This is a genomic window from Bradyrhizobium sp. USDA 4501, from assembly GCF_054062115.1.
In genome coordinates, this window is sequence record NZ_JBSSEX010000001.1 from 4651922 (window position 1) to 5113294 (window position 461373).

337 protein-coding genes, 1 tRNA gene, 63 pseudogenes and 1 other annotated feature (1 of these 402 running past the window's edge) are annotated in these 461373 nt (G+C 61.2%); of the genes and pseudogenes, 234 read left to right on the plus strand and 167 right to left on the minus strand.

All coding sequences use genetic code 11. The features are described 5' to 3' along the window. The 7 genes from ACVWZM_RS21255 to rpmH form a co-directional block, all read right to left on the minus strand. Window positions 1–341: the 5' end (the start) of a DUF1036 domain-containing protein gene (locus tag ACVWZM_RS21255; RefSeq protein ID WP_456815294.1), read on the minus strand. It extends 646 nt beyond the left edge of the window; 341 of the gene's 987 nt are visible here — the first part of the coding sequence; the start codon lies at window positions 339–341; the stop codon falls past the left edge of the window. A 59-nt stretch (window positions 342–400) separates the two neighbouring features. Further along, complete coding sequence (gene argB, locus ACVWZM_RS21260) at window positions 401–1294, minus strand: acetylglutamate kinase (RefSeq protein WP_016848093.1); 894 nt, start codon at window positions 1292–1294, stop codon at window positions 401–403. 224 nt (window positions 1295–1518) lie between these two features. After that, a complete protein-coding gene (locus ACVWZM_RS21265; protein WP_456782842.1) occupies window positions 1519–1887 on the minus strand; it encodes a DUF423 domain-containing protein in 369 nt (122 codons plus the stop codon). Next, the gene (gene yihA, locus ACVWZM_RS21270; protein ID WP_456782841.1) at window positions 1884–2537 is read right to left on the minus strand and encodes a ribosome biogenesis GTP-binding protein YihA/YsxC; all 654 of its coding nucleotides are present in this window, start codon (window positions 2535–2537) and stop codon (window positions 1884–1886) included. Before yihA ends, ACVWZM_RS21265 begins: the two co-directional genes overlap by 4 nt. Window positions 2538–2710: 173 nt before the next feature. Further along, window positions 2711–4606, minus strand: coding sequence for a membrane protein insertase YidC (gene yidC / locus ACVWZM_RS21275; RefSeq protein ID WP_456854586.1), 1896 nt, complete (start codon window positions 4604–4606; stop codon window positions 2711–2713). 3 nt (window positions 4607–4609) lie between these two features. After that, on the minus strand, window positions 4610–5020 hold the full coding sequence (gene rnpA / locus ACVWZM_RS21280; protein ID WP_057018968.1) for a ribonuclease P protein component: 411 nt from the start codon (window positions 5018–5020) through the stop codon (window positions 4610–4612). Window positions 5021–5052: 32 nt separating this feature from the next. Next, entirely contained in the window at window positions 5053–5187 is a 135-nt protein-coding gene (gene rpmH, locus ACVWZM_RS21285) for a 50S ribosomal protein L34 (protein WP_008542748.1), read from the minus strand. A gap of 364 nt (window positions 5188–5551) precedes the next feature. Here rpmH and ACVWZM_RS21290 point away from each other — a divergent pair, with 364 nt between their 5' ends. Together ACVWZM_RS21290 and ACVWZM_RS21295 are read left to right on the plus strand one after the other, a co-directional pair. Then, window positions 5552–7030, plus strand: coding sequence for a sensor histidine kinase (locus tag ACVWZM_RS21290; RefSeq protein ID WP_456854588.1), 1479 nt, complete (start codon window positions 5552–5554; stop codon window positions 7028–7030). A 152-nt stretch (window positions 7031–7182) separates the two neighbouring features. Then, a tRNA-Arg gene (locus ACVWZM_RS21295) sits at window positions 7183–7259 on the plus strand. A gap of 48 nt (window positions 7260–7307) precedes the next feature. Here the strand turns inward: ACVWZM_RS21295 and ACVWZM_RS21300 are convergent. Beyond that, entirely contained in the window at window positions 7308–7829 is a 522-nt protein-coding gene (locus ACVWZM_RS21300; protein WP_076834958.1) for a methyltransferase family protein, read from the minus strand. Window positions 7830–8084: 255 nt separating this feature from the next. After that, window positions 8085–8405 (minus strand): annotated as a pseudogene (locus tag ACVWZM_RS21305) (recombinase family protein); the annotation flags it as partial. A 230-nt stretch (window positions 8406–8635) separates the two neighbouring features. Between ACVWZM_RS21305 and ACVWZM_RS21310 the strand changes: the two are divergent. The 3 genes from ACVWZM_RS21310 to ACVWZM_RS21320 are packed head-to-tail and all read left to right on the plus strand — an operon-like array spanning window position 8636 to window position 10144. Continuing rightward, entirely contained in the window at window positions 8636–9445 is an 810-nt protein-coding gene (locus tag ACVWZM_RS21310) for a sterol desaturase family protein (protein ID WP_028335924.1), read from the plus strand. Continuing rightward, window positions 9432–9719: a DUF5658 family protein gene (locus ACVWZM_RS21315; RefSeq protein WP_225161514.1), complete on the plus strand. Its 288-nt coding sequence runs from the start codon at window positions 9432–9434 to the stop codon at window positions 9717–9719. The genes ACVWZM_RS21310 and ACVWZM_RS21315 overlap by 14 nt, the downstream gene beginning before the upstream one ends. A gap of 50 nt (window positions 9720–9769) precedes the next feature. Continuing rightward, entirely contained in the window at window positions 9770–10144 is a 375-nt protein-coding gene (locus tag ACVWZM_RS21320) for a hypothetical protein (protein ID WP_057018949.1), read from the plus strand. 79 nt (window positions 10145–10223) lie between these two features. On the opposite strand, the pseudogene ACVWZM_RS21325 reads toward ACVWZM_RS21320, so the two are convergent. The 6 genes and pseudogenes from ACVWZM_RS21325 to ACVWZM_RS21350 form a co-directional block, all read right to left on the minus strand. After that, window positions 10224–11721, minus strand: a pseudogene (locus tag ACVWZM_RS21325) (sugar ABC transporter ATP-binding protein). Beyond that, window positions 11718–12815, minus strand: coding sequence for a hypothetical protein (locus ACVWZM_RS21330; RefSeq protein ID WP_456854590.1), 1098 nt, complete (start codon window positions 12813–12815; stop codon window positions 11718–11720). The pseudogene ACVWZM_RS21325 and the gene ACVWZM_RS21330 overlap by 4 nt, the downstream one beginning before the upstream one ends. Then, entirely contained in the window at window positions 12812–14935 is a 2124-nt protein-coding gene (locus ACVWZM_RS21335) for an ABC transporter permease (RefSeq protein ID WP_456854592.1), read from the minus strand. The genes ACVWZM_RS21330 and ACVWZM_RS21335 overlap by 4 nt, the downstream gene beginning before the upstream one ends. 76 nt (window positions 14936–15011) lie before the next feature. Continuing rightward, the gene (locus ACVWZM_RS21340) at window positions 15012–16028 is read right to left on the minus strand and encodes a sugar ABC transporter substrate-binding protein (protein ID WP_057018945.1); all 1017 of its coding nucleotides are present in this window, start codon (window positions 16026–16028) and stop codon (window positions 15012–15014) included. 42 nt (window positions 16029–16070) lie between these two features. Then, window positions 16071–17042 carry an ABC transporter permease gene (locus tag ACVWZM_RS21345; RefSeq protein WP_253588656.1) on the minus strand — a complete coding sequence of 324 codons (972 nt, stop codon included), beginning with the start codon at window positions 17040–17042 and terminating at the stop codon, window positions 16071–16073. A gap of 20 nt (window positions 17043–17062) precedes the next feature. Then, window positions 17063–17770, minus strand: coding sequence for a TetR/AcrR family transcriptional regulator (locus ACVWZM_RS21350; protein ID WP_076834932.1), 708 nt, complete (start codon window positions 17768–17770; stop codon window positions 17063–17065). A gap of 391 nt (window positions 17771–18161) precedes the next feature. On the opposite strand from ACVWZM_RS21350, the gene ACVWZM_RS21355 reads away from it, so the two are divergent. After that, window positions 18162–18338, plus strand: a complete 177-nt coding sequence (locus tag ACVWZM_RS21355) for an MJ0042-type zinc finger domain-containing protein (RefSeq protein WP_309249307.1) — start codon at window positions 18162–18164, stop codon at window positions 18336–18338. Between the two features lie 68 nt (window positions 18339–18406). On the opposite strand, the gene ACVWZM_RS21360 is transcribed toward ACVWZM_RS21355, so the two are convergent. The 5 genes from ACVWZM_RS21360 to ACVWZM_RS21380 all read right to left on the minus strand — a co-directional run bounded on the left by ACVWZM_RS21360 (window position 18407) and on the right by ACVWZM_RS21380 (window position 21616). Continuing rightward, entirely contained in the window at window positions 18407–19669 is a 1263-nt protein-coding gene (locus ACVWZM_RS21360; RefSeq protein ID WP_225647156.1) for an MFS transporter, read from the minus strand. Next, window positions 19666–19995, minus strand: a complete 330-nt coding sequence (locus tag ACVWZM_RS21365) for a hypothetical protein (protein ID WP_057018940.1) — start codon at window positions 19993–19995, stop codon at window positions 19666–19668. The genes ACVWZM_RS21360 and ACVWZM_RS21365 overlap by 4 nt, the downstream gene beginning before the upstream one ends. Next, complete coding sequence (locus ACVWZM_RS21370; RefSeq protein WP_456854594.1) at window positions 19982–20584, minus strand: isochorismatase family protein; 603 nt, start codon at window positions 20582–20584, stop codon at window positions 19982–19984. The genes ACVWZM_RS21365 and ACVWZM_RS21370 overlap by 14 nt, the downstream gene beginning before the upstream one ends. Before the next feature lie 41 nt (window positions 20585–20625). Further along, the gene (locus ACVWZM_RS21375) at window positions 20626–21072 is read right to left on the minus strand and encodes a MarR family winged helix-turn-helix transcriptional regulator (RefSeq protein ID WP_456854596.1); all 447 of its coding nucleotides are present in this window, start codon (window positions 21070–21072) and stop codon (window positions 20626–20628) included. Between the two features lie 229 nt (window positions 21073–21301). Next, window positions 21302–21616 (minus strand): hypothetical protein, encoded by a 315-nt coding sequence (locus ACVWZM_RS21380; RefSeq protein ID WP_456854598.1) that lies wholly within the window; start codon window positions 21614–21616, stop codon window positions 21302–21304. A 248-nt stretch (window positions 21617–21864) separates the two neighbouring features. Here ACVWZM_RS21380 and ACVWZM_RS21385 point away from each other — a divergent pair, with 248 nt between their 5' ends. The 9 genes from ACVWZM_RS21385 to ACVWZM_RS21425 all read left to right on the plus strand — a co-directional run bounded on the left by ACVWZM_RS21385 (window position 21865) and on the right by ACVWZM_RS21425 (window position 28183). Next, complete coding sequence (locus ACVWZM_RS21385) at window positions 21865–22935, plus strand: sensor histidine kinase (RefSeq protein ID WP_456854600.1); 1071 nt, start codon at window positions 21865–21867, stop codon at window positions 22933–22935. A gap of 49 nt (window positions 22936–22984) precedes the next feature. After that, on the plus strand, window positions 22985–23641 hold the full coding sequence (locus ACVWZM_RS21390; protein WP_456854602.1) for a response regulator transcription factor: 657 nt from the start codon (window positions 22985–22987) through the stop codon (window positions 23639–23641). 139 nt (window positions 23642–23780) lie between these two features. Continuing rightward, window positions 23781–24167, plus strand: a complete 387-nt coding sequence (locus ACVWZM_RS21395) for a hypothetical protein (protein ID WP_229161741.1) — start codon at window positions 23781–23783, stop codon at window positions 24165–24167. A 1-nt stretch (window position 24168) separates the two neighbouring features. Further along, window positions 24169–25920 (plus strand): OmpA family protein, encoded by a 1752-nt coding sequence (locus ACVWZM_RS21400; protein WP_456854604.1) that lies wholly within the window; start codon window positions 24169–24171, stop codon window positions 25918–25920. Then, complete coding sequence (locus ACVWZM_RS21405; RefSeq protein WP_168857302.1) at window positions 25920–26420, plus strand: Rab family GTPase; 501 nt, start codon at window positions 25920–25922, stop codon at window positions 26418–26420. Before ACVWZM_RS21400 ends, ACVWZM_RS21405 begins: the two co-directional genes overlap by 1 nt. Before the next feature lie 282 nt (window positions 26421–26702). Next, the gene (locus ACVWZM_RS21410; protein WP_456854606.1) at window positions 26703–27107 is read left to right on the plus strand and encodes a DUF3597 domain-containing protein; all 405 of its coding nucleotides are present in this window, start codon (window positions 26703–26705) and stop codon (window positions 27105–27107) included. A gap of 77 nt (window positions 27108–27184) precedes the next feature. Beyond that, a complete protein-coding gene (locus ACVWZM_RS21415) occupies window positions 27185–27469 on the plus strand; it encodes a hypothetical protein (protein WP_229192794.1) in 285 nt (94 codons plus the stop codon). 78 nt (window positions 27470–27547) lie between these two features. After that, complete coding sequence (mscL, locus tag ACVWZM_RS21420; protein WP_076834941.1) at window positions 27548–27967, plus strand: large conductance mechanosensitive channel protein MscL; 420 nt, start codon at window positions 27548–27550, stop codon at window positions 27965–27967. 48 nt (window positions 27968–28015) lie between these two features. Continuing rightward, complete coding sequence (locus ACVWZM_RS21425; RefSeq protein WP_168857300.1) at window positions 28016–28183, plus strand: hypothetical protein; 168 nt, start codon at window positions 28016–28018, stop codon at window positions 28181–28183. Window positions 28184–28223: 40 nt separating this feature from the next. Here the strand turns inward: ACVWZM_RS21425 and ACVWZM_RS21430 are convergent, their stop codons facing one another. Both ACVWZM_RS21430 and ACVWZM_RS21435 read right to left on the minus strand, forming a co-directional pair. Further along, the gene (locus ACVWZM_RS21430) at window positions 28224–29042 is read right to left on the minus strand and encodes a class I SAM-dependent methyltransferase (RefSeq protein ID WP_456854608.1); all 819 of its coding nucleotides are present in this window, start codon (window positions 29040–29042) and stop codon (window positions 28224–28226) included. After that, window positions 29029–29493, minus strand: a complete 465-nt coding sequence (locus tag ACVWZM_RS21435; protein ID WP_456854610.1) for an Rrf2 family transcriptional regulator — start codon at window positions 29491–29493, stop codon at window positions 29029–29031. Before ACVWZM_RS21435 ends, ACVWZM_RS21430 begins: the two co-directional genes overlap by 14 nt. Window positions 29494–29818: 325 nt before the next feature. On the opposite strand from ACVWZM_RS21435, the gene ACVWZM_RS21440 reads away from it, so the two are divergent. Continuing rightward, window positions 29819–31909, plus strand: a complete 2091-nt coding sequence (locus ACVWZM_RS21440; protein ID WP_456856725.1) for a tetratricopeptide repeat protein — start codon at window positions 29819–29821, stop codon at window positions 31907–31909. Window positions 31910–31916: 7 nt separating this feature from the next. Here the strand turns inward: ACVWZM_RS21440 and ACVWZM_RS21445 are convergent, their stop codons facing one another. Continuing rightward, window positions 31917–33647 carry an ATP-dependent Clp protease adaptor ClpS gene (locus ACVWZM_RS21445; protein WP_456782828.1) on the minus strand — a complete coding sequence of 577 codons (1731 nt, stop codon included), beginning with the start codon at window positions 33645–33647 and terminating at the stop codon, window positions 31917–31919. Window positions 33648–33957: 310 nt separating this feature from the next. Between ACVWZM_RS21445 and ACVWZM_RS21450 the strand changes: the two genes are divergently transcribed. From ACVWZM_RS21450 to ACVWZM_RS21460, 3 genes are all read left to right on the plus strand, one after another. Then, window positions 33958–36303: a mechanosensitive ion channel family protein gene (locus ACVWZM_RS21450; RefSeq protein ID WP_456854612.1), complete on the plus strand. Its 2346-nt coding sequence runs from the start codon at window positions 33958–33960 to the stop codon at window positions 36301–36303. Window positions 36304–36658: 355 nt separating this feature from the next. Then, window positions 36659–37759, plus strand: a complete 1101-nt coding sequence (locus ACVWZM_RS21455) for an LLM class flavin-dependent oxidoreductase (RefSeq protein WP_456854614.1) — start codon at window positions 36659–36661, stop codon at window positions 37757–37759. 109 nt (window positions 37760–37868) lie between these two features. Beyond that, complete coding sequence (locus ACVWZM_RS21460) at window positions 37869–38423, plus strand: flavin reductase family protein (RefSeq protein WP_057018925.1); 555 nt, start codon at window positions 37869–37871, stop codon at window positions 38421–38423. Window positions 38424–38637: 214 nt separating this feature from the next. On the opposite strand, the gene ACVWZM_RS21465 is transcribed toward ACVWZM_RS21460, so the two are convergent. Further along, window positions 38638–39114 (minus strand): hypothetical protein, encoded by a 477-nt coding sequence (locus ACVWZM_RS21465; RefSeq protein WP_456815106.1) that lies wholly within the window; start codon window positions 39112–39114, stop codon window positions 38638–38640. A 392-nt stretch (window positions 39115–39506) separates the two neighbouring features. On the opposite strand from ACVWZM_RS21465, the gene ACVWZM_RS21470 reads away from it, so the two are divergent. After that, complete coding sequence (locus ACVWZM_RS21470) at window positions 39507–40262, plus strand: SDR family oxidoreductase (protein WP_456854616.1); 756 nt, start codon at window positions 39507–39509, stop codon at window positions 40260–40262. A 9-nt stretch (window positions 40263–40271) separates the two neighbouring features. Here the strand turns inward: ACVWZM_RS21470 and ACVWZM_RS21475 are convergent, their stop codons facing one another. The 5 genes from ACVWZM_RS21475 to ACVWZM_RS21495 form a co-directional block, all read right to left on the minus strand. Continuing rightward, on the minus strand, window positions 40272–40676 hold the full coding sequence (locus ACVWZM_RS21475) for a hypothetical protein (RefSeq protein ID WP_057018922.1): 405 nt from the start codon (window positions 40674–40676) through the stop codon (window positions 40272–40274). Continuing rightward, a complete protein-coding gene (locus ACVWZM_RS21480) occupies window positions 40676–42259 on the minus strand; it encodes a hypothetical protein (protein WP_456854619.1) in 1584 nt (527 codons plus the stop codon). The genes ACVWZM_RS21475 and ACVWZM_RS21480 overlap by 1 nt, the downstream gene beginning before the upstream one ends. An 83-nt stretch (window positions 42260–42342) precedes the next feature. Next, window positions 42343–44208, minus strand: a complete 1866-nt coding sequence (locus tag ACVWZM_RS21485) for a sigma-54-dependent Fis family transcriptional regulator (RefSeq protein ID WP_456854620.1) — start codon at window positions 44206–44208, stop codon at window positions 42343–42345. A 245-nt stretch (window positions 44209–44453) separates the two neighbouring features. Continuing rightward, window positions 44454–46577 (minus strand): glycogen debranching protein GlgX, encoded by a 2124-nt coding sequence (gene glgX, locus ACVWZM_RS21490; RefSeq protein WP_456854622.1) that lies wholly within the window; start codon window positions 46575–46577, stop codon window positions 44454–44456. A 350-nt stretch (window positions 46578–46927) separates the two neighbouring features. Next, window positions 46928–47146 (minus strand): JAB domain-containing protein, encoded by a 219-nt coding sequence (locus tag ACVWZM_RS21495; RefSeq protein ID WP_456856727.1) that lies wholly within the window; start codon window positions 47144–47146, stop codon window positions 46928–46930. A gap of 551 nt (window positions 47147–47697) precedes the next feature. Here ACVWZM_RS21495 and ACVWZM_RS21500 point away from each other — a divergent pair. From ACVWZM_RS21500 to ACVWZM_RS21515, 4 genes are all read left to right on the plus strand, one after another. After that, entirely contained in the window at window positions 47698–48096 is a 399-nt protein-coding gene (locus ACVWZM_RS21500; protein ID WP_456854624.1) for a hypothetical protein, read from the plus strand. 1035 nt (window positions 48097–49131) lie between these two features. Continuing rightward, window positions 49132–49863 carry a reverse transcriptase domain-containing protein gene (locus ACVWZM_RS21505; protein WP_456854626.1) on the plus strand — a complete coding sequence of 244 codons (732 nt, stop codon included), beginning with the start codon at window positions 49132–49134 and terminating at the stop codon, window positions 49861–49863. A gap of 181 nt (window positions 49864–50044) precedes the next feature. Continuing rightward, complete coding sequence (locus tag ACVWZM_RS21510; RefSeq protein ID WP_456854628.1) at window positions 50045–50542, plus strand: GIY-YIG nuclease family protein; 498 nt, start codon at window positions 50045–50047, stop codon at window positions 50540–50542. Continuing rightward, on the plus strand, window positions 50539–51000 hold the full coding sequence (locus ACVWZM_RS21515) for a hypothetical protein (RefSeq protein WP_456854630.1): 462 nt from the start codon (window positions 50539–50541) through the stop codon (window positions 50998–51000). Before ACVWZM_RS21510 ends, ACVWZM_RS21515 begins: the two co-directional genes overlap by 4 nt. 324 nt (window positions 51001–51324) lie before the next feature. On the opposite strand, the gene ACVWZM_RS21520 is transcribed toward ACVWZM_RS21515, so the two are convergent. Next, window positions 51325–51540 (minus strand): helix-turn-helix domain-containing protein, encoded by a 216-nt coding sequence (locus ACVWZM_RS21520; RefSeq protein WP_456854631.1) that lies wholly within the window; start codon window positions 51538–51540, stop codon window positions 51325–51327. A 457-nt stretch (window positions 51541–51997) separates the two neighbouring features. Then, window positions 51998–52931 (minus strand): annotated as a pseudogene (locus tag ACVWZM_RS21525) (IS630 family transposase); the annotation flags it as partial. A gap of 514 nt (window positions 52932–53445) precedes the next feature. Between ACVWZM_RS21525 and ACVWZM_RS21530 the strand changes: the two are divergent. From ACVWZM_RS21530 to ACVWZM_RS21570, 9 genes and pseudogenes are all read left to right on the plus strand, one after another. Further along, window positions 53446–54642 (plus strand): DUF932 domain-containing protein, encoded by a 1197-nt coding sequence (locus tag ACVWZM_RS21530; protein WP_456854633.1) that lies wholly within the window; start codon window positions 53446–53448, stop codon window positions 54640–54642. Between the two features lie 172 nt (window positions 54643–54814). Then, a pseudogene (locus ACVWZM_RS21535) lies at window positions 54815–56960 on the plus strand (ParB/RepB/Spo0J family partition protein). A 102-nt stretch (window positions 56961–57062) separates the two neighbouring features. Next, window positions 57063–57476 carry a hypothetical protein gene (locus ACVWZM_RS21540; protein WP_456856729.1) on the plus strand — a complete coding sequence of 138 codons (414 nt, stop codon included), beginning with the start codon at window positions 57063–57065 and terminating at the stop codon, window positions 57474–57476. A gap of 276 nt (window positions 57477–57752) precedes the next feature. Beyond that, window positions 57753–62086: pseudogene (locus ACVWZM_RS21545) on the plus strand (strawberry notch-like NTP hydrolase domain-containing protein). After that, window positions 62086–63147: a DUF7146 domain-containing protein gene (locus ACVWZM_RS21550; RefSeq protein WP_456854635.1), complete on the plus strand. Its 1062-nt coding sequence runs from the start codon at window positions 62086–62088 to the stop codon at window positions 63145–63147. The pseudogene ACVWZM_RS21545 and the gene ACVWZM_RS21550 overlap by 1 nt, the downstream one beginning before the upstream one ends. A 330-nt stretch (window positions 63148–63477) precedes the next feature. Then, window positions 63478–64407 (plus strand): DUF2493 domain-containing protein, encoded by a 930-nt coding sequence (locus ACVWZM_RS21555; protein WP_456854637.1) that lies wholly within the window; start codon window positions 63478–63480, stop codon window positions 64405–64407. Window positions 64408–64974: 567 nt separating this feature from the next. Further along, complete coding sequence (locus ACVWZM_RS21560; RefSeq protein ID WP_456854639.1) at window positions 64975–65271, plus strand: hypothetical protein; 297 nt, start codon at window positions 64975–64977, stop codon at window positions 65269–65271. Window positions 65272–65773: 502 nt separating this feature from the next. Further along, window positions 65774–65905 (plus strand): annotated as a pseudogene (locus ACVWZM_RS21565) (hypothetical protein); the annotation flags it as partial. A gap of 131 nt (window positions 65906–66036) precedes the next feature. Beyond that, window positions 66037–66267 (plus strand): ATP-binding cassette domain-containing protein, encoded by a 231-nt coding sequence (locus ACVWZM_RS21570; protein ID WP_456854641.1) that lies wholly within the window; start codon window positions 66037–66039, stop codon window positions 66265–66267. 298 nt (window positions 66268–66565) lie between these two features. Here ACVWZM_RS21570 and ACVWZM_RS21575 read toward each other — a convergent pair whose 3' ends face one another. Then, a complete protein-coding gene (locus ACVWZM_RS21575; RefSeq protein WP_456854643.1) occupies window positions 66566–68308 on the minus strand; it encodes a hypothetical protein in 1743 nt (580 codons plus the stop codon). Between the two features lie 1706 nt (window positions 68309–70014). On the opposite strand from ACVWZM_RS21575, the gene ACVWZM_RS21580 reads away from it, so the two are divergent. Then, window positions 70015–70341 (plus strand): DUF736 domain-containing protein, encoded by a 327-nt coding sequence (locus ACVWZM_RS21580; RefSeq protein ID WP_456854645.1) that lies wholly within the window; start codon window positions 70015–70017, stop codon window positions 70339–70341. 138 nt (window positions 70342–70479) lie between these two features. Here the strand turns inward: ACVWZM_RS21580 and ACVWZM_RS21585 are convergent, their stop codons facing one another. Beyond that, a complete protein-coding gene (locus ACVWZM_RS21585; protein ID WP_456854647.1) occupies window positions 70480–71679 on the minus strand; it encodes a DUF3422 family protein in 1200 nt (399 codons plus the stop codon). A 1421-nt stretch (window positions 71680–73100) separates the two neighbouring features. Between ACVWZM_RS21585 and ACVWZM_RS21590 the strand changes: the two genes are divergently transcribed. Continuing rightward, window positions 73101–73427: a DUF736 domain-containing protein gene (locus tag ACVWZM_RS21590; RefSeq protein ID WP_456854649.1), complete on the plus strand. Its 327-nt coding sequence runs from the start codon at window positions 73101–73103 to the stop codon at window positions 73425–73427. A 114-nt stretch (window positions 73428–73541) separates the two neighbouring features. Here ACVWZM_RS21590 and ACVWZM_RS21595 read toward each other — a convergent pair whose 3' ends face one another. Beyond that, window positions 73542–73829 (minus strand): hypothetical protein, encoded by a 288-nt coding sequence (locus ACVWZM_RS21595; protein ID WP_456854651.1) that lies wholly within the window; start codon window positions 73827–73829, stop codon window positions 73542–73544. A 31-nt stretch (window positions 73830–73860) separates the two neighbouring features. Continuing rightward, window positions 73861–74142, minus strand: a complete 282-nt coding sequence (locus ACVWZM_RS21600; RefSeq protein ID WP_076829365.1) for a LexA family protein — start codon at window positions 74140–74142, stop codon at window positions 73861–73863. Between the two features lie 39 nt (window positions 74143–74181). Here ACVWZM_RS21600 and ACVWZM_RS21605 point away from each other — a divergent pair, with 39 nt between their 5' ends. Continuing rightward, window positions 74182–75312: an IS630 family transposase gene (locus ACVWZM_RS21605; protein WP_076829362.1), complete on the plus strand. Its 1131-nt coding sequence runs from the start codon at window positions 74182–74184 to the stop codon at window positions 75310–75312. Window positions 75313–75579: 267 nt separating this feature from the next. On the opposite strand, the gene ACVWZM_RS21610 is transcribed toward ACVWZM_RS21605, so the two are convergent. After that, entirely contained in the window at window positions 75580–75813 is a 234-nt protein-coding gene (locus tag ACVWZM_RS21610) for a helix-turn-helix domain-containing protein (RefSeq protein WP_456854653.1), read from the minus strand. A gap of 227 nt (window positions 75814–76040) precedes the next feature. On the opposite strand from ACVWZM_RS21610, the gene ACVWZM_RS21615 reads away from it, so the two are divergent. From ACVWZM_RS21615 to ACVWZM_RS21685, 15 genes are all read left to right on the plus strand, one after another. Beyond that, entirely contained in the window at window positions 76041–76304 is a 264-nt protein-coding gene (locus tag ACVWZM_RS21615) for a DNA -binding domain-containing protein (protein WP_456854654.1), read from the plus strand. 135 nt (window positions 76305–76439) lie between these two features. Next, the gene (locus tag ACVWZM_RS21620) at window positions 76440–76649 is read left to right on the plus strand and encodes a transcriptional regulator domain-containing protein (RefSeq protein WP_456854655.1); all 210 of its coding nucleotides are present in this window, start codon (window positions 76440–76442) and stop codon (window positions 76647–76649) included. Continuing rightward, window positions 76588–77226: a DUF2285 domain-containing protein gene (locus ACVWZM_RS21625; protein ID WP_456854656.1), complete on the plus strand. Its 639-nt coding sequence runs from the start codon at window positions 76588–76590 to the stop codon at window positions 77224–77226. Before ACVWZM_RS21620 ends, ACVWZM_RS21625 begins: the two co-directional genes overlap by 62 nt. Before the next feature lie 208 nt (window positions 77227–77434). Further along, window positions 77435–77686, plus strand: a complete 252-nt coding sequence (locus ACVWZM_RS21630; protein ID WP_253639140.1) for a helix-turn-helix transcriptional regulator — start codon at window positions 77435–77437, stop codon at window positions 77684–77686. Window positions 77687–77699: 13 nt separating this feature from the next. Then, on the plus strand, window positions 77700–78773 hold the full coding sequence (locus ACVWZM_RS21635) for a replication initiator protein A (protein ID WP_456854658.1): 1074 nt from the start codon (window positions 77700–77702) through the stop codon (window positions 78771–78773). After that, the gene (gene parA, locus ACVWZM_RS21640) at window positions 78770–79408 is read left to right on the plus strand and encodes a ParA family partition ATPase (RefSeq protein ID WP_456854659.1); all 639 of its coding nucleotides are present in this window, start codon (window positions 78770–78772) and stop codon (window positions 79406–79408) included. The genes ACVWZM_RS21635 and parA overlap by 4 nt, the downstream gene beginning before the upstream one ends. Further along, window positions 79405–79668, plus strand: coding sequence for a ribbon-helix-helix protein (locus ACVWZM_RS21645; RefSeq protein WP_456854660.1), 264 nt, complete (start codon window positions 79405–79407; stop codon window positions 79666–79668). The genes parA and ACVWZM_RS21645 overlap by 4 nt, the downstream gene beginning before the upstream one ends. Beyond that, on the plus strand, window positions 79655–80173 hold the full coding sequence (locus ACVWZM_RS21650; protein WP_456854661.1) for a DUF2840 domain-containing protein: 519 nt from the start codon (window positions 79655–79657) through the stop codon (window positions 80171–80173). The genes ACVWZM_RS21645 and ACVWZM_RS21650 overlap by 14 nt, the downstream gene beginning before the upstream one ends. Beyond that, the gene (locus ACVWZM_RS21655; protein WP_456854662.1) at window positions 80170–80715 is read left to right on the plus strand and encodes a S26 family signal peptidase; all 546 of its coding nucleotides are present in this window, start codon (window positions 80170–80172) and stop codon (window positions 80713–80715) included. The genes ACVWZM_RS21650 and ACVWZM_RS21655 overlap by 4 nt, the downstream gene beginning before the upstream one ends. Window positions 80716–80750: 35 nt before the next feature. Beyond that, complete coding sequence (locus tag ACVWZM_RS21660; RefSeq protein ID WP_456854664.1) at window positions 80751–81086, plus strand: DUF736 domain-containing protein; 336 nt, start codon at window positions 80751–80753, stop codon at window positions 81084–81086. 4 nt (window positions 81087–81090) lie between these two features. After that, window positions 81091–81999, plus strand: a complete 909-nt coding sequence (locus tag ACVWZM_RS21665) for a lytic transglycosylase domain-containing protein (RefSeq protein WP_456854665.1) — start codon at window positions 81091–81093, stop codon at window positions 81997–81999. Window positions 82000–82285: 286 nt separating this feature from the next. Then, a complete protein-coding gene (locus ACVWZM_RS21670; RefSeq protein ID WP_456854666.1) occupies window positions 82286–83374 on the plus strand; it encodes an IS110 family RNA-guided transposase in 1089 nt (362 codons plus the stop codon). Between the two features lie 539 nt (window positions 83375–83913). Continuing rightward, window positions 83914–85653 carry a relaxase/mobilization nuclease domain-containing protein gene (locus tag ACVWZM_RS21675; protein WP_456854667.1) on the plus strand — a complete coding sequence of 580 codons (1740 nt, stop codon included), beginning with the start codon at window positions 83914–83916 and terminating at the stop codon, window positions 85651–85653. A 41-nt stretch (window positions 85654–85694) separates the two neighbouring features. Next, complete coding sequence (locus tag ACVWZM_RS21680; protein WP_456854669.1) at window positions 85695–87677, plus strand: conjugal transfer protein TraG; 1983 nt, start codon at window positions 85695–85697, stop codon at window positions 87675–87677. Between the two features lie 7 nt (window positions 87678–87684). Continuing rightward, on the plus strand, window positions 87685–88125 hold the full coding sequence (locus tag ACVWZM_RS21685) for a CopG family transcriptional regulator (protein ID WP_456856730.1): 441 nt from the start codon (window positions 87685–87687) through the stop codon (window positions 88123–88125). A gap of 71 nt (window positions 88126–88196) precedes the next feature. Here the strand turns inward: ACVWZM_RS21685 and ACVWZM_RS21690 are convergent, their stop codons facing one another. Both ACVWZM_RS21690 and ACVWZM_RS21695 read right to left on the minus strand, forming a co-directional pair. Further along, a complete protein-coding gene (locus ACVWZM_RS21690; RefSeq protein WP_456854670.1) occupies window positions 88197–91463 on the minus strand; it encodes a DEAD/DEAH box helicase in 3267 nt (1088 codons plus the stop codon). 377 nt (window positions 91464–91840) lie between these two features. After that, on the minus strand, window positions 91841–92791 hold the full coding sequence (locus ACVWZM_RS21695; protein WP_456854671.1) for an aminotransferase: 951 nt from the start codon (window positions 92789–92791) through the stop codon (window positions 91841–91843). Window positions 92792–93165: 374 nt separating this feature from the next. Between ACVWZM_RS21695 and trbB the strand changes: the two genes are divergently transcribed. The 11 genes and pseudogenes from trbB (at window position 93166) to ACVWZM_RS21750 (ending at window position 102829) form a co-directional block, all read left to right on the plus strand. Continuing rightward, a complete protein-coding gene (trbB, locus tag ACVWZM_RS21700; protein WP_456854672.1) occupies window positions 93166–94116 on the plus strand; it encodes a P-type conjugative transfer ATPase TrbB in 951 nt (316 codons plus the stop codon). Then, the gene (locus tag ACVWZM_RS21705) at window positions 94113–94454 is read left to right on the plus strand and encodes a TrbC/VirB2 family protein (RefSeq protein WP_456854674.1); all 342 of its coding nucleotides are present in this window, start codon (window positions 94113–94115) and stop codon (window positions 94452–94454) included. Before trbB ends, ACVWZM_RS21705 begins: the two co-directional genes overlap by 4 nt. Continuing rightward, window positions 94454–94730, plus strand: a pseudogene (locus ACVWZM_RS21710) (VirB3 family type IV secretion system protein). Before ACVWZM_RS21705 ends, ACVWZM_RS21710 begins: the two are co-directional and overlap by 1 nt. A gap of 7 nt (window positions 94731–94737) precedes the next feature. After that, on the plus strand, window positions 94738–97176 hold the full coding sequence (trbE, locus tag ACVWZM_RS21715; protein WP_456854675.1) for a conjugal transfer protein TrbE: 2439 nt from the start codon (window positions 94738–94740) through the stop codon (window positions 97174–97176). Beyond that, window positions 97173–97928 carry a P-type conjugative transfer protein TrbJ gene (trbJ, locus tag ACVWZM_RS21720; RefSeq protein WP_456854677.1) on the plus strand — a complete coding sequence of 252 codons (756 nt, stop codon included), beginning with the start codon at window positions 97173–97175 and terminating at the stop codon, window positions 97926–97928. The genes trbE and trbJ overlap by 4 nt, the downstream gene beginning before the upstream one ends. Before the next feature lie 12 nt (window positions 97929–97940). Beyond that, window positions 97941–98246: a putative entry exclusion protein TrbK-alt gene (gene trbK-alt / locus ACVWZM_RS21725; RefSeq protein WP_456854679.1), complete on the plus strand. Its 306-nt coding sequence runs from the start codon at window positions 97941–97943 to the stop codon at window positions 98244–98246. A gap of 11 nt (window positions 98247–98257) precedes the next feature. After that, window positions 98258–99607: a P-type conjugative transfer protein TrbL gene (gene trbL, locus ACVWZM_RS21730; RefSeq protein ID WP_456854681.1), complete on the plus strand. Its 1350-nt coding sequence runs from the start codon at window positions 98258–98260 to the stop codon at window positions 99605–99607. 3 nt (window positions 99608–99610) lie between these two features. Beyond that, on the plus strand, window positions 99611–100300 hold the full coding sequence (trbF, locus tag ACVWZM_RS21735; protein ID WP_456854683.1) for a conjugal transfer protein TrbF: 690 nt from the start codon (window positions 99611–99613) through the stop codon (window positions 100298–100300). Then, window positions 100297–101376 carry a P-type conjugative transfer protein TrbG gene (gene trbG, locus ACVWZM_RS21740; RefSeq protein WP_456854685.1) on the plus strand — a complete coding sequence of 360 codons (1080 nt, stop codon included), beginning with the start codon at window positions 100297–100299 and terminating at the stop codon, window positions 101374–101376. The genes trbF and trbG overlap by 4 nt, the downstream gene beginning before the upstream one ends. After that, window positions 101367–102575, plus strand: a complete 1209-nt coding sequence (locus ACVWZM_RS21745) for a TrbI/VirB10 family protein (RefSeq protein ID WP_456854687.1) — start codon at window positions 101367–101369, stop codon at window positions 102573–102575. The genes trbG and ACVWZM_RS21745 overlap by 10 nt, the downstream gene beginning before the upstream one ends. Further along, entirely contained in the window at window positions 102572–102829 is a 258-nt protein-coding gene (locus ACVWZM_RS21750; RefSeq protein ID WP_407166113.1) for a DUF2274 domain-containing protein, read from the plus strand. Before ACVWZM_RS21745 ends, ACVWZM_RS21750 begins: the two co-directional genes overlap by 4 nt. Here the strand turns inward: ACVWZM_RS21750 and ACVWZM_RS21755 are convergent. Continuing rightward, complete coding sequence (locus tag ACVWZM_RS21755) at window positions 102793–103128, minus strand: type 2 periplasmic-binding domain-containing protein (RefSeq protein WP_407166112.1); 336 nt, start codon at window positions 103126–103128, stop codon at window positions 102793–102795. The genes ACVWZM_RS21750 and ACVWZM_RS21755 overlap by 37 nt on opposite strands. A gap of 753 nt (window positions 103129–103881) precedes the next feature. Here ACVWZM_RS21755 and ACVWZM_RS21760 point away from each other — a divergent pair. Next, a complete protein-coding gene (locus ACVWZM_RS21760) occupies window positions 103882–104073 on the plus strand; it encodes a hypothetical protein (protein WP_456854689.1) in 192 nt (63 codons plus the stop codon). Beyond that, on the plus strand, window positions 104060–104302 hold the full coding sequence (locus ACVWZM_RS21765; RefSeq protein WP_456856731.1) for a DUF2274 domain-containing protein: 243 nt from the start codon (window positions 104060–104062) through the stop codon (window positions 104300–104302). The genes ACVWZM_RS21760 and ACVWZM_RS21765 overlap by 14 nt, the downstream gene beginning before the upstream one ends. Here ACVWZM_RS21765 and ACVWZM_RS21770 read toward each other — a convergent pair. Together ACVWZM_RS21770 and ACVWZM_RS21775 are read right to left on the minus strand one after the other, a co-directional pair. Continuing rightward, window positions 104266–105183, minus strand: a complete 918-nt coding sequence (locus ACVWZM_RS21770) for a LysR substrate-binding domain-containing protein (RefSeq protein WP_456856732.1) — start codon at window positions 105181–105183, stop codon at window positions 104266–104268. The genes ACVWZM_RS21765 and ACVWZM_RS21770 overlap by 37 nt on opposite strands. A gap of 319 nt (window positions 105184–105502) precedes the next feature. Beyond that, window positions 105503–105829 (minus strand): ATP-binding cassette domain-containing protein, encoded by a 327-nt coding sequence (locus ACVWZM_RS21775; protein ID WP_456856734.1) that lies wholly within the window; start codon window positions 105827–105829, stop codon window positions 105503–105505. A gap of 736 nt (window positions 105830–106565) precedes the next feature. Here ACVWZM_RS21775 and ACVWZM_RS21780 point away from each other — a divergent pair. Beyond that, window positions 106566–107471, plus strand: coding sequence for a LysR family transcriptional regulator (locus tag ACVWZM_RS21780; RefSeq protein ID WP_456854691.1), 906 nt, complete (start codon window positions 106566–106568; stop codon window positions 107469–107471). Here the strand turns inward: ACVWZM_RS21780 and ACVWZM_RS21785 are convergent. Together ACVWZM_RS21785 and ACVWZM_RS21790 are read right to left on the minus strand one after the other, a co-directional pair. Then, window positions 107431–107652 carry a hypothetical protein gene (locus ACVWZM_RS21785; protein ID WP_407166108.1) on the minus strand — a complete coding sequence of 74 codons (222 nt, stop codon included), beginning with the start codon at window positions 107650–107652 and terminating at the stop codon, window positions 107431–107433. The two genes, ACVWZM_RS21780 and ACVWZM_RS21785, sit on opposite strands and share 41 nt — an antisense overlap. An 11-nt stretch (window positions 107653–107663) precedes the next feature. Further along, window positions 107664–109397 (minus strand): GMC family oxidoreductase, encoded by a 1734-nt coding sequence (locus ACVWZM_RS21790; RefSeq protein ID WP_456854693.1) that lies wholly within the window; start codon window positions 109395–109397, stop codon window positions 107664–107666. 900 nt (window positions 109398–110297) lie between these two features. Between ACVWZM_RS21790 and ACVWZM_RS21795 the strand changes: the two genes are divergently transcribed. The 4 genes from ACVWZM_RS21795 to ACVWZM_RS21810 are packed head-to-tail and all read left to right on the plus strand — an operon-like array spanning window position 110298 to window position 113573. After that, the gene (locus ACVWZM_RS21795; protein WP_456854694.1) at window positions 110298–110591 is read left to right on the plus strand and encodes a gamma-butyrobetaine hydroxylase-like domain-containing protein; all 294 of its coding nucleotides are present in this window, start codon (window positions 110298–110300) and stop codon (window positions 110589–110591) included. A 9-nt stretch (window positions 110592–110600) separates the two neighbouring features. Next, entirely contained in the window at window positions 110601–112337 is a 1737-nt protein-coding gene (locus ACVWZM_RS21800) for a fumarate reductase/succinate dehydrogenase flavoprotein subunit (protein ID WP_456854695.1), read from the plus strand. 14 nt (window positions 112338–112351) lie between these two features. Then, the gene (locus tag ACVWZM_RS21805; protein WP_057838199.1) at window positions 112352–112585 is read left to right on the plus strand and encodes a 4Fe-4S dicluster domain-containing protein; all 234 of its coding nucleotides are present in this window, start codon (window positions 112352–112354) and stop codon (window positions 112583–112585) included. 1 nt (window position 112586) lies between these two features. Then, complete coding sequence (locus tag ACVWZM_RS21810; RefSeq protein ID WP_456854697.1) at window positions 112587–113573, plus strand: HEAT repeat domain-containing protein; 987 nt, start codon at window positions 112587–112589, stop codon at window positions 113571–113573. On the opposite strand, the gene ACVWZM_RS21815 is transcribed toward ACVWZM_RS21810, so the two are convergent. Then, the gene (locus ACVWZM_RS21815) at window positions 113548–114393 is read right to left on the minus strand and encodes a Crp/Fnr family transcriptional regulator (protein ID WP_456854698.1); all 846 of its coding nucleotides are present in this window, start codon (window positions 114391–114393) and stop codon (window positions 113548–113550) included. The genes ACVWZM_RS21810 and ACVWZM_RS21815 overlap by 26 nt on opposite strands. A gap of 314 nt (window positions 114394–114707) precedes the next feature. Between ACVWZM_RS21815 and ACVWZM_RS21820 the strand changes: the two genes are divergently transcribed. From ACVWZM_RS21820 to ACVWZM_RS21830, 3 genes are read left to right on the plus strand one after another with little or no spacing between them, the layout of a single operon-like run. Further along, the gene (locus ACVWZM_RS21820; RefSeq protein ID WP_456854700.1) at window positions 114708–116129 is read left to right on the plus strand and encodes an ABC transporter substrate-binding protein; all 1422 of its coding nucleotides are present in this window, start codon (window positions 114708–114710) and stop codon (window positions 116127–116129) included. Further along, entirely contained in the window at window positions 116129–116929 is an 801-nt protein-coding gene (locus ACVWZM_RS21825) for an ABC transporter permease (protein ID WP_456854702.1), read from the plus strand. Before ACVWZM_RS21820 ends, ACVWZM_RS21825 begins: the two co-directional genes overlap by 1 nt. Window positions 116930–116944: 15 nt before the next feature. Continuing rightward, entirely contained in the window at window positions 116945–117763 is an 819-nt protein-coding gene (locus ACVWZM_RS21830; RefSeq protein ID WP_456856735.1) for an ABC transporter ATP-binding protein, read from the plus strand. Window positions 117764–117794: 31 nt separating this feature from the next. Here ACVWZM_RS21830 and ACVWZM_RS21835 read toward each other — a convergent pair. From ACVWZM_RS21835 to ACVWZM_RS21870, 8 genes and pseudogenes are all read right to left on the minus strand, one after another. Continuing rightward, window positions 117795–118728, minus strand: a pseudogene (locus ACVWZM_RS21835) (IS630 family transposase); the annotation flags it as partial. Window positions 118729–119228: 500 nt separating this feature from the next. After that, a complete protein-coding gene (locus ACVWZM_RS21840) occupies window positions 119229–120788 on the minus strand; it encodes an ABC transporter permease/substrate-binding protein (protein ID WP_456854704.1) in 1560 nt (519 codons plus the stop codon). Further along, complete coding sequence (locus ACVWZM_RS21845; RefSeq protein WP_456856736.1) at window positions 120785–121513, minus strand: ATP-binding cassette domain-containing protein; 729 nt, start codon at window positions 121511–121513, stop codon at window positions 120785–120787. Before ACVWZM_RS21845 ends, ACVWZM_RS21840 begins: the two co-directional genes overlap by 4 nt. Before the next feature lie 483 nt (window positions 121514–121996). Next, complete coding sequence (locus ACVWZM_RS21850; protein ID WP_456854706.1) at window positions 121997–123085, minus strand: hypothetical protein; 1089 nt, start codon at window positions 123083–123085, stop codon at window positions 121997–121999. A gap of 88 nt (window positions 123086–123173) precedes the next feature. Then, the gene (locus tag ACVWZM_RS21855; protein ID WP_456854708.1) at window positions 123174–123632 is read right to left on the minus strand and encodes a hypothetical protein; all 459 of its coding nucleotides are present in this window, start codon (window positions 123630–123632) and stop codon (window positions 123174–123176) included. Between the two features lie 16 nt (window positions 123633–123648). Further along, entirely contained in the window at window positions 123649–125808 is a 2160-nt protein-coding gene (locus tag ACVWZM_RS21860) for a CHAT domain-containing protein (protein ID WP_456854710.1), read from the minus strand. A 275-nt stretch (window positions 125809–126083) separates the two neighbouring features. Then, window positions 126084–126980, minus strand: coding sequence for a S1/P1 nuclease (locus ACVWZM_RS21865; protein ID WP_456854711.1), 897 nt, complete (start codon window positions 126978–126980; stop codon window positions 126084–126086). Window positions 126981–127368: 388 nt separating this feature from the next. Next, window positions 127369–127527 (minus strand): annotated as a pseudogene (locus tag ACVWZM_RS21870) (RidA family protein); the annotation flags it as partial. A gap of 146 nt (window positions 127528–127673) precedes the next feature. Here ACVWZM_RS21870 and ACVWZM_RS21875 point away from each other — a divergent pair. The 9 genes from ACVWZM_RS21875 to ACVWZM_RS21915 all read left to right on the plus strand — a co-directional run bounded on the left by ACVWZM_RS21875 (window position 127674) and on the right by ACVWZM_RS21915 (window position 139869). Then, window positions 127674–128852, plus strand: a complete 1179-nt coding sequence (locus ACVWZM_RS21875) for a hypothetical protein (protein ID WP_456854713.1) — start codon at window positions 127674–127676, stop codon at window positions 128850–128852. 948 nt (window positions 128853–129800) lie between these two features. Further along, window positions 129801–130907: a helix-turn-helix transcriptional regulator gene (locus ACVWZM_RS21880; RefSeq protein WP_456854714.1), complete on the plus strand. Its 1107-nt coding sequence runs from the start codon at window positions 129801–129803 to the stop codon at window positions 130905–130907. 28 nt (window positions 130908–130935) lie between these two features. Continuing rightward, window positions 130936–132045 (plus strand): helix-turn-helix transcriptional regulator, encoded by a 1110-nt coding sequence (locus ACVWZM_RS21885; protein WP_456854716.1) that lies wholly within the window; start codon window positions 130936–130938, stop codon window positions 132043–132045. Beyond that, window positions 132038–133180 carry a helix-turn-helix transcriptional regulator gene (locus ACVWZM_RS21890; protein WP_456854717.1) on the plus strand — a complete coding sequence of 381 codons (1143 nt, stop codon included), beginning with the start codon at window positions 132038–132040 and terminating at the stop codon, window positions 133178–133180. Before ACVWZM_RS21885 ends, ACVWZM_RS21890 begins: the two co-directional genes overlap by 8 nt. Window positions 133181–133431: 251 nt before the next feature. Then, entirely contained in the window at window positions 133432–134193 is a 762-nt protein-coding gene (locus ACVWZM_RS21895) for a hypothetical protein (RefSeq protein ID WP_456854718.1), read from the plus strand. 1211 nt (window positions 134194–135404) lie between these two features. After that, window positions 135405–136256 (plus strand): Bug family tripartite tricarboxylate transporter substrate binding protein, encoded by an 852-nt coding sequence (locus tag ACVWZM_RS21900; protein ID WP_456854720.1) that lies wholly within the window; start codon window positions 135405–135407, stop codon window positions 136254–136256. Next, entirely contained in the window at window positions 136249–136401 is a 153-nt protein-coding gene (locus ACVWZM_RS21905; protein ID WP_456854721.1) for a hypothetical protein, read from the plus strand. Before ACVWZM_RS21900 ends, ACVWZM_RS21905 begins: the two co-directional genes overlap by 8 nt. Window positions 136402–137488: 1087 nt before the next feature. After that, window positions 137489–138859 carry a xanthine dehydrogenase family protein molybdopterin-binding subunit gene (locus tag ACVWZM_RS21910; protein ID WP_456854723.1) on the plus strand — a complete coding sequence of 457 codons (1371 nt, stop codon included), beginning with the start codon at window positions 137489–137491 and terminating at the stop codon, window positions 138857–138859. Next, window positions 138799–139869: a xanthine dehydrogenase family protein molybdopterin-binding subunit gene (locus tag ACVWZM_RS21915; RefSeq protein WP_456856737.1), complete on the plus strand. Its 1071-nt coding sequence runs from the start codon at window positions 138799–138801 to the stop codon at window positions 139867–139869. The genes ACVWZM_RS21910 and ACVWZM_RS21915 overlap by 61 nt, the downstream gene beginning before the upstream one ends. Window positions 139870–140305: 436 nt before the next feature. Here ACVWZM_RS21915 and ACVWZM_RS21920 read toward each other — a convergent pair whose 3' ends face one another. Next, a complete protein-coding gene (locus ACVWZM_RS21920) occupies window positions 140306–140590 on the minus strand; it encodes a helix-turn-helix domain-containing protein (RefSeq protein ID WP_456854724.1) in 285 nt (94 codons plus the stop codon). A 230-nt stretch (window positions 140591–140820) separates the two neighbouring features. Here ACVWZM_RS21920 and ACVWZM_RS21925 point away from each other — a divergent pair, with 230 nt between their 5' ends. From ACVWZM_RS21925 to ACVWZM_RS21955, 7 genes and pseudogenes are all read left to right on the plus strand, one after another. Continuing rightward, complete coding sequence (locus ACVWZM_RS21925; RefSeq protein WP_456854726.1) at window positions 140821–141072, plus strand: DNA -binding domain-containing protein; 252 nt, start codon at window positions 140821–140823, stop codon at window positions 141070–141072. 455 nt (window positions 141073–141527) lie between these two features. Further along, on the plus strand, window positions 141528–141740 hold the full coding sequence (locus tag ACVWZM_RS21930; protein ID WP_456854728.1) for a hypothetical protein: 213 nt from the start codon (window positions 141528–141530) through the stop codon (window positions 141738–141740). A 77-nt stretch (window positions 141741–141817) separates the two neighbouring features. Then, window positions 141818–142767: pseudogene (locus tag ACVWZM_RS21935) on the plus strand (formylglycine-generating enzyme family protein). Window positions 142768–142779: 12 nt separating this feature from the next. Further along, window positions 142780–142980 carry a hypothetical protein gene (locus tag ACVWZM_RS21940; RefSeq protein ID WP_456854730.1) on the plus strand — a complete coding sequence of 67 codons (201 nt, stop codon included), beginning with the start codon at window positions 142780–142782 and terminating at the stop codon, window positions 142978–142980. A gap of 3 nt (window positions 142981–142983) precedes the next feature. Beyond that, window positions 142984–144534 carry a pyridoxal phosphate-dependent decarboxylase family protein gene (locus ACVWZM_RS21945; protein WP_456854732.1) on the plus strand — a complete coding sequence of 517 codons (1551 nt, stop codon included), beginning with the start codon at window positions 142984–142986 and terminating at the stop codon, window positions 144532–144534. Window positions 144535–144924: 390 nt separating this feature from the next. After that, on the plus strand, window positions 144925–145593 hold the full coding sequence (locus ACVWZM_RS21950; RefSeq protein WP_456856739.1) for an XRE family transcriptional regulator: 669 nt from the start codon (window positions 144925–144927) through the stop codon (window positions 145591–145593). After that, window positions 145594–146196, plus strand: a complete 603-nt coding sequence (locus ACVWZM_RS21955) for an RES family NAD+ phosphorylase (protein ID WP_456854734.1) — start codon at window positions 145594–145596, stop codon at window positions 146194–146196. Window positions 146197–146706: 510 nt separating this feature from the next. On the opposite strand, the gene ACVWZM_RS21960 is transcribed toward ACVWZM_RS21955, so the two are convergent. The 3 genes from ACVWZM_RS21960 to ACVWZM_RS21970 all read right to left on the minus strand — a co-directional run bounded on the left by ACVWZM_RS21960 (window position 146707) and on the right by ACVWZM_RS21970 (window position 148809). Continuing rightward, window positions 146707–147186, minus strand: a complete 480-nt coding sequence (locus ACVWZM_RS21960) for a hypothetical protein (RefSeq protein WP_456854736.1) — start codon at window positions 147184–147186, stop codon at window positions 146707–146709. Between the two features lie 164 nt (window positions 147187–147350). Then, complete coding sequence (locus ACVWZM_RS21965; protein WP_456854738.1) at window positions 147351–147653, minus strand: hypothetical protein; 303 nt, start codon at window positions 147651–147653, stop codon at window positions 147351–147353. Next, a complete protein-coding gene (locus ACVWZM_RS21970; protein WP_253590589.1) occupies window positions 147646–148809 on the minus strand; it encodes an IS4 family transposase in 1164 nt (387 codons plus the stop codon). Before ACVWZM_RS21970 ends, ACVWZM_RS21965 begins: the two co-directional genes overlap by 8 nt. A 246-nt stretch (window positions 148810–149055) precedes the next feature. Here ACVWZM_RS21970 and ACVWZM_RS21975 point away from each other — a divergent pair. The 3 genes and pseudogenes from ACVWZM_RS21975 to ACVWZM_RS21985 form a co-directional block, all read left to right on the plus strand. Continuing rightward, window positions 149056–149181 (plus strand): annotated as a pseudogene (locus ACVWZM_RS21975) (helix-turn-helix domain-containing protein); the annotation flags it as partial. Between the two features lie 378 nt (window positions 149182–149559). Next, window positions 149560–149751: pseudogene (locus ACVWZM_RS21980) on the plus strand (transposase); the annotation flags it as partial. Window positions 149752–150200: 449 nt separating this feature from the next. Next, a complete protein-coding gene (locus ACVWZM_RS21985) occupies window positions 150201–150758 on the plus strand; it encodes a 4'-phosphopantetheinyl transferase family protein (protein WP_456856740.1) in 558 nt (185 codons plus the stop codon). Between the two features lie 299 nt (window positions 150759–151057). Here ACVWZM_RS21985 and ACVWZM_RS21990 read toward each other — a convergent pair whose 3' ends face one another. The 4 genes from ACVWZM_RS21990 to ACVWZM_RS22005 form a co-directional block, all read right to left on the minus strand. Further along, entirely contained in the window at window positions 151058–153214 is a 2157-nt protein-coding gene (locus ACVWZM_RS21990; protein ID WP_456854740.1) for a peptidase domain-containing ABC transporter, read from the minus strand. A 30-nt stretch (window positions 153215–153244) separates the two neighbouring features. After that, entirely contained in the window at window positions 153245–154330 is a 1086-nt protein-coding gene (locus ACVWZM_RS21995; protein WP_456856741.1) for an HlyD family secretion protein, read from the minus strand. 239 nt (window positions 154331–154569) lie between these two features. Further along, window positions 154570–154758: a hypothetical protein gene (locus ACVWZM_RS22000; protein ID WP_456854742.1), complete on the minus strand. Its 189-nt coding sequence runs from the start codon at window positions 154756–154758 to the stop codon at window positions 154570–154572. Window positions 154759–156965: 2207 nt separating this feature from the next. Further along, on the minus strand, window positions 156966–157217 hold the full coding sequence (locus ACVWZM_RS22005) for a hypothetical protein (RefSeq protein ID WP_456854744.1): 252 nt from the start codon (window positions 157215–157217) through the stop codon (window positions 156966–156968). Between the two features lie 570 nt (window positions 157218–157787). Here ACVWZM_RS22005 and ACVWZM_RS22010 point away from each other — a divergent pair. The 4 genes and pseudogenes from ACVWZM_RS22010 to ACVWZM_RS22025 all read left to right on the plus strand — a co-directional run. Continuing rightward, window positions 157788–164352, plus strand: a pseudogene (locus ACVWZM_RS22010) (amino acid adenylation domain-containing protein); the annotation flags it as partial. A gap of 80 nt (window positions 164353–164432) precedes the next feature. Further along, a complete protein-coding gene (locus ACVWZM_RS22015; protein WP_456854746.1) occupies window positions 164433–200816 on the plus strand; it encodes a non-ribosomal peptide synthase/polyketide synthase in 36384 nt (12127 codons plus the stop codon). Between the two features lie 719 nt (window positions 200817–201535). Beyond that, window positions 201536–201835 carry a hypothetical protein gene (locus tag ACVWZM_RS22020; protein WP_456854748.1) on the plus strand — a complete coding sequence of 100 codons (300 nt, stop codon included), beginning with the start codon at window positions 201536–201538 and terminating at the stop codon, window positions 201833–201835. A 1821-nt stretch (window positions 201836–203656) separates the two neighbouring features. Continuing rightward, a complete protein-coding gene (locus ACVWZM_RS22025) occupies window positions 203657–205003 on the plus strand; it encodes an LLM class flavin-dependent oxidoreductase (protein WP_456854750.1) in 1347 nt (448 codons plus the stop codon). A gap of 147 nt (window positions 205004–205150) precedes the next feature. On the opposite strand, the gene ACVWZM_RS22030 is transcribed toward ACVWZM_RS22025, so the two are convergent. Further along, window positions 205151–205243, minus strand: a complete 93-nt coding sequence (locus tag ACVWZM_RS22030; RefSeq protein WP_456854752.1) for a hypothetical protein — start codon at window positions 205241–205243, stop codon at window positions 205151–205153. Window positions 205244–205331: 88 nt separating this feature from the next. Here ACVWZM_RS22030 and ACVWZM_RS22035 point away from each other — a divergent pair, with 88 nt between their 5' ends. After that, window positions 205332–205601 carry a hypothetical protein gene (locus ACVWZM_RS22035; RefSeq protein ID WP_456854753.1) on the plus strand — a complete coding sequence of 90 codons (270 nt, stop codon included), beginning with the start codon at window positions 205332–205334 and terminating at the stop codon, window positions 205599–205601. 774 nt (window positions 205602–206375) lie between these two features. On the opposite strand, the gene ACVWZM_RS22040 is transcribed toward ACVWZM_RS22035, so the two are convergent. Next, a complete protein-coding gene (locus ACVWZM_RS22040; RefSeq protein ID WP_456854297.1) occupies window positions 206376–207722 on the minus strand; it encodes an IS5 family transposase in 1347 nt (448 codons plus the stop codon). A gap of 539 nt (window positions 207723–208261) precedes the next feature. Here ACVWZM_RS22040 and ACVWZM_RS22045 point away from each other — a divergent pair. From ACVWZM_RS22045 to ACVWZM_RS22095, 11 genes and pseudogenes are all read left to right on the plus strand, one after another. After that, on the plus strand, window positions 208262–208420 hold the full coding sequence (locus tag ACVWZM_RS22045; protein ID WP_456854755.1) for a hypothetical protein: 159 nt from the start codon (window positions 208262–208264) through the stop codon (window positions 208418–208420). Between the two features lie 2001 nt (window positions 208421–210421). Beyond that, a pseudogene (locus ACVWZM_RS22050) lies at window positions 210422–210718 on the plus strand (hybrid sensor histidine kinase/response regulator); the annotation flags it as partial. 108 nt (window positions 210719–210826) lie between these two features. Continuing rightward, window positions 210827–211204, plus strand: coding sequence for an IS66-like element accessory protein TnpA (gene tnpA / locus ACVWZM_RS22055; RefSeq protein ID WP_176937120.1), 378 nt, complete (start codon window positions 210827–210829; stop codon window positions 211202–211204). 23 nt (window positions 211205–211227) lie between these two features. Further along, window positions 211228–211548 carry an IS66 family insertion sequence element accessory protein TnpB gene (tnpB, locus tag ACVWZM_RS22060; protein WP_456816592.1) on the plus strand — a complete coding sequence of 107 codons (321 nt, stop codon included), beginning with the start codon at window positions 211228–211230 and terminating at the stop codon, window positions 211546–211548. Window positions 211549–211595: 47 nt separating this feature from the next. After that, the gene (tnpC, locus tag ACVWZM_RS22065; protein ID WP_057016788.1) at window positions 211596–213260 is read left to right on the plus strand and encodes an IS66 family transposase; all 1665 of its coding nucleotides are present in this window, start codon (window positions 211596–211598) and stop codon (window positions 213258–213260) included. 339 nt (window positions 213261–213599) lie between these two features. Further along, window positions 213600–214643 (plus strand): annotated as a pseudogene (locus ACVWZM_RS22070) (methylase); the annotation flags it as partial. Between the two features lie 981 nt (window positions 214644–215624). Further along, window positions 215625–215837 (plus strand): hypothetical protein, encoded by a 213-nt coding sequence (locus ACVWZM_RS22075; RefSeq protein WP_456854757.1) that lies wholly within the window; start codon window positions 215625–215627, stop codon window positions 215835–215837. After that, entirely contained in the window at window positions 215834–216043 is a 210-nt protein-coding gene (locus tag ACVWZM_RS22080; protein WP_456854759.1) for a hypothetical protein, read from the plus strand. The genes ACVWZM_RS22075 and ACVWZM_RS22080 overlap by 4 nt, the downstream gene beginning before the upstream one ends. 11 nt (window positions 216044–216054) lie before the next feature. After that, window positions 216055–216429, plus strand: coding sequence for a hypothetical protein (locus ACVWZM_RS22085; RefSeq protein ID WP_456854761.1), 375 nt, complete (start codon window positions 216055–216057; stop codon window positions 216427–216429). Between the two features lie 928 nt (window positions 216430–217357). Next, window positions 217358–217573 (plus strand): hypothetical protein, encoded by a 216-nt coding sequence (locus ACVWZM_RS22090; protein ID WP_456854762.1) that lies wholly within the window; start codon window positions 217358–217360, stop codon window positions 217571–217573. 423 nt (window positions 217574–217996) lie between these two features. Further along, a pseudogene (locus ACVWZM_RS22095) lies at window positions 217997–218213 on the plus strand (hypothetical protein); the annotation flags it as partial. Between the two features lie 364 nt (window positions 218214–218577). Here the strand turns inward: ACVWZM_RS22095 and ACVWZM_RS22100 are convergent. After that, window positions 218578–219708, minus strand: a complete 1131-nt coding sequence (locus ACVWZM_RS22100) for an IS630 family transposase (RefSeq protein WP_076829362.1) — start codon at window positions 219706–219708, stop codon at window positions 218578–218580. A gap of 143 nt (window positions 219709–219851) precedes the next feature. Here ACVWZM_RS22100 and ACVWZM_RS22105 point away from each other — a divergent pair, with 143 nt between their 5' ends. Then, a complete protein-coding gene (locus ACVWZM_RS22105; protein ID WP_456853127.1) occupies window positions 219852–220028 on the plus strand; it encodes a helix-turn-helix domain-containing protein in 177 nt (58 codons plus the stop codon). Window positions 220029–220911: 883 nt separating this feature from the next. On the opposite strand, the pseudogene ACVWZM_RS22110 reads toward ACVWZM_RS22105, so the two are convergent. Continuing rightward, window positions 220912–221496, minus strand: a pseudogene (locus ACVWZM_RS22110) (IS5/IS1182 family transposase); the annotation flags it as partial. A 192-nt stretch (window positions 221497–221688) separates the two neighbouring features. On the opposite strand from ACVWZM_RS22110, the gene ACVWZM_RS22115 reads away from it, so the two are divergent. Further along, complete coding sequence (locus ACVWZM_RS22115) at window positions 221689–223197, plus strand: ISL3 family transposase (protein WP_456856742.1); 1509 nt, start codon at window positions 221689–221691, stop codon at window positions 223195–223197. Here ACVWZM_RS22115 and ACVWZM_RS22120 read toward each other — a convergent pair. Continuing rightward, on the minus strand, window positions 223165–224052 hold the full coding sequence (locus tag ACVWZM_RS22120) for an IS5 family transposase (protein WP_456854764.1): 888 nt from the start codon (window positions 224050–224052) through the stop codon (window positions 223165–223167). The two genes, ACVWZM_RS22115 and ACVWZM_RS22120, sit on opposite strands and share 33 nt — an antisense overlap. A 152-nt stretch (window positions 224053–224204) precedes the next feature. Between ACVWZM_RS22120 and ACVWZM_RS22125 the strand changes: the two genes are divergently transcribed. Next, a complete protein-coding gene (locus ACVWZM_RS22125) occupies window positions 224205–224576 on the plus strand; it encodes an MATE family efflux transporter (RefSeq protein WP_456854765.1) in 372 nt (123 codons plus the stop codon). A 798-nt stretch (window positions 224577–225374) separates the two neighbouring features. Here ACVWZM_RS22125 and ACVWZM_RS22130 read toward each other — a convergent pair. Beyond that, entirely contained in the window at window positions 225375–227096 is a 1722-nt protein-coding gene (locus tag ACVWZM_RS22130) for an outer membrane protein (RefSeq protein ID WP_456854766.1), read from the minus strand. Between the two features lie 1053 nt (window positions 227097–228149). Between ACVWZM_RS22130 and ACVWZM_RS22135 the strand changes: the two genes are divergently transcribed. From ACVWZM_RS22135 to ACVWZM_RS22165, 7 genes and pseudogenes are all read left to right on the plus strand, one after another. Then, on the plus strand, window positions 228150–228299 hold the full coding sequence (locus tag ACVWZM_RS22135) for a hypothetical protein (RefSeq protein ID WP_456854767.1): 150 nt from the start codon (window positions 228150–228152) through the stop codon (window positions 228297–228299). 401 nt (window positions 228300–228700) lie between these two features. After that, window positions 228701–228844 (plus strand): annotated as a pseudogene (locus ACVWZM_RS22140) (hypothetical protein); the annotation flags it as partial. Between the two features lie 187 nt (window positions 228845–229031). Beyond that, window positions 229032–229973 (plus strand): annotated as a pseudogene (locus ACVWZM_RS22145) (IS481 family transposase); the annotation flags it as partial. Window positions 229974–231138: 1165 nt separating this feature from the next. Continuing rightward, on the plus strand, window positions 231139–232125 hold the full coding sequence (locus ACVWZM_RS22150) for an AAA family ATPase (protein WP_456854769.1): 987 nt from the start codon (window positions 231139–231141) through the stop codon (window positions 232123–232125). 17 nt (window positions 232126–232142) lie between these two features. Then, window positions 232143–232991 carry a hypothetical protein gene (locus tag ACVWZM_RS22155; RefSeq protein ID WP_456854771.1) on the plus strand — a complete coding sequence of 283 codons (849 nt, stop codon included), beginning with the start codon at window positions 232143–232145 and terminating at the stop codon, window positions 232989–232991. Between the two features lie 25 nt (window positions 232992–233016). Beyond that, window positions 233017–233967 (plus strand): S8 family peptidase, encoded by a 951-nt coding sequence (locus tag ACVWZM_RS22160; RefSeq protein WP_456854773.1) that lies wholly within the window; start codon window positions 233017–233019, stop codon window positions 233965–233967. Between the two features lie 418 nt (window positions 233968–234385). After that, entirely contained in the window at window positions 234386–235345 is a 960-nt protein-coding gene (locus ACVWZM_RS22165; RefSeq protein WP_456854775.1) for a LysR family transcriptional regulator, read from the plus strand. Between the two features lie 152 nt (window positions 235346–235497). Here the strand turns inward: ACVWZM_RS22165 and ACVWZM_RS22170 are convergent. Beyond that, window positions 235498–235914: pseudogene (locus ACVWZM_RS22170) on the minus strand (transposase). A gap of 957 nt (window positions 235915–236871) precedes the next feature. Between ACVWZM_RS22170 and ACVWZM_RS22175 the strand changes: the two are divergent. Beyond that, on the plus strand, window positions 236872–237258 hold the full coding sequence (locus tag ACVWZM_RS22175) for a hypothetical protein (RefSeq protein ID WP_456854777.1): 387 nt from the start codon (window positions 236872–236874) through the stop codon (window positions 237256–237258). A gap of 313 nt (window positions 237259–237571) precedes the next feature. Here the strand turns inward: ACVWZM_RS22175 and ACVWZM_RS22180 are convergent, their stop codons facing one another. Next, a complete protein-coding gene (locus ACVWZM_RS22180; RefSeq protein ID WP_456854778.1) occupies window positions 237572–238852 on the minus strand; it encodes an IS4 family transposase in 1281 nt (426 codons plus the stop codon). Window positions 238853–239117: 265 nt separating this feature from the next. Here ACVWZM_RS22180 and tnpB (ACVWZM_RS22185) point away from each other — a divergent pair, with 265 nt between their 5' ends. Together tnpB (ACVWZM_RS22185) and ACVWZM_RS22190 are read left to right on the plus strand one after the other, a co-directional pair. After that, entirely contained in the window at window positions 239118–239321 is a 204-nt protein-coding gene (gene tnpB, locus ACVWZM_RS22185) for an IS66 family insertion sequence element accessory protein TnpB (protein ID WP_456854780.1), read from the plus strand. Window positions 239322–239504: 183 nt separating this feature from the next. Beyond that, window positions 239505–240241 (plus strand): annotated as a pseudogene (locus ACVWZM_RS22190) (transposase); the annotation flags it as partial. A gap of 1 nt (window position 240242) precedes the next feature. On the opposite strand, the pseudogene ACVWZM_RS22195 reads toward ACVWZM_RS22190, so the two are convergent. Further along, window positions 240243–240467: pseudogene (locus ACVWZM_RS22195) on the minus strand (hemolysin secretion protein D); the annotation flags it as partial. Between the two features lie 323 nt (window positions 240468–240790). Between ACVWZM_RS22195 and ACVWZM_RS22200 the strand changes: the two are divergent. The 6 genes and pseudogenes from ACVWZM_RS22200 to ACVWZM_RS22225 form a co-directional block, all read left to right on the plus strand. Beyond that, window positions 240791–240924 (plus strand): annotated as a pseudogene (locus ACVWZM_RS22200) (IS6 family transposase); the annotation flags it as partial. Window positions 240925–240949: 25 nt separating this feature from the next. Next, window positions 240950–241153 (plus strand): hypothetical protein, encoded by a 204-nt coding sequence (locus tag ACVWZM_RS22205; RefSeq protein WP_456856878.1) that lies wholly within the window; start codon window positions 240950–240952, stop codon window positions 241151–241153. Window positions 241154–241578: 425 nt separating this feature from the next. Continuing rightward, window positions 241579–241806: pseudogene (locus ACVWZM_RS22210) on the plus strand (4'-phosphopantetheinyl transferase family protein); the annotation flags it as partial. Window positions 241807–241844: 38 nt separating this feature from the next. After that, window positions 241845–242156 (plus strand): 4'-phosphopantetheinyl transferase superfamily protein, encoded by a 312-nt coding sequence (locus ACVWZM_RS22215; RefSeq protein ID WP_456854782.1) that lies wholly within the window; start codon window positions 241845–241847, stop codon window positions 242154–242156. A gap of 770 nt (window positions 242157–242926) precedes the next feature. After that, complete coding sequence (locus tag ACVWZM_RS22220; RefSeq protein WP_456854784.1) at window positions 242927–243436, plus strand: avidin/streptavidin family protein; 510 nt, start codon at window positions 242927–242929, stop codon at window positions 243434–243436. A gap of 328 nt (window positions 243437–243764) precedes the next feature. Next, complete coding sequence (locus ACVWZM_RS22225) at window positions 243765–244235, plus strand: UDP binding domain-containing protein (RefSeq protein ID WP_456854785.1); 471 nt, start codon at window positions 243765–243767, stop codon at window positions 244233–244235. A 217-nt stretch (window positions 244236–244452) separates the two neighbouring features. Here the strand turns inward: ACVWZM_RS22225 and ACVWZM_RS22230 are convergent. Continuing rightward, window positions 244453–245140, minus strand: a pseudogene (locus tag ACVWZM_RS22230) (transposase); the annotation flags it as partial. Between the two features lie 42 nt (window positions 245141–245182). Next, on the minus strand, window positions 245183–246922 hold the full coding sequence (locus ACVWZM_RS22235; protein WP_456854787.1) for an alpha,alpha-trehalose-phosphate synthase (UDP-forming): 1740 nt from the start codon (window positions 246920–246922) through the stop codon (window positions 245183–245185). Between the two features lie 474 nt (window positions 246923–247396). Between ACVWZM_RS22235 and ACVWZM_RS22240 the strand changes: the two genes are divergently transcribed. The 7 genes from ACVWZM_RS22240 to ACVWZM_RS22270 are packed head-to-tail and all read left to right on the plus strand — an operon-like array spanning window position 247397 to window position 255461. Beyond that, window positions 247397–249082 carry a DUF2169 family type VI secretion system accessory protein gene (locus ACVWZM_RS22240; protein WP_456854789.1) on the plus strand — a complete coding sequence of 562 codons (1686 nt, stop codon included), beginning with the start codon at window positions 247397–247399 and terminating at the stop codon, window positions 249080–249082. After that, window positions 249045–250586 carry a pentapeptide repeat-containing protein gene (locus tag ACVWZM_RS22245; RefSeq protein WP_456854791.1) on the plus strand — a complete coding sequence of 514 codons (1542 nt, stop codon included), beginning with the start codon at window positions 249045–249047 and terminating at the stop codon, window positions 250584–250586. The genes ACVWZM_RS22240 and ACVWZM_RS22245 overlap by 38 nt, the downstream gene beginning before the upstream one ends. After that, window positions 250567–251625: a pentapeptide repeat-containing protein gene (locus tag ACVWZM_RS22250; protein WP_456854793.1), complete on the plus strand. Its 1059-nt coding sequence runs from the start codon at window positions 250567–250569 to the stop codon at window positions 251623–251625. The genes ACVWZM_RS22245 and ACVWZM_RS22250 overlap by 20 nt, the downstream gene beginning before the upstream one ends. Window positions 251626–251629: 4 nt before the next feature. Then, window positions 251630–252037 carry a DUF4150 domain-containing protein gene (locus tag ACVWZM_RS22255; protein ID WP_456854795.1) on the plus strand — a complete coding sequence of 136 codons (408 nt, stop codon included), beginning with the start codon at window positions 251630–251632 and terminating at the stop codon, window positions 252035–252037. A gap of 34 nt (window positions 252038–252071) precedes the next feature. Next, the gene (locus ACVWZM_RS22260; RefSeq protein ID WP_456854797.1) at window positions 252072–253022 is read left to right on the plus strand and encodes a hypothetical protein; all 951 of its coding nucleotides are present in this window, start codon (window positions 252072–252074) and stop codon (window positions 253020–253022) included. A gap of 14 nt (window positions 253023–253036) precedes the next feature. Next, complete coding sequence (locus ACVWZM_RS22265; RefSeq protein ID WP_456854799.1) at window positions 253037–253696, plus strand: DUF3540 domain-containing protein; 660 nt, start codon at window positions 253037–253039, stop codon at window positions 253694–253696. Between the two features lie 4 nt (window positions 253697–253700). Next, the gene (locus ACVWZM_RS22270) at window positions 253701–255461 is read left to right on the plus strand and encodes a tetratricopeptide repeat protein (RefSeq protein ID WP_456854800.1); all 1761 of its coding nucleotides are present in this window, start codon (window positions 253701–253703) and stop codon (window positions 255459–255461) included. Between the two features lie 44 nt (window positions 255462–255505). Here the strand turns inward: ACVWZM_RS22270 and ACVWZM_RS22275 are convergent, their stop codons facing one another. Further along, window positions 255506–255670: a hypothetical protein gene (locus tag ACVWZM_RS22275; protein WP_456854802.1), complete on the minus strand. Its 165-nt coding sequence runs from the start codon at window positions 255668–255670 to the stop codon at window positions 255506–255508. Window positions 255671–256177: 507 nt separating this feature from the next. Between ACVWZM_RS22275 and ACVWZM_RS22280 the strand changes: the two are divergent. From ACVWZM_RS22280 to ACVWZM_RS22295, 4 genes and pseudogenes are all read left to right on the plus strand, one after another. Further along, a pseudogene (locus tag ACVWZM_RS22280) lies at window positions 256178–256297 on the plus strand (ATP-binding protein); the annotation flags it as partial. Window positions 256298–256582: 285 nt separating this feature from the next. Beyond that, complete coding sequence (locus tag ACVWZM_RS22285; RefSeq protein WP_456854804.1) at window positions 256583–257119, plus strand: tyrosine-type recombinase/integrase; 537 nt, start codon at window positions 256583–256585, stop codon at window positions 257117–257119. After that, a complete protein-coding gene (locus ACVWZM_RS22290; protein ID WP_456854806.1) occupies window positions 257116–257298 on the plus strand; it encodes a hypothetical protein in 183 nt (60 codons plus the stop codon). The genes ACVWZM_RS22285 and ACVWZM_RS22290 overlap by 4 nt, the downstream gene beginning before the upstream one ends. Before the next feature lie 145 nt (window positions 257299–257443). Further along, window positions 257444–258121: a tyrosine-type recombinase/integrase gene (locus ACVWZM_RS22295; RefSeq protein WP_456854808.1), complete on the plus strand. Its 678-nt coding sequence runs from the start codon at window positions 257444–257446 to the stop codon at window positions 258119–258121. Between the two features lie 388 nt (window positions 258122–258509). Here ACVWZM_RS22295 and ACVWZM_RS22300 read toward each other — a convergent pair. Next, window positions 258510–258668: pseudogene (locus tag ACVWZM_RS22300) on the minus strand (transposase); the annotation flags it as partial. Window positions 258669–258719: 51 nt separating this feature from the next. Then, a pseudogene (locus ACVWZM_RS22305) lies at window positions 258720–259015 on the minus strand (transposase); the annotation flags it as partial. Between the two features lie 149 nt (window positions 259016–259164). Here ACVWZM_RS22305 and ACVWZM_RS22310 point away from each other — a divergent pair. Next, window positions 259165–259371, plus strand: a complete 207-nt coding sequence (locus ACVWZM_RS22310; RefSeq protein WP_456854810.1) for a KTSC domain-containing protein — start codon at window positions 259165–259167, stop codon at window positions 259369–259371. Window positions 259372–259391: 20 nt separating this feature from the next. On the opposite strand, the pseudogene ACVWZM_RS22315 reads toward ACVWZM_RS22310, so the two are convergent. After that, window positions 259392–259529, minus strand: a pseudogene (locus ACVWZM_RS22315) (transposase domain-containing protein); the annotation flags it as partial. Window positions 259530–259939: 410 nt separating this feature from the next. Here ACVWZM_RS22315 and ACVWZM_RS22320 point away from each other — a divergent pair. The 5 genes and pseudogenes from ACVWZM_RS22320 to ACVWZM_RS22340 all read left to right on the plus strand — a co-directional run. Beyond that, window positions 259940–260179: pseudogene (locus ACVWZM_RS22320) on the plus strand (integrase); the annotation flags it as partial. Window positions 260180–260302: 123 nt separating this feature from the next. After that, window positions 260303–260983, plus strand: coding sequence for a tyrosine-type recombinase/integrase (locus ACVWZM_RS22325; RefSeq protein ID WP_456856744.1), 681 nt, complete (start codon window positions 260303–260305; stop codon window positions 260981–260983). A gap of 36 nt (window positions 260984–261019) precedes the next feature. Beyond that, complete coding sequence (locus tag ACVWZM_RS22330) at window positions 261020–261226, plus strand: hypothetical protein (protein WP_456854812.1); 207 nt, start codon at window positions 261020–261022, stop codon at window positions 261224–261226. Next, a pseudogene (locus tag ACVWZM_RS22335) lies at window positions 261223–262224 on the plus strand (tyrosine-type recombinase/integrase). The gene ACVWZM_RS22330 and the pseudogene ACVWZM_RS22335 overlap by 4 nt, the downstream one beginning before the upstream one ends. A gap of 113 nt (window positions 262225–262337) precedes the next feature. Then, window positions 262338–262478 (plus strand): annotated as a pseudogene (locus ACVWZM_RS22340) (transposase domain-containing protein); the annotation flags it as partial. Here the strand turns inward: ACVWZM_RS22340 and ACVWZM_RS22345 are convergent. Further along, complete coding sequence (locus ACVWZM_RS22345; protein WP_456854813.1) at window positions 262454–262987, minus strand: hypothetical protein; 534 nt, start codon at window positions 262985–262987, stop codon at window positions 262454–262456. The pseudogene ACVWZM_RS22340 and the gene ACVWZM_RS22345 sit on opposite strands and share 25 nt — an antisense overlap. A 12-nt stretch (window positions 262988–262999) precedes the next feature. After that, on the minus strand, window positions 263000–263374 hold the full coding sequence (locus tag ACVWZM_RS22350) for a hypothetical protein (protein WP_456854815.1): 375 nt from the start codon (window positions 263372–263374) through the stop codon (window positions 263000–263002). A 43-nt stretch (window positions 263375–263417) separates the two neighbouring features. Between ACVWZM_RS22350 and ACVWZM_RS22355 the strand changes: the two genes are divergently transcribed. Beyond that, a complete protein-coding gene (locus ACVWZM_RS22355) occupies window positions 263418–263624 on the plus strand; it encodes a hypothetical protein (protein ID WP_456856745.1) in 207 nt (68 codons plus the stop codon). A 407-nt stretch (window positions 263625–264031) separates the two neighbouring features. Then, entirely contained in the window at window positions 264032–265066 is a 1035-nt protein-coding gene (locus ACVWZM_RS22360) for an IS481 family transposase (RefSeq protein WP_456854817.1), read from the plus strand. A gap of 38 nt (window positions 265067–265104) precedes the next feature. Here ACVWZM_RS22360 and ACVWZM_RS22365 read toward each other — a convergent pair. Next, window positions 265105–265290: pseudogene (locus ACVWZM_RS22365) on the minus strand (helix-turn-helix domain-containing protein); the annotation flags it as partial. 449 nt (window positions 265291–265739) lie between these two features. Between ACVWZM_RS22365 and ACVWZM_RS22370 the strand changes: the two are divergent. Beyond that, window positions 265740–266147 (plus strand): hypothetical protein, encoded by a 408-nt coding sequence (locus tag ACVWZM_RS22370; protein WP_456854819.1) that lies wholly within the window; start codon window positions 265740–265742, stop codon window positions 266145–266147. Window positions 266148–266212: 65 nt separating this feature from the next. Here ACVWZM_RS22370 and ACVWZM_RS22375 read toward each other — a convergent pair. Further along, window positions 266213–267247 (minus strand): annotated as a pseudogene (locus ACVWZM_RS22375) (IS3 family transposase); the annotation flags it as partial. Window positions 267248–267415: 168 nt separating this feature from the next. Between ACVWZM_RS22375 and ACVWZM_RS22380 the strand changes: the two are divergent. Next, entirely contained in the window at window positions 267416–268762 is a 1347-nt protein-coding gene (locus ACVWZM_RS22380) for an IS5 family transposase (RefSeq protein ID WP_456854297.1), read from the plus strand. Here ACVWZM_RS22380 and ACVWZM_RS22385 read toward each other — a convergent pair. From ACVWZM_RS22385 to ACVWZM_RS22420, 8 genes are all read right to left on the minus strand, one after another. Continuing rightward, window positions 268746–268877, minus strand: a complete 132-nt coding sequence (locus ACVWZM_RS22385; protein ID WP_456856880.1) for a hypothetical protein — start codon at window positions 268875–268877, stop codon at window positions 268746–268748. The genes ACVWZM_RS22380 and ACVWZM_RS22385 overlap by 17 nt on opposite strands. 1466 nt (window positions 268878–270343) lie before the next feature. Next, window positions 270344–270892 (minus strand): cysteine hydrolase family protein, encoded by a 549-nt coding sequence (locus ACVWZM_RS22390; RefSeq protein WP_456854820.1) that lies wholly within the window; start codon window positions 270890–270892, stop codon window positions 270344–270346. Between the two features lie 319 nt (window positions 270893–271211). Continuing rightward, window positions 271212–271778, minus strand: coding sequence for a hypothetical protein (locus tag ACVWZM_RS22395; protein WP_456854822.1), 567 nt, complete (start codon window positions 271776–271778; stop codon window positions 271212–271214). Beyond that, the gene (locus ACVWZM_RS22400; RefSeq protein ID WP_456854824.1) at window positions 271775–272275 is read right to left on the minus strand and encodes a hypothetical protein; all 501 of its coding nucleotides are present in this window, start codon (window positions 272273–272275) and stop codon (window positions 271775–271777) included. The genes ACVWZM_RS22395 and ACVWZM_RS22400 overlap by 4 nt, the downstream gene beginning before the upstream one ends. Next, window positions 272272–273072: a hypothetical protein gene (locus tag ACVWZM_RS22405; RefSeq protein WP_456854826.1), complete on the minus strand. Its 801-nt coding sequence runs from the start codon at window positions 273070–273072 to the stop codon at window positions 272272–272274. Before ACVWZM_RS22405 ends, ACVWZM_RS22400 begins: the two co-directional genes overlap by 4 nt. A gap of 12 nt (window positions 273073–273084) precedes the next feature. Further along, on the minus strand, window positions 273085–273555 hold the full coding sequence (locus ACVWZM_RS22410) for a hypothetical protein (RefSeq protein ID WP_456854828.1): 471 nt from the start codon (window positions 273553–273555) through the stop codon (window positions 273085–273087). A gap of 40 nt (window positions 273556–273595) precedes the next feature. Next, window positions 273596–275128 carry a hypothetical protein gene (locus ACVWZM_RS22415; protein ID WP_456854829.1) on the minus strand — a complete coding sequence of 511 codons (1533 nt, stop codon included), beginning with the start codon at window positions 275126–275128 and terminating at the stop codon, window positions 273596–273598. A gap of 2 nt (window positions 275129–275130) precedes the next feature. After that, window positions 275131–276681, minus strand: a complete 1551-nt coding sequence (locus ACVWZM_RS22420) for a pyridoxal phosphate-dependent decarboxylase family protein (protein ID WP_456854831.1) — start codon at window positions 276679–276681, stop codon at window positions 275131–275133. Window positions 276682–277341: 660 nt separating this feature from the next. On the opposite strand from ACVWZM_RS22420, the gene ACVWZM_RS22425 reads away from it, so the two are divergent. Beyond that, complete coding sequence (locus ACVWZM_RS22425) at window positions 277342–277674, plus strand: hypothetical protein (RefSeq protein ID WP_456854832.1); 333 nt, start codon at window positions 277342–277344, stop codon at window positions 277672–277674. On the opposite strand, the gene ACVWZM_RS22430 is transcribed toward ACVWZM_RS22425, so the two are convergent. Continuing rightward, the gene (locus tag ACVWZM_RS22430) at window positions 277661–278200 is read right to left on the minus strand and encodes a YfbU family protein (protein ID WP_456854833.1); all 540 of its coding nucleotides are present in this window, start codon (window positions 278198–278200) and stop codon (window positions 277661–277663) included. The two genes, ACVWZM_RS22425 and ACVWZM_RS22430, sit on opposite strands and share 14 nt — an antisense overlap. 922 nt (window positions 278201–279122) lie before the next feature. Between ACVWZM_RS22430 and ACVWZM_RS22435 the strand changes: the two genes are divergently transcribed. The 3 genes from ACVWZM_RS22435 (at window position 279123) to ACVWZM_RS22445 (ending at window position 281164) form a co-directional block, all read left to right on the plus strand. Next, complete coding sequence (locus ACVWZM_RS22435) at window positions 279123–279371, plus strand: hypothetical protein (protein WP_456854835.1); 249 nt, start codon at window positions 279123–279125, stop codon at window positions 279369–279371. Window positions 279372–279522: 151 nt separating this feature from the next. After that, window positions 279523–280191 carry an AAA family ATPase gene (locus ACVWZM_RS22440; protein ID WP_456854837.1) on the plus strand — a complete coding sequence of 223 codons (669 nt, stop codon included), beginning with the start codon at window positions 279523–279525 and terminating at the stop codon, window positions 280189–280191. Beyond that, a complete protein-coding gene (locus tag ACVWZM_RS22445; RefSeq protein ID WP_456854839.1) occupies window positions 280154–281164 on the plus strand; it encodes a hypothetical protein in 1011 nt (336 codons plus the stop codon). Before ACVWZM_RS22440 ends, ACVWZM_RS22445 begins: the two co-directional genes overlap by 38 nt. 203 nt (window positions 281165–281367) lie before the next feature. Here ACVWZM_RS22445 and ACVWZM_RS22450 read toward each other — a convergent pair. Further along, window positions 281368–282721: pseudogene (locus tag ACVWZM_RS22450) on the minus strand (ATP-binding protein); the annotation flags it as partial. A 1233-nt stretch (window positions 282722–283954) separates the two neighbouring features. On the opposite strand from ACVWZM_RS22450, the pseudogene ACVWZM_RS22455 reads away from it, so the two are divergent. Continuing rightward, a pseudogene (locus ACVWZM_RS22455) lies at window positions 283955–285306 on the plus strand (IS3 family transposase). A gap of 53 nt (window positions 285307–285359) precedes the next feature. Here the strand turns inward: ACVWZM_RS22455 and ACVWZM_RS22460 are convergent. Continuing rightward, window positions 285360–286115 (minus strand): hypothetical protein, encoded by a 756-nt coding sequence (locus tag ACVWZM_RS22460; protein WP_456854841.1) that lies wholly within the window; start codon window positions 286113–286115, stop codon window positions 285360–285362. A 1328-nt stretch (window positions 286116–287443) separates the two neighbouring features. Between ACVWZM_RS22460 and ACVWZM_RS22465 the strand changes: the two genes are divergently transcribed. Both ACVWZM_RS22465 and ACVWZM_RS22470 read left to right on the plus strand, forming a co-directional pair. Further along, window positions 287444–287662: a hypothetical protein gene (locus ACVWZM_RS22465; RefSeq protein WP_456854843.1), complete on the plus strand. Its 219-nt coding sequence runs from the start codon at window positions 287444–287446 to the stop codon at window positions 287660–287662. 142 nt (window positions 287663–287804) lie between these two features. After that, window positions 287805–288161, plus strand: a complete 357-nt coding sequence (locus ACVWZM_RS22470; RefSeq protein ID WP_456856747.1) for a DUF1842 domain-containing protein — start codon at window positions 287805–287807, stop codon at window positions 288159–288161. A gap of 241 nt (window positions 288162–288402) precedes the next feature. On the opposite strand, the pseudogene ACVWZM_RS22475 reads toward ACVWZM_RS22470, so the two are convergent. After that, window positions 288403–288567, minus strand: a pseudogene (locus tag ACVWZM_RS22475) (DDE-type integrase/transposase/recombinase); the annotation flags it as partial. Between the two features lie 513 nt (window positions 288568–289080). Next, complete coding sequence (locus ACVWZM_RS22480) at window positions 289081–289383, minus strand: hypothetical protein (RefSeq protein ID WP_456854845.1); 303 nt, start codon at window positions 289381–289383, stop codon at window positions 289081–289083. Between the two features lie 1509 nt (window positions 289384–290892). Between ACVWZM_RS22480 and ACVWZM_RS22485 the strand changes: the two genes are divergently transcribed. Then, the gene (locus ACVWZM_RS22485) at window positions 290893–291420 is read left to right on the plus strand and encodes a RidA family protein (RefSeq protein WP_456854847.1); all 528 of its coding nucleotides are present in this window, start codon (window positions 290893–290895) and stop codon (window positions 291418–291420) included. Window positions 291421–291644: 224 nt separating this feature from the next. After that, window positions 291645–292139 carry a hypothetical protein gene (locus ACVWZM_RS22490; RefSeq protein WP_456854849.1) on the plus strand — a complete coding sequence of 165 codons (495 nt, stop codon included), beginning with the start codon at window positions 291645–291647 and terminating at the stop codon, window positions 292137–292139. Between the two features lie 351 nt (window positions 292140–292490). Here the strand turns inward: ACVWZM_RS22490 and ACVWZM_RS22495 are convergent, their stop codons facing one another. Both ACVWZM_RS22495 and ACVWZM_RS22500 read right to left on the minus strand, forming a co-directional pair. Further along, window positions 292491–292646 carry a hypothetical protein gene (locus ACVWZM_RS22495; protein WP_456854850.1) on the minus strand — a complete coding sequence of 52 codons (156 nt, stop codon included), beginning with the start codon at window positions 292644–292646 and terminating at the stop codon, window positions 292491–292493. Window positions 292647–292772: 126 nt separating this feature from the next. Beyond that, window positions 292773–293248, minus strand: a pseudogene (locus ACVWZM_RS22500) (IS630 family transposase); the annotation flags it as partial. Here ACVWZM_RS22500 and ACVWZM_RS22505 point away from each other — a divergent pair. Continuing rightward, window positions 293240–293557, plus strand: a pseudogene (locus tag ACVWZM_RS22505) (integrase core domain-containing protein); the annotation flags it as partial. The pseudogenes ACVWZM_RS22500 and ACVWZM_RS22505 overlap by 9 nt on opposite strands. Window positions 293558–293678: 121 nt before the next feature. On the opposite strand, the gene ACVWZM_RS22510 reads toward ACVWZM_RS22505, so the two are convergent. Both ACVWZM_RS22510 and ACVWZM_RS22515 read right to left on the minus strand, forming a co-directional pair. Continuing rightward, the gene (locus ACVWZM_RS22510) at window positions 293679–294590 is read right to left on the minus strand and encodes a carotenoid biosynthesis protein (protein ID WP_456854852.1); all 912 of its coding nucleotides are present in this window, start codon (window positions 294588–294590) and stop codon (window positions 293679–293681) included. Window positions 294591–294732: 142 nt separating this feature from the next. Further along, complete coding sequence (locus ACVWZM_RS22515; RefSeq protein ID WP_456854854.1) at window positions 294733–295950, minus strand: di-heme-cytochrome C peroxidase; 1218 nt, start codon at window positions 295948–295950, stop codon at window positions 294733–294735. Window positions 295951–296470: 520 nt separating this feature from the next. On the opposite strand from ACVWZM_RS22515, the gene ACVWZM_RS22520 reads away from it, so the two are divergent. After that, window positions 296471–296788, plus strand: a complete 318-nt coding sequence (locus ACVWZM_RS22520) for a hypothetical protein (protein WP_456854856.1) — start codon at window positions 296471–296473, stop codon at window positions 296786–296788. Between the two features lie 565 nt (window positions 296789–297353). Here the strand turns inward: ACVWZM_RS22520 and ACVWZM_RS22525 are convergent. The 5 genes and pseudogenes from ACVWZM_RS22525 to ltrA (ACVWZM_RS22545) form a co-directional block, all read right to left on the minus strand. Then, a complete protein-coding gene (locus ACVWZM_RS22525; protein ID WP_456854858.1) occupies window positions 297354–297539 on the minus strand; it encodes a hypothetical protein in 186 nt (61 codons plus the stop codon). A gap of 1093 nt (window positions 297540–298632) precedes the next feature. Then, window positions 298633–299655: an oleate hydratase gene (locus tag ACVWZM_RS22530; protein ID WP_456854860.1), complete on the minus strand. Its 1023-nt coding sequence runs from the start codon at window positions 299653–299655 to the stop codon at window positions 298633–298635. A gap of 489 nt (window positions 299656–300144) precedes the next feature. Beyond that, window positions 300145–301102: pseudogene (locus tag ACVWZM_RS22535) on the minus strand (IS481 family transposase). Between the two features lie 57 nt (window positions 301103–301159). Next, a complete protein-coding gene (locus ACVWZM_RS22540; RefSeq protein ID WP_456854862.1) occupies window positions 301160–302602 on the minus strand; it encodes an IS701 family transposase in 1443 nt (480 codons plus the stop codon). 264 nt (window positions 302603–302866) lie between these two features. Beyond that, window positions 302867–304060, minus strand: coding sequence for a group II intron reverse transcriptase/maturase (ltrA, locus tag ACVWZM_RS22545; protein ID WP_456854864.1), 1194 nt, complete (start codon window positions 304058–304060; stop codon window positions 302867–302869). Window positions 304061–304961: 901 nt separating this feature from the next. Here ltrA (ACVWZM_RS22545) and ACVWZM_RS22550 point away from each other — a divergent pair. The 5 genes from ACVWZM_RS22550 to ACVWZM_RS22570 are packed head-to-tail and all read left to right on the plus strand — an operon-like array spanning window position 304962 to window position 310618. After that, the gene (locus tag ACVWZM_RS22550) at window positions 304962–305453 is read left to right on the plus strand and encodes an S-adenosylmethionine decarboxylase family protein (protein ID WP_456854866.1); all 492 of its coding nucleotides are present in this window, start codon (window positions 304962–304964) and stop codon (window positions 305451–305453) included. After that, window positions 305453–306766, plus strand: a complete 1314-nt coding sequence (locus ACVWZM_RS22555) for a metallophosphoesterase family protein (RefSeq protein ID WP_456854868.1) — start codon at window positions 305453–305455, stop codon at window positions 306764–306766. Before ACVWZM_RS22550 ends, ACVWZM_RS22555 begins: the two co-directional genes overlap by 1 nt. Before the next feature lie 25 nt (window positions 306767–306791). Then, a complete protein-coding gene (locus ACVWZM_RS22560) occupies window positions 306792–308210 on the plus strand; it encodes a phenylacetate--CoA ligase family protein (protein WP_456854869.1) in 1419 nt (472 codons plus the stop codon). After that, window positions 308203–309150 (plus strand): fatty acid desaturase, encoded by a 948-nt coding sequence (locus tag ACVWZM_RS22565; RefSeq protein WP_456854871.1) that lies wholly within the window; start codon window positions 308203–308205, stop codon window positions 309148–309150. Before ACVWZM_RS22560 ends, ACVWZM_RS22565 begins: the two co-directional genes overlap by 8 nt. Before the next feature lies 1 nt (window position 309151). Beyond that, window positions 309152–310618 (plus strand): hypothetical protein, encoded by a 1467-nt coding sequence (locus ACVWZM_RS22570; protein ID WP_456854873.1) that lies wholly within the window; start codon window positions 309152–309154, stop codon window positions 310616–310618. 19 nt (window positions 310619–310637) lie between these two features. On the opposite strand, the gene ACVWZM_RS22575 is transcribed toward ACVWZM_RS22570, so the two are convergent. From ACVWZM_RS22575 to ACVWZM_RS22600, 6 genes are read right to left on the minus strand one after another with little or no spacing between them, the layout of a single operon-like run. Continuing rightward, entirely contained in the window at window positions 310638–311672 is a 1035-nt protein-coding gene (locus ACVWZM_RS22575) for a phosphotransferase enzyme family protein (protein WP_456854875.1), read from the minus strand. Further along, window positions 311669–312484, minus strand: a complete 816-nt coding sequence (locus ACVWZM_RS22580) for a cupin-like domain-containing protein (RefSeq protein ID WP_456854877.1) — start codon at window positions 312482–312484, stop codon at window positions 311669–311671. Before ACVWZM_RS22580 ends, ACVWZM_RS22575 begins: the two co-directional genes overlap by 4 nt. Then, window positions 312481–313350, minus strand: a complete 870-nt coding sequence (locus ACVWZM_RS22585; RefSeq protein ID WP_456854879.1) for a cupin-like domain-containing protein — start codon at window positions 313348–313350, stop codon at window positions 312481–312483. Before ACVWZM_RS22585 ends, ACVWZM_RS22580 begins: the two co-directional genes overlap by 4 nt. 59 nt (window positions 313351–313409) lie before the next feature. Continuing rightward, window positions 313410–314570 (minus strand): hypothetical protein, encoded by a 1161-nt coding sequence (locus ACVWZM_RS22590; protein WP_456854881.1) that lies wholly within the window; start codon window positions 314568–314570, stop codon window positions 313410–313412. Next, on the minus strand, window positions 314560–315753 hold the full coding sequence (locus tag ACVWZM_RS22595) for a type III PLP-dependent enzyme (protein ID WP_456854883.1): 1194 nt from the start codon (window positions 315751–315753) through the stop codon (window positions 314560–314562). The genes ACVWZM_RS22590 and ACVWZM_RS22595 overlap by 11 nt, the downstream gene beginning before the upstream one ends. Then, on the minus strand, window positions 315740–317098 hold the full coding sequence (locus ACVWZM_RS22600) for a DUF3326 domain-containing protein (RefSeq protein ID WP_456854885.1): 1359 nt from the start codon (window positions 317096–317098) through the stop codon (window positions 315740–315742). Before ACVWZM_RS22600 ends, ACVWZM_RS22595 begins: the two co-directional genes overlap by 14 nt. A gap of 163 nt (window positions 317099–317261) precedes the next feature. Here ACVWZM_RS22600 and ACVWZM_RS22605 point away from each other — a divergent pair. The 7 genes and pseudogenes from ACVWZM_RS22605 (at window position 317262) to ACVWZM_RS22635 (ending at window position 325550) form a co-directional block, all read left to right on the plus strand. Continuing rightward, window positions 317262–318230 (plus strand): annotated as a pseudogene (locus ACVWZM_RS22605) (deoxyhypusine synthase family protein). 8 nt (window positions 318231–318238) lie between these two features. Beyond that, window positions 318239–319849, plus strand: coding sequence for a B12-binding domain-containing radical SAM protein (locus tag ACVWZM_RS22610; protein ID WP_456854887.1), 1611 nt, complete (start codon window positions 318239–318241; stop codon window positions 319847–319849). A 141-nt stretch (window positions 319850–319990) separates the two neighbouring features. Further along, entirely contained in the window at window positions 319991–321274 is a 1284-nt protein-coding gene (locus ACVWZM_RS22615; RefSeq protein ID WP_456854889.1) for a hypothetical protein, read from the plus strand. Window positions 321275–321888: 614 nt separating this feature from the next. Further along, window positions 321889–322128, plus strand: a complete 240-nt coding sequence (locus ACVWZM_RS22620; RefSeq protein WP_456854890.1) for a hypothetical protein — start codon at window positions 321889–321891, stop codon at window positions 322126–322128. Between the two features lie 289 nt (window positions 322129–322417). Further along, window positions 322418–322567: a hypothetical protein gene (locus ACVWZM_RS22625; RefSeq protein ID WP_456854892.1), complete on the plus strand. Its 150-nt coding sequence runs from the start codon at window positions 322418–322420 to the stop codon at window positions 322565–322567. An 831-nt stretch (window positions 322568–323398) separates the two neighbouring features. Next, window positions 323399–323785 carry a hypothetical protein gene (locus ACVWZM_RS22630; RefSeq protein WP_456854894.1) on the plus strand — a complete coding sequence of 129 codons (387 nt, stop codon included), beginning with the start codon at window positions 323399–323401 and terminating at the stop codon, window positions 323783–323785. Between the two features lie 571 nt (window positions 323786–324356). Continuing rightward, window positions 324357–325550, plus strand: a complete 1194-nt coding sequence (locus ACVWZM_RS22635; protein ID WP_456854896.1) for an IS4 family transposase — start codon at window positions 324357–324359, stop codon at window positions 325548–325550. Between the two features lie 17 nt (window positions 325551–325567). Here the strand turns inward: ACVWZM_RS22635 and tnpC (ACVWZM_RS22640) are convergent, their stop codons facing one another. From tnpC (ACVWZM_RS22640) to ACVWZM_RS22655, 4 genes are all read right to left on the minus strand, one after another. Next, window positions 325568–327160 (minus strand): IS66 family transposase, encoded by a 1593-nt coding sequence (gene tnpC / locus ACVWZM_RS22640; RefSeq protein ID WP_456851746.1) that lies wholly within the window; start codon window positions 327158–327160, stop codon window positions 325568–325570. A gap of 74 nt (window positions 327161–327234) precedes the next feature. After that, entirely contained in the window at window positions 327235–327579 is a 345-nt protein-coding gene (tnpB, locus tag ACVWZM_RS22645; RefSeq protein ID WP_027583889.1) for an IS66 family insertion sequence element accessory protein TnpB, read from the minus strand. Further along, on the minus strand, window positions 327576–327926 hold the full coding sequence (locus tag ACVWZM_RS22650) for a transposase (RefSeq protein WP_253606702.1): 351 nt from the start codon (window positions 327924–327926) through the stop codon (window positions 327576–327578). Before ACVWZM_RS22650 ends, tnpB (ACVWZM_RS22645) begins: the two co-directional genes overlap by 4 nt. Window positions 327927–328501: 575 nt before the next feature. After that, window positions 328502–330838: a hypothetical protein gene (locus ACVWZM_RS22655; protein WP_456854898.1), complete on the minus strand. Its 2337-nt coding sequence runs from the start codon at window positions 330836–330838 to the stop codon at window positions 328502–328504. 786 nt (window positions 330839–331624) lie between these two features. Here ACVWZM_RS22655 and tssA point away from each other — a divergent pair. The 13 genes from tssA (at window position 331625) to ACVWZM_RS22720 (ending at window position 349420) form a co-directional block, all read left to right on the plus strand. Then, on the plus strand, window positions 331625–333280 hold the full coding sequence (gene tssA / locus ACVWZM_RS22660) for a type VI secretion system protein TssA (protein ID WP_456854899.1): 1656 nt from the start codon (window positions 331625–331627) through the stop codon (window positions 333278–333280). Window positions 333281–333318: 38 nt separating this feature from the next. Then, on the plus strand, window positions 333319–333810 hold the full coding sequence (tssB, locus tag ACVWZM_RS22665) for a type VI secretion system contractile sheath small subunit (RefSeq protein WP_456854901.1): 492 nt from the start codon (window positions 333319–333321) through the stop codon (window positions 333808–333810). A 34-nt stretch (window positions 333811–333844) separates the two neighbouring features. Beyond that, complete coding sequence (gene tssC, locus ACVWZM_RS22670; RefSeq protein ID WP_456854903.1) at window positions 333845–335329, plus strand: type VI secretion system contractile sheath large subunit; 1485 nt, start codon at window positions 333845–333847, stop codon at window positions 335327–335329. A 12-nt stretch (window positions 335330–335341) separates the two neighbouring features. Further along, window positions 335342–335737: a type VI secretion system baseplate subunit TssE gene (tssE, locus tag ACVWZM_RS22675; protein WP_456854905.1), complete on the plus strand. Its 396-nt coding sequence runs from the start codon at window positions 335342–335344 to the stop codon at window positions 335735–335737. A 7-nt stretch (window positions 335738–335744) separates the two neighbouring features. Then, complete coding sequence (gene tssF, locus ACVWZM_RS22680; RefSeq protein ID WP_456854907.1) at window positions 335745–337493, plus strand: type VI secretion system baseplate subunit TssF; 1749 nt, start codon at window positions 335745–335747, stop codon at window positions 337491–337493. Next, window positions 337457–338443 carry a type VI secretion system baseplate subunit TssG gene (gene tssG / locus ACVWZM_RS22685; RefSeq protein ID WP_456854909.1) on the plus strand — a complete coding sequence of 329 codons (987 nt, stop codon included), beginning with the start codon at window positions 337457–337459 and terminating at the stop codon, window positions 338441–338443. The genes tssF and tssG overlap by 37 nt, the downstream gene beginning before the upstream one ends. A 441-nt stretch (window positions 338444–338884) precedes the next feature. Continuing rightward, window positions 338885–339397 carry a papain-like cysteine protease family protein gene (locus ACVWZM_RS22690; RefSeq protein ID WP_456854911.1) on the plus strand — a complete coding sequence of 171 codons (513 nt, stop codon included), beginning with the start codon at window positions 338885–338887 and terminating at the stop codon, window positions 339395–339397. 767 nt (window positions 339398–340164) lie between these two features. Then, complete coding sequence (locus tag ACVWZM_RS22695) at window positions 340165–341889, plus strand: type VI secretion system-associated FHA domain protein (protein ID WP_456854913.1); 1725 nt, start codon at window positions 340165–340167, stop codon at window positions 341887–341889. Further along, a complete protein-coding gene (tssJ, locus tag ACVWZM_RS22700; RefSeq protein WP_456854915.1) occupies window positions 341889–342398 on the plus strand; it encodes a type VI secretion system lipoprotein TssJ in 510 nt (169 codons plus the stop codon). The genes ACVWZM_RS22695 and tssJ overlap by 1 nt, the downstream gene beginning before the upstream one ends. Before the next feature lie 77 nt (window positions 342399–342475). After that, window positions 342476–343816 carry a type VI secretion system baseplate subunit TssK gene (gene tssK, locus ACVWZM_RS22705; RefSeq protein WP_456854917.1) on the plus strand — a complete coding sequence of 447 codons (1341 nt, stop codon included), beginning with the start codon at window positions 342476–342478 and terminating at the stop codon, window positions 343814–343816. A 14-nt stretch (window positions 343817–343830) separates the two neighbouring features. Then, the gene (gene icmH / locus ACVWZM_RS22710; RefSeq protein WP_456854919.1) at window positions 343831–344709 is read left to right on the plus strand and encodes a type IVB secretion system protein IcmH/DotU; all 879 of its coding nucleotides are present in this window, start codon (window positions 343831–343833) and stop codon (window positions 344707–344709) included. A 13-nt stretch (window positions 344710–344722) separates the two neighbouring features. After that, window positions 344723–348283 carry a type VI secretion system membrane subunit TssM gene (gene tssM, locus ACVWZM_RS22715; protein WP_456854921.1) on the plus strand — a complete coding sequence of 1187 codons (3561 nt, stop codon included), beginning with the start codon at window positions 344723–344725 and terminating at the stop codon, window positions 348281–348283. A 291-nt stretch (window positions 348284–348574) separates the two neighbouring features. After that, window positions 348575–349420: a serine/threonine-protein kinase gene (locus ACVWZM_RS22720; RefSeq protein ID WP_456856749.1), complete on the plus strand. Its 846-nt coding sequence runs from the start codon at window positions 348575–348577 to the stop codon at window positions 349418–349420. 35 nt (window positions 349421–349455) lie between these two features. On the opposite strand, the gene ACVWZM_RS22725 is transcribed toward ACVWZM_RS22720, so the two are convergent. Next, complete coding sequence (locus ACVWZM_RS22725; RefSeq protein WP_456854923.1) at window positions 349456–350850, minus strand: hypothetical protein; 1395 nt, start codon at window positions 350848–350850, stop codon at window positions 349456–349458. A gap of 65 nt (window positions 350851–350915) precedes the next feature. After that, window positions 350916–351350 (minus strand): hypothetical protein, encoded by a 435-nt coding sequence (locus tag ACVWZM_RS22730; protein WP_456854924.1) that lies wholly within the window; start codon window positions 351348–351350, stop codon window positions 350916–350918. A gap of 790 nt (window positions 351351–352140) precedes the next feature. Here ACVWZM_RS22730 and ACVWZM_RS22735 point away from each other — a divergent pair. The 4 genes from ACVWZM_RS22735 (at window position 352141) to xopAG (ending at window position 356643) form a co-directional block, all read left to right on the plus strand. Further along, the gene (locus ACVWZM_RS22735; protein WP_456854925.1) at window positions 352141–353616 is read left to right on the plus strand and encodes a type VI secretion system Vgr family protein; all 1476 of its coding nucleotides are present in this window, start codon (window positions 352141–352143) and stop codon (window positions 353614–353616) included. After that, window positions 353613–353984, plus strand: a complete 372-nt coding sequence (locus ACVWZM_RS22740; RefSeq protein ID WP_456854926.1) for a hypothetical protein — start codon at window positions 353613–353615, stop codon at window positions 353982–353984. The genes ACVWZM_RS22735 and ACVWZM_RS22740 overlap by 4 nt, the downstream gene beginning before the upstream one ends. Window positions 353985–354164: 180 nt before the next feature. Beyond that, the gene (locus ACVWZM_RS22745; RefSeq protein WP_456854928.1) at window positions 354165–354677 is read left to right on the plus strand and encodes an Hcp family type VI secretion system effector; all 513 of its coding nucleotides are present in this window, start codon (window positions 354165–354167) and stop codon (window positions 354675–354677) included. A 577-nt stretch (window positions 354678–355254) separates the two neighbouring features. Next, window positions 355255–356643 carry a XopAG/AvrGf1 family type III secretion system effector gene (gene xopAG / locus ACVWZM_RS22750; protein ID WP_456854930.1) on the plus strand — a complete coding sequence of 463 codons (1389 nt, stop codon included), beginning with the start codon at window positions 355255–355257 and terminating at the stop codon, window positions 356641–356643. A 601-nt stretch (window positions 356644–357244) separates the two neighbouring features. Here xopAG and ACVWZM_RS22755 read toward each other — a convergent pair. Both ACVWZM_RS22755 and ACVWZM_RS22760 read right to left on the minus strand, forming a co-directional pair. Next, complete coding sequence (locus ACVWZM_RS22755) at window positions 357245–357550, minus strand: hypothetical protein (protein ID WP_456854931.1); 306 nt, start codon at window positions 357548–357550, stop codon at window positions 357245–357247. 18 nt (window positions 357551–357568) lie between these two features. Then, window positions 357569–358849, minus strand: a complete 1281-nt coding sequence (locus ACVWZM_RS22760; protein ID WP_456854778.1) for an IS4 family transposase — start codon at window positions 358847–358849, stop codon at window positions 357569–357571. Between the two features lie 190 nt (window positions 358850–359039). On the opposite strand from ACVWZM_RS22760, the gene tnpA (ACVWZM_RS22765) reads away from it, so the two are divergent. Genes tnpA (ACVWZM_RS22765) through tnpC (ACVWZM_RS22775) form a run of 3 tightly spaced genes read left to right on the plus strand, consistent with a single transcriptional unit; the run spans window position 359040 to window position 361471 of the window. Next, window positions 359040–359513 carry an IS66-like element accessory protein TnpA gene (gene tnpA, locus ACVWZM_RS22765; protein WP_253625971.1) on the plus strand — a complete coding sequence of 158 codons (474 nt, stop codon included), beginning with the start codon at window positions 359040–359042 and terminating at the stop codon, window positions 359511–359513. Next, complete coding sequence (gene tnpB, locus ACVWZM_RS22770) at window positions 359494–359847, plus strand: IS66 family insertion sequence element accessory protein TnpB (protein WP_076834308.1); 354 nt, start codon at window positions 359494–359496, stop codon at window positions 359845–359847. The genes tnpA (ACVWZM_RS22765) and tnpB (ACVWZM_RS22770) overlap by 20 nt, the downstream gene beginning before the upstream one ends. Before the next feature lie 52 nt (window positions 359848–359899). Then, window positions 359900–361471, plus strand: coding sequence for an IS66 family transposase (tnpC, locus tag ACVWZM_RS22775; RefSeq protein WP_141343446.1), 1572 nt, complete (start codon window positions 359900–359902; stop codon window positions 361469–361471). A 246-nt stretch (window positions 361472–361717) separates the two neighbouring features. Here tnpC (ACVWZM_RS22775) and ACVWZM_RS22780 read toward each other — a convergent pair. Further along, a pseudogene (locus ACVWZM_RS22780) lies at window positions 361718–362259 on the minus strand (IS66 family transposase); the annotation flags it as partial. Between the two features lie 315 nt (window positions 362260–362574). On the opposite strand from ACVWZM_RS22780, the gene ACVWZM_RS22785 reads away from it, so the two are divergent. Continuing rightward, the gene (locus ACVWZM_RS22785; protein WP_456854932.1) at window positions 362575–363144 is read left to right on the plus strand and encodes a hypothetical protein; all 570 of its coding nucleotides are present in this window, start codon (window positions 362575–362577) and stop codon (window positions 363142–363144) included. A 301-nt stretch (window positions 363145–363445) separates the two neighbouring features. Here ACVWZM_RS22785 and ACVWZM_RS22790 read toward each other — a convergent pair whose 3' ends face one another. Then, entirely contained in the window at window positions 363446–363943 is a 498-nt protein-coding gene (locus ACVWZM_RS22790; RefSeq protein WP_456854934.1) for a GNAT family N-acetyltransferase, read from the minus strand. Window positions 363944–364440: 497 nt separating this feature from the next. Here ACVWZM_RS22790 and ACVWZM_RS22795 point away from each other — a divergent pair, with 497 nt between their 5' ends. Together ACVWZM_RS22795 and ACVWZM_RS22800 are read left to right on the plus strand one after the other, a co-directional pair. Beyond that, window positions 364441–364980: a hypothetical protein gene (locus tag ACVWZM_RS22795; protein WP_456854936.1), complete on the plus strand. Its 540-nt coding sequence runs from the start codon at window positions 364441–364443 to the stop codon at window positions 364978–364980. An 86-nt stretch (window positions 364981–365066) separates the two neighbouring features. Continuing rightward, window positions 365067–365339, plus strand: coding sequence for a DUF2326 domain-containing protein (locus ACVWZM_RS22800; protein ID WP_456854938.1), 273 nt, complete (start codon window positions 365067–365069; stop codon window positions 365337–365339). A 176-nt stretch (window positions 365340–365515) separates the two neighbouring features. Here the strand turns inward: ACVWZM_RS22800 and ACVWZM_RS22805 are convergent, their stop codons facing one another. From ACVWZM_RS22805 to ACVWZM_RS22825, 5 genes are all read right to left on the minus strand, one after another. After that, entirely contained in the window at window positions 365516–367261 is a 1746-nt protein-coding gene (locus ACVWZM_RS22805) for an oleate hydratase (RefSeq protein WP_456854940.1), read from the minus strand. A gap of 43 nt (window positions 367262–367304) precedes the next feature. Next, entirely contained in the window at window positions 367305–368066 is a 762-nt protein-coding gene (locus ACVWZM_RS22810; RefSeq protein WP_456854942.1) for a glucose 1-dehydrogenase, read from the minus strand. A gap of 26 nt (window positions 368067–368092) precedes the next feature. After that, a complete protein-coding gene (locus ACVWZM_RS22815; RefSeq protein ID WP_456854944.1) occupies window positions 368093–369712 on the minus strand; it encodes an oleate hydratase in 1620 nt (539 codons plus the stop codon). A 989-nt stretch (window positions 369713–370701) separates the two neighbouring features. After that, complete coding sequence (locus ACVWZM_RS22820; protein WP_456854946.1) at window positions 370702–371472, minus strand: hypothetical protein; 771 nt, start codon at window positions 371470–371472, stop codon at window positions 370702–370704. Next, on the minus strand, window positions 371435–372274 hold the full coding sequence (locus ACVWZM_RS22825; RefSeq protein ID WP_456854948.1) for a nodulate formation efficiency C protein: 840 nt from the start codon (window positions 372272–372274) through the stop codon (window positions 371435–371437). Before ACVWZM_RS22825 ends, ACVWZM_RS22820 begins: the two co-directional genes overlap by 38 nt. 671 nt (window positions 372275–372945) lie before the next feature. On the opposite strand from ACVWZM_RS22825, the gene ACVWZM_RS22830 reads away from it, so the two are divergent. The 3 genes from ACVWZM_RS22830 (at window position 372946) to ACVWZM_RS22840 (ending at window position 375999) form a co-directional block, all read left to right on the plus strand. Next, window positions 372946–373587, plus strand: a complete 642-nt coding sequence (locus tag ACVWZM_RS22830; RefSeq protein WP_456854950.1) for a reverse transcriptase domain-containing protein — start codon at window positions 372946–372948, stop codon at window positions 373585–373587. A gap of 518 nt (window positions 373588–374105) precedes the next feature. After that, window positions 374106–375356, plus strand: a complete 1251-nt coding sequence (gene ltrA / locus ACVWZM_RS22835) for a group II intron reverse transcriptase/maturase (protein ID WP_456854952.1) — start codon at window positions 374106–374108, stop codon at window positions 375354–375356. Between the two features lie 76 nt (window positions 375357–375432). Continuing rightward, the gene (locus tag ACVWZM_RS22840; protein ID WP_229160076.1) at window positions 375433–375999 is read left to right on the plus strand and encodes an RNA-dependent RNA polymerase family protein; all 567 of its coding nucleotides are present in this window, start codon (window positions 375433–375435) and stop codon (window positions 375997–375999) included. A gap of 98 nt (window positions 376000–376097) precedes the next feature. Here the strand turns inward: ACVWZM_RS22840 and ACVWZM_RS22845 are convergent. Together ACVWZM_RS22845 and ACVWZM_RS22850 are read right to left on the minus strand one after the other, a co-directional pair. Next, window positions 376098–377446 (minus strand): annotated as a pseudogene (locus tag ACVWZM_RS22845) (IS701 family transposase). 468 nt (window positions 377447–377914) lie between these two features. Next, window positions 377915–378992 (minus strand): annotated as a pseudogene (locus ACVWZM_RS22850) (IS256 family transposase); the annotation flags it as partial. Window positions 378993–379557: 565 nt separating this feature from the next. On the opposite strand from ACVWZM_RS22850, the gene ACVWZM_RS22855 reads away from it, so the two are divergent. The 6 genes and pseudogenes from ACVWZM_RS22855 to ACVWZM_RS22880 all read left to right on the plus strand — a co-directional run bounded on the left by ACVWZM_RS22855 (window position 379558) and on the right by ACVWZM_RS22880 (window position 385642). Continuing rightward, window positions 379558–380697 carry a hypothetical protein gene (locus ACVWZM_RS22855; protein ID WP_456854954.1) on the plus strand — a complete coding sequence of 380 codons (1140 nt, stop codon included), beginning with the start codon at window positions 379558–379560 and terminating at the stop codon, window positions 380695–380697. A gap of 65 nt (window positions 380698–380762) precedes the next feature. After that, a pseudogene (locus ACVWZM_RS22860) lies at window positions 380763–380884 on the plus strand (IS3 family transposase); the annotation flags it as partial. Between the two features lie 52 nt (window positions 380885–380936). After that, window positions 380937–381713, plus strand: a complete 777-nt coding sequence (locus ACVWZM_RS22865) for a toll/interleukin-1 receptor domain-containing protein (RefSeq protein WP_141343368.1) — start codon at window positions 380937–380939, stop codon at window positions 381711–381713. A gap of 264 nt (window positions 381714–381977) precedes the next feature. After that, a pseudogene (locus tag ACVWZM_RS22870) lies at window positions 381978–382657 on the plus strand (IS3 family transposase); the annotation flags it as partial. Next, window positions 382271–382387 (plus strand) — a sequence feature (AL1L pseudoknot). Its footprint overlaps the pseudogene before it by 117 nt. Before the next feature lie 59 nt (window positions 382658–382716). Beyond that, window positions 382717–383912, plus strand: a protein-coding gene (locus ACVWZM_RS22875; protein ID WP_456854956.1) for an IS3 family transposase whose coding sequence is annotated in 2 segments (ribosomal slippage) — window positions 382717–383002 and window positions 383002–383912 — 1197 coding nt in all. Because the reading frame shifts where the segments join, the coding sequence is not laid out codon by codon here. 419 nt (window positions 383913–384331) lie between these two features. Continuing rightward, window positions 384332–385642, plus strand: a complete 1311-nt coding sequence (locus tag ACVWZM_RS22880) for an NEL-type E3 ubiquitin ligase domain-containing protein (protein ID WP_456854958.1) — start codon at window positions 384332–384334, stop codon at window positions 385640–385642. A 361-nt stretch (window positions 385643–386003) separates the two neighbouring features. On the opposite strand, the pseudogene ACVWZM_RS22885 reads toward ACVWZM_RS22880, so the two are convergent. From ACVWZM_RS22885 to ACVWZM_RS22910, 6 genes and pseudogenes are all read right to left on the minus strand, one after another. Then, window positions 386004–386954, minus strand: a pseudogene (locus tag ACVWZM_RS22885) (IS91 family transposase); the annotation flags it as partial. 104 nt (window positions 386955–387058) lie between these two features. Further along, entirely contained in the window at window positions 387059–388048 is a 990-nt protein-coding gene (locus tag ACVWZM_RS22890; RefSeq protein WP_456856751.1) for a tyrosine-type recombinase/integrase, read from the minus strand. Next, window positions 388045–388179, minus strand: coding sequence for a hypothetical protein (locus ACVWZM_RS22895; protein WP_256575959.1), 135 nt, complete (start codon window positions 388177–388179; stop codon window positions 388045–388047). Before ACVWZM_RS22895 ends, ACVWZM_RS22890 begins: the two co-directional genes overlap by 4 nt. A 223-nt stretch (window positions 388180–388402) precedes the next feature. After that, window positions 388403–388948: pseudogene (locus ACVWZM_RS22900) on the minus strand (tyrosine-type recombinase/integrase); the annotation flags it as partial. Continuing rightward, on the minus strand, window positions 388948–389388 hold the full coding sequence (locus tag ACVWZM_RS22905; protein WP_456854960.1) for a tyrosine-type recombinase/integrase: 441 nt from the start codon (window positions 389386–389388) through the stop codon (window positions 388948–388950). The pseudogene ACVWZM_RS22900 and the gene ACVWZM_RS22905, both read right to left, overlap by 1 nt. 1 nt (window position 389389) lies before the next feature. Further along, window positions 389390–390232: a hypothetical protein gene (locus ACVWZM_RS22910; protein ID WP_456854962.1), complete on the minus strand. Its 843-nt coding sequence runs from the start codon at window positions 390230–390232 to the stop codon at window positions 389390–389392. Window positions 390233–390400: 168 nt separating this feature from the next. Between ACVWZM_RS22910 and ACVWZM_RS22915 the strand changes: the two are divergent. After that, window positions 390401–390517: pseudogene (locus ACVWZM_RS22915) on the plus strand (transposase zinc-binding domain-containing protein); the annotation flags it as partial. Window positions 390518–390808: 291 nt separating this feature from the next. Continuing rightward, window positions 390809–391528: pseudogene (locus tag ACVWZM_RS22920) on the plus strand (IS21 family transposase); the annotation flags it as partial. Window positions 391529–392964: 1436 nt separating this feature from the next. Here ACVWZM_RS22920 and ACVWZM_RS22925 read toward each other — a convergent pair. The 10 genes from ACVWZM_RS22925 to ACVWZM_RS22970 form a co-directional block, all read right to left on the minus strand. Further along, complete coding sequence (locus ACVWZM_RS22925; protein ID WP_456854964.1) at window positions 392965–394077, minus strand: cache domain-containing protein; 1113 nt, start codon at window positions 394075–394077, stop codon at window positions 392965–392967. A 10-nt stretch (window positions 394078–394087) separates the two neighbouring features. Then, the gene (locus ACVWZM_RS22930) at window positions 394088–396058 is read right to left on the minus strand and encodes a glycosyltransferase (protein WP_456854966.1); all 1971 of its coding nucleotides are present in this window, start codon (window positions 396056–396058) and stop codon (window positions 394088–394090) included. Next, window positions 396058–397263 carry an HlyD family secretion protein gene (locus ACVWZM_RS22935; RefSeq protein WP_456854968.1) on the minus strand — a complete coding sequence of 402 codons (1206 nt, stop codon included), beginning with the start codon at window positions 397261–397263 and terminating at the stop codon, window positions 396058–396060. The genes ACVWZM_RS22930 and ACVWZM_RS22935 overlap by 1 nt, the downstream gene beginning before the upstream one ends. 1265 nt (window positions 397264–398528) lie before the next feature. After that, complete coding sequence (locus ACVWZM_RS22940) at window positions 398529–400013, minus strand: putative bifunctional diguanylate cyclase/phosphodiesterase (RefSeq protein ID WP_456854970.1); 1485 nt, start codon at window positions 400011–400013, stop codon at window positions 398529–398531. Between the two features lie 786 nt (window positions 400014–400799). Then, window positions 400800–402203: a sensor domain-containing diguanylate cyclase gene (locus ACVWZM_RS22945; RefSeq protein WP_456854972.1), complete on the minus strand. Its 1404-nt coding sequence runs from the start codon at window positions 402201–402203 to the stop codon at window positions 400800–400802. Between the two features lie 244 nt (window positions 402204–402447). Further along, window positions 402448–402771, minus strand: a complete 324-nt coding sequence (locus ACVWZM_RS22950; RefSeq protein ID WP_456854974.1) for a hypothetical protein — start codon at window positions 402769–402771, stop codon at window positions 402448–402450. Between the two features lie 2416 nt (window positions 402772–405187). Then, complete coding sequence (locus ACVWZM_RS22955) at window positions 405188–405349, minus strand: hypothetical protein (protein WP_456854976.1); 162 nt, start codon at window positions 405347–405349, stop codon at window positions 405188–405190. 516 nt (window positions 405350–405865) lie between these two features. Further along, complete coding sequence (locus tag ACVWZM_RS22960; RefSeq protein WP_456854978.1) at window positions 405866–406072, minus strand: hypothetical protein; 207 nt, start codon at window positions 406070–406072, stop codon at window positions 405866–405868. 329 nt (window positions 406073–406401) lie between these two features. Then, the gene (locus ACVWZM_RS22965; RefSeq protein WP_456854980.1) at window positions 406402–406533 is read right to left on the minus strand and encodes an HD domain-containing phosphohydrolase; all 132 of its coding nucleotides are present in this window, start codon (window positions 406531–406533) and stop codon (window positions 406402–406404) included. After that, the gene (locus tag ACVWZM_RS22970; RefSeq protein WP_456854982.1) at window positions 406472–407209 is read right to left on the minus strand and encodes an HD-GYP domain-containing protein; all 738 of its coding nucleotides are present in this window, start codon (window positions 407207–407209) and stop codon (window positions 406472–406474) included. Before ACVWZM_RS22970 ends, ACVWZM_RS22965 begins: the two co-directional genes overlap by 62 nt. Window positions 407210–407784: 575 nt before the next feature. Between ACVWZM_RS22970 and ACVWZM_RS22975 the strand changes: the two genes are divergently transcribed. Continuing rightward, complete coding sequence (locus ACVWZM_RS22975) at window positions 407785–408063, plus strand: helix-turn-helix domain-containing protein (protein ID WP_456854984.1); 279 nt, start codon at window positions 407785–407787, stop codon at window positions 408061–408063. Window positions 408064–408799: 736 nt separating this feature from the next. Here ACVWZM_RS22975 and ACVWZM_RS22980 read toward each other — a convergent pair. Together ACVWZM_RS22980 and ACVWZM_RS22985 are read right to left on the minus strand one after the other, a co-directional pair. Continuing rightward, complete coding sequence (locus ACVWZM_RS22980) at window positions 408800–409195, minus strand: zincin-like metallopeptidase domain-containing protein (RefSeq protein WP_456854986.1); 396 nt, start codon at window positions 409193–409195, stop codon at window positions 408800–408802. A gap of 185 nt (window positions 409196–409380) precedes the next feature. Then, window positions 409381–409692 (minus strand): annotated as a pseudogene (locus tag ACVWZM_RS22985) (ArdC-like ssDNA-binding domain-containing protein); the annotation flags it as partial. A 1000-nt stretch (window positions 409693–410692) separates the two neighbouring features. On the opposite strand from ACVWZM_RS22985, the gene ACVWZM_RS22990 reads away from it, so the two are divergent. Together ACVWZM_RS22990 and ACVWZM_RS22995 are read left to right on the plus strand one after the other, a co-directional pair. Then, the gene (locus ACVWZM_RS22990) at window positions 410693–410944 is read left to right on the plus strand and encodes a hypothetical protein (protein WP_456816467.1); all 252 of its coding nucleotides are present in this window, start codon (window positions 410693–410695) and stop codon (window positions 410942–410944) included. Window positions 410945–411243: 299 nt separating this feature from the next. Further along, window positions 411244–411528: a DNA -binding domain-containing protein gene (locus ACVWZM_RS22995; RefSeq protein WP_456854988.1), complete on the plus strand. Its 285-nt coding sequence runs from the start codon at window positions 411244–411246 to the stop codon at window positions 411526–411528. A 248-nt stretch (window positions 411529–411776) separates the two neighbouring features. Here the strand turns inward: ACVWZM_RS22995 and ACVWZM_RS23000 are convergent. Continuing rightward, a pseudogene (locus tag ACVWZM_RS23000) lies at window positions 411777–412258 on the minus strand (integrase core domain-containing protein); the annotation flags it as partial. Window positions 412259–413189: 931 nt separating this feature from the next. Here ACVWZM_RS23000 and ACVWZM_RS23005 point away from each other — a divergent pair. Then, window positions 413190–414416, plus strand: a pseudogene (locus ACVWZM_RS23005) (IS3 family transposase). 318 nt (window positions 414417–414734) lie between these two features. Here the strand turns inward: ACVWZM_RS23005 and ACVWZM_RS23010 are convergent. Then, a complete protein-coding gene (locus ACVWZM_RS23010) occupies window positions 414735–414980 on the minus strand; it encodes a hypothetical protein (RefSeq protein WP_456854990.1) in 246 nt (81 codons plus the stop codon). A 203-nt stretch (window positions 414981–415183) separates the two neighbouring features. Then, entirely contained in the window at window positions 415184–415462 is a 279-nt protein-coding gene (locus ACVWZM_RS23015) for a hypothetical protein (RefSeq protein ID WP_456854991.1), read from the minus strand. Between the two features lie 2435 nt (window positions 415463–417897). Here ACVWZM_RS23015 and ACVWZM_RS23020 point away from each other — a divergent pair. From ACVWZM_RS23020 to ACVWZM_RS23030, 3 genes are all read left to right on the plus strand, one after another. Further along, the gene (locus ACVWZM_RS23020; RefSeq protein WP_456854993.1) at window positions 417898–419700 is read left to right on the plus strand and encodes a hypothetical protein; all 1803 of its coding nucleotides are present in this window, start codon (window positions 417898–417900) and stop codon (window positions 419698–419700) included. Between the two features lie 4 nt (window positions 419701–419704). After that, complete coding sequence (locus ACVWZM_RS23025; protein WP_456854995.1) at window positions 419705–421258, plus strand: hypothetical protein; 1554 nt, start codon at window positions 419705–419707, stop codon at window positions 421256–421258. 908 nt (window positions 421259–422166) lie between these two features. Further along, complete coding sequence (locus tag ACVWZM_RS23030) at window positions 422167–422514, plus strand: Mom family adenine methylcarbamoylation protein (RefSeq protein WP_456854997.1); 348 nt, start codon at window positions 422167–422169, stop codon at window positions 422512–422514. A 559-nt stretch (window positions 422515–423073) separates the two neighbouring features. Here the strand turns inward: ACVWZM_RS23030 and ACVWZM_RS23035 are convergent. Next, window positions 423074–423310, minus strand: coding sequence for a hypothetical protein (locus tag ACVWZM_RS23035; protein ID WP_456854998.1), 237 nt, complete (start codon window positions 423308–423310; stop codon window positions 423074–423076). A gap of 219 nt (window positions 423311–423529) precedes the next feature. On the opposite strand from ACVWZM_RS23035, the pseudogene ACVWZM_RS23040 reads away from it, so the two are divergent. Then, window positions 423530–424876, plus strand: a pseudogene (locus ACVWZM_RS23040) (IS5 family transposase). Between the two features lie 580 nt (window positions 424877–425456). Here ACVWZM_RS23040 and ACVWZM_RS23045 read toward each other — a convergent pair. Further along, window positions 425457–425720 carry a hypothetical protein gene (locus ACVWZM_RS23045; protein ID WP_253639179.1) on the minus strand — a complete coding sequence of 88 codons (264 nt, stop codon included), beginning with the start codon at window positions 425718–425720 and terminating at the stop codon, window positions 425457–425459. Window positions 425721–426097: 377 nt separating this feature from the next. Here ACVWZM_RS23045 and ACVWZM_RS23050 point away from each other — a divergent pair. The 3 genes and pseudogenes from ACVWZM_RS23050 to ACVWZM_RS23060 all read left to right on the plus strand — a co-directional run. Beyond that, a protein-coding gene (locus tag ACVWZM_RS23050) for an IS630 family transposase (protein ID WP_456854999.1) occupies window positions 426098–427040 on the plus strand; the annotation gives its coding sequence in 2 pieces (ribosomal slippage) (window positions 426098–426436 and window positions 426438–427040; 942 coding nt in all). A 10-nt stretch (window positions 427041–427050) separates the two neighbouring features. Then, window positions 427051–427971 (plus strand): annotated as a pseudogene (locus ACVWZM_RS23055) (transposase); the annotation flags it as partial. An 80-nt stretch (window positions 427972–428051) separates the two neighbouring features. After that, window positions 428052–428465, plus strand: a pseudogene (locus ACVWZM_RS23060) (transposase); the annotation flags it as partial. A 182-nt stretch (window positions 428466–428647) separates the two neighbouring features. On the opposite strand, the gene ACVWZM_RS23065 reads toward ACVWZM_RS23060, so the two are convergent. From ACVWZM_RS23065 to ACVWZM_RS23075, 3 genes are all read right to left on the minus strand, one after another. After that, window positions 428648–429697, minus strand: coding sequence for a PLP-dependent cysteine synthase family protein (locus ACVWZM_RS23065; RefSeq protein ID WP_456855001.1), 1050 nt, complete (start codon window positions 429695–429697; stop codon window positions 428648–428650). Next, window positions 429694–430623 (minus strand): GHMP family kinase ATP-binding protein, encoded by a 930-nt coding sequence (locus ACVWZM_RS23070; protein ID WP_456855002.1) that lies wholly within the window; start codon window positions 430621–430623, stop codon window positions 429694–429696. Before ACVWZM_RS23070 ends, ACVWZM_RS23065 begins: the two co-directional genes overlap by 4 nt. A 389-nt stretch (window positions 430624–431012) precedes the next feature. Next, the gene (locus tag ACVWZM_RS23075) at window positions 431013–432233 is read right to left on the minus strand and encodes a M24 family metallopeptidase (protein ID WP_456855003.1); all 1221 of its coding nucleotides are present in this window, start codon (window positions 432231–432233) and stop codon (window positions 431013–431015) included. Window positions 432234–433263: 1030 nt separating this feature from the next. Between ACVWZM_RS23075 and ACVWZM_RS23080 the strand changes: the two genes are divergently transcribed. Beyond that, window positions 433264–433572: a hypothetical protein gene (locus ACVWZM_RS23080; protein WP_141343409.1), complete on the plus strand. Its 309-nt coding sequence runs from the start codon at window positions 433264–433266 to the stop codon at window positions 433570–433572. 322 nt (window positions 433573–433894) lie between these two features. On the opposite strand, the gene ACVWZM_RS23085 is transcribed toward ACVWZM_RS23080, so the two are convergent. Further along, the gene (locus tag ACVWZM_RS23085; RefSeq protein WP_456855004.1) at window positions 433895–434146 is read right to left on the minus strand and encodes a hypothetical protein; all 252 of its coding nucleotides are present in this window, start codon (window positions 434144–434146) and stop codon (window positions 433895–433897) included. A gap of 211 nt (window positions 434147–434357) precedes the next feature. Between ACVWZM_RS23085 and ACVWZM_RS23090 the strand changes: the two genes are divergently transcribed. From ACVWZM_RS23090 to ACVWZM_RS23110, 5 genes and pseudogenes are all read left to right on the plus strand, one after another. Continuing rightward, the gene (locus ACVWZM_RS23090) at window positions 434358–434756 is read left to right on the plus strand and encodes a hypothetical protein (RefSeq protein ID WP_456855006.1); all 399 of its coding nucleotides are present in this window, start codon (window positions 434358–434360) and stop codon (window positions 434754–434756) included. Between the two features lie 61 nt (window positions 434757–434817). Continuing rightward, a pseudogene (locus tag ACVWZM_RS23095) lies at window positions 434818–435072 on the plus strand (integrase core domain-containing protein); the annotation flags it as partial. Between the two features lie 286 nt (window positions 435073–435358). Continuing rightward, the gene (locus ACVWZM_RS23100; RefSeq protein WP_456855007.1) at window positions 435359–435529 is read left to right on the plus strand and encodes a hypothetical protein; all 171 of its coding nucleotides are present in this window, start codon (window positions 435359–435361) and stop codon (window positions 435527–435529) included. A gap of 566 nt (window positions 435530–436095) precedes the next feature. Next, window positions 436096–436764, plus strand: a complete 669-nt coding sequence (locus ACVWZM_RS23105; protein ID WP_456855008.1) for an AAA family ATPase — start codon at window positions 436096–436098, stop codon at window positions 436762–436764. 13 nt (window positions 436765–436777) lie between these two features. After that, window positions 436778–437182, plus strand: coding sequence for a hypothetical protein (locus tag ACVWZM_RS23110; RefSeq protein ID WP_456855009.1), 405 nt, complete (start codon window positions 436778–436780; stop codon window positions 437180–437182). A gap of 525 nt (window positions 437183–437707) precedes the next feature. Here ACVWZM_RS23110 and ACVWZM_RS23115 read toward each other — a convergent pair. Then, window positions 437708–437896, minus strand: a pseudogene (locus ACVWZM_RS23115) (IS5/IS1182 family transposase); the annotation flags it as partial. A gap of 434 nt (window positions 437897–438330) precedes the next feature. Between ACVWZM_RS23115 and ACVWZM_RS23120 the strand changes: the two are divergent. Together ACVWZM_RS23120 and ACVWZM_RS23125 are read left to right on the plus strand one after the other, a co-directional pair. Beyond that, window positions 438331–439647 (plus strand): ISNCY family transposase, encoded by a 1317-nt coding sequence (locus tag ACVWZM_RS23120; protein WP_456855011.1) that lies wholly within the window; start codon window positions 438331–438333, stop codon window positions 439645–439647. Between the two features lie 85 nt (window positions 439648–439732). Beyond that, window positions 439733–440909: pseudogene (locus tag ACVWZM_RS23125) on the plus strand (IS256 family transposase); the annotation flags it as partial. Window positions 440910–440944: 35 nt separating this feature from the next. Here the strand turns inward: ACVWZM_RS23125 and ACVWZM_RS23130 are convergent. Beyond that, entirely contained in the window at window positions 440945–441130 is a 186-nt protein-coding gene (locus tag ACVWZM_RS23130) for a cold-shock protein (protein ID WP_456855012.1), read from the minus strand. A gap of 599 nt (window positions 441131–441729) precedes the next feature. Here ACVWZM_RS23130 and ACVWZM_RS23135 point away from each other — a divergent pair. The 8 genes and pseudogenes from ACVWZM_RS23135 to ACVWZM_RS23170 all read left to right on the plus strand — a co-directional run bounded on the left by ACVWZM_RS23135 (window position 441730) and on the right by ACVWZM_RS23170 (window position 446549). Next, on the plus strand, window positions 441730–441855 hold the full coding sequence (locus ACVWZM_RS23135; protein WP_456855013.1) for a hypothetical protein: 126 nt from the start codon (window positions 441730–441732) through the stop codon (window positions 441853–441855). Next, on the plus strand, window positions 441849–442952 hold the full coding sequence (locus ACVWZM_RS23140; RefSeq protein WP_456855014.1) for a phosphoribosyltransferase domain-containing protein: 1104 nt from the start codon (window positions 441849–441851) through the stop codon (window positions 442950–442952). The genes ACVWZM_RS23135 and ACVWZM_RS23140 overlap by 7 nt, the downstream gene beginning before the upstream one ends. After that, window positions 442949–443698, plus strand: a complete 750-nt coding sequence (locus ACVWZM_RS23145; protein WP_456855016.1) for a hypothetical protein — start codon at window positions 442949–442951, stop codon at window positions 443696–443698. Before ACVWZM_RS23140 ends, ACVWZM_RS23145 begins: the two co-directional genes overlap by 4 nt. Next, window positions 443688–444782, plus strand: a complete 1095-nt coding sequence (locus tag ACVWZM_RS23150; protein WP_456855017.1) for a cysteine protease StiP domain-containing protein — start codon at window positions 443688–443690, stop codon at window positions 444780–444782. Before ACVWZM_RS23145 ends, ACVWZM_RS23150 begins: the two co-directional genes overlap by 11 nt. 173 nt (window positions 444783–444955) lie before the next feature. After that, window positions 444956–445423: pseudogene (locus tag ACVWZM_RS23155) on the plus strand (transposase); the annotation flags it as partial. A 421-nt stretch (window positions 445424–445844) separates the two neighbouring features. Then, complete coding sequence (locus ACVWZM_RS23160) at window positions 445845–446237, plus strand: hypothetical protein (protein WP_456855018.1); 393 nt, start codon at window positions 445845–445847, stop codon at window positions 446235–446237. Further along, complete coding sequence (locus ACVWZM_RS23165; protein ID WP_456855019.1) at window positions 446227–446349, plus strand: hypothetical protein; 123 nt, start codon at window positions 446227–446229, stop codon at window positions 446347–446349. The genes ACVWZM_RS23160 and ACVWZM_RS23165 overlap by 11 nt, the downstream gene beginning before the upstream one ends. Beyond that, window positions 446346–446549 carry a hypothetical protein gene (locus ACVWZM_RS23170; protein ID WP_456855021.1) on the plus strand — a complete coding sequence of 68 codons (204 nt, stop codon included), beginning with the start codon at window positions 446346–446348 and terminating at the stop codon, window positions 446547–446549. The genes ACVWZM_RS23165 and ACVWZM_RS23170 overlap by 4 nt, the downstream gene beginning before the upstream one ends. Before the next feature lie 245 nt (window positions 446550–446794). On the opposite strand, the gene ACVWZM_RS23175 is transcribed toward ACVWZM_RS23170, so the two are convergent. From ACVWZM_RS23175 to ACVWZM_RS23205, 7 genes and pseudogenes are all read right to left on the minus strand, one after another. Further along, entirely contained in the window at window positions 446795–446929 is a 135-nt protein-coding gene (locus ACVWZM_RS23175) for a hypothetical protein (RefSeq protein ID WP_456855022.1), read from the minus strand. A 1010-nt stretch (window positions 446930–447939) separates the two neighbouring features. Beyond that, complete coding sequence (locus ACVWZM_RS23180) at window positions 447940–448176, minus strand: hypothetical protein (RefSeq protein WP_157786109.1); 237 nt, start codon at window positions 448174–448176, stop codon at window positions 447940–447942. Between the two features lie 214 nt (window positions 448177–448390). Beyond that, a pseudogene (locus ACVWZM_RS23185) lies at window positions 448391–448733 on the minus strand (hypothetical protein). 1 nt (window position 448734) lies between these two features. Beyond that, a pseudogene (locus ACVWZM_RS23190) lies at window positions 448735–449778 on the minus strand (IS5 family transposase); the annotation flags it as partial. 95 nt (window positions 449779–449873) lie between these two features. After that, window positions 449874–450698: a hypothetical protein gene (locus tag ACVWZM_RS23195; RefSeq protein ID WP_456855023.1), complete on the minus strand. Its 825-nt coding sequence runs from the start codon at window positions 450696–450698 to the stop codon at window positions 449874–449876. A 54-nt stretch (window positions 450699–450752) separates the two neighbouring features. Next, the gene (locus ACVWZM_RS23200) at window positions 450753–451004 is read right to left on the minus strand and encodes a hypothetical protein (protein ID WP_456855025.1); all 252 of its coding nucleotides are present in this window, start codon (window positions 451002–451004) and stop codon (window positions 450753–450755) included. Continuing rightward, entirely contained in the window at window positions 451001–451948 is a 948-nt protein-coding gene (locus tag ACVWZM_RS23205) for a recombinase family protein (RefSeq protein ID WP_456855026.1), read from the minus strand. The genes ACVWZM_RS23200 and ACVWZM_RS23205 overlap by 4 nt, the downstream gene beginning before the upstream one ends. Window positions 451949–452536: 588 nt before the next feature. Here ACVWZM_RS23205 and ACVWZM_RS23210 point away from each other — a divergent pair. Together ACVWZM_RS23210 and ACVWZM_RS23215 are read left to right on the plus strand one after the other, a co-directional pair. After that, a pseudogene (locus tag ACVWZM_RS23210) lies at window positions 452537–452629 on the plus strand (ATP-binding protein); the annotation flags it as partial. 428 nt (window positions 452630–453057) lie between these two features. Next, the gene (locus ACVWZM_RS23215; protein ID WP_456855027.1) at window positions 453058–453684 is read left to right on the plus strand and encodes a transposase; all 627 of its coding nucleotides are present in this window, start codon (window positions 453058–453060) and stop codon (window positions 453682–453684) included. Between the two features lie 300 nt (window positions 453685–453984). Here ACVWZM_RS23215 and ACVWZM_RS23220 read toward each other — a convergent pair whose 3' ends face one another. From ACVWZM_RS23220 to ACVWZM_RS23245, 6 genes are all read right to left on the minus strand, one after another. Next, on the minus strand, window positions 453985–454599 hold the full coding sequence (locus ACVWZM_RS23220) for a transposase (protein WP_456855028.1): 615 nt from the start codon (window positions 454597–454599) through the stop codon (window positions 453985–453987). Further along, window positions 454599–454823, minus strand: a complete 225-nt coding sequence (locus tag ACVWZM_RS23225) for a transposase (protein WP_456855030.1) — start codon at window positions 454821–454823, stop codon at window positions 454599–454601. Before ACVWZM_RS23225 ends, ACVWZM_RS23220 begins: the two co-directional genes overlap by 1 nt. Window positions 454824–455175: 352 nt before the next feature. Next, the gene (locus ACVWZM_RS23230) at window positions 455176–456846 is read right to left on the minus strand and encodes a thioesterase domain-containing protein (RefSeq protein WP_456855031.1); all 1671 of its coding nucleotides are present in this window, start codon (window positions 456844–456846) and stop codon (window positions 455176–455178) included. Between the two features lie 100 nt (window positions 456847–456946). Further along, window positions 456947–457213: a hypothetical protein gene (locus tag ACVWZM_RS23235; RefSeq protein ID WP_456855032.1), complete on the minus strand. Its 267-nt coding sequence runs from the start codon at window positions 457211–457213 to the stop codon at window positions 456947–456949. A 473-nt stretch (window positions 457214–457686) separates the two neighbouring features. After that, complete coding sequence (locus tag ACVWZM_RS23240; RefSeq protein WP_456855033.1) at window positions 457687–459438, minus strand: host specificity factor TipJ family phage tail protein; 1752 nt, start codon at window positions 459436–459438, stop codon at window positions 457687–457689. A 19-nt stretch (window positions 459439–459457) separates the two neighbouring features. Then, window positions 459458–459850 carry a hypothetical protein gene (locus ACVWZM_RS23245; RefSeq protein ID WP_456855034.1) on the minus strand — a complete coding sequence of 131 codons (393 nt, stop codon included), beginning with the start codon at window positions 459848–459850 and terminating at the stop codon, window positions 459458–459460. A 458-nt stretch (window positions 459851–460308) separates the two neighbouring features. Here ACVWZM_RS23245 and ACVWZM_RS23250 point away from each other — a divergent pair, with 458 nt between their 5' ends. Beyond that, window positions 460309–460722 (plus strand): hypothetical protein, encoded by a 414-nt coding sequence (locus ACVWZM_RS23250; protein WP_456856881.1) that lies wholly within the window; start codon window positions 460309–460311, stop codon window positions 460720–460722. A gap of 103 nt (window positions 460723–460825) precedes the next feature. On the opposite strand, the gene ACVWZM_RS23255 is transcribed toward ACVWZM_RS23250, so the two are convergent. Continuing rightward, a complete protein-coding gene (locus ACVWZM_RS23255) occupies window positions 460826–461194 on the minus strand; it encodes a DUF1833 family protein (protein WP_456856753.1) in 369 nt (122 codons plus the stop codon). Between the last annotated feature and the right edge of the window lie 179 nt (window positions 461195–461373).

A 461373-nucleotide genomic window follows, 5' to 3' on the forward strand; every position in this document is an offset into this window, starting at 1 on the left:
GCGGGCATCTGGCCGGAACGGCATTGTCGCGCGGCGGCGATCACGAAATTGTCCTGCGCCACGCAGAGCGTGTCGGTGCCGTTCTGCGGGATCGGCGAGGCGCCGTAGACGCCGAGCGCCCGCGCATTGAGCAGCACGCGGTCGGCGGTGAGCGCGCCCTGCACCACGACCCGGCAGGTCGCGGGATCGATGCGGAACCAGCCGCGTGTCGCGGTCGCGGCCTTGTCGTCGATGCCGATCGCGGCCTCGATCACATAGCTCATGCGGTTGCAGAGCTTGAGATCGGCATGCGCCGGCGCCGACGAGAACAGGAACGACACCAGCGCGGCGGGCAGCGCCATCGCGAGCCGCGCCGGCAGCGACCGGCGAGGAATCCTCGCCGTGTGTCCCGCGTCTGCCATTACTTGTGGATCAGCGTGCCGGTGCCCTGGTTGGTGAAGAGCTCGAGCAGCACCGCGTGCTGCGTCTTGCCGTCGATGATCACGACGCCCTGCACGCCCTGTTCGAGCGCGTAAATGCAGGTCTCGACCTTCGGGATCATGCCGCCGGAAATCGTGCCGTCGGCGATCAGCTTGCGGGCTTCCTTGATCGACAGGTCCGGAATCAGCTTCTTGGACTTGTCGAGCACGCCCGGCACGTCGGTCAGCAGCAGCAGGCGCTTGGCCTTCAGCGCGCCCGCGATCGCGCCGGCGAAGGTGTCGGCGTTGATGTTCAGGGTCTGGCCGTCCTGCGAGGTCGCGAGCGGCGCCAGCACCGGGATCAGCTCATAGCCGATCAGCTGATTGAGCAGCGTGAGGTCGACCTTTTCGGGATCGCCGACGAAGCCGAGATCGATGGCCTTCTCGATGTTGGAATCCGGATCGACCATGGTGCGCGTCGTCTTCGACGCCTTCACCATGTTGCCGTCCTTGCCGGAGAGGCCTACGGCCTTGCCGCCCGCCTCGTTGATGTAGCCGACGATCTGCTTGTTGACCGAGCCCGCCAGTACCATCTCGACGATCTCGATGGTCGCGGCGTCGGTGATGCGCAGGCCCGCGGCGAATTCCGACTGGATGCCGAGGCGCTTCAGCATGGTCGCGATCTGCGGCCCACCGCCATGCACGACCACCGGATTGATCGCGGTCTGCTCGAGCAGCACGATGTCGCGCGCGAACGCCTTCGCGGTGTCCTCGGCGCCCATGGCATGGCCGCCATATTTGATGACGATGGTTTCCTCGTCATATTCCTGCATGTGCGGCAGCGCCTCGGACAGGATGCGGGCCTGATCGAGCGGGCTGATGTGCTGGTCGGTCATGGGGCTGGTCTCGTCGTCAGCGGAGGGGTGGCGCGGTTCTATCTGATTGGCGGGCAGGGCGCAAAGCGGTCTTGACCCTCTCCCCTTGTGGGAGAGGGTGGCTTCGATGCGGCGGCATCGAAGCCGGGTGAGGGGTCTGTCTCCGCGGATAGAGACCCCTCATCCGGCGCGGATTGCATCCGCGCCACCTTCTCCCACAAGGGGAGAAGGAAGTATGGCGGTCATCACCGCTTCGGCCACACCGCCGCGACCGCCAGTACCAGCCAGCTCAGGATCAAGAGCGTTCCGCCGGTCGGCGCAGCCATCGGAAACAATCCATGGCCGGCATATTGGCGCAGCACGAGGTCGCCCGCGAACAATGACGCCGCGATGACGAAGCCGGCCGCCGCCACGACTGCGAGCTTCGCATGGATGATCGCGCGATCCGCGACCGCGATGGTCGCGACTACGGCGGGTGCATGGAACAGCAGCATCGAGGATGCCGCCGCCAGCCGCGTGGCGTCAGGCAGATGGGCTGCGGCCGCCGCCAGCATCACGCCGCAAGCGCCCATGATGGCGGCAAGGCCGATCAGGAAGCGGGATGCGCCGCTCATCGGCGCCGTTCCTCGATCAGGCGCACCATGGCGGCACGCAGCTCCGGCATGCCGTCGCCGGTGCGCGACGAGGTCACCAGCACTTCGGGGAAGGCGGCGGGATGTTTTGCGAGCGTTGCTGACGTGTCGGCGATGACGGTCTTGAGTTCGCCGGCCTTCACCTGATCGGCCTTGGTCAGCACGACCTGATAGCTCACCGCGGACTTGTCCAGCGTCTTCAGCACGTCGAGATCGACGTCCTTGATGCCGTGGCGCGCGTCGATCAGCACGTAGACCCGCGCCAGTGTCGCGCGCCCGAGCAGGAATTTGTGGATCAGCGCCGTCCACGACGCCACCTTGGTCTTGGGCGCCGAGGCGTAGCCGTAGCCGGGCATGTCGACCAGGCGGAAGCCCGCCTTCTCCGGCCCCTCGAAGAAGATCAGCTCCTGGGTGCGCCCGGGCGTGTGCGAGGTGCGAGCCAGGTTGCTGCGGCCGGTCAGCGCGTTGATCAGGCTCGACTTGCCGACATTGGAGCGGCCGGCAAAGGCGACCTCGAGGCCGGCCATCGGCGGCAGCGTCTCGATCGAGGGCGAGGCCCAGATGAAGCGCCAGTCGCCGGCGAACAGTTTCCGGCCTTGCTCAATTAGCGCCGCATCGGGGTCGGTGCTCATGCGAAGGATTCCATCTCGTCGCGGCCAGACAAAGGCCCAAGGCGGGTCCTTGGCGTAGGACGACCCGGCCATCCAGGTCAACGTCCAGAGCCTCGGTTCTGGCCGTCCTCCAATATGTCGATGCCCGGCACAAGGCCGGGCATGACGTGGTGACGAAGCGCCGTTGCTGGAAGCTACGTCGCCTTCTTTGTCTCAGTCGTCACGCTTTTTTTTTGAAACGTCGACTTCAGATTGTCGAACAGCTCCACCTTCACGCCGTTGCGCCGCATGATGTAGCTCTGCTGCAGCACCGACAGCAGGTTGTTCCAGGCCCAGTAGATCACGAGACCCGCCGGGAAGCCGGCCAGCATGAAGGTGAAGATCAGCGGCATCCAGTCGAAGATCATCTTCTGGGTCGGATCCGGCGGCGCCGGATTGAGCTTCATTTGGACCCACATCGTGATGCCCATGATGATCGGCCAGATACCCATCACCAGATAGGCGCCGAAATGCGGTCCGAGCAGCGCGATCGGATCGAACGGAATGAGGCCGAACAGCGTGAACAGATTGGTCGGATCAGGCGCCGAGAGGTCCTTGATCCAGCCGAAGAACGGCGCGTGCCGCATTTCGATGGTGATGAACAGCACCTTGTAGAGCGAGAAGAACACCGGGATCTGCAAGGCGACGGGAAGACAGCCCGCGATCGGGTTGATCTTCTCCTTCTTGTAGATCTCCATCATCTCCTGCTGCTGCTTCACGCGGTCATCAGGATAACGTTCCTTCAGCGCCTGCAGCTGCGGCTGCACCGACTTCATCTTCGCCATCGAGGCGTAGGACTTGTTGGCGAGCGGGAAGAACAACAGCTTCACGATCACGGTCACCAAGAGGATCGCGATGCCGAAATTGCCGACCAGGCGATAGAACCAGTCGAGCGCCAGGAACATCGGCTTGGTGATGAAGTAGAAATGGCCCCAGTCGATCAGGAGATCGAAATGGTTGAGGCCGAGCTGCTTGTTGTAGCCGCCGAAGCCGACCAGCGGGAAGTTGAGGCCGACCGTGGCGGCCTCCTTCGCGCCGGCGAACAGCCGCCCGTTGGCAACGCCGGTGCCGCCGATCGGAATGGTCTGCGCGCCGAGCATGTAGTCGGTCTGGTAGCGCTTGTCGCCGGTGGTGAAGCGGGCGCTTTCGAGCGTTGCGGTGGTCTCCGGCAGCAGTGCCGTGGCCCAGTATTTGTCGGTGATGCCGAGCCAGCCGTCGGTGACCTTCGTGAACACGATGCCGCGCGAATTTCCGCCGGTTGAGGTCTTGGCCTCGTCGATGTTCTTGTAGCTGAATTCCTGCAGGCCGTGTTCGCCGAGATAGCCGATCGGGCCTTCATGCAGAATCGCGTAGCCGGAGACCGGCGGCTTGCCGCCGCGCGAGATCAGACCGAACGGATACAGCGTCACCGGCGCGCTGCCTTGATTGATGACCTCGTCCTTGATGCTGAAGAGGTAGCGATCGTCGATCGAGATGGTGCGGCGGAAGGTCAGGCCCTGGCCGTTCTCGTATTTCAGAATCACCGGGGTGCTCGGCGACAGGGTGTTCGATCCCTCCTGCTGCCAGACGGTTTCGGCGTTCGGCGTCTTCACCGATGAGCCGTTGGCGGTCAGCCACAGGAACTCGGCGTAATAAGGCTCGGCCGTGCCCGACGGGGAAAGCAGCACGACAGCCGGCGATTTGGGATCGACCGTCTCGCGGAACTGAACCAGCGCCAGGTCGTCGATCCGGGCGCCCTTCAGCGCGATGCTGCCGGTGACGCGCGGGGTCTCGATCTTGATGCGCGGGCCGGAGGCAAGCACCGTCTCGCGGCTCGCGACCGGAGCGTCAGCAGCAGGCGCGCCGGGAGCCGGAGAGGGAGTCGCCGAGGTACCCGGAGTGGTGCCGGGAGCAGCACCCGGAGTCGCCTGCGGCGCCGGCTTCTGCAACTCCGCCTGGCGCTGCGCCTCGCGCTGCTTCTCCATCTGCGGCACATTGTAGAAATATTGCCAGGCGATCAGGACAAGGCCGGACAGAATGACGGCAAGGATCGTGTTGCGGTTGTCGGACATCTCTTAGGGTCTCGTCATTCCATTCGGATTGGGCGCGCTCTTGTTACCCGCCTTGTTGGTACCCGTCTTGTTATTACCCGTGTTGGGCGCAGGCCGGTCGAGGCGGCGCAGCGCCGACCGCAGGTCGTCAAGCATGGTCGCAAAGTCGCGGGTCAGCGCGTCACGACGGCCCACTAGCACATAATCATGGTGCGGCCGCATGAATACGGCGTCGACCTGTCTCATCACTTCGCGAAGCCGGCGGCGGATGCGGTTGCGCTCGGTCGCGGTGCCGTTCTTCTTGGTGACGGTATAGCCGACGCGGATCGGGCCCTGATCGTCGCGGCGGCGGCCCTGCAGCACAAAAGCTGTGGTATTCGCCCGTGCGCCATTGGCAACGGCGAGGAAATCCGCCCGCTGCCTCAGCCGATCCATAATGGGTATCTCCGGAGAGGAGACGTCCGGGCTCAGGCGCTCAGGCGCTTGCGGCCACGCGCGCGGCGCGCAGCGAGGACCTTGCGGCCGCCGGCCGTGGCGAGACGGGCGCGGAAGCCGTGACGGCGCTTGCGCACCAGTTTGCTGGGTTGATAAGTCCGCTTCACGGGTAATTCTCCGCTGACCGGGCAATTTGCCGTTGTATTGAGATGGAGTCCGGTGATGCTGGCGGGCCCAAACGAGCCGTTGACGGCCCCAAAGAGCCGCCCCCGGGTCAAGAACCGGGCCATCGCGGACAGTTGGCGCGGCTTATAAGGGAGCGCCCTGTTTTCGTCAATGTCACAGGCCGTCGAAAAAGGGTTCTTCGAAACGTCGTAATTGGGGCGAATATATCTGATTTCGCGGGGTATTTGACGGTATGGAGACGCTTTGGGGCGTTCGGGGAACCGTCCACATTAGCGATCCGTAATTTGACCGGCTTGGGGGCCGGGCCGCATCTTCTGACCCCTAAGCCAAACAAGGCCTTATCTTGTGGCTCTAACTGAAGATCAGGCGACCGCGCAGAAGCAGCGGCCCAAGCCGTCCCCCCGGCTCGGGCTGTCGGGCAAGCTTTTGCTGCTGACGATTCCCCTGGTGATGATCGCCGGGCTCCTGATCTACGTCCCGGCCATCGCCAACTTCCGGATGAACCGGCTCAATGACCGCCTGGCCGCCGCCAATACCGCGGCGCTGGTGCTCGATGCCGCCCCGTCCGGCCTAGTGCCGGATTCGCTGGCGCGGCAGATCCTGACCAGCATCGGCGCCCGTGCCGTCGCCATCAAATTGGGACAGCAGCGCCGGCTGCTCGCCAGCGCCGATTTGCCGGCGGCGATCGACCATGACGTCGACATGCGGACCATGACGGTATGGTCGGCGATCGTCGATGCCTTCGAGATCATGCTGGAGCACGGTGACCAGACCATCCGCGTGGTCGGACCCGCGCCGGGCCAGGCGCAATTCATCGAGGTCGTGATCGACGAGAAGCCGCTGCGGCAGGCGATGTACCGCTTCTCGCGCAACGTTTTGGTCGTTGCATTGTTGATCGCCGGCCTGACCGCCGGTCTGGTCTATCTGGCGCTGCATTATCTGTTCGTGCGCCCGATGCGGCGGCTGACCGCGAGCCTGGTCGGCTTCCATGAGAATCCGGAGAGTTCGGCGCGAATCATCGTGCCGAGCCAGCGCGGCGACGAGATCGGCGTTGCCGAGCGCGAGCTGTCGGACATGCAGCGCGACCTCGTCTCGATGCTGCATCAGAAGAGCCGGCTTGCCGCGCTCGGGCTCGCCGTCTCCAAGATCAACCATGATCTGCGCAATCTGCTGGCGTCCTCGCAATTGCTGTCGGACCAGCTCGCCAGCGTGCCCGACCCGCGGGTGCAACGCTTTGCGCCGAAATTGTTGCGCTCGCTGGAGCGCGCCATCGCCTTCTGCCAGTCGACACTGTCTTATGGCCGCGCGCAGGAGGCGGCGCCTGATCGCCGCGTCATCATGGTGGAGCCCGCGGTCGCCGAGGTGCGGGAGTCGGCCGGGCTTGCCACCGATGTCTCGATCACCTGGATCAGCGCGATCGAGCGCGGCCTGACCATCGACGCCGACCCGGACCAGCTGTTCCGCGTGCTGCTCAATCTGGTGCGCAACGCGGCGCAGGCGCTGGAAACCCGGCCCGCAGGTGACGGCGGCGCGCAGCAGATCCGCATCACCGGCCGCCGCGAGGGGACGGTTGCGATCATCGAGGTCTCCGACACCGGTCCGGGCGTCCCGACCAAGGCGCGCGAGCATCTGTTCGAGGCATTCCAGACCTCCGGCCGCCCCGGCGGCAGCGGACTCGGCCTTGCCATTGCCGCCGAGCTGATCCGGGCCCACGGCGGCCACATCCACCTGGTCGAGGGCACGATCGGCGCCACCTTCCGGATTTCGATCCCGGATCGTCCGGTGGAACTGCTGTCGGTCCGCAGCGAGCGGGCGAGGGCCTGAGGCCGTTCCGGTATTCCGGGGCGGCCAAAACTGCGGCCGAAATTGGCGTTTCCAGACCTTGCCAACCGGACCCGGAGCCTGTAGCTAGAGCGCTCTTTCGCGACGTTCCGGGCCTCCCGGGACCATGCGGGCTCAAGCCCACCCGCGAAAATGCGCCCGTAGCTCAGCTGGATAGAGCATCAGACTACGAATCTGAGGGTCGGACGTTCGAATCGTTCCGGGCGCGCCATTTTACGACAGGGCGCGGTACCACGCCCTTCCCGCGGTGGCGCCCGCGTCACGAATGATTCCGGCGTCGTGCGGCTCGCCAGGCCGTGAGCCGCGGAATCCAGCGCGGGACATTGGCCCGGAAATCCTCGTACTCCGTTCCGAACATACGAACGAGCGCCGGCTCCTCGTACCCCACGACAAACGCGTGGAAGGCGAGCCACACCAACACACCGTACCCAAGAAGGCGCTGGTCGCCGAACAAGACCGCTTGGCCCAGAATGACGGCGACAAGGGCAACGTAAATAGGATTGCGCACATAGCGATAGAGACCCGTCACCACGAGGTTCTGCGTCGGTGCGACCGGCGCCGGCGTGCCCAATCCTTGCAGCGCAAAGCGTGCAAACGAGTCGACAAGCGCGGGTAGACCGGCGACGATCAACAGGATCCCGACGGCGCGCGTCGCGTCGAGATCGAAGAAGGGCGGCCGAAACTCCCAACGCGTAATCCACCAGGGAACGAGCCCCGCCACCGAGCTGGGCGCAACCGCAAAGAAGAGGGCAGAGCCCAATACCGCGATCGTTTTCGGCATGGGCACCTCCTTTCCGTCCTGTCGCAAGGCGGTCGGCAAAATTGAACCGTTGCATCATAGCGCCACGGCGAACACGTAGTGCCCATCTTCATCGGCCACGGCGCGCCATTCACGCAAGCTCCCATTGGTTCGGGCAGCTGATGCGTGCTCGTCTTCAGTAGACCCCAGACACTTCTGGATCGATTGCGTTCCACTGCACTCACACAGCCCGTGGTCACAGTTGGAGGGCGCTGTGGGTGTCATTGGCTTCCCTCCTCAGTCCTCAAGAGCCCGGTAAACCGACGCGCGGCCAATCTTGAGCGCCTTCGCGATAGCGGACGCTCCCATGCCTTCAGCCTTAAGCGCCTTCACTTTGGCGGTGTCGATGGACGCTTTGTGGTCTTGGTAGACCCCGCGTGCCTTGGCCTCCGCGATACTCTCAAGCAGCCGCTCTTTGCGGAGGTTGGTCTCGAACTCGGTGAACACACCGAGCATGTCCAGGAAGCGCTTGCCCGCTGCTGTGCTGGTGTCGATGGGTTGCTCTGTATAGCCCCTCAGGGATGCACCACGCGCCTTCACGGTGCGCACAATGTCCCGCGGGCGGGCGCGGGGTTCGCTTCAGCGGGCTATCGCCGCACCGGATCGGAGACCGGCCCGGAAAAAATGCGCCCGCGCGGGCCAGAATCGGGCCGAAGACGAGGGCCGCCCCGTAAAAACCCTGCTTGCCCCCGCCGGAGCGTTGAGAAAAAATAAGCTTTTTTAGCTTATAGGCACAGCAATGTTTTTATTCTTATTGTCTGTCCTTTTGAACCGGCGAGTCATCCCTCATGCAGAGTGACATCGCAAACGCCGTATTTTATGCGGCCGTGTTTCTGGGCATCGTCTACACCAGCCGCATCCTGGAAAAAAGATGGCCGATTGCGGACGTTCCCTACGCCGAGTTTCGTGATGATTGGCTCGCGGTGATCGTGAGCCTCGGGTTGTCGTCCATGCTCGCTCCGATCGCGGCGATCAGCGCGGGCAAGATTGCGAGCTATACCGGTCTCGGTTGGATCAAGCTGCCGACGGACGGCTACTGGTGGTACGTCTCACTCGCGATCATCGTGGTTGCATTCGATCTCTACAAGTACACGTACCATCGCCTTCAACATGCGATCCCCTTTCTATGGGCGATGCACTCCTTCCATCACAGCGCGAACGGCGTCACGTTCATTACCGGCGGCCGGCATTTCTGGCTGGAGAGGGTGTTGTCCGACGCCTTTCTTCCGATCATGGCGATCCTGTTCCGCATCCCGCCCGACATGGTGATCGCGGTGGGATTTATCTTCTTCATGCCCGATGCGTGTGCTCATCTCAACGTCCGCATTCCGCTCGGTCGGTATGTGACATGGATCAACAATCCGCAATGGCACCGGATCCATCATTCGGTCCTTCCCGAGCACAGGGACAAAAATTTCGCTGCCTGCTTTCCGTTTCTCGACATTCTGTTCGGCACGGCCTGGATACCGAAGCCGGACGAATATCCTGCAACGGGCCTCGTGCCTGCCGAGCGCGTGGACATCATCAATAGTGTGATCTGGCCAATCCGGCATCTTCGGCATTACTGGCATCGGGAGTCTCGGAATGAATTGGGTTAAGGGTCTTTTGGTGCTCCTCGCGCTGCTGCTGGGTTACGCCGACCTTGAGTCGACGAATGTGATCCTGAGTCTCGGATTGGGTGAGTTGAACCCGTTCATGCATCTGGCGCAGACATGGTTCGGCGTCTGGTGGCTGGTGCCCAAGCTTGGCTTGACGTTCGTGGTCACGTGGCTGCTTTGGCGGAGCAACAACGTTTACAACATCGCTCTCGTCGTCGCGTTCTGCTCCACGCCTGTCCTGAACAATCTCGTCATCATCGCGGGCACGAACTGAATCAATCCCTTCGCCGGTTGCCGCAATCGGCGACGTCAAGAGGATCAGCGATGTCGGACAGGTTCGTTGTCGCCTGCATGGTCTGCTGTGCCCTGATCCTGGGGGCTCCGGGGGCGACCGTGCACGCGCAGACGCCGTCGAACTGCAAGGAGCCGCAGACCGGCACCAGCCGCGTCCCGATGCTGTCGCCGCCGCTGGCCAATGTGGTGACGGGCACGGGACGGCTGCAATTCTACTCCGCACCGAATCTGCACTGTCCGATCCGCGGCGTGTTCGTCATTCCGAATGACGCACTGATCGCGTATGCGCAAACCAGGGATGGCTGGTCGTCGGTGATGTATCTCAATCCGGGGACGGGCAACGACGTCTCGGGTTGGGTGAGATCGGCGAGACTGAAGGTGACCGGAACCGTCGGACCGAAGTAGCGTGCCACCAGGATCGCGGCAGGCGGCTTCCCGCACCGCACCTGACGCTTCAACCAAAATCGCATCGCGCTTCAGGGCGTCAATGAATCGCCGCGTACATGATCTTCTCCTCGGTGGCTTCGAGCGCGGAGAATTCCTCGACCACCTTGCCCTGACGCGAGACCAGGATGCGGTCGGACAGCGCCATGATCTCGGGCAGATAGGACGAGATCACCACCACCGCCTTGCCTTCGTCGGCGAGCTGGTTGATCAGCTCGTGGATCTCGACGATGGCGCCGACGTCGACACCACGGGTCGGTTCGTCGAAGATGATCAGCTCGGGCTCCTGCACCAGCGATTTGGCGATCACCACCTTCTGCTGGTTGCCGCCTGACAGCTCGACCACCTTGGCCTCGTCGCCGATGGCGCGAACCTTGAGGCGCTGGGTCCAGGTCTTGCCGACCGAATTGGTCTCGCGCCGCGACAACATCATGCGGCCCCCGGGAAACTTGGAAAGCAGGCCGAGATAGATGTTGCGGGCGATCGAGGCGGTTTCGAAGAAGCCCTCGACCTTGCGATCCTCGGTCACATAGGCGATGCCGGCCCTGACCGCCGGCGCCGGAACCCGGTAGCGCACCGGCTTGTCGTGCAGCAGGATCTCGCCGCCGTGGAAGAAGTCACGCTTCAACACGCCGGAGACGATCTTGAAGGTCTCGGTGCGGCCCGCGCCGACCAGGCCGAACACGCCGGTGATCTGCCCGGCAAACACCGACAGCGAATTGTTCTTCACCATCGGCGCCATCTTGAGGTTCTGCACCGCGAGCACGCGCGCACCGGCCGGCCGGACGCTGGTCTTCCGCGCGCCATACAGCGTGTTGGAGAGATCGCGGCCGACCATCGCCTGCACGATCGCCGCGCGATCGAATTTCGCCGGTGTCGTCGGTGATGACATGCTTGCCGTCGCGCAGCACGGTGATGCGGTCGGCGAGCAGTAGCGCCTCTTCCAGCGCGTGCGAGATGAAGATGATCGAGACGCCGCGCTTCTTGAGGTCACGGACCAGGTCGAAGAAGTATTTCTTCTCTTCCGGCGTCAGCGACGCGGTCGGCTCGTCGAAGATGATGACCTTGGCCTTGTGCAGAACCGCACGCGCGATCTCCACCATCTGCTTCTTGGCGGCGCCGAGCCCGCTCACGGTGGCGGTCGGCGTCACGTCGAAATTCAGCGATTGCAGGAATTGCTGGGCGGCGATGTAGATGCCGCGCAGCCGGTTGTAGAATTTCTCCTGCCCGAGAAACAGGTTTTGCGCGACCGTCATGGTCGGCACCAGGCTGTTCTCCTGGAACACCATGGCGATGCCGAGATTGCGCGCCTCGAGCGGCGTGCGCGGCGCGACCTCCGTGCCATCGACACTCATGCCGCCGGACGTCAAGGTCACGACGCCGGCCATCACCTTGGTCAGCGTCGACTTGCCGGCGCCGTTCTCGCCGACCAGCGCGTGAATCTCGCCGCGGCGCAGATCAAAGTCGACGCCCTCGATGGCGGGCACGCCGGCGTAGAGCTTGGTGGCCTTGCGCAGGGACAACACGGTGTCGCTCATGAGCCTGTCTCCTCGGCGAGCCCGGCGAGGGGCAGTTTCAGCACGCGGCCCGGTCCCTTGGCGATCAGCACAAGATCGCCGCCCAGCTCGAGCGCGGCGACGACGCCGTGATTGACGCCGTCGACCCGGCTGTGCAGCGAATACTTTGGCTTGCCGTCCTCGCTCAGCCGGATGACGAGGCCATAGGAGCGCGGCGGCGCCCACGGCTTGATGACGCCCATCGTCTTGATGTGGGCGCCCTGCATCGGCTCCTTGAACGAGAAGCCCGAGCGCAGCCGCGGCGCCACCCAATAGGCTGGGTCGATCTCGGCCATCATGCGGCGCCGGTAGGCCGGCTCGCGCAGCACGAACTCGATCAGCTGGGTGCGTGCGGTGAATGCGGTGAGCCAATAGCCGCCGCCCGCGGCCTTCGACAGCCGCGACGGATAGACGGGCAGGTGACCGAGCACGACCTGCAGCGGCCGTCCGTTCGAGACGAGGACGAGGCGATGCCGCCAGCTCTCGCTGACCAGCACGCCGTCGCCGCGTGCGCAGGCGCCGAAGGCGTAGCCGAGCTTCGAGGCCAGCGGCTGCGCCGATTTGGTCTTGGGGTCGAGCCGGAACACGCGGCCGCTCCGGTTGAGCTCCATCAGGTCGCGCGCCCAATCATCGATGCCGCAGGTCACCGAGCCGTCGGTTGCGATCAGGGTCCCGTCGCCGGCCTGCGTCAGCGCGTTGATCGAGTTGAAGACGGCGTCGCTGAACGTCACGCTCGGCTCGCCCGACGAGGGATCGGCGTAGAGCCGCACCTCGCGGCCGCCGAGCGCGACCGCGATGCCGCCGCCGGTGAGCGCGCAGAGCGCCGAAATCGGCTGCTCGAAGCTGCGCAGCTCGGCCGCGCCGCCGCCGTCGAGGCGCAGCAGGCGCCGGCCGTCGGCGACATAGAGGTTGCGGCCGTCGGTTGCGAGATCCTCTAGCGCCTCGCATTCCAGCAAGGTCGTCGCCGTCTCCAGCTTTTGATTCGGCTTGAGCGCGCCGTCGAACGACGGCACGGTGATGGTGGCCTCGCCACGGCCGAGAAAGCGGTTGGCGAATTCCCTGACGGCCGCGATCACGACAGCTTCCCCCAGCGCTTGTCATACTGCACGAAGTTCGGGTCCGCGTTCTCCAGCTTGTAGCGGCCGATCCGGTTGTTCATGATGCCGCCGAGATAGAGATAGCCGCGATGCTCGCGCATCGAGGTGATCATCGGATGGTTCTCGCCGTGCAGGTCCCAGAACGATTCGAGGATCTTGCCCTGCTCGTTGAACTTGACCACGCAGCCGGTGTTGATGTTCGGGAACAGCCATTCGTCGACCGGGACGCGCTTGGCCATGCGGCGGCGGAAGCCCGGCATCTTCCAGGCAAGGTCGAGCGAGGGGCTGCGCATGCCGACCAGCGCCAGCCAGTAATTGCCGTCGGAGGCGAGATTGATGTTGTCGGGATAGCCCGGCAGATTGTCCATCACTACCTCGACCTGGCCCTTCTTCGGCCCCGCAAACCACAGCCGCTTGATCGAGCAGCCGAAGGTCTCGGCGAACAGGATCGACTGGCCGTCGCTGGCGACGCAGATGCCGTTGGGGAATTTGAGGCCGCGCAGCGCCGTATGCGTGGCGCCGGTCTTGGTGTCGTAGCAAATGATGCGGCCGTTGCCGCGCGCCTCGAGGCCGTCGATCGGCCATTCGTCCATCTCATAGCGGACGGTCGCTTCCGAGAAGAAGATCAGGCCGTCGTCGGTGATGTCGAGGTCGTCGGCCAGCCGCAGCCGGCTGTCGTCGTTCACCGAATGCATGCTGCGGTTGGTCTCGTCGGTCGCCTTCTCCACGGTGCCGTCGGGCGTGATGCGGTAAAGGCCCATGCCGCCGATGCAGACATAGAGATTGTCCTGCCGGTCGAACGCCATGCCGAGCGGCTGACCGCCGATATGGGCGAACACCTCCATGCGCTGATAATCGGGCGCATGGAAGCGGATGATGTCGCCATGGCGCGAGCCGGCGTAGAGATTGTTGTTGCGATCGAGGATTACGTCCTCCGGCGCCTCGATGCGGCCGAGGCCGATCAGTTCGACGTCGCGCAGCTTGTCGTTCTGCTCGAACGGGCCGCCCTGGCCGATCTCGGTGGCCGGCGGCGGCGGCAGCGCATGATAGGTCGGCGCGACATAGACCTTGCTGATGATGCGGGTGCGGTTCTTCTGCCAGCGGATGTCGACCATCGCCGCAACCAGCAGGATGCCCGCCAGCGCCATGCGGTTGATGCCGCCGCGCGCATTGAGCGTGGTCAGGCCGTTGGTGACCAAGAGCACGATCAGCACGCCGACCAGCGATTTTGCGACCGAGCCCTTGCCGCCGCCGAGCGTGATGCCGCCGAGCACGGTCGCGGTCAGCACGATCACCTCGAGGCCGACGCCGATATCGCCGCCGACGGTGCCGAGCCGGGCCGCGAAGAACAGCGCGGCGATGCTGGTCAGCACGCCGCTTGCGACATAGCAGAGCGCGATGGTGCGGCGGACCGGAATGCCGGAATTGTAGGCGGAACGGCGCGAGCCGCCGATCGCGGTGATGTGCCAGCCCGGGCGCAGCCGGGTCATGAAGATATGGCCGAAGATGGCGATCGCGATGTAGACGATTGCGACGCTCGGAATGCCGAACACGTCGCCACCGCCGATGAAATTCCAGGACGGGATGTCGGGGAAGGCCGCGGCGATCGAATTGGAGTAGCGTTGGATCAACAGATCGAACGCCGAGCGGTAGATGATCAGGGTGATCAGCGTTGTGATGAAGGCGCGCAGCCTTAAGTAGCCGATCAGGACGCCATTGACGGCGCCGAGCAGCGCGCCGCAGGCGAGGGTGGCGACCACGACCGCAGGCACCGGCCAGTTCAGCACGTCGAGCAGATAGAGCGCGCAGAAATCCGTCAGCGCGAAGATCGAGCCGACCGACAGATCGATGCCGCCGACGATGACGACCAGCGCCATGCCGAGGCCGATGAAGCCGATCTCGCCGGCCTGCCGCGCGGTGTCGGCAAGGCTCGACGGCGACAGGAAGTGATCGATGGAACGGCTGAGCGCGAAGCCGACGATCAAAAGCAGGATCACCGGTATTGCGGTCTCGGTCCAACGCTTGGACAGGATCTCCCCGAGGAGATGATCCGGCCAGTAGCGGTAACGCAGGCTCGTCAGGGTGTCGCGCATCGGCATTCCAGCAAGGCGTTCGATTTGGGAAAATCGACGTCCCGGGTGAGATCGCCCGGGACGTCGAGCGGGAATGGTTCGACTATTTTTTCAGGTCACTGAGATTCCAGCACGCGGTCTGGCTGTCCGCGTTCTCTTTGGTGATCGGAATCAGCGTCGTGTATTCCGACCCCTTGATCGAGCCGGCCTTGGCGCCCGACGACAGCAGCCATTTGATCGTGCCGGCCATCTGCGCGGCCTGGGTGGGCACGTCGTAGCTCATGTTGAGATCGAACGCGCCGGACTTCACCAGTTCGCAGGCGCCCTTGCGCTCGCCGCCGCCAGAGGTCGCGACGAACACCTTGCCGGTCAGGCCGGCTTCCTTCACCGCAGCGGCGGTGCCGATGTCCATGCCGTCCCAGAAGCCGACGATGCCGCAAAGATCAGGATTCTGCTTCAGCACCGTCTGGGTGATCGCCTTGGCCTTCGCGGCATCCCAGTCGGCCGCCTGGCTCGAGACCACCTTGATCTCCGGATGCTTGGCAAGCACGTTCTCGACGCCCTTGAGCGTGTAGGCGCTGGCGGCCGCCGAGAGCGCGCCCTGCACGATGGCGATCTTGTTCGACTTGCCCTGGCAGGCCTTCACCACGGCTTCGGTGTCGCGCTCGCCGATCTCGATCCAGTTGGCGCCGACAAAGGCCGACGAGCGATAGGCCGATCCCATGTTGATCTGGATGACGTAGATGCCTTCGTTCTCGGCGCGCTGCAGCAACTTGGCGTAGGTCTGCACGTCCGGATTGTGGATCACCATCACGGCGGGCTTCTCCGAGATCAGCGAGGTCACTGCCTGCGCGCCGGCATTGGTGTTCCAGTTGGGATCGCGGATCTCGAACTTCACGCCGAAGGGCTCGAGCTCCTTCTTCATGCCGGCGTACCAGCCTTCGGTGAGGTCGAAGTTCATGGCGACCGGAACGTAGGCCACCGTCTTGCCGGCGAGGGCTTCCCTGAACGGCTTCTGGAACGGCTCGTCCAGGCCCTGCTGGGCCAGAGCCGGGGCGGCGATGGCGGCAAGCCCAAGCGCCGCGGCGATCACCTTTGCAGTGCTGACAGCGTATTTCATTGCTTCCTCCTTGGTCGTGATTGAATGTTCTTGTGGCTTGGTTCAGATGTCGCCCTGCTGTGCCGTTTCTTCGTTGCGCGGATTCAGGAATGAATCCGTGATGACGGCGAGCAGCAGGACGACACCCTTGACGAGATTTTGTCCGGCGTAGGAAATGTCCATGATGGTCATGCCGTTCAGCATGGTGCCGATCAGCAGCGTGCCGATGATGACGTTGAGCACGCCGCCGCGGCCGCCCGACAGGCCGATGCCGCCGAGCACGACGACGAGGATGACGTCGTAGATCAGGGTCGAATTGAAGATGCGGGTCGGCATCGAGTTGACCGATGCCGCCATCACGAGGCCCGCGAAGCAGCCGATCAGCGCCGCGACGACGTATTGCAGCACGATGATCGGGCGCGAGGGGATGCCGGTGACGCGGGCGGCGTAGGGATTATCGCCGATCGCGTAGATATAGGCGCCCCAGCGCGTCTGGCGCAGCAGGAACGCGACCACGACGCAGGCGATCGCGAACATCACGATCGAGGTGGGAATGCCGAGGATGGTGCCTTGTCCGAGCCGCTCGAAGCCCTTCATGCCGTCGCTCCACTGCACGACGTCGAGCTGAAACAGCGCGGCCTGCCCGAGGCCGGCGAGCAGCAGGCCGGTCGCCAGCGTCGCAAACAGCGAAGGGACCTCGGCATAGGCGATCAGCCAGCCATTGACCAGGCCGAACGCGATCGTGAGCAGCACGGCCGTCACCAGCGCGGTCGGCAGCGAGTGGCCGTTCTGCACCATCTGCAGCACAAGCCCCGGCGGCACCGCGAGCGCTGCGATCAGCGAGATGTCGATGCCGCGCCCGATCACGACGATCGCCATCGCAAGCCCGAGGATGCCGAGCACCGCGACGTTCTGCAGCAGCGTCAGCATGTTCTCCGGCGTCAGGAAGCCGCGCAGGAAGATCGAGAACGCCAGGAACAGCACGGCAAAGACGGCGAAGACGATCTCCTGTTGATTGAACCGCAATCGCTTCATTGCCTCGTCCTTCCTTGCGTCTATAGGTGCGCCGTCTGCCTGGATCTGGTGCGGGAGCCGGTCGCGACACGGCCGGGCCGCGTCCTGGCTGCGACCGCAGCGTCGACGAATGCGCCGACGGTGTTGATGTAGGCCTCGATCGAGGTGCCACGTCTGCGGTACTTGGCGCGCTTGACGTACCAGTCCTGCAGCAGCGGCTTGATCAGCGATGCCGTCAGCGTGACCTGATCGATCGTGAAGACGCCGCTGGCGACGCCCTGCTTGAGGACGCCGGCGATGATCTTCTCGGTCATCACCTCCATCTCGATGGCGCGCTGCCGCTCCGCCGGCGGAAACGACTTCGCTTCCATGAAGCAGAACACGAACCAGGGCTGCATCGCCTCGCTCATCCGGACATGGGTCGCGATGATCCAGTGCAGATGCTTGCGCGCATCCTGCTTCACGTCGGCGGGCGGCGAGTTGAGGACCTCCGCCACCGTCTCGGCGACCTCGCCGAGGATCATCGACAGCAGCGTCGGCTTGCTGTCGAAATACGTATAAAGGCCGCCCATGCTGAGGCCCGAGGCTTCCGCGAGCTGGCGCAGCGTGGTGGCGTGAAAGCCGTGCTTGTTGGAAAGCGTAAGCGTGGCGCCGATGATGCGCGTGAGATTCGGAACGGCGAGATGAGTTTTCTGGACCCGGATGGAATCCCGATGACGTTCGAGGATCCGTGCGCAAAGCACGTCCATCGCGAACGCATTCGCCGTCCCCGGTCGCTGACGCGCGAGACCCACGTTGCCTCCCTGGCTATGCTCCCGGACCATTTCATTTTGTTGCTGGTCCGGGCTGGGGCTTTACGCCCTTGCGTAATTCCTAGCCCACGAAATGGCGCCCGGAAAAGGGGGATGATGAAATTTTCTGAGAGAGCGCTCGCTCGTTTTTGGTCCGCAGCCGTGTTGCCCGGCTTGGGCGCGTCGTCGTTCCGGCCATCGTCGGGAACTTTGCGCGCTGAAAGCACAGCACAAATTCCAGGTAGTCTGGTCGACGAGCACGCCGGTTAGACGGGCGTCACATTCCGATGATGGGCGTGTGGGAAGCTCAAGAGCGCAACGGCTTGCTGATTCGATGCGAAAATCTGACGTGACGTGCCCCCATTGCCAGGCCGGCTATCGCCGGATCGAACTGACGTCGAAAGGCGGCGCCGCGGGTGAGTTTCGCTGCCTGGTGTGCGAACACATCATCGAGCTGATGGATGGTTCGACCGACGTCGCCTTTCGGCTGACCGTGCAGCCGGGCAAGACGTCCTACGCCTACTAGCGTTTTCGGTTCGCGTGAAGGACACGTGCTCAAACACAGGGTAACAGCGCCGGTCGGTGGCGCCATGCTCAACGCTGCTGCGGCAGGTTGACCTCGCTCCTTCGCGCCTCCTGGCTGCGGCGCTCGGCTTCGCCGCCCGATCGGGACAGCATGCCGATCGCCACGATCGCTGCGGCAAAGCCGGCGGCGGCGCCGACGCCGAGGGCCCAGCGCGGGCCGAGGTGATCGGCGACCCAGCCGACGATCGGCGCGCCGATCGGCGTGCCGCCGAGCGCAACGCCGAGCCGCAGCGCCATCACCCGTCCGCGCATCGCCGGCTCGGTCGAGAGCTGCATCAGCGCGTTCGAGGTGTTGGTGACGGTCAGCGCGGCGACGCCGATCACGACCAGCGCCGCGGCAAACAGCCAGTAGCTCGGCGCCAATGCGGCGAGCGTGCAGCCCAGCCCGAAGATCGCGGCACCCAGCATCAGCGAGCCGAAGCGCGGCTCCTCGCGGCTCGCTGCCAGCAGCGCGCCCGACATCGTTCCGAGCGCCATTATCGACGACAGCAGGCCGAAGCCGCGCGCATCGGTGTGGAACACGCCAACCGCCATGGTGGAAATGAAGATCGGAAAGTTCAGTCCGAAGGTCCCGATCAGAAACAGCATGATCAGCGTCGCCCTGAGATCGGGCCGCGACCAGACATAGTGGAAGCCCTGCATCACGCTGCCCTTGGTGCGATGGGCGCGCGCGTTCGGGCGCAGCTCTGAGGTGCGCAGCAGGGTCAGCGAGGTCAGCACCGCCAGGAACGATGCGCCGTTGAACAGGAACGCCCAGCCGGTGCCGACGGAGGCGATAATCAGGCCGGCGACGGCCGGGCCGATCATGCGGGCGGCGTTGAACGAGGTCGAGTTCAGCGCGATCGCATTCGACAGATTGGTATCGCTGACCAGTTCGGCGACGAAGGTCTGTCGCACCGGGGCATCGAGCGCCGCCGCGCAGCCGAACAGGAACGCGAAGGTGTAGACGTGCCAGAGCTGCACCAGCCCGGTGACGGTGAGAATGCCGAGGATGAGTGCGAGCGCGCCCATCGTCGCCTGGGTCGCCATCAGCAGTTTGCGCTGGTTGAAGTGATCGGCGGCAAAGCCGGTCCACGGCATCAATAATAGTTGTGGCCCGAATTGCAGCGCCATCACGATGCCGACGGCGGACGCGCTGTGATTTGTCAGCTGGGTGAGAACCAGCCAGTCCTGCGCCGCGCGCTGCATCCAGGTGCCGATGTTGGATACCAGCGCGCCGGCCGCCCAGACCCGGTAGTTGAAGCTCGCGAGCGATCGAAATACGCGTCTCATGTTCCCTGAGGTTCATTCCCGCCGTGAAACCGCCCGAACCGCCGCGCCAGGAACAGGCCGATCAGAAGACCGCCGAGCCCGAGCGCTGCAACGTCGCTGGTGGTTCGCAAGCCAAAGTCGCCGACGCGGCAGACCAGAAGATATCCGACCGCGAGGTTGAAGAAGCCCCACACGATGTTGACGGTCGACGAGGACAGGCCTTCGCCGGGCGGCTTGGCGAACGGGCTCTGGAACGCTTCGCCCATCATGCCGGCGACGACGTGGGGGATCGCATTGGTGAGAAAGACGCCGCCGAAGAAATAGGCGACGAGATCAAGCCAGTTCATGCGCGTTGGTCCTTTCAACGAGATCGATGATCGCCTGCGTCGAGCCGGTTTCGCCAAGCCGCGGGAACACGTGCTCGATGCTGTATTCATGTGCGTGCGACCGCGCATCGGTCATGGCGTCGATTGCGAGCGTGACGTTGAAGCCCGCCTCATAGGCCTGTCTCGCCGTCGATTCGACGCCGCCCGCGGTGGCGACGCCGGCGATCACGACTTGCGTGACGCCACGCGCTCTCAGCAGGCTTTCGAGGTCGGTGCTGGCAAATGCGCCTCGCGTTCGCTTGGTCACAACGATGTCGCCGGGCTGTCGGTCGAGCTCCGGAATGAGATCGGTCCATCCGTCGGGAAGCGGGCCGCCAAATGGATTTCCAATTGGATTTCCTTGGCGCGGCGCCTGCTCGGTTCGTCCCGGCGAGCTGCCGTCGACATTGACCAGCGCAACCGGTAGACCGTGCCGTCGGAACGCAGCGCCAAGCGCGGCGGCGCGAGCCGCGACGTCGCCGATCGGATGGGCGAAGGGCCAGCCCATGAGGCCGCTTTGTAGATCGATGACGATCAATGCGGTGATCGGATCGAGCGTGGTCAGGGCCATGGTCGTTACCTTTCTCGCAAGCTGACGCGCCGCAGCCCGCCTCAATCCTCGACCAGCCGCTTCAGCAAGCCGACGGCGGCGGCGAGTTCGTCCTGCTCCCGCGCCGACAGCCGCGCGGCGATGGTGCGCGACAGCCAGTCCTGCCGTGCGGCGCGGCCGGTGCGAAGCCGCTCGCGGCAGCTATCGGTGAGCGACATGATGGTCTGCCGGCCGTCGTCCGGATCCGGCGCGCCGCGGACCAGGCCCGCAGCCTCGAGCGCCGATATCGCCGAGCTCATCGATTGCGGACGCATACCCTCCGATCGCGCCAGGCTGGACACGGTCGCGGGGCCATCCTTTTCGAGGCGAAGCAGCACCGCGACCTGGGAAGGCGGGAGGTCCTCGCGTTGACCCTGCTCGCGAAGCCGCCGCTTCAGCCTTCCAATCAACAGGCGAAGATCTTCGGCCAGCGCGGATGTGCGCGCCGAGCCGGGGGCGGGCCGGTCCATTGCTCATGCCGGATCGGATAGCATATATGAAGGTAAACTGTAAAGATTATCTTCGCAGTTTATCTGCATACGTGTCCTGCTGCAGCCAACCGGCTGGTCTGACGCTGCTCGCGGCCGGAATCGGCGCGGCACGCGACAGCGCCCGCGCGTGCGTGACGCCGGCCAGGTCTCAGCGAAGAAATGAAATGGACGGTGAGGGTTTTGAGCGCCTCAGCGTAATGGCGCGCGCTTACTCGGGCGCAGGGGCGCTGCTTGCCGCGGCCTCGTACATCTCGCGCGCGCGCCTGGTCACGGCCGCATAGCGCGCCGTCGCGCTGAGGCTCATCAGGCCGGCGCGCACCAGTCCGAGAATGGCGCGTCGGGAGTGGAATGGTCCGGTCTTGCTCGCGGCATATCCGCGCGGATAGAGTTGCAGGCGGCCGGCGAGCGCTTCCTGCAACGCCTCCTTCTGGGTCGCGCTCAGGCGACGGCGCCGCGCGGGTTTGCTTGCTTCCGCCAGCATGCGCAGCTCGATGCCCGACGGTTTCCGTGGTGCGCCCTTCATTGTCAGCTCACATTCCGGCCGACTGGCGCGACCTTTCGCGAGGCCCGGCGCCCGGCCGGCATCGCCATGGACGCCGGCATGTGGCACATCATGGCTTGCGCTGTTGCTCATTCGTGAGAGAGAACCGCATTTCGAGCAGCGGCGGCATCTGACGAAGGTCAGGACCGGTTGTGACGAAAGTCATATTCGTTTGCGACCGCTGCCGGCTTACGCCAGAGTGGGCTGCTCGCTGAGCTGATGGGCAACGCATGATCGATCTGAGCGCGGATTTGCTTGCGGCCGCAGAAGCCGACGTCATCGGTCTCGCCGTCATCGGCGCCGATCGAAGCATGCAGCGGAAGATCGGCCGGCTGGTCGAGTGGCTTCCGGCAACCGGCGTCGATTGCTGCGAGTGTGTGTTGCTGGTCGGCATGGAAGCCGAGTTGGCGGCGCTTGCCGGAGGCCAGCGGGACATGATCGCGCTGGCCGGTGTGCGTGGCGCGTCGCCTGACGTCACGCAACCGATGACGGCGGTCGTGCTGTGGAACGGCGCGCAGTCGCATTACTTCGTCATCGCCATGCCGGATTTTGCCGGCCGTCAGGTCGAAACGCTGCTCGGCAGCGAGCGTCGCGCCCGGCGCCTGATGGAGCAGCAGCTCGAGGCGGCGAGCGCGGAGGTGCGCTTTGCCTCGCTGGCGCGGACGCGGCTGCGGCTGGCTCGCGATCTGCACGATACGCTGGTGCACTCGATCGTGGCGCTGCTGACCCAGATCCGGCTGATCCGGCATTATTTGTCGGCCGATCCCGCCCGTGTGGCGGACAGCCTCGCGACTGCTGAAGATGCGGCCGCGAGCGGCCTGAACCGCGCCCGCGAAGCCATCGACCGCCTGCGCACGCCCGACGACCTGAAGCTTGATCCCGATGTCGAGGGGCTGCTCAGCGACTTCGCCGCGCGCAGCGGTGTCAGGGTGTCGATCCAGATCGACGAAGCGGCGCGCTCCGGCCTGCGCGATTGCGGCCTGACGGTTCAGCGCATCCTCAGCGAGGCACTGCGCAATGTTCAGACGCATGCGCGGGCGCGCCGCGTCTTCTTTCACGCCTTCGACGAACCGGCCGCGGTCGGCCGCAAGCTGATTGTCGAGATCCGCGATGACGGTCGCGGCTTCGATCTCGCGGTCCCGACGCCAGGACATTTCGGATTGATTGGCATGGCCGAATTTGCTGAACTTGTCGGCGGCAGCTGCGCGGTGGAGAGCGCGCCCGGGCAGGGAACGCTGGTCCGGATCTCGCTCCCCGTGGCGGTGCCGCCGGCGGCGTCTGCCGGCGTGCTGGCCGATTGAATTCGTTGCCGCGCATGCAACGCGTTTTCGAGAGGATGACGGAAAGCCCGTGAGCAGAATTGAGAAGATACGGGTGCTGATCGCCGAGGATCAGACGCTGATCAGGGAAGGTATCGCGACGCTGCTCGCCCAGCAGAACGACGATTTCGAGATCCTGCCCGGCGCGGCCGACGGCGAGCAGGCCATCGAATTCGCGCGGCGCTATCGGCCGGATGTCATCCTGATGGACCTGCAGATGCCGCGGGTCGACGGCATCGCCGCGACCCAGCGGATTCTCCGCGAATTGCCTCAGACCCATATCGTGGTGCTGACGACGTTCGAGACCAACGACCTGATCTTCGAGGCGGTGAGCGCAGGCGCCAAGGCGTATCTCTTGAAGGACGCCAGGATGGTGGAGATCGCCTCGACGATCCGCGCGGTCATCAACGGTCAGTCCGGGCTTTCGCCCGGCGTCGCCGCGCGCATCCTCGACGAGTTCAAGCGGCTGCGCGGCCCGCGCGTCTCGGCGAAGCTGCCGGTTCGCGACGGGCTGACGGCGCGGGAGAATGAAATTCTTACGCTGATCGTCGAGGGCAAGAGCAACACCGAGATCGGCGAGCAGCTGCATTTGGCCGAAGGAACCGTGAAGAACTATGTCAGCACGATTCTGGAGAAATGCCAGGTCAAGAACCGTACAGAACTCGCAATAAAGGCAATAACTTACTAGAAATAATTGGCCGCGATCGCACAACCACGCGGTTGATCCGGCTGAGATTGCTCGCCTTTCTCTGGGCCGCGCCCGCAAAATTGGCTATAGGTTTGTTTCGGATTTGCTTTTTGACACCGCAGGTCCGGATTGCGCGGCTATGAGTAAGCGGGAAATGACCATGAAGGGTATCGAGCGCCAGACCAAAGGTACGGACGGACCGGCGGACGCTGCGGCGGCCGGCAACGGCGTGGATCCGGCGGCGCATGGCATGGCGGCGATCGATCAGGTTCGCGACCTGCTGTTCGGCGGCGCGCAACGTTCGCTCGAGACCAACCTCTCGGGTCTGCGCGAGGAGATGCAGGCATCGCTCAAGCAGATGCAGGCGGACTTCACTAACGAGCTCACCGCGCTTTCTGCGCGGCTCTCCGACCTCGAGCGGGATACCGAGCAGAAGCGGCTCGACTCGCTGAAGGATGTCGGCGCGGCGATCACCCAGCTCGGCTCGGTCATCAGCGGATTGGGATCCGGCCGCACGGGCAAATAGCATGGCAGCTGCTGCCGGCCAGAACCGCGAGATCGAGCAGCTCAAGACATTGCTGTTTCAGCCCGAGGCGACGCGCCTGACGTCGCTGGAGGCCGACCTCGACTCGCTGCAGCGCTATGTCGGCAACGCCGACCGCCTGGAGACGGCAACCGCGGGCATCCTGGTCGAGGCGCTGGAGCGCGCCGAGGTCAACCGGCCGCGCGAGCTCGCCAGCGCGATTGCGCCGGTCGTGGTCTCGGCGATCCGCAGCGAGATCAAGAACTCGCGCGAGCAGATGATCGAGGCGCTCTATCCGATCGTCGGCCGGCTGGTCAGCGCCGCGGTGGCGAATTCGTTCAGGGAGCTGGTTGCCTCGCTCGAGCAGCGCATCAATGCGTTGACCTCGGCGCAATTGTGGGTCGGCCGCGTCAAATCGCTGGTGACGGGACGCCCGATCAGCGAATTCGTGCTCGCCGATCAGCCGCCGCAGATCAACCGGCTCCTGATCATCGAACGCGGCAATGGCCGCCTGATCGCGGACTGGAAGCGCGATGCGACCGCCGACGAACGCGCCGACCTGCTCAGCGCGATGGTCGCGGCGATTCTGGAATTCTCCGTGCAGGCGCTGGCCGGCGAAGGCAATCTGCAGACGCTCGATTTCGGCGGACGGCAGCTCGCGCTGCGCGCCTCGCCCCGCTTCATCCTGGCGGCGGAGTGCCTGGGACCGCTGCGGCCCGCCGACAACGCCAGGATCAACTCGTTGTTCTTCGATGCGATCGAGCGCATCGACCGCGGCGCGGATTGCGACGGGCCGATGCTGGCGTCGCTGGCTGCCGCGATCGAGACCGACGATACGCCACGGCGGATCGCGAGCCGGCGCGGCAAGGTGATCCTTTTCGCCTTGCTCGCGGCATTGGCCGCGCTGCTGCTCTGGCTTGCCGCGACATCGGTGACGCGCGGCCTGTTGGAGCGGCGGACCCAGGCGGCGCTGGAACAGCTCGCCGCAAAGCAGCCGTTGCTGGCCTCGTTCCCGCTGCGGCTCGACTTCGATCACGGCCGCCGAAGCGTGGCCGTTTTAGGCATCGAGCCGAGCCAGCTGGAGACCGCGCCCTTGATCGATGCGCTCGCCGCGGCCGCGGCGCCGTACAAGATCGTCAACCACATCGGTCTGGTGTCCGCACCGGAGCAAGTCGCGGCATCGCAGGCCGGCATCGCGGGCCTGCAGCAGAGCCTGACGCGGCTGCAGGCGAGCCTCGACCAGATGCGCGAGGCGATCGGTGCGCAGGCGAAGTCGGCCGACCAGAAATATGCCGCCCTGACCGAGCAATATGACAAGCTCGGCGAGCAGTACGCCAAATTGGCCGAGCAATATTCGAAGCTGCAATCCGTCGCCGATGGCCCGGCGGCGCGGCTCGACCGCTTCATCGCCAGCACCGCGATCTTCTTCGCGAACAATTCAGACGAAGTCCTCGACAACGACCAGGCCGAGCAGCAGCTGCGCGAGCTCGCTGGACTAATGGCGAACAACGATCTCAGGCTGCGCATCGTCGGCTATGCCGATCAGAGCGGCACGGAAGGCACCAACCGGACGCTGGCGCGCAAGCGGGCAGAGCAGGTCCAGCGCAGGCTGACCGCGCTGGGGATCGATCCGTCGCGGCTGATTTTGGTTTCGCGCGCGGCGACGATGCCGATCACCGACCGGGTCGACGCCACCGTCGGCGGCAACCGCCGCGTGGCGTTCGAGACGGTCTATCGAGGCGAAGTGGCCCGCTGATGCTCACCGCGAAAGTCATGCTGCTCGGCGACATGGGGGTCGGCAAGACGTCGATCCTCTATCGGCTGATCTACAACCGGTTCGAGGGCCAGTACAAATCGACGCTGGGCGTCGAGATCCTGAGCCACGACGTGGCGCCGGCGGATGGCAGCGATCCGACGCGCCTCGTGCTGTGGGACACCGACGGCGATTTCGGCACGCAGATCTTCGACACCGTCTACGTCACCGGCGCGTCCGCCGCCATCATCGTGTCCGACGTCACGCGGCCGCAGACGGTGACCCGCATGGTGGAACTGGTCCGCGGCTTCGAGGAGCGCTTCCCCGGCCGGCCCTACCGGGCGCTGCTGAACAAGATCGATCTGCCGGAAGCCGCGGGCAGCGCGGGCGCGATTGCCGGGCTTGCGAAGTCGAGCGTCAAATCGGTCAGCGCCAAGACCGGCGTCGGCATCGCCGAGAGCTTTGTCGAACTCGCCCAGACCATCCGCCGCCGCCAGCTCTAGCTAGCGACAACGCGCACACGTCTGTGTCAGCCGCCCCGACTTCTCGGGGCTGGCGAATCGGGCCGGGGCGGCTGACTTCATCGCACGTGGGGCGTACGATGAAAGGCTCTCGCGCGGCCGCAGAAAGCCGCACGCTTTCTCCGCCGACAGCACCACGCCGTCCCACACTCCGATAGTGACGATGGTCATCTTCCGCTCGGCCAATGGCCTGCCTATCGTCCGCCCCGTCACTGGAAACAGCCACGGGACGAACGGTGTCTCGGGCGCACGGAGCGAGAGATCATGAGCATTTTTGGAAGCATCATGGGTGCAATCTTCGGCCACGGCGCCCAGGCCAAAACCGCTGAGAGCACAACGGCGGCCGCGCCCGGCGCAGCGCCATCGACGTCGACGTCTGCATCCGCTGCGCCCGGCACGGCGGCGGCACAAACCGTCGACGTCGCCGCGATCGTCGACAAGGCGGCCGCGGCGACCGGCGAGAAGCTCGACTGGCGCAGCTCGATCGTCGACCTGATGAAGGCGCTCGGCCTCGACAGCAGCCTCGCGGCGCGCAAGGAACTCGCGAAGGAGCTGCACTACACCGGCGACACCAGCAACACCGCCACCATGAATGTCTGGCTGCATCAGCAGGTGATGGCGAAGCTCGCCGCCAATGGCGGCAAGCTGCCGGACGACATCAAGACCTGACGTCCCGCCTCCAGCCGCGCGCGGCGCTCGCGCCCGCGCGGTTCCGAACGATGTGTATTGCGTGAGGAGCAGTTGCGATGACCTCATCTCATCCTGCCATCCTGAACAGGCCGCGCGCTGGTGTGGTGCGGTCCGCCGTATTGGTCGGCGCGGCACTCGGATCCGTCGCGCTGGCGCTCGGCATCGATGTCGCCACCGCCCGCGCGGATAACGCCCGCGACGAGCCGCGGCCGGAAAATGCGAATGTGCAGCGCGCCGCGCAGAACCCGCCGCCGGCGCGGGTCATCCTGCCGGCGCCATGGGAGCAGGCCGCGCCTGCGCAGCCGGTCGCGGCGCCCGCGAAGCCGGCCGATCGCAAATAGTCTTTCGTCCCCTTGGAGCGGCCGGCGATCCAGTCGCCGGGCCGTGCCACCGCATTCATTTGGAAAACAGGAGATCAGATGCTGAAGGAATTCAGGGAATTCGCCATGAAGGGCAACGTCGTCGATCTCGCCGTCGGCGTGATCATCGGCGCGGCGTTCGGCGCGATCGTCTCGTCGATGGTGGCCGATGTCATCATGCCGATCATCGGCGCGATCAGCGGCGGGCTCGACTTCTCCAACTATTTCACGGCGCTGTCGAAGTCGGTGACGGCGACCAACCTGGCCGATGCCAAGAAGCAGGGCGCGGTGCTGGCCTGGGGCAACTTCCTGACGCTGACGCTCAACTTCCTGATCGTCGCCTTCGTGCTGTTCATCGTGGTCCGCCTCATGAACCAGCTCAAGCGCGAAGCGCCCGCGGCGCCGGCCGAACCGCCGAAGCCGACCAAGGATCAGGAGCTGCTCACCGAGATTCGCGATCTCCTCAAGTCGCGCGCGTAGCGATCGCGCCTCGTATCGCGCGTACAGCCCCAGCTCTGGAGCCTAGCCATGCCAGATCAGGTCAAGCTGCCCCGAAAATTATCGCAAGAGCCCGGTGGTGCAGAGCCGCTGCGGCCGAGCCATCGGCGGGTGATCGAGGAACTCGACCGCTGGGCCAACAGTCCCGGGCTGCAGCCGCCGAGCGATGAAGAAAAGCCGGACGACGACAAGCGCTAGGCGGCCATGACCTCGCACGACCGGATCGCGGCTGTTTCGGTCAAGCCCGCCGGGCCGTCGCGATCAGCGCGGTCGACGGAATCGCGAAGCTGTCGCCGACCCGCCTGCGCTGGATCTCGGCGCGGAAGGCGCGCGCGACTGCGGCGCTCTGGTCGGCATCGAGCCCGCTCCAATGCGGCATGAACTCGAACAATTTGTCGACGTCGGCGGGATTGGCGACATTGAGCTTGAAGTCGTGGGTGATCTCGGCAATCGCCGGATCGGAGAAGCCGGCGGCGATGAGCGCAGCGGCGAGGCGGTCGGGGTCGGCGAGCTCGGCGAGGCCCGTGCACGGCATCGGCGTGACATTGTCGGGATAGAGCCGCCGGATGATCTGCGAGAGCAGGAGATGCACGGCGGCGCCATCGGCGCTCTTCCAGACCGCAATCGCCGCCGATCCGCCCGGTCGCGTCACCCGCGCCATCTCGCTGAGGCCGGCGCGCCAGTCCGGAAACAGCATCACGCCGAATACCGACACAGCCGCGTCGAACGCGGCATTCGGCAGATCGAGCGCCTGGCCGTCCATTTGCCGCGCCTCGATATTCGCCACACCATGCGCGCGGACCCGCGCCACCATGCCGGCGGAGAAATCGATCGCGGTGACCTCGGCTCCGGTGCGGGCGGCGGCCAGCGCCGCGGCGCCCGTGCCGGTGGCGACGTCGATCACCCTGGATGACGGGTCGATCGGAAGCGTTGCGACCGCGGCGTCGGCGAACAGCGTCGTGAACGGCTGCGACTGCGCCTCATAGGCGGCGACCATTTTGTCCCAGTGCGCGGGATCGTTGTACGGCAGAGGTTTCGCCTGCTCACTTGACTGCATGAATCTGGTCCTCGAGATTTTGTTTGTGTTTGGCGAGCCGGCGATTGAAATCTTTCGCGAGCGCATCGAGCGTCACCGCGCCGAGCCGCTTCAGGAACAGCGCCTCGACCTCGCGAAACGTGTCTCCGAGCGCGTCGTTGACGGCCTGTTCGACCAGGCAGCCGGGATTTTCCGAGCGATGGCCCATCGCGACGATCGTGGGCGCGCCCACCGCGCGATAGATGTCGGCAAGCGTGATGTCGGAGGGATCGCGCGCCAGCGTCCAGCCGCCGCCATGGCCCTTCTCCGAATGCACCAGACCCTGCTCGCGCAGCCCCGCCATCACGCGGCGCACCACCACAGGGTTGGTGGCCATCGCCTGCGCAAGTTGCTCCGACGTCACCGGCTCGCCGGCCCCGATCATGTGGAGCAGGCCATGCAGGACGCTCGACAGGCGGCTATCACGTATCATGTAACTTCATATGTTACATGAAGCGGCGGCCGTCAAGGGGGCGATGGTCTGTCGCCCTCCTACCTCCCCTTGAAAAGGGGAGGTCGCTTTGCTCGTCAGAGCAAAGCGGGTGGGGATCAGCTCGCTCCACTTGCAGCGTCGTCTGCGGCTGACCCCCATCCCGACCTTCCCCCTTTCAGGGGGAAGGAGAAGAGATCAAGGACCTGCACCTGGGCTTTGATTGTTCAACCGAGATTCGCGTGCCGGATTTCGCGGCGTCGCCCGTTTAATCCGCATCGGGGTCGTTGGCAGGGGCGGTATCGTGGGCAGCGTGGCGGTCGATCGGATGTTGCGGGATGCGGTGGCGCATTATGGCGCGGGCCGCGCGGCGGAGGCCGGCACGCTGTGCGGCGACATCCTCACCGCCGATCCCGACCATGTTCCGGCGCTGCATCTGTCCGCCGTCATCGCCTTCGTGACCGATCGTGCCGCGGAAGGCGCGGTATTGCTCAACCGGGTGTTCAACCTCGATCCGGATCATGCACCGGCCTTCGCCACGCTCGGCGATGCGCTCGCCGTGAAGGGCGAGCACGAAGGCGCGGTGGCGGCGTTCGAGCGCGGCGTGACGCTGCGGCCGCAGGATGCCGGCCTGCACATCAAGCTCGGCGTCGCATTGTGCGATCTGTCGCGCTTCGATGAGGCCGAGACCGCGTTCCGCCGCGCGATCGCACTCGATGGCGGCCTGACGCGGGCGCGGTTCAACCTCGCCGTCGCGCTGGCCGGGCAGCAGCGGCCGGTCGAGGCGGAGCAGGCCTATCGCGAGGTGATCGCGCGCGATCCGGTCTACCGCGGCGTTTGGCTCAACCTCGGCAATGTGCTGAGCGATCAGAAAAGGCACGAAGCGGCCGCCACGGCCTATCGCCGCGGACTTGCCACGGATCCCGACAATGCCGGACTGCATTGCGGCCTTGGCGCGGCGCTCTATCGCCAGGGCTTGCTGGAGGACGCAATCCTGCACTACCGCCGCGCGATTGCACTCGATCCCGACAACATCGCGCCGCAGCGCCTGCTGGCGATGGTGCTGCACGAAGCGGGCGAGCGCGCGGAGGCCGTCCGCATCTATCGCCAGGTCTCGGCCCGCGACCCGTCCGATCACGTCATCCTCAACAATCTCGGCGCCTGCCTGTTCGAGCTCGGACAGCTCGACGACGCCATCGCCTGCGCCGAGCTCGCGCTGGCGCTGAAGCCGGACTACGCCGCCGCGCACACCAATCTCGGGATCATCTTCGAGGCGCAGAACCTGGTCGAGGCCGCGGTCGCCGCGCATCGGCGCGCCATCGAGCTCGAGCCGCTCTATGCCAAGGGTCACGCCAACCTCGCGGTCGCGCTGCGCAATGCCGGCGAGATCGATGCGGCGCTGATGGCCTCGCGCCGGGCGATTGCACTCGATCCCGAGCAGCCGCTCGCGCACTACAATCACGCGCATTTCCTCCTGATGAACGGCGAGTTCGAGGAGGGCTTTGAGGAGTATCAGTGGCGCCGCAAGACCAGGATGCTCAGCGACGGCGATCCCGTGTTCGACGAGCCGGAATGGCAGGGCGAGCCGCTCGCTGGACGCACGCTGCTGCTGTTTGCCGAATATGGACTCGGCGACGCCATCAATTTCGTCCGCTATGTGCCGATGCTGGAGGGCAGGGGCGGTCGGATCATTCTGCAGGTGCAGCCGGGGCTGGTCGCGCTGCTGCGGCCGATGCTGCCCGATGTCGCGGTGTTCGCGCGCGGCGAGCCGCTGCCGCCGTTCGATCTGCAACTGCCGCTGCTGAGCCTGCCGCGGATCTTCCGCACCACCGTCGAGACCATTCCCGCAGCGATATCCTATCTGCGGGCGGATGCCGGCAAGCTCGCGCGCTGGCGCGATGCGCTCGCCGGCGTGACCGCGCTGAAGGTCGGCGTGGTCTGGGCCGGCAATCCCAGGCACAAGGGTGACCGCCAGCGCTCGCTGCCGGCGGACGCCGTGCTGCGGCGGCTGGTCACATCGGGTGTGCAGCTCTACAGCCTGCAGAAGGAGCCGCGGCCGGACGATGCTCCGGTGCTGCGAGCCCTTGGCGCAGGTATCGTCGACCTCGCGCCGACGCTCGGCGATTTCGCCGACACCGCGGCGGCCGTCTGCGCGCTCGATCTCGTCATCGCCGTCGACACCTCGGTGGCGCATCTCGCCGGCGCGCTCGGCCGCCCGGTCTGGATGCTGTGTCCCTATGCGCTCGACTGGCGCTGGCTGCGCGATCGCGCCGACACGCCCTGGTATCCGACCATGCGGCTGTTCCGCCAGGACAGACCGCAGGCCTGGGATCGCGCGCTGGCGCGCGTGTCGGACGAACTCGCGCGGCTCGCCGGCGGAGAGCGCGAGTTGCTGTTGCCGGCACGTTTAGCGCGTTGACCGGCCATCACCCCGCACTCATCCCCTGCGCGCCGCCGAGCAGCTTCACGTTGAGCCGGCCGCCGTCGAACAGCATCTCGTTCAGCGCTGCGTCGATGTCGTCAGCAGTGACATCCTGGCCTCCCCCGCGGGCGATGCTGGCCTGAGCGATGCGGCGCATCAGCTCCTTGATGAATGCGGCGCTGACCCCGGCGGTGCGCTGCACCGCTGCGTCAACCACGGGCGGTTCGAGCGGCAGGCCCTTGCCGTACAGTCGGATCAGCTTGCCGCGCCCGGTCTCGTCGGGCACCGGCACCTCGATGGCCTGGTCGATGCGGCCGGGCCGGCCGGCCAGCGCGCCTTCCAGCTCCTCGGGCCGGTTGGTGGTCAGCACGAACAGGATGTCGCAGTCCTCCTTCAGGCCGTCCATCTCGTTGAGCAGCTTGTTGAGCAGCGATTCCTCGCACGGTCCGCCCATGTCCTCGCGGTCGCGCGCGATCAGGTCGACATCCTCGATCACGACCATGGTCGGCTGCAGCAGCCGCGCGAGGCTCATATAGGCGCCGAGCAGGCCGACCTGCTCGGCGGTGATGATCAGCGTGGTGTGATCCGGCAGGTTGGTGGCGAGATAGCGAATGGTGTGGGTCTTGCCGGTGCCGGGCGGGCCGTAGAGCAGGATGCCCTTGCGGGTCGACTGCCCGAGCTTGCGCAACAGATCGCGGCTTTCGACGAAGTCGAGCACGTTGCGGTCGAGCAGCCGCAGCGTCCGGTCCGGCAGGATCACGTCATCGCGCGCGACCGTCGGCAGGCGATGCACGGTCACGCCGCGGGCGCGGCCGCGATAGTCGGCGGCATCCTCGAGCGACAGGATCTTGCCGCGATAGGATCGTGCCGCGTACACGGCCGCTTCCAGCTCGGCAAAGGTCCGCTGCACCAAGGCGTTTCCGGCGACGCCTGCGGGCACCGCGAGCTCGATCCGCAAGCCCGGCTCGGTCTGATAATCACGATGGTAGCTGAGCAGCACCGCGTAGCGCAGCTCTCCGGTTTGGCATAGCCACAAGCCATTGGTCAGGCATTTCACCGACTCAGGCTCGCCAACGTCGACGTCGTGATACTGCGGCGGCGCGATCGGCGGCGCGTTGCGGCTGTTCTCCATCAGCGAGGCAATCGCGAGGGTCTCATAGCGGTGTTGCTCATGAATGCCGAAGAAATGGATCGGCACATCGAACAACCTGTCGATCGCGATCTGAACGTCCGCTCGCATGTGACCGGGAAATTGTCGCGACCGGGTCATGATCTGATTGCGCGGCGTCCCGGCAAAATGCCAATCGAGCGCCATGAAGGCATATCTGAACTCCTCGCTCGGTAGATTTTCCGAGCTTGCCCGCGCGGCGATCAGGCAGTTGCCGCACAGGCAGACTGTCCGGCGGATGAGAAACACGTCGGTGACGGGCTCCAGCGCGCCACAGAGATCGCACGGCCGGGCCGCGTCGGCGGCCGATGCGGTGATCAGCAATGGATGCCCGTTGTTGCGGATCAGCTGTTGGGCGGACTCCAGCAGTGCCTTGGCCACCGTCGCGGGATAGGGGCCGCATGCGAATCCGTTCTGGGCCTCGATTCGCGCGGTGACGGCAACAGCCTCTTTCCGGGACTTGCCGAATACCGTGCGCAGCAGGTTGCGCATGAATTCTATCGGTGTCTCGTCGTCATCATGGATGAAGAGCCTGACCGGACCGTTCTCGGCAAAAACGTCGTGCATGAAACCCCCGAAACGCAATTGGGAACAAAAGAACAAAGTAAGAACATCACGGCGGCTCCTGCGCGTCAAGCGAAAGATTCTGCGGTCTCACCCCTGACGTGTAGTGAGCCGGCCGGGAACGCGCACTGGAAGTGTAAACGCGGCTCAACGCCTGTGACGATTGTGTTGCGGCAAATGCCAAGAGATGGCCGTCACAGCGGCAAACTTCCGACACACCATCGGGGCGAAAAGGAGTATCCGACATGGCGCGAGCGCGAGAGCAGATTCCTCCCAAGGGTTTGCGGTCGCGCAGTTATTTTATGAGGCCCTCGTGTCGCACAAACTTCGCATTGCGCTGCTTCTCGTCTTCACCTTGTTCGTCTCTCCCGCGCTGGCGCAGCCGGCCGCCAAGCCGGCGCCGCCGCAACCCGCTACCGGCGACGCGCTGACGCCCGAGCAGGCGAAACGTGCGCTCGACACGCTGCAGGACGACAAGAAGCGCGGCGAGATCATCAACACGCTGCGCGCCATCGCCAATGCCTCGCCGCAGGCGGCGGCCCAGCCGGAGCCGGCGCCGGAGCAGCATTCGCCGATCCCGCTCACCGCCGACAGCCTCGGCGCACAGCTGTTGCTGATGGTGTCCGAGCAGGTCGGCGAGATGTCGCGCGAGGTCGCCGACGTCGCGCGCACGCTGACGCATTTCCCGGCGTTCTACTACTGGTTCGTGCGTACCGCCAACGATCCGGTCGCCTATGGCCTCTTGATCGATATCGCCTGGAAGCTGGCGCTGGTGTTCGGCTGCGCGCTGGCCGCCGAATGGGTGGTGTTCCGCCTGATCAAGCGGCCGGTCGCGTTCCTGGAAGCGCGGCTGCCGCAGACCGCGCGCATGCCGGTGCAGACGCTCGCCAGCGTCGATCCGCCGTCGTCGGTTGCCGACGTCACGCCGGCGCCCGAGTTGCAGCGGCGCCGGCTCAGCCTGGCGCGGGCCTGGCAGTCGCTGGTCCGGCTGCCCTTCGTGCTTGGGCGCCTTTTGCTCGAATTGCTGCCGGTCGTCGTGTTCGGCGGCATCGCCACCGCGCTGCTCGGCACCGAGATCGGCGATCAATCGACCACGCGGCTCGTGATCCTGGCCGTCGTCAACGCCTATGTGTTCTCGCGCGTCTTGATTTGCGCGGTGCGCGCGCTGGCGGGGCCGTTCGGCCTGTTCCGCGTCCGTGCCGAGACCGCGGCCTATATCGAGATCTGGGCCCGGCGCATCGTCGCCGTCGGCGTCTCGGGCATCGCCTTTGCCAATGTCGCGCTGCTGCTCGGGCTGCATCGCGCCGGCTACGCCGCGCTGATCCGGCTCGTGATGCTGGTCGTGCATCTGTTCGTCGTCGTCATCATCCTGCAGTGCCGCCGCCAGGTCGCCGACGCCATCCGCGCGCCGGCCGATCGCACCGGGCTTGCGGCGCGGACGCGCAACCGGCTCGCGGCGCTCTGGCATGTGCTGGCGATCGCGCTCGACCTCGCGCTGTGGGCAGTGTGGGCGCTCAACATCCGCAACGGCTACTCGCTGCTGCTGCAGTATTTCGTCGGCACCGTCGCGGTGCTGCTGGTCACCCGCCTCGTCACCATGGTGGTGCTGAGCCTGATCGATCGCGGCTTTCGCATCAGCCCGGAGCTGATCCAGCGCTTCCCGGGGCTCGAGACCCGCGCCAACCGCTATCTGCCGCTGCTGCGCAAGGTGGTCACGGCAGTGATCGCCTTCATTGGCTTCGTCGCGCTGCTCGAGGTCTGGGGCGTCGATGCCATCGTCTGGTTCTATGGCGGCCAGATCGGAAGCCGCCTGATCTCGGCGCTGGTGACGATCGGCATTGCCGCGCTGGCCGCGGCCGTGATCTGGGAAGTCGCCAATGCGCTGATGGACCGGCAGATCGACACCCTGTCGCGCGACGGGCATTACGCCCGCGCCGCGCGCCTGCGCACCTTCCAGCCGATGCTGCGCACCGCGCTGTTCTGCATGATCGTCGCGGTGGTCGGCCTCACGGCGCTCAGCGAGATCGGCGTCAATGTCGCGCCGCTGCTCGCCGGCGCCGGCATCGTCGGCATCGCGATCGGCTTCGGCTCGCAGAAGCTGGTGCAGGACCTCATTACCGGGCTGTTCCTCTTGATCGAGAACACCGTGCAGGTCGGCGACAACGTCACGGTGTCGGGCCTCTCGGGCGTGGTCGAGAACGTCTCGATCCGCACCATGCGGCTGCGCGCCGGCGACGGTTCGGTGCACGTCGTGCCGTTCAGCGCGGTGACGACGATCACCAATTCCAGCCGCGGCGCCGGCAATGCCGCGGTCAGCGTCAACGTGTCCTACAAGGAGGACACCGACCGCGCCGGCGAGGTGCTGAAGGACATCGTCGCCCAAATGCGCCAGGAGACAGCGTATCGCGCATTCATCCGAGGCGACCTCGAATTGTGGGGCGTCGACAAGGTCGACGGCTCGGTCGTGACCATCGTCGGCCAGATCCGCTGCACCGATAGCGGACGCTGGGCGGTGCAACGCGAGTTCAACCGCCGCATGAAACGGCGCTTCCAGGAGGAGGGCATCGAGATCGCCTCGATGGGCCAGACCATCCTGATGCAGCTTCCTCCACCCTCCGAGCCCGATACCAACGCCCAGCCGCGCCGCGCGGCGGGCTGATCCGGCGCTCCGCTTCACCTCGCCCCGCTTGCGGGGAGAGGTCGAATTCGAGCGAAGCTCGAATTCGGGTGAGGGGGAGTCTCCGCGAGAGTATCTGCTTCCGTGTGTGCGAAGGCAGCCCGAGCCAACCAGCGGGAATGCTTGCCGGCGCGTCTCACGATTGCGACGCGTCTCGCGACGGTGAGACGCCGCCAGCCTTGCCAAGCCCGCTGACCGGCGCGCAGCCGGCCGAAATCCGGCCGTTCTCACCCATTCCCTGCGACTTCCTCCGCTGGCACAGCGCTTGCTGATCGTCATGCAATGCGCGGCAAGACGCATTGCACGACTGAACCCAACGCGAAGGAAGGAAACGCACATGGAGCTTGGATACTTCACCATGCCCTCGCACCCGCCGGAGTGCGGATTGAAGGAGGGCCACGACTGGGACCTGCAGACGCTGCGCTGGCTCGACGAGCTCGGCTACCAGGAGGCCTGGATCGGCGAACACCACACCGCGCCGTGGGAGCCGCATCCGTCGCCTGATCTGCTGGTGGCGCAGGCGCTGCTGCAGACCAAGAATCTGCGCATCGGGCCCGGCGGCTTCCTGCTGCCGTATCATCATCCCGCCGAACTCGCGAACCGCGTTGCGATGCTCGATCATCTCTCGAACGGGCGCCTCAACTTCGGCGTCGCGGCTTCGGGCCTGCCGAGCGACTGGGCGATGTTCAATGTCGACGGCATGTCGGGCCAGAACCGCGACATGACCCGCGAGGCGCTCGAGATCATCCTGAAGATGTGGTCCGAGCCGGGACCCTGGACGCACAAGGGCAAGTACTGGACAGTGAGCAAGCCGGACACGATGTTCGACTTCCTCAAGCCGCACATCAAGCCTCAGCAAGCGCCGCATCCGCCGATCGGCGTCGCCGGCCTGTCGAAGAATTCGGACACCTTGAAGCTCGCCGGCGAGCGCGGCTTCATCCCGATGAGCCTCAACCTCAACCCGGCCTATGTCGGCAGCCACTGGGATTCGGTCGAGGCCGGCGCCGCCAAGACCGGCCGCAAGCCGAGCCGCAAGGACTGGCGGCTGGTGCGCGAGGTGTTCGTGGCGGATACCGATGAGGAGGCGTGGAAGCTGTCGACCGGCGACATGATGGGCCGGATGATGGGCGAGTACTTCCTGCCGCTGCTCGGCCATTTCGGCTTCAAGGACTATCTGAAGCACGCGCCCGACGTGCCCGACAGCGACGTCACCGTCGAATATTGCGCACGCCGGAATTGGATCGTCGGCTCGCCCGCGACCGTCACCGAGAGGATCGAGAAGATCTACCGGGAGGTCGGCGGCTTCGGCGTCCTCTGTGTGTTCGGCTTCGACTACAAGCACAAGCCGGAAGCCTGGCGGCACTCGCTGGACCTGCTCAAGAACGAGGTGATGCCGCGGCTCAAGCATCTCGGAGCCGAGTTCGAGAAGGCTGCATGACAGCTGCGCGGGGTGCGGGGCTTGCCTCGCACCCCGCCTCGCATATCTTGAACGAAGTGTTTTTACCGAAGCATGATCCGGCGGATCATGCTCAAACAGGGTTTGCGGCATGACGGTCGACGCACAGAGTTTCAAGCAGGCGATGCGCCATTGCGCGGGCGCCGTCGCGCTGGTGACGGTCGGCTCGGAGACCGGGCAGCGCACCGGCCTGACCGTGACCTCGGCCTGCTCGCTGTCGGACAATCCGCCCTCGGTGCTGGTCTGCGTTAACCGTAACGCCAGCGCGCATCAGCGCATCCGCGAGGAGCGCCATTTCGTCATCAACTTCCTGAACGAGGACCACGCGCTGCTGGCGCTGACCTTCTCCGGCCAGAAGGGCGTCAACGGCGACGACCGTTTTGCGTTTGGGCGCTGGACCACCGGTGCCACCGGCGCCCCGGTGCTGGAGGATGCCGTCGCGGCGTTCGACTGCGTGCTGGCGCAGGAGCTCGAGACCAAGACCCATTCGATCTTCATCGGCGAGGTCCAGCACGTCCGCGCCGCGACCACAGTCGACCCGCTGATCTATCTGCGCTCCGGCTTCCAGAGCGTGCGCAACATCCATGATCCGGTCGAGCTCGGCGACGTCGATGCGCGGCGTGTGAGCTGGAACGAATTTTCCTGAAACGTACTGACATCCGCGAGGCGGACGGGTCCAGGTACCCGATCCTCTCTCGATCGTTTGAGAGCTGTCGGGCTGCGTCGCCTTGAGGGCGCAATGCTGACGACCCGTCTTGCACGCGTTTGATGGCTTTGGCGCGGGCCGTGCGACCGCTGGCCGAGCCAACGCTCATGTGAGGCGTCGCTGTCCTTGCCGTGGTCCCTCGGACGCTGCGCTGCTATGACCCCGGCGTTCTCACGACCAGTTTGATGTTCAGAAGATTGACCCCCTTGAAGGGGTTCGGCGCGCTTTCGATCGTTCCTGTGCCCGTCGCATTCGCATAGGCGCCCGTGCCCGAGAGGATCGTATATTCGCCGTTTGATTTTCCGTCCTTGATCGCGCCGGTGTAACGCGCGGTGATCGCGCCTTCCTCGAACGTGTAGGTGCTGTAACCGTAATAGGAGCCCGAGCCCTTCAGCATGTCTCCTGAATGGACGAACTCCTTCACCCCGATATGGCCATCACTGAAGATGGCGACACCAAAGAACTTGCCCGAAACGACCGTCTGCCCCTCGACGTTTGCTGCCTCGATGACCTTGACGTCGACAGGCTTGGTGACAAGCTTGAACTCGAGCACTTTCTCACCCGCTAACGCGGTCGATGCCGCAACGACGATTGCCACGCTGGAAACGAAAAAGGTGATAAAATTCCGCATAGACTCCTCCTGCGTTTGCTTGAAATCAAATCAAGGAGTGCACAGCGGGCTAAACGTCATGCCCAGCATTTGCGTTGCAGCACGAAAGAGAGCCCGCGGTGGTATCCCGGCAGCGGCCGAAGCTTTCGGTACCCCAGCACGCTGGCTGGAACGCACGCATTAGTCTACGTGACGGTAAGAGGTTCAGCAAGCGTAGCCACCAACGTCTCATGCTCGTCAGACGACGCATCGGATGACAGGTTCCGCGACATCAGAACAGCCGTGGCATGCTATAGTGTGGTTGCTTGTGGGAGAGCGATCGAGGAGGTAGCGCGACGTACCCATGACGATTGCCGCCGGAAAATCCGGCAAGCATGTCTCAAGAAACCTCGTCACCGACAAGGAGTATCACCATGAAGATCGTTGTGATCGGCGGTACCGGACTGATCGGCTCAAGGACCGTTGCCATTCTGCGCCAGCGCGGCCATGACGTCGTCGCCGCCTCGCCGAAGAACGGCATCAACGCCATCACCGGCGAGGGGCTGAAGGAGGCGCTGGCCGGCGCGGCCGTCGTGATCGACCTCGCCAATTCGCCCTCGTTCGAGGACAAGGCGGTGATGGAATTCTTCGAGACCTCCGGCCGCAACCTGCTGGCGGCGGAGAAGCCGGCCGGCGTCAGGCACCATGTCGCGCTGTCGATCGTCGGCACCGACCGGACGCCCGAGAACGGCTACTTCCGCGCCAAGGTGGCGCAGGAGAAGCTGATCGAGGCGTCCGGGATTCCCTACACCATCATCCGCGCGACCCAGTTCATGGAATTCGTCGGCGCGATCGCCGATGCGGGCGCGGTTGGAAACACCGTCAGGCTCTCGCCCGGCCTGTTCCAGCCGATCGCGGCGGAGGACGTGTCCGCGCTCGTCGCCGATATCGCGCTCGAGCCGCCGCGCAACGGCATCGTCGAGATCGCAGGTCCCGACCGCGCGCCGTTCAACGAGATCGTGGCCCGCTACCTGAAGGCAAAAGGTGACCCGCGCGAGGTGGTGAAAGACCCTGACGCGCTTTACTGGGGCGGCCGGGTCGAGCAGCACTCGCTGGTGCCGCTCGGCGAGGCGCGCCTCGGCCGCATCGATTTGAACGAATGGCTGCGCCGCGCGCGACCGGCGGCCTGACGGTATCGGCTATTTGAGCCACACCAGCAGTGGGACGGGCGCGCGTCCTTCGCAGGACAGCGTGCCCTCGTAATTGCGCGTCTTGCGGGCGCTGTAGGTGCAGGGCGCGCCGTCCAGCACCAGCTCGGCGGTGACCTGCGAATCCGCGCCCGTGATTTGCAGCTTGATTTCTCCGGCGCGTTCGTCCGGCCCGTCCTGCGTGCAGATGCCCACATGCTTCATCTTGAGCGGTCCGGAGAATTGCCTCGGCGCGCCCGGCGCGCTTTCGGTGAGATGTCCGGTCAGCTCCCATTCGCCGAGCACGCCGGCCTGGCCGAGGATCTCCATCGCACTGAGTGTCGGTGTGTGGCAAAGCGTTAGCGCAACGGCGCCGAGCAGCGCCGCACCGCCGTTGCGCCATGTCGCCCGTGGCATCACAGCTTGCTTCCGGTAGTCTGGCGCAATTCGATCAACTCCGGCCGCGACAGATCGGCATCCGCGGTGAGCCGGGCAATCTGATCAGCGCATTCCCGGATCTTGGCCTGATCGCCGGCCGCCTTGGCGCTCTTGACCATGCCGAGATAAGTCGCCAGCCGGTTGGGCTCCTTCTTGAGCACGGCTTCATAGGCGGCGAGCGCCTCCCTGGCCATGCCGCGATCGAGCAGCATCGCCGCGTAGAGCTCGCGCGCCGGCGCCAGCGGTCCCGGCGTGACGGGGTGCTTCTCGGTCTTGTCTTCCGCCTCCGCGGCGGCATTCATCGCGCTGAGCGCATCGTCGTATTTGCCTTCCGCGTACAGCACCCAGGCGCTCGCGATCTGCTGCTGGATGTCGACGATGTTGGACCAGTAGGCGTCCTTGGCGTCCTTCAACTTGTCGCGCAGCTCGATCAGCTTGGCGACATCGGCTTTGGCGGCGGCGGGGTCACCGGAGCGCGCGGCGCCGACCGCGCGGGCGAAATAGGTGATGGCATCCGCATAGGCGTATTTGGTGGGATGCACTTGAAGCGCGGCGGCACCCTTCCAGTCGCCGCGTTCGAAGACATAGCGGGCCTGGCTTGCCGCCACCGCGAAGGGGCCTGCGAACCGGTCGAGCTTGAACTGTAGCTTGCCGAGCTCGTCGATCACAGCACGTGCCTCCTTGTCCTGGCCGAGCTGGAGATAGGCATAGACCAGATAGTCCATCGCGTGCGCCTGGTCCTGCTGTTCGCCGTCTTGCTTGGCGATGCGCGCGGATTCCTTGTTCGAGGCGATCGACTCCTTCCAATAGCCGACGCGCGTGAAGATGTGCGACGGCATGTGCTGGGCATGCGGCGCGTGTTCGGCGATCTTGGCATAGCGCATCGCCGCGGGGAGGCCCTTCTCCGCGAGCGCCGGGTAGTCGTAGAGATGGATCAGATAGTGGGCGATGCCGGGGTGCTCGGGCTGGCGCTTGAAGATCGGTTCGAGCAGCGCCGCGCCCTTCAGCTGGTTGGCGTAGGTCTTGTCGCCCGGCGAGGCCGCGACGTTGAGCGTGATCGCATAGGCGATCTGCGCCTCGTCATCGTCGGCATAGTGCATCGCGACCTGCTCTTCGGCGGCGAGGAATCGCTGCACGCGGGTGCGGTGATCGACCTTGTCGTAGTCGACATACATCGCCGCGATCGCATCGATGTATTCCCGCTCGCGCGGGGTGCCGGCATTCAGCGCCTGGCCTTTTTTCGCTGCTTCAAGGCCGAGCGGAAGGTTTTCCGGCGGCGGAGGCGCGTGCGGATTGTAGAGATAGCTGAGCGCGATGCCCCAATAGGCGATGGCGCATTGCGGGTCGGCCTCCAGCGCCTCCTCGAAGGTGCGTCGCGACGCGCTGTACCAGAACGAATGCTGATACAGCATGGCGCGATCGAACAGCTCCTGCGCTTCGGGCTTGCAGGATGTTACAAAATGGACTTTGCCCAATCGTTGCTCAGTGGAATCCGAGGCGGCAGGCTGCGAAATGGTCGCGGCAATGAGGCCAACGACCACAGCGAGGGGAAACCGTGTCATGGGACCCGCTCCGTGGCGTTGAAGGCGAAAACCGTACGATATCACCTTTCCCGCACCGCCGGAACAGCAGGGGCCGTTCTGGTCTAGCTGTCCAGCGCGATCCCTAACGCCTTGATCTTCCGGTACAACGTCGCGCGGCTGAGCCCGAGCGCCTTGGCCGCGTCCGTCACTCTTCCGTCATTGGCGCGCAATGCATCGACGATCGCGGTGCGCTCGCTCGCTGTGTGATCGGCCTCCGCGCCGCGTGCGCTGAACGGCGGCAGATCGAGATCGGCCTCGGTGATAAGGCCGTGCTCCGCGGTGGCGCCGGCGAGCCGCAGCACGTGGCGAAGCTGGCGCATGTTGCCGGGAAACGGATAGGCCATCAGCTGCGCCCAGGCGTCGGCCGCGATGCGGCAGTGCGGCGCTTCCTCGTCGGCGATCTGCGCGATGACGTCCTTGCGGTCGGCGCGCTCGCGCAACGCGGGCAGGCGGATCTCCATGCCGCGCAGCCGGTAATACAGATCGGAGCGGAAGCTGCCGTCCTCGGCCATCCGCGCCAGATCACGGTGCGTGGCGCTGATCAGGCGGATGTCGACCGCGACAGGCTTCAACGCGCCGAGCGGCCAGACCTCGCGGTTTTCCAGCACGCGCAGCAGCCGGGTTTGCAGCGAAAGTGGCATGTCGCCGATCTCGTCGAGGAACAGCGTGCCGCCAGAGGCCTGCACGATCAGCCCCTTCGATCCCTCGCGCCGCGCGCCGGTGAAGGCGCCGGCCTCGTAGCCGAACAGCTCGGCATCGATCAGGCTCTCCGGCATCGCCGCGCAGTTCAGCGCGACATAGTTGCGGCCGGCGCGGTTGCTCGCGGCATGGATGGCGCGCGCGAACACGTCCTTGCCGGCGCCGGTCTCGCCATGCAGCAGGATCGGCAGATCGAGATTGCCGACCGTCATCAGCCGCTTCACGCCCTTGATCAGCACGGGATCGCGGCCCGCCAGCCGGTGCAGGCCGGAAAACTGTCCGGCCGGCTTTTCGCGCGGCGGTGTGGATGGTGGACGCGGCGAACGCGCCCGCACCGGCGGCGCCAGACGGCCGCGTCCCCACGGCGTGCCGTCGGCGCGACGCAGCGCGACCTGCTCGTCCGCGGCCCGCGTCGCGCGATCGTCGAGCTGAATGAGATGCGACAGGTCGATGCCGTCGTCGATCATCGCATCGGTCAGCCCGAACGCGGCGCGCGCGGTGCGGCAGGCGCCGACGACACGGCGATCGTCGTCATAGGCCAGCATGCCGTGCCCGTCGCCGGGCAGCATCGCGATCCAGGAGGCGCGGTAGCGCCGGCGGAAGAACGACTGCTCGATCCGCCGCGTCGCCTCCGTGGTGACGGCGAGCGCCAGCTCATGCGCGCTGCGGCCGAGGTCGCTGCGGCACGAGGTGATGTTGACGGCGCCGGCGAGCCGCCCGGCATGATCGAACAGCGGCGACACCGCGCAGGTGAACATGTGCCACTGCTCGCGGAAATGTTCGTCGCCATGCACCAGGATCGGCCGCTGCTCGGCGAGCGCGGTGCCAAGCCCGTTGGTGCCCTCGAACGTCTCGGCGAAGTTCGAGCCGGTGTAGATCTTCCACTCAAGGAACATCCGCGCGTAGTCGCCCCCGGGCAACCGGCTCACCAGCATGGTGGCGTTGGGATCGGCGAGATTGACGCAGTAGCCGGAGTCGTGGAGCACGCGGGCGAGGTCCTCGAGCTCGGGGATCGCGACCTGGATCAAATCCTCCATCGGCTCGGCGATGTGCCGGATCTCGGCCTCGGTCAGGGTCTGCGGCGGCCCGCGCCGGGCCGGATCGAGGTTGTGATTGACCAGGCAGCGCCGCCAGGACGCGGCGATCCGCGTCTCGGTGTCGACGCCGGCCACCTGGTTGGCCGCCGACAGAACACGGGCGACGTGATTTGAGGCCGAAAGATTGGCCATCCAGAGGTCTCCACCCCTAATTTTCCGCGAAGTCTGGCAGTCCGCGGCCGAATGTCAATTGGCCGACGGCGTCGCGGGACTCTTACCTCCCCTTGCAAAGGGGAGGTCGCTTTGCTCGTGAGAGCAAAGCGGGTGGGGATCTGCTCTCTCGGCTTGCAGCATCGCCTGCGGCTGCCCCCCATCCCGACCTTCCCCCTTTCGGGGGGAAGGAGAAGGCGGACCGCAGCCCGAGTGGAGCCAACGGGCTACGGGGATGACTTCACCTCGCCAGCGGTGAAGAGCACGAACGAACGCCCTACCGCCTTGTACGTGCCGTCGAACGCAAACTGCGCGCCTGCCGGCTGTTCCGGCGCGTTGGTGTCGAGCAGCCGCGACCAGCGCGGTCCGGCTGACGTCGGCGGCAGCTTGAAGTCGACCTCGCCCTCGTAGCTGTTGAGGATGACAAGCACAGTGTCGTCCTCGCCCTCACGCGCGATCGCGGTCTTGCGCGCGCGGCCGTCGAGCACGACGCCGAAGCATTTGATCCAGCCGGTGCTCCAGTCGGCCTGCGTCATCTCGACGCCCGAGGTGCTGATCCAGACCACGTCGCGGATCTCGAGCTGCGGATCGCGATCGCCGGAGAGGAAGCGGCTGCGGCGCAGGATCGGATAGTCGCGCCGCAGCTTGATCATCCGCTTGGTGAAGGCGAGCAGCTTCCCGGCGTCGTCGGAAAAATTCCAGTCGAACCACGAGATGTCGTTGTCCTGGCAGTACGCATTGTTGTTGCCGCGCTGGGTGCGGCCGAACTCGTCGCCGCCGAGCAGCATCGGCGTGCCCTGCGAGGCGAGCAGCGTCGCCAGCATGTTGCGCTTCTGCCGTTCGCGCAAAGTGCGGATATCCGGATTGTCCGTGGGCCCTTCGGCGCCGCAATTCCAGGAGTGGTTGTCCGACGAGCCGTCGTTGTTGTGCTCGCCGTTGGCCTCGTTGTGCTTGTTGTTGTAGCTCGCCCAGTCGTTCAGCGTGAAGCCGTCATGGGCGGTGATGAAGTTGACGCTGGCCCAGGTGCGGCGGCCCTCGCGGTTGAACACGTCGTGCGAGCCGAGCAGCCGCGGTGCCAGGCTGCCTGGCGCCGCCTCGCCGCGCCAGAAATCGCGCACAACGTTGCGGTATTTGTCGTTCCACTCCGCCCAGCCCGCCGGGAAGCCGCCGACCTGGTAACCGCCGGGGCCGCAATCCCAGGGTTCGGCGATCAGCTTGACGGTCGCGAGCAGCGGGTCCTGGTTCATCGCCTTGAGGAAGCCGGACTGCTCGTCGAAGCCGTAGACCTCGCGCGCCAAAATGGTGCCGAGATCGAAGCGGAAGCCGTCGACATGCATGTGGCCGGCCCAGTAGCGCAGGCTGTCCATCACCATCTGGATCACCCGCGGATGCGACAGGTTCACCGTGTTGCCGGTGCCGGTGTCGTTGATGTAGTAGCGTCGCTTGTCCGGCAGCAGCCGGTAATAGCTCGCATTGTCGATGCCCTTGAACGACAGCGTCGGGCCGCGCTCGTTGCCTTCGGCGGTGTGGTTGTAGACGACGTCGAGAATGACTTCGAGGCCGGCGCCATGCAGCCGCGACACCATCTCCTTGAATTCGCGCAGGCTGTTCGGCACGTCGGCGGCGTAGCGCGGATCCGGCGCGAAGAAGCCGATGGTGTTGTAGCCCCAGTAATTGGTGAGGTGCTTGTCCAGCAGGTTGCTGTCGTTGATGAAGGAATGCACCGGCAGCAGCTCGACCGAGGTGATGCCGAGCGCCTTGAGATGGTCGATCGCGGCGTTCGAGCCGAAGCCGGCATAGGTGCCGCGCAAATGTTCGTCGATGCCCGGGTGCTGTTTGGTAAACCCCTTGACGTGGGTCTCGTAGACCACGGTCTCGTCCCAATGCACGTCCTGCCGCTGCGCCTCCTGGACCCAGTCGAAATTGGGATCGACCACCACGCATTTCGGCATGAACGGCGCGCTGTCGCGCTCGTCGAAGGTGAGGTCGTCGCCGCTCTCCATCTTGTAGCCGAACACCGCCGGATTCCAGGTCAGGCTGCCGGCATGGGCGCAGGCGTAGGGATCGAGCAGCAGCTTGTTCGGGTTGAAGCGGTGGCCGCCGTCCGGCTGGTAGGGACCGTAAACGCGATAGCCGTAGAACGTCCCCGGCTGCACGCCATTGATGAAGCCGTGAAACACCTGGTCGGTATATTCGGGCAGCTCGAAGCGGTGCGTCTCGCGCTCTCCGTCGAACAGGCAGACCTCGACCTTGGTCGCGTTGGCGGAAAACACCGCGAAATTGGTGCCGTGGCCGCTCCAGTGGGCGCCCAGCGGATAGGGCAGCCCTTCCTCAATGACGAAATCGGACATCGGTCCCCCAGCCATGAGATCAACCTGCAACAAACGCCGCCGCGCGGGAAACGTTGCATGGGCTGGTTTAGCGGCAGTTACGCTTGGTTCGTATGACGCGGGCGGAACGAGATGCAAGGCTCGGCAAGAGATGTCGCGAGAATGCGGACGTATGACTCTCTGCCACAATCTCGATGTCGTCCCGTGCAAGCGCAGCGCGACCCGGGACCCATAACCACGAAAGCAAATTGGCTTGCAAAGCTGGAGCCACAGCGTGCTTCGACAACGCAACCCTGTGGTTATGGGTCCCGGCCCCATGGGCAATTGCGCACTAGGCCGGGACGACAGCGGAGGGCTTGTTGAGTGCAATGCTAAATCAGCCGCATGCCCTTGAAGCTGGTATGCCCGTTCTTGCCGACGATGATGTGATCGTGCACGGCAATCCCGAGCGGCTTTGCGATGTCGACGATGGCTTTCGTCATCTGGATGTCGGCCTGCGACGGCGTCGGGTCGCCGGACGGATGGTTGTGCAGAAGCATGCTGCGCGTCGCATCTATTTGGATTGATTGTGCTTTTTGGTGAGAGGCCAAAGGCAGGGGGCGCGCAGTGGGGCCGGTACATCGTGAGCCAGCGTGATAATCACAGTCGCGCACGTACGATAATGGAGCACGGATTTCGAGCGCCTGCAATCACAAGGCAAGTGAGTATCGATAACTCGATGCTCTCCGCACTCGCTTCAATTGAAGAAGCAGGTCACAGACTTGGTCGCTGGCCGCACGCTCAAGCTACGCGTCCCAGCCCTGATAGCAACCTGGCTGTCAGCGTTCGTCGATTATAGACCCTATCTCGACCCCGGTGAGCGTGGCGTCGTTCAGGTCCTCGCCGCAGACCGTGATCAGGCGAAGATCATCCTGCGCTACACGAAGGCGTTCTTCTCCAAGGTGCCCATGCTATCGCGCATGGTGGAGCGTGAGACGCAGTTCGGCCTCGAATTGAGCAACAGCGTGGCGATCGAGGTCACGACTGCATCGTTCAGATCAGTCCGAGCCGCACGACGGTTGCTGCGCTCGCGGATGCGGTCCTCCGTGAGGCTGAGCCTATCAAGGCCAAGCCGAACAAGGGAGAGACACATCTTCAGGCCGTGCAACGGCTGCGCGCCCAGATCGCAAACCTGATCAACGAACGCAGTCGGATCGAAAGATCGGAGTCCACGACCAAGGAGAAGAAGGCGAAAGTCGCGAGCTTCGTGAAAGAGCTCGCGGCCAAAGGCACACCGCGCATTTTCGTCGGACACAATCGCGTCAGCGTGGAGTTCGGACGCGGCGTGACCGGCGAACTCGACCCGCCGCCCTTGGAAGTCCTGAGCTGGATCGATCCAGCCCTCGTCATCGAACGGCTCGAAGCTGCGATTGACGCCGAACACAAGTCGCCGAACCAGATGTCTGTTGCAGATCGCGATCAACGGCTTGCCGAGATCAAGCTCGAACTGCACGAAGCCGAGCGGCAAGAGGTTCAACAACATTCGCGCAGCGGTCAATGACGGCCAATACATAGAGCACCGAGCGAACGTGAGCATCCCGGTGCTGATCGGTCTCGCTATCGGACCCAAGCCGAAGGCGAACGCGGCGTGATTGGTTCCCTACGCGTATTGCTCGTTCTCCGCGGAGGGCCTTAGCTCCGGTCAGCGTCCGTGACCGTCCGCGACCGGGGGGCGGACAATTCGGTGAGTGTCCGACCTCATTGAAACAACCCCGACAGCCCGCGGTCAGGTATCCGCCTGACGCGGCGGGCATCATTTCGATCGCATCGCAGTCTCCGCGATCGATAACGGTCCCCGTCGTCGTTTCTTCCTGGGCGACGACGGGGTTTCGTCTAAAGTAGCTTCAGGACGTAGGACTTAATATCGCCATCCCCCTCAGTAGACACCATCACACCTCTGGCGCGCTCGCATAGCGAGTACATCACGTGTTCTATTGGCATATCGAGCGGGACCATCAGTTTGACGACGTGATATCTCTCTCCATCCGTTGTTATTTCAAACGGCTTACGCTTCTTCATACTCATAGGTCGATGACCTCAACAAACGACCTGTGAACGTCACAGGCTCCGCTCCGCCCGAACGCCCGGGCACAGCATGTCAGTCATCATCAGGCCCACACCGAACCGCGCCGGCGCATCAGGGTCAACTGACGCTGGCCGGCAGCCCTAATCGAAGTTCGCGACCGCTCTACCGGATTAGTACTGCTTGACAGATCTCAGTCGGAACCCCAGCTTAGCATCCGCTGGCGATAGCCTACGACCTCCGGTCTGTAACGTAACGTAACGCTACGCTACATGACTTCAGACCCTAGAAGCCTTGACGTATTGTAATGATACCATGGGTAACTGTTGTCTCGGTTGACGGCTCCGTGTTCACGGGGTCGTAGTTCGCCAGCAGAGACAGGAGACGTGCAATGAGGAGAAAATCCAAATTCACGCGCCTTGCTCGCGAGATTCTCGGGCTCGCACTGTTGGCTGTAAAGCTGGCGGCGGCGATCTGGGACCTCGTGAGTAAGGCCGTTGACTGGACCGCGTCATGTATCGGAATTTCAAATGGACATGGGAACGCAAGGGCAAACATATCTTCGCCCCGTCCCCAGATGCGGATCGCCGCGGGGACAAGATCATTGATTTTTGCGACCGCGAGGTAGATTTCCCGCTTTGCTTCTACCATTACCGCAAAGGCGGTCATGTCACCGCCCTGCACGGCCACCTGCAGAACAGATTCTTTTTCAAAATCGATATCCAAAACTTTTTCTATTCGATCTCTCGCAACCGCATAGCTGCTGCGCTCCACTCGGCCGGCTTTCCATGGGCTCGCAATTTCGCCAAATGGTCGTCCGTTCGCAGCCCTTACGATCTGGGGCCGCGGTACTGCCTGCCGATCGGCTTCAAGCAGTCACCCGCACTTGCCAGCCTAGTTCTGATGCGCTCGCCCGTCATGGCAATGGTGGCGCAAGCTGAGCAAGCCGGAGCGTTCGTTTCAATCTACCTCGATGACCTCATTTGTTCTGCAAATGACGAGGCGCTGCTCGAAGCACTGTATGACGCATTTCTTGCGGCGTTCGCGGAAGCGAACCTAACGCCCAATCCGACCAAGCTCGTCCCACCCACGGACGCGCTTGTTGTGTTCAACTGCGATCTTCGACACGGGTTTGCGCAAGTGACGCCAGATCGCATCGCCGAATACTTCGCTGAACCGCGCTCGGCTGCATCGCTGACCTCGTTCGCGGCCTACTGCGCCAAAGTCTCGGAAGCGAACATCTAGAACGGCCTCGCACCGAGGCTGGCCAGTTCCCAACTTGGCACGCGTCCCCTGCGACTTCACAAATCCTCGCGATCCACAGGGAGATGTTCCGGCCTTGTATTGTGTGGAGGGCGCAAAGATCGGTGACCGAGACTCAGTCAAAGCCGTATACTCACTACCCGATTCGAAAAAGGACCCGATCATGGGCACGTTTCTTCGAACGAGTTTGGTGTCCAGTGCTGAATTTTGGGCAGCATTCCACGAAGGTGGAGCGATTTATTTTATCCGGGACGCGCAAGCCGACGCGATAAAGGTTGGACACTCACTCGATCCCAATAAGCGACTTTCAGATCTTCAAGCCGGCTGTAGCGGAAAGCTCGAACTGATCGGAGTGATCGCTGCCGCTAAAGAGATTGAGCGAATTGTTCATGGCCAACTTCGCGAAGGACACATTCGGGGAGAGTGGTTCCACGGCCGAGGGGTCACATCCCAGTGGCTTCACGACATGACGCAGGGAGAGCCAATGTACAGACACGTCTGGAAGCTCGTGCCGGGACGCGAGTTGATCATGATGTGGGACCCCGTATCCAAAACTCACACCAAGCACATTTGGGAGCCAGCTTTGGAAGAATGGGTCCCTCCGTTTCCAAAAACGTCGGATGGCGCATCGTCGAGGCAAGCGGGAGAATTATTGTCATGATGATCTTTTTGGGCGAAGGATACGTCAACCTCGATCATGTAAGGAAGCTGCAATTCTCCTCGGATGGGACAACGGCGAACGTCCATTTTGCGGACGGTTCTTCCGAAACGCTCTCGTGTCATTCCACCACGCGTTGGACCGTCGACGAGTCTACCGTGATCCAGGCGAATCACGGCTTCTCACTTCTGTCGCTGCAGGACTTCGCAGGCAGAGGCCCCCTCGAATTGTCCGAGGAGGTGATAATCGCATTTCGAGTGCCCCGGTCAGGCTTCTATGCGGCCCCCATAACGATTCACGGCGAGGTCGAAAGAGATACGACTCCTTGGCACTGGGCCATTAGGCGTCCGAACGGGACCGTGAGCTCGCCCCAAGGAGAGGATTTCAGCGACCGCGAAAAATACTTCGCGGAAATGCAGAGAAGGTGGCGCGAAAACTCGCCAAAACCCAAAGTCGCGTAGCCTGACGAAACGTCGGCCACGTCATATGTACTGCATACGCACAGAGAGAACAAAAATTGTCCAACCAAATCAACTGGATGACCCCAGTTGCATTATTGCTGATTGTAGACAGCAGATTCGAGCTTCCGAACTGGCGCTTCAGCGCGAGCAGAGCGTTGTGGCCGCCGCTAGGCGTGGCGGAGCGGAACATGAGCCTTCGCGGACCAAATGGGGTAGTTGTACATCAGACAATTCTTTAGCATCCAAAATATCTACGCTAACCAGCTCAATCAAAAATCTGGAGGCGGTAGTAGATGCTTTTCGTGGTCGCAGCCGTGCCCAACGCTAGCTCATGTCCAGTCCTTTCGACGCGCGACAAACCACAAGATTCCCTCTATCCCATGACTCAAGTTCGTCCACCGGATATAAGACAGCTTTGCCGATCTTGACATATGCGGGTCCGATTCGCATCGCGCGCCAGTTCCGCAGCGTGCCCACGGTGACCTCGCCACGGTATCGTGCAGACACTTCCTCGGGAGTAAGGAATTTGGCGTCCGCCATTCGTCTTCTCCATCACTCTACCGCATGAGACGTTACGGTAGAGATGGCTGCGATGTTGACATCCAGAATGAGGGAAGAAAACGATAATCTCGACGACCCCCGTGGCTCGCCTCAAACGCGGTCGGCTTGGAGCGTCGACAGTCGCAGGATGGCGTGACGGTGCGTAGTAAAAATACTTGCGCCTCGCGGTCGTAGGTACACGAGGTTTCGATGGCTGCGGGCCGCGTGCGCAAGGAAAACTATCAAGTGATACAAATGGCCGCGAGCCGGTCGCTCAAAGATGGCTGGGTTTCAGGATCTTGCTCGGAGACAAACCACCACCGACCAGCATGTCCGTTGCAGAAGCGTCCTCGTGCTTGCGGATCAGGAACGAGTCGATCGCAATTGAGATCAGTTCCTCAAAAACAACATACCGGTTCGAGCTAGAGCATTTTCCACATGATGTGGATCGTCTGGTGTATCCAGCATGCCTAAAGTAGTTGGCACACATCTGCGGCGCAAACGACTTGACGAGTTTGCCGATGAGTTTGAGCAGGGCTTGGACCGTGCGGGTGGCGCCTTTGCGCAGCGCAGCTTTCAACCGGGAGAAGGCCTGTTCGATTGGATTGAGGTCGGGCGAGTAGGCCGGCAGATAACGCACGCGGGCGCCGACAGCCTCGATCGCCTCGCGGACACCGGCGATCTTGTGAGTGCGCAAGTTGTCCATGAAGACGATGTCGCCCTTGCGCAAGGTCGGCGCCAGGACTTGCTCGACATAAGCCAGGAACGAGGGCCCATCCATTGCACCGTCGATGACATAGGGCGCCGTGAGGCCATCGATGCGCAGCGCGGCGACAAGCGTCAGCGTCTTCCAGTGACCATGGGGCACGCCAGAGACGAGGCGCTCACCGCGAGGAGAGCGCCCATAGTGCCGGACCATCTTCGTCGTGACCGCAGTCTCGTCGATAAAGATGAGGCGCGGTGCACGCAGCTTGGGCTGCTCGGCTTTCAGCGCGGCACGCTCGGCAGCGACGTCAGGTCGATCCTGCTCGGCGGCGTGCAGTGTTTTTTTTGAAGGTGATGCTGTGACGGTCGAAGAAACGCCAGATCGAACCGATGCCGGCCTTTTGCTTTCTCTGAGAGCGCAGACGCGCGCGGATCTCCTCGAGCGTCAGGTCCGGCTCCGCGGCGATCAGCTCGATCAGCCACTGCTTGTGCTGCTCCAACGGCGAGCGGCTGTGCCCGGTGCCGGGCTTGGCCTCAACGTTTCCGGTCTTCCTCCAACGATCCATCCATCGGATCGTAGTCGAAGCGCCGAGATTGAGAATGCGCGCAGCCTCACGTGCGCTTTCGCCGGACTCAACAAGCTCAACCGCACGCACCCTGAGGTCCTTGGAGTATCCCTTCGCCATCGCATGCCCCGCATGTTGTCGCGGGCAACACCGAATCTGATTTGCGTGCCCGTGGGAATCCCCTTTGACTGTTCCGATTCACCTCAACTGGAAACCGCTCTAATCTCGTATTCTTGATGCTGCCGATATCGAGCGTCGTTTGGTTTCATCGCTGACGTGGTGATCTCTGAAGGGTAGTTCAGACGATGTGCGGGACATCAAGTCAAGCTGCGTATGGAAATGTTGGAAGTACCCGCAAACCGGGACCAGTTTTCCGTTCGCCTCGTTGGCGGTGCACTAAACTTTCCGAGCAGATCCATCGGGTTACGCGACCTGTTGCTCTGATGACATTCTGAACGCCGGGGGAAGACCCTTGAGGGGAAAGCCTTCCCCTGCGCCCGAGCCTGTGGTCTCGGTCGCGCCCTTCTGCGGGGAGAACCCCGCAACGCCCCCAGAGTGAGAGGGCGGACGGGCTTCGCCGTGACGGGTTGAAGAACGGAGGAGAGGCCTCCGGCGCCTGTCGTGGAGATGACCCATGACCCAAGTCGAAGTTTTGAGCGCCGGCCGCAATCGCGTGGGTGGCTACAAGGTGGACGTGACCCGCGGGACGCGCGTCGGCCGAGTATCGTCGGAATGGTTCTCGCGGCCAGCGGACGAGCGCTATCTGTCCCTGTCGGACCTCTATGCCGCTGTGCGTGGACGGACCGAGCGAAGCCGCACCCGAACGGTCGAGAGCGCTGCGATCCGGGTTGAGGCCAGCCGCGACGATGCCGAGCGCCTGGCTATGGTACTGCCCGGTTCAGACACGCCGATTTTACCGACGCACTGGAGTTTCGGCCAACTCGCCGGCCTGGTCGGAGCGCCGGCGGCCTACCTTCGTCAGCTTCCAGCGTCGCTGGCCGCCATCAACCTACAATACGGCTTGACCTCCCATTCCGCCGAGCAGGTGAAGACGCTCGAGATCGAAGACGGTCGCGTCGAGCTTCGCGCGGTTACGGGCCCCGAATATGGGCGCATCTTTGACGACGAACTCGTCGCGGCCGTTCAGCGCATCGCGGGCAACGGCACAGGCGACACGCGCTGGAAGGTGCCGGGCGTGCTCGACTGGTCGACCGGTGTCTATAACCCGCGCGTCGACATCACCCAGGACACAACGACCCTCTATGCTTCCGATCGGGACGTTTTCCTCTTTCTGGTCGACGACCTCAACCCGATCGAGGCTGGCCGGCTGCCGGATGGCTCGCCGGACCTCTACTTCCGCGGCTTCTACTGCTGGAATTCCGAGGTGGGTGCGAAGACGCTCGGCATGGCGAGCTTCTATCTCCGCGCCGTCTGCCAAAACCGCAATCTCTGGGGCGTCGAAGATTTTGAGGAGATCACCATCCGCCATTCCAAATACGCCGCCTCACGCTTTGCCCGCGAGGCGGCGCCGGCGCTGGCCAGCTTTGCAAATTCATCACCGATGCCCTTCGTCAACGGCATCAGGGCGGCGCGACAAACGATCGTTGCCCGCACCGACGACGATCGCAGCGAGTTTCTGCGCAAGCGCGGCTTCTCGAAGGCCGAGACAGCGAAGATCATCGAAAGGGTCCTATCGGAGGAAGGGCGCAAGCCCGAGAGCGTGTTCGATTTCGTGCAAGGCATCACGGCGGTTGCGCGGGGCAAGACCCATCAGGACACACGACTCGATCTGGAGACGCGCGCGAAGAAGCTACTCGACCGGGCAGCCTGATACCCGGAAAGCCGGAGATGCGGAACGGCGTGTCTCCGGCTTCGTGCCCTTCCGTCTTTCTTGATCGCTGGGTTGCGGCGCTGCCCTTGAGAGGAAGAGGGCGGCGCTGCGCTTCATGACGGGTTGGAGATCCAGGGAGAGACTTTGGGTCGCCCGTCGCGGAGTATCACCCATGGCTACTGCCGTTCAGAAGATCACCCTGTCGTCCTCGCGCGACATTCCCTTCAACAAGCTGGTGCTCAGCCAGTCGAACGTCCGGCGCGTGAAGGCCGGCCTCTCCATCGGGGAACTGGCCGAGGACATCGCCCGGCGTACCTTGCTCCAAAGCCTCAATGTCCGGCCGGTCCTCGACGCGGACGGCGCCGAGACCGGCATGTTCGAGATCCCGGCCGGCGGGCGCCGTTATCGGGCGTTGCAGCTCCGGGTGAAGCAGAAGCGCCTGGCCAAGACTGCGCCGGTGCCTTGCGTCGTACGCGATCCGGCGACTGACATTCTCGCCGAGGACGATTCGCTCGCCGAGAACGTCCAGCGCGCGTCGCTGCACCCGCTCGACCAATTCCGCGCCTTCGAGGCTCTGCGCGAGAAGGGTAAGAGCGAGGAGGACATCGCCGCTGCCTTCTTCACCTCGGTCAACGTCGTGAAGCAGCGCCTGCGCCTCGCCTCCGTCGCGCCCGCACTGCTCGACGTCTATGCCGACGATGGCATGTCGCTCGAGCAGTTGATGGCCTTCACCGTCACTGCAGATCACGGTCGCCAGGAGCAGGTCTGGCAGGCTATCTCCGGCTCCTGGCAGAAAGAACCCTATCAGATTCGCCGCATGCTGACGGAGAAGACGGTGCGCGCCTCCGACCGGCGCGCCGTGTTTGTTGGCCTCGACGCCTACGAGGCGGCCGGTGGCGGTGTGCTGCGCGACCTGTTCCAGTCCGACGATGGCGGTTGGCTTGAGGACGTCGCTCTGCTCGACCGTCTGGTCGCTGAGAAGCTGAAGACAGAGGCGAAAACAATTGCCGCCGAAGGTTGGAAGTGGATCGAGGTCGCCATTGACTTCCCCTACGGCCATACTCGCGGCTTGCGCGAACTGGACGGCATGGCTGCTGATCTTTCGGCCGAAGAGCAGGGGACCATCGAGGCGCTCAAGGCCGAATACGCCAGGCTCGAGGCCGATTACGACGGCGTGGATGAGCTGCCCGACGAGGTCGACCAGCGACTTGGCGAAATCGAGACGGCTCTCGCCACTTTCGACGATCGCCTGGTCATCTATCAGCCGGCCGACATCGCCCGCGCGGGCGTGTTCGTCGGCATCGATGCCGAAGGTGCGCTCTTGGTCGATCGCGGCTACATCCGGCCCGAGGACGAAGTGCCCGTGGCCGCGCCGGAGCAGAACAGCGATGGCGAACCCGCTACCGTGGCCGTGGACGGCGCCCAACCGTCAGCGGCGGCTGTCCAGCGCGCGGTCATTACTATCGGCGGCCAAGTCGCCGAGCCCGAGGACGAGGATGACGATGCGGTGAAGCCCCTGCCGGACCGCCTGCTGACCGAGCTCACGGCGGAGCGGACGCTGGCGCTACGCGACAAGCTGGCGATCACGCCTTCGGTCGCCTTCCAGGCGGTGCTGCACAAATTCTGCCTCGACGTCTTCTCCCGGTATTCGTCCTATGGAACGACGATGGAGATCTCCGTGCGTAGCGCAAGCTTCCCGGTTCAGGCGCAGGGGCTGAAGGACACGCCGGCAGCCAAGGCGATCGACGCGCGCCACAAGACATGGGAGGAGCGCTTGCCCAAGGACAGAACCGATCTCTGGGACTGGCTTACCGGTCTGACGGGCGACGAGCAGGCGGCGCTCTTTGCGCACTGCGCCTCGTTCGGCGTAAACGCGCTCTACGAGAAGGGCGACCGCTACGGCGGCGGCGCCACGCCCGCACACGGTCGAGCAGCGCATTGTCGACGCCGATCGCATCGCAAGCGCCGTTGATCTCGACATGGTGGAAGCCGGCTGGCGTCCCACCGTCGAGAGTTATCTCGGCCGGGTGCCGAAGCGCCGCATCCTTGAGGCAGTGCGCGAGGGTGCCGGCGAGCGAGCCGCCCAGCTCATCGATCATCTGAAGAAAGGCGACATGGCCAAGGAGGCCGAACGGCTCCTGGCCGAGACCGGCTGGCTGCCCGAGCCCCTGCGCATGGCCGGCGTCGACCAGATGGCGACCGTCGACGCCGCGGAACCCGAGGGCGATAGCGAGGCGCTGCCGGAATTCCTCACCGGCGATGACAAGGAAACTCCGGCCGATGAAGCGGAGGAGCCGCAAATGGTCGCGGCCGAATAGCTCGAGCCCGCGGGCCGGCTTCCGCTGTCCCGCGTCTCTTCATTGCCAATCCACCCCAAAGCCCGGCTCCTGCCGGGCTTTTTGCATATTATGGAGGCTCTCGTGCCCCTCTTCACCATCGAGACGACCTATCGCCTGCCGATCTATCGACAGCGAACCTACGACGCCGAAACGCTCGACCAAGCCTGCGATCTCGCGATCGCCGACGAGGATTGGGACGACAAGAAGTCGGACGTCGAAACGTCCGGCGACACCTTTGTCACGGGCGTCTGGGAAGGCCGCGACGCGGCCTATATCGGCCGAGCCCTGCCGATCTCGTCACGTTTTGACGAGCTGGTCCAGCGCAAGGCGGGCCATTTCGAGTTGTTGCTCGGTCTGCTCAAGATTCTCGCCCACGTCCGTAATGACGGCTCAGCGGATGTCGAGCTTTGGCGCCGACGGGCGGACGCTGCCATCGCAAAGGCCGAGGCCATTCTCGCGGGCGAAAACGATCCAATTGAGGGTGCTGCGTCATGACGAAATACATCGTCACCGTCGTCGAAGGCGATGCGAGCTACCTTCGCGGAAGCGGTCGCCGACGCTGACGACGGCCAAGCCTGGCCATCTTGGCAGTTCGGATACTGACGAACGCTCTGTGCGCGGCGCGCCGCTACCGGTGGGGCGCCGTTTCTCATGTCGGGCACGGCCTTGATGCTGAGAGGGAGAGGTCGGCCGGAACGAGGTTGAGCCGGTACGGTCCGAGAGAGAGCGCCGGCCGGCTCGCCCGTTCCCGCTCTCCTTAAGGCTCCTTTCATGAATGACCTTTCTCCGATCGCGGCCGATCAGGCCGCGCCGACCTCGCCTGTTCGCGCTCCCGAGGGCGCCAGCGTCATCATCGCTGCGGCGGAGCAGCTCCTTCCGCATCTCGAGCGTGGCCGACGCATCGACACCGCAATCTTGCGCGCCGCGATGGAAGTGGCCTTCGGCGCATCCGATGCGACGGGCGCGTGGGATTGGAAGATGGCCTATGACGCTTGCGAGGTCGCCATCGTCCTGTTTTTGCGCAAATACGGAAAGGCGCTGTTCCGCAAAGCCGCTTCTCCGGCTTCACGACTTTCCGCCTTGGACAAGATCGCGGGGCTTCTGCCGACCCACACGCGCCGCTCCGCCGAGAGCGAGGCTTTCCAGCAATTCTCGACGCCGATTCCGCTCGGCCTGGCTGCGCTGACCGCGGCCGCCATTACGGCGGCGGATCGCGTGCTGGAGCCGTCCGCAGGCACCGGACTGCTTGCCATCCTCGCCGAGATCGCCGGCAGCGGCCTCGTGCTGAACGAACTGGCCGAGACCCGTGCCATGTTGCTCTCGTCCCTCTTTCCGGCCAATTCCGTCACGCGCTTCGACTCGGCCCAAATCGACGATCATCTCGATCCCGCCGTTGTCCCGAGCGTCGTGCTGATGAACCCACCGTTCTCGGTGATGGCGAAGGTCTCCGGCCGCATGGCCGACACGGCGTACCGTCACATCGCCTCGGCCCTGGCGCGTCTTGCCGATGGCGGCCGGCTGGTCACGATATCAGGCGCAAACTTCTCGCCCGAAGCCTCAGCCTGGCGCGACGCCTTCGCCCGATTGCAGGAACGCGGCCGCGTGGTGTTCACCGCGGCGATCGCCGGCGCCGTCTATGCCAAGCACGGCACCACGATCGAGACGCGCCTCACCGTCATCGACAAGGCGCCGGCCAATGACCCGAACGCGTTCCCGGAATCGCCGGGAATAGCGCCCGACGTCGCGACGCTGCTCCGCTGGATCGCCGAACACGTTCCGGCTCGCTTGCCAGTTGCCTCGACTGGCGTACCTCCCGTGTCTGCCTCCTCGCCGGCGCCTCGCACTGTGCGCGGCTATCTCGCACGGGCCGCCGCACAGTCGGTCAAGGCGTCGGTCGCCGATCCCGAAGCCGTCGACCTCGCCTATGAGACGATCGTTTGGACCCCGCCCGTGGGCGCGCGCCTGAGCGACGCCATCTACGAGGAATTCCGGCTTCAGTCGATCCGGATCCCCGGCGCGCAGGCGCACCCGACCAAGCTGGTGCAATCGGCCGCGATGGCCTCGGTCGCGCCGCCGAAGCCGAGCTATCGGCCCCGGCTGCCGGCCAGCCTCGTCGGCGACGGCCTTCTATCCGACGCCCAACTCGAGACGGTGATCTATGCCGGCGAGGCCCATGGCAACTATCTCGCCGGCGCCTGGACGGTCGACGAGACCTTCGACCTGGTCATCGCCGGGCGCGACGACGCACCGAACGCCGTCCGTTTCCGTCGCGGCTTCATGCTCGGCGACGGGACCGGCGCCGGCAAGGGTCGTCAGTCTGCCGGCATCATTCTCGACAACTGGCTGCAGGGCCGGCGCAAGGCAGTCTGGATCTCGAAGTCCGACAAACTGATCGAGGACGCGCAGCGCGACTGGTCGGCGCTCGGCATGGAGCGTCTGCTGGTTACGCCGCTCTCGCGCTTCCCTCAAGGACGGGAGATCCGGTTGGCGGAAGGTATCCTATTTTTAACCTACGCTACGCTGCGGTTCGACGACCGCGGCGAGAAGCTTTCGCGCGTCCGGCAGATTGTTCAATGGTTGGGCTCCGACTTCGACGGTGTCATCATTTTCGACGAAAGCCATGCCATGCAGAATGCCGGTGGCGGCAAGGGCGAGAGGGGCGATGTCGCGCCCTCGCAGCAGGGGCGTGCGGGCTTGCGCCTTCAGCATGCACTGCCCAATGCCCGCGTCGTCTATGTGTCGGCGACGGGCGCCACCACGGTCCACAACCTCGCCTACGCCCAGCGCCTCGGGCTCTGGGGCGGCGAGGATTTTCCGTTCGCCACACGCGCCGAGTTCGTTGAGGCGATCGAGGACGGCGGCGTCGCAGCGATGGAGGTGCTCTCGCGCGACCTTCGCTCGCTCGGCCTCTATACCGCTCGCTCGCTTTCCTATGACGGCGTCGAATACGAGCTCGTCGAGCATCAACTCACCGATGAGCAGCGGCGCATCTACGACGCCTACGCCGGTGCCTTCAGCGTGATCCACAATCACCTCGATGCGGCGATGCAGGCCGCCAACATCACCGGAGAGACCGGCACGCTCAATCGTCAGGCGAAGGTGGCCGCGCGATCGGCCTTCGAATCCGCCAAGCAGCGCTTCTTCGGCCATCTGCTCACCAGCATGAAGACGCCGACTCTGGTCCGCTCGATCGAGCGGGACCTGGCCGAGGGCCACGCCGCCGTCATCCAGATCGTGTCGACCGGCGAGGCGCTGATGGAACGGCGGCTTGCCGAGATCCCGACCGAAGAATGGAACGACGTCCGCGTGGACATCACGCCGCGCGAGTACGTGCTCGATTACCTCGCCCATTCCTTCCCGGTGCAGCTCTATGAGCCCTTCACCGACAGCGAGGGCAATCTCTCGTCCCGGCCCGTCTTCCGCGACGGTCAGCCCGTCGAGAGCCGGGAGGCCGTTGCCCGCCGCAATGAGCTGGTCGAACGGCTCGCGTCGCTTCCGCCTGTTCCCGGCGCACTCGACCAGATCGTGCAGCGTTTCGGCACGGATATTGTGGCCGAAGTGACCGGACGTTCGCGGCGGGTGGTGCGCAGCGGTGACCGCCTTGCCGTCGAGAATCGTTCAGCCTCCGCTAATCTCGTCGAGACCGCCGCCTTCATGGATGACGTGAAGCGCGTCCTTGTCTTCTCGGAGGCCGGCGGCACGGGCCGCAGCTACCACGCCGAGCTATCGGCGCGAAATCACCGGCTTCGCGTCCATTATTTGCTCGAGCCGGGTTGGAAGGCCGATGCCGCAATCCAGGGGCTCGGTCGAACCAACCGTACCAACCAGGCGCAGCCACCTCTGTTTCGCCCCATCGCGACCGACGTGAAGGCGGAGAAGCGGTTCCTCTCGACCATTGCGCGACGGCTCGACACGCTGGGGGCCATCAGCGCGGCCAGCGACAGACCGGCGGGCAGGGTCTGTTCCGGCCTGAGGACAATCTTGAGAGCCACTACGCTCGCGATGCGCTGCGCCAGCTCTATCTGCTGCTCGTGCGCGGCAAGGTCGAAGGCTGCTCGCTCCAGATATTCGAAGAGGCCACGGGTCTGAAGCTCACGGACGCGAACGGCATCAAGGACGAGCTACCGCCGATCACCACGTTCCTGAACCGGTTACTCGCGCTCACCATCGAGCTGCAAGGTGTGCTGTTCACCGCCTTCGAGCAGTTGTTGAACGCCAAGGTCGAGGGCGCCATCGCCAGCGGCGTCTACGACATCGGCCTGGAGACGCTGCAGGCCGAGAGCTTCATCGTCACCGATCGGCGCCCGATCTACACCCACCCCGCGACCGGCGCAGAAACCCGGCTGCTGACAATCACCGAACGCCGCCGCAATCACCCCACGACGCTGGCTCAAGCGCTCGATTATGTCGCCGATGCGCGGACGGTGCTGCTGGTTAACGAGCGCTCGGGACGCGCTGCGGTGCAGATTCCAGCACCAAGCTTCATGCTCGATGATGGCGAGATCGAACGCCGCGTGCGGCTAATCCGTCCGATGGAGCACCATCATGCTTCGATGAAGATGATGGACGAGAGCCATTGGCAGCCTGCGGATCGCGAGGCATTCGCAGCAGTCTGGAGCGGCGAAGTCGCGGACGTCCCCGAGTTCGCTGAGAGCACCCTCCACATCGTCGCCGGTCTGCTGTTGCCGATCTGGAAGCGACTTCCGAACGAGTCGACCCGGGTCTATCGGCTCCAGACCGACGACGGCGAGCACATCATCGGTCGCAGGGTCTCGCCGGCCTGGGCCGCGAACGCTTGTGAGATCGGCACTAGCAGCTTGACCCCACAGGAGGCTTTCTCGGCGCTGATGGAGGGGCGCACCGTCATCGACCTCGCTGAGGATCTCCAGCTCCGTCGTGTCCGCGTGATGGGCGCCCATCGCATCGAGCTGTCCGGCTTCACCGACGTGATGCGTGACCGGCTACGGACGTACGGCCTCTTCAGCGAAATCATCTCGTGGAAGCTGCGCATGTTCGTGTCGACAGACGCGACCGGCGCCGGAGTGCTGGCGAAGGTGCTCGACCACTATCCGGTTGCGCGCATTAGCGAGCGGGAGGCCGCCTGATGGCCCGGGACAGCGCCTCTGAACTGGCCCGCCGTCTCGCGCGTGATGCCGAGGCGGTGTGCCGCCATTATCTGTCCAACGGACGGCGGCAGGGCCGCTACTGGATGGTGGGCGACGTCCGTAATACGCCTGGTCGCTCGATGTTCGTGCGGCTCACGGAATCGGTGAAGGGACCCGCGGGCAAATGGACCGACGCCGCCTCAGCCGAACATGGCGATCTCCTGGACGTGATCCGCGAGAGCTGCGGTTTCATTGACTTTCGTGAAGTCGCTAATGAGGCACGGCGCTTTCTGAGTCTGCCGCGTCCAGAACTGGAGCCTGAGCCAAATCACCACCGGTCGCGAACATCGCCCGCGCCCCTCGGATCACCAGAGGCCGCGCGGCGGCTCTTCGGCATGTCGCAGTCGATCGTGGGCACGCTGGTAGAAGCGTATCTCCGCAATCGCGGTATTACGGCTCTGTACGAAACCGGAAGCCTACGCTTTCATCCACGGTGCTACTACCGACCCGACGATGACAGCCCGACCGAGACATGGCCGGCGATGATCGCCGCCGTCACCGATCTCTCCGGCAATCTGACCGGCGCGCATCGCACCTGGCTCGACCCGGACGGCTTCAGTGAGACAGCGCTCGGCAAGGCGCGGATCGACGCGCCGAAACGGGCGATGGGCGACCTGCTGGGTCACGCCGTTCGATTTGGCGTAGCTGGCGAGGTCATGGCGGCGGGCGAGGGCATCGAGACGATGCTGTCGCTCCGCAGCGTCCTACCAACCATGCCGATGGCCGCAGCCCTCTCGGCGGCGCATCTCTCCGCCATCCTTCTCCCGGAAACACTCCGCCGGCTCTACATCGCCCGCGATGACGATCCTGCCGGTGACGGCGCCATGGCGACCTTGATCGACCGGGCGCAGGCGGCCGGGATCGAGGCGATCGTGATCTCGCCACGGCTTGGCGACTTCAATGAGGACCTTCGCCTGCTCGGACTTGACGCCCTTCGGGCCGTGAGCCGCGTGCAGATCGCGGCGCAGGACGTCGCGCGCTTTATGGCGCTGGCGGCATAGCCGGAACGGGATGAGGGCGACGCGGCCGCTTCGTTCCCGCGAGGCCAGCGGTCATGCTTCCCCTCGGCGCCGGAGAGGACCGCTCCAACGGCCTTCTTAAGAGGGCGATCGGGCGGCAAGCGGCCCGGACCGGCAACCTCGTGGGCCGACTATTTTCCGTCGGCGGCAGAGCCGCCTTTACATCGCGAGGCAAAATAGTCGGCCCCCTTCGGTCCTCCGCCAAGGCTCCGGCCCACAGCTAGCGCTGCGGGTGCAAGTCCGGTCCGCCTGCCGCCTTCGTCGCCATGAAGGCCGCGATGGGCGCGGTCGATCCGAGGAGGGAAAACCGCAATGACCACCGACCACGACAACGATGTCGAGCCGCACCACAGTTCATCCCCGACCAACCACGTCCTCCAGGAAATTCAGCTCTATGGCTACCGTCCCTTCCACGATGAGCCCGATCCGCGGCGGCTCCCCGAAGCGCGAGTCCTCGCCGGCAGCATCGCCGACATCTTCGATGCCCTGGTGGTGGCACTGTCCGATACCCGTCTCGAGCCCGACCTCGAAGACCTGCTCTGGTCGACCGTGAACGTCTTCCACCGCGCCACCGACAGGATCGAACGCGAACTCGACGACAACGAGCTGGCGCAGCAGCGCTCGCAGCGGGAGCAGGACGGCAGCGAGGTCAAATCCGTCGAGCTGGAGCGACTGACGGCAGAAGGGCAGACGCTGATCGAGCGACGAGGCGCCTTCGAGCTGATGCGCGACCAGGCCGCCGATGAGTTCGAACGCCACACCCACTCGACTTGGCGGCCGCGCAACGGATCCAAGGTCAACCATCGCAATCTGACCTCCGCGATGATCGACAGCCGCGATTTCCTGGCCGCGAAGAAGCGCGCTGATGATCAGGTGCTTCTGCCTGCAGGACCGAAGGTGGTGCTGACCGGTGGGCTCGGCTTCAATGATCACCGGTTGATCTGGACCAAACTTGACCAGGTGCACGCCAAGCATCCGGACATGGTGCTGCTGCACGGCGGGTCGCCCAAGGGGGCCGAGCTGATCGCCGCCAAATGGGCCGACAACCGCAAGGTCCCACAGATCGCCTTCAAGCCCGACTGGACGAAGCATGCGAAGGCCGCCCCGTTCAAACGCAACGACGCGATGCTGGAGACACTTCCCATCGGCGTGCTGCACTTCCCCGGCACCGGCATCCAGGACAACCTCGCCGACAAGGCCAAGAAGCTCGGTATCCCGGTCTGGAAATTCGGCGGCGCGTGAGCGCTGCCGCAAATTCTAATGACCAGAAGCTCTCCGGCTCACTCGATGCCGCTGATCGTGCGACCAGCCGCGGCCCGGGCGCGTTCGCCGCAGCCTTGCACCGGCTTCGCTCGGATCACACGAAAAACCCTGGCATGAAAGCCAGGGCTCGTGATGCCACGGCGTACATCCGGCCGCGACGATCAGGCGCCAATTAGCACGATGTTCTTGAATAAAATGTGACCTTCGCGCGTCTGTTACGTGAACGTCGCGCTGATCACTCGCCCCAACCGTCGACGCAACAGGGCGTCTTGCGAGGCAGGCTAAATTTCTACGGTGCCGTCTCATCTCGCAATGAACTGTTGTTCGTCGTACGCCAGGCAGGCGCTTCTATCTATCGGGCCAATCAAAACTTCCGCAGAAGATGAACGAAAGATGTGACAGGCCGTCCTTAAGGATGTGGGCGCCGTCATGTTTGCTTTTACATAGCCAAGCCGCAGTATGCTCGGTCATGGAACTAGGACCTAGCTCTGCGCCGACCTAATATGCTTTGATGTGTAGGGTGGAAATGAGACGCGTGGTGCTCCAATGTACATGGTCATTCGCAAGTACACCAAGGTTCGTTCGGTTGCGGATGCCGCCCGCCGCGCGAAAAGCGGCATCGGGCAGATCCTAAGGGAGTCGCATGGATTCAGATCGTACTATGTGCTGGATGGCGGTGAAGGCGTCGGTCTCGCTGTGATGATATTCGAGGATCGCGAAAGCGCCAATGCAGCGAACAAAAAGATCTTGGAGTTCGTTCAAGCGAGTCTGCATGACCTCCATCTTGGAGACCCCGAGATCGTCGCCGGAGAGATATTGGTGAATATCCAATCTGATCAGTAGCGCGCCGCTTTCCATGGAGCAATGCGTCGCGGCTCGGAACGATAAGTTCCGTATTGAGAGACCTACTTGAAAAACACAAGATCAATTTGGGCGCAGCTGGAATCCTCTACCTGGACGTAAATCATTGGAAGTGAACATGGGAAAAGCTACGCCTCGCTCACTGAGTGTACGAAGGTCAGCTATGAATTGATGACGAACCCCGGCAAACAAGCGGCAGAAAATCTTCCTCTCGGATAAGTCGCGGCTCCTGCTTCACGCAATGCTCGGCGCGAGAGCACGGAGTTGGGTTTCGACCGGCTTATTGAAATGCGTGGCGCTAGCTAGACGGGATGGCGAACTGCGGGTTTGAACCTCGGCATTCCCTGAGCTAGGCAGGATTCTCCGCTTCCGTCGGGACTTTTGGAATGGAATATATCCCAGTTGCTGCTCCAGGGCGGCCACCGTTACGCTGCAGAACTACGCCGATATCATCGTCCGCATGTTGGTCATCGGTCTGCTCGGGATGGGCCGCAGCTGGCCGTTAACGCACTCTCCATCTCTCTTGGAGAGGGCAAGGGCTGCGTGTGAGACGGTTTGCGATCTCAATTCCACGATCGCCACGGCTGAGGTGGTCTGCATTCTCGGTCCGTCCGGCTGCGGCAAATCGACCTTACTCGGCGCGCTGGCAAGGCGACTGTGGACGATCGGCCGATCCTCGGTCCGAGCCCGGATCGGGAATCGTTTTTCAATAGCACGCCCTATTTCCCTGGAAACGGATCGGCGACAATGTCGCCTTCCAGCCGAAGATATGCGCGGCATCGGCAAGGCCGAGCGGTACCGTGCCGCGGACGAAATCTTGAAGCGCGTGGCCTTGAGGGTTTTGAAAACTTCTATCCCTCTCAGCTCTCCGGTGACATGCAGCAGCGAGTCGAGATCGCGCCGGTACTCATAAATCAGCCGCGGGTTCTGCTGATGGACGAGCCGTTCGACGCGCTCGATGCCCAGACCTTAGTCTGATGCAAGAGATGCGGTTCGATGTCTCGACCAAAATTTTGACGACGATGGTGTTCGTCACTCATGATATCGAGGAAGCCTCGTTTCTGGCCGATCGGATCATCGTTATGAGCGCGAGGCCGGGACGGGCGATCCAAGACATTTGCGCGACCGCGGTACGGTGAGCTTGTGACCGAAAGCGATTTTGTTCGTCTCAGACGGCGCGCGCTCCATCTGCTACGACAGCCGAGCGGGAAAAATGCCGCATCCGCACCGTCTAAGCCGCTGGTCCAAGTCCCGGATTCACTTCAAATTCATCTTGTCAGCCATTCGTAACAAGGGGCTTGCCCTCTAAGAGCTCAACGAGGGCTTGAGTGTCAGATACGGAGATCGTTGGAGATAGGTAAACGACAGGCTGCTTGGCGCGGATGTGGCGAGCAAGCAAGCCGTCCTCATTTCCACATACGACCACACTGCGTGCACCGGTTGATTCGAGGTGCTCTGCCAAATCAATTCCGATACAGATTTCATCTGGGGTTCGGCCGCTCGTAAGGCTGGCCGTGCCGTGCCAAGGAGTACGGTTCCTCGTTGGACTCACATGAACGGTAAAGTGACCAACAGATTCCGGTTTTTGGTGAATCGACATACGCAGCGCATTCGGAAACACCGCAGCGACATCATCGAAGCCCACCGGATTCTTCGAACCTGTGTTGGCCTCATATGCCGCGCAATATAGAGCGGCTCCCCGCAAGGATGCGTCGATTAACTGCCGACGCAGTCGCTCAACCTTCTCATCATCCTGAGGCAAGTATATTGTCTGCATGGCTTGGACATAGAGCCGCTGCTCGCTCAACCCGGTTTGGCGCGCAATATCAGATACACAAGAATGTTCGAGAGAAAATAAAATTGGCTCGAAGAGAGGCGTTAACACACCTTCCGGATCAATCTCGGATAGTTCTTTGCGCATCTCATCGCGTCCGCGCGTGGACCATATAGTAGGTAGAATTCTCTCTACATCAGATAGGAAGCCAGCTTTGCGTTTGGCGAAGTAATGCATGGCCTGTTTGTGACCAGGCGTGCCTTGCACGCTCTTCTTAATCTCGGCGTAATCAATAAGACGGAAGAATCGTTGATCAATGGAGAATGCCTCTACAGCATCAGATAGGACTGCGCGGTAGTTAGCGATTTGTTCCAATGAAACCGTGTCAAAACAGGGGTAGCGCCCAGCATCACGACATGCAAGGATTCGCACTGGTACGATTGGGGCGTCTTTAAACGCGAACCAACTACGTATTGGAATGGACGATGCCGCAAGCTCGACCAGTAGACGAACAAAAGTGGGCTTATCGTTTACTTGAAGCCTCGGAGGATTGGCTGCGCCCTTCCTTAGGAGCTTTCGAGTCGCCGCGCATTCCGTTGGGTTTTTGATGCGCTTCTCACATTCCTGTATAGCTGCTTCAAAAAGATGCTTTATGCCGCATTTCTCGTCCGTCGCAGTGGGTTGAGCGCATTTTCGGGCGCCATCTCCGACCCGTTTGGCAACGTCTTCGATCAGCGTGGCCATTTTTTTCTGCGCGACGTGGCACGCACGTGACAAACTGTAGAGCGATATCAGCGTATAAAACTCGCCCATGTCGGGAAGCGTTCCACGATTCTTCAAAGGCGTAGATGTGCGAAATGGGAGGAGCAGGATCGCGAACTCGACCTCGCCACTTTGTTTAATTGCATGAGAGATTTGGCAGGATCGCTCATATCGGCCCGCCTCACTGATGAAGCCTTTTCGGATTGATTTTTCGGTCATGACTTCGCAAATCAGCGCCGCGGGGCCAATCTCTCCCAGGCGGTCGTTCCGCAGGACGCGATTCACTGCCTTTGACGAAAGATTGGTTACCAGTCGGTCTCCGAAATCTTGCAATGACCTTATTATTGAGCGCTCGAACATCTTGGCATCAATCTTGAGAGATTCAGCATTAGAGTCGCCCCTACGGGCGAGGGCGTCAATTCGCGTCAAGCGCTCAAACGTGCTGCCAAGCGCATCAGTATTGTATTCGATTTTCCGGGACATCCTGGCGTCTGTACCTAGTGGAGCTTCTTCCATACTCTGTCGTCATCATTGCCAATCTGAAAATCCAGCGCGATATCTTCGCCTTTATTTAGGATTCCACAATCGAACAAGGCTCCGTTCCGCCCTGGGCTCCCCCGATCGAGATGGAGTTAAAAGGCGCCCAAGCCCGTATCTACGATGCAGCGACCGGACACCAATAGAGAACAGTCGCTACTGAAATGACCTCAGATCCCATCTCGGCGGCGCTCCAATAGTGAGAGCCCGCGTGTTAGATAAGTTGCCGCCGATCCGTTCCGGGACTTCGCAACACGATACCAGATCTCCTCCCTGGCTGGTAAAAACTGGAGCTTCCTTTGAGCGTTGCGCGCAAGTCGCAAGCTTCCCGTCGCGCTTAGCCTGTTCCAGAGCCCTGCGCTCCATCTTCGGTTCGTTCCATCGGACGCCTGTAATTCTGCCTCGGCGAAAGGACTCGAAGGCGACTCGGAAGGTCAGAGCAGGACCCGCGGCGGCCCGCGGCTCCAATTCTGGTGCGGTCGACCATCGCTGAAGAGTTTCGAGCTGCTCCAGTCCGACAAGCGCGAGAACGTCACTGTCCTTCAAAATTGAGATGTCGCGAATGCAACGCCCCCAAGTTGGGTGTCTAAGTCTTGTGATTCCAGCCAGCGGCTGATTGCGTCTAATGGAGACTTGGCCTCAGCACTCCTTCTCGCAGTCGTGGTTGGAGTCCTCGCGGCTGGCACAAGGGGGTGAATGCGATTTGGCCCCGAGAACGCTCCGTTGGTCAACTACAAGAACCTGCAGGTGACGGAACCGACTTGATCCAGGATGTCGTCCGACTAGTCGTGCGAATCCTAAGTTCGCCAGTTATGACCGCCCTGCGTGGGTGATCGCTCATGAGCGATAACCTGCGCGCGTAGTCGCGCCGGCCACGGTCGCTGGATAGAGCGCCACCACGGGATCGCGCAAATGGCGGTGCCATCTGCGACTGCGCAGCCGATCTTCTCGATAATCGGCGCCATTGCCGTCAGCATCACAGCGTTCGTCCGCTTCACGGCGATGACAACGCCGGAGTCAACCGAAGCAGGGCAGGGCGTGTGGCTGACAGCCCCCAAAGGGGCGGTCGTAGGGCCAGATTAGGGGCTAGGCTTTCGCGATATGCGTCTCACGCCACGGCTGCGGTGGGGCTGATGAGAACGGTGAAGCTCGGATCGCACGCAAAGGTCCATCTTGATGCGCCCGTCGGTGCAATGGCAGGCGCCACGGCGAAACTCGGCACAACGCGGCCAACAAGTCCGGGACGACGGGCGCCTTGGCGAGCAGTCGTTGTGGTGACCATTTCCGTCCTTCTCGAATAGAGAGTTTCACTCGCCGTGGAATCTCTCGCCGGTAGCCGAAGGCATCGCGACCGTCGCCATGTTCCCCTTGATGTCTGCTTTTAGATCGAGCGCACCGAACGGCCTCTCCGATGGGTGGATCTGGCCGAAGGGCGGCTAAAGCCTCGACCGCCTATGGCGCAATGGCGCCGATCGACTTTCTTCCCTTGCCGGCTGCGCCGTCATTCCTCGCGAAACAACAAAGTCGCCCGGCTGCCATCCTTCGCTGGCGCTTCGGCCCCTTCGGTGTGCGCCGTCGATCGCCTCCGGCCTGTCGATCACCATCGAGGCCGCAAGGTGCGGGCTCGGAAACCGAGATCAAGGAGAACTACCATGGCGACCATCGGCACCTTCAAGAAGACCGGCAACAACGAGCTCACCGGCGAGATCGTCACCCTCTCGCTCCAGGCCAGGAACGTCCGGATCGTCCCCGAAACCAACCGCTCGGGCGACAACGCCCCCAGCCACCGGATCTATGTCGGCCGTGTCGAGATCGGGGCCGCCTGGTCCAAGCGCTCCAACGAGGGCCGCGATTATCTGGGTCTCAAGCTCGACGATCCGAGCTTCACCGCTCCGATCTTCGCCAACCTCTTCGCCGACGAGGAAGGCGAGGGCTTCAGCCTGATCTGGTCCCGCCCCAGCCGTCGCAACGGCGACTGACCCGGCCTACAATGCCTCGCCCGGCCTGGCCCGGGCGGGGCATTACCTTGCGCGGGAGCCGGCCGCGAACTTGCGGCAGCGTCGCACCACGACCATGCGAGCTTCGCAGGACGGACGCACCGATTCCCTCAAGGAGCTTTAGTCGCAAGTAACCGAGGGCGCGTCGTCGTGCTTGAGGTGTCGCTTTCGGACATTGTAACTCACCAGCCAGATGACGCCGACCGCGATTGGCACGAAGGCTGCGGTCAGGAACGAGGGCTCTACTCGCAGTCCGACATCATGCGCGCCCTTGGCAAGATAGCTAAACAGGCTGACCACATAATATCCTATCGCCCCGACCGACAATCCTTCGACCGTGCACTGCAGCCGAAGTTGCTGTCTCGCGCGCTCGTTGATGGCCTGCAACAGGTCACGGTTCTGTCGTTCGATTTCGACGTCGACCCGAGTTCGCAACAGATCGGCGGCACGCGCGAGCTTGACCGACAGAGTCGCCTGGCGATCCTCCACAGTCGCGCAGGTTCGCATCGCCGGCGCCATGCGGCGTGCCAGAAACGACGACCAGGTTGGATAGCCCGAGACATCGTTGCCTTCAATGATGGACAGTCGCGATTGGACCAGCTCGTTATAGGCCCTGCTGGCGCCGAAGCGAAACAGGCTGCCGGTCGCGCCTCTCTCGAAGGATGCGGCCAGCGCCGTCAGCTCGGCAAGCAGATGGTTGTTGAACTGCAGCCCCTCACCGCTTTGCATTTTCTCGAGCGCCTCAACAAGACGGCGGTCGATGCGATCAACAGATGGTGCAAGCTCAAGGGCCGCCGACAGGCCAAGCAGCGCCAATGGACGGTAGGTCTCGATTTCCAGGAGCCGTTGCACCAGCGCTCCGAGATCGTGCGACGTCAACCCGAGGTCGCAGACGAGGATTTTCGTGAAGCCTTTTTCGTCTACGCGGAAGTCTGAGGCGGCAACGCCTAAGCCGCTCTTTGTGGCAACCATGGCCAGGCTGTTCTTGTCAAAAATCTGTTCGGCCCGCTTGATCGGCGAGGTGTCCTGCTCCACTTCTAGCCTGATTGCGACAAGCAACTGTCCGGTCTGACGCAACGCGCGGATCAGCGATCGGACGGTACCCTCAACTTTGTCAAATTGGTCTGCGGCAGAACAATTCACGTTAGTCCAGATCCAGGTGAATGTTGTAAATTCCGAATGCTGCTCCCAGCGTAGCGTACGCGGGCCCGATGACAATCTGATGAAGTTTCGCCGATTGCTCAGGCGGCGGAAGATTGCGCTCGAGACAAAAATCGATAAAACGGCAACGATCGCTTGTGGCTGCCTCGCCCTGTGCAAGAAAAGCGAAGTGGATCACGCTGAGGGCGAAACAAGGCGCGTGAAAGGGCGCGCGTGCACTTCGCCGAGCACGGCGTCGCGTTGCGGATGTGGCGTGAAGGTTCGCAGATCCAGTTCATCGATCATGTATTGACGCCTCGCTTCAGAGCGAGCAAGCAGCCGTCAGCCTTAACGCGGTAGGCAATGGCGGTGCTGAAAAACGGTTTCGCCAGCAAGCCGTTTCGCGACCTTGGCCGTGGCGCGCGCACCTTCCGACGAATGCCCAGATTTACGTGGACATGGTTGTCTGTCTCCAAATCCCACCGACATCGCCCGCCACCGAAGGCTGCCGCGCGCAAGTGAAGATACGTCGGCCCTTTTCTGAAAGCAGGTTTCCGGTGGCATGACCGATGCCGCGCGAGACCGTGGCAAGCAGGAGCGTCTTTCGTTCGCCCACCGTGGCGAAGGCAGGCGGCCTCCGGTGTGGCGACCGCATTGTCGATTGACAGTTTGAGGCCCAAACGCGACTCCCATCTTGATGCCGCCCCAAAACTTCTTGGCGCGGAGAGGCGGTGCAGGATTTGGGCCAGCACTGTAGAAGGGACACGTCCACGTCTTTTTGGACGCAATGTGGCTTTCGAAAACAGTCGGAGACGGGTTTCAGACATGGAGCGCGCTTGTAATCTGACAGAATGCGCACGTGCGCAGGCCACAGGGAATTGCCTGTTTCGGCACGGTGATCGCTCGCTTGGCGGCCCCATTATCTGAGGCGCCATGCTGTGGTTGGATTTGTCCATGCAGAGGAGGCCGGCGCGTGACCGCGCCCGAACCCGCCGGGTAAGGCTTGGCGATGGGCTGATAACGTCACGTCGAGTGAGGTTGATCACGCAGCCGGAGCGCTCGTCGTCCTCGTCTTTGAGGTGACGCTCAGGCAGTGCAAGCGTCGCGGCTCGACAGATTGTCGCAGTGAGGCAGATACGTGGCAATGTCGTGAGCGATCGACCAAATAGCGGCGGATCACAATACGGCCGACAACTCGACTCGTCGGGCGTATTGCTCGAGTGTGGTCACGGAGGCTTAGATCCGTCGTCGGCACGCGGCCGGGAGCCAATCTCCGTCGAACTCGCTGGCCGGTCTTTGCGGGACGCCAGGATCGCCATGTTCTCTTGATTTCAGCTCTGTTCGGATCGAGCGCATCAACGGCCTCTTCGATGGATTGATCTGCCCGAAGGACGGCTGACGCCTCGACCGCCTAAGGCGCAACAGCGGCGTCACAACTTTCTTCCCCTGCCGGCTGCGCCGTCATTCCTCGCGCGAGCCAAGAAAGTTGCTCCTTTGCTGTCAGGCCCCTTCGGGGTGCGCCGTCGATCGCCTCCGGCCTGTCGATCACCATCGAGGCCGCAAGGTGCGGGCTCGGAAAACAGAGATCAAGGAGAACTACCATGGCGACCATCGGCACCTTCAAGAAGACCGGCAACAACGAGCTCACCGGCGAGATCGTCACCCTCTCGCTCCAGGCCAGGAACGTCCGGATCGTCCCCGAAACCAACCGCTCGGGCGACAACGCACCCAGCCACCGGGTCTATGTCGGCCGAGTTGAGATCGGGGCCGGCTGGTCCAAGCGGTCCAACGAGGGCCGCGACTATCTGAGCCTCAAGCTCGACGATCCGAGCTTCACCGCTCCGATCTTCGCCAACCTCTTCGACGACGAGGATGGTGAGGGCTTCAGCTTGATCTGGTCCCGCCCCAGCCGTCGTAGCGGCGACTGACCCGAGCTACAATGCCCCGCCCGGCTGGTCCGGGCGGGGCATCACCGCGCTCGAGAATCGCGAAGGAACCTCGTTGGCCGTGCCGCCGCAAGCAAAGGGCGCAACAGATGCCGGTCAGCGCCCGCGTGTCGGTTTGATCGGCCGTCTTTGATGGGCCTCCGCCACGCTATCGACGATGTCATCCCAGTCGGGACAGATTGCGATGAGGCGGTCTATCACCGTAGGGTCTCGGTCGATCTGGCCGAGCGCCTGAGCGCGCCATTGGTCGTTGAAGCTTATGCTCATCAGCCCCAGGCATTCGACGACCGAACTGTGGGGCGGCAAATGCTCCAACGTCGCCGTCATGATGCCGGTCCATTCTTGTATCACACGCCAGCGGTCCGACTCGGCGTTGGTGTCCAACTTTTCTTGGAGCAGATCAACTAGTGGCTCGTCACAGTGATTTTGACGGTTTGATACCGAGCCAGCTTAGGATCGGCAAGTTCTCTGGCGGCACGAGGATTTCGATGCTTCTGGGGATATCGGCTCGACGGCGAATGAGGCCGTTACGTTCGAGCGTGACGATCATCTGATGGACTGAGGGCGGGCTAACACCGAAGTGACGCTGCATGTCGGCTTCGGCGGGGGGCCGTCCGAACATGTGCGAGTAGGTATAGATGAAAGCCAGATAATGGCCCTGCTTCTCGGTAAAGCGTGCGCCTGATTTTTGACTCATGGATCGATTCGTCCGGAGCCTCCGACAGGGAGGCGAACGATGAATGTACGGTACCGGGTTGAATTGAGCCAAGCCGAGCGAGAGGAACTGACGGCGATGCTGAGCGGCGGCAAGCATGCCGCTCGCAAACTCAAGCGGGCCCAGATTTTGCTGGCGGCCGACATCGGCAGCCGCGACGAGGAGATTGTCCGGACCGTCAGAGTAAGCGCCTCCACCGTCTATCGGACCAAACGCCGCTTGGTGGAAGGCAATCTCGATCGGGCCTTGAGTGAGGAGCCGCGTCCCGGTGCGGAGCGCAAGCTGACCGGCAAGGAGGAAGCCCTGCTGGTGGCGACCGCATGCGCCAAGCCGCCCGCTGGCCGGAGGCGCTGGACGCTGGCGCTGCTGGCCGACGTGATGGTCAAGCTCACCGATCATGACAGCCTGTCGGGCGAGACCGTGCGCCGCCGGCTGGCCGATAATGACCTCAAGCCGTGGCGCAGGGACATGTGGTGCATTCCCCATGTCGATGGCGAATACGTCGCCCGCATGGAAGATGTGCTCGATCTCTACGCTGAAGCGCCTGATCCCGAGCGGCCGCTGGTCTGCTTCGACGAAACCCCCGTCCAGCTCATCGGCGAAGTGCGCCAGCCGATCCCACCCGAGCCGGGAAAGCGCGAGCGTTACGATTACGAGTACCGCCGCAACGGCACCGTCAATCTCTTTGTCGCCCTCGATCCGCATCGGGCCTGGCGTAACGTCAAAGTCACCGAACGGCGCACCGCCGTGGATTATGCTCACTGCATGCGCGAACTCGTCGATGTCCATTACCCCAAGGCCGCCTGCATCCGTGTCGTGCAGGACAATCTGTCGATCCATGCCCCCGGCGCCCTCTACCAGGCCTTTGCCCCCGCCGAGGCCCGCCGCATCCTGCGCCGCCTCGAGTTCCACTACACCCCGAAACACGCCAGTTGGCTCAATATGGTCGAGATCGAGATCGGCGTGCTCCAAGGGCAGTGTCTCGGCCGCCGGATCGACGATCCAAAACGCCTTAGAAACGAGATCGCAGCATGGGAGCGGCAGCGAAACAAAACTCGCGCCCGTATCAACTGGATGTTCACAACGGACAAAGCTCGCACCAAACTGGGGCGCGCCTATCCAGGCATACCCAAAGAGTCAAAATCACTGTGACGAGCTACTAGTGCGCGGAAGCGAATTGGCCAAGGTTGGGGCCTGAGTTCCGCAACGTAGGCATCCACCACTTCGCGGATGTCGTCTGGCAAGTGCTCGTATAGCGTCGTCATAGCGCAGGCTCCGCTCTGCCAACCATTACCCTTCGGTCCTTCGAACAGAGCAACAACCGTCGGGCCAGAGCAGATCTACGCCCAAAGCCGATCATCTACCACGTTTAGGTGATTTCCAGCGCGCCGGTGCCGCGGCCTGGCATAAACGTACCTGTCATCGACCGTGAGTAGAATGAACCGTCGTCCGCTTAATCAGGTCGGTTGCTTCGACGCCCAGCGCCTTCGCGATCCGACCCAGCACCGTCACGCTGGCCGACACGTCTGCGCGTTCGATTGAGCCGATGTAACGGACGCTTAGTCCGGCGCTATCGGCCAATTCTTCCTGCGACATCTTCTTCACATGACGGATCCGACGCAGATTGATCGCCATGATCTCCTTGAGATCCATAGCGACAAGGGAACTCACATCGGAACGATCGTTCCAGGAACGATCGTTCCGATTCGTACGGCGCGATGTTATTCATAGGCTCTGTCCGGGGCCTGTTAGCCGTTTCCGGGGACCACCGCGATGCGGTCTCCGCATCGCGCAGCTAATCGTGTGACATTTCGCGGCTTGCCAAGTTCCACGGCAAGTGAATGTCTAAGGTTGTTTCGATCCTGAGGGGGACGATCGCAATGACCGAAGCGCCATTCCAGGAACAGCCGCCACAGACCGACCGTGTAAACGCCTACGACGAGCAACATCTCGCGATCTATGTTCAATTATTAATGGCTGAAGAAGAGGGCGCCGACTGGCGTGAGGTCGTGCAGGTGATCTTCGGTCTCGATCCTGCCCGAGAACCCGAGCGTGCCAAAATCGTCCACGAGAGCCATCTCGCGCGCGCCCGATGGATGACGGAAGCCGGATATCGGCATCTGTTGGACCCGCGAATGCAGTGACCGGGAGGCGACCGTCACACAAATTGTGGTCGTCGGTGATGCAACCTATGGGTCTAGTTTGCCGGACCGTCTTTCCTGATCGTGGTGTGTCCCTCCTTCGGGAGGACAGAACAAGAAAAAGCAGGAGGACACACCATGCCCACACAGTATTGGCGCTCGCCGGAGACGATTGAGCGCCTGAAGCGGCTCGAGCGCCCGGGCTTCGCGCTTGAGTTCCTGCGCCGCAACGCTGAGTACCGCCGCGATTTCGCCCGCACACAGCGCCAGATCGCGCGCGACGGCGTTGATCCAGAGACCGTCCGTTCCAGCCTCGCACGTCGTTGGGGGTTGCGATTTCGCTCATGACCCAGCTTCCCCGGTTGGGCCCGAACCAACCATATGGCTGCCCGAGGCATCACCTGGAACCGTAATCCTCGAACCCGCGCCATCGGGCTTCAAAACCATCCATTCGATCGATCGCAATGCATTCGGACTGCCGCTCGTCGAGCGGACGGATGCTGACGGTCGCGAGCTGGTGATTGCGGACGGATCGGGTGAGCTTCATGTTCGTTTGCAAGACGAACAGGCCGCGCGACGTCCTGCCGTGCTTCTGCCGCTTGACAGCATGGCCGAGCTGCGGCTCGACGTCGCGCTATACTTCGTGCGCCATCTTGGTGACCACCGTCTGGGCCTTCTTCCAGCGGCTCTGCGGCTGACGCCCTTCAAGAAGCGGCGATTGATTCAGCTGCTTCACGCCTTCGACGTTCATGAATCTGGGGGCAGCCCCCGAGACGTGGCAGCAGAGGTGCTCGCTTCCGACCACGCCCAGCGTCGTTCGGTTGAGTGGAAAGATTCGCATGCCCGCCGTGCGGCGAACCGCCTCATCCATGATTCGACCGCCTTGGTCGAGCGGGGCTACCTGAAACTCCTGCGCGGCCTCTGACAGGCCCCTCGATCCCTCCACGCAATCCGCCGTGATGACGCTCACCCGCGCTCCGCTGGTAACGCCTCGGTTCGCCTGGTTACGCCCGTAGGGGGGACACGCATCTGCAAATATTTTCGTCCACCCCCAACGCCTGAACTCTCCGCCACTCTGGCCTCGACAAGCCGCGACTTGGCCGCGGCGCTTCGAGGCAAGACGGAGATCTCCCATGCTCGACCGGACCGCGCAGCTCACCACGCGCTACGTGCGCACCCCTGAGGCGGCGCGCCTCCTTGGCCTCTCGCCGCGCACCCTTGAGAAATACCGCTGCCATGGCAACGGCCCGACGTTCCGCAAGCTCGGAGGCCGCGTTGTCTACGCCGTTGGCGATCTAGAAGCCTGGGCAGATCAGGCTGCTTGCAGCTCGACCTCGGATCCTCGCTACGTCGAGGCCCGCGCAGCCGGCCACGCGCATCGCTAAGGCAACGCTCGCCATGCTGACGCGACGCCTCATCACGCCCAGCGAGCGAAGCAAGCTCGATCCGTTCGTTGTCGCCACTGGTGACGCCAGCCCGCGCGATCAGCGCGACCTGATGGAGCGGCCATTCTTCTCGCTTGCCAAGGCGAGGCGTACCCGGCCGATCCTCTACCAGGCCGGCGATGTACGCGTCGAAGTCCATGCAGTCCCTGAGCACGGTATGGCGACCATTTGGGACGCCGACGTGCTGATTTGGGCGGCGAGCCAGATTGTCGAGGCCGAGAACCTTGGTCTGAAGACCTCGCGCTTCCTGCGCTTCACGCCCTACCAGCTTCTGATCGCGGTCGGCCGACAGACCGGGGCGCGAGACTACAAGCTCTTGAAGGGGGCACTGGCCCGTCTGCAGGCGACCGTCATCCGCACCACCATCCGGCAGGGCGAGCATTGGCGACGCCACCAATTCTCCTGGATCAATGAATGGGAGGAATGCGCAAGGCGCGACGGTCGCGTGGAAGGCATGGAATTTGTCCTCCCCGACTGGTTCTACCGCGGCGTCATCGATCGCTCCCTCGTCCTTGCAATCGATCCGGCCTACTTCCGCCTGACCGGCGGGATCGAGCGCTGGCTCTACCGCGTCGCGCGCAAGCATGCCGGACGACAGCCACGAGGATGGCTGTTTGAGATCGCGCACCTCCACAAGAAATCCGGCAGCCTGGTGCGAGCCTCCGATTTCGCGCGGCAGATCCGGCTTATCGCCGCACGCCAACCACTCCCCGGCTACAGCTTGTACGTCGAACGCGAGGGCCGCCGTGAGCTGCTGCGCATTCTGCCGGCGAAGTTGTCCACCGCCCCTGTGGATGGCGCTGTGGACGAGCTCGGGACTTCGCACGCAATCCTTGTCGGGACTTCGCACGCAGCCCCATCGCATACATTAGAATCTAACTTAGAGTCTAACCTGGAATCTAACTGTTGTAGTGGGCTCGTGCGTCATGCGGATAACGCCGACGCGAGCGCTGAGCCGTCGTCAAATACGCCCCCAAGCCAACAATCGCTGCCGCTTCTCGATCACAAGACGGGAAGCAAGCGATGATTGTCGCACTGCTCAACCAGAAAGGCGGAGTCGGCAAGACGACGCTCGCGCTACACCTCGCCGGCGAATGGGCGCTCCGCGGAAAGCGTGTAACGCTGCTCGATGCCGACCCCCAAGGCTCGGCATTGGACTGGTCGCAGCAGCGGGCGCGGGAGAACGTCTCGCCGCTATTCGGCGTCATTGGCCTCGCGCGGGATACACTCCATCGCGAGGCGCCTGAGATCGCGCGCACTGCCGATCGTGTCGTCATTGACGGGCCGCCGCGCGTCGCCCGATTGATACGATCGGCGCTGCTGGCCGCTGACCTGGTGCTGATTCCTGTGCAGCCGTCGCCATTCGACGGCTGGGCGTCGGCGGAGATGCTGGCTTTGCTGCGCGAGGCTCGCATCTACCATCCGAAGCTCGCCGCTCGCTTCGTGCTCAATCGCTGCGATACGCGCACAGGCATCGCCCGCGCGACAGCGGAGACGCTCGCCGATCACGATCCGCCAGTGCTCGCCACCACGATCGGACAGCGTGTCGTCTTCGCCGACGCCGCGCAGTCGGGTCGGCTCGTCTTCGAGTTTGCGGAGCAGAGCACCGCATCCGGCGAGATAACCGCGCTCGGCGCCGAAGTCGCGAGGCTCGCGCCATGAGCGGGCGCTCCTCCAAGCGCGGCTTCGCGTCGCGACCTGGCGATGCCGAAGGCTGGGTCAAGGCCAGCGATGCGTCGCGGCGTCGCACAGATAACACAGCAGCATTGACCGCGCGCCTGACAATCGACGTCTCGCCGGCGCTGCGCGGCCGCATCAAGGTCGCCGCATTCCAACGCGGCGTCACCGTCGCCGACATGCTGCGCGAATTGCTGGCGCGAGAATTCCCACTGAGACCGGAGAGCCGTCATGAACGACAATGAGGCCTTGCCGCCGCGCGCCGTGCCGCCCTCGCATCGCCGGAGCGTTGCGCTCACCCATGTCGAGCTGACCTGGATCGAGAAGAGGATCGAGCATTGGCTGCGCTTCGGCCGTCGCACGGAGGAAAAGATTCTCGATCGCCGCCGCAGTGTTTCAAGTTTTGCGCCTGGCAGCATCTTCGGCTTCGTTCGCTGGGCATCGAACGACTATGGCACCGTGGTCTCGCGGATGGACATCGTGCGCGCCGTGGAGGCGGGCCAGCGCTATCAGACGCTGCCATTCGTCCGGCCCGGCGGAGAGATCCTGCTGCGCGTCGATAGCTGGCCGAAGGTCGAGCTCGTGTTGCAGGCGATCGATGCCATCGAGGCGCTCGCCATCAATCCGGCCGATGCCGCGCCCGATTACTGGCGGCATCTCCACAACCGTCTCGCCGCCGACCACGTGCCGCGCGCCTACACGCGCGAGCAGCATGTCGCGTGGCTCAAGCGCCGGAGCGTCACGCCATGACCCGATTTGGCTATGTCGTGGTGACGTATATTGCCGTGCTCGCTGCCGGTGGCTTGGTGTTCTTTCATCCCGCGCCGAGGCTGGTTTGGAACGCCACCGCAAGCACGCCGACTGGGCTCTACACGCTGCATCCGGCAGGACGGCTGCATGCCCTCGAGCTGGTCCTGGTGCAGCTCCCGGAGCCGATCGCGAACTTCCTCGCCGATGGCGGCTTTCTGCCGAAAGGGGTGCCGTTGCTCAAGCATGTGATGGCGCTGCCGGGACAGACCGTGTGCCGGTCCGGCGATGCCATCACGGTCGACGCGGTCGATGTCGGTACCGCACACGATCGCGACCATCTCGGCCGACCGCTGCCACATTGGAGCGGTTGCACCACTCTCCAGCCGGGTGAGGTCTTCCTCATGAACCCGACCGTCCCGGACAGCCTGGACGGCCGCTATTTCGGCTCGCTGCCCGTCAGTTCGATCGTCGCGCGCGCGGTCCCGCTTTGGACCGATGAGGCCGCCGACGGTCGTTTCGTCTGGCGTGCCGCCACCCACTAACCCGCTTCTCAACCCGCCAACCAAGGAGGTTTCCCATGGCGCAAATCGGTCAGTTCACCCGCGACAAGTCCGGCTTCACCGGGCGCATTCAAACGCTTTTCTTCGAGCGGATTCTCATCCTCACTCCAGCCGAATCCTCGGATGCCGAGAACGCGCCGGACTACCGCATCCGCCTCGGCGATGCCGACGGCCCGGAGATCGGCGCAGGCTGGAAACGCACCGGCGAGAAGGCCGGCGACTACGTTTCGCTCATCATCGACGACCCGGCGCTGCCGCGGCCGATCCGCGCCAATCTCTTCCAGTCAGGCGACGACAAATCGGCCTGGACGCTGAACTGGAATCGGCCGCCCCAGCGCGCCGAGCGGGATTGATTGCATGCAGGGTCCCGTCACGCATGCCGCCGACAAGGCGCATCTAAGCTCGATCCCTTTGTTCGCGGCAAAGCCGTCTCATCCCTCCATTCCGCGCAACCGTCAGCCGGCCGCCGCGCACAGCGGTGGTGAAGCCGGTGGTCCGCGCGCACCGCTGCTAGGCAGCACGACGGCTTACCGTGATGGCGGAGCCACGGCGGGCCTTGCCGTTCTCCTCCTTACCGGCCTGCTGGTGATTGGCGGTTCAATGCCGGCGGCGTCAGCAGAGAAAGCGCCGGCGCGCGGTCAACCGACGAACGATCGCTATGCCACTCATGTGACGGAAGCCGCGCGGCGCTTCGGCGTTCCGGCAGCATGGATACACGCCGTCATGCGCATCGAGAGCCATGGCGAGCGGCGCGCGGTGTCACCCAAGGGCGCGCTCGGCCTGATGCAACTGATGCCCAAGACCTGGGCGGACATGCGCGTTCGCTACGGTCTCGGGCGCGATCCCTTCGATCCCCGTGACAACATCCTCGCTGGTGCCGCCTTCCTTCGCGAGCTCCTCGACCGCTACGGCTCGCCGGGCTTCCTTGCGGCCTACAATGCAGGGCCCGGCCGCTACGAGGCGTTTCGCGATAGACATCGTCCACTGCCGGCCGAGACCGTCGCCTACGTCGCGGCCATCGTCCCTTTTGTCGATGCGGAGAGGGCACCAGGACCTCTTCTCCTCGCGGCCTCTTCTCGTTCATCCTGGACGCGGGCGCCGCTCTTTTTCGACCACGTTGACGGGCCGTCGTCTGCCGCGCGAGTGACGGTCGATCGACCGGCGCACGACAAGTCGGCTGCTGTTCCCGTGCATGATCTCTCGGCGATTGCACCGCAGTCGGAAGGCCTGTTCGTCGCGCTCTCGACATCGGGACGATCGCAATGACTGCGAGTCATGATCAACATGAGTACCCAGATGGGTGCGCGCCTGCGAGCACCCGTGCTGCGGAGATCTCGATATCCCACGCGCGATGGCGGCTCGCCACCGCAATCCGCTGCGAATTCTTGCGCAGGCGTGCCTTAGCGCATCCCTGCGAGGGAGACGAGCAGGTAACGACCGAACGAGTGCCGCCCGTAATCGGTCTGCGCCGGGAGTTGCGGCCGCAGCGCAAGTGGTCTGCACGAGGAATGACGCGCACACTGCGCCGCCTCAGCAACGCGGGAGGCGCGCGATGGAATTCTTTTGTGGCCTGGATGTCGGCATGGATGAGACGGCGGTTTGCGTGGTGGACGACAAGGGCAAGGTGATGCTGGAGACGGTGGTGGTGACCGATCCCGATGCGATCAAGCTGGTGCTCAAACCCTATCTGGGGCGGCTGCGGCGCGTCGGTCATGAGGCCGGCTCGCTGTCGCCGTGGCTGCATCCGGAATTGCTCCGGCTCGGCCTGCCGGCGGTGTGTCTGGAGACCCAGCACGTGCGCGCCGCGTTGAAGGCCCAGCGCAACAAGACCGACCGGGCCGATGCCCTCGGCCTTGCCCACCTGATGCGCACCGGCTGGTTCCGCCAGGCGCACATCAAGAGCGCGGCCTGCTACCGGCTGCGCCTGCTGTTGACGCACCGGCGTAATCTGAAGCGCAAGTTTTTGGATCTGGAGAATGCGATCCGGCATTCGCTGAAGGTGTTTGGCGTTCGCCTGAGCCATGTCGGCCGCGGCGGCTTTGCGCAGGCGGTGCGCGAGGCGGTCGAAGGCGATGCGCTGGTCAGCGAGCTGATCGACGCCATGCTGAATGCGCGGGCGGCGCTGTGGAAGGAGTACTGCCGGTTGCACGATCTCGTCGTCAAGCTGGTGGCGAGCCACGAACTGTGTCGGCGCTTCATGCAGATTCCCGGCGTCGGCCCGGTGGCTGCCCTGAGCTTCATGACGGCGATCGACGATCCCAGCCGCTTCAAACGATCGCGCGATGTGGCGGCGTATTTTGGCCTGACCTCACGGCGCTGGCAGTCCGGGTCCTCGATCGACGTGCAGGGGCGGATCAGCAAAGCCGGTGATGGTGACGTGCGACGGGCGCTCTATGAGGCCGCCAGCGCACTGCTGACCCGCTTCAAGAAGAAGGACAAGGTCAAGAGCTGGGGACTGGCGCTCGCCAAACGCACCAGCCACCGCAAGGCGACGGTGGCGGTGGCGCGCAAGCTGGCGGTGATCATGCATGCGATGTGGGTCGACGGCACATTCTACTGCGGCGATCCAACCGCATCGCCGGCGGACGTCGGCGCGCGCACGGCAGTCAAGGAACGCAAGCTTCTCGGAGCCCACCGCTAGCCGAATGCAGATCAATGACCCGATGACCGCAATGCTTTGAACACGGAGCTCCGCCACAAGCGGAAGAGACCTGGTGCAGATCAACGACGACGGAACGCACGCTATCTTGCCTGTGGCCATGCACGTCAAGTGCAGCCTGGACCACGCACGAATGCCTGTGATGTGGCTCCGTCATGCCGATGGAAAATTGCGCCGCGCCGGTTCGCGTGCTGCCTCGTTGCAGCCGAAAACCCCCGTCGCTGAGCGCGGAAGAGTGCGCGGCGCACCGGGACTCGTGGCTGTGATGGACACGCGCGTTCAAGCGTGGCGCAGAGGGCCTTGTCGTAAGCGAGAAAGGAAACGAGAATGGCTGAGATCAGAGAGACGACACGACCGATTAAGAGGGCGAGATAAAAGGCCGCAATGTGCGGCTCGGTCGGTCGGTTGTTGTTGCTTTGCTTTTTTGCCGATCCGGCAATGTGTGGCGCAGGCACGCAATGTGTGCGCAAGCGTCAACTCATTGCACGGATTCTCAATTCTGCACATTGCCGAGGCTGGCCATGGCTGAAGAGAAGGATTTTCAGCCTCGGCCTGGTCGCATCCGCTCCTCAAGGAGCCAGCGGGCCAAGCCGTTCATCGCCCAGGCGCTTGCCGCCGCTCAACGTGCCGGCGGCGGCGTTTCGCGCGCGGGTAGGATCGCCAGTCATCGCCGCTCCACGTTCGGCCGCGGGCGGGTCGCCAGCGAGCGGGCGAACCGTCTGCTCACGGGCCGCTCGCGTCTGGTGACAATCAAGACCCGCGTCGTCCGCCACAAGGCGCCGTCAGCGCCGCTCGCCGCGCACCTCGGCTATCTCCGGCGCGAGGGCGTCACCCGGGACGGGGAGAAGGCTCATCTGTTCGGTCCCGACACCGACGATGCCGATCCAAAGGTGTTCGGTGAGCGCTGCCAGAATGACCGGCACCATTTCCGGTTTATCGTCTCGCCGGAGGATGCGGCTGACATGGCGGACCTCAAGGGCTTCGCGCGCGAACTGATCGGTCAGATGGAGAAGGATCTCGGCACCAAGCTCGACTGGGTCGCCGTCGATCACTGGAATACCCAGCATCCGCACGTCCACATCCTCGTGCGCGGCATCGCCGAAGACGGACAGGACCTCGTGATCTCCCGCGACTACATCAAGGAAGGAATGCGTGCCCGAGCGCAGGACCTGGTCACACAGGAACTTGGACTGCGCTCCGATCTCGACATTCACCGCTCGCTCGAGAGCCAGGTTGATGCCGAGCGCTGGACACACCTTGACCGCCAGCTCGTTCGCGACGCCGGCCGGCACAGCATGATTGACCTTGCGCCCAATCCGGCGCAGCAGCCCGATCAGTTTCATGCGTTGAAGGTCGGCCGTCTGCGACGCTTGGAGAGCCTTGGCCTTGCGCATCAAATCGGGCCGGGCCAGTGGGTCATGGACGAAGCCGCCGAGACCACGTTGCGCGACCTCCGCGAGCGCGGCGACATCATCAAACGCATCCACCGCAGCCTCACCGAACGCGGTATCGAGCGCGGGACCGCAAGCTACGTGCTATCAGCCGAAAGCCTCGACGTGCCCATCATCGGACGTCTCGTCGACCGCGGTCTCGATGACGAGCTCAAGGCGACCGCCTATGCCGTCGTCGACGGCGTCGATGGCCGTACCCACCACGTCAGGCTCCCCGATCTCGTCGCCGCCGGTGACAGCGCACCGGGCTCGATCGTCGAGCTCCGCAAATTCAACGACGCGCGAGGACAGCGTCGCGTGGCATTGGCTGTGCGCTCCGATCTCTCGATCGAGGCGCAGGTGACGGCAAGTGGCGCGACATGGCTCGACCGGCAGGCGGTCGCACGCGATCCCGCGGCGCTTGGGCAGGCCGGGTTCGGCGCCGAGGTCCGCGAGGCGATGGAGCGGCGCGCAGAACACCTTGTCCAGCAGGGTCTCGCCGAGCGCCAAGTGCGGGGGGTGGTGTTCGCGAAGAACCTCATCGGCACGCTGCGTCGCCGGGAATTGGAGGATCTGAGCAAGCAGCTCGCTGCCGAGACCGGCCAGCCGTTCAATCCATCGGCTGCGGGCGAGTATGTCACGGGGACCTATCGACAGCGCTTCGCGCTCGCCTCCGGCCGCTTCGCGATGATCGACGATGGTCTCGGCTTCCAGCTCGTGCCGTGGACGCCCTCACTTGAGAGGCAGCTCGGCCGGCATGTCGCCGGTGTCACCCGCGATGATGGTGGCGTCGATTGGGGCTTTGGGCGCAACCGGGGAATCGGCCTGTGAGCGATCCTTCCAATCACCGATGTTAAGAAGGGGCGACGGCCATGTCCGCAACCAAGATTCTTTGGGGCCAAGTCGTCACTGTGTTGGTGATCGTCCTACTGACGTTCTGGACCGCGACGGAATGGACCGCCTGGCGACTCGGCTTCCAAGCACAACTGGGGCAGCCCTGGTTCGAGCTGTTCCACTTTCCGTTCTACCTGCCACCCGCTTTCCTCTGGTGGTGGTACGCCTACGATGCTTATGCGCCCCACATCTTCATCGAGGGCGCGTACATAGCGGCCTCCGGCGGCATCATCGCCGCGGCCGTCGCGATCGGCATGTCGGTCTGGCGCGCCCGAGAAGCGAAGAACGCCGAGACCTATGGCTCGGCGCGGTGGGCAGAGGCGAAGGAGATCGAGCAGGCTGGTTTGCTCGGGCCGGACGGCGTGGTTCTCGGCCGGTTCGAGCGCGCCTATCTCCGCCACGATGGGCCGGAGCACGTCCTGTGTTTCGCGCCGACCCGGAGCGGCAAGGGCGTCGGGCTCGTCATCCCGTCGCTGCTGACCTGGCCTGGATCTGCGATCGTCCACGACATCAAGGGCGAGAACTGGCAGCTCACCGCCGGCTTCCGTGCGCGGCACGGCCGCGTTCTTCTATTCGATCCGACCAATGCAAAATCGTCAGCCTACAACCCGTTGCTGGAAGTCCGGCATGGCGAATGGGAGGTGCGCGATGTCCAGAATATCGCCGACATCCTCGTCGATCCCGAGGGCAGCCTCGAGAAGCGGAACCACTGGGAGAAAACAAGCCACGCGCTGCTGGTCGGCGCCATCCTCCACGTCCTCTATGCAGAGGAGGACAAGACGCTCGCCGGCGTCGCAGCTTTCCTGTCCGATCCCAAGCGGCCGATCGAATCGACGCTTGCCGCAATGATGCGCACCGCACATCTCGGCGAGGCCGGCGTGCATCCCGTCGTCGCCTCCGCCGCGCGGGAGCTCCTGAACAAGTCCGGCAACGAGCGCTCTGGTGTTCTCAGCACCGCAATGTCGTTCCTGGGCCTCTACCGCGATCCCGTCGTGGCGGAGGTGACGCGCCGCTGCGACTGGCGGATCACCGACATCGTCGGCGGAGAGCGGGCGACAACGCTGTACCTCGTCATTCCGCCGTCGGACATCAACCGCACCAAGCCGCTGATCCGCCTAATCCTCAACCAGATTGGCCGCCGCCTGACCGAGGACCTTCAGGCCAAATCAGGCCGGCGGCGGCTCCTCCTGATGCTCGACGAATTCCCGGCGCTCGGCCGCCTCGACTTCTTTGAGTCAGCGCTCGCCTTCATGGCTGGTTACGGCATCAAGAGTTTTCTGATCGCCCAGTCACTGAACCAGATCGAGAAGGCTTACGGGCCAAACAACTCGATCCTCGACAACTGCCACGTCCGGGTCAGCTTCGCGACCAATGACGAAAGGACGGCGAAGCGGGTGTCTGACGCCTTGGGCATGGCGACCGAGATGAAGGCGATGAAGAACTATGCGGGCAGCCGGCTGGCGCCTTGGCTCGGTCACCTCATGGTGTCGCGGTCAGAGACTGCCCGACCGTTGCTGACGCCCGGCGAGATGATGCAGCTCCCGCCGTCAGACGAGATCGTCATGATGTCGGGGCTCCATCCGATCCGCGCCAAGAAGGCACGCTATTACGAGGACCGACGGTTCCAGGAGCGCATCCTGGCGCCGCCGGCGCTGACCAAGCCCAAAGGCAGCCGACCGGACGATTGGAGTTCACGGCCACTGCCGCCGCGCCCGACAGCGGCGCCGGCCTCGGCGGACGATGAATCCGAGACGGAGGACCCGAAGACCGCCGACCGCCGGCAGCAGCCGGAACTGGCTCGGGAAGCCGTGGAGAGGAGAGAATCCCTCGATAACGAGTTCGCCTCGGAACTTGCCGACGAACTCGAGGAAGATGCCCCGCGGATCGGGCGTCTAAACGACATGATGCAGGGTGTCGCGCGCCAGGCATCGCTCGATCCCGGCGATGATCTCGGATTGTGAGGCAGGCATGAGTGCGCCAAAGAAGAAAGCCCAGATGTCGGTCTATCTCGATCCAGACGTCATGAAGGCGCTCTCGGCCTACGCGGCTCGCCGGGAACAATCGCTGTCGCTCATCGCCGAAGCCGCCATCGCGTCCTTCCTGTCACCGGACTCCGACGAGCGGCGGGAGGCCGCCATTGCCAAGCGCCTCGATCAAGTCGACCGCCGCATCGCGCGGCTTGAACGCGACATCGGGATCTCAGTTGAGGCCTTGGCGTTGTTCGTCCGGTTCTGGCTCACAACGACACCGCCACTTCCCGAACCCGCTGCAAAGGGGGCGAGGGCGCAGGGCGGCGCGCGGTGGGATAATTTCGTCGCGGCGCTCGGGCGACGGCTCAGTCAAGGGCCAAAACTGCGACAGGAGATCCCAGAGGAAGGGGGCGTTCAACCTTCCGCCCAACCAGAATGACCAGATGCGAGCGCAACTAGGGACGCGCAACGGACGTCAACCTCACTGCGCCCATTCGTCTGAGCGCGGTATTAGCCGCCTGCCTGAAAAATTCTGTTCACAGCGGCACCGCCCCGCGTAGCGCGAAGCTCGTAATCGTTTCGAACGGAACCGTTGTCATAGGCGCCCGCGAAGTCCTTCGACCTTGCGAGCTCAAAGCCAGCCGCATCAAGCCAACTGACGTGCGCGCCGTTCGGAACTGGTATCACATTGTATCGATGTCTGGTGCCGTTGGTGCCGGTTAATTCGACCGGCGCCGGAGCAAACGTTGTGGAGGCTCGCTCGCGCCTAGGCAGGCTACTCTGCCATTCGAGAAAAAGCTGCGGATCGATGTAGTCGTCGGGCTCGATATCGACGTGGTTTGCGTGCAACCAAGTCTCGAACTCTACGCGACGTTCGGCCGCGCGCTCTCGCGTGTGAGCTAACCCCTGTGCCAGCGCATAGGCGACTAATGGATCATGGGTACCCCATCGCAGAAGTTCGCGAGCCCAAAAACCGAACCACGGGAGACCCGTGGTTACACGCCAATCCGCTAGCGAAGGCACGGCAAGGGGATCGGCCGCGCCAGCCGACCAAGCTTGCGCAACGACCGCTCCCATGGCGATGCCCAATCTGAATTCGAGGTTGTCGGCGACAAAACGCTGCCAACTCCGAAGCTGATCCGCATCTGGTCCATCGGCCCCGGGGCCTTGCATCCACCACGCCAACACGCCTCGCCAATTTGCAAGAAGCGCCTGGTCACCGACTGTCGCGCGGACGCGAAAACCGAACCCGCGATCGCTGGCTAGAAGATCCGCGATTTGTTCGAATACGCGCAGCCTGGTATCGGGGCTATCAACGCCATAGCTTTGGGCCGCCGCCATCAAATCTCGGATTTGCGGAGCAATAATTTCGAAGCGACGGCCAACGACGGGCGAGAAGCCATACTGATAGAGGCGTCGACGTTCGTCCACATTTGGATAGATTGTCTCCACCACCGCGCGGCCACGTCGTATAAATGCCTGCTCCATCCATTCTTCCTGGACTGCGGCAACCGCGGTAAAGGTTCGTTGCCATAGTTGAACGAGGTGAGCCTCGGCCTCCGCTCCGGTCATCTCCATTTCGTCTGCACGCGCGACTTCTTCGAGCGACGCCAACAGCACCCCGTCAAGTTCGTCGAGACTGTCTGCAAGGCGAGCGCGCGGCCCCGTCGCTCCCTGACCCGCATCCGGACTGATGTTCGGTGGAAGGACCTGATCGAGCCAGTCCAGAAATTGAATAGGCCGCAGCCCAAGAACAGTGATTGCACGATCGCGAATTGCGGCCAGTAACATGGCCAAGGGGCTCTCGACCGCATCGGCATCGCGCTCCTCGAGAAGCAGCGTTGTTCGAAGTTGCTCATAATCTGCCACGAGATCACGGCGCTGCCTGCGCTGAACATCCGCGAAGCTGCTTGCGGTCGTGGAGATCGTGGTTGGAATCGCCACCAGCGTCATACCTTCGATCCCGCGGGCGGCGCCGGGCCGTCCAGCCCGGCCCGCGAGATTGCGGAACTCGGCGGTGGAAAGCGGCGTAACTACCTGTTGCTCGTTCTCTGCGTCCCAAGAGCGCCGCTTCAGCGATGTGAGAAAAATGAGGTCGAACGGGAGATTCACTCCCTCTGTCAGAGTCGCAGTTGCCACCGTTATCGGGCAAATCTTCCGCTCGATCATTTCAGTCATCAGGCGTCGAAGCCTTTGCGGCATTTGTCCGTGGCTCGTCGCAATTCCTCGGTCCAGGAGCGCAAGCTCAAAGGAATCGACGCCGCAATAGTCGACACAAGCAGCTCGTGCTTCGTCGTACCGCGCGCGCAATTCCCCATCGGGCATCGTGAAGCCAGGCGCTGCCGACCACGTGGGCAACTCGAGAGCTTCCTTGAACCAGCGCATCGTCTGCTCTGGTTCCTGCGCTACCGAGATAAGAATCCGTTGATCTTCCTCCACCAGGTGGAGAGCCGCCCAAAAAACGGTTAGACTGTTGAAGCGATTGAGGCTGTTACGCATGCCCGCCGGCAATTGCGGCATTTGCGCGATTTGAAGCCGAAGATACACGGGCTGCTCCTCGCCACGCAAATAGAGCGGTCGCCCGTTCATGATATCGAGAAGAATGCGACACGGGCGGTTCGGTCTGGTTTCCAAAATGCCGATAACCTGTCGTGTGCTTCGATACCGCACTCCAACGGCTTCAGCGTCTGATCTCCCTTCGATCCAACGTGCTACGGGCAAGGAGGCGCCTCCCGCCACTGCAGTCAGCGCAATTCGCACGACGTCTGGCCGCTTTGCGAGAACGCGCGATATGAAGCTCTCCAGCCGGAGCGAACGATTGCTGTGCTCCGAAAAGCTGATCCTGGTGTTCTCCCCGCCCTCCGGAACAACTTGGTGCGCTTCGTCAATGATCACGAGTCGTAAGCGGGCGAGCAAAAGGGGACCAAGATAGCGCATCAGCGTATCCGCCTTTTCGACCGTGACGATGAGCACGGTCGGTTGTTCTCCGCTCAGCCAATAGTCCGTGATGCCCCAGTCTGCGCCTCCATAGAGCCCGGTGACGATCATTTCATCGCCGAGCTCAACGCGAAGTTTGGCCTCCACTTCGCCAGCCAGGGCACGCGACGGCACGAGATACATTGCGAGGGGCGCAATACCATCGTGTCCTCGTAAGAGCAGCTCTTTCACCAATGCCATATTCGCAACGAGCGTTTTGCCAGATCCGGTTGGCGTGCAAAGAGCGAAGGAGCTGTCTCTCAACAGTCGCTCTAGCCCATGCAATTGCGAGGTCCAGAGAATTCCGCGCCCCCGGCTGAACTGTCCCCGAGCGTAGGCCATGAGCTTCGTGCGTCGGTCGGGATTGAGGTTCGCTAGCGCGTTAAGTGGGCGATAGATGCTCGCGTTTCTGAAGCCATCCGCCACTTGCTTCAGCAGCCCCACAAGGAGTGAGGCGTCATCGCTGAACACGCGAGTGGCCATTCCATCGAGGGCCCTGAGTTTATCCATCGCCCGGGCGATGCGCTCATCGTCTCCGCGTCGTAGACTGTCGGCCAAAAGTCCAAGACACCGCACAAGCTCGACGGTGAAGAGCCAAGCGACCCGGTCATCATCGTCGAACGCATCGAGGTCGGGCCTGGCCAACCTTGCCGAGGCGTCTGGACTGGTTAGGTCGCGATGCGACGCCCAAAACGTTCCCGTTCGTTCGAGGACGCTGTCAAAGTCAGCGCGCAAGAAGGCCGCGTATAGAGCGACGCCATCGTGGTTGGTATCGACCTGCCCCAAAAGACCTGATGCCATCGCTGGGAGTCCGCCAAGTTGGTAGGCGGCCGCGGCAAGTATTTCGATCGGAACAATAGCACGGATACTATCCGCCGCTCGCGTCAGCCACTCAAGGATTTCCCCCGTACGGCGATAGCAGGCAATGGCGCCGGGCGATGCTGGCCCTTCGACTTGCAGAAATATATGTGCTGCATGAAGGAGACGCCTCGCGTCTCGCAGCTGACTGGCAGTTTCCTGCTCTGTCCATTGAATCGTAGGCACCCGCCATGTTGCCTGCAGGCAGCGTACATACGCCCTCGCTTGCGCGCGCGAGAGTTCATTCTCCACGGCTAGTTGGCGGCGGAGGTCGTTGGCCAAGTCAAGCCGTTCAGGATCAAATGGCGGCATAGCTCAGCCTATGTCCAGAGCGAAGAATACAGACCGTCGATGAGCAATTCACCATCCTCCAGGATGAGCTCAACGACCTGGAGGTCATGAGGAGCGGTGTATTCGTTTGGTAGTTCCTCCCATTCGATCAGCACGTCTCCTTCCTCTCTCCGTCGCGCGCCGTTACCAGCGAGCAGGATGAGGTTGGTGCGTGGCAGTGCTCGTGGGTGATCGAGAATCAGGGCTTGGTCGAGTGACAAAATCGCCGCCGCATACCCATCCGGATCTCGCTGTTCCAAAAGCCTCTGCAGTTGGCGCAAGCCATGCGGCACCGGAGTGTCTCGATTTATTTCAAACCAGATGCCTTTACCCGATCGCGTGCGTTCTCCAGTGTTCGGGTCTGTGATTAACTCACCCAGCATCAGCTCACTGAAGACACTATCGATCAGCTGGCGGCGCCATTTTGCCTCTCCCGCAATAAACCTCGATACTCGACCGGCATCATCTAGAGCCACTCCAATAAAGTCGCTGCCGAATCGGCCAAACACTTCGCGTCGCCGCCGTCCGTCTCGAGCGAGTGAAAATAAATAGGCTTCAACATCAGCGTGATACCGAAACAGAAAGATCGGCACCCGCCAACGGTGACCGCCGACAAATGAATCCCGAAAGGCTTCAGTAAGCATCCCGGCCATGACCTCGCCGAAAAGGCCGCGAAGCGCTTTCGGGGGGAGGCAGTGCGGATAACATGCCTCGTCGCCAGGAGCGCCAGCGTCTGGGTGAAGGTCGATGCCGATTTGAGCGTGGAAGTATTCCCGCGCGTCCAGGTGGGCCGACTCGAAGTACGGTCTCAGCCGAGCGATCAGCTCGTTGTCGGTGTCGGACTTTTGCTCGAGGAGAAGGTGGCCGTAACGCCCCCGCACGCTGTCATATGATTCGAGCCAATCGTCGAGCGCCTCGCTCGGGGGCGGACAGGTATGCATCGTTGATAAAATTCCTCAACCAAAGATTGTCGATTACAAGGAATATACCTTCTTATCCGTTGGTAAGAATAGGCCTTTCGTGGTCCCAACGGCCAAAATCCGGCGGCAGGTGACGGCCGATTGCAATTCTGAAAGAGCGATCAAATGGCACCCTGCCCCGTGTCCTCGGTTAGGATATAGCCTTCGCTGCAGCAAGTATTTTTTCGCTGCTCTACGCCTGTGCCCTACGACGACTGAATACTTGTTGAACTAACCCATTTCCTGCCTTTTCTATCCATCCCCGTCGCCGACCGCTTGCTGCAATCGGCGTTCGACGGGGGACGATCGTGGCGGGCACTTCAATCCATTCGGAAGCCTTTTCGCGCGGCGCACGCATGCTGCGCACCGCGCTTGGCCCAGCGATCGCGACGTTCCTCGAAGACCCCTCGATCGTCGAGGTGATGCTCAACCCCGATGGCCGGCTCTGGATCGACAGGCTGTCAGGCGGGCTTGAGGATAGCGGATGCACGATGTCCGCCGCCGATGGCGAGCGGATCGTGCGTCTGGTCGCGCACCATGTCGGTGCTGAGGTGCATGCCGAGAGGCCTCGGGTCTCGGCCGAGCTTCCCGAGACGGGAGAGAGGTTCGAGGGACTTCTCCCGCCCGTCGTTGCGGCGCCGGCCTTTGCGATCCGCAAGCCCGCCGTCGCGGTGTTCACGCTCGATGACTACGTCGCCGCCGGTACGATGACCGCCGATCAAGCGGCGGCGCTTCGGGACGCCGTTGCGTCGCGCAAGAACATCCTGGTCGCTGGCGGCACCTCGACCGGCAAGACCACCCTCACCAACGCACTGCTGGCCGAAATCGCCGGCACTACCGATCGCGTGGTGCTGATCGAGGACACGCGCGAGCTGCAGTGCCGCGCGCCGAATCTGGTGGCGCTGCGCACCAAGGACGGCGTCGCGTCCCTGTCCGACCTGGTCCGGTCCTCACTGCGTTTGCGCCCCGACCGCATCCCGGTCGGCGAGGTGCGTGGCAGCGAAGCATTAGAACTCCTCAAAGCTTGGGGGACCGGCCACCCTGGCGGGATCGGAACAATTCACGCTGGGACTGCGCTGGGCGCGCTCCGCCGCCTTGAACAGCTCATCCAGGAAGCGGTCCTCACTGTTCCCAAGGCGCTGATCGCCGAGACGATTGATGTCGTCGCTGTGCTGCGCGGCCGCGGCAGCGAACGCCGCCTTGCTGAACTTGCTCTCATCGCCGGACTCGATCCCGCCACCGGCGATTACCGTGTCCAGTCCGCCGAGGCGGGCGGCGCAACTTCACCTCCCGGAGACCCAACATGATCCAGTTTGCTTCCGCGATCTGTCGTGTTCGACGTCGCTTCACCGACGTGGCGACCATTGCTTTGACCTCGGTTGCCTTCTCGCCCGCGGCCTATGCCTCCGGCTCCTCAATGCCCTGGGAGACGCCGCTCAACCAGATCCTGGAGTCAGTTCAAGGTCCGGTCGCCAAGATCATATCGGTCATCATTATCACCGTGACCGGCCTGACGCTTGCGTTCGGCGATACGGCCGGCGGCTTCCGCCGGCTGATCCAGATCGTCTTTGGTCTGTCGATCGCCTTCGCCGCCTCGAGCTTCTTCCTGACGTTCTTCAGCTTCTCGGGTGGAGCGCTGGTCTAATGGCTGCGCTTGTCGATCCAGAGGTGCCGGGTTTCTTCGCGCCGGTGCATCGCGCGCTCACCGAGCCCATCCTGATGGGCGGCGCACCGCGGGCTGTCGCAATCGCCAAACGGCACGTTGGCGGCCGCCATCGCGCTCGGACTGCGGCTCTGGATTCCCGGCGCACTGATCTGGGCCGTGGGCCACATCGCGGCCGTCTGGGCTGCCAAGCGCGACCCGCAGTTCGTGGACGTCGTTCGTCGTCACCTCCGCTATCCGCCCTTCCTCGCCACATGAGGCTTCCATGCTGAACCTCGCCGAGTATCGCAATCGCCCCGCCAGCCTTCCCGACTTCCTGCCCTGGGCCGCGTTGGTCGAACGCGGTGTGGTCCTCAACAAGGACGGATCGTTCCAGCGGACGGCGCGCTTCCGTGGTCCGGATCTCGACAGCGCCACGCCTGCGGAACTGATCGGGGTGACGGCCCGCCTTAACAACGCATTGCGGCGTCTCGGCTCGGGCTGGGCGATCTTCGTCGAAGCCCAGCGTAGTGCGGCCCAGACCTATCCCTATAGCGCCTTTCCCGATGCCGCATCAGCGCTGGTCGATCTGGAGCGGCGGGATGCTTTCGAGGAGGCGGGGGCGCATTTCGAGAGCCGGTATTTCCTCACGTTCGTCTGGCTTCCGCCGGCAGAGGACGCCTCGCGGATCGAGGGCTGGCTCTATGAAGGCCGCGCGCAGAGCGGCGTTGATCCTCACGAGCTGCTGCGCGGCTTCGTCGATCGGACCAACCGCGTCCTGCAACTGGTCGAAGGGTTCATGCCCGAGGTGGCGTGGCTCGACGACGGCGACACGCTCACTTACCTGCACTCGACCATCTCGACGCGGCAACAGCGCGTCCGCGTCCCGGAGACGCCGATGCATCTCGATGCGCTGCTCGCGGACGAGCCGCTCGCCGGCGGGCTCGAGCCGCGCCTTGGCAGTCATCACCTTCGCACACTCACCGTGGTTGGCTTTCCGACGGCGACCCATCCCGGAATCCTCGACGAGCTGAACCGACTTGCTTTCCCCTACCGCTGGTCGACACGCGCAATTCTCCTCGACAAGACCGAGGCTGTGAAACTGCTGACCAGGATTCGCCGGCAGTGGTTCGCCAAACGAAAGTCGATCGCGGCCATCGTCAAGGAGGTGATGACGAACGAGGCCTCGACGCTGGTCGATAGCGATGCAGCCAACAAGGCCACCGACGCCGATCTCGCCTTGCAGGAACTCGGCACCGATGACGTCGGCCAAGCCTACGTTACCGCGACCGTCACCGTCTGGGACGAGGACCCCGGCCGCGCTGCCGAAAAACTTCGCCTCGTCGAGAAGGTGATCCAGGGACGCGACTTCACCTGCATGCCGGAGGGAGTGAATGCGCTCGAAGCCTGGCTTGGCTCGCTGCCGGGCCACGCCTACGCCAACGTCCGCCAGCCGCCGCTCTCCACATTGAACTTGGCCCACATGATTCCGCTGTCGGCGGTCTGGGCAGGGCCGGCGCGCGACGAGCATTTCCGTAGCACCCCGCTGTTCTTTGGCAAGACCGAGGGTTCGACGCCATTCCGTTTCTCGCTGCACGTCGGCGACGTCGGACACACTCTGATCGTCGGCCCGACCGGCGCCGGAAAGTCCGTGCTGCTGGCGCTGATGGCGATCCAATTCCGCCGCTACCGCAAAAGCCAGATCTTTGCCTTCGATTTCGGCGGTTCGATCCGTACCGTGGCGTTGGCCATGGGCGGCGACTGGCATGACCTCGGTGGCAGCCTGTCGAACAGTGCCGACGACTCCGTCTCGCTTCAGCCGCTCGCGCGCATCGGCGATGCCGCGGAGCGCGCCTGGGCCGCCGAATGGGTGACCGCGATCCTTGCCAAGGAAGGCGTCACCATCGACCCGACTGCGAAGGAGCATGTCTGGTCGGCCTTGACCTCACTGGCGTCCTCACCGGTCGAGGAGCGGACGATTACCGGCCTAACCGTTCTGCTGCAATCGACCGCGCTCAAGCAGGCGCTGCAACCCTACTGCGTCGGTGGCCCCTCGGGCCGGCTGCTCGACGCTGAGGTCGAGCAGCTTGGCTTGGCGTCGGTCCAGGCTTTCGAGACCGAGGGCCTGATCGGGGCCGGTGCGGCACCCGCCGTCCTCACCTACCTCTTTCATCGCATCGAGCAACGGCTCGATGGCCGGCCGACGCTCCTCATCATCGACGAGGGCTGGCTCGTGCTCGACGATCCGGCCTTTGCCCAGCAGCTTCGCGAATGGCTGAAGACCTTGCGGAAGAAGAATGCCTCCGTCGTGTTCGCCACGCAGTCGCTCTCCGACATCGACGGCAGCAACATCGCACCCGCGATCGTCGAGAGCTGCCCGACTCGAATCTTCTTGCCGAACGAGCGCGCCATCGAGCCGCAGCTCACAGCAATCTACCGGCGCTTCGGTCTGAACGATCGCCAGATCGAGATCATCGCGCGCGCAACGCCGAAGCGGGATTACTACTGCCAATCGCGACGCGGCAACCGGCTGTTCGAGCTCGGTCTCGGGCCGATCGCGCTCGCCTTCTGCGCGGCATCTTCAAAAGCTGACCATGCCGCGATCGAGCGGCTGCTGGCCGAGCACGGCCGCGAGAATTTTACACCGGCCTGGCTCGCCGATCACGAGCTCCTGTGGGCCGCCGATCTCATTCCTGACCTGACAAACCTGGAGGTGCAATCATGAGCGTTCGCAAGATACGGCGTGGCCTAGTGGCCGCGAGCGCTCTGTCGTTCACATTGTCGATCTTGCCGCTTTTGACGGCGCGGGCGTCTGCGCAGGTAATCGTCTACGACCCCAGCAACTTCAGCCAGAACGTGCTGACTGCGGCGCGCGAGCTGCAGCAGATCAATAATCAGATCCAGATGCTGACCAATCAGGCCCAGAGCCTGGTGAACCAGGGAAAGAACCTCGCGAGCCTGCCAATGTCGACGCTGGCTCAGCTCCAGTCGACAATTGCACGGACCCAATCACTACTGAGTCAGGAGCAGAACATCGCCTTCAACGTTCAGGGTATCCAGACCGCCTATTCCAGCACGTATGGCACGGCGGCGGGCACGGGCTCCAAGGCCACGATGTTTGCCGCCGCTCAAAATCGTTGGCAGAACTCGGTAGGTGCTTTCGAGGACTCGCTGAAGGTCCAGGCGGGCGTCGTCGGCAATATCTCGACCAACTCCAGCGCGATGACGTCGCTGGTCACAGCCAGCCAGTCCGCGAGTGGCGCGCTGCAGGCAGCTCAAGCCGGCAACCAGCTCCTCGCGCTGCAATCCCAGCAGTTGTCTGACCTCGTCGCAGTTCTCGCCGCGAAGGGACGAGCGGACGCGCTGGAGCAGGCGCGCGTGACGGCGACGGAGTCGCAAGGCGCCCAGCAATACAAGATCTTCGCGACGCGCGGCGGCTATCAGCCGGGCAACGTCACCATGTTCAGCGGCAACTAGGGGCGTGGGACTATGGAGCGCTCGGACATCTTACGCGCCGTCGCGATGATCATCGTGTTTGTGATTTTCCTCGCCGCGCTGCACGCCATCCATCGGCGTCCAGCGGAGCGGCCCCTATCCGACGCTCCCTCTGTCTCCGCTCCCGACGATCTCTCGGCCGAGCTGCGCCGCTGCCGCGCGCTTGGACCCCAGGATGCCGAAGATCCGCACTGCCAGGCGGTCTGGGAGGAGAACCGCGCGCGCTTCTTCGGCAGGCCGGCGCGGCCACTTCTGCCGCAGGCCGCGCCGGCCACTCCGTCGACGACCAACGTGAAGTAGGGAGGCCAGCGATGAACAATGTCGGTGTCATCGACACCTTTCTCAACACCTTCACCACCTATATCGATTCAGGATTCGGCCTGATCAAAGGCGAGGTGACCTATCTCGCCTCGACCTTGATCGTCATCGATATCACCTTGGCAGGTGTATTCTGGGCGTGGGGCGCAGACGAAGACATTCTACAGCGGCTGGTGAAGAAGACCCTGTATATCGGATTCTTCGCCTTCATCATCACGAACTTCAACAATCTCTCCGGCGTCATCTTCAATAGCTTCGCCGGTCTTGGCCTGAAGGCCGGCGGCTCGTCGATCTCGACGGCGGACTTCCTGCGGCCCGGCCGGCTCGCGCAGGTCGGCTTGGATGCCGGGCAGCCGCTGCTAGACGCAGCAAGCCAGATGATGGGCTTCACCAGCTTCTTTGCGAATTTCGTTCAGATCGCGGTGCTGATGGTATCCTGGCTGTTGGTGCTGATCGCCTTCTTCATCCTGGCGGTGCAGCTGTTCGTCACGCTGATCGAGTTCAAACTGACGACGCTTGCCGGCTTCATCCTGATTCCGTTCGCACTCTTCAACAAGACCGCCTTCCTCGCGGAGAAGGTGCTCGGCAATGTCGTCGCCTCCGGCGTGAAGGTGATGGTGCTCGCTGTGATCGTCGGCATCGGCACAGGGCTGTTCTCCCAGTTCACCACTGCCTATGGCGGTGGTCAGCCAACGATCGAGCAGGCGCTCTCTGTCGTGCTCGCAGCGCTCGCCATGCTCGGCCTCGGTATCTTCGGGCCCGGCATCGCTACTGGTCTCGTCTCAGGAGCGCCGCAGCTTGGCGCGGGCGCGGTGGTCGGCACGGGTCTCGCTGTCGCCGGCACAGCGATGGCGGGGGGCGCGGCGCTTGGGCTCGCGGGGCGGGGAGCAATGGCAGCAGCCTCCGGCACTGCCGCGGCCGCGCGTGGTGGTGCGACGATGGCGGGCGGTATGTCCTCCGCCTACAGCCTCGCATCAGCCGGTCAATCCGGTGCGGGCGGCGTTGCGTCAGGTGTCGGCGGCGCCGGTCGCGCGGCTGCCGGTGCAGCGGCCGCTCCCGTCAGACGTGCTGCTGCACAAGCAGCCGGGGCAATGACTGAGAATTTCGCCTCGGGCGCCCGGTCCGGAGTCGCAAATACCGGTGGCTCCTCGACGATGGGGACCATTGAGCGCGGGGAGGGAGCCTCCTCTCAGGCAGCGGGCGAGGGCAGTCCGCCCGCCTGGGCGCAGCGCATCAAGCGCAATCAGGCAGTCATTCACGGCGCGCAGACCGCCGCGCAAGCCCTCAAATCCGGTGACAGCCATGGTGGCGGCCACTCCGTAGAGCTATCAGGGGGAGAATAATCAATGTCAGTCTTTCGGCGATCGTCGGTCCGCTACGGCCGCACGCCCGAACCCGAAACCCCATACCAGCGTGCCGCGCAGGTTTGGGACGACCGCATCGGCTCCGCCCGCGTGCAGGCGAAGAACTGGCGGCTGATGGCCTTCGGTTCGCTGTTACTTGCTTGCGGCCTCGCCGGCGGGCTCGTCTGGCAATCCACGCACGGCACAGTCGTTCCCTGGGTGGTGCAGGTCGACAAGCTCGGCGAGGCACAGGCAGTGGCGCCGGCTGTCGCCGACTACCGGCCGAGCGACCCGCAGATCGCCTGGTATCTCGCCCACTTCGTCGCGATGGTGCGTTCGCTTCCGGCTGATCCGATCATCGTGCGGCAGAACTGGCTGAAGGCGTACGATTTTACGACCACGGCGGGTGCAATGGCGCTGAACGATTACGCCCGCACCAATGACCCCTTCGCCAGTCTCGGAAAGCAGCAGGTCGCAATCGACGTCTCCAGCGTCATCCGCGCTTCGCCCGACAGTTTTCGCGTGGCCTGGGTCGAGCACCGCTATCAGGACGGAGCGCTCGCCGGCACCACCCGTTGGACCGCCATCCTCACCATCGCCATTCAGCCGCCCACCGACGCCGATCGGCTCCGCAAGAATCCGCTCGGCATCTACGTCAACGCCATCAACTGGTCGAAGGAGCTGGGACAATGACCCCGCCGTTTTCCTCAATCGCCGGCGGTCCGGCTTCGCATCTCTCCATCGCTCGCCAAAACCGCAAAGACAGCGATACGTGCTTCCGTAAATCCGCACTTGCGGCGTTGCTGATGTCTGTCTCGACACTCGGCGGCTGCGCGCACAATTTCATCCCGCCCGACATCAACTACGACAGCGCTGAGCCGGCAACGCTCACTGCCGATCCGCCGCCGCCCGTCAAGATCGTGGAATTGCCCAAGCCGCTGCCGCTGCCCGGGCAGCTGAAACCGCTCGCCGCCGGCAAACGCGTCCCGGAAGCCACTGATCCGAAGATGCGCGTCAAACAGGCCAATGCCGCGGCACGGGTGCAGCCGGTCCGTAACGGCTTCATCAACGCGGTCCAAGTCTATCCGTTCTCGGGTGGAGCCCTCTACCAGGTCTATACGGCACCCGGCCAGATCACCGATGTCGCCCTCCAGGAGGGCGAGCAACTCACAGGCTCCGGACCGGTCGCCGCCGGCGATACCGTACGCTGGATCATTGGCGATACCGAGAGCGGCGCGGGCGCGACCAAGAAGATCCACATCCTGGTCAAACCGACGCGGCCGGAACTCGTTACCAATCTCGTCATCAACACCGACCGGCGGACTTATCTCCTCGAGCTGCGCTCGACGGAGAAGACCTATATGGCCTCGGTCTCCTGGCAGTATCCGGAGGACCAACTCATCGCGCTTCGACAGCAGAACGCAACGGCTGAGGCCGCAGCGCCAATCGCGGCCGGCGTCGATCTTGCCTCGATCAACTTCCGCTACGCGATCGAGGGCGATGATCCGGCCTGGCGTCCTCTGCGCGCGTTCGATGACGGGAATAAGGTCTACATCGAATTCCCCAGCGGGATCGTCCAGGGCGAAATGCCGCCGCTGTTCGTCATTGGACCAGCCGGCGGCTCCGAGCTGGTAAACTACCGCGTGAACCGCAACTACTACATGGTCGATCGCCTGTTCGCAGCCGCCGAATTGCGTCTTGGCGACAAGGACAGCGAGCGGCGCGTGCGCATTGTCCGCACCGACGGGAGGCCGCGCTCATGGCGGTAGGCCGCGAAGACGAACGTCAAAGCGACATCCCACCCGTCGCGCCGCCGGATTTTCGGCTCCGAGGCGAGCGGCCACCTGTCACACGCCTTTCGCGCAAGATCCTGATCGGCCTCGGCGCGGTGTCTGCCCTCGCGGTCGCCGGAGCGCTAGGCTACGCCCTGCAAACCCGCAACAAGCAGCAAGCCGGCCAAGAGTTGCTCAGCACCCAGAATAGCCCCTCGGCCGAGGGCCTCGCCGCCTTGCCGAAGGATTATACTGGTCTGCCGCGGCAGGCGCCGCCGCTCGGACCACCGCTGCCCGGCGATCTCGGCAAGCCGATCCTTAATGCTGGAGCTGCACCGAACACCATCGTCTCCACAACGACGCCTGATCCGGAGACCCAGCACAGAGCGCAGGAGATCGAAGCGGCGCGCGTCAGCCGGCTCTTTGCCCAGACCGTTCAGCAACCGCAGAGCGTCAGCCAAATCATCCCGAATTCGGCGACCGGAGCAGCGACGCTGCCGGCCGCGACACCACCCGTCGACGCTGGATCGGCCCAGAACATGCAGGACCGCAAATCGGCCTTCCTCAATGCGTCGACGGACAAGCGCACGGTAAGTCCGGACCGGCTCGAGGCCAAGGTCTCGCCCTATGTTGTGCAGGCGGGTACGGTGATCCCCGCTGCGCTCATCACCGGCATTCGCTCCGATCTGCCCGGCCAAGTCACCGCCCAGATCACGGAGGCGGTCTACGATAGCCCGTCCGGCAAATATCTTCTGATCCCCCAGGGTGCGAAGCTAATCGGCCAGTATGACAGCTCCGTCGCGTTCGGCCAGAGCAGAATCCTCCTGGTCTGGACCCGGATCATCATGCCGGATGGCAACTCGATCGTCTTGGAGCGCCAGCCCGGCGCCGACAGCGGTGGTTATGCTGGGCTCGAGGACGAGGTCGACAACCATTGGGGCATGCTGTTCAAGGCCGCCGTTCTCTCGACCATGCTCAGCGTCGGAGCCGAGGCGGGTACGAGCCAGAATGAGAACAACCTTGTTCAAGCGATCCGCAGCGGTGCGTCCAACAGTATCAGCCAGACCGGCCAGCAGATCGTGCAGCGCCAGCTCAATATCCAGCCGACGCTGACCATCCGGCCAGGTTTCCCAGTCCGGGTGATCGTCACGCGCGACTTGGTGCTGGCACCCTACGCGAAGGGAGGAAGACCGTGACAAAGCTCAAGCTTGGACCACTCGAAGACGACAAACCGGTCAAGCTCACGATCGAGCTGCCGGCGACCGTCTTCAGGGATCTCAAAAGCTACGCCGAGATTCTCACGCGCAGCGGAGGCGCGACGACGCCGGCCGAGCCTGCCAAATTGATCGCGCCGATGATTGAACGTTTCATGGCGACCGACCGGGCCTTCGCGAAGGCACGCCGAAATGCTGCTCAGCCCGCACCTGGGTCAGTGGAAAGATCCGGATAGCGCTCGCGAAGCAGGTCGAGGAATGGACGCAGCGATGGATTGCAGTTGCTGTGGCGCCAATAGGCGCGGAAGCTCAGCCGCGCGGGCCCCTCAGCATCATGCACCTCGTGGAAGGTGACACCCGGATAGGCAGCGCCCGTCGCGCCTTCCAATGCCAGCAGGACGCCCCAACCCGCTTCAACCAAGGTGAGAAGCCGGTCTAGCGCCACATCATGGCGAAGCAGCGGGCACGAGTCGGAACTTCCCATTTTGCTGATGAGTAGCTTGTGGAATTCCGGTCCCGGGCCGTGCTCTGACAACAAAAGCCCTTCAGTTGGCCCCAGTGAACCACATCACGTCCTGTCAGCGGGGTGGTTCTCGGGAAGAGCGACGACCAGACGTTCGCTCCATCTCGTGGAGCAATCACGGGCCGAGACAACCAGCGAAGCCATTTGTGGTAGGCCTCTTGACGCGCCTTGAAGCGGTCTACGCATTTCTTTGAGCAAAGAGCCGTTCGCCAGTAGTAATGACGGATTAGCCCGAACTTTCCGCCGCAAATCGCGCAGCACCTTACTGGATGACGGTGAGAACTATGCGAGCTGTTGCGCATTCCTCGCCTCCGGTCGATATATCTGGATGTAACGCTACTGGTTACAGAGCCACACCCGCCCATAAATGGGCTCGAGATCTGCTCGGCCCTCCATCTGGAGCACGAGTTTGCCTCGAATGTGTACGTCCTTGGCGACGTTCCTCCCAAACTCGGAGTGTCTCGCCGACATTGTCGGTATAGGGATAACTCAATCCTGATTTATGCAAAGAGATGCCCCTTCGCGATTAAATCCAACAAACAATCTGCGCTCCTCGAGGAAAGCCGGAGAAATGGCGGGGCATAGGGAAGTTCGGCGATCACAGCGCGTCAGTATTGATCAGCTTCAGGCCGTTCGGCTGCCGCTCGATCGACATTGACAAAAGCCGGTGCCAACACTCCCGTGCTTGAGTTCCGACCAACGAATAGAGGGGCCGTTCCAGGAAAGCCGGCAACACTCGACAGACCATAATGGTAGGATCAAGGCATGGCCGAAGCCCCAGAGAATATCCCAGTGCAACTGCCCGATCCTGCATCGATCGAGGCGGTTGTCGCACGTCTTCCGGCCGGAATTGGCATAGCGGCGCTGGCGGCGGCAGTTACAAAGGCGTTTCCTGAATTTCCGTTTTCGACGGTTAGCATCAATGACCAAATACTGGCGCGATATGCCGCTCGGTGATCGCCGCCGTCGACGGGACGCGGATTGCAGAACACCGGCGGCGGTCCTCAAGGATCTCAAAGCCTACGCCGAGATTCTGAAGCGTACCGGAGGCGCGACGAGTCCGATCGAGCCCGCCAAATTGCTCGCGCCGATGATCGAGCGTTTCATGGCGACGGATCGGGCCTTTGCGAAGGCACGGCGGAATGCTCCTCAGCCTGTCCCTGGGGTAGCGGAAAGATCCGGATAGCGTTCGCGAAGCATGTCGAGGAACGGACGCAGCGATGGGTTGCAGTTGTCCTGCCGCCAATAAGCGCGGAAGCTCAGCCGCGTTGGACCCTCGGCATCATGCACCTCGCGGAAGGTCACTCCCTGATACGCAGCGCCGGTCGCGCCTTCCAATGTCAGCAGGACACCCCAATCCGCGCCGACCAAGGTGAGAAGCCGGTCGAGCGCCACATCATGGTAGAGCAGCCGACACGGTTCGGAACCTCCCATCTTGCTGATGAGAAGCTTTAGCAGTTCCGGTGCCGGGCCGTGCTGTGACGACAGAAGCGCTTCCTCCCTAAGTTCGCTCCAGTGAATCACATCACGCGCCGTCAGCGGATGGGTCTGGGGGAGAGCAACGACAACACGTTCGCTCCAGAGCAACAGCGACCTGTCGCTCCATCTTGGAGTGGGTTCGGCCACGAAGGCGACGTCTATCGCGGAACTGGCGAGGTCGGACATTAGATAGTCTCTCGATCCGTCGACCAGTTGCCTGTCGACATCGGGGAAGCGGCGCCGGTGGTCGAGGAGAGTCGCCCGGAGATTGCCGGCCGAGAATGAGGCGTGGACGCCGATGGTCAATCGGCCGCTCTCGCCGCGCGAGTGGGTTTTGAGGCGAGCAGCGATCGCTTCCGTTTCATCCACGATGCGCCGGGCAGCATCGAGGAATTCCTGTCCCTCGATGGTCGGTCGCGTGCCGCCGTTTGTCCGCTCGAACAGAGTGACGCCCAATTTGTATTCGAGATCCCGCAGCCGGCGACTAAGAGTCGGCTGCTTGATTCGGAGCGTCCCAGCCGCTTGGCGTAGGCTTCGGTGCTGGGACGCGGCGATCGCCCAGCGTAGGTCACGAAACTCCACAGGCACAGTCGAAGCACTGTGGCGAGTTGCCGGTGACAAAATTTCCTCTTGAATGGGGTACTCCGTTTTCGTGCGTTGCTCCAGTACGTTCTTCAATTCAGCCGCGAGGCTCGAGGCACGATCCTCGAGGCTGCGATTGGATGCCGAAAGGCGCTATCGGTCGAATGCGTGCTATCCTTTGGTGTCCAATGACACCTCCGCGCTGAGTTGCTGTTCGGCGACCCGGAGAGGCCGGGTAAGATTGGCTTAGCGAATGTTGAGGACTCCTGCCGCCTGCCGCGAGATGCGCAGGCGGAAGCGCGCGCCGGCTCTCTGGGAATTCTGTTCACAATCGCGAGTTCCGCATCCAACGTCGACACTCGTAGACTGACGTGCAAGAATTGGCTGTCGCTTTCCATGGCCCGACGCCGAGCAGATCGACCATGCTGCCGTCATGATCGACCAGGATCCTGCCTGCTCGCGGTTTGTAAGTGGCATACAGCGAACGCAGCAACGTCGACTTGCCGATCCCAGAGGGGCCCTGCAGACAGACGCCTTCGCCTGATCGCACGTTAAGTGAGACGTCGTCGAGCACGTCGATTACTGCGCCGTCTTGGGTATGGAGCGTGAGCCTCTCTGAGAGGCTGCGAACGCTGACGAGGATAGTCATCATCAAGGGCCTTTTCTTAGACCTGCATCACGGATGAGACGAGTAGTTGCGTTTAGGAGTAATGGGGATCGTCGAACACATGGTCAGTGAGCCTCCTCCTCCATCATCCACCCGCACTGCATTACCATTAGGCGATCGGCGAGAAGACGCGCCACGCCGATATCATGCAGGTTATAAGCGCCTTCCGCCATGCACCTGGTCTCTATAAGACTGTTAAGAACGAGTAACGAGCGGTGCTCCGACTGACAAATAGGGACTTTTGAGTCGGTCATAGGAGAAACCTATGGGAGACTTCTCGGCGTTGGGACTGATCTGCTAAGCACGCCCTCACGCCGCAAACTGTTAGCCCTCAAGAGTTGCGTATTGCTCCCACAATAGCGAGCTAGTGACCCAACATCGGCTGCGGAACTTTTGGGGCAGCGATCACGCGTATGACAACTCCTCTCGACGATTTCGCGAAGAGGGTTGCGATGAAGGCCGTCCAGCAAAGAGAATACATTTTTAAGGCCGGGCCAGGTTTCGATATGTTACTTCGACAAAACTCGTCCTAAAGAAAACCCTGCCATTCTTAGACCATCGATAAACGGAGCGTGACTGCAGATTCTGTTTTGGTTGCGGTCCCCGGGCCAGGAGGATCCGGATCCTGGCTTCCTTGAATTCACCTGAAATCCTGTTTTCGCCCTTCGCTTGAGACAACATAGGTGAACACGGGCCCGGTCAATTCCAGGATTGCAAGTCGATGGTCATGAATCTCCGGCAGATGGAGATTTTCCGTGCTGTCATGAGAGAAGGCTCGATTACGGGAGCGGCGAAGGCGCTGAATATCTCGCAGCCGTCAATCAGCGAAATCATTCGCAATGCCGAGGCTCGTTGTGGTCTGCAATTTTTCGTGCGCGATAAAGGTCGATTGAGACCGACGCCAAATGCATCGCGTCTCATAGACGATATCGATGCGGTGTTTCATCAGGTTACGAAAGTCAATCGGGTCATCGAATCGCTTCGATCAGATCGCGATGTGACTCTTATTTTGGGATGCACCTATTCATTATCGCTATCGCTCGCGCCGAAAATAATCTCGTTTCTCCATTCGCTCGAGCCCAAGCTGAAGTTGCAAATTGTGGTGGAGCGCAGGGTGGAGAGCGCGAATAAAGTGAGTTCTGGATCGATTGATGCTGCCATTAGCTTTCTTGCAGAAAGCTATTCAAACGTGGAGATCATCACCCTAACAACGGCAGCAGCGCGCTTCATTTGCCCGAAGTCACATCCACTCGCCCAAAGAAAGTCCGTATCTGTGAGAGATTTGCGAAAGGAGCGCTTTGTCGGCTACTTTCCGTATCTTCAACTCCGCAAGCGAATCGATACCTTTTTTGGGGAGCATGGCTTTCCATTCAACCCGGCAATCGAAGTCGAGCAAATTGCGCAGGCTTGGCATCTGGTGAGATCGGGTGAGGGAGTTGCGATCGTCGATCCATTCTGTGATCTTCAAGTGTTTTTTCCGGAGATCGTTTCTGTTGGGCTGCGTGGCGCGCCTCTCATCCCCCTACAGCTCCTCGTCAAGAAAGGAAGAAATCTTACTCCGACATTGTCCTTGCTGGCCTCGAAATTCACAGAACTTGCCCAGGTGTCTTCCCGCGAAATGCCATAGGAGCATTGTCGAGTGGTAGGTACACACCAAGATCGAGGCGGTTGGCGGGGCGTTTATCCTCAGAGCTCGCGCGATCGCCGGCAATGACAACCGCAGGATCACCTGGCACCACATAGAAGATCGAAAAGACGATGAATCCAACGAGAGCGGGAACGGGAGCAGCTGAAACCAGTCGACGCACGATTTGAGCGATCAGATCAGTCTCCTCTTGTATGAAGCCTTGAGACTGTCGGCGATCTTCTCTGCCATCATCAGGACCGGTACGTTGATATTGGCGCAGGGGATCGTCGGCATCAGCGACGCGTCACAAACGATTAGTCCATTGACGCCGTATACGCGGCCATCGGAAGCGGTCACCGCCATTCGGTCGTCAGGTGATCCCATTCGAGCGGTTCCGCAGGGATGCCAGACACCGCCAACGTTATGCGTGAGGAATTCGTCCAGCGCGTGATCATCATTCAAGAGCTGAGCCAGTGATGGCGTATCCCCTTGGATGATGCGCGCCAGCTGTCGACGAACAAGATCGCTTCGATCGATCAAAGGCGCTGCAAAATCGGTGATCATGCGATTTCGCAGACTGGGAGCTAACAGCTTCTTTATTCGTGCCGAGAAAGTTGAGGGCACGGCAGCCCAGACGACGTTCGCAAGCCTTGGGTGCGTCACAGCTCTGGCGGACAGCCGAAATGCGTCGGCCAGACGGCGTAGATCTCGGACGTCCGAAAGCATCTTAAACTCAATCTGAGCCGGCGTTCGGCGGTCGGCGGACCGCAGCCGCACGTGGCCCGTGGAATACGACTTGTTGACCCATGAGAACAGGTTGGCAAGCTGACCGCCGACAGCATGCCAGCCTGCGCGGGCGACGATGCCGGTGTGCATGTCGCCGGCGGGAGTGCCGTCGAGAGCGGACGTCCATCGAAGCAGGCTTTGAATGTGGTAATTCTCGCCGGCCGGCAGACGCGCTTCCGGAGAGAGGAGCGCCGTAACACCGACTGAGGGATGTTCCATCAGGTTTCGACCGACGCCGGGCCGATCGACCGTGACTGTAAAGCCAAGATTGACCAGATCTGCCCCTGGACCAATCCCTGAACGCAAGAGGAGTGTCGGCGTTTGGAGCGCACCGGCACAGAGGATCGTCTCGTGAGCGCGTACGATCTGAAGGTTTCCGCCTTCATCCATAAATTCCGCTCCGGTCACCGCGCCATCCGAAGCGATGAGTCGCGTCGCAACCGTATTGCAGCGGATCTCAAGCTGCGGCCTTTGTCTCACTTCGTCGCGCAGATAGGTCGTTGCGGTCGTTGCGCGATAGCCGGAGCTATCAAGGTTGACGGCGGTCGGGTAGATGCCGTCCTGCCAGATGCCGTTCTGATCTTGTCTCCTCTGATATCCAAACGATGACAGAGCATCGTGGATCGCGCGGGTAAAGCCAGTGAAGCTTGCCGGATCGATATGAGTGATGGGCCAGGGTCCGTCGGTCCCATGCAGGGCACCATCGCTTGAATATATCGCCTCCGTTTCGAGTTTACGAAAATAGGGCAGGACGTCGTCCCAGCCCCATCCGCTGGCGCCGGCGTCCCGCCATTGATTGTAGTCGTCCGGTGATCCGCGGTTCGATCCGATGCCGTTGATCAGCGAACCGCCACCCAAGCCTCGAGCCTGTTCATAGGGAGTTTTTGGCCGGTTCGAGCGCCGAGCCTTTTCCGTAAGCCTAACCGTCAAACCTTCCCAGGTGAGATGTTTGTCGAAGTACGCGCGGGCCGGGTAGGGTGACCTAACGTGTGGAGGAAGTGTCTCCTCATCGAAGCTGGATCCAGCCTCGATGAGGAGAGTGCGAAGGCCGTGGACCTCGCTCAGCCGCGACGCGACGACGGCACCGGCGGAGCCGCCGCCAATGATCAGATAATCGTAAACGGGACCGGTTTGTGCCATGGTCTTACCGCACGAACGATCGGTCGGCCTTCGTCGCAATCATTTCTCGACGTTCCAGAACACCGGCATCGGCGTATTGAGGAAGCCCTCGAGGCTCTTCTTGAAGCGATCGGTGAAAAGGACTTGCCAAGAGGCACAACTGGAAGGATCTCTATTGAAAGTTCGTGGAGCGTGTTGATCGAGCTCTTGGCGGCCTGTGGCGTGCCAGTGGTCGCCCAGGCATCCTCCGACGCCGCGCCACCATCTCGTGCTGAAGCTCTTCGTCGAGCATCGGCTCTGGTCTCCGCAAAACCGCTAACGAGTAACGCGCGGTGCCCGTACTGACAAATAGGGACTTTTGGGTCGGTCATAGGGGAAGCCTATGGGGAAACTTCCTTGGGGTGGGATTGATCGGCGGATGGCCGCCGAAGATGCTTGCATCCAAAAACCGGGCCTTATGGACACCACTGGTCGGCGTCGTCCGAGCAGGGAGGCTGAGACAGCAGAACGAAGATGCGGACTGCAGTACAAGTGCCTCGCAGGCCTCAGGCAAGGCCATGGCAGCGGATGCCGCCATGAGAATCGAACTGAGGACGGCCGCCGGTTCCGCGGACCGCGAAAGGACGTTGAGCGCGACCTAAGTCGGTTATGCAAGCTCGTACCTCGGCGGTGTGCCCGGCGCGCGTTTTCGGGCGGGGCATCATTTTCAGAGCCGAAAGCCGCACGCTGCTGCTGCATCGATGCGGTCGAATTCTGTGATTTGCGCGCTGCGCCCCTGTCGGTCCCCGTGGGCATAAAGTCGTTTTGCGCGAGCAGTGCGAGCCGATCGCTTCCGGCTTACGCAACACGAAAGCAATTTATTGCGGGCGCGGGCCGCCTGGATCGGCGTAAAAGCCGTCGCGAGGATCGTGCGAGGCAAATGTGCAACCAGTCGAAGTCGAACTACGTCAAGATTCCACGGCGCTGGCGTTGACCTGGCCGGATTGCGGCACGCGCCTGCTCAGTGCGGAAACGCTGCGCCGCGCCAGCCGTGCGGCCAGCGAAATCCGCCGCCAGGTTGACGGCATCGAGCTCATGATTTCCCCGCAACTCCATGTCGCGGCCATCGAGCCGATCGGGAATTACGCATTGCGGCTGTCATTCTCTGATGGGCACAACCGAGGCATCTATCCTTGGTCCTATCTGCGTGAGCTCGCAGAACGGCAGCCAGCCTGAGGTCGCGAGATGGACGAGATTAATGACGGCCTGGCTGAAGTGGCCTGCGACGTTCTGGTGATCGGCGGCGGGACGGCGGGACCAATGGCGGCGTACAAGGCCAAGCGGAGGAATCCCGCGGCGCGCGTCGTCTTGCTGGAAAAGGCCAACGTCAAGCGCTCGGGTGCAATCGCAATGGGTATGGACGGCCTCAACAACGCGGTGGTTCCGGGCTACGCGACGCCCGAGCAATACACCAGGGAAATCACAATCGCCAACGACGGCATCTGCGACCAGGCGCCAGTCTACAAGTACGCCTCTTGCTGCTTCGATATCATCCAGGAGCTCGATCGTTTCGGCATCAAGTTCCAAAAGAACGAAAACGGCGAGTTTGACGTCAAGAAGGTGCATCACCTCGGCTCCTACGTGCTGCCGATGCCGAACGGCGATACCGTCAAAAAGGCGCTGTACCGGCAGTTGCGCCGCGAGAAGGCGCTGATCTCCAATCGCTATATGGCAACGCGTCTGCTGACGGGACGCGATGGCGAGATTGCTGGCGCGATCGCGGTCTCAACGCGTAGCGCCGAATTCCTCGTGCTGCGCGCAAAGACCGTAATTCTCTGCGCTGGCGCGGCGGGACGGTTGGGCCTGCCGCAGTCCGGCTATCTCTGGGGCACATACGAGAATGCCACCAATTCCGGCGACGGCTATGCGATGGCCTATCACGCCGGAGCGGGGCTCGCGAATCTCGAATGCTACCAGATTAATCCGCTGATCAAGGATTACAACGGACCCGCTTGCGCCTACGTAGCCGGCCCGTTCGGGGCTTACACGACCAATAGCGACGGCAACCGCTTCATCGAATGCGACTACTGGTCTGGCCAGATGATGCAGGAATTCTATGACGAGCTGCAATCGGGCAAGGGTCCCGTGTTCCTGAAGCTCAACCATCTGCATAGCGACACCATCGGCAAGATCGAGGGGATATTGCATCACGTCGAACGGCCGTCGCGCGGGCGTTTCCACGAAAATCGCGACACCGATTACCGCGAGCGCATGATCGAGATGCATATTTCCGAGATCGGTTTCTGCTCAGGCCACAGCGCATCCGGCGTCCATGTCGACGAGTTCGCGCGCACCACTGTGCCGGGCCTCTATGCTGCCGGCGATATGGCAAGTGTGCCGCACAACTATATGCTCGGCGCCTTTACCAATGGCGCGGTGGCCGGCGAGCACGCCGCCGAATTCGCGGCCAATGTCGATCTTCCCGACTATGACCCTGGCGATGTCGCGCGGGAGCGCGACCGTGTGCTGGCGCCGACGAAGCGGGAGGACGGCATTCCGCCGAACCAGCTCGAATACAAGACGCGACGCTTCGTGAACGACTATCTTCAGCCGCCAAAGGTCACGGCGAAGATGAGGCTCGGGCAGGCTCGATTTGCCGAAATCCGCGACGATATGGAAAATGCCATGGTGGCACGCGATGCGCACGAATTAATGCGCTCGCTGGAGGCCGCCTCGATTCTCGATTGCGCCGAGATGGCGGCGTTCGCCTCCCTGTTCCGCACCGAGAGCCGCTGGGGCCTCTACCACCACCGCGTCGACTATCCCGAGAAGAATGACGACGAATGGCTCTGCCACACCATCCTGCGCAAGCAGAACGGGTGCATGACCGCGGAGAAGCGAACGATCGCACCCTATATCGTCCCAATCGACGAATCCGAGCGTTCGGCTTACGACCGCCAGCGCATTCGCCAGCACGCGTAAAATATGGACTCCATATGCCGATTGCTCATACGCCTACAACCGTACCCGTCGTCGTCGATGAGGCCAAATGCATCGCCGACAAAGGCTGCACGGTTTGCGTCGACGTCTGTCCGCTCGATGTGCTCAGGATCAGCGATCTCACCGGAAAAGCCTACATGAAATATGACGAATGCTGGTACTGCATGCCCTGCGAGGCCGATTGTCCAACCGGTGCCGTGACTGTCAACATTCCCTATCTGTTGCGTTGACATGACCGCATTCGAGCCATTCGAGGCCTTTGGCGATCTCGATGAAATCGCGGAACGGCTGCAAAGCCCCGACCCATCGGTCCGCCGTCTTGCGGTAATCGAACTCGTGGAGACATCGACGGATGAAGCCGTGCCTCTGCTGGTGCGAGCGGCGAGTGACGTCGATGCGGCAGTCAGGCTGCAGGCCGCGCGCGCGTTGGGAGACTTCGATGGCGTTGACGTGGCCAAGGCGCTGACTGACGCTCTTGTCGATCCCGAAACTGGCGTCGCGCAGGCGGCTGCGGACAGTCTGGCGGAGCTCCGCGACCCCGGGACCAGCGTCATCCTGCTGCCATTGGTAACGCATCCGTCCAGCTTCGTACGGGCCGCGATCCTTCGCGCTTTGAAGGCGCTCCAGGTCAGCGCTTCACTCAAGCCGGCCATTGTCGCACTCAGTGACAATGAGCCTGCAGTGCGCGCGCAGGCGGTCGGAGTGGTCGGCTATCTCAAGCTGTTCGAAGCACTCCCGTCGCTGATCCATGCGAGCAAGGATGAGAACCCCGATGTCAGGCTTGCCGCGGTCGATGCGCTATCCTTTGCACGGAATGAGGCCGCTGCCCAGGCCGCCGCCGCCGCGCTTTCGGACCGGGAATGGCAGGTGAGGGCAGTCGCCGCGGAGACAATCGGGCGGATCGGTCAGGCCTCCGCAGCAATGACGCTTACCGGAGCGTTGGACGACGGCTATTGGCAGGTTCGTCAGAAGGCTCTGCAAAGCCTGGGCAAACTCCGGGTTCGGGGAGCGGTGGGAGCCATCATCCCCTTCCTCGAAGACGAGCTGCCCTCGCTCCGTAAGGATGCCGCCGCCGCGCTTGGTGAAATCGCGGTTCCCTTCGCGCGTGATGCGCTGATCGCACGCGTGCGCGACGCTGATCCAGACGTCAGGAAGACCGTGAGTTGGGCGCTCCAACAGATCGAGGCGCGTGCTAATCCTCGAACAGGATCCTCTTGAGCAAATCGAGCCGCTTGATACGGATGACGTTTCCCTGGATGCTGATCATGTGCTTGGTCTGAAAACGCTTCAACATCATCGTGACCCATTGACGCGTAGAGCCGACCATTGCGGCGATCTGGTCGTGCGTGACCTTGCGGTTGATCAGGACGGTGTTTCCATCCGCAACTCCGTAGAGTTCAGCGAGGTTCAAAAGATATTGCGCCAGCCGCTCGATCACGGAGCGCGTGCCCAGCATCTGCGCCATCGAGGAGTAGCACTTGCCCTTGGCGATCAGCCCGTCGATCATGGCCAGTGCGAAAGCAGGGATCTGCACAAGGAGCTTTTGCAATGTGAGGCGAGACAATGCGGCGATCTCGCAGTCCTCAACGGCCACGCCGGACCACATGTGCACACCGAAGCCTGAGATCTCTGGCCCTCCGATGAAATGTCCAGGCGTCCAATAGGCCAAAGTGATCTCCCGGCCGGAGGGGGCAGTGTAATAGACCCGAACCTGGCCGCGCCTGATGATGAAGATTCCGTCATGATGTTCGCCCTGGCTGAACACCATCTCTCCTTGTGGGACAGATACGCTTCGGCCGGCAGCGAGCACCTGCGTCGTTTCGATGGCCGACAAGCGATCGAGGAAATGGGCGCCAACGTTAAGCCCCTCAATGCTCTCGCTCAGGAAGAGGGCGGAGTCGGCTGCGGCGATGCGACGATCAGACGTTGCGGCAGCTCGATGACTGGTAGGCCAGCCAAGCTGGACTGTGGCGCCAGCGCGCGCGATCAGGTCCTGGGTTTCGGCTTCGGATGCGTCTTTAAGTACGGGCATTGCCATCGCTTCGCCTTGCGGTTCGCACCAAGCTAAGAGGCAGGCAAACCCAAAGTCCATCTCTTTGATTGACGTGGAATGCACTTAGCAAAGTGATGTCAAATGTGTATTGGTGAGCGAACGATTCATTTTCTCATAGCTGCGCAGTGAGAAAATATTTGGCGGTTCCCATTCGCGCATTGCGACAGAATTGAGATGGCGCGAACGGAGCAAGTCGCAACGCAAGTAATTGCTTCGGCGTGCACGACGTCGGCTCAATTGTTAGTGCCGGATTTGCTGGCGGTCATCTGCCCGCCATCAGCAATCGGAAGAGGGGGCCAATGATCTCGTTAAAACTTGTCACACTGACCGCCGCGGTCGCCCTGGTGGCGATTGGCGGCACGGGCATTTCGCATGCCGAAACCATTCGCGTTGCTGTCGGGACGCAGGATACGACGATCAATTGCGCAACCGGCGGCCTTCTGATCCGCCAGTTGAAGCTCTTGGAGCAATTCCTGCCACATGACGGGAAATACAAGGACGTCACCTACGACATCCAGTGGAAGAACTTTACGAGCGGTGCGCCGCTGACCAACGAAATGGTGGCCGGAAAGCTTGATTTTGGAGCGATGGCGGACTTCCCGGGCTCGCTGAACGGGGTGGCCTTCCGGAAAGCCGGCCGGCGCAGCCTCTTCATCGGCGTGTTGTCGGGCAGCACCGAAGGCAGCGGAAATGGCATCGTGGTGCCGTTAAATTCACCGGCAGAGTCGATCACGGATCTGAAGGGCAAGACGATCTCCGTTCCTTTCGCCTCAACGTCCCATGGAATGCTGCTCCGCGCTATCGAAGCTCAAGGATGGAATCCGGAAACCGACGTCAATATCATTACCCAGGCCCCCGAGGTCGCCGGGCCCGCCTTGCAGGCGAACAAGATCGAGGCGCATGCGGACTTTGTACCATTTGCGGAGCTGTTTCCGTGGCGTGGCTTTGCTCGCAAGATCTTTGACGGCTCGCAAGCGGGGGCGCCGACGTTTCACGGCGCTTTGGTGGATGACGACTATGCGCAAAAGTATCCGGAGATCGTCACCGCCTATTTGCGGGCCGCGCTCGAGGCGGACCGCTTGATCGCAGAAGAGCCCGAGAAATACAGCGAGTTGATCGAGAAAGTGACAGGCATCGAGGCCGAGGTCGTTTACCTCTTCCATGGGCCGCTCGGGTTGCAGACTCGTGACCTCACTTGGAAGCCGGAATACCGGCAAGCGGTTGCGACGTCGATCGAGACGTTGAAGCACCTCAAGCGCACCGATAGTGATATCGACGTCAACCAGTTCGTGACCGACAAACTCATCCGTGCCGCGTTTGCGCAATCCGGCCGCGACTATGAGACACAGCTCAAGGACTATGGCCAGCTTGCGCTCAAGGCGAAAGATGCGACAACGGGGGCCGATATCACAGATGTCAGCCGGGTGGCGCAGATCTGGGTCTGGGATGAGCCTCAGGTTCGTCACTACAGCTCGCCGGAAAGTGCCTTGAGGGCGGTGGCGGCGTTGGAGAAGGAGGGCAAGACGATCCGCGTGGTCTATGCCCAGGATCGCGAGAGCGGCATCAAGCTTTTCGCAAGCCAGGCCTGGTTCGTGCGCTCACCAGACGGAGGGCTCAGTGCGTTCCTGCTCAAGGATCGCGCCGAGAAGTGGTCGACGCAGCATGGCGGACAAGTGCTTGACTACGCCGGCGCGCGCGATGCAGTCATAGCGAGCAGGTAATGGTCTCAAAACTCGGCAAGGATCGGTTCGCGCTGCGTTGGCTGGTACGTGGTTTTTCGATCGCAGTCTGCATTGCGTTTTGGCAGCTCGCTTCCGTGCTGCACGTGAATCTCGGCATCGCCACCTTCCGCAACGTGCCGCCGCCGACGGAGGTTGTGCAGTCGGCAATCGCCCTCGCGAAGTCGCCAAAACTCCTCGCGCATATCACGAGTAGCCTGTGGCGGGTGTTCGCGGGCTATGGAGCCGCGGTGGTATTCGGAATAGCCCTTGGCTTTGCGATCGGCCGCTCGCGTGCCGCCGGCGATCTCTTGCTGCCGCCGCTCGAACTGCTAAGGCCGATTCCGGCGGTCGCGTGGATACCGTTGTCAATTCTGATCTTCCCATCGTCCGAACTTTCGATGATTTTCATCACCTTCATCGGCGCACTGTTTCCGATCATCCTGAACACGGTGCACGGCGTCGCCAATATCGACCGCAGGCTGATTGCCTCCGCACGCAGCCTCGGAGGCCGCCCCGCGGCGATCCTGTGGGAAATCATTCTGCCGGGCGCTGCGCCCAGCATCGTCACAGGCCTTGCCATCGGTATGGGTACCTCCTGGTTCTGCCTCGTCACGGCGGAGATGATCTCTGGCCAGTTCGGGATCGGCTATTACACGTGGGAGGCTTATACGCTGCAGAACTATGCCGATATCATGGTCGGTATGCTGGTCATCGGTCTGCTCGGCATGGGCAGCAGCTGGCTGTTGACGGCACTGGGACAATATTTGATGCCCTGGCGCCGTGCGGAGGTCGCGCGATGAACCTTCGGGTGTCGAATATTGCAGCGCACACCGGGACGGATCGACGTCAGCCACCTCTCCATCTCTCTTGGAGAGGGCAGGGATGCGTTTGAGGCGGTTCGCGATCTCGACTTCACGATCGCCCCGGCTGAGCTGGTCTGCATGCTCGGTCCGTCCGGTTGCGGCAAATCGACCTTGCTCGGCGCGCTGGCTGGGCATTTGCAGGTAACACGAGGCCAGGTGATGGTGGACGATGAGGCGATCCTGGGTCCGAGCCCGGATCGAGGGATCGTCTTTCAGCAGCACACGCTGTTTCCCTGGAAACGGGTCCGCGACAACGTCGCCTTCGGGCTGAAGATGCGCGGTGTCGGTAAGGCTGAGCGGCGCCGTGCCGCGGACGACATCCTCAGACTGGTCGGCCTGGAGGGTTTCGAAGGCTTCTATCCATCGCGGCTCTCCGGTGGCATGCAGCAGCGGGTCGAGATCGCGCGGGTTCTCATCAATCAGCCGCGGGTTCTGTTGATGGACGAGCCGTTCGGCGCGCTCGATGCCCAAACACGCAGCCTGATGCAGGAGGTGCTGCTCGACATCTGGACCAAGATTCCGACGACGACGGTGTTCGTCACTCACGATATTGAGGAAGCGCTGTTCCTGGCCGATCGGATCATCGTCATGAGCGCGAGACCGGGACGGGTGATCGACGACATTCGCCTGCCATTTGGGCGGCCGCGGCAGAGCGAGCTCGTCACCGAGAGCGAGTTCGTGCGTCTGAAGCGACACGTGCTCGAGCTCCTGCGGCGCTCGGACAACACTGCATCGCTGCCCCGTCTAAGCCCGCTCGGAATGGCTGGCTAGAGCATTTTCCACATGATGTGGATCGTCTGGTGTATCCAGCATGCCTAAAGTAGTTGGCACACATCTGCGGCGCAAACGACTTGACGAGTTTGCCGATGAGTTTGAGCAGGGCTTGGACCGTGCGGGTGGCGCCTTTGCGCAGCGCAGCTTTCAACCGGGAGAAGGCCTGTTCGATTGGATTGAGGTCGGGCGAGTAGGCCGGCAGATAACGCACGCGGGCGCCGACAGCCTCGATCGCCTCGCGGACACCGGCGATCTTGTGAGTGCGCAAGTTGTCCATGAAGACGATGTCGCCCTTGCGCAAGGTCGGCGCCAGGACTTGCTCGACATAAGCCAGGAACGAGGGCCCATCCATTGCACCGTCGATGACATAGGGCGCCGTGAGGCCATCGATGCGCAGCGCGGCGACAAGCGTCAGCGTCTTCCAGTGACCATGGGGCACGCCAGAGACGAGGCGCTCACCGCGAGGAGAGCGCCCATAGTGCCGGACCATCTTCGTCGTGACCGCAGTCTCGTCGATAAAGATGAGGCGCGGTGCACGCAGCTTGGGCTGCTCGGCTTTCAGCGCGGCACGCTCGGCAGCGACGTCAGGTCGATCCTGCTCGGCGGCGTGCAGTGTTTTTTTTGAAGGTGATGCTGTGACGGTCGAAGAAACGCCAGATCGAACCGATGCCGGCCTTTTGCTTTCTCTGAGAGCGCAGACGCGCGCGGATCTCCTCGAGCGTCAGGTCCGGCTCCGCGGCGATCAGCTCGATCAGCCACTGCTTGTGCTGCTCCAACGGCGAGCGGCTGTGCCCGGTGCCGGGCTTGGCCTCAACGTTTCCGGTCTTCCTCCAACGATCCATCCATCGGATCGTAGTCGAAGCGCCGAGATTGAGAATGCGCGCAGCCTCACGTGCGCTTTCGCCGGACTCAACAAGCTCAACCGCACGCACCCTGAGGTCCTTGGAGTATCCCTTCGCCATCGCATGCCCCGCATGTTGTCGCGGGCAACACCGAATCTGATTTGCGTGCCCGTGGGAATCCCCTTTGACTGTTCCGATTCACCTCAACTGGAAACCGCTCTAGCTCGCCTCAGGACGGGAAAGCACAGGATCCGGCGCGGACGAACTCGGCGATGATCGCAGAAAACGTTACGGTCAATCCAACAACCAGAAGTCCTGTAAATCCCGGCGTCAGTTTGCCAGGTGCGGAGTATCGGTACAGCGTTGAACCGCTTGGTCGGTGTTGTGCATCGCTTGCGCAATCCGCATGCACATCGACGAAGCAGAAGACATACACAGCCGTGAAAGTTGTGTCCGCGATCCTGGGCGCGGGCGGCACGTGCGGGCGCAAAGGAGACGCGTGGACTGTTCCCGTAGCCATGCTTAGCATGTTCGGTTCGACGACGTCGTGCGGCTGCACAATCAAACTTGACATACGCCTGCTCGTCCGGGCTGCGGCGACGGGCAAAGTACGTCCCGCCCTACTGCCCACCGATCCTCTGCCACAGCCAACGCGCCACCGCGGCGGGCGAGGAGTTCGCATTGCTGCCACTGGCGCGCAAATTAGCTTCGCGCATTGTCGCGATGTCGATCCGGCCAAGCAGCGGCTTCAGCGCCGCCTGCAACGCCGCATCATGCGCCCGCCGAGGTGCCAGCAGCAGGACCGCATCATAGGGCGGGATCGCGTGCTTGGGGTCGGCCAGCGTCACCAGGTCGTATTCCTTGATCCGCCCCTCGCTGGTGTAGCCCGCAATGACGTCAACGTCGCCGTTCGCTACTGCCGCATACATGAAATCCGGCTGCATCTGTCGTTGCGTGCGGAATGAGAGTTCGTAAGCCTTGTGCAGGGCGCTCCATTCGGGGCGCGAGAAGAACTCGTAGTCGCCCGCAATCGACAGTGTCGGCGCGTGCGCGGCCAGGTCGGTGATCGAATGAATACCGAGTGCATCGGCGCGCTGCCGGGGCATCACCAGCGCGTAGGCGTTCTCGAAGCCGAGCGCGCCGAGCAGGGTGATGTCCTGCTTTGTCAGGATATTCGTCAACTCGGCGAGCAAGGCTTCGCGCGGCGGCATATCGGTGCGGTGAAACTGGTTGACCCACAGCGTGCCGGAATAATCCACATAGACGTCGATGTTGTTGGCCGCGAGTGCCTGGAAAATCACGCTGGAGCCAAGCCCCTCGCGCGTCGAGGCCTGCAATCCCGTCGCCTGGAGCCGCTGCCCAATCAGCGCGGAGAGCACATATTGCTCGGCAAACGTCTTGGCGCCGATGACGTAGGCCGATGGGGTCCGTGCCATCGAAGGGATCAGCGTCGCCGCGACCAGTGCGGCGATCCCGACGCTGCCGAGCATGGTGCGGAGCCGTTTGCGCTCGCGCAATCCGCGCTCGATGAGCGTTAATAGTTGATCGACCGCGAGCGCCAGCAGCGCCGAGGCGACGCAGCCGAACAGCACGAGCACCCAGTTTTGGGTCTGCAAGCCGGCGAAGATGTAATTGCCGAGGCTGGTCTGCCCGATCGGCGTCGATAATGTCGCGGTCCCGATCACCCACACCGCCGAGGTGCGAATGCCGGCCATGATCACTGGCAGCGCCAACGGCAATTCCACTGTGAACAGCGATTGCCGCGCCGTCATACCGACCCCTTGCGCCGCCTCAATCAGCGCGGGATCGACGCCGTTCAGCCCGGTGATGGTGTTGCGCAGCACCGGCAGCATGGAATAGAGCGCCAGCGCCAGCATGGCGGGCAAAAATCCGAACGCGGAAAAGTCGAAGCCGAACCAGTGAAGTGTCAACGACGCAATGGCGAGCAGAAGCGGGTAGAACAGCGCGAGCAGCGCCAGTCCTGGCACGGTCTGGACGACGCTGGCAAGGCCCAGCAGGATGCTGCGGATCACAGCATCGTTGTGTGCGAGGATCGCGAGCGGCAGGCTGATCACAAGCCCGAGCGCGAGCGCTGCCAGGCTGACCTGAACATGGCTGCCAAGGTAATCCGGCAGGTGCGCCGCAGCGTCGCGCCAACGAGGGTCGGTCAGGAAACTCATCCCGCGCTTGCTCCCGGGAGCAGGGCGTTTAGCCGCTCAGCCTGGCGCCTGGGCGTACGCAATAGCTCCGCCACATAGGGGTCGTTATTGTTTGACAGCTCAGCCGGCTGGCCTTGCGCCATAACCCGTCCGGCCCGCATCACCGCGATGCGATCGGCAAGCAGCAACGCCTCTGTCATGTCATGGGTGACCATGACCGTGGTCAAGGCGAGACTGCGATGCAGCGCGCGGTACTCCTCGCCGAGGGTATCGCGGGTCAGCGGATCGAGGGCGCCGAAGGGTTCATCCATCAGCATGATGCGGGGGCGGGCGGCGAGCGCCCGCGCCACGCCTACACGCTGCTGCTGCCCGCCCGACAGTTCATGCGGAAGGCGATCGCGATGGAGGGAGCGATCGAGCCGCACCAGGTCGAGGAGCTCGTCGACCCGCGCGGCGATCTCGGCGGTGGGCCAGCCGAGCAGTCTCGGCGTGACGGCGATGTTGTCGAAAACGCGCATGTGTGGAAACAGCCCGCCGCTCTGGAAGACGTAGCCTATGCGCCGGCGCAAGCGCACCGGATCGATGTCGCGCACGTCCTGGCCCTCCACCATGATGCAGCCGCTGTCGGGATCGAGCAGGCGGTTGGCGAGCCGCAACAAGGTGGATTTGCCGGAGCCGGATGCGCCGACGATCGCCAGGAATTCGCCCGCGGCAATATCGAGCGAGACATCGTCAACGGCTGTGATGCGTTCGCCGTCGTGACCGTCGGCAAAGCGCTTCCCGACATGGGCGTAGGGCGATCAGCGGTGCGAGTGCCATGGTTGGACTGGACCTGTGCGCGAGTGTCCCGAATCCGAACTTCGCTTCATTCTGCGGGAAGGACGCTCGCAAGTCTATGCGGGACTGCCGCGACACGAGGCAAGACGGTTGGTGGCAATGGCGTCGCCGCACTCCGGTACGAAACGTACGGTTGCGCTTCTCATGCGCTTTGCAGAGGGGGACCTTCGTGGCGGCCGCGCTCTTCGCGCCAAGCTAGGCAGAGCGCAGTGGTGAGCACAGCTTCCATCCCGTCCAATGACCTCCACACGTTGAACGCTCCCCTGGCCATGGTTGCTTTCGTCGCATGTAGAGCGCCTCCTAAACGTGGAATACGGGAATTGGCCGGAATCTTGGACCTGTCGAGCTCCCTATCAGCCAGGCTTTCGCTGCCGATGAATGTCGCACAGCAGTTAAGTGGACGGTGAATCTCGGCTTGGAGCAGGCAGGAACGCGTCTACCGTGTATGTTCCCGCCGCCATTGCGGGCGGCAACTTGGGGTTAGTGCTGTGCCAGGTCGGCGGCCATTTGTTTGGCAGGTGTCCCCACATATTGAGCTGTCCCAGGGCGTCGAACAGCCCAAGGTATTGATAGTAGCGCACGCCTTCGACATCACTCGAGATCGGGCAGCCAAGCGTCACGACGTGGAGGTCTTGCGTTCGCTCCGGCGGAAGGGAACGGATCGCATTTCCAATCTGCAGGGCGCCCTTGCTGTGTCCAACCAGCAGCCTGAACGGAGTCTCGCGATGAAGGAGGAGCGCGTGCAGTACGTCCGAGGAGCCGGACCCGTGGCGAAAAACGGGTGCGCCATGAAGCGTCTTCGCGTCCGGTGTGGACGCCGACAGTTGACGGCCGATGCTCGCGGTCCGGGGCGTGGCATTGGCGAGAGTGTTCTGGATCAGGCTCTTTGCATGCACATAGTCGTAGAGGCCGAAGCCGAACCACCCTCCAAGTGCCTGTAGCATGACGTCCGCCATGCCGTATCCGGGAACAATCGCAAGCACGGGCTTTCCGAGCGCGCGAGAGATGTCCCATGCCATCGCGGCGCTGCCGAGCGCCGAGCTCCCAACTCCCGTAATCGTGGCGATCTCGACAGCGCGCGTCTCCGCGTGAGGCGAAGCCAGGAACAGCTCCACATCTGTATATCTGTGGACGTAGGGCGCGGTATTGGCGTCGATCAGGAGAAGTGAGCCTTCCGGATCGCTGAGCGCATCGAACTGGACGATGCGGGAAGGAGGTTTCTCCTCACGGGCTCGCATCGGCGCGTCTCTTTCGGCAAGCTGAATAGCCAACGCCGGCACGTTGTAGAAGATGAGGTCCAGCATCGTGTTGAATAACCGGCAGGCCCGGACGGCAGGCTCAACCAACTGTGGCGGGGGCTCAAAAAGATTGAGATAGGATCGTTCAGGTCGGGGCGCTTGGTTGTCTCCGAACGGCATCGTAAAATACTCCTCGCAGGTTGCGTTTGCCATACGACCCGTTTGCATGAAGCGCTGGCGCATGACGTCGATCGCACAATTGAGACGTTCTGAATTGACGGCCCGGCCAAGCAGAATCGCGACGTCCACATGGTCGAGTAGAGGCGGCGGCTTACGGGGTTTCGAGCACCTTGAGGGCGGCCGTGGCCGCCTTTTGCACCGCCTCTGGGTCAGGCGCCGCCGCGCCACCGCCGCTGAGGGTTGCGGCGAGTTGCTCGGGCGGAGCCGCCGGTGCAGCGGCGCTCAGCGCAGCCTTTGCGTCGGCAATCTTCGTCGCCAACCTCTCACGCTGCTGGACGGCATCGTTCCGCGCGTTCTGCGCCTGGTTCATCTGGTCCACCGCCTGCTGCCGCTCATTCCGAGTGTCATTAACCTGTTGCCGGAGTGTTTGCTCGTTCTTCTCTCCCGGTATCCGGCCGAAATAATAGCCGATGATCACTGAGATAATTGGCGAGATCTGGACCACTAACTTGTCATTGCCCGGCGGCTGCAGTACGCCAGCGAGCGCAAGCACATACAGGGCTACGAACACCGCCGTCAGCACGACGATTACCCAGTCCTTCATATTCATCTGACCCTCCCGACCTTCATGACGCAGACACGCGAGCGACTCCGAGGTCGCCGTAAACCGCATAGAGACGCCACGTCGGATCGGGATCGCCAGCCATATCCGCGTGTGCAGCGTTCATTGCTCCGGCAATGCTGAGGCCCTTGCCCAGCAGGCCATCGAAGAACGCGGTCGCGAAACGCAGCGCCGTCGCGGTGACGACCGGGGCCAACGTTCCGATGTAGGCCGAAGCACCAGCGGCCAAAAAACTGCGAGCGAAACTGGTGAATCCGGCCGCGCCAAATGTCGCCGCCGCCGACGAACAGGCATTGACGAACACCAATGGCTGTTTTGGAAGCGCGAAAGTGCGGATTTGGTGCGGCAACAATTGGCCGCCGAGGTTGTTCTCGATTCTAAGATACAGACTGCCCGAGGACTCGACGATGCCGTGACAGAGAAAATGAATGATGTCGGCCTGGGGGACGCTGTCCCTGAGCTTTAGCAGGTTCATCGGCTCGCGAGCGCCGCCGGTAACGTTGGGGACAACGTCAAGACCCTTATTCCTGGCGACGTTGACGACTTCGAGCACCCCGTTCAGCGTGGTTGCGTTGGAGGCCACGCCGTCGCCGACCACATACACAAGCCTGCGTTTGGTCTGCGGTGATGCGGCCACGTTGGCGGCTGTCCTCGGAGAGCCAGCTGCGCCGGTGTCGTCACGCACCGGAACCCGGACGAGCAATATCGGCTCCTTGAGAGTGGACTGGGCGGCAGTCTGAAACGCCAGCTCCCAAGGAACGGCGTCAAGCTTCGGGCTCTTGAGCACCCATTGTACCACCGCATTCGCGTCGAGGCGGGCCAGCACGGTCCGCGTCTGCAGCGAGATCAGATTGTCTACGATCTCGCGCGCAATGCCATGGAAGTCCATAGCCAGCAGCTCCAGCACCTGATCGCCGCTCGCGACCCCAACCTTACGCGGGTTGCCGAGATTCTTCTCGATGCTTTCGATCCGCGTGCTCGCCGCGGCGAGGGCATTGAGCACCGCGAAAGCGTCGTAGTCGTCGCGAGAGCTGCCGAGCGGCACCAGCTCTAGTTGGCCCGACTCGTTCAGCGCCGGCATGTGAAATTGGATGCGCGCAGGAGCTTCATTGGTGAGCGACAGTTGGATCGTTGGACCGATATACGGCGCGGCTCCGCTGTCGCCAGCTTCGCGGAACAACATATCGCGGCTCTTCTCGAGAATGAGTGCGCCATCACGGACCTCCGCTCGGAACATGACGGCGATGCTGCCGACAAGGCGAAACTCGTCGAAAATCGTGATGGCCACTTCGCCTTCGCCGTTGATCGCGTGCAGCGCCATGACCCGCAGGCGGGCTTCGTCGCTGTCGCCATTGCGCGGAACGCGAATCGTCTGGACCTCGGGCTCAACCTTCAGGGAAGCGGACTGTGAGCTCACGTGCAAAAGCAGCGTTGCATGTTCCTTTCCAGCGGGCACGCGGATATCCAGACTGCGTGCGGCGTCCTCGGCGCCCTCCACCCGAAGCAGCAGGGTGATCTCTCCTTGGCCGGGAGCCTTGCGGTCGGAGGCGTAGTCGAGACTGGTACGCCGTTTGATGGCGGTGAACTGCCGCGTCGTCTCCGACGATTCCTTCCGGCTAGTCGGTGAGTCCTCCGGCAGCGTATCCAATTCGATGTCAGGTGACAGAGACAGCACCTCGAAAGAAGCCGGCGATGACGCAAATCGCCCAGCGGCGGCGGCGGGCAGCTCCTCGATCGTCTTTAGTGCCTGGAAGAGCGGTGGATCGTGTCGCTTCACGCCGGCATAGGCGCTCCGGCGAACCGACGTGTCGGTGTCGCCGGCTAGATACCCCAAAAAAGGCATAGCCTCGACCCAGTCGGCACGGGCGAGACGATTGGCAAAGGTTCGACGCACCGTCGCATCAGCGTGATCGATAATGCCCCGGCACACCGAAATGACTTGTTCGGCGTCGAGCGTCAGCTGGTGTCGGTTACTAGGCTTGCCGTACTCTAAGTCGAATGGCCCGTGTTCGGCGGCGGCAGCGATAATGCCATCGAGCAGCTTTTGCCGACTGCTGGTCGAAATTTCCGGCAAGCATGTCATCAGGGTTTCGACCGCACCTAGCGTGACCGTCGCGTCGCCCAGGACGCCAACACCAAGGCGGCCAAACACACTCTTAGCCACGGCCGTCTCCCGCTCGCGTCAGCGATCCGCGTCGCTTCGATTGCCATGGCCGTGATACGAGGCCTGATCCGCGCCCGTCCGGCATCACGAGCACAACAGCATGGACGTCGCGTTCGGTCATAGCATTTCTTTCCTCGACCGCCTGCGCTTCTAGGCAGCCAATAACTTCCTGACAAGCGAGCTTACATCCTTGCTCTGAAACGATACGTCTGAGCGGAGCCTCATTGTCTCTTCGGCCGGCTGTGAATTTCGCAGACCTTGCCGTCGCCAAATACCTATGGTTTGTGCAGTGTCTGGTTCAGGATCATCGCCAGCCGCACGCCCGCCTTGCCCAGCTGGATTCCGACGTCATTTGTTGCGGTCGTGACGTAGTCGTCCGTCAACCGAAAGCTTCCACGCGCGTTGGGAGCTGGAAGCTGCCCGTACGCATCGTCCTTCGACAGCGCGAACGTCTCCTTGGCCCAGTCGGCGGGGGTCCCTGATTGCCACTGCGTCTGCTGATCTTTCGTGATGTGCCCGATGAGATCGGAGGCAATCGTCTGTGGATCGGGTCCTAGTTGGGTTACGAATTCGGTGTCCCAAAAATGATGGAGATTGCCTGCGCTGAGCCCGGCTGCCGAGGCCCTCTTGGCATTGCCGCCGCGATCGTGATCATCTGAGCTGTGCAATGGCTGGTGCACGTCGCCGACGAAGTGAAGTAAGAATTTGAGCGCGACGACTTGTTCCTCGATATCTGTGGCGGGGTTGGCGAGTTCGGCCGCGAATTGATCGATCTTGTCGACAACACAATCGGATGCCGGCCCATCGGAGGCGGGCGTCCCATTGGGAACTGGGGGATGATTAAAGCAGGCATCGTCAAGGTTCGGAGCCGTGATCTCGATGTCAACGAAATGCCACTGACGCGTCCGCTCGCGAGAATTGTTGACGTTCGTGTCCCGAAACTTGTCCGCCCAAGTGGCCGCGGACGCAATATCGTGCGCTGTGAGCGAGTCGGTATCGGCGGCAAGCAGTGCATTGACGCGCTTGCGCACATCTACATCAAGGAATGACTGCGCTACGAGCGCTACAACTTCGTGACCTTCGTCGCCCCAGGCAAGCGCGTGACTTATTTGAAAACAGCTGAGAGCCGCGCCGCAGGCAAGGATGGCCAGGTTCGTCGCAAACCGAATCATAATCCACTCCTCAAATCGTTGGCGGAACAACGAAGATCAAAATGCTCGGTTAGGAGCGGGAAATGCCGTCAAGCTCCCTTTTCTACGTTCGAAGCGGTCAGAAGAGCCTCGTCGCGAAAATACCGGGACTCTCTCATGGATAGAAGCAATGTGAATAAACAACCAAAAGAGATTGTCAGTTTCCATCCACGTTTGGGTGATGGCGCCGTTGCTCGCGCGATGCCGGGGTCATTTATTGTTCTGGCTGCGCCCTAGGTCGCCGCGTTCCAATACAGCAACGAATCCGTGTGACCGAATCTCAGTCAGAGAAAACGCCAGATTCCATTGGTCAAAACTACAGAACAAGGTCGTCTCGCATGCAGCGATCACTTCGCGATCATTGGTCGTCTCAATCCGTCACTTCGACGATCATCTCAACCTCCACGGCGTTGTTGAACGGAAGGCCAGCCATGCCGACGGCAGATCGCGCGTGCTTGCCGTTCGCTTCGCCAAAGACCTCCACCATCAAATCTGAGAAGCCGTTGACGACCTTCGGTTGGTCACCAAAGCCCTTGCCGCACATGATCCGGTCGATCAGGCTACGGGTATCTTCGGCCGTGCGTGCGGCTCACACCCACGGATGATGAGGCTGTCCAAAACGATCTGCAGGCCAGTCGGGCGCTTGAAGGTGCTCTTCGCGATCTGCAAGACAAAATGAAGCGTTTCAATCTTCCAATGCTTGTTTTGGACGCCGGAACCAAGGCCGCTACCGCGCTCGATATATTCGTCAAGATGAACACATCCGCCGTGCCGCTGAACGCCTTCGACATCATCGTCGCGCAGTTCGAAGCCCGGTCCGGGAAGTCGATGCACGACCTCATGATTGATTTGAGGGAGAAGTGTCCCGCTCTGGAGAGCTACGCCTCGCCCGAACAGATTGCGCTTCAGACAGCGGCGCTGCGTGCCGACAAGTCTCCCGGTCAGGCGAGCTTCTTCCAGCTTGACCTGTCGAGCATCGATACCGCCTGGGATGATATCTCCGAGGGTATCAAATGGGCGGTCCAGGTCCTGGAGGAGGAGGGCATCTACGATGAACAGCGGTTGCCGACGGTAACGGTCATTCCGGTGCTGGCAGCGTTGCACAAGGACCTGCCGAAGGCCTTGGACGAGCACGGCAATGCGCGCGCGGTGGTTCGCTCCTACATATGGCGTTCGTTCATTACCTCGCGCTATGAGAATGCTTCGTCTACGAGATCACTGCAAGACTACCGCGCGATCAGAGATCTGTTGCTGAAGAAAGGACCTCGAGGTGCGGCTCCGGTTTTCAGCGATACCGATTTTCCGTTGCCGTCGATTGAGGAGTTGATCGAGGCAGGATGGCCCAAACGCAAGGAGACGCTGGCTCGGGCAATTCTCGGGTTGTCGATCAAGGCCGGCGCCTTCGACATTGCCGATGGCAATCAGGCGACGAGGGAGCGCCTGAAAAACAGGGAATACCATCATCTGTTTCCGGATTCGTTGCTTCGTGACGACGGCCATCTCCAGGAAAAGGAACGCAGCCGTGCGCTTAATTGCGTTCTTATCACGATGAGCACCAACAGGAATATCTCGGCCAAGGAGCCTTTGAAGTATCTGGCCGAAAGGGTAGACCGGGCCGAGTTGGGTGAAGCGATCGTCCGCGATCGTCTGCGCTCCCACCTCGTGCCCTTCGACGAACTGAATGTCGGTGGCTATGCAGTCATGCCGTCGGAAGGTGAGCGGGAAAAGAAGATTCGCGCCGACTACGATGCGTTCCTTCGCAAGAGAGCCGGGATGGTTCGGAAAGCGCTTGAGGCGTTGTCTCAAGGCCGGAATTGGCCGAATGAGGCCATCAGCGAAGTCGCCGCATCTTAGCGGCCAAGGCAGCGCTTGAGGTGCCTGGCGCGTGAAGTGGCTCCGCATTGAGCGACGAGCCACACGGCGCTGTTTAGCGGCTGGCCAAGTACGCTTTACTACGCCGCGGGTCGCGGATGTGCACTAACTAGGGCGTCTCCCATGTCCGTATTCGGATGACTACCGGTGCCCGACCTGCGGCAGGCACTTCGGGAAGCATATGTTCGGCCCCATGCCGATCATGTGGATATGGATTGGCACTGATGGCAAACTCTACTGCTTCGCACCCCATGCCAAGATAGGCGCTCCGGAGTGATCGTTCTTTCTCGCCCCGTTGATCGCGGGGCTGTCTTTTGCACCATCCGGTCGTGCTTTAGCGGCTTGGCCAAGCCTCACTGAAATAGTTGATATTGCCTAAGCAGCGCCAGAGCGAATGAGTTCGAGCTTCGCAGATACATCGCTCCATCGTTCTTTGATGTAACGGCAGTCTGAGTTCTATTCACCCGAGATCGTTACCGCTGGCGCCGTGACCAGAGTCGAGGCATTGCATTTGAGATAGTATTTTCTGCCGTTCGTGTTTGGATCGCTGTTGTCGCTGGTAGAGAACAGCAACGCCAGCCCAAAACACTTCCACCGGCCCCCGGATCAGCGTCCGCGGCTCTTCAAAAGAAGGCGAAGTAACATACTCATGTTCCTCTCGCATCGTTACGGATAGCGTTTCGATAAGCGCATGCGAACTTCGTACGAAACGAACCGATGTGCGGACGAGCCAGCAAGCACGCTGCAATCGAGGGCATAACGGTGCGTTTCGCACCGTATCGTCTACGACGCTAGTGACCCACTCGCGCCCACATCTAAATCACCGAGCGTACGCAAGCTTTTTCTTGAGACGTCTTTCACGCAGTACCTCCTTATTGCGCCTGTTACATGCGTGTTGTCATATCCCGGTGGGGATACGAGGGGGCGTATATGTCACGAGTTACGGAAGACCTGATTGATCAGGTCTACGAGGCTGCGGCCGTTCCAGGACTTTGGGACCGCGTTCTTGATCGGGTTGCGCGCCAGTTCGGCTCCATCGGCGGTTTGCTGTTCACGCACAACTCTCAGTGCAACGGCTGGGCCGGCTCTTCCATCATGCGCTCCTTGTACGCCGAGTTCGTCGAAAGAGGGCTGGAGCCTTACAACCCGCGCACTGAGCGAGCGTTTGCAAGGACTCATTGCGGCTTCATTGCCGACCATGAGCTTTTCACGCCAGACGAAATGGACCGGGACCCCTTCTACCAATACCTGCGTAGCAAAGGAGGAGGCTGGTGCGTTTGCACGGTCATTCGGGCGCCGAGCGAGGATCTCGTTGTCTTCAGTTGGGAGCGTCGGTTCGAAGAAGGGCCGTTTTCTGCAGAAGCTGTTGCCGCCCTAGATCCGTTGAGAGCTCACCTAGCTCGGGCGGCGCTCATTTCAGGACGATTGGGCTTGGAGCGGGCGCGGGCCGCGACCGAAGTATTAGGTCTCATCGGTTTGCCGGCCGCCGTTCTTTCTCGCTCCCATCGCTTGTTGGCTGCCAACAAGCTACTCGACGACCTTGTCCCGCAAGTGATCCAAGATCGAAGAGTTCGGATCGGTCTGGTCGATAAGCGGGCCGATAGTTTGCTTGGGCTGGCGCTGAGACACGTTGCTGGTCAATCAGCCGATCAGGTGCGTTCAATTCCTATCGCTGCGACCGAGGATGCTCCTGCCTCCGTTGTACATATCGTGCCGGTACGAGGCGCGGCGAATGATATCTTCGGGACGGCCTCCTGTGTCCTCGTTCTCACGACCGTTTCGCAGCAAGCGATCGCAGCCACCCAAGTCATCCAAGGATTGTTCGATCTCACGCCGGCGGAAGCGCACGTTGCGCACGGAATTGCTGCCGGAAAAACCGTCGATGCCATAGCGATGGAGGTTGGAGTGGCCGTTGGTACCGTCAGGCAGCAACTAAAGGCCGTCTTCGGCAAGACGGGCGTCTCCAGACAGGCTGAACTCGTTGGCATGTTGGTCGGAAGCGCTTTGCGATCCTCTGGCCCATCTTGTGCGCCGTAGAGCGCCGGCTTAGGTTGGGGGCGCGCTAATGCAGATCACCGAGCAACTGATCGACGATATCTATGAGGCTGCCGTTGTCCCTGACAAATGGCAGGATGTTTTCGATCAAATCGGACGTCCAATTAAATCCATTGGAGGAATACTGTTTACCGCTAATAGGCAGTTTTCGGGATACGTTGCTTCGCCTGTTCTGCGGCAGATGTACGAAGACTTCATTGCGGATGGCTATGCGGCGCTGAACCCCCGATCACAACGTGCGATCTCTAGAAATTATCCGGGCTTTGTTGGGGACTACGATCTGTTCAGCCCGGATGAGATGGACAACGATCCCGCCTATTCGTACTTGCGGCGCAAGGGAGTGGGCTGGTGCGCCGGGACCGTGGTTCAGGCGCCGAGCGGGGACGTTGCGATCTTTAGCTGGGAGAGGAGATTTTCGGATGGGCCAGTCAGCGCAGAGGCAATCAGCGCACTCGGCCCACTGCGTTCGCACCTCGCACGCGCATCGGTGTTATCAGGCAGGCTGGGTCTCGAGAGGGCCAAAGCTGCTGCCGAAGTCCTGGGATTGATAGGTCTGCCATGCGCGATCCTGTCTCGTTCGAATCGGATATCAGCAGCCAACAAACTGTTCGATGCTCTTATCCCTAACGTCGTCCAAGATCGACCGTCTCGCGTCGCTCTCGTCGATCGCCGTGCGGACACCCTCCTGAATGCATCACTGTTGCAGCTCAGTTGCCATGTTTCGGGAACGCTTCGTTCGATTGCAGTTGCAGCAACAGAGGAAATGTCGGCATTGATTGTTCATGTCGTTCCGGTGCGCGGCGCCGCCAATGATGTGTTCAGCTTAGCATCTTGCGTGCTGATCGTAACCCACGTGAGTCAACCGGCGATCGTCTCGCCCGACGTCATTCAAGGGTTGTTTGATCTCACGCCCGCTGAGGCGAGAGTTGCCCGTGGAATTGCTGCGGGAGACACTATCGAGGGCTTGGCGATCAAGTCAGGTGTGACCGTCGGCACAATCAGGCAGCAATTGAAGTCAGTCTTCGGCAAGACAGGTGTTTCCAGGCAAGCTGAACTCGTCGGCATATTGGCCGGAAGTGCCTTGGACCGTAACGGAAGAAAAGACGCTGGACATGGATAACGTTTCGGAGAATGGCCGGTTCGTTGCCGCGATCGAGGCCATTTACAATTCCGCACCGCAGCCGTCCAATTGGCCGCTCGCGTTGCAGGCCATCGCCGACGTCTTCGGAGCAGTTGGAACTGTTCTGATGTGGCGCCGGGACGATGGCACCTTTGGAACAATCCCTTCACCCAGGCTTGCCGCTCTCCAGGAACCCTACCAGGAGAAGTGGTGGCGCCACGACATTCGCGCCATCAGAGCTGTGGAGCAAGGATACGTCAGGCGCACGGAAGCGGTCACGGATCGCCATCTTGCGACGCCCCAGGAGATCGAAGAGCATCCGATCTACACCCAGTTTCTGATTCCGCATGGCCTTGGCTGGGTCGCCGGTGCCGGAATCTCGCCGGATCCGCTGATCGATGTCTGGATCGGCGTCCAGCGTTCAAAGGCAGAAGCGCCGTTTTCGGATGAGGAGCTTGAGGTACTCGCGCGCCTGGCGCGCCACGCCGAAAACGCGCTGCGCCTGAGCGTGCGGCTGTTTGATGCCGACATCTCCAAGCTGGCGCTCGGTGATGCGCTCGCGCGCATCGGTATCGGGGTTTTCGTCCTCGATTCGAGCAAGCGGATCATCTTCTCAAATCCAGCAGCCACCAGCCGTCTCGGCGGCGGCTTGGCGATCATCAACAACCGGCTCTCCGCCGGCCGACCGCCGGAGCAGCGGGATCTTGAGGCCGAAATCGACCAGGCACTCTCGGTCTATCCAAATAGCAGCTCCAGCAGGCCTATCCTGGTTCGCCGGGAAAGGTCTGATCGACCTCTCGTTCTGTATGTTCTCCCAGTTCTCGGCGCGAGCCTACAGGATGCGGCAACTGATTTTCTAACGCATGCGCGCGTGATCGTTTTGGCGGTCGATCCCGTGGCCAACGCCAAGGCGGATCCCGCAATCGTCCGCGATCTTCTCGGCTTGACCCTGGGTGAAGCGCGTGTGGCGGCTCTCGTTGGGTCGGGGCTTTCACCTGTGGAAGCAGCCCAAAGGCTAGGTATCGCCGAGGGAACTGCCCGCGTCGTGCTTAAGCGCGTCTTTTCCAAGGTCGGAGTGTCGCGCCAGAGCGAATTGGCTGCGCTCTTGGGCAGGATGGTTTTGCAGTGCGGTTGAAAGTGCGGCCCGACGAGCCCCGTCACTTAAGTGATTAAAGAGAAACTGATGGAGTGACCATTAGCATCCGGCTTGCCGTATCCCAAATGGGAGGTGATCAACCGAATCTAACGCTTCATTGTCTTCTTGCGATTGCGGACCTTGGCAGGCCCTCTTGATTGGAAACAGGGGCGGAGTGGGGTATCGGCCTTCCACATCCGAAGTCCGCTTTGCGACATGAACACATGCCGGATCGATCAGAAGGAGAGACCATGTACAGAGGCGCCCTAGCGATCTTGTTGCTTCTCGCTCAGCCTGCTGTTGCAGGCGAAAGCGACAAACTGTACAGCAGCACTTTAGACGTGCGGACTGTTCTTAGTTTCAAGGTAGCGGACTCGGCCGCGCAAAAAATGCTGCCAGAAGGCTGGCAGATAGAGGCGCCCGATACCGGTCCGTCCAAGGGATCCAATCTCTCAGTCGTCCTGATTGACCAGCTCTTGGCTCAAGATGCCGATGGCAAGCCAGTGGATGCGGTTCGGGGCGCCGTGCTGGTCATACCAGCCAAGAAGCAAGGGATGGCAAAGGCTGTACGAATGGTAGTCGGCGGCCTGTTTTCGCCGGCGAGTTACGCTCCAGGCCCCTATGGCAACTATGTCTCCGCGAAAGCTGCCTTGGAGAGAAAGACTCACAGCGATGTTGCCGGAATGACGAATGTCGAGGAGTCATGGTCCTTCACGACAAACGGGGGAGATTCGGTTCAGGTCGAGGTTCAATATACCCGCGGCGTGCCTGAACGGGCCAACTTCGAATCGTTTGTCTATTCAGGAGCCAAACCAGATTTTTATCGCGTATATCGCTATGAGCAAGCCGCGGACGTGGTGCGTAGCACCGTAACAGGAACAGATCGCGCGCGGAAAGTTTCGTTCAAGGCGTCGGGTCGCCAGCTTGCGCCTCTGTTCGATGGTTCAGAGCAACTCATCAGCATTACCGCGATCCCTTGGTACTCGCGGCGGATCTTCCTTCCCGGATCATAAGCCCCACACTTACAAGGAAGCCCCGTGTAAATCGCGGGGTTCCTTATAGGGGATATGCCGCAGTCGCGTTTGGTGCCTCTTTCAGTTCGCTTCGCACCCGTGCTCGAACACCAAGGCTGTGATGGTCGCTTTGTTCCCGAGCGGCCAGCATCAGCGGACTGGACTAGGGCATCTCCCAATTGGGATATGCATCGCTGGACAGTTTGAGTCAATCAACCCGCGACGCTCACTCGCTGCATTAGCGACGGGTGAGCGGCGGCGGGCACCTTATGGTTCTCAGCACGGTTACGACGAATGTCCCTTTCTTGCGCGGAGGCGCCAGAAGAAGAACTCCGACATCTTGCCGACTATAGCGATTTGAGCACCTTCGATCCTGAATTTGATAATATCCATGTTCAGTCCGCTTTCGTTCGCAGCGCTAGGCGCTGTCTGCATGTTACTCGGCGGTGCACTTGCCTCGATTGCAGATCTGCATTCGTCACACGCAGGATCCGTGCAGATCTGTGCGGGGGCGTTTCTTATCCTCGGTCTTGGTTTGCTCGGACACGCCTTGCCGCATTTTCCCTGATTGTTGGGTGCAGCAGGCCATGCAGCGCTCCACTCGGGTTCGCCGATGCAGAGCCCTGCAGTATGCGCGGGTGCTGAGGAGCCGATATCACCTCAATCCTGGTTCCACTTCCCGCTGGGGCCGACGACATATGCAGCAGCCGGCCAACGAAAAGACTAGGGGCAGTCTTAGTTTCGAGCACCAGAGGGCCTGACCGCGAGAACATGCGAGACGAAGAGTCGCAATTTTTCAGGAGATGGCAAAGCAATCCAGGTCGATGCTAGCAGTCGCGACTAACGGCGGCGACCTGGAGAAACCGCGCGTTAGAAATCGACGCCGGCTCGCCGCGCCGATCGTTGCTTGGCTACGCCGTGCGTGCAATCATGCGCGATCGCGGAAGAGTCGAGGGATTTCCCTTATCCGATTGGTTGCGAAGCGACATCGGCTTAACGGAAGACTACACGAAATCAGCGTCTGACCGAATTGACCAGATGAGGCGAAATCATATCGGGTGGCTTTAGCTGTGCCGGATAGGCGCGCATCCGCCGCGATATCGGTGCGCAAGCGTGATATCCCATATGGGAGGCGCCTTGACCAAAACCATATGCTTAAAGACCATATGTTTATGAGTCTTCGCTGCAGACGCCTTGAGCGGAGGAGAGTAATGCCGTTGCCTGTAAACCGCCGTCACATGCTCGCTGGCCTTGGCGCCTCGATCGCCGCGCAGTGGCTTGCGGCGGACAGCGGCCACGCCGGAGAGGCTTGGCCGACCCGCTCCACGCACTACGTCAACGGCTTTCCGGCCGGAGGTGCCACCGACACGCTATCGCGCCTGCTCTGCCAGAAGATGAGCGAAGTGTCCGGCCAATCGTTCGTGGTCGAGAACAGGGCTGGCGCCGGCGGCGTGCTTGGCGCCGATGCGATCGCGAAGGCGCCGCCAGACGGCTACACGGTCGGGCTCGGCGGTATCGCCGCCAACGTGCTTGCGATCGGCTCCTACGCAAAGCTTCGGTATCGCCCGCGCGAGGATTTCACCTTCATTTCCGGGATGTGGCAATTGCCGAACATCCTCACGGCGAAGAAGGACCTATTCTCCGCTGACCTGAAGGAATTGCTCGCGGCGTTCAGGAAGGAGCCGGGCAAATACACCTACGCCTCCGCCGGCTTCGGCACGTCGCCGCATCTCTCCGGCGAAATGATGAACTCGATGGCGGCCGTTCATGTCCGCCACGTGCCCTACAAGGGCGGCGCGCCTGCGCTGAACGATCTGCTCGGCGGCAATGTCGATTTGTTATTCGACAACTTGCCGGGCGTGCTGCCGAGCGTCACGCCGGCGCGATCAAGCCGGTCGCCGTCACCTCGAAGACGCGGCTGCCAGAGCTTCCCGACGTGCCGGCGATGGCCGAACTCTTGCCCGGCTACGAAATCACCTCCTGGCCGCCCTGATCGGCCCCGCGAACATCGCGAGCGAGGTCGTCGCGCAGGTCAATTCGCTGACCGTGAAGGCGTTGAATGACCCTTGGCTGCAAGAGCGCTACGTCCACCTCGGCGCCACCGCGTGGCCGACCACATCGCAGGAGATCACCGCCTATCGCGACAGCGAGGAGGCACGGCTGCTGCCGATCATGAAGGCGGTCGGCATCAAGCCGGAGGGCGGGTGAGGGCAAGCGAGTAGGCGGGCTTACGGACCAATATCGATACACGCGGCGGAGCAGCAGGCGTAAAGGGCAATCGGGGCTCCTCCTGCTGCTGTGCAAAGAGAAAAACAGGAGTCATGCCAATTGCCAGGCGCCTGAAAAGCGTGAAACGTCTTCACTTCCACCTTCGCCGTTTTCCGCAGCACCCCCAAGCCAAATCTGTCAGTGAGCGCGTCCCGCTGGAACTCCAGCTTGGCGCGTCCAGGGGCGCCATAGGAGCGCTCGATCGGATGGGCCCCAACTCCATCCGACCAAGACGCGCTTGGTAGACTTCCGGTTCAAACGCCGAAGCGGGCAACATCCCACGACGCACGAGAACCGCATTCTCTTTCTTGGCGTCATTTACCTCCAGGGAGGAGGCCTCCGGCTGCAATGGATGCTGCTAGGCCAGCCAATACTCCCACGATCGCCCAAAACACTCCTCCCGAAGTTGCAGATGCTTCTTCAGAAGTTAATTCGGTTACACCATAGGCTGATATGTCGGCCTTCATTGTTATCCCCTTTTTAAGTGCAAGCGCGAAGCTGAAGCTTCCGCCTGGCAGAGACAGAAAATCAAGGAACGTGCCAACCCTGCCAGATAGCGCCCCACATAAGCCGCTCTCCATTTTGTTCAAAGGCTTAATCGAGAGAGTGTGGCCACGCCGGCCGTACATCTCCTTGTCCGAGACACGACAAACCGGACAACAGGCGGCGCGACCTGGACGCGAAGGTGCGCGACGCTGCCATCCGCACAATCTTTTCCTTGAACCCCTCGCGAGTCCTCGGGCGTGATCTCCGCATCCGCATCGCATCGCCGAGGTGGTAATGGCGGTAGTGCTTGTCTCGGGCTGCCAAAAGCTTGAGAGGCCTTCACCTTTGCCGATCTTTCGTCAACGAGCGTATCTCGAAGGGAAGGGGGGCGTGGGGACCGCAGCCGTCGTGTTTGCGGGCGAGAAGAAGTGGGAATGGCCGCCGAGGTCATGGAAAAAACCGGGCGGGCTCTCGGTGTGCTTCTCGTTATTGGTGCCCCTGGTCGTCCCTTTCATATCTCGATGAGTGGATCGGCACCGACATGAAGCGCGTCGAAGACCCGCGCCTTCTGACCGGGCAGGGCCGCTATGCTGACGATGTGAGCCTGCCTGGCATGCTGCATGCGGCCACTCTGCCCAGCCCCCATGCGCACTCCCGCATCATATCGATTGATGCCTCCGCGGCGCGTGCATTGCCGGGTGTCGTTGCGGTGATGACAGGCGAGGACGTGGCGAGGTCGACGGGGCCGTTGCCCTGTTTTTCAAACCCGCCTCTGGAACAACGCTGTGTTGCGATCGACCGTGTCCGTCATGTCGGGGAGCCGGTGGCGATCATCGCGGCTGACTGCCGTTATATCGCCGAGGACGCGGCACGTCTGATCGAAGTCGAGTACGAGCCGCTGCCACCGATGAACGATCCGCGCAAGGCGATGCAAGCGACGGGGGAGGGCGTTCTGCATCCTGCGCGTGGCGACACCAACGTCGCAATGCACCGCAAGTTCTCTTTCGGAGACGTTGCGGGCGACTTCGCCCGCGCAGAGCGGGTTGTCAAACGTTCGCTCCGCTGGTCCCGGTCGGGTGCCCAGCCGTTGGAGACCTGCGGCGCCGTCAGCGAGCACGACAGCGCGACGGGTAAGTTCACTATTCACGTGAACAGTTCGATGTACAATTATGTGGGATGGCTTCTGGCGGTCACGCTGGGTGTACCGGTCCACAAGCTCAACATTGTGCCTACAATCGCTGGCGGCAGCTTCGGCTCAAAGCTTTTCCTTCACAAGGTGCCGGTGATCTCGGCGGTTCTGGCTCGCGAAACCGGGCGACTGGTCAAATACATTGAGGACCGCGCCGACAACATCCTGGCTTGCGACCATCACGGTTCGGACCGCTTCTATGATTGCGAGCTGGCGCTCGATCATGACGACATGATGATCTCGATGCGCTGCAAGGTCGTTGACGACTACGGCGCCTACTTCCAGTTCGGTATCGGGCATCACGGCAACGCATTGTCGCAGATCACCGGTCCTTATCAGATCGGCAGTGTCGAGGCGGACATCACCGCCGTCATGACGAACAAATGCCAGCAGGGCGCGTATCGCGGCTTCGGCTCGGAAGTGTCGAACTATGTCATGGAGAGAATGGTCGACGCGGCGTGTGCCGAGTTTGACCTCGATCCAGTGGAGTTCCGGCGCAGGAATTTCATCAAGCCCGAGCAGTTTCCCTATTTTATCCCTACCGGCAATCTCTATGACAGCGGCAATTATCCCGCCGTGCTCGATAAGGCGCTGCAGATGCTCGACTACGATGGCTGGCGGAAGAAGCAGGAAGAGGCTCGCAAGGAGGGCGCTACATTGGAATCGGACTTGCTACCTGCCAGGAGCGCTCGGTTTTTTCGGCAACCGAATTCTGGATGCTGAACCACGAAGCCGGTTTTGCGCTGACTTCATCGCCCGAGGGGGTGAAGGTCAAGATCGATCCGACCGGCAATGCCGTGATTACCCTGCAGGCCCCCTTCTGGGGCAACAGTCCGGAAACCATGGCAACCATGCTCTTGGCCGAGCATCTGACCATCGATCCTGCAAATATCTCTGTCACCTACGCTGATACCGACAACGGCATCGTCGGCACCGGGCCGGGAGGAAGTCGCTTCACAGTGATGGTGGCCGGGGCAATCGTCTCTGCCTCTCAAGTGATCAGGAAGAAGCTATTCCTCCTCGCCGCTCACCTGCTGGACGCCGACCCTTCCGACATGGAATTGTTCGACGGAAAGATCAGGGTCAAGGGGCGGCAAGGCGTTGAGAAGTCCATCGCCGATCTTGCAATGATGGCGCATTTCTTCCGTCTCTTGTTTCCGGACACGCCGGAATTCGACACTGGACTCGATGCTTCCTGCACCTACGATCATCCGCTGACAACCATGCCGTCGGAAGACCGGAGGGATCTGGGCATCTTCTATCCGATCATGGGCCACATGTGTCACATGCCTGTCGTCGAGGTTGATGTTGAGACCGGCCAGGTCAAGTTTCTCGACTATGTCGCGGTGCATGACTGCGGCACGATCGTGAACCCGATGACACTCGCGGGCCATGTTCGGGGCGGTACGGCGCAGGGGATCGGTTCAGCGATCTATGAAGAGTACAAATATGCCGACGATGGCCAATTCCTGAACGCAAACTTCGCCGACTATATCCTGCCCAGCATCCACGAAGTGCCTTCGAACATCCGGGTTGGCCACGTGGTTACGCCATCCCCCTTTACTGAATATGGGATCAAAGGCGGTGGCGAGGGTGGCAGGATGGGCGCCCCGCCGGCCATTGCCAGCGCAATCGAGGACGCGTTGAAGCCATTCGGAGTGAAAGCGGATTTCTTGCCGCTGACGCCGGCGAAGCTGCGTGGCTTAATTCGTCAGGCGACGGTGAACCGGTAGTCGATCGCATCCGCCGGCGGCGCATCGTTCCGCGCATGACGTCGCGCCAGTCGAAGAACACCGCGCGGTTGAACGTCGTGGGTATTTCCACATGAGCCGGTGCGGCTGCGGCTCCTATAGTGAGGTAGGACCGCATGGCTTCGATCAATTTCGCCTTGAACTGTGTCTGTTCTGCCTTGATGTCTGCTTTGGTTGCTCCCGGCGCCAACGTGAAATGCAATGGCCACGATTTCTGCCGCAGATGCCATTCCGATTTTGCAGCTGGATCTCATGGCATAGCCGATGAGCCGCAGGAGCGGCGATACGGCCGAGCATGTCAGCGAGGCACGCCTGCGGAACCTTGGAGACAACTTCCAGCCAGAGGCCTTCGGCATTCTCCATCACACCGCGCAAGGCGGCATTCGCCGGAAACTGAGCGCGACCAAGTGTCGATCAACTATCCTCTCCTGGGCGGTTTAAGAGGCGCGCGCTTACGACCTTCATGCAACGTATTTGGGGCTTTGGCGCGTTTGGAATGCTGAACAACCAATTCGAATGGATGAACACCCAGCGCGTCGGCGATGCGATCGAGGATATCAATTGTCGGGCTTTTCGATTGCCGCTCGAGGCTCGCCAAGTAGGAGCGGTCAATCCCAGCCTCATAAGCCAGCTTCTGTTGCGAAATGCCGCGCTCCACGCGGATCCGACGCACATTTAGGGCCACAAGAGCACGAGCTTTCATGCGCCGATCATGTCTGCGCCCGGATATTTAAACCACTGGCTATAATCCAACTATTTGAGTCGACACACGATCCATCAGCACACCGCATGGTCGACATATCGCAACGCTCGCAACGCGATCGAGCAAGTGCTTTTAAAAGAGGTTAGAATCTCTATGGGGGAACCTGTAGGAACACTATAAAAAGCCCACAATCTCCAGCGATCCTTGCCGGCTTGAGCCGGGAGACTGCTATGCCATTCGACGCTGCACCGAGCGATCCGACCCTGACCCCGTATGACCGCGAGTACGTCGTTACCTACATGCGTCTATTGGATGCGGATGCGGACGGTGCCGACTGGCGGGAAGTCGCGGAGGTCGTGCTGCAGATCGGTTCCAAACGCGAGCCGGAGCGCGCCCGCCGCGCCTATGAGAGCCATCTCTCCCGCGCCAAGTGGATGAGCAGACACGGTTATCGGCAGCTCTTGCGGAGCGGCTGGACTTAACCTTCGATCAGGCCGTGTAGGACGGCTTCCGCGCGCATAGAGACGGCCATGTAATGCCGCGCGGCCTTGGTGGACTTGTGCCGATCCGGATCATTCTCGGCGATATCAGGATCTGCGAGAAGGCGCTGCAGTCGTGAAATGTCGGAATGCGGACAAAGCGAGCACAAAGTGGTGCTAACTTTCGAGTATTCGCTGGCACGAACAATGCACACCCTCGACGTGCCTGGGGCATCCTCCCTCCCTTAGGCATGGCTGCCATCGCAAGTTGAGGCCGTGGCTGGCCAGTGAGGTTAGCGGCGCGTGACATAAGGCAGGGACGGCGCCTGCTCGGCCGATACCGACGGACCTCTTGTCACGTCGCCGCTAACTTTCAACGCTGTGAACAGCGTGTTTGTGATCCGCGTAGAATTTCCGCGTCATAGAGAGAACAGATGGATCCGGGCGGCAGGTGAAAAATGGCAAGAAAACGCGCGCGGCCTGGCCCGTGGGCGCGACCCGACTGGTATGGCTGGCCGATTGGGGGAGCAGTGGCGGAGGGCGCGGCGATTGGCTTTGTCGGAGCTGCGGCTGCGGCGACATGGGCGGGTGCGCCGCCGGCGCCGGGCATGTGCTGGTACTACACCGATCCGTCCAAGACGCAGGACTTCTGGGATTACTGTCCTCGATAAGCATATGCGGGTGGACCGCCATCTTCCAGATCGACCTCGGGCGCGCTGAGTCTCCGCGGGATATTCGGACCGACGGGATGGTCTGGATTCCGGGTGGTACGTTCCGCATGGGCTCCGATCATCATTATCGGGAGGAAGCCCCTTCGCACCGGGTCAGGGTCGACGGCTTCTGGATTGACCGTACCCCGGTCACCAACGCGCTGTTTCGCTCGTTCGTGAAGGAGACCGGCCACATCACGGTGGCCGAGACAGCACCGGATCCGGCACACTATCCCGGTGCGCTGCCGCATATGCTTTACGCCGGTTCGCTGGTGTTTGAGCCGCCGCACCGGGTGCACAACCTGCGGGACTTGGGCCAATGGTGGACCTTTATGCGGGGCGCGAACTGGCGCCGTCCCTACGGTCCGCGCAGCAACATCGATGTACTCGGCGATCATCCCGTCGTCCACGTCGCTTATTCGAACGCGCTCGCCTATGCCAAATGGGGAGGCAAGGAACTCCCCACTGAAGCCGAATGGGAATTCGTTGCACGCGGTGGGCTCGAAGCCGAGGAGTACGCCTGGGGCAATGCCCTGACGCCCGGCGGCAAGCACATGGCTAACATTTGGCAGGGCAGCTTTCCGATCCAGAATCTCTGCGAAGACGGCTTCGATCGCACCTCGCCGGTGACCGCATTCCCAGCGAACGGATACGGCGTATGCGACATGATCGGCAATGTCTGGGAGTGCACCGCCGACTGGTGGTCGGCCCGCCATGAGGCCGGCGCCGCGAAGCCCTGCTGCATCCCGCAGAACCCGCGCGGCGGCCGCGAGGCGGCGAGCTACGATCCCTGCCAGCCCGCGATCAGGATTCCGCGCAAGGTCCTGAAGGGGGCTCGCATCTCTGTGCGCCGAACTACTGCCGGCGCTATCGCCCCGCGGCTCGGCAAGCCGAGCCGATCGATGCGACAACCGGTCACCTCGGCTCTCGCTGCGTGGTGCGGTCGCCCGTCCCTTCTCAACCACCGCAAACGCCGTTTGAAAAGTAGAGGGAGTGTTGAATGAGCAGTGACAACCACAAGACCGTCGAAACGGAGCGGGTGATCAACCGCAGGAATAGCCGTTTCCGTACGACCGTTCGTTCCTCCCTTGGTCTTGCGCTGTGCGACCTTTTCCAGGGGCCGCGTCAAGGCGCGACAGCCGCCGACATAACCGATGCCTCCTCGCCTGTTGCGATGGGCGGGCGTTCAGTAAGGAGCTGACAGGTGCCCGGCACCACTGGTGAAGCGCATCACTTGGGTCTGTTCCCGGCGACCAATGAAAGCACCCGCGCCGCTTTCGTCTACGCCATGGAGCGCGTCATCGATCACGTGATGGAAAGTTGGGACGAGCAATCTGCTCCGACCAGCGGCATCAAGTTTGACCAGCTCAAGCACCTGCTGGCGTCGCTCGACGTGTGCCCGGCCGCGGGCCGCGGTCTCGATGCCGTCATGCTGGAGGTGCGCGAGCGGATCATGCCGCACTTCGTCTCAGTCTCGCATCCTCACTATGTTGCGCATATGCATTCCGCGCCGATATTGCCGTCGTTGGTTGCGGAGTTTCTGATCAGCGCGAGCAACCAGTCGCTGGATTCGTTCGACCAAGGCCCATCTGCAACGGCTTTGGAATGCCATGTAGTGCGCTGGCTGAGCGATCTCGTGGGGTTCGGCGCGGCCGGTGATGGCGTGTTCACGAGTGGAGGAACGCAGGCTAATCTCATGGGGCTGATGCTGGCTCGCGATCACGCCCAGGCGAGCGAACAGAATACTGTGAGGATATCCGGCTTGCCGGCCGAGGCACGGGGGTGGCGCATTCTGTGCTCGGAGCTCGCGCACTTCTCAGTCGCCAGAAGTGCCCACATCCTGGGTCTCGGCGAATCCGCAGTTGTGCCGATCGAGGCCGAGCGCGATGGCAAGTTGAGCGCGGACCGGCTCGACCGGGCGATACGGTCCGAGGCCAACGGAGGTCATCGTCCGATCGCGCTGGTGCTGACGGCCGGCACCACCGAATGCGGCTCAATCGATCGAATCGAGGAATGCACGCGTGTGGCCCACGGCGCGAACGTGTGGGTCCACCTGGATGCTGCCGCCGCCGGCGCGCTGCTGCTGAGCGATCACGCGCCGCTTTTGCGCGGTGTCGAACTCACCGATTCCGTCTCAATCGACTTCCACAAGCTGCTGTTCCAGTCCATCAGCTGCGGAGTCTTCATGGTTCGCAGGCGTGCGACGCTGTCGATCCTCGACCGGTCGATTGCTTACCTCAGCCCGAGCGATAAGGCCGATAGTCTCGGACCGAATCTGGTCGGGAAGTCGTTGCAAACGACGCGCCGGTTCGATGCCTTGAAGGTGTTCATGTCGCTGCGGGCGCTCGGCAGGGAACGTGTGGGCGAACTGCTCGACCTGATGCTTGCGCAAGCGCAATTTGCCGCGGAGGAGATTGAGAAATCGACGGAGCTCGAATTGCTGGTCCGGCCCGAAACCAATATCGTATTGTTCCGATGGCGACCCGCTGGGCAGAGCCTACCGGACGCACTCATCAACGAAGTCAATCGGCAGCTCCCTGGCCGCCTCTGGAATGATCGAATCGCAGTCATCGGGAAGACAGTTTACCGGGGTCTCGCAGCTCTGAAGCTGACCCTGCTGCATCCGGAATGCGCGAAAGAGCGGGTCATCCCGGTGTTGGCCGCGATCGAAGCCTGCGCGGGCAAGCTCGGCGCAGAGTTGTGGTCCGGCGCTGATCGTCCGGACGAAATGCTATTGGTCGGAGCAGGCAAGTGACGACTCATGATGGTCTTCTTGTCGAGCGGGTAAATTCCGGATGAGACTGACGACAGTCTTGGCGATCGCCTCGTAATAGAGCAGATCGGTTGCCGTCTCCTGGTCGTTTAACACATCGATGCTCCGGCGCTGGTGCCAGGTGGTTCTTCACATTCGCGGGTCGCGCCATGCACACCAGCCTGCGACAATGAGAACGAAATATGAACAAATTAATCTAACTTTACGGACTTGACGAACTTAACGGAAGTCCAAATTTGGTCTATATAAAGCTGCCCACCGAGGCAAGTTTCAGAGCAGGAGCTGCCCGACATGGCAAAGGCCAAGAAATCAACGCAAGGAAAGACTGCGACGCGGGTTCGCAGGCCCAAGGCGCTGCTCACCATGTCCTTTATGACAGACCTGAAGGGACTGCTATCGAGGCCTGTCCGGGACATCAAGGTCAATGCGTCCAGCAGTGCCGCCAAGGCGATGGCCATGAACCCGAAATACGTGCGCCTGCTGATCGAGCGTTACGGCGAAGCCCTCGAAAAGAGCACCAAAGAGGGGCATCCCTTCAGCTTCCGCGTCAACGTCGATCCAACCGGCAACGCTGTCGCCGCGCCCCTAGAGCAGGTGACCTCCAAAGAAGATGTCGAAATAGATGACGAAAGCGGCCTGGAGCTCGATCGGGCTTTGGCTGCGGCGCGTGACCGCGGTCGGATCAGGGCCGCGGAGATCCTCTCTGGCAAAGACATGCGCAGTGCCGACGAGCTTGCCGAGTTGCTGCACACAACGCGCGTAACGATCAACACCAAGCGACAAAACGGACAACTTCTCGGATTGGACGGCGCAAAACGCGGCTTCCGCTTCCCGGTTTGGCAGCTCAACCGTGATGGAAAACCCTATCCCGAGCTGCCGGCCTTGCGGGAACGGCTTGGTGGACCTTGGGCCATCTTCCGTTTTCTCGTACAGCCCCACGATGAACTTGACGGCTTGACGGGTCGAGAGGCCCTGGAGCGCGGGCAGGGGGAAGCCCTGCTTGCGGCGGCAGAGAGCGTCGGGCGAGGAGATTTTCGCTAGGTGGCTGGCAAGGAACCACCGGCGAAGTCGCGACTCGAACTCCGTACCGTGGCGACAGGGGAGAGGTTCGGACGAATCTATCTTGGGCGTTATCCGGACCCGCTCGGATACGGAAAATCGCCCAGCCGATTCAGCGATCCGCGACGCCGCATCGACGCCAATCGTTTCGGTGTGTTGTACCTCGGCGATACGCTGAAGGTGTGCTTCCTTGAGGCCGTGTTGCGCGACCGGCGCGATGGTGCGGACGGCTCGCTGCTCCTGGGCGAGGATGAACTCCATGAGCGGAACTATGCGGAGATCGAGGTCACCTCGGCCTTGACGATGGTCGACCTGCGGAACGATTGCGCTATCCGCATGGGTGTTCCGACCGATGTTGCCCGTGCCTCAGCGCAGACGCTAGCGCGAAAGTGGTCCCTCGCCTGGCACGAGCACCCCGATCAGCCCGACGGGATCATCTATCCCTCTCGGCTGAACGGTCAAACCAATCTTGCAGTTTATCACCGAGCAGTGCCAAAGCTGCGGACCATTGGCGTCCGACCACTCATCCGCGCGTCCGGTTTGGCAGCGGTCCTCAATGAACTGCTGGTGGAACTGGCGCCTTGACCTGGACGGACAATCCGGATGCACGAATTGCCCGTCGAGGTTCGCTACAATCGCCGAGCTGCATTTTGGCGGGTGTTCTTCCGGGAGGCTTTCGTGATCCGGGCCGGCAAATTGCGTGTGCTCTTTGCCCGCCTGGCTCACGCCTACCCTGATGACCGCCCAATGAGGTTGTGCACCTGCCGGGCATAAAGATCGCCGTCAGGATGACATGAAATACGTAGGCTGCCGTCCTTCTCCGCTGCAAAGATGCGGATGCCGGGATCATCGAACCAGCCGAGATCAATGGGATGTTCGGCATAAGGATTAGTGAAGAGACGAAGGCCATCAATCAGGGCCTCGGCGTAGGCCTTCTTCCGGGCGACGAAGCTTCTGAAAGTCAGATAGATGTCACAAGCGGGGCGTTTGCGGGTCAGCCGGCCCCGCAGAAGGAGTAGACCTCGACCGACGGGCTCGGACCTAGGGGCAGGCTTTCCCCTTCTGCATGCCAACGCACATCTGCCATATGTCGCATCAGCTTTCGCGCGGGCCATCGAAGTTCGCCGAGAAATAGTCGATCAGTTCGGCGGCCTGAGTGCCCTGTCCGAAACGCCGCTGTTCCTCGAAGTCGAGGGAAGGGACCATATGGATGAACTGGTGGTCGGCATAGAGTGACATCACCGCTTCGGGATCGAGCCCACCGGACCGCAGACCCGCTATATTGTTTGCCGCTTCAATCGCGGCGCCAATCATGACGTCAGCCAGTTGCACTGCTGGACTCGCCTTGGAATCAACCTGTGTGACCTCGGTGAGCTTGAGCGGGAATTTGAGTGATGTAATCTCGGTTTGGCGAAACTCGATTTCCTGGTCGTGATCGATGAAACGCTGCAACAGGTTATGGTAAGTGAGCAGATTTTTTGACTGGTCGTGCTCGACGCGATAGGGCCCGTCTGCCATTACTTCCATTCGGCTGATGAGCGACGGCAACACTACCAGCGCTGCATCGGTGTTCACGCCTGGCGTCGCGATTGCTGCGACATTCGGGTGCGGCATACTGCGCGAGTGGTCCCAGGCCCTCCGGGAATTCGCGCCAGCGCGTCGCACGCGCTGTGGCAACAAGTGCTCTTAAAGCCTCCGGCGTCTTGTTCTTGACGGCATGTTGGAACGCCGCGAGCGTGTTATCGAAGGCTGGCTGTCCGAGAAAAGGTAGGGCCGAACAGCGTGAGCAACGACGCCATCGCGTAATTCTGCCCGTTCTCGTAAAAGTCGATGCCACGTTCGTAGTAGAAGGGTTCGACGGCGTAGTTCACGAACATGAGCACCAACAGATAGCGCTTGTCGCAGACATACGTCACGCATTTGTGGTAGGTGAGAAGGTCGCGTTTCAGCGAAAGCAGCTGCTCGTGATTGGCGGGACGACGCGATAGCGAACGATATTTAAGTTCCGCTGCCTGCAGGGGTGTCCGGGGAAATTCAGGCATAGCGGAGCTCCATCTGGTCAGGTGAGATGGTTGATTTCCGACGGCTGGGGTTGATGGGCGGAGGTTTGTCGATGGCAGCGAGGGATCGACGCGTGAGCAGGAGCTGGCCGACGAGTTCGGCGAACCTGAGCGGGAGCATTTTGATGCAGTTGGAGTGAGCGGCGATGCGCAGCAGCAGGTAGGCAATCATCGCAGCGAGCACCTGAAGGCGGATCGCGTTGTCGTTGGCGCCGAGGAACTTGCGAATATCGAGATGCTGCTTGATCCAGCGGAACAGCAGCTCGATTTGCCATCGGCTCTTGTAGAGGGCGGCGATCTCGACGGCGCTACGGGCAAGGTCGTTGGTCAGGAGTGTGATCTTGCCGCCTTTCTCGCGTCTGATCTTGATGCGGCGGAGCGGGATTGGAAGGCGCGAATCGCCCTTGCTGGTGAGCTTCACCTCGTCATCGGCAAGGATTTCGAAGCCATCCCCGTTACGCTTGCGGATGGCGCGATGCCTGAGCGAGCGAAGACGGATGCTCGTCTTCGCCCGGGTAACGAAGAAAGCCTTGCTATCATTGATCTTCTGCCACCAGTCGAAACGGCAATAGCCCTTGTCAAACACATAGGTGGTGGCGGGCTGGATTGGGGTCTGTCGGCCGATCTCGATGTCATTGACGTTCGCGGCCGTCATCTCGACGCAGGTCGGGACATCGCTCCTTGGGTCGTAGACGACATGCAGCTTCATGCCGCGGATGCGGCCGTTCCACGTCGCCCAACTGCAGACCTTGCCGAGCGGGATCGGACTGGCGTCGATCAGACGCACCATCTCCATGCCTTCACTCCGCAGCTGGCGACGCGCCATCGCCGACAGCGCCGCAAAGGTTTGCGCGAAAATGCCGATCGGACGGCGGGCATTGGCATCGGACAACGTCGAGCGCGACAGCTTGCCGGTTCCCAAGTGATAGTGATGCTGCGAATTGGCGTTGAAGCCAGTCACTACCCCGCGCAGACTGCTGTTGCCGCTAAGCTGGGCATAGATCAGCGCCACCAGATGATCCCAGCTCCTGAACGACTTGTCGTAGGCATCCCCGTCCAGACGATCCACAACCGTCTGAAACTGCCGTCGATTGATCGGTTCAAGCAGCCTTCCAAAAATGCTACCGCGATATCGCATGCTCGGCCCTCTGTGTCTCGACAACCAGAAAAGACCGATTTGCCTCGGTCCTGCCGAGCATGCACCGCGACACAGTGAATCATTCCCCGGACACCCCTGCGCTGCCTGGAGCCGGGGGAAGTGTTCCTTGATAAGGCAAGCGGCATCTTCGTCGCTGATGGCAACCGCTGAAGCCCCTGGAAACGCTGGTCGGCCGCCGAGCGCAGGCGGTGGGAGAATTTCCAACACCGCAAGAAGACGGTCGACGCGGTGTTGCGGCTGCTCGAACAGGGAACTCCAATCAAACAGATTACCCGCCGACTCAGCCTTGCACGCCAGGCGGTTCGGCGTATTGCTCGAGGCGGTGGACTGGGGTCTTCCGCAGCCGCGTGAGCATCCTCGAGCCGTACGCCGAGATGCTCGACGCGCTCTGGACGGGCGGCTGCCGGAATGACGCCGAACTCTGGCGCCAGCTGCGGATACAGGGATACCAAGGATCCCTTCGGGGCGTCGCTGAATGGGCCACCCGCCGCCGCCTCATGAGTCATCGAATCCGGCCGGGCGGGTGAGGAAGACCCCGTCGGCACGCAAGATTGCGCGGCTTATGACAATCGAACGCGATCAAGTGCCGAGGGATCAGGCATCGATCATGGCCAAGATTGCGCACGATGTCCCAACGTTGCTCGAGGCCCGCAACTTGGTCGATCGTTTCCACGAAATCATGCGCCAGCAAAAGGTTGCCGACCTTGATCCATGAATCGCCACCGCGTTCGCAAGAGTCCAATCAGCTCGTTCGCCAAGGGCATCATCGCGGATCGCGACGCCGTTCAAGCCGCGATCATCCAACCATGGTCCAACGGTCAGACCGAAGGTCAAATCACAAAGCTCAAGCTGGTCAAACGTCAGATGTATGGACGTGCAAAAATCGATCTGCTCGAGGCATGCGTAATCGGCGCCGCGTAAACAACTGCACCAAAAGTGATTCAGAGCCTATATTGCAGGCTAAATGACACCTGTTCCAACAGCATGTCGCGGAACTCAGACTTGCCGGTCACAGCGATTAGAGACTCTGACGCTCAAGCTCGATCGGCAACGTGCGGCGCCTGGATCAGCGGCGCGCTTTGATCTCCAAAGCCGTCGCGTAGATCGCCTTGAAGTCATTCGATACACACGGTCTATCTGTCCAATGCCGTCGAACTGTTCGGTGACGATTAGGATGATCTCGTTGCCGAGTGCTTGAGTTGCTTGGGGTCTCTGGCTAGCTATGCTAAACGGGCTTACAAGGGCTTCCATCTATGAAACCGCTCGCCATGTTAGGGGCTGCGATCTGCCCAGCTTTGGCGCATGAGATCAGTTTTTCGGGCGGACCAATACGTGATCCGATTCCTCTGCCATTTCCCACTGAAGCTGAAATGTTGGGGAACGTCTCGCTGCGTCGTTGGCGTGAGTTTGCTTGGGGACGGCATCACGCTCGTGAGGCATTGCGTCATCGGGGTTTCCCTCCTGTTCCGATTTTGTTGAGAGTGGATCGGGCTCCTCTTTGGCCCCCGGGAGCCGTCGGGAGCATCTCCCACTCTTCGTCTAATTGCGGAGCCGTAGCGGGAGCCTCCACTGACGTGCTAGCTCTGGGCCTGGATATCGAAGACGAAGGCCCCCTGGGAGCCGACCTTCTTCCAATCATATGCACCCCTGCGGAAATGGAGCGTGCGGAGTGGTCCAGCAGTCGTTTCGGTCCGAAACTAATCTTCGCAATAAAGGAGGCCGTATACAAATCATATGCGCCGGCAACTGGACATTTCTTGGATTTCCAAGACGTCAGCGTCACGACAGACGACCAGAGCGGGGTGTTCGAAGCCGAGATTGTCAACTCGGAAAGACCCATGAGTTTCGGGAATCGAACTATAAATGGAATCTATCTCCCGTTTGTCGGAGGAATTCTTGCATTAGCTGTGCAATTTCAGGGGGCGTAATGCACTGTGCTTTGCGTGCCGAGCGTCTCATTTTCGTAAGCGCTGGACAGCTTGGCGCCCGTGCGGCAGCTAGAGCGCCCGTCTCTACTGGCCGTGACCGCCTTCTTTCGTGGCTTCGTCTCGGGTAACCCAATGTCACTTATCTCCTTTCCCTCTCGGTCGCTGGGCACGATAGCCCCAGAAAGCGAGCCCAGGTAGCGTCGTCGGATTGCCTTCACGGTCGCGATGACCTGCCCGGCATCCAATGGCGTCCAACTGATGCAGCCGTTGCTGCGGCCGCCAGCGTAATGCACGAGCGTTTAGCTGGATCCGGTCTGCGCCCGCCACAAGCGAGCGTAAGCACCTTCAGCTGTCAGCAGATCAGCATGCCTTCCCTCCGCAACAACACGTCCCTTATCCAAGACGACGATCTTATCGGCTCCGCAAATCGTGTTGAGTCGATGAGAGATAACGACGATGATCTTGCCGGCCTGACGCAGTTCCTCAATCGCCCGTATGACAAATGTCTCGGCGACGGGGTCGAGAGAGGCGGTCGCCTCGTCGAGGATTAGGACCTCTGGATCGCGGTACAAAGCTCGAGCCAACGCTAGGCGCTGCTTCTCTCCGCCCGAAGGGCGTACGCCGTTCTCGCCCAGATAGGCCTGGTAGCCACCTGGCCAGCGCTCGATCACGTCACGCAGACCGATTTGATCGCAGATGTGCACTATCTTCCCGGTGTTCGGTTCGAACTCGCCAAGCGCGATGTTCTCTATGACTGAGGCCGAGAACACGTCCACTGATTGCGGTACCGCGGCAACAATCTTGCGCAGGGATTCAGCCGAGAGGTCTTGGAGCTTATAGGAGCCGATGCGGATGCGTCCACCCTCAAGCGGGTACACATTTTGCAGCAGGGCAGCAAGCGAACTTTTGCCCGAGCCGCTTTCTCCGACCACGGCCGTGATCTCCCCTCGCCGGAAGGTGACGCTGAAATCCTTAAAAAGCTCCGGCTGGGCGCCATGGCGGAACGTGACGTTCTCCAGATGAATGTCGCCAACATCGGACGTCGTGGCATTAATGCCGCCGCTCCCTGCTGGATCAAGGTCGAATATCTCGAACAGGCGATCCGCCGCGATAATGGCATCCTGAACAATCCTGTTGGCGTGAATTAGGCTTGTAACCGGGCCGGTGATATGGCCGAGCAACGCATAGCAGGACAGTAACTCGCCGGGCGTAATGGTCTGATCGAGGGCAAGCGTTGCACCGAACCACATCAGCACGATGGTGAATAGGGTAGAGAGGAAGATCGATGCATTGTCTCCGACGATTGAGATGACGCCGGCCCTGTAGACGGAGTGCAGGGTCTTGACAAAGCGAGTCTCAAACTTAAGGCCGGCATAGCTCTCTATTCCGAAAGCCTTGATCGTGGAGATGGCTCCGAGTGATTCTACCACCTGCGCCTCCAGATCGGCCGCATTCTCCATAATGGCGCGCTCGCGCTTGCTATTCAGCCGGTTCATGGTCCAATAAATGAAGAGGTATAGTGGGACGGAGCCCGCCACGACCAAAGCGATTTTCCATGAGTAGACGAACATCAGCCCAAAGGAGAACAGGATCACCAGCACATCAACAAATAAGGTGATCGAGACGTCGTTCAGAAAGCTTCTGATCTTGACCGCGTCGTTCATGCGGGAGATGATTTCTCCCGTACGCATGCCATCAAAAAACTTCTGGGGCAGGCTTAGGATGTGATTGTAGTAGCCTAGGATCAAGTGGAGATCGATCTTTTGCCCCGTTTGCAGGACGAGCCGGTTTCGCAGGAAATTGATCAGGATCTGCGGCACAAGGATCAGCAGCATCACGACGCTCATGAGATTGAGCAAATTGCGGTTTCCTGCTGTGATAACATGATCGACAATCTTTTGGATGTAGATCGTCGTCGAGAGGCCGAGGAGGGTCGTCATCAGTGCGCCGACGAGGGCCTGCGTTAGCGCGGCTTGGTGGGGCGCAAGCAGTCGGGCAAAGCGGAGAAGTGGGGAGGTGGTCTCGTCGCGGCGCTTGAAGGTGTCTGCCGGAACCATGAGCAACAGGACGCCAGTCCATTGCGTCTTGAATTCCTCGTGCGATAGCTTGCGGATCTCTCCATACGCTGGGTCCATGATGGTGACCCACCTCTGATCGATCGCCTGAACGACTACGAAGTGGTGCAGGACCTCCTTAACGACCACATGCGCGATGGCGGGCTTGGGAATCTTGTACAAGCTGTCGAAGCCACCTTTGACGCCCTTGGCAATGAAGCCGAGCTTTTGAGCCGCTTGGAGGAGACCCGACACGCTGGTACCAGAGCGGTCGGTCGAGGCATACTGGCGGATGAGCGACAGTGGCAACTTGCAGCCATAGAAGGCTCCAACGGAAGCAAGGCTGGCAACCCCGCAATCCGTGATGTCGCGCTGCTTGAACTTAGGGATCGGACTCGACATGGCGGCTCACTGGCCCCTTAGAAAATCTAACTAGCGAGCTGACAGGAGCGGGTTAAGCCAATCATCGATCTCGTTGTAGAGTAGTTGCAGGAGTGTGCGCTTCGCCACGAGAAAGCGGCCGCGCACGGTCATGCCCTTCTTCAGATGACCAATTATCCCGTTTGTGAGCTCGAGGTAATTTCGAGAGAGCGCGCAGCGGACCTTGAACACCGGATTCTTGTCATGCAGGGTGAAGTCCTGCGCCACGTCTAGCACTGTCGCGTCGATCATACCCCATTGATTGTAGTTGAAAGCATCGACCTGGAGCCGCACCGGCTGGCCGGGCTGTACGAAACCGATGTCTTTGGACGGAACGTAGATTTCTGCCACCAGTTCGCGGTCGGGCGAGATCCAGCCGACGGTTTGCCCCGCCTGGACGTAGCTTCCGGGCGTAAGGCCGGCGAATTGCTCGATAGCCCCTGACACGGGGGCACGGATGATAGTCAGATCGCGTTCGTTCTCGAGCTGATGCAAGTTGGCTGTTAGTTCTCTCAGGCGCAGATTAGTGTCGAAGAGCTGCTGGTTCCAGTCGGCGGATTTGCTCCGGGCGAGGATCTCCCCTCTCGCCTCAAGGCTCTGGAGAGCGAAAGCCTTTTCCTCAATTGACTTTGCGGGCGCGGCGGCAACCGAGACGAGACGCTGAGCACGTTCGAGTTCTGCGGCGGCATTCCTGCGGGCATATTGGTTCTCCCGCAACAAGTTGAGAAAATGCAGCCACTCGGCCCTGGCGGATTCGGTCCGCAGAGGGATGGGCGCGTCCGCCTGCGCACCGAACGAGATCATGGTCTGGAGATCAGCGGTGCGATCGTTCTTCGCACGAATTTCGCCAGAGAGCACACTGATCTTCTCTTGAATGACCTTATCGTCAAGAGCGAGGATTTCTGCGCCTTGTGCAACAATATCGTTCTCAACTGCGAGTACGCGTGAGATGCGCCCGGAGGCGGGCGTGATCAGAGGAGTCTTCTCGATGGTAGGACGAATCGCACCGGCACTTTGAACTGACAGCGTGACCGTTATGACTGGCAGCGCCAGCAACGCCGCAACGACAGAAGACACAATGATCTTGTAGATCGCCAAAGATCGTCCAGATTCTCGCGACAGGATGCTCTCTGCAGTGAAGTTGATCATTTCAGGAGGGAGCAGGATATTGGTCATTGCAGACGTGTATTCCTAGACGTGTATTCCTAGACGTGTATTCCTATTGACGATTGGCGGCCTCCATGGAAACTCTGATCGAGTGGGGCTGGTCGCTGCTTAAGTGGTGCACCGACCAGCGTCGCACTCTGATTGCGGTGATAAGGCTTTAGCCATCATCATTAAAGATGGCGACCACCGCGCCCGCGAATCATTCCAACGCCAATTACTGCACCGATTACCAAGGTCGTAACGCTGACCACTGTTTGAACGATCCTATCGAAAATCTTCCAGAACGAGCCGCCTAAAGTTGCCGCTGCTTCTTCAGGGGATAATTCGGTTACGCCGTAGGCTAGCAGGTCGATTTTCATCGTTGCTCGTTTTTCCACGATTGCTCCTTTCTATTGTCGATAAACGATGCGCGTCGGCGCCGCCGACTCGCACGCAGAGGGATATCAAGAATCGTGCCAACTGCTCTGAGAAAGCGGAAACCCTTTCCATGCTGCTTGGAGGAACATCGCCATGTCTGACGCGCGACAATGTAGGTTGTTCGCCGCTGAAGGAAGTCGTGGCCGACTTCACCCTGGAGAACCGGTTGCTAAATAGCCTGTAGGAGGATGGACGAGTACAAGACATGAGATATCCTGCGTCCGAGAAAGCGAAAGTGACCGTCGGCTTTTGAACGCCGCACTAGACGTGTCCTCAATGCGCCGCCGGGCCTTGGTAGGCCGTCGATCCAAATCAACAGTGTTGTTGAGTTGACGTTCTCGATCTCTCGCCGAAGCCCGCGTCAAAAGCACGGCCCCGGTTCAGCAGTTGCTACTTCCAGGCGCAGGGCCAGTTCGGTCGCCATTGCCTCCTGCGCCGTCTCCAGCGCGATCTTTGCGTTCAGTGTAGCGTCGATCTGCATCTCGTCTTGGTCGTCATTATACCCCCCGTCTACTATTTGAATGAGGACGTCGGCCGTTGTAAAATTCGGGTGCTTGGCCGATGCTATGTCGCGCCTCGTCAACACTTCGTAGGCTCGTAGAGAGACCCCCTCGGGTGACACTTTGCCTAGCCGTTGAAGGCAGCATTGTCCTACCGAGCCAACTTTACCTTCCTGATGGCGATGCCACTGCTGGCGACTGCCCGGTGAACGCCGTGCCAATACAGTATCGAGCCCTGATCGGTGGTCTGACCTCGCACATCGTCCGGGATACGGAGACTCGCTCCGGTCGAATTCATGATCTTGCCAGTGCGGCGATGAATGTGCTGCGTGGGAACCCAAGCGATCCAAGGTGGCTTGGTGGGAGTATGCCAATGTTGGTTCTAGCAATGGGCTGAGATGCCCGCGCTACTCACCTTATCTCAAGGACAATGCCGAGAGACCAGGGGCGGGTCGCGAGTTGGATCACCCAACAACGATCGCCCTTGACCAAGCGCACGGTTCGCGCACGCGAACGGATGCCGGCCGCCAGGGCCGTGGACATGATAGACAACGCCGACGCGCGGACCATGCCCACGGGTAGTCACTTTCCAACTAAGTGGTTCCGCTCTGCTGGTCCCCTTCACCGTTTTGGTTTTAGAAACCCGGGCGGAAGTGATCGAGCCCCGGGCGGAAGTGGCTCCCGCCAAGGGGTGATGGGCTGGCAATGCGAAAGCAGTTCCTCAGCCTGTTCGCGAGAGAAGCAACCTCCCGACGTTGCGGCTGCTTCTCGAGGAGCTAAACTGCTTACACCGTACGCGGACATGTCAGTCATTATTGTCTCCATTCGAAGTAACAAGTCAGTGGTGCTGGTCGTCAGCTGCCGGCCAGCAAGGACCGACAATCAAGGACCGTGCCAACTCACCGGTAATGAGCCCCCAAGTCGTTCGTCCGCTTCTAAAATGGCTTGACCGCGACCAAGTGGTTCGTGTTCGTCCTGGTTGCAGCCTACAATCTGATCCGGCTTCCCAAGCTTCCGGCGGCAATCGTTCATTAGACCCGCTCCCCATGCTTGAGGTTCGGCGCCGGACCATCCGGCGCAACCCGCTTGCCGTGGGGCGGGCCGCCCGTCACCTCAGCGGCGAACATGGGTCACCGTCATCGCGGATCACGGCCTAGTGGGCGCTACCGCATGCGTCCATCTCCACCAGGTGGCAGCTTCTCGAAGAAACGCAGAACTTCGCTGCGCCGTATTGTCTGCTTGAACACTGGCGGTCCTTCGGCATCCGGCCGTGAACCTGGAAAACATGCTTTCTCCGCGTCCTTGCAGGATTGGCAGCACCGAGCATGGTGCCTATCTCTCGATGTTCTCACTCAATGACGAGACGCTCGAAAATCCTTGCGAGGCATTCTGACCAGCAAGGGTGATCTTCGAGCAATTGCTCTTCTCGGCGATCGTCGCCATTGACGGTCCGAGCTTTTGTGTTGAGCCGTGTCTGGTTCAAGACGTCGCTGTCCCAAGCCCGACGGTAAGACGGCAGTATTCAGTCAACGCAGCGAGAGGTGCGTTGTTTCTTTGAGAAAAGCCCGCAGAGCGCCATTGGCACGTCGGTTGCTTGAGATGCGCGAGTGATTCCTCACGACCACGATCGCGGCCCCTGTCTAAAGAGTTCAGATGGAATTTGCTCGATTGAGCCAAATCAAAGCTGACAGGCGGCGGGAGGCCATCGGTATCCGTTCATAGTAGGCAAATAGCTGATGCGCGAGTCGTACAAACTTGGAGAGGCATTGGGGCAGCGAGAGGAGCTCAAAGCCAAGCTCTTCCACGTTCAATCGGATCGAGCTCGGCGTGACTCGGACGAGTGCGCAGGGCGTGACAATGTCATTGTCGTGCCGATCGAATTCACCATCAATCTTGCTCATGGTTTTGGAGAGGTGCGCAGGGCAGTCGCAGCCGAATGCGCTCAACTGAGGGGGCACGATAGCTTTGCGCGAGATCTTACTACGCGCTACGCGACACAGCGAGGTGTGGACGTGCAACGATCGGACCGGCTGAGGCCGATTGGGATCAGTATTTCGGCAAACAGCTGTTCTGCGCATAGTGATTTAGCTTTGAATGCTAGTTCGGAGCCAGCCTTATGTGGCGATTTGCGACGTTTGACGTTTTGCGCTCTGGATGGGGGCTTTCGGTGCCGCTTTGATGCCAGTCGCATGATCCCGATCGGATCAACCACATGGTGCAAAATTTGATTTGCGCTCTGATGGTCGATACCGAGCAGCCGGTTGGGCGGATTGAGCTGCTGTCGACCGCTGAGCGCACGCATCTTTTGGAGGAGTTGAACCGGACCGGGTGCCTTATCCTTCGAACAAGTGCATTCAAGAGCTGTTCGAGGTCGAAGTGAGGAAAGCGCCCAGTGATACTTCTATTACTTTGCTCGAACGAGAATTTGAGCGTGACGAGCTTCAGAAGCTGCTCTCGCTGGGTGCGTAGAAATGACCGATATCGTTAGGGGCAGTTTGGAGGAGCTGGATGTAGAAGGCTTGAGCAAGCTTCTAGTCCTCGCCAAGGAGAGAAACCGAAGTAGCAGCCGAAAAGCTACGTTGATACGAAAGGTTGGGCGCCAAACCGCGCTAGCGCCATCGTTTGCGCAGCAGCGGCTGTGGTTTTTGACGCAGCTGGATCAGGGCGGCACGACCTATCACATTCGGCTGGCGTGGCGGCTCAAGGGTGGGCTCGACCGCAGCGCCTGGCAGCGCAGCCTGGACCGTTTGTTTGCGCGGCATGAGGCGCTGCGCAGCGTCTTTGTCACCTCGGAGGGCAAGCCCCGGGTCGAGCTTCTGCCGGAGGAGGCGGGGCTGCCGGTCGTGGAGCACGATCTGCGGGGCAGGCTGGATGCGGACGCCGCGCTGTCGCAGCTGTGCCAGCAGGAAGCGCGCACGCCGTTCGATCTGGCGCGGGGCCCGCTGATCCGCGGCCGGCTGATCCGGCTGTCGGACGAGGTGCGCGTGTTCCTGCTGACCCAGCACCACATCGTCTCGGACGGCTGGTCGCTGGGCGTGCTGGTGGGCGAGCTCACTCAGCTTTACCGGGCATTCGTGGCCGGAGACGACGATCCGCTGCCGCCGCTTGCGCTGCAGTATCCGGACTATGCCGCCTGGCAGCGGCAGTGGCTGTCGGGCGCGCGGCTGCAGCGCCAGGCGCAGTATTGGCGCAGCCATCTGTCCGGCGCGCCGGCCTGTCTGGCGCTGCCGACGGACCGGCCGCGGCCGGCGCAGCAGTCGTTTGCGGGGGCGACGGTCCCGATCGTCATCGATGCGGATCTGACGCGGGCGCTGAAGCGGCTGAGCCGGCAGCATGGCACGACATTGTTCATGACGGTGCTGGCAGCCTGGGCGGCGGTGCTGTCGCGTCTGTCGGGGCAGGACGATCTTGTGATCGGCGTGCCGAGCGCCAATCGGGGCCGTCGCGAGATCGAAGGGCTGATCGGCTTCTTCGTCAACACCCTGGCGCTCCGGCTGGACCTGTCGGGCGAGCCGAGCGTGTCGGAGCTGTTGGAGCGGACGCGGCGCACGGCCCTGGGAGCGCAGGAGCACCAGGACCTGCCGTTCGAGCAGGTGGTGGAGATCGTGCAGCCGCCGCGGTCGCTGGATCACACGCCGTTGTTCCAGGTGATGCTGGCCTGGGAGAACAATGCGGTTGGGTCATTGGACCTGCCGGGGCTGAGTGTGGAGGCGGCCGGGGACGGGTACGACCAGATCAAGTTCGATCTGGAGCTGAGCCTTGGCGAGCAGGGTGAGGTGATCGCCGGGACGCTGGGCTATGCCACGGCGCTGTTTGATCAGGCGACGATCGAGCGGCAGCGGGATTATCTGCTGGCGCTGCTGCGGGCGATGGTTGCCGATGCGCAGCAAGAGGTCCACCGGATTGAGCTGCTGCCGACCGCCGAGCGCACCTATCTGCTGGAGGAGCTGAACCGGACGGCGGCGCCGTATCCTGCGGACAAGTGCATCCACCAGCTGTTCGAGGCGCAGGTGCACAAGGCGCCGGATGCGGTGGCGCTGGTGTGCGGGGCCGAGCGCGTGAGCTATGGCGCGCTCAACGCGCAGGCCAACCGGCTGGCGCATCATCTGATCGCCCTCGGGGTCGGGCCGGACCAGCCGGTGGCGATCTGCGCTGCGCGCAGTCCGCTGATGGTGGTGGGGCTTTTGGCGATCCTGAAGGCCGGCGGGGCGTATATGCCGCTGGACCCGGCCTATCCGTCGGCGCGGCTGCGCCAGGTGCTCGCGGATGCGGCGCCGCGGCTGCTGCTGGCCGACGCGGCCGGCCGCGCCGCGCTGGGCGATGTGGGCGCCGATGTGACGGTAGTCGATCTGGCGGCGGCGACACCGGAATGGGCAAATCTGCCGGCGTCGGATCCGGACCCGCGCGTGCTCGGCCTGACCTCCCGCAATCTCGCCTACGTGATCTACACCTCGGGATCCACGGGCACGCCCAAAGGGGCACAGAATGAACATCGGGCTATCGTTAACCGCCTGATCTGGATGCAGAACACCTATGGTCTGAAGGCAACAGACGTCGTGTTGCAGAAGACGCCATTTAGCTTCGATGTCTCGGCCTGGGAGTTCTTTTGGACTTTGCTTGAAGGAGCAACGCTGGTACTGGCGCCGCCCGGTGCGCACAGAGATCCCGATGCATTGGTCGACTTGATCGTAAGCCAGCGCATCACGACGGTTCACTTCGTGCCATCCATGCTGGTCAGCTTTTTGGATGCAGAAGAGTGTTGACCGCTGCACATCGCTACGGCGCGTTTTATGCAGCGGCGAGGCGTTTCCTGCCGCCAGTGTGCATAGGGTTCGGCGCGTATTGCCCTGGACGGCCCTGCACAATCTCTACGGTCCGACTGAGGCCGCGATCGACGTTACATCCTGGAGCTGCCCGGCTGAGTTTGATGAGGCCATCGTCCCGATTGGCCGTCCGATTGCGAACACGCGGATCTATCTGCTGGATGATCATGGCGGGCTGGTGCCGTTCGGGGCGGTGGGGGAGCTCTGCATTGGCGGGGCGGGGGTGGCGCGCGGCTATCTGAACCGCCCTGAGCTGACGGCGGAGCGGTTCATCGCCAGCCCCTTTGTCGAGGGCGACCGGCTGTACAAGACCGGCGACCTGGCACGCTATCTGCCGGACGGCAATCTGGAGTTTTTGGGGCGCAACGACGAGCAGGTGAAGATCCGCGGCTTCCGGATCGAGCCGGGCGAGATCGCGGCGCGGCTTTGCGAGCACGCCTGGGTGCGCGAGGCGGTGGTGGTGGCGCGCGAGGATGGCCGCGGCGACAAGCACCTTGTCGGCTATGTGGTGTGTGCGCCTGAGGCAGCTTCGAACGGACAGGATGGCGGCGAGCTGGCCGGTACCTTGCGCGCACATTTAGGTGCGCGGCTGCCGGACTACATGGTGCCGGGTGCGTTCGTGCGGCTGGCGGCGCTGCCGCTGACGGTGAACGGCAAGCTCGACCGCAACGCGCTGCCGGCGCCGGACGACGAGGCGTATGCGCATCGCGCCTATGAGCCGCCGCAGGGCGAGATCGAGACCGCGCTGGCCACGATCTGGGCCGAGCTGCTCGGTGTCGAGCGCATCGGGCGCCACGACCACTTCTTCGAACTGGGCGGGCACTCGCTGCTGGCGGTGCAGCTGATCGAGCGTTTGCGGCGGCGGTCGCTGGGCATTGAGGTGCGCACCCTGTTCGCCAAGCCGGTGCTGGCAGATCTGGCCGCAAGCCTGGGCCGTCATCACGAGGTGGCGGTCCCGGCCAACCTGATCACCGAACGGAGTGCGGCGATCACGCCACAGATGCTGCCGCTGATCGAGCTGACGCAGGACGAGATCGAGCGGATCGTCGCCACGGTGCCCGGCGGGGTTGGCAACATCCAGGACATTTACGGCCTGTCGCCGCTGCAGGACGGCATCCTGTTCCATCATCTGCTGGCGGCAAAGGGCGATCCGTACCTATTGGTGTCGCAGATGGCGTTTGCCGAGCGTGGGCTGCTCGAGCGCTATCTTGCCGCGGTGCAGCGGGTGGTGGATCGGCACGACATCCTGCGCACGTCGTTTGTCTGGGAGGGGCTGTCGCGGCCGGCCCAGGTGGTGTGGCGGAAGGCGCAACTGGAGGTGACCGAGGTCGAGCTGGATGGCGCTCATGGCGCTGGCACCGCGCAGCTTAAGGATCGGTTTGATCCGCGCCGGCACCGCATCGAGCTCGGCCGGGCGCCACTGCTGCGGTTTGTGATTGCGCGCGAGCCCGGCAGCGCGCGCTGGCTGCTGCTGGAGCTGCAGCATCATCTGATCGGGGATCACACCACGCTGGACGTGATGCATGCCGAGGTCCGGGCTGAGCTGGAGGGGCGGGCGCATGAGCTGCCGGCGCCGCAGCCGTTCCGCAATCTGGTGGCGCAGGCGCATCTCGGCGGTGATGCCGAGGCGGACGAAGCGTTCTTCCGGGAGCTGCTGGCCGACATCGACGAGCCGACCACGCCGTTCGGCTTGAGCGAGGTGCGCGGCGACGGCGGCGGGGTTCGTGAGGCGCATCGGATGCTGCCGCCGGCGCTCCATGCGCGGCTGCGGGACCAGGCGCGGCGGCTGGGCGTGAGTCTGGCGAGCCTGTGCCATCTGGCGTGGGGGCAGGTGGTGGCGCGCAGCAGCGGCCGCGAGCAGGTGGTGTTCGGCACGGTGCTGTTCGGCCGCCTGCAGGGCAACGCCGGCGCCGACCGCGCCATGGGGCTGTTCATCAACACGCTGCCGCTGCGGCTTGATCTTGACGGGACCGCGGTCGAGGCGAGCGTGCGGACCACGCATGCCCGGCTGGCCGAGCTCTTGGCCCATGAGCATGCCTCGCTGGCGCTGGCGCAGCGCTGCAGCGGCGTTGCGGCGCCGGCGCCGCTGTTCAGCGCGCTGTTGAACTACCGCCACAACACCGCGGCGGTCGCCACCGCAATCGATGACAGTCTGGTGGGCGTGGAATGGCTGGGCGGGGAGGAGCGCACCAATTATCCGCTGACCTTGTCGGTGGAGGATTTTGGCGAGGCGCTCGGGCTGACGGCGCAGGTGGCGGAAGGGGTCTGTGCGGATCGGGTCTGCGGCTACATGCAGCGGGCGCTGGAGCAGCTGGCAGAGGCGCTGGAGCGGGCGCCGGACACGCCGGTGCGCGAGCTGGACATCCTGCCGGCTGCGGAGCGCACCTATCTGCTGGAGGAGCTGAACCGGACGGCGGCGCCGTATCCTGCGGACAAGTGCATCCACCAGCTGTTCGAGGCGCAGGTGCACGAGGCGCCGGATGCGGTGGCGCTGGTGTGCGGGGCCGAGCGCGTGAGCTATGGCGCGCTCAACGCGCAGGCCAACCGGCTGGCGCATCATCTGATCGCCCTCGGGGTCGGGCCGGACCAGCCGGTGGCGATCTGCGCTGCGCGCAGTCCGCTGATGGTGGTGGGGCTTTTGGCGATCCTGAAGGCCGGCGGGGCGTATGTGCCGCTGGACCCGGCCTATCCGTCGGCGCGGCTGCGCCAGGTGCTCGCGGATGCGGCGCCGCGGCTGCTGCTGGCCGATGCGGCCGGCCGCGCCGCCTTGGGCGATGTGGGCGTCGATGCGAGCGTGGTGGAGCTCGCTGCGGCGGCACCGGCGTGGGCCAGCCTGCCGGCGTCGGATCCGGACCCGCGCGCGCTCGGCCTCACCTCCCGCCATCTCGCCTACGTGATCTACACCTCGGGATCCACCGGTACGCCCAAGGGCGTCATGGTCGAGCATGCTCAGATTGTTCGTTTGTTCGAGGCGACGCAGGAATGGTATGGTTTCACTGAACAGGACGTATGGTGCCTGTTCCATTCCTTCTCGTTCGACTTCTCAGTGTGGGAGTTGTGGGGCGCACTGCGTTATGGCGGTCGTTTGATTCTTGTGCCGAGCGACACCGCTCGCTCTGCTCCTGACTTCGATGATCTCATCTGCAAGTCCGGCGTTACAGTTCTGAATCAGACCCCTTCGGCTTTTAAAGCTCTTGTGGATCTGGAGCGTCAGAGCGGTGCTCGACACCGCCTTCGCTACGTTATTTTTGGTGGAGAGGCTCTGGAGCCATCGATTCTGAAGCCATGGTATGCAAGGCATTCAGATCGCGCACCACAACTGATCAACATGTACGGTATTACGGAAACGACCGTGCATGTCACCTATCGGTCTCTTGATCAGTCTGACACTACCGATTCGGGCAGTCAGATCGGAAGGCGCATTCCCGATCTTCGGATCTATCTGCTGGATGGTCATGGCGGGCTGGTGCCGTTCGGGGCGGTGGGGGAGCTCTGCATTGGCGGGGCGGGGGTGGCGCGCGGCTATCTGAACCGCCCTGAGCTGACGGCGGAGCGGTTCATCGCCAGCCCCTTTGTCGAGGGCGACCGGCTGTACAAGACCGGCGACCTGGCACGCTATCTGCCGGACGGCAATCTGGAGTTTTTGGGGCGCAACGACGAGCAGGTGAAGATCCGCGGCTACCGGATCGAGCCGGGCGAGATCGCGGCGCGGCTTTGCGAGCACGCCTGGGTGCGCGAGGCGGTGGTGGTGGCGCGCGAGGATGGCCGCGGCGACAAGCACCTTGTCGGCTATGTGGTGTGTGCGCCTGAGGCAGCTTCGAACGGACAGGATGGCGGCGAGCTGGCCGGCGCCTTGCGCGCGCACTTGAGTGCGCGGCTGCCGGACTACATGGTGCCGGGTGCGTTCGTGCGGCTGGCGGCGCTGCCGCTGACGGTGAACGGCAAGCTCGACCGCAACGCGCTGCCGGCGCCGGACGACGAGGCGTATGCGCATCGCGCCTATGAGCCGCCGCAGGGCGAGATCGAGACCGCGCTGGCCACGATCTGGGCCGAGCTGCTCGGTGTCGAGCGCATCGGACGGCACGACCACTTCTTCGAACTGGGCGGGCACTCGCTGTTGGCGGTACAGCTGATGAGCCGGCTGTCGCAGGCGCTGGGTGTCGAGCTGCCGCTGACGACGGTCTTCGCAAAACCAATACTGGCTGACCTCGCTCGCGAAACTTCTATTGCTTTGCTCGAACGAGAATTTGAGCGTGACGAGCTTCAGAAGCTGCTCTCGCTGGGTGCGTAGAAATGACCGATATCGTTAGGGGCAGTTTGGAGAAGCTGGATGTAGAAGGCTTGAGCAAGCTTCTAGTCCTCGCCAAGGAGAGAAACCGAAGTAGCAGCCGAAAAGCTACGTTGATACGAAAGGTTGGGCGCCAAACCGAGCTAGCACCATCGTTTGCGCAGCAGCGGCTGTGGTTTTTGACGCAGCTGGATCAGGGCGGCACGACCTATCACATTCGGCTGGCGTGGCGGCTCAAGGGTGGGCTCGACCGCAGCGCCTGGCAGCGCAGCCTGGACCGTTTGTTTGCGCGGCATGAGGCGCTGCGCAGCGTCTTTGTCACCTCGGAGGGCAAGCCCCGGGTCGAGCTTCTGCCGGAGGAGGCGGGGCTGCCGGTCGTGGAGCACGATCTGCGGGGCAGGCTGGATGCGGACGCCGCGCTGTCGCAGCTGTGCCAGCAGGAAGCGCGCACGCCGTTCGATCTGGCGCGGGGCCCGCTGATCCGCGGCCGGCTGATCCGGCTGTCGGACGAGGCGCACGTGTTCCTGCTGACCCAGCACCACATCGTCTCGGACGGCTGGTCGCTGGGCGTGCTGGTGGGCGAGCTCACTCAGCTTTACCGGGCATTCGTGGCCGGAGACGACGATCCGCTGCCGCCGCTTGCGCTGCAGTATCCGGACTATGCCGCCTGGCAGCGGCAGTGGCTGTCGGGCGCGCGGCTGCAGCGCCAGGCGCAGTATTGGCGCAGCCATCTGTCCGGCGCGCCGGCCTGTCTGGCGCTGCCGACGGACCGACCGCGGCCGGCCCAGCAGTCGTTTGCCGGGGCGACGGTCTCGATCGTCATCGATGCGGATCTGACGCGGGAGCTGAAGCGGCTGAGCCGGCAGCATGGCACGACGTTGTTCATGACGGTGCTGGCGGCCTGGGCGGCGGTGCTGTCGCGTCTGTCGGGGCAGGACGACCTTGTGATCGGGGTGCCGAGCGCCAATCGAGGCCGTCGCGAGATCGAAGGGCTGATCGGCTTCTTCGTCAATACGCTGGCACTCCGGCTGGACCTGTCGGGCGGGCCGAGCGTGTCGGAGCTGTTGGAGCGGACGCGGCGCACGGCCCTGGGAGCGCAGGAGCACCAGGACCTGCCGTTCGAGCAGGTGGTGGAGATCGTGCAGCCGCCGCGGTCGCTGGATCACGCGCCGTTGTTCCAGGCGATGCTGGCCTGGGAGAACAACACCGGCGGGGCGTTCGATCTTGCCGGGCTGATGGTGGAGGCGGCCGGGGGCGGGTACGACCAGGTCAAGTTCGATCTGGAGCTGAGCCTTGGCGAGCAGGGTGAGGTGATCGCCGGAACGCTGGGCTATGCCACGGCGCTGTTTGATCAGGCGACGATCGAGCGGCAGCGGGATTATCTGCTGGCGCTGCTGCGGGCGATGGTCGCCGATGCGCAGCAAGAGGTCGGGCGGATTGAGCTGCTGCCGGCCGCCGAGCGCACCTATCTGCTGGAGGAGCTGAACCGGACGGCGGCGCCGTATCCTGCGGACAAGTGCATCCACCAGCTGTTCGAGGCGCAGGTGCGCGGTGCGCCGGATGCGGTGGCGGTGGTGTGTGAAGATGAGCGGCTGAGCTATGGCGAGCTCAACGCACGGGCCAACCGCCTGGCGCATCATTTGATCACCCTCGGGGTCGAGCCCGGGGATCGCATTGCCACCGTGCTGGACCGCTCCGCCGCTCTTGTGGTGGCGCAGCTGGCGATCCTGAAGGCGGGAGGTGCGTATGTCCCGATCGATCGCGCCCTTCCGATGGCGCGACAAGAATGGTTGATGGCCGATTGTGCTGCACGCTTGGTGCTTTGCGGGGATGACCTGGTTGAGGCGACGATACCTGTTCTTTCCATTGAGTCGCTGATAGTTGGAACGGGATGTAGTTCCGCTCCTGGGCTGGCGTTGAGCGCTGAAACTGCCGCTTACGTCATGTACACCTCCGGCTCAACTGGCCTTCCGAAAGGAGTCGTTGTTCCTCATCGTGCCGTCAACCGGCTCGTGATCAACAGTGGGTATGTGAAGGTCGATGCAGGAGATCGGGTGGCATGGGCTGGCAATCCCGCCTTCGATGCGAGCACATTCGAAGTATGGGCACCGCTGCTTAACGGTGGTTGCGTTATTGCAATGGATGCCGCCACCGTCAGGGATGCTCCCAGTTTTGCCCGAGCGCTAGAACAGCACCGCGTGACAACACTGTTTCTGACAACAGCATTGTTCAACCAATATGCATCATCGATTGCTCCGACGTTGGCGCAGCTGAAGTACCTCCTCTGCGGAGGTGAGCGCGGTGATCTCGCCTCATTTCTGAGATTGCTGAAAGAAAAAGGCCCGGTACGTCTCATTCACTGCTACGGGCCCACCGAGACGACGACCTTCGCGACGTTTTGGACTTGTCCGGCTGATTTTGATGGGTCAGTGGTCCCGATCGGCCGTCCAATTGCCAACACACTTGTGTACCTGCTGGACGGTCATCGTGCGCCCGTACCGTTCGGCGCGGTGGGCGAGCTTTACATTGGCGGGGCGGGAGTGGCGCGCGGGTATTTGAACCGCCCTGAACTGACAGCCGAGCGGTTCATCGCCAGTCCATTTGTCGAGGGCGATCGGCTGTACCGGACCGGTGACCTCGGGCGTTATCTGCCGGACGGCAATATTGAGTTCCTGGGTCGCAACGACGACCAGGTGAAGATCCGCGGCTACCGGATCGAGCCGGGCGAGATCGCGGCGCGGCTTTGCGAGCACGCCTGGGTGCGCGAGGCGGTGGTGGTGGCGCGCGAGGATGGCCGCGGCGACAAGCACCTTGTCGGCTATGTGGTGTGTGCGCCTGAGGCAGCTTCGAACGGACAGGATGGCGGCGAGCTGGCCGGTACCTTGCGCGCACATTTAGGTGCGCGGCTGCCGGACTACATGGTGCCGGGTGCGTTCGTGCGGCTGGCGGCGCTGCCGCTGACGGTGAACGGCAAGCTCGACCGCAACGCGCTGCCGGCGCCGGACGACGAGGCGTATGCGCATCGCGCCTATGAGCCGCCGCAGGGCGAGATCGAGACCGCGCTGGCCACGATCTGGGCCGAGCTGCTCGGTGTCGAGCGCATCGGACGGCACGACCACTTCTTCGAACTGGGCGGGCACTCGCTGTTGGCGGTGCAGCTGATGAGCCGGCTGTCGCAGGCGCTGGGTGTCGAGCTGCCGCTGCGGACGCTGTTTGCAAGACCGGTGCTGGCCGATCTGGCGATGAGCATTGTCGAGCTTTTGAACCGCTGCGGTCCGCAAGACCCGCCGGCGATTGCAGCCGTGTCGCGGCATGAGCCGCTGGTGCTGTCGTTTGCGCAGCAGCGGCTGTGGTTTTTGGCGCAGCTGGATCAGGGCGGCACGACCTATCACGTGCCGCTGGCGTGGCGGCTCAAGGGTGGGCTCGACCGCAGCGCCTGGCAGCGTAGCCTGGACCGTTTGTTTGCGCGGCATGAGGCGCTGCGCAGCGTCTTTGTCACCTCGGAGGGCAAGCCCCGGGTCGAGCTTCTGCCGGAGGAGGCGGGGCTGCCGGTCGTGGAGCACGATCTGCGGGGCAGGCTGGATGCGGACGCCGCGCTGTCGCAGCTGTGCCAGCAGGAAGCGCGCACGCCGTTCGATCTGGCGCGGGGCCCGCTGATCCGCGGCCGGCTGATCCGGCTGTCGGACGAGGCGCACGTGTTCCTGCTGACCCAGCACCACATCGTCTCGGACGGCTGGTCGATGGGCGTGCTGCTGCGTGAACTCAGCCAGCTTTACCGGGCATTCGAGGCTGGTCAGGACGATCCTTTGCCGGCGTTGGCGATCCAATATCCGGATTACGCCGCCTGGCAACGCCAATGGCTGTCGGGGGAACGGCTGCAGAAGCAGGCGCAGTATTGGCGCAGCGCCCTGGCAGGCACGACCCGTCTTGTCTTGCCGACCGACCGTGTGCGGCCGGCGCAGCAGTCGTTTGCGGGGGCGACGGTCCCGATCGTCATCGATGCGGGTCTGACGCGGGCGCTGAAGCGGCTGGGCCGGCAGCATGGCACGACATTGTTCATGATGGTGCTGGCAGCCTGGGCGGCGGTGCTGTCGCGTCTGTCGGGGCAGGACGATCTTGTGATCGGCGTGCCGAGCGCCAATCGGGGCCGTCGCGAGATCGAAGGGTTGATCGGCTTCTTCGTCAACACCCTGGCGCTCCGGCTGGACCTGTCGGGCGGGCCGAGCGTGTCGGAGCTGTTGGAGCGGACGCGGCGCACGGCCCTGGGAGCGCAGGAGCACCAGGACCTGCCGTTCGAGCAGGTGGTGGAGATCGTGCAGCCGCCGCGGTCGCTGGATCACACGCCGTTGTTCCAGGCGATGCTGGCCTGGGAGAACAACACCGGCGGGGCGTTCGATCTTGCCGGGCTGATGGTGGAGGCGGCCGGGGGCGGGTACGACCAGGTCAAGTTCGATCTGGAGCTGAGCCTTGGCGAGCAGGGTGAGGTGATCGCCGGGACGCTGGGCTATGCCACGGCGCTGTTTGATCAGGCGACGATCGAGCGGCAGCGGGATTATCTGCTGGCGCTGCTGCGGGCGATGGTTGCCGATGCGCAGCAAGAGGTCCACCGGATTGAGCTGCTGCCGACCGCCGAGCGCACCTATCTGCTGGAGGAGCTGAACCGGACGGCGGCGCCGTATCCTGCGGACAAGTGCATCCACCAGCTGTTCGAGGCGCAGGTGCACGAGGCGCCGGATGCGGTGGCGCTGGTGTGCGGGGCCGAGCGCGTGAGCTATGGCGCGCTCAACGCGCAGGCCAACCGGCTGGCGCATCATCTGATCGCCCTCGGGGTCGGGCCGGACCAGCCGGTGGCGATCTGCGCTGCGCGCAGTCCGCTGATGGTGGTGGGGCTTTTGGCGATCCTGAAGGCCGGCGGGGCGTATGTGCCGCTGGACCCGGCCTATCCGTCGGCGCGGCTGCGCCAGGTGCTCGCGGATGCGGCGCCGCGGCTGCTGCTGGCCGATGCGGCCGGCCGCGCCGCCTTGGGCGATGTGGGCGTCGATGCGAGCGTGGTGGAGCTCGATGCGGCGGCACCGGCGTGGGCCAGCCTGCCGGAAGCGGATCCGGACCCGCGCGCGCTCGGCCTCACCTCCCGCCATCTCGCCTACGTGATCTACACCTCGGGATCCACCGGCTCGCCCAAGGGCGTCATGGTCGAGCATCGGAGCTTGGTCAATTATCTCTCCTGGGCCCGCGATGCGTACGCTCCCAGATCATCCTCCGTGATTTCCTCGCCTCTGGTCTTCGATGCGACAATCAACAGCCTGTTTGCGCCTCTGATCTGTGGTGGCCATGCATTCCTTATAAAGGAGGGAGATGAGGTCGAGGGACTCAAAGCAACGATCCGCTCGGACTGCGGGATCGTCAATATTACCCCGAGCCATCTGAATGCCCTTGGGCAACAGATGCTGGCGGACTCGGCGCCGAGCCGCGTTGGAGTGCTTATCATCGGCGGTGAAGCGCTGTCGCATTCGACAGTGGAGTTGTGGCGCAGGATCCAGCCCACGGTGAGAATGGTGAACGAGTACGGCCCAACTGAAGCAGTTGTCGGTTGTATCTTCTATGACATTCCGAGAGAGCCATCTCTACCCAGCAACATCCCGATCGGCCGCCCGATTGCGAACACGCGGGTGTATTTGCTGGATGATCATGGCGGGCTGGTGCCGTTCGGGGCGGTGGGGGAGCTCTGCATTGGCGGGGCGGGGGTGGCGCGCGGCTATCTGAACCGCCCTGAGCTGACGGCGGAGCGGTTCATCGCCAGCCCCTTTGTCGAGGGCGACCGGCTGTACAAGACCGGCGACCTGGCACGCTATCTGCCGGACGGCAATCTGGAGTTTTTGGGGCGCAACGACGAGCAGGTGAAGATCCGCGGCTACCGGATCGAGCCGGGCGAGATCGCGGCGCGGCTTTGCGAGCACGCCTGGGTGCGCGAGGCGGTGGTGGTGGCGCGCGAGGATGGCCGCGGCGACAAGCACCTTGTCGGCTATGTGGTGTGTGCGCCTGAGGCAGCTTCGAACGGACAGGATGGCGGCGAGCTGGCCGGCGCCTTGCGCGCGCACTTGAGTGCGCGGCTGCCGGACTACATGGTGCCGGGTGCGTTCGTGCGGCTGGCGGCGCTGCCGCTGACGGTGAACGGCAAGCTCGACCGCAACGCGCTGCCGGCGCCGGACGACGAGGCGTATGCGCATCGCGCCTATGAGCCGCCGCAGGGCGAGATCGAGACCGCGCTGGCCACGATCTGGGCCGAGCTGCTCGGTGTCGAGCGCATCGGGCGCCACGACCACTTCTTCGAACTGGGCGGGCACTCGCTGCTGGCGGTGCAGCTGATCGAGCGTTTGCGGCGGCGGTCGCTGGGCATTGAGGTGCGCACCCTGTTCGCCAAGCCGGTGCTGGCAGATCTGGCCGCAAGCCTGGGCCGTCATCACGAGGTGGCGGTCCCGGCCAACCTGATCACCGAACGGAGTGCGGCGATCACGCCACAGATGCTGCCGCTGATCGAGCTGACGCAGGACGAGATCGAGCGGATCGTCGCCACGGTGCCCGGCGGGGTTGGCAACATCCAGGACATTTACGGCCTGTCGCCGCTGCAGGACGGCATCCTGTTCCATCATCTGCTGGCGGCAAAGGGCGATCCGTACCTATTGGTGTCGCAGATGGCGTTTGCCGAGCGTGGGCTGCTCGAGCGCTATCTTGCCGCGGTGCAGCGGGTGGTGGATCGGCACGACATCCTGCGCACGTCGTTTGTCTGGGAGGGGCTGTCGCGGCCGGCCCAGGTGGTGTGGCGGAAGGCGCAACTGGAGGTGACCGAGGTCGAGCTGGATGGCGCTCATGGCGCTGGCACCGCGCAGCTTAAGGATCGGTTTGATCCGCGCCGGCACCGCATCGAGCTCGGCCGGGCGCCACTGCTGCGGTTTGTGATTGCGCGCGAGCCCGGCAGCGCGCGCTGGCTGCTGCTGGAGCTGCAGCATCATCTGATCGGGGATCACACCACGCTGGACGTGATGCATGCCGAGGTCCGGGCTGAGCTGGAGGGGCGGGCGCATGAGCTGCCGGCGCCGCAGCCGTTCCGCAATCTGGTGGCGCAGGCGCATCTCGGCGGTGATGCCGAGGCGGACGAAGCGTTCTTCCGGGAGCTGCTGGCCGACATCGACGAGCCGACCACGCCGTTCGGCTTGAGCGAGGTGCGCGGCGACGGCGGCGGGGTTCGTGAGGCGCATCGGATGCTGCCGCCGGCGCTCCATGCGCGGCTGCGGGACCAGGCGCGGCGGCTGGGCGTGAGTCTGGCGAGCCTGTGCCATCTGGCGTGGGGGCAGGTGGTGGCGCGCAGCAGCGGCCGCGAGCAGGTGGTGTTCGGCACGGTGCTGTTCGGCCGCCTGCAGGGCAACGCCGGCGCCGACCGCGCCATGGGGCTGTTCATCAACACGCTGCCGCTGCGGCTTGATCTTGACGGGACCGCGGTCGAGGCGAGCGTGCGGACCACGCATGCCCGGCTGGCCGAGCTCTTGGCCCATGAGCATGCCTCGCTGGCGCTGGCGCAGCGCTGCAGCGGCGTTGCGGCGCCGGCGCCGCTGTTCAGCGCGCTGTTGAACTACCGCCACAACACCGCGGCGGTCGCCACCGCAATCGATGACAGTCTGGTGGGCGTGGAATGGCTGGGCGGGGAGGAGCGCACCAATTATCCGCTGACCTTGTCGGTGGAGGATTTTGGCGAGGCGCTCGGGCTGACGGCGCAGGTGGCGGAGGGCGTCTCAGCGGATCGGGTCTGCGGCTACATGCAGCGGGCGCTGGAGCAGCTGGCAGAGGCGCTGGAGCGGGCGCCGGACACGCCGGTGCGCGAGCTGGACATCCTGCCGGCTGCGGAGCGCACCTATCTGCTGGAGGAGCTGAACCGGACGGCGGCGCCGTATCCTGCGGACAAGTGCATCCACCAGCTGTTCGAGGCGCAGGTGCACGAGGCGCCGGATGCGGTGGCGCTGGTGTGCGGGGCCGAGCGCGTGAGCTATGGCGCGCTCAACGCGCAGGCCAACCGGCTGGCGCATCATCTGATCGCCCTCGGGGTCGGGCCGGACCAGCCGGTGGCGATCTGCGCTGCGCGCAGTCCGCTGATGGTGGTGGGGCTTTTGGCGATCCTGAAGGCCGGCGGGGCGTATGTGCCGCTGGACCCGGCCTATCCGTCGGCGCGGCTGCGCCAGGTGCTCGCGGATGCGGCGCCGCGGCTGCTGCTGGCCGATGCGGCCGGCCGCGCCGCCTTGGGCGATGTGGGCGTCGATGCGAGCGTGGTGGAGCTCGCTGCGGCGGCACCGGCGTGGGCCAGCCTGCCGGCGTCGGATCCGGACCCGCGCGCGCTCGGCCTCACCTCCCGCCATCTCGCCTACGTGATCTACACCTCGGGCTCCACCGGCTCGCCCAAGGGCGTCATGGTCGAGCATGCTCAGATTGTTCGTTTGTTCGAGGCGACGCAGGAATGGTATGGTTTCACTGAACAGGACGTATGGTGCCTGTTCCATTCCTTCTCGTTCGACTTCTCAGTGTGGGAGTTGTGGGGCGCACTGCGTTATGGCGGTCGTTTGATTCTTGTGCCGAGCGACACCGCTCGCTCTGCTCCTGACTTCGATGATCTCATCTGCAAGTCCGGCGTTACAGTTCTGAATCAGACCCCTTCGGCTTTTAAAGCTCTTGTGGATCTGGAGCGTCAGAGCGGTGCTCGACACCGCCTTCGCTACGTTATTTTTGGTGGAGAGGCTCTGGAGCCATCGATTCTGAAGCCATGGTATGCAAGGCATTCAGATCGCGCACCACAACTGATCAACATGTACGGTATTACGGAAACGACCGTGCATGTCACCTATCGGTCTCTTGATCAGTCTGACACTACCGATTCGGGCAGTCAGATCGGAAGGCGCATTCCCGATCTTCGGATCTATCTGCTGGATGGTCATGGCGGGCTGGTGCCGTTCGGGGCGGTGGGGGAGCTCTGCATTGGCGGGGCGGGGGTGGCGCGCGGCTATCTGAACCGCCCTGAGCTGACGGCGGAGCGGTTCATCGCCAGCCCCTTTGTCGAGGGCGACCGGCTGTACAAGACCGGCGACCTGGCACGCTATCTGCCGGACGGCAATATTGAGTTCCTGGGTCGCAACGACGACCAGGTGAAGATCCGCGGCTACCGGATCGAGCCGGGCGAGATCGCGGCGCGGCTTTGCGAGCACGCCTGGGTGCGCGAGGCGGTGGTGGTGGCGCGCGAGGATGGCCGCGGCGACAAGCACCTTGTCGGCTATGTGGTGTGTGCGCCTGAGGCAGCTTCGAACGGACAGGATGGCGGCGAGCTGGCCGGTACCTTGCGCGCACATTTAGGTGCGCGGCTGCCGGACTACATGGTGCCGGGTGCGTTCGTGCGGCTGGCGGCGCTGCCGCTGACGGTGAACGGCAAGCTCGACCGCAACGCGCTGCCGGCGCCGGACGACGAGGCGTATGCGCATCGCGCCTATGAGCCGCCGCAGGGCGAGATCGAGACCGCGCTGGCCACGATCTGGGCCGAGCTGCTCGGTGTCGAGCGCATCGGACGGCACGACCACTTCTTCGAACTGGGCGGGCACTCGCTGTTGGCGGTGCAGCTGATGAGCCGGCTGTCGCAGGCGCTGGGTGTCGAGCTGCCGCTGCGGACGCTGTTTGCAAGACCGGTGCTGGCCGATCTGGCGATGAGCATTGTCGAGCTTTTGAACCGCTGCGGTCCGCAAGACCCGCCGGCGATTGCAGCCGTGTCGCGGCATGAGCCGCTGGTGCTGTCGTTTGCGCAGCAGCGGCTGTGGTTTTTGGCGCAGCTGGATCAGGGCGGCACGACCTATCACGTGCCGCTGGCGTGGCGGCTCAAGGGTGGGCTCGACCGCAGCGCCTGGCAGCGTAGCCTGGACCGTTTGTTTGCGCGGCATGAGGCGCTGCGCAGCGTCTTTGTCACCTCGGAGGGCAAGCCCCGGGTCGAGCTTCTGCCGGAGGAGGCGGGGCTGCCGGTCGTGGAGCACGATCTGCGGGGCAGGCTGGATGCGGACGCCGCGCTGTCGCAGCTGTGCCAGCAGGAAGCGCGCACGCCGTTCGATCTGGCGCGGGGCCCGCTGATCCGCGGCCGGCTGATCCGGCTGTCGGACGAGGCGCACGTGTTCCTGCTGACCCAGCACCACATCGTCTCGGACGGCTGGTCGATGGGCGTGCTGCTGCGTGAACTCAGCCAGCTTTACCGGGCATTCGAGGCTGGTCAGGACGATCCTTTGCCGGCGTTGGCGATCCAATATCCGGATTACGCCGCCTGGCAACGCCAATGGCTGTCGGGGGAACGGCTGCAGAAGCAGGCGCAGTATTGGCGCAGCGCCCTGGCAGGCACGACCCGTCTTGTCTTGCCGACCGACCGTGTGCGGCCGGCGCAGCAGTCGTTTGCGGGGGCGACGGTCCCGATCGTCATCGATGCGGGTCTGACGCGGGCGCTGAAGCGGCTGGGCCGGCAGCATGGCACGACATTGTTCATGATGGTGCTGGCAGCCTGGGCGGCGGTGCTGTCGCGTCTGTCGGGGCAGGACGATCTTGTGATCGGCGTGCCGAGCGCCAATCGGGGCCGTCGCGAGATCGAAGGGTTGATCGGCTTCTTCGTCAACACCCTGGCGCTCCGGCTGGACCTGTCGGGCGGGCCGAGCGTGTCGGAGCTGTTGGAGCGGACGCGGCGCACGGCCCTGGGAGCGCAGGAGCACCAGGACCTGCCGTTCGAGCAGGTGGTGGAGATCGTGCAGCCGCCGCGGTCGCTGGATCACACGCCGTTGTTCCAGGCGATGCTGGCCTGGGAGAACAACACCGGCGGGGCGTTCGATCTTGCCGGGCTGATGGTGGAGGCGGCCGGGGGCGGGTACGACCAGGTCAAGTTCGATCTGGAGCTGAGCCTTGGCGAGCAGGGTGAGGTGATCGCCGGGACGCTGGGCTATGCCACGGCGCTGTTTGATCAGGCGACGATCGAGCGGCAGCGGGATTATCTGCTGGCGCTGCTGCGGGCGATGGTTGCCGATGCGCAGCAAGAGGTCCACCGGATTGAGCTGCTGCCGACCGCCGAGCGCACCTATCTGCTGGAGGAGCTGAACCGGACGGCGGCGCCGTATCCTGCGGACAAGTGCATCCACCAGCTGTTCGAGGCGCAGGTGCACGAGGCGCCGGATGCGGTGGCGCTGGTGTGCGGGGCCGAGCGCGTGAGCTATGGCGCGCTCAACGCGCAGGCCAACCGGCTGGCGCATCATCTGATCGCCCTCGGGGTCGGGCCGGACCAGCCGGTGGCGATCTGCGCTGCGCGCAGTCCGCTGATGGTGGTGGGGCTTTTGGCGATCCTGAAGGCCGGCGGGGCGTATGTGCCGCTGGACCCGGCCTATCCGTCGGCGCGGCTGCGCCAGGTGCTCGCGGATGCGGCGCTGCGGCTGCTGCTGGCCGATGCGGCCGGCCGCGCCGCCTTGGGCGATGTGGGCGTCGATGCGAGCGTGGTGGAGCTCGATGCGGCGGCACCGGCGTGGGCCAGCCTGCCGGAAGCGGATCCGGACCCGCGCGCGCTCGGCCTCACCTCCCGCCATCTCGCCTACGTGATCTACACCTCGGGATCCACCGGCTCGCCCAAGGGCGTCATGGTCGAGCATCGGAGCTTGGTCAATTATCTCTCCTGGGCCCGCGATGCGTACGCTCCCAGATCATCCTCCGTGATTTCCTCGCCTCTGGTCTTCGATGCGACAATCAACAGTCTGTTTGCGCCTCTGATCTGTGGTGGCCATGCATTCCTTATAAAGGAGGGAGATGAGGTCGAGGGACTCAAAGCAACGATCCGCTCGGACTGCGGGATCGTCAATATTACCCCGAGCCATCTGAATGCCCTTGGGCAACAGATGCTGGCGGACTCGGCGCCGAGCCGCGTTGGAGTGCTTATCATCGGCGGTGAAGCGCTGTCGCATTCGACAGTGGAGTTGTGGCGCAGGATCCAGCCCACGGTGAGAATGGTGAACGAGTACGGCCCAACTGAAGCAGTTGTCGGTTGTATCTTCTATGACATTCCGAGAGAGCCATCTCTACCCAGCAACATCCCGATCGGCCGCCCGATTGCGAACACGCGGGTGTATTTGCTGGATGATCATGGCGGGCTGGTGCCGTTCGGGGCGGTGGGGGAGCTCTGCATTGGCGGGGCGGGGGTGGCGCGCGGCTATCTGAACCGCCCTGAGCTGACGGCGGAGCGGTTCATCGCCAGCCCCTTTGTCGAGGGCGACCGGCTGTACCGGACCGGTGACCTCGGGCGTTATCTGCCGGACGGCAATATTGAGTTCCTGGGTCGCAACGACGACCAGGTGAAGATCCGCGGCTACCGGATCGAGCCGGGCGAGATCGCGGCGCGGCTTTGCGAGCACGCCTGGGTGCGCGAGGCGGTGGTGGTGGCGCGCGAGGATGGCCGCGGCGACAAGCACCTTGTCGGCTATGTGGTGTGTGCGCCTGAGGCAGCTTCGAACGGACAGGATGGCGGCGAGCTGGCCGGTACCTTGCGCGCACATTTAGGTGCGCGGCTGCCGGACTACATGGTGCCGGGTGCGTTCGTGCGGCTGGCGGCGCTGCCGCTGACGGTGAACGGCAAGCTCGACCGCAACGCGCTGCCGGCGCCGGACGACGAGGCGTATGCGCATCGCGCCTATGAGCCGCCGCAGGGCGAGATCGAGACCGCGCTGGCCACGATCTGGGCCGAGCTGCTCGGTGTCGAGCGCATCGGGCGCCACGACCACTTCTTCGAACTGGGCGGGCACTCGCTGCTGGCGGTGCAACTGATCGAGCGTTTGCGGCGGCGGTCGCTGGGCATTGAGGTGCGCACCCTGTTCGCCAAGCCGGTGCTGGCAGATCTGGCCGCAAGCCTGGGCCGTCATCACGAGGTGGCGGTCCCGGCCAACCTGATCACCGAACGGAGTGCGGCGATCACGCCACAGATGCTGCCGCTGATCGAGCTGACGCAGGACGAGATCGAGCGGATCGTCGCCACGGTGCCCGGCGGGGTTGGCAACATCCAGGACATTTACGGCCTGTCGCCGCTGCAGGACGGCATCCTGTTCCATCATCTGCTGGCGGCAAAGGGCGATCCGTACCTATTGGTGTCGCAGATGGCGTTTGCCGAGCGTGGGCTGCTCGAGCGCTATCTTGCCGCGGTGCAGCGGGTGGTGGATCGGCACGACATCCTGCGCACGTCGTTTGTCTGGGAGGGGCTGTCGCGGCCGGCCCAGGTGGTGTGGCGGAAGGCGCAACTGGAGGTGACCGAGGTCGAGCTGGATGGCGCTCATGGCGCTGGCACCGCGCAGCTTAAGGATCGGTTTGATCCGCGCCGGCACCGCATCGAGCTCGGCCGGGCGCCACTGCTGCGGTTTGTGATTGCGCGCGAGCCCGGCAGCGCGCGCTGGCTGCTGCTGGAGCTGCAGCATCATCTGATCGGGGATCACACCACGCTGGACGTGATGCATGCCGAGGTCCGGGCTGAGCTGGAGGGGCGGGCGCATGAGCTGCCGGCGCCGCAGCCGTTCCGCAATCTGGTGGCGCAGGCGCATCTCGGCGGTGATGCCGAGGCGGACGAAGCGTTCTTCCGGGAGCTGCTGGCCGACATCGACGAGCCGACCACGCCGTTCGGCTTGAGCGAGGTGCGCGGCGACGGCGGCGGGGTTCGTGAGGCGCATCGGATGCTGCCGCCGGCGCTCCATGCGCGGCTGCGGGACCAGGCGCGGCGGCTGGGCGTGAGTCTGGCGAGCCTGTGCCATCTGGCGTGGGGGCAGGTGGTGGCGCGCAGCAGCGGCCGCGAGCAGGTGGTGTTCGGCACGGTGCTGTTCGGCCGCCTGCAGGGCAACGCCGGCGCCGACCGCGCCATGGGGCTGTTCATCAACACGCTGCCGCTGCGGCTTGATCTTGACGGGACCGCGGTCGAGGCGAGCGTGCGGACCACGCATGCCCGGCTGGCCGAGCTCTTGGCCCATGAGCATGCCTCGCTGGCGCTGGCGCAGCGCTGCAGCGGCGTTGCGGCGCCGGCGCCGCTGTTCAGCGCGCTGTTGAACTACCGCCACAACACCGCGGCGGTCGCCACCGCAATCGATGACAGTCTGGTGGGCGTGGAATGGCTGGGCGGGGAGGAGCGCACCAATTATCCGCTGACCTTGTCGGTGGAGGATTTTGGCGAGGCGCTCGGGCTGACGGCGCAGGTGGCGGAGGGCGTCTCAGCGGATCGGGTCTGCGGCTACATGCAGCGGGCGCTGGAGCAGCTGGCAGAGGCGCTGGAGCGGGCGCCGGACACGCCGGTGCGCGAGCTGGACATCCTGCCGGCTGCGGAGCGCACCTATCTGCTGGAGGAGCTGAACCGGACGGCGGCGCCGTATCCTGCGGACAAGTGCATCCACCAGCTGTTCGAGGCGCAGGTGCACGAGGCGCCGGATGCGGTGGCGCTGGTGTGCGGGGCCGAGCGCGTGAGCTATGGCGCGCTCAACGCGCAGGCCAACCGGCTGGCGCATCATCTGATCGCCCTCGGGGTCGGGCCGGACCAGCCGGTGGCGATCTGCGCTGCGCGTAGTCCGCTGATGGTGGTGGGGCTTTTGGCGATCCACAAGGCTGGCGGGGCGTATGTGCCGCTGGACCCGGCCTATCCGTCGGCGCGGCTGCGCCAGGTGCTCGCGGATGCGGCGCCGCGGCTGCTGCTGGCCGATGCGGCCGGCCGCGCCGCCTTGGGCGATGTGGGCGTCGATGCGAGCGTGGTGGAGCTCGCTGCGGCGGCACCGGCGTGGGCCAGCCTGCCGGCGTCGGATCCGGACCCGCGCGCGCTCGGCCTCACCTCCCGCCATCTCGCCTACGTGATCTACACCTCGGGATCCACCGGTACGCCCAAGGGCGTCATGGTCGAGCATCGCAGCACTGTCAACCTGCTGCATTGGAGCAGCGGCGTGTTTGCGGAATCAGAGATCAGCCGGACGCTGTTTGCCACCTCGATCAGCTTTGATCTGTCGATCTACGAGTGCTTCGTTCCACTCTCGCAAGGAACCAGGCTGCACCTTGTCGAGAATGCGCAAACGCCGTCGGATGTCTCCTTAATCAACACCGTCCCTTCGGCGATCGCCGCTCTGCTCGATCAGAAAGCAGTACCGGCTTCGACAAGCGTCATCAATTTGGCCGGCGAGCGGCTGAAGGCGGATCTCATCGCGAAGGCATTTGAGAGCAGTGGCGTCGAGAAGATCTGTAATCTGTACGGTCCTTCCGAGACAACGACCTACTCGACCTGGATTTGCATACGAAGGGGGGACGTTGTCGTTGAAACGATTGGCCGTCCGATTGCGAACACGCGCGTGTATCTGCTGGATGGTCATGGCGGGCTGGTGCCGTTCGGGGCGGTGGGGGAGCTCTGCATTGGCGGGGCGGGGGTGGCGCGCGGCTATCTGAACCGCCCTGAGCTGACGGCGGAGCGGTTCATCGCCAGCCCCTTTGTCGAGGGCGACCGGCTGTACAAGACCGGCGACCTGGCACGCTATCTGCCGGACGGCAATCTGGAGTTTTTGGGGCGCAACGACGAGCAGGTGAAGATCCGCGGCTACCGGATCGAGCCGGGCGAGATCGCGGCGCGGCTTTGCGAGCACGCCTGGGTGCGCGAGGCGGTGGTGGTGGCGCGCGAGGATGGCCGCGGCGACAAGCACCTTGTCGGCTATGTGGTGTGTGCGCCTGAGGCAGCTTCGAACGGACAGGATGGCGGCGAGCTGGCCGGTACCTTGCGCGCACATTTAGGTGCGCGGCTGCCGGACTACATGGTGCCGGGTGCGTTCGTGCGGCTGGCGGCGCTGCCGCTGACGGTGAACGGCAAGCTCGACCGCAACGCGCTGCCGGCGCCGGACGACGAGGCGTATGCGCATCGCGCCTATGAGCCGCCGCAGGGCGAGATCGAGACCGCGCTGGCCACGATCTGGGCCGAGCTGCTCGGTGTCGAGCGCATCGGGCGCCACGACCACTTCTTCGAACTGGGCGGGCACTCGCTGCTGGCGGTGCAGCTGATCGAGCGTTTGCGGCGGCGGTCGCTGGGCATTGAGGTGCGCACCCTGTTCGCCAAGCCGGTGCTGGCAGATCTGGCCGCAAGCCTGGGCCGTCATCACGAGGTGGCGGTCCCGGCCAACCTGATCACCGAACGGAGTGCGGCGATCACGCCACAGATGCTGCCGCTGATCGAGCTGACGCAGGACGAGATCGAGCGGATCGTCGCCACGGTGCCCGGCGGGGTTGGCAACATCCAGGACATTTACGGCCTGTCGCCGCTGCAGGACGGCATCCTGTTCCATCATCTGCTGGCGGCAAAGGGCGATCCGTACCTATTGGTGTCGCAGATGGCGTTTGCCGAGCGTGGGCTGCTCGAGCGCTATCTTGCCGCGGTGCAGCGGGTGGTGGATCGGCACGACATCCTGCGCACGTCGTTTGTCTGGGAGGGGCTGTCGCGGCCGGCCCAGGTGGTGTGGCGGAAGGCGCAACTGGAGGTGACCGAGGTCGAGCTGGATGGCGCTCATGGCGCTGGCACCGCGCAGCTTAAGGATCGGTTTGATCCGCGCCGGCACCGCATCGAGCTCGGCCGGGCGCCACTGCTGCGGTTTGTGATTGCGCGCGAGCCCGGCAGCGCGCGCTGGCTGCTGCTGGAGCTGCAGCATCATCTGATCGGGGATCACACCACGCTGGACGTGATGCATGCCGAGGTCCGGGCTGAGCTGGAGGGGCGGGCGCATGAGCTGCCGGCGCCGCAGCCGTTCCGCAATCTGGTGGCGCAGGCGCATCTCGGCGGTGATGCCGAGGCGGACGAAGCGTTCTTCCGGGAGCTGCTGGCCGACATCGACGAGCCGACCACGCCGTTCGGCTTGAGCGAGGTGCGCGGCGACGGCGGCGGGGTTCGTGAGGCGCATCGGATGCTGCCGCCGGCGCTCCATGCGCGGCTGCGGGACCAGGCGCGGCGGCTGGGCGTGAGTCTGGCGAGCCTGTGCCATCTGGCGTGGGGGCAGGTGGTGGCGCGCAGCAGCGGCCGCGAGCAGGTGGTGTTCGGCACGGTGCTGTTCGGCCGCCTGCAGGGCAACGCCGGCGCCGACCGCGCCATGGGGCTGTTCATCAACACGCTGCCGCTGCGGCTTGATCTTGACGGGACCGCGGTCGAGGCGAGCGTGCGGACCACGCATGCCCGGCTGGCCGAGCTCTTGGCCCATGAGCATGCCTCGCTGGCGCTGGCGCAGCGCTGCAGCGGCGTTGCGGCGCCGGCGCCGCTGTTCAGCGCGCTGTTGAACTACCGCCACAACACCGCGGCGGTCGCCACCGCAATCGATGACAGTCTGGTGGGCGTGGAATGGCTGGGCGGGGAGGAGCGCACCAATTATCCGCTGACCTTGTCGGTGGAGGATTTTGGCGAGGCGCTCGGGCTGACGGCGCAGGTGGCGGAGGGCGTCTCAGCGGATCGGGTCTGCGGCTACATGCAGCGGGCGCTGGAGCAGCTGGCAGAGGCGCTGGAGCGGGCGCCGGACACGCCGGTGCGCGAGCTGGACATCCTGCCGGCTGCGGAGCGCACCTATCTGCTGGAGGAGCTGAACCGGACGGCGGCGCCGTATCCTGCGGACAAGTGCATCCACCAGCTGTTCGAGGCGCAGGTGCACGAGGCGCCGGATGCGGTGGCGCTGGTGTGCGGGGCCGAGCGCGTGAGCTATGGCGCGCTCAACGCGCAGGCCAACCGGCTGGCGCATCATCTGATCGCCCTCGGGGTCGGGCCGGACCAGCCGGTGGCGATCTGCGCTGCGCGTAGTCCGCTGATGGTGGTGGGGCTTTTGGCGATCCACAAGGCTGGCGGGGCGTATGTGCCGCTGGACCCGGCCTATCCGTCGGCGCGGCTGCGCCAGGTGCTCGCGGATGCGGCGCCGCGGCTGCTGCTGGCCGATGCGGCCGGCCGCGCCGCCTTGGGCGATGTGGGCGTCGATGCGAGCGTGGTGGAGCTCGCTGCGGCGGCACCGGCGTGGGCCAGCCTGCCGGCGTCGGATCCGGACCCGCGCGCGCTCGGCCTCACCTCCCGCCATCTCGCCTACGTGATCTACACCTCGGGATCCACCGGTACGCCCAAGGGCGTCATGGTCGAGCATCGCAGCTTGGTCAATCTTATAATATGGCATGTGCAAACCTTTTGTCGCCAGCCAGAAACCTGCTGCGCGCTCACGGCTGGAGTAGCGTTCGATGCCAGCGCCTGGGAGCTATGGTCTGCGTTATGTAACCGCAGCACGTTGCTGCTCCCGCCCAGAGCGTCAGCAGCAGATTCTCTTCTGCTCCAATGGTGGCGTGATCAGTCGCCTGACATTGGCTTCTTGATCACCCCGCTCGCGACAATGGCATTGGAGTATAAGCTGGTAAATTCCAAGGTGGAGTACTTGCTTGTTGGCGGTGATCGTCTCCAGCGTGTTCCTGGATCGCTGTCACCGAATCTAAAACTCATAAACAACTATGGACCTACGGAAGCTACCGTAGTGGCGACCTCGGGACGGCTCTTCCCCGAAGACGTAGTGCCGCATATTGGCCGTCCGATTGCGAACACGCGGATCTATCTGCTGGATGGTCATGGCGGGCTGGTGCCGTTCGGGGCGGTGGGGGAGCTCTGCATTGGCGGGGCGGGGGTGGCGCGCGGCTATCTGAACCGCCCTGAGCTGACGGCGGAGCGGTTCATCGCCAGCCCCTTTGTCGAGGGCGACCGGCTGTACAAGACCGGCGACCTGGCACGCTATCTGCCGGACGGCAATCTGGAGTTTTTGGGGCGCAACGACGAGCAGGTGAAGATCCGCGGCTACCGGATCGAGCCGGGCGAGATCGCGGCGCGGCTTTGCGAGCACGCCTGGGTGCGCGAGGCGGTGGTGGTGGCGCGCGAGGATGGCCGCGGCGACAAGCACCTTGTCGGCTATGTGGTGTGTGCGCCTGAGGCAGCTTCGAACGGACAGGATGGCGGCGAGCTGGCCGGTACCTTGCGCGCACATTTAGGTGCGCGGCTGCCGGACTACATGGTGCCGGGTGCGTTCGTGCGGCTGGCGGCGCTGCCGCTGACGGTGAACGGCAAGCTCGACCGCAACGCGCTGCCGGCGCCGGACGACGAGGCGTATGCGCATCGCGCCTATGAGCCGCCGCAGGGCGAGATCGAGACCGCGCTGGCCACGATCTGGGCCGAGCTGCTCGGTGTCGAGCGCATCGGGCGCCACGACCACTTCTTCGAACTGGGCGGGCACTCGCTGCTGGCGGTGCAACTGATCGAGCGTTTGCGGCGGCGGTCGCTGGGCATTGAGGTGCGCACCCTGTTCGCCAAGCCGGTGCTGGCAGATCTGGCCGCAAGCCTGGGCCGTCATCACGAGGTGGCGGTCCCGGCCAACCTGATCACCGAACGGAGTGCGGCGATCACGCCACAGATGCTGCCGCTGATCGAGCTGACGCAGGACGAGATCGAGCGGATCGTCGCCACGGTGCCCGGCGGGGTTGGCAACATCCAGGACATTTACGGCCTGTCGCCGCTGCAGGACGGCATCCTGTTCCATCATCTGCTGGCGGCAAAGGGCGATCCGTACCTATTGGTGTCGCAGATGGCGTTTGCCGAGCGTGGGCTGCTCGAGCGCTATCTTGCCGCGGTGCAGCGGGTGGTGGATCGGCACGACATCCTGCGCACGTCGTTTGTCTGGGAGGGGCTGTCGCGGCCGGCCCAGGTGGTGTGGCGGAAGGCGCAACTGGAGGTGACCGAGGTCGAGCTGGATGGCGCTCATGGCGCTGGCACCGCGCAGCTTAAGGATCGGTTTGATCCGCGCCGGCACCGCATCGAGCTCGGCCGGGCGCCACTGCTGCGGTTTGTGATTGCGCGCGAGCCCGGCAGCGCGCGCTGGCTGCTGCTGGAGCTGCAGCATCATCTGATCGGGGATCACACCACGCTGGACGTGATGCATGCCGAGGTCCGGGCTGAGCTGGAGGGGCGGGCGCATGAGCTGCCGGCGCCGCAGCCGTTCCGCAATCTGGTGGCGCAGGCGCATCTCGGCGGTGATGCCGAGGCGGACGAAGCGTTCTTCCGGGAGCTGCTGGCCGACATCGACGAGCCGACCACGCCGTTCGGCTTGAGCGAGGTGCGCGGCGACGGCGGCGGGGTTCGTGAGGCGCATCGGATGCTGCCGCCGGCGCTCCATGCGCGGCTGCGGGACCAGGCGCGGCGGCTGGGCGTGAGTCTGGCGAGCCTGTGCCATCTGGCGTGGGGGCAGGTGGTGGCGCGCAGCAGCGGCCGCGAGCAGGTGGTGTTCGGCACGGTGCTGTTCGGCCGCCTGCAGGGCAACGCCGGCGCCGACCGCGCCATGGGGCTGTTCATCAACACGCTGCCGCTGCGGCTTGATCTTGACGGGACCGCGGTCGAGGCGAGCGTGCGGACCACGCATGCCCGGCTGGCCGAGCTCTTGGCCCATGAGCATGCCTCGCTGGCGCTGGCGCAGCGCTGCAGCGGCGTTGCGGCGCCGGCGCCGCTGTTCAGCGCGCTGTTGAACTACCGCCACAACACCGCGGCGGTCGCCACCGCAATCGATGACAGTCTGGTGGGCGTGGAATGGCTGGGCGGGGAGGAGCGCACCAATTATCCGCTGACCTTGTCGGTGGAGGATTTTGGCGAGGCGCTCGGGCTGACGGCGCAGGTGGCGGAAGGGGTCTGTGCGGATCGGGTCTGCGGCTACATGCAGCGGGCGCTGGAGCAGCTGGCAGAGGCGCTGGAGCGGGCGCCGGACACGCCGGTGCGCGAGCTGGACATCCTGCCGGCTGCGGAGCGCACCTATCTGCTGGAGGAGCTGAACCGGACGGCGGCGCCGTATCCTGCGGACAAGTGCATCCACCAGCTGTTCGAGGCGCAGGTGCACAAGGCGCCGGATGCGGTGGCGCTGGTGTGCGGGGCCGAGCGCGTGAGCTATGGCGCGCTCAACGCGCAGGCCAACCGGCTGGCGCATCATCTGATCGCCCTCGGGGTCGGGCCGGACCAGCCGGTGGCGATCTGCGCTGCGCGCAGTCCGCTGATGGTGGTGGGGCTTTTGGCGATCCTGAAGGCCGGCGGGGCGTATGTGCCGCTGGACCCGGCCTATCCGTCGGCGCGGCTGCGCCAGGTGCTCGCGGATGCGGCGCCGCGGCTGCTGCTGGCCGACGCGGCCGGCCGCGCCGCGCTGGGCGATGTGGGCGCCGATGTGACGGTAGTCGATCTGGCGGCGGCGACACCGGAATGGGCAAATCTGCCGGCGTCGGATCCGGACCCGCGCGTGCTCGGCCTGACCTCCCGCAATCTCGCCTACGTGATCTACACCTCGGGATCCACGGGCACGCCCAAAGGGGCACAGAATGAACATCGGGCTATCGTTAACCGCCTGATCTGGATGCAGAACACCTATGGTCTGAAGGCAACAGACGTCGTGTTGCAGAAGACGCCATTTAGCTTCGATGTCTCGGCCTGGGAGTTCTTTTGGACTTTGCTTGAAGGAGCAACGCTGGTACTGGCGCCGCCCGGTGCGCACAGAGATCCCGATGCATTGGTCGACTTGATCGTAAGCCAGCGCATCACGACGGTTCACTTCGTGCCATCCATGCTGGTCAGCTTTTTGGATGCGAAGAGTGTTGACCGCTGCACATCGCTACGGCGCGTTTTATGCAGCGGCGAGGCGTTTCCTGCCGCCAGTGTGCATAGGGTTCGGCGCGTATTGCCCTGGACGGCCCTGCACAATCTCTACGGTCCGACTGAGGCCGCGATCGACGTTACATCCTGGAGCTGCCCGGCTGAGTTTGATGAGGCCATCGTCCCGATTGGCCGTCCGATTGCGAACACGCGGATCTATCTGCTGGATGATCATGGCGGGCTGGTGCCGTTCGGGGCGGTGGGGGAGCTCTGCATTGGCGGGGCGGGGGTGGCGCGCGGCTATCTGAACCGCCCTGAGCTGACGGCGGAGCGGTTCATCGCCAGCCCCTTTGTCGAGGGCGACCGGCTGTACAAGACCGGCGACCTGGCACGCTATCTGCCGGACGGCAATCTGGAGTTTTTGGGGCGCAACGACGAGCAGGTGAAGATCCGCGGCTACCGGATCGAGCCGGGCGAGATCGCGGCGCGGCTTTGCGAGCACGCCTGGGTGCGCGAGGCGGTGGTGGTGGCGCGCGAGGATGGCCGCGGCGACAAGCACCTTGTCGGCTATGTGGTGTGTGCGCCTGAGGCAGCTTCGAACGGACAGGATGGCGGCGAGCTGGCCGGTACCTTGCGCGCACATTTAGGTGCGCGGCTGCCGGACTACATGGTGCCGGGTGCGTTCGTGCGGCTGGCGGCGCTGCCGCTGACGGTGAACGGCAAGCTCGACCGCAACGCGCTGCCGGCGCCGGCCGACGAGGCGTATGCGCATCGCGCCTATGAGCCGCCGCAGGGCGAGATCGAGACCGCGCTGGCCACGATCTGGGCCGAGCTGCTCGGTGTCGAGCGCATCGGACGGCACGACCACTTCTTCGAACTGGGCGGGCACTCGCTGTTGGCGGTGCAGCTGATGAGCCGGCTGTCGCAGGCGCTGGGTGTCGAGCTGCCGCTGCGGACGCTGTTTGCAAGACCGGTGCTGGCCGATCTGGCGATGAGCATTGTCGAGCTTTTGAACCGCTGCGGTCCGCAAGACCCGCCGGCGATTGCAGCCGTGTCGCGGCATGAGCCGCTGGTGCTGTCGTTTGCGCAGCAGCGGCTGTGGTTTTTGGCGCAGCTGGATCAGGGCGGCACGACCTATCACGTGCCGCTGGCGTGGCGGCTCAAGGGTGGGCTCGACCGCAGCGCCTGGCAGCGCAGCCTGGACCGTTTGTTTGCGCGGCATGAGGCGCTGCGCAGCGTCTTTGTCACCTCGGAGGGCAAGCCCCGGGTCGAGCTTCTGCCGGAGGAGGCGGGGCTGCCGGTCGTGGAGCACGATCTGCGGGGCAGGCTGGATGCGGACGCCGCGCTGTCGCAGCTGTGCCAGCAGGAAGCGCGCACGCCGTTCGATCTGGCGCGGGGCCCGCTGATCCGCGGCCGGCTGATCCGGCTGTCGGACGAGGCGCACGTGTTCCTGCTGACCCAGCACCACATCGTCTCGGACGGCTGGTCGCTGGGCGTGCTGGTGGGCGAGCTCACTCAGCTTTACCGGGCATTCGTGGCCGGAGACGACGATCCGCTGCCGCCGCTTGCGCTGCAGTATCCGGACTATGCCGCCTGGCAGCGGCAGTGGCTGTCGGGCGCGCGGCTGCAGCGCCAGGCGCAGTATTGGCGCAGCCATCTGTCCGGCGCGCCGGCCTGTCTGGCGCTGCCGACGGACCGACCGCGGCCGGCCCAGCAGTCGTTTGCGGGGGCGACGGTCTCGATCGTCATCGATGCGGATCTGACGCGGGCGCTGAAGCGGCTGAGCCGGCAGCATGGCACGACATTGTTCATGACGGTGCTGGCAGCCTGGGCGGCGGTGCTGTCGCGTCTGTCGGGGCAGGACGATCTTGTGATCGGCGTGCCGAGCGCCAATCGGGGCCGTCGCGAGATCGAAGGGCTGATCGGCTTCTTCGTCAACACCCTGGCGCTCCGGCTGGACCTGTCGGGCGAGCCGAGCGTGTCGGAGCTGTTGGAGCGGACGCGGCGCACGGCCCTGGGAGCGCAGGAGCACCAGGACCTGCCGTTCGAGCAGGTGGTGGAGATCGTGCAGCCGCCGCGGTCGCTGGATCACACGCCGTTGTTCCAGGTGATGCTGGCCTGGGAGAACAATGCGGTTGGGTCATTGGACCTGCCGGGGCTGAGTGTGGAGGCGGCCGGGGACGGGTACGACCAGATCAAGTTCGATCTGGAGCTGAGCCTTGGCGAGCAGGGTGAGGTGATCGCCGGGACGCTGGGCTATGCCACGGCGCTGTTTGATCAGGCGACGATCGAGCGGCAGCGGGATTATCTGCTGGCGCTGCTGCGGGCGATGGTTGCCGATGCGCAGCAAGAGGTCCACCGGATTGAGCTGCTGCCGACCGCCGAGCGCACCTATCTGCTGGAGGAGCTGAACCGGACGGCGGCGCCGTATCCTGCGGACAAGTGCATCCACCAGCTGTTCGAGGCGCAGGTGCACAAGGCGCCGGATGCGGTGGCGCTGGTGTGCGGGGCCGAGCGCGTGAGCTATGGCGCGCTCAACGCGCAGGCCAACCGGCTGGCGCATCATCTGATCGCCCTCGGGGTCGGGCCGGACCAGCCGGTGGCGATCTGCGCTGCGCGTAGTCCGCTGATGGTGGTTGGGCTTTTGGCGATCCTGAAGGCCGGCGGGGCGTATATGCCGCTGGACCCGGCCTATCCGTCGGCGCGGCTGCGCCAGGTGCTCGCGGATGCGGCGCCGCGGCTGCTGCTGGCCGATGCGGCCGGCCGCGCCGCCTTGGGCGATGTGGGCGTCGATGCGAGCGTGGTGGAGCTCGATGCGGCGGCACCGGCGTGGGCCAGCCTGCCGGAAGCGGATCCGGACCCGCGCGCGCTCGGCCTCACCTCCCGTCATCTCGCCTACGTGATCTACACCTCGGGATCCACCGGCTCGCCCAAGGGCGTCATGGTCGAGCATCGGAGCTTGGTCAATCTGGGGCTGGCTCAGATAACGCTTTTGGGCGTTTGTTCAAACAGCCGAATAGTGCAGTTTGCCTCCTTTGGTTTTGATGCGAGTGCTTGGGAAATTATAATGGCGTTTGGCTCGGGAGCCGCATTGCATTTGCCTGCGGATGAGCTCTGTCAAGCGAGCACCAAGCTATCGGATTATCTGCGAAGCGAAGCCATCACTCATGCAACGTTGCCTCCAGCCTTACTTCAGCAAAGCAAGCATGTGGAATATTTGGCGTCGCAAGCTCTCATTCTTGCCGGAGAGCTGCCGAAGGCTGAACTTATCCGACGCCTGCCTGCCGCATCTATTGTCAACGGCTATGGACCGACCGAAACGACAGTTTGTGCGACGACCTGGAGTTGCCCGGCTGAGTTTGATGAGGCCATTGTCCCGATTGGCCGTCCGATTGCGAACACGCGGATCTATCTGCTGGATGATCATGGCGGGCTGGTGCCGTTCGGGGCGGTGGGGGAGCTCTGCATTGGCGGGGCGGGGGTGGCGCGCGGCTATCTGAACCGCCCTGAGCTGACGGCGGAGCGGTTCATCGCCAGCCCCTTTGTCGAGGGCGACCGGCTGTACAAGACCGGCGACCTGGCACGCTATCTGCCGGACGGCAATATTGAGTTCCTGGGTCGCAACGACGACCAGGTGAAGATCCGCGGCTACCGGATCGAGCCGGGCGAGATCGCGGCGCGGCTTTGCGAGCACGCCTGGGTGCGCGAGGCGGTGGTGGTGGCGCGCGAGGATGGCCGCGGCGACAAGCACCTTGTCGGCTATGTGGTGTGTGCGCCTGAGGCAGCTTCGAACGGACAGGATGGCGGCGAGCTGGCCGGTACCTTGCGCGCACATTTAGGTGCGCGGCTGCCGGACTACATGGTGCCGGGTGCGTTCGTGCGGCTGGCGGCGCTGCCGCTGACGGTGAACGGCAAGCTCGACCGCAACGCGCTGCCGGCGCCGGCCGACGAGGCCTATGCGCATCGCGCCTATGAGCCGCCGCAGGGCGCGGTCGAGACCGCGCTGGCCACGATCTGGGCCGAGCTGCTCGGTGTCGAGCGCATCGGGCGCCACGACCACTTCTTCGAACTGGGCGGGCACTCGCTCTTGGCCGTGCAGGTGTCGAGCCGGCTGTCACAGGCTGTCGGGGTCGAACTGCCGCTGTCGACGCTGTTCGCCAGGCCGGTGCTGATTGACCTGGCGGCAAGCATCCTCGAGCTGTTGAGCCGCTCCGGACCGCAACAGCTACCGTCGATTGCAGCCGTGTCGCGGCATGAGCCGCTGGTGCTGTCGTTTGCGCAGCAGCGGCTGTGGTTTTTGGCGCAGCTGGATCAGGGCGGCACGACCTATCACGTGCCGCTGGCGTGGCGGCTCAAGGGTGGGCTCGACGGCCGCGCCTGGCAGCGCAGCCTTGACCGTCTGTTTGCGCGGCATGAGGCGCTGCGCAGCGTCTTTGTCACCTCGGAGGGCAAGCCCCGGGTCGAGCTTCTGCCGGAGGAGGCGGGGCTGCCGGTCGTGGAGCACGATCTGCGGGGCAGGCTGGATGCGGACGCCGCGCTGTCGCAGCTGTGCCAGCAGGAAGCGCGCACGCCGTTCGATCTGGCGCGGGGCCCGCTGATCCGCGGCCGGCTGATCCGGCTGTCGGACGAGGTGCACGTGTTCCTGCTGACCCAGCACCACATCGTCTCGGACGGCTGGTCGCTGGGCGTGCTGGTGGGCGAGCTCACTCAGCTGTACCGGGCGTTCGTGGCCGGAGACGACGATCCGCTGCCGCCGCTTGCGCTGCAGTATCCGGACTATGCCGCCTGGCAGCGGCAGTGGCTGTCGGGCGCGCGGCTGCAGCGCCAGGCGCAGTATTGGCGCAGCCATCTGTCCGGCGCGCCGGCCTGTCTGGCGCTGCCGACGGACCGACCGCGGCCGGCGCAGCAGTCGTTTGCGGGGGCGACGGTCCCGATCGTCATCGATGCGGATCTGACGCGGGCGCTGAAGCGGCTGGGCCGGCAGCATGGCACGACATTGTTCATGACGGTGCTGGCAGCCTGGGCGGCGGTGCTGTCGCGGCTGTCGGGACAGGACGATCTTGTGATCGGGGTGCCGAGCGCCAATCGGGGGCACCGCGAGATCGAAGAGCTGATCGGCTTCTTCGTCAACACGCTGGCGCTCCGGCTGGACCTGTCGGGCGAGCCGAGCGTGTCGGAGCTGTTGGAGCGGACGCGGCGCACGGCCCTGGGAGCGCAGGAGCACCAGGACCTGCCGTTCGAGCAGGTGGTGGAGATCGTGCAGCCGCCGCGGTCGCTGGATCACACGCCGTTGTTCCAGGTGATGCTGGCCTGGGAGAACAATGCGGTTGGGTCATTGGACCTGCCGGGGCTGAGTGTGGAGGCGACCGGGGACGGGTACGACCAGATCAAGTTCGATCTGGAGCTGAGCCTTGGCGAGCAGGGTGAGGTGATCGCCGGGACGCTGGGCTATGCCACGGCGCTGTTTGATCAGGCGACGATCGAGCGGCAGCGGGATTATCTGCTGGCGCTGCTGCGGGCGATGGTTGCCGATGCGCAGCAAGAGGTCCACCGGATTGAGCTGCTGCCGACCGCCGAGCGCACCTATCTGCTGGAGGAGCTGAACCGGACGGCGGCGCCGTATCCTGCGGACAAGTGCATCCACCAGCTGTTCGAGGCGCAGGTGCACGAGGCGCCGGATGCGGTGGCGCTGGTGTGCGGGGCCGAGCGCGTGAGCTATGGCGCGCTCAATGCGCAGGCCAACCGGCTGGCGCATCATCTGATCGCCCTCGGGGTCGGGCCGGACCAGCCGGTGGCGATCTGCGCTGCGCGCAGTCCGCTGATGGTGGTGGGGCTTTTGGCGATCCTGAAGGCCGGCGGGGCGTATGTGCCGCTGGACCCGGCCTATCCGTCGGCGCGGCTGCGCCAGGTGCTCGCGGATGCGGCGCCGCGGCTGCTGCTGGCCGATGCGGCCGGCCGCGCCGCCTTGGGCGATGTGGGCGTCGATGCGAGCGTGGTGGAGCTCGATGCGGCGGCACCGGCGTGGGCCAGCCTGCCGGCGTCGGATCCGGACCCGCGCGCGCTCGGCCTCACCTCCCGCCATCTCGCCTACGTGATCTACACCTCGGGCTCCACCGGCTCGCCCAAGGGCGTCATGGTCGAGCATCGCAGCACTGTCAACCTGCTGCATTGGAGCAGCGGCGTGTTTGCGGAATCAGAGATCAGCCGGACGCTGTTTGCCACCTCGATCAGCTTTGATCTGTCGATCTACGAGTGCTTCGTTCCGCTGTCACAAGGAAGAACGCTTTATCTTGTCGAGAGTGCGTTGACGCTGGCGCAGACGTCCTTGGATGTCTCCTTGATCAACACAGTCCCCTCGGCGATCGCCTCTCTGGTCGATAACAAAGCCGTGCCGCCCTCGACAAGGGTCATCAATTTGGCGGGCGAGCGGCTGAAGGCAGGCCTCATAGAGAAGGCTTTCGAGAGCAGTCGGGTCGAGAAGATCTGCAATCTGTACGCGCCTTCTGAAACCACGACGTATTCGACCTGGATTTGCATACGACGGGGAGAGACTGTCGTCGAGACGATTGGCCGTCCGATCGCGAACACGCGCGTGTATCTGCTGGATGGTCATGGCGGGCTGGTGCCGTTCGGGGCGGTGGGGGAGCTATGCATTGGCGGGGCGGGGGTGGCGCGCGGCTATCTGAACCGCCCTGAGCTGACGGCGGAGCGGTTCATCGCCAGCCCCTTTGTCGAGGGCGACCGGCTGTACAAGACCGGCGACCTGGCACGCTATCTGCCGGACGGCAATCTGGAGTTTTTGGGGCGCAACGACGAGCAGGTGAAGATCCGCGGCTACCGGATCGAGCCGGGCGAGATCGCGGCGCGGCTTTGCGAGCACGCCTGGGTGCGCGAGGCGGTGGTGGTGGCGCGCGAGGATGGCCGCGGCGACAAGCACCTTGTCGGCTATGTGGTGTGTGCGCCTGAGTCAGCTTCGAACGGACAGGATGGCGGCGAGTTGGCCGGTACCTTGCGCGCACATTTAGGTGCGCGGCTGCCGGACTACATGGTGCCGGGTGCGTTCGTGCGGCTGGCGGCGCTGCCGCTGACGGTGAACGGCAAGCTCGACCGCAACGCGCTGCCGGCGCCGGCCGACGAGGCCTATGCGCATCGCGCCTATGAGCCGCCGCAGGGCGCGGTCGAGACCGCGCTGGCCACGATCTGGGCCGAGCTGCTCGGTGTCGAGCGCATCGGGCGCCACGACCACTTCTTCGAACTGGGCGGGCACTCGCTCTTGGCCGTGCAGGTGTCGAGCCGGCTGTCACAGGCTGTCGGGGTCGAACTGCCGCTGTCGACGCTGTTCGCCAGGCCGGTGCTGATTGACCTGGCGGCAAGCATCCTCGAGCTGTTGAGCCGCTCCGGACCGCAACAGCTACCGTCGATTGCAGCCGTGTCGCGGCATGAGCCGCTGGTGCTGTCGTTTGCGCAGCAGCGGCTGTGGTTTTTGGCGCAGCTGGATCAGGGCGGCACGACCTATCACGTGCCGCTGGCGTGGCGGCTCAAGGGTGGGCTCGACGGCCGCGCCTGGCAGCGCAGCCTTGACCGTCTGTTTGCGCGGCATGAGGCGCTGCGCAGCGTCTTTGTCACCTCGGAGGGCAAGCCCCGGGTCGAGCTTCTGCCGGAGGAGGCGGGGCTGCCGGTCGTGGAGCACGATCTGCGGGGCAGGCTGGATGCGGACGCCGCGCTGTCGCAGCTGTGCCAGCAGGAAGCGCGCACGCCGTTCGATCTGGCGCGGGGCCCGCTGATCCGCGGCCGGCTGATCCGGCTGTCGGACGAGGTGCACGTGTTCCTGCTGACCCAGCACCACATCGTCTCGGACGGCTGGTCGCTGGGCGTGCTGGTGGGCGAGCTCACTCAGCTGTACCGGGCGTTCGTGGCCGGAGACGACGATCCGCTGCCGCCGCTTGCGCTGCAGTATCCGGACTATGCCGCCTGGCAGCGGCAGTGGCTGTCGGGCGCGCGGCTGCAGCGCCAGGCGCAGTATTGGCGCAGCCATCTGTCCGGCGCGCCGGCCTGTCTGGCGCTGCCGACGGACCGACCGCGGCCGGCGCAGCAGTCGTTTGCGGGGGCGACGGTCCCGATCGTCATCGATGCGGATCTGACGCGGGCGCTGAAGCGGCTGGGCCGGCAGCATGGCACGACATTGTTCATGACGGTGCTGGCAGCCTGGGCTGCGGTGCTGTCGCGGCTGTCGGGACAGGACGATCTTGTGATCGGGGTGCCGAGCGCCAATCGGGGGCACCGCGAGATCGAAGAGCTGATCGGCTTCTTCGTCAACACGCTGGCGCTCCGGCTGGACCTGTCGGGCGAGCCGAGCGTGTCGGAGCTGTTGGAGCGGACGCGGCGCACGGCCCTGGGAGCGCAGGAGCACCAGGACCTGCCGTTCGAGCAGGTGGTGGAGATCGTGCAGCCGCCGCGGTCGCTGGATCACACGCCGTTGTTCCAGGTGATGCTGGCCTGGGAGAACAATGCGGTTGGGTCATTGGACCTGCCGGGGCTGAGTGTGGAGGCGACCGGGGACGGGTACGACCAGATCAAGTTCGATCTGGAGCTGAGCCTTGGCGAGCAGGGTGAGGTGATCGCCGGAACGCTGGGCTATGCCACGGCGCTGTTTGATCAGGCGACGATCGAGCGGCAGCGGGATTATCTGCTGGCGCTGCTGCGGGCGATGGTCGCCGATGCGCAGCAAGAGGTCGGGCGGATTGAGCTGCTGCCGGCCGCCGAGCGCACCTATCTGCTGGAGGAGCTGAACCGGACGGCGGCGCCGTATCCTGCGGACAAGTGCATCCACCAGCTGTTCGAGGCGCAGGTGCGCGGTGCGCCGGATGCGGTGGCGGTGGTGTGTGAAGATGAGCGGCTGAGCTATGGCGAGCTCAACGCACGGGCCAACCGGCTGGCGCATCATCTGATCGCCCTCGGGGTCGGGCCGGACCAGCCGGTGGCGATCTGCGCTGCGCGCAGTCCGCTGATGGTGGTGGGGCTTTTGGCGATCCTGAAGGCCGGCGGGGCGTATGTGCCGCTGGACCCGGCCTATCCGTCGGCGCGGCTGCGCCAGGTGCTCGCGGATGCGGCGCCGCGGCTGCTGCTGGCCGATGCGGCCGGCCGCGCCGCCTTGGGCGATGTGGGCGTCGATGCGAGCGTGGTGGAGCTCGATGCGGCGGCACCGGCGTGGGCCAGCCTGCCGGAAGCGGATCCGGACCCGCGCGCGCTCGGCCTCACCTCCCGTCATCTCGCCTACGTGATCTACACCTCCGGCTCCACCGGCTCGCCCAAGGGCGTCATGATCGAGCATGCGAGCACCGTGAACCTGCTGCATTGGAGCAGCGGCGTGTTTACGGAGGAGACCAGCCGCATGCTGTTCTCCACCTCGATCAGTTTTGATCTGTCGGTCTATGAGTGCTTCGTTCCGCTGTCACAAGGAAGAACGCTTTATCTTGTCGAGAGTGCGTTGACGCTGGCGCAGACGTCCTTGGATGTCTCCTTGATCAACACAGTCCCCTCGGCGATCGCCTCTCTGGTCGATAACAAAGCCGTGCCGCCCTCGACAAGGGTCATCAATTTGGCGGGCGAGCGGCTGAAGGCAGGCCTCATAGAGAAGGCTTTCGAGAGCAGTCGGGTCGAGAAGATCTGCAATCTGTACGCGCCTTCTGAAACCACGACGTATTCGACCTGGATTTGCATACGACGGGGAGAGACTGTCGTCGAGACGATTGGCCGTCCGATCGCGAACACGCGCGTGTATCTGCTGGATGGTCATGGCGGGCTGGTGCCGTTCGGGGCGGTGGGGGAGCTATGCATTGGCGGGGCGGGGGTGGCGCGCGGCTATCTGAACCGCCCTGAGCTGACGGCGGAGCGGTTCATCGCCAGCCCCTTTGTCGAGGGCGACCGGCTGTACAAGACCGGCGACCTGGCACGCTATCTGCCGGACGGCAATCTGGAGTTTTTGGGGCGCAACGACGAGCAGGTGAAGATCCGCGGCTACCGGATCGAGCCGGGCGAGATCGCGGCGCGGCTTTGCGAGCACGCCTGGGTGCGCGAGGCGGTGGTGGTGGCGCGCGAGGATGGCCGCGGCGACAAGCACCTTGTCGGCTATGTGGTGTGTGCGCCTGAGGCAGCTTCGAACGGACAGGATGGCGGCGAGCTGGCCGGTACCTTGCGCGCACATTTAGGTGCGCGGCTGCCGGACTACATGGTGCCGGGTGCGTTCGTGCGGCTGGCGGCGCTGCCGCTGACGGTGAACGGCAAGCTCGACCGCAACGCGCTGCCGGCGCCGGACGACGAGGCGTATGCGCATCGCGCCTATGAGCCGCCGCAGGGCGAGATCGAGACCGCGCTGGCCACGATCTGGGCCGAGCTGCTCGGTGTCGAGCGCATCGGGCGCCACGACCACTTCTTCGAACTGGGCGGGCACTCGCTGCTGGCGGTGCAACTGATCGAGCGTTTGCGGCGGCGGTCGCTGGGCATTGAGGTGCGCACCCTGTTCGCCAAGCCGGTGCTGGCGGATCTGGCCGCAAGCCTGGGCCGTCATCACGAGGTGGCGGTCCCGGCCAACCTGATCACCGAACGGAGTGCGGCGATCACGCCACAGATGCTGCCGCTGATCGAGCTGACGCAGGACGAGATCGAGCGGATCGTCGCCACGGTGCCCGGCGGGGTTGGCAACATCCAGGACATTTACGGCCTGTCGCCGCTGCAGGACGGCATCCTGTTCCATCATCTGCTGGCGGCAAAGGGCGATCCGTACCTATTGGTGTCGCAGATGGCGTTTGCCGAGCGTGGGCTGCTCGAGCGCTATCTTGCCGCGGTGCAGCGGGTGGTGGATCGGCACGACATCCTGCGCACGTCGTTTGTCTGGGAGGGGCTGTCGCGGCCGGCCCAGGTGGTGTGGCGGAAGGCGCAACTGGAGGTGACCGAGGTCGAGCTGGATGGCGCTCATGGCGCTGGCACCGCGCAGCTTAAGGATCGGTTTGATCCGCGCCGGCACCGCATCGAGCTCGGCCGGGCGCCACTGCTGCGGTTTGTGATTGCGCGCGAGCCCGGCAGCGCGCGCTGGCTGCTGCTGGAGCTGCAGCATCATCTGATCGGGGATCACACCACGCTGGACGTGATGCATGCCGAGGTCCGGGCTGAGCTGGAGGGGCGGGCGCATGAGCTGCCGGCGCCGCAGCCGTTCCGCAATCTGGTGGCGCAGGCGCATCTCGGCGGTGATGCCGAGGCGGACGAAGCGTTCTTCCGGGAGCTGCTGGCCGACATCGACGAGCCGACCACGCCGTTCGGCTTGAGCGAGGTGCGCGGCGACGGCGGCGGGGTTCGTGAGGCGCATCGGATGCTGCCGCCGGCGCTCCATGCGCGGCTGCGGGACCAGGCGCGGCGGCTGGGCGTGAGTCTGGCGAGCCTGTGCCATCTGGCGTGGGGGCAGGTGGTGGCGCGCAGCAGCGGCCGCGAGCAGGTGGTGTTCGGCACGGTGCTGTTCGGCCGCCTGCAGGGCAACGCCGGCGCCGACCGCGCCATGGGGCTGTTCATCAACACGCTGCCGCTGCGGCTTGATCTTGACGGGACCGCGGTCGAGGCGAGCGTGCGGACCACGCATGCCCGGCTGGCCGAGCTCTTGGCCCATGAGCATGCCTCGCTGGCGCTGGCGCAGCGCTGCAGCGGCGTTGCGGCGCCGGCGCCGCTGTTCAGCGCGCTGTTGAACTACCGCCACAACACCGCGGCGGTCGCCACCGCAATCGATGACAGTCTGGTGGGCGTGGAATGGCTGGGCGGGGAGGAGCGCACCAATTATCCGCTGACCTTGTCGGTGGAGGATTTTGGCGAGGCGCTCGGGCTGACGGCGCAGGTGGCGGAAGGGGTCTGTGCGGATCGGGTCTGCGGCTACATGCAGCGGGCGCTGGAGCAGCTGGCAGAGGCGCTGGAGCGGGCGCCGGACACGCCGGTGCGCGAGCTGGACATCCTGCCGGCTGCGGAGCGCACCTATCTGCTGGAGGAGCTGAACCGGACGGCGGCGCCGTATCCTGCGGACAAGTGCATCCACCAGCTGTTCGAGGCGCAGGTGCACAAGGCGCCGGATGCGGTGGCGCTGGTGTGCGGGGCCGAGCGCGTGAGCTATGGCGCGCTCAACGCGCAGGCCAACCGGCTGGCGCATCATCTGATCGCCCTCGGGGTCGGGCCGGACCAGCCGGTGGCGATCTGCGCTGCGCGTAGTCCGCTGATGGTGGTTGGGCTTTTGGCGATCCTGAAGGCCGGCGGGGCGTATATGCCGCTGGACCCGGCCTATCCGTCGGCGCGGCTGCGCCAGGTGCTCGCGGATGCGGCGCCGCGGCTGCTGCTGGCCGATGCGGTCGGCCGCGCCGCCTTGGGCGATGTGGGCGTCGATGCGAGCGTGGTGGAGCTCGCTGCGGCGGCACCGGCGTGGGCCAGCCTGCCGGCGTCGGATCCGGACCCGCGCGCGCTCGGCCTCACCTCCCGCCATCTCGCCTACGTGATCTACACCTCGGGATCCACCGGTACGCCCAAGGGCGTCATGGTCGAGCATCGCAGCTTGGTCAGTCTGGTGGTGGGGAACGATTTCGTTGAGATTTCGCCGCAGGACGTCTTTCTCAATGCGTCCTCACCGACATTCGATGCGACCACGTTTGAGGTATGGGGAGCCTTGGCGAACGGCGCAAGTGCTGTGCTCTATCCTGAACGTTACGTCCTCACGGCAACACTGGCCCAGCTCATCCGAGACCAAGGCATCACCATCGCTTGGATGACTGCGCGGTTGTTCGACGTCTATGTCGGGGAGGGGCGGAGCACCAATGGGCTGCAGCAACTGCTGGTCGGGGGCGAAGAGATCTCCGCCGCCTCCGTCAGAGCATGTCAGAAACGACATCCGACGCTGCGAATCTCAAATGGCTACGGTCCCACAGAGAATACTACCTTTAGTCTCTGCTACCCGATGCCAGCTGGCCTCGATGACCAGCAACGAGTGCCGCTGGGACGACCAATTCGGAATTCGGTGGTCTATTTGCTGGACGGTCATGGTGCGCCGGTGCCGTTCGGGGCGGTGGGCGAGCTCTGCATTGGCGGGGCGGGGGTGGCGCGCGGCTATCTGAACCGCCCTGAGCTGACGGCGGAGCGGTTCATCACCAGCCCCTTTGTCGACGGCGACCGGCTGTACAAGACCGGCGACCTGGCACGCTATCTGCCGGACGGCAATCTGGAGTTTTTGGGGCGCAACGACGAGCAGGTGAAGATCCGCGGCTACCGGATCGAGCCGGGCGAGATCGCGGCGCGGCTTTGCGAGCACGCCTGGGTGCGCGAGGCGGTGGTGGTGGCGCGCGAGGATGGCCGCGGCGACAAGCACCTTGTCGGCTATGTGGTGTGTGCGCCTGAGGCAGCTTCGAACGGACAGGATGGCGGCGAGCTGGCCGGTACCTTGCGCGCACATTTAGGTGCGCGGCTGCCGGACTACATGGTGCCGGGTGCGTTCGTGCGGCTGGCGGCGCTGCCGCTGACGGTGAACGGCAAGCTCGACCGCAACGCGCTGCCGGCGCCGGACGACGAGGCGTATGCGCATCGCGCCTATGAGCCGCCGCAGGGCGCGGTCGAGACCGCGCTGGCAACGATCTGGGCCGAGCTGCTCGGTGTGGAGCGCATCGGGCGCCACGACCACTTCTTTGCGCTCGGCGGCCATTCCCTGTTGGCTGTGCAATTGCTCAGTCGCGCAGCCGATCTTGGGCTCAAGTTCAGTGCCGCCGACCTCTTCCAAGCCCCCGTTCTAAAGGAACTTGCATCAAAGATTCATTTGGAACCACAGCCCAGCAGTTCGAGAGTGCTTTGTGTTCGAGCAACCGGATTGCAGCCGCCACTGTTCTTTGTTCCCACAGGTTTGGGCGACTGCTCCTATGTCCCCAGTTTGGTGCAGGAAATGGACGTAGAATGTCCTGTCTACGCTTTGCCATGGCCCCCATTCAGTGAAGTTCGATTTCCAGCTCTCGAAGAGATAGCCTCGCAAGTAAATTTGGCGATTAGAGAGATTCAGCCACGAGGTCCATATCGGTTCGCCGGATATTCATCAGGAGGAATCTTGGCCTACGCAATTGCGCAGCAGTTACTGGATCTTGACGAAGCTGTTTCCTTCATCGCTCTAATCGACGTTGTGCTACCTGCAAAACCGTCAAGCGTATTGTTACGAGAAGCGTTGCTGGAATCTCTCGAATTAGACGACGAGAAGTTCGAAATGCTCGAACGCTTCGCTGAACAAAGCTCATTTTCCCAGCTCCTTGAAAAGGCCCAGAAAGTCGGGGCGATCCATCTGGATCGTGATCTCGAGAATGACATTCTGACGTATGAAAGGAGCACGCAGTTCCATAGGGCGCTGGACTTGTATGAGGTACCATCCCTATCGATTGAGATACATCAGTTCTATAGCAACGGGCGTCTTAGCCGTCGCGCACGATCTCGCAAAAATTCAATAGATCCAGAAGCAAGTACGCCCCTGCGGGGTTGGGACCGGGTTCTGAGTGCCGAGGCTATTCATGCCGTGCCAATTCCAGGCGACCATGTGACTATGATGAGTGTCCCGGAGAACCGCCGAGTTCTGGCTCGACACCTATCAACGGCCCTAACAGCCCGTCGACACCCCGTCTCCCAAGAGTAGTGGCTCATAAAATCTCAGGATCATCTCCCGGTTAACTGAGAGGTAAACTGCCTTCCCCGATTTGAACCTATCGATCGATGGCCTTGTAGTCGCAGTTGACCCGGTAAAGTCCGAGTAGCGCGTGTTCGGATATCAGGCAGTGCAATCAATATGATCGTGCGACGAATGCCCACTTTCAGTCGGATAAGCCCAGTGGGGCGACCCGTAAGTCATTGATTTTTCACAACCAGTCGCTGACTCCCAGTGACCGTGCAGAACATCTCTTAACTTCCTGGTTGATCTATCTCGCCCGCACTACTGGGGAGTCAGAGCTTCAATTGGGGTGGTCCGCGCCGAATCGATCTCGAGCGAGCGGGAGCGCTGTGGAGGCTCTTCTCGCGCCCGCCGTGCCAATGGTGGTTACTATAGATCTAAATGACGACTTTGCGCAGGCGCGTAGAGCGGTGGCGGCCGAATGCGTTCAGCTGAGAGAGAACGATAGCTTTGTTTGGGATCTTATCACGCGCTGCCCCACGTTGCGGGATGCGGAGGTGCTGCGATCGCGGCGACCCTGGCCCCTTGGCGTTACAGTTACCAGAGAGAGCTGTTCTGCTGCTTCGAGCTCCAGTTCTGAGATAGCTCGCTCCGGTGAGTTGCTAACGCTCGAGATCTGCGCTCTCGATGGGCGCTTCCGATGGCACTTTGACAGTAGTCGCTTCGCTTCCAAGCAGATCGACTGTATGACGCAGCATTTACACAATCTGTTGTGTGCTGTGATGGCCGATGCGCAGCAGCCGGTGGGGCGCATCGGGCTGCTGTCGTCCGATCAGCGCACCTACCTCTTGGGGGAGCTGAACCGGACAGCGGCGCCTTATCCTTCGGACCGGTGTATCCATGAGCTGTTCGAGGCGCAAGTGCGCAAGACGCCGGATGCGGTAGCCGTGGTCCATGCTGACGCGCGCCATAAAATTTGGCGAGCTCAATACTCGAGCGAACGGGCTCGCGTATCATCTGATCGCGCTTGGGGTGAAGCCGGGTGACCGCGTTGCGATAGCGCTTGATTGAAGCATTGCTCTTGTTGTCGCACACCTGCCAGTTCTGAAAGCGGGCGGGGTCTATGTACCAATTGATCGGGACCTTCCAGCTGGGCGACAAAACTGGATTATGACCGACTGTGCTGTGCGCCTGGTCGCGCGTAAAGAAATCGGGCCTTGGAATACTACAATTCACCAAAAGCAAAACCCGCCACAGACCACCCTTCGTGGTCTGACTCTCATCCACCTTCGGCAAATATTACACGCCAACAGGTTCGACGATCGTGCACCGACCACGTCTGAGCAGATCGCCTTGCTTGCTTGTTGGGTCGTCACGAGGTTGAAATTGGCCGGACCATGCAGAAAAGGAAGATTCACGCCCTTTTCACCGTCCGTAGCCTCAGCTGCGATCAGTGAGAGGGCGAGGGCGCGCCAGCCCAGTTTCATCGGCTTCGCATAAGTCGAGGCGATCTTGGGCGTCCCGTCGGGTGAAAACTTCCAGGTGATGACGTACTCTTCGTGTGGTCGATTGTCGCGGTGCCTGGACCACGAAAAGAAAGCGTATTCGCTTCGGCCGGCTCCTCCAGCAGCGCCCCAGGTTCGGGGGACCAAGTGCGCTACTTTCGCGACCTTGGAAGTTTGTTCTACGCTTTCACCCGTTTTGTGCTCGCCAACTCGACTTGACTTGATGCAGGAGAGGGTTGTCGTTTGCGCGAACACTACAGCTTGTGGCGGTTAGGTCAGCCAGACAGAGCAGCAAGAAGCCCAGACAGAGCAACAGCGCGCGTTTTCCAACCATCTCCTGCTGCCCGTATCCATCCGTTCTGTCTCGAGGCCTTTCCTGAAGGAGGCCATAGTCACGCTGTTCACAGCGTTGAAAGTTAGCGGCAACGTGACGGAGGCGCCCACCGGTATCCGGTCGAGTAGACGCGGCCCCTGTCTATGTCACGCGCCGCTAACCTCAGTGGCCGGCCACGGCCATGCTTGAAGGAGGGAGGGCCCCCAGGCACGTCGAGGGCTTGCATTCTTCGTGCCAGCCGATGGTCAACTGTTCGCAACATGTTTGTGTTGGCCTTGTCACGCCGTTTTTCGCCAGAGTGGAGACATCGGCTGGAGCACTGGCGATGGCGCCGTCCGGCGATCCTCTCGGGGCATTAGCTGGACAAGGCAAAAACGAGCATTTGCACGTCATTCGGAGGCTTGACAGGGAATGTGCAGCGGGCCGCTCGAACATCGCGTTGCGAAGACGACCAATCGAACAGTTGGGAACACGACATGCGCAAAGAAGGTAGCGAGCGTTACCGGGATGCGGATCGGGCGAAACCGCTACACCATTGTTATTTTCGCTATCGCGCGCGACCGGAAGCCCTGCCTGCGGTGTGCCGAAAAACTTAGGCGAGATCCCAAATGGCTCGAGACAGCGCCGACTTCTTGAACTCGCGCCTTCCGCGGCTTATTGAAGGCTCTAATCTTGCCTCTCCCGTGAGAACCTCTTTCGAACGCCATGCTGCCCATGTTCTGCTGTATCTACGAGCCGGTGGCATATGGTGCGGCCATCCGGGACGAAGGCACTGGGAGCGCGGAGGTGCAGTCAGGACGATGCACACAATTGGCTGCGCGCTCGTCGCGCTCGGGGCGCGCTGATCGAGTTCGAGTTCGTCAGACGATAACGGCGCTCCGGCCTGACCCGGCCGGCGCGAGTAAGGCGGCCTTCTATTTCGTGACGAGCAAGTGCTGACGCTGGGCGTCTCGCGCTTATCCCTTCTTTAACCTCAGTAAATCGGGAGGGTGTTCAAAAACCGCGGCCTCCCTCGCCGGAGTATAGTCATGAGCAGCCAGACTGACCGACACATGCACCTCGCGGCCTTTTGCGGTCAGCCTGGCAATCACACTTCCTCCTGGCGCCACCCGCTGGCCGCGACCGCCTCGATACTTGAACCTTCCTTTTACCAGGAGATCGCGCAAATTGCGGAGCGTGGACTGTTTGACGTCGTGTTTCTTGCTGACATTCTGGCTTTGACCGAACCAAAATCAGCCGCTGGGGCACGAGAGGTTTTGCATGAGGTACCGTTCCGGATCGATCCCTTCGCAGTCCTGCCTATCATGGCAGCCGCAACTGAAAAGTTAGGTCTCGCAGCGACTGCCTCCACCTCCTATAACGAGCCGTTCAGCATCGCCCGCCGCTTCGCCGCGTTGGATCATCTTAGCCACGGGCGGATCGGCTGGAATGTAGTGACTACCGCAAGCCAGCCGGAAGCACGTAATTTCGGTCGGGAGACAAATCCCTCTCATGCAGCGCGCTACGCGCGAGCCACAGAATTCGTAGATGTGGTAAGAAAGCTCTGGGACAGCTGGCAGGATGACGCGCTGATAGGCGATAAGGCGAGCGGTGTTTATGCCGATCGAGCGAAGATCGCCACTGTCGACCATGCCGGCGAATATTTCAATGTCCGGGACCCGTTGAACTTGCCAAGGCCTCCACAAGGTCATCCCGTTCTTTTTCAGGCAGGAACTTCCGACGTCGGCAGGGATTTCGCAGCAAGAACGGCAGATGCCGTCTTCTTGGCGGCCCAAACCCGGGACGAGGCAGCAGAAGCGCGTGAAGCAATTCGTTCGCTATCCGAACGCAATGGACGCTCTGCGTCAGACATTCGGTTCCTACCAGGGGCGCTGATCTTCGTCGGCCCGACATCCGACGAAGCAAAGGAGAAACAAGCAACGCTCAACGATCTGCTGACGCCACACGCAGGCATGGCACTGCTCAGCGAGCTCCTGGATACCGACCTCTCGGAATTTCCTGCGAACGGACCGCTCCCCGAGCTCGACATCAACGCCGTCACAGGCATCAAGAGCCGCTATCAACTTCTCAGGGCGCTCGCAGATCGCGACGGTCTGACCTTGCGGCAGGTCGCCGAGAAGGTCGCGAGCGGAGCCGGGCACAGGATAGTGGTTGGCGATCCCGCGGAAGTGGTTGATCAGCTCGAAGATTGGTTCGTCGCCGGAGCGGTCGATGGCTATACGATCATGTCTCCGTATATGCCGCAGGGTCTGACCGATTTTGTCGATCTGGTCGTCCCGGAGCTACAAAAGCGCGGCCTATTTCGAACACAGTATCAAGGCCGGACGTTGAGAGATCATCTCGGCTTGAAGCGACCGGCTCACCCACTTCGATAAAGTGCGGTTGTTCACGATTGCCTCCGAACGCGGTTCCTCTGGATTGAGACGCCAAGTTCGATTTCGTCTTTGTTGATCGTCAGCGAGGTATCAACACAACAGCGAACAAAAGGTTTCAACCCGTTTCTTTCAAACGCGTTGTGCCGCTCAGAGGCTGCGTTCGAGCTTGATGTTGTACTCGCGGACTTTGCGATAGAGCGTCGGCTTTGAGACTTTCAAGACATCGGCGGCACGCGTCATGTTGAGTTCAATGCAACGAGTGTTCGTCGGACGATGTCCCGCTCATAATCCTTCAGCGGCCGCAACACGATTACACGATTATGCGACCATGACGCCCGGCCCCTGCGCCAAGGCATCTACCCCTGTGGCAGTCCTGTCGCATTTGTGGTTGTGCGACAATGCGATTTTACGATTCATCGTGAACGCGACTATGCGATTCTGCGATGATGGCAGGAAATCGACGTGGACACGCATCGGTGCCGCGTGGCCGAATGAAGACGGCAAGGGATTCAACATCGTGATCGCGCCGGGCGTTGCGGTCTCAGGAAGAATCATCTTGCGCGAGCCGAAGCCGCAGACCGACCGGGAGAGCGATTAGATGGTCGCTCCGATAGCCCGAAGACCAGCTTGTCCTGGAAGGTGCGATTGACGTCCGCGAGAGGCGGAATTCCGGCAGCGCTTTGCGGCCGCGCTCATCCTGTTTGCGAAATGCTAAGGCTCTCCGACCGGAGAGCCTTTTTGAGTTGAGCGTGCCCTGCGGGCCGGGCTCTAGGCTTCGCCCGGAGCCGGTCGTCTCCGCCCATTCGGGTCACGATCCCTCACGCAAGGTATATTGAACCCTTCGCCGGAGGCACTCGGTCACGCCTTTGCCTGCGGCATCGCTGTCACTAAGGCGCGCGCCGGGTGCCTTTTTAGACCGGTCTCAGGGCCGGAGAACGGTCCTCGCCTTGCTGCGGGCCATACTCCTTTTTTTCTTCGGCCCTGATCGACACGATGAAACTGTTCGAGGAATAATCCCGAATCCGGCATTTGCGTAGGTCTTCGTTCGGCGGCGTCGGAGTGGCTGCCGACTACCCGGTCATTAAATCTCTAATTAATCAACGTTTTTTGGCCGATCGTGGCTGAAAAGCTCTAGTTTCGCGCGGAATCGACGCTTACCTTCAAATTATGAGTCAGAGGCCGGTCGAAATGCCGAAATCACATCAATTGTTCGAGTAGCGACTCCACGCCTCGCGCTTCGTCGACGATGTGGGTAATTGAAAGCCTCAACGGAGGGATACTGTCCGAGCTTCATGCCGCCATAAGAACCGACAGAGCACGTCGGCACGGCGACTATTTTCAACCCTCGCGTAAGAGCCTTCCTAGTCGACCGTTAAGAAGCCGGATTGAGCTGAGCTGGGCAGTTGAGCGTGTGCCAGAGCGAGACCAACAATAGGCGCAAAAGTTCTCTGAACCAGGCGAGGATGCGACGGAAGTTGTGGCCGACGGCTGAGAGGACGACGTTGGCGGCATCGCCGGCGCGGCCCTTGAGGTAGCACCGGCCGAGGTGTCCTTCAGCCTTGAGGTGTCCGATGATGGGCTCGATGGCGGAGCGGCGGCGCAGCTCGCGCTTGATGGCGCCGAAGACACCGCGCTTCTGGCCGGAGATGAAGACGCGGCGGGGATTTTGCGCGTCGTGGCCGCGGTAGCCCTTGTCGACATAGGCCCGCTCGATCGCGCAGCCGGTGAGTGTCTCGGTGCGGTCCATAACGTCCCGCAACGTGTGACCGTCGTAAGGGTTGTCGGGCAGCGACCTGGCATGCAGCACGAACAGGCCGCCGGGGGCGCGGCGATTGTTGGTAACGATGGAGGCCTTCACGCCGAACTCGTAAGGTGCGGCGGCCTTGCCCTTGCCGATGCATTCCACCTCCGGGGCATGGAAGGAATAGAGCTTGAAGCCGCGCTGGCGCTGCTGCTGCGATCGGATCTGCGTGGCCCGACCAAGCGGAAGGGCGAACGCCTCCTCCAGCGTCGCCTGGCCTTCGATCTTGCGACGAATGTCGCGGATGATCCGACCCAGCCGGCTGCGCAGGATACGCAGCTGCCGCTGCTGCCGGTTGAACTGTTTGGCGTGAGCGTAACGGCCCGCCATCATCGCCGCGCTTTTTGCCACGCGACAATAGGATTGCCGCAGCCTGACCCCGTGCTTCCTCGCCAGACGGTTCAGCCCCCGGATCGCTGCATGCAGCAGTTTGGCGTCGGTCGGGAAGCTGATGGCCTTCGGTTGCACTGTGGTGTCGATCGTGACCCGCTTGAGGTCCTGGCTGCGTAACGCACCGGCCTCGTGCGCCACCCGAAGGCTCTCGGCCAACAACCGCTCCAGCTTGTCGCCGAGCCGCTTGCGCCAATGGCTCAGGTCCGAGCGCTCGTGCGGGAAAACGTGCTGGAAAAACTCTTCGCCGGTGAAGAGCTGGAAGTACGGATCGTGGACCCAGCGTTCGCACACCCCCTCATCGGACAGCCCGTAAATGTGCTTGAGCAACAGCAGCCCGATCATGAAGCGGGTCTCGATCCCAGGCCTGCCGCTCTCGCTGTAGAGCGGCGCGATCTCGCCGTCGATCCAGTCCCAGTCGATCTTGCCGGCAAGCAGAACGAGCTCGTGCTTCATGTTGATGATCTGGTCCAGCCGTGCCCGGAACAGATCGTTCGATCCCGTCGTCTTGTGCTTCTTCGGCCGCATCGTCCCTCCGATGCACCACAGAAGCACGGTTCACAGCAGAGAGGAATCCACAAAACGAATTTGCAAGGTTTGCGGCCATCAAGCCTCAAATCCCTGCAATCTCAAACGCCATCAAATCCCAAAAACAGATTCCCCCTCAATCGCTTACAGGCTTGTTCACAGCCGACTTCCTAAGTAGAAGGGGTCCCGAGCTGCGCAAACTTAGTCCACCTCAAGAATCATTTCGACTTCGACCGCGGCAAGGAAGCGCCGCCACGCCTAGCGAGGAGCGGGCATCTCTCCCAATTGATTCCCCGAACGCATCGACCATCAGGTCGGAATATCCATTGACCACCTTGGCTTGGTCAGCGAACTCATCGGCCGAGTTCACCATGCCGACCACCTGACTACGCGTTTCACCCGATCGAGGCTACCATGATCAGGCCGGCCTGCCGTGCAGCTTCATAGCCTTGTTCGACGGCCAGATCCCGGCCGAGATTACCCTTCGGCTCGCTTAAGACACTACCGGCCATGAACAAGAGATTGCCACTTGAACCGCGTTGACAAAGCTGTCGACCGTCGCCGCAGCAGCCGGCAGTGTGATGTTCTTCTCTCTCAAGCGCGCCTCCGCGCTCGACGAATTCGCTGCCTGCGCGCCCTCAAATGCGGAAGCTAAGATCACCAAACAAAAGGCGATATACCCGCAAATTCTTCATTAAGCGCTCCCGCACTTACCTATGAACGTGCATCTCTAAAGTGGCCCTACGAGCAGTGATACCGCAGTTTCGCGTCTGTTTCAAGCATGCCCAACTCATCGTTCGTGCGCTCCTCGCAACCAAATCATCTGCATCATTGATGAAGCAGACGCTCAGACGATCACGTATCCAGCAACGGTGTAAGAGCGATCAAAAACGCGACTTCCACCAGGTTTGGTCTACGTCCTCGTAAAGAAATCCCAGCCAGTCACTTCATGAAAGTGCCAGTCGGCCCCCACGTAGTACATCGTCCATCGAGTTGGAATCGTGTCACCCGCTATACGGCCATGCCAGATCGTCATTGTTCTGCAGGTCGGAGCTGTAGATGAGGTCCAATTGACGTAGAGGTATATTCTGTTCGCCGTAACGTTTCCCGCTGCAGGGTACGGATATCCCTGGCACGAAAATCCCGCCGCGCTATTCACATACGCTCCCGTGAAGTCTCCTGTTGGTGCGTCTAGCGTCGGTACCGAAAGCACGGAGCCCTCTGATTCACCTACGTAGAAGGGACTGGCAGCTGCGCGTGCGCCCGTAGCGATACGATGGCAAGGAGCAGCAACGCAAACAAGCGTGTCATCATAGTGTTCTCCTCGGCCGCTTCAATAAAGGCAGCTCGGTTATTGATCCGGCTCATGAAGAACTGGTGAGCTGCCCGAGTATCTCCCCCGGCGTTCCGCCCAACTCCGACAGGACTGATAGCGTGAGGCTTACAGTCATCCTCGCTCGCACGAGCTTGCCACTAACGATCGGTGGTCACCAAGCGTTAAATTTCAACAGAATTCACCGACGAGATCTGGTGGTTGACATGGCAAGTTCGCGATGTTTCAACTTGGTTGCCGGAGCCTTAGCTGCCATTAATTGCTAACGATGCTTGGGCATCATTACTGCGGGTGGATCACGCACGAACGCGACCACGTCCTTTGACCGCACTCACGAATGAATCTCGCCTTGGTGTCCCGCTCAGCTATATGGGGGTGTCCCGCTCGGCTATATGGGGCTCAATTGCGACCGCGAATCCAAAGTACTATGTCGCTCGATCCAATTACGCGTCTTGGATAGTATGGGTTTATCGTTCCAGCTAACATCGTAGTCAAACGTGCAGGAGGACTGTTCAGCAGTTCGCTAGCAAATTGTTTTGCGTCAGCCTCGCTCGGAAAAGTTCTGGTTTCTCGAATGGGATATCGATTTGGCCGCTTCGATTGATTAAAGGAAACATACCAAGTGTGTCGTAGCCATATCCGTTTCGTGCTCATCGGCCGATGATGACTTTATGTCCAAGAACCGACCGACGCATGCGATGTAGCCAAGTCGGTACAGCGTTTTCACTGACGATCGATAACCAACGAGGTCATAGCGCCACCACCCGGTCAGTTGCGATTATTAGTAGTGATTGTGTGCGACAATTGTAGGGATTTGAACCCGCACGTTCTTGTAGTTGACCAGCGCAGCGTTCTCTTGGCCGAATTTCGCTCTCGCAAACCGACTTATGCCGGTCGCAACGCTTGAACCGCGATTGAAAGGCAGGAGAGCCAAACTATGTCTCCATTAGAAGCAATCGCCCGTTGGCTAGAAGCCCAGGACCTGGATACGCAACTGGAGGTCGCCGCATTGCGACATTCCTGCTCTTCGGGGAACGTGCCGATCTTATACGTGGTACGCCGGACCAGCTCGAAACTCTTCAACGCTGGTTAACCGCCCCAAAGTTGGATTCGCGGGCCGCCGCAAGCCCGTGCTCTGACCTTCCGGGTTATCTTCGAGTACTTTGCGGAGGGTGGAATTGCAAACGACGGATGGAAGCTGAACGCGACGGCAAGTATGCGGCTGAGCGCAAGGCGCAAAGGAAGCTACAACTATTGCCGGCCCGAAAGGAGAACTGCTTTCGTGTTGCGAAATCTTGGAATGGCTTGGCTGCAACTTATTTAACACGCCGGGCTCTTATCGGAGCGCCGGCGATCCTCACAATGGTGGGCGCCGGCTTACAAACCGAAGCCGTTATCAAGGTCTTGCTTGCGCCGGCCTCGCTTGCAATTACGCTGGCGCTGCTGCTGATGCGGATCCTGGTACTGCCGACACGTATCCAACTAATGAAGCCTATGCGGCGCTTGAAGAGGAGGCGAAGCAGCGCCGCAGGGCCGAGGCCATGGTGAAGCGCTTCAGGAGATCGAGGCCCACGAGGCTCAGATCCGACAAGCGCAGAAGATGGAAGCTATCGGCCAGCTCACCGGCGGCGTCGCGCACGACTTCAACAACATCCTGTTTGTGTCCTTTGACGTATCCCTCCGTTGAGGGCCGCCTTGTTTGACGAACGCGATCGCTGCAGGTCCTAGGGGTAATCCTAGGAGAAGCGCTATGACGATTTCGAGGGCGGAGGTGATCACGTCGGTCGAGCGGCGGCGCCGCTGGTCGCAAGATGAGAAGGAACGGCTTGTTGCAGCGTCGCTGGAGCCCGGCGCCAATGTTTCCGAGGTGGCTCGCGTGGCCGGGCTTCATGTGAGCCAGCTGTTCAGGTGGCGCAAGGAGCTTTGCAGGCACGGCGAAGCGAGCATAGCGCCGTTTGTTCCGGTCGAGATTGGGTCGTCCGCGCCACCGCGGGAGGTGGCCGAAGCGCCGTTGACGACGACGACGCGTCGACGCAAGAGCCACGGCATCATCGAGATTGATCTTGGTACCGGGCACCGCATCCGGGTCGATGGCGACGTTGATGGAGACGCGCTACGTCGTGTTCTCGATGCTTTGGTCCGCCGATGATCCCAGTTCCCACGGGCGCGCGAGTGTGGCTCGCGACAGGCTACACGGACATGCGCCGAGGCTTTCCGTCGTTGGCACTCCAGGTGCAGGAGGTGCTGCGCAAGGACCCGCTCAGCGGTCATCTGTTCGTCTTCCGCGGTCGCCGAAGCGATCTTGTGAAGGTGATCTGGCACGATGGCCAGGGAGCATGCCTGTTCACCAAGAGACTCGAGAGAGGAAAGTTCGTCTGGCCATCGGTTGCGGGTGAAGCTGTGACGATCTCGCCGGCTCAGATGAGCTACCTGTTGTCCGGAATCGATTGGCGTAACCCTCAAGAAACCCATCGGCCGACGCGGGTCGGATAGCCGCTTTTACGATTTGAATCTGCTGCTCGATCTGATTCAATGGCTTCATGACATCGAAGCCGGACGATCTTCCTTCTGACCTCGCGAGCGCCTACCTTGCGCTGCTGGCCGAGCGAGAGATGTTGCAGGCTGAGCGCGATGTCGCCGTCGCGGATGCCGCCAGTGCGCGGGCGGAGCTGTCGGACAACGAAGCGCTGATCGCACATCTTGAGCTGCGGATCGAGAAGCTCAAGCGCGAACTGCACGGGCAGCGATCCGAGCGCTCGGCACGGCTGCTCGAGCAGTTGGAGTTGGAGCTCGAGGAACTCGTAACCACGGCGAGCGAGGATGAGCTTGCCGCTCAGGCGGCGGCGGCGAAGACGCAGAACGTCCGTCCCTTCACGCGTAAGCGGCCGGTGCGCAAGCCTTGGCCAGACGATATCGAACACGAGCGCGTCGTCGTTGAAGCTCCAACGACCTGCGCCTGCTGCGGTGGATCACGGCTGGCGAAGGTCGGCGAGGATGTGACCAAGACGCTGGAGGAGATCCCGCGCCGCTTCAAGGTCATAGAGACGGTACGCGAGAAGTTCACCTGCCGCGATTGCGAGACGATCAGTCAGGCGCCTGCGCCGTTCCATGCCACGCCGCGCGGCTTCATCGGTCCACAATTGCTGGCGACCATCCTGTTCGACAAGTTCGGCATGCATATCCCGCTCAACCGCCAAAGCGCGCGCTTCAAGAGCGAGAGGATCGACCTGTCGTTGTCGACGCTGGCGGACCAGGTCGGCCACGGGACCTTCGCGGTCATGCCGCTCTTCCACCTGATCGAACGCCATGTGCTCGCTGCCGAGCGCCTTCATGGCGATGACACTACCATCCGGATCCTGGCGAAGGGCAAGTGCACGACCGGACGGATCTGGACGTATGTACGGGATGATCGGCCCTTTGCCGGGCCTGCGCCGCCTGCGGCGGTCTATTACGCCTCGGGTGACCGACGAGGCGAGCATCCCCAGAAGCATCTGGCCGCCTTCGCCGGCATCCTGCAAGCCGATTGCTACAACGGCTTCGAGCCGCTGTTCGATCCGCAGAAGAAGACACTACCAATTACGCCGGCGTATTGCTTTGCCCATGCCCGGCGAGGCTTCTTCGAGCTGGCTGACATCGAGAAAAATGCTCGGGAGGGCAAGAAGGGTAAACCGGTCTCCCCGATCGCACTGGAGGCGGTCAAGCGGCTGGACGCGTTGTTCGAGATCGAGCGCGCCATCAACGGCTGTGACGCTGACGACCGGCGCGCCGTCCGCCAGGAACAGAGCAAGCCGCTTCTCGACGACATGCACGCCTGGCTGCTGCGCGAGCGCGAAACCCTCTCGCGCTCGTCCGAGGTCCTGAAGCCGATCAACTACATGCTCAGGCGCTGGGAGGGCTTCGCCCGCTTCCTCGACGACGGCAGGATCTGCTTGACCAACAATTGCGCTGAACGCGCATTGAGAGGCATCGCCTTGGGACGGCGCAACTGGACCTTCGCCGGCAGCCAGCGTGGGGCCAACCGTGCCGCCATCATGCTGACGATGATCACGACGTGTCGTCTCAATGACGTCGATCCAAAGGCCTGGCTTGCCGACGTCCTCACCCGTATCGCCGATCTTCCCACTTCGCGTCTGCACGAACTGCTGCCCTGGGAATGGAAGCTTCTGCGCCAGGCTGCAGAGCCCTCCGATCAGCGGGCCGCCTGATCTTCACCCAACGCCATCATAGCGCTCTCGAGACCCGCGCGCATGCGTCAATCGGGCGGCCCTCGTCGTGTGCGTACCCTTTGACATTCTTCTATGTCCTAGCACAATTGCCTCACCTCGCGGAAGCGGTCGCCGACGCTGACGACGGCCAAGCCTAACCATCTTGGCAGTTGGGTTATTGGCGAACGCTCTATGCGCGGCGCGCCGCCCGGCGGGGCGCGCTGTTTCTCATGTCGGGCACCGCCTTGATGCTGAGAGGGAGAGGTCGGCCGGAACGAGTCTGAGCCGGCGCGGTCCGAGAGAGAGCGCCGGCCTACTCGCCCGTTCCCGCTCTAGCCGATCTCGCCCGTTCCCGAGGGCGCCAGCATCATAATCGCTGCTGCTAAGCAGCTCCTGCCGTATCTCGAACGTGGCCGACGCATCGAAAGCGCTATCTTGCGCGCCCGCAATGGAAGCGGCCTTCGGCGCATCCCGATGCGAGGGCGCCTGGAATTGGAAGATGGCCTATGACGCTTGCGAGGTCCCATCGTCCTGCCTCTGCGCAAATCCGGAAAGGCGCTTTTCCGTAAAGCCGGCTCTGCGGCTTCACAACTTTCCGCTTTGGGCAAGATCGCAGGCCTTCTACCGACCCACACGCGCCGCAATGCCGAGAGCGAGACTTTCCAGCAGTTCTCGACGCCGATCCCGCTCGGCCTGGCTGCTCTGACCGCGGCCGCGATTACGGCAGCGGATCGCGTGCTGGGGGCCGTCCGCAGGCACCGGGCTGCTCGTCATCCTCGCCGAGATCGCCGGCGGCTCGGCTGAACGAATTGGCCGAGACCCGGGCCAGGTTGCTCTCTTCCCTCGTTCCGGCCATTTCCGTCACGCGCTTCGATGCGGTCCAAATCGACGATCGATCCCGCCATCGTGCCGAGGGTCGTGCTGATGAACCCGCCGTTTTCGGCGATGCCGAGCGTCTCCCGCCGCGTGGCCGACACTGCGTACCGCCACATCGCCTCAGCGCTTGCCCGTCTTGCTGACGGCGGCCCGCTGGTCAAGTTCCCCGGCGCAAACTTCTCAGCCGAAGCCCGGCCTGGCGCGGCGCATTCGCCCGATTGCACGAACGCGGCCGCATGGTGTTCACCGCCGCGATCGCCGGTGCGGTCTACGTATCAAGCACGGCACCACGATCGAGACGCGCCCCACCGTCATCGACAAGGTGCCCGTCGATGACCCGCGGGCGTTCCCAGATCCGCCGGGAATGGCGCCCGACGTTGTGACTCTGCTCCGCTGAACCACGTTCCACCTCACCTGAGTATTGCATCAACCGGCGCGCTTCCCATGTCAGCGTCGCCGGCGCCGCACACCGCGCGTAGCTATCTCGCACGGGCGGCCGCGCAGTCGGCTAGCCTCGCTCGCCATCGTAGCGGCTGCGATATTCGTGCAATGAATTCGGTTACCCTGTTCGATGGCGCCGGAATTGCAGAGGCCTGCTAGCGCATAGGCAGTGCCTGCGGAGCGCAGCAAGATGGATGGTTGGATAGTGACAGTCGCTCTTTTCAAGAAAGATAGCGACGACGACGAAGAATATAGGCACGTAACATACGTGGTAGCCGTCGCTGACCCCTCAGAAGCGGTGAGGAGGACCGTAGCAGACTGCGGCGCAAAGGCCGCAATGCTCAACTGTCCAATCGAAAAGGAGCAGTTGCAAAGGCTCGGCTTGGAGCCGGGTGAGCTGATGGCGATACATGATGACGAGATTGATCCGACCCCCTTACGTCCCCGGCGTCATTAGCAGCGCGTCTGGTTCCGTCCAAACCGCGTCGGGTTAACGACATGTATGTGCGGCCCACACCTTACAGCACATCGGTTCCCTTCGTTCTCTGACTGGCACGCGGGTTTCTGAGCCAGGTATGGCTTGGTCGCTTGTTGAATGACCCTCATGAGGGCCAAGCCTGTTCGCGCGGCGGGCGTGCGGGCGGCCGTCAGCACCGTCCGCACGTCTTGCGCATACTGCACGTCGCCGCTGTGCTCTGTCGTGTTCGTGCCGTTCTGGCATACGAGTTGCTGAGAGGCTTATCGGCTTGGCTGTTCTTCCCGCAACTCCAGACAGACCAAGCTTGGCGTAGCAAACTCAGCGCGGATGGTTCCTCCAGACGCCCGCGCGCTTTTTTCGGAGCCGCAAGCCACATGGTCTTCGGCAACAGGGGCGCTGTGGAAATCGTCCGTGACTCGTGAAGAGGGCTTGGAGATCGCGATAGCATCGCTCAAACAATGGTCCGAATGGAGGGCGAAAACGAGCGTCGTACTTGCGGCGATTACCGAGGCTCATGGCGACTAGGCCGCCACTATGGTCGAAGCTCTCTTCACAAGGAGCGTGCTGCAATGGACAGGCTCAAATTCATTCCGGCCTTCGAGGCGGCTATTCGCTCCGCCGATCCCGCCAAGCTCGCCGCACTCCGAGATACCATCCGCCAGCGTGGAGGCCCTGACGAATTCGCGCTGGCGACCACTGAGCTTGTACGGAAACATCCACTCACGCTTTTTAGGCTGATCAAGATCATCTCCGACGCCGCGCATGAGGAGCATCGCCCATGAGCATCAACCCCGCCCGAAACCACACCATTCTCATCGCCGACGCGGCGGTATCTCTCGTCACTGTGGCTTGCGCAGCATGGCGGCTATATGTGCGGGCAAACAGAACGACCGAAGACATCGACCAAGGCGAAATACGCGCGCGATGGCCGATGCCATCCGTCTTTGATGGCCTGATGCGCTCAGTCCAATTGCGCCGTATTGACTGAGGTCCGCCGCCATGTCGCCGCTCATCATGATCGTCGCCTGGACGCAACTAAGCGTTTTAGCTACGATCAACATCACTGCTCAGCCCTCAGACAATATGGACGAGTGCCGGAAGATGGGCGAGGCAACGATCAAGGCCGCCACTGTGAAGCCCGGCTTTTCGGCCGCCTATGTCTGCCACGACACGACCCTTCAGCGAGGATTATCGGGTGCATTAGGCGTGGTCGCCTACCAGCAAGAGGATGGCGGAATAACGATCCTAGAAGGGTACATGTCGACGCTGTCGGACTGCAAGGTTGCTGGAACGGTAGCGGCCGGCAGCAAAGTTGTTCCCGGCTCAACGGCCTGGGCGTGGGCTTGCTACGACCTCGCAAGCTTTCGACGGTAGGCGATCAACGTGTCAGTCTTCGCCGCTTATAGCGCGCATCATCCACGGATGAACGCCGAGCGCATCGTTGATGCGACGACAAGATCAATTGTCGGGTTCTCCGATTGCCTCTCGAGGCTGTCTATCTATGAGCGGTCAATCCGGGCGAGGCGAGCCAGTTTCTCTTGCCTGATAGAATCTGAGCCGCCGCACATTCAAGCCAGTAGCGCATGAGCTTTCCTGCGCCAGAGCATGCCATCCGGACACGTCATTAAACCACAGGCTATAGCCTCACCCGCCACAAAGCCTTCCCAGCGGCCCGAAGGGTCGCGATCAACACGAGCACGCTATCCAAGATGCGGAGTGGTGCGCGGAGCGTTGCGGGTTTTCATTTTGCACCCGTGACGAAGTCCGATCTTGCTTGCATGATCTCGCGCCGCAGTTTAAGCAGCTCGGACCGTTGGCAGGCCCTCCGGGTTTTCGGCTCGGTCCAGCCGTCGCGATCTCACCATCGGCATTGCACTGTCGATGAGGTCGCGGCTGCATCCGCGCTCGATACCCCAATCGAAAATCGACGACCGAAAACCGTGCACGGTGACATCTTCGCCGCCGTGAGCCCTAAGCGTGCTGAGCAATGCGGCGCCACGTCGCGATGATCGGCAATCAGTTTCCGGGCTTCGGAGACCACACAGCTGCCATCGGCGCGCGAATGATCGCGATCCCATTCCGCGTGTCATTCGAAGGTCGCGAGGATGCCGAGTTGACGGCGAAGCTCCTCACGGAGTTGCCCGGCATCCTCAACTTTGCTCTTGATGTTGGGACAGCCTGCGCGAGACGGGTAAGTTCATGGTTCGCATAAGCATCCGAGGACGCCAAACGACCGATTTTCAACTCGAACAACCGGGTTCGCGGCTTCGTCGCCGATCGGTGCGAGGTCGGGCCAGAGCTCATGACATCGAAGGATGATCTCTTCGACGCCTACACGCGTTACTGCATCTCGGCTCGCGCGTTCACACTCTCGCGCAATGTGTTCTTCACCAAGCTCAATACAGCGGTTATCACCTTGCAGGATACACAGGCGGGTAACGACAGTGACCGCGAGCGGATGATCGCCGCCATCGGACTGCGTGACTTCGACGACCATCACGAAGAGGTTTTGGTTTGATCAGAACCTCGTCGGGCTTGGCATCCCGCTCGAAGACGCGATCTTGCGTGACCCGATCACCGGCAGCGACGTCGAAGCCATCGACAACGAGTTCCCTGGCTGGAGCGCTTGATCCGCCTGTGCCGCGCGTTCCCGTGCCCACCCGGGCCCGGAGGGCCACGGGGGTCGGGGCACGCGCCGCGTAACGCTTCCTCAATTGCTGACATCGTGCCCGTTGCGAGCCCAAGGGCCTCGGGAACCGCCATGCCGCCAGAAGCTATCGAACCGATCTCGTTCAAAGAGGCGAACCGATACTCCGATCTCGCCGCGATCGGGCCCGAACGGTAATTGCCTCGCAGCGCACGGATTCGCTACCGGACAAGTTCTGTCGAATGTCTCGCGCGTGATGCCATCCCGCTCGGCCCACAGCTAGCGCTGTCGGTGCAAATCCTACGGGAATCGCACGGATTCAGATAGTACTATGTGCTGGATGGCGGTGAAGGCGTCGGTGCCGCTGTGATGATGTTCGAGGATCGCGAAAGCGGCGATGCAGCGAACAAAAAGGTCTTGGAGTTCGTTCAAGCGAGTCCGCATGACCTCAATCTTGGAGACCCCGAAATTGTCGCGGGGGACAATGGTGAATATTCAATCTGACCAGTAGCGTGCGCCTTTCCATGGAGCAACCCGTCATGGCGCCGAACGATAAGCTCCGTACTGAGAGCCCTAAACACTAGATTAATTCAGCCGCAGCTGGAATCCTCTGCCTGTGCGCAAATCCTTGGAAGTGAAGATGGAGAAAAGCTGCGCAAAGGGGCGAAGGTCAGCTCTGAATTGAATGACGAACCGCGGCAAACATGCGGTAGAAATTCTTCGTCTTGGATAAATCGCGGCTCCTGCTTCACGCAATGCTCGGCACGAGAGCACGGAGCAGGGTGTCAACCGAGTTTGTTGAAATGCGTGGCGCTAGATTGACGAGATGGTGAACTGTGGGTTTGAACCTCGGCATTCCCTGAGCTAGTAGCTCGTCACAGTGATTTTGACTCTTTGGGTATGCCTGGATAGGCGCGCCCCAGTTTGGTGCGAGCTTTGTCCGTTGTGAACATCCAGTTGATACGGGCGCGAGTTTTGTTTCGCTGCCGCTCCCATGCTGCGATCTCGTTTCTAAGGCGTTTTGGATCGTCGATCCGGCGGCCGAGACACTGCCCTTGGAGCACGCCGATCTCGATCTCGACCATATTGAGCCAACTGGCGTGTTTCGGGGTGTAGTGGAACTCGAGGCGGCGCAGGATGCGGCGGGCCTCGGCGGGGGCAAAGGCCTGGTAGAGGGCGCCGGGGGCATGGATCGACAGATTGTCCTGCACGACACGGATGCAGGCGGCCTTGGGGTAATGGACATCGACGAGTTCGCGCATGCAGTGAGCATAATCCACGGCGGTGCGCCGTTCGGTGACTTTGACGTTACGCCAGGCCCGATGCGGATCGAGGGCGACAAAGAGATTGACGGTGCCGTTGCGGCGGTACTCGTAATCGTAACGCTCGCGCTTTCCCGGCTCGGGTGGGATCGGCTGGCGCACTTCGCCGATGAGCTGGACGGGGGTTTCGTCGAAGCAGACCAGCGGCCGCTCGGGATCAGGCGCTTCAGCGTAGAGATCGAGCACATCTTCCATGCGGGCGACGTATTCGCCATCGACATGGGGAATGCACCACATGTCCCTGCGCCACGGCTTGAGGTCATTATCGGCCAGCCGGCGGCGCACGGTCTCGCCCGACAGGCTGTCATGATCGGTGAGCTTGACCATCACGTCGGCCAGCAGCGCCAGCGTCCAGCGCCTCCGGCCAGCGGGCGGCTTGGCGCATGCGGTCGCCACCAGCAGGGCTTCCTCCTTGCCGGTCAGCTTGCGCTCCGCACCGGGACGCGGCTCCTCACTCAAGGCCCGATCGAGATTGCCTTCCACCAAGCGGCGTTTGGTCCGATAGACGGTGGAGGCGCTTACTCTGACGGTCCGGACAATCTCCTCGTCGCGGCTGCCGATGTCGGCCGCCAGCAAAATCTGGGCCCGCTTGAGTTTGCGAGCGGCATGCTTGCCGCCGCTCAGCATCGCCGTCAGTTCCTCTCGCTCGGCTTGGCTCAATTCAACCCGGTACCGTACATTCATCGTTCGCCTCCCTGTCGGAGGCTCCGGACGAATCGATCCATGAGTCAAAAATCAGGCGCACGCTTTACCGAGAAGCAGGGCCATTATCTGGCTTTCATCTATACCTACTCGCACATGTTCGGACGGCCCCCGCCGAAGCCGACATGCAGCGTCACTTCGGTGTTAGCCCGCCCTCAGTCCATCAGATGATCGTCACGCTCGAACGTAACGGCCTCATTCGCCGTCGAGCCGATATCCCCAGAAGCATCGAAATCCTCGTGCCGCCAGAGAACTTGCCGATCCTAAGCTGGCTCGGTATCAAACCGTCAAAATCACTGTGACGAGCCACTAGGTGGGATTTTCGGTTCCGTCGGGATTTCTGGAATATACCCCAGCTGCCGCTATAGGGCGGCTACCGGCAGGCGGGCGTAATCCCAATCTCACAGTCGACTCACTCAGCTCGGCCCACGCGTTGCCCGACCGCGAGACCGCGGTCGGACAAATCTCAAACAGCCCATTCTTGAGCGATGGCGCTGCCGTGTATATTATGGCCCACGCCAAATCAAGCGGTGTGTTCGTCAGCGCTCGATGGGCGGAAGCGTCCTCTCGTTCCCGGTTTTCCTCGACGGCGGAAGCAGTCGCCCTTGTCGGCCGTTATAGGCAAGTAGGCGCAGAGCTCTCGATCGATACTGTTACTCAAGGGGCCTATTTGCGGTTATACTCACAGCCGCGCCGTGGTGGTGGTGGAAGGCGAAGCCGTCAGACTTCTATCTCACGGAGCCCACCGCCATTATCATCCTCGGACCACCACTCCCTTTACTCGTCATCGGCTTGGTCTGTTGGCTGGTGTTCATGCTTGCCGCCTCTGCGCTCCCGGTCTTCGTTGGCATGACGATCGCCATGTTGGGCTTCCATACCGGTGCCGGCTTGCTCGGAGGCGTCGCAATTGGTCTCGTGGCAGGCGGACTAACCTTCGGTGTCACCCAGCTTGCGCTCGCTCTCGCGCTATGGGCTTGGGAAGCTCGGTGTGCCCCGGCTAGAATTATTCGGCGCGGGCCTTGCAACCAGCCTCGTTAACTGTGGGGATGTTTTTTTCTAGTTTGGTGGTTCGTCAGAGTGCGGCGCACGTTTCGTGACTATCATTTGCTTACGCATGCTCTGTCCTTCGATTGGCCTCTAATGCGGCAGCTGATAATCGTGGGGGCCGATCTCAATAGTCGACCGTTAAGAAGCCGGATTGAGCTGAGCTGGGCAGTTGAGCGTGTGCCAGAGCGAGACCAACAATAGGCGCAAAAGTTCTCTGAACCAGGCGAGGATGCGACGGAAGTTGTGGCCGACGGCTGAGAGGACGACGTTGGCGGCATCGCCGGCGCGGCCCTTGAGGTAGCACCGGCCGAGGTGTCCTTCAGCCTTGAGGTGTCCGATGATGGGCTCGATGGCGGAGCGGCGGCGCAGCTCGCGCTTGATGGCGCCGAAGACACCGCGCTTCTGGCCGGAGATGAAGACGCGGCGGGGATTTTGCGCGTCGTGGCCGCGGTAGCCCTTGTCGACATAGGCCCGCTCGATCGCGCAGCCGGTGAGTGTCTCGGTGCGGTCCATAACGTCCCGCAACGTGTGACCGTCGTAAGGGTTGTCGGGCAGCGACCTGGCATGCAGCACGAACAGGCCGCCGGGGGCGCGGCGATTGTTGGTAACGATGGAGGCCTTCACGCCGAACTCGTAAGGTGCGGCGGCCTTGCCCTTGCCGATGCATTCCACCTCCGGGGCATGGAAGGAATAGAGCTTGAAGCCGCGCTGGCGCTGCTGCTGTATAGCGCGACAATCAGGGGTTCTTCCGCATATTTGGTGCAGGGTGTGGGATTCACGGACGGTGCGAATAAGGTCATAAGGCTGGAATCGCAGTCGACGCCGTGATTCGCCTTGCACCAAGCATTCCGCTCGCTGATTTCGCCCGAGCTCTTAATTGTCCAGATACTTCCCCAAACTGACAGGGTGGTGCTCGTGGCTCGACCAAAGGCAGCGGTCTCGCTCTGTCCCTGTTGCAGTAACCAAACTCATCGGGTCCACAGCCATTACACGCGACGGTTAGCCGATCTGCCATGGCAGGGTCAGGTGGTCGAAATCCGTCTTCAGGCGCGACGGTTTCGGTGCGCGAATCCCAGATGCCTGCGCCGAATATTTACCGAGCGGCTACCAACGACAGTACGACCGAGAGCGAGACGAACAATCCGTCTCGGCGAGAGCCAACTGGCGATCGGCTTTGCTGTGGGCGGAGAGCCCGGCTCGCGCCTATCGCACAAACTCGCTATGCCGGTTAGCGGCGATACCTTGCTCCGGATGGTTCACTCGGCGCCCTTACCGGATTTTGCTGCTCCGACTGTCGTCGGCATCGACGATTGGGCTTGGCGTCGTGGCCAGCGATATGGAACGATCATCTGCGATCTGGAGCGCAATTGCGTGCTCGACCTGCTTCCGGATCGTAACGCCGGCAGTGTTGCTCGCTGGCTGAAGAGGTGGCCGGGGATCAAGATTGTGGCCCGTGATCGTGCGGGTCTTTATGCTGACGGCGCCCGCTGTGGTGCGCCCAATGCAGTTCAGGTCGCGGACCGTTGGCACTTACTTAACAGTTTGGGGGATGCCTTGCGTCATGCGGTCGGTCGCCATCGTCACAACCTAGCCGCAGCGGTGCAAATCATGGCAGCCGGAAAGACTCCGATCACCGGCGTTTCCGCGTCAGCGCCGGGCCTTGCACAATTGCGAGCGGATAGACGAGCTGCACGACGCGAACGTTGGGATGAAATTTGTCGTCTCCGCGCGCAAGGTTGTGCGACATCCGGCATTGGCAAACTGCTCGGTGTCGACAGGCGCACTGTCCAGCGTTGGCTCGCCGCCGGCGGCGAGCCAGAGCATTCGCGTCCTCATAGACCCTCTCACCTTCTCGCGCCCTTCGAGGCATGGCTTGAAGCGCGCTGGGCCTCAGGCAGCCGGATCGGTCAGCAGCTTTGGCGGGAGCTTCAGCAGCAGGGTTATACCGGAAGTCGGGTGACGATAGCACGATGGGCTGCGAACAGGCGTAAACGTGAAGCCCCGGAAGGGGCAGCACAACCGTCCCCGACCTGGAAAGCTCCTACACGTCGTCGCTGTGCTTGGTATTTGAGCCAGAAGCTGGATCAGATCGATTCTGAAGCCAAGCTGTTTCTCGGGCACCTGTTTGTCCAAGCGCCGGAACTTGCCACGGCAGCCGAGCTGGCGAAGCGGTTTGTGTCACTTCTCGGCGGCGGCGACATCGCGGAGCTCGATGAGTGGATCGCACAAGCAGCCAAAAGCGAGCTCAAGAGCTTCGCTAACGGCATCGCGCGCGACGTCGACGCCGTCCGCGCAGCAATAACCACGTCTTGGACAACCAGTCCTGTCGAAGGCCAGATCAGCAGGATCAAAACCATCAAACGACAGATGTATGGCCGCGCAAGCTACCCGCTACTGCGTCGACGCGTGCTTCTGGCCGCCTGAAATCGATCTTCCGTTGCTCTCGATGCACCAAATATGCGGAAGAACCCTTGATTGTCGCTGAAGTCTCACCCTGATCGCCGCCGCGCACTGCTGCGATCGGATCTGCGTGGCCCGACCAAGCGGAAGGGCGAACGCCTCCTCCAGCGTCGCCTGGCCTTCGATCTTGCGACGAATGTCGCGGATGATCCGACCCAGCCGGCTGCGCAGGATACGCAGCTGCCGCTGCTGCCGGTTGAACTGTTTGGCGTGAGCGTAACGGCCCGCCATCATCGCCGCGCTTTTTGCCACGCGACAATAGGATTGCCGCAGCCTGACCCCGTGCTTCCTCGCCAGACGGTTCAGCCCCCGGATCGCTGCATGCAGCAGTTTGGCGTCGGTCGGGAAGCTGATGGCCTTCGGTTGCACTGTGGTGTCGATCGTGACCCGCTTGAGGTCCTGGCTGCGTAACGCACCGGCCTCGTGCGCCACCCGAAGGCTCTCGGCCAACAACCGCTCCAGCTTGTCGCCGAGCCGCTTGCGCCAATGGCTCAGGTCCGAGCGCTCGTGCGGGAAAACGTGCTGGAAAAACTCTTCGCCGGTGAAGAGCTGGAAGTACGGATCGTGGACCCAGCGTTCGCACACCCCCTCATCGGACAGCCCGTAAATGTGCTTGAGCAACAGCAGCCCGATCATGAAGCGGGTCTCGATCCCAGGCCTGCCGCTCTCGCTGTAGAGCGGCGCGATCTCGCCGTCGATCCAGTCCCAGTCGATCTTGCCGGCAAGCAGAACGAGCTCGTGCTTCATGTTGATGATCTGGTCCAGCCGTGCCCGGAACAGATCGTTCGATCCCGTCGTCTTGTGCTTCTTCGGCCGCATCGTCCCTCCGATGCACCACAGAAGCACGGTTCACAGCAGAGAGGAATCCACAAAACGAATTTGCAAGGTTTGCGGCCATCAAGCCTCAAATCCCTGCAATCTCAAACGCCATCAAATCCCAAAAACAGATTCCTCCTCAATCGCTTACAGGCTTGTTCACAGCCGACTCAATAGCCTCTCTGATCGGCTATGGTGCAACCTCGGCCGCGGCTCTCCTCGCGGACCTGGTCAGCACTACCGCACTTTCCGCTCATAAGATCGCGCTTCAGGTCGCCGTGATCTTGTTCATGATCTCTTTCGGGATCAGCATGGCAACGGCTGTGCGCGTTGGCCATGCGATAGGCCGCAACGACGGCTCCGCGGTCAAGCGAGCAGGCTTAGCCGCCCTCCCGCTAGATGTCGCGATCATTGCAGTGCTGACGCTTGCGGTGACCGTCGTGCGCTTCGAGATCGCCAAATTATTTATAGCTGGCTCGACTGGCAACAGCCAGGTGGCCCGTGACTTTGCGACCAAAGCCAACTGACGTGAGGTGACTGGTCGAAGGAGCAACTTGCACAAAGATACGACGCAGGATCTGCAAGGGGCCTCCCCCTTCGAACGCCCGCCAAATCGAGTCCCGAAGGGCGCCCCCTCTATTCAAGCGCATGTTTTCGTAGTCGACGATTGCTTGAACTCTGGCTATTTGAACTTTGATCTCAGCGACGGAGCTCGCGCTGCGAACTACGATGGAACCAAAGTCAACATTCGCGAATTGGGTGCCGTTTGGTGGCGCCGAGCAAATCAGAATCAGAAGGCAACTCCCGACCTGGATTCCGAGACGCATCAATTCATCTCGTCCGAGTGGAAGTTCGGACTTGGCTCCGTTTGGCAAAGTGAATTTAGCGGCAAATGGGTAAATTCGCCGGGGGCAGATCAAAGGGCCACTTCTAAGACGTTCCAGCTTCGCATTGCTAGGCAATGCGGGATGCAGCCGCTTTATCGAAGCACAGCAAGCGATGCTCGTTGTTCTTCACTGTTGCGCAATCCATCATTCGCATATTGGCCTGCGGTGCATCGGCTGCCAAGGCCGGCAAAGCTGAAGATAACATGATTGCGGAGCAATAAAGGTGCGAGAACCATCTCTGCTTTGGGGTTGCCTGCCTACGGTTCATCTGCACTCATTTTTCACCAATAAGAAGGCATGGACGCTGCGGAAACTGCGCCCTGGCCAGTTCGCCCTGAAGCAGCGATGCCGTCCAGTCAAAGCGCTGTAGGCTTTCACTGTTCATCGATTAGGTTGGCTATAAGACTTATGGGTCGGGAACCGCGCTTGCAGACCAATTCACTCAAACTTGTAGGACGCCTCTAAGAATGTGCCCCATCGCTCCATGCTGTACTTCGCGAGTGCAGGGATCTGGATGAGCGTGCCTCGGCCGCTGCAGCCGCTGCAGTTGAATATGACATCGCTGTCGTTCTTGGTCCACATTGCCCAGTACCGAGCGCCGACGCCAATACTGAAATTTCTGCTGAGGAAGTACGACAGCGTTCCTTCGATCTGTACGCCTCCGCCGCCTTGCCCGCGCTGTTCGTAGAAAGTTGTTTCAGGACGGAGGAGATGGTTATCGCGACCGTTGAAGTCGGTCCATGGCAGGTAAGCAACATCTGCGCTCACGCGCCAGTCCTCAAACAGCATAGTCTCGGCGCTAAGGCCGACGCGCAGCGCATCCCAATTGGCATCTTGACTGCCGATGATTTGCTGGACCGGAACCCCGCATGGCCCGTACGGAAAGGCTGTCTGCACGCATCCGATCGAATCCGACTTCTGGCCGAAGTAAGTCCCACCGATAAATGCGCCCAGCTTGTAGGTGCTACCGCGCATAAAATCGTAACCGACATCGGCGGTGTAGTACATGAACCTTCCGTTGGCCTGATCTGACAGAGTGTTGCTATAGGCCATGTTGCCGATACTCGAATCCTCGTCGTTCATCCTTCCGTTGTTGAAGCGTCCGATGCCGATGTTGCCCTTCAGGAATATCCCCCAAGGACTATCCAGGCGTGCGAAGAGCTCGCCGGAAATGCCATCCAAGCCCTGATAGGTGAGCCTTGAATTGGGAATGCCGCTATCTCCGGGTATCGGCGGCGGATTCGTGTAGTCCCACTGAAATGTTCCCCGGCTGAGCCAGACCCGCGAGCCCCCTTCGAACGACCAGTCGCCCGTATCGACAACAGGCTTCATTTTGGAATCCGCTCGTCCCGGATAGGCCGATGCGTCGAACCATGCCGGCCCGCTCGTGTCGCCGCCGAAATGGTAATTCAATCCGATCTTTCCGATGTGATAGTTGCTGGACAAGCTGGTTGTGTTAGCGGCAATGATGGCAGGGGGCGGGAACTGCACCGTCGGCGGGGTCGCCAGACGCGTCCCATCGAAGCCCATGTAGTCGTACTCGAATTTGACAGACCAAGCAGGTGTAAGGGCTTGCTCGAGGCCGACTCCGACGGTCCAACCGAAGCGACTATAATCGAACTGCGTTGTATGCTGAGGGAAGCCGGCAAAGCGCCCCTCGAATTCGTTGTTGTTGGCGATGTTGCCGCGGTTGTGTTGCCAGGCCATGCCTGCCTTGATGTAGCCCAGCGTTTGGCCTGTTAGGCCGAAGGCGTAACCCACACGAGCAGTCCCCGTGACAAAGGCGTTTGGACCTGCCTTGCACGTGGCGATAACAACGGCGCCCGAGAAGGCAAGGCAGCTGTTTGTGCCATCGGAGACAGCATGGCTCGCATCGAGTTCGGTGCCGAAAATCCACCTATCCGTTTGCCAGTTGTAGCCGACCTGGCCTCCGGCCAAGAATACGGGGGTGCTGACGACGTTACCATAGATCGATGGGCCGTAGGGATCACTGAAGGATGTCCGGCCATAACCTCCGCCGCCGTACACGCCAATGTACCCTCCGGTCCAGCTCCACAGCGCAGGCGGGAGCCTCGCCATCGGATCGAGATCCGCAGAATGAGCAACACCGCGTGCGGCAAGTGCAATTGCCGCGGCCCAAACAAGAACTCCAGATCGCATACCACCTCACGAACACGACGTGCGCACCATTCCAACGAACATCAAACAGCCGATGTCGTGATGTCGCTTCCATGCCGTTTATGGTCTGCAGAATCCATGCCAGTGATACGCGGTGGGACATTCCAGAATCGTTTACGCGGCAAAGCGTAAGACTGTATGTCTGCTCTGTCGGTGAGTTTGTTCACCTACACTGCGCGTCCAAGTGGGGCGCGGGGCGAAGTCGCGCCGGTCATCATCACAGGATGACGAGCAATGACAGATCTGTCAGGCTGACTACTTGTAGTGCTGGGGTTCCGGACAGATGTGTAATCAACCGGACACTGAACGATCTTTCCATCAGAGGCACGAGCAGCAGCGCAGATAGGTACTTCAGCCGAAGTGGAGCGAGAGTTCATGGCACCCCGCGATGCCGTCTTGCTTTAGGTCGCCACTAACGGATGAATTGTGTGTCAAGCTGGGCGATGCTGAGGTTGCGCCCATCGCTTTCCTCAGCAAAGCCCCGGGGGCCGGTGCCCTATGGCGTCCCGTAAGATCACGGAACGGCCTTCCATAGTCCCGGCGAGTTGCGCTAGGCTCTCACAGTCATGGCGAGAGAGCTTCAACGGACCGATAGGATAGAGCTGCCCGTTCTGCCGCGCCTGCGTCGCATACAGGCATCGCGCCGGGTGCGGCTCCAGCGGCTGCTATCTGATCCCAACATTGCTCAGAATGATCCGGGGCGGCATAGGTCCATCAAGGCTGCGCAGTATTGCATGTCCGTATCAATGCGCGCGGAGGCCGTTCTGCGCGGCCTGATCGGACCGCTAGGCATACCCGACCTATTTTCCCGGGCTGTAGGCAAGCCCCGGCGCGCTCTACGCTGCCAACCGCCGACCATGCGTTGCGACACACCTACATAATCGCTGCGACCGCGCTGGGCGCTCCGGACATTCTGTCCAGCATTCTGCTCGGGCATGCCGCGCCCGTATCAGCGCATCGGTGAGTTGGCCGTGCTGCGGTCGGCGGAGCTACGCGAGGCGCAAGAAAAGATCGGGCGGGAAAGGCGAGGGCCGCATGATGAGCCGCCGCAACGATCCACAGCACCACGCCTTGTGGGTTCGCACCACGGGTAAGTCACAGGGGCTCCGCATCTTCGATAGCGTGATCGTGCTGATCACAACGCTTTCCGCCGCTGCGAAGGCTTTGCGGCGGGTTTCCCAGTAGGCAACCTACGTCGGCGGACGAAGTCCCGGCGATGTCAGCCATTCGGTCATATATGCCGCTACTTATTCTGACGAGCCTTCCGCAAGGCCTCTTCACATTTGGCATCGGGCGGCAATTCTCTTGCCTCCGCGCGGAGACCCCTTCGCTTCCTGCTCTAATCGCTGTTCTAGTGGGACCGTTTGCACGAAACGGCGGCGACGCTTTGTCATCTGCGCGTCCCTCGTCTGATGCAGGCGGGAGCGCTTCTCAGTCTCTCAGTCACCGACGCCCACGAAGAAGTCTAGGCCGGCGATGAGTGCTGAGCCACCTTTGGCTCAGGCGCAGATGGTACTGGACGATTTCCTGCGCCATGTCCTAATGCTCACCAAGATCCAGATGCGGTCCGATACGTCGAACGGGTTTGGGTCTTTGGCAGCTTGATGAGAGGTGAGGAGGCAGTAGGAGACATCGATCTAGCGCTCGAAACGAGTCGGCGCCCAGAATATCTCGCGGATTATGCTTTGATGAAGCGGCATCTCAAGGAGCTTCTGTCGCGCCGCGACGACGTTCCGACCAGCCGCGGCCTGGTCTGGTCGGCAGAAGCATGGATAGCGGAACGCGCTCTTTATGGATCACGGCGGCATCCACTCCTCGCCGGGGTCCAATCCGATGTCGGCGATATCGTCGACCTAGGTGTCTGGTCCCGGAGTGTGGGGGAATCAGCCAAACTGGTCCTTCATTCCGGGAGGACCTATGGGCCAGATACTCCATGGCAGCGCCACGACCACGCGCGCGATCCGAGCGGCAATACAGCGATCGAAGGCTCCGCTCAAAGAGCTCGCCGCCCAGCACGGGCTCAACCAAAAGACGGTCGCCAAGTGGCGTAAGCGCACCTTTGTCCACGATGCGCCGATGGGGCCAAAGACCGTGCGCTCGACCGTGCTTTCTGCCGAGGAAGAGGCGATGGTCGTCGCCTTCCGCAAGCACACGCTCCTGCCTTTGGATGACTGTCTCTATGCGCTGCAGGCGACGATCCCGCATCTCACGCGCTCGTCCTTGCACCGCTGCCTGCAACGTCACGGGATCAGCCGCTTACCCGAGATCGCCGGCGACAAGCCCGCCAGGCACCCCTTCAAGCGCTACGCCATTGGCTACTTCCACATCGATATCGCTGAGGTCCGCACCGAGGAAGGCAAACTCTATCTCTTCGTGGCGGTGGACCGGACCGCCAAATACGCCTTCGCCCGGCTGGTGAAGAAGGCCACGGGTGCAGCAGCCAGGGCCTTCCTCGAAGAACTGGTGGCGGCCGTCCCTTTCCGGATCCACACTGTACTAACCGACAACGGTATCCAGTTCGCCGCCCTGCCTAAGAATCGTGATGGCGCCACTGCAAGCTGGCGCGGCCATCCCTTCGACCGGGTCTGCCTGGGACACGGCATCGAGCATCGCCTGACCAAGCCCAATCATCCTTGGACTAACGGTCAGGTCGAGAGAATGAACCGCACGCTCAAGGAGGCAATAGTCCGGCGATACCACTACGAGACCCACGAGCAATTGGAAGATCACCTCGCTGCCTTCCTTGATGCTTACAACTTCGCCAGACGCCTTAAGACCCTGCATGGTCTCACGCCCTATGAAGCTATCTGCAAAGCATGGGCCGACGAACCAAACCGCTTCAGGATCGATCCCATCCACTTGAATGAACACCTAGGGGTTCCCTGCCGCCTCATCTACGACCGAGCGAGAGGCGGACACGTTAACGATCCGATATTGTCTCGCCATCCTCAGTCCAATGGGCGCCAAAATAACTTGGCCCCACCTGCCGAGATGCCGGATTTTACTCCGAACGGTTTGCGCCCGATGGATGGTCGGTGGGTGGCGGGGTTCTCCAAATGGGGCGGTGTTTCTCCGTACGACATCTTTCGCGGTTGGACAGACGATGCACACAAGTTGTTCCCTCGCTACCCCGAGGGATTGCGCATTGTCGGGGACAATCGCGATTTTTCTAGCTATCCGTGGGTCCCAAACGTCTGACAATCGGAGGATTCGATGGTCGGGAAGCGGTCGCGCTGGTCAATGCTACGCACTTAAAGGGCACCAGCATTGTACTCCGACGCAAAGTTGAACAGGGCTCCGACAATTGGATCCTGCACGGTTGGTTCGAACATGCGGAATTTTATCGAAGCCGCAAGCGGGTTGACTATTCAACGCTTCCTGACCTCGCAGCCGCAGCAGCTTTGATCCTCGCGGTCGACGCTGAAAGGATGCTGCGCCGAGCTGCTCAGGAGGCAGCTGGGGCGGGAATCCAAATATCGTCAGACGTGATCTCGACGAAGATATGAACGCGCGCTTCATCGACGCCGTGCATAACGACTTGCAAGCGCGCAGGATCAGAATCGAACCGGCGGGATGGAGTAGCCCACTGGCCTCCGTTGTCCGCGCTTAGTGCCTGTTTTCCATTCACAGTCCCGGCCCTCGGCATGAGTTGCATCGTGTCGAGACATGATGCATCCGTGCCACGTCCGCGTTTCACCGCGCGAGTACATCTGATTGGCAGCTTCGTTCCACGAGGCGACCCAAGTGTGGCAAGGCCGCCGCTTTTGGGCGAAGAGACCGACGTCTGATTCGCGCATAAAACTTCAATTGGGCGCGACCGACTGTGTTCTGAGTGAGCGCTGAGGCGGCCGTAGCTGGCGGCAGGCAGCCAGAAATGCTAGAGCTTTCTGGCTGCGGGCGGGATTTGTGAGGAATCGCAAGGGAATAGACACGAATTTCAGGTACAATCGGTTGCCAAAACGTTAAAGTGGACAATGCTGGCAAATGCAACCAGGCCGGCATTAATCAATTAGACTGAAGACCCATGTCGACCGCTCGTCACATTGTCAGTTTGCTGAAGAGCCACATTGCCGGTGACGGGGAGCGTTTCCTCGCCACCGCAATGCAGCTTGCCGCGCATGAGGCCCGGCAGGGTCATGGCAAGCTGGCGCAGGAACTGAAAGAGCTGATTGACCAGGCCAAGATAGCCGGCGCTGCACTGACCAAAACGGCGCGGCCAGTTCCCTTGGTCCAGCCGAAAGGCGAATTGGCCGGGCTGCTGCACGCCGGTTATCCGGACCTGCGTCTGACCGACATGGTTCTACCGAACGAATTGCGGCTTCGGCTCGATCGTGTGCTGATTGAACAAAGGCAGCAGCAGAACCTACGTGAGCACGGTCTGAAGCCGCGCCGCAAATTACTGCTTGTGGGACCGCCTGGCTCGGGCAAGACGATGACGGCGGCCGCCTTGGCCGGCGAACTCCACCTCCCATTGTTCACCATCGTCCTGGATGGTCTGATCACGAAGTTCATGGGCGAGACGGCTGGAAAGCTACGGCTCGTCTTCGACGCCATGCAGGCAACACGCGGGGTCTACTTCTTCGACGAGTTCGACGCGATCGGCGCCCGGCGCGGCGAGCGCCAAGACGTCGGCGAAATTCGCCGTGTCTTGAACTCCTTCCTGCAATTCCTGGAGCAGGATGAAAGCCACGGCCTCGTCGTAGCTGCGACCAACCATCCCGAGCTGTTGGACAAGGCGCTCTTCCGTCGTTTCGACGATGTCATTGAATACGCGTTGCCTGACTCGGTCCTGACTCAGGCCTTGCTGCAGGCGCGCCTCGACCGTTTTGACACTCGCGGTGTCACCTGGAGCCAGGCCGTCGAGCAAGCGCACAATTTATCTCAGGCCGAAATTGTAAGAACAGTGGACGACGCGGCCAAAACGATACTCTTGCGGGGCGGGAAACGGATAACATCGGAGGCGCTCGTTCAAGCGCTGATGGAGCGCCGACGGGCCTCGCTGTCTGATTAGCGACAGCACAGGTCGTAATGGCAGACAATTTTCCTCGGGACCGACCCCATATCCGTCTTCGCGACAACGGTGTTCGAGAACCGTATCGGCGGCCCAAGCAGAAAATCGAACCGCCTGCAGTACCTGAACGCGATCGTGCGGGCCATGCAGCGGCATTGATCCAGTCTGTTGGACAGGCCATTCAGGCGGCTCGCGTGCAGATCGACGCTCGCGAACTCGACCTGGCGGTAGGGGGGCCAGGGTTTTATCTCGATATCGAATTGCCGGTTCGCGAGCGCATCGCTCTAGATCAGTTAGCCGATCGACGGCAGAAGATGGAAGTTGTCGCAGTTCATGAACCGGTAGGAGAAGGGAAGCCGCTGCGCGCTTCCGTTTTCGTTCCGCAACAAGCGGAGAACTACTATCTGCGGAAGGTCGAGGCCTATCGCGACTCTGACACCAAGAAAGGAAGGCCGCGAAACGAGCCGCTTGTGTCGCGGATTCAGACCGTGCGTCTGGCAACGGCACGATCACTGTACACCGACGAAGATGCGCTTTTCCCGCAGCAACCGAACGAACAGGTCTGGTGGGAGATTTGGCTGCGCAAAGGGCGCCGAGAGAATTTCGAGCGCATAGCCCAAGCGCTGGACATCACCCTGCGCGCACATGCTGTCAAGTTTCCCGAGCGAGAGGTCATGCTTGCGCTCGCTAGCGTGGCAACACTGGATCGGCTTGTTGCTCACAGTGATGTCGTGGCCGAGTTGCGACGCGCGAAGGATACGCCATCCTTCTTCATCGGCCTCGGGGGCGCCGAGCAGCGGGATTGGAGTGATGAACTGCTCGAACGCGTGGCGCCACCGGACAACGATGTCGCGGTTTGTTCTTGACAGCGGTGTGCGTCGAACTCATCCCTTGATCGAACCCGCTCTTGCCGCGGAAGACTGCCACACAATCAAGCCTACCTGGGGCTGCGATGACACCCCGGCGTGGCAAGGTCACGGGACGCGGATGGCCGGTGTCGGGCTCTATGGCGACCTTGTCCCTCTGCTCGTCGGAAGCGATCCGATTGCCTTGCCTTACCGACTGGAGAGCGTTCGTATTCTGCCGCCCGAGGACGAGGCGAACGATCCTGAACTCTATGGAGCGGTCACCGGAGAGGCGATTGCTCGCGCCGAGATCCAGGCGCCGACGCGGCGCCGGGCCATAGCTATGGCGGTTACCAGCGCAAACCCGGCGCGTGAGCGACCGACATCGTGGTCAGCGGCGGTCGACCAACTCTGCTTTGAGGAGGATCAGCGGCGTCTGATTATCCTGTCCGCGGGAAACATCGCCGAGGATCTGACGCCTGCTGATCACCTCACACGCAATGATCTCGAGGCTATCGACGATCCGGCACAGGCGTGGAATGCGCTGACGGTTGGTGCTTACACTGAGAAAGTGGATATCATCGATCCTAAGTTCGCCGGCTACGCGCCGATCGCTCCGGCAGGCGAGCTATCGCCGCGTAGCAGGACTTCTGTTGTTTGGGACCGGCAATGGCCTGTGAAACCCGATGTCGTGTTCGAAGGTGGCAACCTCGCGGCAGGAGGGACGAGTGCAAAGTGCTGCTCGATATGGGCGGACGGTTCGACGCGTACTGCCGCTGCAAGACTTGAAGACGCTGCCAGAGGATCAGCAGAATCGCCTTCGCTCTGCTGGCAGCTTAACAGGTCGAGCGGGAAGCTTCAGACAGGTTCCGGTACGATGCGACAGTCCCACGATATGGTCACCACATGCTGGAGAGGAACAGGCGACGCGCAGGAAGCCACGACAACGCGACCGCGGGCGAGCAGCCGAGCGGAACAGTTAGGCAACTCGGCATGAACTTTCCAGGCATCTTGAAACTCTGGTGCCAGCAGGATCGGTGCTCTCAACAGCTTGTAGAGCGACCGCCGACGATAACGTGCCCGACGCCCTCGCACCCCAAGAGGATGCTGAAGCCGAAGTGAGAAGCATCGGGGAGACCTGGTAGGCGAACTAGGCGTTCCGGTGGATCAATATGAATGTGACAATCCGCCTCTCGCTGACGCTTTTGCCTACATTGCTGTGAAGCTACCGAGATCTGATGAAGAGAGCTTTGGTGAATACGTGCGCTACCGATCGACGGACGTCACTCGCACATAGACAACGTCGACTCCCAGCGGGTCGGTAATCGGTTCATCGCTGGGAGGAGAAATTTAATCGAAAGTTTGAGGTCGCTCGGAGCCGAAGATAACCAAGGGCTGAATCGATGAGCCAGTCAATGAAGCACTCGGTCACAGCCACTCACCATAGTACTTCAACCACACCAGTCGAATTCCGAGAACTGCGCTGGGCAATCGCCGCGTCTCAGCACCGGAGCTTGCGTCAAACAGCAGAGACGCTTCGAATCAAGCAGCCTACCCTTAGTCGTCGCCTAAGAAACCTCGAATACAAGTTAGGTGTCACGCTTTTCGAGCGCACAAAAGGCGGCACCCGCCCGACCGTCGAGGGGTACGAATTCCTCGATGCCGCTCGGCGCATAGTGGATGATACCGAAAGGATCGCGGCTCGCCTCAAGAGCCACTCGCGCGGCGAGAGCGGTCGATTGACCATCGGCATCCACACATCCCTCTCAGCTGGAAATTTACGAGCCACGCTCCTTGAGCACCGGCACCGTTTTCCGGGTGTCGAAACGCATCTCGTAGATGGAGCGAGCGATCATCTAATTTCCGACCTCACCAACTCAGCCATTGACGTCGCCTTCGTAGCCACGCCCAATGCGGGGGAGAACGAGAGGTCATTGTTGCTCTGGAGCGAGCGTATAATCGCCGCGCTGCCAGCGAGCCATCGGCTGATAGGCCGTGATGTGGTTCACTGGGGCGAACTAATGGGCGAACCGATTCTGACGTCACAACGCGGCCCCGGACCGGAATTTCACAAGCTACTCATCAGCAAATTGAAATCTTACGATCCTTGCCCGTTGCTACGCCATGATCTGTCGCTCGACCGGCTTCTCACCCTGGTCAGCGTAGACTGGGGCATCTTGCTGGCATTGGAAAGCGCAACGGGCGCAGCCTATCCGGGTGTCATCTTCCGCGAGGTTCATGATGCCGACGGGCCGACGCGGCTGAACTTCCACGCACATTGGCGCCAGGCCAATTCGAATCCATCGCTGCGTTCCTTCCTCGATTTGCTTCGGGAGCGCTATCCCGACCTCTCGGCTAATCTGGAGACGAATTGAGGCGCATTTCGCCGTGTTTTCGCGAACGCATCTGCGCACTGGATCGGTCCAAATCAGCTGCTCGATCCTCCCGTGCGCTTCCGCATCGTCCTGGCCAAAGGCGGTTGCGATGGAGGCAGAGGCGACCGCTCTTGCCAGCGTGGGCCAGCGCCTTACGCATAAAGTGCACGCGCCAGCACCGAGAATCTCGCGCCGGCAATCGCTGTCGACGCCGACCGCGACGTTATCGCGACCGACGCGATTGCGCCCCTCTGGCGCACCTTTACGTAGGTGGTGTCGATCCACAGATAGGGCCAGTCGCTCTCGATCGGGCGAGCGAGGAATGCCTTCACCTTGTCGTCGATCTCCGCTCACAGCCGCGAGACCTGGCGCTTGGAGATCCTGCTAATCTAATCCCCATGACCTGGACAATTCGTCCACCGAGCGGGTTTGAGACGCCTTGCACATAGGCTTCCTGGACCACGGCGATGAGCGCCTTCTCGGCCATCCGGCGCGGCTCTAAAAAGCCGGGGAAATAGGAACCCCTTGCGCAGCTTGGGGAGACGAAGCTCGACCGCGCCGGCGAGGATCTCCCAGGTCCGGTCGCGGTAGCCGTTGCGCGCAGCTTTACGCTACCGAGCAACACCATCACTGGGGGACAAGACCCGAGCCCGAGACTGAAGTGGACCGGATTGATCTGCCATCGAGGATCAACGACCACCTCACACCGTCCTTTGCGGCTGCTCCTCAATAAGCGGCAGTCGAGTCTCCCCTGGCGCTGCTGCCTCTCTCGGCCAGCTTTCACGGCCCGCGTTATAGGCGACTGCAGCGGCTCATCACGCATCACTTTCATATCTCTGAGCGAGTGCATCAGCCTTGGCACCGCATTTGACAGCGCCGTTTGGACTGCAAGGCGATCCTCTCTCTGAGATCGCCCGGTAAGGTCTCACAGTCGAGGTCTATCGAAACTTCTAGTTCTATCCATCTGCTTTTACCCAGGGAGGTGCCGCTTAGCCCCTATACGCCTTTGCGACATGCCATTTCGGATGTTTTCCCCATCTGGAAACCCTACTCTCCGCGACATAGCCCCGGAACCTCAAAGCATGACCAATGACCGCATGAGCGCTATCCTTGCGCATCAATTTTCGCAAAATCCACCACACAGTCTCGGCCATCCAAATCGAGCTCCCCTTGAACTCGCCCCATGCAACCGATCTCGCATCAACCTGCTGCTCCTGCCTCTCGAACCAATCGCTGATTGAGCGCGGTACGCCATTGTGGCGGCCTGCCGTTCGCGACCGACACAACTCGGCGATCAGCGATCTGCTTCCCCTCGGCTCGCGTTACTATCGCCGCAGAATTGCCATCGGGACAATTACCGGAATCTGGCAGACTGAATAATTCGCGGCCAGCACTGCTCACGTTGTATTTCGTCGTCAAGTCAGGTCCTTGCGATCGAAGCTACAAAAAGTGGCGGGTGTCGGATATTGAAGGTCGTGCTATCTTCTGCGGGTTAATCACAACTTTACAGTTCAGAGAGGAAAGCAATGGCATCGACCGTAGCTGAAGACGAGAAACGCCGCACACAACAAGGGCCGCAAGTGGCCCAAGCATCGGCTGCTGGGCCAAGTGGCGCCGCCGAACATACTAAGGAGTCGACGACAGCCACGCGCGCTTCATTCGTGTTTCCAGAATGGCAGAAGTCGATCGAAGCAACGACAAACTTCTTCGCGGCGGCTTTGAAGGACAGTTTGAGGTTGACTGCTTCCTCTTTGCACGATCACGCCAATTTTCTAAGAGTCGTTGCCGAGGTAAAAACGGCCTCCGAGTTGCTAAAAAGCTATCTGGACTTGGCAGAGCGATCTTGGTCCAGATCGTTCAGTGAAGGCTCGAAGTTATTGGATAATCTCAAGATACAACAACATCAGCGGTGAGCAGTTGAATCAATGGATGTGATATGAGTGACGACGAGATTGGGGCGGTCGCCTGTACTTTCCCAAGATTGCCTGATCGGCCAGTTCTGATGGCAACGCGCCTTCAGAAAAAAACGGCATTTTCGAGCGTCGGTGGTCAGCTCGTTGTCGCCGGTTGCTGAAGACGGATACGGTTGTTAAAGGCAGCAAAGCCCGGCTAAGCATTGGTGCGCGCGCAGAGTCCGCTCCGCGGCTGCAGGCGCATCTCGAAAGAACTCGGAAGCCGCGAGAAGGTCGCTGGCGGGTGGTTTTTTTTAAGCGGCAAGCTGAGCTTTCAATTACCCATAATTTTTGCCTCGATCGCAGCTCCCAATTCGATGTCGGTCAGCCGCGATAGTCCGCGCCAGATCACGGTATTTCCTGGAGGCGGATCGTTGGCTCGGGCTAAATATCCTCCGAGCCGCGCGATCTTGACGACATAGTGCGAGAGCGTGCTTCGTCGAGAGCAATCGCCACCCCTGTCTTTCACAAAATGATCAAGAAGCCTGATTTCGGGATCTGTCAGCGCCGTTTGCGGTACGACATTCGGCGAGGAGCGATTGAGCATCGTCATCCAGAAGACGCGCCAACTCACAATGCAGAAGACCGCGACCAGATTGACCAGACGCTCAGCAGTTCGCAATTTTGAGTCCTCTGCTTTGCAGCCCGATTTGAGGATCTTATGGAAGACTTCGATCTTCCACCTCAAGGCATACCAGTCGATCTTATTGATGGCGTCCTTGCGCGATCGGACCGGGAGATCGGTGAGGAGCTTCCACTCGATTTTCTTTCGCCGCTTCGGCCTTCCCCGCTCCTGAGCGTGGATCACGGTCAGAGTGAGTGCGGGATATTTCGTCTGTTTGCCGATCGGCGGCAGGACGCGTATCTTGCGGTACCTGATCTCAAGAACGGCGTCGTCGGGATCGCCTTTGTCGTCCTTGACCTTGATCCGATGTAGACCCTTGATCGTCACCTCGTCCATTTCGTCGGCAATTGTATGATTGCCGTCCCCGGCAAGCCGATCAACACAGGTTCGCACCAGGAAATGCGTTCCGACCTCCTCGGCCAGGCAAAACAGCTCATAGATGTCGCTCTCGCGATCACCAATATGAACGCATCGTCCAGGAGCAGCGAGAAGGTCGGTCGATTGCCGTAAATTCCCGAGCCAGCGGATGCTCTCCTTCTGCTCGATCGGCACCCGTGTCGGATTGATCTTTCGCTTCAGCGCCGTCGTCCCCTTGAACTTCTTGCGGGTCCAGAACTTGATTGCCGACAGTCCGAGCGGAAGCCCCTCGGTCGTCACGGCGAGACTAGAATGCATCAGGATGCCGCACTGTGTGCGTCCTGCCGTCTTGCCCGTAAAGCCGATCAGATCCGGCTTCTCGCGCTTGAAGCTGAATTCCGTCGTGTCATGGAGGACGAGGATCGGTCCCTCCGTCGCCGCTACGCGCCCGCGCGTCGCCTCGAAATGACCGCAAAGAATATCCGCCTCATTGACCCGCTCATTGGAGAAGAAGCGATAGGCGGCCTTCGTGTTGGCCCAGTCCTGACAAACCAACGGGATGCTTTGACCCATGTCGCTCCCGACTTGTGCGAGCAACTTGCAGAACCGGCGACCAAGCCGCTCATCATCCCGCAGCTTCGATCAACCCACGTCTCGATACCGGTCGTCAATCGCTGAGCACGCGTCTCCGCGCGTTCCTTCACCAACCCCATCGAGCACCCCACTTCCGAATCAGGTGCTCAACAATGAATCACAACAGATTCTGCCGATTCAAGATTTCGCCCGCCGCGCCTCGCTCAAATCCGACGTCAAATGTGGGTAATTGAAAGCTAGAGCCATGGCGCTTACGGTCTATCTGCACCGTGAACCGATCGACTTTCGGGCTGGCATCAACAGCCTTGCGGTCCTGGTCCAGGAGACGATGGCGCTCGATCCATTCACTCCGGCGGTTTTTGCGTTCTGCAATCGCCGTTGCGACCGGATGAAGTTGCCGTTCTTCGACCGGTCCGGCTTTGTGTCTGAAGCGGCTGACCGAGGATAAGTTCCGATGGCCGCGCCGCCAGGCGGCGATCGTCCGGCTTACGACCGAGCAATTGCACTGGATCCTTTGACGGCATCAATATCGATGCGATGGTCCGCCATCCGGTGCGGCAATATCAGGTTGCCGGCTGAGCTCTCGAGTTGAGCGATTGACGCGTCGGCACGGTTCAGATTCAAGATTCCGATGAATCGAACCGGCGATCCGAGTATTGAAGTGCTGTTGGCGCGCATTGCTGCGCTGCAGGCGGAGAACCATCAACTCGCCGACCGCGTCGTCAAACTCGAGGAAGAACTGGCGCTGGCACGCCTCCATCGTTTTGCGCCACGCAACGAAAAGCATGTCGATCGTCTCTTCGATGAAGCCGAGCAGGCCGCCGATGAGGATGACGCCGGCAGTGAAACGAACAATATCGCCGAACTTCCGGACACGGGCTTGCCACCCGTCGAAAACACAACCGGAAAGAAGCGCGACCGCAGGCCGCTGCCGGCGAACCTACCGCGTGAGCGCGTCGAGTATGACCTGCCCGACGATCAGAAGGCGTGTCCTTGCTGCCGTGGCCAGATGCATCGTATGGGCGAGGCTGTCACCGAGCAACTTCATGTCGAAGTGAGGGCGACGGTTTTACAGAACGTACGCTTCAAATATGCGTGCTGCCATTGCGATCGCACCGGGATCAATACCCCTGTCGTGACCGTGCCGATGCTGCCGCTGCCGGGCAGCGTTGACACGGCCTAAACGTTCGCGGTGGTTCATAAATATGTCGATGGCACGCCGCTCTACCGCTTGGCGCAGGCCTTCTAACGCGCTGGCGTTCCGGTCAGCCGCGGCGCTTTGGGTCGCTGGGTGATCGGCTCGAGCGAGAAACATCTCACCGCATCTATGACGCCCTGAGGCTGAGGCTCAGATCGCAGCCTCTCATCCAATGACCTTGTCGTCGAGAACTAGGATCTCTTGGCCTTGTGCAACGCGATCGTTCTCGACGGCAAGAACACGGGAGATGCGCCCGGAAAGCGGCGCAATCAGGGGAGTCTTCTCAACTGTGGGACGAATAGTACCGACACTTTGAACAGAGAGCGTGACAGTAATGATCGGCAGCGACGCCAAAGTCACAACGACAGACAGCACTATCAGCTTGTACATTGCCAAAGATCGCCCTGATCCTCGCGACAGGATACTTTCCGCAGTGCAACCGACCACTTCCGCAGGCAGCAACGCATCAGTCATAGTAGTCACGCTGTATGGTATGGCAATTAGCAGAGGCCCAACATGCAGATCTAGCTCGAGCACCTCCGAGGGATGCACCACCTATCGTTTACCGGACCAAGCGATCAACGCATTATCTCCCATGCAGCGACAGCTGCGAACATGCTCGCAATAACTGCTGCAAACAATGCGAGCCCCCCTCTCCGAGCTCGCGGCTGCTTCGTCAGCGGTGAGTTCGGCCAGATTGTAAGATGGCACATCGAGCTTCAGTCCATGATCGGGTCGCAAACGTTCCCACGTCGTCCCCTATCCCGGATCCGTCACTGTCGACTTCCATCGAGTTTCGCGCAAGCGAGCCTTTGCGACTTGCCGTGAGATCTCCACGACAAACGCTATCGCTCGTATCAATCGTCGATTTGAAGAGAATGCGCGGCAGCAAGGCTGCAGGCAAAAAAGAAGTCCCTCTGCCTCCGATCGCGATCGAGGTGGTGCGTCGGACCGGTGCGACGCGCTGGCCGGTTGTTCGATTGACGGCACTCGATCTCGAGCCGCTCGAGATCATCGACAGTTGTTTCTCGGACCACGGCTTCACCGCGGGAAAGGCAAGCTTGACAACAAACCGCAATTAAAGGACCGAATGATACGCACAACGAAATAAGTCGATACGGTAGGGTCGGAACCCAGTCGTTCGGACGGGGCAGCGGCGAGCGCGGCATAGATCGGCGAAACGAGGATCGCTAAAATGCGGCTCGAGGACACGATCGCGCAGCCAACCACCGATCACAGCGTGCGCGAAACCCGTCGTGCGCATCAAGCGAAGCAGATTCACTCGCCGGGGTCCGATACAAGTCGCACCGTCCGGCCTGCGCTCGTGCACAGCCGGGCGGTCGAAGAGTCACTGGGGTCGATGCCTTCGACTGGAGCAATCGATAGGGAGAACTATCAATTGAACTCACAAGACGCCGCATCCGACGAGTTCGGCGCGCAGACGCCGGCGGACACCTGCGCCGAGCTCCTGGGAAAGCTGTTTCCGCGCCCGGTCGGTGTAGCGACCATGAGTTTTAACGGCGCGAACTACCCGCTGTTTCCCGGCGAGGAGAATGCTGTCGCGGGTGCCGTAGAAAAGCGGCGTCGCGAATTCGCCGCGGGACGATACTGTGCACGGTGCGCGCTTTCGCAACTTGGGTTCCCGACCGTCGCGATCCCCAGCGCACCGGACAGGTCGCCCGTTTGGCCGGCGGGCGCGCTCGGCAGCGTAAGTCACGATAGCTCGCTTTGCTTTGCGGTCGCGGCCCGACGCACCGCTTTCAGATCGATCGGGTGGATATCGAGGTTATCGGTGCAGTTGGTCCTGAATTGGCCGACGTCATCCTGCGGGCCGACGAGCGGCATCATCTCGAAGGCTGGCGGCCGGGCGATACAGATTGGCTCACCCTCCACTTTTGTCTGAAGGAAGCCGCCTATAAGGCCTTCTATCCGTTGTGCGGCCAGATCATTGATTTCCAGAAGATGCACATCAGCCTGGCGCCGGCCGACTGGCATTTTCGCGCGTTTGTGACCGTGCCCGGCGCGCTGTCTTTCGAAGGCCGCTACGCCGTCTGTGGCAGCCGGATCATAGCCGCCGCCTGGTAGGCCTATGCGCAAGCACAGCTTTCTTTGACGCCAGCAGCCGCGCTCATCAGCAACAGCTCAACCTGTTCAGCGACCAGTGCGCTTGCAACCCCAGTGACCCTCGCCTTTTCGCCAGAGGCAGCTCTCAGGCTGCGGTTCACGGGTGAGCCCGCGCTCGGACTCTGCGAACGACGCCCAGGACATTCGAGAGAAGTTCGGACCTCGGCGAAGCCTCGGCCCTGAACGGGAGCGCGATCGGCATGTTCGCAGCGAGAGCCTCGTCCCACTCGTTCTCGACTTGAGCAATTGGAGCGCGCTTGGTTAGGCACCTAAACGCAGGAAGAATTCATCGCGGGGATGACGATGAAGAAATGCGCCAGAAGCGCAAAACGCCCCAGACGCAGGCAGCCATGACGCGAGATGCACCTCACGCAATGATGTTAGTCGCCCAAGCGCCGAAGCTCGTCACAATTGCAACACGACAAGGGTTTCAGACGTCGTTGCACGCACGGGATCATGGCGATCGGAAGCCTGTTTTCTGACTCGTTTTGTCGCCGACGCCTCCTCGGTCGATTTCAAGCCTGAACCCTTGAAGACGCATGATGAAGCATACGACCGCGCACGTTCTTAAGGCAGGATCGATTGCGCTGTGAAACGTCAGCCCAAGATTCGAGCCCACGTCAACCACCATTTATGGTAGTAGCCATCCACTAATCGCTTATAGATGGCATGTCTAGCAAGGTCAGTTTATGGATGATCGGCTCCCCTCCCGGAGCGCTATGGAGGCGACGATGTCTCAACAGAACTGGAAACTGATGCGATGGGTGGCGTTGGTGTGCCTTGGGCTGCTACTGGCAGCACCGGCAAAGGCGCAACCCATCTGGACCTGGACCAACCAATACGGCTCAACTCTGGCCGTTAACAGCTACGACCAGAGTACAGGTGCGATCTCCGGCACGTACACGAACAACGCAAGCAGTAGCTGCGATGATGGCGTGCCCCAGGCGATGACTGGCTGGCTCGCTCAGACCAATCAAGGTACGGCGATCGGCTTCACGGTCAACTTCGGCGGTTGCGGATCGACGACCGTATGGACGGGGCAGCTCAACGCTGCATCGGGGTTTCAAGGGCTCTGGCTGCTCTCACTCGCCGAACCGGTGGTATGGAATGGTATCAGCGCCGGAGCCGACACCTTCACGTTCAAGAGCGGCGACAGGGCAAAGCTGCTGTCCAGTGGTGGCGCAGCGACCCAGGGGGGCGCAGGCGAGAAGCTCTCGAATACGAAGAAGGGCCTCAAATGACATCAGCCTCCGCGTGGTGATGTTTCGATAAAGCCTCGTCACGCGGGCGGCCGCATATGGTGGTTTTCACACGAATCATCGCGAGCCGTGAGGACATTCGTACGCGCGCACGATCACCGTACGCCTACGACGACGCTTTCAATTACCCATAATTTTTGCCTCGATCGCAGCTCCCAGTTCGATGTCGGTCAGCCGCGATAGTCCGTGCCAGATCACGGTATTTCCTGGAGGCGGATCGTTGGCTCGGGCTAAATATCCTCCGAGCTGCGCGTGCTTTCCAAAGGATGTACAGGCGCTGCGCACCCAAGGCGAGAATATTGGCCTCCCAATGAACGTGCTAAATGCTGTTCTCGATGTGAACGCCGCCCAGCCGGGCCAGATCGTCTCTACCCTTGAGCGGAAGCTCGGCACTCTGTTCGGAAGACGAACCCTTGTTCTCGGCCTTTCCTTCAAACCGGACACAGATGACGTTCGAGAATCCGCCCCAATCAAGATCGTTCACGATCTTCTACGGGCCGAAACGGACATCAGGTGTTACGATCCGCTCGCGACGGAAAACGTCAAGCTCGCCATTGGCAGCGCGGCGAACCGCATTCGGTTCTCGTCTGACTGGCGGCGCGATGTCGAGTGGGCCGAGATCGTCATCATCGTGACTCGGACACAGGAATACGGCGAACTCGCCTCGATGCAAGTTGCCGGCAAGGCGGTATTCGACGCGCGTCGACTGCTCAATCCAGCCGATTTGGCCGCGGCGGACTACCTAACTATAGGGCGCCGTTTTAACTGGGCAGCGCTATAATCGCGAACCTGCACCGACTCGGCAGCTTTCCCGGTCATTTTCAGCGCTCGCGGCATCGATCATCACTTTCGTCCCCGCATATCCGAAGGATTCGGCACGCGCGCGGCTTGGCACGGGATTCCTACCCCGAAGCGCAGAGTATTATGATTGTGGGCGGCGCCGCGGCGACGTGAATCAGGGCCTCGATTTCGTCGTCACGCCGCGCGAACATGCTCTGTTAAAGCGTCATGGCACTAGGTTTGATAACCGGCGTTTTGAGATAGTTGGCGCATTCTTCTGAAGTGAATGCCGTCGGAACTTCTCCGATGGCTGCGCAGACTGTGTCGACGGATTCGCGCGACGGCCTTCCCGATGAGACGGGTTCAGGTCGGGTGAGTATTTGGGCAGGAAGAGCAGCTTGGCTCCGGCGGAGCGGATCGCCGCACGATCTTGCTTTTATGTCTGCCGGGATGTTCATGACGACGATATCACCGGGCCGCAAGGTCGGCGGGAGAACCTTCTCGACGTAGGTCCGAAAGCTCTCGCCATCGATCGGCCCCTCGATGAACCATGGCGAATCGGTCCGGTCGTGGCGCAGCGCTGCCAGGAAGGTCATGGTCTTCCAACTGGGAACGTTGGCGCGGAGTCTGCGCCCGCGCGACGCCCTTCCCCGGCAAGGGGGCCATATCGGTCGGCGTCCAGGTCTCTCGATCAAGACCAGCCGCTCAGCCTCGACGCGACTTTGATACTTTGCCCGCTGGGCTCGCCGCCGCGCCACCTCGGGACGGTCGCGTTCGCCAGCCGCCACGCTTTTTTTTGAAGCTGAGCTTCTCGGCATGCACGAAGTCCCACACCGAGTGGTAGTCGACCCTCAAGCCGCGTCCGGCAAGCTCGGCAACGAACCCGCGTCTGGTGAAATCGCCGGCCGAGGGTTCAAGCAAGAAGAGCCAATGACAAGCCACTTCCGTTCAGCCGCCCTTAAGTCGAGGTATGAGGATAACCCTGACGCCGAACGGATTGTAGGCTGTCGCTTCCGTCATGCCTGCAGCCAACTGTGCCATGTACGGATGACCATGGATGTAAATATCTGTCGTGGGCTGGTACGGCCTCGGGAAGGCATCTACGCTATTCAACGCGCCGAGCAGGATGTCTGGAGCCGCTTGAGGACCGTGGTTCCAGCCCAAGCCTACGATGTGGGTGAAATCATCATTTAATCTCCTAGCTCGCAGACCGAATGCTGGGCATGCCAACTGCCGCGGCAGGTCAAAACGGCCAGCTCCTCCGGCCAATTTTCCCTCGATCTTGTGTTTTGAGCTGCTGGACCCTCCCACATCCCGCCGGCTCTGTCTTGCGAGTTTCTCGGTCCGAATCTTCTCCAACTCGGAGATAAAGTGCGCCGACCACTTCTGGATGGGATACGCTCGAAGCTTTGCCATCATCTTCTTCCAGCGGCAGATACGCTCGGCCGGCGACATTGAAAATGCGATCGAAATCTTGTCTGCTATGTCTTCGATGTCGTTGGGCTCGATGAGCAGCGCCCCGTCGAGTTCCTTTGCCGCGCCGACAAATTTCGACAAGATCAGCACGCCGGGATTGCTGCCATCTTGCGCGGCAACATATTCTTTCGCTACGAGATTCATCCCGTCACGCAACGATGTTACCAAGCCGACACGTGCGGCGCGGTAGAGGGCGGCGAGCACTGCCTGACTCTGAGGCTTCGTTTCGTGGCGGATAGGCATCCAGCCGTCCGCGCCATGGCGAGCGTTGACGTCCTCGACAAGAGCCGCGACATCGTTCTGATAGTCATCGTAGCTCTTGATGCCGGATCGTGAGGTGGTCGCGATCTGCAAAAGCGAGATGCTACGCGGTTCCTTGTTCAAACGGTGATCGATTGCCCGAACGCGATTGTCGAGACCCTTGGTGTAGTCAAGCCGGTCGACTCCGACAGCAAGTTTCTCACGATCGAGACCTTGCAATAGCAACAAGGCATCGGCATTCGATCCTGCGTCTGCAGCATATTGTGCAAATCTGTCTGTATCTATGCCGATCGGAAATACTTGGCATCTTGTTACGCGGCCATTGCGGGAAATCACCACATCATTTTCATCAGGCGTGAGCTCGAGATCGGCACGGACACAGGCAAGGAAATTCTGCCGATCCTCGTCGGTCTGAAAGCCTATCAAATCATAAGCGAGCATAGATTCGACCAGTTCGCGATGATGCGGTAATAGTTGCACGTGGGGCGCCGGCCACGGCGTGTGTAGGAAGAACCCGATCGGCTGTTGGACGCCACGATCACGCAACTCAGCACCGAGCGGCAGGAAATGATAATCATGCACCCAGAACGCGTCCCGGTCACTGTACTTGAGGAGCGCTTTTGCCATCAGAGCGTTGATTTTGCGGTAGCTGTTATAGTTGTCTTCCGATGAGAAGATCCGGTTTGTCAGCGAATGTAATGCCGGCCACAGTTCGGAATTGGCAAAGCCCTCATAATAGCGGCGATAATCTTCGACCGGCAGATCCACCCTCACGAGCCAGCCTCCGCCGAGCGGTATGAGGGCCGGATCGGCCTCCGACGGGCGCCTCGGCCCCACCCAGATTGCCCCGGACTGTTGCACCACGGCAGCAAGGGCCGCCTCAAGCCCGCCTGTTTTGGGTTGATTGACGTCGCTACCGGCAACCCGGTTCGATACGATGACGAGATTCACAAGTTATCCTTGCCGTCTGATCTGCCGCTTTGCCGGGCATCGATCAATTTGCAAAGGTTGGTCGCCGAAGATTTCTGGCCGGACCGTCGATCGGACTCGGTGATTTCGTGTGCACTCGGCTGGGATAGATGTAGCGAGCCGCCTCGAGGGCGTCCCACGCACGCCCTTGCTGAGTCGCAAGACGAATGCGTCTACCCCGCGTCCACCGCATCAACGGCTTCGTCTAACGAGCAACTTACCGACGGCCACGAAGCACCGATTCTTCGCAGACAAAACGGCTTTAATTCTTCGGTGAGCCGCACTCTGGTCTCGCGGCTGCTTCGAATATCAACCTTTGCCGCGCGAACGACCGTTTACGCAACGCGGAGCTAAACGGCTGCCTACCAAATTTGGTATGGGACATGAAGACGCGTTTGCATCGTGGGACCGACAGTCTGTCACGCTCGAGAGATATTGGTGGGGACGAAAAACGTCTTGGCAGGCTTCATGCCCGTTCTTGTAAAGCCCCGCACACTGGGTCTGTTGACCAAATGCGAGCGTCGTCCTCCAGGGGCTAGCCTCATCATTTCGGTCTTCGCGATGTTCGACCTCGCCAAGCCGCGCGCAGATCGTTTGCAAGGCGAGCAGGAGCTTTGGGTCATGGCCGCGAAGGAGCTTCCGCTCGGCACCCCTCTCGACATCGGCATGCCCAAGCCGCAAGCCGAACTGCTCATCGGTGGACATGCGGCGGCGCCTATCGGTCGGCCAACCGAGCGCATGATGTTGGGCTTTGCACTCGGGCCGATCCAGAAGCATCTTCTGGTGACCGGCGACCGCTATTGGCAGATGACAGGGTCCGGCTGGCGACCGACAGCCGTACAACCGTTCAAGCAAATGCCGCTAACGCGGCAACGCGCGTTTGGCGGGCCAGGCTACGCAGCGAACCGGATCGGCGTCGGCCATGACGCGCTCCGCCGCAGTAGGGCCGGCGAACTTGTGGCCCTGCCCAACGTAGAGAGCCCCGAGCATGCGATTCAGTTGATTGACTCTACCGCGCCATCCGCAACCTTCGGACCAATTGCGGTTGACGATAAGGAGCGCTTACAATACGCGGGCACCTATGACACCGCCTGGCTGAAATCAGTTGCCCCCGCGCTCGCGACCGACGCCGATCCGCGGCTTTTTCTGTTCGCTCCGCCAGACCAACGCATGAGCGGCTTCATCTGCGGCGGAGAACCCTACGCGCTGCAGAACTTCTCCGCCAAGCATCCGTTGATCGAAGGCCGACTGCCCGCCTTTCGCGTGCGGTGCTTCATCGGCTGGCGCGATCCGACGCGTGGCGTCACTGAACTGCAGACGCGCATCGATACCCTGTGGCTGTTCGCCGGAGCCCGCCGTGGCGTCATGATCTACCGCGCCGCGATCGCCGTGCACGAATTGGATGGCAGCGACATTGGCGACATTATGGTCGCTTACGAGCAACAAAGCGACCCCGCGCGGCCGTTCGATCATTATCTGAATGTTCGGCAGCTGCGGCTCGACCCGGCGAGCGCCGCACGGCATGCCTTTTCGGAACATCAACTTACCCCTGAGATTTCGGCTGTCGAGCGCGAACGCCGCGCAGCGCGGCGTCGGGATCAGGCCGAACAGCGCGCGGCTCGGCAGCTCGCCTCCATGCGCTGGGCCCTCGATCAGGAGCTCGCGCGCGTTGAGCTTCCGCCTTCGCTGCGCCCGACGATCGAGATATCGTCGATTGAACCATCGGGTGTTCCGGAACTGTTACCGGAGGAACTCGAGAGCGGCGAGATCGAATTGGCCGAGATTCTCGACGCTGTGGGGAAGGTGCAGGCCAAGGCAGAATCCGATGTCGAGAAGCTCGAAGCTCAATATCAACCTATACACGCGGCCTATGAGAAGGTCGCCAGTGGAAACGCTGTATCGAGCGATGTCGACGCCTTGTTTGCCGCGCTCTCCTCCGCGGATGCGGCGGAGTCGTTGGACGCACACTTTGAGCAAGCTCCGGCATTGCCAGCGCTAGCGGACACCGATCCGGCCCTCATCGGCGATATCGAAGACAAGCTCGCACGCGCGAAACACTGGCGTGGCGAAATCCTTGACGCGGTAAGCTCATCGCTTGATGAGCATGAGCAACTCGAACTTTGCCCATGCTCGTTTCTTTAACTTGCCGGCTGGACGACCGCTAGAGCCGATACGCGGGGCGATATCAGATAACGCATTTTCAGTTCCGGATGTTCCGGGGCTGGTACTGCCCGAAGAAGCGCGGGACGTTAGGCCCGAGGCGCCGCAACGCTCGGTTTTTGACGAAATACTGGCACGGATCGAGGCCTCTGGTACACCGCCTGACTCCGCTCAACGCGCGCGTACGGCGCTCGTTGATGCTGAAGCAGCGCTCAGAAGAGCCATTCCTGCGCCATCCGATGACCGCGAGCCACTCGGGGCTTTGAATGCGCCGGATCGAACGGCAAACGTTGCTGATCCCGAGGCAGGGATCGCCTCGGCGAAAACGGAATCTGCGAGAGCATTGACTGTCCTGCGAACCGAGATCGACAAAGCGGAAGGTCTGCTGGCAGCGGGCATGGCTGCGACAAGGCGCGCCTCACTCAAGGCGCTCAAGCCTGACCCGATGCTGGCACCGGCCGTCGCGCATGCGCTGGGGGATCTGGCGGAAGAAGAGTTCCGGCGCGGCGGCACGATTGCTGGTCGGGATCTCGCCGGCGCCGACCTCTCCGGGCGACAATTCGCGAACGCGGACTTCTCCGGCACCTTTCTTGAACGCGCAAAGCTGAACGGGGCCAACCTGGCTGGCGCAAAACTAGTGAAAGCCGTACTGACCGGGGCAACGCTCATTAACGCCGATTTCAGCGCGACCGATCTTAGCGAAGCCAATCTCGGTGAAGCCGACTGCCGCGAAACGCATTTCGCAGGCAGCCAGCTTGTGCGCACCAACGTTCTCGGCGCGCGCATGGTAGGCGCATGCTTCGACCAGGCACGGCTTGTCGAGCTGCAAGTTTTGCGGGTACCGATGATCGGGGCAACCTTCCGTTCTGCGAAACTACATCAATGCTCCTTCATCCAAGCTGCCCTCGACAACACCGTTTGGCGGCAAGCTGTCCTTGCGCGCGGACAATTCATGGATTTATCGTTATCTGGCGCGAGCTTTGCTGGCGCGCGAGTCGAGCAAACCTGCTTTCTCAAGGTGGCAGCGCCCCAACTCGATCTCTCGAGCTCCCAATTTGACCAAGTCAGCTTCATCGGCGACATCGATCTGCGCGACGCCCGCTTCGGCCGCAGCAGCGCCGAGGGGCTCTCCTTTCAGGCAGCCGATCTCAGCGGCGCCGACTTCACGATGGCCAGACTAAACGGGGTCTATTTCGGCAAGTCGGCGCTCGCGCGCGCCACCTTCCGAATGGCATCGCTGAAACGCGCGGTCTTCAGTGGCAACGATCTGCGCGGCACCGATTTCTATGCGGCCAACTTGCTCGAGGCACATCTCAATCGGACCGACTTGGCTGGTGCCAGCCTGCGCCATGCAAATCTCTATGGCGCGGACCTGATGGATGCCTCCCTGATCGCGGCCGACTTGAGCAACGCAAATATCGGCCGCACCGTCATGATGGTCACGGGCCATGTCAATAGATGTGTTATTGCAGGCGATCGACCATAAGGTCCCCGTACGCAAAGCCCAGCTCGATGGCCAGATGCTATCCGGGCTGAGTCTGAACGATGGCGTTGTGCTGAGTTCTTCCTTTCGCGGCAGCGAATTCACACGTGCCCGCCTCACCGGCATGATGTTTCAGGACTGTGACTTCAGCGACGCTGCCTTCGCCGACGCTTGCCTCGAAAAATGCGTGTTCGCCAGTTGCCGCGCTGGCGGCTCCAACTGGCAGCGGGCGCGCGTCACCCAATCGACGTTCATATCATCAGATTTCAGCCATGGTGACTTCAGCGAGACGGGGTTCAGCCAGACGACAGTGATGCGTTGCGTGTTGGCCCACACCATTCTGCGCGGGGCCACCCTAACTCAAAGCGCTCTCATGGATTGTGGGCTTGCTGATATCGTCCTCAACAACGCCACGCTTTCCAACGCCGCCATAACGCAGGCCGATTTGCGTAGTGCACAGATCACGGGTCTGCGTTGCGACACGATCCATTTCTCGGAATGCGATCTGTCGGAGCGGGATCTCTCCGGACTGACGTTTGCACGAGCGAACCTGAGCGGCGCCAAGCTGAACCGCACAAACCTGTCCGGCGTCGACCTCTCCGGCTCGGTTTTGAGCGACGCGAGTCTGGTTGGTGCTGACCTCTCCAGCGCGATCGCCCCGAGCACACTGTTCGTCAGGGCTAACCTGCGGGCCGCAAGTTTCCGCAATGCCGATTTGACGCAATGCATCTTCCAAGAGGCGAGCCTCGACGGCTGCGATCTATCGGGCGCAAAACTGGCGATGTCCGTTTTCACACGGGCATCGGCCAAGTTCGCCTCGTTTGCCGGCGCCGACATGTCCTATGCACTGATGCACCACGCCAAGGTCGACGGCAGCGACTTTTCCGGCTCGCGTTTTCTGCGCACTGATTTTCATTGCGCGTCGACTGAAGGTGGTCTGTTCGTGGCCCAGCGCGGGAGTGCCCTGCCGACTGTACCTGAACGCGCCATCGCCGAACTCTACGATGCAAGCCGGGTCATCCCTTTCAACGGAGTGCGCTAAACAAATGACTTTTGTCAATTCAAGTGGCCCGATGTTGGGGGAGGATCATGCGTTTCCCGATGTCTGCAATACGCCCTCCGGTCCTGCGGTCGTGCCGATCCCCTATCCAAACGTCAGTATGAGCACGACGGCCATTCCCGGTCAGTCCCGGTGCCTGATCATGTGTATGCCTGCACACAACATGACGACCGAACGCGCGACCTCGATGGGCGACAACGCTGGTGTGGCCCTCGGCGTCATCTCTGGACTTGTCATGGGTCCGGGCCGCGCCAACGCCGGGTCGGACAATTTGTCAATTGGAGGGTCCCCAGCCACCAAAATGGGGATGCCGACCAAGCAGAATGGTGCGAATCCCAACGCATTCGGACTTTCGATATCGCCCTCTCAGACCCGCTTGATGGCCCAACGCTAACGTGCCGACCTCCATACGACAATGGAAACCTGCTATGCCAAATGCCTATACGCGAGTGGTCGTTCCAGAAACCCCGTCCTCTCCGTTTACCAAGTCGAGTTATCTGCGCCTCGGCTCTTATTCGGGCGAAGAGGCAAGCATTGTCACGGGTCTCACGACGGCTGACGATCCGGCGGCGGTTAGCAAACATGAAAGCGACAACGCAGGCATACTTGCCTTCACCAACAGGGACTTCCAGGCAAATGTCGAAGGCGCTGCGCTGCTGAAAATCGGTCGCGGGCAGACCACCGAGGTCACGAATGGCAACTCCCAGCTCAATGTCCCGAAAGGTACTTATGAGATCTCCGCCGAGAATGGCGTCTCCATCAGCGCTGGCGCCAATGGGACGCCCGCGGACATCATCCTAACGGCCTCAAACCGCGTCAAGTTCATCAACAACGGCCACAAGTTGGAAAGGACCGTTGGTAACTCGGAAAAAGAGACGATGGGTGACACCAAGGAACTGTTTCAAGGCACCAAATTCACCTGCATGAGAGGCGCAGCGACTACGCTGACGATGGCCACGAACGTATGCATGTTTTATGGAGAAGCGTTCACCTTCAAGCTCTCCCGCGAATGTTCATTCAATCTGAGCGATATGAGTTCTATCACGATCGGTAACAAACTTGACGTTGTCGAAGGAAGCGACACCAAGCAAGTGATTGGAAGCTCGACCAAGCATGTTTTTGGACCTGACTTCAAGTCGGCCGACAGTGCTACCAAGATTCTCAGGACTAGCGACTTTAAGCTCGCTCCCGTTGAAGACTTTAAGTCGGTCGGTCGCGACATGAAACTCTGCAAGACCAGCGTGTCGATAACAGAAGAAGAATTGAGAAAGGGGCAATTGAATGCGGAACAGCACAAGCTTTTGGCTCGAAGAGCTGAGATCATGTCCAGTACGGGCAATGAGGAAGTCATACAAAAGCGGCTGGTAAATTTCTTGTAGCGGGCTGGAGAGCAATGATGGCAATGCCGATCCACGCTACAAACACCGACATATTGGCAATTTCCGAGCGTTTGCTTGAACCTGGACAACATTCGGCCCGCGTCGTGTCGGTCAGCGACGATGGCACCGCGGTGGAGGTCGAACTCGCTGGCGCTCGTCACACGGCGACAGTGGCTGTTGGCTGCCTGGTCCGGCCGATGCCACAGGACATGGTGTTGCTCTTCGCCGAGGTCGAGCAAGTCTTCGTCGTGACCGTGCTCGAGCGGGCGGCTTCCGGTGGTGGCATGGTCCGCCTGCCCGGGGGTCGCAAAATGTCGATTGAGGGCGAAACCGTCACTCTCGCCGCGCGCCGGCGCCTGTCCTTACGCGCCGATGGCATCGATCTGCAAGCTAAGGTGTTTGCCGTGCTCGCGAATAAAGCCACGTGGATCGGGAAGCTCTACACGCTAATTGCCGAGCGTGTCCAATCCTCGGCGCGGATTCAGGAAGCGAGCGCCGAGCAGCTTACGGTGAAGGCGGTCGAGCGCGTCGCGGTGATCGAGCGTCTCGATTCATTGCGGACCGAAACTCAGGTCATTAGGGTGACCGGCATTGCCTCCGAGACGGCCCACAGCAAAGTAATCGCGGTGAGCGAGGATCTCCGCCTCGACGGCAAACGCGTCACGGTTGCATAACGAGATGCTGTCGACTGGCATGCGGGCTCCGAACCGGCAAGACCGGGTTAGAACGGTCCGGGAGTTTATTGCGGCTGGCCGGCTCGAGGAGGCGGAGGCGCTACTGGATGGGCTCGTCGACACAAGCGATCCGGATACGCTCAATGCAAGGGCCGCTCTGGCGCTTGCGCGGAGGCGAACCGAGTTTGCGTTCGACATGCTAGCTGAAGCGGCGACCGTTTACCCCGAACATGCAGGCCTCACCACTAATCTCGGCATCGCACACAGATTGCTCGGCCGTGCTGACGAGGCGGTGATCTGCCTCGAACGCGCGGCGGCTCTCGCCCCGCGCAACGAGGAGATCAAGCTGGCGCTCGCTCATGCTTTGCTGAGCCGCGGCGATGTTGCGAAAGCCCGTGCGATGACCGAGACCGTTGTTCAACACGAGCCTGGCAATGCGCGGGCCCTCCTTCAACTCGGCGCCATCGAGTTCGCTTTGGGCCACAGCTCGGCGGCTGAGGCCGTACTCCTTCGTGCCACTGAGATTGCTCCAGACGATCCCGATACGCTACGCAACTTATCGGTCGTCATGCTCGAACGCAGCTGCTTCGACGAGGCGCTCAGCCTTGCCGAGCGCGCGCATCTGCGCGCCCCGCTCGATATAGCTGGGCTCTTGCATCTGGCTTATTGCCGCGCCGCAACTGGACTGTGGCAGCAAGCGGAAGCCATCTGCAAGAAGTTGCTCGCCTATGTACCGGCTCATGTTGGAGCCCGCGAAATCTTGGCCCGCGTTACCATTGCCAAGGGTGAGGCGGACCGAGGCATTGCGCAACTGACGCAATTCGTTCGCACTCGCAAATCTGAACCCTCAGCCACGCTTGCGCTGGCACGTGTCTTACAGCTCGTTGGCCGGTTCGGTGAAGCCCTCGAGCTTGTCAGCCACGTCCTGCACAAACGACCTGAGAATGAAGCAGCGAAGTCTCTACAGACTACGCTTGAGCTGACGCTCGGCCGCTTCCCGATGCCCGAGCCATCCGTCTTGGCACCTGTGAGGCGGATAGTCGTGCCGCCGACGATGGGCGCCCTTGAGTTCATCGCACTCGCTCGTCTCTTGTGTCGGCTGCCGAGCCCGCAAGATGTGCATGTGGTTGCGCAGCCACGTCATCAGGCTCTTCTTACCAACCTCGCCGAGCAGGTGATTTTGGACGAAGCAGGGCCCGCGATCTCGGCCATGCCGCTGCAATCATTATTGCGCATTCTGCCGACCGACGCCCGCAACATTGCCGGTGGCATTCCCTACCTTCGCCCCGGGGCCAAACTGCTCACCAAATGGCGGGATGCATTGGCCGGGTTCGCAAGGCCTCTGGTGGGCATCGTGTGGGAGGGGGGCGTGCTTGGCCTATCGATGGAGCAAGTCGCAGCTGCGACTCCAAACTCCGTCACGCCTGTCAGTTTGATGAGTGGCGCGCAACGGCATGACATGAAACGATGGAGTCGTCCCATCGATGCTGGCGTGCATATCGAGAGTCCTGCGGAAATGATCGCTGCGATCGCCAATCTCGACGCCGTGATCGGCCCCGACAGCTTCGCCCTCCACATCGCCGGAGCGCTTGCCGTTCCCGGCGTGGTTTTCCTGCCGCGCGGCTATCCTTGGTATTGGGCGCAGGCAGATGGCAAGTCACTGTGGTATCCATCGTTCGAAGTTGTCGTCCAGGAACGGTTCGGCCATTGGTCCGGCGCAATCGAGGAAGGTCGGCGCCGCCTTGAGACCAAGGTGCGAACATGACTGATTGACTGTGTCGCGTGCGTCCACAGCATCGGGGAGGTCGCTTAAGCTTCGATTGGTTCTTCATTCTCCAGACGAGTCCAATCGGCGGCGAGCTCTCCTGGCTGGCGCACCTGGTTCACGGATGACTGCCGCACGTAGACATAGGCCAACTTGGCTCGGTGCGCAGTCGTGAGCCGCTCGCCAGCGACGTTCAAGCTGATCAGCACGACCCAGTCTCCTTCCGGGCGTGCCGGAAACCGCTTGCATTCGTCGCAGCAGCGTCGCGAGGGTTTGAGCGATCTGGGTTTGCGTCGCGGTCGACAGATTCGGCCACAGGCGCGGAATGTCGGCCATCGGACGGCCAGGTGGATTTGCCAATGTCGGTAGGGGTCGATACGCAACGTAACCTGGAAGCGGTCGGTGGGTCATCGCGAATCACCTTCTCGTCGAGAAGGCTCAGACTCGCGCTCAAATGTTGCATCAATGGGATCAGCGTACGTGCACTGATGCGCGGCAGATCGGCGGCGCTCGGCCGGGAAGTGATCGTCTCGGCAAGGTCCGTCGACGCGATCCGAACCGCCCGCCGCCATCCGTCCGGTAGCGTGACAACGACGTAGGCGGGACCGCGCCCCGACCGCTCCTTCAGCACCCCAAGCCGGTGCCCAAAAAGAAAATGATGCGGGTCAGTGATCGTGACGTGAGACACGACCCACTCAAAATAGGGGCACTCTCACGTGTTCGGCGATCCCACGCTCGGCGACGCCATATTGGACCGCATCATTCACAACGCGCACCGCATCGAGCTCAAGGGCGATAGCCTGCGTCGTCGGGCCGACGATAGGACAAAAGCGTGACCACCGCGCACCCGATCGCCCCACCGGCCCCTCCTATGGCCCGCCGGAACGATCTCCAATCCTCCCGCCCGTCTTGACCAGGAACACCATTTCCAGCACACATCAACACGTCAGTCGTGTTCGCCTCCGCAAGTGATCACCATCGTCTGGAAACCGTGATCACGATCGCCTGAAATCGCTGATCACCATCCCTGGAATACGCACTTATATCTATAGTGCGGACGAGATCGCACGATTGCTTCGCGCTGCGGCGGCACTCCCGCCGGTAGGCTCGACAGACCGACCATGTATGTAACGCTCTTCGGCCTGCTCACCGCTACCGGCATGCGGATCGCGGAGGCTTTGGCGCTGCGGATCGAGGATGTAACTGCCGATGGGCTCGTCGTCCGACAGACTAAGTTCCAGAAGAGCCGGCTGTTGCCACTTCACGCAACAGCTCGGCTGGCGCTCGACGGATATCTGCTCACTCGGCAGTCGCTCACCACCACAGATCGTGCTCTCTTCGTATCGGTTGCCGGACAGTCGCTGCCCTACAACACCGTGCGACGTATCTTCCTACAACTTCTCGACAGTACCAATCTCAGGGGCACCTACGCGGGGCGGGATCCGCGCATCCACGATCTGCGCCACACCTTTGCTGTCCGCTTGCTGGAGCAGTGCGGCTACGATCGTGCTGCGATCGCCCGCCATATCGTGGCGCTCAGCACCTACCTCGGCCACGCCCACGTGACCGACACCTATTGGTACTTGCAGGTGACGCCGACCCTAATGGGCCAGATCGCCGAGGCCGACGAGGCATTGCTCATTGGAGGCGCCGCGTGACTGCGCTCGCCCCCTACCTGAGCAACTTCCTGCGCGAGCACCTGCCCAAAGAACGCAGGGCGAGCCAGCATACCTGCGAGGCGTATGCCCAGAGCTTCCAGCTGTTGCTCCAACTTGCCGCCGGTCGACTCAGGCTCAAGCCATCGAAGATCGAGATCGAACGGCTGACGCGCCGCTGATCTTGGCATTCCTGGAGAGAAGCAGCGCGGCAACTCGGCGCGAACTCGCAATGCCCGGCTGGCTGCGGTCAACTCGTTCTTCCGCTATCTGGAATACAGGGCGCCATCCTGCCTCGATCAATCACGTCGGATCCATGCGATCCCGATGAAGAAGACCGATCAGGCGCTCGTCGGCTATCTCACTCGTGACGAGCTCCAGGCTCTGTTAGATGCGCCAGGCGCGAGCACCGTGTGCGGCATCCGTGATCGAGCCATGCTGCATTTGGCCTTCGCCGCAGGCATGCGCGTGTCGGAGCTCATCGGACTCCGGCTCGATCAGATCGACCGCCAGACCATGTCCGGCGTGCACATCATGGGTAAGGGCGGTCGTGAACGTGTCTTGCCGCTCTGGAAACAAACGGCTGCAGCTGTGAAGGCTTGGCTCAAAGTGCGCCCAGTCACCGACGCTCCTGAGCTGTTCTTCAACGCCCGTGCTCAGGCGATGACCCGCTCGGGCTTTGAATACATCCTGACCAAGCATGTCGCCGCCGCCGCTCGCAAGGCGCCGTCGATCGCCGGCAAAGGCGTCAGTCCGCACGTACTGCGCCATACCTGCGCCATGCATATGCTTCAGGCGACTCGCGACGTCCGGAAAGTCTCGCTATGGCTCGGACACGCCAGCCTGCAAAGCACCGAGGTCTACCTTCGCGCCGATCCGACGGAGAAGCTCGAAGCGCTCGCCGCCATGTCGCTGCCGATGCTGACGCCCGGTCGATTCCGGGCGCCAGACAAGCTCCAGGCCATGCTGAATGTGGCCGGACGCAAGCCGAATTATGCGGAGTGAAATAAGCGAGAAGACCGCGGCGGGAACCAACTTCCCGCCGCACGCTCCGCATAATCGTGGGCTCCGCATAATTGCGGAAGTCTACCGGTTTGGTCGCCACCATCACCCGGACCGCACCCGACGGACCGATCACCGGCTCGCCTTCTGCGCCTGGACGATCGACGCAATCATCGTCGGTTCCGCTCCGTTGGCCGGCCCGGATCGTGATGCCGTCAACTTCGATCTCGATGACCCCGGTATCCACCCTGGCCTTGCAGCGCATCGCTTTGCGCTCACGCCCAAGAGCGGGCGTCGGCACTACGGCATCCACCACCGTCGGCACAAACTGTACGCCCGCCGCTTCTCGCAACTGACGGCGCCAGCCAAACAACTGCTGCGGCGACAATCCATGCCCTCGCGCTACCGAGCAGACCGAATCGCCACTCGTCACGATCTCCGCGAGAATCCGTGCCTTGTCCTCGTCGCTCCACTTCCGCCGACGGCCGGCTCCGGTGAAGACCTCGAGCCGCCGCACTGGCTCCGTGATAGCAGTATGCACTGTGTCCATTCTAAGCCTAATGGTCCAAACCGAAGCAGACTCGGAGATCACCCCGTCGGCGGCGCGCAACAGCGCCTTCAATTTGGAAAAGGCCATTCGATCGGATTGAAGTCGGGACCATATGGCGGGAGATGGAGTAGGCTCGCTCCGACCGCTTGGATGGCCTTTCGCACGCCATGAACTTTGTGAGCGGGCAAATTGTCCATGATGACGGTATCGCCAGGGCGTAGCGATGTCGCAAGCAGTTGTTCGACGTAGGCAAGGAAAGCATCTCCATCCTTGGGGCCGCCCAGCACAAACGGCGCAACAAGACCGTCCGAGCGCAAGCCAGCAGTGAAGGTTGTCGTCTTCCAATGGTCTCCGTCCGGCGAAGGCCCCAGTGGGGGTGGGGATCGGCCGGGAACTGGTGGACGAGGGTTTGTTGGATCGCCATATCATCTAGATGCAGTCAGGTGTGAAGGCAGCGGACGGTAATTCGGCGAGGCGGCGATCTGGTCCCATCCAGATGCGCCCGTTGCGCTCGTCGAGCATTGAAGCTGCCGGTTATGATCGCGAGCGGCGAACACTACGCGTGCGATATCTGGGCGGCTCGACCTATGACTACGTGGCTGTCCCCGCGAAGGTCTTCAAGGAGCTTCTCGAGGCAGATTCCAAGGGACGGTTCGTCGACTGGTCTATCAAGCCGTTTTATCGGTACAGGCGCATCAGCTGACGCAAGAGATCAGAGTAGGTCTACGCGGCGAGTTCGGCCGTAGCAGCCTTCCAGTTCCAGGGCAGGAGCTCATCCAAGCGCTTGGCATTATGATCGCTGACGCGCGCCAGCACGTCGGCGAGCCAGGCCTGCGGATCGATGTCGTTGAGCTTGGCGGTTTATGCCGCCCGCCGAACTATGCCGAGTCGGGTCGTTCCCAGATTTCTGGCTGACCGGCGTTTGGTCGGTTCGGCATAGTCGTTCTGTGCCTCCGCTGTCAACAGCGGAGGACAGGAAGATGGAAGTTGAAGAGTACTTGGGCAGAAGCCGGCTGTACCGGCGTCTCAGAAGCGGGCCGCACGGACGGCTCGTCGAGTGCTACGCCGTTCGTCTCGTCGACGAGAGGCTCGTTCGGCACGGCGCGTGGCATTGCCTCAACGTAGTTGGCGGGCTGCTGAGTTGGATCGCAGGCCGGCGCTATAAGCTGATTGATCTAGATGAGCAGGTCGTTGAGCGGTACTTCCGACATCGAAGCGACTGGCGCGCCAGCGAGATACTCGTTCGCGCCAAGGGCCGACAGCGTGCACGGATGCCGATACCGCCAGACGTTGGTGCGGCCATCGTTGCATATCTGCGCAGTGGCCGCCCAAAGTCGTCGTGCCGACGGTTGTTCGTCCGCACACTCGCGCCGCACATCGGGTTTGCTTCCGGATGTGCGATCACCATGATCGCCAAGGCCGCCCTCGATCGCGTTGGAATCGAAGGTTGCGCGCACCGCGGCGCCCATATCTTCCGACACAGTCTCGCTACCGAGCTTCTCCGGTCTGGCGCGACCCTGTCGGAGATCGGACAGTTGCTGCGGCACGAGAACCACGACATCACCCGGATTTTGCGCGAAGGTCGACATCGATGCGCTGAGAACATTGAGCCAGCCCTGGCCGGGAGGCGCGCAATGAACAATCTGCGCTCCGCACTCGACAAGTACCTGAGCATGCGCAAGGGACTGGGATACAAGTACGAGCACCAGACCCGTCGGCTCGCCGACTTCGTCGCCTTCATGGAGAAGCGCAAACCCAGGATCATCACGACGAAGCTGGCAATGGAATGGGCAACGCTGCCGCCCGATCGTCATGCATCCTGGGCGCTGCGATTGAGCGACGTGCGCGGGTTCGCGCGCCATGTCGCCAACTTCGATCCGAGAACGGAGGTACCGCCCGTCGGCATGCTGCCCGGATGGAAGGGCGCCAAGCCCTATGTCTACCGCGACGCGGAGATCGATGCGTTGCTGACGGCAGCGCTGGCTCTGCCGCCAGCGGGCGGGCTGCGCCGATGGACCTACCATACCCTGTTCGGGCTGATCGCGGTGACGGGCATGCGTATATCCGAAGCGATGGGCCTGGAGCGTGATGACGTCGACCTCGACGCCGGCGTGCTGACGGTCCGGCCGACCAAGTTCGGCAAGTCGCGGCTCGTGCCATTGCATCCGACGACGAGAACCGCGTTGCGCGACTACGCCCACCGGCGCGACGCGATGCTCGGATCACGCTGCGGCTCGACCTTCTTCGTTGCCGAACAGGGAGGCCGCTTGCTGCACCAGTACGTTCACGCGTCTTCTGGCGATTGTCCAGAGTGATGGGCTGCGGCGCCCAGGTGATCATACCGGCCACGCGTGCACGACTTCCGTCATCGCTTCGCCATCCGGACGCTGCTCGACTGGTGCCGCGAAGGCAAGGACGTCGAGCAACAACTCCCAGTGCTCTCCACTTACCTCGGCCACGCCTGCGTGCGCGATACTTACTGGTATCTCTCGGCCTGCCCCGAGTTGATGGAAGAAGCGGCGCGGCGTCTCGATCGGCGGTGGGACGTGACGTCATGAGGCCCACCTGCAATGTCGCCACGTTGATCGAGCGCTTCTTTACCGAGCGCCTCATGCGCCAGCGCAATGTTAGCGCCAACACGATCGCCTCCTACAGGGACACGTTCCGGCTGCTGTTCATGTTCGCACAGGTGCAGCTGCGGAAGCCCCCATCGGCCCTGACGCTCACCGATTTGGACGCAACGTTCATCGGCGCGTTCCTAACCGATCTCGAAGTAAAGCGCGGCGCCGGCGCGAAGACGCGTAACCTGCGTCTGACCGCCATCCGATCCTTCTTCAGGTTCGTGTCCTTCGAGGAGCCGGCACACAGCGCGCTGATCCAGCGCGTGCTCGCCATACCTAGCAAGCGCCATGACAAGCGACAGGTGCACTTCCTGACGCGCCCCGAGATCGAGGCGGTTCTCGCCGCGCCCGATCGAACGACGTGGCTTGGTCGCCGCGATCACACCTTGCTGCTGCTCGCGGCCCAGACGGGCTTGCGCCTCTCAGAGCTGACCCGCCTTGACCGGGATGCCGTCCACCTCGGGTCTGGTGCACACGTACGATGCGTCGGTAAAGGGCGGAAGGAGCGGACCACTCCGCTCACCACACTCGCTCGGTGTGCGCTCCAGGCATGGCTCAAGGAACCTTTGCGGAAAGGAGCAACAGCGTTGTTCCCGAACGTGCACGGGGGCCGGCTCAGTGCCGATAGCGTCTAGTCCGTGCTGGGAAAGCATGTTCGTGTCGCTCACAAGAGTTGCCCGTCTTTGAAGGCCAAGAGCGTGTCACCGCACGTGCTGAGGCACAGCGCTGCGATGGAACTGCTGCAAGCCTGCGTCGACTGCTCCGTGATCGCGCTGTGGCTCGGTCATGAATCGGTCGAGACGACGCAGACGTACCTGCACGCCCACCTCGCCCTGAAGGAAGCGGCCCTGGCGAAGCTCAAGCCGTACGAGCGCGGCAAGCGAACCCGCTTCCGGCCGAGCGACCGCCTACTCGCCTTCCTCGAGGCGCTCTGAACGACCAGACTATGCCGAATGGAATGGGGCTGCCCTGCACGCGATCGACGGTGCCAGCGTGACAACGGCCTGCCATACCAAATCCGTTCGGCATAGTTCGCCGGGCGGCATAAACCGGCAAGCTGAACGATGTCGATCCGCTCGCTTATTTGACTGACGTCCTCACCAGGATCGTCAACGGCCAACCCAACAGCGAGATCGACCGGCTCCTGCCATGGGCCTATCGACGTCAAGACCTCAAAGCCGTGGCCTGAATACGACGCTTACGGCGCAACAGATCCAGCGTGCGATTGACCGTCGTCGCCGTGATCTCCCCATACAGGATCGTTTTCTTGCCCTTGGCGTCAGTAACTGTGCGATCGCGCCGGCGATCCTTCCGCCGCTCCTCAATCAACCGCGAGACGTCGTCGTCCGTAATTGTATGGAAGTAGATCTTCGCTCTAAGCGATCTCGACGATGCGGTCGAGCACAGATTTGATTTTTTGTCGGCAAGGTGTTGGCCGAGCTCATTCCACCAGCGATCGTAGGCAGGCTTGAGCCGCAGCGGGCCTCGCCCTTCGCGATTTAGTCGGTCCACGAGGGCCTGCGCTTCGGCGCGCCGCGCGTCCTCGAAGGCCTGCCCGTCACGCTCATCACGGAGTTTAGTCGAGCCGGAAAGTCGATAACGGTTGATCGAGAAATCGAATTGGTAATAAGGCCTCTTTTTGGCCGTTAGACGGACATTGGGCTGCTGTCTCCTCGAGCGCCTGCAGGAAAGCCTCAACGTCGGAGCGCGTTAACACGCGACGGGGCTTGATACGGCCTTTGCCTTGATGCGGCAGGTCAGTGTTTCGTCGCCAATACGCCGCGTGATCGTGGTCCGATCAATCGGCATCAGCCGCGTCAAATTGGGACATCGATCGTGCGTGTCGAGCGCCTGCGGTAGGGTGGTCATGTGGCCTCCGGGTACTTGATGGCGGCCGGCGTCGGCCAGCGGGCGGCGAAACGCTGCATTGTCGCCTCGTCGGCGAAACCGCACCAACACCAGCCGCAAATGGTCGCGCCGCCGCGATGCCAGCTGCCCTTGGTGCCGTATGACGATCGTCAGGTCGGAACAGTCGCCGCTGAAAAACGCGGCGCATCCGTTCGCGCCGCTGTCGGATGACGCCAAGGCCTAACTGCAGGCCCGAGCCAATGAGGCCGGCGCCGATTTCATCAAGGCGGTCGCGAGTGGCAGGCGCGTGACGCAGACCAAGATCCGCAAGGAATTTGGTCAGGGCCGCATGGTCGGCACGCGCGAGGCCGTTGCGCGCGGCATGGCCGACCGGATCGCGACGCTCGACCAAGTCATCAGCGGCATGCTGCAGCAGCGCGCGTCGCGGCCGAGCTCGCCGCGGCGACCAGCACTAGCATTTGAATAGGCGCAAAACGCCCAAGTGCGCTTGTCGGTTTCTAGGCATCAAGCGGTCGTTGCCGACCCGCCAGGAATGCCCCTAGATGACCTGAAGCGAATGTTGATCTTCTCGTCGCGGCCAATGGCACGATCGTTGCTCGGCCATCGAGGCTGACGCCTTACATTACCGGTGTCATGGTAATTGCAATCGATGGGATGACGACACGCTGAGTATCACGAACATCAATCCGCGACACATCATTCATGTCAGCTACGGAGGCAAGAACGAAGACGGCGCCGAACTTTCGAAAGTTCATCTGATCGATGGTTCAATCCAAACCGTGATCGGCGATTTCCACCGAAACAGCGAAGCACTAGGTGTTTGGTCCCGGACATTGATGGTGCATTCTTGTCGCACGATTCGAAGGATGCGCTATGGGACAGGTTCTACACGGCTGCGCCACCACGACGGAGGCAGTCCGTCGAGCAATACAAAATAGTCAAGAGAGCCTGAGAGCGCTCGCCAAGCGCTACGGGGTCAATCAGAAGACCGTCGCGAAGTGGAAGCAGCGCAAGACCGTCGCGGATCTCCCGACAGGCCCCAAAGATGCCAAGTCGACTGTCCTTTCCGTCGAAGAGGAGGCGATCGTCGTAGCTTTTCGGCGGCATACGCTGTTGCCGCTCGATGATTGCCTCTATGCACTGCAGCCGACCATCCCGCATCTGACGCGGTCATCCCTGCATCGCTGCCTTCAGCGCCACGGCATCAGCCGATTGCCGGAGGTCGAAGGCAGTAAGCCCTCGAAGAAGAAGTTCAAGGCTTATCCGATCGGCTATTTCCACATCGACATTGCCGAACTACAGACCGCTGAAGGCAAGCTCTACCTGTATGTCGCCATCGATCGCACCAGCAAGTTCGCCTTCGTGCAACTGGTCAGGAAGACGGGACGGACTTCCGCCTCGGCCGTCCTCGAAGCTCTAATCGCGGCAGTCCCCTACAAGATCCACACAGTTCTCACCGACAATGGGATCCAGTTCACTTTCCCACCGCGCTATGCGGGCGGCTCGACGGCAAGATACGTGACACACATGTTCGATATGCGCTGCCAAGAGAACGGGATCGAACATCGGCTGACCAAGATCAAGCATCCCTGGACCAATGGCCAGGTCGAGCGCATGAACCGGACCATCAAGGAAGCGACCGTCCAACGCTATCACTACGATCGACACCATCAGCTCGAGGCTCACCTTGCCGACTTCATCAGCGCCTACAACTACGCCAGACGGCTGAAAACCCTGAAGGGCCTCACGCCTTACGAATACATCTGCAAATGCTGGACTTCCCAGCCTGAACGATTCAAACTCAATCCGCTCCAGAAAATGCCGGGACTAAACACCCGCACGTCTGTCTTGATCCCGCGTGCGGCCAGCTCCTGCGTCAGCTTGCGCAAGGTGAATGGCCCGGAGTGAATCCGCTGGCGCAGCCACTCGGCATTGGCATCCGACAGAACCCGCTTCTTGTGGCCGCCGATCTTGCCTGGCGACAGGCTCCCAGTATCCCGCCTCAGGTTCTTCCACTTCGTCACACAGGACGGACTGATCTGTAGCGCTTCCGCAATCGAGCGAACCGTCTCGCCCGCGTCAGCTCGCGCCAAAGCGCGTTCGCGAATATCTTCCGAATAGGGTCGCGTCATCCATGCTGGCCCCCGAACTCCAGCACGGAGTTTGAATCAGAAATCGGCCTTTCTGGGAATCCCGATTCCAGTCAAAAACAACATGCTCTAGCGCCGATCATCCCAGCTTTTCCTGGGTTTGAGTACCTATATGCTATTGAGAACGAGGTCGGTGGGTATGTTGAGGTTGTTCGCGAGGCGATAATTGGGTGGCGCTGCATTGGGTATTCGGCCCCTTTGCCAATAACTGCGAGTGGCGATGAAAGCCTCGCTAATCCGGGCGCAATCCTGAACCCGAAGGGCAGGATCACCATCCAGCATAGCGAAGATTACAGCAACGTGGAAGATTGGCTGAAGGAGCTAAACGAACGTCGGTTATGCGACTAGCCCGACGGAGGAACTACCAAGTTCGGTAGTAGTCCCGACAGCCATGACGTCTAACCTTGCGAGCGTGGCAAAGGATGCTCTCAATGCCAGAAGCGCTTTCAAGTAAGCTCACAGCAGCCGAAATTGCGGAGGCTAAGAAACGTGTCAAGTATCAACACGAAAAAGTTCAACATGAACACGACGACTGTGTCAGGATCGCCTACCAATGGCTGGACGCGCAAATTCTAACCAAGAGAATGCTGGGTCGATCATACCCGTTGAAAAACATCATCGAGATTTGGGGCGGCAGGCACATTGAAGTGTACGATGTAGAAGCTGCCGCTGAGTTGCACCCGAAAATCCGAGGCAAATACCCTCACTTTAACATCAGCGCCCGCTTAACCTTCCCCTCCGGTCGTCGGCTTGCCAACATTGCGGAGGCGAGAACACAAAACTACCACCTTACAACACACCACATTGTGGAAACATACGGTCGAATCGAGGAGCCATAGGAGTGAGGTGGTCCCGGTTGTCTGAACAGCAATTCCGCGTCGATAAAGTGGAGCTTCCGCCAAAATTAAGCTGCCGCGCGGAACGGCAGCGGGTTGAAGTAAGCTTGATCCGGGGTGCCGCCGTCAAGGCTCGAGTGAGGACGCCGGCCATTGTAAAAGTCGAGGTATCGGCCGATCGAGGCGCGGGCGTCGGACACGGTGTCGTAGGCGCGCAGATAGACCTCCTCATATTTGACGCTGCGCCACAGCCGCTCGACGAACACGTTGTCGCGCCAGGCGCCCCGGCCGTCCATGCTGATGGCGATGCCGTGACTGGCGAGCACGCCGGTGAACGCCGCGCCGGTGAACTGGGAGCCCTGGTCGGTGTTGAAGATGTCCGGCTTGCCGTGGCGAGCGAGAGCATCCTCCAGCGTCTCGACGCAGAATGCGGCTTCCATCGTAATCGAGACGCGCCACGACAGCACCCGACGGGCCGCCCAGTCGAGAACAACAGCGAGGTACACGAAGCCCCGCGCCATCGGGATATAGGTGATGTCCATCGCCCAGACCTGGTTCGGGCGCGTGATCTCCTTGCCGCGCAGCAGATATGGATAGATCTTGTGTCCAGGCTCGGGCTTGGTGGTGCGCGGCCGGCGGTAGAGCGCCTCTATCCCCATCCGCCGCATCAGCGTTTTGACATGCCGGCGGCCGATCTTGCTGCCCTCGGCAGCCAGCAGGTCTCGCAACGTTCGCGAACCGGCGAAAGGAAAACTCCAGATGCAGCCGGTCGAGCCGTTGCATGATTGCGAGGTCGGCGGGCGGCACGGGACGTGGTAGATCATAGACACTGCCACGGCTGATCTTCAAAACTTCCGCCTGCCTGGTGATCGGCAGATTGTGCTCACGATCGATCATCACTTCGCGCTCAGCAGGCCGGCTTTGCTGAGCGCGCCTTCTAAAAAATCGTTCTCCAGGGTCAGCTCCTCGAGCTTGGCGTGCAGCGCTTTCACGTCCACCGCGGGCTCGCTCATTCGGTTGCGTCCGCAAGGACCGAACACATCGGCCGCCGCTTCCTGAAGCTGGGCCTTCCACCGCGTGATCTGGTTCGGGTGCACGTCGAAAGTCGGCTGTGAACAAGCCTGTAAGCGATTGAGGGGGAATCTGTTTTTGGGATTTGATGGCGTTTGAGATTGCAGGGATTTGAGGCTTGATGGCCGCAAACCTTGCAAATTCGTTTTGTGGATTCCTCTCTGCTGTGAACCGTGCTTCTGTGGTGCATCGGAGGGACGATGCGGCCGAAGAAGCACAAGACGACGGGATCGAACGATCTGTTCCGGGCACGGCTGGACCAGATCATCAACATGAAGCACGAGCTCGTTCTGCTTGCCGGCAAGATCGACTGGGACTGGATCGACGGCGAGATCGCGCCGCTCTACAGCGAGAGCGGCAGGCCTGGGATCGAGACCCGCTTCATGATCGGGCTGCTGTTGCTCAAGCACATTTACGGGCTGTCCGATGAGGGGGTGTGCGAACGCTGGGTCCACGATCCGTACTTCCAGCTCTTCACCGGCGAAGAGTTTTTCCAGCACGTTTTCCCGCACGAGCGCTCGGACCTGAGCCATTGGCGCAAGCGGCTCGGCGACAAGCTGGAGCGGTTGTTGGCCGAGAGCCTTCGGGTGGCGCACGAGGCCGGTGCGTTACGCAGCCAGGACCTCAAGCGGGTCACGATCGACACCACAGTGCAACCGAAGGCCATCAGCTTCCCGACCGACGCCAAACTGCTGCATGCAGCGATCCGGGGGCTGAACCGTCTGGCGAGGAAGCACGGGGTCAGGCTGCGGCAATCCTATTGTCGCGTGGCAAAAAGCGCGGCGATGATGGCGGGCCGTTACGCTCACGCCAAACAGTTCAACCGGCAGCAGCGGCAGCTGCGTATCCTGCGCAGCCGGCTGGGTCGGATCATCCGCGACATTCGTCGCAAGATCGAAGGCCAGGCGACGCTGGAGGAGGCGTTCGCCCTTCCGCTTGGTCGGGCCACGCAGATCCGATCGCAGCAGCAGCGCCAGCGCGGCTTCAAGCTCTATTCCTTCCATGCCCCGGAGGTGGAATGCATCGGCAAGGGCAAGGCCGCCGCACCTTACGAGTTCGGCGTGAAGGCCTCCATCGTTACCAACAATCGCCGCGCCCCCGGCGGCCTGTTCGTGCTGCATGCCAGGTCGCTGCCCGACAACCCTTACGACGGTCACACGTTGCGGGACGTTATGGACCGCACCGAGACACTCACCGGCTGCGCGATCGAGCGGGCCTATGTCGACAAGGGCTACCGCGGCCACGACGCGCAAAATCCCCGCCGCGTCTTCATCTCCGGCCAGAAGCGCGGTGTCTTCGGCGCCATCAAGCGCGAGCTGCGCCGCCGCTCCGCCATCGAGCCCATCATCGGACACCTCAAGGCTGAAGGACACCTCGGCCGGTGCTACCTCAAGGGCCGCGCCGGCGATGCCGCCAACGTCGTCCTCTCAGCCGTCGGCCACAACTTCCGTCGCATCCTCGCCTGGTTCAGAGAACTTTTGCGCCTATTGTTGGTCTCGCTCTGGCACACGCTCAACTGCCCAGCTCAGCTCAATCCGGCTTCTTAACGGTCGACTCGAAATGCTCAGCCAGCTGGGCCAGCGTCATCTCGTCCCTGATCGCGGCTAACGCCACCTTCGCCTTGAAGGCCGGTGCGTGGTGCCGACGGGGTCGTCTGCTCATCGTCTCTCCTGATTCGCGGGTCAATCTTGCCCGCCGTCAGGCACAAACTCCACCTACCGCCCTGTCCAAAATTCCGGAGTCAGCTCTGTTCTCACGCTTGGTACGCCCGACCAGCTCGAAATTCTTCAACGATGGCTGACCGAACCAAAGTTGGATTCTCGGGCCGCCGCAGGCCGTGCTCTGACCTTCCGAGTCGTCTTCGAGTACTTTGCCGAGGGACGAATTGCAAACGACGGATGGAAACAAACCGAGGAGTTGGTGCTCAAGACTCTGAAACAGGCTGAACGCGACGGAAGTGTTGCGGCCGCGCGCAAGGCGCAAAGGAAGCTACAACTATTGCCAGCCTGAGGAGAACTGGTTTCGTGTTGCGAAATCTTGGAATGGCTTGGCTGCGACTTATTTGACACGCCAGGCTCTTATTGGAGCGCCGGCGAGATGCGACTTGAGAGGAATTTCAACTGGTGATGTCCTCCCTTGGTGCCCACGGCGGCCGCTAAAACCGGCACGCCAAGTACATGAGCAGTTTTCGCGCGCCCCGCTTTGTAATACGCAGTGATCTCCCGCTCTACCGACGTCTGGTTCGCGCGCTACACATCGTGGACGTCACAGAGCGGGCCGCCGCCTCAAGCGGTGGACGTTGTATGCGTATTTCGGCCGAGCACATCAAGCGATCGAAGATTGACGGCACCGGACATTGCGCTGGCTTCCGTTCGTGGTTGACCGTTTCGTCTCCGATTCCGCCCCGTACGACGGCCTTGCGCGGGCTGTCCGTCCTCACGCGCAACCGCCATCCACTAGCCACATTGACGGCAGATGTGGCCACACGCGCGATGCGAGCGCTGCGGTTTTGAGCGACGGCGGAAGTGATGCTCATGCGCGATGCTCCTCATGCCTGGCGTCGAAAATGATCTTAATCAGTCTAAAGAACGTAAGCGGATGCTTGCGTATGAGTTCTGTTGTTGCCATCGTGAACTCGTCATGGCGTCCGCGTTCGCGGATGGTTTCCCGGAGTGAGCGGGTCGGCAGACCAAAGAGCGGATTGGAAAGCCGGTATGAATTTGAGCCTGTCCATCGCAGCGCGCCTCCTCAGGCGATTGTGAGTGCTGGCCCTTCGAAGATAACTTCTGTTTTCGAGCGCCGCAGCGGCGAATATCGCTCGTCCGCCGTGTCACGATCAGTGTAACAGCTTCCGTTCTCGCACCGTCGAGCTTCCTAGTATTGCTCCGGCGAAGTTGTCGCCGGAGGGAGCCAGCAAATCCAGCGAGACGTTCACACCTCCGTCAGGTCGCTCGAGGCCGAATCCGCACCTTCATCGAACGTACAACCGAGATCCCAAGCCATTCAAATGAGCTAAGTCCGCAGATCGGATTTAGCTTTTTTAAAAGGCTTCTGCCTGGAGGCCAGCAGATTTTAAGCGGCGATCCTTAGGAGTCACGTGACTAATGTTAGCCGAGGCCGCAACAGCATCAGGCTGCTAGATAGTCACTGGTCGTCGTGACCGTGCCGTAGGCCAAGCCAAGGGCCGCCATAAAGGCCGCATGAACCTGCACAGCGGGCACGATTATGCCACCGAATGGAAGGTCGCAGGTGGCGCAAGCGTCGTGCAAGATCGTGGTCTTGTAGCCGTAATCGGCGGCTGCCCGGCTGGTCGCATCGATGCACATGTGGCTCATTGCTCCGACGATCACGACCTCCTTAACGCCCCCGGCATCGAGCCGCTGCTTCAGATCGGTGTCGCGGAAGGCGTTGGGATAGTGCTTGACGACCAAGGACTCACGTTCTAGTGGCTGGACAATGGGATTGATCTCTACCCCTCTTGTGTTCGGCGCGAAGATAGAGGGATGACTTTCCTGCATTTCGTGCTGAACGTGGATAACCACGTCCCCACGCGCGCGGGCGGTCTGAATCACCCTAGCTGCGTTGGCGGCCGCATGCACGATACCAACCAGGGGCAGCTTGCCATCTGGGAAGTATTCATTTTGGATGTCGATGACGATGACGGCGCGCTGGCTCATAAGATTTCCCTCAGATTGTTGGACAAAGCAGTCGATCAGGAACGACCCGCGTAGGCGCGGGATCTGCGACGTGTAGGCCACCAGATATCGTTACCCATATAATCCCCTTCACTTTCCCGACTGAGTAGGCAGGCTAACGGGCGCTTGGACCCTTTCGGAGGTGAATCGAAGGATCGGGCAATCGCCGGCCCGAGCGCCGTTCCATCTTCCTCTGATCGATGTTACCGATAGCTGCCCAGAAGCGCGCGACAGAGCAGCACGCGATTGGGACGTCCGCGATTGATTGGGTAGGTATGTCCGCGTACAACTTCGCTGCTTCTTATCCATGCTGGCTCGCTGCATGGATGGCGCTCAGAGGAATGACCTGCAAGGCTGGTCCATCCAGGTTGAAGTACGATTTGCGATTTCGATCGACTGTGTCGACCTCAACTACGAGGCGATAGGGATAGAGCCCGGGCTCGAGCTCAAGGTCGACGGCGCCCGCCCAGTAATAGTAGGAGGGCGTCCACGGACTGCGGATCTTGTCCGGGCCGCCATAGATCTTGAGATCATTACATATTTTGCGGAGCTCTGGCGTGCCATCGGGCAGCACAAAAACGACGTTCACGATACGCGCGAACAGAGGCCAGCTACCGTCCGGACGCTTTTCCATGTCAGTACAATAAACCAGCCAGTTCAGGGCTTGGCCCTGGCGGCACACTGTCCGCAAGCTGTTCGTGCCTTTACCGGCACTCTCGCCGCCATTGTCCATTAGCCCGGTTTTCCCGCTGAGGCCGCCGGTCCGTAGGGTTCCTGCGACGTCGATGAGTGTGACGATGTTCAGCTGGGTGGAGGCCAAGCTTGGACTGCTGGGGGGCCGCTGCGATGCCGGAGTGACGATCATCATGAACTCCTGGTTCGGGTGACACCTGGGGAAGCGTTGAGAGCGGCCTCGACGATGCGGGATGAACTCCTGGTTCGGGTAGCTCCCGGGGAAGCGTTGAGGGCGGCATCGATGAGGCGCGCGTCGGTACCGTTATCGAGCGTCCGCATCCGGCTGCCAAGCTCCAACGTCAGGCCATACGGTAGGTCGCCGACCGGCTGCTTCACCGTACCAACCCAGTAGCTGACATCGGACTCGGGATAGGTTTCGCGTCGAACCTCACAGATTTCAGCCGGCAGTTTGATCGCTCGTATCGCAGCATGATTTTCGCATTCGATCGGCAACAACGTCCAGATGATCTCGTCTCCGGGGGCCACGGCGGTCGCGAGCCCGGCGGTCGCCTGGTTGCGCGAGCCGCCGAGGCGGTTGTCATCGATCATATAGAGAGAGCCAGCGAGCGTATCTGCCTCCAATGCGGCGACGACATCCACCACGAGTAGAATGTTGATCGTTTTTGTCATATCGCGTCTCCCTCAACGCAGGTAAGTCCGGAGAGCGGTATGGGCAGCAGGCCGGGCACAAAGCCACTAGTGAAGCCGTTGACGCTCGGAACGTTACTAACCTGAATACCGCACGACAGGGTGAAGAGCCGCGGCTCCCAGAGCATCTTGCCGTTCTCCTGAACGGGGCGGTAGAGCGCCACTTCCATCGTATAGTCGTGGCGACCGACCTTGGCCGTATCAACGGTGGCGCTCCAGTACCAGCCACCCGTCAACGGATCGGGCGAACCGTAGAGGGCCGGATACAGAACACCGTCCTCCACCGCAGCCCCGCGGATCCTCACGACAACTGGAGGCACGCTGGCCGCCGTAGTGGCATCATCAGGCTTCAGGACCTTGCCGGCCGCGTTCAGCACTGGTGCGTCATAGGTGCGAACTGCACCGCGGTCGCGAACCTGCAGGGGCTTCGGAGGGTCAGTCAGCATCTTGGAGATGTGCTCCTGAATCTTGGAGATGTACTCCTGAGTGCGGACGGAGGGGCTCAGCAGTCGTCGTGCGGTGTTGGCAATGTTGAAGCGGTGGGGATAGCTGCGTGGCAGCGTCGGTGGCAGCTGCGCGACGCCGACGGTGATCCAGTTCAGGACAGCCTCCATGGCCTGCGAACCATCGGCATTATAGACGCCGGGAACATTCGTCACGCGGGCATGGGGCAGCTGGGCGAATGGGCCCGTATTGTCGATGACATAGGCGCTTCCATCGAGACTGCCCTCCGCCAGGGCCGTCTCGATATCGATAACGGTGACAATCGAGATCTGCATTTTATAGTCCTCCTATTGGAGCGGATTGTGCGGTCGCTCGACAGGCGGTGGCGAGGGGGGAGCCCGAAAGGCCCCTCCTAGCGGGGGAGGCAAGAGCACAAGAGAGGGGCCGGCGATGCTGATCGTGCGCCCACTCAGGCCACCCGTGACGAGCGTCATTCGGTAGGAATGGCGCGAGCCCGGAGCGCTCCAAGGAGGCACGTATCCCTGCCATTGCAGTGCCCAAGGGAGGAGGTGGCCCGTCGCCGGTGGCGCAGTGCCATCAAACGACACGCCGCTCAGCCAAGCCATGGTCTGGACGTCAAGCGTCGTTAGACTCCAGCGAACCAGTTGTCCTGGCCAGACCGAGCTGACCAGCTTGGCGGTGCCAAGACTTTCTCCGCCAGAGACACCATCGTCAAACATGAAGACGTTGCCCTCGACCGCATTGCCAAGCAGCAGGGCGATAACGTCGACGAAAACCCGGATATTGAGCGGCGTCATTATCTCTCTCCTGCTCGGCGGCGGTCCTAGTTTGCGAGTATCAAATGCGGTCTACAACGAGGGGCACCTTGTCAAATGCCGTGCGGACCAAATCCGCGTTCCTTGGATCTACAAGCCGAATGGCAAAGCTGTATCCCGAACTCCGCAGACTCGTCTCGTTCGCCTCCAGCGCGTCGAAGACGGACAGCGATCGGAGCAAGCCGGCGATGATCAAGGGCGAGGAGCCTTGCGGTCCCAGTCGCATGGCGACCTGCGTCGGAAGGGATGCGGCTTCCGGAGTGCCGATCACCAAGTGCAGCTGCCGCTTCGCGCGATCGATCTGGAACTGCGCGTCGGTAGCGACGCTATCGATGTCCAGAACCTGTCGCTGGCGGAATTCGGCGGTGATCGCCGCCAAGGCCTGCGGCGCCGAATACTGCGTGTCGCCAATATGCATGAAATCGCCGCTGCGGCCGACATACTCAAATTGCACGGCATTCAAGCCGGGCGACTGCAAGTCAGGGCGGCGGATGACTCGATCGCCTATTTTGTAGCGCAGCACGGGGGTCGCATTACCGAACAGGCGCGTGACTACCAGTTCACCTTCCTCGCCCATTTCCGTCCATTGCCCGTCCGGCCTGACCACTTCCACCAAGTGAAGACCAGGTACCGCAGTCAGGACGGGGCTTTCCGGATCTAGCTGCAGGCCGATGGTTTCCGCCTGGGTGGCGGCGAAGTAACTGAGTACGATCAGGCTTGGATAGGCCTGCCTGAGATCCGCCCGCACCTTGGGAGTGAGCACTCCACTCCCATAAAGAGCGATCCGGAAGCTATCCCTCGCCTCGCGAGATAGCCCGTCGGCAAAACTCGCCAATAGCGCAATGCTTCGTGTAATCCCCATTATCGCCTTCGGCCCCGGATAGGACATCATCCGCTGGAAGACTTCCCGGCTCATCGGACCGGCGCCGATGTAGTTGACACTTGGGATCTTCTGGAGCACGCCACCCACCATGGTGCCGCTGCTCCACATCTGATAATCGGCTAATGTCGTGGCCACCCACTTGGCGCCGCTGCCACTAAGGTGGCGCGCCATAATGTGTCGGCCCATGAAATCCCCTGCCCAGCGGTAGGTCTCCTGCAGCTCGTCGAGCGAATAGACGGTTTCTGAGGGCTTGCCGGAGCTGGTACCGCCGCTGGCCACGATTTCGAAGCCGCAGCGGTCGATGGGCACGACCATGCCTGGCCGCGCTTCCGTGAACATTTGCTGAAAGGCTTCCTTGTCGGTAAGCGGCAGCGCCTTGAACTGCTCGTAATTGTCCACCGGACCGGTCCCGACGGCACTATCGATGCGCCGACGCCACAGCGGATTGATGCGGGCGATGGAGACGAGTTGCGATAGCCTTCGCTCGACGATGGCAGCTTGGATGTCATGAGACAATTCGTCAATCCGGCAACCGATGACAGTCTGCGCGTGCAGGAGCGAGGTTAGAAAAGAAGGTAGAGCCAGCACGTCATCCACGGTGCACGGATGCAAGATCGTTTCCGGCAGTACGTGCTGAGCGCAGTCACGGGGTGAAAGGGCGAAGTGGCGCATCGTCATTCCTGAGGCCGGTTCTGCTCGCCGTGTGTAGCGTTGTTTGCAAGAATCTCGCGCGCATGGCGTCGGATCTCTCCCACCATGCCTGCGATGTCGGACAGGCCGATCCGATGATTCATGAGGACCATGCGGAGCATTGTCCGTCCATCCATATCGACCTTGGACAAGAGGTAACGCCCAGCCGCCCGCACGCGGTTGCGCAACTCCAGTTGCAGGCTCGATAACCGATTGCCGCACACGCCAAGCGGCTGATGGACGAAGCAGAGAATATTGGATTCCGGCCGATACGGGACGATGAAGTCCGGCTGATCGGCCAAGTATTGGTGGGCGGCCTCAGTCATCATTACCAGGCGCTCCAACTTATCCGCGAAGGCGCGGGGGCCATACAGCGACCAAGCCAGCCAAAGGTTCAGAATCGCGGGGCGCTTCGTACATTCGAAGTTCTTCACGCCGCTCTGCACGGCCGTCATTTCATCTTCCAACGGGTCAAATACGTAGCTGTCCTTCTGGGGAAACGCGGTCTCCGCCAAACCCTTCTCGCGGTAGAACAGCAATGTGCAAAGGGCCGGAACGAACAGAGCCTTATGGGCGTCCAGGCAAAAAGAATCGGCAAGCTCCAGTCCCGCAAGGCGAGGCCGCAGCCGGTCGGAAACCAGAAAAGCGCCGTTGTGAGCCGCATCGACATGCAGCCAAGCGCCGCGCCGCTTCGCCAACGCCGCAAGGTCAGGCAACGGATCATTAGCACCGATCGCGGTCGTTCCTGCCGAGGCGATCAGGCAGAAAATATCCAGCCCCTGGGTCGCCGCCTCGTCCAAAGTCGCTGCCGCCCGTTCCGGGCAGATCTGCCGACGGTCGTTCAGAGGCAGGCGTATCACTTGATTTTGGCCGATACCAATGATGCCGGCAATGCGGGAGACGGAGAAATGGGCGTCCTGGCCAATGGCAATGGCAGGCCGGGTTGATCGGCCGGCCGCAAGTCCGCCGTTCCAGCTTCCCGAAAGGTAACGGTTGCGGGCGACGAGCGCAGCGGTCATGTTCGCGAGCGAGGCCCCGGACGTCGTCACCATTTCGAAACTACCCGGTGCCCACCCAATGAAACGGCCGAACACCTCTTCGATAAGCCGGTCCGCAACGTTGGCGAGCTGCCCCGCCTCGTAATAGGAAGCTGGCTGCGGTGCCATGGCGGCAACCATTTCGAAGACGGCGGTGACCGGCATCACCGAACTGAACTGCCGTCCCATATACCCGCGGGAGTTCACCTTAATGCCGGTTTCCAGGTAAAGCTCGACGATGTCGGCGAAGCGGCGTACATCGAAGCGCCCCAAATCAGCCGCCGTCATGAGGTTGCGGGCACTGGCCATCAGATCTACTGGTCTTTGAAGGCGCAAGCCTTCGACGTCGTCACGTGACAGCACGTCAGCAAGCCGTTCGATAGCCCAATGAGCGGCTGCGGTGAAATCTCGAACGTTAAATGATGGTTCTATTTCGGAGGCGAATGTCTGGAGCCGACACGGCGCCCCTCCATCAAACACGTTCAGTTTGTCCATCATCGTCGCACGCTCAACGCTATTATTCACCGCCGCCGGATGCACGCTCCATGGCGGTAGGCATTCTTGGACGCCTATTGTCGTGTTGTTTGAACGACGCAAAGGTGGGACTGGCAGCCACTCGGAAACCTCGGTCAGGAGAAAGTGTGGGCACCGTGTCGTTGCACACAGTGCGGCGAATGCCATCCAAAAGCAGTGGCCACCCATCTATGGTCGGTCGCCGCTATCATGATCCTCTATGGGGCGCAGCTCTAGCTATCGGAACTGGTGGGTCGAGAGCATGCATGTCCGATGGCTCTAAAATTTGTAGGGCCATCACTAGCCGGCGCCGGCTCGGCCGCATCATGCCGGATCGTAAACCAGAGACTGCCCGAGCGTGGCTATCTGCTTTTTCCCGATCGCGATTGTCGCCGGCGATCGTGGTGGCGGAGATGGCGAAGCCACGGCAACGGCGCCGCCGCACGCGGTACAGGTCGTTGATCGATGGCATCTGATGGAGAACGGCCAGTGCTGCACGCTTGGCAGCAATCGCATGTAGATGTGGCGTGATCGCGGATGCTCATGTCGACAAGGCGCTCAAGGAGCTTCGGCGGACCAGGTCGCCCGAAGAAGCAAAAGCAATTGTAGATCCCGATGGGGAGCAATTTCACAGAGATGTAGGCCGTGAAGCGGTCGACGACGCCCTTGCAGGCAATCCCCGACTGGTTCGAAGAGGCGTGCTCGTGGCGCACCGGTTCAAAGTTGAAAAGGCGGCGCTACGTAATCCTTGGTCTTGGTCCGACCGAGACAAGGGTGCGCATCCTCTTGGACGGCAACATGCGTCCAATGACGCTCCAAGTCTGCCGTTTGGTGGGGGAGCAATACTCATTGCTCTACGGCAAGAGCATTTCGCAAGCGGACTTCGATTCTCCGGGAATCGCGACCAAGCCGACAGGGGCCGATTCGGCTCCGACGACCTCCAGCACAGCCCTGGACGCGCGCTTTAGCCACCTTTGAAGATGGCAATGATATCCTCTTTCGAAAATCGTCCCGTGCCGAGCTTTGTGCGCATCGGCAGATAGACCAGCAGCATCTTGCGATATTGCGGGAGGGATGTCTGCGTATGCGAGTTGTTCGTGGCGCCCGGAACATCCTTGAAGCGATGCAGATCCTGGACGATGTAGTTCGCAACTCTGTAATGAGGATCATGGTTGCCATCAAAGCCCGGGAAGATGTCGAGTCCGTGAGCGGCGTATCCAATATCGTTACGCACCCGCTTCTGCTCCGAGTTTTCAAGCTGCTGAAACTGGTACATGGTCGAGCTGAACATTTCCAGGATATTGACCGTTTCCTTGACGACTGGATTGGGCTCCTCCGATCGCTCAAAGGGAATGCCGCTGAAGTGCCAATCGAAGCCCCACAATTGATCGGCGTAGATCGTCTGCGCGACGAAATCGGGATCGACCTCGGGTTCGCCTTGCAGGCGCTTCGAGATATCCGCCAGCATAAGGACGATCAGCTTCTCTCCATCGGTCATCTTCATGGCAACAGGGTCTCCGCACCAGCCGGCTTAGATGCCTGGCTCAGGTTGCAATTTTAGGCCGACGGTTCTCAGCCGTTAAATCCGTTCGTCGTTTTGAGGCCCCATCGATGGATGAGAATCTTGATTAGGTGGTTTAAGCGGTCTGCACGCGGTATGTCCGGATCCTGTGGCCCGGCGGGCAGCAGGTGAGGCTCCAGAAGGAACGAGCGTTCACGCGCGGTGAGTACGATTGAACTTTTTGGTCCCGTACCCAAAAATCAGCGACTGATTGGCGGGTGCCGCGCACGGCGATCTCTTGCTGTTCCTTCAATAGCGCGAACAATTCTACGTAGTTCTTCGCACCGCGGGATCTGGTGGAATCTCTTCAAGCGCTCCGCCGTAAAGATCTTCGCTCACACAGTCCTCCGTTTGAATATCAGAAACACGGAGCCACTTTAAACGGCGGCATCCAGGAGCGACAACCCACCTGCTTGTACCCTTGCGCAGCTATCGAGACCAGACCGATTGGCACGCCAATTGCCCGGGTACGACTGAGCAATAGTGCGACATCCGAGAGGCGGCATACCGCGCTCAGCTGCCATGCTGCGGGTGCTGACTTCGAGATATCGGCGGCGGCCCGCACGGATGGCTCATGCGCGCGCAGCCGCTGGAGCCGAGCCCCGCGCCATTCCTCATGCATCGCAGGCGCCTCAGCATCGATGGCCGCGCTATAACGCTGATCCTCTTTTGGCTCGTCGATTGATCTCTTCTTGGGGTTGTGAGCCTAGCCCAACGTGCGGTGTGGAGGGAGAGGGTTCCCGGAATGCCACACTCCGGCACCCGGCCCGATTCACAGCCTGCGTGTCCACTGGCTGCGGAATTGCAGAGGCTCAACAGCTCATGGGTATGCTTCCCGAGGCGCAGCAAGATGCGTGGTTGGATAGTGACCGTCGCCATCAAGAAAGACGGCGACGACGATGAAGAGTGCCGGCAAGTAACCTACGCGGTTGCAATCGCTGACCAGATCGAAGCCGTGCAGCTGACTATAGAAGACAGCGGCGCCAACGCCGCAATGCTCAACTTCCCGCTTGGACCTGAAATGTTGCAAAGTCTGGGCTTGAGGCCAGGTAAGCTGATCATTTTACACGATAGCGAGATTGATCCAATCACCTTGCGTCCTCGGCATCATTAGTCGCATGTCTCATCTCGTTCAGCCGTGTCGGGTTGATGACGCGCGTGTCCGGAAGCTACACGAGCACTTAGGTGGCGCGGTGTGAGTGTACCGTTTTACTCCCTCGCATTCTCTCATCGTCTGGCACGTGGGTTGCTGAGCCAGATATGCGATGTATGTCCTTGCTCTGGTGACCCAAAAAGGAGGAAGCGGCAAGAGTACGCTGGCGGTCGGAATTGCAGTCGCGGCGATGGCGAACGGGGAGCGCGTTGCGATTGTCGACGCGGATCCACAAGGGACGATCTCAAAGTGGAGAGAGCGGCGCGACCATCCGTATCCGAGGATCGTTCGGGTCGCCGATCCCGCCGGAATAGAAGGGGCGCTCGTCAGCCTTGAAGCTGAGGGGATCTGGCTAACGGTCATCGATACCGCGGCCACGAACAATGCCCTGGCTATGCGTGCCATCGCGAGTGCCGATCTTTGCCTAATCCCGGTGCGTCCGAGTCTGGCAGACATCGAAGCTGCGATACCTACGCTGATTGTCATTCGTAGGCTCAACCGCCGATTTGCTTTCGTGCTCAATCAGACGCCACCGCGGGGCTGCCGCGTGAGTGAAGCCGCAACGTCGCTCAATTCGCTGGGGGTGCTTGCGCTTCCCTGTATCGGACAGCGCAATGACCATCAGGATGCTCTTGGGACAGGATTAGGCGTGACCGAGTTTTCCCAAGAGGGAAGAGCCTCGGAGGAAGTTCGTGAGCTGTGGTGCTGGATCTTAAAGAAGCTTGTCGAGGGGGCATCAGCTCATGAGCCGCACGCAAGAAACGAAAAAGCTGCGTACTAGGCAGACGCGCTGCGCGCGACGCTCGCTCGTGGAGCTTACCGCGGACGCGAGCCGAGCCGTTGACGATGGCATATTTGTATTGTCCGGCGGGGCTGCTGCTTCCAATCCGCGATGGGAGCACACCGGCGCGAATACGTCTGATCAAACAATCTTTGCAAGGCAAGCGACGGCTCCGAGTCCCTTTGCGGCGCCGCGCGAGGACGAACTCCTGGATTCCGACACTACCATCGAGATGATGGTGGAGATTTCCAATTACGATCAAGGCAGAGCTTCTGAAAACATCAAAGCCGGACTGGATGTTGCGCTGGACCGTGCAAAGGACCTCGCCGAGACCCGGGTGGAAGGTGAAGCGGCTTCAAAAGTCGGTTCCATTCTTGAAAACGATTTCTTGACCGTTCTTGAAATAGCCGCAACGGAGTGTCGCGCGGATGCGGTCGAATTGATTGTGCAGAAGGAACCACCAGCCGACAGCGCAGGGCAGCCGGAACCGCGATACCTGCGGCGGCTCACTGACGAGGCGGTCAGATTGCTGGACGATCTTCGGAGCGGCAAGCTGCAGAATGAGGCGAACTTCATCTTGAGCGAATGCTTCAGAGAAGCCGCCAGCGCGTTCTTTATGATCAATCAGCAGCTCAAGTGCGACGGCTATGCCGCGAGCATTGATCCATCAATCTTCATCTGGCTCGCCAACATCATCGAACCGGAGACGCGCGACACCGGGACCCTACGGCTTGAGATCGTACCCAACCACCGAGGTCGTCCGAGCACGTACACGCGCCAGGTCGCTCAATTCATCTGGCGCCTTGTCAAGGAACAGGGCTGCGGGCGACAGGCCGCATATCGAGGGGCGGTCACGAAGTTCACCGTGAGCGCGAGTTTCGCCGAGAAAGCCTACGCCTTTTGGGAGCCGATCTTCGAACGGGCGGGCCCGCACGTTAAGATGCTGACCCGCATTTCAGATCCAGAAATGTAAAGCTGAGGAGCGCGTTCATTTGGCGGCCGATTTGACTGAGGGCGGGCGCCGGCGAGGACCGCGGGCCGGAGCGAAGCCGGCTGATCTGCCGGTGCAGACGCCGACGTGTACGGACTTGGTCAATTGTGCAACGGCGGGGGCCGGAGCATTCTTCCGGCGGCCACTTATCAAGACGTTAGCCCAGCTTGAAAGGACCAGGATACCTCAGCGAGGGCCAGCGCCTCGTCGGCATCGCGGGCGGCCAGCGTGTGATAGCCGAAGCGGCTGATCTGCGTCACGACATATTCGCGGACCAGCACGTCGTCCTCGATCAGTAGGATGGGTTCGTCGCCTCCTTCGCTTCCCGACACACCGGCATCAACGGCCGGTGCCTGCGGGGGCCCCGCGGCCTGCGGCAGATAGAGCTTCACCGATGTGCCGTAGCCCTGTTCGCTATAAATCTTGATATGGCCATCCGACTGCTTGACGAAGCCGTAGACCATGCTCAAGCCTAGCCCGGATCCCTTCCCCACGTCCTTGGTCGTGAAGAACGGCTCAAACACCTTGTCGAGTATATTGCCGGGCATTCCGACTCCAGTATCGCTCACGGCCAGCATGACATATTGACCCGGTCTGACCTCGGCATTGAGGCGCGCATAATTCTCGTCGAGCACAGCATTCCTGGTTTCCAACGTCAGCTTGCCGCCGGCGGGCATGGCGTCGCGCGCATTCAGGGCGAGGTTGAGGATCGCCGTCGAGAGCTGGCTGGGATCGATCAGGGCCGGTGCCAGATCGTGCGCCAGCATCGATTCGATTTCGATGTCTTCGCCCAGCGTTGGACGCAACAGACGCGCAGCATCGACCACCAGCTCGTTGACGTCGGTCGAGCGTGGCTGCAGTGGTTGCCGGCGGCCCAAGGCCAACACATGCTTGGTCAGGTCGGCTTCCCTTGCGGCTGCAGAGTTGATCAGATTGGCAATCTGGGCGAGATGTGGGCGATCCTTGACTGCATCGCCGAGAATTTCGATTGTTCCAGTGATTACGGTCAGGATGTTGTTGAAGTCGTGCGCGACGCCGCCGGTGAGCTGGCCGATAGCCCCCATCTTCTGCGCTTGCCCAATCTGGGCCCCGTGGGCCTCGATCTCCTGAAAACGCTTCACCACGGCCTCGGCCTTGCGGCGCTGCTTCGCCTCCTCCTCAAGCGCCGCATAGGCTTCAGTTAGTTGGATAACGCGTCGGACGTACCAGGATCCGCGGCAGCATCAGCAGCTGCGCCAGCGTGATTGCAAGCGAGACGGGCGCAAGCAAGACCTTGGTAACGGCTTCGATTTCGTAAGCCGGCGCCCACATTGTGAGGATCGCAAGCAGGCGGTCCAGTCCGCAGAGTGCGGCGAAGATAGCGAATGCCAAGAGCACGCCCCCGAACATCACTTGACGGCGCCGCCGCCACACGAAGAATGCAAGCACAAAGGCGGTTGTAAAGAAGGCACCAGCGACAAAAGCGTCGGAAACGACGTTCGGCCAGATCAGCTCCGGCTGCCACAGAAGGCATGCGCCATGGGGGATAAGCGTCGACATGTCCGGAAGAACTCCAGGAAAAAAGCTCAAAAAAGCGCGCAGTGGCGATCCGATCCGTCGATCAAGTCATGATCGAGGTGGTACGAATGGAAGGCAATCGCCGAGGTGATCGTCGCGACGTCGACGTCGCGTGCTGCCCGATTAGACGATCCCGGGAATGTGTCCACCCTCCCGCATTCTTGGCCATGGGCGCGGTCGTCGCGCCCATGGAGAGCAACGCCTCCTCGGGTCGCTGAGCGCGTTCAAATCGGCGCTCGGTGAGAGCGGTCCTTCGCCTACAACCTGCATCGCAGCGCCCTTCGGAACCAGCGGCAGCGGCACATCAGAGTAGACCAAATTGAGTGCGGTGTTGAACGGCTGGCAGGAGCGTACCGCTGCTCGACTGGCCACATCGGCAGCTCAAAAGCCGCAAGTGAGAGCCCGGAGATGTCGGTCCGTTCTGCTCAGTCATTGCAGCTCCTCCTCTCATGCGGCTTGCATGATCGTCGGATCGGACTGACCGCTTCAGGTTTTCGATGCCGAAGTCGGTGAACGCCATGACGCAGTCATCACCTATGCCGTAACTCGGATGACGCCGTCTTCCGGGTCCATTCCATTCGCCACATCCAGAGCCAGTCCTCGTCTTCGCGAAGATCCTTCGCGACACGCGATGGTGAAGAATACCTTGCGCCGGCACCGACGCCATCGTCACTCCGTTGATACATGTACCGCTCAAGGAACACGAGGTGGAAGAGCCGTACATCGGCGTCGCCAAGGCAGTTGACAATCCTCGAAATGATTTTTTCCAATGCTTGTGCGTCCAATCGCAATATTCCTTCCGCTTTTCGTAATAATCCTCTATTGTCCTCGCGAAGGCGGCGTCGACAGCGGACTCTCGTTTCTCGCGACAATGCAGGGAAAACTATGGTAGGCCGATGTGCGCTTGCAGGTCACAATTACATCTGTGTTGGTCAGTGCGTCCTCCATTCTGTGCCGGCCGTCAGAGGCCATGATCAACATCGTCCCATCTCGTCGCAAAAGCGACAGGGCCACGGAAATCGACGCTCCGGAAAGTTGCATCAGGTCGCTACTTCGATCTGGATGAAAGTTATAGAAGATCGCGCCATGGTTTTCGTAAATGAAATGATAGCTCTCTTTTGGAAGGCTGATTGTTCGCCGTCAGCACTCGTGAGACAAAGTTAGGGACTTCCCGAAAGGAGGATTTCTGGTTCATCGTAGCCGCAAGGAGCGAAGATGAAGCAGAAATCCGAGCCGCGTAAACCGCCGGCTGAGCAAGTGTTGAAGGACATCCGACGCCAGACGCGTCGGCAGTACTCGGCGGAAGAGAAGATCCGCATCGTGCTGGAGGGGCTGCGCGGTGAGGAGAATATCTCCGAGTTGTGCCGCCGGGAGGGCATTGCCGCCTCGATGTATTACGGCTGGTCCAAGGAATTCCTGGAAGCCGGCAAACGCCGCCTGGCGGACGACACGGCCCGTGCTGCGACTTCCGGCGAGGTCAAGGATCTCCGACAGGAGGCCGCGGCTTTGAAGGAGGCCGTGGCCGATCTGACCCTGGAGAACCGTCTGCTCAAAAAAAGCATGAACGGAACTGGGGAAGACGAGGCATGAGGTACCCAGCTTCCGAAAAGGCCGAGATTATCAAGCTGGTCGAGTAGTCGCACTTGCCGGCCAGGCGCACGCTGGAAAAACTCGGTATCCCATCCGCCACGTTCTATCGCTGGTACGATCGTTATCGGGAGGGCGGTGTTGAGGCACTGGCCGATCACCGATCGCGGCCAGATCGGGTCTGGAACCGCATTCCCGACGACGTCCGCGGCCAGATCGTCGACCTGGCGCTGGAGCTGCCGGAGCTGTCGCCGCGCGAACTGGCCGTCCGGTTCACCGACGAGCGGAAGTACTTCGTCTCGGAAGCTTCGGTCTATCGGCTGTTGAAGGCGCACGACCTCATCACCAGCCCGGCCTATGTGGTGATTAAGGCGGCGAACGAGTTCAGGGACAAGACTACCGCCGTCAACCAGCTCTGGCAGACCGACTTCACCTACCTCAAGATCTCCGGTTGGGGTTGGTACTATCTGTCGACCGTCCTCGACGGCTTCTCGCGATACATCGTGGCCTGGAAACTGGGACCGACGATGTGCGCGTCGGACGTCACGGCAACCCTCGACCAGGCGCTCGCGGCTTCCGGCCTTGATCGCGCCACCGTCGTACACCGGCCGAGGCTGCTGTCGGATAACGGTTCGTCATATGTGGCGAGCGACCTGGCCACCTGGCTCGAAAACAAGAATATACAGCATGTGCGCGGCGCGCCGTATCATCCACAAACACAAGGCAAGATCGAGCGCTGGCACCAGACCTTGAAGAACCGCATCCTGCTCGACAACTACTATCTGCCTGGCGACCTCGAACGGCAGATCAACGCCTTCGTAGAACACTATAATCACGTCCGCTACCATGAGAGTATCGACAACCTCACGCCTGCCGATGTCTACTTCGGCAGAGCAGAGACAATCCTTGCCGAACGTCGGCGCATCAAACTTGCCACCATCGCAAACCGCCGCTTGCAGCACCGACTGCGGGCCGCTTAAACTCTAACCCCTGATGAACACAGAGCCTCCCTTCGCAGAACGCCCGAACAGTCTCAAATAGTCTGACGACGGACAATCTCGACGGCCATCGCGACGTTGTCCGGAAGGGCGGATTTCGTAAATGGCTCCGGTGCCTGTTGCGCGACGGTGGTGATCTGGTTGAGAGCGCCGCCCGTGGTCGGGAATGTCGACGGTACGGGATTGGTGATCTTGTTATCGTCCATTCCGGTGTTGAAATAGCCCCACACATCGTTCACCTGGAGCAGATAGAAGACGAGCGATCCGTTCTGCGCTATCAGCGCGCCGCCCCCGGCTTGGCTCTCTTCCGCTTCGATCACGGCGCCCGACGTCGTCACCAGCCGGGGACGGCCGTTCACCAGAACGGTCTCCGGGCGCAAGGCCAGGGGCGTGCCCTGGTCACTAAACAAGATCGGTGCGCCACCCGGGGTCCCTTGGAATTCAATCTGCTTGCTGCTCCGGTCGAGCAGAAGCGGCTTGCCGTCGGGGGCAGCCTGCACGCGTTCTATCTCCACCGTCTGTCCAGCCTTATCGCGCGCTAACAACTTGCCGTTCGGCCCGACGGCCGGATGTATAACGTCGCGGACTTTTCCTTTGCTATCGAACACTACCTGCTGTCCTTTGCTTCCACGCTGGGAAATGGACGACAGGAACGGCAAGGATTGTCCCGGCGCCGCAGGAATGAGGCTGCGCTTATTGTCCAAATCGGTCGGCGAGACGGCAAAGAAGATCGAGGATTCGAAAACGCGGGTCCGCCGACCGTTCCAGACGGCGCCGGCGAAGTCACCCAAAGAAACATCTGCTCTCCCCATTTGTAGAACGGGCAGAACGTGTTCGACGCGAACGAAAAACTGTCCGCGGGTAGAACGCCGCCATCCTTCGAGACGCTGCCGGAAGCGAAGATGACGTTAAATTCCTGCGGCGCGAAGGAACAGGTCGACTTGACGTTCGTGGGCAGGGTAGTGCCAGCGTTCGCGCCTTGACACAAGGATGCGAGTGCCAGGGCGGTAAGCAAGCAACGTGCCTTCTTCTGTGACCCAACGCAATTCTTAATATTCAAGACTTCCTCCTTGGGCTTAACGCCTGGAACGTGCAATCATTGGCCGTGCCCCAATCCTGCTGCGCTTGCGCGTCGGCGAGCCGGTCTTAAGACGGCGACGGACCGCGTCCTCTTCAACTGCAGTTATTAATGGTGTCGCGCACGCCAGCGCGACCGACACGCTAGTCGGCCAGAGAAGTTCGCGCTAATCAACTCCAAGAACTCGGAGGTGACGGAACCCATCCCCCAGCCATCATCAGCTTTGATCGTCCGTAAGCTCTGCACTGTAGATGACAGTCCGAAGGTAAGGACGCTCGCAAAACTCATCATCGCGCTCAGCGGCCCCTGCGATGGCAAGGGGCTTTTTAATCTTTATTGATCTTGCAAGCGACTTTACCGGTCAACTCGATGGAGAGGCGCCGCATGACAGAGAGAGGGAAAAGGGATTGGTGGGATGCATCCTTGCCATCCAAGTATGCGCGCTGGCGGTCGCGACAATGGACGGCCCCGCGGCAGGTGAATGCCCCGTGCGGATTGGGCCGGCGTTTAACCGGTCCACGACATGCCCACAGTCGGGACGAAGTACCCACGACGTCAAACAAGTACGAACGGAGGCCACGCAGCAACGACTCGCCCGGGGCGACCGCCGTTGCCCGCCAACGCTCCGTCCGCTCGTCGATTGCGCCCCCCAAGCCCTTTGGGATGCGGAACCTCTAGCTCGGAGCTCCGGGAGCTATCAACCATGGCGAAGAGCTTCAGACGTCAGGCCGATCTAGCACAAGCTCTTCTCGAGCAAGCGAATAAGACCAGCACCATGACCGCTCATCCGTGTCCGGAGAACGCGTTTGCGGCAGCGGGCGGACGCCAGCCGAGCGCTGTACTGGTCATCAGGCGTGCGGGGCTGCTGCGTGGCTTCGCCAAACGCTCACGAGGGGGACAATAACAATCATGGGCTTCTATCAGACGGAGCCGTTTAGGACGGCAAAAGCCAGCTTCATCCACGGATGACCCGACGGATTCGGGCTATTTCTGGTCGAGGTCCAAGGTGACGCACCAAACTTCACTGCGGGAATTACGCTGGTGCGCGATCCGCATTGGGTCGGCGGCCTGAAGATTGACGTGATGGGCTGGACGGGACCGCTCGGTGATGGGTCAACGCCCTACACGGCCAAGGGCAGCTTCCCCGGCCAATACGCGCCGCAAATCGTCGTGTCCGGCAGCAATAGCACGCGACTGATTCCGGTGAAGGCGATCCCGGCGGAAGAAGCTGACGACTACGTACGGCAGTTGGCCAAATGATCGCGGCCGATTAGCCGATCAATCCTCTAAAATGGGAAGGGATCGTTCTATGCCCGATACGACAACCAAAGACCAGGTCGGATTGTTTCACGCCAGCTATCAGATTGGCGAAAGCCGCCCGGAGGCTTAATCTTCAAGCTGGATCTGGTCGTCGACACGCCGAACAGGCGGACCCACGGTTTGGGCAGCATCACCCGATGCCGTTAATCCGCCGCTTGATGTCGCCACCTCCCTGCTAGGCAGTTACAGCCAGCTGCCGACGCTCCCGCCGGCGCCGGCGCTACTTCTAGTACTCCTTACGGGCTACCCGCCGATCCGCTGGCCGCACCATGCCGGGCTGGGACCGGTGATTCTCCCCAATGTGGATCTGCGCATGACCCTGATCCTGACCTGGCAATCAGGGATCGCTTCCTACAGTTATCGCAGCGGCCCCGACGGTGATTGGCAGGAGGTCGAGGCTGCGTCGGTCAGGCTGGTGTCTCCGGCCGTCGCGTCATGAAACATCAAGGTAGGGGCCGGTAAGGCTCCTGCCCGACAATCGACACCGAGCTGCTCGTCCAGACATAGCAATAGTGGTCTTTGTGGAGGCCCAAGCTCCCTGATCAGTTGCTGCGGTCGAAAGGACAAGGTCGATTCGACGGCGGTGCTGAGCGCGGAGCGGGCGGATGCTTTGGCGCAGTTCGTCACCCTTTCCGGATTGAGATGTGCTGGAGCTTATATCGAGAAGAAGTATCGGTCAGCCGAATCAAGACGTCGAGAACGAAGACATTGTGATCGACAGCGCGCCAGAGCCAATGTCGTCCGCCTGCGATCGAGATAACGATCTCTTCCAGATGCCATTTGTCGCTGCGAGCGGGAGCGCGCTGGCGGATGCGGTCGGAGAACACGTTGCCGAATTTCCGCCCGCCAATGGGGCATGGCTTCACATGGCTTCATAGGTCACCTCCTTACCATCTTCGATCATGGACAAAGGGAAAACGGAAACACAACCAAACTGGGCGATGAAGGGATCCCGAACGTCCTGCCTGCCGTCATCTAACCCTCGACCGCTTCAATCGTCAGAACCTTTCCTAGGTCATGCGAGAGCGCTGGCTGTGTCGACGAAACGAGCGCAGCCAAGCCCGGCAGACCTCGGCGCGGAGCATGCCGCGCCGCTCCAGGTTTCCCGGGATCGCTTGGTAGTTCGGGTATAGGTATCCCTGCATGACGCGAAGGAGCCAAGCGCCGGTCTCACCCGATAGCCGCACGGCCGCCCCGGAGCAGCAGAGGTCCTGCTTGCCAGCCTCCTCGATCACGCCACCGCAACGCGGACGTGAAGCGCGGCACTTAGTCTTGGTCGGAATGACCGACTATGACTGGACGCGTTCGATGTCCACTCCTTCCCGGACAGCGACGGAAGCGCGGACATGTCACAGCTCTTAGTCCGGGACGCGTGCAGCGCGCAAGTGACATTGCGGCTGGGGATTGTTGGCGAGATTAGTATCGTATTTGGATATTCGCGTGACAAGCCCACTCGTGGTGAGCGGTTGCAAGTCCGCCTCCAGCGCGTCGGCAATTTCCTGGGCATAGACCTCCCAGTCGTCCACGTGGAGCGTAAAGGATTTCAAATACTTTTCCTTCTTCGCCGGAGTCTCGATCGTCGCCTTTGTCCAATGGTAGAGCGGATAATTCTCGACGCCATTTACATCGAACCTAACCTGATACTGCCACTGACTAGTCATACTATTCTCGCCATCTGGTCGCACCCGATTTGTCTTTTACGACCGCAAGACGCTGCCGCTCCCTCAGAGCAGGTCCGGTCCCCGTTGTGCCAACGCTGACCGCAATGTCAGGCCGATCCTTGTGTGACAAGCTCCTCTTTTTCGCAAGGCGCTCGTTGAACGAACGAAGATCGATCACCATTCGCGGCCGATCTCCTCTCTGCCGTCGCCGGCCGACACCGCGAAGCCAACTCGTTTTACCTTGACATTGACTACCTTAGTCGTCGCTCACACACCTCATAGCCTGTAGGCGCAGCGGCGAAGTGCGGCATCTATCTGCTGCAGTGCTGACCCCGCTTTGCTGTGAGCAGAGTCGGCGCGGGCGTCGCAAACACTTGCCGGATAAGGCGTCGTCGAATCGATAGTCAGGCTGACGTCAGCGCATCGGCATGCTTTCAATCCTAAAATTGGACCTACCAAATTGAGCAGTCGTCTACTCAGGCCGAATTGCCTTATCCTTCAAAGTCGGACGGCCGGCGACCTGCCAGCACGACCGTGACAAATATCCGCTAACGGATCTGTCGGAGTAGTCGCAAAATGGAGGTCACAGATGAGAAATGGCGATGCGATCGCCCTTCGCCGTCGCTACCGGTGCCGCGGGTTGCGGGTCGCGATCGATAAAGAATGCCGTGCGCGTTGATCCCGTCCTAATCTGGATCGAAGCGTTCGCTGGTCCCGCTTCCATCTTCGATTAGGAAAAAACTCGCGACTTGATTGCATTTCGTCAGGAGCGCTCGAAGGCATGCAGTACCGGCCGACAGCGTGGCTAATCGCAATTTGGCAGCATCTCACCATTTGGAGGCCAACTTAATGACCGACAACACCACCGCTGTGGACGCTGCCACGACGAACTGTGCGTCGCCTCCGACCGATCTAACGGGGGTCCAGATGACCGCGGTGCAGTTAGCCGCGCATTTCAGGAAGTCGCCAGCGACGATTGTCCGTTGGGCACAAGAGCCCGATTTCCCGCGTGCAACGGCTCTAAATGGAGAAGCGCATTGGCCGACAAGCGCGGTGCACGATTGGCGCCGCCGACGCCAAAGGGCATACCGGACAGCGCTACGTGCCAAAGAGGCAGCTGTAGAGGCGAACGTCGAGAAGGCACGGCTCCTCCAGAATTTAATCGCCGCGTTTGCTCGCCCCTATCTGCCACAGATCCGGCAATCGACGGTTCCACCGTGTGACGCGCCTCTCTCTCGACCCATGATCGTCCAGGCGGATGGCTCGCTTGCGCCCGCGTCGATCGATGACAACCGGAATTGCTCTCGCGGATGACCAGTGTCCCATGTACGCATCTGCTGCTGGTCGGCCACGGCGCTTCAGCAATGATGCACGTGATCTTGGTTGCGAGGGGCGAACGAACAGCCGATGGATCGGTTGGGCACACTTGAGGTAGATGCGAACTGCGGTATCGCTGCTGGTAGGGCCACTTTAGAGATGTACGTTCACGGGTAAGTGCCGGAGCACTCAATGAAGGAATTTGCGGGGTTTGTCGCCTTTTGTTTGGTGATCTTAGCTTCGGCATTTGAGGGTGCGCAAGCAGAGAATTCGTCGAGCGCGGAGGCGCGCTTGAGAGAGAAGAACATCACACTGCCGGCTGAGGCCGCACCGGTCGGCAGCTACGTCAACGCGGTTCAAGTGGGCAATCTCCTGTTCATGGCGGGCAGTGTCGCAAGCGAGCCGAAGGGTAAGCTCGGCCGGGATCTGACCGTCGAACAGGGCTATGAGGGTGCCCGGCAAGCAGGCTTGATCACGCTGGCAAAGGTGCGAGCGGCGCTGGGTAGCCTCGATCGGGTGAAACGCGTTGTCAAAGTGGTCGGCATGGTGAACTCTGCCGATGACTTCGGTGACCAAGCCAAGGTGATCAATGGATATTCCGACCTAATGGTCGAGGCGTTCGGCGAACCGATTGGTAGACATGCGCGCTCCTCACTGGGCGTGGCGGCGCTTCCGCGCCATGCTCCGGTCGAAGTCGAAATGATCCTTGAGGTACAGTAGCTTTGTTGTCGATCGCACTCTTTCCACTTGGAAACGCTTTGACGGGAAGGTTGAAGATAGTCGCCGTGCCGACGTGCTCTGCCGGTTCTTTGGTCGGAACGAACCGTTGATGCACGCGTCGCGGGCACGGACGACATTGCGTTTAACGTTGCCGCGAAATAGCGCGGCAAATCACGAGGCCGGAACATCACAAAGGCGTTCAGTTGCTAGTCTAGGAGGTTACCATGGAACGACGCGCTACTAATCTAAGGATATCAGCTCTGATATGTCTCGCTGTTGCTGTCTCGATCAGCGATGCCTTCGCCCAACAGTTACAGCGCGTATCCTACAAAGCGGGCGCCGAAAATGCCAAATACACACAGCAGCAGTTTCTCGACGTCGGCGACGTCGCGGGCCATCAGGTGCGTTCATTTGAAATTTATCGCACCTTTCCGACTAACCCTCCTGTCGTCAATGGTTTGAAGATCAAGGAAACGTGGACGCGTGGCGTTTCCGACTACGTCGACAATAATGGTTCCGGCAGCATATACACGGTCTATGCCTGCGAGAATGGCGACAAGTTCTTCACCCGAGGAACTGTACTCGCTCATAGCGAGGGGCCGGGAAAGCTTGGCAGCACGACTGTCTCGTATATCACGGGCGGCACGGGAGCTCTGGTTAATATTCGGGGAATCGCGCGAACCACTAGTCTAGCCACGCCGATCCCAAAGCAGGGGTAAATGAGTCGCAAGTCGAAATCGAATATTCGATCGGCAAGTAGTTGCGGATATCAACTTAACGATCTCATCGCATAGCGCTCGTCGATGCACGCGTTAGAGACCTTCCAATTCAGCAGGGATCGCGGAATGTCCCGCTCAAGAGCACGAGCACCGGTCGCACTCACGGGGTTGAGCGTTGTGCCGTGACGCACGTCCTATGAGTGTCCGGCGTCACGAACTGGGCTTCTCGCCCGCCATTCTCAAAACGAACTATGCCGGCCAATCGCGCGCAGCATCTCGTTCTGGGCGGTGGCGTAAAGTGTTTGCCAGGGCTCTCTCAGCTGAGGGGTGAAAGAAGCACCGAATCTGCGCTCAAAGCTCCACATCAACGCCTCGCCCATTGCAACAAAGTGCGATGGCTGAACGCCAAGTCTGGCGCTTGTGACCGGAAATCGCGATCAGCGATTGGAACATCGGTCTTTCGTCGAGTGAGGCGACCAGCGCCGTGATCATATCCACCACCTTCATCCGCTGCTTCTCAGTACCGCCGCCAAACATTTATCTTGCATCAGGATGCTAGTCACGTAAATCTAACGTTTGCCCCATAAAGTTTGCTGGGCCTTTGTGGCAGAAGCGTTTGACAGAAGCCAAAATCTAGTCAACAGACTTGGTACATTTGAAGGGCTTCGGATTTTAGTTGTGCAGGTCGATAAAGGTACGGATGTCGGCCTCAAGTTGTCTGACTGAGGTGTGCACGCCTCGCTGGATTTTCCTTCTGGTGAGTTCAGCGAACCAGCGCTCGACCTGATTGATCCAGGAGGCAGAAGTCGGCGTGAAGTGGACATGATAGTGCGGCCGACGAGCAAGCCACGCTTTGATCCTGGGTGTCTTGTGGGTGGCGTAGTTGTCCATGACGATATGGACAGCGGACTCCTAGGGATCTGAGCGTCGATCTCTTTGAGGAACTTCAAAAATTCGACTGCCCGATGGCGCTTGTAGCACTTGCCGATGATGAACCCCGAGGCGACATCCAGCTCTGCCAAAAGCGTGATCGTGCCATGCCGCACGTAGCTGTGCGTGCGACGCTCCGGCACGCCAGACATCATCGGCAAGACCGGCTGCACTTCATCGCACCGGGCAAACCGATGCAGAACGGCTTCGTCGAGAGCTTTAACGGCCGGAAGCGCGACGAGCTCCTCAATGAGACGCTGTTCTTCGATCTCAACGACACCAGGACCAAACTCGCGGCATGGGTCGCCGACTACAATGGCGAGCGCCCTCATTCCTCGTTGCAATACCTCACGCCCGCGGCCTACGCCGCCACTCTCACCGCAACGAACGCTCGGCTGCGCAACCCCGACCAGCTCCGCCGATCGTCCATTGCTCCAACCGCGCCACTTGGCGCACGACCCACTGAGACTCTAACTGCCGCTGGATGAAAGTTCAGTGGCAGGTCAAAATGATTCGAGCCATCAACTAATGTGACGAACTTGCGTTCCAGCTGACTAGAGCGCGTACGTTATGCCTCGATCAACGATCTTTGCAATCCGACTGGCCACGTCACGGAACGCTATCTTGGTTTGACGCAGTTGGCGGGCTGTTCGAACTCGTCTGACGCAGTAGATGCAGCGCTGCCAGCAATGCGGTAAAGACCATCGTCAATAGCAGGATTCCGACGGTAGCTTCGCGGATGTCATGGACCTGCCAGCTATAGCCCCTAGCGTCAACGGCCTTGCCCGTCTGTCCCATTATCCAAGGGACTACGTGCGTCAGGCCAGCGCCCACATAGAAGAAAATGCCGATCAGCGGTAGCTTAAGACTTGTCGTCGGGTAAGGCCCAAGACTGCTGCGGCGCAGGTAGAGTGCAAAGGCTTGAAAAATCAGCCACGAGGTGAGCAGCCACCCTAGATAATTAGAGAGAGGGACACCAAATACGCCTCCGCCGTCATGCCATAGCCAGACCCCTGCAATGGTCGAATTGGGGGCGTCCATCACTAGATCCCATTGGGTCATCACAAACGCAGCGACGATGGGTAGACCGACCAGGTTGATAGGACGATCGAGCTGACGGTCTGCACCGTCCATCAAAACTGACGCGACCGACCACGAGAAATAACCTGCGCCGAACCACAGCGGCCCGACGATGATCGGAATGACGCCGACATGCGGTAGATTCGCGCCGACCTCGAAATGATAGTTGCCGAACGGAAGGCCGGTAGTAGTGCCGAGATTTTCCATCGCAAATGCAATCGAACTAGAAACAACAAGCAACATCAATGCGTGCCGCGCTCGATAGGCAACAGCGGCGTGGATCAGCGCGCAGATAATAAAACTTACGGCGAGTGCCTGTGCGAGCGGGGTCGGATTCCAGGAAAAACCGATTGCAGCTGCAAGAATGCCCGCGATGGAAAGCCAAAGCACGATTTCTGACCGTATTCCGGGGCGTTTGCCGGAAACACTTCCTATATTCATTGCGCATCACCTGATAGTTGGGGTGTAACCACCGATACCTCCCGCAGCAACTGGCCGCGCGCAGCCGCGCGCTCGAGTGCACCGTCGGTCCGAGACTCTAACTGCCGCTGGCGCCTAAGCGGGTCACGGTGTCTTGAGGTATTCAAGCAACGCCTTTTTTGTCCTGATCGCTCAAACTTGTCCCGTACTGGTGGCCATTTCCAGAGCTAATATTGCTGCAGTCCGTCACGGATAGAGTGTCGCTCAGTGGCGCCTGGGTGGCAGCAAGACCAACGTTTTCAATGTCGTATTTCCGCCCGACGCTAAACTGCGATTTGCGCTGCCCTGATGGTTTGAGCAATTCCGCCAGGGTAGGGACCGATCCGTTATGGAGATAAGGTGCGGCGGCCCAAATACCTTGCAAAACACGAGCGTCGTAGGAGCCCCACGGAGGGAGTAGAGTGTGAGACGCTCGTTCTGCTCCCTGCCGCCTGGCCGTTTTGATTGCTTCCGAGGTGTTGACAGTACCGAAAGCCGTTTGCAAATCCTGCAACGTTGGCGGTAGTCGCACCACTCCCAGAGACTCCGGCGTTTCCGACGATCCTGGATCTGGCGCCGCTGCCACCCGTGCATTGGTTGACGGGGCGCCGCCGGCCAACAGGTGTTCCGCGATCGAACCAATGGCCGAGGTCGCAAGAATGTTAAGAATCTCATCGTTCTCCTTGAGTGGTGCGGTCGCGAACGGAATGTACGCTCCCTTCAGCACGCCCGTATTCGCTCTCCAGGCGAGGATGTCGTATTCTCGTGCATCGGTATCAACGGTCTGGACCGGAGTTCGCCATGTCTTGACGAATGGAAAGCGTTGCTCTCCCTCTTCTATCCCGTGGTAACCGCTACATCCCCCTTCAGCGGAATCCCTTTCAAAAATCGCTTTGCCCCGCGCGGCTAAAGCAGCGTCAATCGTCCAGGGCCATTTCGGAGGGCCGATCCGCTTCGCCAGGTTTTCAAGCTGCCTCAGGGCCGTCGAAATTGGAGAAATTATTGTCAAGGAAATTGATGATCGCACCCTGACGCTTCGGCTCAAACGTAGCGAATACTCCAAGAACCTCTCCAACGTTCCGAGCCAGCTCCAAGATGTCATTTCCATTTTTTGCGAATCCAGGCCATCTTGCCGCGGCGAATTCCAGAGGAATGGGTATCTCACGGGAGCGTCCGCGGTTTTCATGTTTTCCAGGATCATGAAGTCCCGGATATGCGGTTGAAAAACATCCCCACAGCATCCCAGACGGCCAACTCCCCAGCCGGTCTTGGGCAGCGCGCGCAATAAGCGTGTGAAACCGCAAGTACCACCCCTCGACCTGTCGACGAAGATCCGCAACATCGGCAATATCCGGCGTTTCAGACCGCAGGACAGCTGCAGCAAACGGAGCGAACGAGCTGTCGCTGGCAATCACGTCGCCCACAGCCTTGTCCAGATCGCCAAGCAATGCGTAGAAGTCTACAAACGCCGGACCGCCATCCACCCGATACACCTTGCCATCAGCTTCGATCTGGCGCGTGTGACAGGCTGAGCAGGTCATTCCGACGACCTGGAAGTCTTGAGGGCCAGAAGCGTGAAAGCCGACAGGAAGATTGGCCGTGTTTGCAGGATTCGGTAGATAGCCGTACCGTGACAAACCGTCCGCGAGGAATGGCTGTCCGTTCCTTTGCTTCAGCGCCTGCATCCAAGACAACGTAATCAAACGCGAGCCCTGATTGTGCGAATAGAAGTCAGCTCTCGCTGCCGCGGTCCAATCAACACCCTGGTCAAGATAGATGGGATTGGCGTCGGTGCCTTGAGCATCCGATCTTGTCGTGACGACAAACGTTGAGGCGATCAGAAAGAGAGTGCGGAGCATCGTTTGTCCTACCGCTTCCATTGTCAAAATCGCCCGAAGAAATATTCGCCGAAACCCCATGCGTTTCCGGCAAACGTGGGCTTGCCTTTCGGCCTGCAGGTCGTCGGATCATTGGTTATCAAAGGGCGCGGTCCAACAAACTTCAACCTGCCAAGTCTTGGGGGACGGCATCAGCCAGCGGTGTATGGGGTAGCCGCCATCCGCGCCGCCCTCGAAACCGCTGGCGTCACCTTCTTGGCTGACGGCCAGTCCGCCGATGGTGGTCCTGGTGTGAGGCTTACGCGGCAAGAGGAGTTGCGCGGCCAACCCGCAAAGATCTGAGCGCTCCATATTCGCGTGGGGATGGTCAACGAGGAGGCAAAATGCTCGTTCCATTTCACAGTTCGCGCTCAGTTACCAAGGGCTTTCACGTTAGCAATTTTTGCTCGCGCACCAGGAACTGCATTCGGGAAAAGATCATCGCGTCGCCCCGGACTTGTCGGAGGCATGCAGGCGTGCGGCATCGCAATTGCGGAGTCTCACTGCCACATTGGTTCCGAGAGATCTTCCCGATGTCGATCTGGAATGGCGCCGGATCGACCAGCAGTACCACGCTTCTCACGGCGCCGCTCACTGACCGCAATCTTCCGGTGAGATCGATGTGCACACCAGGCCGGTGAAGGGCGCGAGCAATGACTGACGGGCTAAAGAAAAATGAGGCGCGACCGTAAAGACCTGCTCAGCTAATTGAACAGGAATCGCGGCCGCAATCTCACAGCCGAAGAGTTTGAAGCGCTCGCGAACCTCACGCTTGCTGAGGAGTTCGGGAGCGTCAATCTGGCCAATAGCTTCGCGGTCGGTTCAAGGTATTTGACGGTGCGTGTCGAATTGCTCGACGGAAGGCAACTCAGCGGCAGTGGCCGATATCCACGAAGAACGCGTATTCTGGAATGATAATTTTTACGCTGAGATTTTTGATTTCCGCGACCGGATTCATTTTGCCCGCTTTGATGGCTGCACCTTCGTGAAGTGTACCGTCGTGCTCGATAACAGCGCCGAACAACTCGCCTTCACCGGCTGAAGTATCGATCATATCGATACAGACGAGCCTCGCGGAGTTGTTGCCCGTGACAATGTTTTCGATCGCCCCATTGCGGAGCGAAAGGCTGATGTCGAACGACGGCTGTCTGAATCTCTGAATCGGCGCCTAAAGTCCTAAACGCCGAACGCGCAGCCACCGGAGTCATACGGATGGCGAAGGCGTGCCCTTCCTCCATACTTTGTCCAGGTCGGGATTTTGCGCACCAACCGGCGGTCGGCAGAGGAGCGTGCACCACCTGAAATCTCCCGGAATCACCGAAGCGGCTGACCTGAACAACTCGGTTGCGCTGTTCCATCATGACCGATCTCCATGCACCGACATCCAGCGCGGAACGGTTAGGCTGCCGCCAGGTCGCATCATTGGAATTGATCCAGATCAAGCTTGAGGCTGTACTCCTTGGAATTCTCCTCTGGCCAAATGACCACGTTGCTTGGCGCGATCATTGCCCATCGGAGGGTAGTCATTATGCAGTTCGTTTCGCATCCAAGGCCCGGTAGTGATCTTGCAACTATCCTACAGCTGGCAAAGGACGGCGCGTCACTTTGGAGGAAACACGGGGCCGATGTCAACTATTGGTCCGTGATCGGCGGCGAGATCGGAAACTATGCCTTCGTCGCCTGCTTCGATAGTGTAGAAACTTATGGGCGCACCTTGGCATCACTGGGTGCCGATGAAAGAAGCTGGCGCTGTTGGAGGTCGTGCGTGAGCAGACGGCGACGAAGAAAACGCAATACATAATGACACTGATAGCTTCAGATCTCCCGCGCATCGAGGAGAAGTCTCCCCCACCTTCTCACCGGACGAAATCATACTCCGCCTTCACGACGACGGAGCCGATGGCCTCCTCTTCAAGATGGCGGAGTTCTAGCTTCGGAAGAGGTTCCGCCGCAGCGGGAGTGCCAGCATGAGCGGCTACCAGCGAGCACGTGCAAACCGTGAAGGAACTGTCTCGCGCAGCCTCGCGAATGGACGATTTCGCCCGAGATCGGCTCCTTGCAACTCACGCCTACACGTACAGTTAACAATGCAGCCTTCCGGTTGCACAGGATAGGAGCAAAGCGCCTCGCTCAGAGAACGATGATATTTATCGAGCCGCTGTGCGGGCTTTCGTGGTGTCGAAATGGTTCAGCATTAGCTCACCCAAAACCGCCGGGTTGAGGATTGGGACTTCCTTGCCGTCGCGCAGCCTGCCGATTGCCATAAGTAGCTTACGTATGTCATAGGTCGAATTGAAGACCTCCGGCACACCACGTTCAACGTTCAGGAGCGTGTAGACGGCCTCCATCGCCGTGCGAACCGAATATTCGGTCGTGAAGATGCAATCGCGCTCCGCCGACTCGGCAAATTGGCCGATAAAAGCAAAGTTAGCAGCCCCTGTGGGCACAACGTTTGGCCGGTCCCCCGCCTGCCGCGGCATGAAGAAAGAGGTGACATACGGCATCATCACCGGCACTGTCCTGGCGGCCGTTGCGGCGAGTTCTGGTATGTCCTCGACCGGCGCGCCGAGGTGATACAGCCATTCCTGGGTGATTTCCTCGCCTGTGCAATCTTGCATCGGTTTGTTGACGTAGTCTCCAGGTTCGTCGACAAAAAGTGAGTAGACCCAAACGACGACCTGATCGCTGGGCTGGTGCTTGAAATGCGGCTGGCGGTTTACGGTCCAACTGAGGAGCCAGCTCGAATCCTTCGCCGTAACGATGCCTCCTGTGACGACCTTGCCGCTGAACGGATCGCGTTTGGCGATCTTGCGGATATATCCCGGAATGCGCGCGTCCAGAGTCGTGACAGTCGCCGATTCCCATTTGGTAGCGGGGATATTACCTCCGAAGACGTCCGGGCGGCCGAAGGCCGCGTCCTTGGCCGCTATGCGGCGCCACAGATCCCATGCAGGCGCCGGGCCTTCATCGAGTTTGGAGGGCGTGTGATGGTCTCCCTTGTCCGAGTTCTCGGTGAGCGATCCGATCGTCATGAATACAAGATCATCGGCGCCAAGGGAGACGCGGCCCGCGACACCTTCCTCCAACCAGTAAATGGTGGTGGCCTGCTTGCGTCCAAGGTTAGTCCACCTGCCAAGAGGCCAATTGCGACACCTCCGAGTAGCCGGCACCGGTATGGAAGTCCAACATGGCGATTGTCACGCTAACGAAGACCGGGCGCGCGCAGAGGCGGCAACATGAATACCAGCCAACAGAACAAGCCGATGACGAATAAAATGATCATGGCGGTGGGCTCCGTGAGATAGAAGTCTGACGGCTGCGCCTTCCACCACGGCGCGGCTGTGAGTATAACCGCAAATGGGCCCCTTGAGTAACAGTATCGATCGAGAGCTCTGTGCCAACCTGCCGATAACGGCCGACAAGCGCGACTGTTTCCGCCGTCGAGGAAAACCTGGAACGAGAGGACGCTTCCGCCCATCGAGCGCTGACGAACACACCGCTTGATTTGGCGTGGGCCATAATAGACACGGCAGCGCCATCGCTCAAGAATGGGCTGTTTGAGATTGGTCCGACCGCGGTCTCGCGGTCGGGCAAAGCGTGGGCCGAGCTGAGTGAGTCGACTGTGAGATTGGGATTACGCCCGCCTGCCGGTAGCCACCCTAGGTGTTTAGTCCCGGCATTTTCTGGAGCGGATTGAGTTTGAATCGTTCAGGCTGGGAAGTCCAGCATTTGCAGATGTATTCGTAAGGCGTGAGGCCCTTCAGGGTTTTCAGCCGTCTGGCGTAGTTGTAGGCGCTGATGAAGTCGGCAAGGTGAGCTTCGAGCTGATGGTGTCGATCGTAGTGATAGCGTTGGACGGTCGCTTCCTTGATGGTCCGGTTCATGCGCTCGACCTGGCCATTGGTCCCGGGATGCTTGATCTTGGTCAGCCGATGTTCGATCCCGTTCTCTTGGCAGCGCATATCGAACATGTGTGTCACGTATCTTGCCGTCGAGCCGCCCGCATAGCGCGGTGGGAAAGTGAACTGGATCCCATTGTCGGTGAGAACTGTGTGGATTTTGTAGGGGACTGCCGCGATTAGAGCTTCGAGGAAGGCCGAGGCGGAAGTCCGTCCCGTCTTCCTGACCAGTTGCACGAAGGCGAACTTACTGGTGCGATCGATGGCAACATAGAGGTAGAGCTTGCCTTCAGCGGTCTGCAGCTCGGCAATGTCGATGTGGAAATAGCCGATCGGATAAGCCTTGAACTTCTTCTTCGAGGGCTTACTGCCTTCGACCTCCGGCAATCGGCTGATGCCGTGGCGCTGAAGGCAGCGATGACCGCGTCAGATGCGGGATGGTCGGCTGCAGTGCATAGAGGCAATCATCGAGCGGCAACAGCGTATGCCGCCGAAAAGCAACGATGATCGCCTCCTCTTCGACGGAAAGGACAGTCGATTTGGCATCTTTGGGACCTGTCGGGAGATCAGCGACGGTCTTGCGCTGCTTCCACTTCGCGACGGTCTTCTGATTGACCCCATAGCGCTTGGCGAGCGCTCTCAGGCTCTCTTGACTATTTTGTATTGCTCGACGGACTGCCTCCGTCGTGGTGGCGCAGCCGTGTAGAACCTGTCCCATAGCGCATCCTTCGAATCGTGCGATAAGAATGCACCATCAAAGTCCGGGACCAAACACCTAGTCTGACTGCGTCACAAACGATGATCTGTGTAGTGGTCGAACTTGATCGCACAACAAGGACATCTCGACAGCATTCGGACGAGCCCATGTTCGAGCCGCCGTCGCATCGTCGCGATCGAATTTGGAATGTGACGTTGGGTCCGCAGCGGCAGATCCGCGGGGTCTGTAATCTGCGGGAATGCGATTGAGCGGGATCGGCCGGGCGCGCCGAGCGCCTGAGGGGGGAATCGTCTCCCGCTCGGAGATCAGGAATCCGTAGGCCGCAATGCACATCGTTGCGTGATGATGAAAGCCGCGCCAGCCGCGTCCCTCGAAGTGACCGAGCCCGACCTCCTGCTTGAGGTCCTGATAGTCGCGTTCGATGCGCCAGCGCAATTTAGCCGTCTCAACGAGCGTCCGGAATGCCACATCTTCCGGCAATGTCGAGAGCCAGTATTTGGTAGGCTGGTCCTCGCCTTTCGGCCATTCGATCAGCAACCATTCCTGCGCTCGCCGGGTGGTTTGCCAATAATCACGATGCGCGGCACGAACCCGCACGCGGGCAAAGCGCGAGGTCAGCTTTTCGTTCGTTCCTTTCCGCCACGTTATGGTGCGCCAAGCTTGGGCCGGCAGGCCGATCGCGAGCGCTTTGACGGCGGCTGGCTGATGCTGACGGTTGCGGCGCATCAGTTTTGGTGGACGGCCGCGGCCCGACCATGGCTTCGCCGGCAAGGGACCGGTGCCGGGCGCCCATACCGTCGTGCTCGACAGAAGACCCGCCACATAGGTCAATCCCAGCGCCGTGATCTCGGTGCGCAGGTCGCTGTTGTTGCCATAGCCAGCGTCCATCAGCACGACACCGCGCGGAAGGCCGCTCGCGCAGGCCCACCGCAACTGCTCCAGCGCGATCTCCGGCTTGGTCTGGAAGCCGACTTCGGCAGGAATGCCCACCTTGCGCCGCCGATCGCGGTCCTCAGTCCAATCCTTCGGAAGATAAAGGCGGTAAGCGACAGGCAAGCTGGCGTGGTGGTTGGCAATCGACAGCGACACCGCCACCTGGCAATTATCCTGCTTGCCGAGCTGCCCGCAATATTGCCGTGCAACTCCAACCGAGCGTCGCCCCTGCTTGGGAAATCCGGTGTCATCGATGATCCAGGCTTCGATGGGGCCCTGGCGTTCAATCGCCGGCAGGACCATCTCGCGTACCTTGCCCAGCACCTTCTCATCCGACCAGGCACCGCTGCCGACGAAATGCAGCAGCGATTGATGCTGGGCCGCCGTCCGCTCCGGAGCCGTCACCGCCGCCATCGGCTCCACGCTCTTGCGACCGCCACAGGCCATCAGGCCGACGCAATAGTCGCGCAGCGGCGCCTTCCGATCAGCATGGCCGATGACACTGGCAAGCCCTTCCAAATACGCCTCAAATCGCTTCTCGCTCGTCTTCGTGCCACGCCCGCTCATGTCGGCCTCATCGGCTAATGGTCCATGCTGCAACCATCATTGATTCTAGCCGGCGGTTTTGTGATCCCGGTAGGGACGCTCATTGCTGAGCGCCCCCCGGACAGATCCGGACATGCAGCTTTCCCGCATCCGGCTCCCACCTCGGGTGCTTGACGGCGAAGCGCTGTTCTGGCCAGGGGTGAAGGATCCTCGCTTTCGGGAGCCAGTCATCCGACAGCTTCGTGATCCGCGCCCAAGTCAGGTGGTCCTTCTGGCTGCGTCGCCTTAGCGAGCGCCGCCATAGGTCGATGACGTGGTAGCGGAACGCCTCCAGCACGCGCCCATTGGTCGGCACGGCATGGTAGGCGAAGAAGCGGTGACGACTTGCCTCAACCATTTCCCCTGGTCGAGGATCGGCTGATGCCGCCGTCGTCGCATCTCATCCTTAATCTCGCTGAGTTTCGCTCGTATGCGATCGCGCCGTGACTTCCGCTTGAGCAGGAAGCCGCCTCGGCGCGATGTGCCGCAGATGAAGCTGAACCCGAGGAAATTGAAGGTCTCCGGTTTGCCGAGCCCGCGCCGCTCGCGATTGGTCGCAGCACGGCGGCCAAACTCGATCAGGCGGGTCTTTTCCGGATGGAGCGACAGTGCGAACTCCTGCAGTCGCGTTCGCATCGCGTCCCAGAAGCGACGGGCGTCGTCCTCATGTTCGAAACCGACGACGATATCGTCGGCGAAGCGCACGATGATCATATCGCCCGTAGCGTCGCGCCGTCGCCAGCGCTCGGCCCAGAGATCGAACACAAAATGAAGGTAGACGTTGGCGAGGAGCGGCGAGATCACCGAACCTTGGCCCGTTCCCTTATCATTGGTCGTGACGATTCCGTCTTCAAGAACGCCCGCCTTAAGCCATTTCTGGATCAGGCGGATGATGCGTTTGTCGCCGACCCGATGCTCAACGAAGCGGGCCAGCCAAGATTGGCTGACCCCATCGAAGAACGACCGAATGTCGGCGTCCAGGATGTAGTTCACCTTCGTGCTGTTGATCCCGGCAACCAGGGCGTCCAGCGCATCATGCTGGCCGCGCCCGGGCCGGAAGCCATAGCTAAATCCGAGGAAGTCCTCCTCGAAGATCGCGTTCAGCACGGCAGCAGTTGCGCGTTGGACGATTTTGTCTTCCAGGGCAGCCACTGCGAGCGGGCGCTGACGGCCATCCGCCTTCGGAATATACCGGCGGCGGCTTGGTTGCGCCCGGTACGCTCCCCGATGGACCCGTGCGTGCAGGTCTGCGATCTTGCGATCGAGATCGGCCTCGTAGTCCCGCCACGTCACCCCATCCACTCCAGGCGCCGCCTCCCGCTTAAGCGCGAAGAACGCCGTCCTGAGCATAGGCAGGCTGAGATGGTGGTAGAGCGCGGTGAACCGTTCCTTCTTCCTTTGCCTTGCGGCTTGACGTACGCGCTCCAGCGCCTGTGACACGCTTTCCCGGTCCTGCGCCCGGCGCGTGCTGAGCTGGTTCGCGTTCCCCTTGGCCCCCGCCCTTCGCTCCGCCGACTCCGCCGCCGGTCGCCCAGCTTTGTTCGTCAGCTTCGTTGCTAATATGGCGGGGTCTGACTTCTCGTGTCCGTGCATCACCGGCTACGGCTCCTCGCCTTCCCGGTGCGGGCCGGGGCGGCCGAACCGTCCCCCGGTCAGACTCGAGATCTCCCGGTTTCCGCGCAAGGAACGTCCATACATGCCAGGGTCTACGACCACGCCGGGACGTCCAGGTGCTCGCGTTATCGCACCCGTCCGCGTCGCCTTCCGCTCTGAGTACAGCGTCGACTCCCGGGATAATCTTCTTTCGCGGCTCAATGGCTGGCCTGTATGCTCCCCTGCCGACGCTTCGCCAACGCCCTCACGGACGCTGCCGCACGGCTCGGGGCCGATGTGGGGCGCTACTCCTTCATCGTAATGGACTCTCACCATCTATTCCTTGCCGGCCTCCCGGCGCACACTCAGTCAGACTAGGGCTGTTCGACACCGGCTATGTTGGACAGCTGTCGGGTGCTACTTCGCCTTTCACAGCGACCAAAGTCATCGGTAAGACTTGTAACGAACTGGGCTGATCTCGACATAGGTGGCGCCAAACCGATCGGAATACATGTCCCTGATCGCGTGGTGTCGCACCGTCGCATCCGTCAACGGCGCAACATCCGTGGCGATTGAGAATTGCCCGGATTACAACTAGACACCATAGATTGAAAGGATTATAGATTACAACGCCGTCTCCGCGAGCCGAATGCGAAAGCGGACGACACAGAGCTTCGCGCCGGTGTATTTCGCAGGCGCTCTTTGATTGCGACCGGAACCAGACCAGTGATTTAAGCAGGGGGCCCACGTGATCCTCGGGCGGCACATCAAGGCGGTCGGAATTGGCGACCCCGACCGGCTACGCAGCATGTCTGGGATCAAGGGCCTGCTGGACGACCTGGTCGAAGCTCTCAACATGCGCGCGCTGGGATCCCCTCATATCTACGAGGTCGAAGAGGACATCCGGCGGATGAATTGCGAGCCCTTCAAGGACGAAGGCGGCGTCACCGGCATCGTGGTTCTTTCGACCTCTCATTGCGCCATCCATACCTGGCCGCTGCAAAGCCAGTTCGTGCTGGATGTATTTTCCTGTCGGAAATTCAATCCGTCGGTTGTCGTCGACCTTGTCAGTCGAGCCTTCGTGACAAAATCGCTTCGTACCACGGATTTGAGCCACTCACTCGACCTGGAGGCCGAGGCGCAGCCGATGCCAGCCGCCGGTACCGCGGTCACCGCCGATCAATCGGCGATCAGCCCGATCGTGCTGGCAACGCCGCGGCGAGTGGGCGGGAAGGATTGATGATGCCGGATGGGTTGTGCTGCATCGCCTTGATGTTTGTCAGATGGCCGATCTTCATCTGCGGATCGCTCCTCGCCGCAGCCGTTCTGATGCTGTGGCCGTCGGCGCCGCTGCTGGCACAGCAGGCGGGCGACGCACGCTCGTTTGCGGATGCCCGCAACGAAGCGAAAGAGACATGCCCCTGCTGTCAGTACCGCACCGTCAGCTGCAGTGCCGGCGAGCAGCCGGTCAAGAGCGATCTGGCCGCCTGCGGGAAGGGCATCACGCCCGACCCGAATCTGGTTCGCTTTGTCGTGATCGGCGATTTCGGCTACAGCAAGTATCAATGCGAAGGCGTCGTCTCCAAGATGGCGCAAGGCTGGCGCAAGCGGCTCTCCGTCGACTTCGTGATCACGGTCGGGGACGACAACTACAACAGCGGCAAGAAGAGCACCATCAAGCGCAACATCGCGGATCACTACGGCAACTTCGTGCGCGAGAAGAAGTTTTTTCCGACTCTTGGCAATCACGACTGGGGAACGACGCGCAAGGATCCTCAATATGCCTGGGGCACGCCCTATCCTTATTTGGATTTTTTCGACTATCTCAAGCAATATTCGCCGAACACTCAGCCGGCAGTGCAGGGGCGCTACTATAACGTCGCGCCAAGTCCACTGGTCGAACTGTTCGGGCTGGACAGCGATTATCATGAGCAGGATGGGACCTGCTGCAATTCCAAGCAGGCAGGCTGGTTGAGGGAAGCGCTCGCGGCATCGAAAGCGCCATGGAAGCTGGTGTACTTCCACCACCCGCCCTACACCACCGCGCGCGAGGATGCCCCTGGGGCCTGGATGCGATGGCCCTTCAAGCAATGGTGCGCGACGTCGATCCTGTCCGGCCACGAACACGCCTATGAGCGCCTCGAAATCGAGGGCATGCCATATTTTGTCAACGGTCTGGGTGGCAATCCGTATCTGTACGATCAGAAGAGCTGCCCGGTGCAGCCCGGGAGCCAGAAGCGCTATAACGGAGCACACGGCGCGATGCTGGTCGTGGCCAATAGCCGCGAGATGGAGTTCTGCCTCTACTCCGTCAAACAGAGTGCGCCGGTCGATGTCTATCGGCAGCAGGTGCCACAAGGCTGTGTGCCCGCGCCGTCCGACTGTCAGCCGTCATCGGACGTCGCGTCCTATTGCGCCGCGCAGCCGCCGACATCCGAGCCCGACGAGCCGCCCTGTCCAACGGATTGGCCTGGGCCGGCAAGCGGCCGGACGGCCGGGTCCTATTGTCCGGTCCCGCTCACCAGGAGCCACGGCGAACGCAACGATAATTGAATGACGACCAGCACGAGAGCCCGCGATGGATCGCACCGACGCGCCGGAAGGCCCGTATTCGAGGAATAGCGAGCGATGGATGGAGGCGAAGATCGGCCCCGATCTCATTAGGGCCGAAACAGCGTCCGATCACCGCAAGTTGCGAGAGTGCTATGACGCCGATTTCGACCGCATGATCGCGCTTCGGCAGGCCTCGATCGAGGCGATCCGGGATTGGCAGTTTCGCCGCATTCAGCAGATCGTCGCCCATGCCTATGAAACCGTCCCACTCTACCGGGAGAAATACCGCGCGGTCGGATTCGCGCCCGCCGATTTGCGGGGCTGGGCCGATTTCGAGCGCCTGCCATTCCTGACCAAGGACGATCTCATCGCCGGCTGGCCGGACAATTCCGTCAGCAGCCTGCACAACGTCGAGTTCATGACCACCAGCTCCGGATCCTCCGGGCGCTTCGTCTATCTCGCGGTCAGCGAGAACGGCGTGCATTTCGAAAATCTGCAGATGGCCCGGCAGAACATCTTCCAGAGCAGCGGGCAGCTCGGACCGGCCGATGCGACGCTCTTCATTATCACCTGCCCTTGGTGGTTCAGCTCGACGGATGGCCTGTTTCCGCAGGATTTCCTGTCGACCCGCACCCCGATCGAGCAGGCCTGTCGCGTCATTCGCGAGCAACGACCGTCGGTGATCTCCCTCTACCCGAGCTATCTGCGCGAGTTGGCGCGTGTTCGCGTCAACCTTTCCGAATGTGGGGTGAAGCTCGTCATCACCCATTCCGAGGCATCCACCCGTGCTGAACGGCTGGACCTGTCACGCGCCCTGGGGGTGCCGATCTGCGACGAATATTCGAGCGAGGAATTGATCCGGATCGCGCTCGAATGCCCGTTCGGCAGCTACCATCTCGAAGAGGATGCGTGTTTTGCGGAGATCATCGATCCCGACACTGGCAGCAGATGTGCGACGGATCGGATAGGAGAGGTGGTCGGCACCAATCTCGTCAATGAAGCGACGCCGTTGATCCGCTATCGCCAAGGTGACTTTGCCAGCGCGCTCGGCAATGCGACACGATGCCAATGCGGTTGCACCTTCGGCCGGATCTCCCAGCCGATGGGCCGGATCGGGGACAGCTTCGTCACCCAATCGGGCATGATCGTGCCGGCTGGCACGATCATGGACGATGCCTATAACTGGGTGCTGGAATCCCGCATTCCGGTCAACGGCATCCAGTATCAGATTGTTCAACACGCCCGCGACAGGGTCGGTGTCTATCTGGTTCCTGCCGCGAGCCCGTCGAGCCCGATCGATCGGCTGGCGCGCAAAAAGATCGAGGCCCGGATGCGGGGCCTGCTTGGCGACGGCGTCGAGGTCGGCGTCGAGATCGTCGCGGCGATCCCCTATGCACGCGGCACGAAGACCAAGGCCGCTATTTCGCTGGTCGACCATGACTGATAGGACGGCAGGCGCGACAGCAAATGATGCGTCCTCGGTCCGCTGGGGCGGGGTCGTGCTCGTCGCCTATCTCGGCTTGATCGTCGCTCTCCTGTTGCTGCTGTTCCGGCACTTCGATACCGCACCGCTATGGGCGAAACTGATCATGCTGTGGGTCGGCTGCATCCTGGGCGGACGTCTCGAAGCCATCCTGCACTGGACCACGCATTTTCCGGTCTTTCGCAGTCCTGCTTTGAACACGGCGCATCGGCTCTGCTTCTGCGTCCTGCCATTGCCGGCGATCTGGTACCGGTACCTGCATTTCCATCATCACCGCTTCAACAATGGAGACGCCGATACGACCACCACGATGGTTGGCCATACGTCCGCTCACGCTAGCATCTGGGCCTACCTCCGCCTGGCGCTGCGCGAGCTTCACATTCTTCAGTTCTTCCGCGAGATGAAGGTGCGACATAAGGTCGAATGCATTGCGAGCTTTGTGATGACGCTGGTGCTGGCCGCGGTGCTGGCGCTGCTGGATTGGCGCGCGGCCGTTCTATTCTGGCTTCCAGTGACGTGGGTTGGATCGACTCTGATGGTGGCGGTGTACAACTACACCGACCACGTGCCCGGCGTACCCGCCGATCCCTATCGTTATGCCACCTACGTTCCGCTCGACAGCCGCTACCGCCGATTCCTCTCCGCCCTCGATCTGCACAACATCTCGACCCATCTCACCCATCATCGCGCGCCCGGCATCTACTGGACCGAGTTGCCGCGCCGGCAGGCCACGCTGGAAGCGGCCTACCGGGATCACGGTGCGCCGGTCTCGGCTGCGCTCAACAGCGCCATCCTGTTCAATCCGATCGCCTTTGTCCGCATGCTGTTCTTCGTCAACGGAACGCGCAACCGGCTGATGTCCGGTCACATCCGCGCGTCGCCGAACGTGTCGGCGGGGTAGAATGATGGCAACGGTCCGCACGATCTCACGTCCCGGTGCACGCGGCCAGCGGTCGCGTTCGTTGCGAGTGGCCTTCGAGCATCTCGCCGCGGGATACGCGGTCACGATCGATCGCTATTGCAGCGATACCCGCGACGATCGACAGTCCATCATGCTGCTGAGTTGCGCGGCGTGGGCGGCCCAGCGAGGCGCGGATGTCGAGGTGATTTGGGAGCCGGAATCGCGCCGGCGCGGTGCCGCCGTTGACGTCGTCTTCATCGTGCTGTTCAGCGTTGCTGCCTATGCCCTGAAGAACGCCATCGAGGCCTATCGCGCCCAGACCGATGGCTGCATCGTCGTGTGCGGTCCGCATGCGGTCAGCTTTCCCGAGCATTGCTATCGCGCCGGCGCCGATGCGATCGTCAAGAAGTGCGACCAGGCGCTGTTCCTGCAGATCCTGGATGACGTGGGCCAAGGCAGGCTGCAGCGCAGCTACGCGACGACGCGTTCCATCGATCGCCTGCCGCGTTATTCAGAGTTTCAGGCGCGGGGATTCATTCCCGCGCAAGGCTTCCGCAACGCGCTATCCTCGACCGGATGTCCGTATACCTGTTCGTTCTGCACCGATGCCGAAACGAACTTTGCAACCATCGACGCGGCCGATGTGGTTGCAGATATTGCATCCTGTGGCGAGAAACTGATCGTCTTCAACGATCCGCTGTTTGGACTGGGAGAGCATGGCAAGGCCATCATGCATGGGCTGAGTGGGCTTGGCGACCGCTACGCGATGGGATTCACCACTTCTTCGGCGCTCAGGCAGCCAGAGATGCGCCGGCTGTTCACCGACGCCGGTTTCGTGCTGCTGGAGGTCGGACTTGAAAACATCCATACCGACTACGCGAAGAACAGGCGGTCGGATCTGATCGATATCTGCGCGCAATGTCCGTTCTTCATCATCGTCAATTATATCTATGGCCTCAGCGCCAGGGATTTCGAACAGGAGACAACGTCCTACCTGGTCGAATTGACCGAGAAGTGCCCCAACGTGCTGCCGATGGTGTTCGTGCCGTTCTCGCTGCCAGAGACAGGTCTTCATCAAGACCATCTGGCGCAGGGTCGGATCTTCGACCCGTCCTATCTTTGTATCGGCAACGAGATCCTGTCGATGCGGCTGCCGCTCCAGATGACGCCGGCGGACTATTATCATCGGCTCGACGTGCTGAATGAGCGTCTCTATGTCGATCATAACGCGCGGATGCGGGAGTGGGTGCTCGCGCACCCCGGCATGACGCCCGACCGCAAGCGCGTGATGCTGGACATCGTCCGGCGCCAGGGGCACGAGGAGGACGCCGCGTCGGCCTGGTCGGCCGCGATCTCGCGCGCCGCGCCGGATGACTTCCGGCCCTTCGCCCAGGAAGTACTCGGCGCTGCGGTGCCTGACTTCGCCGGCTACGATCTGGCGTGGAAGCCGGCCGACGACGAGACCTGAGCGGGTCGTGCGGCGGCCGTCACAGGAAGACCCCGGCCTCGAGTTCGCGGACGTAGCTCTCGAGGGTCGCCCGATTGCCCTCTGCATCGAACAAGGAGGGCGATCCGTCGAACTTGGCCAGAAACTCGTCCAGGTGCCGCAGCTGCAGGAAGTCGGGTATTCGATCGATCCAATCCCGACCAACCGCGCGCACGGACCTGTAACCCTCGAGAAAGTGCGTCAAGTAGAAGGTGCCGAACGCAGCGCCATCCGGCGCCAACCCATTCGCGGCGCTCCATTGCAGGTAGGTATCGTCCGGAAAATATTCCCAGCGATCGTGGGCGGTGTAGTACAGGGCCGCGGCGATATCGTCCATGAACCAGCCATAATAGCAGTTCTCGAAGTCGATCACCCGCATGCTGCCGTCATCGCAGCACAGCAGATTGCCGACGTTCATGTCACCATGCAGCAAGCCGAAATGGGCGGGGTCTATCGGCAGGCCTCGCAGCCGCTCCACCAGCTGTCTGGCATTCGCCGCGATGTGCGACAGCCGGGTAGGAAGTCTGGCGAGCCCCTCTTCGTAGTAGTCGTCATGGTCCCAGTTGGGCCGTCGCTGACGTTTCCGCACGGCCGGGTAGAGCGTCGAGGCGGCGTGAATATGTCCCATCATGGCGCCGGTGCGTCGAAAGTAATCCGCAGTCCAGTCCGGGCCTTCGACAGCCTCGCCGTCGATCCACTGCGAGGCACATGCCAGCAGATCGGCATCGTCGCTCGGGATCACTTCGACCAGCTGATTGCCGTCCGATCGCACCGGGCGCAACACCGGCACATTGTTTCGCTCGAGAAAGGCGATGAAATCCAATTCCGCGAGAATCTCATTCCGGTCGTGAAACCAGTCAGGCGTGATCTTCAATGCGATCCAGTCGTGTTCGCGCTGGCAGGCATAGACCTTGCTGATGAAGCTTCCGACCGGTTCGGCGGCCTCCGCCTTGCATCCGAAGCGCGACAACGCCTCCCGCAGCAGGGGCGGGTCCAGGGACCATTGCCAGTCGGCAGGCTGATCGGGGCTCGTCATGCGCGCAGGAATTCGTCTTTGAAGAGTGATTTGGAAATGCTGATCGTGGTATCGAGCGATCGCACGGCGTGCCACCAGCCGAGCGGAATATAGAGCACATCGCCGGGGCCGATGACGACGTCGAAATAGGTGGCGTCCCGCAACATTGGAAACCGCTCGAGGTCCGGTTCGAATGGGTTGACCTTGCTCCAGCGGACGAAGTTGCGCCACATCTCGAGATCCTCGGGATCGATCCGCTCTTCGAGCCTCTTGGCATAGAGCTTGTTCAGATCGTCCTCATAGACCAGCCCGGTCTGATCCGGCGCGAACAGGATGACCCGCTTGTGCCCGTAGATGTGGAACAACAATCCCTCCGCCAGGTCGATATGCATCCCGGTGGTGTCGTGCCCCGGGCTGAACCAGAGAGCCATATATTGACCTTCGGCCGGTTCGCGGCTGCATCCGAACGGCCGGAAGCCGTCGACATGATCGAGCAACTCCGGATGGCTCTGCAGCATCCCGATGCTTTCCCGGATCGAGAAGAAGCCGTGGTCTCCGGACAGCGCGTCGACATAGTCGGCCATGGTCGTCTTGCGGCTGGCATATTCGATATGCTGGTCGAGATAGGATCGTTCCGAGTGCGGGTCATAGCGACTCAACCATACCGGCAGATCGCCATAACTGCGCTTGAAGAACTCCGGGCTCCATTGTGCCAGCGCCGGCCAATGCGAGATCCTCTGCGGCATGGCGACCGGTCGCTTCTGGAAGAAGGCGTCGTAGAAATGTTCGTGCGTCATCGCCGGAGCCCGTTCGATCGTCCCTGCGTATCTCATGAGCGCGTCTCCCGTGTGGCTGCAACTGGCCTGGCATCCGTCAATGGAGGCCCTGACCGCAGGAACTCGTCTTTGAACACCGATTTCGACACGCTGATCGTGACATCGAGCGAGCGGACGGTGTGCCACCATCCGCACGGGATGTAGAGGGCGTCGCCCGGTCCGATGACCGCTTCAAGATAGCTCGACGCGCCGAGCAGAGGAAATCGCGCGAAATCAGGATTGAACGCGTTGACCTTGCTCCAGCGCACGTAATGACGCCACATCTGAAGGGTGTCGGAATCGACACGATCGGCCAGCCCCGGCGCGTCGAGCTTAGAAAGGTCTTCTTCGTAGAGCAGTGCGGTGTTGTCGGGAGAGAACAGCATGACGTGCTTATGGCCGTGCAGCTGAAACAGCACATTCTCTCCGACATCGATATGCATGCCGGTGATGGTTCCTTTCGGCGCGAACCAGAGCGCCATGAACTGATCGTCGGGAGGCTCGTGAACGCAGCCAAACGGCCGGAAATGATCGAGGTCGTCGAGCAGCTCCGGATTCCGCTGCAGCAGGCCGACACTTTCGCGAATGGAGTAGCGGCCGTTCTCGGATGTTAACGAATCGACATATTCCGCCATGGTGCCTTCGCGGAACTGGTGGTCGATATTCTGTTCGAGGAAGGTCCGTTCCGATGAGGGATCATAGCGGCTGAGCCAAACCGGCGTCTGCCCGTAACGGCTCTTGAAGTAGCCGGGGACCCAGGCCGCAAGCGCCGGCCAATGCGAGATCTGCTCGGTCATCACGGCCGGCTGCTGTTGGAAGATCTCGCCAAAGAACCGTTCGTGCGTCATGTCGTGACGCCGCTCGATCTCGCCCGATCGTTTCATGACTGCGCACTCGCTGTTGAGGATGGAGGATGCGTGATTGGAACGGCTGCATGGCTGGATCAGCCGGCTTCGGATCGCGGGAATCCGGATCGTGGGGCGATCACGGCAAACAGATCGGGATGGAGACCGTTGAAGGCGCAGGCCCAGGGCAACGTGTCTGCGCCCATGGCCGGGATCTCGATCCAGTCGCCTTCCTTGACATCAGCCGGCAGCACCATCGCGATCTCGAAGGCGTCCCAGGAATCACAGGTCGGCCCGAACACATGGAAGCTGCGCGTGGTGCTGGATGGCGTGCCGTTCGGCCGGCGCAGCCGCGGCGCCGGACCGTCGCGGCGAAGCCGGCGGTCGAGCGAATGCAACCAGCCGAAACGTCCATCGTTGAGGTAGATGGCGTCAGGCTTGCGCAACAGCACCTGGATCACAACGTTGCAGCAGGAATCCACCACGGCACGGCTGGCGTCGAGCCGAAGGCGGGTTGTCGTAAGGCCGAGCCGAGTGGCGTGTGCGAAGGCGGCCGTACAGAGTTGTTCGATGGTTTCGCCGCCGGGACGGATCTCCGCACTGCCGAGGTTGATTGCCGCGAGGGCAATGCCGGAGCGTTGCGCGAGCGATCGGCCGTAAGCCAGCGCGGCGGCAACATCGCTGCCGGATGATACGCCCGGACAGATCGCGATCGATGTGGAGAAGCCATATGCATGGCTTGCGCTGAGCATGGTCTCGATCGCCCGGTCATGCAGCCGGTCGGAGGCTTCGCGTGGTTGCCTGATCAGGGAAACAGGCACCATGACCTCGACCTCGATCTCGTCAAAGCCGACTTCGTCATGCAGTTTAGCCAGGCCATCCTCGCGATCGATGGCGAAGACGCGCACCCCGCGCCGCGCCATGACCTGCAGATCGCATCGCGAATTGATCGGCTGTCGCAGCACCGGAACGATCGGCTTGGCGAGCTGATCAAGCAGAGCCAGATCAGCGGGGCTCGAGATCGCAAACCGGCGGATGCCCGCTTGTGCGAGCCTCGCCAATATCTGCGGGTGCGGATTCACCAGCAGGTCATGGCAGATGTCGCCGTCGAACGCGGCCAGCACGTCGCGTAACCGCTGGTCGAGCAGCGTCTGGTCCAGGCAGAACAATGGCTCGGCCGGCTGCAGTCGCTGCAGCAGGTCGGGCACATCGCAGCCTCGGATGATGGGCTCGCTTCGATCAGCTGTCTCAGGCCGCATGGTCGCGCTCCCGGGCATCGATCCATGGCCACTCAGCAACCGTCGCCTCGATCGGTCGTCGATAGGTCTGAACATCAGCCGCCAGGCAGGTGGCGTAAGCCCCCAACTCACCGAGCAGGATCCAATCGCCCTCACGCGCATCTGCGGGCAGGATGTAACCGCCAGGCAGCTCATCTCGTGTGTCGAAGGCAAGCGGCCCCACCAATGTGAAAGTGTTCGGTTCGCCGTCCACCACACGGACGTCGGTCCCTCGCCTGCGGTACAGCCGCGCGGGCACGCGGTGATCGAGAAAGGAGAGTTCGCCGAAACTGCCTGCCACGCCGTCGGTGATGTGCAGACGATCGGCCCGGCGATGCACGACCTGAACCAGCACCGCGCAGGCCTCGGCGACGAGCGCGCGGCCCGGCTCGCACAGCAGCCGGCACCTCTCGATATGGAGATCGCGGAAGCTGCGCCCGATCACGTCGAAATAAATTTCCAGCGGCGGGACGATCTCGCCCGCACGCGCCGCCGGGAAGCCGCCGCCGACATCGATGCTGGCCAGGGGAACGCCCGCGACGGCTGCGACTTCACCGCAGGCCGCTAGCGCATCGAAATAGGCCTGGGGATTGCGACACTGCGTGCCGACGTGAAACGTGAGACCGCATGCGAAGCCGGCCTGATGGGCCGCGCGCAGGATGTGCGCGGCCTCGGCCGGTGCCGCGCCGAACTTGGTGCTGAAATCCTGCGCCGCGTCGGCGCGCTGTGTCGCCATCCGCACGGCAATCTGGATATCTCGCCGGTCGGTCTCGGCCATGCATTTGGCCAGCTCATCGGCATGATCGACGGCGAAGCTATGGATCTGCGGCAAGCTGGCCGACCTGCGGATCGCGTCGCGTGATTTGACCGGGTTATGGAAGAACAGCTCGGCGTCGGGGCGGATCGCCGTGACGGCCTCGATTTCGGCAATCGAAGCCACGTCGAAACGCCGCAACCCGGCTGCGCACAGCGCGCGAAGGACGGAAGCGAGAGGGTTGGCCTTTACGGCGTAGAGCAGCTCGCCAGGGAAGCCGCCCTGGAAGCGCCGGAGTTGTGCAGCAATTCGGTCCGGCCAGACGCAAAGCATCGGCTCCGACGGCAGGAGTTCGGAAAGCAGCGCCTCGACGTTTGCGTGAGGGCACGCCATGGCCTCATCCAGCAGCACTCAACCTGGCCTGCACCGGCTCCATGTCCCACGACGGCCTGATGATCGGGGTTTCCAGCCGATGCAACGGACGGCGCAACGCGTCGAGGGCGACACCGGAACGCAGCGCGCTCAACAGGCCGCAGGCCTCCAGGTAATTCTCCGCATATAACAGCTTGCCCGGTGCCCATGGCAGCATCGACAGATCGGTACGCGCGCGATTGGTGCTGTCTCGCACCGCAATGACAGGAATCTCCTGCTGTAGCGCGGCCAGGGTGGGCAGGCCGAGGCAACGGTCGGGCATGACGACGCAGGAAATATCTGCGGCCGTGAGCACGTTGCGATTGAGCATCGCCTCGGGGTCGACGATCAGCCGCGGGCTGCGCGAAAGTCCCTTGAGGATGCATTGCAGGTAGGCCGCCGAAATCAGCTCCGCGGCCATCACCGGATGTCCGACACCGACCGGAATCGACTTGTATTCGTTCAGCTGCGGCGAGTGCGCCGACGGCACGTTGAGCACATGGGTGACGGCGTGGGTGAGGATGGCCTCGATGCCCCCCCAGGGATTCACTGAATCGTCGGGGCCGTTGTAATAGGCGATGATATCGTCTTCGGGATATTCGATGATCGTGTTGAGTGCCACCGCATCGAATTGACCGCGGCGCGCGGCAAGCAGATCGAGCAGCCGCTCCAGATGCTCGACCCGTCCGGCGGCCCTGCCGGAAGACGTGAAATAGGCCTTCATGTCGAATGGCGGATCCAGCCGCAGCAGCTCGGTGCATTGGTAGCCGCAGGATGCGCGGGCGGCGTTGGTGGCATTGATCGAGTAGTTGGTGATCTTCTCGACCTTGTGCTCGCCGATCACGACCAGGATCCGGTTGGACCGCACCGGCTGAAGCCCGATCGTGCCCATCAGCAGGCGGCAGATCACGCTGCCTTCGACATAGACGCCGTTCTCGGGGAGCTCGTTGAGGTCGGCCGCGTTGACCACGTTGGGATGGGTGATGAGGCGGTCGCAGGTCGCGGCGAGCAGCCGCGCCGCTGGTCCGGCGTCGCCGACATGACCACCAACTTCGGCGCCGATACCGGTCGGCACCATGTACACGACATTGAAGTCGTCGCCGCCGTGAATCTTGCGATCCTTGAAACGGAAGATGCCGAGCCGGTCGTCCATCAGGGCGGCCGGACCTTTGCTGATGACGCCGACCTCGCAGCGATAGCATTCGCTGGTCGTTTCGGTGACGACGAAGCGGATCGGGACGACATCCCGCGGCAGTCGCGATGTCAGCGCGTCAGCAAAATAAGCTATGAGGTCGCCATGGCCGCGCTTGATCGGAAGATCAAGAAAGATCTCGTGAGCCTCCATCCGACCTCCTTCCGGCCAGCCGACCGCCTGAGCGCGCTGTATGCCGATCCAGTACCCGAGAAGACCATCGCCAATGCCATGATATACTTGTAGTACGATACATTTTCATGTACAACCTTAAAGTGGGTGCCGCTCTTCGGCGCCGCTGGCGAGAGAGGGGCACATGGCGGCCGAGATCCGCGGGTTCATCGATCACCACTTTCGCCATTTCAATGCCGCCGCCCTGAAGGACGCGGCACAGGGATACGAGACGTTCCTGAACGCCGGTGGCCGGATGATGCTGACGCTCGCCGGCGCCATGAGCACGGCGGAACTCGGTCTGTCACTCGCGGAGATGATCCGGGCCGGCAAGGTGCATGCTATCACCTGCACCGGCGCGAATCTCGAGGAGGATCTGTTCAATCTCGTCGCTCATGACCGTTACGTCCGCGTGCCCGGATATCGCTATCTGTCGAAGCAGCAGGAGGTCGAACTGCTCGAGCGCGGGCTGAACCGGGTCACGGACACCTGCATCCCGGAAGACTACGCGATCCGAAAAATCCAGCATTTGATCGAGACGCATTGGCGCGATGCGAAGCAGGAGGGGAAGCCGAAGCTGCCGCATCAATTCTGCTATGAGCTGATCCGCAGCGGCCGGCTCAAGAAGCACTATCAGATCCACCCCGAGCACAGCTGGCTTGTCGCGGCCTGCGAGCGCTCGTTGCCGCTGTTCGTTCCGGGGTGGTAAGATTCGACGCTTGGAAGCATCTTCACGTCGCTGTGTATCCGAGGCGAAATGTCGCCGGCGGCGATGCGGGGCGGCATCGACTATTTGCTGGAGCTCGCCAATTGGTATCGCGAGGGATCGGCCCGGCATCCGATGGGCTTCTTCCAGATCGGCGGCGGCATCGCCGGCGATTTCGCCATCTGTGTCGTTCCCATGATCCGGCAGGATCTGGAGGAGCACGTCCCCGAGTGGAAGTACTTCTGCCAGATCAGTGATTCCACGACGAGCTACGGCGCCTATAGTGGCGCGGTTCCGAACGAGAAGATCACCTGGGGCAAGATCGCGGGCGATTGCCCGCAATATGTCATCGAGTCCGATGCCACGATCGTCGCCCCGCTGATCTTTGCCTACCTGCTCGGCAGATAGAGGGCGCCGTGATCGACGGCTCGGTCCAATTGCCTGCGACGAAAGAGATCGTTCTGATCAACGCCGCCGACAGCGCCTCGACGCTGTTCGACGAAGCCGCCGAACCCTACCAGGCCAACGCCTTTCCAAATCTCGGGCTGCTGACCCTCGGCACGGCCTTGCGCACGGAGCTCGCCGCACGCGGCCTCAGCTATCAGGTGACATATTTCGATGCGTCGGTCACCGGCAATGACCAGCTGATATCATATCTGGAAGCGCATGCACCGCGTCTGTTCGCGGTCTGCTTCAGCATCTACACCGCCAATTATGTCGCCTCGGCCCGGATCGCCGAGCGCGTCAAGCGGCTCGATCCGAACATCCACACCGTGCTCGGCAATGACGGCTTCTCGGCGATCTGGCGGATCGCGATGCAGCGCCGCGCAGCGTTCGACTATGGCTTCTACGGCAATGATGTCGTCGAGGGTTTCAGCCGCTTGATGGCCGATCTTGCCGAGCGCCGCGTCGTCGATCTCAGCCGTTACCCGGAGCTGGTGTTTCGTGATCCTGCCGACATTGGCAGGATCATCAGAAACGAGGAGGATCCCGAGGAGTTTCACCGGCTCCCGATGGTCGACTACTCGCTCACCCGCGGGCCGTTCGACCATGACGCGCTGTATCTGGCCGAGCAGCATCGCAGCATGCCCTCGCTTGGTGCCCGCGGCGCGCGCGGTGTGACTATCGAGTTCGCGCGTGGATGCCTGAAGTTCGGCGGCCGGCGAAACGACTACGGCGTCCCCCTGAACGCGTGCGACTTCTGCGCCATCAATCCTGGCAGCAAGGCCATGATCGGCGCCGATGCGGAGCGCGCCTGGGCCATCATCCGTAGCGCCGTCGAGCAGGGCTACAACTACTTCTTGGTCACGACCGACGAGTTGCCGTTGACGTTCTGGCCGCTGCTGAACCGGATGGCCGACCGGGTCCCGGACTGGTATCGCGACATGCACCGCGACGATCGCCCGCGCTTTCTGTCCTACGCCCGCGCCGACGCCTTCAAGGCCAACAAGCTGCATCGCATCGACCTGATGATGGAGCAGTTGAACTACGACACGTTCTGGATCGGCCTGGAGGCGTTTTCGACGATCTCGCTTCGGGCGATGAACATTTCCGCCAGCCGCAACGGCTCGCAGGACATGCTCGAGCACAATCTCGAAGCGGTCGCGTGCGCGGCTCAGCGCGGCGCCCGGATCGGTGCCGGGCTGATCGTCACGCATCTCGGGATCACGCCGGACATCATGGAGACGAATTTCAGGATCCTGAACGACTGCCTGCGGCGCCACGCGCAGGCCTTCATGGAAATCACCGTCAACCTGCTGTACCCCAACCCGGGATCTCTGGCGTTCGACTACCTGCGCATGCCAAGCTCGGCCCGGGACGCCGCGGGCAGGCTGGGCCTGGAGGTCGACTACGACTATCTGCTGTCGGTGCAGGGCACGTACGCCGAGGAGGATATGATCGATACCGATGAGCTGCTGCTGGATTTCATGCGCGGGTGCTGTCCCGCCGTCACCATGGAGCAGGCGGTCGACTACCGGAACCGCGTCTCCGAGCTTGTCAGCAGCCATGGCATCCAGCTCGTCTGAGGCCTGCCGCGCCACGATGTCCGGACCCCGTAGCGGGACTGCCGAGGTGATCTTCCGCACGTCTCGCTGCGCCCGGCGCTGGGACAAGCCGTGAAGATCACGCATCTGATCGCTGTTGTCGACGCATCCGGCCGCCGCTTGTTGGTCGATCGCGGCACCGGTGCATTGCCGGAGATCCGTGCGCCGGCCGTCGCGTCCGGTGAAGTCGCCGAATTCATCGCTCTGGTCCAGCGGCAGCTCCAGCTGCCGGTGTATGTGCTGCGCTGTCTGCGGCGGTATACGGACCCACGAAGCCGGGAGACGCGCAGTCAGATCCATCTGCTCGAAGCCGCCGGCCCGCTCGAGCGCGCCTCCCGTGCCTATCGCCTCATCGACCGTGCGGATATCAAGCCGTTCGCAGTCTCGCCGCGCGGCGAACTGTTCGATCTCGGGCACGCGATGCGACCGCGCGCGGGCAACCGGCCGTGGTGGAAGGCGGGATTTGCAGTGGCCGCGGTCGGGTGGCTCGAGCAGACCGCGGATCGCCTCGGTGCAGGGCGGGTGCTCCGGGTCGAGCAGTTGCGGAGCTGGGAGATCGCCTGGCTCGCCCGGGTCACCGCGGAGCGCGCGACCTGGTATTTCAAATGTTCGCCGGCGCCACTCAATGTCGAGGCCGACGTGATCGACCTGTTGATGCGGATCGCGCCGGATCATGTCCCGCATCTCGTGGCGCGCTATCGGGCGGGCTCGGGGTTCCTGATGGATGCCTATTCCGAGCCGACGCTGGAGGCCCGTCGCGCGCCTTCTGCCTGGATCGAAGCCGCCGCGCAGTTCGGACGCCTGCAGCTGGATGCGAGCGGCGCGGTGGACCGCTTCATCGCGCGCGGGATTCCACCGCTTGATCTGACCGATATCGAAGCCGACATTGGCGCCCTGCGCGATGAGCCCATGCGCGCCACCCGTACGCTCGCCGGCCTGAGCGATCATCATTTGCAACGCCTGCATCACGCCTGGCCGCGGCTGAGCGGACTGATCGCCGAACTGAATGCCGCCGACCTCCCGGTCTCGATCGACCATGGTGATTTGTGGGCGCCGAACATCCTGTCCGGCAAAAACCACGCCCGGTTCCTCGATTGGTCGGATGCGACCATCGGATGCCCGTTCTTCAGCGCGCTGACATTGCTGATGGCGGAGGGCATCGCGGTGCCGATGTCGCGTGATCCGAGCCTGCGCAGCCGTATGCGCGATGCCTATCTCGAGCCCTGGCAACAGCGGCTGGGCCGGGCCGCGGCGCTGCAGGCCTGGAAGATGGCGCAGCCAATCGCTGCCCTGCACATGGCCTCGATCTACCTGCGCAGAATTCTGCCGCTCGTCGACACCGAGGTTGAGATCTATCGCACGTTCGGATGGTTCGTCCGGCTTGCCTTGCGACAACGGATGTTCTGAGCTCCCCGGCACGCCCCGCGCGATCTCGGCGCCTATCGCTTTAAACCTCGCCGATCGATGGAAGCTTCAAAGGAAGAGGGCGCTGAAGGGATCGTCATCGGCCTCGGTCAGATCGCGACTTGAGCAACCGAATGTCGGTATCGGTGGTTGCGCCTCCAAGATCTGAACTTCCTCGGTAGCGTAAGACCCGTCTGGGTCCGACCGCAATCACCTCGTCACTGTTACGAGACCGGTGCGCAGAGGGCAACGGACTGCGGACGGCGGAACCGCGCGCTGCTATCACGATCGACGACATGTCTTGCGAGGCCGACGGGTTTATCGGTAGTGACAGGCGCGCATGACGATGGCGCGGAACTCGGCTGCGCCTGGGACTCTTGGATTGCCCGCGTCGGACGGCTAAGTCGGACGCAATCGGGAATGCTGAAAGGGCCTTGTCGCACTCGAGGCCGTTTTTCGTTGGGCGCCCTCTGAGCAGCGACGGAAGGACCTCGGGGCCGTAGCCGGATGCGAACATGAAGGGCTTGCGGCGAAGAGCGATAAGATCCGCAGCGACCGGGTCGACGTAGGTGCCCTGCAGGTTGATGTCGAGAATGGCGAGATTGAATTCGGCCGTCATGGCAAAGGACGACGCGCTCTCGATATCTCTCGGCCTCACCGACCACACGGTGCCCGAGTTCTTCGACCATTTTGGACATCGCCATCCTGATCAAGAGACCGCACGCACCGCCAGCATCCTGATGATGCTGGATGAGTTTCCTGCACTCGGCCGGCCCGACTTCTTCGACGCAGGAGCTGGTCCGGTTGTTTGGAGAGCGACCCGCGCAAGTGGGCGTTCTGGTGATAATGAACCGTGAAAGCTACTTGGTGGCGTTCCACGCGAGCAACGGCCACGGGGGCCGCAACGAATCGCTCGATCGGGCGCGACGCCAAGCGCAGACTCTGCACTTCCTAACCCAGTGGGTTGTCGCTGGGAGGAAATGGACCGGCACCCGAACTGAAGTCTCGTTCTCACACAAATCGGGATTGCAATAGCTATAAATACAAGGTACTTCGGTTGTACATTTCGGAATTACGACCAAAGGCAATAAAAGAGAAAGCTGAGGAGGGAGTGATCCGGTGGATAGACCATTAACTATCAGGAAGTTGGTCTATGCCGCAGCGACGGTTTTGGTCAGCGCCGGGGCTGCGCTCGCCGATCCGATCCGGGTGGCGATCGCCAATTTCGGGGAACACCCCGATCTTGCCGCGACGATCATCGAGGTCATCCAAATGCCGGCAAACCACGCCGCCTGATCACCTCGTCACCCAAAATCCCGCATAACTCTTTCCAGCCCCCGCCACATCGCACGCAGCATGCGGATTTCCCGCACTACGCGCTCCCATTTGCTTCGCATAGGCGACTGCAGCGGCTCATCACGCATCACTTTCATGTCTCTGAGCGAGTGCATCAGCCTTGGCACCGCATTTGACAGCGCCGTTTCGACTGCAAGGCGATCCTCTCTCTGAGATCGCCTGGTAAGGTCTCACAGTCGAGGTCTATCGAGACTCCTAGTTCTATCCATCTGCTTTTACCCAGGGAGGTGCTGCTTAGCCCCTATACGCCTTTGCGACATGCCATTTCGGATGTTTTCCCCATCTGGAAACCCTACTCTCCGCGACATAGCCCCGGAACCTCAAAACATGACCAATGACCGCATGAGCGCTATCCTTGCGCATCAATTTTCGCAAAATCCACCACACAGTCTCGGCCATCCAAATCGAGCTCCCCTTGAACTCGCCCCATGCAACCGATCTCGCATCAACCTGCTGCTCCTGCCTCTCGAACCAATCGCTGATCGAGCGCGATACGCCATTGTGGCGGCCTGCCGTTCGCGACCGACACAACTCGGCGATCAGCGATCTGCTTCCCCTTGGCTCGCGTTACTATCGCCGCAGAATTGCCATCGGGGCACTTACCGGAATCTGGCAGACTGAATAGTTCGCGGCCAGCACTGCTCACGTTGTATTTCGTCGTCAAGTCAGGTCCTTGCGATCGAAGCTACAAGAAGTGGCAGGTATCGGATACTGAAGATCGTGCTATCTTCTGCAGGTTAATCACAACTTTACAGTTCAGAGAGGAAAGCAATGGCATCGACCGTAGCTGAAGACGAGAAACGCCGCACACAACAAGGGCCGCAAGTGGCCCAAGCATCGGCTGCTGGGCCAAGTGGCGCCGCCGAACATACTAAGGAGTCGACGACAGCCACGCGCGCTTCATTCGTGTTTCCAGAATGGCAGAAGTCGATCGAAGCAACGACAAATTGTTTCGCCGCGGCTTTGAAGGACAGTTTGAGGTTGACTGCTTCCTCTTTGCACGATCACGCCAATTTTCTAAGAGTCGTTGCCGAGGTAAAAACGCCCTCCGAGTTGCTAAAAAGCTATCTGGACTTGGCAGAGCGATCTTGGTCCAGATCGTTCAGTGAAGGCTCGAAGTTATTGGATAATCTCAAGATACAACAACATCAGCGGTGAGCAGTTGAATCAATGGATGTGATATGAGTGCCAATGAGATTGGGGCGGTCGCCTAGTACTTTCCCAAGATCGCCTGATCGGCCAGTTCTGATGGCAACGCGCCTTCAGAAAAAAACGGCATTTTCGAGCGTCGGTGGTCAGCTCGTTGTCGCCGGTTGCTGAAGACGGATGCAGTTGTTAAAGGCAGCAAAGCCCGGCTAAGCATTGGTGCGCGCGCAGAGTCCACACCGCGGCTGCAGGCGCATCTCGAAAGAACTCGGAAGCCGCGAGAAGGTCGCTGGCGGGTGGTTGTTTTTTGTAAGCGGCAAGCTGACCTTTCAATTACCCACATTTGACGTCGGATTTGAGCGAGGCGCGGCGGGCGAAATCTTGAATCGGCAGAATCTGTTGTGATTCATTGTTGAGCACCTGATTCGGAAGTGGGGTGCTCGATGGGGTTGGTGAAGGAACGCGCGGAGACGCGTGCTCAGCGATTGACGACCGGTATCGAGACGTGGGTTGATCGAAGCTGCGGGATGATGAGCGGCTTGGTCGCCGGTTCTGCAAATTGCTCGCACAAGTCGGGAGCGACATGGGTCAAAGCATCCCGTTGGTTTGTCAGGACTGGGCCAACACGAAGGCCGCCTATCGCTTCTTCTCCAATGAGCGGGTCAATGAGGCGGATATTCTTTGCGGTCATTTCGAGGCGACGCGCGGGCGCGTAGCGGCGACGGAGGGACCGATCCTCGTCCTCCATGACACGACGGAATTCAGCTTCAAGCGCGAGAAGCCGGATCTGATCGGCTTTACGGGCAAGACGGCAGGACGCACACAGTGCGGCATCCTGATGCATTCTAGTCTCGCCGTGACGACCGAGGGGCTTCCGCTCGGACTGTCGGCAATCAAGTTCTGGACCCGCAAGAAGTTCAAGGGGACGACGGCGCTGAAGCGAAAGATCAATCCGACACGGGTGCCGATCGAGCAGAAGGAGAGCATCCGCTGGCTCGGGAATTTACGGCAATCGACCGACCTTCTCGCTGCTCCTGGACGATGCGTTCATATTGGTGATCGCGAGAGCGACATCTATGAGCTGTTTTGCCTGGCCGAGGAGGTCGGAACGCATTTCCTGGTGCGAACCTGTGTTGATCGGCTTGCCGGGGACGGCAATCATACAATTGCCGACGAAATGGACGAGGTGACGATCAAGGGTCTACATCGGATCAAGGTCAAGGACGACAAAGGCGATCCCGACGACGCCGTTCTTGAGATCAGGTACCGCAAGATACGCGTCCTGCCGCCGATCGGCAAACAGACGAAATATCCCGCACTCACTCTGACCGTGATCCACGCTCAGGAGCGGGGAAGGCCGAAGCGGCGAAAGAAAATCGAGTGGAAGCTCCTCACCGATCTCCCGGTCCGATCGCGCAAGGACGCCATCAATAAGATCGACTGGTATGCCTTGAGGTGGAAGATCGAAGTCTTCCATAAGATCCTCAAATCGGGCTGCAAAGCAGAGGACTCAAAATTGCGAACTGCTGAGCGTCTGGTCAATCTGGTCGCGGTCTTCTGCATTGTGAGTTGGCGCGTCTTCTGGATGACGATGCTCAATCGCTCCTCGCCGAATGTCGTACCGCAAACGGCGCTGACAGATCCCGAAATCAGGCTTCTTGATCATTTTGTGAAAGACAGGGGTGGCGATTGCTCTCGACGAAGCACGCTCTCGCACTATGTCGTCAAGATCGCGCGGCTCGGAGGATATTTAGCCCGAGCCAACGATCCGCCGTAAGCGGCAAGCTGAGGCCGTCAGGCTGCGTGGTTCCATGGCATAAGCGCGTCGATTTGGCTGCTCGGCCAGCCGTTGGCGATACGCTGAAGTGTTAAGGCGAGCCAGGCGAACGGATCGACGTTGTTCATTTTCGCCGTCTGCAGCAGCGTTGCGATGGTCGCCCAGGTTCGTCCGCCGCCGTCGCTGCCAGCGAAGAGGCTATTCTTTCTCGTGATTGTTAGTGGCCTGATGGCGCGTTCGACGACGTTGGAGTCGAGCTCGATGCGACCATCGGTCAGGAAGCGTTCGAAGATGGCACGGCGCGAGACGGCATAGCGGATCGCCTCAGCCAGTTTTGATTTGCCGGAGATCCGCCGCAAGGTCTGCTGCCAGAGATCGAAGAGATCTGCGACGATCGCCGCGGAGGTTTGCTGGCGCGCGGCAACGCGAGCGTCGGGGCTTTGACCGCGCACGGTCTTCTCGACCTGCCAGAGCCTTGCCATCCGCTCGACCGTCGCCGTTGCCACTTCCGAGCTCCCTGCAACATGCAGCTCGTAGAACTTGCGTCTGCAGTGTGACCAGCAGCCAGCCAATGTGATGCCATCATTGCCGCGATCGGATCGCGCGAGCTTGTTATAGGCGGCATAGCCATCCACTTGCAGGATGCCGCGATAACCATTGAGATGGCGGACCGCGCATTCGCCGGAGCGGCTGTCTTCGAAGCGATAAGCCACCATCGGGGGACCGCTGCGGCCAAAGGTTCGGTCATCCCGGGCATAGGCCCATAAGTAGGCCGTCTTTGTCGATCCGGAGCCCGGAGCGAGCGTCGGCAAGGTGGTTTCGTCGGCAAAGACCCGTTCGGCCTTCTTGACCTCGCTGAAGATGTTGTCGGCCACGATCTCGAGCTCGAAGCCGAGCTTGCCCATCCATTGCGCCATCAGCTGGCGGTCGAGCTCGACATGATCGCGGGCGTAGATAGCCTCCTGCCGGTAGAGCGGCAGGCCGTCGGCATATTTGGCGACGGCGATCTGGGCCAGAAGCGCTTCCGTCGGAATGCCTCCTTCAATGATATGGGCCGGGGCCGGCGCCTGGATGACGCCGTCCGCGTTCTTGAAGGCATACCTGGGACGGCGCGTGACGATCACCCGGAACTTCGCCGGCACCACATCCAGGCGCTCCGACACGTCCTCGCCGATCAGCACCTTCTGCTTGCCGGCATGCTCAGCCAGCTCTTCCGGCTCAATGACGGTTTCGATCCGTTCCAGATGGGGCGCAAAGCCCTTGCGCCGACGCGGTGCACGCTTGCCATCCGCCTGCGCACGGCCCTTGCTGACCTGGGCCTTGATCGCGGCGATGCCGGTCTCGATCTCCTCGAAGACGAGGGCCTGCTGTTCATCGTCGCCGTTCGCCGAGCCGAGCTTCTCCGATCGTCGGCCGAACCGGGCGCGGTCGAAGGCCTTCAGGATTTGCGTCAGCCGCTCGATGCGCGCATCGGCATCGGCGTTGCGGGCCTTGAGATCGGCGACTTCGCTCTCCAGAGCATCGGCGCGGGCCGCTTTCTCGGCCATGGCAAGCACCATGGCTTTCAGCGTCTCTACGTCATTCGGGAGGCTGAGATCGGGCGGCGTCATTGACCCGACCAGAGCACATTTTGCCCCGGTTCTCTTGCCCTTTCAGGCCGCTGATTCACTTCGCCGCAGTGCTTTTACCCAACAATCTCCGGCGGCTTGACCGCCGCGGTCCGGACCCGCTTCCAGTCCATCCCATCCACCAGTGCCATCAACTGCGCAGCATTCAGCTGCACCCGATGATGCCCGATCCGCGGCCAGCAGAACCTCGCCTTCTCAAGCCGTTTTAAATAGAGGCACACGCCGGAGCCATCCCACCATACGATCTTTATTCGGTCGGCTCTTTTGGCGCGGAACACATAAAGCGCACCGTCGAACGGATCTGAGCCGGCATCGCGCACCAGCGCAACAAGGCCATCGATACCCTTGCGGAAGTCGACTGGATGGCTCGCCAGGAACACCTTCACGCCGGAGGGGATCATGCCGAACGGACCGCCCGGATCACCCGCTGCAACTGCGCCTCGTCGACGTCCACGCCGGCGCGCACGATCACCTCGCCAATGGCAATCTCGATCACCGCGCCTGCCACAGGCGCCACCACACCCTCGCAACTCGAGTGCCGTGAGCGATAACGCCGCCGCTCGGCCCGAGCGTCACGGCGCCAGGCGAACAGCTGCGACGGGTGAATGCCGATCCGGCGGGCGATCGCCGAGACGCTCGCGCCAGGCTCCAGCGCCTCCATCACGACTTGGGCCTTAAACTCGTCCGACCAGCGTCGGCGAAGCTGCCGCGGCGCTCCCTCAAGACGGTCGGCGACCGCTTCGATCATATGGAAGGTTCTAGTTCCAGAACTAGGCGCAGACATAGAAGCTCACATCGGCTCACAAACTTAGCAGCCGATAGCCGATCGTTCACCCCCTCCGCCAGACGGGGTCTCCTTGCCGCTTACGATCCGCCTCCAGGAAATACCGTGATCTGGCGCGGACTATCGCGGCTGACCGACATCGAATTGGGAGCTGCGATCGAGGCAAAAATTATGGGTAATTGAAAGGTCTCTTTGCCGCTTACGACCAGTCGACAGAGAGCGACGGACTTAAAACGAACCTCTCCGCGCTGCCGGTTCGTCTGAGCGGTGGATGCGTGCCTGCAAACCCATCAAGAACATCGTGCTGATGTGGACCCAGCGTGGGTACCTACCGCAGGTGGTGGGATGGAAGAACCGCGCGCCCAGCCTCCGGCCGCGGACTTTAGCCTCCTTTAAACCGGGGCCGCAGAATGATGTTCAAGCTGGACGGATTGTTGGAGGTCACTTCCCTCATCCCTGGCCCCAACACCGCCATATAGGACTGACCGTGAATAATCAGATTTGTCGGCTGGTAAAATGACTGCGGCAGCATGCCTCTTCTATTCAGCGCGCCAATCAGGATGTCGGGGGCAGGTTGGGGGCCGTGAGTGAAGCCCAAAGGGGACGACCTGTCCGAAATCATGCGCCGGCGCCCAAGCCGATATCGCGACTACCGGATGAGATGAGTGTTGCGGTCGTCCCAACTCCCAGGAAGCCCGGCTGTTCTCAGAATAGTTGCGCGCTTCGCCGCGTAAGGCCGTATCAAAATTCGAACTTCCGTTCTGCAGAGGCGACGTTGGTGGTTCCAACGGCGTACTTGGCACGAAGAGCAGTTGTTCGAGCGACGCCTGGAATGAGTTGAGCTGCGGATCACCTTCCCAGATCTCCGTTGGCCCATCGACCTCCATCTGCTCTTCCAACAGCGCCAGGTACGTCCGCAGCGCCAAGCCGTCATCGCGCATGGCGGCCGCCGCGGGAGCCGTCTGCAGCAAGGTATGCTGCGGGGCGATGTCCCCTGCGGTTGACGGTGGCCCCTCGACTTCCATCTCCTGCTCAAGCAGCTCCAACAGATCTAAGTCGCTGTCACTGATAGCTGACGCAGGAGGCTTGCGTCGCGAGTTGTACGTCGAAAGCAGATTTAAGTTGCCGCGCCGCGATTGGCTATTTTTGACGCGCCTGTACGTCTTACGATCTTCCTGCAGCAATGGGTCGCCGAGGCGGCCTGCTATCGCGCTTTTCGCATGTGTCTTGAGCCACTCACTGAACCCACGAAGATAGCTAGCGGCCTTGGTAATATCGCGCGGCGTTCCGAAACCCTGCCATGGAGTTCCGTTCACAAGGTCCGCTCTGGCCGCATCGACGGCCTTTTGGATGAGAGTCTCATCGTCAGGATAGGCGGCCAGCCGTGAGCGCGATAATTTAAGCGAACTGGTGCCCAACATGAAGTTCCGGAGATGAGCCAGCCCGGCGGTGATTATTCTTCTGCCACCCCCACTTGATATGTAAAGCTGGGCATCTTCATCCAGCGAACGGTCGTGAGGCCGAACAACAATCCCCGGCTTATTCTCTTCGTAGAGCCAACAAGAAAAGCCGCGAATGGAGCTCGCAATGACCATGGCGGATCGCGGCTTGAGTCGACGCGCGGCAGGCTGGACCGCTCTCGCAGAGCGCTTGAAATCGTTGAGGATTTCATTGAGGCGTTCCCTGTCGCCGGGATGGATGCTGCATTGGGGCCTGCGGCGGGTCACCGCTGTTCTCACCACCGCAGTTGAAGGCTCGCGGACGTCATGATCGCTGTCAACGGCAGGTCCTGCACCTGGGTTGGGCACGGACGGCCAAAGCGGTGATTGATGACCCGACCAGGGCTCGTTACCGGAACGCGAGTCATGTCTTTCGCGGCTTGGCGCACCATGATCCGCGCCAACTGAAGACGCACCCAAATCCCGCGGTTCAGAGCGCATCTGCTCGGGGGCAGAGCTGCTCGCTCGGTGAGCCTCGACGGCCGAAGAACTCGCTTCAAGAGCACGCTCGTTCGTGCGCTCAGTCCAATCAACTGGCGACGTTGGTAGTTCCAATGGCGTACTTGGCACGACGAGCAGTTGTTCTAGCGATTCCTGGAATGAGTTGAGCTGCGGATCACCTTCCGAGATTTCCGTTGGCCCATCGACTTCCATCTCCTGTTCCAACAGCGCCAGGTGCGTCCGCAGCTCCAAGCCCTCATCGCGCATCGCGGCCGCCGCGGGAGCCGCCCGCAGCAGCGGCTCCAACAGATTGTACATCGAAAGCAGATTCAAGTCGCCGTGCCGCGATTGGCGATTTTTAACGCGCGTGTACGTCTTACGATCTTCCTGCAGCGATGGGTCGTTGAGTCGGCCTGCTATCGCGCTTTTCGCATGTGTCTTTAGCCACTCACTGAACCCACGAAGACAGCTAGCGACCTTGTTAATATCGCGCGGCGTTCCGAAACCCTGCCATGGAGTTCCGTTCACAATGTCCGCTTTGGCCGCGTCGACTGCCTTTTGGATGAGAGTCTCATCCTCAGGATAGGCGGCTAGCCGTCGGCGCGATAATTCAAGCGCACTGGTGCCCAACATGAAGTTCCGGAGATGAGCCAGCCCGGGGGTGATTATTCTTCTGCCACCCCTTGATCTGTAAAGCTCGGCATCTTCATCCAGCGAACGGTCGTGAGGCCGAACAACAATCCCCGGCTTATTCTCTTCGTAGAGCCAACAAGAAAAGCCGCGAATGGAGCTCGCCATGGCATCGGCGGATCGCGGCTTGGGTCGACGCTCGGCAGGCTGGCCGGCCCTTGCAGATCTCTTGAAATCGCTGAGGATTTCATTGAGGCGTTGCTTATCGTCGGGATGGGTGTTGCATCGTGGCCTGCGGCGGGTCACCGTTGTTTTCACCACTGCTGTGGAAGGCTCGCCGACATCGTGGTCGGTGTCAGCACCAGGTCTGATGCCTGAGCTGGACTGCCCAAGCTCTGATTGATGACCTGACCGGGGCTCATTGCAGGAGCGTGGCTCATCTCCTTCGCGGCTTGGCGCACCACGATCCACGCTAACTGAGGAGGCCCCTAAATCCTGTGGTTCAGAACACATCCGCTCCGGAACCGAGCTCAAGTCTCGGTGAGCTTCGGCGGACGAAGAACCCGCTTCAGCAGCAGGTTCGTCCATTCCCTCAGTTCTATTGACACTGCATCGGGAGGCACTTGACGTCCCAGCTTCACCATCGCTCATCATTCGCTCCGATATAGGCGAGACCGCGCCTGGGCCATCACCGAATACTCCTGCATCTCTAGCCGGAAGTGCGCCTTGAAGTCGCCCACCTCAGAAGTCGTTTCAACGACAAAACCTCGACGTACCGCGCTGAAACTGTCTCATTTTCTTTCAAAGTTTTCGCGAGGGGGGACTTGCGTGCCGCAGCTTGCCCGAGCCTAAGGCCCGTCAGGCCAATGACCGAGCCGTCCATCACCAATGCCTCTAATGTCAAGTTTGCAACATGCTGTCGGGACCATGACGCCTCCGATTGAGAACGTTTCTGCTAATCAAGCCTTTGCAATTGGCATAAGGCTTGAAAGAGATGAAGGCGGACATCATCCAGCAGCGCTTGCGCGAGGACGGTAGTGATGGCTTACAAGGGTGTCGCCTCTCGGCTCATTGTATGCGGCGGGTACGACGTTGACTTTCCACGATCCGTCGCAATGCGTGTTCGCGTATGGTTTTGTCACGGTGATTGATCACTGGGCGGCGGTTCGAGACGACATCGATGCGCGTGCGCAGCACGGTGCCGCGCCTGTGCCGGGCTCCGTGCCCGCCGGCATCAATGCCCGTGGTGCGGCCGAATTTGAACAGCTCGAAACCGAGGTCCGGCGCATTGACGCCGACGGACCGACTGCGGTTGATTGGAGCAAAGTCAGCACGCTGTCGCTCCATATCCTGTCGAACCAGTCAAAGGACCTTTTGGTTGTCTGTTGGGCCACCTATGGTCTGTTCCGGACCGGAGGATACCAGGGCCTTGCGGTCGGCCTAGGCGTTTTGCGCGGCATGGTGGATGCGCATTGGGAGGGGCTCTTTCCGCCGATCAAGCGGGAACGGGCGCGGGTCGGAGCGATCGATTGGCTCGTTGGTCGCGTTGGGCCGGAGGTGGCCGAGAACGTGCCGATCGAAACTGAGTATCCGGCAGTGCTCGCCGCCTATGAGGCGCTTGACGATCTCGATCGCCAGCTGCGCGACAAGCTGGTCAATGAGCAAGCCTCTCTGGGCGAGTTGTTGAGGGCTCTGCGGCCGCACTACGAAGAAGCCAAGCGCGCAAGCGCCGTGCCCACGGAACGTGCGGCGGAGGGGGCCCGAGCTGTCGAGCAGGCCGGCGTCGCCCCGGCGGTATCCGCTTCGCCGGTTGAGGTCGCTCAACCGGCAATAACGGAGGTGGCACGACCGGCTGGCGCCGATGGCGACTGGGCCGGCTTGATCGACCACTTGCCTGATATGCTGCGCCTAGCTTCGGCCGCCCGGCGCGTCACGTCCCCCACAGACCCGACGGTCTATCTGCTCAATCGTGTCGGCTCCTGGATGCGCTTTGACGCCCTGCCGCCGGATACGGGCGGCCGCACAACGATATTTGCGCCTGCGGACAATATCGCAGCGTTGGAAACCAAAATAGCGGCCGGTCAGCACGCCGATGTCTTGAATTTGGCCGAAGAGATCGTCTGGATGTCACCGTTCTGGCTCGACGTTCACCGGCATGCCGCGAAAGCATTGGAGCAAATGGGGCCGCTCTTTGAGCCGGCGGCCGCGGCAGTGCGCGCAAGCCTAGCCCTGCTGGTCACACGCTATCCGCGGATCTTGACGTTTCAGTTCAATGATGGACGGGCGTTCGCGGATGAGGAAACGCGCGCCTGGGCCGCCGTCGGTGGTGCGGACGTGTCGCCGGGCCGTCATCCTGGGGACGACGCGGTTGTTGAGGCACATAAGCTGATTGGCGATGGGCAGCCTCAGGCTGCCCTCGAGAAGCTGTCACGTGCGCTGGATGGCGCGAGCGGAGAACGAGCGCGGTTCGTCGGCCAGCTTGCGCAAGCACGTTTCTGCATCGAAACCGGCTTCGTGACGACCGCCGCCCCGCTGCTCGAGCACATGGAAGAGGTGATCGCCGAGCGCAATCTCGAACGCTGGGAGCCTCGGCTTGCGCTCGACGTCGCCGAATTGCGCTTTCGCGCGATGACCCATTCCGACTCTCAGCAATTGATTGACGAGGCGCGCCGTTGCGCCGTGCTCGAGCAAATCCGAAAGAGAGTCGCTGGCATCGATATCGCACGGGAGAGCCAGCTTGGCCGCTAGCTGACTTTATCACGGCAGAGTTTTAAACAGGAGCTGATATGGCACAGGAAAGCTCGGTCGCTCCAAAGGAGCGCATCAATATCCGCTTCAGGCCGGCAACCGGCAACCTCAAGGAGGATGTCGAGCTGCCGCTCAAATTGCTGGTTCTTGGCGACTTCACCGGACAGGCCGATGACCGACCGATTGAACAGCGCGAGCTCGTCAATATCGACAAGGACAATTTTAACGAGGTTGTCAAAAGCCAGGAACTGACTCTTCATATCTCCGCCGAGAATAAGCTCGACGATCAGCCTGAGGCTGGCAAGCTGTCGGTGTCACTGCAGTTTCAGAGCCTCAAGGACTTCGAACCCGAGCGTATCGTGCAGCAAATCCCCGAACTGCGCGCTTTGACCGAACTACGCGCGGCCCTGATCGCTCTGAAGAGCCCGCTCGGCAACGTACCGGGTTTCCGCAAGGCCATCCAGAATCTGCTCGAAGACCACGGCGCGCGGCCGCGGCTCCTGAGCGAGCTCACCGGCAAGAGCGAGTGAGCGGATCCGCGAGATTCCTTGAGGGGCGAGCGCTATGACCGACACAAGTGCGCAGCAGCCGGCCGAAGTCGCCACCCCGACCACTGACCTTTCGTTGCTGGATCAGGTCCTCGTCGAAACCAGGATGACCCCGCGCGACGAGGGTTACGACCTCGCCCGCCGGGGCGTCGCAGCTTTCGTCGCCGAACTCATCAAACCGAACCGGGCCGACGAGCAGGTCAATAATACGCTCGTCGATCAGATGATCGCGGAGATCGATCGCAAAATCTCGGCTCAGCTCGACGACGTGCTGCACACAGACCAGTTCCAACGGCTCGAGTCGGCTTGGCGCGGGCTTAAGTTCATGGTCGACCGCACCGATTTCCGTCAGAACATCAAGATAGAAATCCTTAGCGTCAGCAAGGACGAATTGCTCACCGACTTCGAGGACAGCCCGGAGATCGTCAAGTCGGGCCTGTACAAGCACGTCTACACCGCAGAATATGGCCAGTTCGGCGGCCAGCCCGTCGCGGCCATGATATCGGCCTACGAGTTTGGCAGTGGCAGCCAGGATGTTAAGCTGATGCGGTACATGAGCGCAGTGGCCGCCATGTCGCATGCACCAGTCATAGCTTCTGCTGCACCGGACATGTTCGGCGTCGAACGTTACGAAGAGATCGCGGGTCTGAAGGACCTGCAATCGGTGTTCGAAGGACCAAAATATGCCAAGTGGAACTCGTTCCGCGAAAGCGAGGACGCTCGTTATTTCGGCCTGACGCTGCCGCGCTTCCTGCTGCGCTTGCCCTATGGTCCAGAGACGGTTCCCGTGAAGGACTTTAATTACCAGGAGGCCTCAGACGGCGAAACCGACAACTACCTCTGGGGCAACGCTGCCTTTGCCTTTGCGGCGCGCTTAGCCGAAAGCTTCGCCAAGTATCGCTGGTGCCCGAACATCATCGGCCCCCAGTCTGGCGGCGCGGTTGAGGATCTCAATCTGCATACCTATGAGGCAATGGGACAATTGCAGACCAAGGTGCCAACTGAGGTGCTCATCTCGGACCGGCGCGAGTTCGAACTAGCTGAGCAGGGCTTCATCGCGCTGACCATGCGCAAGGGAGCTGACAATGCCGCTTTCTTCTCGGCCAATTCCGTGCAGAAACCGAAATATTTCGGGAACAGCCAGGAAGGTAAGGCGGCCGAGCTCAACTACAAGCTCGGCAGCCAGCTGCCCTATATGTTCATCATCAATCGTTTTGCCCACTACATCAAAGTGCTGCAACGCGAGAACATCGGCTCCTGGAAGAGCCGGCAAGAGCTGCAAGGCGAGCTGAACAACTGGATCCATCAGTATGTCGCCGATCAAGAGAATCCGTCGGCAGAGGTGCGCTCGCGGCGGCCTTTGCGAAAGGCGGAGATCATCGTCGAGGACGTCGAAGGTGAACCGGGCTGGTATCGCGTCGGCATCGCCGTCGTTCCACATTTGAAGTACATGGGCGCAGACTTTGCTTTGACGCTCAAGGGTAAGCTCGACAAGAAATAATGGTGGTAGGCGATGTTCGACCGCAGCCTTATGGAGCGCTTGGAGGACGGAGCCGCGCCCCACCGGGTGTCGTTCGACCGTTTCCGGGCAAGCGTTCTGGGAAACCTGCGTCGGGTTCTGAACTCGCGCCAGGGCTGCTGCGAAACACGGCCGGACCTCGGCATGCCCGACCTTAACGAGGCGGTCGGGCAGGGAGCCGACGCAGTACGCGCGCTCGCCCGTTCGCTCAAGCAGCAGATCGAGACATTTGAGCCCCGCTTGAAGAATGTGTCGATCCGCTTTCATGCCGATCCCGACAACCCGCTGCAGCTGAGCTTTCACGTCAACGCGACGCTCGATTATGACGACCAGATGGAGCCAATTTCCTTCGATGCGATCTGCGACAAGCACGTTCGGATAAGGGGCTGAGGCGGCGGTGGCCCTTAATCCCTATTACGAGGACGAACTCTCCTATTTGCGCGAGCTAGGCGCTGACTTCGCGTTGGCCAATCCGAAGCTTGCGCCCTTTCTCGGGCGGGATGCAACCGATCCCGACGTCGAGCGGTTGCTCGAAGGCTTCGCCTTCCTTGTCGCGCGGCTTCGCCAAAAGCTCGATGACGAATTTCCCGAATTCGTCCACGGCCTGTTGCGGATGGTGTGGCCGCAATATCTTCAAGCCCTGCCGCCGATCACGACCCTATCTTTTGCTTTGAAATCATCGGCGAGCGCTGCGAGCCTGAACGTGGCGGCCGGCACGAACGTGCGTTCGCGGCCGATTGAAGGAACGAACTGCACCTTCGTCACCTGCTACTCAATTGACGTGCTGCCGCTTGAGATGATTGATGTCCAGCTCGAGAACCGGACGAGTTCGGCTCGCCTTACCTTGGGTATCAAAGCAACCGGCCAGCAAAACCTGTCATGTCTAAAAAAGGGTCGGCTCCGTCTTTTCTTCTCGACCGAACGAGAGCCGCAAGTGGGACGCTGCCTATTGGCATGGCTGTGCCGTCACGCCTCGCAGGGAACTGTGACCGTGGCCGATCGACAGGTCGCCGCAATCGGCTCAGCACAGATCGCGCCTGTCGGCTTTAGCGATGACGAGGCGGTTTTGCCCTGGCCGCACAACGCCTTCTCAGGGTTCCGGATCATCCAGGAGTATCTGAGCTATCCGTCGAAATTTCTCTACGTAGAATTATCTGGTCTTGAGCCGCTTGCAGGCCACACGGAGACTGAGTGCAGGCTCACCTTCGAGTTTCGGCGCCCGTTCCCTGCCCAGTTGCGTGTCGGCAAAGGCCAGATTTGCTTGAACTGCACGCCGGCAATCAATGTCTTCAGCCATGAGGCCTCGCCAATTCGGCTGAATCGGACCAAGACCGAATACCGCATACTTGCCTCGGGAGGGCCAAACTTCGCTATCCGGTCCGTCGATGGTGTGACCGGCTATGTCCAAGGCCGTCCCGAACGCATCGAGTTCGAGCCATTCGACCTGTTGCGCCACGATCTGCCGGGCGCCGAGCGCAACCGCGCCTACTTTCGCGAGCGTATCCGGCCGGCGGTTGTCGGCCGGGGCGTCGATCACTACGTGAGCTTCGTTGACCGGCTCGACATCGGCCAACATCCGCCAATCGACGTCGTATCCCTGCAATTGACCTGCTCCAACGGACCCATTGCTGACCGGTTACCCATCGGTAGCGTGGATCTGCCGACCTCTGATACACCTCGCTCGGTAACCTTCTCGAACATCACGGCGGTGGTTGCAGAAGTGCCGCCACCGGTCAGCGATGGCTTGCTGCGCCGTCTGATGACCAATCTGGCGCGCAACTACGGAGCGATGGCTAACGTCGATGCGTTGCGGACTGTGCTTGCCAGCTACGAGTTTCGTGCAGTCTACGACGTTCAGGCGCGTCGTCGCCTGGAATTGTTGCTCGAAGGCCTCGATCAGTTTGTGAGCACGGACACCGATCACGTGGTGCGCGGCGCTCCGATCCGAATGCGAAATATCGAACTGGCCGTGATCGACAGCAAGATCGGGGGCGAGAGCGAATTGTTCCTGTTGGGAGCGGTACTCGACGCCTTCTTCGCGACGTTTGCCGGCATCAATATGCTGCACCGGTTTTCGGTTCGTGGCACGGAAAGCAACGCACACTACCTATGGCCAGCGAGAAGCGGATCAATGACGGCACTCTGACTACGCCCGACGAACGCGATGAGCTTTCGGCATTCGGATTCTTTTCGCTCGTTGCGCATCTCGAGCGGCGCTTCAGCGACGCTCCCCCAATCGGATCCACCGACGATCCCGCGCAGGAGGCGGTGCGCTTCCGTGCGCCGCCAACGCTTGGCTTTCCTGCCGAAGAGATCGCGGGAATCAGACAGGCCAATGCCGCCGGCGAGCGCGTGGAGGTCAACGTCAACTTCCTCGGGCTGCATGGTCCCTCCTCGCCGCTACCGCCCTTCTACACCGAACGGGTCATGCATGCAGACGGCATGGGATTGCTCGGTGATTTCTTTGATTTCTTCAATCACCGTCTGATCAGCCTGCTGCTGCGGATCTGGCGGTACTACCGTCACCATTTGCGGTTCGAGGAGGGCGCAACCGACCCGATCTCGGTGCTGATTGGCACGCTCTTTGGGCTCGTGCCCGGGGAAGACACAGCTAGGGAACGGGAATGGCGGGCGCGGCTGCTGCCGCATGCCGGCGTCCTTGCCTTATGCAGCCGGTCCGCCAAGCTTGTGGCCGGTGTGATTTCCAGCCATCTCAACATTTCAGCCCGGGTCGAGGAATTCATCTGGCGCGAGATCGACATTCCACGGCAGGCGCAGTGGCGCCTTGGCCTATCTGGTCTTGAGCTTGGCGTTGATACCCTTGCCGGTGAAACCATGCCGGACATGGTAGGAAAATTTCGGCTTTGCCTCGGCCCGCTCAACCAGCAGCAGTTTCGGTCACTGCTGCCCGGTTGCGAGACCCATGCCATCCTTTGCCGTCTCGTTAGAGTTATTCTGCGCGAACCCTGGGCATGGGATCTCCAGCTAGAATTAGCGCTTGGGCAGACACCGCAATGGACTCTGGGCGAAGGAGAGTTAGGTTGGACGACATGGATCGACCCGCCCAATGGAATCGGAAGCCTTATTCTATTGTGATCGTTTTGGAGTTGTTCGGGTGAAGATCACTCGCGATGACGGGATGCTGGACCATCATCGCGCGTCACGGATCACGGGCTGGAGTCGGAGTCAATCTGGTTAGACGTTGCCATCGCGTGCTGGCTGCGGTCCAATGGCTTCCATGACTGAGAGACTGCTATGCCAGTGCATCGAGTCGACTGCTGACTCCTTACGACCGCTAGCACGCCGTCACCTGCACGCGCCCCTTGGATGCGGATGCAGAGAGCGCGGACCGGCGTGAGGTCGCGAAGATCATGTTGCGCATCGATCCGAGCTACGAGCCGATGCGCGCCCGCCGGGCCCATGAGAACCATCTCGTTCGCGCCAAGTATGTGAGTAGGCGTGGCCACCGGCGGTTGGCGCTAACGCCGTTCGGCACGCTATTTGCCCAGCTCGCTGGTAAATTTGGGGGAGTGTAGGGTGCTAAACGTAAAGCTGGATGTCCCGCTTGTCGGTCAACAACATGGCTATGACGGCCAATTAAACATGCGACGAGACTATGCCGGAAATGTACGACCGCATGGAAACCAGAATTGTTGGTATGCTTGCGCCTGTATGCTGTCGTACTACTTTCGCCCAGGGCCTCGGCTGGGTCTACCTTCCGTTTGGCAGGCCGACGTAGGCATCAACGGCTACCAGTTTGACTGGTTGGCGCGCACCGAAGGATTAGAGAGGCTCAAGCAGCCAGATGACGGATTTACGCGTGAATTTATTGCAGAAACGTTGATCGCACGAGGGCCAATATGGGCTGCGCTGCGTTTGTCGTCAATCTCCGGGAACGAAACACCATGGGACGGGCACATAATAGTGCTGACTGGTCTGATAGAAGACATGTTGTGCTACAATGATCCGTCTTACCCAGCGCGTGGTGTGATCTACTTCTATAGTCTCTTGTTTGTCGACCTTTTCGTCAAGAATCGCGACTGGCTGTGAACCCCCCTCTGGACCGCAAGACCTTCCGACTGCGAACGCCGAGCGAAGACACCTCCTCCTGCTCTCGTATCCGATTAGCGACACTCCAATATGCGAGCTCCGGGCAGAATTCGGTGCGACATCGCGTCCGCAATAATTTGCCGGGGCATATACGGACTTCTGCCCGCTCGTTTCAAGACGCAAGCACTGCTGTGTCGTCGAATACACTGCCTGCCGCAAGCGGCGACGCATCTCCGGGGTCCCAAGTCGACGCCACATTGGCTCGACAAGCTGCCGCTGTCCGTTTGGTCAAGGATAGTGAGATGACATTGGGCCGGTTGTAGTCAAAAAAGTTGCCTGAGGGGGCACCTTGTCCGGTGTCTGACGGCTACACGAGCCTCTGTCAGTTTGAGAACAGCGGCGTCATTCGCCGGACCAAAGATTCTTATGTCCAGCCAGTGGCTTAGATTGGAAGTGCCATTGGCACGACCGTTGCTACCGTAATCTGGCAACATTAATTGGCGGGAGTGCACGGAGATGCGTAAAACTACCGCGCTTCTTTGCTTGCGTTCGCATGCCTTGTTTCTGAGAGAGAAAGCCGCGCGCGGCGTCCGATGCAGCTGAGCGCACGAAGAGACCTTCCATTTCGCCTTGCGCAACCGGCGCATGAGACAATCGATCGGTCCAGCAACAATGCTGGTCGGTAGAAAGCAATGCTGAGGCCACGGCAATTCCGATGGGGCTCTCGGATGACCACGTGTACTGGCGAGCAAGCCTGAAGGTGCAGGATGCATCTCACACTCGGAGTCGTCGGGAAGAACGCCGAGCCCTTGGGCCGCAACGCAAGGCAGGCGTTTGGACCGGAAGGGGGCTCCATCGGTCGCGGGCGCGGTAGCTACTGGCGGCTTCCAGATCCAACCAACACGCTGTCAGGACACCACGCGTTGATCGCATTCAATGGCATCGGTTTCACGATCACCGATACAAGCACGAATGGTGTCTACATCAACACGGTGGACGCTCCGCTGGGACGCGGCAATACCACGCCGCTAGCTGATGGCGATACGCTATACTTGGCGCATTACATCCTCTCGGTCATGATCGAGGACGATCCTGTCGAGGAACGTCGATGGCTAAGCCTGACGGCGGCGAAAGCGGTGCGTGTCGACCGTACAACGCCGACGTTGCCGTCTCCTGCATTCACCGAAAAGTCCGCAACTGCAGCCGTTCCGACTGCCGGACCGTCGGTAAGCGATGCGCATCTTCCGCCCGAACCCTCAAGAGTGATCGGCCCGCGCCAGATCTTCTATTCAGCGGCACAATGCGAGCCGCAGGCACCTTATCCGCCATCCTTGCCTGGAGACAAGCCGCTCAGCAACGACATCGAGGCTGTGGATCCGACACTGGCGGATCTTCCTCGGCAACCGTCGAGCGCTACCACGACCCAGAGGCCATCGTCGCAAGCGCAATCGGGAAACGTCGGATCAATTCTGTTGTCATCGATCGACGCACCATTTGTCAAGCCATCCCGACCGCTGCCCTCTGCCCCCACCAATGGCAGGAGTGTACTGCCGAATGGCCATCCTGCGCCAATCATCCCTGAGGATCTCGATCTTGGCGATCTATTGCCGGGGCCGGTCTCGTGCTGCACGCCGTCGGTGTCACTGCAGCGAACAAAAGCGCGCCTCAATGAGTCGAACGAAGCGCTTCGGATCGCGCCTAAGCCGACCGCCTTTTCTTCGACGAACCACTTCGCGAAATTGCCGAATTCCGGATCAAGGACGCCGCCGCCCGATGAGCGGGAGCTCGATCGGCTGCTGCTGAGACTGAAGGAAACCGCTGCGCCGCGCGTGGTCGGCGCTCCTGAGACAAGAAGCGCGACAAGGAGCGGTGCTCCGCCGTTGCCTGCGAGCCCTCCTTCCGACATAGACGAATTGCAGGCGTTCTGGGATGCGCTCGGTTTCAATCCGGATCTTGTGCCGCAAGCACAGCGTCGAGAGTTTTTTGCCGAACTCGGCCATGCGGTCGCCGAGATGACGAACGGGCTGCATTCGATACTGGCGGCGTGGGCTATGCTCAAGAGTGAATGCCAAATCAGGCCGACGCAGACACGCGCCGGGAATGACAACGCAGTACAGTTCAGCAACAGCCGTCACGTCCTCCGCGAGGCGCTCGCAAAGGATGACGGATTCCGGTTGCTCTCGCGGTCGGTGCGCGCAGGCTTCGACGACATCAAGGCCCATGAGGTCGCGGCAATGGCAGCAATGAGAGGCGCGGTCAGCAATGTGCTCACGCACATGAGCCCCCAGCGTATCGAGAGCGACGGTGCAATCAGCGGGCTTTTCGGCGCTCGCATCAATAAGGCCGAGTTGTGGGACAGATTTGTGGAACTACACGCATCGATGGTCAATGACATTGATCGAACCGCTCGCTCCTATGTCGCAGAAGAGTTTGCTCGAAGCTACGAAACGCAACGCTCAGAATCTGGCCGCATTGAAGGGAAGACGGCCTAATGGCGCCGCCGAATACAGCCCATCGGTTGTCCCAGGTTGGCGGTGCGTTGCTGTTGGCCGTTGCAGCCACCAATTGTTCGACCGACAAGACCGCTAAGACGACGCCGATAAAGTTCGTGATCGAGGCCGATGAATTCGTCAATCCGAACGCGCGCGGCAAGCCGTCGCCGGTCGTCGTCCGCATTTATGAACTGAAGTCGATGACCACCTTCACTCACGCGCAGTTTTTCGAGCTGTTCGACGACGATACCAAACGACTTGGGCCGGATCTGGTGGCCAAGCGCGAAGTCGAGCTGGCGCCTGGCGATAAGATGGACTTCGAGCGCGATACGCCGATCGAGACCCGAAATATCGGCGTGATCGCAGGCTTCCGCGCGGGCAACGATGCCCAGTGGCGCTCAGCTGCCGAAATCAAGCCCGATCGTGACAACAGAATCTCGGTAAAATTGACTGCTCAAGCTGTGAGCATTGAGCACGAAGCCAGCCGAAACTGGTGGAAAATCCTATGACCGGTCCGTCGTGACCACTAGCAGCCGCCGGGGGCACATGCACCTTTTGGAAAGTCAGCGAAGAGGCGACTGAACTGGTGTCTGCGACAAGCAAACCGATCTGGTCCGAAGGCATGTTGGTGCGGCCGCAGCACTTTCAGCAACATGACCGCTGGGTCGAACAACTAGTCGAGAACCGCGTTGCTGGTCTGCTCGGCTACGGCTGGGGCATTCGAAAAATTGCCTTTGATCGTGATCTTCTGGCGCTTGGCCAAGTTGCACTTACCGAACTTGAAGCCATTATGCCCGACGGCACGGCCCTTCATGCGCCGGAGCATGTCTGCCTTCCGACCGGACGAATCCCTCCACCGGCTGCGAAAAATCTGCTGGTCAAGATCGCTGTGGGTACGCGCCGGCAGGCCGGCGGCGACGTCTCTTCCGGGGATACAGTAACGCGCCGCCACGATGAGGAGGTCTTGCAGATCCGCAATGCGACCTCGCCTGAAAAGGCTCCGGTCGATATCAAGGTTGCGTCGCTATCAACACATCTCATCTTTGACGGCGAGGAACAGGGTGATCTGATCGCGCTGCCTATCTGTCGCATCCGTGACATCGATCCGGCTCGCGCGATTGCGTTATCCGACACCTACGTTCCGCCTGCCATCGACATCCACGCAGCCAAGTCGCTGATCGCGCTGCTGAACGAGGTCAGATCGCTGCTGCGGACACGCGCAGAGGCGCTTGCTGCGCGCGCGGATCCTTCGCGCACGACGGCGGGCGGAGCCGGACTGATTGATCTTGTCACTTTATCGATCGTGAATGGCGCAGAAGCCGTGTTCGACCACTTCGCAGCAACACGTGGGCATCATCCCGAAACCCTCTTCCGAGAATTGCTGAGCCTTACCGGACAGCTATCGAGCTTCGTTGGCGATCGACGGAAGTCGCAAGAGGTGCCTGCCTATCGGCATGAGGACCTCGAAAGCTGCTTCACTCCGTTGGCTCATATTCTGCGTGGGCTGCTGGCTGTTGTGATCGAGAGCGCCGCAATATCGCTTCCGTTGCAGGACCGAGACTACGGCATTCGAATTAGCCTGATCACCGACCGCACCTTGTTCCAGGACTCTCGGTTCGTTCTCATCGCCGTGGCAAGCGTACCGGGCGAGACGTTGCGGACCCAGCTTCCGGCGCAGACGAAGGTGGGCTCGGTCGAGCAAATTCGCGATCTCGTCAATCTTCAGCTCCCGGGTGTTCCGATTCACGCGCTCGCCGTGGCGCCGCGCGAGTTGCCCTACATTCAGAATGCCGTCTATTTCGAGCTGGACCGGTCGGTGGAGCTGTGGCGGATCCTGCCGCGCTCGGCGGCCTTTGCGTTCCACGTCAGCGGTGACTACTCGGATCTCCATCTCGAGTTCTGGGCCATCCGTGGGCAACATACGTGACGAGCCCGAACCACATGGATGAACCGACAGTCATCGGTCGCAGGCCAGTCGGTCCGACCCGTAACACTCAAGTCGGGCAATCCTCCGCGTGCGTTGCGCCGAAGATCGCCTTCCCAGCGGGCGCTCTGCCGTCGCCTGTATCTGAATCCGACGAGGTGTGGGCAGCGAACCATGCCGAGATGGTCATGCAAAGCCCGTTCGAGCCAAAGGCAATGGAGGACGCCTTGGTCGCGGCCGCGACGCCGATCCTTTTGGTCGTCGCGCAGCTTCGCGTCGTCAACAACGCCGATATCAGAGTGCTGCGACGTGAGATGGTCGAGGAAATCCATCGCTTCGAGGTGCGTGCGGCCAAAGATCAGGCGAGCGGCAGTGATGTCACAGCCGCCCGTTACGTGATATGCGCGTTGCTGGACGAAGCGGTGATGACCACGCGCTGGGGCAGTGAGAGCGCCTGGAGCGACAACAGCCTGCTTAACCAGTTCCATAACGAGACGTGGGGTGGCGAGAGGGTTTTCCAGATACTCGAACGCGTGCAGGCAAAGCCGGCCAAATACCTCGCCTTGCTCAAGCTCATCAACATCTGCTTGTTGATTGGGTTTGAGGGCAAATATCGCGTGCTGGAAGGAGGCCGCGAGCGGCTTGAAGACCTGCGTTCCGACGTTCGGCGTCTGTTGCGGGATTATACGAGCGAACGACCGGCCGAACTATCGATCCGATGGCGCGGCGCCAAAGTACGTACACGGATGCGTCGCTACGTGCCGTTATGGATCATCTTCACCGCTGCGGCCGTCATTGGGCTGATCGGCTACGGTGTCTTTCATTGGCGCCTATCGGACGAACTCGCGCCCGTTGAGCAACTGCTCGTCATGATGGGCCAGTCTGGACCACGCTAAAAGGGAGGTGCAGGTGTTTGGCGGTCGATTCGCGGCCCTCTTTTCGGTTCGAGGCATCATCACGCTGGCCACCTTGTTGCTGGTCGACGCGTTGATCTGGTTCGGCGGCCCCCACCTTGACCGGTTCGATCAGCATCCGCTGGTTTCGATGACGGCTCGCGCGGCCACAATCGGCTGCCTCTCCCTGACGGTCGTCGTCACCATCCTTGTCCGTTACGGGCTGGCGCGCCGTGCTAACCGACGTGTTATCAAGTCATTGATGGTGAGCGAGGGCCTCGTCACGGCCTCCAAAAATCGTGGCGACGAGGAGATCGATCTCATCCGTGGACGCTTCGAGGACGCGCTGAAGGTCCTGCGCGATACGGCGTTCGCCGGCAAGCGCGGACCGAGCTATCTGTTCGAGTTGCCCTGGTACATCATCATTGGACCATCGGGGGCCGGAAAGACAACGATCCTGCGCAACTCGGGGCTCGAGTTTCCGTTGGCCGAACGGCTAGGCGTCGATCCGGTGGCCGGTGTCGGCGGCACGCGAAACTGCGACTGGTGGTTTACCGAAGAGGCGGTGTTTATCGACACAGCAAGCCGTTATACGACACAGGATACGGATGCCGAGGTCGATCGCGCGGCCTGGCATGGCTTTCTCGATCTTCTTACCGTGCATCGGCGCCGGCGACCGATCAACGGAATCTTGGTTGCGATCAGCCTGCGCGATCTCTTATCGGGCGATGACAACCGGCGCAGGCTCGTCCAGTCGATTCGTTCGCGGATACAGGAGCTCGCCAAGACCTTTAGTATGCGTATTCCGGTCTATGTTCTGGTAACCAAATGCGATCTGGTAGTTGGCTTCACTGAGTATTTCCACGATCTCGACCATGACGGTCGTGCCCAGGTCTGGGGCAGGACCTTTCCTCTCGAGGGACCAGGCGATCAGATCGACGGCGCCGTAGCCCTCGAGATTCAGCAACTTGCCGAACGGCTCGAGGGCAACTTGGCGTTCCGCATGCATGACGAACGTAATCATGACCGTCGAGCAATGATGTATATGTTCCCGAAAGAATTGTGGAGCATCGGGACCGCGGTCGGCGCCTTCGTTAGCGAGGTCTTCCGGCCGAGCCGATTCGAAGTGCAACCGATGCTGCGCGGGGTCTACTTGACTAGCGCTGCCCAGGAAGGAGTGCCGATCGAGAGGCTGAGTGGTGCGATCAGGAGGAATTTCGGTCTGCACGCAAGCTCACCCACGCCGTCCATCGGGCCGGGAAAAACATTCTTCATCAAGAAGTTGCTGACCGACGTGATCTTCGCTGAGCAGGGACTGGTCGGCCGCAATCTCAAACTCGAACGCAAGCTCGCGATGGTGCACTGTGGTGGCTATTTCGTGGCAGTCATACTGGCGGTAACCGCGCTGACGCAGTGGTACGGCGCCTTCGCTCGCAGCGAAGCACGCATCGCTGAAACCAAAATGGCCGCACAGACAGTGCAAGCGCGCCTGAACGAACCACGCGAGCCGCTGGATCTGACTAGGCTCCTGCCGACCCTCAACGCCGCGCGCCGGCTGGGTCTGGCGGCCGGCGAGAACACTTGGGTTGCATGGCTCGGTGGCCTCGGGATTTCGGCGACCCCGGTGCTCGCGCCGGCTGCGCAACGAACCTATGACCAGATTCTGGTCGACCGCCTGCTGCCGGTTTTTGCTGGAAGGCTTGCCGTTCGGATTAATACGGTATTGCAGTCGGGCAACGATACTCTGCTGGACCAGGCCAAGGAAATGTTCCGCATCTATTTGATGCTGGGCGATCCTAGGCATTTCGATCGCGACAAAATGGAACAGGCTATGCGCAGTGAAGTGGCGCTTACGTTTGCGCTCGAGACGACATCAGCTGGCGAACTACAGGAGCATTTTTCACGTCTTATTGAGTTGCTGCCGAGACCCATCACGAGCGACCGGAAGTTCGTGATTGCGGTAGGCTTGCGGCTGATGGAACGTCCTCTCGTCGAGCAGGTCTACGCCCGGCTTTTGCGCGAAGCCGCTGAGAACACGCAGCTCCGGCCAATCGACCTCGTTAGTCTGCTGGGAGCCGGCCAGCTGGAGATAAAGCCCCAGGCTGTTTTCCCCACCATTGGTCGGCAGGATCTCCCTTCGTCTGGCGGCACTGCGATCATTCCAGGCATCTTCACACGGGATGGTTTGATCAATTTCCTGCTGCCGCACCTTCCGCTCATTGTCCAGGACGAGCAAAGCGGCGACTGGGTGCTTGCTGGCAGCTCGTTCGATGTGGCGGACACACAACAGGTCGTGCGCAAGGTCGTCGATCGCTATGTTGCCGATTACATTCGCATTTGGACAAGCGCACTGAGCAGCGTCCGCGTCATCAAATTCGACGATATGCAGCGTGCCTCGGCGATCCTGCGCGGGCTGGCCGGCCCGGAAAGCGCACTGCAGCAGATCATTTCCCTCGTACGCGACAATACGAACCTGCCGCCGCCCGGAGAGCAGACCGCGGTCAAGGCCGGGGAGACAGCGGCCGCCGTATTCTCGGCGGCATTCGGCGACGCCCCCTGGCCGGGAACACGGATCACCGAAGCCTTCCGGCCTGTGGTTCAACTGGGCATAGGCGGAGCCTCCGGACAGGCGGCCAGCATGGATCACATCCGCGATCTTTTCGGCGGCCTGTATGCAACGATGGCCAATATCGCGACCGCGCCCGATCCCGGCCAGGCTGCATTTCAGCTCTTTCAGCGACGCGTCAGGGATCCGAGCAACGATGCCTTTGGCGCCTTGCGCGCTGACTCGGCGCTACGGCCCGAACTGGTCCGTACCATCATGAACGACATCGCGCTCTCGACATGGAGCGTCTTGCTTCGACAGGCGCACGGTCATGTCAATGCCGTTTGGACACGGGAGGTGGCGCCGATCTGCCAAGCGGGCATCTACCAGCGTTATCCATTGTTTGCGACCGCGACCGAGGACGTAACTTTAAAGGACTTCAGCGATCTCTTTCGTCCCGGCGGCATCCTCGATGATTTTTTTCAGAAGTACCTGTCGCCATTCGTCATCGAGGGCAGAACCGGCATTAAACTGGCAACCATCGACGGTAGGACGGCGCCGATCCATGCCGATGCCCTGACTCAATTTCAACGCGCGCGAGAAATTCGCAGGTCCTTTTTCAACGGCGCGGGTTCCGCTCCGGCCGTGAAGTTCAGCATCAAACCGGCCTATCTCGCCTCTAAACTTCTGCGCGCGACGTTTGTCATGGATGGCAAGGAGATCGTCTATCGTCACGAGGCGCCCCGTGCCTACGACCTTGAATGGCCGAGTCGAACCGACGCAAGCATGGCTTCCGTCGCCCTTGTTTCCCTGGACGGAACCGAGGAGAGGATTGAGCGCTCAGGCCCTTGGGCTCTGTTCCGTCTTATCGATGCTTCGCGTTCCACCTCGCGTGGCGCTCCCGACCGTTTCACGATTACGATCGGTCAACCTGACCGACCCGACGTGACCTATGAACTGCGGGCAGAAAGTGTAAGCAATCCGTTCAGCTCGGGCGTCCTTCGTTCGTTCCGATGTCCGGATCACCTATGATAGGAGCGCCGTGAGAGCTCTTCTTGGCTTTTCGGGAGGAAGAGGGCACATGCCGCTGACGGCACCTTGGCGCGAGCGGTGGGGTCGGCCGCAACGCTGGTAGGCCGTCCCAGGCCGCAATCAGATCGTAACGGCAACACCTCATCATGAGCTCAACGGATTATTGGCGATCGACGTTCCGACGGGCAGGGGCCTTCCTTGCGCTTTTGCGCGACATGCGACCAGCGACATGAATGCGATCCTCGAATGCCTACTTGAGATTGTGCTGTGAGTGAGGCTCCCTTGGGATACGTGCTCGGCGGCCGCTTCGACCTGGCAGAGATTATTAGCGGGGGCGGCACCAGCACCGTCTATCGAGCGATTGATCGGATCGGCCTGTGGGCACGTGAACAAAATCCAGAAGTCGCAGTGAAGGTCATCCAACCACATGCGAAGATGCGCCAGAAATTAGTCGAGTTATTGCACCGCGAGGCGCGTCTTTTGCGCGATTGCGTACACCGGAATTTGGTGCGGATCTACGATTCCGACTACGATGGCAAGTACCATTACCTGGTCATGGAGTTCTTAAAGGGCCGCTCGCTGGCGCAGATCCTGGCGGATCGTCAGGGACGGCCGCTTTCGCCCTCCGTGTCCCTTCAGATCGTACGCGCCGCCGGGCAGGGCCTCGTTCACATGCACAGTCTAGGGATCGTCCATGGTGACCTCAAACCGGGAAACATCTTCGTGACCTCGACCGGCGAGATCAAAATTGTGGACTTTGGGACAGTCCTCATGCTTGACCTTCCGCCGCAAGGCGACAGGGCCACCGCGCTGCTCGACGACATTAGACTATTGACGCCGGCTTATGCATCGCCAGAGATCCTGATGGGTAAGTCACGGGCGGAAAGCGACGATGTCTATTCTCTCGCGGTGGTCGCCTATCTGACCCTGACCGGCAGCCACCCGTATGCCCAGCGGCCAGCCGACGAGGCATTTAACGCAAATCTCACACCGGCGCCGCCGCAGACTATTTCGCCAGCGCAGTGGCGGGTGCTCGCTTCGGGCCTTGCCCTCAACCGCCGCGACCGGATCGATACTGTCGGTGAGTTCGTCCAGCGTCTTGCCCGCCCGCGCTGGTTCTATCGATGGTGCGGTTAGCTGATGCCTCTGGTCGCAGCCCAAGCGCGGTTCCCTTAGCCGGCTTGGGGTCGATGGATGACAAGGATGCGGCCGTCCGGTCCTGATTCGGCTGTGTATCGCTCGCGGTGGATGTGGAACAGCGTCATTGGGACCCGATGGGTCGGCAGAAGTCCGAACTCGCTCAATACGCTGATCAGGGAGCGGTCGGCGACGCGCGGGCCGTGGATCCAATCACGCCCGACACTCTCTCCGATATCGAGCAATGGCCCGATTTGGTTGATCGGGTCAACTCGAGGGTGAGGCGGCAGCCCCAATTCGGGGTATCCAGGCGTGAGAACAAAATTTTCGCCTTGCGGATTATTTGGGGTCACGGGTGCCCGGCCTGGCCGCAATACCGCAGCATAGCGCATACCGTTGATCAGCACACTTTGTGGCCGCAACGATCCTGGAAGGAGGCCGCTTTCTCGCAATTCGGCGATCAGCGGGTCCGGGGCAACGCCGCCGCTCCAACCGGGGAGGACATAAGCTCCGAAGTCACGCCGCACCGAGTTAGCCTCTGCGCCGGCTGCAAGCATCGGTCCATCCGAAGGCATTGTGGGTGCCAATGGTGCTGACGATGGCCCGCCAATTTCGAAGCCCTGAAACATCGCCCCCCTCGCACGTGCCCAGTTCTCGAATTGGGCGCGGTGGAAATCCCGAAGCATATCTCGCAAATTCAGCAGACGGTTACGAAATCCGCCAATCGTGGGTGCGTCGCGGCCTATATAGTCGCGTACATAGGCTTGTATGTCCGTATCCAGCGACGGCAGCGCAATCCGATCAGCCATTGGGGGTCTGTTGGTTTCGCGGATCCACTTGAGGAAATCGCTCATATCGTCTGCGGCATGATCGGCGCCGCGGGAGCGGCTGCTCGGGAGCTTCTCAGTCAGCCAATTCCAAAACGCCTCATAGAGGCGCAAGTCCACGTCATAAGGGCCGGGTCCCGGATTGGAGATGCTACTGTCTGCGGTATGGGTGCTACCGCTATTGGTGATATGGCTGCTACTGCTGCCCGATGACGCTGGCCTGGCTCCCTCAAAGGCCTGAAACATCAAGTTCTTTCCACGAGCCCAGTTCTCAAATTGCAGGTCGCGAAGCATATCTCGCAAGTTCAGCAGGCGGTCACGAAACCCGCCCATCAACGGTACATCGCGCCCTATATAGTCAGCTGCGTAGGCTTGCACGTCGGCGTCCAGCGACGACTGCGCAATCCGGTCGGCCATTGGGGGTCTGTTGGTCTCGAGGATCCATGCAAGGAAGTCGTATACATCGCCTGCAGCAACCGCGGCACCGTGGGAGCGGCGGCGCGGAAGCTTCGCCTCCAGCCAGTTCCAGAAATGGTCATAAAGCTGCGTATCCATCCGATAGGGGCGCGGCCACTGACTGGAGCCGGTGCTGCTGTCACTCACGCGAACCTCCGGCAAAAGATGTAATTGCAGCGTCGAGGCATGCTCGCTCGATCCGACGAGCGACGCTACGCGAGTTCGGTTGGGCCGCATGCCTCAAAATTGAAAACAAGCGCAATTTGCCGTCGCTCCTTTACGATCAATCGTCCTGCAGCCCAATCTTTCTCGTTCGGCAGCGCCATATATGCTGCGATGACCATGAGATATCTGACCACCTCGACCATCCGAGCTTTTTGATACCCGTTCTTGCGTTCGACGAGGTAATTCTTTCGGGGCACAGCGATTCGACCGGCTGCCGCGCAATCCTGATGGACGAGAGCTGGTGGCGCATCAACGCCCCACGCGCTGCATCTCTTTTTCTTGTCCGGCATGGACGGGAGTTCGGTCCGCTGTCCGGTCGTAATGTCCGCGTCTTCATAGCTCCGGGATTGTCGCGGCCTTGCATCCCAAAGCGCCTCGAAGACAGAGGCCACCAGCTTCAGTGCCGCACCCGGACTGGTCATAATGCTCCCCCACTTACGCGTGCAAGGTGCGTCGCACGTTTTCCAAGACGCTTGGTTAAAAAGAGAGATCGCGTTTAATTTTGGCGCGATGTCACAAAGCGGAACAGGTGAATCTGGAGTGTCTGTTCGGTCACAAACAATGTCCGACTATCGCACCGCCGCTGTCAGATTGAGAACACCTATTTGGCAAGCCGCAACCTTTTCAGAGCCTATTCAGTAACTCAAATGAGGAGATGCCATTGGCACGGCTGTTGCCTGTTGAGATGCAGCGGGGACACTTGGCTGACACGCAAAACGCAAGGTGAAGGACTCTCTCTCTTTCCCTTAAATCCACATGCAAGTTTTGAGAAAGAGACCCAACGTATCCGTACCTGAGTGCACACAACGGGTGAGGCGAGCAATGCTAGCGCCGCAGGCAATTTGGATGCACAACTCGCGTGTCCATCCGTGCCGAAGGGAAGGCGCACCGTAAGACGCGCCTCTCGTAATCGGCGCATTGGAGAGAGCGAATGATCCATTCGCGATTGGCGCCACCAGCCGATCGACATACCTTGTGGACGGCGCGAGGAGCTGACATCGGGATTCGCGCCTACCAACTTGCCGGCGGAATGGCTCGCTTGAGCCCAAACCGTGGCGACCGTCTCAGACCTATCGGCAGTTCGTCTAGCGCCGAACGTCCCGTCTGCTGCGGGCGCCGCAAAACGAGTAGGAACGAAGTGCTTCGAGCCCCTCAACGATTCCTCGCTCGTGACAAGCGTGTCGGAACTGCCGCTGCGTGAGTGATGCACCGATGACCCACGACTCCAATCCCACTATTGACTTGGATATTTGCAGCGATCCCAGCATTGAACTCGACGTCCAAGGGTTCGAGGGCACCGAGTGCATTTCCCTGCCGTTCAGCTACGTGATTTACGCCACGACGACGAGCGATGTCGATACCGACTCTTTGATAGGCGAGCGCGCCAAGCTGTCCCTCAAAACCGCAAGCGGAAGGTGGCTTGCCTCCGGCCTGTGCGCCCAAATCGAGGAACTCGATCCTACGGTGAGTGACGTGCGGGTGCTCCAGTTTGTCCTGCGGCCGCGCTTTGCGGTCACCGAGCTCTCCGTTGCGAGCCGCATTTATGGCCCTGCCCAACCCGTGGGCGTCGACGACATCATCAAACTACAGTTGAGCAAGGCGAGCATCGGCATTCCCCGCGAATACAACATCGATCGCTATCCGAAGCGAGACTACATCGTGCAATACAACGAGAGTGATTTGATGTTCATTTCGCGTCTATGTGAAAAGAACGGAATCTTCTACTTCTTCAAGCAGGAAGACAACGGTGAAACCCTGATCTTCGGCGATAAAAATCTGGCCTTCCCCAGCATCAGGTTCGGCGCGAAGTCGGCGATTCTTTATGCGCCGTGGTCTGCACCGCAAGCCGTCGCAGAAAACGCTGTTCGGTCGTTCCGGCGGCGCCGGGTTCTCTCGACAAAGACGATCGCGCTACGCGATTATAACGAAACGGTGCCTTGCGTCGTGTCCATCGATCAGCAGGTCGGGCAAGGCAGCGGTTTCTTGGGCAAAGCCTCGCGCTTTGGCGGGCATTTTGCCAACGAAGCCGAAGCGGCCGCCCAGGCCCGGATCCGTGGCGAACAGGTCAACGCCAGCCAGACAATGTACATCGCCCACAGCGACGCGCCGGGGTTGCGCGCTGGTGTCATCTTCGAACTGGAGGGCCATTCTCGCTTCGATGGTGAATATCTCGTCATCGCCGCGGATCACTCGGCCTATCGCCAGGCGCCGACTGGATTCCCTGCATCCGCGCAGAATGGGCGCGCATACCAGAACATGGTCCATTGCATCCGCTCGGACGTGACTTATCGACCGGTTCCGATGACGCCTGTGCCTCAGGGCGTTGGCCTTCACATCGCCACCGTCGATGGAGAAGCTTGGAACGGGCGGCCCGAGATTGATGACCAGGGGCGCTACCGGCTGCAGTTTATGTTCGCCGACGTATTGGAGAAAGGCGCTGGCAGCGGCTCCGTGCGCAAGCTGGAACCTTATGTAGGTCCGAATCAAACTGGCTTGCATTGTCCATTGGTGCCAGGAACGGAAGTTCTGGTCGGCTACTTGAACGGCGACATTGACCGGCCAGTCGTGCTCGGGGCCGTCTACAATCCGGATATGAGGTGTGGAGTAACCTCGGACACGCACCTGTTTCATCGCCTCAAAACGCAATCTGGCGCCGCGATCGAAATCTACGACGGCGGACCTTCGTGATTTACTCACCTCATGACGTCTGGCATCCAGCGACTCGCGAAATCGACCCGCTATTGGAAGCAGTCGCCAATACGGCACGCGCGACCATCTTGCCGACAGCGCCGATCAACATACCACCGCCGTCGGCCGATGGCATTCGCTCGCAACGGCTTCGTGATGGACGAGAATTGCGCCTCAAATTATCTACGCACCCTGTTGAGCAGGAACAACGCGATCCTTGTGCGGTGCTCGTCTACGCCCTGAAGGGCAATGTCGTTGTCGATAACACGGGTTACCGTGTGACGGGGCAGGCTGTCCTCGACGTCGCCACGCGGGCATTTCTTGATGTCTCTTGTCAGTTGAAACGGGTCGGCCCGGTTCCGTCGTGACAGGGCTGTCACGATCGCGACGATGTCGTCGCTCGATTGGTGCCGGGACGTCCGCGCTGCGCTCTCAGATTGGGAGAGCTCGCGATTATTTGATAGCGGATGCCCAGGGCTCTTGGCACGGATGTTGCGAGGTCCATCTGCCGGTGCGTGCCGGCGTATGTCACAAGACGGGAGGCGAAAGTGTCACTTGAAGCCTACTTGGCAATTAAGGGAAAGAAGCAGGGGGACATCTCGAAGGATGCCTCCAAGCCAGACAGCATCGGGCAGGTCGCCAAGAGTGATGCGGGTAAGCAAGGCAAGATCACCGTTGTCGCATTCACCAGCCGCATTGTCCTTCCGCGCGACGCGACGAGCGGCGTCGCCACGGGCGCTCGCAATCACCAGCCGGTGCTCTTCACCAAGTTCTTCGATCGTGCCTCGCCACTACTGTGGCAGGCGCTGGCCACCAACGAGGTGCTCGAAGATGTGGTTTGCGAGTTCTACCGCACCGACCCTGGTGGCATGCCACAGCCGCAAAACTTTTTCAAAATAAGCTGGAAGAACGCGACATTGGTCGAGGGCAAGGCTTACGTGCCGCTGACGATCGATCCAAAGAACAACTTCTATCAGAACATGGAAGAGTGGTCGTTCACCTACAAGGAAGTGAAATGGGAGCACATTCCCGGCAGCACCAGCGGCGAGGATAAATGGTAGCCCCCATCAGGTTTGCAAAGCCAAGGACGATGACTTGGTCCGAGGTGCCGAGCAGGCAATCGTGGATATGTTACGCACATCGACGCGTCCACGGGCCTTCGAAGTGGTCATGCTTTAGAATCTCGCGGTGCATCAAGTCGGCAGTGTTCGGACCGCAATATCGCGCGCGCCAAGAGGGGCCGCAATCGGGCTGTTGATCGTGCATCATGGCCGTGATTGACGAGCATGAGATGTGAATTGGGAATAACCAGCCCGGACGATGTTCGTCACTCAGCCGACGGATCGTTCGTGGACTGCCGGGCAACTTAGCTCGATGACTGCGTTCCACGAAATGGGCAATTCCCTTGCTTCTCTACGTTCCCGGGTTTGGCGGATCGTTGGCGAACAGGCCGGGGCAAGCGTCCTCAGTGCGCCTCACCAAGCGGACCATTCACTTGCAGCGCTTCGCTCCCAGGTTTGGCAAATCGTCGGCGGATGGGCCGAGGCCCCGAGTTCGATGACTGCGCTCCATGCGGAGCGGCATTCACTTGCTGCGGTCAATGCCCGGAATCTAGCAACTCCAGATGGGAGGAACTCTGTGGTGCGACAGGTCGGGAGAGAAACGAATAGTGGAGACGGAGCGAAGGGCGGGAGCGGAGACGGGCCAAACGTTGCGCGCGCATTGAAATACGGATTGTATCTCGCGGGCGCGGGCTACGCCTATAATGAGGTCGGAAATAACTTCTTCCTTTCTACGACATCACTACACGACGGGAAGAAGGGCTTCACCGGTAACGAACGGCTCAGACTGGCTCAGGCGAAGGCAAGGGAGTACTACACGTCGTATCACGCTGCCGATTCTTACACTCGGCGCCTCCATGAGCGTCCCCTCAATCCAATCCGTACCTGCGGTAACAACCTGTTCGTAACAATGATCGACTACCGGGCGGCGACCTATGTATACGTTGGTCGCTTGGTGGACTCCAAAGAGGCCTGCACGTCTCTTGTGCGGAACCTGAGCTGTATGAAGGGTCATCTCGTAAAGGATGATTGCGTGGCCAAGTACAGGCCACCGAAAGTGCCCAAGGATCCGGACCTTACGAAGAGCCCGCTATACGACAAGAAGGGCAAGTACGCGTTGACCGGCGTGCTCAATGAGGAAACTGGCGCTTACGGCTACACCTCAAGGTCAATCACGCATCCTTTCGTGAACAAGGGCATGCAGCACTTCCAAGATGCCATCCAGAGCGACAAGGGACTAACTTTCAAGCAATGTATCGAGAGGCTCGAGGCGCTGCTCGACAAGGATTGCGGTCTCGAAGAGGATGTCCAATTCGTGGCTGGCCAAGCCATCCTGAACTTCAGGCAGGTCTACGCTGCGGACGACCGTTGGGGAAACGCTGAGAACGTCGTGATGCAGACCCTTTCGGAGCAGGGCTGGCTGTCACGGGAGGAAACCAGCAGGCTCGATGCGACTTTTATGTTCGAAGATCCAAATATGAACCCGCTCAAACGCAACAAAAGTTGGGTTGGGCCGAACCTGCATCAACTCGACGGCTGGCTGCAGGAGAGGCGGTCCCGTCATGGTCGCGTGACAGGCGATGAATTGAATTACGCTAAGATGGATGACTTGAAATATCTGCCCATCGCGCACGTCAAGTTGAACGAGCAGAGCAATGGGTTCGAGGACTGCTCGGGATTGGGCGACTCGTTCACGTGCGCCAACGCGGTCGCCTGCATCAATCACGCGCGCTTGATGAGTGGCCAGCCGCGCCTTTCAAAGGAGGAGGTCGTAGTCATCATCGCGTGTCTGAACGCGGTATACGACGATACGACGTCAATAAGGCATACGCTCCACGAGGTAGCACGAGGCTGCTTCGCCGGCGCTGGTTACACAATTGAAGACGCTGACGAGTTCTACGAGGGAGTGTGTCGCAATGCTGCGCAAGAGTATTACGGCGGTAGATATCTCTCGATACGGAGTTGACGCCGTAACGAACCGAGCATTAGCGATACGACACTCTCGAGGCGCGCAGAGCTCGAAGACGAGTTGAGTCCGATTTCATTGCATATATGCGTCCTGAGACGCGGAGGTCGAATCCAGGAGGATGAAAAGCGGCTCGTTCGAGCGAACGATGAGGAGGGGACGCAATCCGCAGGTTGTCATTTCGAGAAAGACTTTGGTCGGGCTCCAAAAACGAGAAGTGGGCGATGACGATGCCGCAGTCATCCCGGAATGACGCAGTGAGTGATCGACTGCGCGGAGTATAGTGGCCTGATCTGGGGGCAATAGGGCTGGCCCTTATCCCTTGTTCGATAGTGTCGCGTCATAGGGGGGGCGCGAGTCCGCTGTTTTCCGTCATCTAGACTTGTATCGGTTTGGGCGACAACAACGGGGTTCGTCGAGCCTGCAACGCCAAGTTTGGCCCGAAACCGGCTAAAATCGTTCTTATGATATATGATCGGTGGGCAATCGCGATCCTCGCAGCTCTCGTTCGCCGCGACGGCCGCCTGCAAGTAATGCTCGCGCAAATGTCGGCCTCCCCGCAGCCCGCCGCAGGTCCGCGGCCACCGCCTGCCGGAATGCGTCATAGTTCACGTTGTCCCGCAGCCTGTCGAGGAAGCGAATATTCCTCGGCTCCCGGTGCGAAGCTCCGCCAGATGGCCGCCGCGTCCGGCTCGTCGAGCCAATCCGCGACTGCCTCGGCCAGGGGCCGCGCCCGATTGTGTGCTGTTTCGTCGGGATCCGAGAAAAACACGCTCGGGCCAGCATAACCATCAGCCTTCGTGGCCGCCGTTAGGTTGGTCCGCACCCGCGCAGGCGGCGGGTTATCATCCAGATCATCGAGGCAGTCGGAGCCGAGCTGCGTTAGCAGGGTCTTGGGCAGGCTCAACGTACGCCTCCGTTGCTTTCAATTACCCATAATTTTTGCCTCGATCGCAGCTCCCAATTCGATGTCGGTCAGCCGCGATAGTCCGCGCCAGATCACGGTATTTCCTGGAGGCGGATCGTTGGCTCGGGCTAAATATCCTCCGAGCCGCGCGATCTTGACGACATAGTGCGAGAGCGTGCTTCGTCGAGAGCAATCGCCACCCCTGTCTTTCACAAAATGATCAAGAAGCCTGATTTCGGGATCTGTCAGCGCCGTTTGCGGTACGACATTCGGCGAGGAGCGATTGAGCATCGTCATCCAGAAGACGCGCCAACTCACAATGCAGAAGACCGCGACCAGATTGACCAGACGCTCAGCAGTTCGCAATTTTGAGTCCTCTGCTTTGCAGCCCGATTTGAGGATCTTATGGAAGACTTCGATCTTCCACCTCAAGGCATACCAGTCGATCTTATTGATGGCGTCCTTGCGCGATCGGACCGGGAGATCGGTGAGGAGCTTCCACTCGATTTTCTTTCGCCGCTTCGGCCTTCCCCGCTCCTGAGCGTGGATCACGGTCAGAGTGAGTGCGGGATATTTCGTCTGTTTGCCGATCGGCGGCAGGACGCGTATCTTGCGGTACCTGATCTCAAGAACGGCGTCGTCGGGATCGCCTTTGTCGTCCTTGACCTTGATCCGATGTAGACCCTTGATCGTCACCTCGTCCATTTCGTCGGCAATTGTATGATTGCCGTCCCCGGCAAGCCGATCAACACAGGTTCGCACCAGGAAATGCGTTCCGACCTCCTCGGCCAGGCAAAACAGCTCATAGATGTCGCTCTCGCGATCACCAATATGAACGCATCGTCCAGGAGCAGCGAGAAGGTCGGTCGATTGCCGTAAATTCCCGAGCCAGCGGATGCTCTCCTTCTGCTCGATCGGCACCCGTGTCGGATTGATCTTTCGCTTCAGCGCCGTCGTCCCCTTGAACTTCTTGCGGGTCCAGAACTTGATTGCCGACAGTCCGAGCGGAAGCCCCTCGGTCGTCACGGCGAGACTAGAATGCATCAGGATGCCGCACTGTGTGCGTCCTGCCGTCTTGCCCGTAAAGCCGATCAGATCCGGCTTCTCGCGCTTGAAGCTGAATTCCGTCGTGTCATGGAGGACGAGGATCGGTCCCTCCGTCGCCGCTACGCGCCCGCGCGTCGCCTCGAAATGACCGCAAAGAATATCCGCCTCATTGACCCGCTCATTGGAGAAGAAGCGATAGGCGGCCTTCGTGTTGGCCCAGTCCTGACAAACCAACGGGATGCTTTGACCCATGTCGCTCCCGACTTGTGCGAGCAACTTGCAGAACCGGCGACCAAGCCGCTCATCATCCCGCAGCTTCGATCAACCCACGTCTCGATACCGGTCGTCAATCGCTGAGCAGTAAGCGCGAATTTCCCCGCACCTTTTGGTTTTGAGTGCTCTGATGCATGAGGTGTCCACTTAAATAGGTGGACACCTCATGATGAGCGACGATGGTCAGAAACTGCGTGTCAGGCTTGTTGGTCGGAACGGTCGCCGGCGCTTTGAGACGACATCGAAGGAGCGTCTTGTGGCGGCCTGCCTTGAGCCTGGCGTTTCGGTCTCGAGACTTGCACTCGAACATGGGGTCAACGCGAACCTGCTTCGGAAGTGGATCAAGAAGGACGCCGCGGCCAGGTCGGCGCCGTCGTCGTCACCCTCGGCGTTCATCCCGGTTCACCCTGAGGGGGCCGCCGAGCGGGGTTTGTCGCGGCAAGGCAGTGTGGAGGCGGTGGATTTGCCGGCGACCTGCGATGAAGTGGGTGGGTCGGAATCCAAGGGGTCTCCAGCTTTTTGTTCTCCGGCCAAGGTGAGCGCGTCGCTGCCGAATGGCGTGAAGCTCGCGCTGGAATGCGGGGATGTGGATGCATTGACGGCGATCATTGGAGCCCTGGGCCATGTTCAGACTGGGCGGTGACCTGCAGGTCTATCTGCACCGTGAGCCGATCGACTTCCGAGCTGGCATCAACAGCCTTGCGGTTCTGGTTCAGGAGACGATGGCGCTCGATCCGTTTGTGCCGGCGGTTTTTGCGTTCTGCAATCGCCGTTGCGACCGGATGAAGTTGCTGTTCTTCGACCGGTCCGGCTTTGTGCTGGTCCTGAAGCGGCTGACCGAGGACAAGTTCCGATGGCCGCGCCGCCAGGAGGCGGTCGTCCGGCTTACGACCGAGCAGTTGCACTGGATCCTCGACGGCATCGATATCGATGCGATGGTCCGTCATCCGGTGCGGCAATATCAGGTTGCCGGCTGAGCTCTTGAGTTGAGCGGTTGACGCGTCGGAACGGTTCAGATTCAAGAATCCGATGAATCGAACCGGCAATCCGAGTGTCGAGGTGCTGTTGGCGCGCATTGCCGCGCTGGAGGCGGAGAATCGTCAGCTCACGGAGCGCGTCGTCAAGCTGGAGGAAGAACTGGCGCTGGCACGCCTGCATCGTTTTGCGCCGCGCAGCGAAAAGCACGTCGACCGTCTCTTCAATGAAGCCGAGCAGGCCGCCGATGAGGATGACGCCGGCAGCGAAACGAACGATACCGCCGAACTTCCGGACACGGGTCTGCCATCGGTCGAAAGCACGACGGGAAAGAAGCGCGGCCGCAGGCCGCTGCCGGCAAACCTGCCGCGCGAGCGCGTCGAGTATGACCTGCCCGACGATCAGAAGGCGTGTCCTTGCTGCCGTGGCCAGATGCATCGCATGGGCGAGGCTGTCACCGAGCAACTTCATATCGAGGTGAAGGCGAAGGTTTTACAGAATGTGCGCTTCAAATATGCCTGCCGCCATTGCGATCGCACCGGGATCAACGCCCCTGTCGTGACCGCGCCGATGCCGACGCAGCCGTTGCCGGGCAGCGTTGCCACGGCCTCGACGCTGGCGTTCGCGCTGGTTCACAAATATGTCGACGGCACGCCGCTCTACCGCTTGGCGCAGGCCTTCGAACGCGCAGGCGTTCCTGTCAGCCGCGGCGCTTTGGGCCACTGGGTGATCGGCTCGAGCGAGAAGCATCTGCATCGCATTTATGACGCCCTGAAGCTGCGGCTCAGATCGCAGCCTCTCATCCATGGCGACGAGACGACGGTTCAGGTCCTCAAGGAGAAGGACAAAGCGGCCACCAGCACATCGTACATGTGGGCGTATCGCAGCGGCAAGGATAGTCACGAGCCGATCGTTCTTCTGGATTATCAGCCGGGCCGCGGCCAAATCCACCCGCAGGTCTTCCTCGGCGATTACCGTGGCATCGTGATGAGTGACGGCTATAGCGCATGGCGCACGCTGGAAGGGGCCACCCACATTGGATGCATGGCCCACTCCCGGCGGCGTTTTGTCGACGCCCTCAAAGCGAGAAAGAAGGGCGGCGGGCCGCCCGAGCAGGCGCTGCGGTTCTTCGAGCAGCTCTACCGGGTTGAAAGGCAGGCGCGGGACGAGAAACCGGACAGAGACGAAACGCCGGATCAATGCATCCGTCGCTTCCGCCAGCAACACAGCATTCCTGTCCTGAACGCCCTCAAGGAATGGCTCGATCAAATCGCCCCGAAGGTCCTGCCGGACAGCAAGCTTGGCGACGCCGTATCTTACACCCGGAACCAATGGGACTATCTGACGCGTTACACCGAAGATGGCAGGATGCCGATCGACAACAATCTTCTGGAGCGCGACATCAGGGTTTTTGCCACCGGCCGAAAAAGCTGGCTGTTCAGCGACACCGTCGACGGAGCCAGGGCCAGCGCCGTCGTCTACAGCCTAATGCTGACCTGCCGCGCCTCACGTGTCGAGCCGTTAACATGGCTGCGCCATGTGCTCACCGAGTTGCCTCAGCGCGTGGACAACGCCGATATCGCTGACCTGTTGCCCTTCAACTTCCCCAAAGCGGCCACTGCCTGAACGGCTCAGCATCGCCCCGATACGAAGGCCATCCGTCAAATCGCGGCCGACAACGTGCGCGGAAAATCGCGCTTACGCTGAGCACGCGTCTCCGCGCGTTCCTTCACCAACCCCATCGAGCACCCCACTTCCGAATCAGGTGCTCAACAATGAATCACAACAGATTCTGCCGATTCAAGATTTCGCCCGCCGCGCCTCGCTCAAATCCGACGTCAAATGTGGGTAATTGAAAGCAAGCTGAGGCCATCAGTTGGCGTAGTTCAGAGGCGTAAGCGCGTCGATTCCGCTGCTTGGCCAACCGTTAGCGATACGTTGAAGTTGTACGGCGCGCCAATCGAACGGATTGACGTTGTTCATTTTCGCCGTCTGCAGCAGCGTTGCGATAGCCGCCCAGTTTTGCCCGCCGCCGTCGCGGCCAGCGAAGGGGCAAATTTGTTTCTCGTACTCGTTTGTGGCCTGATGGCCCTTTCGACAATAACAATATTGGAGTCGAGCTAAATGCGAGTGTCGGCCAGCAAGTGTTCGAAGATGGCACGGCGTGAGACGGCATAGCGGATCGCCTCGGCCAGTTTTGATTTGCCGGAGATCCGCCGCAAGGTCTGCTGCTAGAGATCGAAGAGATCTGCGACGATCGCGGCGGAGGCTTGTCGGCGCGTGGCGATGCTTGCGTCGGGGCTTGGACGGCGCACGGTCTTCTCGACTTGCCGAAGCTTCGTCATCCGCTCGACCAATGTGATGCCATCGTTGCCGCGATTAGATCGCGCGAGCTTGTTATAGGCGGCATAGCCGATGGAGCGGAACGGCATCGATTGTGCCAAAATGTGGGTGTTCAAACCACGGCAAGGAGGACGTACGTGGACAAGGTCCGTGGACTAAGGTTAGCATCATTAGTTTGGTTGGGCCAAAGTTCCCGATTCACGGAGCTGGGTACGCCGAGACGGACGGCACCGTCGAGCGTTACGATCTCTTGGGCGGCAGGTGCTACATCTACAAGCGAAGTGCCGACAGCAGTTCTGGCAGGTCGCCGCGGGCGTCGCGAACCGCAGCCATCGGACCAGCACTAAACTCGAAGGAATTTCGAACGCGAACCAATTCGCCGCGGAATGGTACCTTCGAAGACGCCGCGGAACATTTTCTCCACGAATTTCAGTGCTGACCGAGGGGCGTCGCAGCCCCTCTACATCGCCGGTCGCGAACAACGCCGCAAGTATCTCATCTCATCACATTCGGCGACAAACTGCTCCATCACCTTCGGCATGATCGCGGAATACCGCATCGATCGCATAAGAAGGAGAGTTATCGCTATCAGGGCGAAGAAGGGTTGCGACTTCATCATCTTCATGGCGAATATCAGCTTGGGACCTGATGACGCAAAGCGACTAGAGTACCACGATGTTTCGATCGTCAACGATCGCGAAGCAGGTGAGCGCATTCTGGAAATTGAAGTCCGCGGCAAGCGCGGCGTCTGCTACTGCAAGAGCATGCCTAGCATGCCGTTGCGCCCTTCCTGCGGCTCCGCACGCGAAACAAGGCCAAGCCGACCACCGCTTGTTCCCGAACAACCAGTATTTCCTCCTAATACCATCCTTGAAAAGCAGGAGCTTAAGTTCGACCGCGAGGGAAGCGCCGCGCGGCCTGCAGTCCGCGGCACACGTACGTCTGCTTGCGGCTGATGGAAGGTGCCGACAGAATCGCCGTACCAGCGTCGGGATACTATTACTTCGCACATAAAAAATAAGCTGAGCGCAGCGGCAATCAACCTCAAACGTGTTTCCCGACATGAAGAGGAAGAAGGTCGCGCCAGCAGCGACGCAGGGTGCAAAGCGGCGCGCGCGACATGACCGAGGCGCTCGGCTCGCACGACTTTTGCGAGTCGCAGAAACTCACGTCACTCACAAGAACTCGGCGTGCAGATAACTAGGTTAGCCAAAGCAGAGCTGCGACGCCAACAAGCGAAGCAGTTTCGGCAGGCTTTCACGGTGCGTTGCGACGCACCATATACATTGCATATCTGTCGTAGGTAGCGAGCGTTTTGCTGAGAGTGGCGTCCTCGAACGTGTGGAAACCATGACGCTCCCAGAATTGTTCTGAATCATTCACCGCTACCAATGAGACATTCGGAAAGCGGGCTTCCGTTGCGTGGGCAATGAGTTGGCGCACTGCGTCGGAAGCCGCACCATTGGCCCGTGCCGCCGGCAACAGGGCGATGTCATGGACATAGTAGGTTGACCCAGGTACCGGCAGTTTCTTCAAAAGGGCGTTGAGCGCGGGTGGCTGCCTAAATTGCCACGGGTGGCTGACGACGTAGCCAACAATTCCGGCACGTCGGCCCTTGAGAACGAAGCATCCCTCGGGATAGAGCCGCAGACGTTCAGCAAAAACCTCCGCGTCTTCGCGATAGTTCAGGTGAACACGACCCGCGACACTGTTCACCCCCTGAAGATCCCAAGTTTCCATCGCACGCCAGGGCATCTACATGTGCTTCCAATGAAATTCCAAGCGCCGAATAATCCATTAGCTTGCAACGCCTGTCCAGATCGACGTCCATTGAGGTGCCACGGCCGCGATCCAACCCTAACACCTTGGCGACAGGCACAGACCGGGTTATGAAGCCCTTGGCATGCGGGCGTGGCGAAGTTGGTAGACGCAACGGACTTAGGCTAAAACTTGAGTGCTCCCAGGGGAAACCCGGGATGCAGAACTGCTCAAATTCGAGGAATCCTTCGCTAGTAATCCCGAGCCAAGCCTCGCACAACCTTGGCAAACCACTCTCCTCCACCTAATCGAAGTTTTGATGCTCAAAGGCGCTGCGCCGGAGCAGTCCCTAGTCAAGCATCAAGGTTCTCAGGTACCAGTTCTTCATCGAGATCCGCCTCAATTCCGGCCACTCGCTACCGTTCGACGTGGCCCTGACAATCCCAACAAGGTTGCCCGGACGCGCCACGCCCAAGGTGGCAGGCGATTGGTTGATGCCGGACGATCAATGGGACCATCCTGAACTGAGTAATGCCGAGGCCATCAAGTTGATGGATGGATGGCTCGACCTGGAGATTCTCAAGCCTTACGACTATCGCATGGCCATCACTTACTTTTTGATGGCCCAGGGCGACTTCAGCGACGAGTTAAAGCTCCAGAAATTCGAGATAGGCAAAGACGCCTATTGGAAGCCATTTGTGGCTTATCTGTTTGGATTTGACGAGTCCTCAGTTCAACGCAAGTACGAGCTCGACGCTTCGATTACCTGGAAGAGCAGCGCAGAAGTTGACGTGGTGGTCGCCACCGCACGGGAGGTCCGTGAGAGTGACGCGAACGTGGTCAAGTTGTCGATGAAATCAAGGCCATGGTCGCGAAACCAACAACCATCTACGAGAACTTCCGGCGTGTTTTTAACGGCTATTACGCGTGTTAAATCACGAAGGCATTTTCTATTTCTACGTCAACAAAGCGGCAACTTTGATTACACCATCGGCCTGGGCCTGCCCGGCCAAACCGGCAACACTTCCAGTTAGAAAGGGACGAGCTACAAAAAGCTGGTCTGCGCTCTCTTCGATTTGGCTCTGCTGAAGGTGTAGAGGACGTCGGTTTCTTTCACTTTGTGTACCACGATGGCATTTTCGAGGCTTTGGACGACCGAAAGAAGCTAGCGCTGTTGGAGGTCGTGCGTGAGCAGACGGCGACGAAGAAAACGCAATACATAATGACACTGATAGCTTCAGATCTCCCGCGCATCGAGGAGAAGTCTCCCCCACCTTCTCACCGGACGAAATCATACTCCGCCTTCACGACGACGGAGCCGATGGCCTCCTCTTCAAGATGGCGGAGTTCTAGCTTCGGAAGAGGTTCCGCCGCAGCGGGAGTGCCAGCATGAGCGGCTACCAGCGAGCACGTGCAAACCGTGAAGGAACTGTCTCGCGCAGCCTCGCGAATGGACGATTTCGCCCGAGATCGGCTCCTTGCAACTCACGCCTACACGTACAGTTAACAATGCAGCCTTCCGGTTGCACAGGATAGGAGCAAAGCGCCTCGCTCAGAGAACGATGATATTTATCGAGCCGCTGTGCGGGCTTTCGTGGTGTCGAAATGGTTCAGCATTAGCTCACCCAAAACCGCCGGGTTGAGGATTGGGACTTCCTTGCCGTCGCGCAGCCTGCCGATTGCCATAAGTAGCTTACGTATGTCATAGGTCGAATTGAAGACCTCCGGCACACCACGTTCAACGTTCAGGAGCGTGTAGACGGCCTCCATCGCCGTGCGAACCGAATATTCGGTCGTGAAGATGCAATCGCGCTCCGCCGACTCGGCAAATTGGCCGATAAAAGCAAAGTTAGCAGCCCCTGTGGGCACAACGTTTGGCCGGTCCCCCGCCTGCCGCGGCATGAAGAAAGAGGTGACATACGGCATCATCACCGGCACTGTCCTGGCGGCCGTTGCGGCGAGTTCTGGTATGTCCTCGACCGGCGCGCCGAGGTGATACAGCCATTCCTGGGTGATTTCCTCGCCTGTGCAATCTTGCATCGGTTTGTTGACGTAGTCTCCAGGTTCGTCGACAAAAAGTGAGTAGACCCAAACGACGACCTGATCGCTGGGCTGGTGCTTGAAATGCGGCTGGCGGTTTACGGTCCAACTGAGGAGCCAGCTCGAATCCTTCGCCGTAACGATGCCTCCTGTGACGACCTTGCCGCTGAACGGATCGCGTTTGGCGATCTTGCGGATATATCCCGGAATGCGCGCGTCCAGAGTCGTGACAGTCGCCGATTCCCATTTGGTAGCGGGGATATTACCTCCGAAGACGTCCGGGCGGCCGAAGGCCGCGTCCTTGGCCGCTATGCGGCGCCACAGATCCCATGCAGGCGCCGGGCCTTCATCGAGTTTGGAGGGCGTGTGATGGTCTCCCTTGTCCGAGTTCTCGGTGAGCGATCCGATCGTCATGAATACAAGATCATCGGCGCCAAGGGAGACGCGGCCCGCGACACCTTCCTCCAACCAGTAAATGGTGGTGGCCTGCTTGCGTCCGGCCTTTAGGTCGAAATCGACATCAGTAACTTCGACGTCGTAGCGGAAGTTGACGCCTTCCTCGAGCAGCCATTTGCACAGCGGTAGAACCAGGGATTCATACTGATTGTACTTAGTAAACTTTAGCGCGCTGAAATCCGGCAGGCCGCCGATATGGTGGACGAACCGATGCAGATAGAGCTTCATCTCAAGTGCGGAATGCCATTCCTCGAAAGCGAACATTGTGCGCCAATAGAGCCAGAAATTGCTGATAAAGAAATCCGTTCCGAATACTTCGTCGATCCGCTTATTTTGCATCTCCTCGCGGGAGGCCAGAAAGATAGAAATCATTTCCTTCTGCGCGGCTTCGTTCAACGTGAAGAGGCCATCGGTATGGGCATCCTGTCCCTGGTTCACCGTCACCCGCTGAAGTGAGTAGTTCGGATCATCCTTGTTCAACCAGTAGAATTCGTCGAGTACGCTGGCCCCCTCGATTTCGAGCGACGGGATCGATCGGTACAAATCCCATAGACACTCGAAATGATCTTCCATTTCACGGCCACCCCGGATCACGAAACCTCGCTTCAGGTCGTGGCTACCGTCGAGCGCTCCGCCGGGTATCTTCAGCCGCTCCAGTATAGTGATCCGATCGCCACGCATATGGCCATCACGGATCAGAAAAGCCGCGCCTGAAAGCGCGGCCAGACCCGAACCAACAAACCACGCCGTCTTGTTATCCACACCTTTGGGTTTGCGAGGGCGCGCGAATGCTTCGTAATTGCCGCTACAGTAATACATGGCGACATTCCATCCGACTGGATTAATCGACTAACGAGATGGCTCAGCAAAAGATGTTCTCGGGCGCCAGGCATTTACGCGGGACGCCGATCGTCAGACCGCCGTCGACGACGATCTCGGAACCGGTAACGTAACTCGACTCGTCGCTGAGCAAAAACAGGACAGCCTGCGACACCTCTTGCGGCTCGGCTGGTCGGCCAAGCGGTATGGGGAAAAGCGAGGAATCGAAGCTCTCGGTCATTGGGCTGGCGATAAGGCCGGGATGGATCGAGTTGACGCGTACGCATGAGGCGACGGCCTCCAACGCAGCGGACTTGGTTATGCCTCGCACGCCGAACTTGGAAGCGACATAGGCATGAAGCCCGGCACTGCCCCGCAACCCCTCAACCGACGAGATGTTAACGATCGAACCTCCGCCCGCACGCCTGATGGCTGGCAGAGCCGCCTGCATTCCCAGAAATACACCGGTGAGATTGACAGCCAGGGTCTCATTCCACCGATCGAGCGGGAACTGCTCGAGGGGCGCAATGTTCACGATCCCCGCATTGTTGACTAGGCCATGCAGCAGGCCGAAGCCAAGCTCCGCGCTTGCAATTGTCTTGGCCCAGTCCTCTGGCCGGGTAACGTCTTGATGGACGTAGACGGCCGAGCTGCCGAGTTCAGCGGCGAGAGCCTCTCCCTCGGTATGAAGAATATCAGTGATTACAACCTTGGCTCCCTCAGCCACCAGCAGGCGGGCATGAGCCGCCCCCATACCGCGAGCCGCGCCCGTTACAATGATGACTTTGTTATTCACACGTCCCATGAGGGATCCTTGGTTGGTGCTGCGGATCAATGGCGATGCAACGTCTTCCAGGCGTCGAAGAGGACGCGGGAATCGTGCTGGCCCTTGTAGAAGGGCGAGACCGGACGTTGAATATCGAGCAAGCCGAACACGGCGGTCTGTGCCGCGCGCACTGAGTATTCGACCGTAAAAACAACGTCGTCGGGAATCTCGCAGAATTGACCGATAAAGGCCAGGTTGCTCGATCCGTTCGGGATGACCTTCGGTCGGTCGGTCTTCGCGCGCGGCATGAACTGCGCGGTGATGTAAGGCATCATTGCCATAACCACACGCGACGTTTTTAGAACGTGCGGGATAATCTCGTTGAATCGCAGGTGCGAAAGCAGTTCGACGAGGATTTCACGCCCCGTGCACTCCGACATCGGCTTATGCACGAAATTACCAGGGTTGTCGGGGAAGAGCCCGTAGCCCCACCACACCCAGACATTCTTCGGCTGTTCGTAATAGTGCGGTTGACGATTAAGGACGATAGTCAAGAGCCAATTGGAGTCCTTGATCGTCACCAGTCCGCCCTTGCCCGCCTTACTGCCGGAGAAGGCCTCAAGCCAGTCGAAGAAGCACGCGTCGTCCGCCGTGACAGTGAACGACTCCCATTTGGAGCGATCGATTTTGGAGACGAAAACCGTAGGGTTACCGAAGTCTCGGCTTTTGCCGGCCAGTAGCTCCCAAAGCTTCCACGAACCTCCGCTTCGCTCCGTCTTCAGCACTGGAACCGTGTCCATCGAACCGTAGCTGGTATCGGATGTCATTGAACCGTTGGTCACAAACACCAGATCGCGTTTAGCCAGATCGATAGCGCGGTCCTTGCCACCCTGCCGATAGTGCAACCGCGTCGCAATCTTCTGCGGGCCTTCGATCACAACCTCAATATCGATCACTTCCGCCGCCATCTCGAACTGTACGCCGCCGGCCTTCAACCATGCGACGATCGGGCGCACTATGGCGTCAAACTGATTGAACTGCGTCCGGTAGATCCCCGCCATGGTGTCGATTGTCGAGAACAAATGCAGGAACCGCAGACAGTAGCGCTTGAACTCGGTCGCGCTATGCCAAGGCTTGAACGCGAAGGTTGTGGACCAAATGAACCAGAAGTTGCTCTGGAAGAAATGATATCCGAACCAGTCCTGGATCGTCCGGGAGTTAAGCAACGACTCTGGTGCCCCGCAAAGCGAGATCAAGTCTAGTCGGTCTCTCTCGCTGAACCCTAGATCGGAAACATCGACGATCTGACCGCCAGATACCAAGCGCGCCTTGTCGTTCCAGAAGAACTCCTGATGGAATTCCTTCAGTTCTTCCATTACCGATCTGGACGGATCAGCAATCGACGGAATGAACGATAGCAAATCGTAGGTGCAATTGAACTTCTCCTCGAACATGCGTCCGCCGCGCATGACATATCCGTCCTTTGGGTTACCATGTGCGTCAAGGCTTCCGCCGAATTGTTCGAGCTGCTCGAACAAGACGATATGCTGACCTAATAGCCCGCCCTCCTTGAGGAGGTAGACCGCAGTTGCCAAAGAGGCAATTCCCGTTCCGACCAAATAGGCACGGCGAGGAGCTGCCTCCGTCACCGGATCACGGCGGGAGACCGGGAAAGAAGAGCACATCAAGTTCTCCGGCACATAGCAGTTAGAGCATTCAGTAACCAGCCTGTGCAATCCGCGCGCCGATAGCGGCGCGTGCAAACAGTGATTGCAAAGCACGGCTCCTCAAGGTGTCCACCGCTACCGTTATCCGGATCTGGTAGATTTTAGCCGCAGTGCTGCCCGGAGCGCTGTGAATTAAGGACGATTTTCGAGCATCGTCACGTCAGGTTTCCGACCACTGCCGTCATTGACCAGACAAGACAGAAGGCAACCGCACAGGACGCTTGGTACAGGTTAGCGCAACCGGTTCCGGTAACCGCACGTCACCGACTTTGATGACGACGCCCGTTGAAGTTCTCTGACCAGCACCCGATGAGGCTCGATATGAGACGCCCGCGCAATCCGACTACGGTGCGCCCGTCTCATCACACAAATTGTGGCGCACTTGCATCACCTCTGGCCGAGCAGCTGCGTCAAGAGATTACGCCGTCAACCGCCATTCCTATACTGGCATCAACCGCTTGCCGGCACGTCCGGCAGATTCCGTTTTCTATCTCCCAAACGGCCCTGCTTCGCGGCAAGATCAACGGGAGTATTCCATGACACGCAAAGGTAAACCGAAGAACCCCAGTCACGAAGCCTTCATCGTGACGGGCGAAGGCGAAACTGCATTTTGGACAAAGGTCGGCGGTGTCTGGCCTCACGACGACGGGAAGGGGCTTTAACGTCAAGCCGATAGCGCTACTCGTCGGTGGCCGGCTCGGCTCGTCATTCTGTGAACGCAAGGATGTAAGTGCGTGATCGTCTTCCCTGGTCCGAATAGCTCTGTGCGATCGTAACCGGGGCAGCGAAGAGGCACGATGGCGCGTCAAACGAGGCCATTCCGATGTGGAGCAATTTCCATGACCTCGCCCACGAGCTGACCGTAGTCTTGCGCGACAAGGTTCTTCAAATATTGACCGCTCTTGGGCCGATGTCGCTACCGCGCATTTCCGAACCCTCGACGCGGGCTAAAGCCTATGATTCGGCTTCGCCTGCGAGGCGCCCCAAACCCTGAGAGCCTGGGCAGTGAGCTTGGCGCTCGCCAGCTTTCTCCAGGACCGCCCCACTTCGATCCAATTGCTTTTCCGCGCGGGTAAGGTGGCCAATGTTTTTCGTGCAATCGGTGCGAGATTCGCGGCTTCGGAATCCGGATCGCGGTTCGCATCTTCTAGGATTTTGAAAGCTGCCTGCTCGGATCGTGCCCACCCTTCCTCTGTGAACCTGCTCTCGCCAAAATACTCGAGGCATGTGCGGAACGTCAAAGCACGGCCGATAACTGTATGGTTGGGGAGTGCGGGTTCGTTCAGCCACTTCCCAAAATAGTCACACCACTCTTCGCTGCTGAAGTCGCGGAGACCGCTTCCTTCAAAGATCAAAAGTGCCGCCATGCCGGCGATCTCGTATCGCACCTGTTCATCCTGCTTCTCGAACCAGTCGCGGATTGTCTGCAAGGGCGTCATAGGCCGCGTCACGACTGATGTCACTGTCCAGTCGGTGCGATTGAACGAAACAACGTTTTCCAGCGGAGGCATGCGCGGCCAGGGCTTCCCTTTCGCGTCCCATAATACCCACCGCTCTGCGATCGCTTTTGCCTCTTCGGGCGATCTCGTTCGCCAAAGCTCCTTAAGCGCCTCGTCGACGTAGTACGAAACATCCGCCTGCACGCCACACGTACGCGCGATTGCCGCGCGGCGCCCAGCGTCAAGGAGCCGCGCCGCGAAATTGTTCTCTGCGTTCATTTTCCGAGGCCTTTCGCGCCCTTTCCAGCGCGTCCCGTTCATTCCGCTCTATGTGATCGAACCAGGAGCCCGGGGGGAATGTCGCTATGCGCCGGGCAAAGAACGACTGCGGCTCCCAAGCTTGTCCCTCGCGCTTCTCGAAGATGATGACACCTTTTCGGGTGAAGTAATCGGGCCCCGGAATATTGCAGTTCACCAAAAGGAGAACCCGCCATAGATCGCCTTTGGTAATCCGCGTCTCATTCACCTTCGGTAAATAATCCACGCCAACAGGTTCTACGATGGTGCAACGGCCATGCCTGAGCAGATCGCCTAGCTTGCCTTGGGGGGTGGTCACGAAGTTGAAGTTGGCCGGATCATGCAGAAAGCGAAGGTTCACGTCCTTTATGCCGTCCGTGACTTCAGCGGCAATCAGCGAGAGAGCGAAGGCGCGCCAGCCCAGTTCCAGCGGCTTCGCGTATGTCGAGGCGATCTCTGGCGTTCCCTCAGAAGAGAACCTCCAAGTTATGACGTACACTTCGTGTGATCGATTGTCGCGGTGCCTGGTCCACGAAAAGAAAACATATTCGCTTCGGTCGGCTCCTCGAGCGACGCCCCAGCTTCGAGGGACCAAGTGCGCTACTTTCGAGACCTTGGAGAGGATTTGTTCGACGGTCTCGCCGTTTTGCGCCCGCCAGGTTGATTTGACGTTATGCACGAGAGGGATGTCGTTGGCGCGAACACTGCTGTTTGTGACGGCTAGGTCAGCGCAGCAGATCAGCAGAAGCGCGAGACAGAACGAGGGCGCGCATTTTCCAGCCATTTCTCACCTGTTCCAGCCATTCCTCACCTGCTGCCCGGATCTACCTGTTCTCTCTGGGCGGGCTCAATCCTAAGGGGACCGCGACTTCGCTGTCCTCAGCACTGAAAGTTAGCGGCGACGTGACGACGCGCCCGTCGGTATCGGCCGAGCAGACGCCGCCCTGTCCTCGTGTCACGCGCCGCTAACCTCAGTGGCCAGCCACGGCCTCAAGTTGCGATGGTAGCCATGCCTGAGGGAGGGCCCGCAGGCACGCCCAAGGATCTGCATTCTTCGTGCCAGCCGATAGTCGGCGGTTCGTTGTGTTTTTGTGTTAGCTTTAGCGACTTTCCGACATGGTCGGGTCCCGATCCCTGCACTCAGGCCTGTCCACAGCCGCGTCTTATCGACGTTGTCATCTGGGTAACTATCGGACGCGAACCCTCGCTGCCAGCCCTCACATGATGAAAAGCGCGCTTCAGTTACCGTCCTCGGCGTTGTTTGAGTTGGCGCCGTGGCAGCAAAGTCGACGCCAAATTCCGGCCGAGCCTTTGGGTAGATGCGATTAAGGCTTCCAACGCGCAAGGCAAAGGAAGAAGGAACGGTTCACCGCGCTCTACCACCATCTCAGCCTGCCTATGCTCAGGACGGCGTTCTTCGCGCTTAAGCGGGAGGCGGCGCCTGGAGTGGATGGGGTGACGTGGCGGGACTACGAGGCCGATCTCGATCGCAAGATCGCAGACCTGCACGCACGGGTCCATCGGGGAGCGTACCGGGCGCAACCAAGCCGCCGCCGGTATATTCCGAAGGCGGATGGCCGTCAGCGCCCGCTCGCAGTGGCTGCCCTGGAAGACAAAATCGTCCAACGCGCAACTGCTGCCGTGCTGAACGCGATCTTCGAGGAGGACTTCCTCGGATTTAGCTATGGCTTCCGGCCCGGGCGCGGCCAGCATGATGCGCTGGACGCCCTGGTTGCCGGGATCAACAGCACGAAGGTGAACTACATCCTGGACGCCGACATTCGGTCGTTCTTCGATGGGGTCAGCCAATCTTGGCTGGCCCGCTTCGTTGAGCATCGGGTCGGCGACAAACGCATCATCCGCCTGATCCAGAAATGGCTTAAGGCGGGCGTTCTTGAAGACGGAATCGTCACGACCAATGATAAGGGAACGGGCCAAGGTTCGGTGATCTCGCCGCTCCTCGCCAACGTCTACCTTCATTTTGTGTTCGATCTCTGGGCCGAGCGCTGGCGACGGCGCGACGCTACGGGCGGCATGATCATCGTGCGTTACGCGGACGATGGTGCGCCACGACGGCGCGAAGGAGGTGTGATGTAGAGCACCTTTGAGCAGCCTTGCTGCACAGAAGATGGGGGTTGGCCCCTCGAACTCGGGTTGCAGGATCAGGGTTCAAACCACCGGCTGCTGCTTCGGCCCAATGGTCGAGGTGGTGAGCGAGACCGGAAAAGGCAGAGCAAGACTCTGTCAGGTAAGGATCGAGGAGACGAGCGCAAGCGAACCACCGATGAACTGTCGAAAGCGTAGGGAAGACGTCAAAACCAAGGGGTAGTCGTTATCTTGGGATCAGTCTGAGCGATACCTGTTTACGGCTCAGGCGGCGTCCGGCAGGCGAGGTGGCGTGACCTCGGTTCAGGCTTCTGTGCGGAACGTGGGAACCTGTATCGCGATGCCAAGGGAATGGTTCAAGTGGAAGCCCCACAAGAGTCTGAGTACCAATGCGCGATGCAGGGACGGAGCCGTGTGTAGTAGTGACGAAGGCACTGTAATGGTGGCGGAGCGAAGGCACGGCACTGTCCCGCTTGATTGGAAGAACAACCGGAGACGGGAGGACTCTTTTGGGTCAAGCAAAGCCGTATGACATCCCCAAGCGCTGGGTTTGGGAGGCGTACAAACGGGTCAAAGCAAATCGGGGCGCAGCCGGTGTGGACGAGCAGTCGATCGAGGTGTTCGAGGCAGACTTGCAGAGCAATCTGTACAAGCTCTGGAATCGAATGTCTTCGGGTAGCTACTTTCCACCGCCGGTCAAGCGTGTGCAGATCGACAAGCGCGACGGCGGGAAGAGGCCACTAGGAATTCCTACGGTGTCGGATCGCGTTGCTCAGGCGGTCGTCAAAGGATATCTGGAGCCGGATTTGGAGAAACACTTTCATCCAGACTCGTTCGGATATCGACCCGGAAAATCGGCGCTCGATGCCGTTGGGGTTGCTCGCCAGCGATGCTGGCGGCATCCCTTCGTGCTCGATCTCGACATTCGGGCCTATTTTGACTCGATATCGCATGAGCTTTTGCTCAAGGCGATTCGGAAGCACACGGACTGCGCTTGGGTGTTGTTGTACATTGAACGGTGGCTTAAAGCTCCCGTTCAACTGGAAGACGGCACCCCTGAACCCCGAGAGAAGGGCACGCCGCAGGGCTCGGTGGTATCACCGCTGATGGCGAATCTCTTTCTCCACTATGCGTTCGACATGTGGATGCGAAGAAATCATCCGAGCATCCCGTTCGAGCGTTATGCCGATGATATTCTCTGCCATTGCGACAGTGAGCGGCAGGCACAAGAACTGAAGGAGGCGCTTGCGAAGCGCTTTGCCGAATGCGGACTGGAGCTTCATCCGGACAAGACGAAGATAGTCTATTGTAAGGATGACGACCGGCGAGGTGATTATCCTGAACAGAAATTCGACTTTTTGGGCTACACGTTCCGTGCCCGTCGGTCGAAGAACCGTTGGGGAAAGCACTTCGTCAACTTCAGCCCCGGTGTCAGCAATGCCGCGACGAAGGCAATCCGACAGGAAATCCGTGCCTGGCAACTACGCTGCCGGGTGGATAAGAGGATCGACGACCTGGCGAGGATGTTCAACCCGATCATTCGAGGCTGGATGAACTACTATGGTCGGTACTACAAGTCGGCGCTTTACCCGACACTACGCCATCTCGACCGATGTCTCGCGCGATGGGCGATGTCGAAATACAAACGTCTGCGGCGACATCGAAGACGGGCAGAGCACTGGGTACGGGACATTGCTTGCCGCCCCCCCACGCTGTTGGCCCATTGGCCGATGCTGCACAAGACGGCGGCTGGACGGTAAGAGCCGGATGAGCGGAGACGTTCACGTCCGGATCTGTGAGCGCCTGGGGGTGAAACTCCCCCGGGCGACTCGACTAGTGGTCGGCTTTGAGCGCGAGGACGACGCACGTCGTTTCCTCGATGCGATGCGCGCGAGACTGGAGGAGTTCGAGCTGACGCTCCATCCGGCCAAGACCCGCCTGATTGAGTTTGGTCGCCATGCGGCGGCTCAACGTAAGCAGCGCGGACTCGGAAAGCCGGAAACCTTTGCGTTCATGGGGTTCACATTCATCTGCGGCAAATCACGCCAAGGGCGCTTCCAGCTTCAACGGAAGACCCGTAGCGACCGCATGCGAACCAAACTCCGCGAGATCAAGGAGGAGCTGAGGCGCCGAATGCACTGGCCGATCCCTGCACAGGGGAGATGGCTCAGGCAGGTCGTGACCGGCCACTTTGCGTACTTTGCTGTCCCGACGAATGGCCGAGCGCTCAATGCGTTTCGGTTCTATCTGACCGACCTCTGGAGGCGTACGCTTCGGCGGCGCAGTCAGCGGAACTGTCTGACCTGGGATCGCATAACGCAGATCACCGACGACTGGCTCCCCAAGGTTCGCATCCTTCATCCATGGCCGAAGCTGCGCTTCGCCGTCAAACACCCGAGGTAGGAGCCCGGTGCCTTAATTGGGCTCGCCGGGATCTGCGCGGGGGGCGCCCAGTGATGGGGGTCCCTACCGCGAACAGAATCTGTTTTCGCCACTGTTTTTCAAGGATTTGCTTTCGGCAATATGGGCACTGCTGAGACGGCGGCCGAAGGATGAGATCGACGATGGCGTGACGTACGGCTGGCATGGTTGGCTGAGGCGGAGGCCCGTTGATTCTTTTTTTCCGCCCCGCATGTGCGAGGCGACGATGTTGCAGGAAGGCGTAGGCAATCATTGTCATCAGGGCGTGGCGATGAAGACCGTGCCATGATCGCCCTTCGAAGTGGTCAAGTCCAAGCTCCTCCTTCAACTGCTGATGCGCCTGCTCACAAATCCACCGTGCCTTGATGGTGGCGGCCAGCGTGCGCAGATCCGTCGCCGCCGGAAGGTTGGCCAGATAGTATTTCTTCTCCCCGGACGCACGTTGCTCGCCAATGAGCCAGGCTTCGTCGCCTGGGAGATGCTGCTGACCTTTATCCCATATCCGCTGCGGAGGGCCGTCGGCGGTCCGGACACGGAGAGCAGCAAATTGGGCTTTCAGCCGACCTTTCGTCCCGCTACGCCAACTCACGGTTTTCCATTTGGCGCTGGCGAGCATTTGTTCTGCGGCAATCGATAAGATATCGGGCACGTGGTGCTTTCGTGGTTTTCCGCGGACCTTGGTAATCGGCCAAATGAGCTTCACATCGACCGGATACACTTTCTGGTGCCGAGGGATGCCGACAGCCCAGGTCAGCCCGCGCTCTGTTAGCCCTTGTCGAAACGGTGCGCTGAGGCCGTATCCTGCATCCGCCAGCACACATCCAAAGCGCACGTTGGCTGCCATCGCGCGGTCAATCTCGGCTAGAGCAATCTCGGGCTTGGACCGTGCCGTTCGATGTTCGACTGGCACGCGAGCGCGCTTCAAACGAGATATGTCGCTTGTCCAACTGTCAGGCAGAAAGAGACGTAACGCGACCATCACGGGCACTTCGCCGCGAGCAAGCGTCAAAGACACCAGCGTTTGGCAATTTGCCGTTTTACCGAGAGCCGAGGCGTATTGAGCCGCAACACCGACCGAGCGCTCACCCTTCTTGGGAAGTGAGGTGTCATCAATAACCAGCACCGCATCCCTGCCGCCGACAAGTCGGTCCGCCTGGTTGAGCAGCTCTGTCTCCAGCGGCGTCGCGTCCCAGACACCGTCCGCAATGAAATGGTGCAACTGGTCGTAGTTGCCCGAGGCAAGGCGTTCCGCCATCGGCTGAACGCTCTTGCGATCGCCCGGACCGATCAATCCCGCAACATACAGAGGACACATCCGCTGCCGGGTCTTATGACCCAGCCGGTCCAAGAACGGCATCAGCCAGCGTTCGAGTTCGTCTTCCCATCCGGGCATGGTCAGCCCTCCCAGAGCCGACCACCCATGAATCATTGAAAAATTGATTCGGGAATCCTATAAAACGCGGCAAAATCAACAATCTGCCAACGTAGTGCTAACCAACCATCCATCTTGCTGCGCTCCGGGGAGCATCGCCTGAGAAGTCGGTCACCTCATTGCATGAAGGTTGCGGCCGCAAGGATTGCCAGCGAAGCCAGTCCCAGCAAAATGACGCAAGCTATGTACGGGAGGTCGCCGCGCACTACACAGCTCCAGCACTAAACGGAGCGTGCATTCCAACACAAACCAGCGATCTATGCTCCGCAACCTGACACGGAAATACAAGGCCCGCAGCTACCAGCTTGCGTAGTATCGGTCACACGGCTCAGCGATCCATCTGTTGGCGCTAACCAAGCCATCGAACGAAGAGGACGGCCAAGTAACTATGGCTCAAACGCAGCGGTTGCGCCACGCATTTTCAAACCATCGTATCCCGTAGCATTCCGGGAACCCCTTCCCTCCGTGCCGCACGGTGGCGAACACGCTTCGATGGGATTGGTGGTGCGCAAGTGATCCCAATGCTCGGCAGGAAGGTCGTAGAAGACCAGCAGCGCGTCGCGATCCTTGACCAGGCATTCGACCGCCTGGCCGTACTTGGCGCGGTATTTCTCGGCGAAGACGTCGATCGCCGCTTCGGCGGACGCCCGGTTCGGTGCCCAGTAGACCTCGCGCAGATCCTTCTTCATGGTGGCCTGTACCGAGAGCGGGACCTTGTCGAGGACGTTCACGGTCTTGTGCACCCAGCATCGCTGGTGCTGCGTATCGGGACAGATCTCGTCGAGCGCCTTCCAGAAGCCGAGCGCGCCGTCGCCGACGGCAATTTCCGGGGCGGTCTGCAACCCGCGCTGCTTGACGTCGATCAGGAACTCGCGCCAGCTCTGCGCGCTTCCCCGCACGCCGACCTGAAAGCCGATCAGTTCCTTCTTGCCTTCCGGCGTCGCGCCGATCAGCACCAGCATGCATTCGCTGTGATCTTCCATGCGGGCCTGCAGGAAGACGCCATCGGCCCACACATACACGTATCGTCGCGCCGACAAGTCGCGCCTCTCCAGCGCTCGTACTCGCCCTGCCACTCGGCCGTCAGCCGGGAAATCACCGCGGGCGACAGGTTCGGCGCGTCCTTGCCCAGCAAGGCCGTCAGCGTCTCCTGGAAATCGCCGGTCGAGATGCCGCGCAGGTACAGAACCGGCAACAGCGCATCCAGACTTCTGGTCCGCCGTGCCCACAGCGGCAGGATCGCCGAGCTGAACCGGATCCGCTCGCCATCGCTGGACGTCCCGCGGTCGCGAATCTTCGCCCGCGCGACCTCGACCGGGCCGACCCCGGTCTGGATCCTCCGCGCCGGCCCGTAACCATGCCGCACCACACGGGCGCGCCCGTCGGCAAGCTTCAAGTCCTTCACGGTGGCAAGAAAGGTCTCGACTTCGACCTTGATCGCCTGCGCCAGAAGCTGCCGCGCACCAGCGCGCAGAATATCGGTCAGTGGATCGTCGATCTCATCGGGCTGACGAAGTGCAACAATATCGCTAGTCTCGTTCATGGCGTATCGCTCTCCTCGAGAGGTTCTGGCAGGCTCGTCACCCGCCTCGATACGCCGCCTATCTCAGTCCCTCATCACCCACTTTCCCGCATAGCTCACAATCGTTCCAAGGCACTCGATTTGGCGAACGGCAAATGCCTCTGTGCCAACCACCATACCATCTGCGGGAGCCGAAGCAGATCAGCATATGATGGACGAGTTGTTCAATTCGTCGGCGGTGATCGCGCCCGGGCAAGCGGCCGAATTGCGCCGAGCAATGCTCGTAAACTAGCATGTCGAGAGAACCATTACCGCGCGCCGACGGGCTGCGCGTATTCCGCGAGGCCAAGTTCGAGCGAACGTAGACGTAGAACCGGGAGCCCAATGCCCGCGATGCCACCGAGACAGGCGATAGGTAATACGTCATCGCGTAGTGGCGGACCTCCCAAGTCAGATAGGTTGAATACGTGGTGCAGAGCACGTATGCGGCAACAGCGCACCGCGCATCTGACCTGTCAACCAAAGCGGGTGATCCGTGCCCCATTCAGTGAAGCAGAGAGCGGAAGATCGCGCTGCTGGAGGTGTCATGACCTTGAATTCGTACGATGAGTGGTCGAGATTGAACGAAGTCGTAGTGGGTACGGCCACCAATTATACGGCTCACGATCGCGAACTCTCTTTCGATCTATTCTTTCATGATAATCTGAAGGGGCGCTCGGAGTGGTATTATCCGCGTCTGGCGGCAGCAGGTACGCAAACTGACGCACGGGTCCGCCACCGGATCAAGGACCGGTACCTTGATGAACTGAATGAGGACGTCGAAGGAATTGTAGACACGTTGCGAGCGCTTGACGTGACCGTGCATCGACCGATGACGCTCGATGTGTCCAGCGTTGAGGTTCGTACCCTTGCTTGGTCAGCGGCGGTGGTGCCGCCGCTCAATGTCCGCGACATAGCGTTGGTGGTTGGAGACGAGGTGATCGAGACCCCTCCCATGCTCCGATCGCGATACTTTGAGACCCAATCTCTCAAACCAATCTTCGCGTCCTATTTCGGCGAAGGCGCGCGATGGTCGGTGATGCCGCGCCCATTGATGACCGACCGGTCATTCGATCCTTCCTACGTCCTATCAACGACCGGCGGCCCAATAGAACCGATCCGCCATCCCCGAGCGCATCCCTATGACGTTGGCCTAGAGATGATGTGGGATGGTGCGCAGTGTTTGCGTTTGGCACGCGATCTGGTCGTAAATATCGCCACCGAGAATCATGCGATGGCATGCGATTGGCTAGAGCGCCATTTAAATGGACGATTTCGGATCCACCGGGCCTACAAACTGAGCGATAGCCATATTGATAGCATGGTCTTACCGCTTGCACCGGGGCGGCTGCTCGTGCGGTCTCGCGAGGTGGCCGATTATTTGCCAGAAGCAATGCGCAACTGGGACATGATAGTCGCGCCCGAACCACTCAAAAACAATCTCCCAACTTACGACGACGACGATCTGCTGTTGTCCAGTCTTTACATAGATATCAACGTCCTTTCGGTCGCTCCTGACCTCGTTTTGGTCAACGATGCCTGTCCCGAACTGGCTCGGATTCTTGAACGGAATCGCTTTCAGGTGGTCCCGGTTCGGCACCGCCACAGGCGGCTCTTTGGTGGGGGATTCCACTGCTTTACCCTCGATATGGTCCGCGAAGGCGGGCCGGAGGATTACTTCAGCTAGTACGACATATACGTAATCGTCTGCTCCCAGGTCGACGATCGGAATGCAGCTGTTTGGAGGGGCCGGATGCCCGCGCCTCGATCGGCCGACCCTCGCCTTCTACAATGGTCGGAGTCCCCATTCGAGCCTTGATGGTGGCCCCGGATCAAGCTTACTTCGTCCGCTGCCGTTCCGCGCGGTAGCCTAGCCGTGGCAGAAACTGTCCTCCCAAATCGTTAAGTCAGAGCCTTGAAGTGTCCATGACCAAGCCACTCGTTTTTCTCAGCCACATCAACGAAGAAGCCGAATTGGCAGGGTTGTTCAAAACGGAGATCGAGCGGGTATTTTTGGGCATGATCGAGGTGTTTTTGTCCTCTGAAGACACAACCATCGCGGTTGGTTCAAGGTGGCTGGACAAGATCACAGAGGGGCTTCGGTCTGCGCAGGCAGTCATGATCCTATGTAGTCCCATCAGCATCCATCGCCCGTGGATCAACTTCGAGGCAGGAGGAGGATGGGCTCGCGACATCACGGTCGCCCCCCTTTGTCACTCAGGTCTACGGTTTGTGCAGCTTCCGTTGCCGCTCAACTTGCTGCAAGCGGTTAAGGCGCATGACGCTGAGGGTCTCGGGCGTCTCTTCGCGATGCTTGCGGCAAAGCTGAACGCAACGATCCAAGCCATCGACGCAACGGGCTTCACTCAGACGGGTTTCATTCAGAAGGTGGTTGCGTTTGAGGACAAGTATTCACTCGAAGTGAAAGCGCTCCCACACTTGCGCACTATCCAAGCCGCATGGCCGGAACTGATTTCGGCCATCAAGGGCGCCAGCGGCGGACCAGTGAACGTCCAGAACGTCGCAGAATGGCGGGAAACTGCGATCCGATTGGCGCTCGAAGCTCTGAAGAAAGATAAGTTCCTCGACTATGCCGATGGAACCACATCGATGACCATCGGGGGTAGCGGCAGTGGGATGACCGGCGATCTGGTACTGGCTCCAACGTCTTCGTTGACCACGATTGTGGGGCGCCGGTTTTAGCCACCTCCTTGGTACACAAAGCTGGTACAAAGAATCTTAGAAGGGCGACAAAAAACTGAATGTTCTCAAGGTTGTCTGGATTGCAGACGCCAAACCTTTCCTGGGCACCATCGCCCTTCTAAGAGCGTGAAATCCAAAGCAAATTAGCAAATTCAATGGCTTACTCGCTCCTCAGTGGTACAGAAGGGTGGTACAATGCCGTTGGTTAGGTTGAACCGCCCCGGGATTGCCGGAGGCCCCAACTCCTGAGAAGGTGGGGCCGTTATGAGCAAGACGACGACGAACAAATTTTCAACTGAGGTCCGTTCCCGCGCGGTACGGATGGTTTTGGATCACGAAGGCGAGCATCCGTCACGCTGGGCGGCGGTGTGCTCAGGTGTGCTCAATTGCCGCGAAGATCGGCTGCACGCCACAGACACTCAATGAGTGGGTCAAGAAGGCCGAGGTAGACAGCGGCGCACGGGTCGGCTTCCGACGGATGTTGCCGAGCGTCTGAAGGCACTGGAGCGGGAGAACCGGGAGCTCCGGCAGGCCAACGAGATCCTGCGCAAGGCATCGGCGTATTTTGCCCAGGCGGAGCTCGACCGCCGGTTCAAGCCATGATCGCCTTCATCGATGATCATCGCGAGGCTTACGGGGTCGAGCCGATCTGCAAGGTGCTGCTGATTGCCCCGTCGACTTACCATGATCACGTTGCCAAGCGGCGCAATCCAGCCAGGCTTTCAGCCCGCGCCAGGCGCGATGCGGCGCTGAAGGTCGAGGTCCGCCGCGTGTTCGAGGAGAACTTCTCTGTTTACGGCGTGCGCAAGGTGTGGCGCCAATTGCGGCGCGAAGGTCGGGATGTCGCCCGCTGTACGGTGGCGCGGCTGATGAAGGAAATGGGCCTGCAAGGGGCGATCCGGGGCAAGCCCGTGCGCACCACGATAAGCGATCGCGCGGCACCCTGAACCTCCTCCGAATGAGTGGACACCTGTAGTAGGCTCGGAGAGCCAGGAGGTGTCGAATGCAAGGTCGTGAACGTCGGTCATTCACGGAGGACTATAAGCGCCAAGCCGTTGAGCTCGTGATGTCGAGCGGTCGCTCGGTCCCGTCGGTGGCCAAGGAACTCGGTCTGCGCGATTCGGTGCTGCGACGCTGGGTAGACAAGGTCCGGCAGGAGCCGACATCGGCGGCGTGGCGCCCCACCACGCAGACGACGCCGATGTCGGCGGACCAGGCTGCGGAGATCGCCCGGCTGCGCCAGGAGAACGAACGGCTACGCATGGAGCGCGACATCCTAAAAAAGTCGATCGCGATCTTTGCCGGAACCCGGACATGAGCTTCCGCTTCATCGAGGATCACCGCAACATGTATCCGGTTCGTCTGATGTGTGAGGTGCTCGAGGTCTCGCCGGCCGGCTATTACGCTTGGCGCACGCGCCCGGTGAGCGAACGGACACAAGCCAATGCCACGCTGCTGGCTGAGGTCCGGCAGGTCTATCAGGACAGTGGCGGGCGCTATGGCAGTCCGCGAATCCATGCCGCTCTGACGTCGCAGGGACGCGGCACCAGCCGTGGCCGGATCGAGCGGATGATGCAGCGGCATGGCATCCGAGCCATCATGCAGCCCCCACGCCGGGTTCGCACCACCGACAGCCGTCATGACCTGCCGATCGCACCGAACCTGATCATGCGCGACTTCACGCCGCCTGCTCCGAATCGGGTCTGGCTCGCCGACATCACCTACATCCCGACCGCGGAAGGTTGGGTGTACCTGGCGGCTGTGATGGACCTCTTCAGCCGTAAGATCGTCGGCTGGGCCATGGGCGATCACATGCGCACGGAACTCGCCTCGTCGGCCCTGACGATGGCGATCCAACAGCAACGACCGGAAGCTGGATTGATCCACCACTCCGATCGCGGGGTGCGTCTCGATCAAATACACCGACGCCTGGCCGAGGCCGGCATCGAGCCGTCGGTCGGCAGCGTCGGCGACTCCTACGACAACGCGCTCGCCGAAACGATCAACGGCCTGTACAAGGCCGAGGTCATCCATCGACGTGGTCCGTGGCGTTCATTCGATGCCGTCGAATATGCCACGCTCGAATGGGTGGACTGGTTCAACAACCGGCGGCTCCTCGAGCCCATCGGCAACATCCCGCCGGCCGAAGCTGAGGCACGCTACTATGCGCAGACCGAGGAGTTCGGTATAGCCGCGTGACTCAAACCAAATGGCCTCCGGCAATCCCGGGGCGGTTCAGTCCCGGGCCGTCGGCATGCCGCTCGTCTACCCCCTTGGCCGCTCCAATTCGTTAACTTGACGGTACCGTCAGGACAACACGAGAGGTGTTGATGAACCCAGGACATTCCCAACCGGGGGATCGCATTACTAGCGGTTCTTCCGAATCGGTTCACCGGGCAGACCGTCTATCGGGCGTCACCCGCGCGCTCATGCGGCGCCTTAGGTTCAGAACCAGGCTACCGAGGCCTGCCGCCAACGATCCGATGAACCGCGAGGCCACGGCTGTTGGTGGATCTTCGCAGGACCAGGATCTTGAGGCCTGGGCGGCAGAAGAGAGACTGAACGAAGCTGAGCATCGGCTAGAGGCGGTACACAGAATAAGAGCTTGCGAGAGGAGATTGAGCGAGGCGTCCCTAAACCTTTCAGCGTTGTCCCTGACCTCATTGCCCGGCTTGCAGGCGTGGCTCCAGCACTTGCATGTCTCTAATAATGATCTCACCGGCCTGCCCAGCCTTCCACCGGCGCTCCGCTACCTTGACGCCAGCTTCAATCAGCTGACCCACCTGCCCCCCCTGCCAGCTGGACTCTCGTACCTGGATGTCCGTTTTAATCAGCTGATCAACCTGCCCGCACTCGGGCGCAGTCTCCTGTATCTCAATGCGGACGGAAATATGCTGAGCAGTCTGCCTGAGAATCTGCTGGAGATTAATCGAATGTGCCTAGTTGGTCTGGAGCAAAATCCCCTGTCCGAGCGGGTGCGAACGAACCTGGAGAGAGCCGTCTACGCCGAGGGTTATCAAGGACCTCAGATCTTTTTCTCGATGAATGAAGGAGTGGAGCAAGCTACGGAGCGGCCTCTTGACGCGGTTGTCGCGGACTGGCTCGAGGGTGACCCGCAGGCAGTGGCTCTCTGGGAAACTTTCGCCAACGAGGAGAACGCCGCCGACTACGCACGCTTCCTCGACAAGCTGCGAGACACCGTGAATTATGGCAATGAGACGTTCCGGCAGTCAGTACGCGAGGGAATACGGCAGGCGGAGACGTCCCCGTCCTTGCGCCGGCAGTACTTCCAATTGGCGTTCGATGCGACCCGGAGCTGCCAAGACCGCGTCACTTTGGCCTGGAATGGCATGCAGACCGCGCGCTTAAATGCGGAGATCGAGAATGGAGTGCTCGACGGGGAGCTCAACAAAATCCTGCAGCGCGTCCGTGTCCAGTTCCGCTTGGATGCGTTACACCGGATCGCTCGCGAAAAGGTCCGCTCGCTACGTTTGGTCGACGAGATCGAGGTCTATCTGGCCTACCAGGTTAAACTGCGCGACGCTTTGGAGTTCGAGCACATCGCGCCGGACATGCGCTATTTCGGGGTCTCCTACGTCACCGAAACTGATCTTGCCGATGCCGCGGCATCAGTGCGTGAGCAGGAGGCGAGGGACTTCGAGAACTACTTGGTCACGCTGTGGGATCCATGGCAGAGGGTGCTGGAGAGGCTCGTCCCCGAAGAATATGCTGCGATGAAGGCACGGCTCGCCGATGAAGAGGAGTTTTCAAGGCGTTTGGATCTCCGCCTGGCCGAGTATGGCTTGGCTGGCGATGATGATGCCACGCGAGAGCTCGGGAACCAAGTCTTTAAAGAGATTAAGCGCGACCTCTGCGGGGAACTGACGAGGCGGGTGCTTGAACGCCATGGCCTTGCGCTGTCCGGCTGATGTGCGGTCATGACTATAGCGTCCCGAATGCCGCAAATTCGTAAGAGGCAAGCTGATCATAACCGGCCCGGTTATGTCCGGTCATGACCCGGGCTTTTGTTCGCCGCCCTTCTCGCCGCGGCCGCGATTGGTTTTGTGCTCGCGGATGAAGTCGGTCAGGCTTTCGAGGCCGAAGTCAGTGAAGGCGGGGATCTGCTGATCGTCGGGCCCGTAGACCCAGAGGCAACCGTCTTCCGGCTCCATGTCGACATAGACCTCCCACAGCAGTTCGGCGTCCTCGCCGAGCATTGTACGCCTCCGTTGACGCCGTTGACGGCCGCCTTGTTTGGCGGAAGCGAGCGCTGCACGGTCCGGGAAGGATCTCGATAACGACCATGCGGCTTCCGCAACAGGGGCATGGCGGTCGTTCGGATGTGTCTGCGACTGCGCACGCAGGCTGCTGCTCGGGCGCCTGATCAGCAATCGAAGGCGGCGTTGCCGCAAGCAAGCGACGGATCAGCATGAGCTTGGCACGGCGATGCCCGTTAGCGAGAAATCCATAGTGGCGGATGCGCTGGAAACCATCGGGCAGGACGTGAAACAAGAACCGGCGTATGAACTCGTCGGCCGCGAGCGTCATCGACGTCATCCGTGCTCCGTCGCGATAGTCGCGCCAAGAGAAGGTGGCGCCGTCATTATCGACTGCGAGAAGCCGGTGATTGGAGATGGCAACGCGGTGCGTGTAGCGAGCCAAATAGGCGAGAACCTGCTTGGGGCCGGCGAAAAGTCGCTTGGCGTAGACCAGCCATTCGATGCGGCGCAGCGACGTAAGGACTGCATCGAACGCTGAATGATCGCTGAGGTGCTTCAGATTGCCGAAGAAACGCAGCTTGTCGGCATGATAAGCAGCCCTCAGCTTCTCCAGGAACAGCCGGCGGTAGAGACGCGACAGCACGCGCACCGGCAGAAAGAAGCCCGGTCGGCAGGCGATCCAGCGATCGCCGTGCGCCGACAGCCCGCCGCCCGGCACGATGCAGTGGACGTGCGGGTGATGGGTCAGCGTCTGGCCCCAGGTGTGCAGCACCATGATCGCACCGATCTCAGCGCCGAGGTACCGCTTGTCGGCCGCAATCGTCTTCAAAGTCTCAGCCGCTGCCTCGAACAGCATCGCGTAGACGGTCGCCTTGTTGTGATAGGCGATCGCCGCCACTGGCGCCGGCAGCGTGAACACCACATGGAAGTGCTCGACCGGCAACAGGTCGGCAGCGCGGGCGCTGAGCCACTCGCGGGCTGCCGTACTCTGGCACTTCGGGCAATGCCGGTTGCGGCAGGTAATGGGTGACGCCCATTAGCTGCCTTATGGGCAAAGCTGGTAATGGGGAGCTGGCGGCAATTTGATCACGCTCCTGCACCAATCACCGCCAACCCCGCTCTCCATTATGAGGTACGCCTGAGGAGTTCGATCAGCTGGTCGGTGGGCTGGAAGACGCCGCGCCGCAGGTGGGGCGGCACGATCGCCTCCATCGCATCGAGCTTCTCGGTTGGATCGCCGCGCGTGTAGACCTCGGTGGTCGTCAGCGTAGCGTGGCCCAGCCACAGCGACACCTTCCGGATGTCCCCGGTCGCTTGCAGAACGACCATCGCGCAGGTGTGCCTGAGCACGTGGGGCGAGACGCGTTTCTTGGCGAGACCGGGCTGCTTGCGAGCCGCAGTCGCGGCGTGCTGCCTGAGCAGATAGGCAAAGCCCCATCGGCTCAGCGGCTCACCACGGGCGTTGACGAACACCTCGGGTGTCGCGACCTGCCCGCGGATGGCCAGCCAGGCACGCAGTGCAGCGGCCGCCGGCTTCCACAACGGCAGCGTCCGCTCCCGGCGTCCCTTGCCGAGCACGCGGATGCTCATCGAAGGCAGGTCGATGTCATCGACCTTGAGGCCCGTCAGCTCGGAGACGCGCAGCCCTGCGCAGACGGCCACGTGCAGCATTGCGCGATCGCGGATGCCATCGCGTGTCGCCGGATCGGGAGCGTCGAGCACGGCTTGGAGCTCTTCGCGCAGAAGGTAGGGCACCAGGCGCGTGTCAGTTTTCTTGAACGGGATCGCCAGTACACGGCGGATCTGCTCGAGCGCCGCCGGCTGCCGATACTCGAGGAAGCGGAAGAACGACTTGATCGCCGCCAGGCGAACGTTGCGCGTCACGGCCGCGTTTTTGCGCTCGTCCTCAAGATGCTGAAGGAAGGCGCTGACGAGCCCGGCATCGATCTGTTCGAGCGTCAGCGCCGAAGGTTTGACCTTGAGCCGGTCGGCGGCGAACACGAACAGCAGCTGGAAGCTCGAGGCATAGGAGTCCCTCGTGTGCCGGCTGGCGCCCCGCTGGCAAGCGAGGGTGTCGCGCAGGAACGTCTCGATGAGGGGAGCGATCGGCGTCATGCTGACCTCCCTTCGGACATGAACGCTTCGCCGGCCATGGCGACGTCGCGCAAGAGGTCGGGCGTGGCCTCGAGATACCAGTAGGTCGCATAGATGTTGACGTGACCCATGTAGGTCGCGAGTGCCGCCATGTGCGCCCCGCACCGGCCTCGGCCGGTAGGGCTGCCTTGCAGCGCGCGCACCGCAAACGTGTGCGTAGATCGTGCAGGCGAGGACGGCGAGCCGACGTCGATCTGATGCCAGCCTTGTCGACCAGCCTGTCGAAGGTCTCCTTGACGGCAATGTAGCGTAGCGGCCGACGCGCTTGTCGATGAAGACCGGATCATCGTCTGAGCCGGGCCCGCGACGTGCCAGGTATCGCTGCAAGCCGGCGGCCGCCGTGTCGTGCAGCGGCACCAGTCGCGTCTTGCGGAACTTGGTCTCGCGGATCAGCAGACCGTCGCGGGTCACGTCCGCGATCGTCAGCTTCAGGGCTTCGGAGATCCTGAGCCCGGTGGATGAGAGCAGCGCGATCAAGGTCGCTTGCGTGTGCGGGCGCAAGCCGCGCGTTGGCCGAAGCCGCAGCGCAGCTTCGACCAGCCGACTGATCTCGTCTGTCGTGTAGATGTGCGGCGTGCCACGCTTCTTGCGGGCGCCGAAGTGATTTGCCGGCGGCAGCTCGTGCCCGACGTCCTCCACCCGGACATGGCGTACGAAGCGACAGACGGCTCTGAGCCGTGCATCGCGTTGCGCGACGGATGGTCCGAGCGCGGCCCAGTCGATCGCTGTTTTTGTCTCGACGTACGTTTGTCCGCGCTCGGCCGGAAAGGCGGCAAAGCTCTTCAGCAGGTACTCCGCGGTCGACATCGCGAAGCCCGTGGTGCGGCGGAGCGCGAGATAGGTCTCGATGGCGTCCAGCATCAGAGCGCCTCCGGCCAGGGCTGAGCAACCTGCTTCAGCAGCGCGACGTCGGCCTTTGCGTAATAGGCCGTCGTGTCGATGCCGCGATGCCGAAGGACGAGGCCGATCTTGTCGAGCGGCACGCCATGGCGCAGCATCTCGGTCGCCGCGGTGTGCCGCAGAGCGTGGGCCCCTTTGACCGGCGCCACGATGTCGGCCCGCTTCATGATACGCTTGACCACCGACGAGATGCCGTCGCCTCGTCGGAATGGCCGGCACGGCGCGATCGTGCGCAGGAACAAGAGATCGTTCCGGCGGGTAGACGGCCGGCATTCGAGGTAAGCGGCGATCGCATCCCCGACGTCTTGCGGTAGCGGCAGCCGGACCTCGTAGCGCGACTTGCCGCAGACCCGCAGCGATCCCGTTTGCCACTCGATACCCGCGAGACGCAGTTGCGCCACGTCACCGGCCCTGCCGTCGAGCGAGGGTCCATCGCCCGGCACGACGCAGTGGATATGCGGATGGTAGGCCGAGGCGCACCAACAAAAGTACGATCGCACGATCACGCCGGCGCGCACCGACGTCGCCGTCACAGGCAGCGATCAGCCGGTCGACCTGCTCGGTCGACAGATACCGGGGCATGTCGGCAAGCTGCCAATGAGCGTAGGCTGGAACGGCGCCGTCGAGACCTGCCTGGCAACGGCCGGCGACTGCGAGATACCGCAGGAAGGCCCGCAGGCTCGTCGTCATCTTCTCGATCGTGCCACTCCCGCTATTGCTCGCCCGCTGCAGGAAGTAACTGCGGACATCGTTCGGCCTCCAGCCGGCCGGGTCAGATCGAAGCTCCATCATCAGGCCCGCGGCGTCGCGGGCGTAGAGCCTGACGGTGGCATCGGATGCGCCGCGATGCTTGCGCAGCCACGTCTTGAAGTCGGCGACCAGCTGCGGCTCGGCAGGTGCTGCCCCCACGGCCGCGGACCGGCAAAGGCCGAGCTCGACGAGGTGCCGACGAAAGAGCCTGGCACCGTAGATGGTGTGGTGGTTGCGCCGGCCGCCTTTGGCGCGTGGACACCGGCAAGTGCGCAGGTGCTCGCCGAACGCGGCGAGATCAACGTCCGCCAGGCCCGCGCCTTGCTCGGCCATAACATGGCCGATGTGAGCCGCCGCTCGCAAATAGCGTACCGCTGTCTCGGGGTCATAGCCCTGCCGCTCCAGCACCGCTGCAAACCCGTCAAGGTAAGGCCCGCTCGGCCCACTGCGCAGATGCCCCAGCATCTTCGCTGCCGAGAAGTACGTCTCCAACATGTCCGTCTCCGTATGTGACCGGCCATCAGTGGCCGACCCAACGGGGCCGCACGGGCGACTTGTATGGAGAGCTCGAGAGCGGCAATACACAGGAAAATACGGTGATCGCGATTGGCAGCTCCCCATTACCGGCTTTGCCCATAAGGCAGGTAATGGGTGACGCCCATTAGCTGCCGCAACCGGCATTGCCCGAAGTGCCAGGGCGCGGCGCGCGCGCAATGGCTCGCCGAACGGCAAGCTGATCTCCTTCCCGTACCGTATTTCCACGTCGTCTTCACCATGCCGGCCCCCGCCGGTGACGTTCGATGTCGCCGTGGCCGCGTTCGTCACCAAACACCCCGCCAATCGTTCGGCCACGCGTTCCAGCGTAGCAAACCGCTCGCTGGATCGCGCCCTTGGCCCGATCAATTGGGCCCTTCACATCCGATGAATGCGTCGCCGACGCGCGGCGACCACAGGCGCGCCTTCCCAGCAGCCGCATCCGCGGCACTACTCCCATAGCGCCCACAACTCCGCAGCTTCGTTCAATCCGGCTTCTATGAGGTCGCACGCACGACCGAGCGCGCGGCTAGAGCCAACAATGCGGGCATCGCACATGAGAACGGCTCGATCGAGAGCGCGCACGGCCATCTCAAGCGGGCACTGGAAGATGCGCTGTTGCTGCGGGGGACGCGCGACTTCGCCAGTCTCGATGCGTACCGGGCTTTTGTCGACGAGATTGTCGGCCGGCGCAACGCCAACCTCGCCAAGCCGATCGCGCTCGAGAAGGAGGCATTGGCGCCGCTGCCAAAAGGCCGCACGACCGACTTCGAGGAGAAAGTGATCCCGGTGACGTCGTCAGGCGGCTTCATCCTGCGGCGCGAGTTCTACACCGTACCTTCAAGATTGATCGGCCATCGCCTGCGTGTGCGCATCTTCGACGACCAGCTCGAATGCTTCCTTGGCGTCACACCGGTCGTGACGCTTCGGCGCGGTCGGCCTGTGTCCGAGAGCCAGGGCGGTCATGTCGTGGATCACCGGCACGTCATCCATGCCCTGCGGCGCAAGCCGATGGCGCTCCTCAATCTCGTTTATCGCGACCAACTCTTCCCGCGTGCAGCTTACAAACGTCTGTTCGAGACCTTGCGGGAGCATGGTGATGACCGGCGCGCCTGCAAGGTGACGGTCGAGCTTCTGGCGCTGGCTCACGAGCGCGCCTGCGAAGCAGAGCTCGCCGAGGCGATCGCGATGGATCTGGACGCCGGACAGTTACCCGATCTTGCCGCGCTGCGCGACCGCTTCCGGCCCGAGGCGGCATTGCGAACCGCGACCTACCGATACAAAAAAAGCGCGCGGGGATCGGGAGGATCCATCCGCGCTAAGTTGGATCGTCAAGCTTGGCTGTCTGGGGTTGCGTGAGGATAAAACAACCGAGCCGTAAGCCTCTCAGCAATTCGTGTGCCACACGGTCGCTGTGCAGGAGTCGATACAAACAGCGAGCAACTAAGGTACAGCGGCTAAGGCCAACGCGCCCCGAAAGCATACGGACGGCTGCTGGATCGCCAGCACACCGTGGCGCCGCTAACAAGATTTGGCCCTCACGAGGGTCATTCGATAGGTGACCAAGCCATACTAGGCTCAGCAGCCCACGTGCCAGATCACTCGAGAAAGACGAGGGGAAGAAGCGGCGCGCTATCAGAGCACGCCAGCTAACCGCTTGTGGGATTTCGGACATGCATGTCGTCAATCCGACGTGGTTGAACGGGATCGGACATGCCGCTAATGACGTCGATGTCGCGCATTAATCGGATCAATCTCGTCTTTGTGCATAACGATGAGCTCTCCGAGCTCTAAGCCCACAGTTTGCAACATCCCGGCGTCGAACGGGCAGTTGAGCATTGCGAGCAGCCGAAGTGACTAGGAAGAAGCGGCTCTGTGTTGTAGTGGAGCCGGCGGTCCTTGGACGACTTCGTCGCGTGGAGGAATGGCGTAGGTCACGGCTCCAACGGCAAAGCCCTCGGGCTCGTGAGCAAGCGACCCGTGCGGATCTCTACCTTGAAGTCAGCACTCGCCGCATTGCTGCCGAGCGTGGCCTCATCGAGCTATGAATGCGCCCAGACTACGCATCCGTTGCAGCATACTGGATGACCGCAGTTCTTGGCAAGCATCGGGGCTCGCAGGCTTCAGTGTCAAATCGACTCAGCTTTCGCCACGCGATGAGCCGGGCCGCCATCATCGAGCCTACGGCGGCGATGGGGGCCACGATTACGATCATCACGAGCGTCGCTATGTATCGGGCGACGAAGCTTGCCACTCCGTGCCAGTATGAAATAGGAATGCGCGCGGCGTTGCGACGATAGCGAGCGTGGCCCATGGCACCAGCACCGCCAACACCCCAAGCGCAATAGGGCGTGGATCACCACCTTAATGACAGTCCAACCCATCCTGCTAATTTATGCTCTGCCAGCCATAATGGGGTGTCCACCCATGTCCATCAGGATAGTTCTCAATAACACGCCTCACCCAGCAAGGCGGCCTTCACCGGATCGTATGCCTCTCCTCCAATCGGTGGTATAGAGACCGTACCATCCGGCCGAAGTAAGCGGATGTGACGCCGGATATCCCTTAGCGTTTATTCTCCGCCCCTTGTCGATCGGAGTTCTGTTTCGTCTATGATACCGGTGGCTGCGATGAACCAGAATCCTTTTTCGATACAAAACTTCGATTTATCAGAACAGTCTCTCGTCATTTAGTTAGTCGTCTCCATCCAGTGATTGGGTCCAATTGTGACCCGAGTGGCCCATCAGCTTCGACTGAATTCGAGCTAGAGCGTCACTGAGCCTCGCCGCTTCATTAAATCGTGTTTCCGGGTATGGCGGGCGCGCGGACGCGTCGTGTACGAGGGCTTCCGCTGTATTTGAGAGCCGGCCGATAGGCGTCCTCAGCCACTGCGCCGCACCTAAGAGCAGCGCCAGTGTGGCAGCGGCGCAAGCACCGAAGCTAATCCAGAACGATCGTATCAAATCACGGGTGGACGCAAGCGCCTCGTCGGCACTCTGCCGAACCAGAAGAGACCAGCCAAAGCTTGGAAGGTTCGCGAAGCCGATCGTCGGAACGATCACCGTGAAGTAGTCCCTACCATTAGGCCAGCGCTCGCGTAGAGACGCAGTCGTGACGCGGCTAGCCGCAAGCGCGGAGCCGATGTTAAGCGGCTTGTTGATGAGATCCGGCGGACCAAATAGGATGGTTCGATCACCCGAAAGCAGCAGCACGTCAATGCCGGGTACCTGTAACGAGTCCATGCCTTCTGCGACCCATTTCCAGTCAAGATGAGCGCCGATGACTCCGGCAACGGAGCCGGCGTGGTGCAACGGCGCGGCCAGGTCGATAAACCGATATGGCTCACGAGCTGCGGGCAACTGAGTGGCCAATAGTTGAGCAGCATGGACATCGATAGCCGTCGGCGAAACAAGGCCCCGCCTAAACCAGGGTCGCTGTGCAACGCTCACTCCTTCAAGCATGCCGTCTTTAGCCACAAGAATGGTCCCTTCGAGATCCGCCACGCCGAGCCAAGTGTACCGCGCATCAAGGCGACTCAAGAAGTCTATGTGTCCTCGCGCATTTTTAAGATCCGTTAGGTCAATGAGCTGAGCGGACCGAGCTACATCCATCCAGACGCCATAGAGCCGGCGCGCCAACAGCGCAGAGCTTAATTCGCCGCGAATCCTCAACGCGTCGAATTGCAGCTGTTCTCCCCGCTGCTGTAGCAAAGCCGTGTAGATCGTTGCGGTCACCATCGCAGGGACCAATATGAGCAAGGCGCCTCCACAGAACACCAAGGAAAGCAGGCTCGGTCTTTTAGGCATCTCGCGCTCCTCACCTCGTTAGAGCTCGCGCCAACTCCCGGATCATTTGCCAGATGTTCCCTCGATCGGCTCCTGGCATGACGGATTCGGTATGAAGCTTCTTGATAAGTTTCGCCCTTTGCGCGGGAGTTGGAGAGAACTTTAATCGATAGCCGTCACGCGTTGTCGCAGCAACATGCGCGTCTACTCCGCCAATTCCAGGCAGGTTGAGCTTCCCTGCTGCTCCGGTGGATAGTCCGGACGGACCACTGATTCGCGCGCCCCCTCGGCCCAGATTAAGAAGCCATCCGCGGTGCTTCTCACCTTGGATCACCAGGGTGATCGGTTCTGGGATCTGGCGCTGAGGTCGATCGTATCGCGGTCGTTCGATGCACACCACGACTGCCACGAGCAACACCAGAATGTTGTAAACCGTCCAGAACATCACGACAGCCGTGCCGTCCCCGGCTGTCGCGGACGTATTGAAAACGAAATCGGAGTTCAGTGGCACGATCAGGCCGCCGATCGTCAGTCCGAGCAGGAGTAAAAATGGTCGCATCAAAGTCCATTGAACAACTACTTTGGTTCGGTCGCCGCCTTTGGCCGTCACCGAGAATTTATGCGATCCTCCGGTCAGCAATCCGAGAGCCGCCGCCTGGCTGATGGGCCAGGCCGCAATCAGCTGAGCCGTATCGTTGAGAAGCGGGACAAACAACCCCTTTGAAAGCCAGTTCAGGGACATCAGAACCATCAGGTAATACGGTACGTAATATTTGATGATGTCCACCAATGACGCGTTCACGATGGTGATGCCGAACCACCAGTACAAGAGAGGGAGAATCAGGCTGGCAAGCCGGAAGGGAAAGGTACTGATCCAGTAGAGCAAGGAATCAACGATGCCGATTCGATGCATCAGACCAAGGCTGCGCATGCCAAAGGGGCTATAGGAGTTGCGGACGATCTGCATCAAACCAAGGCACCACCGTCCACGCTGAGTGATATATTCTTTCAGCCCTTCGGGAGCCAAGCCTTCACTTAAGGGCTCGTTAAGGTACACTGTTTGCCAGCCGTTTTCCGCGAGCTTAAGCGTGAGCAGGAAGTCCTCGGTTACGCTTTGTGTCGGAATCCAGCCAATCTGCTCGACGGCCTGGACCCGCATTACGGATGAGGTTCCGCAGCAGATGGCGATGCCCCAAGCATCCCGCGCCGGCTCAACGTTGTCAAAGAAATGACGTTGCTCATCCGGATATGCGGTGCTTATTCCCAGGTTGTGTTGGATCGGGTCGGGATTGAAGAAGTGCTGCGGGGTTTGCACGAGCGCCACGCTTGGCTCGTGAAACAACGCTAGCGTCCGCTCGATGAAGTCCGCATGGGGAACGAAATCGGCATCAAGTACAGCAACAAAGGCTGGCGGTGCGGGATCTCGAGCGCGCGCGCGAAGTGCATGGTTGATGTTCCCTGCCTTAGCGTGCTCTTTATTCGCGCGAGCGAGGTATCCGATTTCGTGCAGTTCGCAAAGTTGCCGCACCCAGTTTCTGGCACCGTCGTCGAGAACGAAAATCCGAAGGCGTGGATAGCGGATTTCCGTCGCACCAACGATCGTGCGCTCGAGTACTTCCGAGGGCTCGTTGTAAGTCGTGATGAAGACATCAACGTGCGGCGCTTCTCCCGGCAGCCACCATTCGGAGTACTGGTCTGCTTCGGCCGTCCGGTCTTTCACCCGCGACAATATAAAAAATGCGATGGTAGACGACAGCACGGTCAGAGCTTCGAGCACGGCGAATCCCCAACTGAACAACGCGTCAGCAGTCCAGTCGAGCGGCGCCAGCGTTTCGCTGAAGCGCCAAGTCGTATAACGCCAAGACAGTAAAGCAGCCGTCCCTAGGACGAGAGTGCGCCAATACCACTTCATCGGATTAAGCAACGGAAAGACAGTAAAGCAGAGGCCAACTATGAAAGCGGCGCCTGCGAAGGCAGCAGCGATTGGTGACAGCAGAAGCATCAGAATCCGTACCGCGTAAAAAACCGACGGAATTGAGCGATTGGGCCACTTGTGAAGATAACGCGTCCAGTACGCCCAATTGCGCAGCTGAGATCTGGCTCTGTTGCGAGGTCTGAAATAGTCACGGTGACATCAAAGCGCTGGAGATGTTGTGCACTCGGACCCACCGCAAGATTGGTGTAGAGTGAAGCTGCACCGGATCCCCCAAGGCGGGTTATGGTCCCATTGAAAATGCGATCATCTCCAAACAACCGAAATTGGACGGCCGTTCCCACCGAAAGACTATCGTATAGAGATTCGCTGACGCCCGCGGTGACGATAAGCGTATTGCAGTCGACGACCTTGACAAGATCCTGGCCGCGCCGCGCATATTGGCCATCGTCTATTAATATGTCCCAGACTAGACCAACGACGGTGGCATTAAGCGTAGCGAAGCTCAGACTATTGACACGAAGACGCTCGGCATCGATTTGCCGATCGAGCTGGACAATACGCGCTTTCACCTGTTCGTTGTCGACATTTAGTTCGGCCAGTCGCTGCTGGAGCTCTCTGATACGTTGAGCCGAGGAGGGAGCGTCGTTATACGACTCCCCGATGAAGACGCCGTCGCGAGCGGACGTGAGTTCCGTCTCTAGGTAATTTACTCGCTGCTGCGCACTCTCCAGTTCTTGTTGCGCGACGTCGTAAGTTGCGCGAGCGCGATCCAGATTCGCCGCCGTCTGTACACCACGCGTGCTCAGTTCGTTTGCTCGCTTGAATTCTGCGTCAGCTTGACGAAGGCGCGCGGCCGCAGCGTCTTGAGCTGCTTTGGTTTCAGCAATTCGGGCCTCGATCTGCCGAACCCTGCCACGCTGGTATTCAGTAGCTTGAGCATCGAAGCGAGACCTGGATGCCGACAAGGCCTCTCGCTGGCCAAGGAGGCGGTTGAGCTCAATTTGCTGGTTTGCGCGATCGCGATCGAGCTCGAGTAACCTGGCGGTATCAAAGCGTTGGTCGTTGATTTCTGCTATGAGCTCTCCGGGACCAATGCGCGCACCGATGTTCTTTACAGCAAGTGTTACCTTTCCTTCGATTGGGGCGCGAACGATGTAGAGTCGAGCATTGAGCGTCGCATCCGCCGATGTTCCAGCGAAGTGCTCACCGATAACAACGTACAATCCCACAGCCAACATGGCCAAGCCGACGATTGCACGTAGGAGCTTCATCAGGACATTCCAACTACGTCTATGATGGGAAGGTCGCACAGACGTATTGCCAACCCGGCGCAAACATAGACTGACCAGCTTGAGGTCGAAACGTTCTCCTCTAAGCGACCCTCCGCCCCCGCTCTGGATTCCCAAGCCAAGTGCCGCTCGGATACGAGTGTTAACGGCTCAGGCGTCATTGATCAGACTAGGAGGCTGGTAAAAAAGAGCTTCGTGATCTCAGCGGCGGGGGGATCCTTCTCGTCAGAAGGGACAAGGGTGACGAATTCGTTCCTGCAGTTCCAGCAGTGCCAAAGATATTGGACCTCCCGCGCACCGATGCGTTCACGCCACTCAAGGTGGACCAACGCGGAGCCACATTGAGGGCAGGTCTTGTGACGTGCAATTGAGACCGACTCCATGTGGTAGCTCGTATCATTGCAAAGAAATGGCCATAGCCGAAGACGCGGTGTTGCAGCCTCGGTCTCCGCGAGCGACTGCGGCCGATGCCCCTTTCCTTCAAACCTTGTGCCAATTGCGAGGGCTTGATCAGTAAACTAAATTTCTGAGTAAGCGGACCAGACCGACAGCATGTCAGAAATCGGACAGTCTACGTCATGTCCTCCCGCGAGACCGCAAGTCAGATTAGGTTTCGCATTGGGAGCCTTGTCTACTAGTTCGTTTGGTATTGAGTGATACGGCCTCGCGGGCGTCACTGAATATCGATGGCCCCGTCGGGAGGGTTCCGCCTGCGCACAACCGGGTGCCAATGGCAGTGTGTTAAGCGGGTGCGCGTACGACAGTGCTTGGCGCGGTCAGGAACCAGACTGGAACATTGAGCTCCGGCACTTCAATCGGAGGGGTATCGGGCGCGTTAGACGATGTCCGAACGACAGATGTCTGACCGTAGTCCTCCACCATTGCGCATCTGCACACCGCCGGGGCGAAGAGAGTTGGTCGAAGATCAGGCTTGGCCGCTCGTGCGGCCTGAGGAAATAGGACCGCTCGCGGAGTCCCTGCGCGTTCACGCGAGTTGTTGAAAAAGGTGAGCCACCCGCCCAACGATCGGGCCGATGTGATTTCTCAAAAGCTGCCGCCTGCCCAAGAGAATGCGCTTACCCTTAGCAACAATGCAATTTCGGATGCTGTATGCAATGCAGCGTCGAGAATCTAACGCCCCCTTTCTGATTAAGCCCCCCGAGCAGGTTCGAGGTGTTCTGGGGACAAGCGTGACTTCTTCGCAGCCCACATACGGCGGACGCTCCTCAAGAACTCGGCACGTCGACTCAGGCAAGCAGACTTCCTGCTCCATCATCAGTAACCGCTCTGCGGCCGGCCTCTCGATCAAGCAGCGCGGGAATACCCGCGGCTGGAACGGCACCACTGAATAGATAGCCTTGTCCTTCTGTACAACCATTAGCCGCCAGATAGACCAACTGGCCTTCGTCTTCGATCCCCTCGGCCGTCGTCGTCAAACCAAATCCCTTAGCAAGGTTAAGTATAGCACGAACGATCACCCGGCTGTCGGTACTATTGTCGAGATCCGACACAAAGCTGCGGTCGATCTTGATCTTGTCAAGACGAAACGAAAGCAGCTGGCTGAGCGTAGCATAACCTGTTCCGAAATCATCGAGCGCGACGCGGATGCCGGCTTGACGAAGTTCGTCGATCACGGCCTTCGCAACGCCGGTTTTCTCCACGAACGCGCTCTCGGTAATTTCAATCTCGAGGCGGCATGGACTGAAACCGGTTTGCGCAAGAGCTGCTAGAATGCGCTCCCGAAGCGCGCAATCCCGCAATTGAACAGGCGAAATGTTGAAGGCAAGCGAAAACGTCTTCGGCCACGCATTTGCGTCAAGACAGGCGCGGCGAAGAAGCTGATCTCCAAGTGCGTTGATGAGACCCGTTTCTTCTGCAATCGGAATAAACACGTCGGCCGGGATATTCCCAAACGTCCTGTTTTCCCAACGCGCCAAGGCCTCGAACCCGATAATGCGATTATTTGCGAGTGAAACCAGCGGCTGATAGTGCGGCTCGATAATGTCCGCCGCGACAGCGCTACGAAGCTCGCGCTCGATTTGAACGCGCCGCTCGAGATGCGCGTCCATGTCTGGCTCGAAAAAGCGAACGCGCGATCTGCCTTCGCCTTGCGCGCGATAAAGCGCGCGTTCTGCGCTCCTGACCAATTCGTGGCGATTGATGCCGTCAAGCGGAGCGATCGCGATGCCAATTCCAACACCAAGCTCGGCTGCGCCAGTCTCAATCGCGAAAGTGTCGGCGGCGGACGCTACGATACGGCGCGCCAGATTGGCGGGATCTTCTAGGGAGCTAATGTTTGGCAGGACGATCCCGAATTCATCGCCTCCAATCCTCGCTAGGACGCCGTCCTTGCGCAAGATGTCGGCAAGCCTCTTGGCAAATTCGCCGAGTGCCTTGTCCCCCGCTGCGTGGCCGTGCGCGTCCTTGATTCGCTTGAAGCCGTCGAGGCCAAGCATCAGAATGGCGACTTGATGCGTGTCGGTGGCGAAGCCAAGGCACAGATCAAGTTCCTCATCGAACAAGCGGCGGTTCGGCAAGCCGGTCAACGGATCGTGTCGCCCAAAATCGCAGGCTTCTCCTTCTGCAATGATTCGTGCTTCAGTTTCGCGGACGAGTTGTCGATAACGCCGAACACTAAAGATTGTTAGCGAGACGCTGAGTAAGAACGCAACGAATATGGTGAATACGATGTCGTCGAGTGCCGACTCTAAGCCCAGCCCCAACCGGATCAAGCGAGGGCCAAGCCCATAGAGGTGCGCTAAGACTGAAGCGAGAACGAGGCCGCTGAAGAGAGCAATGAAATCCCTCGTGGCAGAACTACGCCAAACGAAGCGCAATAGGCCCGATCGTGGTGTCGACAATCTCATCTTTGTCAAACCTGATGCACGGCCCAGTGAGGTTCTCGCCCGCAGCAAGAATCTTGACCGGACCAGATGTTGGGCGTCGAGTGCCGAGCTTCAATTACGTCATCGCGAGCTGTGATGCGATATCGGCGGCGCGAAGGCCTCCCGGCAAAGTCGTGCTCAAGGGACCAGGAAGTGCGCACGTTGTTAACGCGGCCAAAGTAACAAGTTACGTCCTCGATATGCCGCTTCGAGACCTTGAACACCTGGAGGAGAACGCATGGGCGAACACCAGTTCACGTGCGACAGCGATCAGTGCGACTGGGTTTCTGCCAGTAGTGCTTCGGAGCCGGACCTCCTCCCAATTGCCTGGCGAGCCGATCGATGACTGCGGGCCCGCACCCGGGACGCTGACCTTCGCAGCGTGAGGTGATCGGCAACTGAGCGGTCGACGAAGCGAAGGCGATCGAGCGCCGTTGAGAAGCAATGACATGGCAGCTCCCGGCAGCTAGTGGCCGCAACTTGTTGCGGCGCGAACTCACCTGCAAACATTTCAATTGCTAGACCATGACCGAATGCTTGTTAGTGGGGGCGTGGCTCTTTCTCGGAGAAATGACAGCGAGAACCGGCGTAGGGCCAAGGCGGATTGAGACGAAGTGTACGGTCCACGATAACCTAAGCGACTACAACACGGTTGCGACCTTCAAATTTTGCGCGATAGAGCCGCTGGTCGGCGACGTTCAAGAATTGGTCGAGCGTGTCGCCATCGCGCCCGAACTCCGACACTCCAACACTGATAGTGACGCCAACCGGCGGTTCGGCTCCGACGTCGAATGCAGTGCGCTCGATCGCGGACCGAACGCGCTCGGCTACCGCGCTAGCCGCATCGAGCGTCGCCCCCGGAAGCAACACCATGAATTCTTCGCCACCCACGCGCGCGATGGAGTCGTAAGGCCGAATCGCCTCCAGACACTTTCGTACGAATATGCGCAGGACTTCATCGCCGACGCTGTGGCCGCGCGAGTCATTGATATCCTTGAAATGGTCCAGATCGAGCGATAACAGAGACAATGGGGCACCGGTCCGCTTGGCCCGCGCGATCTCGGCGCCGATATGCTCGATGAAGTGGCGCCGATTCCCGGCACCAGTCAGCGGATCGGTGGCGGCAAGTCGCTCCAACCTTTGATTGCTCAGCTGCACTTGCTGGAGCGCCTTTTGAGTATCGGCCATCGATTGAGCTAGGCGGGCCGTCATTTCTTCCTGGCTATAGATGGTCGCGAACGATTGCGTCGTTCGGAAAGCCCGGACAACTCCGTAGCTGAGCAAAAAGAACCCGCCAGCAAAGATCGCGTGGGCCAGCCACCACATATGATTCCATGGCGCCGCTAGAATGAATGCGAGCGACGATAGCGCGAACCACGCGACGGAAACGCCAAAAACAAGCATCAGCGGCGAGTGAATCCGTCGCATGAGCATGACCAAGACATTCAACACACTGAATAGCAATGCGCCGCCCTCCATGGACAAGCGGACCGCTGGGTGCCCCGCATACGAGGAATAGGCGATCAGTGCGACACCGATGTCCGCAGCTAGGAACAGGCCAATCCACATCAACCATGCGCGCGCGCCCGAACGCTTCTCGAACTCGTCTGACGGCTGATTGTAGCTGAGCAGCCCGACCAAGAGCAAAATCGACATTGCTAGACGCGAAGCCGGCCCATAGAGCAGAAACAGCCAAATATTGTGGTGTGCCATCCCGGTGAAGGCACCGTGTAGCGAATAGATCAGCGCGAACGCCAGAAAACCAAGCGTCAGCCAACGCAACAGAGGCTCGCCTGAAGACCGGTAGCAACGCCAGGTCACATATGTGACGAACAGCCCCTCGAGGGTGGCGACGGCGATGGCGAACTCGTGGAAGAGGTGATCCTCAAACTTCAGCGCGGGATCTTGCTGGAAATAAAGATAAGCGATGAACTGAGTGGGCAGCAGGGCGAAGCCGATGATGAGCAGGCTCGTATAGGCCTCTGTGACCAGCCGCAACGTTTTGGGCGGACCATGCACTGCGAGATTGGTACTCATATGCTATACCGTCATTCCAAGATGACTCCACGAGGTCCTTTCATGTACTTCGGGGCTTTGTCTCGCTTTACAAGGTGAAGGCATCACTGATTCGTCTCCGCCCAAGCTGACGAGCGCAGAGGTCATGAGCTTCACCTTTTTGGTCCATCAGCTGCCCCCCCCTTGAGCGGTACGGCGGAGCGCCCGCATCAACTTATCATCTACGAGCGGCCAATTTCCGTCGCGGCGCTGGCGCCGTGACGGGTTATGTGTTCGAACCCACCACGTTCAGTCCACCCGCTCCGCTAAAGGTAAGCGTATCGTGCGTGTTCAGTATGTTATCCCAGCTGCTGCCTCGAGTCGTCACGATCTGAGACCCATTCGAAAACGCGCCATCGGACGATGAGGAGATCACAAGCCCATTGAGAAATGGATTCTGCGCATTACCGTACTCAATCGTTTGCTTCGCACCCACTGGTAGCGCCGCTGCGACGATTGGTCCGGACTGGTTCGGCTCTGAGCCGATGCGCGTGATGAGCAACACCGTAAGTGTCAGCCCACTTTGATTGACGAGTTTCTTTTGTGCCATGTGACCTCCGTAATCTGCCGTGGTCCCCGCGCCGAAATGCGTGAGAGAGTTCAACTATATACAAAAGCGAATTGAGCTAGGACCTGCCAAATCTTGTAGGCGGCTAATATTCAGAACCTGCTAGAGAAAATGCGGCGCAGCTTCGTTGTAAGCGCGCCCAATCGCGCAATGTTGCCGAAATCCGGCATCCCCGCTTAGTTGGCACTGGGCAAGCTGGTCGCCCTGAAATGTTGGTATAAAAGTTCGGCACAGGCACCGGCAGCACATGAATTTTTGTGTTGATCGCCCCTACCTGGTTGAAGAGGGCGACGTCAGCAACCCGACATGATTATTCTTCCCTTCCATACTCGAGGAGGGCCTCCAATCGGTTCTTTGCGTGCTGCGAAGCTCTGCTGGCATGACTTTGATTTGATTATTCCTTATCAACGCGGCGCAGTTGCTGCTTATGATCTTACATGGCGTCGTCCGGAGTCATGCTGCCCGAACACTCTTTGCACGGGCCCTTATCACGTACCACCGAACGATATTCCAACGCTACATGCCCGAGAACGTCGTCTGCTCCGCTTCTTTCTTTTCCCGCCTGGATTCACCGACGCAGGCGGCTCCTCGCAGAACCATTTGATCGGACAAGTGTTGCTCCTTGGCTGCAGCGGCGACTTCCTCAAGCAGACCGAAAGTTTGGCCGCGACGGTTCCCCGATTTGCGGGCGGACGCCCCAGTGAAACGCAAGCAAGATATAACTTCGGCCCATGCATGTGGTCGGGGGCTGACGTGTGTCCCGCCTCGTGATGCGACCTCGACACGTAGCGGGCCCTTACGGAATGCGTGGATTGGATCCAATTCGGCTACGCGCGTTCGCCGGCACTCATCTACCTGGTGATTCTTCGAATCCCAGTTCCTGACCGATTGCCCACAACCCTCCGTTTGACCTCACCACATTCCCGACGTCTCTCGGCTTATGCCGCGAGTTTAAGCAGCGCCAGGCGCTGGAGCTTGGTATGCGCCACCGCGAACATTCATGGCCCAGGGCGGTACGCGCCATGTTCGGCACGCTGCAGAGCCCGCTCGAACGCGCCTCAGCATCGTAGCGTGCTCGGAGCCGTCAGGGACAAGCCCTTGCGAGTGCGCAATGCGCGCGTCCTTGACCGCTCCTGCGTGCGCCGCCGCGGAGAAAGCGCGGGTCGGGCCGGCGGGGCTCGTAGTGTGCACCCGGACGCTGACGCGGTGCGTCGCGCCCGGTAACCATTTGCTGCAGCTCGGCGATATCCAAGAGTTGACGATCGGTGTCGGCCGCTCGCCGCCAAAGTCCGAGATGACTGAGCTGCCGCGGATATAAACGGTTCTTCTTTTCGCTTTCTGAGACTGTGCGGACGTTATCGATGTCCTGGCTCATGGCTCCGCTAAGTGGCGCAAAGAAAGGGAATGAACACCACGAGAACCAATATGTGTTTGACATCGGCGTACTCTCGACTGCTCGATGGTGATGCTCGTACATCATCGCAACTTCAATGCCCGGGAAGGAGATGCCGGGCAATTCAGCTCAAAGAGCGAGGAGTCTGGAGTTTAAGGACGAGTAAGTGCCTGGTGGGGCACTTATGCCGAGGATCCCTCTCTTCGCGGCAACCCGTCACAGGGGTTAGGGCGCGAAAGTCGCTGAATTTCCCTGTTTTTCGATGCACGTCGTTCCTAGCTTCGGTCCACCGATGGGGCCGACTTGATAGTCCCCAAGCAGTTTTATCGCGGCAGCATTGCTGAGATTCTGCACAAGGATGGGTGGGCTGAAATTATTGTCCGCAACATACCCGGTGGAGATCGTAGCTGTGCCGGCTTCGTTGAGAAGCTCTGCGTTTGTAGCAGTCACGCCTGGAACGAGTCTGCCGTGGCCATCGGCCCCGCGAAAGAGCAAATGGTTTGACCGTCCATGTACCATTGGCATTATACACTACGCTGAAGGACGAGTATCCTGGGGTCGCGACGCAGACGGCGGCGGTGGCTGACGACGCGGTAAAGTTCATCACCGTGCCCGCCGTGTAGATGCCGGTCTGGACGTAAAAGATGCGAATGGGTTGGCAGTCCAGATTGTTGTTAGGCTGGGCTGTCACGAAGTTGGATAATGTGACGCCACCAGTCAGCGTCCGTAGCGCCGATCCGGCATTGTAGTTTTCCAAGGTCGGGTTGTAGATCGGCGTGATGATTCGGAAAGATCCAGCCTGCGGACCAGCCGTTGATACCGGCGGCGAAAGCCCGAGCGATGGAGTGACCGACATAGTCGTGGTGTTTCTCGTCGGTGTCCCGCCGGCTGCAGGGGTCACGGTGATCGGCTGCGTGGCTGCGAGTTGCCCCGACGGTTTTCCGACAGTCGGCGGTGTTACTTGTTGTTAGACGCCGGCGTAATCTTGCAGAACCAGAGAAAACGTTAGGATCGCTCGGACGTCTCGTAGGGCAACAGCGCCTGCGCGTATAAGCTGTTGGTATAGACTTCAGGCCCGCCCGTGTAGACCGCCGGCTGCTGGAAGAAGAAGAAGTTCTGAAGCGAGGGGCTGTCGTTCTGCACGTTAATTGTGATCGTGGTAGCCATGACGTTCCTCTCAATTCTGATGCGTTAAGTTTCTGCGGCCGGTCGTCGTCACCTTGGCTCTGGGCTGGCCTATCTGAGCGTTGGTTCGCGATTGCGAGCTGGAATGACAGCACGAACCGGATCACCTCGCTCGTTCAGCAAGCGGTGTGCCATCGCAAGTGAAGCGAGGCCGTATTCGAGCGGAAAGGAAAACATAGGCTTAGCACGAAGCTCATAAAGATCGTGCTCGCGTGGGTCGGACTTGCGACATTAAGGTGTCGAACCAGACATGGCAGGTCGCGACCGAACTAAAGTTTGGGAGCTGCTTTGCAGAATGGCTACTTCGAACCGAAACGGCTTGCGACACAGGCCGACCACCGCGAAGGTCGACGTCGCGGAGATCGGATTCTCAACTGTATCTCCGAAATTGGTCGACCGATGCGACCAAGCACATTATCAACGGAGCCAGCGAACCAGTATCCTCGGGGCCCGGTGTGGGCCGTGCGCGGCGGACCTTATTATCTCGCGTTTTGAGCATTATCCTTGATTGACGCGGCCATTGAGGTCTGTCTGGCTCACCAGCCGCATGTCATTGAAGAGCGGCGAGGTTTGTTGACCGTTCGCCCACCGGATGACAACGCCAAAGCGACCCACGCTGCTGACGACGCCAAGGTCCACATCAGGAGTACCTTGCCAGCAAACGTAGTCACCTGGCTTCAATCGCCTGGCCTGATCTCCGGTCATAAACCGCCTCGCGGACATCGATCGTGCGAGAGTATCCGGCGTTGAGCCGGCACTCGCGCCCACCGCAAGTCGGCGAAATCTGCTTGGCATTCGTGATCGAATTCCGATTTCGTCCCCATCAAGTTCCCGTGTTCAAATCGCGCTCGTGGCATCGCGAGTGTTGAGAGAAGTCGGGAGTCATCTGCTGAGCGCGACATGCCGGAACGCATCAGCCAGCGAGCTCTCCAGTTTGCCCTTCATGCCGACCAGGACCTCGTAAGCGGTATCGCGAGACATGGTCGCCCGATACGGTCGGTGCTCGATCAACGCCGCAAAGATATCGGAAATCGTCAGGATGCGGACAATGTCGGAATATTCTCGGCGGAGAGACGGTCCGGATAGCCGCTGCCGTCGAGATATTCATGGTGATGCCGTACCGCATCGAGGATTTCCTGCGAGACCTCGGCGGTTCCCAAGAGCATCTCGTACCCAGCCGCGGGATGGGTTTCGATCAGGGAGCTCGCGGTCGTCGAGTTTGCCGGGCTTGCCGAGCACCGCAAGTGGTATCGTTGCTTTTCCGATATCGTGGAAGATCGCCGCAGCATGCAGGCGATCAATGTCTTGCCTGACCATGCCAAGATCTAAGCCAAAGCCCACTGCAATGCCCGTCACCAGAAGGCAGTGCTGATACGTACCTTCGTGGTAACGACGAACGACCGTCAGCCATTTCGCAAGACCGTGCTCGGTGACGTAGTCGGCTATCGCATTGCCGGCGCGACGTGTCTCCGCCACGTCGATCGTAAGGCCGCCCGCGGCAGCTCGAAACATCGCTGAAAGACAATCAGCTCCTTCAGAAGCGATCTTTTCGCCGCCCAAAAGTACCTTGGTTGGATCGCCAGGCAGAGCATTTCGGGTGGAGAGCTTCTCAAGGAGTTGCTTCGGCTTGATTGGACTCACAAGTACGTGTGTTGCGCCAAGCGCATAGGCTTGGACCGTCGCGAGCCGTGTGGGTTGGTCAACAACAAAGACACGCTTGGGCGCGCGCAACATGATCGCCAGCATGCCCTTCAGGGTTTCAATGTTCTCGACGACGCGCAAATCGACGTTAACAACCACCGCTTCGTTGGCGGCGGGAACGGCAGCTCCGTTGCCGAGCAATTCGGCCGTAACGCTGTGTTCGTGGACCAGATACCGGAAATGGCGCCAAGCTTGGCACGGCTATCAGCGACAACGTGAACGGAGATCGGAAAGGCTCTGTCGGTGTTCTTCCATCCAGAATCCGCACCTTCCTGCCGAGTCCGGTCGCGGCTGGCCCTCGCGCCTAGCGAGTTGCACGGCGGATCTTCGACGTCAATTTCGAACGCTGGTTGGGAACGCAGTCGGTTGAGTTGCAATCAGATAGCCTGGTTGCGGCTCTTGCGACTAAGTTCGGTGCGCATCAGCGATCAAGGAATTACTTTTACTTAAACGGTTATCGCAGCGGCTGGCGTGTTGCGCAGCAGTTGTCCTTGGCTGCGGATATTCCCAATTGACCTGAGGCATCTATCCAATACATACAAACGTTTAGATCTGAGCGCACGGTCGAGCCGGGTTCGCCGCTGGTGGATGACATGCATGATCAGGCATCCATGTTCGATGCCGTCGACACTAAGTAGCAAGAATGTGGACTGGGGTTTAAATGGTGGGCTATAGCCAGTGTTTTAACCGGCCGAGCGCATGGTAATGTTTTGACCATGAAACCTCGTGCGTTACTGGCCTGGAACGTCCGGCGGATTCGCCTAAAAAGGGGCCTTTCGCAAGAAGAGTTGGCTCGCGCGGCCGGGATCAACCGTTCCTACTTGGCGGGTCTCGAGCGGCAATTGAAGAACCCAACGATTGATGTCATCGATCGTATTGCCGCAACGCTCGGCGTTGAGCCGTCCGAGCTCTTTATCGAGCCCTCCGGCTGTGCCGACATTCTCAAGACCTCGCCCAGGCGGCCGAAGCCGCGTCTCCGTCGTAAGAAGGAGTAGCGATGCACACGCCGCCAAATCGCAATGCAAGTGCTTGTCTTAAGTCGTTTCAGTAGCGCGGTTGAGGGGCATGTCCAATCGACTCACAAGAGGGTCGTCGCACTCGCGGTTATAGGAGGAAGGGGTCGCTCGTACGGCCCTTTTTTCTTCTCGTTATTTGAGACAGAGGCTGGATGCAAAGAAGAAGCGCATCCGACGCCACCAAACAACGAGCGAGCCGCATGAGGATCATGGCATCGCTCCTCTTGTTGTGGTTGTTATGTTAGCGCCATGCCTCGCAGCAACTCCATACCATGGAGCGTCGAGTTCGCAGAGGTCTGGTGCTGCCCGCTCAATTAGGGCGCACTGCGCGTCAGACAAGTCAGAAACGCGCAGACGGCAAAGATGCAGGCTCAGGACTCTCGTTGGCCCGCGGGTGGATGCGGCATGCTCTGCGCGTCGTTGGCTGTCGTCATGGCTTCAACCATTTCGATTACCCGTCGTCGGTCGGCAGGATGCTGCAGCGACCGAAATGCTTTCAAGAGACGGGCGCTTTGGGCCACCTCGTCAGCACGGCTTTTGTTCGGCAAAGGCCCCCCTCGTTGCGACGCGCGCCGGTACCTTGATCCGGCCAAAGTAACAGGTGCAGCGCCGGCGTAAAGACAAGACCACTCGTCGAGACGAGGCTTCGTCGGCTTGGTGCGCTGCAACGTGGCGCGTTGCTTCGGTGATGGTGCGCGCCACGCGCTTTGAGCGCTCACGTCGACTGGGCAATTGGTGTCGCCAGATTGGCAAGGTAGGCATTGGCTTCGGACGCCTTTGAAGCGGCTGTGAAAATCGCCCGCTTATCGGCTTTAAGCACGGAGAGCCAGTGCGCCAGATACTGCGCGTGGTCCGCGCGTGGCTCAACCGTGACGTTAAGCTCGCTGCATAGGAATGCTGCGCCAAGTTCGGCGATCAGTTCCTCCAGCGCGTAGGCGTCGCTACCAAAGCGACCGGACAGGTCGCGATTGCAGCGGTGGGCAGGAGCCGTCCAGTGAACGAGTTCATGTAGCAGCGTCGAGTAGTATGCCTCGCTTGCAGATGACGTCGCCAAACCGGTAAACATGGAGCGTTCGGGCATATGGATCTCGTCGCGTGAGGGAAAAAGCATGCGCGACGACCGCCGCTTCTCACGATTGCGCCAGTTGCGGCGACAAAGCCGTCGACGGAAGCAACGGATGGGAACGCACTTTGCGGCTTGTCTTCAGCGGTGCGGTCGCCATCGACCTGGTCGGCGTTGAATACCGGCGCTGCGCGGGCGACTAGCCGCCGTTTGGGATCGTTTTGATCGGTATCGTCGACTTCGATCTCAATCTGCCGGTAGAAAATGACGTAGGAAGCTTTCTGGCCTTTCCTGACAATGGCGCCCTTGGCGGCCCATTGTCGGTAGGTGCCCCAGAGATGCGAGCCGTAGCCGTGGACCTGCGCCTCGATCCACAATGCCAGAATGTTCACGCCGTTGTAGGGATTGCCGGACGCCACGTTGACGGGCCGGCGACTGCCGCTGCCGCGATGCCACGGCATTTGCCATTTGTCGGTCCCGGCCTCGATAGCGGCGACGATGCGGTCGGTGATGTGCTGATGAATATCGAAGCGATTGTTGCTCATGGTCTCTCCTGTTCTGGCGGCGCTCGGCCTTGCCGGTGACCGGTGAGACGCGGAAAGGCAGGGGCCGCACCCGAAGGGCGCGCTTGCGCGAGGGCTTGCCCCTTGCGGCGTATGGCGCTCTGCGTCAGGTCAACACGGGCAAGGCCGGCCGCGATCGGGAGAGCGGGCATTCAGCTGGCAATATCGCGGCGACGTCCGTCTCGGCCGCGATCGACGAAATGCCGGACGTTTGAGGCGCTCGCTGGCTGGTTCGGAGGACCGAGCGTTAGCGCTGCGCTCATGACCTGAGCCGACGATCGCGGGAATTCAGGGCATGAAGCTGAATGTCAGGAAGTGGGGGTGGCGAGGTTCATAGGAGATCACTTCAATCATGAGGGACATCTCCAATGAATATGTTCCGCAAGCGGGCGGCTTTCGCGTCGCCCAAAGACAACTTTCGCTGCGCCTATCGTTGTGTGCGTTTCTTTGGCACCCACGCGCGGCGTTCCGCGCTGGCTCGTGTCATCTCAGCGACTGCCGCCGAAAAGCGCGATCGCGCTGTCGGAGAAAAGATGTGGGCTGCTGCGTCGAAGGCGAAGACCGCGCGGGATAATGCTGCGGCGGGGTTACGAACAGGGTACATCCTAGCTCTGCAACAGAACCGTCTTATGACGCGGAGGATGAGAATATCTACCGGGAGACGAAAGACGAGCGGCTGAGAGCTCATCTTCTTCGCAACCAACTCAACAGGCTTCTTCATCCGCCGTCGCGACAAATCAATCCGCTGGCCTATTAGCGAGGTTCAGGGAGCCCGTTAGGGCTCCCTGACGTACAGACCCCAATTTAAACCAGAGGCCAATCGCGGAAACGGGCTGGATAGAGCCAAACTCGCCTGCCGCCAAAGCGGAGCAAGAACATTTCGGTCCAGGCCTCCGGGGAAGTGGTTCTCGCGAACGACGCCGATAGCTAAACCGCCGTGCTGGCTGATACCGTCCTGTCGCGGTCAAGATCGGAGTTGAAGATGGACAGCGAAACATTCGCGCTACTGCTTGTGCAGAAGATTACCCTGGTGGGACTGATCAAATTCCTCGATCACAAGGGAATACTCGGCAAAGACCTCATCATCGAGTTTCTTGAAGGCGTAGCGGCCAATAGTGATGCCGCAACGGCCGAGTTGTCTCCCCTGGTCGCCGATAGCATCGAGGCTATGATTGCTTCGATTAGGGAGACCCAGCCATGGAAGCCGATCGTGATCCCTGGCGGCAAGCAGTGAGCTTGGGCTCCGCCGGTCCCCAAGAGCTTACATGGAGCAACCGATGCTGCGCCTGGCCGGTCAGATCAGGGCCGCGAGGCGCAACGCGCGAAAGACTGCCAAATCAATGTATTGCGCTCGCGCATGCCGCGCTCATCCGCGATTCGTTGAAGCAATGGTCCGTTTCGTACAATCACTGCGGTTTCCACGCGGAATAATCGATGCTCCCTTGTGCGCTACCTCTGCACCGATGACCGAGACATCAATCGGTCCAAATGCCGTGCAACATACGGCTGGTGCAACGGTCGAGGAAAAGCACAATGGGCGAATTTCCGTCTGATCCAAAAGTCGCTGCTACGGCACCGGCAGAGGATATGCTGACGCCATATGACCATGACCATGCGATCACGTACCTACGCATGCTGGACGCAGACGCTGAAGGCGCTGACTGGCGAGAAGTCGTAGAAATCGTGCTGCGCATCGACCCCAAGCGCGAGCCTGATCGCGCCAGGCTTGCGTACGAAACGCACCTTGAAAGGGCGAAGTGGATGAGCGACCACGGTTATAAGCTACTGCTGAGGCACGGCTGGCCTGCGGCAAACTAAGCGATTGTATCCGTCCCGCCTCAAAGCGCTACGGTACCAGATTCTTAGGTTCGAGCGACGGTTTCGTCTAGGCTTTCCGCAAGATCTGACGTCAGGCACAGCGAACTCGCTGCGGTGGCTAATTGGCGAGCTACGTGAGCTGGCGACGGCGCTGCTGATTACTCCGTATGTTATGACGATTCCGAGGATTGCCATGAGAGTGGGACGTTGGATTGCATTTTTCTGCGTGCTGCAATCAGCGTCGGCAATTAGATTTGGAGCCTCAAGAGGTTGTTCCCGGTGATCTGAGCCTGCTGATCGATGGCTTTGATCCGATACTGCCATGAGGACGATGCCAGTTGTAGCGGTGAAGCCATCGTGGCAGTTCCGTGGCTCTTTCTGTTGAGGTGTTGTAAGCCTGCGCGTAGGTCCATTCTCGCAGGCTGGTTTGAATGAAGCGTTCGGCCTTGCCATTGGTTTCGGGCGTATAGGGCTTAGTGCGGATGTGCTTGAGGCCGAGGCGCTTGCAGGCCTTCTGGAAGGCGAAGGATTTGTAGCACGCGCCGTTGTGGGTCATGACCCGCTCTACCTTCACGCCCAGGCTGACATAGTAAGCCACGGCCGCCTTGAGGAGCGCGACGGCGCAACCCTTTCGCTCGTTCTTCATGACCTGGCTGAAGGCGATCCGTGATGCATCGTCGATGCAGACATGAACGTATTCCCAACCTGGCCCCTGACGGCGAGATGATCGGCGGCTCTTTGACGGCTTTAGTGTAGTACGGGCGGGGCGAGGTCTTCGGCCAAGGCCGGAGCGGTCAGCGCGATCAGAGCTACTGTGGCTAGTAGGACGTTCTTCATGCAAGTCGACTCTCCGATGGTTCATCGTGCACGACTGCAAGCCTACATCCACCCATTCAAGGACCAAGCTCGGTAGTTGACTTGGGTACAGGATGTTTGCGGGGACCTCAGCCCGCTGAACGAAGGAGGATCATCAGAGATGTCTGCCAATTCTGGTAGGAGCCTCGCGGTCCGTTGTGGCGATACTCAGATAGCGTAAGTCATACCGAGCCGGCTCGATAGAGACAGATAGGTCCACGATGAAAATGGCTGTTTGGGACGCGTTCGGCGTCTTCGCAGTTGGCATCATTGCGTTTGACGTCTTCGGGGGGCTGGTAAGGCGGCTTGCGAAATTGCCATCAGGCAGATGCTCGCGAAATTGTTGAGCGGCACTGCGCGGAGCTAAAGCAAGCCCATCATGCGCATTGGGAGCAAGAAGCCCATTGTGCGATTTGCATCGGAGCGACTTCCCCGGCCCCGCTTGAGCGCCGACGTGATGGCCCGCATAAGGGTCCGAACGCGCGAACGTATCATTCGCTTGCTTGAGGCGGAGAACTTCCGCGATGACAACGTCCAGGTGCTGCGGCCAAAGGAGCGGCTGTTCATTTTTGGGACCGTAGAGCGTCATGCACGGTTAGCGATGCCGCGCTCAAGCTGCAGGAGCGCCGCATGACTGCGTTGGAGCGCCAGGCGGCCGCGTTGGAAGCCTTGATCGCACCTACCCAAAAGGCGCGGCCGGGATTGAGCGTCGACCTTGCTGTTACCGCGCCGACTCAAACGACGCCAACGACGTTAACCGAACGCTTTTCATCATGTCAGGCTGGTGATCTTGCCCCACGGGCTTAATCCAATTTGAAGTTCGTTCTGGCCCTCGACAAGGACCTGAGCATGAAGCGCAGTCGCGTTTTTCGGAAGAGCAGATCATCGGGATTTTGAAGGAGCATGAGGCCGGCGCGTCGGTTGCCGAGCTGTGCCGCAAGCATGGCGTCAGTGATGCGAGCATCAACAAATGGAAGGCGAAGTTCGGCGGAATGCAAGTGTCGGAGCCAAGCGGTTGAAGGCCTGGACGATGAGAACACACGGCTGAAGCGGCTTTTAGCCGACGCCATGCTGGACAACGTGGCCTTGAAGGACCTCGTGGGAAAGAAGTGGTGACGTCCGCGGGAAAGCGGAAAGCTGTCACCCCACCTCCGAGGCGCCTTCGGGATGGGCGAACGACGGGCGCGTAAAGCCATCGGCTGCTGCCGCATGACCAAGAGATATCAAACGGCTCGGGGCATACGAAGCCGGTCTTTGCCAGCGCATGCGGGCAATCGCCCAGGAGCACCGTCACTTCGGCTATCGGCGCTTGCATGTGCTGCTCAGGCGGGAGGGCTATCTGGTCAACCACGAGGAGCTGTTCCGGCTCTACCGGGAAGAGAGGCTGCGGCGCCGTGGCGGCCGCAAGCGGGCGATCGGGACCCGGGCGTCAATGACGGTGCCGATGGCGCCGAACGACCGCGGTCACTCGACTTCGCATCGGATCAGCTCGCCGACGGCCGCCGGCTCGGTGTCCTCACCATCGTGGATGATTGCACCCGCGAACGCATGGCGCTGGTGGTCGATACCTCGCTCGCCGGCACCCGCGTGGCGCGGGAACTGGACCGGCTGGTGATTGAGCGCGGCAAGCCCAAGACGATGGTCAGCGACAACGACGCCGAACTGACCAGCATGCCATCCTGACCTGGACCGATCAGAGCCGCGTCGCATGGCACTACATTGCGCCAGGCAAGCCCATGCAGAATGCTTGTATCGAGAGCTTCAACGGTCGGCTGCGGGATGAACTGTTGAACGAGACGCTGTTTACCTCGCTGGCCCAGACCCGCGTCGCAGTCGGATGCTGGCGCGCCGATTACAACGATGCCCGCCCACACTCGCGGCTCGGATGGAAGACGCCATCCGAGTTCGCCATCACCTGCCATCCGCGTCGGCATCTGGCGCTGCGCTATGCCGAGGGCTCCGCGCCAGCTCCCATCGCTACCACCGCCCAACCGGGCAAATCCAGCAGCCAGAGCCAACTCAGGACTGGATAAAACTTGGGGCAAGGTCACTGGCGGCGAGGGTTCGCGTCCGCAGTGGTCGGAAACCTGACGCGACGATCTCGAAATCGTCGTTAATTCACAGCTGCGACCAAATTTACGCGCTCCGGGCGGCACTGCGGCTAAAATCTACCAGATCCGGATAACGGTAGCGGTGGACACCTCCAGGAGCCGTGCTTTGCAATCCTTGTTTGCACGCGCCACTCTCGGCGCGCGGATTGCACAAGCTCGTTACTGAATGCTCTAACTGCTATGTGCCGGAGAACTCATGTGCTCTGCTTTTCTGGTATCCCGCTGTGATCCGGTAAGCCCTCAAACTATGGGATCTTCGGTCTGGCGCAGAAATACGACCAATACGAAAGCTACTGCTGCAGCGCCCGGCAAACCAATGATAGCCGCAAAGTGCTTCTCTAAGACCTCTTGCCATGGACGAAAATCTTGAGCGACAACTAGGACGGTATAGGCGAATACCAAGGCAGCGGCTGCAACTACGAAAAGCGCAATCCAAAAGGCAGTTCTTCTTAGATGCCCGTCGCCATTGATCTCGGTATTCACCATACTCTCCAAGTTCGGTCGCCCGAAATCGAAGCCGGTCCCTGGACCGTCATTTGGTTCAGAAGCGAATGCGGCGGTTGCGCTCTATCCACCCTAAAGCCATAGGAAGTGAGCGACGCACGACCAAGAAATGACGGATGTGACTGACCAACATCGGCGCCCGATATTGCCCGCCAGGATGAGCTTCTCGCGAGAGATGATCGAACTCAGGCGGCGACGTTCAACGCCAAAATTGCGATGACCGCGGTTACGACTGCGACTGTCATGGTAACCGTCTCGAAGCCGACCCCCCAGTTTTTGTTCTCACTGAAGGCCCACCACAAAAGAGTCGATCCAAAAAGGATACAGGCACCGCCGTTAACGAAAGCGCGATGAGCCCGGATATCGACAACGTAAGAAGTAAGAACGGCTATTCCCAGGATCAGAAGCGCTGATCCTGTTATCACCGTCAAAGCAAATGAGCCATCTTTTCTGAGCCCGGGCATCACTGCTACTCCCATGATTGATCAGATTGGCGACGCGTCCCGATACAACTTTGGGGGTATCTCCACTACGCCGAATGTAGAGAGCTTGACAGTCCAAAGCGTACGGTAGAAGCCGCCAATTATCTTATCTGGGCAATACCATCTAGCGAGGCGCCGCACCGAAAAGCTGCTCGCCGAACTATCTCTATATGGCCCGCGGGAGGCAAACGCCGTCGCGTGCGGACGTTTCGTCGAATGGGTGTTTTCCGACGACCTCTACGCGTAAACCTCGTCGCGTGCAAGGCGTCGTACTCGTCTGCCAGCCTGCACTTCGATGGTCAGCGCGACCGCTGCGATCAGCATGGGTCATCTTTGTCTTCGCCAATGGGTCAGATAGGCGTACCCGCCGTGCGCAATCTCTATTCGATAGCCATAAACCAAGCCGCGATCGCCTCCTATTCGGAGTCGTCTACGGGTTTGGTTGCATGCGAATTGCGATAATTGGAAAAAGCATGATCTGAACGAGGAGGAGATTTTTATGCAAAAGTATTTTAGTCAGCACTTTCAGAGCTTGGTCCGAAGGTGTAGCCGGAGCAGGTGGCGCTAGAATAATCTGCGCATCGCTATGGTGTTCTTGTTCCCGTCTACACCAACTGCGGCGGCCTTACGGCGCGACGTGAAGCATTATTATCCCGACCAGCAGAGCAGCACCTAAGACCGCAATGCCAATACAGATGCGAGCCGCAGTTGAGTAAGAATGGAAGTGTGGTTGTTCGACCATGCCGCGCTCCTCTTCAAGCATCTTTGCTGACTTCTTTAGCTCGGCCGCCCGAGGATGAATAGCGGATGAGTGGCTAGGGAGCGACGGCCCCCCAGAGTAGGTAGGAACCTGATCCAATGTTGATGCTGTACCTTCAAACGTCGTTAGCCGTCACGGGCTGGTCGCCGTGGAGCATCAGGATCTGACGATGTCTAAAAAGACGGATAGCTTGCGCCCCGAAGTTAAGAGGCGCATCGCCCAGATCGAAAGTATGACGCTGGTCCAGATTCAACGGGTCATGATGGATTGTGTGTCCGAGCGGTCTGCTGGCAGGATGACGACATGTGAGGGCAATCCGCTGCGCCGAGCACTGAACAAACGGGTTAGCACCCTCAGACGAGAATTTGTCACGTAAGAGTCGCGAACTGGTCAGGCAAGACACTGACGTCGCACAACCGTAGCACACGCATTTAGCTGGGGGAGCCTAGATAAATGAACTCTTCTAGGTGGGAGTTGCCAGGCAAGCGATTTACCCGATGGTCCAAGCTGGACGACCAGCGGGTAATCGAACTGTGGGAAGCCGGGCGAGCGACGAAAGAGATCGCGAGTGAGCTAAAGCGCAGTGAGTCGGCCATCAGAGCCCGGGTCGCCACCCTTGCACGCCTAAAGAAACGACCCACGGTGGTGAGTTAGGATGAAGGAGCAGCGTCTTTTATTTGGGCTCCCTTGCTCTCCGCGATCCTAGTGACGACATGGGGGCGAACTCGGCGCATCCCACCCTTCGTCCGCCCGCATTAGATAGGCGACATGAAACAGCAGGTCCGAGCGGCGTTTCGCCTTGGATATTGAGCCCCGGGACGTCGGAGATATGGATCGGCTATGAGGAGCGACACATCGTCCTTCTTCTCGGTGAAAATCATCAGCGGTCACGTTCAGGTATTTGATTGCGGCCTAGTCCTGGCCTTTCACATACAAAATATGGTGGAGAAGCGCGCAATCCGATAGCTGTTGATACCCCTTGGTTTGCTGAGCCGGGTGATTTCTACGGCGGAGTTAGGCCGGAACGACGTCGAACTGGAGAGCTGCGAGCGGCCGGCGTCGCTGAAGCTGGCGTCCGCGTCTCTCGTTTCCGGCACTCAATAGCTTTGACGGAAGAAGCGCTTCTGGCCCAGATCACCGTCGCCAAATATACACAATGGCGAGCCGCCTTGCCGCCAGAAGTCGGCGAACCACATTCACGCTGTACCTCCTACAGAAGCGAGTTCACTTCGGTTCCGGCCCAATGCGCCGAACCGCACTCAAGTTGCTGATCAACTGTTGTGAACTCTTGGCATTCGCGGCGGAGGCGAATGAACGCCTCCCGGTTTTGGTAGTGGTTCAAATGAGTGCCAGCAGCTAGCGTCTCAACGATCCGTAGAACACTACGGACCCCGGAGTTGCCGCGATACGCCAAAACGGATTTTCGACTCGAAGGACCCTAGAGTCCACCGTGCTGCCGGAGCCCGTCTAAGTCAGGCCCGCGAACGACAGAAGGCAGAGAGGTTTGTCATCGACACCCGGTTTAGAAAGCTGGGGCATATTCAGTGTCCGGAGCCACGATACAAAACACCTGCGGACGAGCGACGCAAAACGCGACAAGCACAATCACCTGCGAATTGCGATACAAACCGCGGCGAACCGCGGAGGAGATTAGGTTATGGAGATCACCAACTTCGGACTCCCTGCCTTCATCGAGGACTTTCCGCCGAATAGTCCCGAATATGCCGACCTGAGCCATCGTTGGACCATCAACGTCAACGGCTGGATCCAGCAGGCGACTCCTGACCCAGCCTACTACTTCTACAATCCACCCTACACTGATATCCCTTTGGGCACGGAGGCAGTGTTGGTCGAATGGGTGGCGTTTCCGGGTCGACTTGACCAGTACTATTCCAAGACGCCGCCAGTCAGTCCACCGAACCCATACAATCTCCTCCAGACCCAGGTTTATGAACTGGCCGACACCGGCTATTACGATGCCGGTCGGAAAACGTTCGAGAACATTCCGGCGACGCTCTGTCCGCAGGCCGATTGGAGCGGAACGCTGAAGACGTTCGGACCATACGGCCCGCGCGGCTGGCTCGACGAATATTGCGAATGGTCGACGGTGCGCGATGGGGACGGCAATCTCGTCCGTGTCGATTTTGCCTGCGAAAACCCTGAGTACTGGAATACGATGTGGAAGGTGTCACAGGAGCGGGTGCGCGAGGTCTACGAACAGACGCTTAACCACGGGGCGCCAGTCGTAAACCAGATCAAGGTCACGCTCGACGAGCTTACGCTAATGGATTCGAGTGGCAATCCCGTGATTGATCCCGACACCGGCAAGCGCGCGTACAATCCGCTCAACAAATGGAATTCGGGGCCGATTGCAACGCGCGGCGGCGCCGATCCGTATGGCGGGGTTATGCATCTCACCAGTACGCCAAATACCTTGCAGACCGAGCTCGGCCTCGCCGGCGCCGCAACGGTGCAATACGTGCCGCCCCAGTTTCAAAGCGATCCGGCCAGCCGCAATAGCGATTCCCAGGCGCTGATCTGCTGCGGCAACTACGGCCAAGCATATCGTCACAGCGATCCAACCATCGGCCAGAGCGTCAATCAGGTGGTAGGCGGGCAATATGCTGGCGTGCCACTGCGCGCCTGCCTCGCCAATCCGGTCGGGCTCTATATCCAGGTGCCGGATTCGTCGAGATTCGCCTTTGGGCCCAACATCGAGGTCGGCGTCGACGTGCCCGGCGACGCCAAACCGATCGACATCTACCAGATTCTGCGTGGCTCGGCCGAGGTCGTCGATCCGGTCAGTCGGGCACCGTTCCGAGGCAACATGGTGCTACATGCGGCCGTGCAGATTCCAGGGAATTGGCTCGCCATGAATCCGAATCTCACGCTGGCCGACATGCTGATTAACGGTCAGCCAATTCAATGGGCCGGCCAAATTGCGAACCAATTTAAGATCGGCTTGTTCGCGCGGCCGCTGTCGGCGGACCGGGCTGCGCCGCTAGCCGATTGCTCCAGCACGACACCGACGCCCGGCGCGCCACTGCAGTGCGTGTGGGCAGGCTTGTGGGACGCAATGAGCGAAGTCAATGAGCCGTGTCCGACCGGCGCCAAGATGCCGCTCACCAGCAACAGCACCTTCATCGCGCCCTGGCTGCCGGCTGACGGTTCGGCGCAGAACCTCGTGCTGACCTGCAATCCGACCAGTGAGCCGGTCTCGGTACAGGTCCAGCTTGCCGACGGCTCGGGGCCGGATCCAAGCATTGCGGTTATCCTTCACAGCGCGACGCCAACCTTCTACGCGGTGCCGGGCAATTCCTATCCGGGCAATTATACGGTACTTGCTGTCACCGTAACGGTGCCGAGCGGCGTCAACCGCGGCCTGCGCGGCATCCAGATCACCCAGATCACCAGCAGAACCGTACTGGCTCTTCCGGCCGCGGTCTACATCACGGGCTAGAGCCATGGCTTACTGTTCGCGGACACTCGTCCTCGCCGCCGCTCTGTTCGCATTCGCGCGCGGCGGTCCGGCGCTGGCCCAACCGACTGACACCAATCCCTGCGGTGCCATCGGCGTGACCCAGGTGCAGCCAAAGCCGATACTGCCAACTTATTTCAGCGCCGCCTCGAAGAATCAGATCGCAGCAGACTGCTTCGCCTGGCAGGAGTTCATTTACCTCAACTGGAAGGCCGACCCGAAGGTTTCGGGGACGCCCGATGCGAATACCCCGTGGGCGAGTTTCGGCATGCCGGGCGATACCTCGGCGACGGTCTGGGAAAGCTTCCTCTCGGCGAGCCAGGCGTTCACGCAATCGGACGCGCGCGCCAAATCGGCTTGGCATGACAAGCGTCCGTCAACGAAAATGCTGTTCAATGTGTCGAAGCTCGGAGATGCTGTGCTCGAAAACATCGGCCAGGCTGGCAATGGCAAATGGATCACCGACCAGCGCGGCGTTCCGGCGTTCTATGAGATCCTGTTGAACGAGGACGAGTACGCCTACATCACCACCAATGTGTTCGACGATTCGGATCTCACCACATTCGCCGGCCAGCGCGCCTGCGCCTCGCAGCAGGGCCAGGGCGGACGCGGAGGCTTCAATCTGCCAGCCGGAAATGCGCAAGGCAACACAGACGTCGATTGCAAGGGCAAGGTCGCTACCTATGGCCAAGGAGTCGGCGCCATCGAGATCAAGGCCGCCTGGGTCGCGCTGCCCTCGGACGGTTCGCTCAACTACCGTTACAAGACGACGTTGGCTGAATACACCCTGCCTGGCGGAAAGCCTGTTCAGGCGACCATGGGCCTCGTCGGCCTGCACATCATTCACAAGGTGCCTGGGGCCAACCAGTTCGTCTGGGCAACCTTCGAGCAGATTGACAATGATCCCGATGACAACAACGGCAATCCGGTCGCGCCAACCTTGCCGCGCAATCCCAACCAGAAACAACCTCCAGGCTATACTTTTTTCAATGCGAACTGCAATCCGCAGACCGACATCTATTATCGCTGCAAGCCCAACACTCCTCCGGGCGACGCGTGTCCGATTGGCAAGCCGCCGACGCTAGACTGCTTTCCCTATTCGGCGCCGATGCAGATCACCCGTATCACGCCAGTGGACTCGCAGGCGAATTCCGTCACTGATTATGCTTGGAAAATCCTACCGGCGGATTCGGTGTTCAACTATTACCGCCTGATCGACGTGCAATGGCCAAACAGCCCGCAGCCAGTACCGCCGCAGAGCAGTGTACCGCTCTCGACCGGCGACATCACGCCGTCGAGCGGCAGTCACATTGTGGCCAACACCACACTTGAGACCTACTTACAGACCCAGAAGTCATGCATGGATTGCCATCAATCCGCCAGGATAAGCAACCCATCGCAGCAAATAATCGCTAAAGTTGCCGGCCGCCGGCTGCGCCGCGTGCTGGTCGCGCCGCCCAAAGTGCGAATGGGTGCAACTGATAATCCGGACTACGCGTCCGATTATTCCTTCGTATTTACTGTGGAAACGAACCGATGAGCTGAGAGCAGTCCAAGCCCACACAGCGCCACGTCCAGGCAGGCCAGAGCAGCTCTGATGAAATCACCGAAGGCAGGCATGGGGCCGCCGGCACGTCGATACACGGCTTCGACAACTTCGGCCTGCCGGTTTATCGATGTGTCACCCGACGCGCGGGACTCGCGCGTGTCGCCATAGCTAGGAAGGCTCGTTGTACACGGTTCGAAAGCGACCGCCCAACGGCACTTAGACACGGCGTCAAGCCCTGAGTTCGGATCGTGCGCCAACCTTCAGTCTTCCCCTGTGGCCCGAAGACACTGCGCCGGGGATGTGCTCTTCCGGCAAAACTCGCTAGCGGTACAGCTTCCGTCAGCCTTCGTTACCTAAAAATATCGAACCATAAAGCCTTAACCTAGGGTATAAGATTCCTCGTCGGCTGAGGAGCGCCGCCCATGAGCATCAACCCGGCTCGAAACCATACCATTCTCATCGCCGACGCGGCGGTATCCGTCGTCAATGTGGCTTGCACAGCATGGCGGCTATATGTGCGGGCAAACAGAGCACCCCGAAACTTCGATCAAGAAAGGCGCGCGCAATGGCCTACTCCATCCGTCTTCGATGGCCTGATGCGCTCAGCGCACTTGCGCCGTGATGATTGAGGTGGTCCGTCACCATGTCGCCGCTCATCGTTATAGTCGCTTCGACTTTTTTATGGTCGCGAGCGACGCACTGGATGTTTGAGGACAACCGATCTTAGGGTTGTCGATATTGTCCACATCATGCCCGGCATGATCCATCGCATTGAAGCCAAGGCTGACATCACTCTTGTAGAGGTCTCCACTCCGGAATTGGATGATGTAGTTCGACTTGAAGATGACTGGCACCGCGGAAACGGCCGCCTTGAATCCGAACATTCGAGCGAACGGTGAGTGGACCATTTGACCACTGCGGCCGCTCATGAGCTATCGCCAAATTTGGTGAGGCGAGGCCAGTCAGACGAGATGATCAGCCGGCTCCATTACAGCCACAAGACGGTCAACAATGCTTTCCTCGCACTTGGCGTCTTCCTCAACGGGCGCCTTGAAGGCGCGATGACGTTCGGCCCGTCGATGGACAAGAGCAATATTCAAGGGCTGGTGCGCGAGACGTCATGGAACGGCTTCCTCGAATTGAACCGGCTGGCGCTCTCGGAGGCGCTCCCGCGCAATAGCGAGAGCCGCGCGCTGGCAATCGCCATGCGGATAATCAGGAAGAATTACCCGCACATGGGTGAGTGATTTCGTTCGCCGATGGATGCCAGTGCGGCGATGGAACGATCTATCGCGCGGTGGCCTTCGTGCTGACCGGCATCAAATTGAACAAGAGTCTGTTGCGACTACCCGATGGCTCGGTCACGCACAAGACGGCAAGTGACGGGAAAGAACCGCGCCGCGCATTTCGCCAAGACTGGCGGGATCATGGTCGGGTTAGGGCGTGCCGCTCGACAGGCTATCGAAGTGATCACGACGTACTTCCGCTGAGCACATCATGCCATAGAAGTTTGACGGGGCCGGCCACTGCGCCGGCCTCTCGCTTTTGGTCGAATCACTCCGAACTGATAGAGTAGACGATCCGAACGATCGAGGAGCAAAGCATGATTGCCATGAGAGTTTTCGAGCGGAACGGGCACCAATGCCTAGAGAAGGTTCGACAAATCGGCCCAAAAACCCTTGAGCTCGTGGGACACACTGCCGAACCGTATGGCGGACCTTACGTGAAACGTCTGACATTGTGGGGCCTTCTGCAATGGGCTACCACATTTCCCGAGCAAGTAACATTGATCCCGGCGGTCGCCCGCTAATTTGTGTCGCGCGGTCGGACAGGACGCCACGTCCGCGACATCAGCGGATCATTTCGATCATCGTATACGGCCACAAGCTCGCCGGCCTTCAGCCCGAGGCCCTTCAAATCGGCTTCGCGGAGTTCCGAATTCACGATCGTTGCATCACCGGCGCTGGCAGCCAATGACGCCTTCACGGCTTCCGCCATCACATATCGAAGCTTGCCGTCTTTGACGACGCCGACCGAAACCATCCACCCTCCTGCCATCTCAGTTCTAGCCTATGAAGAGAGCTTCTGCTTTCTAGTCGGCTGTGAACAAGCCTGTAAGCGATTGAGGGGGAATCTGTTTTTGGGATTTGATGGCGTTTGAGATTGCAGGGATTTGAGGCTTGATGGCCGCAAACCTTGCAAATTCGTTTTGTGGATTCCTCTCTGCTGTGAACCGTGCTTCTGTGGTGCATCGGAGGGACGATGCGGCCGAAGAAGCACAAGACGACGGGATCGAACGATCTGTTCCGGGCACGGCTGGACCAGATCATCAACATGAAGCACGAGCTCGTTCTGCTTGCCGGCAAGATCGACTGGGACTGGATCGACGGCGAGATCGCGCCGCTCTACAGCGAGAGCGGCAGGCCTGGGATCGAGACCCGCTTCATGATCGGGCTGCTGTTGCTCAAGCACATTTACGGGCTGTCCGATGAGGGGGTGTGCGAACGCTGGGTCCACGATCCGTACTTCCAGCTCTTCACCGGCGAAGAGTTTTTCCAGCACGTTTTCCCGCACGAGCGCTCGGACCTGAGCCATTGGCGCAAGCAGCTCGGCGACAAGCTGGAGCGGTTGTTGGCCGAGAGCCTTCGGGTGGCGCACGAGGCCGGTGCGTTACGCAGCCAGGGACCTCAAGCGGGTCACGATCGACACCACAGTGCAACCGAAGGCCATCAGCTTCCCGACCGACGCCAAACTGCTGCATGCAGCGATCCGGGGGCTGAACCGTCTGGCGAGGAAGCACGGGGTCAGGCTGCGGCAATCCTATTGTCGCGTGGCAAAAAGCGCGGCGATGATGGCGGGCCGTTACGCTCACGCCAAACAGTTCAACCGGCATCAGCGGCAGCTGCGTATCCTGCGCAGCCGGCTGGGTCGGATCATCCGCGACATTCGTCGCAAGATCGAAGGCCAGGCGACGCTGGAGGAGCGTTCGCCCTTCCGCTTGGTCGGGCCACGCAGATCCGATCGCAGCAGCAGCGCCAGCGCGGCTTCAAGCTCTATTCCTTCCATGCCCCGGAGGTGGAATGCATCGGCAAGGGCAAGGCCGCCGCACCTTACGAGTTCGGCGTGAAGGCCTCCATCGTTACCAACAATCGCCGCGCCCCCGGCGGCCTGTTCGTGCTGCATGCCAGGTCGCTGCCCGACAACCCTTACGACGGTCACACGTTGCGGGACGTTATGGACCGCACCGAGACACTCACCGGCTGCGCGATCGAGCGGGCCTATGTCGACAAGGGCTACCGCGGCCACGACGCGCAAAATCCCCGCCGCGTCTTCATCTCCGGCCAGAAGCGCGGTGTCTTCGGCGCCATCAAGCGCGAGCTGCGCCGCCGCTCCGCCATCGAGCCCATCATCGGACACCTCAAGGCTGAAGGACACCTCGGCCGGTGCTACCTCAAGGGCCGCGCCGGCGATGCCGCCAACGTCGTCCTCTCAGCCGTCGGCCACAACTTCCGTCGCATCCTCGCCTGGTTCAGAGAACTTTTGCGCCTATTGTTGGTCTCGCTCTGGCACACGCTCAACTGCCCAGCTCAGCTCAATCCGGCTTCTTAACGGTCGACTTTCTAGGTGGCGGACCAGTCGCCATAAGCTCCGCAATCGCGGCGAGTACGGCGCCGGTTCCGATCTTCCCCTCCGACCACCCTCTGAGCGCTGCTATAGCGTTCTTCAAAGCCTCGTCACGGGTCATGCCATGATCTCCACGGCGTGCCGCTGTTAATGCGGCCTCAAGGGCGACGGAGAAGGAAGCGCGGGTGGAGGGAGGTCCACCCGCGCAGGCTTGACGGCTCGCAAGGTGCAGCGCGAATGCATGAGCAGGCAAGCCCGTACGTCTCCTCGCAATTCGCGTGCCAGACGATCATGATGCCACGCGCTCGGCTTATCATCGCGCCGTCAGAAAAGCGCACGGACGGCGGGGCCGCCGACCGTGCGAGTTGCGATGCGCGGCTTGGCCCTCACGAGGTCAGTCAGTCAGAGAGCCAAGCCATGCATGGCTCAGCAACCCGCGTGCCAGAAGATCAGAAAGAGGAGGGAAGCAAATTGCGCGCTATCACAGCACGCCAGCTTACTGCTCGTGGGAGCTTCCGGACATCATGTCGTCAATCCGACGCGGTTGAACGAGATCGAACGTGCCCTAGTCGCGCCGAGGCCGCCCAGGGATCGGATCAATCTCGTCATCATGCACAACGATGAGCTCTCCAGGCTCTAGGCCCAAAGTTTGCAACATCCCATTTTCGAGCGGGCAGTTGACCATTGCGGCCTTTGCGCCGCTATCTTTCAAGGCTAGCTTCACGGCTTTCCTTTGGTCTGCGACTGCGACCGCGTAAGTTATGTGCCTGTACTCGTCGTCGTCTTCGTCGTCTTCCTTGATGGCGACTGTTACTAACCAACCATCCATATTGCTGCGCTCCGGAAAGGATCGCCTCGGTCACCTCATTGCATGAATGTTGCGGCCGCAAGGACGGCCAGCGAAGCCAGTCCCAGCAAAATGACGCAAGCTATGTACGGGAGGTCGCCGCGCACTACACAGCTCCAGCACTAAACGGAGCGTGCATTCCAACACAAACCAACGATCTATGCTCCGCAACCTGACACGGAAATACAAGGCCCACACCTACCAGCTTGCGTAGGTATCGGTCGCACGGGTCAGCGATCCATTTGCTGGCGCACCACTAGAGCGGTTTCCAGTTGAGGTGAATCGGAACAGTCAAAGGGGATTCCCACGGGCACGCAAATCAGATTCGGTGTTGCCCGCGACAACATGCGGGGCATGCGATGGCGAAGGGATACTCCAAGGACCTCAGGGTGCGTGCGGTTGAGCTTGTTGAGTCCGGCGAAAGCGCACGTGAGGCTGCGCGCATTCTCAATCTCGGCGCTTCGACTACGATCCGATGGATGGATCGTTGGAGGAAGACCGGAAACGTTGAGGCCAAGCCCGGCACCGGGCACAGCCGCTCGCCGTTGGAGCAGCACAAGCAGTGGCTGGTCGAGCTGATCGCCGCGGAGCCGGACCTGACGCTCGAGGAGATCCGCGCGCGTCTGCGCTCTCAGAGAAAGCAAAAGGCCGGCATCGGTTCGATCTGGCGTTTCTTCGACCGTCACAGCATCACCTTCAAAAAAAACACTGCACGCCGCCGAGCAGGATCGACCTGACGTCGCTGCCGAGCGTGCCGCGCTGAAAGCCGAGCAGCCCAAGCTGCGTGCACCGCGCCTCATCTTTATCGACGAGACTGCGGTCACGACGAAGATGGTCCGGCACTATGGGCGCTCTCCTCGCGGTGAGCGCCTCGTCTCTGGCGTGCCCCATGGTCACTGGAAGACGCTGACGCTTGTCGCCGCGCTGCGCATCGATGGCCTCACGGCGCCCTATGTCATCGACGGTGCAATGGATGGGCCCTCGTTCCTGGCTTATGTCGAGCAAGTCCTGGCGCCGACCTTGCGCAAGGGCGACATCGTCTTCATGGACAACTTGCGCACTCACAAGATCGCCGGTGTCCGCGAGGCGATCGAGGCTGTCGGCGCCCGCGTGCGTTATCTGCCGGCCTACTCGCCCGACCTCAATCCAATCGAACAGGCCTTCTCCCGGTTGAAAGCTGCGCTGCGCAAAGGCGCCACCCGCACGGTCCAAGCCCTGCTCAAACTCATCGGCAAACTCGTCAAGTCGTTTGCGCCGCAGATGTGTGCCAACTACTTTAGGCATGCTGGATACACCAGATGATCCACATCATGTGGAAAATGCTCTAATCAAGGCCGATGCCAATCGGCAGAAGGGGATCGAAGGCGATAAGGGACTTCCGCCGGAGGCTGCCGGCCGAGCAATCGATGAGTATCTGGCTGTCCTCGATGATGCTGCTTTCGGAGCCGCGACCGAGGTTACCCCGAAGTTCGTATCGCCCTCCGACCCGGCGGCGCGCTGGACGGGGGCGCACGGCGGCCAAGCGTTTTTCGCCTATTCGACGAACTACCTGATCGACATCGAGAATGCGATCATCGTCGATGTTGAGGCAACGACGGCAATCCGGCAGGCGGAGGTATTGGCCGCTAAGCGCATGATTGAGCGCTCGCTGGAGCGGTTTGATCTCTATCCGAGCCGGCTCCTCGGTGACAGCGGCTATGGCTCGGCCGAGATGCTCGCCTGGCTGGTCTATGAGCACGGCATCGAGCCGCACGTTACAGTCTTCGACAAGTCGGCCCGCACAGATGGGATCTTCCCGCGCGACGACTTAACCTATGACCATGCTGGGGACATCTATCGTTGCCCTGGTGGCAAAGTTCTTACCACGACCGGAACGTTGGTGAATGATGGTGCCACCATGCTTTACCTCGCCAGCAAGCGCGATTGTGATCGATGCGCATTGAAGGCTCGGTGTTGCCCCAAGCAGGCTTCACGGAGAGTGCCGCGCTCGATCTACGAGGGCGCTCGCGACATGGCGCGCCAGATCGCGAGATCGTGGGAGGGAGGCACCTCGCGCCGGCTCCGCAAGAAAATCGAGATGTTGTTCGCGCACCTCAAGCGCATTCTCAAGCTCGACCGTTTGCGTTTACGAGGTCCAAACGGCGCGCGCGACGAGTTCATCCTCGCAGCCACCGCCCAGAACCTTCGAAAGATGGCCAAGCTGATCCCGATGCCCAGCCCGAGGCTCGCATAGGGTCGGTAGAGCAGTTCGGCCACGTCGCGACGGAGCTATTACAACGAAAACTGCCGGCCTTTTTCAACGGAATCGGCCCCATGAAGAACGACCTGCGGAACATCTATCTGGCCCCACACCGGGCCGAAGCTGAAACCGCGATCGACGTCTTCGTCGAGAAATACCACGTCAAATACGAACGTGCGGTGGAGTGCCTGATCAAGGATCGCCACGCGCTGCTCGCCTTCTTCGACTTCCCTGCTGAGCACTGGATCCACCTAGGCAGCTCGAACCCGATCGAGAGCGTCTTCGCCACGGTGCGCCACCGAACGGTGCGGACCAAGGGATCGCTGTCGCAACAAACCGCGAAGCTGATGGCGTTCAAGCTCATCGACGCCGCGTCGAAGACCTGGCGGCGATTGAAGAGCACGAACCAGTTGCCGAAAGTCATCGCAGGTGTAAAGTTCATCGACGGAATCGACGTCATTCCGAACACTGAAAGCCACGCCGCCTGATCAGGCCGCGTCACCCAAAATCAGCCATAGCTCGCACAAAGCAAAAGCAAACATATGCTCCGGACCGCGAACCGGTGGGTCCTTGCGTATCGGTGTTCCGTTTCCGACATAAAGCCGTGGCTGTGAATCGGCATCCAACATTTAACATTGACCCCGCACCGCTTCCGCCCGGCAGCGGCGATTTAGCCAAGGATCCTATGTGCCATTTCTCCTCCACTCGGCATCTCTTCCAACGACCGCCGTCCCCAGATCATGCGTGTCCATGTCTCCTCTCCACCTGGCGCGATCTTCTCAATTGTCACTGGCGCATCGGCAATGGCGACCGGCCACCCCTTCAGAGCGGTGAGCCACTTGCTGTTGAACACGGTCTCTTGATATCGAAAACCTTCATCGGGCAGGATGACGACCGTCATCGCCCTGGGGTGGTGCCGCGCATACCACTGCGCCACCAAGGCCGCTGCTCCGCTCGTTGGACCCATAAAGAGCGCATGGTCCCGACAAAGTTGGTGCGCCGCGGCGAAGGCCGGCAGAGCGCCAACCCAATGGACCTCATCAACCAGGCCGTGGTCCAGATTGCGGGGCAAAATCGAGTTACCAAGCCCGCGCAGCAGCCGCTGTCCGGGCGGATGGCCGAACAGCACACTGCGAGGTGTGTCAACGGCGAGGACGACGAGGTCGGGAAAGATGTCGCGCAGGATAGCCGCCGTGCCGCACAGGGACCCTCCGGATCCAGCGCAGCCGACGAGACAATCGACCTGACCGACCTGGCGTACGAACCATTCAGCTAGCCTGCCATAGGCACAGCAATTTTCGGGATTATCATACTGTGCGGGCCAGAACGTTCCCGCATGTTCTTCGCGGATCACCTGTAGCCGTTCCAGACGACGGCTCTGAGCCCCCGAACCGTCCGGATCGTCCACGACATCTAGCCGCGCCCCGAGTAGTCTCAGTCGGCAGCGGAGCGTTCGATCGATCAAAGTTTCGGCGCTGATTAGGGTCAAACCATAACCATGCGCCGCCGCGATCATGGCGAGCGCCAGGCCGAAGGTACCGGATGTCGTCTCAACAATATGACCGCCGGGTGCAAGGTGCCCAGAGGCGCGCGCACGGGCAATCATAAAGCGGGCCGGGATAAGCTTCATCAAGGGAAAGCAGGCAGCGAGAAGATTAGGGGCGAGACGCGCTGGCCGCGGTGTTTCGTAGGCAGCAAGAAACGTGTCGGCGCTGTTCACGGGGAGATGGCTCCATTCGCGTACGTAGCGAAGACCGTAACGTCCTCAAATCCGGAATGTCTGAGGCGGTCGGCTACTGCGTTGGTTCGTTCAATCACGCCCAATTCCTCCGCCGGAAACAGGATGCCCATTAGCGTGCCACTATGGGCCACTTGAAGCCCGCAACCGCCGACTTCTGCTGTCAAACGCAGCATGTCGTCAAAGCGGGATTTGGAGAGATGGCGCTGGCTAATTCGGGAACTCGCGGTCGCCACCCACCCGAGTAGGCGCGCATTCTGTCGTTTGATCGCCTGGGCGGCCAGGCCGCGCAAACACCGAAATTGTTCAATCTCACGCGCATCGTAACGGGCCGGCGGCAGATGCAACGTGTCGACTGGCTGGTCACTTGGATGCCTGACGCCCACCACCAGGAATGGCGGACACTCGTCGCCAAAATGCTCGATGACCATCCCTTCGCGCTGAGCAAACAACACCGCTCGGCCATCATAAGCGGCAGGATCGCTGGCGCCTTCGGCCGCCACCGCAAGTTGCGATACCGTCGCGCAGGAAAATGCCTCCCCCGCTGAGGCCGCCGCGGCGCGGATCGCCGCAACGACATCGGCGGTCGAAGAGCCGTAGCCATGACTCGCGGGAATGTTGCTTTCAATCGTGAGATCTCCTCCATATTGGACAAACCCGAGATGTTTGAACGTTAGTGCGATCGCCCGCGCGGCCTTAGTACGACCGATCGGCGATATCTTGATCTCAGCCGTATTCCGTGGCCGAAAGGTCGCGACCGAGTGCCGAGCTGGAAATGGCATCGTGATAAGGCCGCGATGAAGGCGTCCATCGTCAGCTTCGAATACACCCTGCAGCAACTCACCGTGATGACCGATTGCACGGCCAACACCGACATGCAGCAAGTACCTTGGTGCAAACTCGTTCACAGGACCAGAGCCTCGAGCGCCTTCATTTGTTAGAGCATCGCCCGCACCCATGACACCCGCTCATGGCACGACGGCCTACATAATTGCAGGTAGCTCATTTGGGTAAAGCTACCAGAATTGGGGAGACACGGGTTCTCTGAGCAGCCCTAGCATGAAACTTTCGGGCTATGGGCGCTGCTGCGGTAGCTGGTTCGCCGGAACCACATTCTAATAAACGTGTAATCTCGAGCGCGTTGACTTTGGAGCGGCAACGTCCCCGGCTTGTGAAGAACCGCTCGACCGCTTGCGGAAAGCTTGTAGCTCCGCGGTTCTTTCGCGAAGCGTTCGATGTGCGAGGCTCCGCCGATTGCGCGCTCAAGCTTCCGCGCGAATGAGAGCGATCTCCGCCGTCATGGCGACACCATCAAGCTGCCGTCAGTGGTCATGAACGTTTCGATGCCGTCAGCGCGCACGACGACAGTGTCTTCGACCTGAAGGCCGCCCCAGCCTGCCTCGTAATACGGTGTCTCGACACACATGACCATCCCCTCCTCGATGAGGTCAGTACTGCTCGGCGTGAGATCGGGCAGATCGTAGCCATCGATCCCGATGCCATGTCCAACATGTGAGCGTGAAAAGTGATTGATGCCCTCTTTTCGCGTGACATCGACGGCCCTCAAGAACACGTCTGCTGCCTTGACACCCGGTTTTATCATCTCGAGTGCGGCCTGAACGCCGCGATGCAGCGCGCGATGATACAGTTTAGTTCTTGCCGAGGGTTCTCCGAACACGGCGATGCGCGCGATATCGGCGCGGTAATGCCTGAAGCGCCCACCGACATCAAACCGAATGATGTCGCCATCGACCAGGCGAGCGTCAGACGGCTGCACGTTGGGCATAGCACTGCGCGTTCCGAAGCCAATACAGCCGAGTACCGGTTGACAATCGCTGTCGACCGTCTTCCGGTGAAACGCGCGCGCCATCTCAATCTCGGTGATATCCGTTCGCGCTTCCGCCAACGCGGCTTGGATCGCGCGCTCAGCAACCTGAGCGACGTGTCGCAATCGGCTAATCTCCTCCGTAGTCTTGACGGCGCGAACCGTTCTGAACAGGGCGCAACCTGGGACGAGCGTCGCGTTTGGCAATAGCTCTTGCAGGCGCTCCCAATTGCCCGGCAGCAGTCCAAGCTCGTCAATCGCAATACGTCCCTTGGCGACGCGCGCATCGATAAGTGCCTTGGCGAGCGCCTCGAGTGGCGTACCATCATCGGGTAGGCCGAAGAGGCGCAGGAGTTTCTTATCAAGGCCACTGCGCACTCCTTCTGCGCGATCCATCTGAAAGTAGCCAAATCTGCGGACGTTGGGCACCCAGATATCCTGGTCAGCAAGAAGATCTAGCAGAGCGGTTGGGGCGACCACCGTAGATCGCTCCGGGCCTTTCCGGGGAATGACGACGTACGTCTGTGGACCCCTTCTAATCCACTGTGATAGTGCCCAGTACCCACTTGCGTAGGTCACGTTCTCTGGCGAGCTTGCCACCAAAGCGTCAACATTCTCCAGTCCCAGAACTGCTTGGAGACGATCCAGATTGATAAGTTTGCCGGAGTGCCTTGACTGCAAAAGTGTCGCCATTGAACAGCTTTCCGGCTGACAAGTCGGCTGGAGTGCGTCCCAGCATTGTATCGTGCACGGTGTTGCCAACCCAGCGGGCGTCTGTATTGTCACCGCGCGCTTCTCGGTGTGCTATGCTGAAGCCGACCTTCGTCATGCTCTCTAGCTCAATCGGGGGACCGCGCCGAACGTCGTCGTACACGTCATACAAGCGTGGCGGCAGCCTGAAGGACCATCGACCTCGCTACCGTCGCCTTTCACCTGTGCAGCGTTGCGAAGCTGATCGACTAGCGCCCCTCCGCAGCAATGCGACCGACGTTTCATTAACCGGAGTAGCAACGAGCGTGCCAAAGCGTCTGTCGATGCTAGCTGCCGATATGATCGCGAGAAACGTTGGTTCGAACGATAGTCACGGGTGTCCGAAAGCTGACAGCGGACGCGGCTGTAAGATAGCGGACAAGCGGCGCTCGGTCCATGCGTGACCAACGTACTGGGAAGAACGGAGCCGATCGACGTGCCGGAGCTTCGTTGCCCTCGCCAGCGGAACTGGACGCAGCTTTTGTGCTGCTCTCGCTCGGTCAAGATCATCGCGCAGGTTGGAAGCGGCGCTTAGGCGTCTTGTGCAGTTGTAGACTTCAGGCACGAGCTCGCAGACAAGTCGGGTTGATTTTAGTCAAGGGCATCCGACGCACTCTCAGGTATTGATAGACGACTATCGCTGGAGGCGAGCCGTTGTTTGAAAACGTGGCTCGCATCATCAAACGGTGAGGAGCAGGGCGCTGGGAATATCCTAGCACTTCGGCGGACGGCTAGGAGACGGAATGACGACCTACCAACGGGTGACGCTGGGGCTGGGCGCTCTTGGCTTCATCGGGACTTGGATACTCGGTGCATCAGCCTTGGGCGCGCGGTCGAGCAAATGCGGGCGGCCGTCCGAGAAGAGATCGACTAGGAACGCGAAAAGTTCATCGACAAAATCGATGAGCTAGAGCGGCGTTTCGATGCAGACCAAAAAACCCAAGACCACAATTTCGGAGAGGTTGGTGCAGCCATGCGACGGTACATCGCCGACGTCGAGAAGAAGGTCCGCAAAGTCGAAATCTACGGGCGCGACAACTACGTGAAGAAGGACGAGTTCGTGCGCGCGACGGATTCAATCCGAGCCGACATCAAGGCCCTTGGAGCAGAGATCAAAAGCGATCTCAAAGGGCATGCAAAAAGAACTGATCGGCAAGGCGTCGTAGATCGAGCCCGGCCCGATTTCGAGGGGGGAGGGCGTGCGGAAAAATGCGCGGGCAGATGGAGGCACCGCCCGCGCGAAGTTGGCTACGCCGAGCTTGGTCCTCTGGGGGTAAAATGAGCAACCAAGCCCGCCGACTTTCCCGCAACTCGCGTGCCAGCCGCTATGTCAGGGGGGGGGGGGGCGCGCCAAGCAAAAGCGTGCGGACGGCTGCATGGACCGCCCGCACGTAGTTACGCTAAGCAGGAGGCTTGGCCCCTCGGGAGGGTCATTCAAGAAAGACCAAGCCGTGCCTGGCTCAGCAAGCCGCGTGCCAGACATTCACACGCGCCGCGAGAGGCCAAAACGGCGCGCTTTTCACACGCGCGCCGCTACTGTTAGCGTGGCTTTTCGAACGGGAATGCTGACAACCGGACACTGCTGGACGAGATCGGACGCGCATCTAGTGATGTCGACGTCGTAGCGACATGAGTGGATCAATTTGCTCATCGTGCACGACCATAAGTCTACCAGGTTTCACGCCGAGCCTTTGCAGCTGCTCCTCTTCGATCGGGCAGTTGAGCATTGCGGCCTTTGCGCCGGACTCAGCTATGGTCATTTTCACCGCTTCCGCCGGGTCAGCGACGGCAACCACGTAGGTTATGTGCCTGAATTCGTCGTCGTCGCCGTCTTCCTTGGGCACGGCGACCGTCACTATCTAACCATCCATGTTGCTGCGCTCCCAAGCAGTGGCCGTGAGCGACCATCCAGCAATTTCGGAGCCATCGGATAGGCATGTCATCAACCCTGATTGCGCACGGTGGACCCCACCAATACTGGCAGCTAGAGCGGAGCTCCTTCGACGTTCATGCTAATGAGCCATCGTAAGCTTCGGGACTAGCGTCGCCCGGTCGGGAGGCCTGGCAATGGACCCCGTTCGAGCAATCCAGCGTCTCCGCACTTTCAACGCTGCATCGGAGACGGATGACGATATCGATGGCGCGAAGGCTGCGCTCGAAGAGATAAAGGGCATTGCCGATCTGGCCGACACCTTGATCAGTGTCAGGCTCGGGAGAGCGCTACCTGTCATCCGCTTAATCCATCACGATCCGGACGATAAAGATGCGCAGGTGACAGACATTAAATTTAGCCTCGAATATGGACCACATCACCATAGGTGGTGGGCCTACGTAACGATCTCTGACTTTGATGTAGTCCAGCAAGGCACTGAGCTTCGGAGAATTGGAGAATTCTCCGAAGGTCTTCGGCAAGGATTTGTGGGGCTATCGACGGGGCTCATGAAAAAGCCGCCCGGAACGGCCTGATCATCGCGCCGAGACAGTGTGTGGCATTAATTCGAAGTCGGAATCGCCAGCAAGTTTCGTTTGGAACGGCCGGATGCGTGACGAGCTCCTGAATGAGACGCTGTTCTTCGGTCTCGACGATGCCTGGGCCAAACTCGCGGCATGGGTCGTCGACTACAATGGCGAACGCCCCCATTCCTCGCTGCAATACCTCACGCCCGCGGCCTACGCCGCCTCTCTCACCGCAACGGGCGCTCGGCTGCGCAACCCCGACCAGCTCCGCCGATCGCCCGTTGCTTCCACCGCGCCGCAAGGCGTACAACTGATCTGCCACTGAACTTTCATCCAGCGGCAGTTAGAGTCTCGGTGGTCGTTGCATCAATCGCAAGCGGCTTAAACTCTACCCCCGATGAGCCAGAGCCTCCCTTCTCGAAACGCCTGATCAGTCTCAAATTTTCTGACGACGGACACCCAAGGTTCGGTGTGGAGGGAGAAGGTTCCCGGAATACCGTCCGGCACACCACCCGATTCACAGCCAGCGTGTCCACTGGCTGCGGAATTGCAGAGGCTCGATAGCTCGTGGGCGACGCTTCCCGAGGCGCAGCAGGATGCGTAGTTGGATAGTGACTGTCGCCATCGAGAAAGACGGCGACGACGATGAAGAGTACCGGCACGTAACTAACGCGGTTGCAGTCGCTGACCAGATCGAAGCCGTGCAGCTGACTATTGAAGACAACGGCGCCAATGCCGCAATGCTCAACTTCTACCTGAAATGTTGCAAAGTCTCGGCTTGAGGCCAGGTGGGCTGATCGTCTTACACGATGGTGAGATTGATCCAATCACCTTGCGTCCTCGGCATCAGCTGCACGTCTCCATCGCGTTCAACGGTGTCGGATTGATGACGTGCCTGTCCGGAAGCTGCAACAGCACTTAGCTGGCGCGGTTGTCTCTCACGACCTCCCGCTGAATCCGTCAAAATGGCAACAGCGGACTCACGATTCCGGTATGCCCGCCAAACGGATTCCGTCACAAACAGGCTTGCCCCTGACGAGAAAGGTCAGCTTATCACTCGATGCGCCGTCGCGAAAGCGGCAAACAGTAAGGGTCGGATTAAGCGAGAGTCCTGCCTTTGTAGCAGCGCTGGCCGGCATCTTTAAACGTTCGGGTTGGCCGTGGAATGTCCGCGTGGCCCAATGTTTGGACCGGCCGGCGTTGGGCGCCGTATAGCGCGCTACTATAGTTAGTGGCTGCGCTCCGATTTGATTGTGAGTTCCGCGCTCGCTATTGATGCGATTCGCGATAGGGAATGGTAGGCTCACCTCGTGTGTTTCATGTCGTTGTTGTCCGGGACGCGCAGGCGATGTATGTCCTTGCTCTAGTCACCCAAAAAGGAGGAAGCGGCAAGAGCACGCTGGCGGTCGGAATCGCAGTGGCCGCGATGGGAAACGGGGAGCGCGTCGGAATTGTCGATGCGGATCCACAAGGGACGATCTCAAAATGGACAGAGCGGCGCGGGCACCCCTTTCCGCGGGTCGTTCGGGTCGCCGATCCCGCCACAATAGAAGGGGCGCTCGTCAGTCTTGAATCTGAGGGGATCTGGCTTACAGTTATCGATACCGCCCCCACGTACAATGCAGTGGCTATGCGTGCCATCGCGAGTGCTGATCTTTGCCTGATGCCGGTGCGTCCAAGTCTGGCCGACATCGAAGCTGCGATACCTACGCTGATTGCCATTCGTAGGCTCAACCGCCGATTTGCTTTCGTGCTCAATCAGACGCCACCGCGGGGTTGCCGCTTGAGTGAAGCTGCAACGTCGCTCAATTCGCTCGGGGTGCTTGCGCTTCCCTGTATCGGACAGCGCAATGACCACCAGGATGCGCTTGGGGCAGGATTAGGCGTGACCGAGTTTTCCCAAGAGGGAAGAGCCTCGGAGGAAGTTCGCGAGCTATGGCGCTGGGTCTTAAGGAAGCTTGTCGAGGGGGCATCAGATCATGAGCCGCACGCAAGAAACGAAAAAGCGGCGTGGTAGGCGGACGCGCTGCGTGCGACGCTCGCTCGTGGAGCTTACCGCGGCGGCGAGCCGAGCCGTTGACGATGGCCTCTTTGTGTTGTCCGGCGGGGTTGCTGCTTCCAATCCGCGATCGGAGCTCACAGGCGCGAATACATCTGATCAAACGATCCTTGCAAGGCAAGCGACGGCTCCGAGTCCCTTTGCGGCGCTTGAATCTCGGAATGCGGCAGTGCCGCGCAAGTACGAACTCCCAGATTCCGACACTGCCATCGAGAGAATGGTGGAGATTGGCAAGGACAATCAAGACAGAGCTTTTGAAAACATCAAAACCGGACTGGATGTTGCGCTGGACCGTGCAAAGGACCTCGCCGAGACCCGGGTGGAAGGTGAAGCGGCGTCAAAAGTCGGTCCCATTCTTGAAAACGATTTGCGCTGACGATTATGACGTGTATTCCAGGCGGACGGGTATAGTGTCGGATTAATCCATGTGTCCTCAGACTACTACATCGCGACCTTTGAAACGAATAAGCGACCAAGTCGCTGGTCGTGGGAAATTTGCCGCCATAGCAAGCCCATGGGAGTCAGGATCACGGCTGATGGATTTCGGTCAAGGATGGCAGCAGAGTATGCGGGTGAGCGAGCACTGGCGGATTTCCTGAATTTGCTCGCGAAAGAAGAATGGCGCGACCGCTCTAGGCCGCAGCCAAAGAACGGTAACAAGGCCTAGCTAGGTGGGCCGTTCCGAAAGTACGTGGAGCTAGCGCTACACGTCCTAAGCAATCTTGGTCGCGAATGCCGAAAACGGCAGCGATTTGCCGGGGGGCTTTGATTGAAACGCTCCCCCGCTACCAATAATCAGTTGCTTAGCAAGTGTTTGCGCTGATGACGAGGGAGCGCGTCCGCGCCGCGGCCTGGCAGTCCGCCAACCATCATGCTCTCTTCGACGGCTGCCGCATTGGCGCAGCCCGATCATGAAGCGGGTCTCGATCCCCGGCCTGCCCTTCTCGCTGCAGAGCGGGGCGATCTCGCCATCGATCCAGTCCCAGTCGATCTTGCCGGCAAGCAGAACGAACTCGTGTTTCATGTTAATGATCTGGTCCAGCCGTGCCCGGAACAGATCGTTCGATCCCTTGTGCTTCTTCGGCCGCATCGTCCCTCCGGTGCACCACAGAAGCACGGTTCACAGCGGAGAGGAATCTACAAAACGAATTTGCAAGGTTTGCGGCCATCAAGCCTCAAATCGCTGCAATCTCAAACGCCGTCAAATCCCAAAAACAGACTCCCGCTCAATCGCTTACAGGCTTGTTCACAGCCGACGGAGCTATGACGGAAACTGGGTGATGACGGCCTGAGATAGGCGGCGTATCGAGGCGGGTGTCGAGCCTGCCAGAACCTCTCAAGGAGAGCGATACGCCATGAACGAGACTAGCAATATTGTTGCACTTCGTCAGCCCGATGAGATCGACGATGTCAGTAGCTCGTGATCTGTCGCCTGTTTGTAGCTCGTGAAGTGTCGTGTTTTCGGTGCTCCGGAACAAAGGGGGCGCGATGGGCACGGCATCCATTCACGAGGGTGTACGACGGATGCGGTTTTCAGATTTGCTGGATCGGACGGAGGCGAAGGAACTGACGCAGGAGGCAGCATCGGAGGTTCTTGGGATCAGTGTTCGGACGTTTCAACGCTGGGCGGAGCGCTATGAGGCGGAGGGCGACGACGGGCTTGTCGACCGCCGGCTGGGGCGTCGTTCGCCACGGCGGGCGCCGGAGGAGGCGCTGGAACGGATGCTTGCGCTGTACCGGGACAAGTACGCGGACTTCACGGTGAAGCACTTCCACGAGCAGATGCAAAAGCGGCACGACTATGTGCTGGGCTATACGGTGACGAAGCTGGCGCTGCACGCGGCGGGGCTGGTGCGGAAGGCTCCGAAGCGTTCGGCGCACCGCAAGAAGCGGCCGCGGCGGCCGCTTCGGGGCATGCTGCTGCACCAGGACGGATCGCGCCACGTTTGGATCGAAGGCCTGCCCGCGAGGGACCTGATCGTCACGATGGACGATGCGACCAGCGAGATCTACTCGATGGTGCTGGTCGAGGAAGAAGGAACGGCCTCGACCTTCCAGGCCTTGCGCGAAGTGATTGGCGAGCATGGCCTGTTCTGCGCGCTCTACACCGACCGCGGCAGCCATTATTTCCTGACCCCAAAAGCTGGCGAGAAGATCTCGAAGACGCAACAAACCCAGGTGGGACGGGCTTTGTCGCATCTTGGGATCGAGCATATCGCAGCCTATTCGCCGCAGGCGCGCGGGCGCTCCGAGCGGGTGTTCGGCACCTTGCAGGACCGGCTGCGGAAGGAGCTGCGGCTTGCCGGGATCACGACGGTTGAGGCTGCCAACGCGTGGCTGAAGGCGCATTACATCCCCGGGCACAACGCCGCGTTTGCGATCAAGCCCGAACAGGAAGGCACGGCATTCGTGGCCGATCGGCATGAGGCCTGGCGCGAGGCGCTGTGCGTGATCGAGGAGCGAACCGTCGCCAACGATAATACCGTTGCATGGAACGGTCGGCGGCTGCAGCTGCCGCAGAGCCGGCTCAGGCCTCACCTCGTCAAGGCTGTGGTGCGCCTCCATGAGTATCCCGATGGCACCGTCAGCGTGTTCCTTGGACCGCATCGATTGGCGAGGTTTGCGCCTGACGGACAGCAGATCAGCCCCGACGCGCCTCAGCCTGGCGGCGTGCTCGGAGCCGTCAAGGACAAGCCCTGGCGGGCGCGCAAGCGCGCGTCCTTGACCGCTCCTGCGCGCGCCGCCGTCGAGAAAGCGCGGGTCGGGACGGAGAAACGGGCTTCAAGTCGAACAAAGAAACTCACCCACAGGGCTAAAACCGCCACAACAGCCGTGGCATGATCAATCAGGGAAAGCCGTCCCCGCCTTCCGGCTCCCCTGCAAATCAGAAACGAAGGCGACAGATCACGAGCTACAAAAACACGACATCTTCACCCGCCTACGGACACCCGATCAGACTGCTGATCCACTGACGGATATTCTGCGTGCTGGAGCTCGCGAACTGATCGCCCGCGCTGTCGAGATTGAGTTCACTACATTCCTGGAAACGACGAAGCATCTGGCGCTGCCGGATGGTCGGGCGCGCGTGGTGCGGCATGGATATGGGCCGGCCCGCGAAATTGCCATCGGCATCGGCCCTGTCGCCCGTCTGAAGACCCGCGACCGTGGAGCAAGCGGGCCAGGCGACAGATCCGGTTTCATTCGACGATCCTGCCGCTCTGGGCCCGCCGGGCGAAGAGCTTGGACGCGTTGATCCCCGTGCTCTATTTGCGGCGAATCTCGACCAACGACTTCCAGGAGACGCTTTCGGCCTTGCTCGGCAAGGACGCGCCGAACTTGTCGCCACCGGTCATCGCTGGCCTGAAGAAGGACTGGCAGACCAATACGAACGTTGGCAAAAGCGCGACCTGGCGGCGCGGCGGTACGTTTACATCTGGGCGGATGGCGTCTATCTGCAGGCTCGCATGGAGGACCACGCCGAATGCATCCTGGTGTTGGTAGGCGCCACGCCTGAAGGAAAGAAGGAATTGATCGGCTTCCAGGTCGGGGTACTCGAGAGCGCACAAAGTTGGCGAGAATTGCTGATCGATCTGCGCAAGCGCGGCTTGCAGATCGGGCCGCAGCTTGCTGTCGGCGACGGCGCTCTCGGCTTCTGGCGGGCGCTCGATGAAATCTTCCCCGGCACGCAACATCAGCGATGTTGGCTGCACAAGGTGAACAACGTGCTCGACAAGGTCGCCAACTCCGTGCAGCCGGCAATAAAGAGTGATCTGCGTGACATCTACCTAGCGCCGAACCGGTCGGTCGCTGAAACAGCGATTGATATCTTTGTCGAGAAGTACGGCGTCAAATACAAGCCGGCCGTTGAATGCCTGATCAAGGATCGCTCGGCTATGTTGGCGTTTTATGACTTCCCTGCCGAGCACTGGTCGCATCTGCGCACGTCGAATCCAATCGAGAGCGTCTTTGCCACGGTCAAGCACCGGACTGTGCGAACGAAGGGAGCGTTATCGCCACACACAGCAAAGTTGATGGTCTTCAAGCTCGTCGGCGCCGCATCTAAAACCTGGCGACGGTTGAAGGGCACAAATCAGTTGCCGAAGTAGTATCTGGGTAAAGGTTGCTGACGGAATCGAAGTCATTCCGACGCTGAAGTCCGCGCCGCCTGATCGGACCGCGTCACCAAAAATCCGTCATAGCTCACTAAGGAATCCAGCGCGTTTACGGCGCTAATGTGGACAAAGATGTCGTTTCCGCCGTCATCTGGAGCGATCAATCCGTACCCCTTTTGGACATTGAACCACTTCACAGTACCTGTTGCCATACGATCACTTCCTTTGCCGCCGCACCCAGTCCATACGCTGGTGGGTAAGGGTGCCAGAAACAGAGCAACCGGCGTGCCGGACCGAAAATGCTGATCCTACAGGGATGGCGAGCATCGGGTCGACGACAATGGACGCAAAGCTGACAACCGCGTGCGGCTGCCAACATTCTCAGGCTAGCTCAATCCGTTGGGATTACTCGAAGGTAGCACATGTCGGGTCGTAGGTTCTGGAACGGCATGATACGAGCGCCGTGTGCTGCAGTTGAAGGTGCTCGACCCTATTAGCTCGCATATAACCGGTTGTCTTAGACTGGTCGCGCAGCAAGTTGATGCCGGTGTCGTCGTATTCATCTGTGCCAGTGCCAGGTCGATCACACAACGTCCGCAACTCGACGCCGAGCCTCTGGACCCGCGCCGGCGAGGCACAGCTTTCTATCTCTATTGAAGCATTCACTGCGCAAATTCTCTGGTGGCACACTCATTGCTAGTTAGGTCCCAGATCCCTGCCGGGGAGAACGTGCATTAGTACCCGTAGCAAACCCTGCAATCGCCGTTGTGGGGATCGCGACCTATCGTTCAAGCACTGTGGAGCGTACTTGATGCTCAGCTTCCTCGATTCGTTTGGCGTTGAGCCGCAGATGGCGCACGAAGCGCGGCTGCTTGGCCGCGCAGACGTGGTCCGCCAAGCCCGCGACATGATCGCTCGCGTCACCTGCGAATGTTGACCGCCGCCGACAAGACCCAGTCGATCCAGTTGGCTACGGGCCGGCTCGATATCGCCGTGGACAAGGCGGCCTGGCCGCTGGACAGCCTTTGCGCGTTTGCGGCGCGCGAAAATCCGCGGCGGGGGTTCCTGGTCGTATCCCGCGTCCTAGGGCGCTATTTGCCCGCCACGCCGCAGATGATGCGGCAGAGCGCCCGCGATCTCGCGGCGCGGCTTCCTGACGATCTGCCGGGGCCAGTCCTCGTCGTCGGCTTGGCCGAGACCGCCGTGTGCCTTGCCCAGACGGTGCACGAGGAATTTCGCCTCGCAACGGGCCGGGTCGACATCCACTTCATGCATTCGACGCGACAGCAACTGGATCATCCGTTGCTGTGCCGCTTCGAAGAACCGCACAGCCATGCCTCCGCGCATCTGATCTACAGGCCGGGGCTTCCGGAGCCGCAATCACTGGTATTGGTCGACGACGAGATCTCGACAGGAACGACCCTTTGCAACCTCGCCCAGGCGCTCGCCACTGCTTGGCCGCGGATCGAAGCGATGGCGGTAGCGACGCTGACCGACTGGTCGGCCGACAAGGCGTGGCAAGCACGCATGCCGCGTCCCACGTGCATCGCGGCGCTGCTGCGCGGACGCATGGAGTGGACGCAGGAGACGGCGACGGTGCTCAACAGCGCGTTCGACACCGCTGCCGCTTCACTCGGGCGCATGGCGACGCATCGCAATTTCGGTCGGCTGGGACTCGACCGGCCCGTCGTGCCCGAACCAGATACCGCTGTGCCCGAGATCCTCGGCCCACTGCGGATCATCGGGACCGGCGAGTTCACCTATCCCCCCTTCCTGCTGGCGGAACGCCTCGCAGAAGAAGGGCATGATGTCGTCGTGCAGGCGACCGGCCGAAGCCCCGCACTCCCCGGTGGGGCGATGGCGACCAAGCTCCGCTTTGCCGACAATTATGGAACGGGCGTGCCCAATTACCTCTACAATGCCGACCGGTCCGATGGACGCGCGAACTGGATCGCGCATGAGACCGGCGCGGCGACAATCGACCCCGGGCTGATTGCCGCTCTCCGTGCCGAACTGATCGGCTGGACGGCATGACGCGTGCCATCGCCCTGGTTGATCTGGACGATACGCTGTTCCAGACGCTGCGCAAATGCCCGCCCGATTTGCCGGCCGACCGGTTGACGCCGCTGGGCTTCGCGCGCGACGGATCGCCGCTGAGCTATGCGACCCCGCGGCAGATGCAGTTCCTGGAATGGCTGGCCGATACGACGCATCTCGTCCCCGTCACCGCCCGCAGCCTGGACGGGTTGCGGCGGGCGCGCATTCCATTCCGCGCAGCGGTGTGCGCGCATGGCGGCGTCGTGCTGGATGACAGCGGCCATGTCGACATGGACTGGGCTGCGACGATCGCCGACCGCGCCGCGCCCTTCGCGTCGCAGCTTGCTGGCCTGGCGGAGGCGATCAGGCGCATGGCGCGCGACCGCGGCATCGCGGTCAACGCCCGTGTGCTGGTCGAGGGCGCGCTGCCGTTCTACACCTTGGCCAAGCATGAAGATGCGGATGCCGCGGCACTTTTTGCGGTGGTCGACGCTGCCGTGCCGTCCTTGCCCAAGGGCTGGACGGACCACCGCAACGGCAACAACGTGGCGCTGATGCCACCCTATCTCGGCAAGGCCCATGCGGTGGCATATATCCTACCCGGCCTCCGCGCACGCTTCCCTGATGCGCCGGTGATCGGCATCGGCGACAGCCGCACCGATGCGCCCTTCATGGGCCTTTGCGATTTCGCCATGATGCCCACCCGTTCGCAGCTGGCCGGCGGCATGTTCCATGCGGACTGAGGTCGCGCCCCCGTTCTCGGGCAGCTACGACCCGGCCGACGTCACCTTCCTGCTCAAGCCAGTGGTAATGGCCCCGACTTCCGTCGCCGAAAAGGAAGCGGCGATCCAGGCCGGCCGCCACCACTATTCGGAGATGATCGCGCCGGAGAGGGTGCCGGACTACAGCTATCTGTCCCTCTATCACGCCGCGCTTGCGCGGAACGGTGCCCGCCTGGCGCAGGATGTCGCCACCCTCGCTGCGCAGCTCGCCGCACGCAGGCCGGAGCGCGAGCTGGTAATCGTCTCGCTGGCGCGCGCGGGGACGCCGATCGGCGTCTTGCTCGCGCGGACCTTGCGGGCGCACGGACATCGCGCAGCCCATTATTCAATCAGCATTATCCGCGATCGGGGTGTCGACCGCGTCGCGCTCGCGCATATCGCGGGCCGGCACGATCCGCGCGACGCAGTGTTTGTCGATGGCTGGACCGGCAAGGGCGCGATTGCCGGCGAACTTCGCGCGGCCCTGGCCAATGCGCCATTCGGCTTCACACCGGACTTAGCCGTGATTGCTGACCCTGCAGGACAGGCAGACATCACCGCGACGGCGGATGATTATCTGATCGCCTCGGGCTTGCTGAACGGCATCGTTTCGGGCCTGGTCAGTCGCTCGATCCTCAACGCCGCGTTGGTAGGGCCGGGCGATTTCCACGCCTGTGTCACCTACCCGCAATATGCCGGTGCTGATCTCTCACGTGCCTTCGTGGACACGATCGCGCCGTTGGCCGCTGCGGCGATACCGCGACCGATAGACGGGCACGGCGCCCGCCGAGCGGCGCTGAAACAGGAATGCGAGGCGATGATGCGGCAGTTGCTGGCGGAAAGCGGAACGCGTGACCGCAACCGGATCAAACCCGGCATAGCCGAAGCGACACGCGCCCTGCTGCGGCGGGTGCCGGAACGGCTGCTGGTTCGCGATTTCGAGGACGCCGATGTGGGGCACTTGCTCCATCTCGCCGCCGCGCATGCCATTCCGGTCGATACGCTGGGCGGGGAATCGCGGTATCGCGCGGTCGCAATTATCCGTAGCCTGGGCAACGACGCATGAGCCGGGTTTCCGCCCTCGCCCTTGGCGCCACCTTGTATATGCCTGCACCCGCGAGGATCTGGCCGATGCGTTGCTCGGCGCCAAGCGCGTGTTCGCCGTCAGGGCCTGTGAGACAAACAGGGGGATTTTGCGGAGGGAGGATTTCTGGTTCATCGTAGCCGCTAGGAGCGAAGATGAAACAGAAATCCGGACCGGGCAAAGCGTCGGCAGACCAAGTGCTAAAGGACATTCGGCGCCAGACCCGCCAGCAGTATTCGCGGAAGAGAAGATCCGCATCGTCCTGGAAGGATTGCGGAGCGAGGAGAACATCTCCGAGCTTTGCCGCCGAGAAGGCATTGCCGCCTCGATGTATTACGGCTGGTCCAAGGAGTTTCTCGAGGCCGGCAAGCGCCGCCTGGTGGGTGGCACGAGCTGCGACCTCCGGCGAGGAGGCCGTCGCCGATCTGACGCTGGAGAACCGTCTGCTCAAAAAAGTATCAACGGAGATGGGGAGGACGAGGCATGAGGTATCCCGGCTCAGAGAAGGCCGAGATCATCCATTTGGTCGAGCAATCGCACCTTCCGGCTAAGCGCACACTGGACACGCTCGGATCCCGCGCGCCACATTCTATCCCTGGTATGATCGCTACCCCGAGGGAGGCGTCGGAGGCGCTGATCTCGAAGAAGCGCGGCAAGCCCAGCAACCGGTCGTATCCGGCGGTTGTCCGCACCGAGGCGCTGGCGCTGATCAAGGCCGGATTTCGGCCCGACGCTGGCGGCGGAGAAGCTGGCGGAGCGGCATGGCTTGCATTTTGGGGTCGAGACAGTGCGGCGCTGGATGGTGGCCGACGGGATCTGGCAGGACCGTCGGCAGCGGCTCAAACGGGTTTACCAGCCGCGGCACCGTCGCTACTGTATAGGCGAGCTGATCGAGATCGACGGATCTGAGCACTGGTGGTTCGAGGACCGCGGCTCGCAATGCACCCTGCTCGTCTTTATCGATGACGCGACCAGCCGTTTGATGCACCTGCGTTTCGTGGAGACGGAATCGCCTTTGATTATTTTGCCGCGACGCGCGCCTATTTGGAGCGCTACGGCAAACCGGTTGCGTTTTACTCGGACAAGCACGCGACGTTCCGGGTCAACAAGGTCGGCGCGATCGGCGGTGATGGCATGATCCAGTTTGGCCGGGCGCTGCACGAGCTCAACATCGATATCATTTGTGCCAACGCTCCGCAGGCCAAGGGGCGCGTCGCGCGCGCCAATGGAACGCTGCAGGATCGTTTGGTAAAGGAGATGCGGCTTGCCGGGATTTCGACGATTGAAGCCGGCAGCGCGTTCCTGCCGGCATTCATGGAGGACTACAACCGACGGTTTGCGAAGTCGCCGTTCAGCGAGAAGGACGTTCACCGGCCACTGGCTGAGCACGACGATGTTGACGATGCTTTCGCCTGGAGAGTGCACGGTGTCGCATAGTCTGACGCTGCAGTACGACAAGGTGCTGTTCATCCTCGAGCCGAACGAGATCATCAACTCGCTCGCACGCCAGCGCGTCATGGTATTCGACTATCCGGACGGGCGGCTTTGATCAAGCATAATGGCCGGGCGTTGCCCTACCGCACGTTCGACAAGGTGCGACAGGTCGACCAGGCGGCGATCGTCGAGAACAAGCGGCTGGGACCGGTACTGGCTTACATTGCCGAGCAGCAGAAGCTGCTCGACATTAACCGCAGCCAGAAAGCCCCGCGCCGGCGTGGCCAGGGCAAGAGCCTGTTCAAGGCGGGCTGAGGGGCCTGGCTCCCGCCAAGCTCCTGTCGATCGGTCTCTTTCTCCCCGAAGGTATAATCATTCGGGCGCCCCTGGTGACATTTCTAATGAGCACCAATTGCGACTTGTCTATCGGGTTCTGACACATATTGATCAGCTTAATCAGTTGCTTAGCAAGTGTTTGCGCTGATGACGAGGGAGCGCGTCTGCGCGGCCTGCCAATCTGCCAACCATCATGCTCTCCTCGACGGCTGCCGCATTGGCGGTCAGGCAAGCGAATTCGGGGCACTGATGCCAAACCGCTTGAGCGCTTGGGCAAACTCGATCATCACCGCCCGCACCCGCAAACGATCTTCACCCTCAGTTGATGTAAGTGGTCGGTCAGCCATGATCCAGATCAAGACCGCGCTCGAGTTCCTTTCGCCGGTACATCTGGAATGTATCCTAGCTGCTGCTCGAGAGCGGCCAAGGCCTGGCGAGTCCCTCCAGCGTCACAGTGGCCTCGTTAAAGAGCTGCCGCGCCTCATGTAGTTGAGTGACTGCTCTTGCACCGGCATCAAAGAGCTTTTTCCCGATTGACGGAGGTCGATCCTCGAGCACTGCGCGCTCCAGGTCTGGGAGCATGCTGATGAGCGCTCGATGTGCGCGAGCTTGTGCCTTTTCAGAGTTCGCGGCAGCCGCTAGCGCGTCACGATAACGCCGTACCGCCTCGATGGTCCTCTCTTCAAGATGGAAATGGTCGCTCAATAGCTCGTTCTCGCTACTTGCACGGTCGTAGCCACAGCGCGTCATGCTGGTTGGATGACAGATCGCTCTCAACCTCCCTTTGATCGTACAACCTGACGCCACGTGCGCTTCAGGCTTTTTGGGCAATTAGTGGCGGAGCGCTATTGACGACGGCGCGGGGCCCTCGACGGAGGAGGCACGGCCGTCACCGAGTTGGTATTGGTAGCAGAAACCGACATCCGGTCGACGGCGACGTTGATGGAGATGCGCGGCGTCGAGACGATGCGCTCGCGCGCCGACGATCCCGCCTCCGATAGACGCGCGAGTGTGGCTCGCTACCCGGCTACACGGATCAGGTGGTCCCGAAAATCGGGCCGGTTAACTAATCGGATTTTGGGCGAAGGAGCGGAGAATGACGCAGAGGACGAGACGGAGCATCGACGCGGCGGATCGACGAGTTGTTCACGGCCTGGCCATTTCTCGGCTCGCAGTTATGATCGCGATGCTGCCAGCGGGGGCGTGCCTCCAATCGCAACGTGTGCAGCGATCGATGCGTCAGATGGGGGATTGCAGCGCCCGGCCGAAGCTGCGCGCCACCGACGCCTGCGCCGGTACACGGAATATTCCCATGTCTGCTGCGGCGCCTGTGAGTGGACCCCGGTGATCTCACGAATGGGGTCCACTTTCATTTCTTATGGGCGATCAGCTGTGCGACTTCGGTCAGAGCAGCACGGATGCCCTTCAACTCAGCCCATATGGCAATGAGAGTTCGAGCGTTGCGGCCTTCGGTTAATTGTTTAATGTCAGCGTGGCCAGTATGATGTTTGTGTGCTTCTTGAGCGCTCAGCGCGAAAGAATCTTGAGCTAACATGGCTTCAGCGACGATGTCGTCAACAATGCGCTTTATGTCACGACTATTCATTCGAACCACCCTCGCTGAATGTACCTATCCCTCACCACATACTCATCGAAATCTAGCGTGATTACCCAAAATAATATGCATAACAGGTTCAAAAATACCTGCCATTTCGGGTAGGGTCTGCGCGTCCCTGAAGCAGAGCCGGTCTCTCGTGCGCTGGCCCAGAGAATCGATGCCGGCGCCTGCCACGAACTCCTCTAGCAGGCTGTTGAAGAACTCAGCCGCGTTCGCAAACGAAGGCTGAGTCGTCGCCATTGTGGATGTAGAAGTGGCCAACGAGCCTGCCCGCGGTGCCGATCATGGCCCATCCGCGACCACAGGACGGATCATTCTCGTCGTGCCCCTCCCACGAGAACTCGGCAGGCCGATCCGTCGCGGCTGCCGTAGCGCATGTCGAGGAAGCCCTTCAGAGCCCCAAAGGCGATTTCGCCATCGGACTTGCCGCCGAAGGTGAGATGCGCCTCTTCGACAAGGTCGAGGAAGTCGCTGTCCCAGTTGTCCATTTCGACGATGCGCCAGTGGCCGGCAAAGGCCTGGGCGAAGCCGGGCACCTTGGCCATCAGCCTCCGCGATCAGCTTGGGCAGCCGCACCAGATTGTAGGCGGTGGCAGCGAAGGTAAAGGCCCATGCGACACGATCACGCCCACGGAAGCTGGTCTTCTCTTGCCCGGCGACCGTCTTGATCCAGCCGAATGCCTCCTCGATCCGCTTGCGGATGCGCTGGCTGACGGCATAGCCGCCGTGCCGGGTCGTACGCCCGTCGATCGCAGAGCTGCGGCCGCTGGTATTCTGCGCAACATGCGGTGTCACGTTCATCGAGCGCAGCTCGTTGACGAAGTCTTCTGCATCGTAGGCCTTGTCGGCGCCAAGCGTGATCGCTGTCGGCCGATCGGCACGCTGCTCGATCATGTGTAGCGCGGCTACCCGTTCGGCATGCCCGTTCGCCTGCGTCAGGCAGGCGTCGACCAGCAGCCGTGGCGGTTCTCCATCAGCCCATGTCCGATGAAGCACAGCTTCGTCTCCTTGCCTTTCCCCTTGCGGTAGAGCCTGGCATCCGGATCGGCGGTCGAAGCATGGGTGTCGTTGGAGCGTTTCTGGCCGTGGAAGTTCGCTTCGGCGTTGCGCCCGCCGCCTGGCGCCGGTGGCTCTATCCTTCGGTTTGACGCTCTTCATCGAGGCCCAGGCCTCGATCAGCATGCCGTCGACCGAGAAGTGATCGCTCGACAGAAGCCCCTTCACCCTGGGCAGCGCCAGCATCGCCGCGAGGAACTTGGCCGCGATGTCGCCTTCCAGCAGCCGGTCGCGGTTCTTCGAGAACTCGTCGACGCCGATTCCGACGAACCAGCTGAACAGCAAATCATATTCCAGCCGCTCCATCAGAAGCCGCTCCGAGCGGATCGAATAAAACGCCTGCAACAGCATCGCCCGCAGCAGCTTCTCCGGCGGAATCGACGGGCGCAGCGAATAAAGCGCGGCGAGCTCGCGTTCCAGCACCGCCAGCGCCTCGTTCACGATCGTCCGGATCCCTCGCAGCGGATGATCACGCCGTGCTTCCAGATCGACGTAGCTGAACAGCTCGCCCGTCCGATTGTCGTCGCCGCGCACGCACCGTCTCCGAATCTCGTCGGAGCCAATGAATCATGGTCGCCGCTCGCCGGCGAGCGCCTTTTTCAACAGCCCCGCTAGATCCCGGAGGATCGCTACGGCCGCCGCTCCACTCCCGTCACCAGCCAACTCCCGGTCGACCAGTGGCGCGCGCTCATCGGCGAGGCGATGACTTCATGATGCCTCCTTCTTCGAACGCTTGGTGCGTCGCACCCGCTTGCGAAGTTGACTGATTGCTCGTCTGAGAGCTCGATCTGCCATGGCTGGCCCTTGGGCAACTGACGACCTGCCAGCAATCCGCGCGCAAGATAATCGAAGATTGTCTGCGGAGTTACTCCAAGCGCAGCCGCTGCGCCCTGAATCGAGAAGCTGCCGTCGGGCCAGCGCATTGGGTTCTTGTCCATGCCGTTGATTTTGACGGTGGGAATGCCCCAGCGGGTGCGTAACACCCAGACGTTCTCGCCTTTGAAGGCGCAACCTCGGGCCGCGACGAAGCCTTCCTGATTGAGTATCGCCGCGATCTCGCCATCCATTTTGTGTTCAGCATTCAACTCGACGATCCGTCGCCGCAACCGATCGATATCGATGTAATCGCGGTAGGTGTGAACGCGCCGTTGTACGTGATGCTCGCTGGTTGCGCCGGTCTGCCAGACGATCTTGAGCCACACCTGACCTCGGGTCCGCTTCTGATCAAGAACGACTTCGCGGATGACAAATCGTAGAATGTGCTTGCGATCGGCTGCCGACGTGGTGGCCGTATTCCAAATCCGCGGCAGGTTCTCGCCGAGCGCTTGTAGCCCAGCGCGTTCCGCCGGGCCAATCAGAAGCGGCTCTTGTCCGCACCAACGCGCATGCTGTTGCTCGACCGCCTCGACGACACGCAGCTTCTCTTCCCAAGCCCGCTCAAGTGAGCGCGCCACAAGACGGTTCTCGGGTTCTGCGGCATCATACTGACGCCGAGCGCGCTCGGCCTCCTAGCGGGCGCGCTCCACGCGAAGCGCCCACTGGCGCTCGAGCTGACGGCTCTCCTGCTCCAGTTGGCCCGCCGCCGCGAGTGCGATCTCAATCTGATCCGGCACCAGGGCGTCGAGGACCACCCGCTCGACCAGCGCGTCAACCGCCAACGCCCGGACTTCCTGACACAGTGCACTGCCTTGCTGGTCCCGATCCGAGCGGCAGCAATAGACCGGATAGTCGGCATTCGGGCCAGTGTAGCGCATGCTCATGCGCCGTCCTCAACGGCCGCAGATCGCAATTCCTTGTAACAGGGCTGCCCCCTTGCGCGGTACGCCAGAATGTCCTGCCTCATAGCGGAAGACGTTATCTGCCAGTCGCCCCTGGTTGGCCATGAACTCCTCCCAGCTGATATAGCCTGGGTGAGCGGCGTTCCCGTCAGCGATCCCGGCCGGCATCGTCTCGGATCCTTTTGCCGCCGGCCATAAACGTACGCCCCAACATAAGCCGGATTTTGAAGGACGCTAAGGACGCGTGCACTATCTGGCGTACGCCAGACGATCTCGTGCAGAGATGGTCCAAGCAGCGGTCGAACCGGCAAGGACAATCCGTTCCTGTCCAAGTAACGCATCACACGGCGAGCGCTTTGCAGTTCCCGGAATTTGGCGAACACGAGATGAAGACGGGCCTGCACCTCCTCATCGGGATTGAGAATAATTGTGCCCGTTCGATCATAGGCGAGCCCGGCTGGTAGCGGCAGCCGCAGTTCGCCCCGCGCCGCCTTCTGGCGTTCCCCTTGGTGAAGGCGCATCCGAAGCTGATGCAACTCCGCCTCGCTCATGATGCCGGACAAGCCCAACAGCAGGCGGTCGTGGTAGGCGCGCGGGTCGTAAAGCCGCTCGCCATCCGCAATGAGCACGCCGAACACCGAGCACAGTTCGAGAAGCTGATGCCAATCCCGGTTATTGCGGGCCAAGCGAGAAGCGTCGAGGCTCATCACAAGACCGGCGTTGCCAAGGCCGATCTCGGCAATGAGCTTCTGGAAACCATGACGATCCACGCCGCCAGCACCGGATTTGCCCAGATCCTCGTCAATGACCTGGACGCGCTCCGGCGGCCAGCCCAGTCCGATGACGAGACGGTACTGCAGCTCCGTGCTCTCCTGGTGCTGGCGCACCTGGTTCACGGATGACTGCCGCACGTAGACATAGGCCAACTTGGCTCGGTGCGCAGTCGTGAGCCGCTCGCTCGTCAGCGACGCTCAAGCTGATCACCACGCCCCAGTCCCCTTCCGGGCGTGCCGGGGAACCGCTTGCATTCGCCGCAGCAGCGTCGCGAGGATTTGAGCGATCTGGGTTTACGTCGCGGTCGACAGATTCGGCCACAGGCGCGGAATGTCGGCCGTCGGACGGCCGGTTGGATTTGCTAACGTCGGCAGGGGTCGATACGCAACGCGACCTGGAAGCGGTCGGTGGGTTATCGCGAATCACCTTCTCGCCGAGAAGGCCCAGACTCGCGCTCAAATGATGCATCAATGGGATCAGCGTACGTGCACTGTTGCGCGGCAAATCGACGGCGTTCGGACAGAAAGTAATCGCCTCGGCAAGATCCGTCGACGCGATCCGAACCGCCCTCGGCCTGCCGTCCGGCAGCGCGACAACGACGTAGGCGGGACCGCGCCCCGATCGCTCCTTCAGCACCTCAAGCCGGGTGCCCAAAAAGAAAATGATGCGGGTCAGTGATCGTGACGTGAGACACGACCCGCTCAAAAATAGGGGTACTCTGACGTGTTCGGCGATCCCACTACGCCTACGCCGTCCTCGATCGCCTCGTCCACAACGGCCATCGGCTCGATCTCTCCGGCGAAAGCTTGCGTCGAACCCGGCCATCCGAAAGGCCTGAGCCCGTGGCGCTATGGACATGCCGCTGCGTTTGGACAACGCCCGGGGCGTTGCCCACATGTGCACAGCAGCCGCTGAAGAAAAAACAGAGTCGAGCCGCGATTCCAGATTGACCACGCGGCTTGCCCGATGCCAGAGACCCAACCAGCCCGAACGCCTGCCCCGAATGCGGCGTCTTCGTAGTGGATGGCACGCGGGCGCTGGTTAGGCGATTGGCGGGAAGCCGCCAGGCAGACCTGCGGAATCTCGATAGCCTCGAGATCAATCGGCCGGCACTGCAAAAGCGTTTGAGGAACGATCCCGGCGGCGCTTGATGGTAACCGGTAAGACCTCCAGGTGCGCGGTGATCAGCGTGTGCGTGGGTGGCGGATAGGCTTTCAATATTGGCTATCGTAATTGCCGCACCGGAGGATGTTACTTTCGCTTGACGGACGTAGCTCCGCCTGTCCAGACGATCAATGCTTTGCGTGGTCATCTCGTCGAATACGGGGTGATTATGGCAAAGGGCACGGCCTATGTCGCAGAGCTTGTCCAGCGCGCAATGGATCCAAAAACCGACGTGCCCGAAGCGGCACGGTTCGTACTCGAGATATTGATCAAGACGATGGTGACGCTGGAAATGCAGATCAAGAAACTCGACAGCGAGATCACCCGTCGCGCCCGAAAAGAAAAAGATGCCCGCCGTTTGATGACAATCCCAGGCGTGGGACCAATGACGGCGACGGCTTTGCTTGCCCTTGCGTCTGCCGCCGGAAGCTTCCGGTGCGGACGCGACTTCGCCGCATGGCTGGGGTTGACCCCGTTGCAGCGCTCCACGGGCGGCAAACAGAAACTGGGTGCGACGTCGAAAATGGGGGAGCGAACGTTGCGACGGTTACTTATCATGGGCGCAACTGCGGTCGTGCAGCAGGCACGGCGGCGGAGGCGCTTCACCGTCATCGTGGCTCGGGCGCATGATTGCCCGCAAGCCACCTATGCTGGTAGCCACCGCTCTTGCCAACAAGATGGCCCGCGTCGTCTGGGCTTTGATGGCCAACGGTGGGGTCTATAAAGCTCCGGCTGTGGCGGCATAGCCGTCCGGTCAGAGGTCGTCGAGATGTAGGAAGGTCAAACGGAAGATATGGCGCAACAGTGGAGAGACGGGATTGGGAAAACCAGTACATGCCCAAGTGCTATCCAAGCACGCCGCTGTGATTTGGACCCGATCCGCGAATTTCCATACGGGCCCGCGACAAATGACGGTCGCATTAAAGGCCGGACAGATGTCAGCACCCGACTACAGCGCAGCGCTTGACGAAAGATTCTTCTTGCATCCACAGGGGCGTCCACAGATGGGCATGTGGTCAACGCGTCAGCGTTGTCCACCATGTCCACAGCCTTCGCGGCCTGCATCCGTTCGCGCCAGACGGCCATCGGTGTGCGATAGCCGTGCACCTGATGGAGGCGGATCGTTGCAGAACGTGATCCAGCTCGCGACGCCTGCCTTGGCCTCGCGGCCGTCGGCATAGCCCTTGAGATCGATGTCCTCATGTTTGAGCGACCGCCACAGCCGCTCGATGAAGACGTTGTCCATCCAACGACCACGGCCATCCATGGAGATCTTGATCCCTGCGCCCGCCAACGCGCCGGTGAAGGCCGCACTGGTGAAGTGGCTGCCTTGGTCGGTGTTGAAAATCTCCGGCGTACCGTAGTTCGCCAGCGCCTCTTCCAGAGCCGCTACGCAGAACAGACGTCCACCGTGTTCGACAACCGCCGCGCCAGAACCGCACGGCTCGCCCAGTCGATGATGGCGACGAGATACAGAAAGCCGCGGCCGATGGGCAGATACGTGATGTCGGCCGCCTATAATACCTGGTTTGGCCGGTCGATCGTCAAGTTGCGCAACAGATAGGGATAGATCTTGTGGCCCCGCTGGCCTCGTCGTGTTCGGCCTTGGTCCCAGCGCCGCGATGCCCATCTTGCGCATCAACGCTGCACGCCCTTGCGATTGGCCTGGCCCTCAGCCTTCAGCATCGCGGTCATTCGCCGCGAGCCCAGGAACGGCCAGGCGGTGAACAGCTCGTCGATCAGCCGCATCAGGGCAAGGTCGTTGTCATTGGCCCCGTGGCGGCCGGTAGACCCCAGAGCGCGCGATGCCAAGCAGCATGCATGCCGCCGGATCGACAGCGTCATGTCGGCGCGATCAAGCATTCCTCGACGGTCCGGCTTGCTCATCTTCCGGACCTCCGCGCTAAAAAATCGCGCTCGACTGTCAGTTGTCCAATATTGGCGTGCAGCTTCTCGATCTCGCGTTCGCGCGCGTCCTCTCTCTCCCGCCAGACACCCGCCTCAAAGGCCCGGGCCGACTGGTCCAGCAGTTGCTTCTTCCAGGCATGGATCTAGGTGTCTGGTCCCGGAGTGTGGGGGAATCAGCCAAACTGGTCCTTCATTCCGGGAGGACCTATGGGCCAGATACTCCATGGCAGCGCCACGACCAACCGCATGTCAAAACTGGCGGCGGTTCAAACCTCTTCGATCAGCACTGACTCTGAAAGGCGGATTGTCATGTTGGCGCGTGACGATAAATGGCATGCACGAGTTCCTCTACTCGGCCAGGCTTGAGCAGATCGTAATGATCAGCTGCGAGTGGGATGATCGTTGCCGGATGCTTGATTGCCCTTGTTAGCATTTCGAGGAACGAAGGGTTGTCGCCTCGCGCTTTGAACAAGCGTACAGGCGCTGACAATTCGTGCTGCTCCATTTGCGACCTGTAACCCGGCGTGTAGGTTTCAGCCACGAGTTGGGTGATGCGGCCGATAACGTTAACATCGAGTTCGGGTTTCTCGGCTGCAATGAAGGTTACAAAAGCGCTTTCATTCCGGACTGCTTCGATTAGGGGAGCAACACGATGCGGCGAGATCGTTTGCGCGAAAACCGAATAGAGTATGGTAAGGAATGAAGGATCGCGAAATAGGGCTGCAGGCTCTGCTGGGACTGGGTCGCCGCCGGGTACTTGAGGCGAACCAGGCGCTATAAGTATCAGTTCAGCCACCTTCTCTCCGGACTTTTCGAAATGCCACGCCGTTTCGTACGCGACGCGAGCGCCGAAAGAATAGCCCCAAAGTGTATATGGGCCTCCTGGCTGGATCTGCCTGATCATCTGGGCATCTCGCACCGACATCTCTTCAACGGAACGGCAAATATGCTCGCCATCATTCAATCCGGACGCTTGGATCCCAATGAAAGCACGAGACGTCACGAGGGCGGCAGCTAGATGGCGGAGGCTCATTGGATAACCACCAAGTCCGGGCCAGCAGAAGATCGTTGCACCATTTCCTTTCTTCAGCATAACTGCACGCGAACTCTGATAGGAGACCTTGCCAGCCTCCAGCCGGCGGGCGAGGTCCGCGATGGTCGGAGCCTCAAAAAGCACCTGTACAGGCAAGTTCACATGAAGCTTCTTGTTGATGTTGAGCACCAACTGCACCGCTTGCAGAGAATCGCCGCCGGCCTCGAAAAAATCGTCGAACACTGAAGGCTCTTCGACGCCGAACTCTTCTCGCCAGATAAGTGCCAGCTGGGCTTCGGTCTCATTGCGGGGCGCAACCATCTCCCGGTCCGAGTCGCTATCCTCGAACGCGGGATATGATTTCAAAACATTGACATCAATTTTGCCCGAAGCGCTACACGGCATTTCCTCGATCAGCGCTATCTTGCTCGGAACCATATAGTCGGGCAGCACTGCCCGAAGATCGTTGCGGATCAGCTCGGCTGGACCTTCCATATGAGGGGCATCCTCGTGCATGCCCTCATGCACACGTTGGGCCTCGCTGATCCTCCCGAACACGGCTGTGTAGCAGGCATCCGCCGTCAATCCACCTTCCGACAAGATGGCTCGAAGCCGGAGCGCTGAGGTGAGATCGTTGCCAGACTTTGAACTATATCCCGAAGACATCAGGCCGATGCGCTGCTCGTTGTGTTGCAGCCGCTGCAGCATCCGGCCCATATCAATGGGCGAGCCGACAATCAGGTGAAGTTTCGTGGTTACCGCATCGAACTCGACGAGATTAGGGGGGCGATCGAGAGCCATGATTGGGTGAAATCCGCCGGTGTTTTCGTCAAACCGCACCCGCGCACTGGTCAGCCTATGCTGGCCGCTGGCATCCAGCTGAATCCGCGCGAAGCGCAGTTGATGGATCAGGGCATTGCCGGTGCTTGTGCGCGACCGCATCATTCCGCAATCACATCAAGCTGATTTACTGGCTTCCGGAGAGGACGGAACCGGCCGTGCGATAGATCGTGCCATCGCCGCACTGGCACCCGTCCGAAGGAGGTCATCGATTCGATGTGCTGATCGTGTTCTTGATCATGCGCAGCGCGATCGCGAGCACGCGGCTTTCGCTGTTGCGCGGCAATGCTTCCGAAAACGCCAGCCGGTTCGAGAAGGCCATTCCGTGGCGCATCGCGCACAATCCTTGGATGTGACTTTTTATCCATAGGGGCCCGACGGCATCGTAGCCTTCGAGCGGGCCGCCATAAAGAGCTCGAGAAGGGAATGCGTTGTTGCCCTCTTGTGGGTATAATGTCAGCCGCGTCGGCATCCTTCATCGAGAGCTTCATGTATAGACGGCCCCGCGGATGCAAAGGATTTCAGCAGCACTTTGGGTACCGGGCCGGATTGCGCCGCGGAATTGCGCCTTCGGACTTGAGACAAGCCGGTGAAGTGCTTTTCGGTGCGGCCCGCCGCGTTCATTCCGACCAAACACGAGCCAGGTTTTCGACCTCCCACAGCAGTTCGGCGTCCTTTGGCACGTCAAAGTAGTACCATGCTCCGAGCGTGGGATTTGTCCATCCTGTTGAACTCGTCCTCCCGGATGCTGAAACGACAATTTGCGGAGGATCGCTTTTGAGCGATCTTTATGACTGCGCTCTGTACACGGTCTGGGCTGCGCCGCAAGTTCGATCTTGACCTCCTGCTGACAGACGGGGCACTGAGAGCCGTGGGCCGAGATAAGGCAAGCCCTGCTTGACCCAGTCGCTGTTGGCGTCATGGGCAAAACAAGACGCGGCGCATCTATCGCGAATTGGGCCTGCAATTGCGGACGGATCTTGCGCGCCATCCTCGCGCACCAGGACGGCCGGCAGCGCGGTCTCCTGCGCGGCCTCGGCAGCCGCCAGGCTGGCGGCGTCGAGAACGGCATGCCAATCGTCGACGCCGCGTCCGCACAGCACTGGGCCAAAGAATTTTCCCGTTGAGTTTCCGCAAGCGGATATAGAACGGTCCGCTATCCCAGACCGCGCCGGCGTAACCATAGTTTTCCCAGGTCCGATTGCACCCTGACGACAGATCCGCGCGTGATCGCCCTGCCCTCATATTGCGAGCCGAGCGCGACATTCTCGCGCCGATAGATCTACTGCAGGTAATAGAACGCGCATTCCCGGAACGCCTGGTCCCGGTTGACGATGCCGTCGACGCGCTTCGCCTCGGCGTTGACCGACTTGAACGTGTCGCTGTCCGGCGGATACTGCACCTGTGCCGGCCGCCATGTGCTCTCGTCGACATACTCGACCACGACAGCGCGCCGAGCATGGCCAAACTGACCTGCATCGAATCCCGCACGATCTCGCGATCGATCAGCAGCATGGTCGGCACGTCGCGCCACTCGTCGCGCACGATCGAGACGGTGTCGCCGAGCCAGAAATGCTGCGCGCGAGACGGCGCCAGGACCTTGTTCAGCGCATCCGGCACGGCGACGGCCGTCGTAAAGCGATAATCGAACGTGTCGCCGCGCGCATCGCAGCCGGCGGCATGGCTCACGATGGCATTGAAATCGACCTTGCCGATCGACAGGCCAGATCCGTATTGCCCGCTGGTCACGGCGTCGAGGAACGCCCATGCCGGGTTGCGGGTCGCCTGGGTCACAAACGCTGCGCCGTTCCAGACCGGCAGCTTGCGCCTGCCCAGGACGCCGAACTTGTAGGAGCCTTGCGTCGACTGCGAAGCTTTCAACCGGATCGCGATCGTCGAGACGTCCGCAAACGAATTGTTCCCCTGCAGAAACGACCGGAGGCCCGCCGAGAGCACCGAGTTGCTGCCGCCGGTCCCAGCAAGCTCGGCGTCCTCGCGGCGAAAGCGGACGAGGTCGCGGCAAGGCGCGACGTCGACCTTGACGCTGTCGTGGACCGGCGCCTGCGAGGCATACTGCCGCACGATTGAAAACAGCGTGGTGAACGGCCCGGTCTGCGCGCCGGCGTTGTCGCAGGTCGCATATTCCGCCGTCAGGCCGACATTGGAAAAGCCGATCGAGCCATCCTTGCCGTTCACTGTATAGCAGCCGGCCGCAAACACGAAATCGAGGGCTAGGGATTGCACCAGCGTCCCCGCCGGGTTGCCGTTCGCGTCAAACTGGCCGCCTGACGTGCCGGTCCCCGATGGCAGCTGTTGACCGCTGACCTCGGCCGATTGGTCGACGTTGGTCGGAAACAGCGTGACCGGCTCACCGGGCCCATAAAAGGCGATCTGCGCATCCGTGAACGCCGCGGCGATCCCGTTGGTCTGATCCCAGAACACGGTATCGGCGACATAGACCGCCTCATATTCCATGCTGCCCATGGTCGGCGACAGCAGGATGTTTAGATATTGATCGTTGGCGACGAACTCCCCTGAGGGTGTCGCGGCGAAATCCGGACAGTCTTTCACGCGGCCGTACCAGACCGGCAAGGGCACCGGCTGATGCGCGGCGTCGCCGCGCCGCTCGCGACGAGCTCGCGGACGCTCCGGCGAGTTCGCCGGCGGCTTCGGCAATCGCTTCACAGATCCGTGCATGTCACCGGCTCGAAGAACATCATCTTTTTCCAACCCACCTGGCGCAGCGCCAGACGGTCTCGCAGGCGACACCCGTCAGGCCGTCGCAATGGATCACCGGCCCTCCTGGCGCAGCCAGGCCGATATGCGCGGGAAACCGCGCATGGGCCATCAGCACCAGCACGCCGTCAGCGGCCATCACCAGACCGCCAAGACCGTCCGGCACCTGGCGCCAGCGCGCGCGCTCCGGATGGCCGGCGATCTCCCCGAGCACCCAGCGCCTGCTGAAAGCGGCCGGCACCGCGATTTGTGGCAACTCCCGGTCGAACAGCTCGCGTTTCACCTGACAGGCGAAGTCCCAGCAGTTGCGAGATTGCCAGGCCCACGGCTCGCCGATCAGGGGCGATAGGAATGACGAACGGTTAATCGACAAGAGCCCGTTGCCTTCCAAAGGGCTTGGCAGACCTGACGGTAGGTCAACTCATCGAGAAAGAGCGGACGTCGGTCGGCTTGACCGCCATGGGCGGCTTTGACCCACGGGCTGGGAGGAAAAGCCGACCTTCTTGTCGGACGCCCGCCACGAGAAGCCCGAGCGGGCAGCGCTGCGCGGCTTTGATGGACTTGTGTCGGGCGGGATCATTCTGGCGATGTCGGATCAGCAAGTCTAGCATCTGGAGGAGCCGTGCCCAGCGCCACGCCTGCACCCGACGGAGACGCGTCAGGATCGCCGGCCGTTCAACGCTGATCCGCTTCTCGCTCGTCAAATCTGCCATTCCTCTTGAGGTTGCGAGTCTGAGGGATCCGACCCATCAACCTACCGCTATAGGTAGGTGCGCTTTGCGCTTAGTGGCGTAGAGTAAGCTGGGGCAGTCTCAATATCGGATTGCACACATGGCAGCAGGTTGGATGATTTCAATTGGCTACATAGAAAGAGGCCAACTTCGGCACCTAACGTACGCGGTCGCGGTGGCTAACGCCATCGAGGCCATCAAGGCTTCACTGGATGTCGGCGCCGCCCGATTCTCATTGAGTGCCGGTCTCGGCGAGGTGGCCTTGGCGAATTCTGCACTCAGTCTACAGCAACTGGATGATCTCGGCATGGTGAAAGGCGAGATTTGTTCCCTATGGGACGACACGATCGCTCCTTGTCAAGTGATCGCGATTCATGGGAATGACACGACGAGAATGACCCCGCCCGCGGTCGCGATGGGCTTTGATCGGGACGGCGGGCCGGCTCGTCGGTCACTTCTACATAAAGGATGGCGACGATTCAGTCTCCGTTTGCGAACGCGGCTGAGTTCTTAAACAGCCTGTTATGGCAACAGGGACGGAAACTGGATATAGTCGTGCTTCTTGGTCAGGCGCGGAGACCGCTCGTTCTGCAAGTTTTTGACCATGACCGTCCCGGTCAGCGACGCAGCGACATCTGGACGCTGCGCAGCTCGAATTCGATCGGCCCATAGTCCGGCTCGGTCAGGTCGCTGCCGAGATATTCGCGATAGAGCACCTGGATATATTCGCGCGTGCCCTGCGCCGCGCGGATCTTCGGCACCAGCTCGCCGTTGACGTTGTCGATCTTGATCGTCGTCGACGGCGGCTGGCCTTCCTTTTGCTCCGGATAGCCGGCCTCAAAAGGACACGGAATAAAGGTCACTGTCTCGCCGGCGTTGCGCGGCGCTCCGGCCTCGAGCCCAAAGGCCATATCGTCGCCGACGTTGGCGACAACTCGCGCCGGCTGGTCGAATGACGACTGCCAGAGCTCGAGCGTGTAATAGATCCGCGCGCTGGGCGGACAGGAGGCAAGGCCTCGAGCAGCGCTTCATGTGCGTCGGCATCGCTATTCGGAGCGTCATGCGAACGTCGACCAGGTCCGGATTCGGCCAGCTCGCGACCAGGTTGGTTCCCGGCTTGGTGAACTGGCAGACTTTGTTCGCGAGCGACGTTCCGAGCCAAACG

Excerpts from the sequence above, each read along its gene's own strand:
- argB (WP_016848093.1), bottom strand. The coding sequence starts at position 1,294 with ATGACCGACCAGCACATCAGCCCGCTCGATCAGGCCCGCATCCTGTCC.
- ACVWZM_RS21265 (WP_456782842.1), bottom strand. The coding sequence starts at position 1,887 with ATGAGCGGCGCATCCCGCTTCCTGATCGGCCTTGCCGCCATCATGGGC.
- yihA (WP_456782841.1), bottom strand. The coding sequence starts at position 2,537 with ATGAGCACCGACCCCGATGCGGCGCTAATTGAGCAAGGCCGGAAACTG.
- yidC (WP_456854586.1), bottom strand. The coding sequence starts at position 4,606 with ATGTCCGACAACCGCAACACGATCCTTGCCGTCATTCTGTCCGGCCTT.
- rnpA (WP_057018968.1), bottom strand. The coding sequence starts at position 5,020 with ATGGATCGGCTGAGGCAGCGGGCGGATTTCCTCGCCGTTGCCAATGGC.
- ACVWZM_RS21300 (WP_076834958.1), bottom strand. The coding sequence starts at position 7,829 with ATGCCGAAAACGATCGCGGTATTGGGCTCTGCCCTCTTCTTTGCGGTT.
- ACVWZM_RS21310 (WP_028335924.1), top strand. The coding sequence starts at position 8,636 with ATGCAGAGTGACATCGCAAACGCCGTATTTTATGCGGCCGTGTTTCTG.
- ACVWZM_RS21315 (WP_225161514.1), top strand. The coding sequence starts at position 9,432 with ATGAATTGGGTTAAGGGTCTTTTGGTGCTCCTCGCGCTGCTGCTGGGT.
- ACVWZM_RS21320 (WP_057018949.1), top strand. The coding sequence starts at position 9,770 with ATGTCGGACAGGTTCGTTGTCGCCTGCATGGTCTGCTGTGCCCTGATC.
- ACVWZM_RS21335 (WP_456854592.1), bottom strand. The coding sequence starts at position 14,935 with ATGCCGATGCGCGACACCCTGACGAGCCTGCGTTACCGCTACTGGCCG.
- ACVWZM_RS21340 (WP_057018945.1), bottom strand. The coding sequence starts at position 16,028 with ATGAAATACGCTGTCAGCACTGCAAAGGTGATCGCCGCGGCGCTTGGG.
- ACVWZM_RS21345 (WP_253588656.1), bottom strand. The coding sequence starts at position 17,042 with ATGAAGCGATTGCGGTTCAATCAACAGGAGATCGTCTTCGCCGTCTTT.
- ACVWZM_RS21350 (WP_076834932.1), bottom strand. The coding sequence starts at position 17,770 with ATGGACGTGCTTTGCGCACGGATCCTCGAACGTCATCGGGATTCCATC.
- ACVWZM_RS21360 (WP_225647156.1), bottom strand. The coding sequence starts at position 19,669 with ATGAGACGCGTATTTCGATCGCTCGCGAGCTTCAACTACCGGGTCTGG.
- ACVWZM_RS21365 (WP_057018940.1), bottom strand. The coding sequence starts at position 19,995 with ATGAACTGGCTTGATCTCGTCGCCTATTTCTTCGGCGGCGTCTTTCTC.
- ACVWZM_RS21370 (WP_456854594.1), bottom strand. The coding sequence starts at position 20,584 with ATGGCCCTGACCACGCTCGATCCGATCACCGCATTGATCGTCATCGAT.
- ACVWZM_RS21375 (WP_456854596.1), bottom strand. The coding sequence starts at position 21,072 with ATGGACCGGCCCGCCCCCGGCTCGGCGCGCACATCCGCGCTGGCCGAA.
- ACVWZM_RS21380 (WP_456854598.1), bottom strand. The coding sequence starts at position 21,616 with ATGAAGGGCGCACCACGGAAACCGTCGGGCATCGAGCTGCGCATGCTG.
- ACVWZM_RS21385 (WP_456854600.1), top strand. The coding sequence starts at position 21,865 with ATGATCGATCTGAGCGCGGATTTGCTTGCGGCCGCAGAAGCCGACGTC.
- ACVWZM_RS21395 (WP_229161741.1), top strand. The coding sequence starts at position 23,781 with ATGAGTAAGCGGGAAATGACCATGAAGGGTATCGAGCGCCAGACCAAA.
- ACVWZM_RS21400 (WP_456854604.1), top strand. The coding sequence starts at position 24,169 with ATGGCAGCTGCTGCCGGCCAGAACCGCGAGATCGAGCAGCTCAAGACA.
- ACVWZM_RS21405 (WP_168857302.1), top strand. The coding sequence starts at position 25,920 with ATGCTCACCGCGAAAGTCATGCTGCTCGGCGACATGGGGGTCGGCAAG.
- ACVWZM_RS21410 (WP_456854606.1), top strand. The coding sequence starts at position 26,703 with ATGAGCATTTTTGGAAGCATCATGGGTGCAATCTTCGGCCACGGCGCC.
- ACVWZM_RS21415 (WP_229192794.1), top strand. The coding sequence starts at position 27,185 with ATGACCTCATCTCATCCTGCCATCCTGAACAGGCCGCGCGCTGGTGTG.
- mscL (WP_076834941.1), top strand. The coding sequence starts at position 27,548 with ATGCTGAAGGAATTCAGGGAATTCGCCATGAAGGGCAACGTCGTCGAT.
- ACVWZM_RS21425 (WP_168857300.1), top strand. The coding sequence starts at position 28,016 with ATGCCAGATCAGGTCAAGCTGCCCCGAAAATTATCGCAAGAGCCCGGT.
- ACVWZM_RS21430 (WP_456854608.1), bottom strand. The coding sequence starts at position 29,042 with ATGCAGTCAAGTGAGCAGGCGAAACCTCTGCCGTACAACGATCCCGCG.
- ACVWZM_RS21435 (WP_456854610.1), bottom strand. The coding sequence starts at position 29,493 with ATGATACGTGATAGCCGCCTGTCGAGCGTCCTGCATGGCCTGCTCCAC.
- ACVWZM_RS21440 (WP_456856725.1), top strand. The coding sequence starts at position 29,819 with ATGTTGCGGGATGCGGTGGCGCATTATGGCGCGGGCCGCGCGGCGGAG.
- ACVWZM_RS21445 (WP_456782828.1), bottom strand. The coding sequence starts at position 33,647 with ATGCACGACGTTTTTGCCGAGAACGGTCCGGTCAGGCTCTTCATCCAT.
- ACVWZM_RS21455 (WP_456854614.1), top strand. The coding sequence starts at position 36,659 with ATGGAGCTTGGATACTTCACCATGCCCTCGCACCCGCCGGAGTGCGGA.
- ACVWZM_RS21460 (WP_057018925.1), top strand. The coding sequence starts at position 37,869 with ATGACGGTCGACGCACAGAGTTTCAAGCAGGCGATGCGCCATTGCGCG.
- ACVWZM_RS21465 (WP_456815106.1), bottom strand. The coding sequence starts at position 39,114 with ATGCGGAATTTTATCACCTTTTTCGTTTCCAGCGTGGCAATCGTCGTT.
- ACVWZM_RS21470 (WP_456854616.1), top strand. The coding sequence starts at position 39,507 with ATGAAGATCGTTGTGATCGGCGGTACCGGACTGATCGGCTCAAGGACC.
- ACVWZM_RS21475 (WP_057018922.1), bottom strand. The coding sequence starts at position 40,676 with ATGCCACGGGCGACATGGCGCAACGGCGGTGCGGCGCTGCTCGGCGCC.
- ACVWZM_RS21480 (WP_456854619.1), bottom strand. The coding sequence starts at position 42,259 with ATGACACGGTTTCCCCTCGCTGTGGTCGTTGGCCTCATTGCCGCGACC.
- ACVWZM_RS21485 (WP_456854620.1), bottom strand. The coding sequence starts at position 44,208 with ATGGCCAATCTTTCGGCCTCAAATCACGTCGCCCGTGTTCTGTCGGCG.
- glgX (WP_456854622.1), bottom strand. The coding sequence starts at position 46,577 with ATGTCCGATTTCGTCATTGAGGAAGGGCTGCCCTATCCGCTGGGCGCC.
- ACVWZM_RS21505 (WP_456854626.1), top strand. The coding sequence starts at position 49,132 with ATGTATCGGAATTTCAAATGGACATGGGAACGCAAGGGCAAACATATC.
- ACVWZM_RS21510 (WP_456854628.1), top strand. The coding sequence starts at position 50,045 with ATGGGCACGTTTCTTCGAACGAGTTTGGTGTCCAGTGCTGAATTTTGG.
- ACVWZM_RS21515 (WP_456854630.1), top strand. The coding sequence starts at position 50,539 with ATGATGATCTTTTTGGGCGAAGGATACGTCAACCTCGATCATGTAAGG.
- ACVWZM_RS21520 (WP_456854631.1), bottom strand. The coding sequence starts at position 51,540 with ATGGCGGACGCCAAATTCCTTACTCCCGAGGAAGTGTCTGCACGATAC.
- ACVWZM_RS21530 (WP_456854633.1), top strand. The coding sequence starts at position 53,446 with ATGACCCAAGTCGAAGTTTTGAGCGCCGGCCGCAATCGCGTGGGTGGC.
- ACVWZM_RS21550 (WP_456854635.1), top strand. The coding sequence starts at position 62,086 with ATGGCCCGGGACAGCGCCTCTGAACTGGCCCGCCGTCTCGCGCGTGAT.
- ACVWZM_RS21555 (WP_456854637.1), top strand. The coding sequence starts at position 63,478 with ATGACCACCGACCACGACAACGATGTCGAGCCGCACCACAGTTCATCC.
- ACVWZM_RS21560 (WP_456854639.1), top strand. The coding sequence starts at position 64,975 with ATGTACATGGTCATTCGCAAGTACACCAAGGTTCGTTCGGTTGCGGAT.
- ACVWZM_RS21570 (WP_456854641.1), top strand. The coding sequence starts at position 66,037 with ATGTCGCCTTCCAGCCGAAGATATGCGCGGCATCGGCAAGGCCGAGCG.
- ACVWZM_RS21575 (WP_456854643.1), bottom strand. The coding sequence starts at position 68,308 with ATGTCCCGGAAAATCGAATACAATACTGATGCGCTTGGCAGCACGTTT.
- ACVWZM_RS21580 (WP_456854645.1), top strand. The coding sequence starts at position 70,015 with ATGGCGACCATCGGCACCTTCAAGAAGACCGGCAACAACGAGCTCACC.
- ACVWZM_RS21590 (WP_456854649.1), top strand. The coding sequence starts at position 73,101 with ATGGCGACCATCGGCACCTTCAAGAAGACCGGCAACAACGAGCTCACC.
- ACVWZM_RS21600 (WP_076829365.1), bottom strand. The coding sequence starts at position 74,142 with ATGAGTCAAAAATCAGGCGCACGCTTTACCGAGAAGCAGGGCCATTAT.
- ACVWZM_RS21605 (WP_076829362.1), top strand. The coding sequence starts at position 74,182 with ATGAATGTACGGTACCGGGTTGAATTGAGCCAAGCCGAGCGAGAGGAA.
- ACVWZM_RS21610 (WP_456854653.1), bottom strand. The coding sequence starts at position 75,813 with ATGGATCTCAAGGAGATCATGGCGATCAATCTGCGTCGGATCCGTCAT.
- ACVWZM_RS21615 (WP_456854654.1), top strand. The coding sequence starts at position 76,041 with ATGACCGAAGCGCCATTCCAGGAACAGCCGCCACAGACCGACCGTGTA.
- ACVWZM_RS21620 (WP_456854655.1), top strand. The coding sequence starts at position 76,440 with ATGCCCACACAGTATTGGCGCTCGCCGGAGACGATTGAGCGCCTGAAG.
- ACVWZM_RS21630 (WP_253639140.1), top strand. The coding sequence starts at position 77,435 with ATGCTCGACCGGACCGCGCAGCTCACCACGCGCTACGTGCGCACCCCT.
- ACVWZM_RS21635 (WP_456854658.1), top strand. The coding sequence starts at position 77,700 with ATGCTGACGCGACGCCTCATCACGCCCAGCGAGCGAAGCAAGCTCGAT.
- parA (WP_456854659.1), top strand. The coding sequence starts at position 78,770 with ATGATTGTCGCACTGCTCAACCAGAAAGGCGGAGTCGGCAAGACGACG.
- ACVWZM_RS21645 (WP_456854660.1), top strand. The coding sequence starts at position 79,405 with ATGAGCGGGCGCTCCTCCAAGCGCGGCTTCGCGTCGCGACCTGGCGAT.
- ACVWZM_RS21650 (WP_456854661.1), top strand. The coding sequence starts at position 79,655 with ATGAACGACAATGAGGCCTTGCCGCCGCGCGCCGTGCCGCCCTCGCAT.
- ACVWZM_RS21655 (WP_456854662.1), top strand. The coding sequence starts at position 80,170 with ATGACCCGATTTGGCTATGTCGTGGTGACGTATATTGCCGTGCTCGCT.
- ACVWZM_RS21660 (WP_456854664.1), top strand. The coding sequence starts at position 80,751 with ATGGCGCAAATCGGTCAGTTCACCCGCGACAAGTCCGGCTTCACCGGG.
- ACVWZM_RS21665 (WP_456854665.1), top strand. The coding sequence starts at position 81,091 with ATGCAGGGTCCCGTCACGCATGCCGCCGACAAGGCGCATCTAAGCTCG.
- ACVWZM_RS21670 (WP_456854666.1), top strand. The coding sequence starts at position 82,286 with ATGGAATTCTTTTGTGGCCTGGATGTCGGCATGGATGAGACGGCGGTT.
- ACVWZM_RS21675 (WP_456854667.1), top strand. The coding sequence starts at position 83,914 with ATGGCTGAAGAGAAGGATTTTCAGCCTCGGCCTGGTCGCATCCGCTCC.
- ACVWZM_RS21680 (WP_456854669.1), top strand. The coding sequence starts at position 85,695 with ATGTCCGCAACCAAGATTCTTTGGGGCCAAGTCGTCACTGTGTTGGTG.
- ACVWZM_RS21685 (WP_456856730.1), top strand. The coding sequence starts at position 87,685 with ATGAGTGCGCCAAAGAAGAAAGCCCAGATGTCGGTCTATCTCGATCCA.
- ACVWZM_RS21690 (WP_456854670.1), bottom strand. The coding sequence starts at position 91,463 with ATGGCATCAGGTCTTTTGGGGCAGGTCGATACCAACCACGATGGCGTC.
- ACVWZM_RS21695 (WP_456854671.1), bottom strand. The coding sequence starts at position 92,791 with ATGCATACCTGTCCGCCCCCGAGCGAGGCGCTCGACGATTGGCTCGAA.
- trbB (WP_456854672.1), top strand. The coding sequence starts at position 93,166 with ATGCTGCGCACCGCGCTTGGCCCAGCGATCGCGACGTTCCTCGAAGAC.
- ACVWZM_RS21705 (WP_456854674.1), top strand. The coding sequence starts at position 94,113 with ATGATCCAGTTTGCTTCCGCGATCTGTCGTGTTCGACGTCGCTTCACC.
- trbE (WP_456854675.1), top strand. The coding sequence starts at position 94,738 with ATGCTGAACCTCGCCGAGTATCGCAATCGCCCCGCCAGCCTTCCCGAC.
- trbJ (WP_456854677.1), top strand. The coding sequence starts at position 97,173 with ATGAGCGTTCGCAAGATACGGCGTGGCCTAGTGGCCGCGAGCGCTCTG.
- trbK-alt (WP_456854679.1), top strand. The coding sequence starts at position 97,941 with ATGGAGCGCTCGGACATCTTACGCGCCGTCGCGATGATCATCGTGTTT.
- trbL (WP_456854681.1), top strand. The coding sequence starts at position 98,258 with ATGAACAATGTCGGTGTCATCGACACCTTTCTCAACACCTTCACCACC.
- trbF (WP_456854683.1), top strand. The coding sequence starts at position 99,611 with ATGTCAGTCTTTCGGCGATCGTCGGTCCGCTACGGCCGCACGCCCGAA.
- trbG (WP_456854685.1), top strand. The coding sequence starts at position 100,297 with ATGACCCCGCCGTTTTCCTCAATCGCCGGCGGTCCGGCTTCGCATCTC.
- ACVWZM_RS21745 (WP_456854687.1), top strand. The coding sequence starts at position 101,367 with ATGGCGGTAGGCCGCGAAGACGAACGTCAAAGCGACATCCCACCCGTC.
- ACVWZM_RS21760 (WP_456854689.1), top strand. The coding sequence starts at position 103,882 with ATGGCCGAAGCCCCAGAGAATATCCCAGTGCAACTGCCCGATCCTGCA.
- ACVWZM_RS21765 (WP_456856731.1), top strand. The coding sequence starts at position 104,060 with ATGCCGCTCGGTGATCGCCGCCGTCGACGGGACGCGGATTGCAGAACA.
- ACVWZM_RS21775 (WP_456856734.1), bottom strand. The coding sequence starts at position 105,829 with ATGATGACTATCCTCGTCAGCGTTCGCAGCCTCTCAGAGAGGCTCACG.
- ACVWZM_RS21780 (WP_456854691.1), top strand. The coding sequence starts at position 106,566 with ATGGTCATGAATCTCCGGCAGATGGAGATTTTCCGTGCTGTCATGAGA.
- ACVWZM_RS21790 (WP_456854693.1), bottom strand. The coding sequence starts at position 109,397 with ATGGCACAAACCGGTCCCGTTTACGATTATCTGATCATTGGCGGCGGC.
- ACVWZM_RS21800 (WP_456854695.1), top strand. The coding sequence starts at position 110,601 with ATGGACGAGATTAATGACGGCCTGGCTGAAGTGGCCTGCGACGTTCTG.
- ACVWZM_RS21805 (WP_057838199.1), top strand. The coding sequence starts at position 112,352 with ATGCCGATTGCTCATACGCCTACAACCGTACCCGTCGTCGTCGATGAG.
- ACVWZM_RS21810 (WP_456854697.1), top strand. The coding sequence starts at position 112,587 with ATGACCGCATTCGAGCCATTCGAGGCCTTTGGCGATCTCGATGAAATC.
- ACVWZM_RS21815 (WP_456854698.1), bottom strand. The coding sequence starts at position 114,393 with ATGGCAATGCCCGTACTTAAAGACGCATCCGAAGCCGAAACCCAGGAC.
- ACVWZM_RS21820 (WP_456854700.1), top strand. The coding sequence starts at position 114,708 with ATGATCTCGTTAAAACTTGTCACACTGACCGCCGCGGTCGCCCTGGTG.
- ACVWZM_RS21825 (WP_456854702.1), top strand. The coding sequence starts at position 116,129 with ATGGTCTCAAAACTCGGCAAGGATCGGTTCGCGCTGCGTTGGCTGGTA.
- ACVWZM_RS21840 (WP_456854704.1), bottom strand. The coding sequence starts at position 120,788 with ATGAGTTTCCTGACCGACCCTCGTTGGCGCGACGCTGCGGCGCACCTG.
- ACVWZM_RS21850 (WP_456854706.1), bottom strand. The coding sequence starts at position 123,085 with ATGCGCCAGCGCTTCATGCAAACGGGTCGTATGGCAAACGCAACCTGC.
- ACVWZM_RS21855 (WP_456854708.1), bottom strand. The coding sequence starts at position 123,632 with ATGAATATGAAGGACTGGGTAATCGTCGTGCTGACGGCGGTGTTCGTA.
- ACVWZM_RS21865 (WP_456854711.1), bottom strand. The coding sequence starts at position 126,980 with ATGATTCGGTTTGCGACGAACCTGGCCATCCTTGCCTGCGGCGCGGCT.
- ACVWZM_RS21875 (WP_456854713.1), top strand. The coding sequence starts at position 127,674 with ATGAAGCGTTTCAATCTTCCAATGCTTGTTTTGGACGCCGGAACCAAG.
- ACVWZM_RS21880 (WP_456854714.1), top strand. The coding sequence starts at position 129,801 with ATGTCACGAGTTACGGAAGACCTGATTGATCAGGTCTACGAGGCTGCG.
- ACVWZM_RS21885 (WP_456854716.1), top strand. The coding sequence starts at position 130,936 with ATGCAGATCACCGAGCAACTGATCGACGATATCTATGAGGCTGCCGTT.
- ACVWZM_RS21890 (WP_456854717.1), top strand. The coding sequence starts at position 132,038 with ATGGATAACGTTTCGGAGAATGGCCGGTTCGTTGCCGCGATCGAGGCC.
- ACVWZM_RS21895 (WP_456854718.1), top strand. The coding sequence starts at position 133,432 with ATGTACAGAGGCGCCCTAGCGATCTTGTTGCTTCTCGCTCAGCCTGCT.
- ACVWZM_RS21900 (WP_456854720.1), top strand. The coding sequence starts at position 135,405 with ATGCCGTTGCCTGTAAACCGCCGTCACATGCTCGCTGGCCTTGGCGCC.
- ACVWZM_RS21910 (WP_456854723.1), top strand. The coding sequence starts at position 137,489 with ATGAAGCGCGTCGAAGACCCGCGCCTTCTGACCGGGCAGGGCCGCTAT.
- ACVWZM_RS21920 (WP_456854724.1), bottom strand. The coding sequence starts at position 140,590 with ATGAAAGCTCGTGCTCTTGTGGCCCTAAATGTGCGTCGGATCCGCGTG.
- ACVWZM_RS21925 (WP_456854726.1), top strand. The coding sequence starts at position 140,821 with ATGCCATTCGACGCTGCACCGAGCGATCCGACCCTGACCCCGTATGAC.
- ACVWZM_RS21930 (WP_456854728.1), top strand. The coding sequence starts at position 141,528 with ATGGCAAGAAAACGCGCGCGGCCTGGCCCGTGGGCGCGACCCGACTGG.
- ACVWZM_RS21940 (WP_456854730.1), top strand. The coding sequence starts at position 142,780 with ATGAGCAGTGACAACCACAAGACCGTCGAAACGGAGCGGGTGATCAAC.
- ACVWZM_RS21950 (WP_456856739.1), top strand. The coding sequence starts at position 144,925 with ATGACAGACCTGAAGGGACTGCTATCGAGGCCTGTCCGGGACATCAAG.
- ACVWZM_RS21965 (WP_456854738.1), bottom strand. The coding sequence starts at position 147,653 with ATGCCTGAATTTCCCCGGACACCCCTGCAGGCAGCGGAACTTAAATAT.
- ACVWZM_RS21970 (WP_253590589.1), bottom strand. The coding sequence starts at position 148,809 with ATGCGATATCGCGGTAGCATTTTTGGAAGGCTGCTTGAACCGATCAAT.
- ACVWZM_RS21985 (WP_456856740.1), top strand. The coding sequence starts at position 150,201 with ATGTTGGGGAACGTCTCGCTGCGTCGTTGGCGTGAGTTTGCTTGGGGA.
- ACVWZM_RS21990 (WP_456854740.1), bottom strand. The coding sequence starts at position 153,214 with ATGTCGAGTCCGATCCCTAAGTTCAAGCAGCGCGACATCACGGATTGC.
- ACVWZM_RS22000 (WP_456854742.1), bottom strand. The coding sequence starts at position 154,758 with ATGAAAATCGACCTGCTAGCCTACGGCGTAACCGAATTATCCCCTGAA.
- ACVWZM_RS22005 (WP_456854744.1), bottom strand. The coding sequence starts at position 157,217 with ATGAGCAAGATTGATGGTGAATTCGATCGGCACGACAATGACATTGTC.
- ACVWZM_RS22015 (WP_456854746.1), top strand. The coding sequence starts at position 164,433 with ATGACCGATATCGTTAGGGGCAGTTTGGAGAAGCTGGATGTAGAAGGC.
- ACVWZM_RS22020 (WP_456854748.1), top strand. The coding sequence starts at position 201,536 with ATGACGCAGCATTTACACAATCTGTTGTGTGCTGTGATGGCCGATGCG.
- ACVWZM_RS22025 (WP_456854750.1), top strand. The coding sequence starts at position 203,657 with ATGAGCAGCCAGACTGACCGACACATGCACCTCGCGGCCTTTTGCGGT.
- ACVWZM_RS22030 (WP_456854752.1), bottom strand. The coding sequence starts at position 205,243 with ATGACGCGTGCCGCCGATGTCTTGAAAGTCTCAAAGCCGACGCTCTAT.
- ACVWZM_RS22035 (WP_456854753.1), top strand. The coding sequence starts at position 205,332 with ATGACGCCCGGCCCCTGCGCCAAGGCATCTACCCCTGTGGCAGTCCTG.
- ACVWZM_RS22040 (WP_456854297.1), bottom strand. The coding sequence starts at position 207,722 with ATGCGGCCGAAGAAGCACAAGACGACGGGATCGAACGATCTGTTCCGG.
- tnpC (WP_057016788.1), top strand. The coding sequence starts at position 211,596 with ATGACATCGAAGCCGGACGATCTTCCTTCTGACCTCGCGAGCGCCTAC.
- ACVWZM_RS22075 (WP_456854757.1), top strand. The coding sequence starts at position 215,625 with ATGGACAGGCTCAAATTCATTCCGGCCTTCGAGGCGGCTATTCGCTCC.
- ACVWZM_RS22080 (WP_456854759.1), top strand. The coding sequence starts at position 215,834 with ATGAGCATCAACCCCGCCCGAAACCACACCATTCTCATCGCCGACGCG.
- ACVWZM_RS22085 (WP_456854761.1), top strand. The coding sequence starts at position 216,055 with ATGTCGCCGCTCATCATGATCGTCGCCTGGACGCAACTAAGCGTTTTA.
- ACVWZM_RS22090 (WP_456854762.1), top strand. The coding sequence starts at position 217,358 with ATGACATCGAAGGATGATCTCTTCGACGCCTACACGCGTTACTGCATC.
- ACVWZM_RS22100 (WP_076829362.1), bottom strand. The coding sequence starts at position 219,708 with ATGAATGTACGGTACCGGGTTGAATTGAGCCAAGCCGAGCGAGAGGAA.
- ACVWZM_RS22105 (WP_456853127.1), top strand. The coding sequence starts at position 219,852 with ATGCAGCGTCACTTCGGTGTTAGCCCGCCCTCAGTCCATCAGATGATC.
- ACVWZM_RS22120 (WP_456854764.1), bottom strand. The coding sequence starts at position 224,052 with ATGCGGCCGAAGAAGCACAAGACGACGGGATCGAACGATCTGTTCCGG.
- ACVWZM_RS22130 (WP_456854766.1), bottom strand. The coding sequence starts at position 227,096 with ATGCGATCTGGAGTTCTTGTTTGGGCCGCGGCAATTGCACTTGCCGCA.
- ACVWZM_RS22135 (WP_456854767.1), top strand. The coding sequence starts at position 228,150 with ATGATGAGCCGCCGCAACGATCCACAGCACCACGCCTTGTGGGTTCGC.
- ACVWZM_RS22150 (WP_456854769.1), top strand. The coding sequence starts at position 231,139 with ATGTCGACCGCTCGTCACATTGTCAGTTTGCTGAAGAGCCACATTGCC.
- ACVWZM_RS22155 (WP_456854771.1), top strand. The coding sequence starts at position 232,143 with ATGGCAGACAATTTTCCTCGGGACCGACCCCATATCCGTCTTCGCGAC.
- ACVWZM_RS22165 (WP_456854775.1), top strand. The coding sequence starts at position 234,386 with ATGAAGCACTCGGTCACAGCCACTCACCATAGTACTTCAACCACACCA.
- ACVWZM_RS22175 (WP_456854777.1), top strand. The coding sequence starts at position 236,872 with ATGGCATCGACCGTAGCTGAAGACGAGAAACGCCGCACACAACAAGGG.
- ACVWZM_RS22180 (WP_456854778.1), bottom strand. The coding sequence starts at position 238,852 with ATGGGTCAAAGCATCCCGTTGGTTTGTCAGGACTGGGCCAACACGAAG.
- tnpB (WP_456854780.1), top strand. The coding sequence starts at position 239,118 with ATGGCGCTTACGGTCTATCTGCACCGTGAACCGATCGACTTTCGGGCT.
- ACVWZM_RS22205 (WP_456856878.1), top strand. The coding sequence starts at position 240,950 with ATGCGCGGCAGCAAGGCTGCAGGCAAAAAAGAAGTCCCTCTGCCTCCG.
- ACVWZM_RS22220 (WP_456854784.1), top strand. The coding sequence starts at position 242,927 with ATGTCTCAACAGAACTGGAAACTGATGCGATGGGTGGCGTTGGTGTGC.
- ACVWZM_RS22225 (WP_456854785.1), top strand. The coding sequence starts at position 243,765 with ATGAACGTGCTAAATGCTGTTCTCGATGTGAACGCCGCCCAGCCGGGC.
- ACVWZM_RS22245 (WP_456854791.1), top strand. The coding sequence starts at position 249,045 with ATGAGCAACTCGAACTTTGCCCATGCTCGTTTCTTTAACTTGCCGGCT.
- ACVWZM_RS22255 (WP_456854795.1), top strand. The coding sequence starts at position 251,630 with ATGACTTTTGTCAATTCAAGTGGCCCGATGTTGGGGGAGGATCATGCG.
- ACVWZM_RS22260 (WP_456854797.1), top strand. The coding sequence starts at position 252,072 with ATGCCAAATGCCTATACGCGAGTGGTCGTTCCAGAAACCCCGTCCTCT.
- ACVWZM_RS22265 (WP_456854799.1), top strand. The coding sequence starts at position 253,037 with ATGATGGCAATGCCGATCCACGCTACAAACACCGACATATTGGCAATT.
- ACVWZM_RS22270 (WP_456854800.1), top strand. The coding sequence starts at position 253,701 with ATGCTGTCGACTGGCATGCGGGCTCCGAACCGGCAAGACCGGGTTAGA.
- ACVWZM_RS22285 (WP_456854804.1), top strand. The coding sequence starts at position 256,583 with ATGTATGTAACGCTCTTCGGCCTGCTCACCGCTACCGGCATGCGGATC.
- ACVWZM_RS22295 (WP_456854808.1), top strand. The coding sequence starts at position 257,444 with ATGAAGAAGACCGATCAGGCGCTCGTCGGCTATCTCACTCGTGACGAG.
- ACVWZM_RS22310 (WP_456854810.1), top strand. The coding sequence starts at position 259,165 with ATGCGCCCGTTGCGCTCGTCGAGCATTGAAGCTGCCGGTTATGATCGC.
- ACVWZM_RS22325 (WP_456856744.1), top strand. The coding sequence starts at position 260,303 with ATGAACAATCTGCGCTCCGCACTCGACAAGTACCTGAGCATGCGCAAG.
- ACVWZM_RS22360 (WP_456854817.1), top strand. The coding sequence starts at position 264,032 with ATGGGACAGGTTCTACACGGCTGCGCCACCACGACGGAGGCAGTCCGT.
- ACVWZM_RS22370 (WP_456854819.1), top strand. The coding sequence starts at position 265,740 with ATGCCAGAAGCGCTTTCAAGTAAGCTCACAGCAGCCGAAATTGCGGAG.
- ACVWZM_RS22380 (WP_456854297.1), top strand. The coding sequence starts at position 267,416 with ATGCGGCCGAAGAAGCACAAGACGACGGGATCGAACGATCTGTTCCGG.
- ACVWZM_RS22385 (WP_456856880.1), bottom strand. The coding sequence starts at position 268,877 with ATGAGCAGACGACCCCGTCGGCACCACGCACCGGCCTTCAAGGCGAAG.
- ACVWZM_RS22390 (WP_456854820.1), bottom strand. The coding sequence starts at position 270,892 with ATGAGCCAGCGCGCCGTCATCGTCATCGACATCCAAAATGAATACTTC.
- ACVWZM_RS22395 (WP_456854822.1), bottom strand. The coding sequence starts at position 271,778 with ATGATGATCGTCACTCCGGCATCGCAGCGGCCCCCCAGCAGTCCAAGC.
- ACVWZM_RS22400 (WP_456854824.1), bottom strand. The coding sequence starts at position 272,275 with ATGACAAAAACGATCAACATTCTACTCGTGGTGGATGTCGTCGCCGCA.
- ACVWZM_RS22405 (WP_456854826.1), bottom strand. The coding sequence starts at position 273,072 with ATGCAGATCTCGATTGTCACCGTTATCGATATCGAGACGGCCCTGGCG.
- ACVWZM_RS22410 (WP_456854828.1), bottom strand. The coding sequence starts at position 273,555 with ATGACGCCGCTCAATATCCGGGTTTTCGTCGACGTTATCGCCCTGCTG.
- ACVWZM_RS22415 (WP_456854829.1), bottom strand. The coding sequence starts at position 275,128 with ATGCGCCACTTCGCCCTTTCACCCCGTGACTGCGCTCAGCACGTACTG.
- ACVWZM_RS22420 (WP_456854831.1), bottom strand. The coding sequence starts at position 276,681 with ATGATGGACAAACTGAACGTGTTTGATGGAGGGGCGCCGTGTCGGCTC.
- ACVWZM_RS22430 (WP_456854833.1), bottom strand. The coding sequence starts at position 278,200 with ATGAAGATGACCGATGGAGAGAAGCTGATCGTCCTTATGCTGGCGGAT.
- ACVWZM_RS22440 (WP_456854837.1), top strand. The coding sequence starts at position 279,523 with ATGTATGTCCTTGCTCTGGTGACCCAAAAAGGAGGAAGCGGCAAGAGT.
- ACVWZM_RS22445 (WP_456854839.1), top strand. The coding sequence starts at position 280,154 with ATGAGCCGCACGCAAGAAACGAAAAAGCTGCGTACTAGGCAGACGCGC.
- ACVWZM_RS22480 (WP_456854845.1), bottom strand. The coding sequence starts at position 289,383 with ATGACTAGTCAGTGGCAGTATCAGGTTAGGTTCGATGTAAATGGCGTC.
- ACVWZM_RS22485 (WP_456854847.1), top strand. The coding sequence starts at position 290,893 with ATGAAGGAATTTGCGGGGTTTGTCGCCTTTTGTTTGGTGATCTTAGCT.
- ACVWZM_RS22490 (WP_456854849.1), top strand. The coding sequence starts at position 291,645 with ATGGAACGACGCGCTACTAATCTAAGGATATCAGCTCTGATATGTCTC.
- ACVWZM_RS22495 (WP_456854850.1), bottom strand. The coding sequence starts at position 292,646 with ATGAAGGTGGTGGATATGATCACGGCGCTGGTCGCCTCACTCGACGAA.
- ACVWZM_RS22510 (WP_456854852.1), bottom strand. The coding sequence starts at position 294,590 with ATGAATATAGGAAGTGTTTCCGGCAAACGCCCCGGAATACGGTCAGAA.
- ACVWZM_RS22515 (WP_456854854.1), bottom strand. The coding sequence starts at position 295,950 with ATGTTGCGGATCTTCGTCGACAGGTCGAGGGGTGGTACTTGCGGTTTC.
- ACVWZM_RS22525 (WP_456854858.1), bottom strand. The coding sequence starts at position 297,539 with ATGATCGATACTTCAGCCGGTGAAGGCGAGTTGTTCGGCGCTGTTATC.
- ACVWZM_RS22540 (WP_456854862.1), bottom strand. The coding sequence starts at position 302,602 with ATGAGCGGGCGTGGCACGAAGACGAGCGAGAAGCGATTTGAGGCGTAT.
- ACVWZM_RS22555 (WP_456854868.1), top strand. The coding sequence starts at position 305,453 with ATGATGCCGGATGGGTTGTGCTGCATCGCCTTGATGTTTGTCAGATGG.
- ACVWZM_RS22560 (WP_456854869.1), top strand. The coding sequence starts at position 306,792 with ATGGATCGCACCGACGCGCCGGAAGGCCCGTATTCGAGGAATAGCGAG.
- ACVWZM_RS22565 (WP_456854871.1), top strand. The coding sequence starts at position 308,203 with ATGACTGATAGGACGGCAGGCGCGACAGCAAATGATGCGTCCTCGGTC.
- ACVWZM_RS22570 (WP_456854873.1), top strand. The coding sequence starts at position 309,152 with ATGATGGCAACGGTCCGCACGATCTCACGTCCCGGTGCACGCGGCCAG.
- ACVWZM_RS22575 (WP_456854875.1), bottom strand. The coding sequence starts at position 311,672 with ATGACGAGCCCCGATCAGCCTGCCGACTGGCAATGGTCCCTGGACCCG.
- ACVWZM_RS22580 (WP_456854877.1), bottom strand. The coding sequence starts at position 312,484 with ATGAGATACGCAGGGACGATCGAACGGGCTCCGGCGATGACGCACGAA.
- ACVWZM_RS22585 (WP_456854879.1), bottom strand. The coding sequence starts at position 313,350 with ATGAAACGATCGGGCGAGATCGAGCGGCGTCACGACATGACGCACGAA.
- ACVWZM_RS22590 (WP_456854881.1), bottom strand. The coding sequence starts at position 314,570 with ATGCGGCCTGAGACAGCTGATCGAAGCGAGCCCATCATCCGAGGCTGC.
- ACVWZM_RS22600 (WP_456854885.1), bottom strand. The coding sequence starts at position 317,098 with ATGGAGGCTCACGAGATCTTTCTTGATCTTCCGATCAAGCGCGGCCAT.
- ACVWZM_RS22620 (WP_456854890.1), top strand. The coding sequence starts at position 321,889 with ATGGCAAAGGACGACGCGCTCTCGATATCTCTCGGCCTCACCGACCAC.
- ACVWZM_RS22630 (WP_456854894.1), top strand. The coding sequence starts at position 323,399 with ATGGCATCGACCGTAGCTGAAGACGAGAAACGCCGCACACAACAAGGG.
- ACVWZM_RS22635 (WP_456854896.1), top strand. The coding sequence starts at position 324,357 with ATGGGTCAAAGCATCCCGTTGGTTTGTCAGGACTGGGCCAACACGAAG.
- tnpC (WP_456851746.1), bottom strand. The coding sequence starts at position 327,160 with ATGACGCCGCCCGATCTCAGCCTCCCGAATGACGTAGAGACGCTGAAA.
- tnpB (WP_027583889.1), bottom strand. The coding sequence starts at position 327,579 with ATGATCCCCTCCGGCGTGAAGGTGTTCCTGGCGAGCCATCCAGTCGAC.
- ACVWZM_RS22650 (WP_253606702.1), bottom strand. The coding sequence starts at position 327,926 with ATGATCGAAGCGGTCGCCGACCGTCTTGAGGGAGCGCCGCGGCAGCTT.
- tssB (WP_456854901.1), top strand. The coding sequence starts at position 333,319 with ATGGCACAGGAAAGCTCGGTCGCTCCAAAGGAGCGCATCAATATCCGC.
- tssC (WP_456854903.1), top strand. The coding sequence starts at position 333,845 with ATGACCGACACAAGTGCGCAGCAGCCGGCCGAAGTCGCCACCCCGACC.
- tssE (WP_456854905.1), top strand. The coding sequence starts at position 335,342 with ATGTTCGACCGCAGCCTTATGGAGCGCTTGGAGGACGGAGCCGCGCCC.
- tssG (WP_456854909.1), top strand. The coding sequence starts at position 337,457 with ATGGCCAGCGAGAAGCGGATCAATGACGGCACTCTGACTACGCCCGAC.
- ACVWZM_RS22695 (WP_456854913.1), top strand. The coding sequence starts at position 340,165 with ATGCATCTCACACTCGGAGTCGTCGGGAAGAACGCCGAGCCCTTGGGC.
- tssJ (WP_456854915.1), top strand. The coding sequence starts at position 341,889 with ATGGCGCCGCCGAATACAGCCCATCGGTTGTCCCAGGTTGGCGGTGCG.
- icmH (WP_456854919.1), top strand. The coding sequence starts at position 343,831 with ATGGATGAACCGACAGTCATCGGTCGCAGGCCAGTCGGTCCGACCCGT.
- ACVWZM_RS22730 (WP_456854924.1), bottom strand. The coding sequence starts at position 351,350 with ATGACCAGTCCGGGTGCGGCACTGAAGCTGGTGGCCTCTGTCTTCGAG.
- ACVWZM_RS22735 (WP_456854925.1), top strand. The coding sequence starts at position 352,141 with ATGACCCACGACTCCAATCCCACTATTGACTTGGATATTTGCAGCGAT.
- ACVWZM_RS22760 (WP_456854778.1), bottom strand. The coding sequence starts at position 358,849 with ATGGGTCAAAGCATCCCGTTGGTTTGTCAGGACTGGGCCAACACGAAG.
- tnpA (WP_253625971.1), top strand. The coding sequence starts at position 359,040 with ATGAGCGACGATGGTCAGAAACTGCGTGTCAGGCTTGTTGGTCGGAAC.
- tnpB (WP_076834308.1), top strand. The coding sequence starts at position 359,494 with ATGTTCAGACTGGGCGGTGACCTGCAGGTCTATCTGCACCGTGAGCCG.
- tnpC (WP_141343446.1), top strand. The coding sequence starts at position 359,900 with ATGAATCGAACCGGCAATCCGAGTGTCGAGGTGCTGTTGGCGCGCATT.
- ACVWZM_RS22785 (WP_456854932.1), top strand. The coding sequence starts at position 362,575 with ATGGTACCTTCGAAGACGCCGCGGAACATTTTCTCCACGAATTTCAGT.
- ACVWZM_RS22790 (WP_456854934.1), bottom strand. The coding sequence starts at position 363,943 with ATGCCCTGGCGTGCGATGGAAACTTGGGATCTTCAGGGGGTGAACAGT.
- ACVWZM_RS22795 (WP_456854936.1), top strand. The coding sequence starts at position 364,441 with ATGCCGGACGATCAATGGGACCATCCTGAACTGAGTAATGCCGAGGCC.
- ACVWZM_RS22805 (WP_456854940.1), bottom strand. The coding sequence starts at position 367,261 with ATGTATTACTGTAGCGGCAATTACGAAGCATTCGCGCGCCCTCGCAAA.
- ACVWZM_RS22810 (WP_456854942.1), bottom strand. The coding sequence starts at position 368,066 with ATGGGACGTGTGAATAACAAAGTCATCATTGTAACGGGCGCGGCTCGC.
- ACVWZM_RS22815 (WP_456854944.1), bottom strand. The coding sequence starts at position 369,712 with ATGTGCTCTTCTTTCCCGGTCTCCCGCCGTGATCCGGTGACGGAGGCA.
- ACVWZM_RS22820 (WP_456854946.1), bottom strand. The coding sequence starts at position 371,472 with ATGAACGCAGAGAACAATTTCGCGGCGCGGCTCCTTGACGCTGGGCGC.
- ACVWZM_RS22825 (WP_456854948.1), bottom strand. The coding sequence starts at position 372,274 with ATGGCTGGAAAATGCGCGCCCTCGTTCTGTCTCGCGCTTCTGCTGATC.
- ACVWZM_RS22855 (WP_456854954.1), top strand. The coding sequence starts at position 379,558 with ATGACCTTGAATTCGTACGATGAGTGGTCGAGATTGAACGAAGTCGTA.
- ACVWZM_RS22865 (WP_141343368.1), top strand. The coding sequence starts at position 380,937 with ATGACCAAGCCACTCGTTTTTCTCAGCCACATCAACGAAGAAGCCGAA.
- ACVWZM_RS22890 (WP_456856751.1), bottom strand. The coding sequence starts at position 388,048 with ATGACGCCGATCGCTCCCCTCATCGAGACGTTCCTGCGCGACACCCTC.
- ACVWZM_RS22895 (WP_256575959.1), bottom strand. The coding sequence starts at position 388,179 with ATGGCGGCACTCGCGACCTACATGGGTCACGTCAACATCTATGCGACC.
- ACVWZM_RS22910 (WP_456854962.1), bottom strand. The coding sequence starts at position 390,232 with ATGTTGGAGACGTACTTCTCGGCAGCGAAGATGCTGGGGCATCTGCGC.
- ACVWZM_RS22925 (WP_456854964.1), bottom strand. The coding sequence starts at position 394,077 with ATGCCTAAAAGACCGAGCCTGCTTTCCTTGGTGTTCTGTGGAGGCGCC.
- ACVWZM_RS22930 (WP_456854966.1), bottom strand. The coding sequence starts at position 396,058 with ATGCTTCTGCTGTCACCAATCGCTGCTGCCTTCGCAGGCGCCGCTTTC.
- ACVWZM_RS22935 (WP_456854968.1), bottom strand. The coding sequence starts at position 397,263 with ATGAAGCTCCTACGTGCAATCGTCGGCTTGGCCATGTTGGCTGTGGGA.
- ACVWZM_RS22945 (WP_456854972.1), bottom strand. The coding sequence starts at position 402,203 with ATGAGTACCAATCTCGCAGTGCATGGTCCGCCCAAAACGTTGCGGCTG.
- ACVWZM_RS22950 (WP_456854974.1), bottom strand. The coding sequence starts at position 402,771 with ATGGCACAAAAGAAACTCGTCAATCAAAGTGGGCTGACACTTACGGTG.
- ACVWZM_RS22955 (WP_456854976.1), bottom strand. The coding sequence starts at position 405,349 with ATGGCTACCACGATCACAATTAACGTGCAGAACGACAGCCCCTCGCTT.
- ACVWZM_RS22960 (WP_456854978.1), bottom strand. The coding sequence starts at position 406,072 with ATGACCGGAGATCAGGCCAGGCGATTGAAGCCAGGTGACTACGTTTGC.
- ACVWZM_RS22965 (WP_456854980.1), bottom strand. The coding sequence starts at position 406,533 with ATGCTCTTGGGAACCGCCGAGGTCTCGCAGGAAATCCTCGATGCGGTA.
- ACVWZM_RS22975 (WP_456854984.1), top strand. The coding sequence starts at position 407,785 with ATGAAACCTCGTGCGTTACTGGCCTGGAACGTCCGGCGGATTCGCCTA.
- ACVWZM_RS22980 (WP_456854986.1), bottom strand. The coding sequence starts at position 409,195 with ATGCTTTTTCCCTCACGCGACGAGATCCATATGCCCGAACGCTCCATG.
- ACVWZM_RS22990 (WP_456816467.1), top strand. The coding sequence starts at position 410,693 with ATGGACAGCGAAACATTCGCGCTACTGCTTGTGCAGAAGATTACCCTG.
- ACVWZM_RS22995 (WP_456854988.1), top strand. The coding sequence starts at position 411,244 with ATGGGCGAATTTCCGTCTGATCCAAAAGTCGCTGCTACGGCACCGGCA.
- ACVWZM_RS23010 (WP_456854990.1), bottom strand. The coding sequence starts at position 414,980 with ATGGTGAATACCGAGATCAATGGCGACGGGCATCTAAGAAGAACTGCC.
- ACVWZM_RS23015 (WP_456854991.1), bottom strand. The coding sequence starts at position 415,462 with ATGCCCGGGCTCAGAAAAGATGGCTCATTTGCTTTGACGGTGATAACA.
- ACVWZM_RS23020 (WP_456854993.1), top strand. The coding sequence starts at position 417,898 with ATGGAGATCACCAACTTCGGACTCCCTGCCTTCATCGAGGACTTTCCG.
- ACVWZM_RS23025 (WP_456854995.1), top strand. The coding sequence starts at position 419,705 with ATGGCTTACTGTTCGCGGACACTCGTCCTCGCCGCCGCTCTGTTCGCA.
- ACVWZM_RS23035 (WP_456854998.1), bottom strand. The coding sequence starts at position 423,310 with ATGGTTTCGGTCGGCGTCGTCAAAGACGGCAAGCTTCGATATGTGATG.
- ACVWZM_RS23045 (WP_253639179.1), bottom strand. The coding sequence starts at position 425,720 with ATGGATGGTTGGTTAGTAACAGTCGCCATCAAGGAAGACGACGAAGAC.
- ACVWZM_RS23075 (WP_456855003.1), bottom strand. The coding sequence starts at position 432,233 with ATGGCGACACTTTTGCAGTCAAGGCACTCCGGCAAACTTATCAATCTG.
- ACVWZM_RS23080 (WP_141343409.1), top strand. The coding sequence starts at position 433,264 with ATGCGACGGTACATCGCCGACGTCGAGAAGAAGGTCCGCAAAGTCGAA.
- ACVWZM_RS23090 (WP_456855006.1), top strand. The coding sequence starts at position 434,358 with ATGGACCCCGTTCGAGCAATCCAGCGTCTCCGCACTTTCAACGCTGCA.
- ACVWZM_RS23105 (WP_456855008.1), top strand. The coding sequence starts at position 436,096 with ATGTATGTCCTTGCTCTAGTCACCCAAAAAGGAGGAAGCGGCAAGAGC.
- ACVWZM_RS23120 (WP_456855011.1), top strand. The coding sequence starts at position 438,331 with ATGCGGTTTTCAGATTTGCTGGATCGGACGGAGGCGAAGGAACTGACG.
- ACVWZM_RS23130 (WP_456855012.1), bottom strand. The coding sequence starts at position 441,130 with ATGGCAACAGGTACTGTGAAGTGGTTCAATGTCCAAAAGGGGTACGGA.
- ACVWZM_RS23135 (WP_456855013.1), top strand. The coding sequence starts at position 441,730 with ATGCTCAGCTTCCTCGATTCGTTTGGCGTTGAGCCGCAGATGGCGCAC.
- ACVWZM_RS23140 (WP_456855014.1), top strand. The coding sequence starts at position 441,849 with ATGTTGACCGCCGCCGACAAGACCCAGTCGATCCAGTTGGCTACGGGC.
- ACVWZM_RS23145 (WP_456855016.1), top strand. The coding sequence starts at position 442,949 with ATGACGCGTGCCATCGCCCTGGTTGATCTGGACGATACGCTGTTCCAG.
- ACVWZM_RS23150 (WP_456855017.1), top strand. The coding sequence starts at position 443,688 with ATGCGGACTGAGGTCGCGCCCCCGTTCTCGGGCAGCTACGACCCGGCC.
- ACVWZM_RS23180 (WP_157786109.1), bottom strand. The coding sequence starts at position 448,176 with ATGAATAGTCGTGACATAAAGCGCATTGTTGACGACATCGTCGCTGAA.
- ACVWZM_RS23200 (WP_456855025.1), bottom strand. The coding sequence starts at position 451,004 with ATGAGCATGCGCTACACTGGCCCGAATGCCGACTATCCGGTCTATTGC.
- ACVWZM_RS23220 (WP_456855028.1), bottom strand. The coding sequence starts at position 454,599 with ATGCGCAAGATGGGCATCGCGGCGCTGGGACCAAGGCCGAACACGACG.
- ACVWZM_RS23225 (WP_456855030.1), bottom strand. The coding sequence starts at position 454,823 with ATGCTTGATCGCGCCGACATGACGCTGTCGATCCGGCGGCATGCATGC.
- ACVWZM_RS23230 (WP_456855031.1), bottom strand. The coding sequence starts at position 456,846 with ATGATGCGGTCGCGCACAAGCACCGGCAATGCCCTGATCCATCAACTG.
- ACVWZM_RS23235 (WP_456855032.1), bottom strand. The coding sequence starts at position 457,213 with ATGCCGACGCGGCTGACATTATACCCACAAGAGGGCAACAACGCATTC.
- ACVWZM_RS23240 (WP_456855033.1), bottom strand. The coding sequence starts at position 459,438 with ATGCACGGATCTGTGAAGCGATTGCCGAAGCCGCCGGCGAACTCGCCG.
- ACVWZM_RS23250 (WP_456856881.1), top strand. The coding sequence starts at position 460,309 with ATGGCAGCAGGTTGGATGATTTCAATTGGCTACATAGAAAGAGGCCAA.